The organism is Pseudomonas sp. H2_D02, from assembly GCF_054677635.1.
Genome location: NZ_CP162816.1, coordinates 57,672 through 519,044, shown reverse-complemented (window position 1 = coordinate 519,044; position 461,373 = coordinate 57,672). Strand labels below are relative to the sequence as shown.

General features: G+C 60.9%; 376 protein-coding genes, 3 tRNA genes and 28 pseudogenes (2 of these 407 running past the window's edge). 211 read left to right on the top strand and 196 right to left on the bottom strand.

What is annotated here, in order from left to right:
* The 4 genes in view from pgaA to pgaD are tightly spaced (at most 12 nt apart) and all read left to right on the top strand, a layout consistent with a single transcriptional unit that may run on beyond the window.
* Positions 1-2,013, top strand: partial view of a poly-beta-1,6 N-acetyl-D-glucosamine export porin PgaA gene (gene pgaA, locus AB4N42_RS02290; protein WP_460115815.1) — the 3' portion only. The gene continues 471 nt to the left of window position 1, outside the view; 2,013 of the gene's 2,484 nt are visible here — the last part of the coding sequence; its start codon lies off the left edge, out of view; the stop codon is at positions 2,011-2,013.
* 12 nt (positions 2,014-2,025) lie between these two features.
* Positions 2,026-4,023 (top strand): poly-beta-1,6-N-acetyl-D-glucosamine N-deacetylase PgaB, encoded by a 1,998-nt coding sequence (gene pgaB, locus AB4N42_RS02285; RefSeq protein WP_460115814.1) that lies wholly within the window; start codon positions 2,026-2,028, stop codon positions 4,021-4,023.
* Position 4,024: 1 nt separating this feature from the next.
* Positions 4,025-5,380, top strand: coding sequence for a poly-beta-1,6-N-acetyl-D-glucosamine synthase (pgaC, locus tag AB4N42_RS02280; protein ID WP_198798007.1), 1,356 nt, complete (start codon positions 4,025-4,027; stop codon positions 5,378-5,380).
* Positions 5,377-5,880 carry a poly-beta-1,6-N-acetyl-D-glucosamine biosynthesis protein PgaD gene (pgaD, locus tag AB4N42_RS02275; protein ID WP_460115813.1) on the top strand — a complete coding sequence of 168 codons (504 nt, stop codon included), beginning with the start codon at positions 5,377-5,379 and terminating at the stop codon, positions 5,878-5,880. Before pgaC ends, pgaD begins: the two co-directional genes overlap by 4 nt.
* A gap of 137 nt (positions 5,881-6,017) precedes the next feature.
* Here the strand turns inward: pgaD and AB4N42_RS02270 are convergent.
* A pseudogene (locus tag AB4N42_RS02270) lies at positions 6,018-7,551 on the bottom strand (FAD-dependent oxidoreductase).
* A 140-nt stretch (positions 7,552-7,691) separates the two neighbouring features.
* Between AB4N42_RS02270 and AB4N42_RS02265 the strand changes: the two are divergent.
* From AB4N42_RS02265 to AB4N42_RS02245, 5 genes and pseudogenes are all read left to right on the top strand, one after another.
* On the top strand, positions 7,692-8,249 hold the full coding sequence (locus AB4N42_RS02265; RefSeq protein WP_030142204.1) for a YbhB/YbcL family Raf kinase inhibitor-like protein: 558 nt from the start codon (positions 7,692-7,694) through the stop codon (positions 8,247-8,249).
* Positions 8,250-8,381: 132 nt separating this feature from the next.
* Positions 8,382-8,555, top strand: a complete 174-nt coding sequence (locus AB4N42_RS02260) for a hypothetical protein (protein WP_460115812.1) — start codon at positions 8,382-8,384, stop codon at positions 8,553-8,555.
* A 37-nt stretch (positions 8,556-8,592) separates the two neighbouring features.
* On the top strand, positions 8,593-9,906 hold the full coding sequence (locus AB4N42_RS02255) for an MFS transporter (protein WP_334598603.1): 1,314 nt from the start codon (positions 8,593-8,595) through the stop codon (positions 9,904-9,906).
* 119 nt (positions 9,907-10,025) lie between these two features.
* Positions 10,026-10,343: a DUF3375 family protein gene (locus AB4N42_RS02250; RefSeq protein ID WP_460115811.1), complete on the top strand. Its 318-nt coding sequence runs from the start codon at positions 10,026-10,028 to the stop codon at positions 10,341-10,343.
* 96 nt (positions 10,344-10,439) lie between these two features.
* A pseudogene (locus tag AB4N42_RS02245) lies at positions 10,440-11,472 on the top strand (virulence RhuM family protein).
* A 152-nt stretch (positions 11,473-11,624) separates the two neighbouring features.
* On the opposite strand, the gene AB4N42_RS02240 reads toward AB4N42_RS02245, so the two are convergent.
* Positions 11,625-12,503: a LysR family transcriptional regulator gene (locus tag AB4N42_RS02240; protein ID WP_460115810.1), complete on the bottom strand. Its 879-nt coding sequence runs from the start codon at positions 12,501-12,503 to the stop codon at positions 11,625-11,627.
* Positions 12,504-12,609: 106 nt separating this feature from the next.
* On the opposite strand from AB4N42_RS02240, the gene AB4N42_RS02235 reads away from it, so the two are divergent.
* Positions 12,610-13,611, top strand: coding sequence for a zinc-dependent alcohol dehydrogenase family protein (locus AB4N42_RS02235; protein WP_030142200.1), 1,002 nt, complete (start codon positions 12,610-12,612; stop codon positions 13,609-13,611).
* 60 nt (positions 13,612-13,671) lie between these two features.
* On the opposite strand, the gene AB4N42_RS02230 is transcribed toward AB4N42_RS02235, so the two are convergent.
* Complete coding sequence (locus tag AB4N42_RS02230) at positions 13,672-14,256, bottom strand: hypothetical protein (protein WP_030142199.1); 585 nt, start codon at positions 14,254-14,256, stop codon at positions 13,672-13,674.
* Between the two features lie 19 nt (positions 14,257-14,275).
* Positions 14,276-14,839 (bottom strand): hypothetical protein, encoded by a 564-nt coding sequence (locus AB4N42_RS02225; RefSeq protein ID WP_407684462.1) that lies wholly within the window; start codon positions 14,837-14,839, stop codon positions 14,276-14,278.
* A 241-nt stretch (positions 14,840-15,080) separates the two neighbouring features.
* Between AB4N42_RS02225 and AB4N42_RS02220 the strand changes: the two genes are divergently transcribed.
* The 3 genes from AB4N42_RS02220 (at position 15,081) to AB4N42_RS02210 (ending at position 18,114) form a co-directional block, all read left to right on the top strand.
* Complete coding sequence (locus AB4N42_RS02220; protein WP_460115809.1) at positions 15,081-16,757, top strand: vWA domain-containing protein; 1,677 nt, start codon at positions 15,081-15,083, stop codon at positions 16,755-16,757.
* 170 nt (positions 16,758-16,927) lie between these two features.
* Positions 16,928-17,500 carry an RNA polymerase sigma factor gene (locus tag AB4N42_RS02215; RefSeq protein WP_030142196.1) on the top strand — a complete coding sequence of 191 codons (573 nt, stop codon included), beginning with the start codon at positions 16,928-16,930 and terminating at the stop codon, positions 17,498-17,500.
* Complete coding sequence (locus tag AB4N42_RS02210) at positions 17,497-18,114, top strand: hypothetical protein (protein ID WP_460115808.1); 618 nt, start codon at positions 17,497-17,499, stop codon at positions 18,112-18,114. Before AB4N42_RS02215 ends, AB4N42_RS02210 begins: the two co-directional genes overlap by 4 nt.
* A gap of 64 nt (positions 18,115-18,178) precedes the next feature.
* Here the strand turns inward: AB4N42_RS02210 and AB4N42_RS02205 are convergent.
* Positions 18,179-18,255: transfer RNA gene (locus tag AB4N42_RS02205), tRNA-Arg, on the bottom strand.
* Between the two features lie 350 nt (positions 18,256-18,605).
* Between AB4N42_RS02205 and gabD the strand changes: the two genes are divergently transcribed.
* From gabD to AB4N42_RS02190, 3 genes are all read left to right on the top strand, one after another.
* Positions 18,606-20,048 carry an NADP-dependent succinate-semialdehyde dehydrogenase gene (gabD, locus tag AB4N42_RS02200; RefSeq protein WP_460115807.1) on the top strand — a complete coding sequence of 481 codons (1,443 nt, stop codon included), beginning with the start codon at positions 18,606-18,608 and terminating at the stop codon, positions 20,046-20,048.
* 172 nt (positions 20,049-20,220) lie between these two features.
* Entirely contained in the window at positions 20,221-21,498 is a 1,278-nt protein-coding gene (gene gabT / locus AB4N42_RS02195; protein ID WP_030142193.1) for a 4-aminobutyrate--2-oxoglutarate transaminase, read from the top strand.
* Between the two features lie 148 nt (positions 21,499-21,646).
* Entirely contained in the window at positions 21,647-22,861 is a 1,215-nt protein-coding gene (locus AB4N42_RS02190) for an HDOD domain-containing protein (protein ID WP_460115806.1), read from the top strand.
* 148 nt (positions 22,862-23,009) lie between these two features.
* On the opposite strand, the gene AB4N42_RS02185 is transcribed toward AB4N42_RS02190, so the two are convergent.
* Both AB4N42_RS02185 and desA read right to left on the bottom strand, forming a co-directional pair.
* The gene (locus AB4N42_RS02185; RefSeq protein WP_030142191.1) at positions 23,010-23,999 is read right to left on the bottom strand and encodes a GGDEF domain-containing protein; all 990 of its coding nucleotides are present in this window, start codon (positions 23,997-23,999) and stop codon (positions 23,010-23,012) included.
* 323 nt (positions 24,000-24,322) lie between these two features.
* Positions 24,323-25,507, bottom strand: coding sequence for a delta-9 fatty acid desaturase DesA (gene desA, locus AB4N42_RS02180; RefSeq protein WP_030142190.1), 1,185 nt, complete (start codon positions 25,505-25,507; stop codon positions 24,323-24,325).
* Between the two features lie 145 nt (positions 25,508-25,652).
* Here desA and dibA point away from each other — a divergent pair, with 145 nt between their 5' ends.
* Positions 25,653-27,560, top strand: coding sequence for a phosphodiesterase DibA (dibA, locus tag AB4N42_RS02175; protein ID WP_460115805.1), 1,908 nt, complete (start codon positions 25,653-25,655; stop codon positions 27,558-27,560).
* Between the two features lie 172 nt (positions 27,561-27,732).
* On the opposite strand, the gene AB4N42_RS02170 is transcribed toward dibA, so the two are convergent.
* Positions 27,733-28,116: a DUF6124 family protein gene (locus tag AB4N42_RS02170; protein ID WP_460115804.1), complete on the bottom strand. Its 384-nt coding sequence runs from the start codon at positions 28,114-28,116 to the stop codon at positions 27,733-27,735.
* Between the two features lie 490 nt (positions 28,117-28,606).
* Between AB4N42_RS02170 and oscA the strand changes: the two genes are divergently transcribed.
* From oscA to AB4N42_RS02130, 8 genes are all read left to right on the top strand, one after another.
* Positions 28,607-28,789, top strand: coding sequence for a sulfur starvation response protein OscA (gene oscA / locus AB4N42_RS02165; protein ID WP_003186967.1), 183 nt, complete (start codon positions 28,607-28,609; stop codon positions 28,787-28,789).
* A 135-nt stretch (positions 28,790-28,924) separates the two neighbouring features.
* A complete protein-coding gene (locus AB4N42_RS02160) occupies positions 28,925-29,938 on the top strand; it encodes a sulfate ABC transporter substrate-binding protein (RefSeq protein WP_030138495.1) in 1,014 nt (337 codons plus the stop codon).
* Positions 29,939-30,093: 155 nt separating this feature from the next.
* The gene (cysT, locus tag AB4N42_RS02155; RefSeq protein WP_030138494.1) at positions 30,094-30,912 is read left to right on the top strand and encodes a sulfate ABC transporter permease subunit CysT; all 819 of its coding nucleotides are present in this window, start codon (positions 30,094-30,096) and stop codon (positions 30,910-30,912) included.
* A gap of 13 nt (positions 30,913-30,925) precedes the next feature.
* The gene (gene cysW / locus AB4N42_RS02150) at positions 30,926-31,795 is read left to right on the top strand and encodes a sulfate ABC transporter permease subunit CysW (RefSeq protein WP_024618577.1); all 870 of its coding nucleotides are present in this window, start codon (positions 30,926-30,928) and stop codon (positions 31,793-31,795) included.
* A 3-nt stretch (positions 31,796-31,798) separates the two neighbouring features.
* Positions 31,799-32,788 (top strand): sulfate/molybdate ABC transporter ATP-binding protein, encoded by a 990-nt coding sequence (locus AB4N42_RS02145; RefSeq protein ID WP_198798026.1) that lies wholly within the window; start codon positions 31,799-31,801, stop codon positions 32,786-32,788.
* A 227-nt stretch (positions 32,789-33,015) separates the two neighbouring features.
* Positions 33,016-34,377, top strand: coding sequence for a cytochrome C (locus AB4N42_RS02140; RefSeq protein ID WP_460115803.1), 1,362 nt, complete (start codon positions 33,016-33,018; stop codon positions 34,375-34,377).
* Entirely contained in the window at positions 34,374-34,886 is a 513-nt protein-coding gene (locus AB4N42_RS02135; RefSeq protein ID WP_258648651.1) for a sorbitol dehydrogenase, read from the top strand. The genes AB4N42_RS02140 and AB4N42_RS02135 overlap by 4 nt, the downstream gene beginning before the upstream one ends.
* Entirely contained in the window at positions 34,883-37,084 is a 2,202-nt protein-coding gene (locus AB4N42_RS02130) for a GMC family oxidoreductase (protein ID WP_460115802.1), read from the top strand. Before AB4N42_RS02135 ends, AB4N42_RS02130 begins: the two co-directional genes overlap by 4 nt.
* Positions 37,085-37,230: 146 nt before the next feature.
* On the opposite strand, the gene AB4N42_RS02125 is transcribed toward AB4N42_RS02130, so the two are convergent.
* On the bottom strand, positions 37,231-37,755 hold the full coding sequence (locus AB4N42_RS02125; RefSeq protein ID WP_460115801.1) for an Mpo1 family 2-hydroxy fatty acid dioxygenase: 525 nt from the start codon (positions 37,753-37,755) through the stop codon (positions 37,231-37,233).
* Positions 37,756-37,842: 87 nt separating this feature from the next.
* On the opposite strand from AB4N42_RS02125, the gene AB4N42_RS02120 reads away from it, so the two are divergent.
* The gene (locus tag AB4N42_RS02120) at positions 37,843-38,529 is read left to right on the top strand and encodes a Crp/Fnr family transcriptional regulator (protein ID WP_407684450.1); all 687 of its coding nucleotides are present in this window, start codon (positions 37,843-37,845) and stop codon (positions 38,527-38,529) included.
* A gap of 199 nt (positions 38,530-38,728) precedes the next feature.
* Here AB4N42_RS02120 and AB4N42_RS02115 read toward each other — a convergent pair whose 3' ends face one another.
* A complete protein-coding gene (locus AB4N42_RS02115; RefSeq protein ID WP_460115800.1) occupies positions 38,729-39,733 on the bottom strand; it encodes an AraC family transcriptional regulator in 1,005 nt (334 codons plus the stop codon).
* Between the two features lie 100 nt (positions 39,734-39,833).
* Between AB4N42_RS02115 and AB4N42_RS02110 the strand changes: the two genes are divergently transcribed.
* The gene (locus AB4N42_RS02110) at positions 39,834-40,907 is read left to right on the top strand and encodes a fatty acid desaturase (RefSeq protein ID WP_460115799.1); all 1,074 of its coding nucleotides are present in this window, start codon (positions 39,834-39,836) and stop codon (positions 40,905-40,907) included.
* 208 nt (positions 40,908-41,115) lie between these two features.
* On the opposite strand, the gene AB4N42_RS02105 is transcribed toward AB4N42_RS02110, so the two are convergent.
* From AB4N42_RS02105 to AB4N42_RS02095, 3 genes are all read right to left on the bottom strand, one after another.
* Positions 41,116-43,620, bottom strand: coding sequence for a TonB-dependent siderophore receptor (locus tag AB4N42_RS02105; protein ID WP_460115798.1), 2,505 nt, complete (start codon positions 43,618-43,620; stop codon positions 41,116-41,118).
* A gap of 86 nt (positions 43,621-43,706) precedes the next feature.
* On the bottom strand, positions 43,707-44,690 hold the full coding sequence (locus AB4N42_RS02100) for a FecR domain-containing protein (protein WP_198798030.1): 984 nt from the start codon (positions 44,688-44,690) through the stop codon (positions 43,707-43,709).
* A gap of 4 nt (positions 44,691-44,694) precedes the next feature.
* Entirely contained in the window at positions 44,695-45,195 is a 501-nt protein-coding gene (locus AB4N42_RS02095; protein ID WP_460115797.1) for a sigma-70 family RNA polymerase sigma factor, read from the bottom strand.
* 265 nt (positions 45,196-45,460) lie between these two features.
* Between AB4N42_RS02095 and AB4N42_RS02090 the strand changes: the two genes are divergently transcribed.
* Positions 45,461-47,341, top strand: coding sequence for a methyl-accepting chemotaxis protein (locus AB4N42_RS02090; RefSeq protein WP_460115796.1), 1,881 nt, complete (start codon positions 45,461-45,463; stop codon positions 47,339-47,341).
* Positions 47,342-47,544: 203 nt separating this feature from the next.
* Here the strand turns inward: AB4N42_RS02090 and AB4N42_RS02085 are convergent, their stop codons facing one another.
* From AB4N42_RS02085 to AB4N42_RS02065, 5 genes are all read right to left on the bottom strand, one after another.
* Complete coding sequence (locus AB4N42_RS02085; RefSeq protein ID WP_407684456.1) at positions 47,545-48,009, bottom strand: SRPBCC family protein; 465 nt, start codon at positions 48,007-48,009, stop codon at positions 47,545-47,547.
* A 31-nt stretch (positions 48,010-48,040) separates the two neighbouring features.
* Positions 48,041-51,457: an amino acid adenylation domain-containing protein gene (locus AB4N42_RS02080; RefSeq protein ID WP_460115795.1), complete on the bottom strand. Its 3,417-nt coding sequence runs from the start codon at positions 51,455-51,457 to the stop codon at positions 48,041-48,043.
* Positions 51,458-51,467: 10 nt separating this feature from the next.
* The gene (locus AB4N42_RS02075) at positions 51,468-52,400 is read right to left on the bottom strand and encodes a diiron oxygenase (RefSeq protein WP_460115794.1); all 933 of its coding nucleotides are present in this window, start codon (positions 52,398-52,400) and stop codon (positions 51,468-51,470) included.
* The gene (locus tag AB4N42_RS02070; protein WP_030138478.1) at positions 52,397-53,173 is read right to left on the bottom strand and encodes a DUF3050 domain-containing protein; all 777 of its coding nucleotides are present in this window, start codon (positions 53,171-53,173) and stop codon (positions 52,397-52,399) included. The genes AB4N42_RS02075 and AB4N42_RS02070 overlap by 4 nt, the downstream gene beginning before the upstream one ends.
* Positions 53,174-53,859: 686 nt before the next feature.
* A complete protein-coding gene (locus tag AB4N42_RS02065) occupies positions 53,860-54,540 on the bottom strand; it encodes a GntR family transcriptional regulator (protein ID WP_030138477.1) in 681 nt (226 codons plus the stop codon).
* A gap of 269 nt (positions 54,541-54,809) precedes the next feature.
* Here AB4N42_RS02065 and lapG point away from each other — a divergent pair, with 269 nt between their 5' ends.
* The 4 genes from lapG to AB4N42_RS02045 all read left to right on the top strand — a co-directional run bounded on the left by lapG (position 54,810) and on the right by AB4N42_RS02045 (position 60,260).
* A complete protein-coding gene (lapG, locus tag AB4N42_RS02060; RefSeq protein WP_407684463.1) occupies positions 54,810-55,433 on the top strand; it encodes a cysteine protease LapG in 624 nt (207 codons plus the stop codon).
* 14 nt (positions 55,434-55,447) lie between these two features.
* The gene (lapD, locus tag AB4N42_RS02055) at positions 55,448-57,394 is read left to right on the top strand and encodes a cyclic di-GMP receptor LapD (RefSeq protein WP_407684460.1); all 1,947 of its coding nucleotides are present in this window, start codon (positions 55,448-55,450) and stop codon (positions 57,392-57,394) included.
* A gap of 210 nt (positions 57,395-57,604) precedes the next feature.
* On the top strand, positions 57,605-58,780 hold the full coding sequence (locus AB4N42_RS02050) for an integrase core domain-containing protein (protein ID WP_460115793.1): 1,176 nt from the start codon (positions 57,605-57,607) through the stop codon (positions 58,778-58,780).
* Positions 58,781-59,888: 1,108 nt separating this feature from the next.
* The gene (locus tag AB4N42_RS02045) at positions 59,889-60,260 is read left to right on the top strand and encodes a DUF6124 family protein (RefSeq protein ID WP_030138322.1); all 372 of its coding nucleotides are present in this window, start codon (positions 59,889-59,891) and stop codon (positions 60,258-60,260) included.
* Positions 60,261-60,572: 312 nt separating this feature from the next.
* Here the strand turns inward: AB4N42_RS02045 and AB4N42_RS02040 are convergent, their stop codons facing one another.
* The 4 genes and pseudogenes from AB4N42_RS02040 to AB4N42_RS02025 all read right to left on the bottom strand — a co-directional run bounded on the left by AB4N42_RS02040 (position 60,573) and on the right by AB4N42_RS02025 (position 71,643).
* A complete protein-coding gene (locus tag AB4N42_RS02040) occupies positions 60,573-60,911 on the bottom strand; it encodes a hypothetical protein (RefSeq protein ID WP_014335964.1) in 339 nt (112 codons plus the stop codon).
* 181 nt (positions 60,912-61,092) lie between these two features.
* Complete coding sequence (locus AB4N42_RS02035; RefSeq protein WP_460115792.1) at positions 61,093-68,112, bottom strand: immunoglobulin-like domain-containing protein; 7,020 nt, start codon at positions 68,110-68,112, stop codon at positions 61,093-61,095.
* 77 nt (positions 68,113-68,189) lie between these two features.
* Positions 68,190-68,750: pseudogene (locus AB4N42_RS02030) on the bottom strand (immunoglobulin-like domain-containing protein); the annotation flags it as partial.
* On the bottom strand, positions 68,737-71,643 hold the full coding sequence (locus tag AB4N42_RS02025) for a retention module-containing protein (protein WP_460115791.1): 2,907 nt from the start codon (positions 71,641-71,643) through the stop codon (positions 68,737-68,739). The pseudogene AB4N42_RS02030 and the gene AB4N42_RS02025, both read right to left, overlap by 14 nt.
* Before the next feature lie 360 nt (positions 71,644-72,003).
* On the opposite strand from AB4N42_RS02025, the gene AB4N42_RS02020 reads away from it, so the two are divergent.
* From AB4N42_RS02020 to AB4N42_RS01940, 17 genes are all read left to right on the top strand, one after another.
* Entirely contained in the window at positions 72,004-73,353 is a 1,350-nt protein-coding gene (locus AB4N42_RS02020) for a TolC family outer membrane protein (RefSeq protein ID WP_030138006.1), read from the top strand.
* A gap of 37 nt (positions 73,354-73,390) precedes the next feature.
* Positions 73,391-75,547 (top strand): type I secretion system permease/ATPase, encoded by a 2,157-nt coding sequence (locus tag AB4N42_RS02015; protein ID WP_258648665.1) that lies wholly within the window; start codon positions 73,391-73,393, stop codon positions 75,545-75,547.
* Complete coding sequence (locus AB4N42_RS02010) at positions 75,537-76,904, top strand: HlyD family type I secretion periplasmic adaptor subunit (RefSeq protein WP_198797002.1); 1,368 nt, start codon at positions 75,537-75,539, stop codon at positions 76,902-76,904. The genes AB4N42_RS02015 and AB4N42_RS02010 overlap by 11 nt, the downstream gene beginning before the upstream one ends.
* A 357-nt stretch (positions 76,905-77,261) precedes the next feature.
* A complete protein-coding gene (locus tag AB4N42_RS02005) occupies positions 77,262-78,164 on the top strand; it encodes a TauD/TfdA dioxygenase family protein (protein WP_460115790.1) in 903 nt (300 codons plus the stop codon).
* A 37-nt stretch (positions 78,165-78,201) separates the two neighbouring features.
* Positions 78,202-79,227, top strand: a complete 1,026-nt coding sequence (locus tag AB4N42_RS02000) for an ABC transporter substrate-binding protein (protein ID WP_460115789.1) — start codon at positions 78,202-78,204, stop codon at positions 79,225-79,227.
* A gap of 5 nt (positions 79,228-79,232) precedes the next feature.
* On the top strand, positions 79,233-80,093 hold the full coding sequence (locus tag AB4N42_RS01995) for an ABC transporter ATP-binding protein (protein ID WP_030138001.1): 861 nt from the start codon (positions 79,233-79,235) through the stop codon (positions 80,091-80,093).
* A 12-nt stretch (positions 80,094-80,105) separates the two neighbouring features.
* A complete protein-coding gene (locus AB4N42_RS01990; protein WP_460115788.1) occupies positions 80,106-80,972 on the top strand; it encodes an ABC transporter permease in 867 nt (288 codons plus the stop codon).
* Positions 80,973-81,253: 281 nt separating this feature from the next.
* Positions 81,254-81,742: a cell division protein gene (locus tag AB4N42_RS01985; protein WP_198797007.1), complete on the top strand. Its 489-nt coding sequence runs from the start codon at positions 81,254-81,256 to the stop codon at positions 81,740-81,742.
* Positions 81,735-83,177: a TIGR01777 family oxidoreductase gene (locus AB4N42_RS01980; protein WP_460115787.1), complete on the top strand. Its 1,443-nt coding sequence runs from the start codon at positions 81,735-81,737 to the stop codon at positions 83,175-83,177. The genes AB4N42_RS01985 and AB4N42_RS01980 overlap by 8 nt, the downstream gene beginning before the upstream one ends.
* 9 nt (positions 83,178-83,186) lie before the next feature.
* Positions 83,187-85,622: an alpha/beta hydrolase gene (locus tag AB4N42_RS01975; RefSeq protein WP_460115786.1), complete on the top strand. Its 2,436-nt coding sequence runs from the start codon at positions 83,187-83,189 to the stop codon at positions 85,620-85,622.
* A gap of 362 nt (positions 85,623-85,984) precedes the next feature.
* Positions 85,985-86,761, top strand: coding sequence for an efflux RND transporter periplasmic adaptor subunit (locus AB4N42_RS01970; RefSeq protein ID WP_030137996.1), 777 nt, complete (start codon positions 85,985-85,987; stop codon positions 86,759-86,761).
* The gene (locus AB4N42_RS01965; protein ID WP_258648672.1) at positions 86,758-88,077 is read left to right on the top strand and encodes an efflux RND transporter periplasmic adaptor subunit; all 1,320 of its coding nucleotides are present in this window, start codon (positions 86,758-86,760) and stop codon (positions 88,075-88,077) included. Before AB4N42_RS01970 ends, AB4N42_RS01965 begins: the two co-directional genes overlap by 4 nt.
* A gap of 1 nt (position 88,078) precedes the next feature.
* Positions 88,079-90,175, top strand: a complete 2,097-nt coding sequence (locus tag AB4N42_RS01960) for an efflux RND transporter periplasmic adaptor subunit (RefSeq protein WP_460115785.1) — start codon at positions 88,079-88,081, stop codon at positions 90,173-90,175.
* A gap of 15 nt (positions 90,176-90,190) precedes the next feature.
* A complete protein-coding gene (locus AB4N42_RS01955; RefSeq protein WP_030137993.1) occupies positions 90,191-90,682 on the top strand; it encodes a GNAT family N-acetyltransferase in 492 nt (163 codons plus the stop codon).
* A gap of 292 nt (positions 90,683-90,974) precedes the next feature.
* Positions 90,975-91,097, top strand: coding sequence for a hypothetical protein (locus tag AB4N42_RS01950; RefSeq protein ID WP_323155850.1), 123 nt, complete (start codon positions 90,975-90,977; stop codon positions 91,095-91,097).
* Positions 91,094-92,503, top strand: a complete 1,410-nt coding sequence (locus AB4N42_RS01945) for a PAAR domain-containing protein (protein WP_323155849.1) — start codon at positions 91,094-91,096, stop codon at positions 92,501-92,503. The genes AB4N42_RS01950 and AB4N42_RS01945 overlap by 4 nt, the downstream gene beginning before the upstream one ends.
* Positions 92,500-92,889, top strand: coding sequence for a hypothetical protein (locus tag AB4N42_RS01940; protein WP_217860936.1), 390 nt, complete (start codon positions 92,500-92,502; stop codon positions 92,887-92,889). The genes AB4N42_RS01945 and AB4N42_RS01940 overlap by 4 nt, the downstream gene beginning before the upstream one ends.
* 236 nt (positions 92,890-93,125) lie before the next feature.
* Here the strand turns inward: AB4N42_RS01940 and AB4N42_RS01935 are convergent, their stop codons facing one another.
* Positions 93,126-93,437: a DUF6916 family protein gene (locus AB4N42_RS01935; protein WP_030137989.1), complete on the bottom strand. Its 312-nt coding sequence runs from the start codon at positions 93,435-93,437 to the stop codon at positions 93,126-93,128.
* A gap of 46 nt (positions 93,438-93,483) precedes the next feature.
* A complete protein-coding gene (locus tag AB4N42_RS01930) occupies positions 93,484-94,071 on the bottom strand; it encodes a phage tail protein (RefSeq protein WP_030137988.1) in 588 nt (195 codons plus the stop codon).
* A gap of 302 nt (positions 94,072-94,373) precedes the next feature.
* On the opposite strand from AB4N42_RS01930, the gene AB4N42_RS01925 reads away from it, so the two are divergent.
* From AB4N42_RS01925 to AB4N42_RS01885, 9 genes and pseudogenes are all read left to right on the top strand, one after another.
* Complete coding sequence (locus tag AB4N42_RS01925) at positions 94,374-95,219, top strand: sulfotransferase family protein (protein WP_460115784.1); 846 nt, start codon at positions 94,374-94,376, stop codon at positions 95,217-95,219.
* A gap of 51 nt (positions 95,220-95,270) precedes the next feature.
* A complete protein-coding gene (locus AB4N42_RS01920) occupies positions 95,271-101,588 on the top strand; it encodes an Ig-like domain-containing protein (protein ID WP_460115783.1) in 6,318 nt (2,105 codons plus the stop codon).
* Between the two features lie 43 nt (positions 101,589-101,631).
* A pseudogene (locus AB4N42_RS01915) lies at positions 101,632-103,144 on the top strand (TolC family protein).
* Between the two features lie 12 nt (positions 103,145-103,156).
* Positions 103,157-103,942, top strand: a complete 786-nt coding sequence (locus AB4N42_RS01910) for an aspartyl/asparaginyl beta-hydroxylase domain-containing protein (protein WP_460115782.1) — start codon at positions 103,157-103,159, stop codon at positions 103,940-103,942.
* On the top strand, positions 103,930-104,913 hold the full coding sequence (locus AB4N42_RS01905; protein ID WP_217860940.1) for a sulfotransferase family protein: 984 nt from the start codon (positions 103,930-103,932) through the stop codon (positions 104,911-104,913). The genes AB4N42_RS01910 and AB4N42_RS01905 overlap by 13 nt, the downstream gene beginning before the upstream one ends.
* A 47-nt stretch (positions 104,914-104,960) precedes the next feature.
* Positions 104,961-105,206 (top strand): DUF2789 domain-containing protein, encoded by a 246-nt coding sequence (locus tag AB4N42_RS01900; protein ID WP_181290286.1) that lies wholly within the window; start codon positions 104,961-104,963, stop codon positions 105,204-105,206.
* Between the two features lie 211 nt (positions 105,207-105,417).
* Positions 105,418-105,999: an alpha/beta hydrolase gene (locus AB4N42_RS01895; protein WP_217860941.1), complete on the top strand. Its 582-nt coding sequence runs from the start codon at positions 105,418-105,420 to the stop codon at positions 105,997-105,999.
* A 47-nt stretch (positions 106,000-106,046) separates the two neighbouring features.
* Positions 106,047-106,982, top strand: a complete 936-nt coding sequence (locus AB4N42_RS01890) for a sigma 54-interacting transcriptional regulator (protein WP_460115781.1) — start codon at positions 106,047-106,049, stop codon at positions 106,980-106,982.
* 282 nt (positions 106,983-107,264) lie between these two features.
* Complete coding sequence (locus tag AB4N42_RS01885; protein WP_198797022.1) at positions 107,265-108,047, top strand: MetQ/NlpA family ABC transporter substrate-binding protein; 783 nt, start codon at positions 107,265-107,267, stop codon at positions 108,045-108,047.
* Between the two features lie 110 nt (positions 108,048-108,157).
* On the opposite strand, the gene AB4N42_RS01880 is transcribed toward AB4N42_RS01885, so the two are convergent.
* The gene (locus AB4N42_RS01880; RefSeq protein ID WP_258648680.1) at positions 108,158-109,318 is read right to left on the bottom strand and encodes an AAA family ATPase; all 1,161 of its coding nucleotides are present in this window, start codon (positions 109,316-109,318) and stop codon (positions 108,158-108,160) included.
* A gap of 125 nt (positions 109,319-109,443) precedes the next feature.
* Between AB4N42_RS01880 and AB4N42_RS01875 the strand changes: the two genes are divergently transcribed.
* The 3 genes from AB4N42_RS01875 to AB4N42_RS01865 are packed head-to-tail and all read left to right on the top strand — an operon-like array spanning position 109,444 to position 114,652.
* Positions 109,444-110,547: an efflux RND transporter periplasmic adaptor subunit gene (locus AB4N42_RS01875; protein WP_217860945.1), complete on the top strand. Its 1,104-nt coding sequence runs from the start codon at positions 109,444-109,446 to the stop codon at positions 110,545-110,547.
* Positions 110,544-111,608 carry an efflux RND transporter periplasmic adaptor subunit gene (locus AB4N42_RS01870; RefSeq protein ID WP_030140539.1) on the top strand — a complete coding sequence of 355 codons (1,065 nt, stop codon included), beginning with the start codon at positions 110,544-110,546 and terminating at the stop codon, positions 111,606-111,608. Before AB4N42_RS01875 ends, AB4N42_RS01870 begins: the two co-directional genes overlap by 4 nt.
* Complete coding sequence (locus AB4N42_RS01865) at positions 111,605-114,652, top strand: efflux RND transporter permease subunit (protein ID WP_431146589.1); 3,048 nt, start codon at positions 111,605-111,607, stop codon at positions 114,650-114,652. Before AB4N42_RS01870 ends, AB4N42_RS01865 begins: the two co-directional genes overlap by 4 nt.
* A gap of 188 nt (positions 114,653-114,840) precedes the next feature.
* Here AB4N42_RS01865 and AB4N42_RS01860 read toward each other — a convergent pair whose 3' ends face one another.
* The gene (locus AB4N42_RS01860) at positions 114,841-117,060 is read right to left on the bottom strand and encodes a heavy metal translocating P-type ATPase (RefSeq protein WP_460115780.1); all 2,220 of its coding nucleotides are present in this window, start codon (positions 117,058-117,060) and stop codon (positions 114,841-114,843) included.
* An 87-nt stretch (positions 117,061-117,147) separates the two neighbouring features.
* On the opposite strand from AB4N42_RS01860, the gene cadR reads away from it, so the two are divergent.
* A complete protein-coding gene (gene cadR / locus AB4N42_RS01855; RefSeq protein WP_030140536.1) occupies positions 117,148-117,594 on the top strand; it encodes a Cd(II)/Pb(II)-responsive transcriptional regulator in 447 nt (148 codons plus the stop codon).
* 138 nt (positions 117,595-117,732) lie between these two features.
* On the opposite strand, the gene AB4N42_RS01850 is transcribed toward cadR, so the two are convergent.
* The 3 genes from AB4N42_RS01850 to AB4N42_RS01840 form a co-directional block, all read right to left on the bottom strand.
* Complete coding sequence (locus AB4N42_RS01850) at positions 117,733-118,704, bottom strand: thymidylate synthase (protein ID WP_407683947.1); 972 nt, start codon at positions 118,702-118,704, stop codon at positions 117,733-117,735.
* Positions 118,705-118,752: 48 nt separating this feature from the next.
* Positions 118,753-119,562 (bottom strand): prolipoprotein diacylglyceryl transferase, encoded by an 810-nt coding sequence (lgt, locus tag AB4N42_RS01845; RefSeq protein WP_030140534.1) that lies wholly within the window; start codon positions 119,560-119,562, stop codon positions 118,753-118,755.
* 68 nt (positions 119,563-119,630) lie between these two features.
* Positions 119,631-120,413 carry a sulfite exporter TauE/SafE family protein gene (locus tag AB4N42_RS01840; protein ID WP_030140533.1) on the bottom strand — a complete coding sequence of 261 codons (783 nt, stop codon included), beginning with the start codon at positions 120,411-120,413 and terminating at the stop codon, positions 119,631-119,633.
* Between the two features lie 265 nt (positions 120,414-120,678).
* On the opposite strand from AB4N42_RS01840, the gene AB4N42_RS01835 reads away from it, so the two are divergent.
* Positions 120,679-121,425 (top strand): NRDE family protein, encoded by a 747-nt coding sequence (locus AB4N42_RS01835; RefSeq protein WP_217860956.1) that lies wholly within the window; start codon positions 120,679-120,681, stop codon positions 121,423-121,425.
* A gap of 126 nt (positions 121,426-121,551) precedes the next feature.
* Here the strand turns inward: AB4N42_RS01835 and ptsP are convergent, their stop codons facing one another.
* Entirely contained in the window at positions 121,552-123,831 is a 2,280-nt protein-coding gene (gene ptsP / locus AB4N42_RS01830) for a phosphoenolpyruvate--protein phosphotransferase (RefSeq protein WP_030140531.1), read from the bottom strand.
* 22 nt (positions 123,832-123,853) lie between these two features.
* On the bottom strand, positions 123,854-124,333 hold the full coding sequence (locus tag AB4N42_RS01825) for an RNA pyrophosphohydrolase (RefSeq protein WP_003186867.1): 480 nt from the start codon (positions 124,331-124,333) through the stop codon (positions 123,854-123,856).
* A gap of 143 nt (positions 124,334-124,476) precedes the next feature.
* Here AB4N42_RS01825 and AB4N42_RS01820 point away from each other — a divergent pair, with 143 nt between their 5' ends.
* The gene (locus tag AB4N42_RS01820; protein ID WP_030140530.1) at positions 124,477-125,133 is read left to right on the top strand and encodes a histidinol-phosphatase; all 657 of its coding nucleotides are present in this window, start codon (positions 124,477-124,479) and stop codon (positions 125,131-125,133) included.
* Positions 125,134-125,173: 40 nt separating this feature from the next.
* Here AB4N42_RS01820 and AB4N42_RS01815 read toward each other — a convergent pair whose 3' ends face one another.
* Genes AB4N42_RS01815 through ilvA form a run of 4 tightly spaced genes read right to left on the bottom strand, consistent with a single transcriptional unit; the run spans position 125,174 to position 128,876 of the window.
* Positions 125,174-125,641, bottom strand: coding sequence for a DUF2269 family protein (locus AB4N42_RS01815; RefSeq protein WP_030140529.1), 468 nt, complete (start codon positions 125,639-125,641; stop codon positions 125,174-125,176).
* A complete protein-coding gene (locus tag AB4N42_RS01810) occupies positions 125,638-126,894 on the bottom strand; it encodes an SDR family oxidoreductase (protein ID WP_030140528.1) in 1,257 nt (418 codons plus the stop codon). Before AB4N42_RS01810 ends, AB4N42_RS01815 begins: the two co-directional genes overlap by 4 nt.
* A gap of 15 nt (positions 126,895-126,909) precedes the next feature.
* Complete coding sequence (locus AB4N42_RS01805; RefSeq protein ID WP_258648685.1) at positions 126,910-127,323, bottom strand: DUF2269 domain-containing protein; 414 nt, start codon at positions 127,321-127,323, stop codon at positions 126,910-126,912.
* 38 nt (positions 127,324-127,361) lie between these two features.
* The gene (gene ilvA / locus AB4N42_RS01800; RefSeq protein WP_030140526.1) at positions 127,362-128,876 is read right to left on the bottom strand and encodes a threonine ammonia-lyase, biosynthetic; all 1,515 of its coding nucleotides are present in this window, start codon (positions 128,874-128,876) and stop codon (positions 127,362-127,364) included.
* 348 nt (positions 128,877-129,224) lie between these two features.
* Between ilvA and rpiA the strand changes: the two genes are divergently transcribed.
* Positions 129,225-129,899 (top strand): ribose-5-phosphate isomerase RpiA, encoded by a 675-nt coding sequence (gene rpiA, locus AB4N42_RS01795; protein WP_030140525.1) that lies wholly within the window; start codon positions 129,225-129,227, stop codon positions 129,897-129,899.
* Between the two features lie 147 nt (positions 129,900-130,046).
* Here the strand turns inward: rpiA and AB4N42_RS01790 are convergent, their stop codons facing one another.
* From AB4N42_RS01790 to AB4N42_RS01775, 4 genes are all read right to left on the bottom strand, one after another.
* Positions 130,047-130,961 carry an SdiA-regulated domain-containing protein gene (locus tag AB4N42_RS01790; RefSeq protein ID WP_030140524.1) on the bottom strand — a complete coding sequence of 305 codons (915 nt, stop codon included), beginning with the start codon at positions 130,959-130,961 and terminating at the stop codon, positions 130,047-130,049.
* A 120-nt stretch (positions 130,962-131,081) separates the two neighbouring features.
* Entirely contained in the window at positions 131,082-132,008 is a 927-nt protein-coding gene (locus AB4N42_RS01785; RefSeq protein WP_407683949.1) for an SdiA-regulated domain-containing protein, read from the bottom strand.
* A gap of 235 nt (positions 132,009-132,243) precedes the next feature.
* On the bottom strand, positions 132,244-132,909 hold the full coding sequence (locus AB4N42_RS01780; RefSeq protein ID WP_217860963.1) for a fumarylacetoacetate hydrolase family protein: 666 nt from the start codon (positions 132,907-132,909) through the stop codon (positions 132,244-132,246).
* Between the two features lie 39 nt (positions 132,910-132,948).
* The gene (locus AB4N42_RS01775) at positions 132,949-134,343 is read right to left on the bottom strand and encodes an FAD-binding oxidoreductase (protein ID WP_460115779.1); all 1,395 of its coding nucleotides are present in this window, start codon (positions 134,341-134,343) and stop codon (positions 132,949-132,951) included.
* Positions 134,344-134,547: 204 nt separating this feature from the next.
* On the opposite strand from AB4N42_RS01775, the gene serA reads away from it, so the two are divergent.
* A complete protein-coding gene (gene serA, locus AB4N42_RS01770) occupies positions 134,548-135,777 on the top strand; it encodes a phosphoglycerate dehydrogenase (protein ID WP_030140520.1) in 1,230 nt (409 codons plus the stop codon).
* 187 nt (positions 135,778-135,964) lie between these two features.
* On the opposite strand, the gene AB4N42_RS01765 is transcribed toward serA, so the two are convergent.
* Positions 135,965-136,390 carry a DUF4399 domain-containing protein gene (locus tag AB4N42_RS01765; RefSeq protein WP_030140519.1) on the bottom strand — a complete coding sequence of 142 codons (426 nt, stop codon included), beginning with the start codon at positions 136,388-136,390 and terminating at the stop codon, positions 135,965-135,967.
* 133 nt (positions 136,391-136,523) lie between these two features.
* On the opposite strand from AB4N42_RS01765, the gene AB4N42_RS01760 reads away from it, so the two are divergent.
* Entirely contained in the window at positions 136,524-137,090 is a 567-nt protein-coding gene (locus AB4N42_RS01760) for a transporter substrate-binding domain-containing protein (RefSeq protein ID WP_030140518.1), read from the top strand.
* Between the two features lie 174 nt (positions 137,091-137,264).
* Here the strand turns inward: AB4N42_RS01760 and AB4N42_RS01755 are convergent, their stop codons facing one another.
* The 12 genes from AB4N42_RS01755 to AB4N42_RS01700 all read right to left on the bottom strand — a co-directional run bounded on the left by AB4N42_RS01755 (position 137,265) and on the right by AB4N42_RS01700 (position 149,454).
* A complete protein-coding gene (locus AB4N42_RS01755) occupies positions 137,265-137,891 on the bottom strand; it encodes a class I SAM-dependent methyltransferase (protein ID WP_198797031.1) in 627 nt (208 codons plus the stop codon).
* A gap of 69 nt (positions 137,892-137,960) precedes the next feature.
* On the bottom strand, positions 137,961-138,605 hold the full coding sequence (locus tag AB4N42_RS01750; RefSeq protein WP_030140516.1) for a methionine ABC transporter permease: 645 nt from the start codon (positions 138,603-138,605) through the stop codon (positions 137,961-137,963).
* Positions 138,595-139,719, bottom strand: a complete 1,125-nt coding sequence (locus AB4N42_RS01745; RefSeq protein WP_460115778.1) for a methionine ABC transporter ATP-binding protein — start codon at positions 139,717-139,719, stop codon at positions 138,595-138,597. The genes AB4N42_RS01750 and AB4N42_RS01745 overlap by 11 nt, the downstream gene beginning before the upstream one ends.
* A 2-nt stretch (positions 139,720-139,721) precedes the next feature.
* Positions 139,722-140,531 carry a MetQ/NlpA family ABC transporter substrate-binding protein gene (locus AB4N42_RS01740; protein WP_217861954.1) on the bottom strand — a complete coding sequence of 270 codons (810 nt, stop codon included), beginning with the start codon at positions 140,529-140,531 and terminating at the stop codon, positions 139,722-139,724.
* A 142-nt stretch (positions 140,532-140,673) separates the two neighbouring features.
* Positions 140,674-142,032, bottom strand: coding sequence for an LLM class flavin-dependent oxidoreductase (locus tag AB4N42_RS01735; RefSeq protein WP_217860970.1), 1,359 nt, complete (start codon positions 142,030-142,032; stop codon positions 140,674-140,676).
* The gene (locus tag AB4N42_RS01730) at positions 142,032-143,225 is read right to left on the bottom strand and encodes an SfnB family sulfur acquisition oxidoreductase (protein WP_460115777.1); all 1,194 of its coding nucleotides are present in this window, start codon (positions 143,223-143,225) and stop codon (positions 142,032-142,034) included. Before AB4N42_RS01730 ends, AB4N42_RS01735 begins: the two co-directional genes overlap by 1 nt.
* A 23-nt stretch (positions 143,226-143,248) precedes the next feature.
* The gene (locus AB4N42_RS01725) at positions 143,249-144,490 is read right to left on the bottom strand and encodes an SfnB family sulfur acquisition oxidoreductase (protein WP_407683954.1); all 1,242 of its coding nucleotides are present in this window, start codon (positions 144,488-144,490) and stop codon (positions 143,249-143,251) included.
* A 193-nt stretch (positions 144,491-144,683) separates the two neighbouring features.
* Entirely contained in the window at positions 144,684-145,451 is a 768-nt protein-coding gene (locus AB4N42_RS01720; RefSeq protein WP_030140510.1) for a hypothetical protein, read from the bottom strand.
* Between the two features lie 463 nt (positions 145,452-145,914).
* Positions 145,915-146,676: an L-cystine ABC transporter ATP-binding protein TcyN gene (tcyN, locus tag AB4N42_RS01715; RefSeq protein WP_030140509.1), complete on the bottom strand. Its 762-nt coding sequence runs from the start codon at positions 146,674-146,676 to the stop codon at positions 145,915-145,917.
* Between the two features lie 3 nt (positions 146,677-146,679).
* Positions 146,680-147,345 carry a cystine ABC transporter permease gene (gene tcyL / locus AB4N42_RS01710; protein WP_030140508.1) on the bottom strand — a complete coding sequence of 222 codons (666 nt, stop codon included), beginning with the start codon at positions 147,343-147,345 and terminating at the stop codon, positions 146,680-146,682.
* Positions 147,345-148,145, bottom strand: a complete 801-nt coding sequence (tcyJ, locus tag AB4N42_RS01705; RefSeq protein WP_030140507.1) for a cystine ABC transporter substrate-binding protein — start codon at positions 148,143-148,145, stop codon at positions 147,345-147,347. Before tcyJ ends, tcyL begins: the two co-directional genes overlap by 1 nt.
* A gap of 310 nt (positions 148,146-148,455) precedes the next feature.
* Positions 148,456-149,454 carry a D-cysteine desulfhydrase gene (locus AB4N42_RS01700; protein ID WP_030140506.1) on the bottom strand — a complete coding sequence of 333 codons (999 nt, stop codon included), beginning with the start codon at positions 149,452-149,454 and terminating at the stop codon, positions 148,456-148,458.
* Between the two features lie 486 nt (positions 149,455-149,940).
* Here AB4N42_RS01700 and betT point away from each other — a divergent pair, with 486 nt between their 5' ends.
* Positions 149,941-151,902 (top strand): choline transporter BetT, encoded by a 1,962-nt coding sequence (gene betT, locus AB4N42_RS01695; protein WP_198797094.1) that lies wholly within the window; start codon positions 149,941-149,943, stop codon positions 151,900-151,902.
* A gap of 12 nt (positions 151,903-151,914) precedes the next feature.
* Here betT and AB4N42_RS01690 read toward each other — a convergent pair whose 3' ends face one another.
* Positions 151,915-152,655: an SDR family oxidoreductase gene (locus AB4N42_RS01690; protein ID WP_030140504.1), complete on the bottom strand. Its 741-nt coding sequence runs from the start codon at positions 152,653-152,655 to the stop codon at positions 151,915-151,917.
* 126 nt (positions 152,656-152,781) lie between these two features.
* On the opposite strand from AB4N42_RS01690, the gene AB4N42_RS01685 reads away from it, so the two are divergent.
* Together AB4N42_RS01685 and mgrA are read left to right on the top strand one after the other, a co-directional pair.
* The gene (locus AB4N42_RS01685) at positions 152,782-153,672 is read left to right on the top strand and encodes a LysR family transcriptional regulator (RefSeq protein WP_030140503.1); all 891 of its coding nucleotides are present in this window, start codon (positions 152,782-152,784) and stop codon (positions 153,670-153,672) included.
* A gap of 210 nt (positions 153,673-153,882) precedes the next feature.
* Positions 153,883-154,920, top strand: coding sequence for an L-glyceraldehyde 3-phosphate reductase (mgrA, locus tag AB4N42_RS01680; protein ID WP_030140502.1), 1,038 nt, complete (start codon positions 153,883-153,885; stop codon positions 154,918-154,920).
* Positions 154,921-155,107: 187 nt separating this feature from the next.
* Here mgrA and tauD read toward each other — a convergent pair whose 3' ends face one another.
* The 7 genes from tauD to AB4N42_RS01645 all read right to left on the bottom strand — a co-directional run bounded on the left by tauD (position 155,108) and on the right by AB4N42_RS01645 (position 163,504).
* Positions 155,108-155,950 carry a taurine dioxygenase gene (tauD, locus tag AB4N42_RS01675; protein WP_460115776.1) on the bottom strand — a complete coding sequence of 281 codons (843 nt, stop codon included), beginning with the start codon at positions 155,948-155,950 and terminating at the stop codon, positions 155,108-155,110.
* A gap of 48 nt (positions 155,951-155,998) precedes the next feature.
* The gene (gene tauC, locus AB4N42_RS01670; RefSeq protein ID WP_217860986.1) at positions 155,999-156,838 is read right to left on the bottom strand and encodes a taurine ABC transporter permease TauC; all 840 of its coding nucleotides are present in this window, start codon (positions 156,836-156,838) and stop codon (positions 155,999-156,001) included.
* Positions 156,835-157,629 carry a taurine ABC transporter ATP-binding subunit gene (gene tauB / locus AB4N42_RS01665; protein WP_030140499.1) on the bottom strand — a complete coding sequence of 265 codons (795 nt, stop codon included), beginning with the start codon at positions 157,627-157,629 and terminating at the stop codon, positions 156,835-156,837. Before tauB ends, tauC begins: the two co-directional genes overlap by 4 nt.
* 20 nt (positions 157,630-157,649) lie before the next feature.
* Positions 157,650-158,627 (bottom strand): taurine ABC transporter substrate-binding protein, encoded by a 978-nt coding sequence (gene tauA, locus AB4N42_RS01660; RefSeq protein ID WP_181290241.1) that lies wholly within the window; start codon positions 158,625-158,627, stop codon positions 157,650-157,652.
* Between the two features lie 313 nt (positions 158,628-158,940).
* Positions 158,941-160,524 (bottom strand): glutamate--cysteine ligase, encoded by a 1,584-nt coding sequence (gene gshA, locus AB4N42_RS01655; protein WP_030140497.1) that lies wholly within the window; start codon positions 160,522-160,524, stop codon positions 158,941-158,943.
* 272 nt (positions 160,525-160,796) lie between these two features.
* The gene (locus AB4N42_RS01650) at positions 160,797-161,180 is read right to left on the bottom strand and encodes a PaaI family thioesterase (protein WP_258648699.1); all 384 of its coding nucleotides are present in this window, start codon (positions 161,178-161,180) and stop codon (positions 160,797-160,799) included.
* Positions 161,180-163,504: a Tex family protein gene (locus tag AB4N42_RS01645; RefSeq protein ID WP_030140495.1), complete on the bottom strand. Its 2,325-nt coding sequence runs from the start codon at positions 163,502-163,504 to the stop codon at positions 161,180-161,182. The genes AB4N42_RS01650 and AB4N42_RS01645 overlap by 1 nt, the downstream gene beginning before the upstream one ends.
* A gap of 359 nt (positions 163,505-163,863) precedes the next feature.
* Here AB4N42_RS01645 and ompR point away from each other — a divergent pair, with 359 nt between their 5' ends.
* Positions 163,864-164,604: an osmolarity response regulator transcription factor OmpR gene (ompR, locus tag AB4N42_RS01640; protein ID WP_025211284.1), complete on the top strand. Its 741-nt coding sequence runs from the start codon at positions 163,864-163,866 to the stop codon at positions 164,602-164,604.
* 111 nt (positions 164,605-164,715) lie between these two features.
* A complete protein-coding gene (locus AB4N42_RS01635; RefSeq protein ID WP_030140494.1) occupies positions 164,716-166,029 on the top strand; it encodes an ATP-binding protein in 1,314 nt (437 codons plus the stop codon).
* A gap of 85 nt (positions 166,030-166,114) precedes the next feature.
* On the opposite strand, the gene rimK is transcribed toward AB4N42_RS01635, so the two are convergent.
* Positions 166,115-167,020, bottom strand: coding sequence for a 30S ribosomal protein S6--L-glutamate ligase (rimK, locus tag AB4N42_RS01630; protein WP_003196697.1), 906 nt, complete (start codon positions 167,018-167,020; stop codon positions 166,115-166,117).
* Positions 167,017-167,499 (bottom strand): retropepsin-like aspartic endopeptidase RimB, encoded by a 483-nt coding sequence (rimB, locus tag AB4N42_RS01625; protein WP_460115775.1) that lies wholly within the window; start codon positions 167,497-167,499, stop codon positions 167,017-167,019. Before rimB ends, rimK begins: the two co-directional genes overlap by 4 nt.
* Before the next feature lie 235 nt (positions 167,500-167,734).
* Between rimB and AB4N42_RS01620 the strand changes: the two genes are divergently transcribed.
* From AB4N42_RS01620 to AB4N42_RS01610, 3 genes are all read left to right on the top strand, one after another.
* Positions 167,735-168,139: an RNA-binding S4 domain-containing protein gene (locus AB4N42_RS01620; protein ID WP_030141548.1), complete on the top strand. Its 405-nt coding sequence runs from the start codon at positions 167,735-167,737 to the stop codon at positions 168,137-168,139.
* A gap of 179 nt (positions 168,140-168,318) precedes the next feature.
* Positions 168,319-169,221, top strand: a complete 903-nt coding sequence (hslO, locus tag AB4N42_RS01615) for an Hsp33 family molecular chaperone HslO (RefSeq protein ID WP_198797044.1) — start codon at positions 168,319-168,321, stop codon at positions 169,219-169,221.
* A 178-nt stretch (positions 169,222-169,399) separates the two neighbouring features.
* Complete coding sequence (locus tag AB4N42_RS01610) at positions 169,400-170,944, top strand: phosphoenolpyruvate carboxykinase (protein WP_460115774.1); 1,545 nt, start codon at positions 169,400-169,402, stop codon at positions 170,942-170,944.
* A gap of 55 nt (positions 170,945-170,999) precedes the next feature.
* Here the strand turns inward: AB4N42_RS01610 and AB4N42_RS01605 are convergent, their stop codons facing one another.
* Positions 171,000-171,353: a DUF1493 family protein gene (locus AB4N42_RS01605; protein ID WP_323154288.1), complete on the bottom strand. Its 354-nt coding sequence runs from the start codon at positions 171,351-171,353 to the stop codon at positions 171,000-171,002.
* A 187-nt stretch (positions 171,354-171,540) separates the two neighbouring features.
* On the opposite strand from AB4N42_RS01605, the gene AB4N42_RS01600 reads away from it, so the two are divergent.
* The 5 genes from AB4N42_RS01600 (at position 171,541) to AB4N42_RS01580 (ending at position 175,430) form a co-directional block, all read left to right on the top strand.
* Positions 171,541-172,776, top strand: coding sequence for a colicin E3/pyocin S6 family cytotoxin (locus AB4N42_RS01600; RefSeq protein ID WP_460115773.1), 1,236 nt, complete (start codon positions 171,541-171,543; stop codon positions 172,774-172,776).
* Positions 172,777-172,783: 7 nt separating this feature from the next.
* Entirely contained in the window at positions 172,784-173,038 is a 255-nt protein-coding gene (locus AB4N42_RS01595) for a colicin E3-like toxin immunity protein (RefSeq protein ID WP_198797046.1), read from the top strand.
* Between the two features lie 329 nt (positions 173,039-173,367).
* Positions 173,368-173,595: a hypothetical protein gene (locus AB4N42_RS01590; RefSeq protein ID WP_030141542.1), complete on the top strand. Its 228-nt coding sequence runs from the start codon at positions 173,368-173,370 to the stop codon at positions 173,593-173,595.
* A 139-nt stretch (positions 173,596-173,734) separates the two neighbouring features.
* Positions 173,735-174,961, top strand: a complete 1,227-nt coding sequence (locus AB4N42_RS01585) for a 3-hydroxyacyl-CoA dehydrogenase (RefSeq protein ID WP_323154290.1) — start codon at positions 173,735-173,737, stop codon at positions 174,959-174,961.
* A gap of 49 nt (positions 174,962-175,010) precedes the next feature.
* Positions 175,011-175,430 carry an acyl-CoA thioesterase gene (locus AB4N42_RS01580; protein WP_030141540.1) on the top strand — a complete coding sequence of 140 codons (420 nt, stop codon included), beginning with the start codon at positions 175,011-175,013 and terminating at the stop codon, positions 175,428-175,430.
* Positions 175,431-175,515: 85 nt separating this feature from the next.
* Here the strand turns inward: AB4N42_RS01580 and AB4N42_RS01575 are convergent, their stop codons facing one another.
* From AB4N42_RS01575 to AB4N42_RS01560, 4 genes are all read right to left on the bottom strand, one after another.
* Entirely contained in the window at positions 175,516-175,992 is a 477-nt protein-coding gene (locus AB4N42_RS01575) for a glycine zipper domain-containing protein (RefSeq protein ID WP_198797049.1), read from the bottom strand.
* Between the two features lie 234 nt (positions 175,993-176,226).
* Positions 176,227-178,575, bottom strand: a complete 2,349-nt coding sequence (locus AB4N42_RS01570) for an FdhF/YdeP family oxidoreductase (RefSeq protein WP_198797050.1) — start codon at positions 178,573-178,575, stop codon at positions 176,227-176,229.
* Positions 178,572-179,411: a formate dehydrogenase accessory sulfurtransferase FdhD gene (gene fdhD / locus AB4N42_RS01565; RefSeq protein WP_030141537.1), complete on the bottom strand. Its 840-nt coding sequence runs from the start codon at positions 179,409-179,411 to the stop codon at positions 178,572-178,574. The genes AB4N42_RS01570 and fdhD overlap by 4 nt, the downstream gene beginning before the upstream one ends.
* A 93-nt stretch (positions 179,412-179,504) precedes the next feature.
* A complete protein-coding gene (locus tag AB4N42_RS01560) occupies positions 179,505-180,392 on the bottom strand; it encodes a LysR family transcriptional regulator (RefSeq protein ID WP_030141536.1) in 888 nt (295 codons plus the stop codon).
* A 134-nt stretch (positions 180,393-180,526) separates the two neighbouring features.
* Between AB4N42_RS01560 and lysM the strand changes: the two genes are divergently transcribed.
* Positions 180,527-180,976: a peptidoglycan-binding protein LysM gene (gene lysM, locus AB4N42_RS01555; RefSeq protein ID WP_030141535.1), complete on the top strand. Its 450-nt coding sequence runs from the start codon at positions 180,527-180,529 to the stop codon at positions 180,974-180,976.
* Between the two features lie 100 nt (positions 180,977-181,076).
* On the opposite strand, the gene yrfG is transcribed toward lysM, so the two are convergent.
* Positions 181,077-181,739 (bottom strand): GMP/IMP nucleotidase, encoded by a 663-nt coding sequence (gene yrfG, locus AB4N42_RS01550; protein WP_030141534.1) that lies wholly within the window; start codon positions 181,737-181,739, stop codon positions 181,077-181,079.
* A gap of 88 nt (positions 181,740-181,827) precedes the next feature.
* Between yrfG and nudE the strand changes: the two genes are divergently transcribed.
* Together nudE and cysQ are read left to right on the top strand one after the other, a co-directional pair.
* Positions 181,828-182,394 carry an ADP compounds hydrolase NudE gene (nudE, locus tag AB4N42_RS01545; protein ID WP_030141533.1) on the top strand — a complete coding sequence of 189 codons (567 nt, stop codon included), beginning with the start codon at positions 181,828-181,830 and terminating at the stop codon, positions 182,392-182,394.
* On the top strand, positions 182,391-183,218 hold the full coding sequence (cysQ, locus tag AB4N42_RS01540) for a 3'(2'),5'-bisphosphate nucleotidase CysQ (protein WP_030141532.1): 828 nt from the start codon (positions 182,391-182,393) through the stop codon (positions 183,216-183,218). The genes nudE and cysQ overlap by 4 nt, the downstream gene beginning before the upstream one ends.
* A 156-nt stretch (positions 183,219-183,374) precedes the next feature.
* Here cysQ and AB4N42_RS01535 read toward each other — a convergent pair whose 3' ends face one another.
* Genes AB4N42_RS01535 through rfbB form a run of 7 tightly spaced genes read right to left on the bottom strand, consistent with a single transcriptional unit; the run spans position 183,375 to position 190,473 of the window.
* The gene (locus tag AB4N42_RS01535) at positions 183,375-183,830 is read right to left on the bottom strand and encodes a YiiD C-terminal domain-containing protein (RefSeq protein ID WP_407683960.1); all 456 of its coding nucleotides are present in this window, start codon (positions 183,828-183,830) and stop codon (positions 183,375-183,377) included.
* A gap of 38 nt (positions 183,831-183,868) precedes the next feature.
* On the bottom strand, positions 183,869-185,257 hold the full coding sequence (locus tag AB4N42_RS01530; RefSeq protein ID WP_030141530.1) for a sigma-54-dependent transcriptional regulator: 1,389 nt from the start codon (positions 185,255-185,257) through the stop codon (positions 183,869-183,871).
* Positions 185,254-187,062, bottom strand: a complete 1,809-nt coding sequence (locus AB4N42_RS01525; protein WP_030141529.1) for a sensor histidine kinase — start codon at positions 187,060-187,062, stop codon at positions 185,254-185,256. Before AB4N42_RS01525 ends, AB4N42_RS01530 begins: the two co-directional genes overlap by 4 nt.
* Before the next feature lie 36 nt (positions 187,063-187,098).
* Positions 187,099-187,980 (bottom strand): dTDP-4-dehydrorhamnose reductase, encoded by an 882-nt coding sequence (gene rfbD, locus AB4N42_RS01520; RefSeq protein ID WP_030141528.1) that lies wholly within the window; start codon positions 187,978-187,980, stop codon positions 187,099-187,101.
* On the bottom strand, positions 187,977-188,522 hold the full coding sequence (rfbC, locus tag AB4N42_RS01515; protein WP_030141527.1) for a dTDP-4-dehydrorhamnose 3,5-epimerase: 546 nt from the start codon (positions 188,520-188,522) through the stop codon (positions 187,977-187,979). Before rfbC ends, rfbD begins: the two co-directional genes overlap by 4 nt.
* Positions 188,519-189,394 (bottom strand): glucose-1-phosphate thymidylyltransferase RfbA, encoded by an 876-nt coding sequence (rfbA, locus tag AB4N42_RS01510; RefSeq protein ID WP_030141526.1) that lies wholly within the window; start codon positions 189,392-189,394, stop codon positions 188,519-188,521. The genes rfbC and rfbA overlap by 4 nt, the downstream gene beginning before the upstream one ends.
* Positions 189,391-190,473, bottom strand: coding sequence for a dTDP-glucose 4,6-dehydratase (gene rfbB, locus AB4N42_RS01505; protein WP_198797055.1), 1,083 nt, complete (start codon positions 190,471-190,473; stop codon positions 189,391-189,393). Before rfbB ends, rfbA begins: the two co-directional genes overlap by 4 nt.
* A gap of 199 nt (positions 190,474-190,672) precedes the next feature.
* On the opposite strand from rfbB, the pseudogene AB4N42_RS01500 reads away from it, so the two are divergent.
* The 6 genes and pseudogenes from AB4N42_RS01500 (at position 190,673) to AB4N42_RS01475 (ending at position 198,654) form a co-directional block, all read left to right on the top strand.
* Positions 190,673-193,586, top strand: a pseudogene (locus tag AB4N42_RS01500) (aminotransferase).
* A gap of 251 nt (positions 193,587-193,837) precedes the next feature.
* A complete protein-coding gene (gene aguB, locus AB4N42_RS01495; protein ID WP_030141523.1) occupies positions 193,838-194,716 on the top strand; it encodes an N-carbamoylputrescine amidase in 879 nt (292 codons plus the stop codon).
* Between the two features lie 3 nt (positions 194,717-194,719).
* Positions 194,720-195,826 carry an agmatine deiminase gene (gene aguA / locus AB4N42_RS01490; RefSeq protein ID WP_460115772.1) on the top strand — a complete coding sequence of 369 codons (1,107 nt, stop codon included), beginning with the start codon at positions 194,720-194,722 and terminating at the stop codon, positions 195,824-195,826.
* Between the two features lie 243 nt (positions 195,827-196,069).
* The gene (locus AB4N42_RS01485) at positions 196,070-196,270 is read left to right on the top strand and encodes a hypothetical protein (protein WP_030141521.1); all 201 of its coding nucleotides are present in this window, start codon (positions 196,070-196,072) and stop codon (positions 196,268-196,270) included.
* Between the two features lie 176 nt (positions 196,271-196,446).
* Positions 196,447-197,118 carry a DsbA family protein gene (locus tag AB4N42_RS01480; RefSeq protein ID WP_460115771.1) on the top strand — a complete coding sequence of 224 codons (672 nt, stop codon included), beginning with the start codon at positions 196,447-196,449 and terminating at the stop codon, positions 197,116-197,118.
* A gap of 249 nt (positions 197,119-197,367) precedes the next feature.
* A complete protein-coding gene (locus AB4N42_RS01475) occupies positions 197,368-198,654 on the top strand; it encodes an OprD family porin (RefSeq protein WP_258648712.1) in 1,287 nt (428 codons plus the stop codon).
* A 60-nt stretch (positions 198,655-198,714) separates the two neighbouring features.
* Here the strand turns inward: AB4N42_RS01475 and AB4N42_RS01470 are convergent, their stop codons facing one another.
* From AB4N42_RS01470 to AB4N42_RS01440, 7 genes are all read right to left on the bottom strand, one after another.
* Positions 198,715-199,206 carry a DUF2247 family protein gene (locus AB4N42_RS01470; RefSeq protein ID WP_217861014.1) on the bottom strand — a complete coding sequence of 164 codons (492 nt, stop codon included), beginning with the start codon at positions 199,204-199,206 and terminating at the stop codon, positions 198,715-198,717.
* Positions 199,207-199,414: 208 nt separating this feature from the next.
* The gene (locus tag AB4N42_RS01465; RefSeq protein WP_460115770.1) at positions 199,415-199,831 is read right to left on the bottom strand and encodes a hypothetical protein; all 417 of its coding nucleotides are present in this window, start codon (positions 199,829-199,831) and stop codon (positions 199,415-199,417) included.
* 53 nt (positions 199,832-199,884) lie between these two features.
* On the bottom strand, positions 199,885-200,283 hold the full coding sequence (locus AB4N42_RS01460) for a hypothetical protein (RefSeq protein ID WP_225936082.1): 399 nt from the start codon (positions 200,281-200,283) through the stop codon (positions 199,885-199,887).
* Between the two features lie 204 nt (positions 200,284-200,487).
* A complete protein-coding gene (locus AB4N42_RS01455; RefSeq protein WP_407683970.1) occupies positions 200,488-200,877 on the bottom strand; it encodes an Imm50 family immunity protein in 390 nt (129 codons plus the stop codon).
* 564 nt (positions 200,878-201,441) lie between these two features.
* Positions 201,442-201,834 carry a hypothetical protein gene (locus AB4N42_RS01450; protein ID WP_217861020.1) on the bottom strand — a complete coding sequence of 131 codons (393 nt, stop codon included), beginning with the start codon at positions 201,832-201,834 and terminating at the stop codon, positions 201,442-201,444.
* Positions 201,831-206,555, bottom strand: coding sequence for an RHS repeat-associated core domain-containing protein (locus tag AB4N42_RS01445; protein ID WP_460115769.1), 4,725 nt, complete (start codon positions 206,553-206,555; stop codon positions 201,831-201,833). Before AB4N42_RS01445 ends, AB4N42_RS01450 begins: the two co-directional genes overlap by 4 nt.
* The gene (locus tag AB4N42_RS01440) at positions 206,555-207,301 is read right to left on the bottom strand and encodes a DUF4123 domain-containing protein (RefSeq protein ID WP_460115768.1); all 747 of its coding nucleotides are present in this window, start codon (positions 207,299-207,301) and stop codon (positions 206,555-206,557) included. The genes AB4N42_RS01445 and AB4N42_RS01440 overlap by 1 nt, the downstream gene beginning before the upstream one ends.
* Before the next feature lie 390 nt (positions 207,302-207,691).
* Between AB4N42_RS01440 and AB4N42_RS01435 the strand changes: the two genes are divergently transcribed.
* From AB4N42_RS01435 to AB4N42_RS01420, 4 genes are all read left to right on the top strand, one after another.
* Positions 207,692-208,438, top strand: a complete 747-nt coding sequence (locus tag AB4N42_RS01435; protein ID WP_030141513.1) for a 2OG-Fe dioxygenase family protein — start codon at positions 207,692-207,694, stop codon at positions 208,436-208,438.
* 73 nt (positions 208,439-208,511) lie between these two features.
* Entirely contained in the window at positions 208,512-208,889 is a 378-nt protein-coding gene (locus AB4N42_RS01430; protein ID WP_030141512.1) for a GNAT family N-acetyltransferase, read from the top strand.
* Positions 208,886-209,599: an AzlC family ABC transporter permease gene (locus AB4N42_RS01425; protein WP_030141511.1), complete on the top strand. Its 714-nt coding sequence runs from the start codon at positions 208,886-208,888 to the stop codon at positions 209,597-209,599. The genes AB4N42_RS01430 and AB4N42_RS01425 overlap by 4 nt, the downstream gene beginning before the upstream one ends.
* On the top strand, positions 209,578-209,895 hold the full coding sequence (locus AB4N42_RS01420; RefSeq protein ID WP_030141510.1) for an AzlD domain-containing protein: 318 nt from the start codon (positions 209,578-209,580) through the stop codon (positions 209,893-209,895). The genes AB4N42_RS01425 and AB4N42_RS01420 overlap by 22 nt, the downstream gene beginning before the upstream one ends.
* Here the strand turns inward: AB4N42_RS01420 and AB4N42_RS01415 are convergent.
* Complete coding sequence (locus AB4N42_RS01415; RefSeq protein ID WP_198797067.1) at positions 209,812-210,735, bottom strand: LysR family transcriptional regulator; 924 nt, start codon at positions 210,733-210,735, stop codon at positions 209,812-209,814. The genes AB4N42_RS01420 and AB4N42_RS01415 overlap by 84 nt on opposite strands.
* 327 nt (positions 210,736-211,062) lie before the next feature.
* Here AB4N42_RS01415 and AB4N42_RS01410 point away from each other — a divergent pair, with 327 nt between their 5' ends.
* Together AB4N42_RS01410 and AB4N42_RS01405 are read left to right on the top strand one after the other, a co-directional pair.
* The gene (locus tag AB4N42_RS01410) at positions 211,063-211,473 is read left to right on the top strand and encodes an MbcA/ParS/Xre antitoxin family protein (RefSeq protein WP_198797068.1); all 411 of its coding nucleotides are present in this window, start codon (positions 211,063-211,065) and stop codon (positions 211,471-211,473) included.
* Positions 211,473-212,150 carry an RES family NAD+ phosphorylase gene (locus AB4N42_RS01405; RefSeq protein WP_460115767.1) on the top strand — a complete coding sequence of 226 codons (678 nt, stop codon included), beginning with the start codon at positions 211,473-211,475 and terminating at the stop codon, positions 212,148-212,150. The genes AB4N42_RS01410 and AB4N42_RS01405 overlap by 1 nt, the downstream gene beginning before the upstream one ends.
* A gap of 82 nt (positions 212,151-212,232) precedes the next feature.
* Here AB4N42_RS01405 and AB4N42_RS01400 read toward each other — a convergent pair whose 3' ends face one another.
* The gene (locus AB4N42_RS01400) at positions 212,233-213,840 is read right to left on the bottom strand and encodes a methyl-accepting chemotaxis protein (protein WP_460115766.1); all 1,608 of its coding nucleotides are present in this window, start codon (positions 213,838-213,840) and stop codon (positions 212,233-212,235) included.
* A 171-nt stretch (positions 213,841-214,011) separates the two neighbouring features.
* Positions 214,012-214,968, bottom strand: coding sequence for a LysR family transcriptional regulator (locus AB4N42_RS01395; protein ID WP_460116365.1), 957 nt, complete (start codon positions 214,966-214,968; stop codon positions 214,012-214,014).
* 97 nt (positions 214,969-215,065) lie between these two features.
* On the opposite strand from AB4N42_RS01395, the gene AB4N42_RS01390 reads away from it, so the two are divergent.
* The gene (locus AB4N42_RS01390; protein ID WP_460115765.1) at positions 215,066-215,812 is read left to right on the top strand and encodes an SDR family oxidoreductase; all 747 of its coding nucleotides are present in this window, start codon (positions 215,066-215,068) and stop codon (positions 215,810-215,812) included.
* Positions 215,813-215,922: 110 nt separating this feature from the next.
* On the opposite strand, the gene AB4N42_RS01385 is transcribed toward AB4N42_RS01390, so the two are convergent.
* Positions 215,923-216,201, bottom strand: a complete 279-nt coding sequence (locus AB4N42_RS01385; protein WP_334598653.1) for a DUF3077 domain-containing protein — start codon at positions 216,199-216,201, stop codon at positions 215,923-215,925.
* Positions 216,202-216,675: 474 nt separating this feature from the next.
* Here AB4N42_RS01385 and AB4N42_RS01380 point away from each other — a divergent pair, with 474 nt between their 5' ends.
* On the top strand, positions 216,676-216,882 hold the full coding sequence (locus tag AB4N42_RS01380; protein WP_460115764.1) for a hypothetical protein: 207 nt from the start codon (positions 216,676-216,678) through the stop codon (positions 216,880-216,882).
* An 85-nt stretch (positions 216,883-216,967) separates the two neighbouring features.
* A pseudogene (locus AB4N42_RS01375) lies at positions 216,968-217,094 on the top strand (BRCT domain-containing protein); the annotation flags it as partial.
* A 300-nt stretch (positions 217,095-217,394) separates the two neighbouring features.
* On the opposite strand, the pseudogene AB4N42_RS01370 reads toward AB4N42_RS01375, so the two are convergent.
* A pseudogene (locus AB4N42_RS01370) lies at positions 217,395-217,775 on the bottom strand (site-specific integrase); the annotation flags it as partial.
* Between AB4N42_RS01370 and AB4N42_RS01365 the strand changes: the two are divergent.
* Positions 217,766-218,447: pseudogene (locus AB4N42_RS01365) on the top strand (hypothetical protein); the annotation flags it as partial. The pseudogenes AB4N42_RS01370 and AB4N42_RS01365 sit on opposite strands and share 10 nt — an antisense overlap.
* Positions 218,448-218,456: 9 nt before the next feature.
* On the opposite strand, the gene AB4N42_RS01360 reads toward AB4N42_RS01365, so the two are convergent.
* The 12 genes and pseudogenes from AB4N42_RS01360 to vapB form a co-directional block, all read right to left on the bottom strand.
* Positions 218,457-219,476, bottom strand: a complete 1,020-nt coding sequence (locus AB4N42_RS01360) for a DUF262 domain-containing protein (RefSeq protein ID WP_460115763.1) — start codon at positions 219,474-219,476, stop codon at positions 218,457-218,459.
* Positions 219,477-219,484: 8 nt separating this feature from the next.
* Positions 219,485-220,045 (bottom strand): hypothetical protein, encoded by a 561-nt coding sequence (locus AB4N42_RS01355; protein WP_460115762.1) that lies wholly within the window; start codon positions 220,043-220,045, stop codon positions 219,485-219,487.
* Between the two features lie 696 nt (positions 220,046-220,741).
* Positions 220,742-221,101, bottom strand: coding sequence for a hypothetical protein (locus AB4N42_RS01350; protein ID WP_460115761.1), 360 nt, complete (start codon positions 221,099-221,101; stop codon positions 220,742-220,744).
* Between the two features lie 508 nt (positions 221,102-221,609).
* Positions 221,610-222,395 carry a hypothetical protein gene (locus AB4N42_RS01345; RefSeq protein ID WP_460115760.1) on the bottom strand — a complete coding sequence of 262 codons (786 nt, stop codon included), beginning with the start codon at positions 222,393-222,395 and terminating at the stop codon, positions 221,610-221,612.
* A 114-nt stretch (positions 222,396-222,509) separates the two neighbouring features.
* A tRNA-Thr gene (locus tag AB4N42_RS01340) sits at positions 222,510-222,585 on the bottom strand.
* Positions 222,586-223,006: 421 nt separating this feature from the next.
* A pseudogene (locus tag AB4N42_RS01335) lies at positions 223,007-224,237 on the bottom strand (methyltransferase).
* Positions 224,218-224,907, bottom strand: coding sequence for an ABC transporter permease (locus tag AB4N42_RS01330; protein ID WP_030141498.1), 690 nt, complete (start codon positions 224,905-224,907; stop codon positions 224,218-224,220). The pseudogene AB4N42_RS01335 and the gene AB4N42_RS01330 overlap by 20 nt, the downstream one beginning before the upstream one ends.
* The gene (locus tag AB4N42_RS01325; RefSeq protein WP_198797081.1) at positions 224,904-225,599 is read right to left on the bottom strand and encodes an ABC transporter permease; all 696 of its coding nucleotides are present in this window, start codon (positions 225,597-225,599) and stop codon (positions 224,904-224,906) included. Before AB4N42_RS01325 ends, AB4N42_RS01330 begins: the two co-directional genes overlap by 4 nt.
* Positions 225,600-225,678: 79 nt before the next feature.
* The gene (locus AB4N42_RS01320) at positions 225,679-226,434 is read right to left on the bottom strand and encodes an ABC transporter substrate-binding protein (protein ID WP_030141496.1); all 756 of its coding nucleotides are present in this window, start codon (positions 226,432-226,434) and stop codon (positions 225,679-225,681) included.
* A 13-nt stretch (positions 226,435-226,447) separates the two neighbouring features.
* Positions 226,448-227,221, bottom strand: coding sequence for an ABC transporter ATP-binding protein (locus AB4N42_RS01315; protein ID WP_030141495.1), 774 nt, complete (start codon positions 227,219-227,221; stop codon positions 226,448-226,450).
* Between the two features lie 360 nt (positions 227,222-227,581).
* Positions 227,582-227,998, bottom strand: coding sequence for a type II toxin-antitoxin system tRNA(fMet)-specific endonuclease VapC (gene vapC, locus AB4N42_RS01310; RefSeq protein WP_249876528.1), 417 nt, complete (start codon positions 227,996-227,998; stop codon positions 227,582-227,584).
* Positions 227,998-228,228: a type II toxin-antitoxin system VapB family antitoxin gene (gene vapB / locus AB4N42_RS01305; protein ID WP_217861042.1), complete on the bottom strand. Its 231-nt coding sequence runs from the start codon at positions 228,226-228,228 to the stop codon at positions 227,998-228,000. The genes vapC and vapB overlap by 1 nt, the downstream gene beginning before the upstream one ends.
* Positions 228,229-228,403: 175 nt before the next feature.
* Here vapB and AB4N42_RS01300 point away from each other — a divergent pair, with 175 nt between their 5' ends.
* Positions 228,404-228,853, top strand: coding sequence for a carboxypeptidase regulatory-like domain-containing protein (locus AB4N42_RS01300; protein WP_460115759.1), 450 nt, complete (start codon positions 228,404-228,406; stop codon positions 228,851-228,853).
* Positions 228,854-228,862: 9 nt separating this feature from the next.
* On the opposite strand, the gene AB4N42_RS01295 is transcribed toward AB4N42_RS01300, so the two are convergent.
* The 11 genes from AB4N42_RS01295 to panM all read right to left on the bottom strand — a co-directional run bounded on the left by AB4N42_RS01295 (position 228,863) and on the right by panM (position 238,857).
* On the bottom strand, positions 228,863-229,309 hold the full coding sequence (locus tag AB4N42_RS01295) for a hypothetical protein (protein WP_030141491.1): 447 nt from the start codon (positions 229,307-229,309) through the stop codon (positions 228,863-228,865).
* Between the two features lie 40 nt (positions 229,310-229,349).
* Positions 229,350-231,584 (bottom strand): ATP-binding protein, encoded by a 2,235-nt coding sequence (locus AB4N42_RS01290; protein WP_030141490.1) that lies wholly within the window; start codon positions 231,582-231,584, stop codon positions 229,350-229,352.
* A complete protein-coding gene (locus AB4N42_RS01285) occupies positions 231,581-232,186 on the bottom strand; it encodes a biliverdin-producing heme oxygenase (RefSeq protein WP_030141489.1) in 606 nt (201 codons plus the stop codon). The genes AB4N42_RS01290 and AB4N42_RS01285 overlap by 4 nt, the downstream gene beginning before the upstream one ends.
* Positions 232,187-232,284: 98 nt before the next feature.
* The gene (locus AB4N42_RS01280) at positions 232,285-233,334 is read right to left on the bottom strand and encodes a PDDEXK nuclease domain-containing protein (protein ID WP_030141488.1); all 1,050 of its coding nucleotides are present in this window, start codon (positions 233,332-233,334) and stop codon (positions 232,285-232,287) included.
* Positions 233,335-233,557: 223 nt separating this feature from the next.
* Complete coding sequence (locus AB4N42_RS01275; RefSeq protein WP_030141487.1) at positions 233,558-233,965, bottom strand: hypothetical protein; 408 nt, start codon at positions 233,963-233,965, stop codon at positions 233,558-233,560.
* A gap of 61 nt (positions 233,966-234,026) precedes the next feature.
* The gene (locus AB4N42_RS01270) at positions 234,027-234,356 is read right to left on the bottom strand and encodes a DHCW motif cupin fold protein (protein WP_460115758.1); all 330 of its coding nucleotides are present in this window, start codon (positions 234,354-234,356) and stop codon (positions 234,027-234,029) included.
* A gap of 117 nt (positions 234,357-234,473) precedes the next feature.
* Positions 234,474-234,549: transfer RNA gene (locus tag AB4N42_RS01265), tRNA-Phe, on the bottom strand.
* Between the two features lie 102 nt (positions 234,550-234,651).
* A complete protein-coding gene (locus tag AB4N42_RS01260; protein WP_030141485.1) occupies positions 234,652-234,924 on the bottom strand; it encodes an oxidative damage protection protein in 273 nt (90 codons plus the stop codon).
* Positions 234,921-235,988, bottom strand: coding sequence for an A/G-specific adenine glycosylase (gene mutY / locus AB4N42_RS01255; RefSeq protein ID WP_460115757.1), 1,068 nt, complete (start codon positions 235,986-235,988; stop codon positions 234,921-234,923). The genes AB4N42_RS01260 and mutY overlap by 4 nt, the downstream gene beginning before the upstream one ends.
* Positions 235,985-238,210 (bottom strand): AsmA family protein, encoded by a 2,226-nt coding sequence (locus AB4N42_RS01250; RefSeq protein ID WP_460115756.1) that lies wholly within the window; start codon positions 238,208-238,210, stop codon positions 235,985-235,987. Before AB4N42_RS01250 ends, mutY begins: the two co-directional genes overlap by 4 nt.
* A 248-nt stretch (positions 238,211-238,458) precedes the next feature.
* On the bottom strand, positions 238,459-238,857 hold the full coding sequence (gene panM / locus AB4N42_RS01245) for an aspartate 1-decarboxylase autocleavage activator PanM (protein ID WP_460115755.1): 399 nt from the start codon (positions 238,855-238,857) through the stop codon (positions 238,459-238,461).
* A 262-nt stretch (positions 238,858-239,119) separates the two neighbouring features.
* Here panM and AB4N42_RS01240 point away from each other — a divergent pair, with 262 nt between their 5' ends.
* The 7 genes from AB4N42_RS01240 to AB4N42_RS01210 all read left to right on the top strand — a co-directional run bounded on the left by AB4N42_RS01240 (position 239,120) and on the right by AB4N42_RS01210 (position 245,078).
* Positions 239,120-240,781, top strand: coding sequence for an OFA family MFS transporter (locus AB4N42_RS01240; RefSeq protein WP_030141481.1), 1,662 nt, complete (start codon positions 239,120-239,122; stop codon positions 240,779-240,781).
* 290 nt (positions 240,782-241,071) lie between these two features.
* Positions 241,072-241,665 (top strand): imidazoleglycerol-phosphate dehydratase HisB, encoded by a 594-nt coding sequence (gene hisB / locus AB4N42_RS01235; RefSeq protein WP_003186751.1) that lies wholly within the window; start codon positions 241,072-241,074, stop codon positions 241,663-241,665.
* Positions 241,665-242,303: an imidazole glycerol phosphate synthase subunit HisH gene (gene hisH / locus AB4N42_RS01230; protein ID WP_030141480.1), complete on the top strand. Its 639-nt coding sequence runs from the start codon at positions 241,665-241,667 to the stop codon at positions 242,301-242,303. The genes hisB and hisH overlap by 1 nt, the downstream gene beginning before the upstream one ends.
* A complete protein-coding gene (locus AB4N42_RS01225; protein ID WP_030141479.1) occupies positions 242,303-242,557 on the top strand; it encodes a DUF2164 domain-containing protein in 255 nt (84 codons plus the stop codon). Before hisH ends, AB4N42_RS01225 begins: the two co-directional genes overlap by 1 nt.
* Before the next feature lie 99 nt (positions 242,558-242,656).
* Positions 242,657-243,406: a 1-(5-phosphoribosyl)-5-[(5-phosphoribosylamino)methylideneamino]imidazole-4-carboxamide isomerase gene (gene hisA, locus AB4N42_RS01220; RefSeq protein WP_460115754.1), complete on the top strand. Its 750-nt coding sequence runs from the start codon at positions 242,657-242,659 to the stop codon at positions 243,404-243,406.
* Between the two features lie 91 nt (positions 243,407-243,497).
* Entirely contained in the window at positions 243,498-244,268 is a 771-nt protein-coding gene (hisF, locus tag AB4N42_RS01215) for an imidazole glycerol phosphate synthase subunit HisF (RefSeq protein WP_003196830.1), read from the top strand.
* A gap of 63 nt (positions 244,269-244,331) precedes the next feature.
* The gene (locus tag AB4N42_RS01210) at positions 244,332-245,078 is read left to right on the top strand and encodes a substrate-binding periplasmic protein (RefSeq protein WP_030141477.1); all 747 of its coding nucleotides are present in this window, start codon (positions 244,332-244,334) and stop codon (positions 245,076-245,078) included.
* Between the two features lie 258 nt (positions 245,079-245,336).
* On the opposite strand, the gene AB4N42_RS01205 is transcribed toward AB4N42_RS01210, so the two are convergent.
* From AB4N42_RS01205 to gpmI, 4 genes and pseudogenes are all read right to left on the bottom strand, one after another.
* Entirely contained in the window at positions 245,337-246,116 is a 780-nt protein-coding gene (locus tag AB4N42_RS01205; RefSeq protein ID WP_460115753.1) for a divergent polysaccharide deacetylase family protein, read from the bottom strand.
* A gap of 1 nt (position 246,117) precedes the next feature.
* Complete coding sequence (locus tag AB4N42_RS01200; RefSeq protein WP_198797372.1) at positions 246,118-247,434, bottom strand: S41 family peptidase; 1,317 nt, start codon at positions 247,432-247,434, stop codon at positions 246,118-246,120.
* A 32-nt stretch (positions 247,435-247,466) separates the two neighbouring features.
* Positions 247,467-248,757: pseudogene (locus AB4N42_RS01195) on the bottom strand (murein hydrolase activator EnvC family protein).
* Positions 248,758-249,011: 254 nt separating this feature from the next.
* Positions 249,012-250,541, bottom strand: a complete 1,530-nt coding sequence (gene gpmI, locus AB4N42_RS01190; protein ID WP_460115752.1) for a 2,3-bisphosphoglycerate-independent phosphoglycerate mutase — start codon at positions 250,539-250,541, stop codon at positions 249,012-249,014.
* A 152-nt stretch (positions 250,542-250,693) separates the two neighbouring features.
* Here gpmI and AB4N42_RS01185 point away from each other — a divergent pair, with 152 nt between their 5' ends.
* The 3 genes from AB4N42_RS01185 to secB are packed head-to-tail and all read left to right on the top strand — an operon-like array spanning position 250,694 to position 251,883.
* Entirely contained in the window at positions 250,694-251,107 is a 414-nt protein-coding gene (locus AB4N42_RS01185; protein ID WP_030141473.1) for a rhodanese-like domain-containing protein, read from the top strand.
* Position 251,108: 1 nt separating this feature from the next.
* Positions 251,109-251,363, top strand: coding sequence for a glutaredoxin 3 (grxC, locus tag AB4N42_RS01180; RefSeq protein ID WP_030141472.1), 255 nt, complete (start codon positions 251,109-251,111; stop codon positions 251,361-251,363).
* Between the two features lie 37 nt (positions 251,364-251,400).
* On the top strand, positions 251,401-251,883 hold the full coding sequence (gene secB / locus AB4N42_RS01175; protein ID WP_030141471.1) for a protein-export chaperone SecB: 483 nt from the start codon (positions 251,401-251,403) through the stop codon (positions 251,881-251,883).
* 122 nt (positions 251,884-252,005) lie between these two features.
* On the opposite strand, the gene trmL is transcribed toward secB, so the two are convergent.
* Entirely contained in the window at positions 252,006-252,461 is a 456-nt protein-coding gene (gene trmL, locus AB4N42_RS01170; protein ID WP_092173386.1) for a tRNA (uridine(34)/cytosine(34)/5-carboxymethylaminomethyluridine(34)-2'-O)-methyltransferase TrmL, read from the bottom strand.
* Here trmL and AB4N42_RS01165 point away from each other — a divergent pair.
* Positions 252,460-252,900, top strand: coding sequence for a hypothetical protein (locus AB4N42_RS01165; RefSeq protein ID WP_030141469.1), 441 nt, complete (start codon positions 252,460-252,462; stop codon positions 252,898-252,900). The two genes, trmL and AB4N42_RS01165, sit on opposite strands and share 2 nt — an antisense overlap.
* A gap of 530 nt (positions 252,901-253,430) precedes the next feature.
* Here AB4N42_RS01165 and ntrC read toward each other — a convergent pair.
* From ntrC to glnA, 6 genes are all read right to left on the bottom strand, one after another.
* Positions 253,431-254,867: a nitrogen regulation protein NR(I) gene (gene ntrC, locus AB4N42_RS01160; RefSeq protein WP_030141468.1), complete on the bottom strand. Its 1,437-nt coding sequence runs from the start codon at positions 254,865-254,867 to the stop codon at positions 253,431-253,433.
* Positions 254,864-255,949, bottom strand: a complete 1,086-nt coding sequence (gene glnL / locus AB4N42_RS01155) for a nitrogen regulation protein NR(II) (RefSeq protein WP_030141467.1) — start codon at positions 255,947-255,949, stop codon at positions 254,864-254,866. Before glnL ends, ntrC begins: the two co-directional genes overlap by 4 nt.
* A gap of 254 nt (positions 255,950-256,203) precedes the next feature.
* On the bottom strand, positions 256,204-256,830 hold the full coding sequence (locus tag AB4N42_RS01150; RefSeq protein WP_460115751.1) for a DUF4124 domain-containing protein: 627 nt from the start codon (positions 256,828-256,830) through the stop codon (positions 256,204-256,206).
* Positions 256,827-257,345, bottom strand: coding sequence for a DUF4124 domain-containing protein (locus tag AB4N42_RS01145; protein WP_460115750.1), 519 nt, complete (start codon positions 257,343-257,345; stop codon positions 256,827-256,829). The genes AB4N42_RS01150 and AB4N42_RS01145 overlap by 4 nt, the downstream gene beginning before the upstream one ends.
* A 232-nt stretch (positions 257,346-257,577) precedes the next feature.
* Complete coding sequence (locus AB4N42_RS01140; RefSeq protein ID WP_217861054.1) at positions 257,578-258,135, bottom strand: chorismate mutase; 558 nt, start codon at positions 258,133-258,135, stop codon at positions 257,578-257,580.
* 121 nt (positions 258,136-258,256) lie between these two features.
* The gene (glnA, locus tag AB4N42_RS01135; RefSeq protein ID WP_030141463.1) at positions 258,257-259,663 is read right to left on the bottom strand and encodes a type I glutamate--ammonia ligase; all 1,407 of its coding nucleotides are present in this window, start codon (positions 259,661-259,663) and stop codon (positions 258,257-258,259) included.
* A gap of 328 nt (positions 259,664-259,991) precedes the next feature.
* Between glnA and thiI the strand changes: the two are divergent.
* Positions 259,992-261,447: pseudogene (thiI, locus tag AB4N42_RS01130) on the top strand (tRNA uracil 4-sulfurtransferase ThiI).
* 134 nt (positions 261,448-261,581) lie between these two features.
* A complete protein-coding gene (gene typA / locus AB4N42_RS01125) occupies positions 261,582-263,402 on the top strand; it encodes a translational GTPase TypA (protein WP_030141461.1) in 1,821 nt (606 codons plus the stop codon).
* A 223-nt stretch (positions 263,403-263,625) separates the two neighbouring features.
* Here the strand turns inward: typA and AB4N42_RS01120 are convergent, their stop codons facing one another.
* Positions 263,626-264,063, bottom strand: coding sequence for a YkgJ family cysteine cluster protein (locus AB4N42_RS01120; RefSeq protein WP_024778075.1), 438 nt, complete (start codon positions 264,061-264,063; stop codon positions 263,626-263,628).
* Positions 264,064-264,317: 254 nt separating this feature from the next.
* On the opposite strand from AB4N42_RS01120, the gene AB4N42_RS01115 reads away from it, so the two are divergent.
* Positions 264,318-266,768, top strand: a complete 2,451-nt coding sequence (locus AB4N42_RS01115) for a glycogen/starch/alpha-glucan phosphorylase (RefSeq protein ID WP_030141460.1) — start codon at positions 264,318-264,320, stop codon at positions 266,766-266,768.
* Positions 266,769-267,013: 245 nt separating this feature from the next.
* On the opposite strand, the gene AB4N42_RS01110 is transcribed toward AB4N42_RS01115, so the two are convergent.
* On the bottom strand, positions 267,014-267,322 hold the full coding sequence (locus AB4N42_RS01110; protein WP_460115749.1) for a hypothetical protein: 309 nt from the start codon (positions 267,320-267,322) through the stop codon (positions 267,014-267,016).
* Between AB4N42_RS01110 and AB4N42_RS01105 the strand changes: the two genes are divergently transcribed.
* The 4 genes from AB4N42_RS01105 to AB4N42_RS01090 all read left to right on the top strand — a co-directional run bounded on the left by AB4N42_RS01105 (position 267,309) and on the right by AB4N42_RS01090 (position 273,783).
* On the top strand, positions 267,309-270,680 hold the full coding sequence (locus AB4N42_RS01105) for a DUF2339 domain-containing protein (RefSeq protein ID WP_460115748.1): 3,372 nt from the start codon (positions 267,309-267,311) through the stop codon (positions 270,678-270,680). The genes AB4N42_RS01110 and AB4N42_RS01105 overlap by 14 nt on opposite strands.
* A gap of 32 nt (positions 270,681-270,712) precedes the next feature.
* Complete coding sequence (locus tag AB4N42_RS01100; protein ID WP_460116364.1) at positions 270,713-272,050, top strand: DUF3999 domain-containing protein; 1,338 nt, start codon at positions 270,713-270,715, stop codon at positions 272,048-272,050.
* Positions 272,051-272,172: 122 nt separating this feature from the next.
* Positions 272,173-273,183: a class 1 fructose-bisphosphatase gene (locus tag AB4N42_RS01095; protein WP_030141457.1), complete on the top strand. Its 1,011-nt coding sequence runs from the start codon at positions 272,173-272,175 to the stop codon at positions 273,181-273,183.
* A gap of 3 nt (positions 273,184-273,186) precedes the next feature.
* Positions 273,187-273,783, top strand: a complete 597-nt coding sequence (locus AB4N42_RS01090; protein ID WP_030141456.1) for a DUF924 family protein — start codon at positions 273,187-273,189, stop codon at positions 273,781-273,783.
* 122 nt (positions 273,784-273,905) lie between these two features.
* Here the strand turns inward: AB4N42_RS01090 and AB4N42_RS01085 are convergent, their stop codons facing one another.
* Entirely contained in the window at positions 273,906-275,798 is a 1,893-nt protein-coding gene (locus tag AB4N42_RS01085) for a methyl-accepting chemotaxis protein (RefSeq protein ID WP_030141455.1), read from the bottom strand.
* Positions 275,799-276,082: 284 nt separating this feature from the next.
* Here AB4N42_RS01085 and AB4N42_RS01080 point away from each other — a divergent pair, with 284 nt between their 5' ends.
* A complete protein-coding gene (locus tag AB4N42_RS01080) occupies positions 276,083-276,337 on the top strand; it encodes a hypothetical protein (RefSeq protein ID WP_003186715.1) in 255 nt (84 codons plus the stop codon).
* Between the two features lie 43 nt (positions 276,338-276,380).
* The gene (locus AB4N42_RS01075) at positions 276,381-276,950 is read left to right on the top strand and encodes a lipocalin family protein (RefSeq protein ID WP_030141454.1); all 570 of its coding nucleotides are present in this window, start codon (positions 276,381-276,383) and stop codon (positions 276,948-276,950) included.
* Between the two features lie 136 nt (positions 276,951-277,086).
* Here the strand turns inward: AB4N42_RS01075 and AB4N42_RS01070 are convergent, their stop codons facing one another.
* Positions 277,087-278,451, bottom strand: coding sequence for a formimidoylglutamate deiminase (locus AB4N42_RS01070; RefSeq protein WP_460115747.1), 1,365 nt, complete (start codon positions 278,449-278,451; stop codon positions 277,087-277,089).
* Positions 278,452-278,596: 145 nt separating this feature from the next.
* Here AB4N42_RS01070 and hutC point away from each other — a divergent pair, with 145 nt between their 5' ends.
* From hutC to mdoH, 18 genes and pseudogenes are all read left to right on the top strand, one after another.
* Positions 278,597-279,307, top strand: coding sequence for a histidine utilization repressor (gene hutC / locus AB4N42_RS01065; RefSeq protein ID WP_181291028.1), 711 nt, complete (start codon positions 278,597-278,599; stop codon positions 279,305-279,307).
* Entirely contained in the window at positions 279,304-279,873 is a 570-nt protein-coding gene (locus AB4N42_RS01060) for a HutD/Ves family protein (RefSeq protein ID WP_460115746.1), read from the top strand. Before hutC ends, AB4N42_RS01060 begins: the two co-directional genes overlap by 4 nt.
* Before the next feature lie 478 nt (positions 279,874-280,351).
* Positions 280,352-282,040 carry a urocanate hydratase gene (gene hutU, locus AB4N42_RS01055; protein WP_039592729.1) on the top strand — a complete coding sequence of 563 codons (1,689 nt, stop codon included), beginning with the start codon at positions 280,352-280,354 and terminating at the stop codon, positions 282,038-282,040.
* Positions 282,041-282,189: 149 nt separating this feature from the next.
* Positions 282,190-283,656: a purine-cytosine permease family protein gene (locus tag AB4N42_RS01050; RefSeq protein ID WP_030138267.1), complete on the top strand. Its 1,467-nt coding sequence runs from the start codon at positions 282,190-282,192 to the stop codon at positions 283,654-283,656.
* Positions 283,657-283,726: 70 nt separating this feature from the next.
* Positions 283,727-284,696: pseudogene (locus AB4N42_RS01045) on the top strand (ABC transporter substrate-binding protein).
* A 71-nt stretch (positions 284,697-284,767) separates the two neighbouring features.
* Positions 284,768-285,619, top strand: a complete 852-nt coding sequence (locus tag AB4N42_RS01040; protein ID WP_030138265.1) for an ABC transporter permease — start codon at positions 284,768-284,770, stop codon at positions 285,617-285,619.
* Positions 285,616-286,447, top strand: a pseudogene (locus tag AB4N42_RS01035) (quaternary amine ABC transporter ATP-binding protein). The gene AB4N42_RS01040 and the pseudogene AB4N42_RS01035 overlap by 4 nt, the downstream one beginning before the upstream one ends.
* Positions 286,448-286,616: 169 nt before the next feature.
* Positions 286,617-288,141, top strand: a pseudogene (gene hutH / locus AB4N42_RS01030) (histidine ammonia-lyase).
* Positions 288,142-288,270: 129 nt separating this feature from the next.
* Positions 288,271-289,804, top strand: a pseudogene (gene hutH, locus AB4N42_RS01025) (histidine ammonia-lyase).
* Between the two features lie 129 nt (positions 289,805-289,933).
* The gene (gene hutI, locus AB4N42_RS01020) at positions 289,934-291,136 is read left to right on the top strand and encodes an imidazolonepropionase (RefSeq protein ID WP_460115745.1); all 1,203 of its coding nucleotides are present in this window, start codon (positions 289,934-289,936) and stop codon (positions 291,134-291,136) included.
* An 11-nt stretch (positions 291,137-291,147) separates the two neighbouring features.
* A complete protein-coding gene (gene hutG / locus AB4N42_RS01015; protein WP_198797391.1) occupies positions 291,148-291,951 on the top strand; it encodes an N-formylglutamate deformylase in 804 nt (267 codons plus the stop codon).
* Positions 291,952-292,053: 102 nt separating this feature from the next.
* Positions 292,054-293,283: pseudogene (locus AB4N42_RS01010) on the top strand (IS481 family transposase).
* Positions 293,284-293,424: 141 nt separating this feature from the next.
* Complete coding sequence (locus AB4N42_RS01005) at positions 293,425-294,372, top strand: choline ABC transporter substrate-binding protein (protein WP_460115744.1); 948 nt, start codon at positions 293,425-293,427, stop codon at positions 294,370-294,372.
* Between the two features lie 165 nt (positions 294,373-294,537).
* Positions 294,538-295,449 carry an alpha/beta hydrolase gene (locus AB4N42_RS01000; protein WP_030138258.1) on the top strand — a complete coding sequence of 304 codons (912 nt, stop codon included), beginning with the start codon at positions 294,538-294,540 and terminating at the stop codon, positions 295,447-295,449.
* 105 nt (positions 295,450-295,554) lie between these two features.
* Complete coding sequence (pip, locus tag AB4N42_RS00995; RefSeq protein ID WP_198797393.1) at positions 295,555-296,526, top strand: prolyl aminopeptidase; 972 nt, start codon at positions 295,555-295,557, stop codon at positions 296,524-296,526.
* The gene (dtd, locus tag AB4N42_RS00990) at positions 296,523-296,960 is read left to right on the top strand and encodes a D-aminoacyl-tRNA deacylase (protein WP_030138257.1); all 438 of its coding nucleotides are present in this window, start codon (positions 296,523-296,525) and stop codon (positions 296,958-296,960) included. Before pip ends, dtd begins: the two co-directional genes overlap by 4 nt.
* Positions 296,961-297,310: 350 nt before the next feature.
* The gene (locus tag AB4N42_RS00985; protein WP_206768577.1) at positions 297,311-299,053 is read left to right on the top strand and encodes a glucan biosynthesis protein G; all 1,743 of its coding nucleotides are present in this window, start codon (positions 297,311-297,313) and stop codon (positions 299,051-299,053) included.
* On the top strand, positions 299,046-301,616 hold the full coding sequence (gene mdoH / locus AB4N42_RS00980; protein ID WP_198797396.1) for a glucans biosynthesis glucosyltransferase MdoH: 2,571 nt from the start codon (positions 299,046-299,048) through the stop codon (positions 301,614-301,616). Before AB4N42_RS00985 ends, mdoH begins: the two co-directional genes overlap by 8 nt.
* Positions 301,617-301,743: 127 nt before the next feature.
* Here the strand turns inward: mdoH and AB4N42_RS00975 are convergent, their stop codons facing one another.
* A complete protein-coding gene (locus AB4N42_RS00975; RefSeq protein ID WP_030138254.1) occupies positions 301,744-302,085 on the bottom strand; it encodes a DUF6124 family protein in 342 nt (113 codons plus the stop codon).
* Positions 302,086-302,528: 443 nt separating this feature from the next.
* On the opposite strand from AB4N42_RS00975, the gene AB4N42_RS00970 reads away from it, so the two are divergent.
* Positions 302,529-302,711, top strand: a complete 183-nt coding sequence (locus tag AB4N42_RS00970) for a nucleoid-structuring protein H-NS (RefSeq protein ID WP_198797429.1) — start codon at positions 302,529-302,531, stop codon at positions 302,709-302,711.
* Positions 302,712-302,909: 198 nt separating this feature from the next.
* On the opposite strand, the gene AB4N42_RS00965 is transcribed toward AB4N42_RS00970, so the two are convergent.
* From AB4N42_RS00965 to ubiE, 11 genes and pseudogenes are all read right to left on the bottom strand, one after another.
* Positions 302,910-304,826, bottom strand: coding sequence for a methyl-accepting chemotaxis protein (locus AB4N42_RS00965; protein WP_030139112.1), 1,917 nt, complete (start codon positions 304,824-304,826; stop codon positions 302,910-302,912).
* Between the two features lie 136 nt (positions 304,827-304,962).
* Entirely contained in the window at positions 304,963-306,867 is a 1,905-nt protein-coding gene (locus tag AB4N42_RS00960) for a methyl-accepting chemotaxis protein (protein WP_258648741.1), read from the bottom strand.
* Positions 306,868-306,982: 115 nt separating this feature from the next.
* The gene (locus AB4N42_RS00955; RefSeq protein ID WP_030139114.1) at positions 306,983-307,690 is read right to left on the bottom strand and encodes a 16S rRNA (uracil(1498)-N(3))-methyltransferase; all 708 of its coding nucleotides are present in this window, start codon (positions 307,688-307,690) and stop codon (positions 306,983-306,985) included.
* Entirely contained in the window at positions 307,687-308,484 is a 798-nt protein-coding gene (gene tatC / locus AB4N42_RS00950) for a twin-arginine translocase subunit TatC (RefSeq protein WP_030139115.1), read from the bottom strand. Before tatC ends, AB4N42_RS00955 begins: the two co-directional genes overlap by 4 nt.
* Positions 308,481-308,894 (bottom strand): Sec-independent protein translocase protein TatB, encoded by a 414-nt coding sequence (tatB, locus tag AB4N42_RS00945; RefSeq protein WP_198797399.1) that lies wholly within the window; start codon positions 308,892-308,894, stop codon positions 308,481-308,483. The genes tatC and tatB overlap by 4 nt, the downstream gene beginning before the upstream one ends.
* Before the next feature lie 10 nt (positions 308,895-308,904).
* Entirely contained in the window at positions 308,905-309,192 is a 288-nt protein-coding gene (locus tag AB4N42_RS00940) for a twin-arginine translocase TatA/TatE family subunit (protein ID WP_030139117.1), read from the bottom strand.
* A gap of 24 nt (positions 309,193-309,216) precedes the next feature.
* Positions 309,217-309,549 carry a phosphoribosyl-ATP diphosphatase gene (locus AB4N42_RS00935; RefSeq protein ID WP_017126935.1) on the bottom strand — a complete coding sequence of 111 codons (333 nt, stop codon included), beginning with the start codon at positions 309,547-309,549 and terminating at the stop codon, positions 309,217-309,219.
* On the bottom strand, positions 309,542-309,940 hold the full coding sequence (hisI, locus tag AB4N42_RS00930; RefSeq protein WP_181290774.1) for a phosphoribosyl-AMP cyclohydrolase: 399 nt from the start codon (positions 309,938-309,940) through the stop codon (positions 309,542-309,544). The genes AB4N42_RS00935 and hisI overlap by 8 nt, the downstream gene beginning before the upstream one ends.
* Before the next feature lie 129 nt (positions 309,941-310,069).
* The gene (ubiB, locus tag AB4N42_RS00925; RefSeq protein WP_030139119.1) at positions 310,070-311,674 is read right to left on the bottom strand and encodes a ubiquinone biosynthesis regulatory protein kinase UbiB; all 1,605 of its coding nucleotides are present in this window, start codon (positions 311,672-311,674) and stop codon (positions 310,070-310,072) included.
* Positions 311,671-312,295 (bottom strand): annotated as a pseudogene (locus tag AB4N42_RS00920) (ubiquinone biosynthesis accessory factor UbiJ). Before AB4N42_RS00920 ends, ubiB begins: the two are co-directional and overlap by 4 nt.
* Positions 312,295-313,065: a bifunctional demethylmenaquinone methyltransferase/2-methoxy-6-polyprenyl-1,4-benzoquinol methylase UbiE gene (gene ubiE / locus AB4N42_RS00915; RefSeq protein WP_024779926.1), complete on the bottom strand. Its 771-nt coding sequence runs from the start codon at positions 313,063-313,065 to the stop codon at positions 312,295-312,297. The pseudogene AB4N42_RS00920 and the gene ubiE overlap by 1 nt, the downstream one beginning before the upstream one ends.
* A 154-nt stretch (positions 313,066-313,219) precedes the next feature.
* On the opposite strand from ubiE, the gene AB4N42_RS00910 reads away from it, so the two are divergent.
* From AB4N42_RS00910 to AB4N42_RS00900, 3 genes are all read left to right on the top strand, one after another.
* On the top strand, positions 313,220-313,495 hold the full coding sequence (locus tag AB4N42_RS00910) for a polyhydroxyalkanoic acid system family protein (RefSeq protein ID WP_030139120.1): 276 nt from the start codon (positions 313,220-313,222) through the stop codon (positions 313,493-313,495).
* Between the two features lie 264 nt (positions 313,496-313,759).
* Positions 313,760-314,182, top strand: a complete 423-nt coding sequence (locus AB4N42_RS00905) for a phasin family protein (protein ID WP_030139121.1) — start codon at positions 313,760-313,762, stop codon at positions 314,180-314,182.
* A gap of 10 nt (positions 314,183-314,192) precedes the next feature.
* Positions 314,193-315,122, top strand: a complete 930-nt coding sequence (locus tag AB4N42_RS00900; RefSeq protein ID WP_460115743.1) for a phasin family protein — start codon at positions 314,193-314,195, stop codon at positions 315,120-315,122.
* A 195-nt stretch (positions 315,123-315,317) separates the two neighbouring features.
* On the opposite strand, the gene AB4N42_RS00895 is transcribed toward AB4N42_RS00900, so the two are convergent.
* From AB4N42_RS00895 to AB4N42_RS00850, 10 genes and pseudogenes are all read right to left on the bottom strand, one after another.
* On the bottom strand, positions 315,318-315,938 hold the full coding sequence (locus AB4N42_RS00895; protein ID WP_264429206.1) for a TetR/AcrR family transcriptional regulator: 621 nt from the start codon (positions 315,936-315,938) through the stop codon (positions 315,318-315,320).
* Between the two features lie 60 nt (positions 315,939-315,998).
* Positions 315,999-317,681, bottom strand: coding sequence for a class II poly(R)-hydroxyalkanoic acid synthase (gene phaC, locus AB4N42_RS00890; RefSeq protein ID WP_460115742.1), 1,683 nt, complete (start codon positions 317,679-317,681; stop codon positions 315,999-316,001).
* A gap of 111 nt (positions 317,682-317,792) precedes the next feature.
* Entirely contained in the window at positions 317,793-318,650 is an 858-nt protein-coding gene (gene phaZ, locus AB4N42_RS00885; RefSeq protein WP_030141002.1) for a poly(3-hydroxyalkanoate) depolymerase, read from the bottom strand.
* Between the two features lie 212 nt (positions 318,651-318,862).
* Positions 318,863-320,542 carry a class II poly(R)-hydroxyalkanoic acid synthase gene (gene phaC, locus AB4N42_RS00880; protein ID WP_460115741.1) on the bottom strand — a complete coding sequence of 560 codons (1,680 nt, stop codon included), beginning with the start codon at positions 320,540-320,542 and terminating at the stop codon, positions 318,863-318,865.
* A gap of 276 nt (positions 320,543-320,818) precedes the next feature.
* Complete coding sequence (locus AB4N42_RS00875; RefSeq protein WP_030141000.1) at positions 320,819-321,196, bottom strand: gamma-butyrobetaine hydroxylase family protein; 378 nt, start codon at positions 321,194-321,196, stop codon at positions 320,819-320,821.
* 181 nt (positions 321,197-321,377) lie between these two features.
* A pseudogene (gene hslU / locus AB4N42_RS00870) lies at positions 321,378-322,716 on the bottom strand (ATP-dependent protease ATPase subunit HslU).
* Positions 322,717-322,759: 43 nt separating this feature from the next.
* On the bottom strand, positions 322,760-323,290 hold the full coding sequence (gene hslV / locus AB4N42_RS00865) for an ATP-dependent protease subunit HslV (RefSeq protein WP_003186641.1): 531 nt from the start codon (positions 323,288-323,290) through the stop codon (positions 322,760-322,762).
* 277 nt (positions 323,291-323,567) lie between these two features.
* Positions 323,568-324,272 (bottom strand): SPOR domain-containing protein, encoded by a 705-nt coding sequence (locus tag AB4N42_RS00860; RefSeq protein ID WP_030140998.1) that lies wholly within the window; start codon positions 324,270-324,272, stop codon positions 323,568-323,570.
* 1 nt (position 324,273) lies between these two features.
* Positions 324,274-326,010, bottom strand: a complete 1,737-nt coding sequence (gene argS, locus AB4N42_RS00855) for an arginine--tRNA ligase (RefSeq protein ID WP_030140997.1) — start codon at positions 326,008-326,010, stop codon at positions 324,274-324,276.
* 263 nt (positions 326,011-326,273) lie between these two features.
* Complete coding sequence (locus AB4N42_RS00850) at positions 326,274-328,493, bottom strand: primosomal protein N' (RefSeq protein ID WP_460115740.1); 2,220 nt, start codon at positions 328,491-328,493, stop codon at positions 326,274-326,276.
* Positions 328,494-328,782: 289 nt separating this feature from the next.
* Between AB4N42_RS00850 and rpmE the strand changes: the two genes are divergently transcribed.
* From rpmE to AB4N42_RS00835, 3 genes are all read left to right on the top strand, one after another.
* Entirely contained in the window at positions 328,783-329,001 is a 219-nt protein-coding gene (gene rpmE, locus AB4N42_RS00845; protein WP_030140995.1) for a 50S ribosomal protein L31, read from the top strand.
* 41 nt (positions 329,002-329,042) lie between these two features.
* A complete protein-coding gene (locus AB4N42_RS00840) occupies positions 329,043-329,825 on the top strand; it encodes a thermonuclease family protein (protein ID WP_460116363.1) in 783 nt (260 codons plus the stop codon).
* A gap of 185 nt (positions 329,826-330,010) precedes the next feature.
* Positions 330,011-331,279 carry a malic enzyme-like NAD(P)-binding protein gene (locus AB4N42_RS00835; protein ID WP_030140993.1) on the top strand — a complete coding sequence of 423 codons (1,269 nt, stop codon included), beginning with the start codon at positions 330,011-330,013 and terminating at the stop codon, positions 331,277-331,279.
* Positions 331,280-331,579: 300 nt separating this feature from the next.
* On the opposite strand, the gene AB4N42_RS00830 is transcribed toward AB4N42_RS00835, so the two are convergent.
* Complete coding sequence (locus AB4N42_RS00830) at positions 331,580-334,024, bottom strand: penicillin-binding protein 1A (protein WP_323155940.1); 2,445 nt, start codon at positions 334,022-334,024, stop codon at positions 331,580-331,582.
* 208 nt (positions 334,025-334,232) lie between these two features.
* On the opposite strand from AB4N42_RS00830, the pseudogene AB4N42_RS00825 reads away from it, so the two are divergent.
* From AB4N42_RS00825 to gspM, 23 genes and pseudogenes are all read left to right on the top strand, one after another.
* Positions 334,233-335,298, top strand: a pseudogene (locus AB4N42_RS00825) (pilus assembly protein PilM).
* Positions 335,298-335,864 carry a PilN domain-containing protein gene (locus AB4N42_RS00820; RefSeq protein WP_217861072.1) on the top strand — a complete coding sequence of 189 codons (567 nt, stop codon included), beginning with the start codon at positions 335,298-335,300 and terminating at the stop codon, positions 335,862-335,864. Before AB4N42_RS00825 ends, AB4N42_RS00820 begins: the two are co-directional and overlap by 1 nt.
* Complete coding sequence (gene pilO / locus AB4N42_RS00815) at positions 335,861-336,484, top strand: type 4a pilus biogenesis protein PilO (protein WP_030140989.1); 624 nt, start codon at positions 335,861-335,863, stop codon at positions 336,482-336,484. The genes AB4N42_RS00820 and pilO overlap by 4 nt, the downstream gene beginning before the upstream one ends.
* Entirely contained in the window at positions 336,481-337,008 is a 528-nt protein-coding gene (locus AB4N42_RS00810) for a pilus assembly protein PilP (RefSeq protein WP_030140988.1), read from the top strand. Before pilO ends, AB4N42_RS00810 begins: the two co-directional genes overlap by 4 nt.
* Before the next feature lie 13 nt (positions 337,009-337,021).
* On the top strand, positions 337,022-339,094 hold the full coding sequence (gene pilQ, locus AB4N42_RS00805) for a type IV pilus secretin PilQ (RefSeq protein ID WP_030140987.1): 2,073 nt from the start codon (positions 337,022-337,024) through the stop codon (positions 339,092-339,094).
* Between the two features lie 4 nt (positions 339,095-339,098).
* Positions 339,099-339,617 carry a shikimate kinase AroK gene (gene aroK, locus AB4N42_RS00800; protein WP_033864550.1) on the top strand — a complete coding sequence of 173 codons (519 nt, stop codon included), beginning with the start codon at positions 339,099-339,101 and terminating at the stop codon, positions 339,615-339,617.
* 148 nt (positions 339,618-339,765) lie between these two features.
* Positions 339,766-340,866 (top strand): 3-dehydroquinate synthase, encoded by a 1,101-nt coding sequence (gene aroB / locus AB4N42_RS00795; protein ID WP_258648748.1) that lies wholly within the window; start codon positions 339,766-339,768, stop codon positions 340,864-340,866.
* A 10-nt stretch (positions 340,867-340,876) separates the two neighbouring features.
* Complete coding sequence (locus tag AB4N42_RS00790; RefSeq protein WP_460115739.1) at positions 340,877-342,454, top strand: AAA family ATPase; 1,578 nt, start codon at positions 340,877-340,879, stop codon at positions 342,452-342,454.
* Positions 342,455-342,804: 350 nt separating this feature from the next.
* Positions 342,805-347,253: a glutamate synthase large subunit gene (gltB, locus tag AB4N42_RS00785; RefSeq protein WP_460115738.1), complete on the top strand. Its 4,449-nt coding sequence runs from the start codon at positions 342,805-342,807 to the stop codon at positions 347,251-347,253.
* A gap of 33 nt (positions 347,254-347,286) precedes the next feature.
* Positions 347,287-348,705, top strand: coding sequence for an FAD-dependent oxidoreductase (locus AB4N42_RS00780; RefSeq protein ID WP_024779900.1), 1,419 nt, complete (start codon positions 347,287-347,289; stop codon positions 348,703-348,705).
* A 237-nt stretch (positions 348,706-348,942) separates the two neighbouring features.
* The gene (hemE, locus tag AB4N42_RS00775; protein ID WP_460115737.1) at positions 348,943-350,010 is read left to right on the top strand and encodes a uroporphyrinogen decarboxylase; all 1,068 of its coding nucleotides are present in this window, start codon (positions 348,943-348,945) and stop codon (positions 350,008-350,010) included.
* A 330-nt stretch (positions 350,011-350,340) separates the two neighbouring features.
* Positions 350,341-351,808, top strand: a pseudogene (gene gbpA / locus AB4N42_RS00770) (N-acetylglucosamine-binding protein GbpA).
* A 67-nt stretch (positions 351,809-351,875) separates the two neighbouring features.
* The gene (locus tag AB4N42_RS00765) at positions 351,876-352,391 is read left to right on the top strand and encodes a type II secretion system protein N (protein WP_460115736.1); all 516 of its coding nucleotides are present in this window, start codon (positions 351,876-351,878) and stop codon (positions 352,389-352,391) included.
* 8 nt (positions 352,392-352,399) lie between these two features.
* The gene (gene gspD, locus AB4N42_RS00760) at positions 352,400-354,322 is read left to right on the top strand and encodes a type II secretion system secretin GspD (protein ID WP_407684317.1); all 1,923 of its coding nucleotides are present in this window, start codon (positions 352,400-352,402) and stop codon (positions 354,320-354,322) included.
* Positions 354,319-355,791, top strand: coding sequence for a type II secretion system ATPase GspE (gene gspE, locus AB4N42_RS00755; protein ID WP_460115735.1), 1,473 nt, complete (start codon positions 354,319-354,321; stop codon positions 355,789-355,791). The genes gspD and gspE overlap by 4 nt, the downstream gene beginning before the upstream one ends.
* A gap of 4 nt (positions 355,792-355,795) precedes the next feature.
* Complete coding sequence (gene gspF / locus AB4N42_RS00750) at positions 355,796-357,004, top strand: type II secretion system inner membrane protein GspF (protein WP_407684316.1); 1,209 nt, start codon at positions 355,796-355,798, stop codon at positions 357,002-357,004.
* A gap of 3 nt (positions 357,005-357,007) precedes the next feature.
* Entirely contained in the window at positions 357,008-357,463 is a 456-nt protein-coding gene (gene gspG, locus AB4N42_RS00745) for a type II secretion system major pseudopilin GspG (RefSeq protein WP_323155273.1), read from the top strand.
* Between the two features lie 2 nt (positions 357,464-357,465).
* Positions 357,466-357,933: a type II secretion system minor pseudopilin GspH gene (gene gspH / locus AB4N42_RS00740; protein ID WP_323155272.1), complete on the top strand. Its 468-nt coding sequence runs from the start codon at positions 357,466-357,468 to the stop codon at positions 357,931-357,933.
* Positions 357,926-358,312, top strand: coding sequence for a type II secretion system minor pseudopilin GspI (gspI, locus tag AB4N42_RS00735; RefSeq protein WP_323155271.1), 387 nt, complete (start codon positions 357,926-357,928; stop codon positions 358,310-358,312). The genes gspH and gspI overlap by 8 nt, the downstream gene beginning before the upstream one ends.
* Positions 358,305-358,838: a type II secretion system protein GspJ gene (locus AB4N42_RS00730; RefSeq protein ID WP_323155270.1), complete on the top strand. Its 534-nt coding sequence runs from the start codon at positions 358,305-358,307 to the stop codon at positions 358,836-358,838. Before gspI ends, AB4N42_RS00730 begins: the two co-directional genes overlap by 8 nt.
* Positions 358,835-359,680, top strand: a complete 846-nt coding sequence (locus AB4N42_RS00725) for a type II secretion system protein GspK (protein WP_323155269.1) — start codon at positions 358,835-358,837, stop codon at positions 359,678-359,680. The genes AB4N42_RS00730 and AB4N42_RS00725 overlap by 4 nt, the downstream gene beginning before the upstream one ends.
* A pseudogene (gene gspL / locus AB4N42_RS00720) lies at positions 359,680-360,784 on the top strand (type II secretion system protein GspL). The gene AB4N42_RS00725 and the pseudogene gspL overlap by 1 nt, the downstream one beginning before the upstream one ends.
* The gene (gene gspM, locus AB4N42_RS00715; RefSeq protein WP_323155267.1) at positions 360,784-361,239 is read left to right on the top strand and encodes a type II secretion system protein GspM; all 456 of its coding nucleotides are present in this window, start codon (positions 360,784-360,786) and stop codon (positions 361,237-361,239) included. The pseudogene gspL and the gene gspM overlap by 1 nt, the downstream one beginning before the upstream one ends.
* A 189-nt stretch (positions 361,240-361,428) precedes the next feature.
* Here the strand turns inward: gspM and AB4N42_RS00710 are convergent, their stop codons facing one another.
* Positions 361,429-362,673 carry an MFS transporter gene (locus AB4N42_RS00710; RefSeq protein WP_460116362.1) on the bottom strand — a complete coding sequence of 415 codons (1,245 nt, stop codon included), beginning with the start codon at positions 362,671-362,673 and terminating at the stop codon, positions 361,429-361,431.
* A gap of 152 nt (positions 362,674-362,825) precedes the next feature.
* Here AB4N42_RS00710 and AB4N42_RS00705 point away from each other — a divergent pair, with 152 nt between their 5' ends.
* Genes AB4N42_RS00705 through AB4N42_RS00695 form a run of 3 tightly spaced genes read left to right on the top strand, consistent with a single transcriptional unit; the run spans position 362,826 to position 364,391 of the window.
* The gene (locus tag AB4N42_RS00705) at positions 362,826-363,743 is read left to right on the top strand and encodes a LysR family transcriptional regulator (RefSeq protein ID WP_460115732.1); all 918 of its coding nucleotides are present in this window, start codon (positions 362,826-362,828) and stop codon (positions 363,741-363,743) included.
* A gap of 58 nt (positions 363,744-363,801) precedes the next feature.
* On the top strand, positions 363,802-364,107 hold the full coding sequence (locus AB4N42_RS00700) for a type II toxin-antitoxin system RelE/ParE family toxin (protein ID WP_030140979.1): 306 nt from the start codon (positions 363,802-363,804) through the stop codon (positions 364,105-364,107).
* A complete protein-coding gene (locus AB4N42_RS00695; RefSeq protein ID WP_030140978.1) occupies positions 364,104-364,391 on the top strand; it encodes an addiction module antidote protein in 288 nt (95 codons plus the stop codon). Before AB4N42_RS00700 ends, AB4N42_RS00695 begins: the two co-directional genes overlap by 4 nt.
* 101 nt (positions 364,392-364,492) lie before the next feature.
* Here the strand turns inward: AB4N42_RS00695 and AB4N42_RS00690 are convergent, their stop codons facing one another.
* Positions 364,493-365,473, bottom strand: a complete 981-nt coding sequence (locus AB4N42_RS00690) for an alpha/beta fold hydrolase (RefSeq protein ID WP_431146469.1) — start codon at positions 365,471-365,473, stop codon at positions 364,493-364,495.
* Between the two features lie 389 nt (positions 365,474-365,862).
* Between AB4N42_RS00690 and AB4N42_RS00685 the strand changes: the two genes are divergently transcribed.
* Positions 365,863-366,381, top strand: coding sequence for a hypothetical protein (locus AB4N42_RS00685; protein WP_217861079.1), 519 nt, complete (start codon positions 365,863-365,865; stop codon positions 366,379-366,381).
* Positions 366,382-366,465: 84 nt separating this feature from the next.
* Here AB4N42_RS00685 and AB4N42_RS00680 read toward each other — a convergent pair whose 3' ends face one another.
* Entirely contained in the window at positions 366,466-366,717 is a 252-nt protein-coding gene (locus AB4N42_RS00680) for a hypothetical protein (RefSeq protein ID WP_030140975.1), read from the bottom strand.
* Positions 366,718-366,743: 26 nt separating this feature from the next.
* Entirely contained in the window at positions 366,744-367,088 is a 345-nt protein-coding gene (locus tag AB4N42_RS00675) for a DUF6124 family protein (protein WP_334598694.1), read from the bottom strand.
* Positions 367,089-367,478: 390 nt separating this feature from the next.
* Here AB4N42_RS00675 and AB4N42_RS00670 point away from each other — a divergent pair, with 390 nt between their 5' ends.
* Positions 367,479-368,081 (top strand): helix-turn-helix transcriptional regulator, encoded by a 603-nt coding sequence (locus AB4N42_RS00670; protein ID WP_030140973.1) that lies wholly within the window; start codon positions 367,479-367,481, stop codon positions 368,079-368,081.
* Positions 368,068-368,946 carry a queuosine precursor transporter gene (locus tag AB4N42_RS00665; protein ID WP_460115731.1) on the top strand — a complete coding sequence of 293 codons (879 nt, stop codon included), beginning with the start codon at positions 368,068-368,070 and terminating at the stop codon, positions 368,944-368,946. Before AB4N42_RS00670 ends, AB4N42_RS00665 begins: the two co-directional genes overlap by 14 nt.
* A gap of 33 nt (positions 368,947-368,979) precedes the next feature.
* Here AB4N42_RS00665 and queC read toward each other — a convergent pair whose 3' ends face one another.
* On the bottom strand, positions 368,980-369,684 hold the full coding sequence (gene queC / locus AB4N42_RS00660; protein WP_217861958.1) for a 7-cyano-7-deazaguanine synthase QueC: 705 nt from the start codon (positions 369,682-369,684) through the stop codon (positions 368,980-368,982).
* 87 nt (positions 369,685-369,771) lie between these two features.
* Positions 369,772-370,701: a DMT family transporter gene (locus tag AB4N42_RS00655; protein ID WP_460115730.1), complete on the bottom strand. Its 930-nt coding sequence runs from the start codon at positions 370,699-370,701 to the stop codon at positions 369,772-369,774.
* Positions 370,702-370,786: 85 nt separating this feature from the next.
* On the opposite strand from AB4N42_RS00655, the gene AB4N42_RS00650 reads away from it, so the two are divergent.
* Positions 370,787-371,665: a LysR family transcriptional regulator gene (locus AB4N42_RS00650; protein WP_460115729.1), complete on the top strand. Its 879-nt coding sequence runs from the start codon at positions 370,787-370,789 to the stop codon at positions 371,663-371,665.
* A gap of 225 nt (positions 371,666-371,890) precedes the next feature.
* Here the strand turns inward: AB4N42_RS00650 and AB4N42_RS00645 are convergent, their stop codons facing one another.
* The 21 genes from AB4N42_RS00645 to AB4N42_RS00545 all read right to left on the bottom strand — a co-directional run bounded on the left by AB4N42_RS00645 (position 371,891) and on the right by AB4N42_RS00545 (position 390,501).
* A complete protein-coding gene (locus AB4N42_RS00645; RefSeq protein WP_030140968.1) occupies positions 371,891-372,337 on the bottom strand; it encodes a hypothetical protein in 447 nt (148 codons plus the stop codon).
* A gap of 32 nt (positions 372,338-372,369) precedes the next feature.
* Entirely contained in the window at positions 372,370-373,596 is a 1,227-nt protein-coding gene (locus AB4N42_RS00640) for a beta-ketoacyl-ACP synthase (RefSeq protein ID WP_030140967.1), read from the bottom strand.
* The gene (gene fabG / locus AB4N42_RS00635) at positions 373,596-374,324 is read right to left on the bottom strand and encodes a 3-oxoacyl-ACP reductase FabG (RefSeq protein ID WP_030140966.1); all 729 of its coding nucleotides are present in this window, start codon (positions 374,322-374,324) and stop codon (positions 373,596-373,598) included. Before fabG ends, AB4N42_RS00640 begins: the two co-directional genes overlap by 1 nt.
* On the bottom strand, positions 374,321-374,788 hold the full coding sequence (locus AB4N42_RS00630) for a hotdog family protein (protein WP_030140965.1): 468 nt from the start codon (positions 374,786-374,788) through the stop codon (positions 374,321-374,323). Before AB4N42_RS00630 ends, fabG begins: the two co-directional genes overlap by 4 nt.
* Positions 374,785-375,981 (bottom strand): beta-ketoacyl-[acyl-carrier-protein] synthase family protein, encoded by a 1,197-nt coding sequence (locus AB4N42_RS00625; RefSeq protein WP_198797415.1) that lies wholly within the window; start codon positions 375,979-375,981, stop codon positions 374,785-374,787. Before AB4N42_RS00625 ends, AB4N42_RS00630 begins: the two co-directional genes overlap by 4 nt.
* Positions 375,978-376,460 (bottom strand): DUF3261 domain-containing protein, encoded by a 483-nt coding sequence (locus AB4N42_RS00620; protein WP_334598697.1) that lies wholly within the window; start codon positions 376,458-376,460, stop codon positions 375,978-375,980. Before AB4N42_RS00620 ends, AB4N42_RS00625 begins: the two co-directional genes overlap by 4 nt.
* Positions 376,457-377,185: a class I SAM-dependent methyltransferase gene (locus tag AB4N42_RS00615; RefSeq protein WP_198797417.1), complete on the bottom strand. Its 729-nt coding sequence runs from the start codon at positions 377,183-377,185 to the stop codon at positions 376,457-376,459. The genes AB4N42_RS00620 and AB4N42_RS00615 overlap by 4 nt, the downstream gene beginning before the upstream one ends.
* A complete protein-coding gene (locus AB4N42_RS00610) occupies positions 377,182-378,441 on the bottom strand; it encodes a tryptophan 7-halogenase (RefSeq protein WP_198797418.1) in 1,260 nt (419 codons plus the stop codon). Before AB4N42_RS00610 ends, AB4N42_RS00615 begins: the two co-directional genes overlap by 4 nt.
* Positions 378,428-379,585, bottom strand: coding sequence for a cation:proton antiporter (locus tag AB4N42_RS00605; RefSeq protein ID WP_030140960.1), 1,158 nt, complete (start codon positions 379,583-379,585; stop codon positions 378,428-378,430). Before AB4N42_RS00605 ends, AB4N42_RS00610 begins: the two co-directional genes overlap by 14 nt.
* Complete coding sequence (locus AB4N42_RS00600; protein ID WP_431146453.1) at positions 379,582-381,921, bottom strand: MMPL family transporter; 2,340 nt, start codon at positions 381,919-381,921, stop codon at positions 379,582-379,584. Before AB4N42_RS00600 ends, AB4N42_RS00605 begins: the two co-directional genes overlap by 4 nt.
* Positions 381,905-382,498 carry an outer membrane lipoprotein carrier protein LolA gene (locus AB4N42_RS00595; protein WP_217861088.1) on the bottom strand — a complete coding sequence of 198 codons (594 nt, stop codon included), beginning with the start codon at positions 382,496-382,498 and terminating at the stop codon, positions 381,905-381,907. The genes AB4N42_RS00600 and AB4N42_RS00595 overlap by 17 nt, the downstream gene beginning before the upstream one ends.
* Complete coding sequence (locus AB4N42_RS00590; protein WP_186706050.1) at positions 382,495-382,920, bottom strand: acyl-CoA thioesterase; 426 nt, start codon at positions 382,918-382,920, stop codon at positions 382,495-382,497. The genes AB4N42_RS00595 and AB4N42_RS00590 overlap by 4 nt, the downstream gene beginning before the upstream one ends.
* Positions 382,913-384,457 (bottom strand): HAL/PAL/TAL family ammonia-lyase, encoded by a 1,545-nt coding sequence (locus tag AB4N42_RS00585; RefSeq protein WP_431146448.1) that lies wholly within the window; start codon positions 384,455-384,457, stop codon positions 382,913-382,915. The genes AB4N42_RS00590 and AB4N42_RS00585 overlap by 8 nt, the downstream gene beginning before the upstream one ends.
* Positions 384,438-385,376 carry an LpxL/LpxP family acyltransferase gene (locus AB4N42_RS00580; protein WP_407684308.1) on the bottom strand — a complete coding sequence of 313 codons (939 nt, stop codon included), beginning with the start codon at positions 385,374-385,376 and terminating at the stop codon, positions 384,438-384,440. Before AB4N42_RS00580 ends, AB4N42_RS00585 begins: the two co-directional genes overlap by 20 nt.
* Positions 385,373-386,107 (bottom strand): glycosyltransferase family 2 protein, encoded by a 735-nt coding sequence (locus AB4N42_RS00575; protein ID WP_460115725.1) that lies wholly within the window; start codon positions 386,105-386,107, stop codon positions 385,373-385,375. Before AB4N42_RS00575 ends, AB4N42_RS00580 begins: the two co-directional genes overlap by 4 nt.
* Positions 386,108-386,277: 170 nt before the next feature.
* A complete protein-coding gene (locus tag AB4N42_RS00570; RefSeq protein WP_460115724.1) occupies positions 386,278-387,957 on the bottom strand; it encodes an AMP-binding protein in 1,680 nt (559 codons plus the stop codon).
* The gene (locus AB4N42_RS00565; protein ID WP_407684305.1) at positions 387,954-388,499 is read right to left on the bottom strand and encodes a COG4648 family protein; all 546 of its coding nucleotides are present in this window, start codon (positions 388,497-388,499) and stop codon (positions 387,954-387,956) included. The genes AB4N42_RS00570 and AB4N42_RS00565 overlap by 4 nt, the downstream gene beginning before the upstream one ends.
* On the bottom strand, positions 388,496-388,750 hold the full coding sequence (locus tag AB4N42_RS00560; RefSeq protein ID WP_264427453.1) for an acyl carrier protein: 255 nt from the start codon (positions 388,748-388,750) through the stop codon (positions 388,496-388,498). The genes AB4N42_RS00565 and AB4N42_RS00560 overlap by 4 nt, the downstream gene beginning before the upstream one ends.
* Positions 388,751-388,758: 8 nt before the next feature.
* Positions 388,759-389,016: a phosphopantetheine-binding protein gene (locus AB4N42_RS00555; protein WP_030140950.1), complete on the bottom strand. Its 258-nt coding sequence runs from the start codon at positions 389,014-389,016 to the stop codon at positions 388,759-388,761.
* The gene (locus tag AB4N42_RS00550) at positions 388,997-389,806 is read right to left on the bottom strand and encodes a lysophospholipid acyltransferase family protein (RefSeq protein ID WP_334598703.1); all 810 of its coding nucleotides are present in this window, start codon (positions 389,804-389,806) and stop codon (positions 388,997-388,999) included. Before AB4N42_RS00550 ends, AB4N42_RS00555 begins: the two co-directional genes overlap by 20 nt.
* On the bottom strand, positions 389,782-390,501 hold the full coding sequence (locus tag AB4N42_RS00545; RefSeq protein WP_323155253.1) for a beta-ketoacyl synthase chain length factor: 720 nt from the start codon (positions 390,499-390,501) through the stop codon (positions 389,782-389,784). Before AB4N42_RS00545 ends, AB4N42_RS00550 begins: the two co-directional genes overlap by 25 nt.
* Before the next feature lie 357 nt (positions 390,502-390,858).
* On the opposite strand from AB4N42_RS00545, the gene AB4N42_RS00540 reads away from it, so the two are divergent.
* Positions 390,859-391,629 (top strand): ParA family protein, encoded by a 771-nt coding sequence (locus tag AB4N42_RS00540; protein ID WP_323155252.1) that lies wholly within the window; start codon positions 390,859-390,861, stop codon positions 391,627-391,629.
* Between the two features lie 121 nt (positions 391,630-391,750).
* Here the strand turns inward: AB4N42_RS00540 and trxC are convergent, their stop codons facing one another.
* Entirely contained in the window at positions 391,751-392,173 is a 423-nt protein-coding gene (gene trxC, locus AB4N42_RS00535) for a thioredoxin TrxC (protein WP_460115722.1), read from the bottom strand.
* 174 nt (positions 392,174-392,347) lie between these two features.
* Positions 392,348-392,974, bottom strand: a complete 627-nt coding sequence (gene ycaC, locus AB4N42_RS00530) for an isochorismate family cysteine hydrolase YcaC (protein WP_030140945.1) — start codon at positions 392,972-392,974, stop codon at positions 392,348-392,350.
* A 202-nt stretch (positions 392,975-393,176) separates the two neighbouring features.
* Between ycaC and AB4N42_RS00525 the strand changes: the two genes are divergently transcribed.
* The 4 genes from AB4N42_RS00525 (at position 393,177) to AB4N42_RS00510 (ending at position 395,319) form a co-directional block, all read left to right on the top strand.
* Positions 393,177-394,085 (top strand): LysR substrate-binding domain-containing protein, encoded by a 909-nt coding sequence (locus tag AB4N42_RS00525; RefSeq protein WP_198797428.1) that lies wholly within the window; start codon positions 393,177-393,179, stop codon positions 394,083-394,085.
* Positions 394,086-394,188: 103 nt separating this feature from the next.
* Positions 394,189-394,458 carry a hypothetical protein gene (locus tag AB4N42_RS00520; protein WP_460115720.1) on the top strand — a complete coding sequence of 90 codons (270 nt, stop codon included), beginning with the start codon at positions 394,189-394,191 and terminating at the stop codon, positions 394,456-394,458.
* Between the two features lie 166 nt (positions 394,459-394,624).
* The gene (locus tag AB4N42_RS00515) at positions 394,625-394,921 is read left to right on the top strand and encodes a type II toxin-antitoxin system HigB family toxin (protein ID WP_460115719.1); all 297 of its coding nucleotides are present in this window, start codon (positions 394,625-394,627) and stop codon (positions 394,919-394,921) included.
* On the top strand, positions 394,918-395,319 hold the full coding sequence (locus AB4N42_RS00510; protein ID WP_030140941.1) for a helix-turn-helix domain-containing protein: 402 nt from the start codon (positions 394,918-394,920) through the stop codon (positions 395,317-395,319). The genes AB4N42_RS00515 and AB4N42_RS00510 overlap by 4 nt, the downstream gene beginning before the upstream one ends.
* A 50-nt stretch (positions 395,320-395,369) precedes the next feature.
* Here AB4N42_RS00510 and selO read toward each other — a convergent pair whose 3' ends face one another.
* The 5 genes and pseudogenes from selO to AB4N42_RS00485 form a co-directional block, all read right to left on the bottom strand.
* Positions 395,370-396,833, bottom strand: coding sequence for a protein adenylyltransferase SelO (gene selO / locus AB4N42_RS00505; RefSeq protein ID WP_460115717.1), 1,464 nt, complete (start codon positions 396,831-396,833; stop codon positions 395,370-395,372).
* Positions 396,834-396,870: 37 nt separating this feature from the next.
* Positions 396,871-400,233 carry a mechanosensitive channel MscK gene (gene mscK, locus AB4N42_RS00500; protein WP_460115716.1) on the bottom strand — a complete coding sequence of 1,121 codons (3,363 nt, stop codon included), beginning with the start codon at positions 400,231-400,233 and terminating at the stop codon, positions 396,871-396,873.
* Between the two features lie 35 nt (positions 400,234-400,268).
* Complete coding sequence (locus tag AB4N42_RS00495; RefSeq protein WP_030140938.1) at positions 400,269-402,011, bottom strand: potassium/proton antiporter; 1,743 nt, start codon at positions 402,009-402,011, stop codon at positions 400,269-400,271.
* Positions 402,012-402,359: 348 nt separating this feature from the next.
* Positions 402,360-402,959, bottom strand: a pseudogene (locus AB4N42_RS00490) (methyl-accepting chemotaxis protein); the annotation flags it as partial.
* Between the two features lie 303 nt (positions 402,960-403,262).
* Positions 403,263-403,919: pseudogene (locus tag AB4N42_RS00485) on the bottom strand (MCP four helix bundle domain-containing protein); the annotation flags it as partial.
* A gap of 320 nt (positions 403,920-404,239) precedes the next feature.
* Between AB4N42_RS00485 and AB4N42_RS00480 the strand changes: the two are divergent.
* The gene (locus AB4N42_RS00480; RefSeq protein WP_030140935.1) at positions 404,240-404,470 is read left to right on the top strand and encodes a hypothetical protein; all 231 of its coding nucleotides are present in this window, start codon (positions 404,240-404,242) and stop codon (positions 404,468-404,470) included.
* Entirely contained in the window at positions 404,467-404,769 is a 303-nt protein-coding gene (locus AB4N42_RS00475; RefSeq protein ID WP_030140934.1) for a cell division protein ZapA, read from the top strand. Before AB4N42_RS00480 ends, AB4N42_RS00475 begins: the two co-directional genes overlap by 4 nt.
* Before the next feature lie 227 nt (positions 404,770-404,996).
* On the opposite strand, the pseudogene AB4N42_RS00470 reads toward AB4N42_RS00475, so the two are convergent.
* Both AB4N42_RS00470 and putA read right to left on the bottom strand, forming a co-directional pair.
* Positions 404,997-406,800 (bottom strand): annotated as a pseudogene (locus tag AB4N42_RS00470) (acyl-CoA dehydrogenase).
* Between the two features lie 241 nt (positions 406,801-407,041).
* Positions 407,042-410,995, bottom strand: a complete 3,954-nt coding sequence (gene putA, locus AB4N42_RS00465) for a trifunctional transcriptional regulator/proline dehydrogenase/L-glutamate gamma-semialdehyde dehydrogenase (RefSeq protein WP_460115714.1) — start codon at positions 410,993-410,995, stop codon at positions 407,042-407,044.
* Positions 410,996-411,455: 460 nt separating this feature from the next.
* Between putA and putP the strand changes: the two are divergent.
* A pseudogene (putP, locus tag AB4N42_RS00460) lies at positions 411,456-412,941 on the top strand (sodium/proline symporter PutP).
* 75 nt (positions 412,942-413,016) lie between these two features.
* Here the strand turns inward: putP and AB4N42_RS00455 are convergent.
* On the bottom strand, positions 413,017-413,517 hold the full coding sequence (locus AB4N42_RS00455) for a DUF2165 family protein (RefSeq protein ID WP_198797242.1): 501 nt from the start codon (positions 413,515-413,517) through the stop codon (positions 413,017-413,019).
* 254 nt (positions 413,518-413,771) lie between these two features.
* Here AB4N42_RS00455 and AB4N42_RS00450 point away from each other — a divergent pair.
* From AB4N42_RS00450 to AB4N42_RS00435, 4 genes and pseudogenes are all read left to right on the top strand, one after another.
* Positions 413,772-415,778: pseudogene (locus AB4N42_RS00450) on the top strand (type VI secretion system Vgr family protein); the annotation flags it as partial.
* Positions 415,779-416,818: 1,040 nt separating this feature from the next.
* Entirely contained in the window at positions 416,819-417,154 is a 336-nt protein-coding gene (locus tag AB4N42_RS00445) for a hypothetical protein (protein WP_460115712.1), read from the top strand.
* Positions 417,155-417,268: 114 nt separating this feature from the next.
* Positions 417,269-417,481, top strand: coding sequence for a hypothetical protein (locus AB4N42_RS00440; protein WP_198797241.1), 213 nt, complete (start codon positions 417,269-417,271; stop codon positions 417,479-417,481).
* Positions 417,478-417,870, top strand: coding sequence for a hypothetical protein (locus tag AB4N42_RS00435; RefSeq protein ID WP_217861098.1), 393 nt, complete (start codon positions 417,478-417,480; stop codon positions 417,868-417,870). Before AB4N42_RS00440 ends, AB4N42_RS00435 begins: the two co-directional genes overlap by 4 nt.
* Before the next feature lie 684 nt (positions 417,871-418,554).
* On the opposite strand, the gene AB4N42_RS00430 is transcribed toward AB4N42_RS00435, so the two are convergent.
* Positions 418,555-418,908, bottom strand: coding sequence for a DUF6124 family protein (locus AB4N42_RS00430; protein ID WP_030140925.1), 354 nt, complete (start codon positions 418,906-418,908; stop codon positions 418,555-418,557).
* Between the two features lie 508 nt (positions 418,909-419,416).
* Between AB4N42_RS00430 and AB4N42_RS00425 the strand changes: the two genes are divergently transcribed.
* The gene (locus AB4N42_RS00425; RefSeq protein WP_030140924.1) at positions 419,417-420,256 is read left to right on the top strand and encodes a 23S rRNA (adenine(2030)-N(6))-methyltransferase RlmJ; all 840 of its coding nucleotides are present in this window, start codon (positions 419,417-419,419) and stop codon (positions 420,254-420,256) included.
* 284 nt (positions 420,257-420,540) lie between these two features.
* On the opposite strand, the gene msrA is transcribed toward AB4N42_RS00425, so the two are convergent.
* The 5 genes and pseudogenes from msrA to aceE form a co-directional block, all read right to left on the bottom strand.
* The gene (gene msrA / locus AB4N42_RS00420; protein ID WP_030140923.1) at positions 420,541-421,188 is read right to left on the bottom strand and encodes a peptide-methionine (S)-S-oxide reductase MsrA; all 648 of its coding nucleotides are present in this window, start codon (positions 421,186-421,188) and stop codon (positions 420,541-420,543) included.
* An 84-nt stretch (positions 421,189-421,272) separates the two neighbouring features.
* Positions 421,273-423,966: a putative bifunctional diguanylate cyclase/phosphodiesterase gene (locus AB4N42_RS00415; RefSeq protein ID WP_460115711.1), complete on the bottom strand. Its 2,694-nt coding sequence runs from the start codon at positions 423,964-423,966 to the stop codon at positions 421,273-421,275.
* Between the two features lie 193 nt (positions 423,967-424,159).
* Positions 424,160-425,555: pseudogene (locus AB4N42_RS00410) on the bottom strand (alkaline phosphatase D family protein).
* 300 nt (positions 425,556-425,855) lie between these two features.
* Positions 425,856-427,514, bottom strand: coding sequence for a dihydrolipoyllysine-residue acetyltransferase (aceF, locus tag AB4N42_RS00405; RefSeq protein ID WP_323176308.1), 1,659 nt, complete (start codon positions 427,512-427,514; stop codon positions 425,856-425,858).
* A gap of 11 nt (positions 427,515-427,525) precedes the next feature.
* Positions 427,526-430,171 (bottom strand): pyruvate dehydrogenase (acetyl-transferring), homodimeric type, encoded by a 2,646-nt coding sequence (gene aceE, locus AB4N42_RS00400; protein WP_460115709.1) that lies wholly within the window; start codon positions 430,169-430,171, stop codon positions 427,526-427,528.
* A gap of 382 nt (positions 430,172-430,553) precedes the next feature.
* Between aceE and glnE the strand changes: the two genes are divergently transcribed.
* The 11 genes and pseudogenes from glnE (at position 430,554) to AB4N42_RS00345 (ending at position 445,069) form a co-directional block, all read left to right on the top strand.
* Entirely contained in the window at positions 430,554-433,493 is a 2,940-nt protein-coding gene (glnE, locus tag AB4N42_RS00395; RefSeq protein ID WP_460115707.1) for a bifunctional [glutamate--ammonia ligase]-adenylyl-L-tyrosine phosphorylase/[glutamate--ammonia-ligase] adenylyltransferase, read from the top strand.
* 345 nt (positions 433,494-433,838) lie between these two features.
* Positions 433,839-434,873, top strand: coding sequence for a lipopolysaccharide heptosyltransferase II (gene waaF / locus AB4N42_RS00390; RefSeq protein WP_431146419.1), 1,035 nt, complete (start codon positions 433,839-433,841; stop codon positions 434,871-434,873).
* Position 434,874: 1 nt separating this feature from the next.
* A complete protein-coding gene (gene waaC, locus AB4N42_RS00385) occupies positions 434,875-435,933 on the top strand; it encodes a lipopolysaccharide heptosyltransferase I (protein ID WP_030140215.1) in 1,059 nt (352 codons plus the stop codon).
* On the top strand, positions 435,933-437,054 hold the full coding sequence (locus AB4N42_RS00380) for a glycosyltransferase family 4 protein (RefSeq protein WP_030140214.1): 1,122 nt from the start codon (positions 435,933-435,935) through the stop codon (positions 437,052-437,054). Before waaC ends, AB4N42_RS00380 begins: the two co-directional genes overlap by 1 nt.
* Positions 437,054-437,860 (top strand): lipopolysaccharide core heptose(I) kinase RfaP, encoded by an 807-nt coding sequence (gene rfaP, locus AB4N42_RS00375; RefSeq protein ID WP_460115705.1) that lies wholly within the window; start codon positions 437,054-437,056, stop codon positions 437,858-437,860. Before AB4N42_RS00380 ends, rfaP begins: the two co-directional genes overlap by 1 nt.
* Positions 437,860-438,594, top strand: a complete 735-nt coding sequence (locus tag AB4N42_RS00370; protein ID WP_460115704.1) for a lipopolysaccharide kinase InaA family protein — start codon at positions 437,860-437,862, stop codon at positions 438,592-438,594. Before rfaP ends, AB4N42_RS00370 begins: the two co-directional genes overlap by 1 nt.
* The gene (locus AB4N42_RS00365) at positions 438,591-439,343 is read left to right on the top strand and encodes a lipopolysaccharide kinase InaA family protein (protein ID WP_030140211.1); all 753 of its coding nucleotides are present in this window, start codon (positions 438,591-438,593) and stop codon (positions 439,341-439,343) included. Before AB4N42_RS00370 ends, AB4N42_RS00365 begins: the two co-directional genes overlap by 4 nt.
* The gene (locus AB4N42_RS00360; protein WP_460115702.1) at positions 439,343-440,803 is read left to right on the top strand and encodes a lipopolysaccharide kinase InaA family protein; all 1,461 of its coding nucleotides are present in this window, start codon (positions 439,343-439,345) and stop codon (positions 440,801-440,803) included. Before AB4N42_RS00365 ends, AB4N42_RS00360 begins: the two co-directional genes overlap by 1 nt.
* Positions 440,804-441,140: 337 nt before the next feature.
* Positions 441,141-442,889, top strand: coding sequence for a carbamoyltransferase family protein (locus AB4N42_RS00355; protein ID WP_030140209.1), 1,749 nt, complete (start codon positions 441,141-441,143; stop codon positions 442,887-442,889).
* Positions 442,882-443,786: pseudogene (locus AB4N42_RS00350) on the top strand (glycosyltransferase family 2 protein). The gene AB4N42_RS00355 and the pseudogene AB4N42_RS00350 overlap by 8 nt, the downstream one beginning before the upstream one ends.
* Positions 443,783-445,069 (top strand): capsule biosynthesis protein, encoded by a 1,287-nt coding sequence (locus AB4N42_RS00345; protein ID WP_198797234.1) that lies wholly within the window; start codon positions 443,783-443,785, stop codon positions 445,067-445,069. The pseudogene AB4N42_RS00350 and the gene AB4N42_RS00345 overlap by 4 nt, the downstream one beginning before the upstream one ends.
* A 17-nt stretch (positions 445,070-445,086) precedes the next feature.
* On the opposite strand, the gene AB4N42_RS00340 is transcribed toward AB4N42_RS00345, so the two are convergent.
* Entirely contained in the window at positions 445,087-445,719 is a 633-nt protein-coding gene (locus AB4N42_RS00340; protein ID WP_030140206.1) for a phosphotransferase, read from the bottom strand.
* A 176-nt stretch (positions 445,720-445,895) separates the two neighbouring features.
* Here AB4N42_RS00340 and AB4N42_RS00335 point away from each other — a divergent pair, with 176 nt between their 5' ends.
* The 11 genes from AB4N42_RS00335 (at position 445,896) to AB4N42_RS00285 (ending at position 457,327) form a co-directional block, all read left to right on the top strand.
* Complete coding sequence (locus AB4N42_RS00335; RefSeq protein WP_460115701.1) at positions 445,896-446,303, top strand: hypothetical protein; 408 nt, start codon at positions 445,896-445,898, stop codon at positions 446,301-446,303.
* On the top strand, positions 446,300-446,983 hold the full coding sequence (locus AB4N42_RS00330) for a capsular polysaccharide export protein, LipB/KpsS family (RefSeq protein ID WP_460115700.1): 684 nt from the start codon (positions 446,300-446,302) through the stop codon (positions 446,981-446,983). Before AB4N42_RS00335 ends, AB4N42_RS00330 begins: the two co-directional genes overlap by 4 nt.
* A gap of 5 nt (positions 446,984-446,988) precedes the next feature.
* Positions 446,989-448,176 (top strand): O-antigen ligase family protein, encoded by a 1,188-nt coding sequence (locus AB4N42_RS00325; protein WP_187293325.1) that lies wholly within the window; start codon positions 446,989-446,991, stop codon positions 448,174-448,176.
* Between the two features lie 127 nt (positions 448,177-448,303).
* Complete coding sequence (msbA, locus tag AB4N42_RS00320; protein ID WP_030140203.1) at positions 448,304-450,094, top strand: lipid A export permease/ATP-binding protein MsbA; 1,791 nt, start codon at positions 448,304-448,306, stop codon at positions 450,092-450,094.
* Positions 450,094-450,990: a GNAT family N-acetyltransferase gene (locus tag AB4N42_RS00315; RefSeq protein WP_460116361.1), complete on the top strand. Its 897-nt coding sequence runs from the start codon at positions 450,094-450,096 to the stop codon at positions 450,988-450,990. Before msbA ends, AB4N42_RS00315 begins: the two co-directional genes overlap by 1 nt.
* 35 nt (positions 450,991-451,025) lie before the next feature.
* Complete coding sequence (locus AB4N42_RS00310) at positions 451,026-452,459, top strand: PIG-L deacetylase family protein (protein WP_407684280.1); 1,434 nt, start codon at positions 451,026-451,028, stop codon at positions 452,457-452,459.
* A gap of 80 nt (positions 452,460-452,539) precedes the next feature.
* Positions 452,540-453,139 (top strand): adenylyl-sulfate kinase, encoded by a 600-nt coding sequence (cysC, locus tag AB4N42_RS00305; RefSeq protein WP_030140200.1) that lies wholly within the window; start codon positions 452,540-452,542, stop codon positions 453,137-453,139.
* A gap of 97 nt (positions 453,140-453,236) precedes the next feature.
* Positions 453,237-454,658: a bifunctional D-glycero-beta-D-manno-heptose-7-phosphate kinase/D-glycero-beta-D-manno-heptose 1-phosphate adenylyltransferase HldE gene (gene hldE / locus AB4N42_RS00300; RefSeq protein WP_030140199.1), complete on the top strand. Its 1,422-nt coding sequence runs from the start codon at positions 453,237-453,239 to the stop codon at positions 454,656-454,658.
* 105 nt (positions 454,659-454,763) lie between these two features.
* On the top strand, positions 454,764-455,738 hold the full coding sequence (locus AB4N42_RS00295; protein WP_198797231.1) for a glycosyltransferase: 975 nt from the start codon (positions 454,764-454,766) through the stop codon (positions 455,736-455,738).
* Positions 455,739-455,743: 5 nt separating this feature from the next.
* Positions 455,744-456,448 (top strand): hypothetical protein, encoded by a 705-nt coding sequence (locus AB4N42_RS00290; protein WP_030140197.1) that lies wholly within the window; start codon positions 455,744-455,746, stop codon positions 456,446-456,448.
* A gap of 72 nt (positions 456,449-456,520) precedes the next feature.
* On the top strand, positions 456,521-457,327 hold the full coding sequence (locus AB4N42_RS00285; RefSeq protein ID WP_431146414.1) for a hypothetical protein: 807 nt from the start codon (positions 456,521-456,523) through the stop codon (positions 457,325-457,327).
* A gap of 2 nt (positions 457,328-457,329) precedes the next feature.
* On the opposite strand, the gene AB4N42_RS00280 is transcribed toward AB4N42_RS00285, so the two are convergent.
* From AB4N42_RS00280 to AB4N42_RS00265, 4 genes are all read right to left on the bottom strand, one after another.
* Positions 457,330-458,295, bottom strand: coding sequence for a hypothetical protein (locus AB4N42_RS00280; protein WP_030140195.1), 966 nt, complete (start codon positions 458,293-458,295; stop codon positions 457,330-457,332).
* Between the two features lie 33 nt (positions 458,296-458,328).
* Positions 458,329-459,141 (bottom strand): aldo/keto reductase, encoded by an 813-nt coding sequence (locus AB4N42_RS00275; RefSeq protein WP_030140194.1) that lies wholly within the window; start codon positions 459,139-459,141, stop codon positions 458,329-458,331.
* A complete protein-coding gene (locus AB4N42_RS00270) occupies positions 459,138-460,313 on the bottom strand; it encodes an NAD(P)/FAD-dependent oxidoreductase (RefSeq protein ID WP_030140193.1) in 1,176 nt (391 codons plus the stop codon). The genes AB4N42_RS00275 and AB4N42_RS00270 overlap by 4 nt, the downstream gene beginning before the upstream one ends.
* Positions 460,314-460,555: 242 nt before the next feature.
* Positions 460,556-460,888, bottom strand: a complete 333-nt coding sequence (locus AB4N42_RS00265; RefSeq protein ID WP_181290974.1) for a DMT family transporter — start codon at positions 460,886-460,888, stop codon at positions 460,556-460,558.
* A 103-nt stretch (positions 460,889-460,991) separates the two neighbouring features.
* Here AB4N42_RS00265 and AB4N42_RS00260 point away from each other — a divergent pair, with 103 nt between their 5' ends.
* Positions 460,992-461,373, top strand: partial view of a LysR family transcriptional regulator gene (locus tag AB4N42_RS00260; RefSeq protein WP_030140191.1) — the beginning only. The gene runs 509 nt beyond the window's last position; 382 of the gene's 891 nt are visible here — the first part of the coding sequence; its start codon is at positions 460,992-460,994; its stop codon lies beyond the right edge, outside the window.

The following is a 461,373-nucleotide window of genomic DNA, read 5'->3' as shown; positions in this document are numbered from 1 at the left end:
AAGGCGCTGGTTGCCGCCAAACCTGACGATCCAATGCGCCGTCTGGCTTTGGGTTATGCGCTGACCCGCGCCAATAATCCCCACGAAGCGCTATTTGAATACGACCAGGCGTTCACCCGTGCGGGTAGTCACAAGCCTGAGGTTGCGCGCGAGTATATCTATGCACTGCAACGTGCCCGGTTGCCGGAGCCGGCCCTGCGCCTGGCCCGTCTCCAGCCCGGGCTGATCGACCGTGGCGTGCAGCGCCGGCTTGAAGGCGATGTAGCGGCCGAGCGGGTGCGCCTGGCGGACATGGCCAGCCGCAGCGAAAAGGATCGCTTCGTCATCGCGGATCGCGCCCTGGCTGATTACGACAAACTGCTCGCCACCTGGACCCCGGTGGCCGAGGCCCATGAGGACGTTCTGCGCTGGCGGATCGACCGCATGGGTGCCCTCAATGCCCGGGCTCGCCGGGCAGAGGTGATTGCCGAATACCAGAAACTGGTCGCTGAAGGCGTCGGCATTCCTACTTATGCCTTGCGCTGGGTGGCCTCTTCCTACTTGGAGCAAAGGGAGCCGGAGATTGCCATCGATCTGTATCGTCGCGTACTGACCGCGCCCGATGCCGATCCTGCGGATCGCTTCGAAGACAGCACGGCGCTCTATTACGCTTTGCTGGAAAGCGAACGCTCCGAAGAAGCACGCGCGCTTGCTGAGGATCTGGCGAAATCACAGCCGTCACGCGTGGAGCTTAAAGGGATGCCGATCGGCAACCCTAACGACGAATGGATGGACGCTCAGCAACTCGCCGCCCAGGCGGGCACCTATGGCGCTGACCTGCCTTCCGCCGAAGCGCGCCTGAACGACCTTGTCTATCAAGGCCCCGGCAACATCGGTTTGCGCCTGGCCCAGGCCGATCTGTATCAGGCCCGAGACTGGCCGCGCCGGTCCGAGAACCTGCTCAAGGAAGTCGAGGCGACGACGCCGCGCAGTCGCGATCTGGAAATCGCCCAGGCCCGCGCCGCGATGGATCTGCAGGAGTGGCGGCAGATGGATGCGCTCACCGACGACGTCGTCGCTCGCTATCCGGAGAACGCCCACGTCAAGCGCCTGCAACGCCAGCGCGAAGTTCACGACATGGCCGAATTGCGCATCGAAGCCTACACCGGCAAGAGCTTTGGCGGTGGCAATGGCGATGCTGGTGCGGTGACCGGCAGCCGGGACTTTGGTATTGAAACGTTGCTCTACAGCCCGCCCATTGACGAGGACTGGCGGTTGTTCGGTGGTGCCGGCTACGCCACTGGCGATTTCGAGGAAGGCACCGGCCATCATCGCTGGCAGCGCCTGGGCGTCGAGCGGCGCACCCGCGACATGACCCTGGAAGCGGAAGTCTCCAATCACTCGTATGGCTCCGGTGACAAGCAGGGTGCACGTGTAGCTGTGGCTCGGGACATCAACGACCACTGGCAGTACGGCGGCAGCCTGGATTACCTCTCGGCCGACACCCCGTTGCGGGCTCTCAACAGCGGTATCCGCGCCAATGGCGGAAGCGGTTTCGTCCGCTGGCGGGCCAATGAGAGCCGCGAATGGCGACTGGCTGTCAGCCCGTCGCACTTCAGCGACGGCAACAACCGCCTCGAGACCTTGCTGACCGGCCGCGAAGGCCTCTACAGCGCCCCGAGGTTGCAAGTGGAAATGGGTCTGGAAGTCGGTGCCAGCCGCAACAGCGGTTCCAACGAAGTGCCGTACTTCAATCCGAAATCGGACTTCAGCGTCATGCCGACCGTGACCGCCAACCATGTGTTGTACCGCCGTTACGAAACCACCTGGAGCCAGCAATTCCAGACCGGCGCCGGTACCTACAGCCAGCGTGACTACAGCACCGGTGCGATGGGATTGCTCAGCTACGGCCAGCGTTTGCTCTGGAATGACGTGCTCGAAGCCGGGGCCGCGCTGAGCTGGCTCAACCGCCCTTACGACGGCGATCGTGAAAGCGATCTGCGCCTGCTTGTCGACCTCACCTACCGCTTCTAGAAGAGTTTGAAAATGCCCGTCATTTCGCGATTCATCCTTCTGCTGGGAGTCTTGCTGATCAGCGCTTGTGCCCAGCAAGCCCCGGCGTTCACACCACCTTCGCAACGGCCGGTGGCGGCCAACGACGCGCCGTGGCCGAAAAACCACGTGCTTGGCATCGCCTACCACGATGTCGAGGATCTCGACCCCGACCAGGCTCTCGTGGCCGTGCGTACCGAACGCCTGATCGAACAGTTGGCCTGGCTGCGGGAAAACAACTACCAGCCGGTCACCGTCGACCAGATCATCGCCGCCCGCAATGGTGGCCCGGAACTGCCGCCGCGCGCGGTGCTGCTGAGTTTCGACGACGGCTACTCGAGCTTCTACACCCGCGTCATGCCGATCCTGCGCGCCTATAACTGGCCGGCCATCCTGGCGCCGGTCGGCAGTTGGGTCGACACGCCGCAGGGCCAATCGGTGGATTTTGCCGGTGTGCCGCGCAAGCGTTCCGAGTTCCTGACGTGGGAGCAGGTTCGTGAGGTTTCGAAGTCGGGCCTGGTGGAAATTGCCGCCCACACCGACGCCAATCACAAAGGTATCCTCGCCAACCCGCAAGGCAACCAGCAACCCGCCGCGACCACCCGGCACTACGATCCTGCGACTGGTCGCTACGAAAACGAGGCCGATTTCCAGGCTCGCATGCGCAAGGATGTGGCGACCATTTCCGAAAAGATCCGCAAGGTTGCCGGCTACAGCCCGCGCGTCTGGGTCTGGCCCTATGGCGAAGCCGACGGCACTGCGTTGCAGGTCATCGGCAGCGAGGGCTACCAGATGGCGCTGACTCTGGAGGATGGTCTCGACAGCCTCGATAACCTGATGGATGGCCCGCGTTTCCTGGTGTCGTCCGATCCGGACGGCGCGCACTTCGCCGAAAGCATCTCTTCCGTGCAAACGATCGACCCGATGCGGGTGGTCCACGTCGATCTGGATTACGTCTACGATTCGGACCCGGCGCAGCAAGAAGCCAACGTCGGCAAACTGGTCCAGCGCATCTACGACCTGGGCGCCAACACGGTGTTCCTGCAGGCGTTCGCCGACCCGAAAGGTGACGGCCTGGTCCACTCCCTGTACTTCCCCAACCGTCATCTGCCGGTGCGCGCCGATCTGTTTGACCGGGTTGCATGGCAATTGCGTACCCGGGCCAACGTCAAGGTCTATGCCTGGATGCCGGTGCTCAGCTTTGCCCTGGACCCGAAACTGCCCCGCGTGCTGCGCTGGGATCCGAAGACCGGCAAGACCGGTGTCGCCCCGGACCAGTACGTGCGCCTGTCGCCATTCGACCCGAACGTGCGCAAGGTCATCGGCGAAATCTACGAAGACATGGCGCGGATGAGCTCGGTGGATGGTGTTCTTTACCATGACGACGCGGTGTTCTCCGACTTCGAGGACGCCAGCCCCGCCGCGATGAAAGTCTATGCCGCCCACGGCTTGCCGCAATCCATCGCCGCCCTGCGCGATGACCCGGCTGCCATGCAGCGCTGGACTCGCTTCAAGAGCCGCTACCTGATCGATTTCACAGCCGAGCTCACCGCCAAGGTCCGGGCGATACGTGGCCCGCAGGTGCGCACGGCGCGCAATATCTTTGCCGAGCCGATGCTCAACCCGGAAAGCGAAGCCTGGTTCGCCCAGAACCTCGACGATTTTCTCGCCGCGTACGACTGGACTGCACCGATGGCCATGCCATTGATGGAAGGGCAGACCCGCGAGCAATCGGGCCCCTGGCTCGAGCGATTGGTGGAAACCATCAAGGCCCGCCCGGGTGCGCTCAAGCGTACGGTGTTCGAGCTGCAAGCCCGCGACTGGCACAGCAAGCCGGTGGCCGACATCGAAGGCGAACAACTGGCCGACTGGATGGGGCGCCTCAAGCGTCAGGGCGTGACCAGTTTCGGTTACTACCCGGACAACTTCATCGAAGACCAGCCCGCCGTGAAAGCCGTGCGGCCTGCGCTCTCCAACAAGTGGAATCCTTGACATGTTCGACAGACTGCTCGCCGTCCTGGTGCTGGCGATTGTCCTTGGGGTGCCCCTGGGCCTGATTTTCCTGGTCACCGGGCAATTCCTGATGGACTTCGTGTTCTTCTACCCGCTGTTCATGTCCGGCCTGTGGATCGCCGGTGGCCTGTATTTCTGGCTGCACTGGGAGCGCCACTGGCCATGGAAGGACGACACGCTGCCGCCGCCCCTGGCCGGCGAGCCGCTGATCAGCATCCTGGTCCCGTGTTTCAACGAAGGCGACAACGTTGCCGACACGATTCACGCCGCGCTGGGCCAGCATTACCCGAACATCGAAGTCATCGCCATCAACGACGGCTCCAAGGACAACACTGCCGAAGTGCTCGACCGGCTGGCCGCCGAGGACCCACGTTTGCGCGTGCTGCACCTGGCGGAAAACCAGGGCAAGGCCGTGGCCCTGCGCATGGGCGCCATTGCTGCACGCAGCGAATACCTGGTGTGCATCGACGGGGATGCGCTGCTGGCGCCCAACACTTGCGCCTACCTGGTTGCACCGATGCTGGATAACGCCCGCCTCGGCGCGGTGACCGGCAACCCGCGCATCCGCACCCGTTCGACATTGGTGGGCCGGGTCCAGGTCGGCGAGTTTTCCTCGATCATCGGTTTGATCAAGCGCACCCAGCGAGTCTTCGGGCGGATCTTTACCGTGTCCGGCGTGATCGTCGCGTTCCGGCGCACGGCCCTGCACCGGGTCGGCTATTGGAGCCCGGACATGATCACCGAAGACATCGACATCAGTTGGAAACTGCAACTGGACCACTGGAGCATCTTCTACGAGCCCCGCGCCCTGTGCTGGATCCTCATGCCCGAAACCCTGCGCGGCCTCTGGCGGCAACGCCTGCGCTGGGCCCAGGGTGGCGCCGAGGTGCTGTTCAAGAATATCCGCGGTATCTGGCAATACCGTCACCGTTACCTGTGGCCGCTGCTGTTCGAATACTGCCTGTCCACCGGCTGGGCGTTCACCTTCCTGTTGTCGGTGATCTTCTGGGGCGCCGGTAAATTCGTCGAGATGCCTGCGGCTATCGCAGTAGACCACCTCATGCCGCCGGCCTTCACCGGGCTGCTGCTGGCGGTGGTGTGCCTGATGCAGTTCGCGGTGAGCATCCTGATCGACCGCCGCTACGAAAAAGGCCTGTGGCACATCATGTTCTGGGTGGTCTGGTACCCGCTGGTGTTCTGGCTGATCAGCCTCTTCACCACCCTGGTGAGTTTCCCCAAGGTGTTGTTCGGCCAGCATCAGAAGCGTGCCCGCTGGGTCAGCCCGGATCGCGGGATCAAACCGTTCGATGACGAAGAAGAGGAAGTGATCCGATGAAAATTATCAGGACCCGGCAGCGACCCTTTCTGGTGGTCATCGATGTGCTCTTTACGGTGCTGGCGTGGGTCGGGCTGTTGTATCTACTGGTGAACGGGCTGTGGCCGCTGTTCGACAGTCACGCCGGCCCGCGCGTGGGCGGTTCATTGTTCGACACCCTGGGGACGTTGCAGATCTACGGCTGGATCGCGTTGGTCAACACAATCATCCTGATCACCTGGGCGCGTTATCAACAGCGCAAGAGCCGTAGCTTTGCCCAGCGACGGCTGCCGAGGCCGGCCGTGGACGACCAGGGCCTGAGCGCCAGTTTCAAGTTGACCGACGAACGCTTGGAAACCTTGCGCCAGCCTGGGTCGAAGATCATCCACAACAATCAGGATGGGGATATCAGCCACGTGGTGCCGCATTTCCATTTGCTGAGCCCGGACTTGCAGCCACCGCCCCTGGCCCCGTTGGAGCGACCACGGGTGATCCATTTACCGGCGGATCACTCCGCGTAAGCGCAGCTGCGACTATTTCTTTGTGGGAGCGAGCTTGCTCGCGATAGCGGAGTGTCAGGCAACCGTGTTGCTGCCCGAGCAGACGCCATCGCGAGCAAGCTCGCTCCCACAGGTTTTGTGGCGTTTTTAAAGACAAGCTACGCCGAAAAGTCCCGAACCAGCCGCCAAGCCTCATCCACGGGCAGCGGTTGTTTCATGCGCTGGGCCAGTGCTGCCATGGCCCGGCCTTCATCGCAGGCCACGACTGCCGCGACGAGGCCGTCCTTGCCGAGCAGCGCGATAAAGGGCGGATGCTCGGGTGCGCCTTTGAATTGCACCTCATCCCATTCCTCTGCGTGGCCCAGATAGTCGTAGCGCTTGCCGAAGTGATACGTCCAGAAGAACGGCACGTCCAGGTAATGCTCTTCACCACCGAGCGTATTCGTCGCGGCGATCCGGGCCTGTTGCTGGGCCAGGCGCCAATGTTCGATGCGCCGGGGCTGGCCGTTGAGGGGAAAGGTCGCGATGTCGCCCACGGCCCATACGCCATCGGTCACGCGCATGCCGTCGTCGACGATCAACGATTCATCATTCTCTCGTGGCAGGTTGGCGAACGGCTCCGTGGCCGGATGCACGCCGACACCGATGATGACCAGGTCCGCCGCAAAGCGTTGGCCGTTATCCAGCACCACGGCTTCGGCCTTGCCCGTGCCTTCGATTCGCGCTGCTTCGCCTTCGCTGTGATACACCACCCCATTGGCGCGGTGCCTTGCCAGGATCGCCTTGCCGATGCTGTCGCCGAACTGCTTGGCGAACGGCACCGGATGACGGGCCAGGACGGTGACGCTCAGTTCGCGTTTGCGCAGGGAGGAGGCAACTTCCATGGCGATGAAGCTGTCGCCGATGATCACCGCCTGTTGCCCCGGCTGGGCACGGTCGAGGATCTGCCTGCTGTCGGCCAAGGAGCGCAGGGTGAAAACATTCGGCAGGTCGAGCCCTGACAAGCCGGGCGTCTTGGGCACACCGCCGGTGGCGAGGAGCACCGCGTCGTAGCTCAACGTTTCGCCGCTGGCGAGGCGGATCTGGTGTGCATCCACATCAAGGTCGGTGACTTCGCCATGGCGCCGTTCGATGCGTTGCTGGGTGAAATAAGTTTCATCGCGCAGGGGCGGGGTCTTGTCCGCCGCCATGTCGCCAGCCAGGACATATTTGCTTAAGACGGTGCGGTCATAGCCGGCCTCGGCTTCCCGGTCGAGCATCAGGATCCGCCCACCGAAACCCTTCTCGCGCAACGCAGCCGCGCACGCTGTGCCCGCCGCGCCGGCGCCGATGATGACGAAGGTACGCGGATCATCGGCCGGCGGGATTTTCTCGGCCGGCAGTGGTTGGTCATCGACCCAGACTTCGTCGCCGCGCACCTCCACGTGATAACGCTCCAGGCTGTCGAGGGCCGGCGGTTCGCACAGGGCGCCGTCTTCGGCGCGAAATGCCGCTTTGTGCCACGGGCAGATCAGCCGGCCGTGGCACACCGCCCCCTTGGCCAACGGTGCGCTCGGCATGTGGGCATTTGCCTTGGAATGCCCGCACCTGACCGCCGGCCCGCAGCAGCAGGACGGGTGATTCATTGAGGCTGACTTCGAGGCCGCGGTCCTCTCGCACATCAGCGAGGCGGGCGACTTGATGCATGGGCATGGTCGTTCTCCGGCAGGCGTTTCCCGTTGGAGTCGAGCAATTGGAGTGAGGTTCAGCGTAATTGTCACTGCAACCGGGCCGGCGCTGCGGCTATAGTTCGCAGGCCGTCCATGGCCTGAACCGCATTCAAGGTGCCCGGTATGACCCGATTGACTTCCCTTTCCTCCTGGCTCGCGGCCGTCACCCTCGTGCTGTGCGCACAAGGGGTCCAGGCTGAAGAGCGTTTTACCCTGAGCATTCCCGGTGTGTCGGACGACCGCCTCTTCACCGCAGCGGCCGCCAGTGACGCCAACAAATGCGGCGGCAAGAATATTTCCCCGGCCTTGAGTTGGAACGCTGGTCCTCCGGGCACCCTCAGCTATGCCATCGTCATGCTCGACCCCGACGGCCAGCGGGGGCAGGGTGTCGATCATTGGATTCATTATGGAATCAAGCCCAGCACCCGGCAGATTCCAGCAGGCGCGGGCACCAAGTCCTCGCTGGAAGGCATGAGCGGTCTCAATAGCAAGAACACCCCTGGCTATATCGGCCCGTGCCCGCCCATTGGCGACAGTGCCCACCATTACCTGATCCAGATTTTCGCCCTGGACCTGCCGCCCGAAGCTTTGCCCGCCGGCCTGACTCGCACCCAATTGATGGAAAAACTCAACGGCCATGTACTGCGCAACAGCAGCGTGGTGCGCCGCTATCACCGTTGATCGTGCATAAACCCGGGGCGAGGGCGCTCGCTCCCGCAGGGCTGCACAGCAGTCCCAATCGTCACGGAAGTTGGCATCGAGCGCCAAAAGCGAGCACTATCGGCCCGTGTTCACTCATGCCGGAGGATGGCGATGACGCAGAAAACCGACGGCATCGGCCGCCTCAAGAACTGCCCCACCAAGGGCGACGAGATACGCCGGGCCATCGCCCAGAGCCGCAAGGATTTCCTGCCTGCTGACGAGGCCGCAGACGCCGAGCCAGGCCAATCGCCCGCGCAGCCCGTGGACAAAGATCCCGCTGCCTGAGCCGTTGCCTTCTTTCCACTCACTTTCAAACTTGCCTATGACTGCCTCGACTCATCTGCCAGACGCGCGGTTCAGCCGATCCGACTACAAGACCCTGGGCCTGGCCGCCCTCGGCGGTGCGCTGGAAATCTATGATTTCATCATTTTTGTCTTTTTCGCCCTGACCCTCAGCCAGCTGTTCTTCCCGCCAGAGATGCCCGAGTGGCTGCGCCTGCTGCAAAGCTTCGGGATTTTCGCCACCGGCTACCTGGCCCGGCCCTTGGGCGGAATTCTCATGGCGCACTTCGCCGATCGCCTGGGGCGCAAGCGGGTGTTCAGCTTGAGCATCCTCATGATGGCCTTGCCGTGCCTGCTCATCGGCGTGATGCCGACTTACGCGCAGATCGGCTATTTCGCCCCGTTGCTGTTGCTGGCGTTGCGCATCCTGCAAGGCGCGGCGGTGGGCGGCGAAGTGCCCAGTGCCTGGGTCTTTGTCGCTGAACATGCGCCGCTGCGACATCGTGGCTATGCCCTGGGGTTTCTCCAGGCGGGCCTGACTTTTGGCTATTTGCTCGGCGCCCTGACCGCCACCGCGCTGGCGCGGATTTATACCCCGACGGAAATCCTCGACTACGCCTGGCGCCTGCCGTTCCTGTTGGGCGGCATCTTCGGCGTGATTGGCGTCTGGCTGCGCCGCTGGCTCAGCGAAACGCCGATCTTCATGGCGCTGCAAGCCAATCGTGAGGGGGCGGCGGAACTGCCGCTGCGCACGGTCCTGCGCGACCATCGCCACGCCTTGCTGCCCGCTGCGATCCTCACCTGCGTGCTGACCTCCGCCGTGGTCGTGTTCGTCGTCATCACCCCAACCGTGATGCAGAAAAGCTTCGGCCTGACCCCCAGCCACACCTTCGCCCTGAGCAGCCTCGGCATCGTTTTCCTGAACATCGGCTGCGTCCTGGCCGGCCTCATCGTCGACCGCATTGGCGCCTGGCGCACCGTCATGCTCTACAGCCTGCTGCTGCCCCTGGGCATCGCCGTGCTCTATGCCAGCCTGATCAGTGGCAGTGCCTGGCTGGGCCTGGCCTACGCAGTGGCCGGGCTGGGTTGTGGCGTGGTCGGCGCGGTGCCATCGGTGATGGTCAGCCTGTTCCCGCCGAAGATTCGCGTGTCCGGCATCTCGTTCACCTACAACATCGCCTACGCGCTGTGGGCCAGCATGACGCCGTTGGTGTTGATTGCGCTGGTGCCATGGAGCCCGTGGGTGTGCGTCGGATATTGCGTGGTGATGGGGGCGGTGGGCGTGACCGCGGCGGCGTATTTCCCGGGGCGGGGTGAGCGTGTTTATGGTTCGGCGCTAGCGTCGGAACCCTGACTACAATCCGCAAAATTTGTTGTAGGCCTTTTCTGAAACAGTATGAACCGACCTGATTCGAGGTAGATTCAACGCACATTGTGTTTACCATGGGCATCTCTTCTGTCGGGGAGCCTTGCATGAAAGCCAGTACAACCATTGCTACGTTTCGTCGGTTGCGGACCCAGCCATTGTGGCGGTTGTTGGCCTCCGATCATGGGCCGCTGACCCTGGGCTTGCTCCAGACCCATCTGTACGAAAGCGAGCGGGGTCTGCCCGCATCCATCTTCCATGAGCGTATCGAGCGGGAACTAGAAGAGCTTCGCGTGCGAGGCGAGCATCTGGGAACAGCGCAAAGCTATATAGCGGTCTGGCTGTCGGAAGGCTACCTCGAACGGCGCTTCCCGCCAGGCGCGTCGGAAGAAGAATATGAATTGTCCACCGCAGTTAGTGATTGAAGAGGTTGTGCATTCGTCAGGCTCCTTACACAGGAATATTGAGGGGGCTACATTTGGAACTGATCGCGCTGCTGACCAAGTCGGAGTCGTTGAGATATGAGCACGGATAACGCCAATACCTCGCAGTTCATCATCTACCAGAGCGAAGACGGGCGAACCCGGTTGGACGTGCGCTTTGTCGATGAAACCGTATGGTTGACCCAAGCCTTGATGGGAGAGTTATTCAGCACCACGCCAGAGAACGTGTTGATGCATCTGAAGAACATCTTCAGCGAGGGAGAGCTTGATCAACACGCAACCACTAAGGATTTCTTAGTAGTTCGTCAGGAAGGTACGCGCCAGGTAAAGCGCAATCTCAAGCACTATAATTTGGACGCCATTATCTCCGTGGGTTATCGCGTACAAAGCCATACGGCAACGCGCTTCCGTCAGTGGGCCACCCGGCAGTTGCGTGACTACATAGTCAAAGGCTTTTTGCTTGATGACGAGCGCCTGAAAAATCCCGATCAGCCGTTCGACTACTTTGAAGAGCTGACGCGGCGCATCCAGGATATTCGCACCAGCGAAAAACGCTTCTACCAGAAGATTACTGACATCTACGCCACCAGTGTGGACTACGACCCGACTCAGGAAGCCAGCATCAGCTTCTTCAAGACTACAAAACAAAGTGCACTGGGCAATTACCGGGCAGACTGCGGCCGAGCTTATTCACAATCGTGCGGACAGTGGTAAACCCCACATGGGCCTGACCAACTGGCGCGGTGCCAAGGTTCGCAAACAGGATATCTCGAATGCTAAAAACTACCTCTCGGCAGAAGAACTTAGCGCTTTGAACAATCTGGTCGAGCAATACCTGGTGTTTGCGGAAGGCCAAGCCATGCGTCGTATTCCAATGTCCATGGCTGAGTGGTTGAGAAAGCTTGATGGTTTCCTGAAATTGAACGACCGCGAAATTCTGGATAACGCGGGCCAAATTTCTCATGACCTGGCCAAGCAGCATGCCGAGTCGCAATACGAGCTATTTCATAAACTGCGCCAGCAAGAAGATACGGCGAGCTCTGATCAAAACCTCGCGGATCTGAGCCAGCTTGTCCACTCGCTATCGAGCAAGACCCAATCTAGGTCTTGACTGCGAGATTCCCGTCTGCGACAGGTGGCTAAGTTTTATTGGAATGGACGTCTAAGGTTTGGGCCTTTATGAGAATTCACCGCCTGGCAAGGTTAAGTGCCCGAAGTTCCAGCATCGCCTTTGACACTTACAAGTATTTGGCTGCGGTCTTTTTAAAGACACTCGCGTAAAAAATCCACAAAGGCCCGGGTGCGCGCCGAGCGGCGTCGGTCGTGGCTGAACACGGCGTTGATGGGGAGCGTCAGTGGCTGGTAATCGGCAAGCAGCGGGACTACCGTTCCCTGGCGAATATCAGCGGCATACAGCCATTGCGGGGAAAGCGAAACACCGAGACCGGACAGCACCATTTCCCGGATCGCTTCGCTGCTGTTGCTGGTGACGTTGCCCTTGATCGTCACTTGGTATTGCTCGGCTCCACGCTCGAATCGCCAGACGTCGTAATGCTCCAGCAGCGTGAAAGCCAGACAGTTGTGGTGGGCCAGATCGGCTGGCCGAAGGGGGCTTCCGTACTGCTGCAGATAGGCGGGGGTGGCATACACCTGTCGAGGACTGCCCCCCAGGGAAACCGCCACCAGCCCTTCGTTTTTCACTGCGCCGATGCGAATGGCAACGTCAATATTCTCCTTCAACACATCTTCGTTCTGATCGCTTAGCCGCAGGTCGAGCCGGACCCGTGGGTGACGTGCCAGAAACCGGCCCACCAGGGGCGCGATGCACAGTCGTCCGAAGCTGACCGGGGCCGTTACGCGCAGGGGGCCGGCGATCTGTTCCTGGCCATTGGCGAAACCGAGGCGTGCCGCGTCCAGGCTAGCGAGTATGTCCTTGCTCTGGGCGTAGAAATGCTGCCCCTGGTCGGTCAGCGCGAGATGGCGGGTACTGCGGGCGAACAGCGCGCCGCCAAGGTGTTGTTCCAGCGCGCGGATCTGCTTGCTCACCGCCGGTTGGCCCAGGTTCAGCTCCCTGGCCACTGCCGAGAACGAGCCGCGCTCCACGACCCTTACGAATACCTGCATTGCCTCGAACAGATCCATAGGATTTGGCTTTTTGCTGGAATAAATCCTATCCATTATTGCTGACTTATCGGAATGCGTCGGCGCGCCCATGATGAACCTGCCCACTCACTGGAGGTTTACCGTCATGAACAACACCATGTTTGCCGCCGTCGCTGAAACCGCTCAGGCCCCGTTGATCGTCCGCCACATCGCCCGGCCCACTCCTGGCAAGGGACAGCTCCTGATCCAAGTGCACGCTGCCGGGATCAATCCGCTGGATACCAAAATCGCAGCGGGAGCGGGTGGCCATGCCCGGCAACCGCTTCCTGCGGTCCTGGGCATCGACCTGGCGGGCGTTGTCGTTGAGCTGGGCGAAGGCGTTGTCGATTTCGCTATTGGCGACGAAGTGTTCGGCATGGCCGGTGGGATTGGTGGCGCTCAAGGTGCATTGGCCGAATACATCGCCGTCGATGCACAACTGGTCGCGCCAAAGCCCCGCGCATTGAGCATGCGTGAAGCGGCAGCCTTGCCCTTGGTGTTCATCACGGCCTGGGAAGGACTGGTCGATCGAGCCAATGTCCATCCCGGCCAACAGGTATTGATCCATGGCGGCGCGGGCGGCGTCGGACAAATCGCCGTGCAGATCGCCAAGGCCCGGGGCGCTGACGTTTATGCCACCGGCTCGGCCAGCAGCCTGGATTTCATCCGCGAGCTGGGCGCAACGCCCATCGATTACCGGGCCCAGGACACCGACAGCTACGTCCGCCTGCACACGGACGGCGAAGGTTTCGACATTGTCTACGACACCGTGGGCGGCGCGACGCTTGATGCTTCGTTCAACGCAGTGAAGACCTACACCGGCCATGTGCTCAGTTGCCTGGGCTGGGGCCAGCACAGCCTCGCGCCCTTGTCGTTCCGGGGGGCGAGTTATTCCGGGGTGTTTACCTTGATGCCGCTGTTGACCGGAAAGGGCCGTGCGCATCACGGTCATATCTTGCGGGAGGCCGCGGCGCTGGTTGAGGCTGGGCAGTTGCGGATCAAGGTGGATCAGACCCGGTTTGGCCTTGAGGACGTCAACGAAGCCTTCGCTCAGGTCGCCGAGGGGCGGGGGCAAGGGAAGACAGTGGTGGAACTCGGGGCTGAGTGAGCCGATCCGTCAGGCTGGCGTCTGCTGGCGAGGGAAAAATCCCTCGCCAATCATGCTTGGTTACAGCAACCGCCGCTGTACAGCCTCTTCCAAAGTGCTGCGTGTCAGCGCCTGCACGACGTCACGAGTGTCCTGCTGGAACGGAATACCGAAGATCAGCACCAAGTGCATCCAGGTGCGTACCGATTCGCTCTTCTGCACACGTCCCAGCTCTTTACCGTCCTTGTCCTTGAATACGGTTTCGAGGGTAAAGGTGTTTCGCGCCGTGGAGGGGATCACGAAAAACGTAGCGCCAGTGATGATGGCCGAAGCCATGCTGAACTGTTCATTGTTTCTCAAGGTGGCTTCGGCGTAGATGTCTGATTCGACCTTGTCGGTGCTGACCCGCGCGAAACGTCCGGAGTCTCGGAAGGTCTCGGTCACCGAGCTTTCCCAAGCGGTGGCCTGGGCGCCCGAGGCAGCGACGGCCGGGCCGCTGTTGACCTGGTTCTGCGCAGTGGTGCGCACGAAGGCGGTTGGCTTGGAGGCTGTGGTGGCAGCGGCAGGCGGCCAGGTTTTAACGTCCGGCAACTCGTGTTGCGAGTAAGACACGCAACCCGTCAGCAACACGGCGGCCAATATGAAACTGTGTTTGATGAAACCCATGGTGTCCTGCTCCTAGGAATTATTGCTTGGCCAGGCGCGCCGTGGCGTTGTCCAGCAGTTGCGCCACCAACTGATTCAGTTGCTGTGCACCCATGGTCGGTGCCCAGTATTCGCGGCCATACAGGCCTACGTTGCGTTCAAGCTTGATCTCTTCCTTGGCGGTCGCCAGTTCCTTGCCGTCGCGATCGACGATGCTCAGGTTCCCTGCGACGTCGAAACTGTCGACGTAGATAGGACCGTTCACCCAGATCCAGATGGTCAGGGTCAGCAACGCGCCGGGGAAATAGCCCGGATGCGGAGCGCGATGGCCTTTGAGAGAGGTCATGTCGAACTTGAGCAACACGTCATTCTCGCCCAGGCGCGTCGGGTATTCGGTGACCTGCTTGAAGTAGCCGCCGGTCTGCACGTACTGATTGAGCTGGGCGGTGAGCGAGCGGCTGATGGCCGTGCGGGTGGCATCGTTGACATCGGGGGCAGTCACGGCGACATCGGCAATTTGTGCGATACGTGGGCTGCTGACAGGGGCAGGGTGCTGTGGCGCGCCCACCGGGCCGGTGACGGTGTATGACACGCAGCCGGTCATCGACAGGGTGGCGACCAGGGCGGTGGCCTTGAGGAACGTTTTGAACACGGAATGTCCTTATAGGGGTGATGGCACTTTAGTGTCTCGACTCGGGAGGCGGTAACTTGAGGGGAATTGCAAAAGCATCAAGCTGAGGAAGGGCTGCGAACACTCAGAAAATTATTTTCAGGGGGTTAACCCGAACCGCAGCTGCCCTGCGTCTGACCTTGCGTACGGATCATCCATTCACGAGGTTCAGCCCATGTCCCGTCCACTTTCTTTTATGCGTCCTGCCGCCCAGGGCTTTGCTGTCACGATGCTGGTGACGTTGGCCGGTTGTGGGTTGTCTTCGTCCCGGGAGACTGCCAAGCCGGCGGAACCGGTGGTCGTGGCGCCCAGTGTTGTACCGCAAGGCGAGATCGCCGAAGTGCGTCAGCCGACGGTCAAGCGCATGCTCATGAAACCGGCAGCGATGCCTGCCCCAAGCGTGGCGAGCGATTCCATTGCCGAGGGTTACCGTGCCGAGCCCCGCGAACAATACGAAAAACTGCCGGACAACCCCGTCCATAGCGTCGCCGAGACGCCAGTATCGACCTTCAGCGTGGACGTCGATACCGGCAGCTACGCCAACGTGCGACGTCTCCTCAACCAGGGCAGCCTACCGCCCGAGGGCGCCGTGCGCTTGGAGGAGATGGTCAATTACTTCCCTTATCACTACGCCTTGCCCACCGATGGCTCGCCGTTTGGCGTAACGACCGAAATCGCCCCGTCGCCGTGGAATCCCCATACCCGTTTGTTGCGCATCGGCATCAAGGCATCCGATCGCGCCGTAGCGGAGTTGGCCCCGGCCAACCTGGTGTTCCTGGTGGATGTGTCCGGTTCCATGGACCGGCGTGAAGGCCTGCCGCTGGTCAAGAGCACGCTGAAACTGCTGGTGGATCAATTGCGCGACCAGGATCGCGTGTCCTTGGTGGTCTATGCCGGCGAATCCCGGGTGGTCCTCAAGCCGACCTCGGGCCGTGACAAGGTGAAGATCCGCAACGCCATCGACCAGCTCAATGCTGGTGGTTCCACCGCGGGCGCCTCGGGTATCGAGCTGGCTTACCAGATGGCCCGGGAGAGCTTCATCGATAACGGCATTAACCGTATCCTGCTGGCCACCGATGGCGATTTCAACGTCGGCATCAGCGACTTCGACAGCCTCAAGCAGATGGCGACGGATCAGCGCAAGAGCGGCGTTTCCCTGACGACGCTGGGCTTCGGTGTGGATAACTACAACGAACACTTGATGGAGCAATTGGCTGACGCTGGCGATGGTAACTACGCCTACATCGATAACCTGCTCGAAGCGCGCAAGGTCCTGGTGGACCAACTCAGCTCCACCTTGGCGGTGGTGGCGCGGGATGTGAAGTTGCAGGTGGAATTCAACCCGGCCCAGGTCAGCGAATATCGCTTGCTGGGCTATGAAAACCGCGCGCTCAAGCGTGAGGATTTCAACAACGACAAGGTCGACGCGGGTGAGATTGGTGCTGGGCACACGGTGACGGCGTTGTACGAAATTGTCCCGAAGGGCGAGCCGGGCTGGTTGGAACCACTGCGTTATGGCAACGCGCCGAAGTCGGACGGCAAGTCCGGTGAACTGGCGATGTTGCGTGTACGCTACAAACCGGTCGAGGGCGGTAGCAGTCGCTTGATCGAGCATCCCATTGCCAGTGTGCAGAGCGAAAAACAACCCAGCGATGACCTGCGCTTCGCCGCGTCCGTGGCCGCCTTTGCCCAGCAGCTCAAGGGCGATGGACGCTACACTGGCACGATGAGCCTGAAGGACACCGCCCAACTGGCGCGCTCGGCCCGCGGCGATGATCCGTTTGGGTTGCGCTCGGAGTTCGTGCAGTTGGTGGAGTTGGCCCAGAGCCTCGAGCCTGCGGCCAAGCGCTGATCCTGCGCATAACGAGGATCAAAATGTGGGAGCCGGGCTTGCCTGCGAAGGCGGCGTGTCAGGCGAAACGTCTGTGCCTGACACGCCGCCTTCGCGGGCAAGCCCGGCTCCCACAGAGTCCTCTACAATCGGCAGGCCGTGTTCTACATCGAAAGGAGTTCGCCCCCCACATGCCCGCAGCGCTTGATTCACCTAGCGACGAAGCGTTGCTGGCCCGCTACCGCAATGGCGACGGGGCTTCTTTCGAAGTCCTGTATGCCCGTCATCGGCAGGGGCTTTATCGTTTTCTCGTGTCGTTGAGCAACAAGGCCGAACTGGCGGAGGAAATCTTCCAGGACACCTGGCTCAGCCTGATCCGCAGCGCCACCCAGCCACAAGGCCGGGCGAGTTTTCGCACCTGGTTGTTCCAGATTGCCCGCAACCGGTTGATTGACCACTGGCGCAAACACGGTGTCCACAATCCGTTGCATGACAGCTATGACGAACAGCTGCACGTCCAGCCCGACGACGCCAGCAGCCCCGAGCAGCAGTTGAGCTTGAGCCGCGACCAGGCACGGCTCGATGCCGCCTTGCAGGCCTTGCCCGAGGATCAGCGGGAGGTTTTCCTGCTGCGCCTGCACGGCGACTTGGAGTTGCCGCAAATTGCTGCGCTGACTGGCGCCCCGCTGGAAACGGTCAAGAGCCGCTTGCGTTACGCCCAACAGAAATTGCACCGACTGTTGGCCGAGGAGGTACCCGCATGATCGACCGCAAACACACGCCGGATGCCGACGACGAAATGCTGCTCGAGCATTTCCGCCAGCACCCCAGCGGCGAACCGCCACCTTCCCTGGACGCCTTTATCCTGGCCGCTGCCCGCCGTGAAGCGCCGACGCCTGCGCCGAGCCTGTGGCAGCGTTGGTTGCACGCCTGTCAGCGGCCACGTTGGCAGATGGCATTCGCCACGGTCGCCGGTGTGGCGCTGATGATCGGGCTGGTGCTGCGCTCGCCCGTTCCCGAGGATCATTCGTCCCCACTCGCATCCGTGGAATTTTCCGCCAACCGGCAAGAGCCTGCTGTTGCCGCCGCACCACCGCCAGCCATCCCCGCACCCGCGCCGATCGTCCGCATGGCGCCCCAGGGCGAGTTGGCCCGAGCTCCGGCAAGCGCTGACCAGGCCCTGCTGGAAAAACCCGCCGCGAAAATGAGCAAGGCCGCACCGGCTGCGCTGCCAACGCTGGAACAGGGGTTGATGGAAATCCTGCGTTTGCGCGAGGTGGGTGACAGCAAGGCCGCTGACGAGAAGCTGCTGGCGTTGCACAAGCGCTTTCCCAAGGAGGATTTGCCTGCGCGGTTGGAGGCGTTGCGTCAGCGCTGAGTAAAAAATAGGCAACAAAAAAGCCCCAATCCGCGAGGACTGGGGCTTTTCGATTTTCCATGTATGGTGCACCAGGCGGGATTCGAACCCACGACCCCTGCCTTCGGAGGGCAGTACTCTATCCAGCTGAGCTACTGGTGCAACGCGGGCGCCATGATACTCATAAGCATGGCAGGCGTCCATGCTGCTGATTTGCCGTTTGTTTCTGCCTCGCTCCGCGGCTGTTGGCTACGCTGATCAGAAAAAACAGGCAAATGCAGCTTTTTCGTTCTTTTTTTCGAACAGCCTATTGTCCTCGAACCCCATCGGCCCTAGGATTCGTTTGAGATTTCAAACGCTCTTGTCTGGGTGCTGAACCGCACGTCTGTGCTTATGTGCGTTATTTCTGTGCTTCAGCCCGGTGAATGATTTCCCTGACGGCAGCCCATAAGGCGCCTTTCTACAACTCTAATTCGCTCCGCGTGCGCGCGGTGCTGTTAAGGAAAGCCGACATGCAGCTTAAAGACACCCAGTTGTTCCGCCAGCAAGCCTTCATCGATGGCGCTTGGGTCGATGCGGACAATGGTCAGACGATCAAGGTCACCAACCCGGCAACGGGCGAAGTATTGGGCACGGTGCCGAAGATGGGCGCTGCCGAAACCCGTCGTGCGATTGAAGCCGCCGACAAGGCGCTGCCGGCCTGGCGTGCGTTGACCGCCAAAGAGCGCGCCTACAAGCTGCGCCGCTGGTACGAATTGCTGATCGAAAACCAGGACGACCTGGGTCGCCTGATGACCCTGGAGCAGGGCAAGCCGCTGGCCGAAGCCAAGGGCGAAATCGTCTACGCCGCTTCGTTTATCGAATGGTTCGCCGAAGAAGCCAAGCGCATCTACGGTGATGTGATTCCTGGCCACCAGCCCGACAAGCGCCTGATCGTGATCAAGCAGCCGATCGGCGTGACCGCCGCCATTACCCCGTGGAACTTCCCGGCAGCGATGATCACCCGCAAGGCCGGCCCGGCCCTGGCTGCCGGTTGCACCATGGTCATCAAGCCCGCTTCGCAAACCCCGTTCTCGGCCCTGGCCCTGGTTGAACTGGCGCACCGTGCGGGTATTCCGCAAGGCGTGCTGAGCGTGGTCACCGGCAGCGCCGGCGACATCGGCGGCGAGCTGACCAGCAACCCGACCGTGCGCAAGCTGTCCTTCACCGGCTCGACCGAGATCGGTCGCCAGCTGATGGCCGAATGCGCCAAGGACATCAAGAAAGTCTCCCTGGAACTGGGCGGCAACGCGCCATTCATTGTGTTCGACGACGCCGACCTGGATAAGGCCGTCGAAGGCGCGATCATTTCCAAGTACCGCAACAACGGCCAGACCTGCGTCTGCGCCAACCGCCTGTACATCCAGGATTCGGTGTACGACGCGTTCGCCGAAAAACTCAAGGCCGCAGTGGCCAAACTCAAGATCGGCAACGGCCTGGAAGACGGCACCACCACTGGCCCGTTGATCGACGAAAAAGCCGTCGCCAAGGTCCAGGAACACATCGCCGATGCCGTCAGCAAAGGTGCCACCGTGCTGGCGGGCGGCAAGCAGATGGAAGGCAACTTCTTCGAGCCGACCATCCTGACCAACGTACCGAAAAACGCCGCCGTGGCGAAGGAAGAAACCTTCGGCCCGCTGGCGCCGCTGTTCCGCTTCAAAGACGAAGCCGAAGTGATCGCGATGTCCAACGACACCGAGTTCGGCCTGGCTTCGTACTTCTATGCCCGTGACCTGGGCCGTGTGTTCCGTGTGGCCGAAGCCCTGGAATACGGCATGGTTGGCGTCAACACCGGGTTGATCTCCAACGAAGTCGCGCCGTTCGGCGGCATCAAGGCTTCGGGCCTGGGCCGTGAAGGTTCCAAGTACGGCATCGAGGACTACCTGGAAATCAAATACCTCTGCCTGGGTATCTGATACCGCTTCAAGCGCAAGGGGCACGAGAGCGCTGTCCCTTTGCGCGTTTCACCCGTTCTGTTTCTTGTGGCCGGAACGCTGTGGCAGTCGATCATCGCATGCTGTCGCAGTTGCCTCCCCGCCATGTATTCCTTGAGCCACGCCGACCGATGAGCGGCGAATGAGGACTGTAATGAGCAAGACTAACGCTGACTTGATGGCCCGCCGTACCGCCGCTGTTCCACGTGGCGTCGGCCAGATCCACCCGATCTTCGCCGAATCGGCGAAGAACGCCACGGTAACCGACGTTGAGGGTCGCGAGTTCATCGACTTCGCTGGCGGTATCGCCGTGCTGAACACCGGCCACGTGCACCCGAAAATCATCGCCGCCGTGACCGCACAGTTGAACAAGCTGACTCACACCTGCTTCCAGGTCCTGGCCTACGAGCCGTACGTGGAACTGTGCGAAAAAATCAACGCCAAGGTTCCTGGTGATTTCGCCAAGAAAACCCTGCTGGTCACCACCGGTTCCGAAGCGGTGGAAAACGCCGTGAAAATCGCCCGCGCCGCCACTGGCCGTGCCGGTGTGATCGCCTTCACCGGCGCTTACCACGGTCGCACCATGATGACCTTGGGCCTGACCGGTAAAGTCGTGCCGTACTCGGCCGGCATGGGCCTGATGCCCGGCGGTATCTTCCGCGCGCTGTACCCGAACGAATTGCACGGCGTGAGCATCGACGATTCCATCGCCAGCATCGAGCGCATCTTCAAGAACGACGCCGAGCCGCGTGACATCGCCGCCATCATCATCGAGCCAGTCCAGGGCGAGGGTGGTTTCTATGTAGCGCCGAAAGAATTCATGAAGCGCCTGCGCGCCCTGTGCGACCAGCACGGCATCCTGCTGATCGCTGACGAAGTGCAGACCGGCGCTGGCCGTACCGGCACCTTCTTCGCCATGGAGCAGATGGGCGTCGCCGCCGACCTGACCACCTTCGCCAAATCCATCGCTGGCGGCTTCCCGCTGGCCGGTGTGTGCGGCAAGGCCGAGTACATGGATGCCATCGCGCCGGGCGGCCTGGGCGGCACCTACGCGGGTAGCCCGATCGCTTGCGCCGCAGCGCTGGCGGTGATGGAAGTGTTCGAAGAAGAACACCTGCTGGATCGCTGCAAGGCCGTGGGCGAGCGCCTGGTAACTGGCCTCAAGGCTATCCAGAAGAAATACCCGGTGATTGGTGAAGTGCGCGCCCTGGGCGCGATGATCGCCGTGGAACTGTTCGAGAATGGCGACAGCCACAAGCCGAACGCTGCCGCGGTGGCGCAAGTCGTCGCCAAGGCCCGTGACAAGGGCTTGATCCTGCTGTCCTGCGGCACTTACGGCAACGTCCTGCGGGTGCTGGTGCCGCTGACCTCGCCAGACGAGCAACTGGACAAAGGCCTGGCGATCATCGAAGAGTGCTTCTCCGAGCTCTGATATTCAAGAGCCTTGAGCTGTGCGTTGATCCACAAAAAACCCGCTTCGGCGGGTTTTTTCATGCCCGAGGAAAGGGGGCGGTGTTTTTGGACTGTCTGGAACGGCCGCAATTGTCTAAGGTGCATGTATTGCAAGGGAGCGATGCGGCATGACTGCTGTGGATTTACCTGCTGTACCGCGTGTGCTGATCGCCGAGGCCGATCCAGCGTCCAGGGAGCTGCTTGAACAGGTCTTGTCGGGGGTGCGTTGCGATGCCCGGGTGGACACCTGTGACGAGGGACGGCAGGCCCTGGAATTGCTGGCGCATAACCCCTATGACTTGGTGATCGCCGACTGGGAGTTGCCAGGTGTCGATGGCCTGAGCATTTTGCGCAGCTTGCGCCAGCAGCACCGTACACCGGCGTTGCCGTTCATCCTGGTGAGCCGCCGCAACGACGGCGCCAGCGTGCGCGAGGTCTTGCCGCTGGCGCCGACGGCGTACCTGACCAAGCCCTTGAACCGCGAGAACCTGACCCAGCGTTTGCAAGGCTTGCTACTGAGCGGCGAAGACACTTCCAATCCCGCGCCAACCCCGGGGCCGGGGCTGACGTTGGCCACGTTCCTTGAGCGCCGACGGGACCTGGCCGAAGGCGCGCCGTTGATGACCGATGTGCAAGTGGCGATCAAGCGCAGCCTCAATCCCGGCGGGCTGGATCTGAAGCTACTGGAAGAAGAGATCCGCACCGATCCGCAGATCACCGCCGTGCTGATCGCCGCGGCCAACAGCGCTGCCCAGCATCAGGGCGGCGGCCCGGTACAGACCGTGGCCCAGGCGTTGCACCAGCTCGGTACCGGACAGAGCATGAACCTGATCCTCGGCTTGACCATCAAGCGCTGTGCCAGGCTGAGTGTTCCGTGCCTGGCGGACTATGCCGAACGTTATTGGGAGTTATCGCTGCACACTGCCGAATACGCCCGGACGATCGCCCGGATGCTGGACCTGGAGCAGGAGCGCTGTTATTGCGCGGGCCTGCTGCACCGCTTGGGCGACCTGGCGCTGCTGCGCTGCCTGGAAGAGTGGACGCAGGCCGGTGGCGATTTGGATGAGCCCGAGGAAGTCGGGGATTCCCTTGAACAGTTCGGCGCCGGTTTCGGCTCGGCGCTGCGCACCCGCTGGCGGCTGCCGCTGGAGCTGCGAGAGTTGATCGCGGCAGTGTATGGCCTGGGCGGTGGGGTTTATTCCCGCGAGGCGCTGGTGATGAACATGGCCGCGCAGATGGCCCATTTGCCATCCCATGAGGGCCTGGAAGAACTCGCTCGGGGGCGCACGGCGCGTCTGCTGAAGATCGGGTTGCCGGAATTGATGCGGTTGCGCCGTAAATAAAGTCACCGCCCAACCCTGTGGGAGCGAGCTTGCTCGCGATGGCGGTGTACCAGTCAATATTGATGTCGACTGACCTGACGCCTTCGCGAGCAAGCTCGCTCCCACAGGATCAGCGGCATGGCCGGATTCGATTGCGCTGAGATTGGCCTCAGGCGGCGATTATACGGTTCTTACCCTGGCGCTTGGCCTCGTACATCGCCGCGTCAGCACGGGCAAACAAGCTATCGAGGGTCTGGTCTTCAGCGGTGATCCCGGTCAGGCCCTGGCTGACTGTGATGCCGAAGTTCTGCTCCCCGCAGCGGAACGCCAGGCGTTGGATTTCCCGTTGCAGGCGCTCGGCCACCTGCAACGCCATGTCCGGTGGGCAGCCTGGAAACACAGCGGCAAATTCCTCGCCGCCGATCCGCCCGAACAGGTCGCCACGCCTGAGCACGGTCCTTCCGCTTTCAGCGATTTTCTGCAGCACCGTATCGCCTTCCTGATGGCCGTAGGTGTCGTTGATCAACTTGAAATCATCGATGTCCAGCAACAGGAACGCCATGGGCGTGCCTTGCAGCCGAGCCTGCTCGAACTCGCGATGGGCGCACTCGAAGAAGTGCCGGCGGTTGCTGCTCTGGGTCAGCACATCGGTGGTCGCCAGCCGCTGCAGTTCGCTTTCGAGCAGTTTTTTCTCGGTGATGTCTTCAGCGATACCGACAACGATCACCGGCTGTCCCGGGTCGGCTTGGCGGTTGATGAAGCATTTGTCGCTTAGCCAGCGAATCTGCCCATCGGCGGCGATGATCCGGTATTCGCGATCTTCGACGGCACCTTTGACCAACACTTCGGCCAGGCTGCGTTCGGCGTAATCAAGGTCGTCCGGGTAGATGGCGTCACGCCACTCGTTGTAGTCCGCCAGTACCAGGCCCGCGGGCCGACCGAAAATCCGTTCGTAGGCGGGGCTGACATACAGCACCTGCCGGGTTTCCCAATTGAACGCCCACAGCACCGCATTGACGCTGACGAGCAACGAACTGAACAACTGCTCCCGCTCGCTCAGGCGTGCCACTTCGCCTTGGGCGTGCATCAGCGCCATGAGTGTCTGGGCCGCTTCGGGCCAATGAGGCTGGGATGAATCCTGTAGGTTCTTGTCGACCATCGGCACAAATCTCAAAGAACGTGCATTGCTATGGATTTGCACGCGCTTACTCCAAAGCCCGCCAGGATGGCGAAGTGCTCTTGAGATAGGGGATTGTGGGCGAAGTTCCTTTTCAGGCGACGAAGGGCGGGGGATTTAGTGAGTCAAAGTATGGGGTTGAAACTGTGGCGAGGGGATTTATCCCCGCTGGGCTGCGAAGCGGCCCCAAGACAGCCAATTTGAGTGAGCCTGACACACCGAGCCGTCAGGTTTTTGGGCTGCTGCGCAGCCCAGCGGGGATGAATCCCCTCGCCACAACAACCTCCCCGCCGCGCACATTGGTGTCAGGCCGTGGCCGGCCGCAGCGAGTAGGTCTTGAGCTGATCGGCAAAGTCCCTCAGGGACTGGATGCCACTGGCTTCAGCCTCATGAACCCATTCCTTGATGGCTGCGAGCATGTCATGGCCGTTGCTGCTGGTCTTGACCCAGATCTGCTGCAAGGCCAGGCGTTTTTCGTAGATCACCTTCAGCGCCTGGCTGTGCTCCAGCATGTTCTGGATGCGCAGGTGATGGCGATCGTCCAGCAGGCTGGTTTCCCGTGACAGCAGGCGTTTGGCCCGATGAAACTGGTGGCGCACGGAGTGATCGACTTTATCCAGTTCCTGCTTGACCAGCGGCGCGATGACCAGCCGGCGGTACTGGGCCATGATCTGGAAGCGGTTGTTGAGAATTGCCATGGCCGTGTCCATGTCCAGGTGGCCCTTGCCTTCGACCCGGTGGGCAATCGGCGCAACCCGCTGGACCTTTGCCAGGCGCAGGAAGCTGAAGACCTTGATCCAGGCCCAGCCCAGGTCGAATTCCCATTTGCGCACCGACAGCTTGGCCGAATTGGGGTAGGTGTGGTGGTTATTGTGCAGCTCTTCGCCACCGATCAGGATGCCCCAGGGCACCAGGTTGGTCGCCGCGTCGCGACATTCGAAGTTGCGGTAACCCACGGCATGCCCCAGGCCGTTGACCACGCCGGCGGCCCAGACGGGGATCCACATCATCTGGATGGCCCAGATGGTGATGCCGATCGTGCCGAACAGCAGCAGGTCGATGACGCCCATGATCGCCACGCCCAGCAAAGGGAAGCGGCTATAGAGGTTGCGCTCGATCCAGTCTTCCGGGCAGTTCTTGCCATAGATACGCAGGGTTTCCGGGTTTTGCGCCTCGGCGCGATACAGCTCGGCGCCTTTGCGCAGTACCGTGGACAAGCCTTTGATGACCGGGCTGTGGGGGTCATCCTCGGTTTCGCATTTGGCGTGGTGCTTGCGGTGGATGGCCGTCCACTCGCGGGTGTTCTGCGCTGTGGTCAGCCACAGCCAGAAGCGGAAAAAATGTTTGAGGCCGGCGTTGAGTTCCAGGGAACGGTGGGCCGAATAACGGTGCAGGTAGACCGTGACGCTGATGATCGTCACATGGGTCATCAGCAAGGTGACTGCCACCAGCGACCAGGGCGACAAGCCAAGAAAACCTTCGTACCACATAGGCTGTAGGGCCCTCGATAAAAATAGAAACTGCCGTTGCATTATCACCAGCTCGACCGATAAAACCAGTCGGCCTTTCAGATAAGAGTGGCAGGATGTTTCTTACTCTATAATCCCCTCACATTACAGGGACATGGATGACCGCATGACTGTCTACCAACGCACTGCCATGCGTGGAGCACTGCTTTACCTTCTGCTATCCGTCGCCTGGCTGCAGCTGGTTGGTTATTTATTGAGCAGTTTCTTCGATCATTCCGCCGACCGGCTTCGCTGGCAACTGATCAACGGTTATGCCTGGGTGCTGGTCAGCGCCGGGCTGATATTCATGGCTCGGGTGCGGATCGTGCGGTGTTTCGACAAGGGCGAGGGCAGCCTCGACCGTGAACGATTGCGCCAGGCCGCCGCTGTCTTCGATTGCACCCGCGAAGGGGTCCTGGTCACGGACCGCCAGGGCCTGATCGTGCACGTCAACCGGGCGTTCATGGCGATCACTGGTTATGGCCGGGACGAAGTATTGGGGCGCCAACCCAATCTGTTCAAATCCGGCCGGCACGGACCGGCTTTCTATCGCGATATGTTTGCGTCGTTGTCCAGCCGCGGCGAATGGAGCGGTGAAATCTGGAACCGCCGCAAAAGCGGCGAAATCTACCCGCAATGGCAGACTATCCGTGCCGTCGTCGACGACAACGGCGAAGTCAGCCAATACGTCGCGGTGTTTTCCGACATCAGTGCGATCAAGGATTCGGAGCATGAACTGGCGCACCTGGCCCATCACGACCCGCTGACCGGCCTGCCCAATCGCCTGCTGTTTTCCGATCGCACCGAGCAGGCCGTGGCATCGGCGCAGCTTCACAAGCGCGGGTGTGCGCTGTTGCTGTTGGATCTCGATCATTTCAAGAACATCAACGACAGCCTGGGCCACAGCGTGGGTGATGAGTTGCTCAAGGGCGTGGCCAAGCGCTTTCTTGACCTGTTTGCGCCGGGCATCACCCTGGCCCGGCTGGGTGGCGATGAGTTCGCGGTGCTGGTGGAAAACTGCTCCCAGCCTGGGCAGGCAGCGGCGTTGGCCCGGCGCATCCTCGATGCATTGAAAGAGCCGTTGCAGCTCGGCGAGCAATCCCTGTTTGTCAACGCCAGCATCGGTATCAGCCTGTTCCCCGGCGATGCCCTCAGCGCTGGTCAACTGTTGCGCAACGCCGATTCGGCGCTGTTCAAGGCCAAGAGCAGCGGACGGGATGGCTACGCCCTGTACACCGAAGAGCTCACCGCCCACGCTCAGCAACGGGTCGAAGTCGCTTTCGAACTTCGACGCGCCCTGCAGCAAGAGGAGTTGCGGGTGCATTACCAACCGGTGCACGACTTGGCGACCAGCCGTCTGGTGGGCGTCGAGGCGCTCGTACGTTGGGAGCATCCAACGCGTGGGCTGGTTTCTCCGGCAGAGTTCATTCCCATCGCCGAACGTACGGGGCTGATCGCCCAGATCGATGCCTGGGTCATGGAGCAGGCCTGCCGGCAAATGTGTGAGTGGCAGCAGGCCGGCGTGGTCCTGTCGTTCGTGGCGGTCAATGTGTCCAGCCGCTTGTTCGCCCGTCGCGAATTGTACGAGCAAGTCGCCCGCGTACTGCACGACACTGGCCTGGATCCGGCTCTCCTGGAACTGGAAGTGACCGAAAGCGCGGTCATGGAGGATCCGGAAGTGGCGCTGGAACAGATGCACCGCTTGCGCGAATTGGGCGTGCGCTTGGCTATCGATGACTTCGGCACGGGGTATTCATCGCTGCTGCGGCTCAAGCGTTTGCCGGTGCAAAAGCTCAAGATCGACCAGGGTTTTGTCGCCGGGTTGCCGTGGGACGAGGACGACGTGGCGATTGTCCGCGTGATCATCGCCCTGGCCCATAGCATGGGCATGCAGGTGCATGCCGAGGGCATAGAACAGCAGGAGCAAGCGGCGTTTCTGCTGGGCCAGGCTTGTGAGTTGGGGCAGGGGTATTGGTTTGGCCGGCCGGTGGCGGCGGTGCAGTTGGATTGGGAGCGGGCGCCGGTGATTGCCTGATCACCCGCGGCATTGATGTTGACTGATGCACCGCCATCGCGAGCAAGCTCGCTCCCACAGTTGACCTGTTTCTCCTGACACAAATCGGTCCATTGTGGGAGCGGGCTTGCTCCGGGCGGCGATCCGACGATGGCGTCGGCTCGGCTGACATCAATACCGAAATGACACAGCGCTAACCCTTGGCTGCAGGCGCCGCCATCCCCTTCGTTTCCAGATGATCCAGCGCTCGTTCAACCAACAACTGAACCCCATCGGCCATGCGACTGATCGCCAGGGCGACGCAACGGCGTGATTCGTCGATGTCGTCGGCCAGGTCGGCGGCGATGGTGCTGATGGAGAGCAGGTCTTCGGAGGCGTTGGCGAGCAGGGTTTCGGTGTCGATGTGCGGGGAGACGATGAAGAGTTGGTCTTTGTCGGGTTCCGGCGGCGAGGCGGGGTGGGGCTTGAGGTAGTAGTCGAGGGCGCGGTTGGTGGCGTCTTCGAGGCGTTTTTCTTCGAGTTTTTCGATGCGGGATTTGTGACCGTTTTTCGGCGGATTTGGCGTAGGTTTGAACATGGGGAAGGTTTCCTATAGAGAACCGCCCTGGATCGCTTGCACGCAATGAAGGGTGGCAGCTGTGTGCGAGTGTGCAAGACCGAGCAACCCTACCCAAAACTCGGCAGATCCGAAGATCTCCCGAACACAGCCGCCATAAAACACGGGCGCAAATGCGCCACGAATGGCTAGAGGCATCAAGGGGTGGTGTTTTACTCGGACTTGCACGTCCGTGTCACCGTTTTTTGCGATGACGATCAGAGGTTAGCTGCGCTCGGCAGTGCTGCCTAGTTCATCAAAGGCACCACGTATTGAAGGAAATCTCCGACGACATGGCAGGTAAAAAGACCCGCCATCACGCCCGTCGTAGGACGCCAAAATCCCAACATCATTTTGGTTATATAAAAATTCTTAAATAGTCTTTTTAAGAATATCCCGCTTTATCTAGTATTGCTCCCACGCCGCAAGCAGTGCCGCCCACTGCCAGGCAATCATTCAAAGGAGCAGCAGCATGAGCGCATCCCTACGTAGCGTTGACGGCCAGGACGAAGCAACTATCTTGCGCGAGATCCAGAGTGCTTTGCGTGACCTGCGCTTTGGCGCGGTGGAAATCACCGTGCACAACGCCCAGGTGGTCCAGATCGAACGCAAGGAAAAATTCCGCTTGCAACAACCGAGTCATAAGCCGTCTTGAAACGCCAAAAAGATCGCAGCCTTCGGCAGCTCCTACAGGGGGGCTAGGTGTAGGAGCTGCCAAAGGCTGCGATCTTTTCTACAAGCCACTCGATTTCCAGAAGCCATAAAAACCAGAATTCCAGGAGCTTTCACCATGTCGCCGATTCGCCGTTATGCCCTGGCCGCCCTGGCCAGTGCTGTTTTTGCAGGTTCCGCCGTCGCCAAGGATTACGAGTTGCTCAACGTGTCCTACGACCCGACGCGCGAGCTGTACCAGGACTACAACGCCGAATTCGTCAATTTCTGGAAGAAAGCCCATCCGGACGATAGCGTGAAGATCCAGCAGTCCCACGGCGGCTCGGGCAAGCAAGGCCGGGCGGTGATCGATGGCCTGCGCGCCGACGTCGTGACACTGGCCTTGGCCGGTGACATCGATGAAATCGCCAAGCTGGGCAAGTCCCTGCCAGCGGACTGGCAAACCCGCCTGCCGGACGCCAGCACGCCCTACACTTCGACCATCGTTTTCCTGGTGCGCAAGGGCAACCCCAAGGGCATCAAGGATTGGGGCGACCTGATCAAGAATGATGTGTCGGTCATCACGCCGAACCCGAAAACGTCTGGCGGTGCTCGCTGGAACTTCCTCGCCGCCTGGGCCTACGGCCTGAAAGCCAACGGCGGCGACGAGGCCAAGGCCAAGGAATACGTGCAGGCATTGTTCAAGCACGTGCCGATCCTCGACACCGGCGCCCGTGGCTCGACCATCACCTTTGTCAACAACGGTCAGGGTGATGTGTTGCTGGCCTGGGAAAACGAAGCCTTCCTGGCGCTGAAAGAGGAGGGTGGCGCCGACAAGTTCGACATCGTCGTGCCGTCCCTGTCGATCCTCGCCGAACCGCCGGTGGCGGTGGTGGACAAGAACGCCGAGAAAAAGGGCAATGCGGAGATCGCCGAAGCGTACCTCAAGCACCTGTACAGCCCGGCCGGCCAGGAAATTGCTGCGAAGAACTTCTATCGCCCGCGTGACAAGGACGTGGCCGCCAAGTATTCCCGGCAGTTCCCGAAAGTGGAACTGGTGACCATCGACAAGGACTTCGGCGGCTGGAAAACGGCCCAGCCGAAATTCTTCAACGATGGCGGGGTGTTCGACCAGATCTATCAGGCGCAGTAAGCTGGGCTAGTCGGATCCAGGCCGTAATTCATTGTGGCGAGGGAGCTTGCTCCCGCTGGAGTGCGAAGCGCTCCCAGAATTTCTGGGGCTACTTCGTAGCCCAGCGGGAGCAAGCTCCCTCGCCACGGTAAGTGCGTTCTCAACCAAGGACCTTTATGTCGCGTCGCATATCCCCCGTCATACCCGGCTTCGGGCTGACGCTGGGCTACACCCTGGTGTACCTCAGTCTGATTGTGCTCATACCGCTGGCGGCCATGTTCGTGCATGCCGCCCAACTCACCTGGGAACAATTCTGGGCGATCGTGTCGGCGCCACGGGTGCTGGCTGCGCTGAAGCTCAGTTTCGGCACCGCGCTGTACGCCGCCATCATCAACGGCGTGATCGGCACGCTGCTGGCCTGGGTGCTGGTGCGCTACACCTTCCCCGGCCGCAAGATCATCGACGCGATGATCGACCTGCCGTTCGCCCTGCCCACCGCCGTGGCCGGCATCGCGCTGACGGCGTTGTACGCGCCGACCGGCCTGGTTGGTCAATTCGCCACCGACCTGGGTTTCAAGATCGCCTACACCCCGCTGGGCATTACCCTGGCGCTGACCTTCGTGACGCTGCCGTTCGTGGTGCGCACGGTGCAGCCGGTGCTGGCCGACATTCCCCGTGAAGTCGAAGAAGCCGCCGCGTGCCTGGGTGCGAAACCGTGGCAAGTGTTCCGCCATATCCTGATGCCGGCGCTGTTGCCTGCCTGGTTGACCGGCTTCGCCCTGGCCTTTGCCCGGGGTGTGGGCGAGTACGGTTCGGTGATTTTCATCGCCGGCAACATGCCGATGAAAACCGAGATCCTGCCGCTGCTGATCATGGTCAAGCTCGACCAATACGACTACACCGGCGCCACTTCCATCGGCGTGCTGATGCTGGTGGTTTCCTTCGTCCTGTTGCTGCTGATCAACCTGCTGCAGCGGCGCATCGAAACCCCATAAGGAGGCGCGAACCATGTCCCAATCGTCTATTTCCGCTGCCTCCACCAATGCCGCCCGTCGCGGCAGTGCGACGTCGCGGCGCGTCTTGATCGGCCTCGGCTGGTTGATCTTTGCGCTGTTTTTGCTGCTGCCGTTGTTCATCGTAGTGTCCCAGGGCCTGAAGCTCGGGCTGGGGGCGTTCTTCACCGCGATCTTCGAACCTGACGCACTGTCGGCGCTGAAGCTCACGGTGATTGCCGTGCTGATCTCGGTGCCGCTGAACCTGGTGTTCGGCGTCAGTGCCGCGTGGTGCGTGAGCAAGTATTCATTCCGTGGCAAGAGCATGCTGGTGACGCTGATCGACCTGCCGTTCTCGGTGTCGCCGGTGATCGCGGGCCTGGTCTACGTGCTGATGTTCGGCGCCCAGGGCCTGTTCGGGCCGTGGCTGTCGGATCACGATATCCAGATCGTCTTCGCGCTGCCGGGCATCGTCCTGGCGACGATCTTCGTCACCGTGCCGTTCGTGGCCCGTGAGTTGATCCCGCTGATGCAGGAACAAGGCACCCAGGAAGAAGAGGCCGCGCGCCTGCTGGGCGCCAATGGCTGGCAGATGTTCTGGCATGTCACCGTGCCGAACATCAAGTGGGGCCTGATCTATGGCGTGGTGCTGTGTACCGCCCGGGCCATGGGTGAGTTCGGCGCGGTGTCGGTGGTCTCCGGGCACATTCGCGGGGTGACCAACACCCTGCCGCTGCACGTCGAGATCCTCTACAACGAATACAACCACGTGGCCGCGTTCGCCGTGGCGAGCCTGTTGCTGATCCTGGCGCTCTTCATCCTGCTGCTCAAGCAGTGGAGCGAAAACCGAATCAACCGCCTGCGCGCCAGCGCCGCGGAGGAATAAGTCATGTCGATCGAAGTCCGTAACGTCAGCAAGAATTTCAACGCGTTCAGGGCACTGGACGAGATCAGCCTGGACATCCAGAGCGGTGAGCTGGTGGCGCTGCTCGGGCCGTCGGGTTGTGGCAAGACCACCTTGCTGCGGATCATCGCCGGCCTTGAAACCCCGGACCAGGGCAGCATCGTCTTCCACGGCGAGGACGTGTCCGGCCACGACGTGCGTGATCGCAACGTCGGTTTCGTGTTCCAGCACTACGCCTTGTTCCGCCACATGACGGTGTTCGACAACGTCGCCTTCGGCCTGCGCATGAAACCCAAGGGCCAGCGCCCGAGCGAAAGCCAGATCGCGACCAAGGTCCACGAGCTGCTGAACATGGTGCAACTGGACTGGCTCGCCGACCGCTACCCGGAGCAACTGTCCGGCGGCCAGCGCCAGCGTATCGCCCTGGCCCGCGCCTTGGCGGTGGAGCCCAAGGTGCTGCTGCTGGACGAACCGTTCGGCGCCCTCGACGCCAAGGTCCGCAAGGAACTGCGCCGCTGGCTGGCGCGGCTGCACGAGGACATCAACTTGACCTCGGTCTTCGTGACCCACGACCAGGAAGAGGCCATGGAAGTCGCCGACCGGATCGTGGTGATGAACAAGGGAGTGATCGAGCAGATCGGTTCGCCGGGGGACGTCTATGAAAACCCGGCCAGCGACTTTGTGTACCACTTCCTCGGTGATTCGAACCGCCTGCATTTGGGTGAGGATCGGCATGTGCTGTTCCGCCCGCACGAAGTCTCGCTGTCACGCTCGGAGCTGGAAGATCATCACGCCGCCGAAGTGCGCGACATTCGCCCGCTCGGCGCGACCACTCGGGTGACCTTGAAGGTCGAGGGCCAGAGCGAGTTGATCGAAGCCGAAGTGGTGAAGGACCACGACAGCCTGGTGGGGTTGGCGAAGGGCGAGACGTTGTTCTTCAAGCCGAAGGTCTGGCAGAAAGTTTCCAACCTTTAAATAGCTTTGTCGGAACGCCTTCGCGAGCCTGCTCGCGAAGGCGTACTCACCGGCGCCCCGATCCGAATCTGAATAAGGCCCACTTGACCTTGCTTCGATTCGTTCTACTCAAAGGCCTTTTCCCGACTCAAACCCTACCTAGACTCTGACGTGCCAGGAGGCAAGTGAGAGTCCATGACGGACCGGTGTTGTTTTCTCCTGGCGCCCTGATGCCAAGGAGAGAAAGCATGAGAATGGAAGTCAATCGGCCCGGCCCGTTCGGCTGTGCCTTGTTAAGCGTTCTGTTGAGTCCTGCTGTCGGCGCCACTCCCTCGTTGTCCCCCCAGATCCCTTTCGATGTCACGGTGACCAGCCCCGTTTCACTGGTCAGCCTGCAAGCCAATTTCGATGATTTGTCCTGGCAGACTTTCATCGCCCTGAACTGGCCGGCACTGGACAACGGCAGTCCGAATACCGGCGTCACCATCGGTCAGCAAGACGGGGCGACGGTCTGGGAAAGTTGGAAAGAGAGCTACCAGATTTTCCGAGCGAAAGGGCAAGCCCCGCTGCCTTGGAACGCGCCGGCGACCCTGCCTGAGGCGTGCAAGTCACTCAAGCCCGGCCGCCTGTTGCAACAAATGGGCAAGGTCCCCGACGTGCTGGACGAGTTTATCCAGCCCTTCGAGAGCGGTCCGCTGGTGGATCAGAACGGCGTCTATACGCGCAACGAAATCGTGGTCAACCAATCGATGTTCGACGGGATCGTCGACAACGGCCTGTACAGCATCGAAGGCCAGCAGAAGTTCTTCGCCGCCAACCCCAACAACACCGTGGCGTTCAGCTGTGGTTCTACCAAGAGCCAGCAGGTCGGCGCGGTGATGGTGAAGGCTTCGTGGAAAATGCTCGGTCCCAACGATAACCGGCAGGCGTTCCACACGGTCGATGCCCTGGTCTACACGCCTGGCAACAGCGACCCGGGCAAGGGCCCGATCGTCGAGGAGTCGTGCGTGTCCGAGCCGGTCGGGCTGGTGGGATTGCACATGGTCCACAAAACCGCCAATGCAGCGCAGTGGGTCTGGTCAACCTTCGAACATGTCAATAACGTGCCCGAACAAACCACGCCTGTCGCCCAGCGGGCGGGCCCGTATCTGTTCTACAACGCCAACAGCCAAAACCCCATCAACCAGCCGCCGCCACGGCCATGGAACCCGGCGGTCAAGGCGGCGCCTTCACAAATCGTGCGTGAGGTGCCGTTGACCGAGGCGACCAAGACACTCAACGCCTCCTATCAAGCCCTGTTGCGAACGGCCAACCCCAAGAGTGTCTGGGCCAACTACCAACTGATCAGTACCCAGTGGCCGTCGGACCCGCCGAAAAACTGCCAGGTATCGGCCGCGAACCCGTTGGGCAGCCCCGCGCCTTCGTTCCTGGCCAACGCCACGCTGGAAACCTATATCCAGGGCACCGTGCCCCAGGCGTCCTCGAGTTGCATGGCGTGTCACGGCAATGCGGCGACCCATGTCACCGAATCGCCGCGCACCAGTTTTGCGGACTTCACCTATTTGCTCGAACGCGCACAGTCCACCAGTGGACAAGGAGCCAAGCAATGAGCACCAACCTGGACAATTTCGTCGGCCTGTCGTCAGCCCTGATCGGCATTTCGGCAGAGCTTCTGGCACCGCAGATCGACCCGGTCGGTTTGCCGCCGATCTTTCTCGATTACGTCACGGCGCGAATTCCTCCTGACGTGCTCAATGCGTTGCTGACTCAGTACGCCACCCTGGCGGCCGACCATGTACCGCCCGACCAGATCGCCGAGCAAATACTGAAATTCAATATGCAGCCGACGATTCCTGACACCGTGCTGGCGGCGCGCTCGATCATGAAGCTGTGGCTGCTAGGCGTCTGGTATCAGCCGTTCGATAGGCTGCCTTTCAAGAAGGACGATTCGGCGGTGGTATCCGACCAGGCCTACATCCATAGCTGGGCCTGGAAGATTGCCCAGGCTCACCCGATGGGCTACAGCGAGTCGTTTTTTGGCTACTGGAACAGCACGCCCCCAAGCCTTGAGGATTTGACCGGCGTGCCCGCCAACGGACAGCAAGGAGCGTTGTCATGAGTACTGAACAAGCAGAAGTGGTGATCGTTGGCGCAGGTCTGGCCGGCAGCATTATTGCCTATCAGTTGGGCATGGCGGGTATTGACGTATTGGTACTTGAATCGGGGCCAGAGATACCGGTCAATCGTGCTCAGTATCTGGAGCGTTTCTATACCGCGACGCTGAAGACCCCAGAGTCACCCTACCCCCCGAGTACAACGCTGGACCCACACCTCACCGGGCCGGCCAAGCTGAACGCTCCGCGAGCGACCATTGCCGACCTGCTCAATGACAACTGGAACAAACCTGCGGTCAGCTACCTGGTACAAAAAGGCCCGCTGCCCTTCACCAGTACTTATGAACGGGTAGGTGGCGGCACGACATGGCATTGGGTGGGCACCTGTCTGCGCATGGTGCCGAACGATTTTCGTCTGAGGTCGAAATATGGCGTCGGGGTGGACTGGCCGATTGGCTATGACGATCTGCAAAGCGCCTACTGCCGGGCGGAAGCGGAAATCGGGGTGTCTGCCAACGTTGTCGACCAAGCCTACCTGGGCATGACCTTTCCTGAAGGTTATGCGTTCCCGATGCACAGCATTCCGTTATCCCTGGTCGATGGCAGCTTTGTCGCCGCCGTCACGGGGCAGACGTTCGATAATTTGCCGCTGGTAGTCAGCCCGACGCCGGCCGGGCGCAACTCTGAGCCTTATGCCGGGCGCCGGGTATGCGCCGGTAACACCAACTGCACGCCGATCTGTCCGATCCAGGCCAAGTACGACGCCACCGTGACCATGAACAAGGCCTTGGCCACTGGCAAGGTCCGAGTGCTTTATCGGACCGTGGCCAGCAAGGTAACCGTTGGTGATGATCACAACGTAAGCGGCATCGAGTTCATGCAGTATCAGTTGGAAGACGGCCCTAAAACCGGAACCGGCGTGGCCGTTGCAAAGCGCTATGTGATCGCCGCCCATGCGATCGAAACACCGAAACTGTTGCTCAACTCCAAGACTGACGTTTGGTCCAAGGGTGTCGCCAACAGCAGCGGGCAAGTAGGTCGCAGCCTGGCTGACCACCCCATTTATCTGGCCTGGGGGCTCATGCCCGAGGGCAAGGCGATCTTTCCTTATCGGGGACCGTTATCGACGGCAGGCATCGAAAGCCTGCGCGACGGCGCCTTTCGCAGCGACCGCGCGGCGTGGCGCATCGAAATTGGTAACGAAGGGTGGAACTGGCCGGCCGGTGATCCCTACACCACGGTCGCCGACTTTATCGACGGGACGAATGTAGGGAAGACCAACCCGAGCAACAAACTGCTATCGGGAACGGCGCTGGTGCGCAAGCTCAACGACGTCTTCACCCGCCAGTTCCGGGTTGGCTTTTTGGTGGAGCAGGTGGAGAAGGATCCCGATCACTCCGACAGTTATATCCAGCCCTCGGCGGATAACCTCACGGATGGGCTCGGCATTGTTCGGCCGGAAATCCATTACGACCTTTCCGACTACACCAGGAAAGGTTTCCAGCAGGCGAAAATATTGGCGACGCACATCATCGAGGACCTGCTCGGTGGTACGGAACTGACGGACATCATCGGGCCTGGATGTTTCACTTACGATGGGGTGCCCTACAGCTTCCAGGGCGCCGGTCACCTGATGGGGACTTACCGCATGGGCGATGACCACACCAAGTCGGTCGTAGATAAAGACCAGCGCAGCTGGGACCACAAGAACCTGTTCCTGGTGGGCGATGGTGTTTTCCCGAGCACAGGCACCTCGAACCCGAGCCTGACAATCGCCGCGTTGTCGTTCCAGGCCGGGGATACGCTGGCCAACGACCTGCGGGCGGTGACGATGCAGGTCCAGTCCAACAAGGCCTGGCAGGGCACCGGTGTGCAACTCAACGCTCTGGTTCCGCGTCTGGTTCGCTACGTCAGCGGACAATGGCGCGCCAGCCTGGAGGGGGGATGGGTGGATGGAAACGGTGGTTCGAGACACATCACCTATTCCAGCTATACGTTGCCCGGCGCTGCCGAAGGCGCCTTGATCGGGCGGGTCGGTGACAGCGGGACGCCGTTTCTGATCGGTGACCTGGCGCAGCTTCCCGTGGATCAACACGGAGAGTTGCAACTGTGCATCAACGATGACCTGACGGGGCAGCACGGCGCCGGCCTGACTGACAATGTGGGCGCGTTGACGATTCGGGTCGAGTTTGGTGCGCTGTAGCTTGATCGGTAAAACCTAGCTCTTGTGGGAGCGAGCCTGCTCGCGAATACGGTGTATCAGCTAACTCAAGGTTGACTGACAAACCGCTTCGCGAGCAGGCTCGCTCCCACAGAGTTGCCTTACCACCTGGCAACATTGCGGTGTTTTCACGCCGTCGAGCGTTGGTTGCGCAGGGCCACCGGCCCGGCGCGCTCCTCAATGGCGCGTTTCAGGTCACCGCGAAGTCCCAACAGGAAGCCTGCTTCCACCACCACGAACAACGGCCCGACAATCAACCCGGTGAGGTCATCGACGAACGCCGGTTTGCGCCCTTCGTAATAATGACCGACAAACTGGATCACCCAGCCCACCACGAACATGCCCAGTCCGCTGGACAACCAGATCGCTGTGCTCTGCGCGGCGAGCACCTGGCCCAGCCAGACGGCGAGTCCCAGCAGCACGGTCATCAGCACACCCAGGCGCAGTTCCAGGCGCAGGTAGAACCAGGCACTCGCGACCGCCACCAGCAACGCCGGGGAAACCAGGATCGCGCCAACCGGCCATCCCGGCCGTGACAGCAGCACGGCGACGGCGACGAAGATCAGCGGGATACCGATGAAGTGGCTGGCGATGTTGCGCGGGTCGCGGTGGTAGGCCGCGTATTGACTGAGATGATCGACGAGGCTTTTCATTGTTGTTCCTCCTGAGGTGATGCCTGCATGATGATCGGGTTTCACCAGGCGCTCTGTCAGCTAGCCGACACTTGTCCCGGAGTTTCCATGAATTCGCACCCCTGGCACACGCATCTGCTGACCGGACATTGGTACAGCCATTTGCCCGCCGAGTTTCAGGATAGCCTGCTGGGCATGTCGCGGGTGCGCCGTCTGGCGCCGGGGCAACGGCTGTTCCAGCGCGGCGATCCGCCGTGTGGCTTGTACGCGGTGCTCGAAGGGGCGGTGCGCATCGGCGCGGTCAGCGAGCAGGGCAAGGAAGCGCTGCTGAGCGTGGTGGAATCGCCTCATTGGTTCGGTGAGATCTGTCTGTTCGACGGCCAGCCGCGCACCCATGACGCCGTAGGCGTCGGGCAATGTTCGTTGCTGCATTTGCCGCAGGCTGCGCTACTGGCCTTTCTGGAAGAACAACCCGTTCATTGGCGTCATCTTGCCCTGTTGATGAGCCACAAACTGCGCCTGACGTTCATCAATCTCGAACACCTGAGCCTGATGCCCGCCCCGGCGCGCTTGGCCCACCGCCTGCTGATGATCGCCGAAGGCTACGGTGAAATCGAACCGGCGCGCCGGATCTTGCAGTTGCCCCAGGAACAACTGGCACTGATGCTTTCCCTGTCTCGCCAGACCACCAACCAGATCCTCAAGGATTTGCAGGGGCAGGGCATTGTTCACCTGAGTTATGGCGAAATCGAAATCCTCGACATCGAACGGTTGCGAGCCCTGACCACAATCTGAAACCGACCTGGACCCTGTGGGAGCGAGCTTGCTCGCGAAGACGTCAGGTCAGTCGACATCGATAGTGACTGATACACCGCCATCGCGAGCAAGCTCGCTCCCACAGGGGCTTGGTGTTGTCGCAGCTATTGCGGTCACACCGCTTCCAATGTGGGAGCGGGCTTGCTCGCGATAGGGCCCGGCCCGGCACTGAAAGTCCTTAACGCAACCCATCCCGAAACTGCCCCGGCGTCATGCCCGTCCAGCGCTTGAACGCGCGGCTGAAGCTGCTGGTGTCGGCGAAGCCCAGCAGATAGCTGACTTCACTCAGCGAGCATTGCGGATCGCGCAAATGCAGTAGCGCGAGGTTTTCACGGCATTCGTTGAGCAGCGCGTCGAAGCGGCAGCCTTCGTCGGCCAGGTGTCGCTGCAGGCTGCGCAGGCTCAGGTGCATGGCCTGGGCGACGCGTTCGGCGCTGGGTTCGCCTTCGGGCAACTGGGCTTCGATGGCGGCGCGGACCTTGCGCTCCCAGGTCAGTGGCTGGAGCTGGGCGAGGGTGCGCTTGAGCACGGTTTCGTTGTGTTCGGCCAGCTCCGGGTTCGCGTCGTCCAGGTGGCTGTCGAAATCCACAAGGCTGAATTCCAGGCAATCCTGGTTGGCGGCGAAATGCACCGGTGCGCGAAACACCTTGTGCCACGGGCTGGCGTCCAGCGGTTCCGGCCGGCGCAGGTAGACCGCCAGTGGTGCGTAGTCGCGGCCCAGCCGGTTGCGGCAGGTGCGCACGTAGATCGCAGCAAACGCGTCGATGGCTTCGAAGGCGGGGGCAGGGCGTCCCGCCGGTACATCGAGGCTGAAGCGATAGCGGTCTTCGCCGCGACTCAGTTGCAAGGTCAGCGCATCGCTGACCACCGGGTGATACCGCACGATCCGCTCGAACACCTCGCGCAAACTGCCGCTGGCCACCAGGGCGTAGCCCAGCGCATGGAACGTGGTGGGGCTGACGAAGCGCGACACGCGCAGGCCGATCGCCGGGTCGCCGCTGGCCTGCACCGCCAACGTCCACAGGCGCGTGGTAGCCGAGAGCGGGTAGCGGGCGTTCGGGTCGTCCATCAATACCGGGTCCAGGCCCGCTTCCACGCACAAGGCTTGGCTGTCCAGGCCCAGCGCATCGAGCTGTTTGCGCAGGGCGCGGGTCCAGCTGGCAAGGGAGGTGGGTTCGGTCATGACAATTGGCGCTTGCGGTCAACAGGTTGGCGTTTACGGCTACCACCCGATGGGACAACGCCCGGCAGGATGAGCACATCGTTAACAGAGGATGTAAGCCATGCACGGCACTTGCGCAAGCCCAGAGCGATTGAATGCACAACAGCGAGCCGCCCACATTCGCCAGGTTGTCCTGGCCCGGGGGGAGGAATTGCGTCGGCGCTACCCGATCCTGCGGCATCAGGATGCGTTGGGCGTGGGCATCCTGGCGTTCGCCCTGGCGGGGATGATCGGTTCGGCGCTGCTCTATATCAACGGTTACCTGGCCGGTTGGGCCTGCCTGCTGCTCAACGCGTTTTTCGCCTCGCTGACCCACGAGCTGGAGCATGACCTGATCCACAGCATGTACTTCCGCAAGCAGCGCTTGCCCCATAACCTGATGATGGGCCTGGTGTGGCTGGCGCGACCGAGCACCATCAACCCGTGGATCCGCCGCCATCTGCACCTCAACCACCACAAGGTGTCCGGCAGCGAAGCGGACATGGAGGAGCGGGCGATTACCAACGGCGAGCCTTGGGGATTGGCGCGCTTGCTGATGGTGGGTGACAACGTGATGTCGGCGTTCATCCGCCTGCTGCGAGCCAAGACCTGGGCGCACAAGCGCAGCATCCTCAAGCGCACGCTGAAGGTGTACTTCCCGCTGGCGCTGTTGCACTGGGGCGCCTGGTACGTGTTCCTCGGTTTCCATGGGGCCAACGCGGTGGCTGGGCTGTTGGGCACTTCGATTGATTGGTCAGCGAGCACCCTGGCGACGATGCACGTCATCGATATCGCCGCGGTGGTGATCATCGGCCCGAATGTGCTGCGCACCTTTTGCCTGCACTTCGTCAGCTCGAACATGCACTACTACGGCGACATCGAGTCGGGCAATGTCATCCAGCAGACTCAGGTGTTGAATCCTTGGTGGTTGTGGCCGTTGCAGGCGTTCTGCTTCAACTTCGGGAGCAGCCATGGCATTCATCATTTCGTGGTGAAGGAGCCGTTCTATATTCGCCAGATGACGGTGCCGGTGGCGCATGAGGTGATGCGCGAGATGGGCGTGCGGTTCAATGATTACGGCACGTTCGGGCGGGCGAATCGGTTTGTGTGGGAGGAGGGTGCGGTGGGGGAGAAGGTGAATGCGGCCCAGGTTTGAGACGCACCACCTCTGCATGGAGAACACACTTGTGGCGAGGGGATTTATCCCCGCTGGGCTGCGCAGCAGCCCCAAGGCCCGGCGCCGCGGTGTGTCAGGCCTGATTACATCCCTTTTTTGGGGCCGCTGCGCGGCCCAGCGGGGATAAATCCCCTCGCCACAGGGGGTATCTTTCAGGCCAGACAATTGCGTTTGGCCTGGAGGATGGTCAGAACTGATAACTCACAGTAGCCGCCACATTGCGCTCTTCACCCATGTAGCAAAAGTTCAGGCTGGCACACGAGGCGACGTAGGTTTCGTTGGTGAGGTTGTTGGCGTTCAAGCGCACATCCACGCCTTTCAAGCCGACCTTGCCCAGGTCATACCCCACCGATGCATCGAACAGCGTGTACGAAGGCACCTTCATGGTGTTCTCCGCGTCGACCCAGCTGTAGCCGACATAGCGCACGCCGCCGCCCAGTCGCAGGCCATCGAGCGTGCCACTGTCGAATTTGTAGTCGGCCCACACCGAGGCCATGTGGCGCGGGGCCTGGGTCGGTGAGTTGCCTTTGTTTTCGATGATGTTGGTGGGCGTGCTCAGGGTGCTCACCATTGATTTCGAGTATTCGATGTCGGTGAAGGTGTAGCTGCCCAGCACCTTGAACTGTTCGGTCAATTGCACGTGCGCTTCCAGTTCCAGGCCTTGGGAGCGGACGGCGCCGACGGCGCGGTAGAAGTTGTCCTGGGGCAGCTTGGTCGCCAGGTTCTCCTGGTCGATGCGGAACAGCGAGGCGGTGTACAAATCATCCGTGCCCGGCGGCTGGTATTTCAGGCCCAGTTCCCATTGTTTGCCGTCGGTGGGCGGCAAAGGATTGCCGGCGCTGTCGGCATAGGAATTGGGGTTGAACGACTCCGAATAGCTGACGTACGGCGCCAGGCCGTTATCGAACAGGTACAGCGCCCCGACGCGACCGGTGAGCTTGGTGCGCTTGTCGTTGATCTCGGTGCCTTCAGGGCGGCCGAATTCGGCGATGCGGTTTTCGTCCGAGGTCTCGACCCAGTCCTGGCGCAGGCCCAGGGAGAAGCGCCACTTGTCCATTTCGATCAGGTCTTGCAGGTAGACGCCGGTCTGCTCCAGGCGCCGCAGATAGCTGGTGTCAGAGCGATTACTGATCGCGGAATTGCCATAGACCGGGTCGAAGGCGTTGATCGGAGCGAGGGTGCCGCTGGTCCAATCGACCACGGTCTTGCGCCGCTGGTAGTCGGCGCCCATCAGCACCGTGTGCTTGGTCGCGCCGGTGAAAAATTCGGCCTGCAGCATGTTGTCGACGATGAATGAACGCAGCTTTTCGTTGGCGCCGGTGTAGTAGCGGTTCAACTCGTTGCTGGTGGGGCTGGTCCAGCCGAAGGCGTAGACCTGATTGTTGGTGACGTCGGAGTCCAGGTAGCGGAAGTTCTGCCGGGCGGTGAAGACGTCATTGAAGCGGTGCTCGAATTGATAGCCGAACGACTGCTGGTCACGCTCGTACACGTCGACGCCGGGCTCGCCTTCGAAGAAGTGTTCCGAGATCCGCCGGCCATTGCGCTTGTGCAACGCGCCATCGGCCGGTACGCCGCCATGGTAGCCGCCGTCGGGTTCGTGCTGCAGGTAGGCTTGCAGGGTCAGCGAGGTGTCCTCGGTGAAGTCGATGCTGACGGTGGGCGCCAGGGTGAAGCGCTTTTCCTTGTTGTGATCGAACTGGGTGTCGGAGGTGTCCGCCAGGCCGACCAGGCGATAGGCGATGCGTTTTTCATCGTCCACCGGCCCGCTGAAGTCGAAGCCCACGCCGCGCTGGCCCTGGGTGCCGACGGTGGCCTGGACTTGGTGATAGGTCTCGTACAGCGGCTTTTTGCTGGTGAGCGCCACCAGGCCGCCCGGCGAGCTGCGGCCATACAGCACTGAGGACGGGCCTTTGAGGATGTCGACCCGTTCCAGGAAATACGGATCGACCTGCATGGAGCTGTAGGTGCCGCTGTCGCCCATGGATTTGAGGCCGTCGAGGTAGATGTTGTCCACCGAGCCGTCGTTGAAGCCGCGCATGGCCACGTAGTCGTAGCGATGGGTCGCGCCGTAGGGGTTGGTCAGCACGCCGGGGGTGTAGCGCATCGCCTGGGAAACGGTCTGCGCGCCCTGGTCGTCCATTTGCTCGCGGGTCACCACCGATACGCTTTGTGAGGTCTCGCGCAGGGCGGTACTGGTTTTGGTCGCGACCTGGCTGTGGGTGGCGTTGTAGCCCGCCATGCTGCCCAAGGCGTTGCCCAGGGCGAAACCCTTGACGTCGGTGGTCGGCAGCGCCAGCGCGCTGTCCGCGGCTTGGGCCTGCAAGACGTAGCCGCTGCCTTCCTGGCCGACCGCAATCAGCCCCGAGCCATTGAGCAACTGGTCCAAGGCCTGGTCCGCGGAATATTCACCTTTGAGGCCTGGCGACTGGCGGCCGGCGGTTTGCTCGGGGGTGCTCGCCAACGTAACCCCTGCCTGGCGCGCGAACTGGTTCAGCACCTCGCTCAATGGGCCCGCGGCGATGTTGTAGCTCTGGCGGCTGGCGGTGACGCCGTCCTGCGCGGCGATGGCCAGCGTCGGCACAGCGCTGACGCCCAGCGCCGTGCTCAGCAGCGCGGCACGGACGGCTTGGCGCAAGAGGCTGGTTTGCGGGGAACAGCCGAAGGAGGTCTTGAGGGTTACGCGCTCAGTCATTATGGGTTTCCGTTGGAGTCGCTGAAGGCAGATAAGCGTTGCTTACTGTCCTAGCCGGACGCCTGCGCAAAACCCGCCAAAAAAAATCAGGCCGGACGTTCCACTGTCAGCCACCAGCGGGTTCGATAGCGCAGTTGCACGGGCAGCGTGCGCGGGAGCACGGCCAGCGTCTTGTCGATGTCGTCCAGGCGGAAGACGCCGGACAAACGCAGGTCCGCCACCGAGGCGGCGCATTTCAGATAGCCCCGGCGGTAGCGGCCGACCTCGTTGAGAAAGTCTTCCAGGCGCATGTTGCGCGTGACGATCAAGCCGTCCGCCCAAGCGCCTGCGTCCATGTCCAAGGGCGGTGCCAGGGTCGCTGTCGTTGCGCTGACGAGATAGCTTTGCCCGGCCTCCACTTGGATCGGCGCGCCGTCGCTGCCTTGGTGCGAGCGAATGGCGACCCGCCCGCTGGTGACGCTCAGGCGCGTGCAGTCGCTGTCCTGGCGTACGACGAAGCGCCCCTCCAACCCTTCGAACAAACCTTCGCGGCTTTTCACCAACAGCGGGCGTCCGGGATCGCGGCCGCAGGTGACCATGATTTCGCCGCGCGCCAACGTGATCAGGCGTTGGCTCGCCGTGTAGTCGAGATCGGCCGCGCTGTGGGTGTTGAGTTCCAGCCGTGTTCCGTCCGGCAATTGGAAGCCGCGTCGTTCGCCCGTGGCAGTGGCGAAGTCGGCACTCCAGGGCTGCCAGCCCAGGTCCTTGCCCAGCCATGCGGCAGCACCCACCACGGCGACGCCGGACAACAGTTTCAACGCCTGGCGCCGACCGAGGCGCTGGGCGCTGGTTTCCAGGGTGTCGAGGGCGATGTGGGCGCCGGGCACGGCGCGAAGGTTGGCCGTCAGCTCGCTGTGCAGCGACTGCACCCGTTGCCAGGCCAGTTCGTGATCGTTGTGGGCGATGCGCCAAGCGTCGCACTGTTGGCGCAGGACCGGGTTGGCGGCATGGTTGCGCAGGCGCAGCAGCCAGTGGATCGCTTGCTTGACCACTTGTTGCGAAGGGCCGCGCCCCCGCGAGGTTTGATCCATCGGCTCAATCTTCATAGCGCAGCACGTAGCAGTGATACAGCGCATCGGCGACATAACGTTCCACCGACCGCAACGAGATGCCCATTTGCTCGGCAATCTGCTTGTAGGTCATGCCTTCACACTGGGCCAGGAGGAACGCCCTGCGCACCTTGGGCTTGAGGCCTTCAAGCATTCGGGAAATGCCCTCCAGCAGTTCCAGGATCAGAGCTTGGGCTTCGGCACTGGGGGTCTGGGCCTCCGGCAGGTGCGCGATGGTTTCCAGATAGGCGCGTTCGATTTCTTCCCGGCGCCAATGATCGATCACCAGGCCTTGGGCGATGGTGCGCAGAAAAGCGCGGGGCGCCTTGAGATCCAGGCGTTCGGTGCGTTGCAGCAGGCGTACGAAAGTGTCCTGGGCCAGGTCGGCCGCATCGGCGGCGTTGCCCAATCGGCTGCGCAACCATGTGTGGAGCCAGCTATGGTGGCTGCAGTAGAGCGCCTGTACTGCTAACTGGGGAGAGGACATGAACGCGATGGCCTGATATCACAAATGATAATAGGTCGCATTGTCATAAGCGTTCATTAAATTTGCAACCACCGTTCGCCGTGGAATCCTTCCGATTCAGTGGTCATCTCGTCGGACAATTGTACAACCGGCTAATCTTTTCCAGGCGCTGGCCGACAGCAAGGTATGCGTGCACCAAAATGGAGCGGATCCAATCTCAGCTCTGCGGCTACATGGAATTGCCAACCGGAATGCACCCCCATCCCCTGCATAAGAAGTCCCATCCATGAATCTAAAGTTCAGCCACAAAATCCTCCTGGCCGCCTCTGGTGTGGTGGTTCTGGCTTTTGCCCTGTTCACGCTCTACAACGATTATTTGCAACGCAACACCATCGGCCGCAGCCTCGAGTCATCCATCGAGCAATCCGGTGACCTCACGGCCAGCAGCGTCCAGAACTGGATGAGTGGGCGGATACTGGTATTGGAAAACCTGGCGCAAAACATCGCGCATCAAGGGCCGAGCGCCGATTTGCCGGGGCTGGTCGACCAGCCGGCGTTGACCTCGAACTTCCAGTTCACCTACGTGGGCCAGAACAACGGCGTGTTCACCCAGCGGCCTGACGCGAAGATGCCCGACGGTTATGACCCGCGTCAGCGTCCCTGGTACAAACAGGCCGTCGCCGCCGATAAAACCATGTTGACCCCACCTTACGCGGCGGCCGTTGGCGGCCTGGTGGTAACCATTGCCCTGCCGGTCAAGCACAACGGCGAGCTGCTCGGTGTGGTCGGTGGTGACCTGAGCCTGGAAACCCTGGTGAAGATCATCAACTCCGTGGATTTCGGTGGTATCGGCCATGCGTTCCTGGTCAGCGGCGACGGTCAGGTGATCGTCAGCCCGGACAAAGACCAGGTGATGAAGAACCTCAAGGACATCTACCCAGGCACCCCGGTGCGCATCGGCAAAGGCATCCAGGACGTGGAGCTGAACGGGCAGGACCGCATCCTTTCGTTCACCCCGGTGACCGGTTTGCCGGGCGCCGAGTGGTACATCGGCCTGTCGATCGACAAGAGCAAGGCCTACGCACCGCTGAGCCAGTTCCGTACGTCGGCGCTGATCGCGATGTTCGTCGCGGTGGCGGCGATTGCGTTGCTGTTGAGCTTGTTGATCCAGGTGCTGATGCGTCCGCTGACCACCATGGGCCGTGCGATGCAGGACATCGCCCAGGGTGAAGGCGACCTGACCCGGCGCCTGGTCGTGCAGGGCAAGGACGAGTTCGCGGTGTTGGGTGGTTCGTTCAACCAGTTCGTGGAACGTATTCATGCTTCGATCGCCGAAGTGTCTTCCGCCACGCGCCAGGTGCATGACCTGTCGCAACGGGTGATGACGTCTTCCAACGCCTCGCTCGTCGGTTCGGATGAGCAGAGCGCGCGCACCAACAGCGTGGCCGCCGCGATCAACCAGTTGGGCGCCGCGACCCAGGAAATCGCCCGCAACGCCGCCGATGCTTCGCAGCACGCCAGTGGCGCCAGCGAACAGGCGGACGACGGTCGCCAAGTAGTAGAGAAAACCATCCAGGCCATGACCGAGCTGTCGCAGAAGATCAGCCTGTCGTGCACCCAGATCGAAACGCTGAACGCGAGCACCGACAACATCGGGCACATCCTGGACGTGATCAAGGGTATCTCCCAGCAAACCAACCTGCTGGCCTTGAACGCCGCCATCGAAGCGGCCCGTGCCGGTGAAGCCGGACGTGGTTTCGCGGTGGTGGCCGATGAGGTGCGCAACCTGGCGCATCGCACCCAGGAGTCGGCCGAAGAAATTCACAAGATGATCACGTCGTTGCAAGTCGGCTCTCGTGAGGCCGTGACCACGATGAACGCCAGCCAGGCCTCCAGCGAGGAGAGCGTGGAAGTGGCAAACCAGGCCGGCCTGCGCCTGGTCAGCGTGACCCAGCGCATCGGCGAAATCGATGGCATGAACCAGTCCGTGGCCGCTGCGACCGAAGAACAGACTGCCGTGGTGGAAACCCTCAATATGGACGTCACGCATATCAACACTTTGAACCAGCAAAGCGTCGCCAACCTCAACGAAACCCTGAAGGATTGCGATGCCTTGTCACAGCAGGCCAATCGGTTGAAGCAGTTGGTGGACAGCTTCAAGATCTGATCCAGGGGAGCTACCGCCATCGTCGGATCGCCGCCCCGAGCAAGCTTGCTCCCACCGGGGATTGGCGGTGGCTCCAGATCTTTTCATCCACCGCAGAGCCCATGTGGGAGCGAGCCTGCTCGCGAAGACGGCAGCCCTGGCGACATTTATGCCAGCTGACCCACCGCTTTCGCGAGCGAGCTCGCTCCCACAGGGATTTGTGGTTAGGCGAACATCTTCACCACATTCCCCATCGCCTCATCGGCGAACCCTTGCAGGAAGTCTCGGAACCCCGACGGCGTATGGGCGTCGGTGTGGTCGGCGATGATGGTCCAGGTCGCGCGGCAGCGGTTATCTGCCAGGGGCTCCACGCGCATCGCCGCCCAGAGGTTGTCGATGCCCAGGGTGTTGTAGATCAGCGTCCAGGTCATGTGCATGGCCTGGTCGTCGCGGCTGTTGAGTTGTTCCACTACCAGGTTTTGCCCATCGACGAAGAATTTCTTGCGCAGGGATCGTACGCCTTCGCCGGTCATTTCGATGCGCTCAAGCGCGGGGATGAAACGGTTGAAACCGCCAAAATCACCCACTATGTCCCAGACTCGCGCCGCGTCGGCGGGCACTTCTACCGAGGTTTCGACATGGCAGGCCTGAGGGTTCTTGATCAGGGTGTCGGGTTGGAATGCACTCATGGTCTTGCTCCTTGCGTTGGGTTGGGTTGCTTCAGATGAAATCGATAGCCTTGAGATAGTCGGCACCACGGCGCAGCAGGGCCGGTGATTTTTCCGGGTAGCGCGCGCCCATTTGCCGTACGCCGGACCGGGCGTTGTCATGGCGGATCAGCGAGATGTCGCCAATGTCTTCCTCGAAGCCGTTGAGGTAGAAACCCAGTACGCCAAACAGCGCATTGTCGGTATCGACTCGCGCCAATTGCCGTTGCCAGTCAGCGATGCTCACCAGAGAGAATTCCCGGCCACTCTCGCGAAACGACGCGACGTAGGCGTCCCAGCTCAGCGGCTCGGGGTTGTGCAGGTTGAACACGGCCTGGTTGGGTTGGTAGCGGCTGGCGTGGAAGGCGATAAAACGGGCCAGGAAGTCCACCGGCATCAGGTCGAAATTGAGCGACAGATCCGGCACCTGGCCGAGCTGGATCGAGCCCTTGAGCATCAGCATCAAGCGGTTCTTGTGGGGCTGGCAGACCCCGGTCTGGCTGTTGAAGCTGATGTTGCCGGGACGGAACAGATTGACCCGCACGCCCAGGTCGCGGGCCCGTTGCAGGATTCGCTCGCCGACCCACTTGGACAGGTTGTAGCCGTTCTTGATGTAGATCGGCGGTGTCTCGGCCGCCGGTAGTTCCAGGACCTGGCCCTCGGCGTCCAAGGCGCTGGAGGCCGACAACGTCGAGACGAAGTTGAAGATCTTCTTGCTGCGCCCTTCGCACAGGCGCAGGCATTCGAAGATCGGTTCGACGTTGTCCCGCGCCAGGGACTCGTAGTCGAGCACATGATTGACGTGGGCGGCGTTGTGCACCAACGCGCCGAAAGTGCTGTCGAGGCGCAGGTAGATGTCGTCCGGCAAACCCAGTTGTGGTTGGGTGATGTCGGCGGCATAGACGCTGACCCGACCCAGGTCCAAATGCTCCAGGTGATTTTCCCGCAGGGCTTGGGCGAAGCGTTCGGCCGCGCTTTGCTCGGCGGATTCACGCACCAGGCACGCCACTTCCGTGGCTCCCCACGCCAGCAACGCCTCGACGATGTGCACACCGAGAAAGCTGTTGGCGCCGGTCACGATCACCTTGTGGACATCACCGCTCTGACTGATGGGCAGCGGATCGAGGTTGAGCTCGGCTTCGGCGTCGATGAACGCCTGGGGACTGAGGGTCGATGCCTCACTTTGCCCAGGGCTGTCGAGCAACTTCGCCAGGGTGATCAGCGTCGGCGCTTCGATGAAGCGATTGATCGACAGGCTGCGCCCGAATGTCTGGCGAATGCTCAACAGCAGTCGCGACAGCAGGATCGAATGTCCACCCAGGTTGAAGAAACTTTCGTCGGTGGCGATGTCCTCCACCGGCAGTTCCAGCAGCTCGGCCCATAGTTGCTGGAGCTGTGTTTCCAAAGCGTTTTGCGGTTGGCGTCCCTGACTGCCAGCCTGGACCGAGCCCGCCGTGGCAAGGAGCGCGCGGCGATCGACCTTGCCGTTGCTGGTGTAGGGCAGGCTGGGCAGTTCGACGTAGGCCGCCGGGTGCATGTAGTTGGGCAATGTGTTTTGCACATGGGCCCGCAAGGCCTGGAGCGCGGCGCCGGGCTGATCCTCCAGGGGCCCTGCCAGGAACGCCAGGATCCGCCGTCGCTCATCCACCCCCACTGCCACTTGGCGAAACAACTGACGGTCGCGCAGGCAATGTTCGATCTCTTCGGGCTCGACCCGAAAGCCGCGGATCTTCACTTGGTTATCGCGACGGCCGCAGAGCTCGATCCCGTTGTCGGTCCATTGGCCGATGTCACCGGTGCGATAGACCCGCAGCGTCTGCCCGGTGGGCAGCGTCAGGTCGAGATAACGGCTGGCGGTCAGCACCGGATCGTTCAGGTACCCCAGGCCGACACCAGGCCCGGCGATGTACAACTCACCGGGGGTACCGTCGGGGACCGGTTGCCGTTGTTCGTCGAGAATCAACACCTGCCCGTTGGCGATGGGCGTGCCCAGGTTGCGGTTGTTGTCGCCCACCGCAAATTGCCGGGTGGTCGCCAACACCGTGGTTTCCGTCGGGCCGTAGATGTTGTGGAACCGGCACTGCGGCGCCAGTCGCTCGATCACGTAAGGCTCGCAGACATCCCCGCCGGTAATCAGGTGCACCAGCCCCAAGGGCGCGTCCAGCGGCATGACACTCAACAGCGCAGGTGGAAGGAAGGCGTGGCTGACGCGCTGCTCACGAATCAACGCCACCAGTTGCTGCGGGTCGCGGCGCTGATCCTCGCTGGGCACGACCAACAGCCCGCCCTGGATGAAGGTCGGCAACATGTCCAGTAATGACGCGTCGAAGTTGATCGTGGAAAACTGCAACACACGGCTGTCTCGCCGCAGCCCGACGTAGTCGCTGTACCAGGCGCAGAAATGGCTGAGGTTGCGATGGCTGAGCAAGACGCCTTTGGGCTGGCCGGTGGTGCCGGACGTGTAGATCGCCACGGCCGGTTCGTCGATGTTGACGATCCGGCGAATCGTCGAGGCAGGAATGGCCGGCCTCGACGATGGCAGTCGATGGACGTTCAGCGTGGGTATCGACAGTTCATCCAGATCGCTGTTGCCGTCATGGAGCAACAGGTCCGCCTTGGCGTTTTCCAGAATGAAGCGCCGACGTTGCGCCGGGTGTTGCGGGTCCAGCGGCAGGTACACCGCCCCGCACCCCAGCACCGCGAGGATGGCTGCGTACAGCGGCGCCGATTTTGGCAGGCACACGCCGATCACCCGTGGGCGATCGGTTGCTTCCCCAAGGCTTTCCTGCATGGCCTGCTGAATTCGCAGCACCGAATCGCGCAAGGACTTGTAGTCGATGGATTGGTCCTCGATCCACAGCGCAGGTTGCGTCGCGTCATCGAGCATGCGCTGCTCGATGCTGTGCATCACCGGCACTTCGGCGGCGGCCAGCAGCCAGGGAACCGCCTGCTGATTGAGGCGGTGTACGAAGGCCAATGGTTCCAGCACGTCCAGACCGTGCGCGGGGCCGGCAGCGTCATCCCGTGTCGCCGGCCATTGGTCGAAGCAGTGCTCATCGCGCGACAACTGGCTGACCAGCTGTGCGGCATGCTCGACCACCGCCGCCATTGCACGCAAACGCAACGACTGACCGTTGCCGCAGTCCTGCGCATGAATGACGTCTTGAAGCAGAATCCGCTGCGCGCCGTCGCGAAAAACCACCACCGGTTGTGGCAGCGCGTGGCCGGGCAAGGCCTGGAGTACCACGCGCACCTGAAGGCGGAAACGGGCCCTGAGGGCGCATGGCACCGTACCGTCGTCGATCAACAGGTCGAACGTGCCGTCGCCGGCCGGCGCCTTCGCGACGCCATGGCCATGTTCCTCAAGTTCCCGGGCCAGTTCGGCCATGGCCTGGCTGTTGCCAGCCAGTGTAATTTCGAGGCGTCTCATTGGAAGGTCCTCATGGGGTCAAGTAATCGGCCAGGGCGTCGCGCACGCAGGGGGACGCGAGCATCGAGCTGCCACGGAAAAAACGGGTGATGTTGCCCACCAGCGGGTGAAAACGATTGATCGGATAAGCCAGCGCACTGGCGTCTTCGCGCAATGACTGGCGCACCGATTCGTCGACGGGCAAGTGGCTGATCAGCTCGAAATCGAAGGCCTGCTGCAGATCGCTCGCCAGGTAATCGGCGATGAACCCTGGCATCAACCGCGCAATCGCCTCGTGGTCTTCTTCGGGCGCGGTGCGCCAGTAGATCTGCACCAGCCGTGTCCAGAAACCGGAATGCCGGCCCTCGTCCAGCAGATGATCGGCCATCAACCCCTTGATCGAGGCCTTGACCGAATCGTCCCGGGCGAAGGCGGCCACTTCGTTGGTCACGGTGTTCTCGGCGATGGCGATGCAGATCAGTTCCACGGCGCTGAGCAAATGCTCCGGCGCCCGCGCCAGGGTGGTGGGAATCGCGCGGCTGAGTTCGATCTGCTGGGGCAGCGGGATCGGCGTGATGCCGGTCATGTCGATGGTTTGCTGCATGAAATCCATCGCCACCAAGGCGTGGTAATCCTCATCCACCACCACCGTCATCGCGTCGTAGCGACAGGCGAACGGAAACTCGATGCCGAAGCGATTCTTGGCGATACGCCGGGCGGTGTGGTCCACCAGCTCGGTCTCGAAAATCACCACGTCGTTGATGAATTTGTAGAGGCTCTGTACCAGGACAAAATCACGCAACTGCGGGCAATGGCTCAGGAAGGTCTGGCTGTGCACCAGCGGCTGGCGGCTCATGGGGAAGATCAACTTGTCGTCGTCTTCGACCCGGCGCCGTGGCCGGGTGCGGATGGTGGCGCGGCTTTCCCAGGCGTCGGCGAAGGATTGGTATTGGATGGCGTTCATGGCGTCACCTGCGCAACAGGCTGGGCCATGCTCTGGCGCAGGCCATCCCACAGCGCCGCACGGCTATGGACGGCGGCAATGGCGGCCGCCAGGACTTCGCGCTCGCGTTGCGGGTCGCCGTCGATCAACCGCGCCAGCAGTTTTTCCGCCGCCGGGCCATGGTCTTCGGAGTCCACCTCGATGTGCCGTTGCAGGTAGTACCGAAACGTCGGCGCCTGGTCCAGGCCAATACCCCAGGCGTCCAGCATGCGCTGGAACATTTGCGGGATGACGCTCTCGCGACCGTGCACGAACGCGGCGGCGACGCTGTGGGCCGGCGCGTGCAGGGCGGTGTGCAGCGTTTGACGCACAAACTGCGCGGCGGCGGGCTCGACTTCGACGCTGTCCAGCGCCGTGTCGGGGCTGACGCCCTCTTGCTGCAGGGCGATGAATCGTTCGATCGGCCGGGTGTCCGCGCCGACCTCGCGCATGGCGTCCAGGTACAGTTCGAAATGGCTGCAATAGCCCGCGCCGGGGCGGTCGTCGGACTCTTCGCCCAAGACAATCTCGTTGATCAGTCGCGCAGCGTGCGGGTCGGCCGGGGGCAGCCACGGCAGATGTACGCAGGTCAGTTCCCGTTGCAGGCGCTTGGTCAGGGACATGAAGTCCCAAACGGCGAAGACATGACTTTCCATAAAGCGGCGCAACAGGTCGATTGATGTTATTTCGGAAAAAACCGGGTGTTGGCCAAGTTCGTGTTTTTTCAGAGATAGTTGTTCTTTGGTTGGCTGCATTGGAACGTCCTCATCAATGATGTTTGTCCGGAAGTTGCTCGCTTTCTTTTCAAGAGGCGAGCAAGTGCTTGAACCGGAGTCCATGGGTTGTTAGTACTTCTGGTTATTGCGCGATTCGGGTCGCTGCGCCTGTGCTAGAGGCGTTTTGTCAGGGTTGTAATGGTCGATACCAATTCGACGAGTTAAAAATTAGTACAAGACTTAAAGGCCATGCAAGTTATTTCTCAGTTATTTAAAGTTGCTGTTTTATTGGGCGCGAAGAGGCTGGTTAAAACTTATGTTTTAAGTTTTATTGAGGCGAAGTTGCTCCTTCCGATTTATAACTATCAGAATCGAATGTTTCGAGTGAATGCCTCACTCGGAGCACTTCAGGGATCGGGAAAGTAAGAAGTAAGTGTTTTAAGGGCGGGGTGCCGGTCGGACTACCGGCCCTTCCGCCAGTTGGGCGACGCTCCTTGCGTAATGGCTTCGATTCGCCTGGCTACCACCGGGCGCTGACTTCTTCAGGTCTATTTTTGAATCGACAAGCGCAAGAGTGAGCCCAAATCGACAGCAGTTCCATCGGACTGATGCCACGACGGGACGCAATCGCGGCCGGGCCGTGGTGGCTAGGCAACCCAGGTGTGGGAAGGATGTGTAAGAAAATACTGCGCCGGCCAGATGGCCGGCGCTGGGGGGCGACTCGATTAACGTTCCAGGTGCCGACGCATAGTGACGGAGGCTTTCTCCAGATGGGTTTCGAGCAGAAGAACCGCTTGATCGATATCTTTGGCTTTCGCGGCGTCGAGCATCGCGCGATGGTCATCCTGGGTCAGCTTGCCCAGGCCCATGGACGATAGGTGAAAACGCAGGAAGCGTTCTTCTTCGTTGAGTTCACGCTCGATGAGGTCCAGCAGCTTGGCGTTGGGCGCCTTGTGGTAAAGCGACATGTGGAACAAGCGGTTGAGCCTGGCGATCTCGGCGTAACTGGTCTGCCCTTCGAGCTGTTCGATGTATTGGGCGGCCATGGCCAAGTCGTTGTCGTCGAGCAGCGGGATGGACAGGCGCAGGGCGAAGCCTTCCAGGACCGAACGCAGGGCATAGGTCTCGACCGCATTGCTGGTGATCAACGGCGCCACAACGGCACCCTTGTGCTGGACCACCGTGAGCAACGATTGCGCCTCGAGCTGACGCAACGCCTCGCGCACCGGCATGCGGCTGACGCCGAACAGATCCGCCAGTTCCTGCTGGCGCACAGCGGTGCCACTGGGCAAGCGTCCGTCGAGAATGGCCTCGCGCAGGGAGCTTTCGATGATCGAGCGCGCCTGGGCTGCGGGAATGGGGCCGTTGACCTGGATAGTGCTTAACGGTTTGGGCTTCTGTGTCACGACAACACCTGACTGGTAGTAACGAAATTGGATCCAAGCCAACATTAGTTACAGATTGCCAAGCCGTCAAAGTCTCGCGGCGCCGGTTCCTGAACTAGAGTTTAGTCTGCTTGCGGTGATTGCAACCTGCCATTGTCTTTTGCCGGGCCAGGCTTCACCATCCAACGAATTTTCCAACCGCCCTTTCGGACGTATTTCCCTTGGCTGCACCTTTCCCAGTCCTCAGGTTCTTGCGCTGGCTGTGCTCGGCATTGCTGCTGGCGGGCCTGATGCTGGGTGGCCTGCACGCCGACTGGGACTTTGCGCAGATCAGCCGGCGGGCGCAAGCATTATATGGACCGTTGGGGGAAGGGCAGCAGCGGATCGATGCATGGCAGGAATTGTTGGCGACGCAGAAGCAGATTCCGGAATTGGAACAGCTCAAGGTGGTGAACCTGTTCTTCAACAAGAAGGTGCGCTACGTGGAAGACATCGACCTGTGGCGGGAGGTCGATTACTGGGAAACCCCGATCCAGGCGCTGTGGAAGGGCGCAGGCGATTGTGAGGACTACGCGATTGCCAAGTACTTCAGCCTGCGTCACCTCGGCGTTTCCAGTGACAAGCTGCGCATCACCTACGTCAAGGCCCTGCGGCAGAACCGTGCGCACATGGTGCTCACCTACTACGCCACCCCTGATGCGATGCCGCTGGTACTCGACAGCCTGATCGACGGCATCCTGCCGGCCAGCCAGCGAACCGACTTGCTCCCGGTCTACTCCTTCAACGCCGAGGGACTGTGGCTGCCGGGCACCAAGGGCAACAAAAAAGTGAGTGATACCAAGCGCCTGTCGCGGTGGCAGGATGTGTTGAAGAAAATGCAGGCCGAAGGTTTTCCGGTCGAGACGACTAACTAGGAGCGCGCGCTCAGATGTCCTTGTTCAAACAGCTGTTGATCGCTATTTGTCTGTTCCTGGTGGTTGCCTTCAGCGGCAGCTTCATGGTCAGCCTGGAGAGCTCGCGGGCCCAGTACGTCAATCAACTGCGCTCCCACGCCCAGGACGCAGCCACGGCGCTGGCACTGTCCTTGACGCCGAACATCGACGACCCGGCGATGGTCGAGTTGATGGTCAGCTCGATCTTCGACAGCGGCTACTACGCAAGCATCCGCGTGGTCGATGTGGCCACCGACAAGACCCTGGTCGAGCGCACCGGTACCCCTGACGCCGGCAGCGTTCCTCAGTGGTTCATCAAGCTCATTGGCCTGGAGCCGGCCGGCGGCGACGCGATTGTCAGCCGCGGTTGGGAGCAGGCGGCGCGGGTCGAAGTGGTCAGCCATCCGATGTTCGCCCTCGCCAAGCTGTGGCAGAGCGCCCTGGGCAGCCTGGGCTGGCTATTGCTATGCGGCGCCGTGAGCGCGGTGTTGGGAGCCTTGCTGCTGCGTCGCCAGCTCAAGCCGCTGGACTACATGGTGCATCAGTCCCACGCCATCGCCCGGCGCGAATTCCTGAGCCTGCCGGAGCTGCCACGTACGCCTGAACTGCGCCGGGTGGTGCAGGCGATGAACCAGATGGTCGAGAAGCTCAAGGCACTGTTCCAGGAGCAGGCCGAGCGCAGCGAGAAGCTGCGGATCGAGTCGTACCAGGACAACCTCACCGGATTGGCCAACCGGCGCTATTTCGAGATGCAGTTGCATGCACGGGTGAGCAATCCCGAGCAGGCCAGTTCCGGTTATCTGCTGTTGTTGCGGGTCAAGGACCTCGCCGGTCTGAACCAGCGGCTGGGCGGGCAGCGCACTGACCAGTTGCTCAAGGCCGTGGGTGAGCAATTATTGCGTGAGTGCGCTCGGTACCCGGAAACCCATAACCTGGTGACGCGCATTCGCGGTGGTGAGTTCGCCGTGCTGGCGCCCGGACTGGTCCGTGAGGAGGCGCTGCAACTGGCGCAAAACCTCGAAGCGGCATTGGCGAGCCTGCATGCCACCGGCGCGACGGACATGGCGACGGTGGCCTCCATCGGGCTGGCGCCGTTCGTCCATGGCGACTCGCCGCAAGCGGTGCTCCAGCTCGGCGACCAGGCGTTGGCCCAGGCCGAAAGCCAGGGCGAACCGAGCTGGGCCTGCCTGGATCACAGCGCATCGGCCAGCGTCGGCGATGATCACCATGCCTGGCACAACCTGCTTGACCAGGCCCTGGACAATCAACGTTTCGAGCTGTACTTCCAACCCGTGGTGGCCGCCCAGGACACCCAGGTGGTGCTGCATTACAAGGTGCTTTCGCGGCTGCTGGACGAGCAGGGCCAGACAATCCCTGCCGGGCGTTTCCTGCCTTGGCTGGAGCGCTTTGGCTGGACCGCGCGACTGGATCGCCTGATGCTCGAACAGGTCCTCAAGCAGATGGCCGGGCACGAACAGTCCTTAGCGTTGAACCTGTCTTCCGCCACGCTGGCCGATCCGCAGGCGCTGGCCAAGGTTTTTGAAATACTGCGGTCCCACTCCAACCTTGGGTCGCGCCTGACGCTGGAGATTGGTGAAGAGCAACTGCCCGAGCAAGCGGTGCTGGAGCAATTGACCCGGCAGTTGCGCGAGCTTGGTTTCTCCCTGAGCCTGCAGCGCTTTGGTGGGCGGTTCAGCATGATCGGCAACTTGTCGCGGCTGGGGTTGGCCTATCTGAAGATCGATGGCAGTTACATTCGCGCGATTGATCAGGAGAGCGACAAGCGTCTGTTCATTGAAGCTATCCAGCGTGCCGCCCATAGTATTGATCTGCCGTTGATTGCTGAGCGGGTGGAGACGGAGGGGGAGTTGGCGGTGATTCGGGAGATGGGGTTGTTTGGGGTGCAGGGGCAGTTGGTGGGTGAGCCTCGGCGTTGGGGGTGAGGCGGCTTATACGCTGCTGATCGGGTACATATCCGTTGCTGCGGTAACGGCGGCTTAGGGTTCCGCCCTTACGGCGGGTCACTTTTTTCAGACGCCAAAAAAGTAACCAAAAAGGCTTGGCGGTATGACTCACCCACATGGGTTACAAATCAGTTCACTCACATAGGTAACAGTTTTTAACTGGCAGGGTCGGTTTTCGAGGATCTGACCATGCCATGGCGAGAGCTGAAACCTATGGACCTGAAACTGCTGTTCATTGCGGACTTCATCAAAGGCCCGCCCAGCTTCAGTGCGCTTTGCCAAGCCTACGAGATCAGCCGCAAGACTGGCTATAAATGGGTCGAGCGGTATGAGAGGGAAGGGCCCGCCGGACTGGAAGAACATAGCCGTCGTCGGCTTACCCAGGAATGGGTAGTGCCGCTGGCTGTCCGTGAGGCGATCATTGAGTTACGCGGTCGGGGTGAGACAGAGCCTGGCCCCAAGAAAATTCAGGCGGCTTTGCTCGAGCGTTTTCCTGACCAGGCGCCGCCATCAAAGACGTCGATCTACAACATTCTAAAGAAAGCTGAGCTGGTCAAACCACGCCGATTGCGCCAACGGGTGGCGGTTTATCCCAAACCACTGCAGAGAGCAGAGGCTCCCAACCAGCTATTCAGCGCCGATTACAAAGGCCAATTCCTGACAGGTGCGGGCGTCTGGTGCTATCCATTGACGATCATGGACCATGCCAGTCGTTTCTTGCTCGCTTGCCACAGCATGGCTAACACCAACTTCCAGGAAACCCAGGCGGTGTTTACTCAGGTGTTTCGTGAGCATGGTCTGCCGGAGCGCATTCGTACCGACAATGGAGTTCCGTTTGCGAGCAAAGGGCGTGCGGGCCTTTCCCGATTATCCATCTGGTGGTTGCGCCTGGGGATCATTCCTGAGCGGATCGCACCCGGCAGGCCGGAGCAAAATGGCCGACATGAACGTATGCATCGAACGTTGAAAAGCACTCTTCCGTCACCGCCAGCGGTAGCGTGGGAGGCCCAACAACGGCACTTTGACCGTTTCAGGCAACATTACAACTATGAGCGTTTTCACGAGGCTCTGAAGCAGAAGACACCCGCGTCCTGCTATGAGCCTTCGTCCCGCCAAAACCCTGAGAAGCTTCCTGAGATGACCTACCCGAGCCATATCGATAGCCTCCAAGCGGACTGCTCGGGCATCGTCAATCGTCGTGGTCTAAGGATCTACGTCGGCTATGTGCTCAAGCACCAGACCATTGGGCTGGAGCAAATAGAGGATGGGATCTGGGATGTTATCTTCGGTCCAATAATCCTGGGACGCATTGACGTAAGAGATGCCATTGATGGCTACGTGACACTCCGGGTGTTACCTATGTGAGTGCACTTTTTTGTAACCCATGTGGGTGATCCGTATATGGCCCACCACTCGGTGCCTCGCCGAGGCTCGGCATGCCCTCACTCCGGCATTGCTCCGTGGGCCCGCCGCGATGGGCCATCCATGGCCCTGCGCGGCTAACCCGGCATCCATGCCGGGTTGCCCACTCCACAATGCCTGCGTTCGGCCATCGTGGTTAACGGGGCCTGGCAGATCAAAAGCAAAAGCCAAAGCAAAAGCCAAAGCCAAAGCCAAAGCGAGGCGGCTTGATGGCCGATCTGGTTCTTGGTGAGACCGCGTTTGCCCTGTGGGAGCGAGCCTGCTCGCGAAGACAATCGAACGGTCGATGAAGATGTGAATGCACTGGCCTCTTCGCGAGCAGGCTCGCTCCCACAGGACTTGCGGCAAACCTGCATCGGGCTGCTGCTGGAAATCCGATGTGGGAGCGAGCTTGCTCGCGATAGCGGTGGTTCAGCTAAATAAATGCTGGCAGACACCTTGCCCTTGCCCTTGCCCTTGCCCTTGCCCTTGCCCTTGCCCTGCTTTTGATTTTGATTTTGATTTTGATCTTGATTTTGATCTTGATCTCGACGCCCCGTTAACCACGCTGGCCCATCGCGGCGGGCCCACGGAGCAATGCCGGAGTGAGGGAACACCTCGCCTAGGCGAGGTGCCGAGTGGTGGGGCACAGCGTTTTTGGTTACTTTTTTGGCGTCTGAAAAAAGTGACCCGCTGTAAGGGCGGAACCGCCAGCAGCCGTTACCGCAGAAATGGATCCACCCCCTAAAAGCCAGGTCCTAGGAGATTTCCTTCAAGTTGTGGCGAAGTTGGTGAACTTGTCCGGCGTCCATCTAGTGGCTAGTCTGGGTTTGTCACTGAAAAAACGGTGACACGGACGTGCAAGTCCGAAGAAACTGTTTAGGATGCGACGCTACATCGCTCATGGGCTTTTTTCTGTCCACTGGCTTTATGGCGGCTGCACGCGGGAGATCCTTGGATCTGCCGGGTGTCCTAAACAGGCCCGGTCTTGCACACCTGCGTACGGCCGCCACCCTCATTCGCGTGCAAGCGAACGGTGACGGTTTCCACTTAACTGTTTAGGAAATCTCAAATGTTCAAAGCAACTCCAAATCCGCCAGGAAGCCCTGGCAACGCCTCTGACAAATCCTCGAAATCCAAAAAACTCGACGAAGCCGCCGAACGCGTCCTCGACTATTACCTCAACCCCAAACCCGCCGATCAATCCTCGAACAAATCCCAAGGGCCCCAACTCTTCATGGTCGCCCCGGACATCGACACCGAAACACTACTGGCCAACGCCTCCGAAGACCTGCTGTCCATCAGCGCCATCGCCGCCAACCTGGCAGATGACGTCGACGGCTCGCGCCGCAGCGTGATCCTGGCGATCAGCCGCATGGCGGATGGGGTGCATTTGCTGGTGGAACGGGCGATGGATCGGCTTGAGGTTCAAGCCACAATCTGAAAGACCTGTGGTGAATTGAAGACCGCTTTCGCGAGCAAGCTCGCTCCCACACTGATCTGTGTTGAACCGAAATATCGAAATCAACACAAAATGAACTGTGGGAGCGAGCCTGCTCGCGAAGGCGTCAGCCCAGACAATTCCAAACCCGTGGCGAGGGGATTTATCCCCGTTGGGCTGCGTAGCAGCCCCAGATACCTAAAGGTGAACTGCCTGACACACCGAGGCGGCTGGGTTTTAGGGCCGCTGCGCAGCCCAGCGGGGATAAATCCCCTCGCCACAGGTGTTGTGTGCTGCCTGAAATGACGTGGGAGCCTAGATCAACCCCTTCTCATCATCATCGATCAACCGGCTCAGCCCGCCCAGCGCTTCACGGGCCTGGTTGCGGTCCATCAGCTTGGCCTGGGCCGCGGGTGGCAGGTCGGTGACGCGAATGACGCCTTTGCTGGTCAGCACCTGGATCAAGTCATCGAGTACCCGGATCATCTCCAAGTCGCTTTGCTTGAGCTGCTTGAGGCTGTTTTCTACTGCCTGGTTGGCGAACCAGTCCTGGATTTCATGGTTGTCGGCCGGCAAGGTCTCGGTGGCCTCGGCGTAAGCGGTGGCTTCGACGCGCACCAGCAGGCCTTGTGCATCACGTTGCACATAAAACATCGGGCATCCCTCATGTATGAAGCGGCGTCATGCTGGGCAGCATAGGCCAACCAGGGGGCGTTTGAACACTTATCCGTGGCGAGGGAGCTTGCTCCCGCTGGGCTGCTCGGCAGCCCTAAAAACAGGGCCGCTTCGCGCCCCAGCGGGAGCAAGCTCCCTCGCCACGGGGTCCGTGTCAGCGTCAGCTGTTGTTGTGATCGATCTTGATGGTCGGATCACTGCCGGCGATGAGGGAGTTCAGGTTGATGTTCGACCAGTTGTTGCCTTCGAGCTTGATCGTCACGTCCGGCGCCGCTGCGCTGTTGGCCGTGTTGAACTGGCCGGTGGTGCTGACTTGCAAGGAGGAAACGCCATCGACCGTGGTGATTTTCAGGAAGTGGTCGATGGTACTGCCGGTTTCGCCCTGCAGCAGGTCCCGCAGATCGATCCGATCACCGTCGCCGGCCTTGAAGTCCTTGATCACGTCAGTACCGGTGTCGCCGGATTTCCAGACGAAGGTGTCGCCGCCCAGGCCACCGATCAGGGTGTCGTTGCCCTTGCCGCCGATCAGGGTATCGGCACCGCTGCCACCGAGCAGGATGTCATTGCCCTTGCCACCGTCCAGCAGGTCGTTGCCGCCCTGGCCGAACAGGATGTCGTTACCGGCGCCGCCCAGCAGGGTGTCGTTGCCATCATGCGCGCCAGACACATCGAACGCGGTGTAGTGCTCGGTGATGTACTGGTGCACGTTGCTGGTGGTGATCTTGCTGACGTCGACGCCGCTTTGCTGGGCCACGAACGACTGGATCGCCTGGTAACCCTCGCCGGTGATGCCGTTGAAGCTCACCAGATCGCCGAAGAGGATGTCATTGCCGTCGCCGCCATTGACCGTGTCGGCACCTGGCAACGTCGCTTCGGTGTGGCCGATGATCGAGTTGGCCAGGTCCTTGGGGTCGATGTTGGTTTGCGGCTTGCCATCGGAGTCGTACGGCTTGAGGTCGTCAAGGGTCACGCCGTTGTTCAGGCCGATGGCTTCAACGTTGCTCAAGCCTTTGAGCAGGGTGAAGCTGGCCGTTGAGCCGGCTGCTGCCGAGGCGTCGCTCCACCCGCCGCCGTCCACGTTGGAGAACTCGAACGTACCGTTGCCCTCGGCATGCACCGTGCCGACGTAGTCTTTATTCCAATTCTTGCCGTTCTTGATCGACAGGAACATGTCCCCATTTTCTTCGATAGTGAATTTGTGTGTGCTGTCGATCGTCTGGGTGTAGTACTTGCCAACGGTGTAGTTGGCCGCGCTCAGGACGTCGTCGAGCTTGACGGTGCCGTACAACACTGGGTTCGTCTCTTCGCCGGACTGGTAGCGCGTTGGCTCACCGTCGGTGATGAAGTACGTCAGGTTCTTCGCACCGGTATTGCTCAGGGCCTGGGTGCTGTTGAAGAAGTTTGCGGTGGTCTTGAACACGTCTTCATAGTTGGTATTGCCGCCGGACACCATCGAGTCGAGCACGTTCTTGAGCAGTGTCAGCGCGTTCGGATCGTTGAGGTTGACCGCAACGTTCTTGTTGACCTGGTTATCGAAGTCCGCCAGGAAGATGTTCACCGTCCCGGAGTTGCTGCCCAGGCTCTGCTTGAGGGTGTTGAACACTTGGGTCAACGAGTTCTTCGCGGCGGTGACGGACGAGTCGCTCATGCTGCCGGAGCTGTCGACCATGAAGGCGATGTTGTAGTTGACGCCCGGCACCACGGTCAGTCCGCCGATGTCGGCGACCACGATGTCGTTGCCGTCGGTACCGGTGACATTGTCGCTGCCGGAGGTAGCGGTGGCGGCGTTATAGGTCGCCGGGTAAACGGTGACCGGGATCTGCGCGGTCGTCACTGCCGATCCGCCGAGGGATTCGGTGGAGGTCGACGTTACCGTCAGGTTGATCTGGCCGTTGTAGTAGGTCGGTGGCGTCAGGTTCAGACTGCCCAGGTTCCAGCCAGTCACGGAGGCCTCGCCGTTGGCACCGACGATCGCGGTGTGGCCGGCGCCGTCGCTCAGCACGCTGCCTTCCGGCATGCCGCCGATTTTCACGCTCAGGCTTTCGGAGCCGTCGGTGTCGGTCAGGGCGGTGGTGATCTTCGACAGGTTCACGCTGCCGCCTTCGCCACCTTCGTTGAGCTTGAAGCCGTCGTAGTAGCCTTCGCCGTTGGTACCGTGCAGGTCGGAAACGCTGACCCCGGCGTTCGTCAGGTCGGTGACGCCGGTGTAGAGCGGTACGCCGGCACTGCTCAGGTCTACCGGCGTGCTGCCGTTGATCGACAGGTTCACGTCATAGCTGCCCGGGCCGGTCTGGTTGTGGTGGTAGATGTCCAGGGTGTAGTAGCCGCTGCTGGTCGGGGTGAACGACCCATTGAGCTGGCCACCCGCGCCCCAGGTGATACCCGCCACGTCCTTGCCGCCGACAGTCACCAACAGGCTGTCATCGCCCGTGCCACTGAAGGTATAGGTCTTGCCAGCTTCCAGGAAAATCAGCCCCGAGGTCTTCGACGCGGTGCCCGGATTGACGTTGCTGTCGTTCTGGACGTTGGTCACGTTGGTGCTGCTGTTCGGCGTGCCGGCGGCATCGATCACCGACTTGAGTGTGCCGGACGGCGCGCCGCTGCCATCGGTGCCCAGGCCCGACAGGCCGGTCCAGACTTCCTTGATCAAGCCAGTGGAGGTCACGTTGTTGCCGGCCACGTTGAGGGTCGGTGCGTCGGCAGTCGGCGTGATGTCGATCTTCACGGTGCCGGTGTTGCCCAGCGCCTGGCCGTCGGTAGGCTGGAACTTGATCTGCGTGTAGTCAGCCTGTTGGTTGCCCACGCCGCTGCCACCGTAGCCATTGGTCCCGGATTCATTGGCATCTGGCGTGAAGCGCAGCTTGCCGGCATCGATATCGGCCTTGGTGAAGGTCTGGTTGTTGGCCACGTCCTTCCAGGTCGCACCGTCCAGGTACTGCAGCTTGCCATCGCCAGGCAGCCCGGTGATTTTCACGCCCTGGCTGGCGGCGGAGCTGTCCACGTCGCTGACGCCGAAGGTCGACCAGCCAAGCACCAGCGAAGTGTCTTCGGTACCGGTCACCGAACCGCCCGTGGCGACCGGTGCATCGTTGACGCCGACCACGTTCACGGTGGTGGTGGCGGTGTTGGAGTAGCTTGCGCCGTCAGTCACCGTCACGGTGATCACGCGCGGTACGCTGCTCGGGTCTTCGCTGTTGTTGATGAAGCTGATGTTCTTGATCTGCTGCATGTAGTCGGCCAGCGTCGCATTGCCCGTCAGCGTCAGGACGACTTTGCCGTCGGTGCTGTTGGCGTTGATGCTGATGCCGTTGACGCTGTTGCCCAGGTTCAGATGATCGCCAGGCTGACGGTTGGTCAGCACGATGGTGGCGCCGGTCAGCATCGTGCTGTCCGGGTCGGTGATCTTCAGGTCGGTGTCGGCGATGGACACGCCCGGGCCGGAAGTGCCTTCGGTGAAGGTCACCTGGTAGTCGGCGCCGGTCTTGCCGCTGGAATCGTTGGCATCCAGGTCAAGCGCAGGCGGCGTGTCGTTGTCGATGATCGACGTACTGACGCTGCCGTTGGTCCCACTGACCGCCAGGTGCTCGAAATTGCCGCCAGTGGCCGAGTCGATCTTGACCACGAAGTTTTCAGTGCCTTCGGTGATCTTGTCGTCCAGGGTGGCCACGTTGAAGCTGGCGCTGGTGGCGTTGGCCGGAATCTTCACGGTGTAGACGCCGGTAAAGTCCGAGCCGTCGGCGGCGGTACCGCTGTAGACGATCTTCACCGTCACTTCGGTTTGCGCCGGGTTCGTCAGGCTGACGGTGTACGTGGCGGCCTGGCCTTCGGTGACGGAGGTGCTGCCGCTGATGCTGACGGTGGTGTTGTCGACAGTGTCGCCCACGGCCGTCGACGCGCCGGCGCTATTGACGCCGATGGCTTCGAGATTGCCTCCGGAGGCCGATTTGATCGACTCGGTGATGGACGGCGCACCGGTGTAGACATCGTTGCCGACATGCACATCGAGCGCACCCGAGCTTGCGCCGGCGGCGATGGTGATGGTCTTGCCGCTTTCCAAGGTCACGGTCACAGGACCGTTCTGAGCGGTGACGGGTTTGCCGTCGGCGCCGGTCAGGGTGGCGGTGTAGGTGATGGTGCCGTTTTCGTTCACGTTCGGCGTGGCGGTCAGCGTCACGGTGGTGGTGTCGTTGACGTCGCTGACGACGGTGCTGACTGGAGCGGTGTTCGGTGCGATGGCTTCGAGGTTGCCACCGGATGCATCTTTGATCGACTCGGTGACGGTCGTTGGGCCTTGGTAGACGTCATTGCCGACAGGCACATCGAGCGCGCCCGAGCTTGCGCCCGCAGCGATGGTGATGGTCTTGCCGCTTTCCAGGGTCACGGTCACAGGACCGTTTTGCGCGGTGACAGGTTTGCCGTCGGCGCCGGTCAGGGTGGCGGTGTAGGTAATGGTGCCGTTTTCATTCACGGTCGGTGTGGCGGTCAATGTCACCGTGGTGGTGTCGTTGACATCGCTAACGATGGTGCTGACCGGCGCGGTGTTTGGCGCGATGGCTTCGAGGTTGCCACCGGATGCATCTTTGATCGATTCGGTGACGGTCGTTGGGCCCTGGTACACGTCATTGCCGACAGGCACATCGAGCGCACCCGAGCTTGCGCCCTCAGCGATGGTGATGGTCTTGCCGCTTTCCAAAGTCACGGTCACTGGGCCGTTCTGCGCGGTGACGGGTTTGCCGTCAGCACCGGTCAGCGTGGCGGTGTAAGTGATGGTGCCGTTTTCATTCACGGTCGGCGTGGCGGTCAGGGTCACCGTGGTGGTGTCGTTGACGTCGCTGACTACGGTGCTGACTGGAGCAGTGTTTGGAGCAATGGCTTCGAGGTTGCCGCCGGATGCATCTTTGATCGATTCGGTGACGGTCGTTGGGCCTTGGTAGACGTCGTTGCCGACCGGCACATCGAGCGCACCCGAACTTGCACCGGCAGCGATGGTGATGGTCTTGCCGCTTTCCAAAGTCACAGTCACTGGACCGTTCTGCGCAGTGACGGGTTTGCCGTCGGTGCCGGTCAGGGTGGCGGTGTAGGTGATGGTGCCGTTTTCGTTCACGGTCGGTGTGGCGGTCAATGTCACCGTGGTGGTGTCGTTGACGTCGCTGACGATGGTGCTAACTGGAGCAGTGTTTGGAGCAATGGCTTCGAGATTACCGCCGGATGCATCTTTGATCGATTCGGTGACAGTCGTTGGACCTTGGTACACGTCGTTGCCGACAGGCACATCGAGCGCACCCGAGCTTGCGCCCGCAGCGATGGTGATGGTCTTGCCGCTTTCCAACGTTACGGTCACTGGGCCGTTTTGCGCGGTGACCGGTTTGCCGTCAGCACCGGTCAGGGTGGCGGTGTAGGTGATGGTGCCGTTTTCATTCACGGTCGGTGTGGCGGTCAGCGTCACCGTGGTGGTGTCGTTGACATCGCTGACCTCGGTGCTCACAGGCGCTGTGTTCGGTGCGATGGCTTCGAGGTTGCCGCCCGTCGCGGTACTGATGCTTTCCGTGACGGTGGTTGGGCCTTGGTAGACGTCATTTCCGACAGGCACATCGAGCGCACCCGAGCTTGCGCCAGCGGCGATGGTGATGGTCTTGCCGCTTTCCAACGTTACGGTCACTGGACCGTTTTGCGCGGTGACAGGTTTGCCGTCAGCACCGGTCAAAGTGGCGGTGTAGGTGATCGTGCCGTTTTCATTCACGGTCGGCGTGGCGGTCAGGGTCACCGTGGTGGTGTCATCGACATCGCTAACGATGGTGCTGACCGGCGCGGTGTTTGGCGCGATGGCTTCGAGGTTGCCGCCCGATGCCGAAGCAATCGACTCGGTCACGGTGGTCGGGCCTTGGTAGACGTCATTACCGACAGGCACATCGAGCGCACCCGAGCTTGCGCCGGCAGCGATGGTGATGGTCTTGCCGCTGTCCAACGTGACGGTCACAGGACCGTTCTGAGCGGTGACAGGTTTCCCATCGGCCCCGGTCAGGGTGGCGGTGTAGGTGATGGTGCCGTTCTCGTTCACGGTCGGCGTAGCGGTCAATGTCACCGTGGTGGTGTCATCGACATCGCTAACGATGGTGCTGACCGGCGCGGTGTTTGGCGCAATGGCTTCGAGGTTGCCGCCCGATGCCGAAGCAATCGACTCGGTGACGGTCGTTGGGCCTTGATACACGTCGTTGCCGACCGGCACATCGAGCGCACCTGAGCTTGCACCGGCAGCGATGGTGATGGTCTTGCCGCTGTCCAGGGTGACGGTCACCGGACCGTTCTGAGCAGTGACAGGTTTGCCGTCGGCACCGGTCAGAGTGGCGGTGTAAGTAATCGTGCCGTTTTCATTCACGGTTGGCGTGGCGGTCAATGTCACCGTGGTGGTGTCATTGACATCGCTGACCACGGTGCTGACCGGAGCGGTGTTAGGAGCAATGGCTTCCAAGTTACCGCCCGATGCCGAAGCAATCGATTCGGTGACGGTGGTTGGGCCTTGGTACACGTCGTTGCCGACAGGCACATTGAGCTCACCCGAACTTGCGCCGGCTGCAATAGTGATGGTCTTGCCGCTTTCCAGGGTGACGGTCACCGGACCGTTCTGAGCGGTGACGGGTTTTCCGTCAGCACCGGTCAGGGTGGCGGTGTAAGTGATCGTGCCGTTTTCATTCACGGTCGGCGTAGCGGTCAATGTCACCGTGGTGGTGTCGTCGACATCGCTGACGACGGTGCTGACTGGAGCGGTGTTTGGCGCGATGGCTTCGAGATTACCGCCGGATGCATCTTTGATCGATTCGGTGACAGTCGTTGGACCTTGGTACACGTCGTTGCCGACAGGCACATTGAGCTCGCCCGAGCTTGCACCCGCAGCGATGGTGATGGTTTTGCCGCTGTCCAGGGTCACGGTCACAGGACCGTTCTGCGCGGTGACGGGTTTTCCGTCAGCACCGGTCAGGGTGGCGGTGTAAGTGATCGTGCCGTTTTCATTCACGGTCGGCGTAGCGGTCAATGTCACCGTGGTGGTGTCGTCGACATCGCTGACGACGGTGCTGACTGGAGCGGTGTTTGGCGCGATGGCTTCGAGATTACCGCCGGATGCATCTTTGATCGACTCGGTGACAGTCGTTGGGCCTTGGTACACGTCGTTGCCGACAGGCACATCGAGCGCGCCTGAACTTGCGCCGCAGCGGCGATGGTGATGGTCTTGCCGCTTTCCAACGTTACGGTCACCGGACCGTTCTGAGCGGTGACAGGTTTGCCGTCTGCGCCGGTCAGCGTGGCGGTGTAGGTGATGGTGCCGTTTTCGTTCACGGTCGGCGTGGCGGTCAATGTCACCGTGGTGGTGTCATCGACATCGCTAACGATGGTGCTGACCGGAACGGTGTTAGGAGCAATGGCTTCCAAGTTACCGCCCGATGCCGAGGCAATCGATTCGGTGACGGTAGTTGGGCCTTGGTACACGTCGTTGCCGACAGGCACATTGAGCTCACCCGAACTTGCGCCGGCTGCAATAGTGATGGTCTTGCCGCTGTCCAAAGTCACAGTCACTGGACCGTTCTGCGCAGTGACGGGTTTTCCGTCAGCACCGGTCAGAGTTGCGGTGTAAGTGATGGTGCCGTTTTCGTTCACGGTTGGCGTAGCGGTCAGCGTCACGGTGGTGGTGTCGTTGACATCGCTGACGATGGTGCTGACCGGAGCGGTGTTAGGAGCAATGGCTTCGAAGTTACCGCCCGATGCCGAGGCAATCGACTCGGTCACGGTGGTCGGGCCTTGGTAGACGTCATTACCGACAGGCACATCGAGCGCACCCGAGCTTGCGCCTAGCAGCGATGGTGATGGTCTTGCCGCTGTCCAACGTGACGGTCACAGGACCGTTCTGAGCGGTGACAGGTTTCCCATCGGCCCCGGTCAGGGTGGCGGTGTAGGTGATGGTGCCGTTCTCGTTCACGGTCGGCGTAGCGGTCAATGTCACCGTGGTGGTGTCATCGACATCGCTAACGATGGTGCTGACCGGCGCGGTGTTTGGCGCAATGGCTTCGAGGTTGCCGCCCGATGCCGAAGCAATCGACTCGGTGACGGTCGTTGGGCCTTGATACACGTCGTTGCCGACCGGCACATCGAGCGCACCTGAGCTTGCACCGGCAGCGATGGTGATGGTCTTGCCGCTGTCCAGGGTGACGGTCACCGGACCGTTCTGAGCAGTGACAGGTTTGCCGTCGGCACCGGTCAGAGTGGCGGTGTAAGTAATCGTGCCGTTTTCATTCACGGTTGGCGTGGCGGTCAATGTCACCGTGGTGGTGTCATTGACATCGCTGACCACGGTGCTGACCGGAGCGGTGTTAGGAGCAATGGCTTCCAAGTTACCGCCCGATGCCGAAGCAATCGATTCGGTGACGGTGGTTGGGCCTTGGTACACGTCGTTGCCGACAGGCACATTGAGCTCACCCGAACTTGCGCCGGCTGCAATAGTGATGGTCTTGCCGCTTTCCAGGGTGACGGTCACCGGACCGTTCTGAGCGGTGACGGGTTTTCCGTCAGCACCGGTCAGAGTTGCGGTGTAAGTGATCGTGCCGTTTTCATTCACGGTTGGCGTGGCGGTCAATGTCACCGTGGTGGTGTCATCGACATCGCTAACGATGGTGCTGACCGGCGCGGTGTTTGGCGCGATGGCTTCGAGGTTGCCGCCCGATGCCGAAGCAATCGACTCGGTGACGGTCGTTGGGCCTTGATACACGTCGTTGCCGACCGGCACATCGAGCGCACCTGAGCTTGCACCGGCAGCGATGGTGATGGTCTTGCCGCTGTCCAGGGTGACGGTCACCGGACCGTTCTGCGCGGTGACGGGTTTGCCGTCAGCACCGGTCAAAGTGGCGGTGTAAGTAATCGTGCCGTTTTCATTCACGGTTGGCGTGGCGGTCAATGTCACCGTGGTGGTGTCGTTGACATCGCTGACCACGGTGCTGACCGGAGCGGTGTTTGGCGCAATGGCTTCCAGGTTGCCACCGGATGCCGAAGCAATCGACTCAGTCACGGTGGTCGGGCCTTGGTAGACGTCATTACCGACCGGCACATCGAGCGCACCCGAACTTGCACCGGCTGCGATGGTGATGGTCTTACCGCTGTCCAAAGTCACGGTCACTGGACCGTTCTGCGCGGTGACAGGTTTTCCGTCGGCACCGGTCAGCGTGGCGGTGTAGGTGATGGTGCCGTTTTCGTTCACGGTCGGCGTGGCGGTCAATGTCACCGTGGTGGTGTCATCGACATCGCTAACGATGGTGCTGACCGGAGCGGTGTTAGGAGCAATGGCTTCCAAGTTACCGCCCGATGCCGAAGCAATCGATTCGGTGACGGTGGTTGGGCCTTGGTACACGTCGTTGCCGACAGGCACATTGAGCTCACCCGAACTTGCGCCGGCTGCAATAGTGATGGTCTTGCCGCTTTCCAACGTTACGGTAACCGGACCGTTCTGAGCGGTGACGGGTTTTCCGTCAGCACCGGTCAGGGTCGCGGTGTAGGTGATCGTGCCGTTTTCATTCACGGTCGGCGTAGCGGTCAGCGTCAGGGTAGTGGCATCTACCGAGTCGGTAATCGTAGTCACCGCAGGCGCCGTGCTCGGCACCAGATTCTCAAAGTTACCGCCGGTTGCGCCAGTGATCGTGGTGCTGACGGTACTGCCGTTGTTGTAGACGTCGTTGGCTGGGGTATCGACAGCCACGGTACCGGTAGTTTGACCAGCAGCAATAGTAATGACCGAGCCGTTGCTCAAGGCCACAGTCACCGGGGTCTGAGCCGGATTGGTCAGCGTCGCGGTGTAAGTGATCTGGCCGCCTTCGGTAATCGTGTTGTTCGCGCTCAGGGTGACGGTGGTGGTGTCGATGGTGTCGGTGATCTGGGTCACTGCCGGCGTGGTCGGCACGGTCACGGCGATGCCGCCGCCGCCGGTGGTGCCCGTAACGGTTACGCTGATCTGGCTTGGGTCGTTGTAGACGGTGTCGTTCGGCGCGAGCGGTACGTTGACGCTACCGGTCAGTTGTCCGGCCTGGATCACGATGACCGCACCGTTGGACAAGGTCACGGTCAGGTTGGTCAGTGGCGCCTGGGTAACGGTTGCGGTGTAGACCAGCACGCCGCCGGCTTCGGTGATGGTCGGCGTGGCGCTCAGGCTCATGGTCGCATTGAGCACGGCGTTGGCTGTCGTATCGGCGGTGTCGCCACCCAAGATGTTGTTGTCGGTCGCGGCGGCTGCAGCGAGGCCTGCGGTCGGGAAGCCGATCGTCGGATCGACGCTGCCGGCCGTGGCGTCCAGCACGACGAAGCTGTGGCCGCCACCGGCGGCGCCACCTGTACCCGCGGCGGTTGGGCCTGCGGCGGTGGCTTCCAGGGCGGTCGTCGGGTCGACGCCGGCGGCGATGGCTTGCTGCAACTCATCTACAGAAGGCGCGGCTTGGGCTGTGGCCTGTTCGAGGTCGGTGGAAGAGTCCGGAGCGCTGGCGCTCCACTGAGTGTCGCGACCCAGGTCCAGCGTGCGGCCATCGGCCAGCTCCAATGTGACGGCGCCGGCAGGGCCGGTGTCCAACTGGTCGCCCACATTCAGGCGATCGCCCTCAATGAGTACGCGCCGAATACCTTCGGGGGATACGGCGAAAACCTGACCAACAATGCTTTTGACAACGGCAATAACACTGCTCATTGAAGACTCTCCGGGTACCACGTTCAGTAGACTTCCATGGACCCGACAGCCTCGATGGCCATAGCGGTCTGGACGTTCATGCTCACTAAGGGAAAATGTTTTGACGCTTTAATTTGACAATATTTTGACTGTATTTTTCGGCGTATTTTGTTTCTGCCAAACTATTGACCTTCTGCCGGCCATCCTAAACAATCGGTTCCGTAATGTCACATTGATATTTAAGCGGCGACCTGTTCTTTCGGTGCGTGTTCCAGCCCCTGTTTTGAACTTTCCGACATACGGTCATTCCGGTTGCCATCATCCGATGCAGCGCCACGTTTCGCTGTGATTCAAGACAAGAGTTTCGGGAATAAACCAACCATGCGTTCGCACCTGCTCAAGGCTTTACCTTTCGCCCTCGCCGCCAGTTTCGTACAAGCACAAACCTTGCCGCAGGCCATGCAACAGGCATTGGACGTCCACCCGGAAATCCAGGCCGGCGTGAACAGTCGCCTGGCGGCGGACTATCAGCTCAAGGCGGCCAAAGGCGGCTACCTGCCTAGAGTGGACCTTGCAGCCGGTTATGGCCGTGAAGGCACCGACAGTGTGACGACCCGTTCGGGCAGCAATAATCATTGGGAAACCTTGAACCGCAGCGAGTCGAGCCTGCGTCTGTCGCAAATGGTTTTTGACGGTTTTGCGACGTCCAGCGAAGTAGGGCGTCAACAAGCCAACGTTAATTCCCGTGCTTATTCCTTGCTGGACGCGTCCGAGCGCACCGGGCTGACCGTGGCCCAGGTCTACCTGGACGTGCTGACCCGTCGCGAGTTCGTGCGCCTGGCCGAGGAAAACCTCAAGAGCCACGAGCGCATTTACGACCAGATCAAGCTGCGCACCTCCCGTGGCGTGGGCAGCGGTGCCGACCTGGACCAGGCCGAAGCGCGCATGGCCCAGGCCCGCAACAACCTGATCACTGAACAAACCAACCTGGCCGATGCCGAGACCAATTACCTCAGCGCCGTCGGCCAACTGCCCGATCAGTTGGATCGTCCCGCCGACTTTATGGCGCTGTTGCCGGCCAACCTGACCGAAGCCCGTGCCCAGATGCTGGAAAACAGCCCGGTGCTGCGTTCGGCCGAAGCCGACATCGCCGCTGCCGAGAAACAATATGAAGCTGCCAAGTCGAGCTTCTACCCACGCTTTGACGCCGAGCTGGGCCGCACCGCCGACAACGACCTGGACGGCCAGAACGGCCACAACAACGAGTGGCAAGCCATGCTGCGCATGCGCTTCAACCTGTATGCCGGTGGCAGTAACAAGGCCGACCTGGAGTCCAAGTCCTACCTGTCGAACCAGGCGTTGGATATTCGCAACAACGCGCTGCGCCAGTTGAACGAAGAGCTTGGCCTGGCCTGGAACGCCCTGAACAACGCCAACGCCCAGGTGCCGGTTGCCCAGCAATATGTGGATCGCAGCAACAGCGTGCGCACCGCCTATCAGCGTCAGTTCAGCCTGGGTGAGCGCACCCTGCTCGATTTGCTCGACAGCGAAAACGAGCTGTTCAGCGCCTCCCGCCGCCTGGCGGAGATCAAGAATGTGCAGCTGTTCACCCAGTACCGCATCAAGGCGACCATGGGCCAGTTGCTGAAAAGCCAGGGTGTGGTCGCGCCGTTGGCATCGGTTGTGCAGAACGACGTGAAACCCAAGGTCCAGTTGCCTGGGATGAATTGAGTCCTCCAACCCGTTTCAATCAGTCAGAGTGCCGAGCGTGGAATCAGAAGTCAGTCCAGTCGAACTAGTCCATGACCCGCGCACGCTGCACGACGACCCGCTGTTGGATGGTTTGCTGGCGCTCTGCATGCTGCATCAGAAGCCTGCCAGCGCGGCGATGCTCACCACCGGCCTGCCGTTGCCCAAGCAACGGCTGAGCGTCGAATTATTGTCGCGTGCGGCGGCCCGTGCCGGTCTGCAAGGCCGGGTGCTGCAACGCAAGCTCGAGCAAATCCCCGCCATCGCCATGCCGGCGCTACTGCTGCTGAAAGAAGGCCGCAGCGCCGTCCTGCTGGGCTGGGCCGAGGACGGCCAGGCGCGTTTGCTGCTCAGCGAAAGCGACGGCGGTGAGGTCACCGTCAGCCGTGAACTGCTCGCCGATGACTACAGCGGCAAGGTGTTCTTCGCCCAGCCGCAGCATAAATTTGACGTTAATCACGGCACGCTCATTCCCCGGGCGCGTTCGTGGTTTCGCGACACCCTCAAGCGGTCCCGCTGGCTGTACGCCGACGCCATCGCCGCCAGCCTGCTGATCAATATCATCGCCATGGCCGCGCCGCTGTTCGTGATGAACGTCTACGACCGCGTGGTGCCGAACCAGGCCGAATCGACGCTGTGGGTATTGGCGGTCGGCATCACCGGCGCCTATGTGTTCGACCTCATCCTGAAAATGCTGCGCAGCCTGTGCCTGGATCTGGCGGGCAAGAAAACCGACCTGATCATCTCGGCGACACTGTTCGAGCGCATCGTCGGCATGGCGATGAAATATCGTCCGGCGCGGGTGGGCAGCTTCGCCCAGAACATCCATGAGTTTCAAAGCCTGCGGGACTTCCTGGCCTCGCTGACGCTCACCAGCCTGATCGACCTTCCGTTCACTCTGTTGATCTTCATGGTCATCGCGATCCTCGGTGGGCATCTGGTGTGGATTCCGGTGGTGGCGTTTCCGCTTGCGCTGTTGATCGGTTATGCGCTGCAGAAGCCGTTGGTGGCGACCATGGAGCGAACCATGGCCCTGGGCGCCGAGCGCCAGTCCAGCCTGATCGAGACCCTGGCCGGCCTGGACGCGGTGAAGGTCAACAACGCCGAGAGCGAGCGCCAGTACCAATGGGAACAGACCATCGGCACCCTCAGTCGCCTTGAGCTGCGGGTGAAGATGTTGTCCGGCCTGGCGATGAACATCACGTTGCTGATCCAGCAACTGGCCGGCGTGGTCATGATTGTCTTCGGCGTCTACCAGATCATCGCCGGCAATCTCAGCATGGGCGGGCTGGTTGCCTGCTACATGCTCAGCGGCCGCGCCCTCAGCCCGCTGGCATCGCTCTCGGGTTTGCTGACCCGCTATCAGCAGGCGCGGGTGACGATGACGTCCGTCGACCAGATGATGGAGTTGCCACAGGAGCGCAATTTCGAAGAGCGTCCGCTGAGCCGCAAGGTGTTGCAGGGGGCGATCGAGTGCCGCCAGCTGAACTTCACCTACCCGAACCAGCAGAACGCCGCGTTGAAGAACATCAACCTGGTGATCAAGCCCGGCGAGAAGATCGGCATCATCGGCCGCAGCGGCTCGGGCAAGAGCTCCCTGGCCAAGTTGCTGGTGGGTCTGTACCAACCGGACGACGGCGCATTGCTGGTGGATGGTGTGGACATTCGCCAGATCGACGTCAGCGAGCTGCGCTACAACATTGGCTACGTGCCCCAGGACATCCAGCTGCTGGCCGGCACCCTGCGCGACAACCTGACCTCCGGCGCCCGCTACGTCGAAGATGAACTGGTGCTCCAGGCTGCAGAACTCGCGGGCGTGCATGAATTTGCCCGCCTGCATCCGCAAGGTTACGAACTGCAAGTCGGCGAGCGCGGGCAGAACCTGTCCGGCGGCCAGCGGCAAAACGTCGCCCTGTCCCGCGCGCTGCTCCTCAACCCGCCCATCCTGCTGTTGGACGAACCCACCAGTGCCATGGACAACACCGGTGAAGAACGCTTGAAACAGCGCCTGGCCGCCGTGGTGGAAAACAAGACCGTGCTGCTGGTGACGCACCGGGCATCGTTGCTGTCGCTGGTGGATCGCCTGATCGTGATCGATCGGGGGCAGATCCTCGCCGATGGCCCGAAAGCCGCCGTCATGGAAGCGTTGAAGAAGGGGCAGATCAGTGTTGCTTAAATCGGATTCAAAAGGCGCTATCGGCCGCTACTTCAAAGGTTCCGAGTCGCTGCACGGCCAGCCGCTGCCCGAGGTCAACAAGGCGCTGATCGAAGACGCTCCCCGCGTGGTGCGCCTGACGATCTGGGGCATCATTGCCTTCTTCGTTTTCCTGGTGTTGTGGGCCAACTTTGCGGTGATCGACGAAGTCACCAAGGGCGACGGCAAGGCGATCCCATCGTCCAAGATCCAGAAAATCCAAAACCTTGAAGGCGGCATCGTCGCTGAGCTGTTCGTCAAGGAAGGGCAGATCGTCGAGGCCGGGGCGCCGTTGATTCGCCTGGACGACACCCGGTTTGCCTCCAACGTCGGCGAAACCGAGGCGGATCGCCTGTCGATGCTGTTGCGGGTCGAGCGCCTGAGTGCCGAAGTCGATGACCGGCCGTTGAAGTTTCCGCCCGATGTACTCAAGGCAGTACCGGGCCAGGCTGCCAGCGAGGAGTCGCTGTACATCAGCCGCCGTCAGCAATTGCACGATGAGATCGGTGGCTTGCAGGAGCAGTTGATCCAGCGTCAGCAGGAGCTGCGCGAGTTCATTTCCAAGCAGGCGCAATATCGCTCTGGCCTGGCACTGCAACGCCAGGAAATCAACATGTCCGAGCCGTTGGTGGCCCAAGGCGCGGTATCGCCGGTGGAAGTGCTGCGGCTCAAGCGCGCCGAAGTCGAGACCCGTGGGCAACTGGACGCCACGACGCTGGCGATTCCCCGTGCCGAATCGGCGATCAAGGAAGTGCAGCGCAAGATCGACGAGACCCGCGGCAAATTCCGCAGTGAAGCGCTGACCCAACTCAACGAAGCGCGCACCGACCTGAACAAGGCCCAGGCCACCGGCAAGGCCCTGGAAGATCGCGTTAGCCGTACCCTGGTGACATCGCCGGTGCGCGGCATCGTCAACAAGATGCTGGTGAATACCATTGGCGGTGTGATCCAGCCGGGTAGTGACCTGATAGAAATCGTGCCGCTGGACGACACCATCCTGGTGGAAGCGAAAATCCGTCCCCAGGACATCGCTTTCCTGCACCCTGGCCAAGACGCCACGGTGAAATTCACGGCGTATGACTACACCATCTATGGCGGGATGAAAGCCAAGCTGGAACAGATTGGTGCCGACACCATCACCGATGAAGACAAGAAGACCACCTACTACATCATCAAGCTGCGCACCGAACGCAGCCACCTGGGCACGCCTGAAAAGCCCTTGCTGATCATCCCGGGGATGGTAGCGTCGGTGGACATTATCACCGGCAAGAAAACCATCCTGAGCTACCTGCTCAAACCGATCATCAAGGCCCGGTCCGAGGCGTTGCACGAGCGGTAAATAGATATTTGCGGCGCACGCGCTTTTGTGGCGAGGGGATTTATCCCCGCTGGGCTGCGCAGCAGCCCCAACCAGCCACTTCGGTGTGTCAGGCATATTTGCATTCAGCCATTCAGGGCTGCTGCGCACCCCAGCGGGGATAAATCCCCTCACCACAGGATCAATGGTGGTCCCATAGGTTCTGCCATATACATATGCATTTTTAATATTTAAATTAAGTTTCTTATACCTTTAAAGTCACCCCCCTGCGTACCTGCCGACCAATCGGCGCGCCGCACGACACAAACCAACACGGTGAACCCGTGAGTTTTGATCGAGTGCGCGCCCATTCAAGCGCGCCGTGCGTGGGAGTGATGTATGCCAGCCGTCTCTTATTCTCCAGATTCAAATGCCGCGAACAGCGCGCCACAGTCGTTCGACATCCGCCCATTCTCCGATGCCGTAGGCGCCGAGATCGTTGGCCTGGACTTGTCCCGGCCCATCAACGACCAGGATTTCGCCCGCATCCACCGCGCCCACCTCGACTATCACGTGGTGGTGTTCCGCGACCAACGCATCACCCCTGAACAACAGATCGCCTTCAGCCGCCGTTTTGGCGTGCTGCAGATCCATGTGCTCAAGCAATTCCTGCTGGCCGGGCACCCGGAAATTCTCATCGTCTCCAACATCATCGAGAACGGCCAGTCCATTGGCCTGGGCGATGCCGGCAAGTTTTGGCATTCGGACCTTTCCTATAAGGAATTGCCCAGCCTCGGCTCGATGCTTCATGCCCAGGAATTGCCGAGCGAAGGCGGCGACACGTTGTTCGCCGATATGCACAAGGCGCTGGATGGTTTGCCCGAAGCGCTGCGTAAGGCGATCGATGGCCGTTCGGCGGCGCACTCCTACACGGCGCGCTACAGCGAGACCAAATTCGAAGGTAACTGGCGCCCGACGTTGACACCGGAGCAATTGGCCCAGGTTGCCGAAGTCGTGCATCCGATCGTCCGCACGCATCCGGAAACCGGGCGTAAGGCATTGTTTGTCAGCGAAGGCTTTACGACCCGCATCGTCGGCCTGCCGGAGGATGAAAGCACCGCCATCCTGACGGAGCTGTATGCCCACAGCGTGCTGCCGCAGAACATCTATCGCCATCAATGGCAGCCCCACGACCTGGTGTTCTGGGACAACCGTTCGTTGATCCACCTGGCCGCCGGTTGCCCGAGCCATCTGCGCCGCAAGCTGTATCGCACCACCATCCAGGGCGACGCCCCTTTCTGATCGGCTGCGCAGCGCGCAAAGAGCCCGGAGAATCACCATGTCCAAACGCATTGCTTTTGCTCCGTTGGCCGCGGCCATCGGCCTGGGGTTCAGCCTGCTCGCCGGCAGCCTGGTTGTGCCGGCCAGCGCTCACGCCGAGGGCGAGATTCGCATCGCCGAGCAGTTCGGCATCGTTTACCTGCTGCTCAATGTGGTGCGCGATCAACAACTGATCGAAAAGCACGGCAAGCAGGAAGGCATCGACATCAAGGTCGACTGGACTCAACTGTCCGGCGGTGCGGCGGTCAACGATGCGTTGCTGTCGGGCTCCATCGACATTGCCGGGGCCGGCGTCGGGCCGTTGTTGACGGTCTGGGATCGCACCCGTGGCAAGCAGAACGTCAAGGCGGTGGCGTCGCTGGGCAACTTTCCCTATTACCTGTTGAGCAACAATCCGAACGTCAAGACCATCGCCGACTTCACCGAGAAGGACCGCATCGCGGTGCCGGCGGTGGGTGTTTCGGTGCAGTCGCGGATCCTGCAATACGCCGCCGCCAAGCAGTGGGGCGACAAGGATTTCAATCGCCTCGACAAGTACACCCTGGCCGTCCCGCACCCGGACGCCACGGCCGCGTTGATCGCCGGTGGCACCGAGTTGACCGGGCACTTTTCCAACCCGCCGTTCCAGGACCAGGCCCTGCAAAACCCCAACGTCCACGTCGTGCTCAATTCCTATGATGTGCTCGGGCCGAACTCGCCCACGGTGTTGTTCGCCACCGAGAAATTCCGTGATGAAAACCCGAAGACCTACAAGGCCTTTGTCGAGGCCCTGACCGAAGCCGCCGAGTTCGCCCAGAACGACAAGGGTGCGGCGGCGGACACCTATCTTCGGGTGACCAAGGCCAAGATTGACCGAGCAACCTTGCTGAAGACCATCGATAACCCGCAGATCGAATTCACCGTCACGCCGAAGAACACCTACCCGCTGGCGGAATTCCTCTACCGCGTCGGCGCCATCAAAAACAAACCGGCGTCGTGGGAAGACTATTTCTTCCAGGACGCCAAACCGTTGCAAGGGAGCTGATTGTCATGAACGCGCCATTGCAAGGCCACGCGGCCAGCAACCCCACCTCCGCCAGCACGGCGTTGTTGTCGGTGGATAACGTCAGCCTGGAATACCGCACCCCGCAGCGTGTGGTGCGGGCCACCCATCAAGTCAGTTTCGAAGTCGACCCGGCGGACCGTTTTGTACTGCTCGGCCCGTCGGGTTGCGGCAAGTCCACGCTGCTCAAGGCCATCGGCGGTTTCATCGCGCCGTGCGAAGGCGAGATTCGCTTGCAAGGCCAAACCGTCAACGCGCCAGGCCCTGACCGGATCGTGGTGTTCCAGGAATTCGACCAGTTGCCACCGTGGAAAACCGTGAAGCAGAACGTGATGTTCGCGCTGCTGGCGTCGGGCACGCTCAAGCGCCGCGAGGCCGAGGAGCGGGCGCTGCATTATCTCGACAAGGTCGGGTTGGCGGCGTTTGCCGATGCCTATCCCCACACCTTGTCCGGTGGCATGAAGGCCCGCGTCGCAATCGCCCGGGCGCTGGCGATGCAGCCGAAGATCCTGTTGATGGACGAGCCCTTCGCCGCCCTCGATGCGCTGACCCGACGCAAGATGCAGGAAGAATTGCTGCTGCTCTGGGAGGAGGTGCGTTTCACTCTGTTGTTCGTCACCCACTCCATCGAAGAAGCGCTGGTGGTGGGCAATCGCATCCTGCTGTTGTCACCCCATCCGGGGCGTGTCCGGGCGGAAATCCACAGCCATCAATACGACCTGCACAGCCTCGGCGGCGTGGGGTTCCAGCATACGGCGCGGCGGATTCATGGATTGCTGTTCAATGAAGGTCAGCCGCCTGAAACCGAGCGTGAGCTGGATTTCACCGACATCCGTATTGCGTATTAAGGGGAGCCGTTCATGAGCCAATTATCGCCTGCGCGCGAAGAATACGAAGTCGATCTGCAACCGCTGACCCACGTGCCGCTGGAGCGCGAATTGCCCCTGGGCCAGCGCCTCTGGCAGCAGGGTTGGCTGCGTAAAAGTCTGATCCTGGTTGTGCTGGCGGTGCTGTGGGAGGGCGTGGCGCGCTACCAGAACAATGACCTGCTGTTGCCGGGCTTCCTGCAGACCAGTAGCGCGTTATACGACGGTTTGCTCAGCGGCGAGCTGTTGGGCAAGATCTGGATTTCCCTGGTGGTGCTGCTCAAGGGCTATCTGCTGGGCATCATCCTGGCGTTTGGCCTGACCACCCTGGCGGTGTCGACGCAGTTGGGCCGCGACCTGCTCAGCACGTTGACGTCGATGTTCAACCCATTGCCTGCCATCGCCCTGTTGCCGTTGGCGTTGCTGTGGTTCGGCCTGGGGCAGAACAGCCTGATTTTCGTGCTGGTGCATTCGGTGCTGTGGGCGCTGGCGTTGAACATGTATGCGGGCTTTCTCGGCGTGTCGGAAACGCTGCGCATGGCCGGGCGCAACTATGGCCTCAAGGGCCTGCGCTTTGTGCTGTTCATCCTGATCCCGGCGGCGCTGCCGTCGATCCTCGCAGGGCTGAAGATCGGCTGGGCCTTCGCCTGGCGTACCCTCATTGCTGCCGAACTGGTGTTCGGCGCGACCAGTGGCAAGGGCGGCTTGGGTTGGTACATCTTCCAGAATCGTAATGAGTTGTACACCGACAAGGTGTTTGCCGGGTTAGCGGTGGTGATCCTGATCGGGCTGTTGGTGGAGAACCTGGTGTTCGACAGTCTGGAGCGGGTGACGGTGAAGCGCTGGGGGATGCAGCGTTGAGCCATTCCTGAAATCACTTGGAGCCCGTGGCGAGGGAGCTTGCTCCCGCTCGACTCTGTAGGCGCTGGCGAAGCCTGCGATCTTTGATCTTTGATCTTTGATCTTTCGCTTGAGATAGCAATGCCCAGGAAAAGATTGCAGCCCCTACGCAGCTCCACAGAAGCGCCTGTGGCCTGGCTGGGCGGTGCAATGCTTGTTAAACCCTCAACATAATTAGCCAAGTAAAGCCCCTCCCTTTTCCTTTAGACTTGCCGCCTCCAAGCAAGCCTTCAGGACACGGAATGCCAGTCCCTCCCAACCCCCTTCGCAAAGCCCTGGTCGTTTGGTTGTACGCGGCGGCCCTGATGCATCTGCTTGCCGGCCTCATGCTGACCTGGGCCGGTCATTCCGGCTTGCTCGATGACTATCTGAACACCATCGAACTCGCTTTCTGGGGCGCCGATTCAGTGCCTGCTACGGCCCGCGCGCAACAGGTCTGGTGGCTGGCGTTGTTCGGCGCCACGTTGCAAAGCTACGGGTTGTACATGCTCGCCCTCGTCCACATCGGCAATCGATTGAAGAGCGCCATGCCCTGGGGCTGGCTCATCGTCGGCATCCTGCTGTGGGCGCCCCAGGACATGTGGATTTCCGCCCAGGCACGGGTCTGGTCGCACCTGTGGTTCGACAGCGTTGCCTTGCTCGTTTTATTGCTGCCGCTGCTCTGGCTCTATCGCCACGACCGCCGCACTTCCCTGACTGACAACGCATCGAGCGCATCCCATCATGGCTGATTTTTCATCGCTGGACTGGGCCATTGCCCTGCTGATCGCCCAGGCAATCCTCGGTGCGCTGGACACCTTGTATCACCACGAACTCACCGTCGCCTTGCCCTATCGCCACAGTGCGCGGCTGGAGCTGTCGATCCACGCCATGCGCTCGTGCTTCTACGGGATCCTGTTCCTGGGCATTGCGCATCTGGCTTTCGAGGGGACGTGGGCGATTGTCATCGCGCTGCTGTTCGCCCTGGAGATTTGCCTGACGCTCTGGGATTTCGTGGTCGAGGACCGCAGCCGCAAGCTGCCGCCTATCGAACGCATCATGCACACGGTGCTGGCGGTCAACGGCGGGGCGTTCTTTGCGTTGTATGGCGTGCAATTGGCGCAGTGGGCGAGTTTGCCAACCGGGCTGAGCGCAATCGACCTCGGCTGGCGCGGCTGGCTGTTGACCTTGTTCGCCATCGGCGTCACGGCCTCGGGGATTCGCGACGGCTTGGCGGCCTTGCGTATGCAACGCGCGGGCAAGCCCGCCAACCCGTTTGCCGGTGGCGCCTACAAGCGCGTGCTGGTCACGGGCGGCACCGGGTTCATCGGCGAAACATTGGTCAATCAACTGCTCGACGCCGGGCACACGGTCAGCGTGTTGGCTCGCGACCCGTTGAAAGCGGCCTATCTGTTTGACGGTCGCGCCCGTTCCCTGCGTTCGTTGGGCAAGCTGGGGCATGAAGAAACCTTCGACGTGGTGATCAACCTGGCAGGCGCACCGGTGGCCGGTCCGCGCTGGAGTCCCAAGCGCCAGGCGCAACTCATCGCCAGCCGGGTCAATACCACCGAAGCCTTGATGGCCTGGTTGAGAAACGCGCGGCACAAACCGGCGTTGTGGATCCAGGCTTCGGCGATTGGTTTTTACGGCGTGCGTGACGCCGGTGAAAGCCTGGATGAAAGCGCCAGCCAGGGCGAGGGTTTCATGGCTGAGCTCTGCGCGCGCTGGGAAGCCTCCGCGCAGCCTGCCGTCGAGTTGGGCGTGCGGCAGGTGGTGCTGCGCCTGGGTGTGGTGTTCGGGCCTGGCGGTGCATTGCTGCCATTGCTGATTCCGTTTCGCCTGGGATTTGGCGGGCGGATGGGTGATGGCAAGCAAATCATGAGTTGGGTACACCGCGACGATGTCATCCAGGTGATCGCCCGGGCCTTCGCTGATCAAAGCCTGAGCGGCACCTACAACCTGGTGGCGCCGGAAACGGTCAGCCAGGCGCTGTTCGCCGAAAGCGTCGGCAAGGTGCTCAAGCGCCCGGTGTGGTTCCATATTCCGGCCGCGCCAGTGCGTGCCTTGGCTGGCGAGATGGCCCAGCTGTTTTTCGATGGACAGCGCGTGGTGCCCGACCGTCTCGTCGAGGCCGGCTATGCGTTCCGTTACCCGACGCTCGACGCAGCCCTGCGCGACCTGGCCTGAGGAACATCCATGAGCAAGCCCCGGATGTACCTGCTGGCCGGCAACGGCAGCGCCGCCGATTGGTGGGATGACGCGTTGCCGCATTTTCAACGCTACGACGTGGTGCCGTTGGAACTGCCCGGCTTTGGCAATAACCCCCAGGCTCCCTGCGAAGACCTGGCGGCCTATGCCCAGGCGTTGCTGGCGGCGACGGTCCGGGGCAGCGCGATCATGGCGGTCGGCGTGAACGCCTTGCTGGTGCTGCACGCCTTGCAACGCCAGCCGGGGCACTTTTGCCGCAGCATTTTGTTGGCGCCGGTGGGCGCGTTTTTGTGGCAGCGACGGTTGCCGGCGTTGATGTCGCCGTTGCCGATTCGCAAGACCATCCACTGGCTGCTGGCGAACAAGCCGACGTTGTTTGCCCATAAATTTTCCAGCCAAACCTGGACGCCCGCGCAATACCAGCGCATGGGCGCCGGCTATGCCCGCTGCCGGGCCTTTGTGCCGCATTGGGACCTGGTGCGCGCCGACACCGCGTTGCCGCTGCTGGAATGGATCACGGATCCGGTGGAGCTGGTCTGGGGTGATCAAGACAAGGTGTTGGGCGTCGCCCAAGCGGCGGCCTGGTCGGCCATCCTTGCCCGCGCCGATTTGACCATCAGCCTGAAGCCCGGCTGGGGCCACTATCCATGGATTGATTCACCGGCTGAATTCGCGATGTGGCTGGAGTCCGGCGAGCGTGGTTTTGTCGCGCATACCAAGGGCGGCCGCTTGCGTCTCGCGGCGCTGGCTGGGCAGCCGGTGCCGGCGGCGCTGTCGCTCAACCATTGCGATGATCCACGTTTGCCAGGCTTTCTGAACGGCCAGCCGGATGCTACCTGGGCCGTGCGTTCTTCCAGCTACGGCGAGGATCAGGCCGATGCGGCGAATGCCGGCTTGAGCACCACGTTCCTGCGCGAACCGACGTGCAACGTGCCGGCGCGCATTGCCGAGTTGAGCGCGGCGGGTGTCGAGGAAGTGGTGGTGCAGCGCTTCATCACGCCACGGTTGTCCGGGATCGCGTTCGTGCGTCACTTGTCTGTTGAATTGGAGTGGGTCGAGGGGCATCTGGAGTCGTTGGCCGATGGCCAAGTGAGCCCCGAGCGCGCGGTGATGTCCCGCCTCGGCGAGTCATGGAGCAGCGGCACCTTCAGGCCTGCCTATGGCCTGACCGCCGAAGTGCTGTGGCGCTTTCTGCAAGGCGTGCTGCGGGTCTTTCATTACGTGCCCGGTGATGTTGAATGGGCCTGGGACGGGACCCAGCTGTGGCTGTTGCAATACCGCCCGATCAGCGACTACGGCTGGCGCCGTCACCTGACTGCCGCCAACATTGCCGAGATCCTGCCGCCCCGACCCAGCGTCCTGGTGGAGTACGCGCAGCGCCGTGCGGCGACGAGTATTCCGGCGATCATGGCGCGTTGGGATCGGCGGGTGCTGCAGGACAACGAGCCTTTTACGGCGTTGTTTGGCGGCGCTTCGTACATCAATAATGATTTGTTTCTCGCCCGGCTGGCTGACTGGGGCGTCAGCGCCAGCAGCTATGCCGGCGAGGTCGGCGGCGCGACACCGCACCTGCCCTGGCGGCCACTGCGCCTGCTGCGTTCGCTGCCGTTGTTCCTGCGCATGCAACGCATCGCCCGAGGGCATTTGCTGACGCTGGAAAATGGCTTGCGACGTCTTGATCGAGAGCTGCACGAGCTGACCGGACAAGGCGCCAACGGCCAGCAGTTGGCCGATTGGTTTACCCGCTTCTACGTGTTCGTGGTGCAGGGCAACCTGTGCATCGCCAGCGCCTTGGCGAGCAGCGGCGGGGACTGGCTGGGACGACCGCCGACCGCCTATGACGATCTCGAACACAGCCCTCATCGCCTGCCGTGGGAGACCGACCCGGCCACACCGCGCCCGGCACCGACCGAGCTGCCATTGCAGGCCTTTCCACAATGGCCGTTGGCGATTCGCCTGGTCCATGGCGCCGGCCTGCCGGGGTTGCGCGGCTATTATTTGCAGGTGCGCGAATGGTATCGCGATAACCTGATGCGGATCTTTTTCCGTCTGCACCACGCCATGCCGGCCGCTGACCGCGCGCACTGGTTCGCACCGCACCCGGACATCCGCAGCCGCGACGGCAGCTTCTGGCAGGACGGTCGTGAAGGCACTGAACAGGCAAGCGGATTCCTCATCTACCCGGGCCAGGCCCAAGGCATCCTCGGCGAGGACATCCTGCTGGAAGACACCCTGGACCCTGGCCGCCACGCCCACTACCAAAACGCCCGCGCCGTGATTGCGCGCATGGGCGGTCGCCTGTCCCATGGCTCGACGCTGCTGCGCGAATTGCGCAAGCCTTCGGCAGTGTTGCCTCAGGCGGATGTGGGGTGGTTGGGGCGTGAGGTGGTGTATTGCGATGGGGAGTTGAGGTTGGTGGAGTAGACAGCGCGATATTTGTTGATCACAGAACCCGTGGCGAGGGAGATATGTTCGGCTCAGGGATTGTTCTCAACCCTGGAACCAGATGAAGAGGCAGTGAGGTCAAAACGATCAGCGCTGATGTTACTCAACCTGTGGCGAGGGGATTTATCCCCGTTGGGTTGCACAGCAACCCCAAGCAATTTAAATGCGGTCTGCCTGAGATACCGAGGTGTCAGGATTTGGGACTGCTGCGCAGTCCAGCGGGGATGAATCCCCTCGCCACAGCGAATGTCCCCGGGCGTATTCTCTTTTCACTCAACTACTCCCCTTGACGCCCCCCACCGCTGTCGTAGACTCCGACCATCCGTCAGGGAGTAACGGTCATGCGACGTTTATGCAGTTGGGTTGTGGGATTGACCTTTATAACGTGCGGGGTGCAGGCGCAAACGCCAGCGTCCGACGATCCGTTGCTGGAGAGCAACGTTTCGGCCAGTGCGTCGGGCAACGAGGCGCGAGGGGTGCTGCGGGCGCGGGATCAGGCGGTGCTGGCCAGTGAGCTGGCCGGGCGGATTGTCGAGTTGCCGTTCAGTGAGGGCGAGTCGTTCAAGAAGGGCGACACCCTGGCGCGTTTCGACTGTTCGGCCTATCAGGCCCAGCTCAATGCGGCCCAGGCGGCCAGCCGTGGCGCCGGTGAAGAGCTGGCCCACAATCGGCAGCTCGCGGCGCTGAAATCCGTCGGACGTTTCGAGGTGTCGCGGGCCGAGGCCCGTCTCAGCGAGGCGCAGGCGCAATCCCAGGTTTATCAAGTGCAGGTCAAGCGCTGCAGCGTCATCGCGCCGTTCGATGGGCAGATTGTGGCGCGCAAGGTCCAACGTTATGAAAGCGTCGCGGCCGGTGCGCCATTGTTGGACGTCGTGGACAATCGCACGCTGGAAATCCATCTGTTGGTTCCCTCGCGCTGGATGGGCAAGCTCAAGCCCGGCCAGTCGTTCAGCTTCGTTCCCGATGAAACCGGCAAGCCGTTGCAAGCGACGGTCAAGCGCCTGGGCGCGCGTATCGACGAGGGCAGCCAGACGTTGCTGCTGGTGGCGAGCGTGCCGGATGCCAGCGGCCTGCTGTCTGGCATGAGCGGTACGGCGCGTTTCTCGGAGTCGAAGTGAACGCGCCAGTGACGGGCAGCGCCGAGCAGGTGTTCGCCCGTTTCCTCGATCTGGAACGCCAGACCAGGGCTGCGCGCACGCCCGAGCAGTTGAGCTACAGCCTGGTCAACGACGGCCAGGCGTTGTTCGGCTTTCGTCATGCCGCGTTGTTGATCGCTGGCAAGGTCCAGGCCGTGACCGGCGTCAGCGCCATCGAGCCGAACGCGCCGTTCGTGGCATTTGTCGAACAAGCCGTCGCGCAGTTGTTCAAGAAGGGATCGCTGGACAAGGCGCGGGTCATTGCCCCTGGCGAGGTGAGTGAGCCGGTCCAGGCGGATTGGCGAAGCCTGTCGGCCGGGCAAGTGTTCTGGCTGCCCTTGATCGATCATCAAGGCCAAGTGTTTGGCGGCTTGTGGCTGGCCCGTGACCTGCCATGGACACCGCCGGAGCAAGTGCTGCTGTCGCAACTCGGCGACACCTACAGCCATGCCTGGCTGGCGCTGCAACCGCGCAAGCCGTGGCGCCTGCGTTGGACGCGCAAGCGCCAGGTCGCCCTGGTGGCGGTGTTGCTGCTGGGGTTGCTGATCCCAGTGCGCCAATCCGTGTTGGCCCCGGCCGAAGTGGTGCCACTGGGCGGGCAGGTGGTAGCGGCACCGTTGGATGGCGTGATTGCCGAATTCCTGGTCAAGCCCAACCAGGCGGTGAAGAACGGCGACCTGTTGCTGCGTTTCGAAAGCACCACCCTCAAGGCCCAGGCCGATGTCGCCGAGCGGGCATTGGGTGTGGCCGAGGCGGAACTCAAGGCCAACTCCCAGCGCTCGTTTGCCGATGCTGAATCCAGCTCGAAGATCGACCTGCTGGCGGCTCGCGTCGAACAGAAACGTGCCGAGCGCAACTACGCCATCGAGCTGCTCAAGCGCAGCGAAGTCCGCGCCGAACGTGACGGCATCGCGGTATTCGCCGATGCCGAGCGCTGGCTCGGCAAACCCGTGCAGACCGGCGAACGCCTGATGGAAATCGCCGATCCGAACCAGGCCGAGCTGCGCATCGAGCTGGCGGTGGGCGACGCGATTGCGTTGGAGCCAGGCGCGCAAGTGGCATTGTTTCTCGACAGCGATCCGTTGCAGCGACACCTGGCCCGGCTTGAGCGTTCGGCCTACGAAGCGCAGCCCACCGCCGCCGGGCAGTTGGCCTATCGATTGGACGCGCGTTTCGATGCCACGGCGCCGCGCATCGGCCTGCGGGGCACGGCGAAAATCTTCGGTGATCGCGCGCCGTTGGCGTTGTATCTGTTGCGCCGGCCGCTTGCGGGTCTGCGCCAGAGCGTAGGCCTGTAGCGTGGACCTGCCGAGCCTGCGGTCGGACCTGCAATTGTCTGCCGCCGCCCCCGACCCCGACGGCTCGCCGCAATGGACCCTGGCCGATCCGGTACGCGGACGCTATTTCAAGCTGGGCGCGGCGGCGATGCGCATGTTGCGGCACTGGTCCCTGGGTGATCCGGAGCAGGTATTGCGAGCGGCGAACCGCGAACCGGGCCTGCCGCTCAATGGCGAATCGCTGGAGCAATTGCTGGGCTTTTTGCGCGGCCATGACCTGATCAGCGCGATGGACCCGCAGCAACGCGACAGCTATCAATACAAGACCGCTTCCCAGCGTCAGAGCCTGTGGCAAATCCTGCTGCATCAATACCTGTTTTTCCGCATACCGCTATGGCGTCCGGATGCGTTCCTCAATCGTGCCTGGCCATTTCTCGCGCGGTTCGGCCCCGGCATCCTGCGCTATGGAATACCGCTGACCCTGGGCCTGGGCATTTTCCTGGTGTCCAGGGACTGGCAGCGGTTCCTGGCGACGTTTCCCCACCTGTTCAGCCTCGGCGGTGCGCTGGCGTTCGGGGTGGCCTTGTTCTTTGCCAAGCTGTGTCACGAATTCGGCCATGCGTTCATGGCCAAGCGTGCCGGCTGCCGCGTGCAAAGCATGGGCGTGGCGTTCATGGTGCTGCTGCCGATGTTCTATACCGATGTTAGCGACGCCTGGCGGGTCAATGATCGTCGGGCCCGATTGCTGATTGGTGCGGGCGGCGTACTGGCGGAGTTGCTCTTGGCCTGCATCGCATTGCTGGCCTGGTCACTGTTGCCCGACGGCCCGGCGCGCACGGCAGCGTTCATGTTGGCCAGCGCCACGTGGATCACCACGCTGATCATCAACCTGAACCCTTTCATGCGCTTCGACGGCTACTTCCTGCTCAGCGATTTGTGGGCTGTGGACAATCTCCAGGGCCGTGCGTTTGCCCTGTGTCGCTGGCGCTTGCGCGAAGCCTTGTTCGGTTATGGCGCTGCTGCCCCGGAACCCTGGTCACCGAAAATGCGCTGGCGCTTGCTGGTGTGGGGCTATGGTTCCTGGCTGTGGCGTGCGGCGTTGTTCTTCGGTATTGCCCTGGCGGTCTATCACCTGTTCTTCAAGGTGCTGGGCATCTTCTTGATGTTGGTGGAATTGATCTGGTTCATTTTTATGCCCATCGTGAATGAAGGACGGCAATGGTGGAGCCGCCGCGAGCAGGCCCATGGCCCCCGCGTGTTGCTGACCTGTCTGGTGCTGCTGGTCGTTCTACTTGCCTTGCTGTTGCCGTGGCGCAGTGCCGTGGAAGTGCCGGCGATGCTTGAGGCCGGTCGCGCCAGCGCCTTGCATGCGCCAGTGGCGGCGCGGGTCAAGCAGGTGAATGTCCGTGACGGCCAGGTCGTGGCCCAGGGCGACGTATTGATCGAGTTGGAATCGCCGGACATGGCGTCGCGCCTGGCGATCGTCCGTCGGGAAATCGAGATCCAGCAACTGCAGATGCGCCGTCAGGCCGGCCGCAGTGAAACCGCCGCCGATGCCGGCATTGTCGAACAGCAACTGGCCGAAGCCGTGGCCGACTATCGAGGGCTGGTTGCCCAGCGTGAACGCCTGCTGTTGCGTGCGCCCCACGCCGGACAGGTGCGCGATCTGCTGGCGGACCTGACCGTGGGGCGCTGGTTATCGCCCACGCAGCCGCTGGCGCGGGTGGTGCAAGCCGACTCCCGCTTGCGCGGCTACCTCACCGAAGCCGAACTCTGGCGGGTCGCGCTTGGTGCCACCGGACGGTTTATTGCGGACGATCCGATGCACGCCTCGATTGCCATCCAACTGAACGAAATCGACACCAACGGCGTGGCCTGGGTCGAGCAACAGGCGTTGACCTCTGACCACCACGGGCCGATCGCGGTGCGCCGCGATTCGCAGCAACGGGCCGAGCCGGTGCAGGCGCAATACGGTGTGCGGCTCAGTGCGGTGGACGACACATCCGCCCCCGTACAGCCGCTGCGTGGCGTGGCGGTGCTGCAGGGCAAGGGCGAGTCGGTATTGGGCGCGGCCTGGCGTCGGTTGGCGGCGTTGGGCGTCAGGGAAAGCGGGTTCTAAATCCAGGGAGCGAGCATGGACTCAGTGGCGGCAGAAGGATTGGTGGTGCGTCCATCGCGGGTCAGCGATGGTCCGTTCCTGCAGGGCCTGTACCAAGCGGCGCGGCCGGACTTGCAATGGATCGACGGCGATCCCGAGCAGGTGCAGCAAGTGATCGCCCAGCAGTTCGAGATCCAAGAGCAGGGCCTGGGGGACAACTTCCCCAACGCCATGCATTACGTCGTGGAAAAGCTCGGCACCGCCATCGGCGCCTTGAGCACCGATTTCGGCCCTAACGAAATCCGTGTCCTCTACTTGGCTTTCGTCCCCCAGGCCCGTGGGCAAGGCTACGGTCGGGCAGTGTTGCAAGGCGTACAGAAAGCCGCACAGCAGATCCGCTGCCCGGTGGCGACGGTGGTCTGGGCCAGCAACCCCCACGCCCGCCGACACTACCTGGCGCTGGGCTTCGAAGTGCAAGAGCGCAACCCCGCGGCGGAGCGGTTGGTCTGGTATCCGAAAGGCAATTGACCCGATCTTACAGACGCTAAAGAACCCCTGTGGGAGCGAGCCTGCTCGCGAAGGCGGTGTACCCGTAACTTCCGCGCCGCCATCCCTTGCTTTCCAAGCAAACCCTGCAATGGAGCCCTCCGAAGCGTAGGAAGAATCGGTTTTTTGCCTAGGACGTTTCCTAATCGTTCCAAATCCATACCCTTTGGGATTGCGTCTTGCCCGTAATGCAACGTTTTATCCATGGCTCTGAAATTCGTTCGGCTTGGCAGAGGACAAGCGAACGACTACCCCTGAGTAGGAGCCTTGAAAAATGCACGCATCGTTGCAACTCGCCTACACCAACAAGGTATCTGATAAGCATCACCGTCGCCTGCTCGAACAGGCGCAGGGTGTTGGCCTGCAGTCGGATGAAATGAAGGACTCCATCCAATGAACCGAGGCTATTACATTGGACTCGGTGACGAAACCACCTGTGGTGGGAAGGTGCTGGATGGGAACGCACACAACCGAATGAATGGTATCGCTCGTGCCCGTGAAGGTGATCCGGTTTCTTGTGGCAAGGACGGGAAAACTTATCAGATTGTGGGCGGCATCGCGGGCATGACCAGCAATGGCCGGCGTAACGCCGGTACGCTGGACAGCGTCAGCAGTTGCCCTTGTAACGCTCAGTTGATCCCATCGCTACTCTCGGCCACTTACAGAAAAGCCGGCGCTGCACCGCAATCCAGCCGAGCCGCTGAACCGGTTTCTTCGCCCGCGAACACCGTTCCCGCTACGTCGCGCCACTCGGGCTTCGCCCCTTCAAACAACCCAGCATTCGAGGTATCCACCCGCCTGGAACCTCAGGAACCGGGCTTCTATGTCGTCCCTAAAAGCGTGAGCCGTGAAGCCTTGGAAGCCACGCTATTCCCCGCGCCCGACCCGCAGGTGCTGCGCAAATTCCGAGCGTTGAACCCTCACCGCGATGTGGTCAAAGCCGGCTCGATGATCGTGTTGAGCGACCCGAACAACCTGCAATGCACTCGCGAAGAAGCGCAGGTGATGGCGGCGGCGGAAACAGTCAATGCCGCACTCGAAGACCTGACGGCCGAACAAGCCGACTTCATGCACCGCCACGCGGCCGAGATTGCCAGCTTCACCGGCCAGACCTCGACCTGGCTGGGCGTGAGCGCCGTGGTGATGGAAAAACACCTGACCAGCCTGCGCGACACCCTGCAAGCCATGGAGCGCTTGCACCAGGACAGCTATCGCCAGCATGGGCATCTCAAATCAGCGCAATTCTTTACCGAACGCAAACTCCTGCTCGCCCAGTTGGATGCGCACTTGCTGAACTCCACCCGCCTGCGCGGCCATACGACACTGGGCGACCACCCCAAGCTGAAAACCGCCCTTGGCATTTCGAGCCGCAGTCTGGTTCATCACTGGAACAAGGCTGGCGCGCCGGGGCAGATACCGGGGTACGCCACGCATGTGGAAAGCACCAGTCGCGCTGCGAAATATATGCAGATGGGTGGGTATGTCGGGATTGGGATTGGTGGGGTGTCTTCGGTGCTGGCGGTTCAGGCTGTGTGCGATGCAGGAGGTGAGGAGGCTTGTGAGCGGGTACGTTTTACTGAAGGGGGTAAATTCGGCCTGTCGGCGGCTGGTGGTTGGGCAGGTGGAGAGATAGGCAAGTTAGCAAGCGGTCCGATTTGTTTGGCGCTTGGCGTTTCAACGGGAATCGGAGGTGTTGTCTGTGTCGCAGCCTTGATAGGTACTGGCGCCTGGGTGGGGACAACTTACGGTGGTGAAATTGGCGAATATATGGGGGGAAAAATCTACGAGGTTACACAACCATGAGCAGTATCGACGCGTGGCCTCCCTGGGTTGCGATCATTGCTACTGGAGGGTGGGGACTGCTTGGAGTTGTGAGTATTGCATACAGTTTGTACCTGAAATGTCGTTATCTGGATGCCATGATGAATGCCTTAAAAAACAGCCGATACATATATCTTTGGGGCCCCGCATGGCGAGGTCGAGGCTGGTTTGGAGGCTGTGTATTGATCATTTCAATTGCCGGCATGGTGGTGTGGCCAAGGGCATATATCCGTATGGGGGACGTGAGCCCTGCCGATATCGAAAATTTCCCGCCTTACTTGAAACGTCTTTTGATGATCAAGGTGACGATGACGATCATCTCATTTACCGGAATGATAGTTGCAGCCCTGCTAGTCAAGTTCAGATAACTCGATGAAAGTACAGAAGGCCGTGCTACACATTTGCTGTTCGGTGGGCCCGTGGCGAGGAAGCTTGCTCCCGCTCGGCTGCGAAGTAGTCGCGAAACCAGACAAAACGGTCCGTCTGAAGAAAGGCAGAGGCCTGCTTCGCAGGCCAGCGGGAGCAAGCTCCCTCGCCACGGGGACCGGGTGGGATGGGAAATCGCTACCGCGACCAAGCGCTCCCACAGTTCTATTGAATCCCATCAATTAAACGCAATATAAAAATACCCCACCCCCGGATCCCGTCCCATCGGCGGTACCCGTGATACGAACACCCCTTCGAGCCTGCCCAATTCCGGTACTTCCAGCGCGCAGAGCCCATCGACGAAGTCGGTGCTTTCCAGGCTGTTGAATTCGACGCTGAACGGCATGCGTTCGCTGCTGGGCATTTTCGCCCGGGGTGCTTCTTCCAGGGTTTCGATCCGTACGGGCAGGCAACTGCCGTCGGGCAAGGTCAGGTGGCTGGTCTGGCCGAGCAGTGGTTGGAAATGGCGACTATGAACGTGTTGCAGCATATCGATGCTCCCAAAAGCCGGAAGACCGAGGCCTTCCGGCGGGTGGTCAGTTGCGGGATGGGAAATAGCCTTGCAGCGCGATGCTGAAGTTGATTGCCAGATACGGGTTCATGATTGCCATCGGCGTGCTGCCGCCAGTAGGGGCGACCGTGCCACTGACCACCGTGGTCACGCCTTGCAATGGCACCGGCGAAGCACCCACTTGATCGGAATATATCGCCGCCGAACCGGGCCCGGTGCCCGAGGTGCCGATGAATGAGTTGGTGGCCGTCGGCGTGTTCACCGGGTTGCTGGCCGGGTTCGCCAGTTGCAGCGTGGTGGCGGCGGTAATGCCGGTGAGTGCATGGGTGTGGTTGGGCAGGTTGTTCAGCGTTGCGCTGACGTTTTCCGTACCGGAAATCTCGCCGATCACCCGCGGAGTCAGGCCCAGCCCGTTGCCTTGGCCCAACGGCAGGCGCCCCTGCAGGTTGGGCAGCATGAAGGTGGTCTGACCGTTGCCGCCGTACGTTACGCCGATCAGCGCGAACAGGGTCTGATACTGGGAAAGGGCGAGTGTTTGCCCGTTGCACAGGGCCCAGTCCCTGGGTGCAAAGTTAAAGGCGAATGACTGGATAGTGCCGATGAATACTTCCATAGATTCCTCGTCCCTCGGGTTATGGGTCTTGCAATGCCTGGCACGTGAAGGACAAGAGTGCGATCAGCCCGACTCCTTCATCCCCTGGCCTGGTCACGCACGGCTGAGCGTAGACGGGGATGCCTGATTTTGCCGGACGGATCGAATGAAAAAACCGGCTCGGCGGGCTTAATCGATTCAGGTCTCGGGCGCCCCGATACCGTCCATCTTTTTTACAGGTTTTGATGTGTTTGATATCAAAACACCACTAGGCGAAGTTTTTTTCCTCGGCTACGCTTCGGCTACAAAGGACTACAATCAAGGTGAATGGATTGCCGCAGTTTCACTTTATCTCCGGTCTACCGCGCTCAGGCTCGACCCTGCTTTCTGCCATTCTGTTGCAGAACCCGCGCTTCCACGCCGGCATGACCAGTCCCGTCGGTACGCTGTTCAGCAGCGTCTTGCAGCAATGCAGTGCCGGCAGCGAGTTCGGTTCGGTGATCGACACCGATATACGGCGGCGCCTGTTGCGCGGCCTCTTCGATTCCTACTACGCTGACAAGTCCGATAAACCGGTCATCTTCGACACCAACCGCCAATGGTGTGCGCGCCTGCCTGCCCTGCAGGACCTGTTTCCCCAAGCCAAGACCATCGCCTGCGTGCGCAACGTCGCCTGGATCCTCGACAGCCTGGAGCGGCTCTACCGCGCCAACCCCTTCGAAAACACCAAGCTGTTCAACGACGATGACGAGCGCAACACCGTCTACAGCCGCTGCGAAACCCTGGCCCAGCGCAACCGCCTGGTGGGGTTCGCCTGGACTGCGCTGAAAGAAGCCTATTACGGTGAAAACGCCGAATCGCTGCTGATCGTCGATTACGACCTGTTGAGCCAGGCGCCTGAACGCGTCATGCGGCTGGTCTACGAGTTCATCGGCGAGCCGTGGTTCGAGCACGACTTCAATCACTTGACCTACGACGCCCCGGCCTTCGATCAGGCCTTGGGTGTTGCCGGCCTGCACAAGGTCAAGCCCAAGGTTGCACCGCAAGCCCGACGGACGCTGCTGCCGCCGGATCTGTTCGATAAATATGCCGAATTGTCGTTCTGGCGCGATGGCACGGCCAGTGCCGCCAATGTCATTCGCATGAAAGCCGACGCCGCGATCAGTTGATCGCGGTTTTTATCATTTGCGTTTAAGAAAGTTCGAGTCCGGGTGATCGTCATGTGGTGGAGCAAAGGCAAATCGCGGGTAACCGAGGGCGCACAGGCCCTGGCATCGCCAATGATCATGTCGCTGGAGCCGCGAATGCTCTTCGACGGCGCGGTGGCCGCGACCGTGGCCGATGCCGCGCAGCCGGATGCACACCCGACCGCCGACGCCGCGAAGACGCCAACGGCGGACCAGCCTTCCGACGGCCATGCGCCCCAGGGGCAGACCGATGCCACCGAGGCGGCCGTCCCGGGCAAGTCCGTGGTGTTCGTCGATTCCCGCGTGAAGGACTCCGCCCAGTTGTTGCAAGGCGTGGCGCCGGGTACCGAGGTGATGCAGCTCGATGGCACCAAGGACGGCTTGCAACAGATCGCCGATTACCTGGACACCCACCAGGGCGTCAGTTCGGTGCAGATCATCGCCCACGGCAACGCCGGTGATTTGTGGCTGGGCAACAGCTACCTGTCGGCCGACAACGTCCAGGCGCGCAGCGATGTGCTGGCGCAGATCGGCAAGGACATGAACGCTGGCGGCGACATCCTGATCTATGGCTGCTATACGGCCGAAGGCGACCGCGGCATGAGCCTGGTCAACTCGCTGGCGCAGCTCACCGGCCGGGACGTGGCCGCTTCCGACGACCGCACCGGCCTGGGCGGCGATTGGAACCTGGAAATCGCGACCGGCAGCATCGAAAGCGCCAACGTGCTGTCGGCGAATGCCATGAGCGACTACCAGTGGGGCCTGGCCACCTGGACCGCCACCAACAACCTCAACAGCGGCGTGGGTTCCCTGCGTGCAGCCCTGTTGTCCGCGCAGAACGGTGACATCGTCACGTTCAACACCAGCATGACCGTCGCCCTGACCCAGGTGCTGGTGGTCGATAAGAACATCACCATCGATGGCGACCTCAATAACGACAACGTCGCCGACGTGACCCTCGACGGCCAGTACCGCACCCAGATCATGCAAGTCACGTCCGGCACCACGGCCACCCTCGATGGCCTGGTGATTACTCGGGGGATGGTGGCAGGCAACGGTGGTAACGGCGGCGACGACGCGCTGGTGTCCCAGGGCGGCGGCATCTACAACGCCGGCACCTTGACCCTGCGCAACGTTACGGTCACCGCGAACGCCGCTTCAGGCGGCGGTGGCGGTGGCGGTGTGACGCCGCAGTACGCCGGTGGCGGCGGCGGTGGCGGTGGTGCGGTCGGTAGCGGTATCGGCGGCAAGGGCGGCGACACGCTTAACTCCACGGGTTCCAATGGCTCGGCCGGGCAGGGCGGCGCGGGCGGCGGCTTCTTCAACATTGGCGGGCGTGGCGGTTCCACCACGGGTGGCGCGGGCGGTGCGGCCTATCCGGGCTACAGCACCGGCTCGGCCGGCGGTACGGCCAGCAGCGGTGGCTTGTCCATCGGCGGTGGCGGCGGTGGTGACGGGTATGACAACTTCGGCGGCGACGGCGGCGGTGCGGTCGGCGGTATCTACAACGACACCGGCGCGACCCTGCGGATCATCGGCAATTCGGTCATCTCCAACAACGTCGGTGCCGGCGGTGGCGGTGGTGGCGGCGGGGCGGGCGGTAGCTATCTCCAGGCGGGCGGTGCGGGCGGCGTCGGTGTCGGCGCCATCTGGAACAAAGGTTCGATCCTGATCACCGCCGCGAACTTCGCCGCCCTGGCCGGCAACGTCGGCGGCAGTGGCGTAGGCGGGACAAGTGCAGGTACCGCAGGGGTTTCACCGGCGTCAGTGGCCAACGTCTACGGCGATGGCGGCACCATCAATACCAACTATGTGCCGGACGAGACGCCGCCCACCGCGACCGTCGTGGTGGCCAACACCAACCTGAACTCCGGTGGTACGTCGACGGTGACCATCACCTTCTCCGAAGCCGTGACCGGCCTCACCGCGGCGGACCTGACGGTACAGAACGGCACCGTTGGCACCTTGACCACCAGCAACGGCGGCATCACCTGGACCGGCACGTTGACCGCAGCCAGCAACATCGCCGACACCACCAATATCATCACCCTGAACAACACTGGCGTGGCCGACCTGGCCGGTAACGCCGGGGTGGGCACCACCGATTCGAACAACTACATCGTCAACGACACCGTGGCGCCCACGGCGTCCATCGTGGTGAGCGACACGGCCCTGAGGATTGGCGAGACCTCGACGGTCACGATCACCTTCTCCGAGGCCGTCTCCGGCTTCACCACGGCCGACATGACGGTGGCCAACGGGACGCTCAGCGGCCTGAGCACCAGCGATGGTGGTATCACCTGGACCGCCACCCTGACACCGGATGCGACTGTCACCGACACCTCCAATCTCATTGTCCTGAACAACACGGGCGTGGCGGACCTCAATGGCAACGCCGGCGTGGGGACGACCAACTCCAACAATTACGCCATCGACACGCAACGTCCGACCGCCACCATCGTGGTCGCCGATACGGCGTTGAGTGCGGGCGAAACCTCGGTGGTGACCATCACTTTCAGCGAGGCCGTGAGTGGTTTCACCGCGGCGGACCTGACCGTTGCCAATGGCAGCGTGACCGGGCTGAGCACCAGTGACGGCGGCATCACGTGGACCGCGACGCTGACCCCGAGCGCCAGCATCAGCGACACCAGCAACCTCATCACTTTGGACAACACCGGCATTGCCGACCTGGCCGGCAACGCCGGCAGCGGCACCACCGACTCGAACAACTACGCCATCGACACACAGCGTCCGACCGCGTCCATCGTGGTCGCCGATACGGCGCTGAGCGTCGGTGAAACGTCCTTGGTCACGATTACCTTCAGCGAGGCCGTCACGGGCTTCACCCTGGCAGACCTGACCGTTGCCAACGGCAGCCTGAGCGGACTGAGCAGCGGCGACGGCGGCATCACCTGGACCGCGACGCTGACCCCGAGTGCCAGCATCAGCGACGCCACCAACCTGATCATCCTGGCCAATACCGGCGTGGCGGATGCAGGGGGCAATGCCGGCAGCGGTACCACCAGCTCCAACAACTACGCCGTCGATACCCAGCGTCCCACGGCCAGTATTGTCGTGAGCGATACCTCGCTGAGCGTCGGCGAAACCTCTTTGGTGACCATCACCTTCAACGAAGCGGTAACAGGCTTTACCACCGCAGACCTGACGGTCGCCAACGGTGCGGTCACCGGCCTGAGCAGCGGCGACGGCGGCATCACCTGGACCGGAACACTGACGCCAAGCGCCAGCATCAGCGACACCAGCAACCTCATCACCCTGGATAACACCGGCTTGACCGACGCGGCGGGCAATGCGGGCAGCGGCACCACCGACTCCAACAACTACGCCATCGACACCGCGCGCCCGACTGCAACCATCGTCGTCGCCGACACGGCTGTCGGTGCTGGCGAAACTTCAGTGGTAACGATTACCTTCAACGAAGCGGTGACCGGTTTCACCCTGGCGGACCTGAGCGTCGCTAATGGCAGCCTCAGCGGGCTGAGCACCAGCGACAACATCACCTACACGGCGACGTTCACGCCGTCGGCAGGCGTCACCGACACCACGAACCTGATCACCCTCAACAACACCGGCGTGGTGGATGGCGCGGGCAACACCGGCAGTGGCACCACCGACTCCAACAATTATGCCGTCGACACCCAACGTCCAACTGCGACCATCGTGATCGCCGACACCGCGCTGAGCGTGGGCGAAACCTCCCTGGTGACCATCACCTTCTCCGAAGCGGTCGGCGGTTTCGACAATTCAGACCTGAGCGTGGCCAACGGCACATTGAGTGCGGTCAGCAGCAGCGATGGCGGCATTACCTGGACCGCCACCTTCACCCCTGCCCTCGGCGTCAGCGATACGTCCAACGTCATTACCTTGAATAACACCGGCATCACTGACGGGGCGGGCAATACCGGCACCGGTACCACCAATTCGAACAACTACCAGGTCGACACCAACGTGCCGACGGCGACCATCGTGGTCGCCGACAGCACCTTGGGCATTGGCGAAACGACGATCGTGACCGTGACGTTCAACTCGGCGGTCAGTGGCTTCGACAATTCGGACCTGACCGTCAGCAACGGGACCTTGGGCACCATGAGCAGTACCGACGGCGGCGTCACCTGGACCGCGACCTTCACGCCGAGCACCAGCATTTCCGATACCAGCAACGTGATTACCCTGGACAATACCGGCCTGATCAACGGCGCGGGCAACGCCGGTGTCGGCACCACCGACTCCAACAACTACGCGGTGGACACAGTGCGTCCGACCGCGACCATTGTCGTGGCCGACACCGCCATCGCGGCCGGCGAAACTTCGCTGGTGACCATCACGTTCAGCGAGGCCGTGACAGCGTTCACTACCGGCGACCTGACCGTCGCCAACGGAACGATCTCCGGGCTGAGCAGCAGCGACGGCGGGATCACCTGGACCGCGACCTTCACGCCCACCAACGGCGTCAACGACAGCAGCAATGTGATTTCGCTCAACAGCGGCGGCATCATCGATCTGGCGGGCAACGGCAACGTCGGCACAACCGATTCCAACAATTACGCCCTCGATACCCAGCGTCCGACTGCCACCATCGTGCTCAGTGATTCATCACTGAGACCGGGCGAAACGGCGCAAGTGACCATCACCTTCAGCGAGGCGGTGATCGGTTTCAGCAACGATGACCTGAGTGTTGCCAACGGCACCTTGAGCGCCGTGAGCAGCAGTGATGGCGGCCTGACCTGGACCGCCACGTTTACCCCGTCCCTGGGCGTGAGCGACACCACCAACCTGATCATTCTCGACAACACCGGGGTGAGCGATGCGGCGGGCAACACCGGAACCGGTACCACTGATTCGGCCAACTATGCGGTCGAGACTCGCGTACCGACCGCCACTGTCGTCGTCGCCGACACCGCGCTGAGCGTGGGCGAAACGTCGCAGGTGACGATCACCTTCTCCGAAGCGGTCAGCGGCTTCGACAACAGCGACCTGACCGTCAGCAACGGGACGCTGAGCAATGTGTCGTCCACCGACGGCGGCGTCACCTGGACGGCAACGTTCACGCCGGCGAGCAATATCACCGACACCAGCAACCTGATCAGCCTGGACACCAGTGGCGTCACTAACGTTTCGGGCAACAGCGGTGTTGGTGTGGTCGACTCCAACAACTACGCAATCGACACCGTGCGCCCGGGCGCGACCATCGTGGTGGCCGATACCTCGCTGGGCATCGGCCAGACCACCACCGTGACCATCAGCTTCACCGAGGCGGTGTCCGGTTTCGACCTGTCGGACCTCAGTGTCGCCAACGGCGTGCTGTCCAACCTCGCCAGCAGCGATGGCGGCCTGACCTGGACGGCGACCCTGACGCCAACGGTGGGTGTCAACGACGCCACCAACCTGATCCTGCTCGACGCCAGCAACGTACAGGACAGTGCCGGCAATGCCGGCGTGGGCATCGCCATCTCCGCCAACTATGCCCTCGATGCGACCCGGCCGACCGCGACCATCGTGGTCGCCAACCCGACCTTGGGCGTGGGCCAGACGACCCAGGTGACCTTCACCTTCAGCGAGGCGGTGACGGACTTCGACCTCTCGGACCTGAGCGTCACCAACGGCGAACTGAGCAACCTGACCAGCAGCGACGGCGGCAAGACCTGGACGGCGACCTTCACGCCCACGGTGAACCTCACCGATCCAAGCAATTTCATTGCCCTGGACACCGGTAACGTCAGCGACCTGTCGGGCAATGCTGGATCAAGCGTGGCGGTGTCCAACAACTACGCGATCGACACCGTGGTGCCCAACGATGTGAAGCCACCACCGGACTTCCTGACATCGGACCCAGTAACGGTCATCCCGCCGTCCGAGGTGCCGTTGCAGCCGATCGTCTTCACGCCGCCGACTGGCAACCTGGGCTCGCCGCTGGGCTTCCCGCCGCTGTTCGAGCAGCGCGATGTCGGCGGTCTCGATCCTATCGGCAGCATCTTCATCAACCGGGGCGAGCTGGCGCCCAGCTATATCGCCCAGGTGTTCAGCAGCGACGCCGCCGGGGATGGTTCGGGCCAGGGGTTCCTGGGCTTTGGTGGTGGCGATGGCGGGGTGTTTGGCAGCAGCACGATTTCCAGCCTGTTCAACCAGGACGCCAGTTCCGATGGCGAATCGCTGGATGCGTTCGACAACCAGTCGATCAAGGGGGGCGATGCGTCCCAGGGCGTGCGCGGGGTATTCGGCGCACCGACCTTGGGCCAGCAATTGCAGCAACTCAAAGACACAGAGCAACGTCAGGTGGACAGCTTGGCGATGGCTTTGAAACAGGCCGGCACCCGCCAAGTGCAGGCCTGAGAAATTCCCATAAGAAAATACGGCAGCCAGGGGCAATCCAGGGATGAATAGAAGTCAGAAGTTATTCGGTATGAGTCTGCTGGCGTTGGTGGTCAGCGGTTGTGCGGTCACCAGCGAGCCGATCGATCGCAGCGTCAGCGAACAGCGCGCCCGCACCGACCTGCAGAGTATGTACAAGGACCAGGAGCCTCTCAGTGGACCACTGACCTTGCACCAGGCGATGGCCCGCGCGGTGAAGTACAACCTTGAAGGCCGCTTGAAAATCATGGAAGAAGCCCTGGCCAAGCGCCAACTCGACCTGGCCAGTTTCGACATGCTGCCGCGCATGGCCCTGGATGCAGGTTATGTGGGGCGCAATAACGTCAACGCCTCCAGCAGCCAGAGCGTGGAAACCGGCACGCAGTCCCTGGAGCCGTCCACTTCTCAAGATCGTGACCGTGAGGTGGCGGACCTGACCATGGTCTGGAATGTCCTCGATTTCGGCGTCAGTTACATCAGCGCCAAGCAGGCCGGTGACCAGCGGCTGATCGTGCAGGAGCGCCGAGCGCAAGGTGATCAACACGATCGTCCAGGACGTGCGTTCGGCCTACTGGCGAGCCATGGCCGCCGAGCGTCTGCTCAAGCAGATCGACAGCCTGATGGCGCGGGTCGAGACGGCACGTGGCAACAGCCAGAGCATGAGCGAGCAGCGCATCGGTGACCCCGTGCAGGCCCTGGGGTACCAGCGTTCGCTGATCCAGGCCACCCGCCAGCTGGAAGAACAGCGCCGGGCCTTGTCCCTGGCCAAGACCGAACTGGCGACCCTGATCAACCTGCCGCTGGGCACCGAGCTGACCCTGGCCACCCAGGACGAATACGCCATCCCGGAACTCAAGGTCGACCTGGCTCGCCTCGAACAGGAAGCCCTGGCCAGCCGGCCGGAACTGCGCGAGCAGGATTACCAGACCCGCATCACCGCCGCCGAAACCCGCAAGGCCATGCTGCGCCTGCTGCCTGGGCTGGAGTTCTCGGCCGGCGGGCATTACGACAGCAACTCGTTCCTGGTCGAACAGGGCTGGGCCGACTACGGCGTGAAAGTCACCTGGAACCTCTTCAATGTCATCTCTGCTCCGGCGGCGATCGACGTGGCCAAGGCCGGCGAAGAAGTCGCGGCGGCGCGGCGCCAGGCCATGTCAATCGCCGTGCTGGCGCAGCTGTACGTCGCCAACGCGAACTACCGTGAAGCGCTGCGCCAGTTCAAGACCAGCCAGCAACTGTCGGACATCGACGGACAGATTGTCGGCCAACTGCGCAGCCGTCATCAGGCCGCAGGCATCGGGGAATTGGACCTGATCCAGGGCGAGTTGAACACCTTGCAGGCCGACCTGCGCCGTGACCTGGCCTACGCCGACCTGCGCAACGCCTATGGGCAGATCTTCGCCAGCGCCGGCCTCGACCCGCTGCCAAACGAAGTGCAATCGACCGAGGTGCAGTCGATTGCCACTGCGCTGGCTAACCGCGAAGCGGCCTGGGCCCAAGGGGACATCGCGGTGGCAACGCCGCCGGTGGCGCAATAACGGAGTGCCGGGATGACGCTTGCGTCGTTTTCCCGGCTGCCCGTCACGGCAAACCTGCCGCTGCTGTTGCAGGCGTTGGCCGCCGTCGAAGAGGATCGTTGGCAAGGCCACTTCAATACTGCCTATCACAGCGGTGATTGGAGTGGCGTGGCGCTGATTTCGGCGGCCGATGCCTTGACCGAACTGTCTCCCGGACGCGGCAGGCCGTTGCCTCGTGCGCCCTGGCTGAAGGATGAGCGCTGGCGACAGGCGTTGCGCAATTGGCCCTTGGAAATTGTCTCGGCTCGACTGCTACGGTTGGGGCCTGGTGGACGCATCCACGAACATCGCGACTATGACCTGGGCGGGCCGGGTGCCGACTTGCGCCTGCACGTTCCGCTGCTCAGCCCGCCTGACGTCGAATTCTGGCTGGACGGGCAGATCATTCCGATGAAAGCGGGTGAGTGCTGGTTCCTTGACCTGGCGCGCCCGCATCGCGTGGCTAATCGAAGTGATCAGCCGCGGGTTCACTTGGTGCTCGATTGCCGTCCCGGACCGTGGTTGGAACAGCAGATTGTCGACGGGCTGACCTCCACGCCCATTGCCGGCATCAAGCAAAGTGACTTGGCCTGCTTTCAGCGGCGCGTGGAGGCTGATCCGCATCTTGCCCGGACGTTGCAAGGCCTGCAGGACCTGGACGCGTTCATCGAATCAGCCCTGGCGCTGGGGGCGGAGCAGGGGTTTCATTTCACCCGGGAAGAACTGTGCGCCGCCATGCGCACCGGTCGCCGACAATGGAGCGACCAGTGGAAGACCTGAACCTGGAGGGCTGGTTGCCGATCCGCCTATGGCAAGAGGTGGGGCAGTGGCGGGTCGATTGGTGCTGGTTCGGTGACCAACGACTGTCACAGCCGTTCTTCAGCGATGCCGTCGAGCAAGCCCTGCGCTTGCCGTTCAACCAAGCGTTCCGCCGCCAGACGCCGCTGGACGCTCTCGGTCAGTGGCAACGTCAGAGCCCGGGACTCGAGCCCGGTGCGTTCATTTTCCATGCCTCCCGATGCGGCTCGACATTGATCAGCCAGATGCTCGCCCGATTGGACGACCACATCGTTATCTCCGAGCCGCCGCCCCTGGACGCACTGCTGCGCAGTGACCTGCCGACCGCCGAACGGTGCGTGGCGCTCAAGGGCTTGATGTCTGCCTACGGGCAGCGCCGCCGAGGCGTGGAACAGCGGTTGGTCATCAAGCTCGACGCCTGGAACATCGGTGAGCTGGCGTTGCTGCGCGAGTGTTTTCCCGATACGCCTTGGCTGTTCCTGTACCGCGCCCCCCTGGAAATCGCGGTTTCCCATATCCGCCGTCCCGGCATGCACATGGTGCCGGGGTTGATCGGGGCAAGCGTGCTGGACGACGGAACTCCGTTTGATGGCCAGGAGGATTATGTTGCGCGGCGATTGGGACGGCTGTTGCAGGTGGGACTGGAGCACTGCCGGGCGTTTGCCGGAACGGCGGTCAATTACGACGAATTACCCGAGGCGATGGCCGGCAGGCTGGGCGGTTTGTTCCGATTGGACACCGAACAACGCGGGCAAGTCTTCTCGGCGGTCAGCCAGCATGCCAAGCAGCCGGCGCAGGCGTTTGCGGGCGACAGCGAGGACAAGCGCCGAGAAGCGTCGCCCCTGTTGCGCGATCGGGTAGAACGTTGGGCACAAGCGCCTTACCAATCGCTGGAGTCGCTGAGAATGGTCGAAGCCAAGACAAAGGGCTCGGTGTCCACGCCAAAGGACTAGACTTCGAGGGAAGCGTCCCAGCCATCCGACCCTGCTCAGGAGCCCCCATGGAAACCCCGGTCCATACCCTTCCCGCCTTGTTCAAACAGCTCGGCCTGCCCGACGACGCCGTCAGCATTGACCAGTTCATCGCCAGCCATTCGCCGCTCAAACCGGATCTGCATCTGGCCGACGCCTTCTTCTGGAGCGAGGGCCAACGGCAATTGCTGCGCGACGAAATTCTTGAAGATGCCGACTGGGCAGTGGTGGTGGATCAGCTCGACGTGCTGCTGCGCAAGGGCCGTAGCGATTGAAGCGAATGTGTGACCTGTGGGAGCGGGCTTGCTCGCGAATGGGTTGTATCAGCCAACGCACCCGTTAACTGACTGACCGCATTCGCGAGCAAGCCCGCTCCCACAGCTCTTGATATTCTTTTGCGCTATTAATAAATAGCTTCTTATTCCTTAAATAATATAACTCTCCTCCTTATACTCGTCCGGGAACAGACACGCAGGAGAGCAACCCATGCGCAACGAATCGATTCGCTACCTGATTGTGCCGGGCTGGCAAGGATCGCCGGAAAATCATTGGCAAACCCACTGGCAGAACAGCCTGCCCAACAGCACCCGGGTCGAGCAGGCCGATTGGTTGACGCCCCGGCGAGAGGATTGGGTGGCCGCGTTGGCGGAAGCTGTCGCTGCTGATAGCACACCGGTGATCCTCATCGCCCACAGCCTGGGCTGCATCACGGTGGCCCATTGGGCCGCTACCGCGCCGGTGCAATTGCTGCGACAGGTTCGCGGTGCTTTGTTGGTCGCGCCGGCAGATGTGGAGCGGCCGGCCTGCGCTCCGGCGTTGCGCAATTTCGCACCGATCCCGACCACGTTGCTGCCGTTTCCCAGCCAAGTGGTCAGCTCCGACAACGATGCGGCGGTCAGTGCCCCTCGCGCCTTGGAGCTGGCCCGCAACTGGGGCGCCGAGGCGGGGATCCTGGCCGGGGCGGGACATATTAATGTGACGTCCGGCCACCAGCGTTGGGAGCAGGGATTCGCTTATCTCTATCGTCTGCAAAACCGCATGGAGCATCACGCCCTGCGTCGCGCCTGAACTTTTAACGCCCTCCGTCTCCCGGCGGCCTGGGGCGGGAGCCTGCCATGAGTTTGCATGAAACCTTTGGTCAGCCCTTGCTGACCTTTCCCGATGCGGAAAAAAGCCCCCTGAGCATACGCGCCAAGGCGCTGGTGTTTGTCGACCCGCGTTCGCGGCAACTGCGCGAGGAACTGGAGCAATTGGCGTCACGCTCGGTTTCGGTATTGATTCGCGGTGAAACCGGCACCGGCAAGGAATTGCTGGCCCGGCATATTCATCGCGAGAGTAATCGTGGCGGGTTGTTCGTCTCGGTCAATTGCGGTGCCATCAGCCCGACCTACGCCGATGCCGAATTGTTCGGCTATGCCGCCGGCAGCCATAGCGGTTCGGCCAGCAGCCGGGCGGGGTGGTTTGGTTCGGCCAACGGCGGCACGCTTTATTTGGATGAAATCGGCGACCTGCCGCTGCCGATCCAGGTCAAGTTACTGGCGGCGCTGGAGAACCACGAAGTCACCCGTGTTGGCGCGCATCAGCCCAACCCGGTGGATGTACGCTTGGTCGCGGCAACCAGCATCGACCTGGCGCAAGCGGTGGCGGCCGGGAAATTCCACGATCGGCTCTATCACTACCTGAGCGAGGGCCAACTCGAGTTACCGGCCTTGCGCGAGAGGGTGGGCGACATTTTGTCCCTGGCCGAATATTTTCTGGGCATCTACGGCCAGCGCCTTGGGTTCACCGTGCCGTTGATCAGCGAAGCGGCGCAGCATGCGCTGGAACAGCACAATTGGCAGGGCAATACCCGTGAGTTGGAAAACGTCATTCATTTTGCGTTGTTGGTGAGTGCCGGTGATGAGATTTTGCCGCAGCACCTGAACCTGCCTTCCCAGCCATCGACGCTGGAATCGATTGAGCGGCAGGTGGCGCAGGTCATCTCTCGGGGTTCGGAAGCCGAGCGTAAATCGCTCAAGGCGCTGCTCGATCAATGGGGCCAAACACTATAGCTCGGGACCCGCTCAACTGTGGTGAGGGAGCTTGCTCCCGCTGGGCCGCGCAGCGGACCCAAGATTTTTTGCGGTCGCTGCGCAACCGAGCGGGAGCAAGCTCCCTCGCCACAAGAGCGGCGTTTTTCCTATATGAGTAAAATGAATATGAACTTGAATAAAAGATATTGTTAAGGCATAAAAAATATCGGTATCTTCCGCATCACGTCAGCGATAGCACTTCGCTGGCACCTCACTTTGGCCGTCGTCGATGACGACAGTGATTTTCGATAAGGACACTGCATGAAAAAGGTTCTGTTGTTCACCGCATTGGCGGCAGCCCTGACCTCGGGCCTGGCCCAGGCCGCGGAGAAACTGGTCGTTGCTGCCACCCCGGTACCCCACGCCGAAATCCTCGAGCTGATCAAGCCAGCCCTCGCCAAAGAAGGCGTGGATTTGCAGATCAAGGTGTTCACCGACTACGTTCAGCCCAACGTACAAGTTGACCAAAAGCGCCTGGACGCCAACTACTTCCAGACCCTGCCTTACCTCAAGAGCTTCAACGAAGGCAAAGGTACTAACCTGGTGACAGTCATCGGCGTGCACGTCGAACCGTTTGGCGGCTACTCGAAAAAGGTCAAGAGCCTGGCTGAGCTGAAGGACGGCGCAACCATCGCCATCCCTAACGAAGGCAGCAACAGCGGCCGCGCCCTGATCCTGCTGCAGAAGGCTGGCCTGATTGAGCTCAAGGATCCGAAAAACGCCCTGGCTACGCCGAAAGACATCGCCAAGAACCCGAAGAACTTCAAGTTCAAGGAACTTGAATCGGCCATGTTGCCGCGCGTGCTAGACCAGGTTGACCTGGACATGATCAACACCAACTATGCCTTGGAAGCAGGTCTGAATCCGGCCAAGGATGCACTGGTAATCGAGGGTGCGGATTCGCCTTACGTGAACTTCCTGGTGGCCCGTCCGGACAACAAGGACAGCCCGGCCATCCAGAAACTGGCCAAGGCCCTGACCAGCCCGGAAGTGAAAGCGTTCATCGAGAAGAAATACAGTGGCGCGGTACTGCCGGCGTTCTGATTCTCCCGATAAAACCCTTCACGGTTTCAAACGCCGACGGCTGATACAGCGTCGGCGTTTTTTTATGCTCAAACAAAGTACTTTGGAAGTGATCACCTGTGGCGAGGGAGCTAGTCCGGCCAATGCCACGCCGGCTCATCCAACGCGCGCTGCCCGGCAATCCCGGTCTGCCCAAAGTCCTTTTCCAGCACGATGCAATTGCAGTCCTCGTCCTGTTCCAGCGCGGCAATCAGGCGCGAGGCATGGGACACGACCCAGACCTGGCAACTGGCCGAGGCTCGGATGATCAAGCGTGCCAGGGCCGGCAACAGGTCCGGGTGCAGGCTGGTTTCCGGCTCGTTGAGCACCATCAGTGACGGCGGTCGCGGCGTGAGCAGGGCGGCAACCAGCAACAGATAGCGCAAGGTCCCGTCCGACAGTTCGGCGGCGGTCAGTGGCCGCAGCAGGCCGTGCTGTTGGAACGCGATGGCGAAACGTCCACCTTGCAGCTTGTCGATCTGCAGATGAGCGCCCGGGAAGGCATCGCCGATGGCGGCATGCAACGCCTCGAAGTCGCCTATCTCAAGGATCGTCTGCAGCGCGGCGGCGAGGTCGCGGCCATCGTGGTGCAACACCGGCGTGCGGGTGCCCAGTTGCGGTTGGCGCACCGGGGCGTCGGCGTCGCTGCGAAAGTGATCATAGAAACGCCAGCGGCGAATGAACTCGCGCATTTGCAGCACCTCCGGCGAGGCACGCAGGCTGCCGACCTGGTCGAACAGGCTGTCGAAGGTCGGGGTGTGCTGGGACAGGACGTCCCAGGAACGTCCCTCGCGGGCACGGACCATCGGCCCGTTGCGGTCCACCAGCAGGCTGGCCGGTCGAAACATCGGGCCGGCCCAGATGCATTCACGCTTGATCTCCGGGTCCAGGGAGAAAGCCGAGCGACTGGGCTCCGGCAGGCCCAGGGCGATCGAATAGCTGAAGTCTTCAGCGGCGAATCCCAGGCGCAGGCGCTTGGTGCCCTGACGCACAGTCGCCTGGACAGGTACTTCGCCGTTGCGCATGCGCCGGCTGATTTCTTCCGGGCCGGCCCAGAAAGTCGAGTCCAGGCCTCCTTCCCTGGCAAGCGCATTGACCACACCGCCTTGTGCCGTTTCCGCCAGCAGCCGAAGGGCGCGATACAAATTGGATTTGCCGCTGCCGTTGGGGCCGGTGATCAGGTTCAGCCGACCCAGTGGAATGACCAGTTTATTGATGGATCGGTAGTTGGCCACTGCCAGGGTCTTGAGCATGCGAATTCCCTTCGTGCATGGATGTCTGAGACGAGTCTGCCCGATTGCCGTGCATTCGGTGAACCCTGTTCTAAGCTCACAGTCGTATCGTCACTGGTACGTCGGTACAACGCAAAGGAGTCTGCATGACTGGTCCTGGAATCAAATTGATTGTTGGCTTGGGCGTGTGTGCGTTGTTGACGGGGTGTGGTGACAAGAAACCCGAGGAAAAAGCCTTGCCCCGGGTGTTCATACAGCAAGCCACACCCAGCGAGTACGCGGCCTCGGTCACGCTGACCGGCGATGTCCAGGCCCGGGTGCAAACCGATCTGTCGTTTCGTGTGGGCGGCAAGATCGTCGAGCGCAAAGTCGACGTCGGCGACCGGGTCTCGGCCCGGCAAGTGCTGGCCCGGCTCGATCCTCGCGACTTGCAGACCAACGTCGATTCCGCCGAAGCCCAGGTGGCCGCCGAACAGGCGCGGGTCAAGCAGAGCGCGGCGGCCTTCGTTCGCCAGCAGAAACTCTTGCCCAAGGGCTACACCAGCCAGAGCGAATACGACACGGCCCAGGCGCAATTGCGCAGTAGCCAGAGCGCGTTGACGGCGGCCCAGGCCCAACTGGCCAACGCCCGCGAACAGCTCAGTTATACCGCGCTCATTGCCGAGGCGCCCGGCATCATCACGGCGCGCCAGGCCGAAGTCGGCCAGGTGGTCCAGGCCACGGAGCCGATTTTCAGCCTGGCCCGTGACGGTGAGCGTGACGCGGTGTTCAACATCTATGAATCACTGTTGCGCGAACCGCCCTCGGACCCGCAGATCACCATCAGCCTGCTGGACAACCCGGCCATCAAGACCACCGGCACGGTGCGCGAGATTACCCCGGCGGTGTCCGCCGAGACCGGTACCGTGCAGGTCAAGGTCACGCTCAATGATTTGCCTGAAGGCATGCGCCTGGGGTCGGTGGTCAGCGCCACGGCCAAATCCGCCGGCAAGACCGCCGTGGAATTGCCTTGGTCGGCACTGACGAAGAACCTCAGCGAGCCGGCCGTGTGGTTGGTGGACGGCGAGGGCAAGGCGCAGTTGCAGACGGTCACGGTCGGCCGCTATTTGACCGGCAAGGTCATCATCAGTGACGGGCTCAAGGGCGGCGAGAAGATCATCATTGCCGGCGGGCAATTGCTCCATCCTGGCGTGCGCGTCGAGATCGCTGAAAACAACTACGACAAAGCCCCGACAGGAGCCCAGCCATGAAGCGCCTGTGGATGGTTTCGGCCGGCCTGCTGCTGGCCGCCTGTTCGAAAGAAGAAGCGCCGCCGGAGCCGATCAGACCGGTGTTGTCCATCGAGGTTCGGGCCCTCGACCAGCAGGCCCTCGGACGCTTCGCCGGGAATATCCAGGCCCGCTACGAAACCAACGTGGGGTTCCGGGTGCCGGGCCGTATTGCCAGCCGCAACGTCGATGTCGGTGCCGAGGTGAAGAAGGGCGACCTGCTCGCGACCCTCGACCCCACCGACCAGCAGAACCAGTTGCGCGCCGCCCAGGGCGACCTCGCGCGGATCCAGGCGCAGTACATCAATGCCCAGGCCAACGCCCGTCGCCAGCAACAATTGTTCGACCGTGGCGTCGGTGCCCAGGCGCAACTGGACGTCGCCCAGACCGATCTGAAAACCACCGCAGCATCCCTGGAGCAGGCGCGGGCCTCGGTTGAGCAGGCCCGTGACCAGCTCAACTACAGCGAACTGCACACCGATCATGACGCCGTCGTCACGGCTTGGACTGCCGAGGCCGGGCAAGTGGTGACCGCCGGCCAGCAGGTGGTGACACTGGCCCGTCCGGACATCAAGGAAGCGGTGATCGACTTGCCTGCTGGGTTGGCCGAACGCCTGCCGGAGGACGTGGTGTTCGAAGTCGCCGCGCAACTCGACCCGGCGACCCGCACCACGGCCATCGTGCGCGAGATCGAACCCCAGGCGCAAAGCGCCACCCGCACGCGCCGCGCACGCCTGACCCTGACCGATACACCGCCAGGATTTCGCCTGGGCACGGCCATCAGCGTGACCCTGAGCTCGGCCATCGAGCCGCGCATCGAGTTGCCGCTCAGTGCGCTGCAGGAAGTGGATGGCAAGACGCGAATCTGGCTGGTCAACCCGCAGGACCAGACGGTTTCGCCCCGGGACGTACAGGTGCTCGAACGGTCGGACGACTCGGTGTTGGTGGCCAACGGCATCAAGCCCGGCGACCGCGTGGTCAGCGCTGGCGTGAACAGTCTCCAGCCGGGGCAAAAAGTGAAACTCGACGAGGACGCACGATGAAAGGGCCTTTCAACTTATCGGAATGGGCCCTGCGGCATCAGTCATTCGTCTGGTACCTGATGTTCGTCGCGCTGCTGATGGGCGTGTTCTCCTACATGAACCTGGGCCGCGAGGAGGATCCGTCGTTCACCATCAAGACCATGGTCATCCAGACCCGCTGGCCTGGCGCGACCCAGGAAGAAACGCTCAAGCAGGTCACGGACCGCATCGAGAAAAAACTCGAGGAGCTCGATTCCCTCGATTATGTGAAGAGCTACACCCGGCCCGGTGAGTCCACGGTGTTCGTGTACCTGCGCGATACCACGGGCGCCAAGGAAATCCCGGAGATCTGGTACCAGGTCCGCAAGAAGATCAACGACATCCGCGGTGATTTCCCGCAAGGCCTCCAAGGTCCGGGATTCAACGATGAGTTCGGCGACGTATATGGCTCGGTATACGCCTTCACCGGCGACGGCCTGTCGATGCGTCAGTTGCGCGATTACGTGGAGCAAGTACGCGCCGAGATCCGCGACGTGCCTGGCCTGGGCAAGGTGGAGATGGTCGGCGAGCAGGACGAAGTGCTGTACCTGAACTTCTCCACGCGCAAACTCGCGGCCCTGGGCATCGATCAACGCCAGGTGGTGCAGAGCCTGCAATCGCAGAACGCCGTGACCCCGGCCGGGGTGATCGACGCCGGGCCGGAGCGAATTTCCGTGCGCACGTCGGGGCAGTTCCAGTCGGAAAAGGACCTGGCCAGCGTCAATCTGCGACTCAACGATCGCTTCTATCGACTGGCTGACATCGCCGATATCCGCCGTGGTTATGTCGACCCCGCCACACCGATGTTCCGCTTCAATGGCACGCCGGCCATTGGCTTGGCCATCGCCATGAAGAAGGGCGGCAACATCCAGGAATTCGGCAAGGCGCTGCATGCGCGCATGAACGAACTGACCGCCGACCTCCCGGTGGGCGTCGGCGTGCATACGGTGTCGGACCAGGCCGAGGTGGTGGAGGAGGCTGTCGGCGGTTTCACCAGCGCGCTGTTCGAGGCGGTGATCATCGTGCTGGTCGTCAGTTTCATCAGCCTCGGCATCCGGGCCGGGCTGGTGGTGGCCTGCTCGATTCCGTTGGTGTTGGCGATGGTATTCGTGTTTATGGAATACAGCGGCATCACCATGCAGCGGATCTCCCTCGGCGCGCTGATCATCGCCCTCGGGCTGCTGGTGGACGACGCGATGATCACCGTGGAAATGATGGTGACCCGTTTGGAAAAGGGCGACAGCAAGGACCAGGCCGCCACGTTCGCCTACACCTCGACCGCTTTCCCCATGCTCACCGGGACCCTGGTGACCGTGGCCGGTTTCGTGCCCATCGGCCTGAACGCCAGTTCGGCGGGCGAATACACCTTTACCCTGTTCGCGGTGATTGCCGTGGCGATGCTGGTGTCATGGATCGTCGCGGTGCTGTTTGCGCCGGTGATCGGTGTGCACATCCTCAGCGCCGACGTCAAACCCCACAGCGCCGAGCCGGGGCGGATCGGCCGGGCGTTCAACGGCGGCCTGCTGTGGGCGATGCGCAACCGTTGGTGGGCCATCGGCATTACGGTGCTGCTGTTCGCGTTGGCGGTGTTTTGCATGCGCTTCGTGCAGAACCAGTTCTTCCCGTCTTCGGACCGCCCGGAGATCCTGGTGGACCTCAACCTGCCGCAAAACGCCTCGATGGACGAGACGCGCAAAGCGGTCGATCGCCTGGAAGCGACCCTCAAGGATGACCCGGACATCGCGCGCTGGAGCACTTACATCGGCGAAGGCGCCATTCGTTTCTATCTGCCGCTGGACCAACAGCTGCAGAACCCGTACTACGCGCAACTGGTGATCGTCAGCAAGGGCCTGGAGTCGCGGGCGGCGCTGACCGAACGCCTGCAAAAACGCCTGCGGGAAGATTTCGTCGGCATCGGCAGCTACGTGCAGGCGCTGGAAATGGGCCCGCCGGTGGGCCGGCCAATCCAGTATCGCGTCAGCGGCAAGGACATCGACCAGGTGCGCAAGCACGCCATCGAGCTGGCCACCGAGTTGGACAAGAACCCGCACATCGGCGAAATCATCTACGACTGGAACGAGCCGGGCAAAGTGCTGCGCATCGACATCGCCCAGGACAAGGCGCGGCAGTTGGGGCTTTCTTCGGACGACGTGGCTCGGCTGATGAACAGTATCGTCAGCGGCTCTCCCGTCACCCAGGTCAACGACGATATCTACCTGATCGACGTGGTAGGGCGCGCCGAAGACGCCGAGCGCGGTTCTCCGGAAACCCTGCAGAACCTGCAGATCGTCACCCCGGGCGGCACGTCGATTCCACTGCTGGCATTCGCCACGGTGCGTTATGAACTGGAACAGCCACTGGTGTGGCGCCGCGACCGCAAGCCGACCATCACCATCAAGGCCGCCGTGCGCGATGAAATCCAGCCGACGGATCTGGTGAGGCAACTGCAACCGGATATCGACAAGTTCGCCGCCAAGTTGCCGGTGGGCTACAAGATCGCGACTGGCGGTACGGTGGAAGAAAGCAGCAAGGCCCAGGGCCCCATTGCCAGCGTCGTGCCGCTGATGCTGTTCTTGATGGCGACGTTCCTGATGATCCAATTGCACAGCGTGCAGAAGCTGTTCCTGGTGGCGAGCGTCGCGCCGTTGGGTTTGATTGGCGTGGTGCTGGCGCTGGTGCCGACGGGCACGCCGATGGGGTTCGTGGCGATTCTTGGCATCCTTGCGCTGATCGGTATCATCATTCGTAACTCGGTAATCCTGGTGACCCAGATCGACGAGTATGAGCGTGACGGCTACGAACCCTGGGACGCGGTGGTCGAAGCCACCGAACACCGACGCCGGCCGATCCTGCTGACGGCGGCTGCGGCGAGCCTGGGGATGATCCCGATTGCCCGCGAAGTGTTCTGGGGACCGATGGCCTACGCGATGATCGGCGGAATCATTGTCGCCACGTTGCTGACGCTGTTGTTCCTGCCGGCGCTGTACGTGGCCTGGTACAAGATCCGCGAGCCCAAGCGTGATTGAAACGGCCGAGAACATGTCCCATGTGGCGAGGGGATTTATCCCCGCTGGGCTGCACCGCAGCCCCAAGGAAAACAACCTCATTCAACCTGATACACCGGGTTTGCAGCCTTTTGGGGCTGCTTCGCAGCCCAGCGGGGATAAATCCCCTCGCCACAGGTTAGGTGTCTGGTCTCGGCAGCGCGCAATTTTTACTTGCGCAACAACCGCAACCCATTGAACACCACCAGCAAGCTCACCCCCATGTCGGCAAACACCGCCATCCACATGGTCGCGAGCCCGGCGAAAGTCACGCCGAGGAAGATCGCCTTGATGACCAACGCCAGGGCAATGTTCTGTTTCAGGATGCTGGACGTCTGCCGCGACAGCCGGATGAACGCCGGAATCTTGCGCAGATCGTCATCCATCAAGGCAACGTCGGCGGTTTCGATGGCCGTGTCGGTGCCGGCCGCCGCCATGGCGAAACCAATTTCCGAGCGGGCGAGCGCCGGGGCGTCGTTGATGCCGTCGCCGACCATGCCGACCCGGTGGCCTTGGGCATACAGATTTTCGATGGCGTGCAGCTTGTCCTCCGGCAGCAGGTCGCCACGGGCCTGATCGATGCCGACCTGCCGGGCAATCGCCTCGGCGGTGTGGGCGTTGTCGCCCGTCAGCATCAATGTCTTGATACCCAGTCCGTGCAATTGCCGGATGGCTTCGCGGCTGGAATCCTTCACGGTGTCGGCGACGGCAAACAGCGCCAAGGGCTTTGTGCGGTCGAGCAGCAGCACCACGGACTTGCCTTGCTTTTCCAGGGCGAAGAGTTGCTCTTCCAGTTCCGGGGAACACAGGTCGAGATCTTCCACGAGGCGGTGATTGCCCAAGTGATAGGTCTGGCCGCCGATGTCGCCACGAACACCGCGCCCGGCCAGCGCGGCGAAGTTATCCACAGCATGCTGCGCCAGTTGTTTATCCACAGCCGCCTCGGCAATCGCCCGGGAAACCGGGTGGTCCGAGCGTGCCGCGAGGCTGGCGGCCAAGGCTGGGACGGTGGCTTCCGTGGTCGGGTCCAGCAGCACGTAATCGGTCTGTACCGGCTTGCCGTGGGTGATGGTTCCGGTCTTGTCCAGGGCCAGGTAATCGAGCTTGTGGCCGCCTTCAAGATAGACGCCACCCTTGACCAATATGCCTTTGCGCGCCGCTGCTGCCAGGCCGCTGACGATGGTCACCGGGGTGGAAATCACCAGCGCGCAAGGACAGGCGACCACCAGCAGGACCAGCGCGCGATAGATCCAGTCGAACCAGCTCGCGCCCATGAACAGCGGTGGGATGATCGCCACGGCCAGGGCCAGGGCAAACACCGCCGGGGTGTAGACTTTCGAGAATTGATCGACGAAGCGCTGGGTAGGCGCCCTGGAACCTTGGGCCTGTTCCACAGCGTGGATGATTCGCGCCAGGGTCGATTGATCGGCAGCGGCGGTGACCGTGTATTCCAGTTCGCCGGCCTGGTTGATGGTGCCGGCGAAGACTTTATCGCCCACGGTTTTTTCCACCGGCAGGCTCTCACCGGTGATGGGCGCCTGGTCAATGGTCGAGCGCCCGGCGACCACGTCACCGTCCAGCCCAACCCGTTCGCCAGGACGAAGCCGTACCCTGGCACCGAGGGCAATGGTCTTCACGTCCTCTACCTGCCACGTGCCATCGGCCTGTTGCACCGTGGCTTGTTCCGGCGCCATTTGCATCAGGCCGCTGATGGCGTTGCGTGCGCGATCGAGGGATTTGGCTTCGATCAGTTCGGCCACGGTGAACAGGAACATCACCATCGCCGCCTCCGGCCATTGGCCGATCAGCACGGCGCCGGTCACCGCGATGCTCATCAAGGCGTTGATGTTCAGGTTGAAGTTTTTCAGGGCAATCCAGCCCTTCTTGTACGTGCCGAGGCCGCCGCTGAGAATCGAGACCAATGCAACCAACGCGACCACCCAGTTCGGCGCGGCGTTGGTGAAGTGAATCACCTCGGCAGCCAGTGCCGTGACGCCGGACAACGCCAGTGGCCACCAGGGCTTCGCTGGGGCAGGCAAGTTATTGGTCGGCTTTTCCTGGCCGGCCGCCAGTGGCTCCGCCTGCATCCCGAGGGATTTGATGGCCTTGATGATGGGGGCATCGCTGGGCAAATCATGGGTCACGCCCAGCACGCGGTTGATCAGGTTGAATTCCAGCTGCTGCACGCCTTCGAGCTTGCCGAGTTTGTTCTGGATCAGCGTCTGCTCGGTGGGGCAGTCCATGGCTTCGATGCGAAAACTGCTCAGCCGCGCACCGTCCGTCGGCGTTTTGCCGAGGCTGACCACCGACGGTGCCGCTTTCGAGGCGCAGCAGGAGTGCCCATGGGCGTGGCCGTGGTCGGGTTTGTGGATGTGAAGGGAATCGCTCATCGGATGATGTCCGTAAAAAGTGCCTGTTGCGCAGTAAAGACCCTGTAGCCACTATAGGGTCAAGCACCTATTTTCGGAGGCCACACCATGAAGATCGGAGAACTGGCGAAAATCACCGACTGCCAGGTCGAGACCATCCGCTACTACGAGCGCGAAGGCCTGCTGCCGGAACCGGCCCGCAGCGACGGTAATTATCGCGTTTATACCCAAGCCCACGCCGAGCGGCTGACGTTCATCCGCAACTGCCGCACCCTGGACATGACCCTCGAAGAAATCCGCAGCCTCCTGGCCTTGCGCGACAGTCCCCAGGATCAGTGCGAGAGCGTCAACGCCCTGATCGACGAGCACATCGACCACGTCAAGGCGCGCATCGATGGCCTGATGGCCTTGCAGGCGCAACTGATCGACCTGCGCCATCGCTGCGGCGAAGGGCCGGACCTGGATCAATGCGGGATCCTGCAACGGTTGGAAGTGAGCGGCGCGGTGGCGCCGGAAGTGGAGCATTCACATGTGGGCAGGAGTCACGGGCATTGAACTGCTCTTGAAGTACATGGCGATCTAATGTGGGAGCGAGCTTGCTCGCGATAGCAACCTATCAGTCAACATTGATGTTGAATGTACTGGACCTATCGCGAGCAAGCTCGCTCCCACAGGGGGGGATGGCGGTGTCTTTCAGACCGCCATCGGCGCGGTCATCGGCGCGTGGTGCTGGTAGCCTTCGAGGGAGAAATCGCCCGGCTCCACTTGCTCCAGCCACTCCGGCTGGTAAACACCGGTCTTGGCAAACTCCGGCACTCGCTCGGAAATCACCAGCTTGGGCATCGGGAACGGCTCGCGGGTGAGCTGTTCGTTGAGCATGTCCAAGTGGTTTTCGTAGACGTGGGCGTCGCCGATGAAATAGGTGAACCAGCGCGGCGTGTAGCCGGTCAGGCGGCCGATCAGGCTCAGCAGCGCGGCGCCTTCGGTGAGGTTGAACGGCGTGCCCAGGCCCAGGTCGTTGGAGCGGATGTAGAGGGTCAGGGAAATTTCCCGGGTCTCGACATTCGGGTGGAACTGGTAGAGCAGATGGCACGGCGGCAGGGCCATTTCATCGAGCTGGGCGCAGTTCCAGCCGTGGAACAGGATGCGCCGGCTGCCCGGGTCCTTGATGATGGTGTCGACGCACTGGCGAACCTGGTCGATGGCCTTGTACAGCACCACGTAGGCCTGGCCGTTTTCTTCGCCCTCGGCGATCTGCCGGTAACCCTGGGCCAGCGTCTGCTCGATGGCCGCCTGGTTGTTCAGGGAGATCTGCTTGTAGGCCGGCCATTTGCGCCACTGCACGCCGTAGATCTCGCCCAGGTCGTCTTCACCCTGGCGGAACGGGTTGGCCAGCCACTGGGCGTTTTCGTTGGCGTTCTGGTCCCAGACCTTGCAGCCCAAGGCGCGAAATTCAGCGGCATTGTTCACGCCACGCAGGAAACCGCACATTTCGCCGATGGCCGATTTGAAGGCCATCTTGCGGGTGGTGATGGCGGGAAAGCCTTCCTTCAAGTCATAGCGCAGCATGGCGCCGGGGAAGCTGATGGTGTTCACGCCGGTGCGGTTGGCTTGCTTGGTGCCGTTCTTGATGACGTGGGCCACCAGATCGAGATATTGCTTCATGGGTTACCTGTGTCCTTGAACCCGGGGCCAGCGCCCCGGGGTTCGAATTTAAACTTTGGCGGCGGCAGCCGGCGCGCGACGATAGGCCAGCCAGATCAGCGCGAGGCCACCGATGATCATCGGCAGGCACAGCACCTGGCCCATGGTCAGCCAGTTCCACGCCAGATAGCCGAGCTGGGCATCCGGGACGCGGACGAATTCGACGATGAAGCGGAAGATGCCATAGAACAGGGCGAACATCCCCGACACCGCCATGGTTGGCCGCGGCTTGCGCGAGAACAGCCAGAGAATCAGGAAGAGTGCCACGCCTTCGAGGGCGAATTGATAGAGCTGCGACGGGTGGCGCGGCAACTGCGCCGGGTCGCTGAAGGGTGGGAAGATCATCGCCCACGGCACGTCGGTCGGCTTGCCCCACAATTCGGCATTGATGAAGTTGCCGATGCGCCCGGCGCCCAGGCCGATCGGCACCATCGGCGCGACGAAGTCCATCAGTTCGAAAAACGACTTGTTGTTGCGCTTGCCGAACCACAACGCCGCCAGCATCACGCCGATGAACCCGCCGTGGAACGACATGCCGCCCTTCCAGACTTCGAAAATCAGCGTCGGGTTGGCCAGGTAGGCGCTCAGGTCGTAGAACAGCACATAGCCCAGGCGTCCGCCGACGATCACGCCCATGGACAGCCAGAACACCAGGTCGGAGAGCTTTTCCTTGTTCCAGGTCGGGTCGAAGCGGTTGAGCCGGCGCGACGCCAGCAGCCAGGCACCGCCGATGCCGATCAGGTACATCAGGCCGTACCAGTGGATTTTCAGCGGGCCGATGGCCAGGGCCACCGGATCGATCTGCGGGTAAGGCAGCATTGATATTCCTCGTAAACGTCAAAAATACCCGGGCGACGCTGTCACCTCGGGATTAAGCCAGGATTGCGTCAGAGCAGGAAACTCAAGCCCACGCTGAACAGCAAAGCGGCGAACAACCGTTTGAGCAAGCGCGGTGACAGGCGATGGGCCAGCCGCGCGCCGACGCGGGCGAAGACCATGCTCGTCAGGGCGATCCCCAGCAGGGCAGGCAGATACACAAAACCGAGACTATGGGGCGGTAACAGCGGATCGTGCCACCCCAGAATCATGAAACTTAGCGCACTGACCAGGGCGATCGGCAGCCCGCAGGCCGAGGAAGTCGCCACCGCTTGTTGCATTGGTACGCTGCGCCAGGTCAGGAATGGCACGGTCAGCGAACCGCCGCCGATGCCGAAAATCGCCGAGGCCCAGCCGACCACCGTTCCGGCCAGGGACAAGCCTACCTTGCCCGGTACCGTGCGGCTGGCCTTGGGCTTGAAGTCCAGGGCCAGTTGCGCAGCGACGAGCATGGCGAACACACCGATGATTTTTTGCAGGTGCGGGCCGGAAATGGCTTCGGCGGTAAGCGCGCCGAAACCGGCGCCGATCAGGATCCCGACGGTCATCCAGGCGAAGATCAGCCAGCGCACCGCGCCTTTGCGATGATGTTCGCGCACGGCGTTGACCGACGTGAAGATGATCGACGCCAGGGAGGTACCGACGGCCAGGTGCGTCAACACCTGCGGATCGAAACCCTGCAAGGTGAAACTGAACACCAGCACCGGGACGATGATCATTCCGCCCCCCACGCCGAACAGCCCGGCCAGCACGCCGGCGCAGGCGCCGAGCAGCAGATAGAGCAAAAATTCCACCAGCGTCGCCTCGACCATCGCAAATAAGAGCGGCATGGTAACGGATCGAGGGGCTTGGCCTCTACTGAAGGCGATGGATGCGTCAGTGATGTATGGGTAGAGTGGTGGGGATGCGACGAATAGCCTTTGTGGCGAGGGAGCTTGCTCCCGCTGGTGGGCGAAGCCCGCCCAAGAAGGTTTTGGGGCTACTTCGTAGCCCAGCGGGAGCAAGCTTCCTCGCCACAAAAGCAGTGTTGTTCAGCTTCATTCTCAACAGGACAACCTGATGTGCCTGATCGTATTTGCCTGGCGCCCTGGCCACGCCCAGCCGCTGATCGTGGCGGCCAACCGCGACGAGTTCTACGCCCGGCCGACCTTGCCCCTGGCCCAGTGGCCTGACGCGCCCCATGTCCACGCCGGTCGTGACCTGGAGGCTGGCGGCACCTGGCTTGGTGTGGGCGACGACGGTCGCTTTGCGGCCCTGACAAACATCCGCGACCCGGGCCAGTTGCCGGCCTTCAAGTCCCGCGGCGAGCTGGTGGCGCGGTTCCTGGCCGGGACTCTGTCGATTACTGATTACCTAAGCGAAGTGGTGCCACGTGCCGGCGAGTACGGTGGTTTTAACCTGCTGCTTGGCGACGGTACGGAGCTTTGGCACTACAACGCCCGCGATACCCGGCCGCAACAGTTGGCCGAAGGGGTCTACGGCGTGTCCAACGCCGGGCTGAACACGCCCTGGCCAAAGTTGCTCAAGGCTCGAACGGCATTGAGCGAAGTGCTGGACGATCCGCAGCCCCAGGCCTTGCTGGCGCTGTTGAACGACCCGCAACCTGCGCCAGTGGCTGAACTGCCGGACACGGGGGTGGGGTTGGCGACGGAGATGCTGCTGTCGAGTGTGTTTATTGCCAGCCCGGCCTACGGAACGCGGGCGAGTACGGCGCTGATCGTCCATGCCGATGGGACGCGGCAGATGGTCGAGCGCAGTTTCGGGCCCCATGGGGGGCATTTGGGGGAGGTGGAGCTGCTCGTTTAATGCCGACGATATCCCGTGGCGAGGGAGCTTGCTCCCGCTGGGCTACGAAGTAGCCCCAAAGCTTTTGGGCGGGCTTCGCCCGCCAGCGGGAGCAAGCTCCCTCGCCACAAATGCTCGCCGCAGGATTTAGAGCGTCTTGCTCGACGCCGGATTGATCATCCGCGCCAGCCCAAGGTTCTTCAGCGCCAACTGCAAGGAACTATGAATCACCTGCGGATTGTCGATGGTCATCAGCTCCGCCAGCAGTTCCTGGGCCTTGCTGAGGTTGATCTGGCGCAGCATCCATTTCACTTTCGGCAGGTTGGTGGCGTTCATCGACAGGCTGTCGAAACCCATCGCCATGAGCAGCACCGCCGCCGCCGGGTCACCGGCCATTTCGCCGCAGATGCTCACCGGCTTGCCTTCGGCATGGGCGTCGCGCACCACGGTCTGCAAGGCTTGCAGCACCGCCGGGTGGAGGTAATCGTAGAGGTCGGCCACCCGTGGATTGTTGCGGTCCACGGCGAGCAAGTACTGGGTCAGGTCGTTGGACCCTACCGAGAGGAAGTCCACCTGCCGCGCCAGTTCCTTGGTCTGGTACACCGCTGCCGGAATTTCGATCATCACCCCGACTGGCGGCATCGGCACGTCGGTGCCTTCATCGCGCACTTCGCCCCAGGCCCGGTGGATCAGGTGCAGGGCTTCTTCCAGTTCATGGGTGCCGGAAATCATCGGCAACAGGATGCGCAGGTTATTCAAGCCTTCGCTGGCCTTGAGCATGGCGCGGGCCTGGACCAGGAAGATCTCCGGATGGTCGAGCGTCACGCGAATGCCGCGCCAGCCAAGGAAGGGGTTGTCTTCCTTGATCGGGAAATAGGACAGGGACTTGTCGCCGCCGATGTCCAGGCTGCGCATGGTGACCGGTTGCGGATGGAACGCGGCCAGTTGCTCGCGGTAGATCGCCAGCTGTTCCTTTTCGCTGGGGAAGCGCTGGTTGATCATGAATGGCACTTCGGTGCGGTAAAGGCCTACGCCTTCGGCGCCACGCTTCTGCGCCCGGGCCACGTCGGCCAGCAGGCCGGTGTTGACCCACAGCGGCATGCGGTGGCCGTCGAGGGTCACGCACGGCAGGTCCCGCAGCGCATCGAGGCCCAGGGACAGTTGCTTTTCTTCCTCCACCACATCGGCGAACTGCTTGCGCAGCACATCGCTGGGGTTGGTGTAGACCTCGCCATGGTAGCCATCGACGATCATCTGGATGCCGTCGACCTTCGAGTACGGCAGGTCCACCAGGCCCATCACCGTCGGGATGCCCATGGCCCGGGCCAGGATCGCCACGTGGGAGTTGCCCGAGCCCAATACCGAGACCAGCCCCGCCAGCTTGCCTTCGGGGACTTCGCCGAGCATGGCCGGGGTCAGCTCTTCACTGACCAGGATGGTGTTGTCGGGGTAGACCAGGGTCTGCTGGCGCTCTTGCTGCAAGTAGGCCAGCAGCCGGCGACCAAGGTCCTTGACGTCTGAGGCGCGCTCGCGCAGGTAGGCGTCGTCCATCAATTCGAAACGGTTGACGTGGTCGGTCACTACCTGGCGCAGCGCGCCCTGGGCCCATTGGCCGGTCTTGATGACCGTGGTGACTTCGCTGCCCAGGGAGGCATCGTCGAGCATCATCAGGTAGACGTCGAACAGTGCACGCTCTTCAGGGCGCAACTGCGTCGCCAGCTTGGCCGACAAGGCGCGCATGTCGGCCCGCACGCCTTCGATGGCGGTCTTGAACAACCCCAGCTCGGCGTCGATGTCGCTGATGGCCTTGTCCGGCACCACGTCGAGGTCGGCGGGCGGCAACATGACCACCGCCGTGCCCACCGCCGCGCCCGGTGAACCCGGCACGCCGACGAACTTGGCTTCCTGGATGCCCTTGCCCTGTCGACCCAGGCCGCTGATCGAGCCAGTGGCCTCGGCGTGGGCGATAACCCCGGCCAGTTGCGCGCTCATGGTCACGAGGAAGGCTTCTTCACCTTCGTCGAACTGGCGGCGCTCTTTTTGCTGGATGACCAACACGCCGACGACGCGGCGGTGGTGGATGATCGGTGCGCCAAGGAACGAGGCGTAGCGCTCTTCGCCCGTTTCGGCAAAGTAGCGGTAGCGCGGGTGATCCGCGGCGTTTTCGAGGTTCAGGGGTTCTTCGCGCGTGCCGACCAGACCGACCAGGCCTTCATTGGGGGCCATGCTGACTTTGCCGATGGAGCGCTTGTTCAAGCCCTCGGTGGCCATCAGCACGAAACGGTTGGTCTCGGGATCAAGCAGGTAGACCGAGCAGACCTGGCTGCCCATGGCCTCTTTGACGCGCAACACAATAATCCCCAACGCCGCCTTGAGATCCTTGGCGGAGTTAACTTCCTGGACGATCTTGCGCAGCGTATTGAGCATGGCTCGGGGTCGAACTCCGTCGTCAGTCGCGCGTCAGCAGGCGCGGGGCAAGCTCTTTAAGGGCGCGTCGATACACCTCGCGCTTGAATGTCACCACCTGGCCCAACGGATACCAATAGCTGACCCAGCGCCAGCCATCGAACTCCGGTTTACCGGTCAAATCCATCCGCACCCGCTGCTCGTTGGAGATCAGGCGCAGGAGAAACCATTTCTGCTTCTGGCCGATGCACAGCGGCTGGCTGTGCGTCCTGACCAGGCGTTGCGGCAAACGATAGCGCAACCAGCCTCGGGTGCAGGCGAGTATCTCAACATCCTCTCGCTCCAGCCCGACTTCTTCATTCAATTCGCGGTACAAGGCCTCTTCCGGCGTCTCCTGGGGATTGATCCCACCCTGGGGAAACTGCCAGGCGTCTTGATTGATACGGCGTGCCCATAGCACCTGCCCAGCATCATTCGTAAGAATGATCCCCACATTGGGACGGAAACCATCGGGATCGATCACGGCAACAACCTCGCAAACGCATGTCGCCGCATTGTTCCACAAAGGTTGTGAAAGCAGCAACGAGCGTCCCTAGCTTATGTGCACTCTTGTGAAAAGTCCGTATTCTGGACGCCTTTCTTCAGAATTTTCAGCGAGTAACTGCAATGCGGCTGGCTTTATTCGACTTGGACAATACGCTGTTGGGCGGCGACAGCGACCACGCCTGGGGCGATTACCTGTGTGAGCGCGGGTTCCTCGACGCTGTTACATACAAGGCGCGCAACGACGCGTTCTACCAGGACTACCTGGCCGGCAAGCTCGACAATGCCGAATACCTGAACTTCTGCCTGGAAATCCTCGGCCGCACCGAGATGGAAGTACTGGCGCAGTGGCATCTTGACTACATGCGCGACTGCATCGAGCCGATCGTGTTGCCCCAAGCCATCGAACTGTTGAAAAAGCACCGCGACGCTGGCGATAAACTGGTGATCATCACCGCCACCAACCGCTTCGTCACCGCCCCGATTGCTGAACGCCTGGGGGTCGAGACCCTGATCGCCACCGAATGCGAAATGATCGACGGGCGCTACAGCGGACGCAGCACCGATATCCCGTGTTTCCGCGAAGGCAAGGTGACCCGACTGAACCGTTGGCTGGAGGAGACCGGCTATTCGCTGGAGGACAGCTACTTCTATAGCGACTCGATGAATGACTTGCCGCTATTGGAAGCGGTGACGCATCCGGTGGCGGTGGATCCGGATCCGAACCTGCGGGCCGAGGCCGAGAAGCGGGGTTGGCCGGTGATCAGCCTGCGGGACTGAGTGCTTCGGCGCCCACCGTAGATCGTCAGGTGGGCTGGCCTCAAGCGGGCTTGGCCACCATCAAATAGAAAATCGCCATGAATGCCAGGAACGCTGGCCAGCCCAGCGCAAACCACCAGCGCATGTAAGTGGCGGCTTTGATCGGCATGGGCGTGCCGTCCCGCAAGGCGTGCTCGGCCATTTTGTGTACGCGGATCTGCAACCAGACCACCGGCAGCCAACAGGCGCCCGCCAGGCAATAAAGGCCGATGCTCCACATCAACCAGCTCTGCTGCAATGGCCAGCCGGCGATGTGCACCAGGGCCAGGCCGCTCAGTGGCTGGAACACGGCGGTCGTGGCGGTGAACGCCCAATCGGCGAAGACCAGATGCCTGAAGGTGACGGCAATGACTTCAAGCTTGCCGCTGCGCCAGGCCCGAAGCGCGTAGTAGGCAGACCCGGCGCCCAGGCCGAACAGGACGGTCGAAGACAGGATGTGCAGGGTTTTCAGTAGCAGGTAAATGCTCATTGGCGGGGTTCGGTCCAAAGCAGCCATAAAGTCGCGACTATCAACACCAGGTTCTTGGCGACAGCCGCATAAGGGTCGAACCAATAGTGCGGCAGGATAAAGCTGATGCACAGCGTGTAGCCGAGCATCAATCCCAACTGCAGCCGCAATGCCTGGCGTCGCCAACGCTGGAGCAACATGCCCACGCCCAGCGCACCGTCGCACAGCGCGCCGCTGACCACCGCAAGCTTCGCCCAGGTGCCGTAGACGCCGGCTTCGGCCAGGATGCGCAAGCCCCAGTCGTAGCCGGGGCCGAGGCACACCGCGGCGGTTCCCAGCCAGATAAGTGCCAGTACGGCGAACATCAATGGACGAATAGCCCGAAGGCTGCTTTGGGCGATCGTCGGCCATTCATGCAGGCAGGTTTGCACCGGGGCGGCGCGATAGCCGCAGACTGAAGCGAGTACCGCAGGGTCAGCCAGGTTGTCCCGTTGCGCCAGCGCCACGCTTTGCCGGTTCAGGGCGCGCCAGCCGAACCGATCCCCCATCCGGCTGCCCACTTCGGTCAACAAGGTCGGCGCTCGCAGGTAGCGCGCTGGCGGCCAACCTTGGGCGGCTCGCAAACGGTCGATAAGCTGCGCCAGGGTCATCGGCTCTGGCCCCACCAATGGCAGCACCACCGACTCGGTTGGCCAGTGCCGCAGGAGGGCGAGGACTGCGCCGGCCAGGTCATCGATGTGCACGGGTTGAATACGGGCTTTCAGATCCAGCAAGGGGATCACCGGCCAAGGCGAAAGTCCTGCCAGCCAACCGCTGCTTGCGCCGCCCGGTCCCAGCACCAACGACGGTCGCAGCACAACGGAAACATTGTTCAAGCCGGACAAGTATTCGTCGGCCATGCCTTTGCTGTTCAGAAAGGGCACGTCGGATTGGGCACTCGCTCCCAGCGCGGAGATCTGCAGGACCGGTACGCCCCGGCGTGCGGCCTGGTCGAACAGCGCTCGGGCGCCGTGATCCTGGACCAGGCTCAGCGCTTGAGTATCAACGCTCAACAGGCCGGCAGCGTTGATCAGCAAGTCGACGTCGTCGGGGAACGAAAAATGCCCGGGATCGCTCGCCAGCAAGCCGAGATCCAGCGCCAGCCATTCGACTCCGGGCCAGCTCGATGCTCGTGCCTGGCGGCTTGTTGCGATGATCGAATGGCCGGCGCCGTGCAGCGCTCGCAGCAGATTGCCGCCGATAAAGCCGCCGCCACCCACCAGCAAAATCTTCATGGCGATCCTTGTCGCTTAGATCGGCTTGGCGCCCATCAAGGCGGCAATGGACAGGAAACCGATCCCACTGATGATCGCCAGCACCCAGGTGAATTTGCCGCCACCGCCGCTGGCCGTTCGCTGATGATTGAGCCGTGCCAACAGCCAGAAAACGCTGAGCGCCGCCACGGTATAGATAACGCTGGAGCCCAGCAGCCAGGTTTGGCCCAGCGGCCAGCCCACCAGATGGACGAGCCACCAGCCGGTAAACGGCATGCTCAGCATGCAGAGCAGCATCACGCCCCAGGCGAACAGCCATGGGCGCCGCAGCGTGCAGGTCGGCCCCTCGCTGCGCTTGCGCCAGGCCAGGACGGCCAGGCTCACACCGCAAGCCAGCAGAACGACCGTGGCTGCGACGTGCAGCACTTTCAAGGTCAGCAGAGTTTCCATGGGTTTTTCCTTGAGCCGATGTCCTTGAGCGTAGCCTCTCAACCAAGAAACAGCTGATAGGCCGGATTGTCGCTCTCATCCCAGTACGGATAACCGATTTCTTCCAGGGCGGCCGGCACGAGGTGGCGTTCATCATGGGGTACTTGCAGCCCGGCGACGACACGGCCATCCGCCGCGCCATGGTTGCGGTAGTGGAACATCGAGATATTCCAACGACCGCCCAGCTTGTTGAGGAAGTTGAACAGTGCCCCCGGACGCTCCGGGAATTCGAAACGCAGGACCACTTCGTCAATGACGTGAGCCGCGTGGCCACCGACCATGTGGCGAATGTGCAGCTTGGCCAGTTCGTTGTCGGTCAGGTCCAGCACCGGGAAGCCCTGCTCGGTCAGGCTGGCGATCAGCTTGCTGCGTGGGTCGTTTTCCGGGTGCGTCTGCACGCCAACGAAGATGTGCGCTTCGCTGCCAGTGTTGTAGCGGTAGTTGAATTCGGTGATCTGGCGTTTGCCGATGGCCTCGCAGAAAGCCTTGAAGCTGCCTGGCTTCTCGGGAATGGTCACGGCGATGATCGCTTCGCGGCCTTCACCCAGTTCGGCGCGCTCGGCCACGTGGCGCAGGCGGTCGAAGTTGACGTTGGCGCCGGAGTCGATGGCCACCAGGGTCTGGCCGCTGATGCTGCGCGTCTCGACGTATTTCTTGATCCCGGCAACGCCCAGGGCGCCGGCAGGTTCGGTAATCGAGCGGGTATCGTCGTAGATATCCTTGATCGCAGCGCAGATCTCGTCAGTGCTGACGGTGATGACCTCATCCACGTAGTGTTTGCAGATATCAAAGGTGTGCTGGCCGATCTGCGCCACGGCCACGCCATCGGCGAACAGGCCCACGGTGGGCAGGACCACGCGCTCGCCAGCGGCCATGGCCGCTTGCAGGCAGTTGGAATCGTCGGGCTCGACGCCGATGATCTTGATCTCCGGACGCAGGTATTTCACATAGGCCGCGATCCCTGCGATCAGCCCGCCACCGCCCACCGGGACGAAAATCGCATCGAGGCGCCCCGGGTGCTGGCGCAGGATTTCCATCGCCACCGTGCCCTGCCCGGCAATGGTGTGAGGATCGTCGTATGGGTGGATGTAGACGTAGCCCTTTTCGTCCACCAGCTTTAGCGAATAGGCCAGGGCTTCAGGGAACGAGTCGCCATGCAGCACCACTTTGCCGCCACGGGAGCGCACGCCTTCGACCTTGATTTCCGGCGTGGTCTTGGGCATGACGATGGTGGCTTTCACCCCCAGCACCTTGGCGGCCAGCGCCAGGCCCTGGGCATGGTTGCCCGCCGACGCCGTGACCACGCCGCGGGCGCGCTCTTCGTCGCTGAGCTGGGTCAGCTTGTTGTAGGCCCCGCGAATCTTGAACGAGAACACCGGTTGCAAGTCTTCGCGCTTGAGCCAGACCTCGTTGCCCAGCCGCTCGGAGAGCTGGCGAGCGGTCTGCAGCGGGGTTTCCACGGCAACGTCGTAAACGCGCGAGGTGAGGATCTTTTTGACGTACTGTTCAAGCATCGGAAGCATCACTGAGCGGGTTGGGCAGGGCCAAGGAGTCTAACCCGGCTTTTGGCCGGGCGACCACACGAATTAAGGCACTTTGGGCGCAGAAGCCCCCGTGGCGAGGGAGCCTGCTCCCGCTGGGCTCTGTAGGAGCTGGCGAAGCCTGCGATCTTTTGATCTTGATCTTGATCTTTCGCTCTCGACTCAACTGTCTGGGACAAGATCGCAGCCTCGTTGCACTCGTCAGCTCCTACACAGCTCCTGCGGCCTCGGCGGGATCGGTACCAATCAGGCAATGACCAGGGCCTTTTCGACGCCTATAATGCCGGCCTTTCGTTCCCTCTCGGCACCTTCGGAGCCCGCATGACCCAGGATCAACTCAAACAGGCCGTGGCCCAGGCCGCTGTCGACCTCATCCTCCCGAAACTGGATGACAAGAGCATCGTCGGGGTGGGCACCGGCTCTACCGCCAATTGCTTCATCGACGCGCTCGCGCAGCACAAGGGTGCGTTCGATGGCGCGGTCGCCAGCTCCGAAGCCACCGCCGCACGCCTCAAGGGCCACGGTATCCCGGTGTACGAGCTCAACACCGTGAGCGACCTGGAGTTCTACATCGATGGCGCCGACGAAAGCGATGCGCACCTGAACTTGATCAAGGGCGGCGGCGCGGCATTGACCCGTGAGAAAATCGTCGCGGCCGTCGCCAAGACGTTCATCTGCATCGCCGATGCCAGCAAGCTGGTGCCGGTGCTCGGCGCGTTCCCGCTGCCGGTGGAGGTCATCCCGATGGCTCGCAGCCACGTGGCGCGCCAGTTGGTGAAGCTGGGCGGCGACCCGGTGTATCGCGAGGGCGTGTTGACCGACAACGGTAACATCATCCTCGATGTGCACAACCTGCAGATCACCAATCCCGTGGAACTGGAAAGCCAGATCAATGCCATCGTCGGTGTGGTCACCAATGGCCTGTTCGCTGCCCGTCCGGCGGATGTGCTGTTGTTGGGGACTGCTGAAGGGGTGAAGACCCTGCGGGCTGAGTAAACGCCGGGCTGATTCAGCACCGAACCCTGTGGGAGCGAGCTTGCTCGCGATGGCAGTCTATCCGACACACTGCTGTTGGCTGACACACTGCCATCGCGAGCAAGCGCGCTCCCACATTGGTTTTCTCACATTAGGTTTTGTGGTGCATCAAGGCTGCGGCTTCTTGAACACATAGAACAGATTCGGTTCGCTCACCACGTACAGGTTGCCATCGTCGTCCATGGCCAGGCCTTCGGCCTGCGGTATGGTTTTTTCCAGTCCATGGCGACCCTTGTTCAACGACAGCGTACTCAGCGGTCGTCCGTCGATATCCAGCTCGATGATCAACCGCGACTCATCGGACAGGGCCAGCAAATGGCCGCTGCGTTCGTCGTATTGCAGGCTTGAGAGATCGCGGACAAACAATCCGGCGTCGCGCTTGGGGTTGTTGATCACATGAACTGCGTAGGATTTTTCCGGGTTGTGGTGGGGAAAACCGTGTACTTCATAAATCAGCATCGGGTCGCGCTCCTTGGCAACGAACAGGCGCTTGCCGATCGAGTCATAGGCCAACCCTTCGAAACCTTTGTTGCCGTTCATGTGTACGCCAAGCGTGATTTGCTCGGCGTCGGCCGCGTCGAGGAACCGGGTGTCTTCTTCCAGATGAATCTTGATCAGTCGTTGCTGGCGTTCATCAGTGATGACGTAGATGTTCTCACTGATGAATTCCACCGCTTCCGGGTCGCCGAAGCCGATCAGGGCGATGCGCCGCAGGACCTTGCCGTCCAGCGACAACTCGATCAGTTCGGCATTCTGATTGGTCACGGTGAACAAGCTCTTGCGGATCGGATCGTACGTCAGCGCCGACACATCATCGTCGAGTCCTTCGATGACCTGGGCTTGCACCGTGGTCTGATATTTATCCAAGGCAATGGCCTGCTCGCTACCGGTATGCCACAGGGTATTGATGTTGAACCAGGCGCGCTCGAACAGGCGCAGGTACTGTCCTGCGGTGATCAGTAGAACCAGCACGAACGTCAAGAGCACAAAAATAAGGGGCTTGGGGCGGGCGAGTCGACGCATGTGGTGTGGGCTCGGATAAGAACAGGTGGTTGGAAATACCACGACTGCCTGAACTGAAGCTTAATGGCTGTGTGCCACACCCTACAGCGAAGGACGATTTATCCTACAGAGTTCGCGCGATCAGCGTGTTTTTTCAAAACGATAGAACAGGTTGGGTTCGCTGACCAAGTAGATATTGCCTGCTTCATCGACAGTGACACCTTCGGCGCGCGGGATCGTGTCATTCAGGCCGTTGAAGCCGCCCAGCAGCGTCATGAAACTGACCTGATCACCTTTTTCGTCCAGTTCCAGCAGCAGATGGGAGTCGGCGGACAATACCAGCATATGGCCGGTGCGAGGATCGATCGCCAGGGCCGAGAGGTTGCGCAAATCCAGCTCGTTGCTCACATGGATCTGCTTGTCGCCCTTGAGCGATTGGCTGCCATCGCTTTTCCAGGTGAACAGGGCGGGTGGTCGCTCTTCACCCAGCACCAGTTGCTGGTTACGCGGATCCCAGACGACTGCCTCGAACCCTTTGTTCTGATTCTTGGACGGGCCAAGATCGTATTCAGGAAAGTCCTTGCGATTCAGCGCTTGCGTATGGGCATCGACCTGCACGATCGACAGGGTATGCTTTCGCTCATCCGTGATGGCCAGCAGGCCGTCTTCCATGTAGGCCACGCCTTCGGGATTACTCCAGCCCACCAAAGGCATTTTGCGCAGCACGTCGCCCTGCAGGCTCAGTTCCGCCAGGAACGGGTTCTTGCCCATGACCGCAAACAGCGTTTTGGTCTGCGGGTTGTAGGTCACGTCCGAGGCTTCGTCTTTTTCCATGCCAGGCAGGGGCTTGGCGTCGATCACGGCGCGGTAATCCGGTAGCCAGACACTTTCCTGGCGCTGGGCCGGGCTTTCGAAGCGTTCGGATACCCAAAGCAGGCCTCGGTCATCCCAATGCATTGCGAATGCCAGCCCGTAGGCAGCGACGGCTCCCAGCAACAGCCAGGCATACCAAGGCAAGCCAAAGCGAGCGCGTCGGGCGGAAGTGAGCAGGGTTTGGGTCTTGGCCATCGGGGATGCGTTCCAGAAATTCGCACGAGGGATTGGCAGGCTCAGATGCCGCAGTCCCCGGAATTATCCGGATGGCATGTGAAAAAAACGGTAAATGGTAGAGCAGGCCTTCACCTATCCCCATGTGGGAGCGAGCTTGCTCGCGATAGCGGTGTGTCAGCCAACATTAAAGTGTCGGATAGACCGCTATCGCGAGCAAGCTCGCTCCCACAGGAGTGATGGTACAGGTTGGCCGTTAGCGAACGCTGCTCTCGAAGCGGCTTGCCCCTGGCAATTCCAGGACCAGTTCGTCCCCTGCATTCAGCGGCCCGACGCCCGCCGGGGTGCCGGTGAGAATCACGTCGCCGGCCTGCAGCGAGAAGCAACCGGCCATGTATTGGATCATCGGCACGATGGGGTTGAGCATCAGGTTGCTGTTGCCGTCCTGGCGCACTTCACCATTGATGGTCAGGCGAACCGGGATGTCCGCCAGGTCGGCAAAGGTATCCTTCGAAACAAACGGGGCGATCACCGCCGCACCGTCGAAAGACTTGGCGACTTCCCACGGCAAGCCCTTGGCCTTGAGCTCGGCCTGCTTGTCCCGCAGGGTCAGGTCCAAGGCCGGGGCGAAGCCGGAGATGGCGTCCAGCACTTCTTCAGCGCTGGGCCGGGTGGACAACGGCTTGCCGATCAGCACTGCGATTTCCGCCTCGTAGTGCACCGCGCCGCGGTCGGCCGGGATGCTGAAGCCACCCTCCAGCGGCACCACGCAACTGCCTGGCTTGATGAACAGCAAGGGTTCGGTGGGCACCGGGTTATCCAGTTCCTTTGCATGTTCGGCGTAGTTACGCCCGATGCAGACTACTTTTCCCACCGGGAAATGAATGCGCGTACCGTCGACATACTGGTGCTGATAGCTCATTTACCGACTCCTGCCTTTTCGATTTCAGGTGTTTATTGGTCAAACTGCGAAAATCTTGCCTGGGTTCATGATGCCGTTCGGGTCGAACACCGCCTTCACGGCTTTCATGTATTCAATCTCTACTGGCGAACGACTATAGGTCAGGTAGTCGCGCTTGGTCATGCCCACGCCATGCTCGGCGGAAATCGAACCGTTGTATTTCTCGACGGTTTCGAAGACCCATTTGTTCACGGTCGCGCACTTGGCGAAGAATTCATCCTTGCTCAGGTTTTCCGGCTTGAGGATGTTCAGGTGCAGGTTGCCGTCGCCGATATGGCCGAACCAGACAATTTCGAAATCTGGATAGTGTTCGCCGACGATCGCGTCGATTTCCCGCAGGAAGCCTGGGACTTTTGAAACGGTCACCGAAATGTCGTTCTTGTACGGCGTCCAGTGCGAGATGGTTTCGGAGATGTACTCGCGCAGCTTCCACAGGTTCTGCAGCTGGGTTTCGCTCTGGCTCATCACACCGTCCAGCACCCAGCCCTGCTCGACGCAGTGTTCGAAGGTTTCCAGGGCATGGTTGGCGACTTCTTCGGTGGTGGCTTCGAATTCCAGCAGAGCGTAGAACGGGCAGTCGGTTTCGAACGGCGCGGGAACATCGCCACGACCGAGGACCTTGGCCAGGGCCTTGTCGGAGAAAAATTCGAAGGCGGTCAAGTCGAGCTTGCCTTGGAAGGCATGCAATACCGGCATGATCGAATCGAAGTCCGGCGTGCCGAGCACCATGGCGGTGAGGTTCTTCGGGGCGCGGTCCAGGCGCATGGTGGCCTCGACCACGAAGCCGAGGGTCCCTTCGGCGCCGATGAACAATTGCCGCAGATCGTAGCCGGTGGCGTTCTTGATCAGGTCCTTGTTCAGTTCCAGCACGTCACCCTTGCCGGTGACGACCTTCATGCCCGCCACCCAGTTACGAGTCATGCCGTAGCGAATGACCTTGATTCCGCCGGCATTCGTGCCGATATTGCCGCCAATCTGGCTGGAACCGGCGGAAGCGAAGTCCACCGGGTAATACAAGCCGTGCTCTTCGGCCTTGTTCTGCAATTGCTCGGTGACCACGCCCGGCTGGCACACGGCGGTGCGGTCGGTCAGGTTGACGTCGAGAATCTGGTTCATGTAGTCGAATGACACCACGACTTCGCCATTTGCCGCCACGGCGGCGGCGGAAAGCCCGGTACGCCCGCCTGATGGCACCAGCGCGACCTTGTGCGCGTTGGCCCAGCGCACGATGGCCTGGACTTGCTCGGTGGTCTTGGGTAAAACGATGGCGGTCGGGGCGGGCGCGTAATGCTTGGTCCAATCCTTGCCGTAAGCATTCAGGGAGTCGGCATCGGTCAGGACCTTGCCAGGCTCAACCAGGGTCTTCAGCTCATCTATCACGGCAGGATTGGTCATCGACAGAACTCTCGAACAATTCATGGTCATCCTGAGAACGCTTCACGTCGCAGGAATGGGTGTTTGCGGGGGGCATATGCTAGCATACCGACCCCGCAGCGTAGTGCCCAACGGCTGTTCTGCGGCGACGGCTGTCACGCCGGTCGGGCCAGCCCACGCTGTCCGATTCCCTGCCATTTTTCTCCGGGACACAGGTTTACGCAGATGAGCAAGACTTCTCTCGATAAGAGCAAGATCAAGTTCCTTCTTCTCGAAGGCGTCCACCAATCGGCTGTCGACGTCCTCAAGTCGGCGGGCTACACCAGCATCGAGTACATCACCAGTTCTCTGCCGGAAGCCCAGCTCAAGGAAAAGATCGCCGATGCTCACTTCATCGGTATTCGCTCCCGTACTCAACTGACCGAAGAGATCTTCGACCACGCCAAGAAACTGGTCGCGGTCGGCTGCTTCTGCATCGGCACCAACCAGGTTGACCTCAACGCGGCGCGCGAGCGCGGCATCGCAGTGTTCAATGCGCCGTATTCCAACACCCGTTCCGTTGCCGAACTGGTGCTGGCCGAAGCGATCCTGCTGCTGCGCGGCATCCCTGAGAAAAACGCTTCCTGCCACCGTGGCGGCTGGATCAAGAGCGCGGCCAACTCCTTCGAAATCCGCGGCAAGAAGCTGGGTATCGTCGGTTACGGCTCGATCGGCACCCAATTGTCGGTACTGGCTGAAGGCCTTGGCATGCAGGTGTTCTTCTACGACACCGTGACCAAGCTGCCCCTGGGCAACGCCACCCAGGTCAACAATCTGCACGAGTTGCTGGGCATGTCCGACATCGTGACCCTGCACGTACCGGAAACCGCTGCCACCCAGTGGATGATCGGTGAGAAGGAAATTCGCGCCATCAAGAAAGGCGGGATCCTGATCAACGCCGCTCGCGGCACCGTGGTCAAGCTCGATGCCCTGGCCGAAGCGATCAAGGACAAGCACCTGATCGGCGCTGCGATCGACGTGTTCCCGGTGGAGCCACGCTCCAACGACGACATCTTCGAAAGCCCGCTGCGTGGCCTGGATAACGTGATCCTGACCCCGCACATCGGCGGTTCCACCGCTGAAGCCCAGGCCAACATCGGCCTGGAAGTGGCGGAGAAACTGGTCAAGTACAGCGACAACGGTACCTCGGTATCGTCGGTGAACTTCCCGGAAGTGGCCCTGCCGGCTCACCCTGGCAAGCACCGCCTGCTGCACATCCACGAGAACATCCCGGGTGTGATGAGCGAGATCAACAAGGTCTTCGCCGAAAACGGTATCAACATTTCCGGTCAGTTCCTGCAGACCAACGAGAAAGTCGGCTACGTCGTGATCGACGTCGATGCCGAGTACTCGGACCTGGCGCAAGAGAAGCTGCAGCACATCAACGGCACCATTCGTTGCCGCGTGTTGTTCTGATCAGGCTGGGCTTGCAATAAAAAAACGGGAGCCCCGCAGGGGGCTCCCGTTTTTTTGCCTGACACAACCTTGAAACCCTGTGGGAGCGAGCTTGCTCGCGATCGCGGTGCGTCAGAAAAAGATCCATCGACTGAACTACCGCTATCGCGAGCAAGCTCGCTCCCACAGGGGGGCAGCATTTTTCGTGTTATTTCACATTCACCGTGATCTTCTTGGACACGATCGATGGATCGAACGGCATATGGCCGCTGTCGCCCAGGATCAACTGCAAGGTGTGCTTGCCCGGGGACAGTTTGATGGTCGCTTCCGTCTGTGCCTTGCCGAAGTGCATGTGGTTGGCGTCGGTCGGAATCGGCGCGCCTGCGGCGGGCAGTTTGTCCACATCAATGAGCAGGTGATGATGGCCGGTGTTTTTGGTCATGTCGCCCGCCGGGGCCAGGGCGATATCCTTGACGCCGAATTTGACCTTGAACTCTTGGCTGACGGTGGCGCCGTCTTCAGGGGAAACGATGAACACTTCTGCGCCCTTGGGTGCCGGGGTTGCGGCTGTTGCCAGCATCGAGGCTCCCAGCAACAGACCGGTCAACGCGGCACGTGACATAAAGCTTTTCATTTTTTTCTCCAGTTTTTCCATGAAATCCGTCTGGTCATGACAACTTCATGACCAATCGTTGTCGAAGGCTGCAATAACCATAGCAAAGCGAGCCTGAAACGAGCCTCGCTTGTATAGAAACCTAGGAGTGACCATGCGTTTCCTGCCTGGCCTGATCTGCCTGCTACCCCTGTTGAGCCCTCTGGCCCATGCGGAACTGATCGACGACGTCAACGACCGAGGCGAGTTGCGAATCGCCCTGGAGGCCAACACCGCCCCGTTCAATTTCAAGGAAGAGGGCAAGCTCACCGGTTTCGAAGTGGAGCTGGGCGAGATGCTCGCGGCGGAACTCGATGTCCGGCCTGATTTCGTCGTTACCGATGCTGCGGATCTGTTGTCCGGTGTGGAGAGCGGCAAGTACGACGTCGCCATCAACCACATAGCAATGACCCCGGAACTGGCGGAACGTTTCGACACCAGCGCGACTTATAGCCAACCGGATGCGCAATTACTGGCGAGCAAGGAAGAGGCGCAACGTCCGCTGGTCCTGGCGCAGTCTTTCCAGCCCGAGGAGAAGAAGGAGCCGGCGCCGAACCTGGTGATTCCCTTCCAGAAGGGCAACCCGGCGTTCAAGGCCAGCGTGGACAATGCCTTGGGGCGTATCAAGGACGATGGGCGCTTGGAGCAGCTGACGCAGAAGTGGTTGGTCAAGCAAGAGTGACAGGTGATAAAGAATCGGACTCAAGCGCTGTTCGTTGTGGCGAGGGGATTTATCCCCGTTGGGGTGCGAAGCGCCCCCATGCAAGCGATACAATCAGTCAGGTACACCGAGGCAGCGGCTATTGGGGGCGCTTCGCCCCCCAGCGGGGATAAATCCCCTCGCCACAGTGGAAATTCAAGGTCTACGCCAAACGCTCGCCAACCAAGGCTGCTGCTCCCGCGGCAGCCCCGCTGGCCGGTAGTAATGCTCCAACTCCTCAAAACCCGCCGCCGTGAGCAGCGTGCGCCAGGCGTCGAGGTCGTGATACGCGCCGAAGCGCTGGCCGTTCCAGCCTTCCTGGTTTTCGCCCCGGGGATTTGAGCTGAACAGCACGCCGCCGGGCTTGAGCGTGGCGTGCAATTGCTTGAGGACGCGGGGCAGTTCCTGCACGGGAATGTGAAACAGCACGGCGTTGGCGAAGATCCCATCGAAGCGTTCCTCCGGCAGGTCCAGTTGCAGGAAATCCTGTTGCCAGACCTCGCAGCCGCTGTCCTGACGGGCCATGCGCGCAAACGCTTCGGAACCGTCGAGGCCGACCGCGACATGGCCCAGGCCGGTGAGGGTGCGCAAATCGCGCCCGGGACCGCAGCCAAAATCCAGGATATGAAACGGTGCCTGTCCCTGGATGTGTCGCAGCAAGGCGTCGATGTTCTGGCTGACATCATGATCGCGGGTACCTTCGCGAAAGCTTTCCGCCACGGTGTTGTAATGCCCCAGTGTGGTGGCGGTGATGGTGTGCAGGTCGTCGGCGCTGTGTTTCATGGTCGCTGGCTTTGGATAGGAGTGTTCGACGACTATACCGCAAGCTCGCCCACACAAATGAAGCGCTCTTCAGCGCTTGTTCAAACCCCGCGCCAGCCGGTCCCCGCCCAATTGAATCACCGCCACCAACGCCACCAGCAATACGATCACCGTGAGCATGATCTGGCTGTCGAAACGCTGGTAACCATACCGGTAAGCGATATCGCCGAGGCCGCCGGCGCCGATCGCGCCAGCCATGGCGGAGGAGTTGATCATCGTCACCAGCGTGATGGTAAAGCCGCCGACGATGCCGGGCAGCGCTTCAGGCAGCAGCACATGCCAAACGATGTGCCAGCGCCGGCAACCCATCGCCTGGGCTGCTTCGATCAGGCCGTGGTCGACTTCCCGCAGGCTGACTTCGGCGATACGCGCAAAAAACGGCGTGGCGGCGATGGCCAGCGGCACCACGGCGGCCCACACGCCATAAGTTGTGCCGACGATCAGGCGGGTGAAGGGAATCAGTGCCACCATCAGGATCAGGAAGGGTATCGAGCGGAACAGGTTCACGAACGCGCCCAAAGCCCTGTTCAAGGCCGGCGCTTCATAAATCCCTCCCTTGCCGCTCGTGACGAGGATCACTGCCAACGGGATGCCCGCCAACAAAGCGATCAATGACGACACGCCGACCATCAGGAAGGTGTCGATGAAACCCTGCAATAACCGATCAAACCACATGACCCAGCACCTCCACCTGTTGTGCCCAATTGCCCGCGCGCTGACGCAACTCCTCGGCGCTCCAGGCCGAGCCGCTCACCGCGAGCAGCAATTGCCCCAATCCATGGCCCTGAATTCGTTCGATACCACCGTGGAGCAGTCGCACCCGTCCACCCAGGGCGCTGAACAAGGCAGCCAGGTCCGGCTCATCCTTATCAATGCCGGTGAAGCGCAGGCGCAGCACCGTGGCCGCGTCCGCCGACGCCGGATGAGGTTGCAAGCGGCTTTGCAGCTCTTCGGGCAGTGCGTGCTGCAACGGCGCCAAGAGCGTGCGACTGACGTCATGCTGCGGGCTGCCGAAGACTTCCCAGACCGGCCCTTGTTCGACGATTCGTCCTTGTTCGAGCACCACCACCCGGTCACAGACTTCGCGGATGACCGCCATCTCATGGGTGATCAGCACGATGGTCAGGCCCAGGCGCTGGTTGATCTCACGCAGCAAACCGAGTATCGACTGAGTCGTCTCCGGATCGAGCGCCGAGGTGGCCTCGTCGCATAGCAGGATCTGCGGGTCATGAACCAGCGCCCGGGCAATCCCGACACGCTGTTTTTGACCGCCCGAAAGCTGCGCCGGATAGGCGCCGTGCTTACCTTGCAGACCCACCAGCTCCAACAGTTCGCACACCTTGTGCTGGCGTTGTTCCTTGGGCACGCCGGCCACCTTGAGCGGCAGCTCGACGTTCTGCCACACCGTCTTGGCCGACATCAGGTTGAAGTGCTGGAAGATCATGCCGATGCGCCGGCGCAACTCCACCAGCCGATCTTCGTCGAATTCTCCAATGTCCACCTGATCGATCAGCACGCGCCCGCTGGTGGGCTGTTCGAGGCGGTTGATAGTGCGGATCAGCGACGATTTGCCCGCGCCGCTGCGGCCGATGATGCCGAACACCTCGCCGCGCTGGATCGCCAGGTCGATGCCTTGCAGCGCGGCCACCGGGCCCTGGGTGCCAGCGTAGGTCTTGCCCAGGCCGATGAAGCGCACGTGGGCACGGTTCAATTCCGGATGCAGCTCGGTCTGGTCGGCGATGTGGGGCGCAGGGGCGTCATGACGGAGTCGAGCGTTGACGGCACTCATGTTCAGCCTTCCCAGCCGGCTTGGTAGAGCTTGCCGTGAGCCTTGTCCAAGGCTGCGCGCACTGCGGGCGAGTGCTGGTAGATATCGACGAACTTGATCAACCGTGGATCATCCTTGCTCTTGGGCTGGATCACGAACTGGATGACGTACTCCTTGTGATCCAGGCCGTCGAACAGCAACGCGGAGGTCGCATCGAAGGTGTTCGCCAGGCGAATGTAGGCCGGATAGCCCTGCACCAGATCAGCGTCTTCGTAGGCGCGCACCAGTTGCACTGCCTCGACTTGCAGGATCTTGAGCTTTTTCGGGTTGGCCACGATGTCATCTTCGGTGGCCTTGTAGCCGACCCCTGGCTTGAGCGTGATCAGCCCGGCCTTGGCCAGCAACTGCAAGCCGCGTCCGCTGTTGATCGGGTCGTTGGCAATGGCGACGCTGGCGCCCTCGGGTAATTCGGCGAAGCTTTTGTATTGCTTCGAGTAGAGGCCGACGTTGTTGATGATGCCCGGGGCGAACGGCACCAGGTCGAAACCGGCGGCGGCCTTGGCGTTTTCCAGGAAGGGGATGTGCTGGAAGTAATTCACGTCGATGTCGCCCGAAGCGAGGCTGACGTTGGGCGCGATCCAGTCGCTGAATTCCACCAGCTCGACCTTCAGGCCTTGTTTATCGGCTTCTTGCACCGCTGCCTCCAAGGGAATGGCGAAGGCGGCGGTGGTGCCGATTTTCAGCGGGGCGTCGGCGGCGAACAGCGCCGAGCTGAACAGGCCGAGGGCCAGGGCCAGGGTTTTGACTGGCAGGGTAAGGAAGTGCTTGGTCATGTCGGATATTCCAGTCATTGATTAATTGAGTCACGCGCCTTCGTGGCGAGGGAGCTTGCTCCCGCTGGGCTACGAAGTAGCCCCAAGCTTTTTTTGGGCGGGCTTCGCCCACCAGCGGGAGCAAGCTCCCTCGCCACGGGGGTCAGTGTCTGTAGGTTGAGCCGGTGTGTTGTCCAGGCAAATGAGCCCCCGCGTGAAACAACTTTTCCCGCAGGGTGCCGCTGTCGTATTCGGTCTTGTATGACCCACGTCGCTGCAGCTCGGGAATCACCAGGTCGATGAAGTCCACGTAGCTTTGCGGCGTGACGATGCGGGTCAGGTTGAAGCCATCGAGGCCGGTTTCGGCGATCCAGGACTCCAGCTCATCGGCGACCTGTTCGGGCGAGCCGACCACGGTGATATAGCGACCGCCCAAGGCGTGTTGCTCCAGCAGCTTGCGGCGGGTCCAGTCGTTGTTTTGCAGGGTCTTGGTGGCGGATTGGATCGCGTTGCTCTTCACGTACTGGATCGGTTCGTCCAATTCGTACTCGGAAAAATCGATCCCCGTCGACGCGGAGAAATGCGCCACCCCGGCCTCGGCGCTGGCGTAGCCCAGGTATTCGGCATGCTTGGCCCAGGCTGCCGCTTCGGTCTCGCCGACGATCACGTTCAGGCCCATGAACACCTTGATGTCCTCGGGGTTGCGCCCGGCCTCGATGGCACTGGCCCGGACCTTGTCCACCTGGACCTTGGTCGCCGGTTTGTTCTGGCCGCTGATGAACACGCATTCGGCGTGGCGCCCGGCGAACAGCAGGCCCCGCTCCGAGCTGCCAGCCTGGAACAACACAGGTGTGCGCTGCGGCGAGGGTTCGCAGAGGTGATAGCCCTCGACCTGATAGAACTCGCCCTGATGCCGGACCTTGTGGACCTTTTCTGGCTGGGCATAAATCCGCTGCTCGCGATCGTTGATGACCGCGTCGTCTTCCCAACTTCCTTCCCACAGCTTGTAGAGCACTTGCAAATACTCATCGGCCTGGTCGTAGCGGCGGTCGTGCTCGACTTGCGCAGTGAGGCCCATGGCCTTGGCGGCGCTGTCCAGATAACCCGTGACGATATTCCAGCCAACCCGGCCGCGGCTCAGGTGATCCAGCGTGCTCATGCGCCGGGCGAACAGGTACGGCGGCTCGTAGGTCAAGTTGGCGGTAAGGCCGAAGCCGAGGTGTTTCGTCACGGCGGCCATCGCCGAGACCAGCAGCAGTGGGTCATTGACCGGCAGTTGGATCGACTCTTTCAGCGTGACGTCCACCGATTGCTGGTAAACGTCATAGACCCCGACGATATCGGCAATGAACAAGCCATCGAACAACCCGCGTTCCAATAACTGGGCCAGCCCGGTCCAGTATTCAAGGGTGTTGTATTGGGTCGACGTGTCCTGTGGATGGGTCCACAGGCCGTGATTGATATGCCCGATGCAGTTCATGTTGAACGCGTTGAGGAGGATTTTTTTCTTGCCGGCCGCCATCAGATCGTCCCCCGCAGCGGCGGTTTTTCATCGTTGAGGTAGAAATTGCCGACCGCGTGGTACTTCCAGCGCACCGGGTCGTGCAAGGTGTGCACCCGGGCGTTGCGCCAGTGGCGGTCGAGGCCATGCTCAGCCACGGTCGCCTGGCTGCCGGCCAGTTCGAACAGTGTGCTGCCAGCCGCCAGGGAGATTTCCGTGCTGATCGCCCGGGCTTCCGCCACCGCAATCGAGGCCGCTGCTACCGTTTCTGCGTTCGTGTCAGCCTGGGCGCGATCGAGGAATTCTCCGGCGCGTTCCAGCAAGGCTTCGGCGGCGTGCAGGCGGATGCCCAGGTGGCCGAAGCTCTTGAGGGTATGTGGGTCCTGGGTCGCGACGTCACTGGTGGCGTCGATCCATGGCCGGGTTTTGTGGCGGACAAAATGCAAGGCGTCTTCATAGGCGGCGCGGGCGATGCCGGTATCGATCGCGGCGTGAAGGATCTGTGCCAGCGGGCCGACCGGGGTGGGGCGTTCGAAGGCGCTCTGGAAGGGCACGATGTCTTCGGCACAAACATGGACATCCTCGAAGACCACCGAGCCGCTGCCCGTGGTGCGCTGGCCGAAACCGCTCCAGTCGTCGATCACCGTCAGGCCTTGGCTGTTGCGTGGGACGAACGCCAACTGCTGCACGCCGTTCTCATCCACCACCGAGGTGGGGATGCGCTGGGCATAGATCGCCCCGGTGGCGTAGAACTTGCGGCCATTGATGCGATGGCCGTCGCCGTCACGGCGCAGCTGGGTGATGCGGTCATGGGCCGTCTTGGTCCCGAGCTCCGCCAGGGCATTGCCGAACCGCTGGCCGGCCAGCACCTCGGCGTAAAGCCGCTGCTTCTGGGCTTCGCTGCCGTTGACCCGCAGCACTTCCAATGCGTAGAAATGATTTTGCGGAATCTGGCCGAGCGAGCCGTCGGCTTGGGAGATCAGCGCAACGACCTTGGCCAGCGTGACGTTGGATACACCCGCGCCGCCATAGGCCTTGGGCACGCTGATGCCCCATAGGCCGGAGCGCGAGAACGCCTCGAGTTCCGGGTGCGGCAGGCGCCGTTCGCGGTCGCGCAGGGCACTGTCGCGCTTGAAGTCTTCGGCCAGGTCGCTGGCGACAATCAGGGCTTGTTCATCGCTGGCAATCACCGCGACGTGTTGGGAAAGCGTCATGTGCTGCTCCAGAGGTCGGGTCGTCAGATCCAGGAATGTCGGGCCGGCAAGGTGCCGTTCAGGCGGTAGTCGCCGACCGCGTGGTATTTCCAGCGCACCGGGTCGTGCAGGGTGTGGACCCGCGCGTTGCGCCAGTGGCGATCAAGGTTGAATTCGGCGAGGGTGGCGCGACTGCCGGCCAGTTCGAAGAGTTTTTCGCTGGCCTGCAGGGCGATTTCGGTGGTCAGCACCTTGGCTTCGGCGACGGCTATCGAGGCGCGGGCGGCGGACTGTTCGGTGATTGGCGCGGCGTTGACTTCATCAAGGACTTGCCCAGCCTTGCGCAGCAACGCCTCGGTGGCGTGAAGTTCGATTTTCAGCCTGCCGACGTCGGCAATGACGTACAAGTCATCGCTGGCCCGCTCGACCTTGGCCTCGATCCAGGGCCGGGCGCGTTCACGAACGAAGGCGATCGTGTCATCGATGGCGCCCCGGGCGATGCCCAGGTCGATCGCGGCCTGGATCAGTTGCGAAAACGCCCCCTGCACGTTTGGCACTTCATTGATGCGCCAGTTGTCCAGCACAAGCTCGGCGTCGACCCGCACATTGTTCAGCAGGACCGTGCCGCTGGCGGTGGTGCGCTGGCCGAAGCCCGACCAGTCATCGACGATGCGCAGCCCGGGAGTGCCGCGTCGAACGAACGCCAACACCTGGCGACCCTCGTCATCCAAAGCCTTGACGGCGACCCAATGGGCGAACAGCGCACCGGTGGAATAGAACTTCTGGCCATTGATGACGAAGCCGTCGCCGTCGGCCGTGATCCGCGCCTTGAGTTCCAAGGTATTGCGGGTGCCGCGTTCCGGTCCGGCATTGCCGATGCGCCAGCCTTCGAGCAGGCTCTGCAGGAGAATCTTTTTTTGTCGCTCGGTGCCCGTCGCGAGAATCAACTGGAGCACGCCGAACTGGTTCTGTGGAATCTGGCCGAGGGCCGGGTCTGCTGCGGAGATGATTGCGAACACTTCGGCAACGGTGACCGAGGAGACTTGCGGTCCGCCATATTCGCGGGGAACGGCAATGCTGCCGAGGCCGCTACGGGTGAATTGCTCGATTTCCGACCAAGGCAACTTGCGTTGCTGGTCGCGACGCGCGGCTTGCTGGCGCGCGACCTGTGCCAATTGATGAGCGGCCTCGATCGCCTCCGCATCGTTGCGCAATACCTGTGCCGGCAATAACAGCGGCGCGATGTCCTGGTCGCTCTGGACCTTTGCCTGGGCCAAATCGGACATCACCGCCGCTCCGTGGCTGTGTGCAGGGCCTTGGCGCTCTGCACTGGGGTGATTGTGTTCCGTACCATACCCACCTCACATCTCAAGAAAACACCGCGATGAATGCGGCGAGCGAAAATCAAGAATGTCCGGTGGTCCGGTTTATATACCCTAAACGCGCATAAACCGTTTTTGAACTAACTTTTAGGAATAATCATAGGTTGGATTTGATTCCCTGTGCGGGCTGCACGTCTTTCGGCGGGTTTTTCAGGTAGGGATGGGTGCCTCCGATCTTCAATGTTCGCGGCGGCGCCCAACGGGAATTGTTGCCCACCCGGTCGATGATGCAATAGGTCACTTCCAGGCGAAGGTCCTCGCCTGCTTCCATGATGATTTCCGGCGGCACCCAGACGTGGATCGGCTGGCCCACCTCGCCAGGCGTTATTCTCGGCAGGTCCATGCGCACATCGCCCCAACGCACGGTAATCGCGTCGTCGGCGGCCATGTTCAGGTAGGGCTCGATGGTCAGCGGCACGCCACGTTTGATCTGGTTCGGGTTCACGCCCTGGCGGCGGATGGTCTGAGGAATCCGCACCGGCGCCAGGCTCTGGTTTTCATCACCGGTCAAGGTCGAGGGTCGGCCACCGGGGCAATCGAGCTTGACCTGGACCTGTTGCGTGGCCGACAGCGCTGGCCCTCGGCCAATTTGCATGACGCGATAGTGTATGCGTGAGGTCCCATTGACGATAAAGCTCTCCGGTACCCGCAACGTGATGCTGCCCTGCGTATCCTCATGTGACAGCAGGCGAGAGCCGGCATAGCAGTTGTCCCAATACAGCTCGACCACATCGCCGACGTCCATGCCCGGGTAGGCGGCAATGATGATCTCCAGATGGGTGGCGCTGGTAATGTTGATTCCGGCGCGCTGTGCGTTCGCCAAGGTGGGCGCGGCCAGTCCAGGAATAGTTGACGTACATGTCATGTTGTTACTCCTTTGATTTTATTAAACGAACCATTTCTCGTGGAAACAGGGTGCCTGCTTATTCAGCGTGATCAATCGCTCGGCAAATAAGTCGTTAACTTGTATGGGTACTTCGGAACGATAAGCTTGGTCTGTCCGCCCCTAGATAAAGGGTCAGTAGTTTTAATGTCAATAGAGCAGCGAGCTTAATAGCAAGTTGTGCAAGTCTTCAGAAATATCCTACGCGCCGAAGATACTAATGCGCGGCCTTTGATGCCCTTTTCCTAGGCTTTTGAGGTGTCCGGGTGGTTGGGTCGGGAGCAGGTCAGGTCAAGGCGGTAACTTATTTTTGCGATAATCGTGTTGGTTTTGGCGACTCATTCGAGCATGAGTGATTACCCAGTTTGCTTGGGCTGGAAGTTGGCAGAGATATTTATAGGATTTGTCGAAGCTTTCATTCCATGAAAGTTTCGACAGGGGTAAGTTATTGCGCGCCGTGTCCGGCAGAGAGGAACTTGCTGAGGAACTGTCGAGTGCGCTCTTCCTTAGGGTTTGCGAACAAAGCCTTGGCTTCGCCTTGTTCGACGATTACGCCTTTGTCGAAAAACACCACGCGATTGGCCACATCCCGGGCGAAGCTCATCTCATGGGTCACGATGACCATGGTGCGCTTTTCTTCGGCCAGGCCGCGAATCGTCGCCAGTACTTCGCCCACCAGTTCTGGGTCCAGGGCTGAGGTCGGCTCGTCGAAGAGGATCACCGCCGGTTCCATTGCCAGTGCGCGAGCAATCGCCACGCGTTGTTGCTGACCGCCCGACAGGCGCCTCGGATAGGCGTTTTCCTTACCGGCCAATCCGACCTTGGCCAATAGCGTGCGACCCAACGTCTCGGCCTCCGCGCGCGGCGTCTTTTTCACCACGATCGGGCCTTCGGTGACGTTTTCCAATGCCGTGCGATGGGGGAACAGGTTGAAGTTCTGGAACACGAAGCCCACCTGCTGGCGCAAGCGACGCACCAGGCCCTGCTGCTGGTTCAGCGGGCGACTGCCGTCGATCTCGATGTCGCCGACCTTGATCCGGCCGCTGCTGGGTTCTTCCAGGAAGTTCAGGCAACGCAGGAAGGTGGTCTTGCCCGAGCCGCTGGGGCCGATGATTGCAACCACTTCGCCTTCTTCGATCTTCAAGTCGATGCCGTTGAGCACCACCTGACCCTTGAACTGCTTTGTCAGTTTTTCCACGACAATCATGGGTCAGGACTCCTGGTCGTGCCGATTGACCCGGGCTTCCAGTACGTTCTGCAGGTGCGAAAGCACGGTGGCAAGAACCCAATAGATCAGCGCGGCGGCAAGATACATGGTGAAGATTTCGAAGGTGCGGGCGGTGATTAACTGCGCCTGGCGGAACAGCTCCGGTACCTGGATGGTCGCCGCCAGCGCGGTGTCCTTCACCAGGGAAATGAAACTGTTGCCCAACGGTGGCAGGGCGGTGCGCGCGGCTTGTGGCAGGATGGCCCGGCGCAGTGTCTGCGCACGGGTCATGCCGATACTCGCCGCCGCTTCCCACTGGCCGCGCTCGATGGAACTGATGGCGGCCCGCAGGATTTCACACGCATAGGCGGCCATGTTCAGCGAGAAACCGATCAGCGCCGCTGGCAGCGGGTCCAGCTCGATGCCCAATTGCGGCAACCCGTAATAGATCACGAACAATTGCACCAGCAACGGCGTGCCGCGAAAGAACGACACGTAGATGCGGGCGATCCAGTTCACCAGGGCGAAACGCGACAGGCGCATCAGCGCCAGGCCGAACCCCAGCAACAAGCCGAAGAACATGCCGCCCAGGCTGAGGATGACCGTGTAATACGCGCCCTTGAGCAGGAAGGGCGCGGAGTCCAGCGCGAGTTGAAGAGCTGCTTCCATTATTGGGTGACGTCAGCGCTGAAATATTTTTCCGAGAGTTTTTTCAACGTGCCGTCGGCGCGCAGTTTTTCGATGGCCTTGTTCACGGCGGCCAGCAGCTCAGGCTCGCCTTTACGCAGGGCGATACCGGACTCCTGGCGAGAGAAGGCTTCGCTGGTAACGGTGGTGTCCTTGGCTTTCTTGGCGTATTCCAGCGCGGCCAGGCGGTCGATCAGGATGGTGTCGATACGGCCGACGCGCAGATCCTGGAACTTGGTCGGATCGTCGTCATAGGTCTTGACTTGGGCGCCCGGCACTTCGGCCTTGACCCATTGTTCGTAGTTCGTGCCCAGGCCCACACCAACTTTCTTGCCGTCCAGGTCAGCGGCTTTCTTGATGTTCAGCTCGTCGGCCTTCTTGGTCAGGACCAGCGCTTGAATCCCGGAAATGGTGTACGGCTCGGAGAAGTCGTACTTCTTCTTACGTTCCTCGGAGATAGTCACTTGGTTGACTACAGCGTCCAGACGCTTGGATTCCAGCGCCGCGAGAATGCCCGCCCATGGAGTGGTCTGCAGCTTGACCTTCACACCCAGCTCCTTGGCCAGGGCTTCGGAGAACTCCACTTCGAAGCCGGTCAGTTTTCCGCTGTCATCAACGAAACTGAACGGTGGATAAGTGCCTTCCAGGCCGATCTTGATTTCACCAGCGTCCTTGATTTTTTGCAGTTGCTCACCGGCAACCGCTTGCCCCAGCAGGCCAGCGCTCAATGCCAGGCCCAGCGAACCCACCAGCAGGTTGCGACGTAATGCGGAAAAATTCATGACAAGCCCCTGTGTTTTCTTATGACGACGTTATTTGGCTGAGATAAGGCGTAGCCGCGATCCGAAAAGATTGCCACATCCTGCCTTAAAGCAGCCTGGACGTCTCGCGGCAAATGCGCTTGCGGCGAGACTATAGGGTGGGTTTTATAGATTGGAAAATAATATTAAATCAAGCATCTATGCTAATTTGGAATGAAGACCTGTGGGAGCGAGCTTGCTCGCGATAGCGGTGTGTCAGTTAAACAATTGTCGGCTGATTTATCGCTATCGCGAGCAAGCTCGCTCCCACAAAAGCCCTCCATTGAGTCTTCTAAGCCGAGAACGCCGCGTTATAGGCGAACAACGCCGGCGCGCCGCCGGTGTGCAGGAAAATGATCGGGCCGTCATCGAAACGGTCGCGGCCGATGCCATCGAGCAAGCCGGCCATGGCCTTGCCGGTATAGACGGGATCGAGCAGCAGACCTTCCTGGCTCGCCAACAGCTTGACCGCTGCCAGTGTCCCGGCATTCGGTTCGCCATAGCGGGGGGCGAAATATTCATCCCACAGGTTCACCTTGAATGCCTCTGGGAGGGCCACTTCAAGCAGCTCGGCGGTGCGCTCGGCCAAGCCTTGTACCTTTGGAAACTGGTCCTCTTCGCTGCGCGAAACCGTTACGCCAATGACCGGAAGCGCAGGCAGGCTTTCGCTCAAGGCCAGCGCCAGGCCGCTGTGCGTGCCGGCACTGCCCGAGGCCAGTACCACCGCGGCGAAATCGACGCCGGTGTCCTTGATCTGTTCGGCCAGCTCCAGGCCGGCGCGTACATAACCCAGCGCGCCCAAGGCATTGGAACCACCAATCGGCACCAGGTACGGTTTTTTGCCGTTGCTGCGCAGACGGCCAGCGAGGGCCTGCAATTGGTCATCGGCGTTGTCCAGGTTGTCTACCAGCTCGACCTTGGCGTCGAAAAGCTCCAGCAACAGACGATTGCCGTTCCCCAGGTAATTGCTGTCCTCGGTACCAATCGGGTTTTCCAGCAGCGCCACACAGCCCAGGCCCAGCTTCGCGGCCAGGGCTGCGGTCTGGCGTACATGATTGGACTGGATCGCCCCAGCGGTGATGAGGGTATCGGCGCCCTGGGCAATGGCGTCGGCGGCCAGGTATTCGAGCTTGCGCAGTTTATTGCCGCCCAGGGCCAGGGGCGTCAGGTCGTCGCGCTTGATGTAGATGTCCCGGCCGAGCCAGGCGGAGAGACGGTCGAGTTTTTCCAGGGGTGTCGGGTGGCCGAGCAGGTCAAGACGATGAAAGCGAGACAGCTGTTCTTTGATCATGGGTCCGTACTGGTTGTAGGCGATGCCTGGACTATAGGCACGTGGATATTCAGGGGCAACCGGCATGTTTCTGTCCGAGTGCGGATCTGGCGACGCCATTGTCGGATTGCCCTGCACTTCACCTGTGGGAGCGGGCTTGCTCGCGAAAGCGATCTGTCTGTACCGATGATTTCGGATAGGCCGACGCCTTCGCGAGCAAGCCCGCTCCCACAATCTGGGCCTGCGTTAATGAACGAATGCCCGCCAGGCACCGTCATACCCAGCCATGGGCTAGTGTAGGAAACGTGCCGTTGAGCCCTGCGATTAGTCCTTAGCTAGCTATTCATGTTTAACTTGAACGTTCATTCAAGTTAAACCATTGGTTTGCTGCCCGCTCACAACAGGAGGCTTGCCTTTGCCGAGTCCGTTTGCGCACGTCACGATTTCGTTTTGCGAGGTGCTTCGTCGATGAGTACTTCGTCCCTTTCACCCAGCGGCCTGGTCCGCATGAATCCGCCGGTGTTTTACTTCGCCGCGACCTTCATCCTGCTGTTCGGCCTGGTGGTGATCGCCATGCCCGCGCAAGCCGGCGCCTGGCTGCTGGCGGCCCAGAACTGGGCGGCCAATACAGTCGGTTGGTACTACTTGCTGGCGATGACCCTCTATTTGATTTTCGTGGTGGTCACTGCGTTGTCGGGCTACGGCAAGATCAAGCTCGGTGCCGACCATGACGAGCCCGAATTCAGCTACTTGTCCTGGGCCGGCATGTTGTTCGCCGCCGGGATCAGCATCACGTTGTTTTTCTTTTGTGTTTCCGAGCCGCTGACCCATCTGGCACAGCCGCCCCAAGGCGAAGCCGGTACTGCCGATGCGGCGCGCCAGGCCATGCAGATTCTCTTCTTGCACTGGGGCCTGCACGGCTGGGGGGTGTTTGCCTTTGTCGGCATGGCCTTGGCGTACTTCGCCTACCGGCACAATTTGCCCCTGGCGTTGCGATCGGCGTTGTATCCGTTGATTGGCAAGCGCATCAACGGTCCGATCGGTTATGCCGTGGATGGCTTCGGCATTATCGCAACGGTGTTCGGCCTCGGTGCGGACATGGGGTTTGGTGTGCTGCACCTCAATTCCGGATTGGATTACCTGTTCGGCATCGCTCACACCCAGTGGATCCAGGTCGGCCTGATCGTGCTGATGATGGGCGCGGCGATCATCGTCGCGGTGGCCGGCGTCGACAAAGGCGTGCGGGTGATGTCCGACATCAACATGCTGCTGGCCTGCGCGTTGCTGTTGTTCGTGCTGTTTGCCGGCCCGACCCAGCATTTGCTCAACACGTTGATCCAGAACGTCGGTGACTATCTCGGCGCCTTGCCAATGAAAAGTTTTGACCTGTACGCCTACGACAAGCCGAGCGACTGGCTGGGCGGGTGGACGGTGTTCTATTGGGCATGGTGGATTGCGTGGTCGCCGTTCGTGGGGCTGTTCATCGCACGTATTTCCCGTGGCCGGACGATTCGCGAATTCGTCTTTGGCGTGCTGTTGATTCCCCTCGGTTTCACCCTGGCGTGGATGTCGATCTTTGGTAACAGCGCCCTCGACCAAGTGTTGAACCATGGCATGAGCGCCTTGGGGATGTCGGCGGTGGATAACCCGTCGATGAGCCTTTACTTGCTGCTGGAGACCTACCCGTGGAGCAAGACGGTCATCGCTGTCACGGTGTTTATCAGCTTTGTGTTTTTCGTCACCTCCGCCGACTCCGGCACCGTGGTGCTGTCCACGCTTTCGGCCAAGGGCGGCAGTCCGGATGAAGACGGACCGAAATGGCTGCGGGTGTTCTGGGGCGCGATGACCGCCCTGGTGACCAGCGCCTTGCTATTTTCCGGCAGCATCGATGCGCTCAAGTCAGCGGTGGTGCTGACCTCCTTGCCCTTTTCACTGATTCTCTTGCTGATGATGTGGGGCCTGCACAAGGCGTTCTACCTCGAATCCCAGAAGCAGATTGCGCAACTGCATTCGTTGGCGCCCGTTTCGGCTTCGCGACGGGGCACTGGCGGCTGGCGCCAGCGCCTGAGCCAGGCGGTGCATTTTCCTTCTCGCGATGAGGTGTACCGCTTTCTGGATAGCACGGTGCGCCCGGCCATCGAAGATGTGAAAGCGGTGTTCATCGAGAAGGGCCTGACCGTAATGACCCAACCCGACCCGGCGGCCGACAGTGTCAGCCTGGAAATCGGCCATGGCGAGCAGCATCCGTTCATCTACCAAGTGCAGATGCGCGGTTACTTCACACCGTCCTTCGCCCGGGGTGGCATGGGCTCCAAGCAAATCAACAACCGGCGTTACTACCGTGCCGAAGTGCACCTGAGTGAAGGCAGCCAGGATTACGACCTGGTGGGCTATTCCAAGGAGCAGGTCATCAACGACATCCTCGACCAGTACGAGCGGCACATGCAGTTCTTGCATCTGGTGCGTTGATCGAGTGAAGCCTCAGACCAGCCCACCATTGGCCCGCAGGATCTGCCCATTGACCCAACCGGCAGCCGGACTCACCAGGAAAGACACGATGCTGGCGATGTCTTCCGGCTGGCCGAGGCGCTCCAGGGGCGGCATCTTCGCGTAGTGCTGGACCTGCTCCTCGCTTTTGCCGTGCATGAACAGTTCGGTGGCGACCGGCCCCGGCGCCACGGCGTTGACCGTGATCTGGCGACCGCGCAGTTCCTTGGCGAACACCTGGGTCAGTGACTCCACCGCGGCTTTGCTGGCGATGTACACCGAATAGCCAGGCAGGTTCAGCCCTACGGTACTGCTGGAAAAATTCACGATGCGGCCGCCATCGTTCAGCCGAGTCGCGGCCTCGCGCAGGGTGTTGAAGGTACCGCGCGTGTTGATGGCGAACGTACGGTCGAACAACTCGTCGCTGTGCTGCGCCAAGGGCATGACCTGGAGGATGCCGGCGTTGTTGATCAACACATCGATCTTGCCCAGTTGTGCTTCGACTTCATCGAACATCCGGCTGACGTCGGCGGCAACCGACACGTCGGCTTTCACCGCTATGGCCTGGTGACCGGCCTGACGCAGCTGCACCACCAGCTTGGAGGCTTCGTTGGCGCTGCTGGCAAAGTTGACGGCAACGGCAAAGCCGTCGCTGGCCAGTTGCTTGGCAATCTCTGCGCCGATGCCACGGGAGGCGCCGGTCACGATGGCAACTTTGGAGTTTGAAGCAGTCATGGCGAGAATCCCCTTGGGATGTAGTGATGGGTTGCAGGCAGATTCACATGTTTACTCTCGCCGATAAATGCCGGAAAGTTGCCTTGACTGTTCAATAATCTCCAACAATCGGAGCGCAGGATTTCAATGGATCAGGTCAAGGCCATGCGGGTGTTTGTCCGCATCTACGAGCGCAGCAGTTTCACCCTGGCTGCTGAAGACTTGAACATGCCACGGGCCACGCTGACCCATACGCTCAATCAGTTCGAGGCCTGGTTGGGTGTGCGTTTGCTCGAGCGCAGCACGCGCAAGGTGCGCCCGACCCTCGATGGCGAAGCCTATTACCCGCGCTGCGTACAATTGCTGGCCGAGCTGGAAGAAGCCGAACTGGCGTTTCGCGGCGTTGCGCCCAAAGGCAAGCTGAGGGTGGACCTGCACGGAACACAGGCGCGATATTTCGTGATTCCGGCGTTGCCGCAGTTCATGGCCCGCTATCCGGAAATAGAACTGTTCATCAGTGAGGCGGATCGTTTCGTCGACCTGATTGCCGAGGGCGTCGATTGCGTCGTGCGCTCCGGTACGTTGGCGGATTCGTCATTGATTGGCCGGCGTGTCGCCAATCTTCGGCAAGTCACCTGCGCCAGCCCTGGTTACTTGCGCCAATACGGCGAACCGAAAAACCTCGATGACTTGCGGCATCACAAGGCAGTGAATTACGTCTCGCGCACCACCGCCAAGCTGTATCCGTTCGAATTCATGGTCGACGGCGAACTGAAGGAAGTGCAGATCGGGGGGACGTTGTCGGTGTCCGGCGCGGAAATCTACGCCGCGTCGGCCATTGCCGGCATGGGCCTGATCCAGTGCCCCCATTACCGGATGGAGGAGCCGATCCGGCAGGGCCTGATCCAGGAGGTGCTCGCCGCGACGCCGCCACCCTCCATGCCAGTGTCGGTGCTTTATCCGCACAACCGACACATGTCGCCACGGGTACGGGTGTTCGTGGACTGGGTGGCGGAGGTGTTTGCGCAGGCGCGTTGATGTAGTTTTCGATTTCCATGGCACCGCTAATACCTTGTGGGAGCGGGCTTGCTCGCGAAGGCGGTGGGTCAGCCAGCGCAACTGTTGAGTTTGTAGATGCCTTCGCGAGCAAGCTCGCTCTCACAGGGATCTGCGAACTTTCGGCCTGACCGATGCGTCTGTGAAATGTTAGCTTTTGCCACCCGCCATCCGAACAGAGAGCCCTTTTCGATGACCTACACCGCTGCGCAAAACCGCTACGAGTCCATTCCCTATCGCCGCGTCGGTCGCAGCGGGCTGGTGCTGCCAGCCCTGTCACTCGGCTTGTGGCACAACTTCGGCGACAGCACGCCGATCGATACCCAGCGAGCCTTGTTGCGCACGGCGTTTGACCTGGGCATCAATCACTTCGACCTCGCCAACAACTACGGCCCGCCCTACGGCAGCGCCGAAATCAATTTCGGCCGGCTGTTGCGTGAAGACTTCAAGCAGTACCGCGATGAACTGATCATCTCCAGCAAGGCTGGCTGGGACATGTGGCCCGGCCCGTATGGCCAGGGTGGCGGTTCACGCAAATACGTACTCGCCAGTCTCGACCAGAGCCTGCAGCGCCTGGGGTTGGATTACGTGGACATTTTCTATTCCCACCGTTTCGACCCCGACACGCCGCTGGAGGAAACAGCCAGTGCCCTGGCCACGGCCGTGCAACAGGGCAAGGCCTTGTACATTGGCATCTCTTCGTATTCGGGCGTGAAGACCCGGGAAATGGCCGCGCTGCTCAAGGAATGGAAAGTCCCACTGCTGATCCACCAGCCGGCCTACAACCTGCTCAATCGCTGGGTGGAAAAAGACCTGCTGGACGCCACCGAGGAACTCGGCACGGGCGTCATCGCCTTCACGCCGCTGGCCCAGGGCTTGCTGACCGACAAATACCTCAAGGGCATTCCCGCCGATGCGCGGGTGAATCGCCCGGGGGGCGGCTCGTTGCAAGCGTCGCATCTGTCGGAGGAAAACATCGCCCACGTCCGTGCGCTCAACGAAATCGCCCAGCGTCGCGGCCAGAGCCTGGCTCAAATGGCCCTGGCCTGGACGTTGCGCGATCCACGGGTCACCTCCGCCCTGATCGGCGCGAGCCGGCCGGAGCAGATCGTCGAGAACGTCGGGGCCCTGCGCAATCTCGATTTCAGCGCCGAAGAACTGGCCGAGATCGACCGCTTTGCCCAGGAGGGCGGGATCAATCTGTGGGAGAAGCCTTCGACGGCTGAGTAATACCGAACACCCCTGTGGCGAGGGGAGCTTGCTCCCGCTGGGCCGCGAAGCGGCCCCAAACCCATTCAACACTGCGTATCAGGAAAGGCAGTGGGACAGGTTTTGCGACTGCTGCGCAGTCGAGCGGGAGCAAGCTCCCTCGCCACGGGGATATGCGTTACCCCGGAAAACCATTCGGGCAAGGCACTCACCTGAAAAACGGCACATCCCCCAACACCGTCGCCCGATGCATCACGCGCCGGGCAGGGCGGTAGTCGTCCACGGCGAAATGCTGGGTCACGCGGTTGTCCCAGAACGCCACGTCATTGGCCTGCCAGCGCCAGCGAACGGTGAATTCCGGCCGCGTGGCGTGGCCAAACAGCAGTTTCAGGATCGCCTCGCTTTCGCTTTCCGACAGCTCGTTGATGCGAGTGGTAAAGCCTTCGTTGACGAACAGCGAGCGACGACCGCTCACCGGATGCGTACGAATCACCGGATGGGACAGCGGTGGGTTTTTCCGCCGTGCTTCTTCCCAGCGCACCAAGTCCTCGGCGGAGTTGCCGAAGCGCTCCAGCGGAAACGAACGGGTGAAGTCGTGAGTCGCCGTCAGGCCTTCCAGCAGGCTTTTCAATGGCGCCGACAAGGCTTCGTAGGCAGCGATGCCACTGGCCCACAACGTGTCGCCGCCAAACGCCGGCAGCAGCTTGGCGCTGAGCACGGCGCCCATGGCAGGAGTCGGCAGGAAGGTCACGTCAGTGTGCCATACGGCATTATCGCGAACGTCGGTGACGGCGGTGTCGAGCACCAGCACTTCGGGCTGCTCCGGTACGTTGGGATAGATCGGATGAATGTGCAGGTCACCGAAATACGCAGCGAAACGTGCCTGTTGCGGCGGTTCGATCGGCTGGTCGCGGAAAAATAACACCTGATGTTCCAGCAGCGCCTGCTCGATGAAATCCCGGTCTTCCAGGCTCAGCGGATGACTGATGTCGATCCCGCTGATCTGCGCGCCGAGGGCAATGCTCAAGGGGGTAATGGTCGGGCGGCTCATGGTGGTTCTCTCGGATGGGCGCCGAATGGTCGGCGTGGTCATTGCGTATCAATGGGCCTGGCCGTGCCATGGCACCAGCTTGCGTTGCAGGGCGCGCAGGCCCATTTCCATGGCGAAGGCGATCAGGGCGATCACCAGGATTCCCAGCACCACCACATCGGTGACCAGGAACTGCGCCGCCGACTGCACCATGAACCCCAGGCCGCTGGTGGCCGCGATCAATTCAGCGGCGACCAGCGTCGACCAACCCACGCCCAGGCCGATGCGGATACCGGTGAGAATGTCCGGCAACGCGCTGGGCACGATCACATGACGGATCAGTTGCGCCCGGGTGGCACCGAGGGATTGCGCGGCCCGCAATTTGGCCGGGTCGACGGTGCGCACGCCGGTGGCGGTGGCGATGGCGATCGGGGCGAAGATCGCCAGGTAGATCAGCAGGACTTTCGACAGCTCGCCGATGCCGCACCAGATCACGATCAGCGGCAGGTAGGCCAGGGGCGGAATCGGTCGATAGAACTCGATCAGCGGATCGAGCACCCCACGGGCGATACGGTTGGCGCCGATGGCGATGCCCACCGGCACCGCCGTGAGCACTGCGAACAACAGGCCCAGGCCAATCCGCCCGAGGCTTGCGCCCAGGTGTTGCCAGAGTGTCGAATCCATGTAGCCGCTGGTTGCCAGCAGCCATCCCTTTTGCAGAACGGCGGAGGGCGGCGGCAGGAACAGCGGTTCGATCAGCCCGCTGGCGGTGATCGCCCACCAGAGCAGCAGCAACACGACCAACGTCAGCCCGCTGATCCAACGTGTGCCCAGGCTGCGTCGTACGGGGGCTGCCGCGCGCGAGGTCACGGCATCGCCGGCCACGGCTGGGATTTCATAACTGCTCATGCGCGCTCCTGTTGTCGAGTGGCGCTGCGTTGGGAAAACACCTTGGCAAGCACATGCTCGCGGGTCTCGATGAAGCGTGGATCGGACTTGATGGAGCGGGCCGATTCACCCGCGCCGTAGCGGCGGCCGAAATCCAGGCTCAGGCGCTCGACGATCTGCCCGGGATCGGGTGCCAGCAGGATCAGATCGGTTGCCAGGAACACGGCTTCTTCAATGTCGTGGGTAATCAGGAACACTGGTTTGGCGGTGCGTTGCCAGACTTGCAGCAACAGCTCCTGCATCTGCTCGCGGGTGAAAGCGTCCAGGGCGCCGAAAGGTTCGTCCATCAACAACAATCGCGGATCGGCTGCCAACGCGCGGGCCAGGCCTACGCGTTGCTTCTGGCCGCCGGACAGCTGCCAGACGCGGCGTTTTTCGAAACCGGCCAAGTCCACCAAGGCGAGCATCTCCCGGGCGCGAGCCTCGCGTTTTTCCTTGGCAACTCCGGCCAGTTCCAGGCCGAAAGCGACGTTCGCCAGCACGTCCTGCCAGGGCAACAGCGCATCGTCCTGGAACACCACGCCACGTTCGGCGCCGGGGCCTGACACCGGCACGTCGTCGAGGGTGATTTGCCCGGCGCTGGGCTCGACGAACCCGGCAATCAGGTTCAGCAGCGACGTCTTGCCGCTGCCGGATGGGCCGAGGGCGACCAACAACTGCTGCGGGCCCAGGGTCAACGAAATATCCGCCAGTACCGGTTTCGTTGCACCGGGGTACTGTGCGCTGATGCGCTCCAGCTGTAGCAAGGCCATCTCGGCGTCTCCTTTTTCGATCAGCGAGTGATGTATTTGGCGCTGACGTACGGCGCGTAATCCGGCAGCACTGCTTCGACCTTGCCTTGCTCCTTGAGGAACGCGGCAGTGTTGGTAATCGCCTGGGTGGTTGGAGCGCCGAGGCTCACCACCTGGTCTGCGGCCAGCGGGAAGACGTTGCCTTGCAACAGCAGCGGGATATCACTGGCCTTGGCGCCGGAGAGCTTCACCAGCTTGTCGATGTTGGAGGCATCGGCCAGCCAGGCTTGCGGATCCTTGCGGTACTGGGCGTAGGCATCCAGGGTGACTTTGGCGAACGCCGTGACGATCTCGGGATGCTGCTGGGCGAAATCCTTGCGCACGATCCACGCGTCGAAGGTCGGTGCGCCGAACTGGGCCAGTTCAGCCGAAGTGATCAGCACCTTGCCGTTTTCCTTGGCGACGCCGAGGGCCGGGTCCCAGACGTAGGTGGCGTCGATGTCGCCGCGTTTCCAGGCGGCGATGATGGCCGGCGGGGCGAGGTTGAGCACCGTGACTTTCGACGGGTCGATGTTCCAGTGCTTCAGCGCGGCGAGCAGGCTGTAGTGGCCGGTGGAGACAAACGGCACGGCGATCTTCTTGCCGATCAGGTCTTGCGGGGTCTTGATGCCGGAGCCGTCACGGGCGACCAAGGCTTCAGCGGCGCCGATCTGGGTGGCGATGAGGAAAGTTTCCACTGGAACCTTACGCGTGATGGCGGCGGTCAGCGGGCTGGAACCGAGGTAACCGATCTGCACATCGCCCGAGGCGATGGCGGCGATGATGTCGGCGCCATTGTCGAACTTGCGCCAGGCGATCTTCGCCTGGGTGGCTTTTTCATAGGCACCGTCGGCCTGGGCGACTTTCGCCGGGTCAACGGTGGTCTGGTAGGCGACGGTCAGGTCGGCCGCCTGGGCAAAAAGACTCGCCGCAGCCAGGGAGGCGGCCGCGAGAAGGCGAAGGGGGAAACTCAAAGACATGGTGTAGCTCCTCAACAGGCCGCCGGAGAGTCGGCGTTGGAGGAGACTAAATGATCTAAGAATTAAGAAATAAATAACTTTTTCGAATTAGCTTATCTGCGAAAAAGTCTATGCAAGGGGCAGAAATTGGAGTTGTACATGGCTTTTGTGGCGAGGGGATTTATCCCCGCTGGGCTGCGTAGCAGCCCTAAAGCTCCTCTTCGGTGTGTCAGACAGGTCACTTACCGCCGTTTTGGGGTCGCTTCGCAACCCAGCGGGGATAAATCCCCTCGCCACAGCTGCATTCCCACGAAGGAATCATGGGAATGCTCGGTCAGTTACTGATCGCCAAAATGCTCGCCTGATACGAACCCACGAACACATCGAAATCCCCCACCTCGTTCTGCTCCAGCTCGGTTTGCTGGACCAGGGACTGGCGAGCGGTTTGCTCGAACGCGGCTTGCTCTTCGGTCGCCAACGGCTCGGCGCGGAAGAACTCGGCGTGGGCCTTGCTCTGGCGCAGGGAGAACTGAGCGAAGCTTTCCTGATGCTCGGCCATGGCGGCCAACACCTGGGCGGAGGGCGTCAGCGATGGATCGCGGACTTTCGCTCGTTGCGCGTCCAGCGCCTGACGGTGGGCGTCGCCACCCTGGCTCTGGTCGAGCAGCGCTGCCAGTGGAGCGATATTCTCGAGCAATTCCAGGGCCCATGCCTGCATATCCACGGCTTGCCCCTGGCGCTGCAGTTGCAGGCCCGGCTTGCGGCCTTCCTTGACCACGGTCAGGAAGTTGCTGGTGGCGTTGCTGCATTCGTTGTTTTCCAGCTGCGGGCTGTCATTGAGGCCGCAATACAGCAGGAACGCGTCGAGGAACCGCGACTCGGTGAGGTCGATGCCCATCGGCAGGAACGGGTTGATGTCCAGGCAACGCACTTCGACGTACTGGATCCCGCGAGCCATCAGGGCCTGGATTGGCCGCTCGCCGGTATAGGTCACGCGCTTGGGACGGATATTGGAGTAGTACTCGTTTTCGATCTGCAGGATGTTGGTGTTGAGCTGCACCCACTCGCCGTTCTGGTGGGTGCCGACTTCGACGTACGGCCCGTACGGCGTTGCCACCGCTTTGCGCAGGCTGTCGGTGTAGCTCGCCAGATCGTTGTAGCAAGGCGTCAAGCCGGCCTGGGCGTTGCTCTGGTAACCCAAGTCGCTCATGCGCAGGCTGGTGGCGTAGGGCAGGTACAAGGTGTCCGGATCCAGCTGTTCCAACTGGTGCGGCCGGCCACGCAGGAAACCGACGTCGAGGGCCGGCGAGGCACCGAACAGGTACATCAGCAGCCAGCTGTAGCGACGGAAATTACGGATCAGGGCGATGTAGGCCGACGATTGGAAGTCCCGGTCGCTCGCGTCGATGGCTTCGTCCTGCCGGAGCAGGGGCCAGAGCTTTTCCGGTAGGGAAAAGTTGTAGTGGATCCCGGCGATGCATTGCATGGTCTTGCCGTAGCGCAGGGCCAAGCCCTTGCGATAGACATACTTGAGTCGACCGATGTTCGAGGTGCCGTAATAGGCGATCGGAATCTCTTCCTCGGCCGGCAACGGACACGGCATCGAAGGGCTCCACAGGTATTCGTCGCCGAGCTTGCTGTAGACGAACCGGTGGATCCTGTCGAGGCTGCGCAGGGTGTCGGCCGGGTTGGCCAGGGCCGGGGTGATGAACTCCAGCAACGACTCGGAATAGTCGGTGGTGATCTGTTCGTTGGTCAGCGCCGAGCCCAGGGCTTGCGGGTGCGGGGTCTGCGCCAGGCGCCCGTCATCGGTGACGCGCAGGCATTCACGTTCGATACCGTGCAGGCACTGCTCGAGCAGGGAGAGGTTGGCGCGCTCGCCGAGCAGGGCCAGGCGGCGGTTTAAAAGGTCGCTCAAGTTGAATTCCTTCACGCGTCAGTCGCCCCAATATGGGGGTGGGCAAGACGGTCTACAAGGGTGAAGTTAAAACTGGCGTTTTCGCCTGGTTTTCATACGGCTAACGACAGGTCGCCACGGCCCCTGTGGGAGCGAGCCTGCTCGCGAAAGCGGCGTATCAGTCAGCATTGGAGTCGCCTGATACACCGCCTTCGCGAGCAAGCCCGCTCCCACAGAGAAATTTCGACACCGCATTCATGGCGTCGAAATTACCCCAAATCGATGGCAGGGAGCTACAGGACAGCGAACGTGCCTTGCGCTTTTGCGACCAGCTTGTCGCCCTGCATCACCTCGGCCTCCACCACCAGCGTGCGCCGGCCCGGGTGGATGACCCGGGCGGTGCACAACACCTCGCCGTCTGAGACGGCGCGGATGTAGTTGATCTTGCACTCGATGGTCGCGCTCTGCTGGTCAAAGCCATGGACACTGGAGCAAGCCAGGCCCATGGCGATGTCCACCAGGCTGAACAGCGCACCGCCGTGCAGCTTGCCGCCACGATTGCGCAACTCGGGTTCGAGGCCCAGGGCGACTTGCGCCACCCCGTCCCCGAGGCTTTGCAGCCGACAGCCGAGCAGCGTGAAGAACGCGCTCTGAACCAACCCGGCCGGCGCGTCCATCAGCGTTTCTTCAGTTGCTTGGCGTTGGCGAACAGCGAGGCCATGGCGTTGTTGGCCGGGGCTGCCGTGGCGGTCTCCTTGCGCGGTGCGGTGTTCTGCGACTGGCGCGGCGCGGCGCCTGGGCGAGCACCGCGGGCACCGTCGACTTTCTCACCTGGCGTGTCGCTCATACGCATCGACAAGCCAACGCGTTTGCGCGGGATATCGACTTCCATGACCTTCACTTTCACCACATCGCCGGCCTTCACGGCTTCGCGTGGGTCCTTGATGAATTTTTCCGACAGCGCCGAAATGTGCACCAGGCCGTCCTGGTGTACGCCGATGTCGACGAACGCGCCGAAATTGGTCACGTTGGTCACCACGCCTTCGAGGATCATGCCCGGTTGCAGGTCCTTGAGGTCTTCGACGCCTTCCTGGAATTCGGCGGTCTTGAACTCAGGGCGTGGGTCGCGTCCCGGTTTCTCCAGCTCTTGCAGGATGTCGGTCACGGTGGGCAGGCCGAAGGTTTCGTCGGTGAATTTCTTCGGGTCCAGGCGCTTGAGGAACGCGGCGTCACCGATCAGCGAGCGGATGTCGCGGTCGGTCTGGGCGGCGATGCGTTGCACCAGCGGGTAGGCTTCCGGGTGGACTGCGGAAGAGTCGAGCGGGTTGTCGCCGTTCATGACGCGCAGGAAGCCGGCGGCCTGTTCGAAGGTTTTTTCACCCAGGCGCGGGACTTTCTTCAACGCGGCGCGGGTCTTGAACGCGCCATGTTCGTCACGGTGGGTGACGATGTTCTGTGCCAGGGTGGCGTTCAGGCCGGAGATACGCGCCAGCAGCGCCACCGAAGCGGTGTTCACGTCCACGCCCACGGCGTTCACGCAATCCTCCACCACGGCGTCCAGGCCACGGGCGAGTTTCAGTTGGGAAACGTCGTGCTGGTACTGGCCGACGCCGATGGATTTCGGATCGATCTTCACCAGTTCCGCCAGCGGATCCTGCAGGCGACGGGCGATCGACACCGCACCGCGAATCGACACGTCCAGGTCCGGGAATTCCTTGGAAGCCAGTTCCGACGCCGAATAAACCGAAGCACCGGCCTCGGAGACCATGACCTTGGTCATTTTCATGGCCGGGTATTTCTTGATCAGCTCGGCGGCCAGCTTGTCGGTCTCGCGGCTGGCGGTGCCGTTGCCGATGGCGATCAGGTCCACCGAATGCTTGGCGCACAGGGCGGCGAGTACGGCAATGGTCTGGTCCCACTTGTTGTGCGGCACGTGCGGGTAGACCGTGGCGTGGTCCAGCAGTTTGCCGGTCGAGTCCACCACCGCCACCTTGCAGCCGGTGCGCAGGCCTGGGTCGAGGCCCAGGGTGGCGCGCGGGCCGGCCGGTGCGGCCAACAGCAGGTCGTGTAGGTTGTGGGCGAATACGTTGATCGCCTCGGTCTCGGCGTTGTCTCGCAACTCACCGAGCAAGTCGGTTTCCAGGTGGGTGTAGAGCTTGACCTTCCAAGTCCAGCGCACCACCTCGGCCAGCCATTTATCGGCGGCGCGGTTCTGGTTCTGGATGCCGAATTGCTGGCCGATCATGCCTTCGCACGGGTGCATGGTGCCGGGCAGTTCTTCACCGACCTTCAGGGCTGAACTGAGAATGCCTTCGTTGCGGCCACGAAAAATCGCCAGGGCACGGTGGGACGGCATGCTCTTGAGCGGTTCGTCATGCTCGAAGTAGTCGCGGAACTTGGCGCCTTCCTCTTCCTTGCCGGCGATGACGCGGGCGCTGAGGATGGCTTCCTGCTTGAGGAAGTTGCGCAGTTTCTCCAACAGGTTGGCGTCTTCGGCGAAGCGCTCCATGAGGATGTACTTGGCGCCTTCCAGCGCGGCCTTCACGTCCGCCACGCCTTTTTCGGCATCGACAAAGCGTGCGGCCTCGGTTTCCGGGGCCAGGGTTGGATCATTGAATAGGCCATCGGCCAGCTCGCCGAGGCCGGCTTCCAAGGCGATCTGGCCCTTGGTGCGGCGCTTCTGCTTGTAGGGCAGGTACAAATCTTCGAGGCGGGTCTTGGTATCGGCCAGCTTGATGTCGCGCTCGAGTTGCGGGGTCAGCTTGCCCTGCTCCTGGATGCTCGCCAGGATGCTGATGCGCCGTTCGTCGAGTTCGCGCAGGTAGCGCAGGCGCTCTTCCAGATGACGCAACTGGGTGTCATCGAGGCTGCCGGTCACTTCTTTCCGGTAACGGGCTATGAAAGGGACCGTGGAGCCTTCATCGAGTAGCGCGACGGCCGCTTCGACCTGTTGTGGGCGGACGCCGAGTTCCTCGGCGATGCGGCTGTTGATGCTGTCCATAAAACCACCTGACAAATTGTGAAATCAGGCTCGCCGCCGCAGAAGCCGGGCTCGGCGAGACTGGTTGAGCGGCCTGGCATGCGCCGCTGCCTGGGTCAAAAGGCTGCCTGTTGACCCGCGAAATTCAAAAAGTGCTGCCTGGCCAGGGGTAAAAAAAGTGCTGCGCCGTTATAGAGATCCGGCCTGGTCCTGGCACAAAGGCCGCGCATTATAACCAGCGTTCCGTTGTTCGGGGGTGTCGTGAACCGAGGGTTTGATGGGTGGATTGCTGGAGATAGAGGAAAAATCTGCTAACAATGCACACGGTGCGTATAACGGCAGCTAGGCCATAATGCGCGCCAAGATCAAAGGAGCTTCCTATGAGCAGCACAGCACAAACTGCTGAAGGCGAAAAAATTCTGATTGTTGACGACGATCCCGGGCTGAGCAGCCTGCTGGAGCGTTTTTTCGTCAGCAAGGGCTACCGCGCCCGTACCGTACCGAACACCGAGCAAATGGATCGCCTGCTGGCCCGTGAGGTGTTCAACCTCGTGGTCCTCGATCTGATGCTGCCGGGTGAGGACGGCTTGACCGCTTGCCGTCGCCTGCGTGGCGCGAACAACCAGATCCCGATCATCATGCTCACTGCCAAGGGCGACGAACTGAGCCGCATCAAGGGGCTGGAGTTGGGCGCCGACGATTACCTGGCCAAGCCGTTCAACCCGGACGAGTTGATGGCCCGGGTCAAGGCGGTCTTGCGTCGCCAATCGGCCCCGGTGCCGGGCGCGCCGGGCAGCGAAGACGAAAGCGTGACCTTCGGCGACTATGAACTGTCGTTGGCCACCCGCGAGCTCAAGCGTGGCGACGAGATCCACATGCTCACCACCGGTGAGTTCGCCGTGCTCAAGGCCCTGGTGATGAACGCCCGCCAGCCGTTGACCCGGGACAAGCTGATGAACCTGGCCCGTGGCCGCGAATGGGATGCGCTGGAGCGTTCCATCGACGTACAGATTTCCCGTCTGCGACGGATGATCGAGCCCGATCCATCCAAGCCGCGTTATATCCAGACTGTCTGGGGCGTAGGTTACGTATTCGTGCCGGATGGCGCCGCCAGCAAGTGATTGGCGATTTGTAGGAGCGGGTAGCCTGGCTGATTGAAGTCTTTTCCAGGCGACTCGCGGTCTGTCATTGTGCGAGCATCGCTCGCTCCTGCAAGTATGTAGCGACTATTCATGAAAACCCCCGTTTGGTTCCCCCAGAGTTTTTTCTCCCGCACCCTCTGGCTGGTGCTCATCGTCGTGCTTTTTTCCAAGGCGCTGACGCTGGTCTACCTGCTGATGAACGAAGACGTTCTGGTGGATCGTCAATACAGTCACGGCGTGGCCTTGACCCTGCGGGCCTATTGGGCGGCTGACGAAACCAATCGAGCCAAGATTGCCGAGGCGGCGACATTGATTCGGGTCGTTGGTGCCGGCGTGCCGGAAGGGGAGCAGCACTGGCCGTACAGCGAAATCTATCAACGGCAGATGCAGGCCGAACTGGGCGCCGACACCGAGGTGCGACTGCGCATGCATTCGCCTCCGGCATTGTGGGTGCGTGCCCCGAGCCTGGGTGACGGTTGGTTGAAGGTGCCGCTGTACCCGCATCCATTGCGTGGCCAGAAAATCTGGAACGTGCTGGGTTGGTTCCTGGCGATCGGCCTGTTATCGACGGCATCGGCATGGATCTTCGTCAGCCAGCTCAACCAACCGCTCAAGCGCCTGGTCTACGCTGCCCGGCAGCTGGGGCAGGGGCGTAGCGTACGGTTACCGATCAGCGATACGCCCAGCGAGATGACCGAGGTCTACCGCGCCTTCAACCAGATGGCCGAGGATGTCGAGCAGGCCGGACGCGAGCGTGAGTTGATGCTTGCGGGAGTCTCCCATGACCTGCGCACGCCCCTGACTCGATTGCGGCTTTCCCTGGAATTGATGGGCGAGCACACCGACCTGACCGACGAGATGGTTCGTGACATCGAAGACATGGACGCGATTCTCGACCAGTTCCTGGCGTTCATTCGAGACGGTCGTGATGAGTCCGTGGAGGAGGTGGACCTCAGTGAGTTGGTGCGGGAAGTGGTTGCGCCCTATAACCAGAACGACGAAAAAGTACAGTTGCGCCTGGAGCCTATCCAGCCGTTCCCGTTGCGCCGGGTGTCCATGAAGCGTTTGCTGAACAACCTCATCGGCAATGCGCTGAACCATGCGGGCGCCGGTGTTGAAGTCGCAGCCTATGTCTCCGGCGACACCAGCGCGCCTTACGTGGTGCTGAGCGTCATGGACCGTGGCGCTGGTATTGATCCATCGGAACTGGAAGCCATTTTCAATCCCTTTACCCGGGGCGATCGCGCCCGAGGAGGAAAGGGCACCGGACTGGGCCTGGCGATCGTCAAGCGCATCGCCTCGATGCACGGCGGCAACGTCGAACTGCGCAACCGCGTCGGTGGCGGGTTGGAAGCACGGGTGCGCTTGCCGTTGGGCTTGATGTTGCCTCGGGATGCGGTATAGGAGACAGCAGCAAGCCGCGAGCTTGAAGCTGCAAGTTGGAAGCAGCTTGGCTTGCAGCTTGAAACTTGCTGCTTGCAGCTGCTCCTCAACCCTTGCCCTTGGTCCGGGTCATGTTCGGCCCGCCATTCTTTTCCAAATGCTCAATGATGATCCCGGCCACGTTCTTGCTCGTGGTGGTCTCGATCCCTTCCAGGCCTGGCGAGGAGTTGACTTCCATCACCAGCGGTCCGTGGTTGGAGCGCAGGATGTCCACGCCCGCCACGGCCAGGCCCATGACTTTCGCGGCCCGCAGGGCGGTCATGCGTTCTTCCGGGGTGATCTTGATCAGGCTGGCACTGCCGCCGCGATGCAGGTTGGAGCGGAACTCTCCGGGCTTGGCCTGGCGTTTCATCGAGGCAATCACCTTGTCGCCGACGACGAAGCAGCGAATGTCCGCGCCACCGGCTTCCTTGATGTACTCCTGGACCATGATGTTTTGCTTAAGGCCCATGAACGCCTCGATCACCGATTCCGCCGCCGTCGCGGTTTCACACAGGACCACGCCGATGCCCTGGGTGCCTTCCAGCACCTTGATCACCAGCGGTGCGCCGTTGACCATCGCAATCAGGTCGGGAATGTCGTCGGGGGAGTGGGCAAAACCGGTTACCGGCAGGCCGATCCCGCGCCGTGACAGCAACTGCAGCGAGCGCAGCTTGTCCCGGGAGCGGGCGATGGCCACCGACTCGTTGAGGGGAAACACCCCCATCATTTCGAACTGACGCAACACGGCGCAGCCATAGAACGTCACCGATGCGCCGATGCGCGGGATGACCGCATCGAAGCCTTCCAGCGGTTTGCCGCGGTAATGGATCTGCGGCTTGTGGCTGGCAATGTTCATATAGGCGCGCAGGGTATCGATCACCACCATTTCATGGCCACGTTCGGTCCCGGCCTCGACCAGGCGACGGGTGGAATACAGACGCGGATTTCGCGACAGCACAGCGATCTTCATGCAACACCTGTGGCAGAGGTAGTGGACACCGGGTATGCCGGCTTGTCTTGGACGTATTTGATGCCTGGATTGACCACCAACTGGCCGTCAACCAAGGCTTTGGAACCCAGCAACAGGCGATAACGCATGGATTTGCGGCAGGCGAGCGTGAACTCGACCCGCCAGAACCGATCGCCCAGCGCCAGCGTGGTGCTGATCACGTAGCGGACCTGGGCGTGGCCGTTGGAGCTCTTGATGGTCTTGCGCGCTACCAGCGGCGCTTCGCAGCGGCGATGGCGCAACTGCACCACCGTGCCCAGGTGCGCGGTGAAACGCACCCATTTTTCGCCGTCGCGCTCGAATGGCTCGATGTCGGTAGCGTGCAGGCTGGAAGTACTGGCTCCGGTGTCGATTTTTGCGCGCAGGCCGGCGACTCCCAAGTCCGGGAGCGCCACCCATTCGCGCAGACCGACGACGGTCAGATGGTCAAATGTCTTCAATAAAAACAACCTGAAATTGGCACATCGGATCGTGGACTCCGCGAATCGCGGTATTCACGCAGAATAATCACAAAATGGCGACAGTTATCTACGCATCCGTTTGAATGTGTAGCCGATGCCGACGCCCGCCCTATGAACGGGCGGTTCGGCGGGCATTCTATCCGTCGCGACGGATTCGTGCGCCCGACAAAAACGGTAGTACAGTTCCAGCTATTCGTTAGAAAGAGGAATTCCAGTGGCACAAAAAAGCGAAGAGGATGACAAGGTCCGTCTCGATAAATGGTTGTGGGCGGCACGATTCTACAAGACCCGAGCCTTGGCCAAGGCCGCCATTGAAAGCGGCAAGGTCCATCACCGGGGCGAGCGTTGCAAGCCTGGCAAAGAGCCACGTATCGGCGACGAATACGTCATCCGTACCGGTTTTGATGAAAAAACCGTGGTTGTCGAAGCCTTGTCCATCGTGCGTCGCGGCGCGCCGGAAGCTCAAACGCTATACCGCGAGACCGAAGCCAGCGTCGCCAAGCGCGAAGCTGCTGCCGCCCAGCGCAAGGCCGGTGCCCTGGGCGTCAGCACCGACGGCAAGCCGAGCAAGAAGCAGCGTCGGGACCTGTTCAAGTTTCATGGCAGCAACAGCGAGTAAAGCATCGGCCACACCGGTAACCCGTGGCGAGGGAGCAAGCTCCCTCGCCACAACAGCGCTGCACATGCAGATAGATGCTCAGTCTTCCCACAAAGCAAAATCATGGCTTGCTTGGAACCCACCCTGAATGCCCATAAAATGCCCGTCATCAATTGCCATCACCTTAGATACCAGACCCTATGACTGATTTACCGGATACCGACTACACCCAACGTTTCATCTTCGATGACAGCGACGCCCGTGGCGAGCTGGTGGCGTTGGAGCGTAGCTACGCCGAAGTCCTTGCCAAGCACGCCTATCCGGAGCCGGTCGCGCAATTGCTTGGCGAGTTGATGGCCGCCGCGGCGCTGCTGGTGGGTACCTTGAAATTCGATGGCTTGCTGATCCTCCAGGCGCGCTCCGAAGGTCCGGTGCCTCTGCTGATGATCGAATGCTCCAGCGAGCGAGAGATCCGTGGCCTGGCCCGTTATCACGCGGAGCAGATCGCGCCCGACGCAACCTTGGCCGACCTGATGCCCAACGGCGTGCTGGCCCTGACGGTCGACCCGAGCCACGGCAAGCGCTATCAGGGCATCGTCGATCTCGACGGCGCGACGCTGGCTGAGTGCTTCACCAATTACTTCGTCATGTCCCAGCAGACCAACACCCGCTTCTGGCTCTATGCCGACGGGCGGCGCGCCCGTGGATTGCTGCTGCAGCAACTGCCTGCCGACCGCATCCGTGATCCGGAAGAGCGCGACGCCAGCTGGCAGCACGTCACCGCTCTGGCCAGCACCTTGAGCGCTGATGAATTGCTGGGCCTGGACAACGAAACCGTCCTGCATCGCCTGTACCACGAAGAGCAGGTTCGCTTGTTCGATGGCCAGCCGTTGCGCTTCAAATGCAGTTGCTCCCGTGAACGTTCCGGCAATGCGCTGGTCAGTCTGGGTCTGGAAGATGCACAGCAACTGGTGATCGAACATGGCGGCGCCATTGAAATCGATTGCCAGTTTTGCAATGAGCGCTACCTGTTCGATGCCGCGGACATTGCCCAATTGTTCGCCGGTGCGGGTGTCGACACACCGTCAGATACTCGTCACTAAATCGGTTCAGCGCAGGTAAATCTCCTGGCAAACGCCGGATTTACGCCGTACTGACGGGAGGGCCCTACTTTTTTTGGGCTTTTCTGGCATAATCCGGCCCACTTTTTTCGGGTAGTAGTGCGCGACTTCCTACTACAAAACGTTTGGAGCACTCGGCCACGGGCCGACGGGGAATCTCATGACGCAAGCCAATAACGCCGTGTACACCGATCTGAGTGTCGATGATCTGGTCAAAGAAGCCCTGAATCGCGGTGAAGGCGAGCTTGCCGATACTGGCGCGCTGGTTGTACGTACCGGTCATCGTACCGGTCGCTCGCCAGTCGACCGTTTCATCGTGGAAGAGCCAACCACCCAGCACGCCATTGCATGGGGCCCGATCAACCGCAAGTTCCCGGCCGACAAGTTCGACGCCCTGTGGAACCGCGTCGCAGCCTACTTGGGCGAGCGCGAGCGTTTTGTTTCTCACGTGCATGTAGGTTCCGATCCTGCGCACTACCTGCCGGTCAAGATGACCACCGAGACCGCGTGGCACAACCTGTTCGGCCGCTGCCTGTTCATCAACCCCGAGCAGTACAACGCCGGCGGCAAGGACGAGTGGCAGATCCTCAACGCGCCGAACTTCGTCTGCGAGCCTGAGCGTGACGGCACCAACTCCGACGGCACCGTGATCATCAACTTCGCGGCCAAGAAAGTGCTGATCGCCGGCATGCGCTACGCCGGTGAGATGAAGAAAGCCCTGTTCTCCGTGCAGAACTTCCTGTTGCCAGCCGTTGACGTGCTGCCGATGCACTGCGCCGCCAACATGGGCGAAGAGGGCGATGTGACCCTGTTCTTCGGTCTGTCGGGCACCGGCAAGACCACCCTGTCCGCCGACGAAAGCCGCTACCTGATCGGTGACGACGAACACGGCTGGGGCGTAGGCGTGGTCTTCAACATCGAAGGCGGTTGCTACGCCAAGTGCATCGACCTGTCCGAGAAGAACGAGCCGGTCATCTGGAAAGCCATCCAGCACGGCGCCGTGTTGGAGAACGTCGTCCTGGACCCGGTCACCAAGAAAGCCGACTACGCCGACGACAGCCTGACCCAGAACAGCCGCGCCGCCTACCCGCGTGAGCTGATCGAAAAACGCGCACCGAAGAACCTCGGTGGCGAGCCAAACGCCGTGATCTTCCTGACCTGCGACCTGACCGGCGTACTGCCGCCCGTGTCGGTCCTCAGCGAAGAACAAGCTGCCTACCACTTCCTGTCCGGCTACACCGCACTGGTGGGCTCGACCGAAATGGGCTCGGGCAGCGGCATCAAGTCGACCTTCTCCACTTGCTTCGGCGCGCCGTTCTTCCCGCGTCCAGCCGGTGAATACGCAGAGCTGCTGATCAAGCGCATCCGTGGTTTCGGCTCCAAGGTCTACCTGGTCAACACCGGTTGGACTGGCGGCGGCTACGGCGTCGGCAAGCGCTTCAACATCCCGACCACCCGTGCGGTGATCGCAGCGATCCAGAGCGGCGCGCTGATCGGTGCTGAAACCGAACACCTGGACATCATCAACCTGGACGTGCCGCTGGCTGTTCCAGGCGTCGAGACTGGCCTGTTGAACCCACGCAACACCTGGGCCGACAAAGCCGCCTACGACGAAGCCGCCAAGGCACTGGCCGGCCTGTTCATCGAGAACTTCAAGAAGTTCGAAGTGAGCGACGCGATCAAGGCGGCAGGTCCGCAGCTATAAGGCTTGGTTGATAGATGAAAAAGCCGCCCTTCAAGGGCGGCTTTTTTGTGCGCGACTAGTTTTCTTCCAGTGCCTGTGTATCCCATCGCTGCGCCTTGATTGCCTTGTAGAGCATGCCGATGGTCAGCGGCACTTTGTTTCCCCGCCCCTTGGCCCTGCGCTTTTGAAATACATCGAATCCTTCCGGTTGGAAATAGCGATAGGCGTCATAGTCGATGAGCTCGACGGCGAACCGCTCTTCCAATGTTTCCATCAAATGCCGCGCATCCGCGCCGTCGCAGCCTAGATCGTGATTGATCGCGGTTTCCAGCCGAAGGGTCTTGCGTTCCGGCAGGCCGATCTCTTCATGGAGCAATTCCATGAGCTGGCGCATGACGGCATCGTCGGGGAAGTCTGGGGGGAAGTGCATGTTGTGGGTCCGACTGGTAGGAATGGCAGGGCTGTACGGTTGGCAAGTTTAGGGCGAAATCGTTTCTCAAAAAGAAGAAAAGTCTCACGTCATGCTCGGAATCGTCTGGTGAGCATTGCCCCGCTTACTCGGTAAGGTTCTCCGCGCCGCTTGCATTGAGTTGGCGCTGACCGAGCAAGGACGAAGCATGGCGAAAGGAAAAGGCGATATTCCCCAAGTCTGGGAGTACCGAGGTGATGACTGGCGCCACAGAGTCCTGCGGGACATGACCCCGGACGAGCTGGCAAAACGAGACGCCGATTATAAAGCCCATGAGGACATGCTCGCTCGGCAAGAGGCGTACATGACTCAGCGGCTGAGCCAGATACATCAGAAGGAAGCCCCGCGTATCAAAGGCTGCGTGTTCGCCAAGTCCTGCGAACTGCCCGATGCGATCATCGATTATCACAATCCAACCGGTTACATCCCGACGGAGATGCTGAGCGCTTATGGCGCCTTCACATTGTTGGGCGGCCGTGAGGTTGACGCGTCAGGCTGTGTACCGCTGAAGACGATCAGCGGAGCATTACCCGCAAGTGTTGGCACGCTGGCACTGGGTGGAACCGGCTTGGCCTCCCTTGGCGCCGGCGCGGCGATCACGGCGCCGGTAGCGGCAGGCGCACTGGTGGGATTGGTGGGGCTGCTGATGCCCTCGAACCTGGGCGACGGTTCGCTGTACACCGAAGAGCAACTAAGGTCCCTTGAACAAGCGCGCAGCCGGGTTCGCCTACATGTCGAAACCCAGCCCGACGGGACGCTTAAAGGTTACGGCTACAACACCCAGTCAAGACGCGACTGGGAGATGATCCCGGTGGTGACATTCCAGGCCCGCGGCGAGCAGCAAGTGGCAGACTTCGGCGACGGGGTCGAGTTGATCTGGACGCCGGCAGTGGACCCTTCCGCGACGTTGGGCATTCCAGCGTTGGAAGCTGCGCCACAGGCGCCGCGCATCTGGATCTTCCCGCCGACGCCCATGGCGGACAGCATCATCGTCAATCCGATCTATCCACCGGAGTACAAGGATTTCATTCTTGTGTTTCCGGTGGGGGCTGGGGTTTCGCCGTTATATGTAGTTTTGAATGTTCGGCGCAAAGGGTTGCCGGAGCCAGCGCATAAGTATCATCACGCACCTCAGACAAACGAAATTTCAGGCTTCGCTGGTCTTACTGAAGTTAAAGCAAAGACTCCCCGTCAAGGTGGCGGCGGTTTCCGGGAGCGTTGGATTGATGCTAAGGGCAGGAGAATTTACGAGTGGGACTCTAGCCACGCCGAGTTAGAAGTGTATCGTTCAAGCGATGGGGGCCATCTCGGTGCATTCGATCACCTTACGGGTGAGCAAAAGAAAAAACGAAATCCGAAACGTAACATCAAGAAGTATTTATGAGGACGCCATGGGTTTGAAAATTAGGCTGAGGTGGTTTGATAAAGTATCCGAGCTATTGGTCGAGAAAGAGTATTCAAAGGATTTCGGAAGCGACACCGAGATTCTGGATGAACTCAATATTCCTTCGGGAAATAATATTAATAACGGAAATCTTGATGTCGTCGGCGAATGGGTTGGAATCCTCCAGCCACATTTCAAACATTATCTGGATTTGTCGAGGTACGACTATCAAGTATCTTTTGACTATCGAGATGAGTGGTGAGCGTAAGATCACGAGGTCGAGGCAATTACGGCCGGCTTTTCGACCCCGGCAAGCATCGGTGGCACTTCAGATAGCCTCATGCAACCGCCTAGCAAGAAGCTTGTGATCAGGACGGTAGGTAACGTCAGTTTGCTCAACATGATTTTTCTCCTTGTCTAATGAGTAAAGGGAATCCTGTCTTTTGCTGGTCCGATGCAGCCGATTCATGGATCGACGGCGCACCTTAACGCGTCTAATGACCGGAGACGAGACATCAAAGCGCCTGGATCGCTTCGTGGCAAAGCGATAACGCTCCCGAAAAAAGCGTATACAGCGAGAGAGGTAGAGCCATGAATTTTGCTGTGTTGGGATTTTATCCAGGCCAGGACGAATTGGTATTTGAACAGAGCATCAACCTGTCTATAAAGGACTTGATGCCATTGATGCTTTGGACTGACAACACCGATTATATCGGCGCTGATTTCAAACTTTCCAAGACACAAATTATCGAAATTGGGCGCTTGGCGTCGTTGGCTTTTCCCGCAGAGCTTGATTTTTATCTAACGTCAACCGAATGACCCGGCCCGTGACTGTGCTCATTTACCTCTGAGCTGCATCCATCCGCTGAATGCCCGGCATCACACGAATAAATTTCAAAAAAAGTCAGTGGCTGGCTATGGTGATGGCTGTCCTTGGATCGCCGACAAGAGAGCAAACATGAGCCAGACAACCTTCGATATCCAGCGCGCCGCCGTGGTCGGTGCAGGCACCATGGGCCGTGGCATCGTGATGTGCCTGGCCAACGCCGGCGTCACTGTGCAATGGGTCGATAACAACCCGCAAATGCTTGAGCAGGCCTTGGCCACGGTGGCCGAGACTTATGCCCATAACGTACGCCAGGGCCGACTCGAACAAAGCGAAGCCGACGCGCGGATCGCCCGGGTAACGAGGGCGGATGACTACGCGGCGATCCGCAATGTGGACCTCGTAATCGAAGCGGTCTACGAGAATCTGGAACTCAAGCAAAAGATATTCCGCGAGCTGGACGGCATGCTCAAACCCGAGGCGCTGCTGGCAAGCAACACTTCGGCGTTGGACATCGATGCCATTGCCGCCGCCACGCGTCGGCCAACCCAGGTGCTGGGCCTGCATTTCTTCAGCCCTGCGCACATCATGAAACTGCTGGAAATCGTCCGCGGCGCACAGACGTCGAAAGCGGTGCTGGACGCAGCGCTGGCGTTGGGCAAACGCATGGGCAAGGTAAGCGTGGTATCGGGTAATTGTCATGGGTTCATTGGCAACCGGATGCTGCATCCCTACGTGCTGGAGGCGCGCAAGATGCTTTTGGAGGGGGCGCTCCCCCATCAGGTCGATGCGGCGCTGCAAGGCTTCGGCTTCGCCATGGGGCCGTTTCGCATGTACGACGTGGTCGGGATCGATCTGGAATGGCGTGCCCGGGAACTGGCGGGCCAGGGCCAGGACGCGCCCGAGGTGCAAGTGGACAACCGCCTGTGCGAGTTGGGCCGGTTCGGCCAGAAGAGCGGCAACGGGTACTATCACTATGAGCCAGGCAGTCGCCAGGCTGAACACGATGTCGAGGTCGATGCGCTGGTGCAGCGGGTCAGCGAGGGGCTGGGTTTCCAGCGGCGTGACATTGGTACCGAGGAGATCCTCGAGCGCTGCTTGCTGGCCCTGGTCAACGAAGGTGCGAAGATCCTCCAGGAAGGCATCGCCGAGTCGTCTCACGACATCGATCTGGTTTACCTCAACGGATATGGCTTCCCCGCAGACAAGGGCGGCCCGATGGCCTGGGCTGACCAGCAAGGGCTTGACGACATCCATGCGCGCTTGTTGGAGCTTGAAACCAAGCAGGGCGACCAATGGAAACCCGCCCGTTTGATCGGCGAGCTGGCTGCGCAAGGCAAAGGATTCTCCCAGCGATAATGCCGAGCCTTGCCCTGCGTTCCAAAACCGGATTACCCAAGGACAACTGATGCCCCAACGCACGGAATACTTGCACTTCCAGCCCATTACCACGCGCTGGCACGACAACGATGTGTACGGTCACGTCAATAACGTCACCTACTACAGCTTTTTCGATACGGCCGTGAACACCTACCTGATCGAAACCGGCGGGTTGGATATCGACGAAGGAGAAGTGGTGGGCTTCGTAGTGAGTTCGGCCTGCGATTACTTTGCCTCGATCGCTTTTCCAGACCGGATCGAGGTTGGCCTGCGGGTCGGCAAACTGGGCAACAGTTCGGTGCAGTACGAGCTGGCGGTGTTCAAGGTGGACGAGGACGAAGCCTGCGCGGCGGGACGCTTCGTGCATGTTTTCGTGGATCGGGCATCGAATCGGCCCGTGGCGATTCCTGATCGATTACGCGCAGCGTTGGAACGGTTAGTGGCCTGAAACGAAAAATCGCAACCTCCGGTCAGTCTCTGAAGAGAACGGCCGAAGGCTGCGATCTTTTACCGGCTGGTAGAAAAGTCAGCCGTTAGTCGCGGTAGTAGCGGTGATGCTTCTTGCGATGCCCGTAGGCATGGCCGCGACCCGGGTGCCCGTCACGATAGTAGCGGCGATCACCGCGGCGACCTTCATAACGGTCGTCATCGTCGTCCTTGCCCATGTAGTTGCCCAGTGCGCCACCGGCGCCACCGCCCGCTGCGGCACCGATCAGGCTACCGGTGGTGCCGCCTACGCTGCGGCCGACCACGTTACCGCCGGCTGCGCCCAATGCGCCGCCGATCGCCGCTTCACCGCGGCTGTGTCTGTCTGCGCCGACTGCGCTACCACCCGCGCCGCCAAGGGCTGCGCCGATAGTGGAGCCGGTGTTGCCGCCCAGGGACTGGCCGACGACCGAACCCAAAACCCCGCCCAATGCGCCGCCTACACCTGCTTCGGCGGTACCGCCGGCAGACGCGACGCCACTGATCAGGCCAAGGGACAACAAGAGAATGGAGGAGAACTTCATAGAGGAGCCTCAAAGGGATGACGGCGCGATCCTGAGGCTGGCTTCGCTTGGTTACAATCGAAATCCGACGAGTAACACGACTTGTGCACAATTCTCTAAGTTATTGTTTTTAGGCTGGAACTTAACCGAATTTCGCCGGTCTTTAGCTACTTCAGACAGGCCGTTTTCATTGGAAAACGGCCTTTTTTGTGGGCGTCTGGAAGTACCGTGGAAGCCCGCCCCCTGAGGATTGCGTCAGGCCGACTTGGCCAGGATCAACCCGTTTTCGCTCGCGGCTTCGAGGCGGATCGCCACGAACTTTGAGGTTGGGGTAAAGCTGCCGTCGCCAGTGCTTTCCAGCGGCACCAAAGGATTCACTTCCGGGTAATAGGCTGCGGCCTGCCCGGCGGGGATGTCGAAGGCCAGCAAGGTAAAGCCTTTGACTCGACGCTCACGGCCATCATCCCAGAGCGAAACGATGTCCGCTTTCTGTCCTGGCTTGAAGCCCAGGCGGATGATGTCCGCTTCGTTCACGAACAGCACGTCGCGTTGGCCTTTGACGCCGCGATAACGGTCATCCAACCCATAGATCGTGGTGTTGTACTGATCGTGCGAACGCATCGATTGCAGGATCAGGTCCGGCAGTTGGCCTGTCGCGCGGGTGCGCTCATGAATCAGGTCCGTCGGCAGCCGGTTGGGCTTGAAGTTGGCCCGGCCCGAAGGGGTATTCCAGCGACGGGCACCGGCGCTGTTGCCCAGGTAGAAACCGCCGGGGTTCTTGAGTTTTTCGTTGAAGTCCTTGAAGCCAGGGACAGTCTCGGCGATCAAATCGCGGATACGGCTGTAGTCGGCCACGAGCCAGTTCCAATCCACTGGGCGGCTGCCCAGCGTGGCGGCGGCGATGCCGGCGATGATCCAGGGCTCGGAGCGCATCTGGTTCGACAGCGGCTGCAGTTGGCCATTGGAGGCGTGGACCATGCTGAAGGAGTCTTCCACGGTCACCGCTTGGGAGCCTTCCGCTTGCAGGTCGATGTCGGTACGCCCCAGGCACGGCAAGATGAGCGCTTCCTTCCCGTGGGCCAGGTGGCTGCGGTTGAGCTTGGTGCTGATCTGGACGGTCAGGTCGCAGTTGCCCAAGGCCTGGAAGGTCCGGTGGCTGTCTGGCGTGGCCTGGGCGAAGTTGCCGCCCAGGGCGACGAACACTTTTGCCCGGCCTTCGGCCATGGCGTGGATCGCCTCGACCACGTTGTGGCCGTTTTCACGCGGTACCTTGAACTGGAAGCGCCGCTCCAGGGTGTCGAGGAACGCAACGGGCGGACGCTCGTTGATTCCCATGGTCCGGTCGCCTTGCACGTTACTGTGGCCACGAACCGGGCAGAGCCCTGCGCCTGGCTTGCCGATGTTGCCACGCAGCATCATCAGGTTGGCGATTTCCTGGATCGTCGCCACCGAATGGCGGTGCTGGGTAATGCCCATTGCCCAGCACATGATTACGTTGTTGGCCTTGGCGTACATACGCGCGGATTGCTCGATCTCGGCCAGGGTCAGGCCGGATTGCTCGACGATCTGCTCCCACGGGGTTTCATCGACGACTGCCAGGTATTCCAGGACGTTGGCGCTGTGTTCGTTGAGGAACCCATGGTCGAACACCGCAGGGCCGCCGCTGTTCTGCGCGTCCCGTTCCCATTGCAACAGGAATTTCGCCATGCCCCGCAGCACAGCCATGTCACCGCCCAGGGCCGGGCGGAAATAGGCGGTGTTGGTCGGTTTATCACCGTTGGTGAGCATTTCCAGCGGATGCTGCGGATGCTGGAAGCGTTCCAGGCCGCGCTCTTTCAGCGGGTTGATACACACCACCTGGGCGCCACGTTTGACGGCTTCGCGCAGCGGCTCGAGCATCCGTGGATGGTTGGTGCCGGGGTTCTGGCCCCAGACGAAAATCGCGTCGGCATGTTCGAAATCGTCGAAAGTGACCGTGCCTTTGCCCACGCCCACGCTCTGGGACAGGGCCACGCCACTGGCTTCATGGCACATGTTCGAGCAATCGGGAAAGTTGTTGGTGCCGAAGGCACGCACGAACAGTTGATACAGGTAGGCCGCTTCGTTGCTGGCCCGGCCTGACGTGTAGAACTCCGCCTGGTTCGGGCTGGACAGTCCGTTCAGATGCTTGCTGATCAGTGCGAATGCCGCGTCCCAGCTGATGGGCTTGTAGCGGTCGGTTTCGGCGTCGTAGCTCATCGGCTCCGTCAGGCGCCCCTGGTATTCAAGCCAGTAATCGCTCTGCTCCAGCAACGACGTCACGCTGTGCTTGGCGAAAAAAGCCGCGTCGACACGACGCTTGGTCGCTTCCCAGTTCACGGCCTTGGCGCCGTTCTCACAGAACTTGACCATGCCGCTTTCCGGCGAATCACCCCAGGCGCAGCCGGGGCAGTCGAAGCCGCCGTTCTGGTTGGTCTTGAGCATCATGCGGATGTTCTTCAGCGCGTTATCGCTGGTCAGCCAGGCCTGGGCAACGCTGATCAGCGCCCCCCATCCACCGGCCGGGCCCTTGTAGGGCTTGTAGCGCGGTGCGGGTTTCTGGTTGGCTTGTTGATAGTTGCTCACGCTTGTTTCTCCATCGCAGGGCTATAGACCCGCGGCGCACTTTTCTGCGGCAGGTGGATGAGGTTGAGGTTGTGTTGGCGGGCCCACTGCACGGCGAGGCCGGTGGGCGACGACAGGCTGACCAAGGTCTGGATGCCCGCACGCAGGACTTTCTGGATCAATTCGAGGCTGCAACGGCTGGTGACAATCGCCAAGCCGCCGGCTACCGGGATTTGTTGCCGGATCAACGCACCAATCAGTTTATCGAGGGCGTTGTGTCGGCCAATGTCTTCGCGGCCCAGCAGCAGCTCGCCCTGGGCATTCATGAACAATGCCGCATGGACCGCGCCGCAGTGCTGGCCCAGGGGCTGGAACTGGCTGATGCGTTGGCGCAGGCCATCGAGCCATGGCGCCGGTGGTAGCGGCGCCCCGGGCAGCGCCTTGAGGTCGGGTAGCGCCTGTTCCACGGCTTCCACGCCACACAGTCCGCAACCACTGGTGCCGGCCATCTGCCGGCGTTGCTGCTTGAGATTCCAGAAGGCGCGATTGGCGATGGTGACCTGGGCATATTGCGCCGAACCGGCACCGCTCAGTTGCAAATCATAGATATCCGCGGGGTCTTCGATGATGCCGCTGCCGAGGCTGAAACCGACGATAAAATCTTCGAGATCAGTGGGCGTGACCAACATGACAGCCTGGCTGATGCCGTTATAGGCAATGGCCAACGCCACTTCCTCGGCCAGCGCGGTGCTGTCCGAGTCGGAGTGGTCCAGGTTGCAGTAGCGATAGCTCTGGCTGGCGGCTGGCGTGGAGGGTTCCACGTCAGGCGTTGGACAGACCGGAGGCTTGTCGTTCATGGGCATCACTGAAAGTAGGAATAGTGTTAAGACTAAATGCGGCAATCTGCCACGTCTAATCGCTATTACTGATCTTCCAATAGATGACGTCGATCAAGAGATGCTTGTTGATTTCTGATAAAGCGCGAAACAGGCCTCCGCCAACGCCGAACGCGGGGCGCCGCGACGCATGATCAGGCCGAGCGGGACGAGTGACTGCGCCCCTTCAATGGGCTGGATCCGCAGGTCTTCGGCCATGTCGTGCAGGCCGCCCTCCAGTGGCACCACCGCGCAACACAGCCCGCCGTGAACGGCTTGTAGCAGTTGATGCACGGCGTCGGTCTGCAACAGCGGCTGGGGTGACAACCCCCGACTGTGGAAGTTGTGGTCGATGGACTGGCGAAAATGCATGCCGCTGGTGAGCATGCCCAAGGGCAATTCGACCAGCGCTTCCCAGCTCAGCGGTTGTTCATCGAAAAAGAAAAACCGCTGGTCGTAAAGCAGGCCCATGCGGGTATGGCTGAACGGCAGCGCCTCGAAACGATCGTTGTCCAGGCGTTCCAGGTAGGAAATGCCCAGGTCGATGCGGTTGTTCGCCAACTGTTCGAGAATCTGCTCGGAGCTCAGGGACGACAATTCGAAACGCAGGCTGGGGTGGTCGGCGTGCAGGCGCTGCATCATCGACAGCGGATCGAAGTTTGACAGCGGCACCACGCCCAGGCGCAGCGTGCCCACCAGATTGCCCCGGCAGGCCGCCGCTTCGGCCTGAAGCCCGTCGTAGGCGGCCAGCACCGTGCGAGCCCAGGCCAGCACCCGTTCACCTGGCGCGGTAAAACCCTCGAAGCGCTGGCCGCGGTTGACCAGTGGCAGGCCAAGCTCTTCTTCCAGGCTGCGCAAGCGCATCGACAGGGTGGGTTGGGTGATGTGGCAACGAGCGGCGGCCTGGCCGAAGTGACGGGTTTCGTCGAGCGCAATGAGAAATTTCAGTTGCTTGATGTCCATCTTCGCTCCAGGGCGCTTGAAGGTTGGGATTCTAGCGCTTGCGCGTGGCGGGGTCATCGGTCGGTTGGGGAGCGGGTTCGGTGGGCTTGGTCTAGGCTTTGCGTCTGGACATTTGAACCCAGGGAGAGACAACCATGAGCCTTTTCAGTTTTTTAAAAGATGCCGGTGAAAAAATTCTTGATGCGCTGACGCCCGACAAGGCCGAAGCCAACAGCGAGGCGCTGACCAAGCACGTACAAGATGCCCTGACAGGTATAGATACTTCCAGGATCCAGATAAAAGTCGAAGGCGAAAAAGTCATTGCCACGGGCGAAGCCGCGACGCAGGAGGAAAAGGAAAAAATCCTTTTGGCCCTGGGCAACGTTGCCGGTATCAGCGGCGTGGATGACCAGATCACGGTCACCGGGCCGGTTGCGGCGGCGGCCAGGTTCGTCACCGTTGAGAAGGGCGACACCTTGAGTGCCATTTCCAAGCGGGTCTATGGCGATGCGAACAAGTACAACAAGATTTTCGAAGCCAACAAGCCGATGCTGAAACACCCGGACAAGATCTACCCGGGGCAGGTGCTGCGTATCCCTGAGTAATCTTCAGACTTGCAGTGTCTTCATCGCGAGCAAGCTCGCTCCCACAGTTGACCACATGTCCCTGTGGGAGCGAGCTTGCTCGCGATGAAGGCGGTGCGGTTCAAAGTCCGGCAATCAAGTCCCGATAATCCCCGACCGCCTCAAACTCCCCCGTATCCTTCGGCCCCTTGCGGCTGTCTGGTTCGCTGACCGCCAGCAGATGGCCGACGCCAAAGTCCCGGGCGCTGCGCAATACCGGCAGGGTGTCGTCGATAAACAGGCTGCGGGCCGGGTCGAAATCCAGGTCGGCTTGCAAGGCATCCCAGAACTGCGGGTTCTCCTTGGGGAAACCGTAGTCGTGGGAACTGATCAAGCGCTCGAAATATGGAGCCAGTTCGATACGCTCCAGTTTCAACGACAACGAATCTCGGTGGGCATTGGTGATCATCACGACCCGTTTGCCGGCCCTTTGGATCGCCGCCAGGAACGTATCGGCGTCCGGGCGCAACGCGATCAAGTGCGCGGTTTCCAGCTTCAACTCGCGCACCGGCAGTTTCAGTTCCTCGCTCCAGAAGTCCAGGCAATACCACTGCAACTGGCCGGCGTTGCGTTCGAACAGCGGTTGCAGCTCCATCTCGGCCATCGCGCGGCTGACGCCATGCAGTTCGGCGTAGCGCTGGGGCAGGTGCTCCAGCCAGAAATGGTTGTCGTAATGCAGGTCCAGCAGGGTGCCGTCCATGTCCAACAGCACCGTGTCGATCTCGTGCCAGGGCAATAAAGCCATCAAACTTCTCCAGCGGTAATCAGATATCCGACACAAACAATCAGGATAGGCCGGGTATAGTAGCCCGCTATCGCCCAGGGAGCCGTTTATGCGCCAGAAGCCCACCATACTCGACCGACGGATCGTCGCCACCAGCCGCCTGTTTTGCGTTGAAGAACTGCAATTGCGTTTTTCCAATGGCGTGGAACGTACCTATGAGCGGTTGGCGAGCAAGGGCGCAGGCTACGGCGCGGTGATGATCGTGGCGATGCTCGACGCCGACCACGCGGTGTTGGTGGAAGAGTACTGCGGCGGTACCGATGCCTACGAGCTGTCCCTGCCCAAAGGTCTGATCGAGCCCGGGGAGGACGTGCTGGCGGCGGCTGAACGGGAGCTCAAGGAAGAGGCCGGTTTTGGCGCGCGACAACTGGAGCACTTGACCGAGCTGTCATTGTCGCCTGGCTACATGAGCCAGAAAATCCAAGTAGTGTTGGCGACCGATCTGTATGAAGAACGGTTGGAGGGCGACGAGCCCGAGGCGATGCGCGTCGAGAAGGTCAACCTGGGCGAGCTCTGGGCCCTGGCGCAGAATCCACAATTCACCGAAGGCCGGGCGCTGGCGGCGCTGTATCTGGCTCGCGACCTGCTGACCCAGCGTGGAGCCTACCTGCCATGAATTACCCACATCCCCTGATCGCCCCGGTGATCGAGCTGGCGCTCAAGGCCGGCGCGGCGATCCTGCCATTCTGGCGAGCCAATGTGGAAGTCGTGCAAAAGGCTGACGAATCACCCGTCACCGCCGCCGACATGGCCGCTCACGATGTCATCGTCGCTGGATTGACTGCGCTGGCGCCGGATATCCCGATCCTTTCCGAAGAGGACGCCAATATTGCACAAAGCGTGCGCGCGACCTGGAAACGCTGGTGGCTGGTGGACCCGCTGGATGGCACCAAGGAATTCATTTCCGGCAGCGAAGAGTTCACCGTCAACATCGCCTTGGTCGAAGAGGGGCGGGTGGTGTTCGGCGTGGTTTCGATGCCTACCAACGGGCGCTTTTATGTCGGCGGCGCTGGGCTTGGCGCCTGGCGTGGCGATAAAAATGCCGAGCCTTTGCCCATCGCCGTGCGTAACGTATTGGCGCCAGGGGAAGTGTTTACCGTCGTCGCCAGCCGCCGCCACACCAGTGCGGAGCAGGAGCGCTTGTTGGCCGGCTTGAGCGAGAGCCTTGGCGCCTTGCAATTGACCAATATCGGCAGTTCGTTGAAGTTCTGCCTGCTGGCCGAAGGTGCGGCGGATTGCTATCCACGGTTGGCGCCAACGTCCCAGTGGGACACCGCCGCCGCCCAGGGTGTGTTGGAAGGTGCCGGGGGCGAGGTGTTGGACCTGGGCGGCGAACCGTTCTGCTATCCGCCACGGGCGTCGCTGTTGAATGCCTCGTTCCTGGCTTTGCCGGCGAAGGCGGCGTGGCGTGGGAAGTTGTTGGAGCTTGCCCGCGCCTAAGATCAAATCTGACCTTTTGGCTCGGACTGCTTCTGTGGCGAGGGAGCTTGCTCCCGCTGGGCCGCGAAGCGGCCCCAAAGGCGTCTGCTGCGCCCGAGGCGTCGGACCGGCCGAACGGGAGCAAGCTCCCTCGCCACGGGTTTTATGCTGCTTTGATCAACGGTGCAGCACGTACTGCCCTTCGAATTGCACCGCCACGTCCTCGCTGTCCACGTTCATCACCCGCGTCTGCAGGGCCAGCCGCGCCCGTCCGTAGCGCCGATACGTGGCCAGGAAGCGCTTCCAGGTTTTTTCATCAGGCGCTTCGCAGACGACGTGCGCATCCCGGGTGACCGGCAGCGGATAGCTGATCTGCCCCTCCTGGATCACGATGTGTCCGTCCTCGATCCCTTCCTCGCGCAAGGCCAGGTGCAGCCAGCCCCAGCCGCCCAGTACCGCGCCGCAGTACAGACTGCCGCCGAACATGGTGCTCTTGTGGTTGACGTTGGCCTCGAGGGGCAGGAACAGGCGCAGTTCCCGGCCCTGCCAATCGAGCACTTTCAGGCCCATGTCCCGCGTCAACGGGATGTCCCGGTGCAGAATCGATTCCAGGTAGGTGCTGTCGCGGTTCATGCTGGGCCTCTTGCTTGAAAGGGAAGATGGGCGGGCATTCAATCAGACTCTTCGGCCGGGCCATGGCTGCTATCGAAGGCCAGTCCATGCTTGCGCAGCTTGTCGTGCAGGGTCTTGCGCGGGATGCCCAATGCTTCGGCAAGGCTGCGTACCGAACTGTGTGGGCGGGCCAGCTCGGCGGCGATCAGGGTCTTTTCGAAGTTCTCCACCTGCTCGCTCAAGCCGCCGCTGACCACTTCCATCGGCGTGCCTGGATGACTTTCCGGCGCGCTGTTATCCAAGGCCAATTCCAGGCCCAGGGCAAAACGTTCGGCGGCGTTCTGCAACTCGCGCACGTTGCCCGGCCAGCCATGGCGCAGCAGCAGCGCCCGATGGGCCGGTTGCAGCTCGTGGGGCGGCAGGCCGTGGCGGGCGCTGGCCTCGTCGGCGAAATATTGGAACAGCAACAACACGTCCTCACCTCGTTCGCGCAACGGTGGTATGCGCAGTGGCGCGACGTTCAGGCGGTAATACAAGTCGGCGCGGAACCGCCCCTGATCGGCGGCCTGGCGCAGGTCTTCCTTGGTCGCGGCAATGATGCGGATATCCAGCGGGATCTGCTGATTGCCACCCAGCCGTTCCACCACGCGTTCTTGCAGCAGGCGAAGCAACTTGACCTGTACGTCCAGGCTCATGCTTTCGATTTCATCGAGGAACAACGTGCCACCGTTGGCGAACTCGAATTTGCCGATACGGCGTTTCTGCGCGCCGGTAAAGGCGCCGGGTTCGTGGCCGAACAATTCGCTCTCCACCACCGACTCCGCCAAGGCACCGGCATTGATGGCCACGAATGGCCCGTTGCGCCGGCTGGAAAGGTCGTGCAGGGCGCGGGCGACCACTTCCTTGCCGGCGCCGGTTTCACCGAGGATCAGCACATCGGCGCGGGTCGCTGCCAGGGCTCCGATCTGCTCGCGCAGGCGCAACATGGGTGACGACTGGCCCACCAGCCGGGCGCTGAGTTCGTGGCGGTCGCTCAGGGCCAGCCGCAGGCTGCGGTTGTCCAGGACCAGGCGGCGCAAGGCCAGGGCTCGGCGAACGCTGTCGAGCAGATGATCGCTGGCGAACGGTTTCTCCAGGAAGTCGTACGCGCCAGCACGCATGGCCTGCACGGCGAGCGGCACATCGCCGTGACCGGTGATCAACAGCACCGGCAGTTCCGGATCCTGGGCGTGCAGTTGACTTAGTAGCTCAAGGCCGTCCATGCCTGGCATGCGAATGTCGCTGACCACCACGCCCGGCCAGTCGCGGGGCAATTGCGCGGCCAGGCCATTGGCCTCGCCCAGGGGCAGGATTTTCAGCCCGGCCAGGTCGAGGGTCTGGCTCAAGGCCTGACGCAGATGGGGATCGTCGTCGATCAGCACCACCTCAATCTGGTTGTCGATGGTCATACACTACGGTCCTCGGAGGGTTGCAGGCTTACCCCGGGCGCGCCCGCGCGCAGCTTCAGGGTGATCAGGGCGCCGCCTTCCTTGTGATTGGCGAACAACAGCTCGCCGCCAAAGGCGCGCATCAGGGTGTCGCAGATCGCCAGCCCCAGGCCAAGCCCCTGGGTACGGGTCTTGGTGGTGTAGAACGGCTCGCCCGCGCGGCCGAGGGCTTCCATGCAAAACCCCGGGCCGTTATCGCGGATGTACAGGTTGACGCCGGTTTCGGTCGCCTGGGCACTGAGCCAGAGTTTACGTGGCGGGCCTTTTTCGGTCAGCGCATCCAGGGCGTTTGCCAGAAGGTTACCCAGCACCTGGCGCAAGCGCGTTTCGCCGGCCTCGACCCACAGTGTGGCGGCCGGCAGGTCGCGGATCAGTTCCACTTCCATGCTCCGCCGCCGTTTGGCGAGTAACGCCAAGGCATCGTCCAGCGCCGGTTGCAAGGCGACACTTTCTGGCGCATGGCGGTCGCGACGGGCGAAGGCGCGCAAGTGGGCAATGATCGACGCCATGCGCCCGGTCAGTTCGTTGATCAACCTGAGATTGCCACGGGCATCTTCGGTACGCTGGTGGTCGAGCAATACCTCGGCGTTTTCGGCATAGCTTCGAATCGCCGCCAACGGCTGGTTGAGTTCATGGCTGATGCTGGCCGACATGGTGCCGAGTGCCGACAGCTTGCCGGCCTGGACCAGGTCGTCCTGGGCCCGGACCAGTTCCTGCTGGGCGTGCTCGCGCTCCAGGACCTCCTGCTTGAGGCGCCGGTTAAGGCCCTCCAGATCGCTGGTGCGTTCCGCGACGCGGCCTTCCAGTTCATGGCGAGCCTTGGCCTCGAAGGCGATGCGGTCCAGGTAATGGCGCCTGCGCTGCATCATCAAACCGAGCAACAGCATCAAGACCAGGAGCGCTGCGCCGCCGATGATCACCACCGTGCGCACCGGACGATCGATCAGGGTGCGCGGGGCGAGGATGCTGACGCTCCAGCCTGTTTCTTCGATGGTCTGGGTCTGGGGCAGCCAGGCGCTGGCGTCGAGGTTCAGCGGCTTGGGGTCGCGTGTCGGGTAGGGTTGTATCGCGCTGATCGCCTTGCTTTCCGCATCGCTCAAGGGGCGGGTCGAGCGGAAGCGCCATTCCTGGCGCGAGGTGAGGATGACCACGCCATTGGGGTCAGTCACCAGCAGTTGCTCCGGGGTCTTGCCCCAGAGGCTTTCGGTGTGGTCCAGGTCAACCTTGACCACCAGCACGCCGATGACTTTCTCACGGTCGCGGACGGCGGCGGCAAAGAAATAACCGCGTTTGCCCGATGTGGTGCCCAGGCCGAAGAAGCGTCCCAGGCGCCCGGCCATGGCTTCGATGTAGTAAGGGCGAAAAGCGAAATTGCGGCCGACGAAGCTGTCGTGCTTGTCCCAGTTCGACGCCGCCAGGGTCTTGCCCGTGGTGTCCATCAAGTACATGACTTCGGCGCCGGTCTGGGCGCTGATGTTTTTCAGCAGCCGGTTGGCGTTGCCCTGGGTGACGCCATCGTCCGGTGCCGACAGGGCCGCGCGCAGGGCCGGCAGTTCACCGAGAATCTGCGGCAGCACTTCATAGCGATGCAGGGTGCCCAGCAGGTTCGCGACGTAAAGATCGAGCGTCTGGCGATTCTGTCCGGCCAGCTCGCTGCGGTAATACCGCTCGGCCAGATGCTCCAGCGGCCACAGCAAAGGCGCCAGGCACAATGCGAGCAAGGCCAGGCTGCGCCAACGGGGTCTGCGCGGGAGGGTGGAATTCATGAGCAGGATGCGCCTGTGGTTACAGACGCATTATGCCTAGGCTTGTCCGGCAAGGCACTGTCGCAAAGCGCTTCGCCAGTCTGGCTGGCTCACCCTCCATTCCCGGAGCAGGCGCGTGCAATCGAGCCGCGAATTCAGCGGGCGCGGTGCCGGTGTCGGGTACTCGCTGGAGGGGATTGGCTCAAGCACGGCGCAAGGTTTGTGCTGCTCCACCAGGTTTTCACCGATGGCCTGGGCGAAGCCGAACCATGACGTCTGGCCCTGGGCCGTCAGATGATAAGTGCCCCAGGCTCCGCACTGTCCGGCCTGCCAGCGCTCTATCAACTTTGCGGTGCTGTCGGCAATGGTACCGGCCCAGGTCGGTGCGCCGATCTGATCGGCCACCACCCGCAGGTGGGGTTTTTCTTGGAGCAGGCGTTGCATGGTCAGCAGGAAGTTACGCCCCGCATTGGAATACACCCAACTGGTGCGCAGGATCAGATGCTGCCCGCCAGCCTCGCGGATGACCTCTTCGCCCGCCAGTTTGCTGCGACCGTAGACGCTCAGGGGGTTGGGCGCATCGTCTTCGGTGTAGGGCTCGGGCTTGCGACCGTCAAAGACATAGTCGGTGGAGTAGTGAAACAGTGGAACGCCCAGCCCAAGCGCCGCCCGGGCGAGCACGCCCGGTGCCGTGGCGTTGATGGCAAACGCCCGCTCCGCTTCGCTTTCGGCCTGGTCGACGGCGGTGTGGGCGGCGGCATTGATGATCAGGTCGGGCCGCAATGCATCGATAGGCGCGCGGATGTCATCCGTGCGCGCCATGTCGAGCTGGCTACTGCCCAGCACGATCAATTCGCCCACGGCCGCGAGGCGCTTTTGCAAGGCCTGGGAGACCTGGCCGTTCTGGCCGATGATCAGGATGCGCAAGGAGGAATTCATGGGAACAGGTCGGCCTCGCGAAGGGCGCTGCCGGCCTGATCCTTGGCGGACAGGATCGGCGCGCCCTGCAGTTCCCAGTCGATCGCCAGTTCCGGATCGTCCCAGCGAATGCAGCGTTCGGCTGATGGGGCGTAGTAATCGGTGGTCTTGTAGAGAAAATCGGCTGACTCGCTCAGCACCACGAATCCATGGGCGAATCCTGGTGGAATCCACAGCTGCCGATGGTTCTGTCCCGACAGGCGTACGCTTGTCCACTGGCCGAAAGTCGGGGAGCTGCGGCGAATGTCCACCGCAACGTCCAGGACCTCACCTTCGGTGACGCGCACCAGTTTCCCCTGGGAATGTTCGATCTGGTAATGCAGGCCGCGCAGCACGCCCTTGGCGGAACGCGAATGATTGTCCTGGACGAACTGCACCACGCGGCCAGTGGCCTCGGCGAACGCCTGGGCGTTGAAGCTTTCATAGAAAAAGCCGCGTTCGTCGCCGAAGACCTTCGGCTCGATGATCAGGACGTCCGGCAGGCGCGTGGCGATGACGTTCAACGTGTCTCTCCGGCGATCTTGAACAGGTACTGGCCGTAACCGGTCTTGCCAAAATATTGGGCGCGCGCAAGAACGTGCTCTCGACTGACCCAACCCTGCTGGTAAGCGATTTCTTCCAGGCACGCGACCTTCAAGCCCTGTCGATGCTCAATGGTCTGTACGTATTGCGAGGCCTCCAGCAGGCTGTCATGGGTACCGGTATCCAGCCAGGCAAAACCACGTCCAAACCGCTCGACATGCAAATCTCCGCGTTGCAGGTAAGCGTTGTTGACGTCGGTAATCTCCAGTTCGCCTCGTTTGGACGGCTTGATGGTCTTGGCGATCTGTATGACATCGTTGTCATAGAAATACAGGCCGGTCACCGCATAGCTGGACTTGGGCTCGGTGGGTTTTTCTTCGATGGAAACGGCGCGTCCTTCAGGGTCGAAGTCGATCACGCCGAAACGCTCGGGGTCCTTGACCCAATAACCGAACACCGTCGCACCGCGCTCGCGATTGACGGCGGTCTGCAACTGCTCGCCGAAATGCTGGCCGTGAAAGATGTTGTCGCCGAGGATCAAGCACACCGGGTCGCTGCCAATGAATTGCTCGCCAATCAGGAATGCCTGGGCCAGTCCGTCGGGGGCGGGCTGTTCGGCGTAGCTGAAATGCACGCCGAACTGAGAACCATCGCCCAGCAGGTTGCGATATTGCGGCAAGTCCAGTGGGGTGGAGATGATCAGGATTTCCTTGATGCCAGCGAGCATCAGCACCGAGATTGGATAATAGATCATCGGTTTGTCGTAGATCGGCAGCAGTTGTTTCGAAACCCCGAGGGTAATCGGGTGCAGCCGCGTACCGGAACCGCCGGCCAGAACAATGCCTTTCATCATGCAATCGTATCCTTGTTGTCGAGTGAGCCCAGGCGCTCGCCCTGATAACTGCCATCCTGGACGCGCCGGCACCACAGCAGGTTTTCGAGGTACCACTGCACGGTCTTGCGCAGTCCGCTCTCGAAGGTTTCCGATGGTGTCCAGCCCAGCTCCCGTTCGATCTTGCCGGCATCGATGGCGTAGCGCAGGTCGTGGCCGGGACGATCCTTGACGAAGGTGATCAGGTCGGCGTAGTGCTCGACGCCCGCGGGCTTGTGCGGCGCCAGCTCTTCAAGGAGTGCACAGATGTTGCGCACCACGTCGATGTTCTTTTGTTCATTGTGGCCGCCGATGTTGTAGGTCTCACCGACCACCCCTTCGGTGACGACTTTGAGCAGCGCCCGCGCGTGGTCCTCGACGAACAGCCAGTCGCGCACTTGCAGCCCATCGCCATACACCGGCAGCGGTTTACCGGCCAGGGCGTTGAGGATCACCAGCGGAATCAGCTTTTCGGGGAAGTGAAAGGGTCCGTAGTTATTCGAGCAGTTGGTCAGCAGCACGGGCAGGCCATACGTACGTTGCCAGGCGCGGACCAGATGGTCGGACGCCGCCTTGCTGGCCGAATACGGCGAGCTTGGGGCGTAGGCGGTGGTTTCGGTGAACAGGTCATCCACGCCATGCAGGTCGCCATACACTTCGTCGGTGGAAATGTGGTGGAAGCGAAACGCCCGCTTTTGCGGTTCGGCCAGGGTTTGCCAATAGGCACGGGTGGCTTCCAGCAGGCTGTAGGTGCCGACGATATTGGTCTGGATGAAATCCGCCGGACCGTCGATGGAGCGGTCCACATGGGATTCTGCGGCCAGGTGCATGATGGCGTCAGGTTTGAATCGCCCCAGCACCGCGCTGATCGTCGGTTGGTCGACGATGTCGGCCTGCACGAACTCGTAGCGGCTATCGTGATCGATGCTGCTCAGCGACTCCAGGTTGCCAGCGTAGGTCAGTTTGTCGAGGTTCAGGACCTGATGGTCAGTATGGCCAATCAAATGTCGTATTAAAGCCGAGCCGATGAAGCCGGCGCCGCCGGTAATGAGAATGCGCATCCGGTTAAGCCTTTTTTCGATAAGACGATACAGCGATGGAGCATAGCTTGTCGGCATGACGAAGAGGGTGCAAGCGAATATCCGCAAGGAGCGCGTCATGGCAGGCGGGCTATCGGCGGAGCAAAAAGAAGGGGTTGCTAATTCCCCCGACTCAATGGCGTGATAGGCATCCAAAACAAAACCACACAGGGGTCGTTGTATGCCGCTCGCTACGTTGGTTCACCGTGCCAGTTTGCCAAGCCCACAGATCAGCGCCGAACAGGCGTTGGTGCTGTTGCGCTTGAATTACGGACTCAGCGGCGACCTGCGACCCCTCGGCAGCCACCAGGACCTCAACTACCGCGTCGATAGCGAGCGCGGCCGGTATGTGCTGAAAATTTGCCATGGCGACTACGCCATCCAGGAACTACAGGCCCAGCATGCGGCCCTGAAGGCGCTGGCCGGGCACGGCACGGTGAAGGTGCCAGCGGTTATCGCGGCCAGCAGTGGCGAGGATCTGTTGACGCTTGAAGTCGCCGGACAAACGGTCCATGTACGCCTGCTGGAATACATCGACGGCCAATCCCTGACCCAGCTCAAGCACTTGACCCCGGACCTGGTAACCGGGTTGGGACGGCTGTGTGCGGAGATGAACCTGGCCCTTGCCACCTTCGATCATCCGGGCCTGGAGCGCACCCTGCAATGGGATGCGCGCCATGCCCCGGCGTTGATCGACCACCTGCTGCCTGTCATCCGGGATGACCAGCGGCGCCAATTGATCGCCGACGTCGCGCAACAGGCAGAACGGCGCTTGCAGCCACTCAAGGCCAGCCTGCCAATACAGGCGATCCACATGGACATCACGGATGACAACGTGGTCTGGCAGCGCGACGCCCAGCGTCAGTGGCAGATGCAGGGCGTGATTGATTTTGGCGACTTGATCCGCACTTGGCGCATCACCGACCTGTCGGTGACCTGTGCAGCGCTGCTGCACCATGCCGATGGCGATCCGTTTTTCATCCTGCCCGCGGTCAAGGCCTATCACTCGACCAATCCGTTGCAGCGCGAAGAACTCCTGGCGCTCTGGCCGTTGATCGTGGCCCGTGCCGCTGTGCTGGTACTCAGCGGTGAACAACAAGTCGCGATCGACCCGGACAACCAATACTCCCGTGACAATCTTGAACATGAGTGGGAAATCTTCAACGTCGCCCGTTCCGTGCCGCTTGAGCTGATGGAGACGGCGATTCTCACTGCCGCCGGCCATAGCCTGCCGCCCGTTGCCAACGAGGGCTTCGCGCCGCTGTTGCCGACGCTGGTGGGGCGCGACTTTGCCTTGATCGATCTCGGCGTCCTCAGCCCGCATTTCGAGGCCGGTAACTGGGAGCAGGCGGGAATCGACCAACGCCTGTTGAGCGAAGCCGCCGCCGTACACGGTCTGGCGGCCAGCCGTTACGGCCAGTACCGCTTATCCCGCACCCAGCCAGACAACGCCGTCGAGCCCGATACTTATCCGCTGCATGTCGAATTGCACGTACCGCAAGGCGCACCACTGGAGTCACCCTTCGCCGGCGTGGTGCACAAGGGCGTCGATGGCCTGCTGCGGCTCGATGGCCCGCAGTTGAGCGTGTGCCTGTGGGGCGTGGCATCGTCGTTGCTGCCCGGGGCCGCGCTGGTCAAGGGGCAGGTGATCGGCGAAGTGACCGGGCCGTTGCGGGTCCAACTGTGCCGGGGCGCGCATTTGAATCCCCCGCTGTTCTGCTCGCCGGCGCGGGCGCAAGCGTGGCAAGCGCTATGCCCGTCCCCCGCGGCCCTGCTGGGGCTGGCGTGTGATGCCGAGCCGGAAATCGATCCCGAGGCGCTGCTGGCCCGTCGCGATGCGAGTTTTGCCCGTTCGCAGAAGCACTACTACGTCGATCCACCGCGCATCGAGCGCGGCTGGCGCAACCACCTGATCGACATGCAAGGCCGCTCCTACCTCGACATGCTCAACAACGTCGCGGTGCTGGGCCATGGTCATCCGCGCATGGCGGCGGTAGCGGCGCGGCAGTGGTCGCTGCTCAATACCAACTCGCGCTTCCACTACGCGGCGATCGCCGAGTTCTCCGAACGTCTGTTGGCGCTGGCGCCGTCGAACATGGATCGCGTGTTCCTGGTCAACAGCGGCACCGAGGCCAACGACCTGGCGATTCGCCTGGCCTGGGCCTACAGCGGCGGGCGCGACATGCTCAGCGTGCTGGAGGCGTACCACGGCTGGTCGGTGGCGGCAGACGCGGTCTCGACGTCCATCGCCGACAATCCAAAGGCCCTCAGCAGTCGTCCGGATTGGGTGCATCCGGTCACGGCGCCGAACACGTATCGCGGTGAATTCCGTGGGGCCGACAGTGCGCCGGACTACGTGCGCAGCGTCGAACACAACCTGGCGAAAATCGCCGAGCAGAAACGCCAGCTTGCCGGCTTCATCTGCGAACCGGTGTACGGCAACGCCGGTGGCATCGCGCTGCCGCCGGGGTACCTTAAACAGGTATACGCCATGGTGCGCGAGCGTGGTGGCGTCTGCATCGCCGACGAGGTGCAGGTTGGCTACGGGCGCATGGGCGAGTTTTTCTGGGGCTTCGAAGAGCAAGGCGTGGTGCCTGACATCATCACCATGGCCAAGGGCATGGGCAACGGCCAGCCGTTGGGTGCCGTCATCACCCGCCGGGAGATCGCCGAGGCGCTGGAAGCCGAAGGGTATTTCTTCTCGTCTCGCCGGCGGCAGTCCGGTCAGCTGCCAGATCGGCATGGCCGTGCTGGATGTCATGGAGGAAGAAAACCTCTGGGAAAACGCCCGGGTGGTCGGCGGACATTTCAAGGCCCGACTGGAAGCCTTGATCGACCAGTATCCGTTGGTCGGAGCGGTGCATGGTTCGGGCTTCTACCTGGGCGTGGAGCTGATCCGCAACCGCGACACCCTGGAGCCGGCCACCGAAGAAACCACGGCGCTGTGCAATCGCTTGAGGGAGCTGGGCATTTTCATGCAACCGACCGGTGATTACTTGAACGTCCTCAAGATCAAGCCGCCGATGGTCACCAGTCGTCAGAGCGTGGATTTCTTCGTCGACATGCTGGCGAAGGTATTGGAGGAGGGGTTATAGCCAATCTGACACGCCACGCTGTTCCCCTGTGGGAGCGAGCTTGCTCGCGATGACGGTTCAAGGCCGATAGTGATTTGGTTGGCCTACCGCTATCGCGAGCAAGCTCGCTCCCACAGGTTTTTCGGTGCTCTTAAAATCGATTTTTGTCGGGATTTTAAGTCTTGATTATAGGAGTTTTGATTTTATTTCCTTTAAAAGCCGATTTTTATCGGCTATAAAGACGCCTCTGTCCATCGCCCAGGAGATGATTCATGAGTCGTATCGTTACCGTAGCCGCTACTCAAATGGCCTGCTCCTGGGATCTCGAAGCCAATATCGAGACCGCCGAGAAGCTGGTTCGCCAGGCGGCCGCCCAAGGCGCGCAGGTCATCCTGATCCAGGAGTTGTTCGAGACGCCGTACTTCTGCCAGAAGCCGAACCCGGACTACTTGCAGCTGGCGACTTCGGTTGACGACAACGTTGCCATCAAGCATTTCCAGAAAGTCGCCGAAGAATTGCAAGTCGTGTTGCCCATCAGTTTTTTTGAACTGGCCGGTCGTGCGCGCTTCAACAGTATTGCGATCATCGATGCCGACGGGCGGAACCTGGGCGTCTATCGCAAGAGCCACATTCCGGACGGTCCTGGCTACCATGAAAAGTACTACTTCAATCCTGGCGATACCGGTTTCAAAGTGTGGAATACCCGCTACGCAAAAATTGGCGTAGGCATCTGTTGGGACCAGTGGTTTCCGGAATGCGCCCGCAGCATGGCGCTGCAAGGCGCGGAAATCCTGCTGTACCCGACCGCCATCGGCAGTGAGCCGCACGACAAGACCATCTCGTCGCGTGACCACTGGCAACGCGTTCAACAAGGCCATGCGGGCGCCAACCTGATGCCGCTGGTGGCGAGCAATCGCATCGGCAATGAAGAGCAGGATGGCTACGACATCACATTCTACGGCTCGTCGTTCATCGCCAATCAGTTCGGTGAAAAAGTCCAGGAACTGAACGAAACCGAAGAAGGTGTGCTAGTACACAGCTTTGACCTCGACGAGCTGGAACACATTCGCAGTGCCTGGGGCACTTTCCGTGATCGGCGGCCGAACCTGTACGGCGCGATCAAAACCCTCGACGGCTCATTGGAGTCCTGATTGATGACAACTTTGCATAGCACTCCGCGCGCGGACGGTTTCCACATGCCTGCCGAGTGGGCGACCCAGAGCCAGGTCTGGATGATCTGGCCCGAGCGCCCGGACAACTGGCGCCTGGGCGGCAAGCCCGCGCAGGCCGCCCATGTAGCGGTGGCCAAGGCCATCGCCCGCTTCGAACCGGTGACCGTGGCGGTGTCCGCAGCCCAATATGAAAACGCCCGGGCGCGCCTCGATGTGCCGAATATCCGCCTGGTAGAAATGTCCAGCGACGACGCGTGGGTCCGCGATACGGGCCCGACGTTTGTCATCAACGACAACGGTGAAATACGCGGTGTCGATTGGGATTTCAACGCCTGGGGTGGTTTCGACGGTGGCCTGTATTCGCCGTGGAACCGCGATTCGCAAGTGGCCGGCAAGATTCTGGAAATCGAGCGTAGCCCGCGTTACCGCACCGAAGGTTTCGTGCTCGAAGGCGGCTCGATCCATGTCGACGGTGAAGGCACCGTGATCACCACCGAGGAATGCCTGCTAAACCGCAATCGCAACCCGCACATGAGCCGCGAACAGATCGAAGCCGTGCTTGGCGATCAACTGGCTGTGGATAAAGTCATCTGGTTGCCGGACGGTTTGTTCAACGACGAAACCGACGGCCATGTGGATAACTTTTGCTGCTACGTGCGCCCGGGTGAAGTCTTGCTCGCCTGGACCGACGATCCGCAGGACCCGAACTACGCCCGTTGCCAAGCGGCCATGAATGTCCTGCGAAACAGCACCGACGCCAAGGGCCGCCCGTTCACGGTGCATAAAATGCCGATCCCCGGCCCGTTGTATGCCACGGAGGAAGAGTGTGCCGGCGTGGACGCGGTAGAAGGTTCCCAGGAGCGCAATCCGAGCGTGCGACTGGCGGGCTCCTATGTGAACTTCCTGATCGTCAACGGCGGCATCATCGCGCCGAGTTTCGACGACCCGCTGGACGCTACGGCCAGGGAGATCCTGCAGACGCTGTTTCCGCAGCATGAAGTCGTCATGGTGCCGGGGCGGGAACTGTTACTGGGGGGCGGGAATATCCATTGCCTTACCCAACAACAGCCAGCGCCGCGCGCGAAATGAGTGGCTATGTAACAGCCTGGTGATATCAATCACAGCGGCTCGGTGCCGCTGTTTTTGGATCCATGCAGAGCAAGCCCGCGCCCCAATTGGAGCGCGGGCTTTTTTGTGTCTGGCTTGTTGCCGACGTGATGACATTGGCATAGCTCTTGTATCGGCATACAGGCGGTTCTGAAGAGAGGAGCTGCGTTGTTTTGTCATAAACCTCGGATAAATTGGCCGCTCATCAACCAGGAGGGCGCTGGAATGAACATGATAAGCGAGCGCACATGCCATCCTTTGGCCGTTAATGGTGAGTCGCTCCAAGCCGTGGCGCAGTGGTTGAAGTCCAATGGAACGCGTCAGATCAGGGAGCCTGATCCGCGCCGGACGATCATGGAGCGCTACCCCGCTGGCCTGTTCAGCGAGGCGGAAATGGAAGCGTTGTGGGATGTGATGCAAGGATAGAATTCAACGGATTGATCAAGGCGCTGCCTGCAAGGGTGGCGCTTTTTTATGCCTGTGGATTTCCCACAGATTCGACCGATCCACGAAACAAACTGAACACCATTCCGGCGTTTTTCCGCGTGGTCCTCCAAGGCTAACCTGCCGCTACAGAAACCAAAGCCCCGGCGGAAGTCTTCATGACCCAACTTCACTATATCTATGATCCACTGTGCGGCTGGTGCTACGGCGCGAAGCCGCTGATCCAGGCCGCCAGGACAGTGTTGCCAGTTATTGCCCATGGTGGTGGCATGATGACCGGCGCTAATCGCCAGAAAGTCTCCGCCCAGTTGCGCAATTACGTGACGCCCCATGACCGGAGAATCGCTGAATACACCGGGCAGCCGTTTGGCGAGGCTTATTTCGAGGGGCTTTTGCGGGACGAGGAGGCGGTCTTCGACTCGGCGCCTCCGACTGCGGCGGTTCTTGCGGCTGAACAGCTCGAGGGCCGAGGCCTGGCGTTGTTGGAGCGCTTGCAAACGGCCCATTACGTTGAAGGCCGGCGAATTGCTGACGAAACGGTGCTGTTGGAATTGGCCAACTCCATCGGCTTCGAGGCCGAGGCATTCCGGCGTTCATTCATCGAAGTCGATGTGCAAGCGCATTTCGTTGCAAGCCGGGCCTTGTTGGCCAAGGTTGGCGGGCAGGGTTTCCCGACGCTCGCCCTGGAGCGGGACGGCCGGCTGACGCTGATCGATATCGGTCCCTGGCTGGGCAAGCCCGAGGCGTTCGCCCAATGGCTGAGGCAAGCCATGCCATCGCACGAATCGGCACCCGCAATGGTCTGTGGCCTGGACGGCTGTTCAAACTGATCTGTTCTTAGACGTTTTTCGCCTAATCACAGATGATTCACGAAATTGACACAGGGTTCATGGCGCGACTAGGATTCGTCTACGCCTGTGGCCAACAGCCATGACTCTTAAATAATAAAAGGGCCCGACACGATCATCGTGGGCGGGCCTTTTCATTATTTTCAGGAGCAAGAGTCCGAATAAAGAGCGCAAAAGCGCCATTCCGGTTGCCGGTTGCAGTGCGAATCAACCCGTATAAGGAAAATAATCATGTTGAACAAGCGCATCAGTTTGATCGCACTGGGGATTCTGAGCACCACACAAGCCATGGCCAATGACCAGGCCGAGTCCAAGGGCTTCGTTGAAGACAGCAGCTTGAAAGTGCTGTTGCGCAACGCCTATATCAATCGCGACTACAAGGACGGCAACAAGGACAAGGCCGAATGGGGCCAATCAGCCATCGGTACGTTCTCGTCCGGCTTCACCCAAGGCACGGTGGGCGTGGGTGTAGATGCATTCGGCTTGTATGCGTTGCGTCTGGACGGCGGCAAAGGACGTACCGGTGCGCAAGGCATCGATTTCTTCAAGAAAGGCGACAGCGGCAACGCGGCCGATGACCTGTCCAAGTTCGGTGCCGCGGTGAAGTTCCGCGTCTCCAACACCGTACTTGCCTACGGCGACCAGATGCCGGCCCTGCCCGTATTGAGTTATGACAACGGGCGCCTGCTGCCGGAAAGCTACACCGGCACACTGATCACCTCCAAGGAAATCAAAGGGCTCGAACTGAACGCCGGTCGTTTCACCGCCGAGTCGCGTAAAAGCGCCGAAGGCCGTGACAGCGGTGGCTTGAAGTCGATCAACGTACTGGGCGGCAGCTATCAATTCACCGAACAGTTCAAGGCTTCGCTCTACGCCTCGGACGTCGAGGACGTGCTGAAGAAACAATACGTGAACGCCAACTACGTATTCCCGCTGGCCAAGGACCAATCCCTGACCCTGGACTTCAACGGCTATCGCACCAAGCTGGATAATAGCTACGTGCGGGAAAACAACGTCACCGGCGACGACAACAAGATCTGGAGCCTGGCGGCCACCTTCGCCACCGGTCCCCACAGCTTCACCCTTGCCCACCAGCGCAGCACCGGCGACAGCAACCTCGGCTACGCCTACGGCGGTTACCAGCGGGATCAGAATCGTGTCGGCGATGGCGGCAACACCATCTACCTGGCCAACTCCTACTGGTCGGACTTCAACGCCGAAGACGAACGCAGTTGGCAGTTGGGCTACGGCCTGGATTTCACCACCTTCGGCGTCCCGGGCCTGACCTATAACGTGGCCTATGTGCGTGGCGATAACATCACCACCTCCACCAGCGAAGGCGGCACCGAGCGCGAGATCTTCAACCAGTTCAAATACGTCGTCCAGGGCGGCCCGGCCAAGGACCTGAGCGTGCGCTTGCGCAGTTCGGTGTTGCGTGTGTCGCAGAAGTCCAGTGAGTACAACGTCAGCGGTAATGAGCTGCGGGTGTTTGTGGATTATCCGATTGATGTTTTTTGATGGGTGATGGGGTTTAAAAGCCTTCCATGGAACCCCGGCATGGCGATTGGCCGGGGTTTTTTATTGTGGGTTTCGCCGTTCTGCGAATAGTTGTTCATACTGCGATAGAGCGGCTTTCCAATTTTTGAGCAGGTAGTCTTTGGAGCCTTCCGTGCCATCCGATGCTGGCATGTAGCGGATCAATGGTGCTAGCTCCTCTGGATAGTTGAAGTCCGAATATAATATTTCTAGTTCTTCATAAATGTTGTTGTATAGATGTTTATTGTCAAATAAAAAAGAAAGGGACAGGAATAGCCAGGGTTCGGTTGTGTTTGTCGTTTTTTCTTTGCTTTGGCTCGCCAGGGTGCTTAGCAGTTGATGTATGAGGTGCTGGTTTTCTATCGGAGTAACCGCAATTTCATATGCCTCTTTAGGGTGTGTGATCGTCAAGCTGCAGCAGATGTAATCTGAAATTTCCTTTTCATCTATATAGTTTTGTTCGAGTCCATATAGAAGATCGCTCCAGCTTAACCAAGGCGCTAGCTTATAGATGTAATGGCCGTCGAGAGACAAAGAATGCATCGTTTTATCACACTTTGATGGGCGAAGGGCAATGATTTCTTCGGGAGCTATATTTCGATTGCAATATTGATTTCATTCGTTATATAGCTCGTTGTGATACCAATATGTCTCGTGTGGTTGGTTTGTTGTGTGATTTGCCCAGGATTTAATCCTTTTGCCGTTGAGTGAGGCCTTTTGTGCGCATTGTCTAGGCCAGTGGTTAGTCCAGCGGGTAGTCGCACGTCCACGGAGGCGTAAATAGTTGCGGGTCGACTCCTTTGTTCGTTAGGAAAACATTTATTTCCTCTTCTGTATCCATTGTTTGGCTATATATAATGGTCACGTTACTGGTGTCGATACCGTCATTGATTTCAAGAGTTGATTTTGGAATTGTAAATTCAATTGCGACATACCTCGATCCTTTAGCATTCTCCAAAAATTCGTAGTAACGGTGCCAAGGAAACCTGTTGTCGAAATTTAAATGATAAACCGCATAGATAGCGATCCATTTCCTTAAACTTTCATCTGATGATGGCAGCTCCTGTGCAATTTCGATGTACGATTTTGCTTCTAAGCCCCACCATACCTTTCTGGAAATATGGTTTTTTTTTGTTGTTTGATTTGGTGGTGGTTTCATTTTCAATCATGTGCGTTATCCATTTGGGGGGTTAAGTTAAGGTTGGCTAATTGCTATAAGGGGTAGTCGCACCTCCATGGAGGTGTAAATAGCTGTAGGTCTACTCCTTTGTGTGTAAGGAAATCATTTATTTCCTCTTCTGTGTCCATTGTTTGGCTATATGTAATTGTCACGTCACGGTCGTCGACACCGTCGTTGATTTCAAAAGTTAATTTTGGAATTGTAAATTCAATTGCGACATATCTCGAACCTTGAGCGTTCTCCAAAAAATCGTAGTAGCTGTCGCCAGGGAATCTGTCGTCGAAATTTAAATGATAAACCGCATAGATAGCGCTCCATTTTCTTGATTTTTCATCTGGTGATGGCAACTCCTGTGCAATTCTGGTGTACGATTTTGCTTCCAAGCCCCACCATACTTTTCTGGGAATGAGTTCTTGATCGTTTATGTTCATTGATGCGCCTGATATAGAGATTACTTCATTATGTTTTTGTAAGCCGAGGGGCTACATAGCAGAAAATGTTTGGTTTTTAGTTCTATAAGTTAAGTGTCGTTGAAGGCTTGAAGTAAAAGGCTATCTTGTTGTTTGGTTGTCTTGACGGTTAGCTTATTATTTGTTGGGGTGTCAATGATTTTTTAAGATTTCATTCGATGGTCACTATTCGGAGTAGTCATTGTGATAGGCTTTTATGTTGGAGATGTACACGCCTCTCGCCGTACATTTCGTTATGCACTTGTCTAAAGTATTTAAGTGGATTTCGTGATCTGTTTTGTTCTTTTCAATGGATATGCAGATGGGGCCGGAAAAATTAAATTCGTTGATGGTAATTGAGTTGACCTGGTCAAGTAGTAGTTCGAATTCAAATTCATTGTACCCTTTGTCGGTCCATTTAGAGGGGCAGTGGTCGGGCTCTATTGGGCTGTTTAATTTTAATCTCATTGATTGGTTTTCAAAAATCGCATAAGAGATGTTGATGTTTTTTGGTGTGTGGTTTTTTCCAAATACATAGATCCACTGTGCATTGTTTTGAATGTTATATGGCCACATGGCTTACTTCTCGCTGAATGTTATCTGGCGAATGCGCTTCCTGTACTGTTGCGCTATATGGGTGTGGCTTTACTGGTATACACGCAATCGTGATCATCCATGTAGGTGAGGAAGTTTAAATTTTTACTGGTGATCCAGAATGGATATCCGGTGGTTTCACTCAATAATGTCGTCAAGTCGCGTGAGGTTTCGAACTCCCATCCGTGAGTTTTTGTGTCTTGTACTATTAGTATGGGGGCTTGTATATGAATTATCTTGTCGATTTTGTTCCAGAAAGCAGGGTCATACGTTTTTTTAGGGGCTCTCAGATTTGTCGGGTCGAGGGTTTTTGTCCCAAAAACCAAGAACGATTCTATTAATTTCAATGTTAATTTTTCGACAGCCTGAGTGCTTAATTTTTTGTGCGGTAGAAAATTGGTTTTGATTGCAATATCGATTTCGTTCGCTATATAGCTCATTGTGATGCCCATATGTCTGGGGTGATTGGTTTGTTATATGATATGTCCAGGATTTTAACCTCTTGCTGTTGAATGAAGCTTTTTGTCTCATCGTCTAGGCTGGTGGTTAGTCCAATGGGTAATCGCATGTCCACGGAGGTGTAAATAGTTGCTGGTCCACTCCTTTGCTCGTTAGGAAATCATTTATTTCCTCTTCGCTATCCATTGTTTGACTATATGTAATGGTTGTGTCGTTGGCGCCAATGCTATCTCTAGTCTCAAGTAGTATTTTTTCAATTGTGAATTCAACGACTAAATATTTTGAGCCTCTAGCCTTTTCCAGAAAGCTGTAATAGCGTCTGCCAGGCAGTCTATTATTAAAATTTAGGTGATAAATTGCATAAATAGCTATCCATCTTCGCAAGCTATTATCTGGCGATGGCAATTCTTGTGCGATTTCGGTATACGACTTTGCTTCTAAACCCCACCATACTTTTTTTGGAACATTTACCTTAATCATTTTTGGTTCTCGTATGGGTTTTGCCAATAGATTCTTATAGCTTCGCCTTTTGTTGGGTGAAGTTGTAAGTGTGGATGATCGCCATGTGGGTCGGCAGGGTCATGATTTGCCATTGTTACTTTCCTGGTTTTTATATTCGAAATCGGTGTGTCGTCCCAATGGTAATAGTTCTCTGGCTCTTTTGTTTTTCTGAAATGCTTTTTTGCTGTTGCTGAATTAAATTCTTCGGCGTTTCTGTATCCGTCGCCTACATATCTACCTAAAAAAATCTCTTCTGCTTCCGCACGGCTCTTTACGGTGACAGAGATTTCACCTCTATCCAGAGCTTCAGAAGCTCTCCTTACACTAGGGCTTGACCACTTGATATCTGGAAGCGGCGGTTCCCCGGTGTCAACTCTGGCTCTCTTCTCAGGAGAGGTCGATTTCTCCTGATCTCCATCAGGAGGACACCCATCCAACCCCAACGGATCCACCCACCCCGTCGGGTTGCGCACGTACCGGTAGGCATTCAACCCACCTGCCAGCTTTATCGGGTCAGCCGTCAGATACCGCCCCGTCTCCGGATTGTAGTACCGGTGCCGGTTGTAATGCAGACCACTTTCCCGGTCGTGATATTGGCCCTGGAAACGCAGCGGCTGTTCCAGGCGCTTGCCGTTGCCGTGCCTTAGTTCGGTGAGTTTGCCGTAGCCGTTGTAGCGCGCGGCCCAGACGATTTCGCCTTGGTGGCTGGTCAGTTCCTGGGGCGTGCCGAGGTGGTCGTTGTGGTAGTGGAACGGCGTGGCGTTTTGTGGGCCTTCGCCTTCGAGCAGGGCCAATGGGCGGAAGGTGCCGGGTTCGTAGACGTAGCTTTGGTAGTGGCGGTCGCTGCTTTCGGCGATGACTTGATCGCCTTGCCAGATAAATTCCGTGGTCTGGCCGGCCACGGTCTTTTCGATGCGTCGGCCGAAGGCATCGTAGCGGTAGGACGTTTCGTTGCCGTCCGGGCTGGTGACGCCGATGAGGCGGTGTTGGCTGTCGTAGCGGTAGTGCGTGACGAGGCACTGGGTTTTGCCGCGGCGTTCGCGGATGAGGTTGCCGTAGGCGTCGTAGTCGTAGTGACGGTCGCCCTCCATGAGCAAGCGGTTTGCCTTGAGGGTGGTCGGGCCGGGGCGGTCTTGCAGCAACAGGTTGCCGGCTGGGTCGTGGGCGAAGCGTTCGGAGCCTTGGCTGTGGGCATGGTCGATGCGGACCAGGCGATCTTGCGCGTCGTACTGGTAGCTGCGGCGGTTTCGATTGTCAGAAAGGGCGGCGAGGTTGCCGTTGGCGCTGTAGGAGTAATCGCGCCAGAACAATTGGTGCTGCTCGGTCTGCCACACGGTTTGGGCCTTGAGGCGACCTTGCTCGTCGTAGCGATAGTCGCTGAGCAGCAGGCCTTGCTGGCGTTGGGTTTCTCGGCCGCCCTTAAAGCGGTGTTCGGTCAGGCAGGTGCCGTTGAGGTCGATGGCGATCAGCGCGCCGCCGCGGGCGTGGCGGTAGTCGAGGGTGCTGCGGTCGGGCAGTCGGCAGTGGATCAGGCGACCAACGCTGTCGTAGCGATAGCGCAGGGTGGCCCAGCCCTGGTGTTCGGCGACCAGGCGGTCCTGATGGTCATATTCATAAGCCAGCGGCCAATGGCCGTCGTCGACGCTGACCAAGCGTCCAAGGGCGTCGTAGCGGTAATCGACCGCCTCGCCATCTGGCAAGGTTTTTCGCACCAGGCGGCCAGCCCTGTCACGCTGGTAGTGAGTGATGCGCTGACTGCCATCGGCGCCAAACTCGGTCTTTTCCAGCAGGTGACCGTTGAGGTCGTAGGCATAACCGGTGCGCTGGCCGTCGAAACCGGTTTCCTGTCGGATCAGTCCGTTGGGCGTGTAGTCCAGCCGATAGTGTTCGCCGGATTCGTTCTCGATTTCCGTCAGCAACAGCCGCGCCGAATCGTAGCGATATTTCAGCTCGCTGCCGTCGGGGTTGAGGCGACGGCTGATCAGGTGCAAATCGTCGGCGTATTCGTAGCGGGTGGTGCGCCCCAGTTCGTCCCGCTCGGCGATGACCTTGCCGTAGGCGTTGTAGCGCCAGGTGCGGGTGGCGCCGCCGGGCAAGGTGGTTTGCACCAAGCGGCCCACGGCGTCCCATTGGTAATGGGTGATGGCGCCGTGTTCGTCCTGGCGGCTGGCCTGCCGGCCGAGCGTGTCGTAGGTGTATAGAAGCTGACTGCCGTCGGGCAGGCCTTCTTCAACCAGTTGACCGAGGTTGTTCCAAGCCAATGAGTGAGCGCTACCGTCGGGGTGGCTGATGAGCCTCAGGCGCCCCTGGTCGCTGTAGTGGTAGTAGGTAATGTTTCCGTCAGGATCGATCTGCCGGGTTATATCGCCCTGCCGATTGCGGCGGTATTTCCAGCTGGCTTTGCCGCGATGTACATCGCTCACGAAGCCGTTGATGTGTTCGTAGACGACCGCTTCGTCTTCCGTCGGGATGACGGCTGTCAGCAAACCGTCCTCGTCGTAGCGGTATTCGGTCACGGCGCCCAGCGGATCTTTTTCTGCGATCAGCTGGCCCTTTTCGTTATAGGCCTTTCGATGTTGCGCGCCGTCCGGATCGGTCTTGCTGATGAGCCGGGCCTTGTCGTCGTGGGTGTAGATCTCCACGCTGCCGTCGCCATGGGTAACGGTGACGCTGCCCTTGTCGTCCCAGGTATAACGGGCATGCATTTGCGAGAAACTGGCCCAGTGACGAACGCAACGGGCCTGCTTTCCCTGGTTCTCCCATTCCCAGAAAAAACTGGCGCCACCGGCCAGCTGTCGTTCGGTGATGACGTGTTGCTCGTCGTACCGATAACGCTCCGTCTCCCCGCTGGCGTTGGTCGCCTCGACCAGACGATGCTGGGCGTCATAGTGGTAGGAGACCAGCGTCTGGACGGTCGTCCAGCACCGTTCCAGCATGTTCTGAGCATTAAGTTGTTGGTAATCGACCGCGACGATGCGACTGCCGTTGTAGCGCAAGAGCAACCCGCGCCCGGCACCGTTGTCCAGGCGCTTGATCTGCCCAAGCACGTCGCGAGTAACGCGCAGCCGATTGCCATAGCTGTCGCTGATGGCAACCAAGCTCGCGCCATCGTTGTGCAAATGAAAGTGATAGAACGAGGGCCGTTGCCCGGCTTGAGCCACGATCAGCTCGTTGGGAGCGTCGCCCAGGTAAATAGCCGCACGGGACAGACTGTTGCTAATCGCTGGACGCTGCTTGCTCGGGCGCGGGAAGCGGATGGATCGATTTTCGTGATCGGTCCAAATGACTTCTTCACCATTGATTTCAAGCCGATGGGCCAGTGCGTGGCTCCAGCCATAACCCAGGCCGCAGTCGATTTCCGCTGCGCTGGTTCGGTACAGGCGAGTCCACTCGAACGGCAGCAGGCCATCGAGTTGGCCATCGTTGAGCGTCAACAGTTCTTCGCCGGTCACCATCGAGACCGGGCATTTGTCGGTGCAGGTACGGGCGGCGGGCTCGGCGCTCTTGCCGGTCGGCGTCGTCGCCTGCTTCGAAGCATCGTCGACCGTCTTGCCAGCGGCGATCCTGGCGTTCCTCTTGCCATCGATGCGCAGCTCGACCGCGCCTTTTTTCATGGGCGCCGCCGTGCCCCGCACCGCTACTGGAATGTACTTGGCGACGTACCCCATGAAGCCGTCGATGATGGCAAACACTGACTCTACGAAACCGATCACCGCCTTGAGGATGATTTCCCCATATTTCTTCAACCGTGCCGCGAGATAAATGACCCCGGTACCCTCGGCAACCACCGTCAGGACAATTGCCAACACGATGTCGATCACGATTCCCATGACCGCAGCGGTGGTCATCCTTGCGGCATCGCCGGCCATTTGCATCGGCGGCAGGCTTGCCAACCAGATCAGCGCACAACGCATCATCAGGAAGAGCGCAGCCTCGTCGCTGGCCAGCAGCATGGCCTTTTTCATGACCTCGGGTGCTTGTCTGGCGACTTCAATGAGCCGATCGGCCCCTTCGCCCAGTTCAACCATGAACTTCGCCGGGTTTTTCAGCATTTCCAGCACCAGGCTGATGCCGTCCCACACACCCTTGATGGCTTCCCAGCCGCCTTCGAGGATGCCGCTGCCCACCGCCAGGGCCGTGCCGGACAAAGACAGGCTCGACCATTGCTGCCGATGCCCCGCCGGGCCTTCCCATTTATTGCGCAGGAATTTTTCCAGCTCGCCCGTCAGCCCGTCATAAGTGCTGAACAACGCGTCGATCTGGGCAGGCGTGACGTTGCTGTGCACGCGTATCTGGTAGTACTTGCCGGGTACACCGTCGGTCCAGCTGGCCTTTCCCTGGGCGTCGAGCCTGATTTTGCTGCTGGACCCACTCTCCACATCGATGATTTCAACGTCGATATCGCCGATCGGGATGTCGTAGACCGACTCGAATTTGCTTTCGATCAGCAACGGCCCCTTCAGCGGACACCGCGCTACATTCGAGTTGAATTCGCCGTCAGTCATGGTCACGGTTTTTTGGCCGTCACCGACCTTGATGACCCGCTCCATGCCCATCAGAGAAGGCAAGTCGTTGAGTCTGCTGACGTCATCGGCCCACTGCGAATACCAGGCTCGGGTCTGCTCTTGATAGCGCTTCAAACTGTCCTTGAAGGCCGCAAGTTCCTCATCGACGAACGCAATGTGATCCGTTGCGGACATCAACATTGCTCCAGGATCAGCTCGCTCATCAGAGTTGCCTGCAGCGCTTCCTGAACCTTTGCACGGCGTACGCAGCGGCTGACTTTCAATCTCAGATTGTCCGTGGGCCAAGCGCTATAAAGATCCAGGCGCTCCTCCTCAAGCCACTGCATCAGGCCGTCCACCCGTGCCGAGGGGTTCTGCTCCGCCAGTGCGTCCGACAGCTCCTTCGGCACCTCCCACCACGGCCAATCCTTGACCGCCGGAACCTTTCTCGCAGGGCTTTCAAAGCATTTGCCGTTGATCAAATAACGCTCAAACACCGGCAACATATCCCCGGCGGCTTCACCGAGGTGTTCGAGGATCGGATGGATGAAGCGCCCATCCCAGAACCGGAAAAAGACCTCGCTGCCGTCCGGCATCTTCACTTGCGTGAGGCTGCGCAGGTGCGCCAACACTTCTTCCGGATCACACTGGGAAACGGCCAGCCAGCCCCAGTCGAGGCTGTCGGTTTCGGCAATCCAGGACAGGAATGCCGAGCCGGGGTCGAGTTCGGTCACGTAGGGCATCACGGCTTGCCAGGTGGCGTAGGGGGTGTCGCTCCAGACGGGTTGCAACGGATGGAGCGGGACCGAAGTGCGAAGGGCTTGCAGCGCATCGGCCTCGCTTGCCGCACTGATGATCAGATAAAGGTGCTCGTTTTCCTGCAATGGCTGTTGCGCCAGCCATGTCCTGGGGTCGAGTGGAATGAACGTCGGGGTGGCCATTGGGCTCTCCTTGCCGAAGGTGCGAGGCCGGGGATTGCCCCGGTGAGGGCCGCACATCTATCAAGGAATGAGCCAGGTTTCAGGAAGGCCCGTGAACAGCCGGGCTGAAGCGTTTTTTGGATGTTTGAAGGCAAGTCGTGCGGGGCGAAAACGCCTAGTAAATTGCGCAGTGCTGCGTCACTTATTGCGCAGTTAGGACAAAAACGGAATTCGCCGTCGCTCACTGCAAAAATGACGTCGCAAACGCGTTTTTCCGTGCAAAAAAGTCGTACTGACGAAACTTTTTGTACCGTTTCAAGTACGGCTTGAAATGCTTCAAATACTTTCTCATGGACGCAAATCCTGCACCTACTAGATTAGTCCGCTCAATGCAGCGGAGACCTTTGAAAAATGATCGTTCTGAACAGGGAAGTGGGCGAAGCGCTACGACGAGACAAATACGTCAACGTCCGCGGTGGAGACTTCAATCTCTACGGTCATTTCGGCGACTTTGTCCGGCTGACCAAAAGCTGGGAAAACATGGAGCCCGACAGTTATTACGGCCAGGCCGAGTCAGGCATGCGTTTTCGCCGCTACAGCGACTTCGAATACAACCCCGCGACCCGTGAACTCAAGCAGCTCGAACACCGGGCCTACGTCCAGTCCAAGGCCAATAACAGCTATGTCGGCGGATTGGAGCGGCACTTCCAGGACTTTTCCAATGAAGTGATCAACTCGCCCGTGATGCGCAGCCTGATCGACACGGACTTCGAGGTGTACAAGAACGTCCTGCCGCCGGAGTTGCATGATGAAGTTTGGCAGTGCCAGATCCATCAGATCCGCATCGAGATCAAGCCGGGCAAGCAATTGGAAATCACCCCTGAAGGCATTCATTGCGATGGCTACCCGTTCAGCGGCGTGCATTTCTGGGGCCGCCACAATGTGGCGGGCGCGGAAAGTCGTCTGTACAGCGCTCAGGAAGAGCAACTGGCGGCAACCACTTACGAGGATATCCTCGATACGACATTCTTCCTCGACCGCGACATGCGCCACTATGTGACCCCTGCCCGCAACGTCCATAGTCATGAAATGGCGTTCAGGCAGATTCTGGCGATTTCGTTTTCGCGGCCCGGGACCGCTTTCGACATTGTTCGCTGAGCAACTCGAGCCCTTGGATGATTCGGTGCAACAAGTGCTGTTGCGCCGGGCCATGGTCAGGGATGCCGAACGACTGGAGCAGTTCTTTCGCGGTTTTGACGAAGTGTCATTCTGCGAGTGGCAGGATGCCCGGTTCTTGCGTGGGGTGCTGTTGCAGGAAACCACGACCGCCTACATGGCCTTCGATGCCCAGGGTGAGGTCGTGGGTGCGGTGATCGGCGGTATGCTCGGCACGCGTGGAACGATCAACCACCTGGCCGTCAGCCCCAGGCATCGTACCCAAGGCCTCGGGCAACGCCTGGTGGAAGCGGCGTCAGCCGACATGAAACGGGTAGGCGTGCTGCGCATGTTCCTGTTCGTCGACGAAAGCAACCTGGCCGGCAAGCGTTTCTGGGCTGCCCAGGGGTTCTGCGAGCCCCGGGGCGAAATCACTTTCGAGAGGGATTTATGAACAAGACTTCCAGCCAGCCGCTGGCGGTCGAACCACAAGCCTCACGAACCTTTGCTGAAGCCAGTCCGGTGGTAGCAGGTTATTTCACGGTTTCGTTTGTGTTCGGTCTGATGGCAGTCAACGCCGGGTTGCCCTTGTGGCTCCCGGTCGCGATGTGCCTGTTCGTCTACGCAGGCGCCTCGCAATTCGCGGCGCTGGCGTTGATTTCCAGCGGCGCGTCGTTGACCACCATCGTGTTGACCACGTTCCTGATCAATGCCCGTCACATGCTGATGTCGGTCTACATGGCCAAGGCATTGCGTGCGCTGGGGCTTAGTCGTTTCGAGCGCTGGTGCTATGCGGTGGGGCTCACGGACGAGTCGTTCGCCTTTCACAGCGTCAAGCTAGGCAGCGGGGCGCCGGTCAGTGTTCGCTACCTGATCGGTTTCAATTTGTTCTGCCATACATCCTGGGTGCTCGGCGGCTTGCTGGGCGCCATCTGCGCCCAATACGCGGCGCACCTGATCAAGTATCAGCTCGACTACGCCCTGACCGCCATGATGCTCTACGTACTGGTTTCGTTGTGCAACACGCGCAACAAGCTGATCGCGGCGTTGGCGGCAGTCGTCTGCATGGGTGCGCTGAGCCTGGTGGGCAGTTCGCCCTTCAATGTCTTCATCGCCACGTTCGTTGGCTGCGGGGTGGGCGTATGCCTGACCAAACGTTCCTGATCCTGGCCGTTGCGCTGATGATGGCCGTGACCTTCCTGCCACGGGCCCTGCCGCTGCAGGTCAATACCGAAAACTGGCCGCCCTTCGTCGCACGTGCCCTGGAATACCTGCCGGTGGCGATCGTCGCCGCGATCAGCCTGACGCCGTTGCTGATCAAGGATCAGCACATCCAGCTCGACCGCCCCGAGTTCTATGCCGCGATTCCGACGCTGCTATGTGCGTATTTCAGCCGCAACCTGTTTCTCAGCGTAGCGGTGGGGACGGCGGCGTATATCGCGCTCGGCTCGTTCCTGTAGCGTCAGGTCGACCACGTCGTGCAACGCCTGGTCGGACAGTTCGGGATTGTTCACCGCCAGGCGTACTTCAAGGAAATCCTCGAAGTCCGGGAAAATCGCCAAACCGTTGCGAAGCGCCGCGTCGCGGGACACAAGCCCCAAGCCATCAAGCTGGGTGATCAACGACAGCGTCAGCGTTTCGCTGCAGGAATAAACCATTCGCTGGCTTGGCCCATATTCGCCGAGACCCGCGTCGAGAAAGCGAAGAAAGCTGTGGGAATACGGACATTCTTGCGCAGGACGCACCTGGAATTTGTCGCCCAGCAGGCCAAGGGAATCGTCTTCGTCACCACAGTGGGCGCCAACCACCCGCACCTGTACATCCGGCATCGGAATGCTGGAAAAACCGCTCTGTTGTCCGATCAGGATGGCCAGGTCAAAGTCTTCGTTCTTGAGTTTGCTCAGGTTCTCCATCGATTCGGCGTAGCTGAATTCCAATTGATAATGAGGGAACACAGCGATCAGGCGATCGATCATCCGACGATTGAAATCACCAGGCAGGGTGGTATTGAGCGCCACTTTCAGGCTGCGTTGCCTGGGCGTCTTGAGCGCCGTGACTTTCTCTTCCAATTGCCGAGTGGCCGCAAGGACCTGGTCCATGAAAGGCGTCAGTTCCGAGCCCTGGCTGGTCAACGTGAGGCCTTTGTTCGAGCGCCGGAACAACCTGAACCCGAACTGCTCCTCGACCTTGTTCAACTGCGCCGCCAATGCCTGCACCGTCAGGCACGACTGCTCCGCCGCCGCCGACAACGAACCGGTCTGAACGATGCGCATGAGGTTACGTAAGGTTCTGCTATCCATGAGGTAATGCCCTCTGCTCAAGTGGGCTCGCTATTGTTGTGCACCCGGCCCGGGCCCGGCGGTGCGATGGTGGCTATCATCAAGCACCTTGCCACGGTTGTCGCGGTTTTGTAGCGAAAAGCGCCGGCAGCCGATAACTGGAGCTTATGTGGGATTTGAGGTTTTTGCTGGTTTGGCTTGCAGGTCGGTCTTTATCAAAACAATCACGTCGAGATGAATGAGCCGTTACTGGGGCTCTTGTTTGTCCGCTTGCGAATTAAAACTTAAACTTTATCCATATGTGTACTACTCTCTAGGCATCAGTCAGCAACAAGGGAGCCAAGACTCATGGCGATTTCCTCCGTCAGCCTCAACGCACAGCAACAATTGGATTCCCCGGATGCGGGACGAGTCGCGTTGAAATTTTTCTTCAATCTCATGGAGCTGTGGGGTTGCAGCGTCGAGCAGCAGCGTACGTTGTTGGGCAAAGTAGGCAACACGACCTTCTACAAGTACAAACAGCTGCCCGATAACGTAAGGCTGCCGCGAGACACCCTCGAGCGTATTTCCTATCTCATGGGGATACACAAGGCGTTGAGCATCATCTTCAGCAACAGCCGGGACCGTGCGTATCAGTGGATCAGCAGTCCTAACACCGCTGCGCCGTTCAATGGCCAGTCGGCGTTGTCCTACATGCTGGCCGGCCGGGTGGTGGACATTGCCGATGTGCGGCGATACCTCGATGGAGTGCGCGGCTAATGACGCCACCTTTGGCGGACCCGCAATGGAAACGGGCCTATCGGATCGTCAACAGTAGTTTTCCGCCGATCACGTTGTTCGAAGATGTGCTCGATCCTGAAGACTTGCCCACAGCCTATGCCCTGGAAGCATTGACCAACGACCGGCTCATGGAAGAAGCCGGCGTGCTCTCCCGAGTGCGTCCCGAAGACCGCGTCTCCGGGCCGGGCTCCTCACCGGTGATGGCGGCATTTACCCACATTGGCAAAAGCAGCCGCTTCAGCGATGGCACCTTCGGCGTTTATTACGCCGCCAGCAGCCAGGAAGCCGCGATTGCCGAGACGTGTTATCACCAGGCTCGGTTCCTGGGGACCACCAACGAACCGGATCTGGAATTGACGATGCGCACCTACGTCAACCAGGTGGTCAAACCCCTGCACGACATTCGCCACGATTACCCACATCTGCACAACCCCGACCCCGCCGCCTACGGCCCGTCGCAGGTGTTCGCCCGGGACCTGCGTGAAACCTTGTCATGGGGCCTGCTGTACAACAGCGTCCGCCTGCCCGGTCACGAATGTGTGGCCGCGTTCCGCCCGCCGGCGGTATCGATCCCGGTGCAGGGCAAGCATATTCGGTATGTCTGGAGCGCCCAGAAGCGGGAGATTTCGTTTGTGTTCGAGGTGAGTCAGGTATGAGTGAGCCAGCAACCTGATTCACACCGGGTAACCCGTGGCGAGGGAGCTTGCTCCCGCTGGGCTGCGTAGCAGCCCCGATTGATCAAATCTTGAACTGCTGCACCGAAGCCTGCATCGAACCCGCCGCGTCGTTCAACTGATCCGCCGTTTGCGTCAGGTTATGAATCGAACGGGTGTTCTCCCTGGACTGCTCGGCAATCGACTCCACCCGCTGGGCCATCTCGTCACTGGCTTTGGATTGCTCGGCAATGGTCTGGGAAATTTCCTCCACCACCTCGGCGGCATGCCGGGCGCCGGTGCGGATTTCGCTGATGGACACCCCGGCCTGCTGGGCCAGGTTGACGCCTTCGTCCACGCGGCTGACGCATGCCTGCATGTTCGCCACCGCGTCCCGGGCGCTGGACTGGATGCGCTCGATCATCGCAGTGATTTCCTGGGTGGACTGCGTCGTGCGCGCTGCCAGGTTGCGCACTTCGTCGGCCACTACCGCAAAACCACGCCCCGCCTCGCCGGCGCGGGCGGCTTCGATGGCCGCGTTCAGGGCCAACAAGTTGGTCTGTTCGGCGATGCTCTTGATCACCTGGATGATGGAATGAATGTCCTCGGACGACGCATCCAATGCGGTGATCTTGCTGGACGATTGGTTGACCACCTCGGCGATCCGGTTCATGCCTTCCACCACGCCGAGAATGACTTGGCCACCGCTGCTCGCCAGTTGTTCGGATTGCGCCGAAATCGTCCGCGCACTGTCGGCGTGCTGATGGATCTGGCTGATGTTCGCCATCATCTGCTCCATGCTCGCCGCCATGCTGGTGGCGCTCTGCGCCTGCTGGTCGGCGCTGGACACAATCTGCCGCGCCGTATCACCCAGATTCCGCGACGTGCCGTGCAACTCGTCGCTCTGACCGCGAATGGTGGCGATCATCTGCCGCAGATTGGTCTGCATCTGCTCGATCACGCCTTGCAACTGACCCAGCTCATCCTTGCTTTGAGCCCCCATCGAGCGCTGTAGATCGCCTTGGGAAATCGCCTGGGTATTAACGATGATTTTGTTCAGTGGCGTGAGCACCGCCTTGAGCAGGCTCCATGACAACAACGCCAGGGCGACACAGGTCGCCAGCAAGGTCACGATCAGCCAGCGCTCCGAGTTCTGAATGCTGCTGTCCTGATGTTCGCGCGATGATTGCGCCTGGTTTTCGATCAGCTCGCTGACCGCCTCGTTGCGTTCTTCCAGTGCTGAAAACGCGCCGTCGAACTCCGCCCGCAGTGCATGGGCATCCTGGGCGCCGCCCAGCGCCTGGTCGATGATCTGCTTGGCTTTACCGATGTAGGTCTCGACTTGCGGTTTGAGTTCGCCAATCGCCTTGGCGATATCCCCTGGCAACTTCGCCTCGGCATTCTCGGCGATGACCTTGCGCATCCGTTGCGTATGCTCATCGAACCCGTCCAACACTTCCTTCGACCCCTGCGCATCCCCCGGCTTCACCAGCAGGGCGGCGAGCACATCGGCACGAATAGCGTCGTGCATCATGTCCGCCTCCATGTGCTTGCGCATGGCCGAAATACTGGTCTCGTTCTGCACCAGGGCCTCGGTCATGGAGTGATAACCCCACAAGCCGATCCCGCCAAGTAGCAGCGCAAAAGAAAGACTGACCAACCCCGAGCCTATGACTTTGGTGCGGATCTTCATCGCTAACTGCTCCTGGAGCGAGATGTCTGGGCAAGTGTAGTCGAGCGCCAGCAGAGCCTTGGGACGGCTCATACCTGAAGCTATCGGCGAGGCAAATGATTAGATGAGGCTGTGGCGAGGGAGCTTGCTCCCGCTGGGCTGCGAAGCAGTCCTTTTCCGCAAGCAAACATTCTAGAGTGGATTCAAAGAGCCCCTCGCGACGATCTCGTCCCACACGGTCGGGGTGGGAAACAGCTCGTTCAGGAAACCCACGAACGCCTTGACGTTCGGGCTTCCCCGGCGGCTTTCCGGCCACAACGCTGTGATGGAGGAACGGTCGACGGCAAATTGTGGAAACAATGGCGTCAGTTCACCCCGGGCGACATAAGGTGCCGCGACATAGGTGGGTGAAATGCCAATGCCGCCGCCTGCGGCGAGCACCGCAGCCACCGCATCGCTGGCGTCGATGACGATGGAGGCGTCGGGCGCGATCTCCACCGTGCGATCCCCCACGCTGAACGGCCAGCGCAGCGCTTGGCCCGAACTCTGGTAGCGAAAATTCACGCAATCATGGTTGGCCAGGTCGCTCAGTTCCAGCGGCGTGCCGCGTTTGGCCAGATAGGCTGGCGAAGCAAAAGCGCAAATTCGATGAGGGCCCAGCGTGCGAGAGATAAGACGGGAATCGGCCAGGTTGCCCACGCGCACGGCCACGTCGATGCCCTGCTCGACGATGTCGGCAAACTGATCGCCCAAGCGCAGGTCGATGGCGAGCTTGGGGTAGCGCTCGCGAAACCTGGGGATCGCCGGCGCCAAAATGTTCAGCCCGATAGGCGGTGGCGCTGTCACTTTCAAGGTGCCGGAGGGTTCAGCGCGCGAAGCCACGGCGGCCTGCTCGATGTCTTCCACCTCGCGCAGAATCCGCAGCGCCCGTTCGTACAGGTCCCGGCCCTCGACGGTGAGAGTCAACGAGCGGGTGGTGCGACTGAACAGACTCAACCCGAAATGCTGCTCCAGCCGTTGCACGCTTTTGCTGATGGCCGACGGCGACACCGACAGATCGCGAGCCGCAGCGGTATAGCTGCCCAAAGAGGCGGCGCGGGCAAAGGCAATAAGACCGGTCAGGCGGTCCAAACCAATTTGTTCCTTCATGGCATTAGTAAAGCGACTTGCGACCCAATTATCAACGTTGGCTCGAATCTTTAGTCTTTGCCCATCGACGCCATCCAGGCGTTCAAGGAGATAGACCATGAGCCATTCATTCGCCCAACCATTGCCTGCCCAACTGCAGGACCGCACCGTAGTGATATTCGGCGGCACCTCCGGCATCGGTCTTGCCGCCGCGATTCAAGCCAAGGCCGCCGGCGCATCCGTCATCGTGATCGGTTCCAACGCCGAGCGTGCCGAGCAAGCCGCCCTGGAACACGGCCTTGCCGGCTGGCGCGCCGCCGACGTCACCCAAAGCGAAGCCATCTACGCCGCCTTGGCGGACATCCCGCAGGTGGACCATCTGGTTCTGTTCGCCGGCACCTTCGTGGCGGGCAAAGTGCTGGATGCAGAAATCGACTACCTGCGCCGGGCGTTCGAAGAGCGCATGTGGGCCTCTATCCATGCGATCCGAGCGCTCGGGGATCGCTTGTCCAAGGAAGGCTCCATCACCTTTATATCAGGCTGCCTGGCCGACCGGCCCAATGCCCATGGCACCGCGGTCATCGCTGCTGCATCGGCCGCAATGGAAGCATTGGCCCGTGGCCTGGCCCTGGAACTGGCGCCGATTCGCGTCAACACCCTGTCCCCAGGCCCGATCGATACGCCTATTTTCAACAAAGCCTTGGGTGACGGGCGCGATGCGTACGTTCGCGCATGGGAACAGGTGCTGCCGCTGCATCGCGTGGGCACTGCCGCTGAGGCAGGCGCGGCTACGGTTTTCCTGATGACGAACACGTTCATAAACGGCGCCACGCTGAACATCGATGGCGGTGCGCGGTTGGTCTGACTCAAACCCCGTGGCGAGGGAGCTTGCTCCCGCTGGGCTGTAAAGCAGCCCCTCTTTATCCGCTCAAGCCAATGCTGCCCCATCCAGCGAGCAGCATTGGCCCGCTACCCTTAAGCCGGATGACTCCCCGGCGCCTCCAGCACCTTCACCACGTCATCAATGACGGCCTTGCTCATATCCTGCAAATAATACGAAGCCCAGGCATACCGATCCGTGCCGCGAATCATCGCCGCTTCCTCGGCGAGGACCTTGGCAACGTGAAGCAGGTCGGAAGCGTGGGATAGGGCTTCGCCAATAGGGATGCCGCTGTTGACGCGGAATAGCGGGCGGTCGGAGTGGTAGGAGAAGGGGGTTAGGCCTGGGGTTTTGAGGTCCTTGGGATGGGTCATTGCGCACCTCCAATCGCCAACTGGCGGCGGGTGGCTGGCAACGTGATAAAGCGAGACTGCAGCAGATCCATGGCGTGCATCGATGAACTCCCATATCAGATATGAGCTGCCACGTTCGTTCTCAGGCGAATGGGTGGCAGCTGTGCGCAGGCTGAGAAACCGGAGATACAGGAACCCGGCAGACCCGAAGGTCTCCCACGCACAGCCGCCATTGCACGGAATGCGGACATAAAAAAACGCCGCAAAACGTGGTTCGGGCGCTGTAGCGCCTGCATCTTACTCGGGTTCTCAGGCCCGGTCGCTGAATTGGCAGCGACGGTTGGAGAGTAGCGGGCGATTGGGTAGGGTGCAATCGTGGCCTGATGCTGGCGGGGGAGGTTTAGGTGATTCTATGGATGGGCAATAGTTTGCGTTTTGGCCGATGTAGCCGACTATAGGGCGCGCGCGAAAACACGCGTTCGGAGGAGCGTTGCAATGGATGATGAATACGAGAAATTTCAGCGAGACGTGCTCATGGCTGCGCATCAGACGGGGGGGAGATCACGCCAGGTTGTGCCCAATCAGGATCAGTTACCTTCCAAGACCGCCATGATGATCGAGGATGATTTGGCCTTGATCCATAAGGTTCGAGAGCGGCTTGCTGACCCACAACGAGTTAAAGTTTCAACGGATGATCTGTGACCCAAAGCTCGGTGACGGGCGGAAATGGCGTAGTCGGAAGGATATTCACCGCGATCAATCGCAGAAAAGCGAGAAGGTGCATTAGTTGGTGGTAGGCAGTGTGGGTAATGAGCAGTGGCGCCACAGTACCTATGGAACGGAGATTACGGGAAGCGGGTGCTTCGATTGCCATTGTGGGTGAGGATCACTGGCAGAGGATGTTGTTTGGTTGAGCTGGCCTGGGAAAGGCTGCCCGTTGTCTTGGACGAGAAGATTGTCGGTGGGCTGATGGCCTCATCGCGAGCAAGCTCCCACAGTTTTTCAGGGGGGGCGGAGGAAAAGTGAACACTCAGAAACAACAAAGCCCTCGCATTTCTGCGAGGGCTTCGTTTTGTATGGTGCCAGGCACCAGGAGTCGAACCCCCGGGACTACAAGGCAGGTGCTTCAAATATATAAAACAATGATTTACGTGATTCCTTGTTACGTGCAGATACGCCAGAGCCCGCATAGATGGCGGGCTCTAGGACGGTTGTTACGCGGGAGTTGCCCAATCTACAGAAGGGGAAACGGTCGGTATGCTGTGATCGTAGACAACCATCATCTTCGGATCTCGATGGCAGCTAGCTTCTTGCTTATCGGCCCATGTGCCGACCGTGTCAGTGATGCCGCGCCGTTTCAGATCATGTAGGGCGAACCGCTGTTCCAACGTGACGACGTCGTCGGTGATCGCCAGGGTGATGAAGCGTTGCCAAGCCGTATCTAGGCCGGATTTGCGCAGTGGACCGCCGTGGCTGGCTACGATGATGTTTCTTCGTGACGGCGCGATCGGTATCGCGGTTTCCGTTTGGCCCACACCTTGGCGCGGTAAGCCTTTGCGTAGGCGGAGTGTCCAGCGAACGGTGTTGTCCCGGCTACGGTACGCCTCGCAAGCCCTTTATCACCCAAATCCTGCCGCACGGCCTGAGCCTGCCCCGAGTGCCAAGGGGTGATCAGGTTTGGCAACACGGCGTGGCCTGTCAGCAACGCGTCGACGCCGACGGTAACTGGCTGCGCCAGACGGATGGCAAGATCCGGGACTAGGCGATCGAGCGTGAAGGTCGAAGCCCTGGACAACACCGAGACCTTTCAGAACCACACCAGGATGGTGGACGATCATTCAACCGAGTCAGTGGGGGCATCAAGAAGATTGAGGCGTTGGGTGCACTCAAGCTGCTCTCGGGCGGCTCCGCAAGCGCCTGGCGGCGGTGGATGATCTGCACCAGGCCACCGGCCTCGACCTGACCTTGGTGGTGGGGCTGAAGCACAACGCCACGGTGGGTGGCGACATGGAAGAGCGGATTCAGGGCTTGCGGAAAAGCATGGCCGGCCTGAGTCAGCAGTTCCAGGCGCCGAGGAACTGGATCGGGTCCGACAACGTGAACCAGTTTCAGGTGGTTTGCGACATGCTCGACCTGCTACAGCAGATGAATGTCCAGTTGGCCGCTCACATTCATGTACCAGGGCCAACGCCAAGCCCGATGGATGCTGGCAAATATCCGGTCGCGCGGCACTTTTGGGTGCCGCGTTAAAAGCGATAACGCTATGACGGAGTGAGCTACAGACCTTCAGCAGCGCTAATGATCTGCCAGAATATTCGTTCTCTTTCAGCTCTTTTGGATTTGTCAGACGTTGAACGCGACGAAACCTCTGCATAAGAAGCGATATCAGTATCTTCAGCACTGAATTGGTTGTTTTTGGCTCTAATTACTAGGTCGGTGAGTCTGCCTTTTACTTCGTCTAAATTTGAAAAGTATGGGCGTTCACATTTTTGATAGTATTCATAGCAGACGCCAAACAGGGAGTGAAAGACACCTTTAGATTTAAATAGAGGTAGATTTTCTTTGTCTAGAATCGTCTTAATAAGACCAATAGTAGTATTGAAAGCAGTTTCATGCTCTACCTCCATTGGGAACTCGTCGTCGTACTCCACGTAAGCCAGTTCTAGCAAGTCCTTCTTATTGGTTATACCGTAAACTTGTCTAAGCAGTAGTTCGCTCACGTATTCAATGTCCAGCATTCGCCGTACATCTCTGGGTGTAAAAAGGCCAATGCTCTGGAAGTACGGGTTGTCCGCGAGCCGCTCCGCTAGCTGTTTAAAAAATCCAATATATCGAGCGTTGCGCAACTCTTGGTCATTAAGTACGACGTTGTTCGTGTTTAATCGTGTGAAAATATTTCGAATTTCATCGTCGTTAGTTTTTCGAAGGAAGCGAACCACGATTTTGTAATCCCAGAATAACTCTTTTTGTGGTGAGTCAAGGTCTCGAAAGTACTGTCCTTTCCAATTGTCATTGTTAGGGAGAGGATAAATGTTGTCGATGAATTGAATGATTGACGTGATACGCTGCTGTCCGTCTACAACGATATGCTGTTGCTCTCCGGTTTCAGTGTTTGTTTGGACTTGCATATAAACTTCTGGGAATGGCAAGTTGCTTAGGATAGTGTCCATCAAAAGCGAGCGTTCTTTATCCATCCAGACGGCACGGCGCTGAAACTTTGGACTTATTTGCAAGCTTTGGTCGGTTCGCAGGCGGTTGAACCAAGAGATAGTTTGTAAACTAACTTCGTATTCCATGTGGGCCTCTATTTTTTTACTGCACGTATTCCGCGCACGTAATAATCAATTGTTTCTTCCATGTTTCGAAAGTACATCATGTTCACGGCCTTAAATCCCACCGTATTATTTGAGTACTTGTTGGTAAGTTTTTCGTACCGTTGTCTAACTTCTGATTTCAGCGAAGGCACCCATTTCGGGGAGACAAAACCAGAATATACATCCTCGCCGTGCCTTCTAAGTGCCAGTCGCCCTTCCATATCGAGCGAATAGTAGCTGTTTCGATGGTGCGATCTTAACTCATCCCAAGTTTGTAAATAGCTTTCGGCACAAATAATTGCTACGTCAATGTCGGATTTTTGATGGAATTCGCTTAGGTTTTTTCGAGGATTTAGACTGAACTTCCAATTTGCGGATCCGACTATAGCTATACAGTAGGCATTTTTATGGTCTGCCAAGATTAAATCTTTGTACGCTTTGTAGTTCGCTTCGCAGCTTATCGCGTGGATAGATGTTTTTAGAATAAGCTCTTCGGCAATAATTTTAGGTGATTGCGATCCGATAAATCTCTTAAATTCTTTTGCATCCATTTAATGCGCCATCCTGATGCACTTTTATGGGATTTGACGTGTCTAGCCTGTGCTCATTGATATCACATTCGCGATATCGATGCGATCTGAAAATTTGCCCATATTTTATAAGGCATCGGGCCAATCTACATCACCAAGACTGTGCACAGACGCTACCATCGATTTACTCAATTCCGCTTAGTACAAATCCGGTTGGAACCGTGCCGACCAGGGTGACATCCTGAAACTGATGTAGATCGCGCGGCAACGCCGGACCGATGAAATGCACGTTGGAGTTGGGGGGCGGTCACAGCTGTAAAACTCGTCTGGTTTAGAAAAGAACACCTGAAAAAGCGCTTATCCCCTCCCGCCGACGGGCTCTGCGTCCGTTTTTGTGCAAATCCAGATGTAGTGCAAACGAACCTATAGCCCAAGCACGCCGTGGGGCTCCGTAGGCGATCGGCCGTTTCACAGAATGCAAAGTTTTTAAGGGGATTGCAGCGCGGTTGCACAGCGACGCAAACGGGGCGCACGGAAGAGATAACGCTGCAGCGACCGGTTTATTGGGCGAAAACTTTTAGATTGTGGATTTTTGTATGTTTTCGAAAACGCGAACGTTCTTTCTCAAGCGGGGATTTGCTGAGTGCGGGGGAGGTTGAATCCCTACAGGTCAAGCGGAGCAAGGGTTGCCGGTGGACTGCAGCGTTTCAAAGAGTTTCATGCCTTCTCAGCCTCAATCATTCGGAGGTGAGGCAAGCCGCTCATGTTCTGAATGCGCGTGAATTCCTTGGTGACGATCGGGATAAGTACACGGTTCAAAGCATCGCGCAACCTCACCGCCTGGTCTTCGTTGAGCTTCTTTACGGTTCCGGTCTGTCCGCTGGCACAGCACACACTGTCAGGATGGATGCCCAGGTCATCCATGGTGCCGTCGATGTAGCCGCGCAGGTATTCGCCGCGTTGGAACAGAATCGAGCTTTCAGGGGCTTCCTGGTAATCCCAATGAACCTCCCAAACCGCGCCTTTCTCGATGATTTCGATGATGGGTAGTGCTACTCGGGATGCTGCCTTACGCATATCTATTCCTCCCGATCGGTGCGGGCCGGGGCATTTTGGAGGGTAGCTTTGAGATGCCTCGTTAACGTTTATTTAGGTTGACCCTCAAAACCCTGTCAGATCATGGATATCTGTCAACTGATTCTCTGGAGGCCCCGTGGTTACTGGCTTTCAGATCTGACACTGAGGGTGGATGTTTGTGTCAGTTCTGCCATAAGAAAAATAAAAAAATTACAAATCAATGGCTTGAATATTTAGCATCTGACAATGCTGTTCTGTCAGGTTTTGACAGGCCACTGACACCTTTCTGACATTAACGAAAGCCGCTGAGAGGCTTGATTTAGAGGGGTTAGAGAGTGGTCGAATAATAATCTGACAAAACTGACAAGCTTTTGAGGGGGCAACCTTATTTTTTTTCCGCCTCGCATAGAGAGTGTTTCGTCACACATGTACACATTGCAACGGCTCTGAAAACTCGACCTATCACCTCCCGATACTACAGAGTCCCCCCTCTTGCGCTGCGGAGACTTTACTCGAGCGCGTCTACGTAAAGAGATTTGGGGTATTTACGCCTGGTCGCCCAACAGTCGACCGTCCACATACCCCAAAATCCGCCCAGCATGCCCATCAGACCGTTGAATGCACTGGCGCTGATGAATTCCGGACGGGGAACGTAGAACGCGATTGCGAAACACGCACAGAGGAAGACAAACGGGATTAGAGCTGGGAGCGGCCCCATTCTCTTTATCTTTCGAGGCTTCGGGCGCTTGAATTGGCCAAAATTTCGGACGCCCTGTGGTAGCCCTCTCAAGGTGCCGCTGATACGTGGTTTCCGGTCGGTGCTGGTATGCAGAATTTCCACAACTACGCCGTCATTTGCATCGAGGAAATTGAAGTTAAACGCTGCTTTATGCGTCTCGGTCGGGGAGGGGAGGATAGTGAAGTCGTTGACCGAGCGACTCGCCTTCAAGACTGAGATGGAAAGGATTTGCCCGTCGTCTCCTATTTGGAAGCGGAGAGGGTCTGTGGCCACAATATCGGCACCCAGCACGGTGTTTTCGCCACTGTTCCAGAAAATTACAACGGACTTTGTAAGGCGGGGGATATTCACCCCGTTGTATTGGACGACTATTGCCGATGGCAGAGAATCTGAGGCGCTGCCCAGAACGTGCTCGCCCAAGTGGACATAGCCCAAGCTCGTTCGCTTGCGAGTCCAAAGGTACGTAACTGCCGCGACAATAAGGCTGACGATCCCTATCACCGTGCCCAACCAGGCTTGTGCCATGAGGCTAAACGCCATATCGATCCACGACATAACCGTATCCCTTACTGGTGTTGGTGACGCGAAATGCTGGGTGCTTGTTACGTGGCTTGTTACGTCCGGGACAAAAAACAAAGGCCTGCATCGCTGCAAGCCTTTTGTTTTGTATGGTGCCGGCACCAGGAGTCGAACCCGGGACCTACTGATTACAAGTCAGTTGCTCTACCAACTGAGCTATACCGGCGTGTGGGCGACGATTATAGCGATTGGGAAGGTTCTGTAAACCCCTGAATTCTGACTATTTTTAGACGAGCTGCAGTTCTGGTGGATGTGGCGCCGCTGGGCGGGGCGCGAGGGGCTTGGTAGCGTGCGGTTGCCTGACTTGAATCGAGGCAAGCCAAAGCACTTGATGCCCGCGCGCAAAAGGCGCCAGACCCAACCTTTATGCTGGTTTGCTCAGCCGCTTATGCACAATCGAAAGGACGCTGCGAGGGTTATCTTTCTGTTTTGTGACCGCTTTCCCGTTTGCTTGCAAGCTGCTGTTTTCATGGTTTTTTATCCATGTGAACAAAAAATGACCAGCTAAGATTCGATCCAGAAATCGTGGTTTTCTTGGATCCAGGTTTAATTCATCAACAGAGTTATCCACAGGCTGTTTCGCCTCATTAACGCTCTGCCAGCAACAGCAGATTGCGCGGTGTCAGAGGTGTTTCGCAGAAGGTGCCAAGGCGGACGTCGTAGTCGTTCTGATTGAGGAGAAGCGCCCGGTCCAATACCAGCCAAAGCTCCAGCGGCCGACGGAAAAGGCCTCGCACTAATTCCAGGTTACGCACCTCGGCCAAACGCTGATGGCCGGCTGCTTCCAGAGCGGTCCAATCAGGCGTGCCGACTGTGGATAAGTCTTTCAGGGCCGCCAGGTCGGTGCAGTATTGGGCGAAGGATTTTTCCAGCCAGGCGCTGGGCAAGGAGGGGGTGGGCAGGTAGTCGTCGTGCCCTCTGATTTGTCGTTGCAGCAGGTCGAAGCCCAGGCGCCAGGCCATGGATTGGTCCCGCTGTTTTCTTACACGGGCGCCAGCGGTGACGGTTTCGGTCAGCGGTAGGCTGAGATCATCGAGCGACAGGTGTAGGGCAGAGCCTTTGGCGGCGTCGGACAGAGGCTGGTATTCCGAGGTGCTGATGCGGTTGTAGCAGCACGGAGCGATAGCCAGTTGTGCACAGCCCGCACGGCTAGCCAGGTGCATCAAGCGTACATGCAGGTCGCCGCAAGCATGCAGGGCGACAGGTGTGTGTTCGCAGTGGAGCGCCTGGTCTGCGTCCGCCGCCAACACGTCCTGTTGCAAGTGTGTGGCGGGCAGGTGGTGGCGTTGGCTCAGTTGCTGGCCGCTGGCGACCAAGGCTGGGTCGTATTCCAGGCAGGTCAGTTGCTGCTCGCCGCGCAGTAGACGTCGACCGAGGTGGCCTTTGCTAGGCGCACCAATCGAGCCAATGGGTCGGTTGGGTGGTGAAGTGCAGGCAGCTGGCGAAGGCTTCGATCTGCTGCCATTTGCGCCCGGGTACGTCGACATTGAGGCGATGGCTTGGCGCTTCCAATACACGGGCTGGTAATTGTGCGACCGCGCTCAGTGTGCGGGAGATAGCGGCCAACTCCGGGAATGGCGCTGGCGCGCCCTCAATCAACCCCGGCTGATGATGGTCGTTTTCCGCAGCTTCCAGCGAACGCTGGCGTAGCCATCGGGACAATTGCGGGTGGGACGTTTCCCAAGGCAATTGCAGATGGGTGAACGGACGCGGTTTCCACAATGCCTGATGAGCGGTGAGAAAAACGTCTAGCGCGGTGAAGCGGGCGAGCAATGCCTCGCCCGTCAGCACGTCACCTTCAGCGTCCTTGGCAGGCATCGACGCGCAACCAGCGTTCCAGCTGCTTGAAGCCTTGCACCAATACGAAGGACATCAGCAGGTAGAACATGCCGGCCGCGAAGAAGATTTCTACCGGCAGGTAGGTCCGGGCAATGATGGTGCGGGCCATGCCGGTGAGCTCCAGCAAGGTCACCGTACTTGCCAGGGCACTGGCCTTGAGCATCAGGATCACTTCGTTGCTGTAGGCCGGGAGGCCGATGCGCGCGGCGCGGGGCAGCATGATGTAGAGCAGCGCCTTGGGCCGCGACATGCCCAGGGCTCGTGCGGCTTCGATTTCGCCACGGGGGATGGCCTGGATCGCGCCGCGCAGGATTTCGGCGATGTAGGCGGCGGTGTGCAGGGTCATGGTGGCCGTGGTGCACCAGAACGGATCCCGCAGGTACGGCCACAATGCGCTGCTGCGCACGGCATCGAACTGTGCCAGCCCGTAATAGACCAGGAACAACTGGACCAACAGCGGCGTGCCACGGAAAAAGAATATGTAGGCGTAGGGCAATGCCCGCACGTACCACAGGCGCGATGAACGGGCGATGCCCAATGGGATCGCCAGCAGCAAGCCAGCGATCACGGCGATGGCCACCAGCTCCAGGGTCAGCGTGGCGCCCTGGGCCAGTTTCGGCAGCCATTTGATGATGACTTCCCAGTTCATTGGTTGCTCCTGGCAAAGCCGCGGGCGGCGCGTTGTTCCAGCAGGTGCATGCCGATCATGGCGATCACCGTCAGGCCCAGGTACATAAGCGCGGCGACCATATAAAAAGTGAACGGTTGCTTGGAAATGGTCACGCCGATTTGCGCGTGACGCATGATTTCTTCCAGGCCGATCACCGAGACCAACGCGGTGTCCTTCATGAGGATCATGAACAGGTTGCCCAGGCCGGGCAGGGCGATGCGCCACATCTGCGGCAGGATCAACCGGGTAAAGATCCGCCATTTCGACAGGCCCAACGCCACGCCGGCTTCACGGTGCCCCTTGGGTATCGCCAGGATCGCACCGCGAAACACCTCAGTCGCGTAGGCGCCAAAGCACAGGCCGAGGGCGATGACGCCGGCGGCGAAGGCGCTGAGGGCAAGGTCGGGGTTGCCGAAATATTCGCCCAGGGCACGCATCAGGTTGACGGTGCCGAAGTAGATCAGCAGCACCCAGAGCAATTCCGGAATGCCGCGAACCAGCGTCGAATAGGTGCCGCCGAGCCATTGCAGCGGCTTGTACGGGGAAGTCTTGGCCAAGGCGCCGAGCAGGCCGAGCACGAGCCCCAGGCAAAGGGCCGACAGGGCCAACTTGACCGTCATCAGCGCGCCGGCGGCAAGCGCCGGGCCGAATCCGTATAGGTCGATCATCATGGGTATTTGTTCATATCGCGGCAGGCTTGGCTAAGGACCGGCGCCGCGCAGGAGCGTGCACCGGCCAGGCACGTCAGTATCAATAGATGCTGAACGGGAAGTACTTGTCGTTGATCTTTTTATAGGTGCCGTCGGCAACGATTTCCTTGAGCGCTGCGTTCAGCTTGTTGCGCAGTTCATTGTCACCCTTGCGCACGGCGATGGCGATCTTGTCGCCCTCCACCACCGGGTCACCCTTGAACTCGTAGGCACGACCCGCGTCGGTTTTCAGCCAGTCGTAGTTCACGTATTTGTCCGCCAGGATGGCGTCGAGGCGGCCGGAGGTCAGGTCCAGGTAGGCGTTTTCCTGGGTGTCATAGAGCTTGACGGTAATATCGCTGCCCAGCTCGTCTTCCAGCCAGGTACCGGCGAGGGTCGAGCGCTGTGCTCCGATGATCTTGCCTTTGAGGGATTCTTTATCGGTTTTGAATTCGACGTTTTTCGGTGCGATGAATTGCAGCTTGTTGGAGTAGTACGGGTCGGTGAAATCCACGGCTTGCTTGCGTTCATCGTTGACCGACAGCGAAGAAATCAGGAAATCGAACTTCTTGGCCATCAAGGCCGGAATGATGCCGTCCCAGTCGGACGTGACCACTTCGCACTCGACTTTCATCTTGGCGCATAGCGCGTCGCCGATGTCTTTGTCGAAGCCCACGACCTGGCCGCTGGCGTCCTTGTTGTTGAACGGCGGGTAGGCCGCTTCGATGCCCATTTTCAGTTTGTCGGCCGCCATGGCGCTGGCCGAGAAGACCAGGCTGGCGGCAGCAGCCAATAAAAATTTCCTGTAGGTCTGCATAGGTACTGCTCCGTTAGCGGTTGCTGGACATGAATTGTTTGCAGCGCGCCGAAAGCGGGTTCTCGAACACCTGCTGTGGCGATCCTTGCTCCTCGACCAGGCCCTGGTGCAGGAACACGACTTCGCTGGAAACCTGACGGGCGAAACCCATTTCGTGGGTCACCAGCAGCATCGTGCGACCCTCTTCGGCCAGGGCGCGGATCACACTAAGTACTTCCTGGACCATTTCCGGGTCAAGGGCGGAAGTCGGCTCGTCGAACAGAATCACTTTGGGCTGCATCGCCAGTGTGCGGGCGATGGCGGCACGTTGCTGCTGGCCGCCGGACAGTTCGGCCGGGTAGGCATGGCGCTTGTCGGCGATGCCGACCTTGGCCAGCAAGGCCTCGGCGACTTCGATGGCTTCGGCCTTGCTCTGGCCGAGCACTCGGCGCGGGGCTTCGATGATGTTGTCGAGCACGCTCATGTGCGGCCAGAGATTAAAGTTTTGAAATACAAAACCAATCTCGCTGCGCATGCGATTGATCTGCTTGCCGTCGGCGGCCATCAGTTCACCGTTTTTCGCAGCCTTGAGCTTGAGCTCTTCACCTGCCACGAGAATCTGGCCCTGGTTGGGATTTTCCAACAGGTTGATGCAACGCAGGAACGTGGATTTGCCGGAGCCGGAGGAACCCAGGATCGAGATCACGTCGCCGTCGCGGGCGGTCAGCGAGACACCTTTGAGCACCTCCAACTGCCCGTAGCGTTTATGCAGGTTGCGGATTTCAAGCGCGGGCGTGGCCTGGGCCATGTGCGGTCCTCATGATATGTGCTCCCTGGCTATTGGCAGCCTTCCTGGCGAGGCGGCCAAGCTAGCATGCGTCCGAATGACAGCCAACAGCGCTTCGGACGGTAAGCCGATGATGTGTGGCAGGTTGTCGCATCGACACAGCAGACTGTCGCGCCGTCAACAACCGAACGGCTGTTTGAACCATGCACACCGGCGAAATGCCCGGGGAGTCGCGTAAAAAAAGGCGCGATGGTGCCAGCTTTGGGCGGGGGTGGGAAGGGTTAACCGGATGAGCGTCGCCTGCAAGAACGCTATTAGGTTATCCAAGAGCGCATTGGAACATCCCATGATTTCCAAGAGTCTCGTTGGAGCTGGATCGTATCAAGGCTTTAAAGCCAAGGGAGTCCAATCCTCGACACGCAGTCCGGGCACTCTTTCAAACTCTTTCAGATTATTGGTGACTACGATCAGCCCGAGGGAACGGGCGTGGCCGGCAATCATTTGGTCGTAGGGGCCGATTGGTTTGCCTATTTTGGCCAATTCCGCCCGGATCATTCCGGTGTGTGCGGCGGCGTCATAACCAAAAGGTAAGACCTCAAGTCGTGCACAGAACCCTTCAATGACGCTGAGGTTTTTCTCTGGTGCGGATGATTTTTCTGCACCGTATATCAATTCCATAAGCGTGACGGCGCTGATGCAAAGCTGGCCGTGATGACGAATGAACGCTTCTCTAACGACCTGGGGCTTGTTCTTGATGGTGAAAATACAAATGTTGGTATCGAGCATGAACTTGATCATCAGAAAGACTCACGCTCCTGATCGGCAGGCTGTTCACGCTCTGCCATAAAGTCTGCTGTCGCACTGTCGCCATCGAACCAGCTGTCCCACGCTTCGCCGGCTGGAGTGATGATCCGGGCTCTGCCTATGGCGATTACATCTACCCGTTTGACGTCGCTTGGCATCGCCACTGCCTTGGGTAGCCGGACCGCTTGGCTGCGGTTGCTCATGAAAATGGTAGTTTGTTCCATTTGAAGATCCTTCAATAAATCTATTGGAAGCATAGGTGAATCAAGGGATATGTCAACGGGATATACCTGTTGCGATCCGTCCTAATCGCTAGTCCCAATCGATCTAAACGTTAACGCCTGGCTGTGCTCCAAGAAGGACTCATGTGAGTTGTTTCCAGGACCTGGAGTTCTCGCCATGAAGCCCATTCAATATTTAGTATTGCCATTCATCGCCATCAGCATGCTGCTGTTCCCCCTCGCGCTAGACGCCACCAACCTCACGCCTATCGACAACACGGGCGTCCAGGTCCAACCCATGCAGCAGAACGGTATCACCTACCTGTCCGGCGGTATCGGCGAGGACGAAGCCCGAGCCATCGGGCAGGCCCAGGGCTACAACCTGCACATGACTTTTGCAATCGGCCCGGAGAACAAGTACGTCCCGGACGTGGACGTGACCGTGCAGAGCGCATCGGGACCGACATTGCTGACGCTCAGCGATGCAGGGCCGCTGGTGTATGTGCAACTGCCGCCGGGCAAATACAGCGTCGTGGCGACGCGTAACGGCGAAGAGCGTCGCGACACCGCCGAGGTAGGCAGCGGGGCCGCGCGCAATCTGGTGTTCCATTGGAACAGCAGCGAATAGCAGGCCGGTTTATTCGCTGGCCGATGTTTCCATCGATTGGCGATAACGGTCCAGCGCCTCGCTGAAGTCCTTGATGAACTCCGGCGTGCTGAGCCAGCGCTGTGCTGTCTCACGGTCCATGTCGTCGGCCCACATGCGGTAGTCGACGAGCATGTCGGCGGCCAGGTTGGTGGCGGCCATGCTTTCGTTTTCGGCGTTCTTCAGGTCCAACAGGCCTGGCCGCTCGATGATCATTTCGCTGACGTTTGCCAGCAACGTGTCGAGCATTTCGCTACGGCTGATGGCCTCGGCTTCGCGCAGCTTGGCAAACAGCTCCAACACGTAGACGGGGGGCTGGGCGGTGGCGTGAGCCGGATCGCCATACATGGGGATGGACTTGCGCCCGGTCATGCGGATCTGCTTGGCTTTGTCTTTGGCACGCTTGGCGCGTTTCTGCTGTTTGTTCAGTGAGGCCATTGGGCTTCGGTTTCCAATTCGTTAAGGGACGGTGCCCGGCTCAATCGATTTTCGGCACGGTGAAGCGGAATTCGCTGCCCTTGCCTGGCTGGCTTTCGGCATGCAGTTTACCGCCATGCGCCTGGACAATCCCCTTGGAAATGTACAACCCCAGCCCGGTACCGTTGGGGTTGCCTTCCTTGGTGGTCCAGTAGCGATCGAAAACATGAGGCAGCTGTTCTGGCGCGATGCCTTCCCCGGTGTCGCGAACGCTGAACACGATTTCATTGCCCACCGACATTGCGCTGACGCCCACGCGACCTTGTTGCGGCGTGAATTTGATCGCATTGCCGATGAGATTGGACAGCACCTGGAACAGCCGCTCCGGGTCGGCGTTGATCTTCAGGTTGGGTTCGGCCTGGAAAGAGATGTCGATGGCCTTGGCGGAGGCCAGCGGCGAGAGCAATGAACACGCGTCCTCGAATATCTGGCTGACGTCCGTTGGCTTGGGACGGATGGTGTAGCGCCCGGCGTCGATGCGCGAGGTGTCGAGCAGATCCTCCAGCAACGCGTTCATGCGACTGGTGGCCTGTTGCATGGTGTCGATGGCCGAGGCAATTCGCTTTGAACTGTGGGAACCGTCGGAACTGAAGGCCTTTTGCATCATGCCGCAGAGCATGGAAATGACCGTCATCGGGCTGCGCAGGTCATGGGAGACGACGGCCACCAGGTCATCGCGCGCTTGCACCGCCTGGCGCTCCTTGCGCACTTGTCGGGCCAGGTCGTTTTCCAGGGCCGAGCGACGCAGGTCGTTGGCGGCGAACAGATCTCCGTGGCTCCATTTGGCGCTGATGCCGTCCATCTCGACTTTCCATATCTCGAATGACGTGCGCGGTCGCAGGCGCATGCCGGCCTCGCTGGTTTCCAGGTCGAGGGGTTTTTGTGGGTCGCCGCTCCAATTGATGGTCTGCTTCACTTCGGGGCGGAACCAAAGCACGCCATTTTCCACGGGCTTGGGCAAATGAATCGCCAGTACGCCGCTTGCCACGTCCTGATAGGCCTTGGCTGGTGCGAAAACACTGCCCAGTTTGTGGTGGGAGAAGGTCGGCTGGCCTGTTTCCATGATCCACTTGTGCAACTCGCGGATTTGCTCCGGTTCCGGGCATTGGCCGTGGCGATGCAGCTTGTTGTCTTCGAGAATCGCTACGCCGTGGGCACCTGTAAGGTTCATCAGTCGTTGCGGTTCGCGGCACAAACCGTCGAAAACGTTTTCGCTGGACTCGGCCATGACGATGGCAAGCGCCTGTAGATCTTCGAGCTTGGCGTCCCGTTGGCGGGTCAGCTCAAGGGCTTCCATGGCGCTGATCTGCAGCGACAGGATCTGGCCGATGGTCTGGCACGCCATGCGCATTTCGTGGGGCACAAGCAGCGGCTGGCGATTACCGCAACTGATCAGCCCCCACAAACGCTCGCCTTTCATCAGCGAGATGCTCATGGATGACAGCACGCCCATGTTCTTCATGTATTGACGGTGGATCGGCGAGACGCTGCGCAAGGTGGAAAAGCTCAGGTCCAGTGGCGCCTGGGTATCGGGGCGCAACTCGGGCACCAGCGGTACCGGCGCATAGTCGGCGTTGGGGATGATGCGCAGCCAGTTGGTCCGGTACAGCTCACGGGCCTGCTCCGGAATGTCCGACGCAGGAAAAAACAAGCCCTTGTAGAGTTCCATCGACGGCGCGCTGGCCTCGGCGATGACTTGGCCGTGGCCTTCTTCCTCGAAGCGATAGATCAGCACGCGGTCGTAGCCGGTCATGGCCTGGATTTCGCGCACGCTGATTTCATAGAGGGCCTGGAGGGTTTTTGCGCTTTGCAGGCGCTGCAGCATGCGCCCCAGGTTGGCCTCGCCGCTGACTCCCTCGGGACGGTAGTCGCTCAGGTGTTGTTCCAGTTCAACGATCAGCGCGCCCTGATGGCGGTGCACCAGGGCATCAAAGCGCTGCTGGTTTGCGACGATGGCCACCGGCGCTCTGTCGCTTTCCGGGGTGGTGCGACAGGCAGCGAGGATCGCCTCTGCCTGCTCCAGCCCCAACAACGCATCCAGCGTCTGGCCCAACAGCCTGTGGGGATCGTGGCCCATCAACTGCAATACGTTGGCGCTGACCTGGCGGATCGTGAAGTCGGGCTCCGACAGCATCAACAACACGCCATGAGGCTGGATGGCCCCGGGGAAGCGGATCGGTTCGTCTGCGCAATTGGCCAGCAGTTCTTCGAAGACTTCCTTGTTTTCCGGGGTCATGACAATACCTTTTGGCTGTCCAGCCAGCGTTCGAAATAAGTAAAGGTCGCCTTGGCGGCGTGTGTGACTTCGAGCGTCTGCGCCTCGCCAAGGTTCCTGTCGTCCAGGTACTGCAGGAAATCCTTCCAGCGCCGGCCGGTGAGTTCGCCATAGACGTTGAGAAAGGCCGCCCCGCTGGACGCATCAAGACCCAGTTGCTCGGCCACCCTTCGCCGCAGGATCTGCCCGCCGAGGGTCGCCCCTTCCAGCACATAGGAAACGCCAAGGGCGGCTGCCCGGGAGTCGATCTGCGGCAGCTCCCGGCAAACAGGAAGCGCCTCGATAGCGGCAGCGTCCATGCCCAGCGCGATGAGGTCGGCGCGTAACACCGGGAGCTTGATGCGCTGGGATTGATCCAGCCCGCTCGGAATCAGCGCCAACCTGTGAAGCCGTTCCTCCAGCGGCTGATAAAAACCGTAGTAGGCCGCGAGCAGGCGTTGGTACAGGCCCAGGTCCAAGTGTGGCGAGAAAAACGGCAGGCGTTTCTCCAGGGCAACATGCAATTCAGCGGTTTCAGTCCGCAATGCCTGGATCAACGAAGGGTTAGGGGTGACCGGTGGCATGCAGGACGAAGCTCGTTGAATGGCGCGTTGCTGAAAAAAAACGCATCAATGTTACATGGGTTTTTCGAGTCTGCGGTCATCAGCACCGTTCTGATTTTTCAGGTCGCCGCATCCGATGGTCCTTGCACCAATCGCACCCGTTCGCGATCCAGCGCCTGGCGTAGTTCTTCTTCGGTGGGGAGCACTGTTTGGTACTGGCTGGCAAACAGTTGCTCGTTTCCCTGCAGCACGGAATAGCGCACCACCGACTCATCCTTCTGAGCGCAAAGAATGATGCCGACGGTGGGTTTGTCGTCGGGGCCGCGCCTGAGGTCATCGTAAAGCCGGACATACATGTCCATCTGGCCAATGTCCTGGTGGGTGAGTTCGCCGCGCTTGAGGTCGACGATGACAAAGCACTTGAGCACGTAGTTGTAGAAAACCAGGTCGAGATAGAAATCCTTGCTTTCGGTACTGATGCGCTGTTGACGGGCAACGAAGGCGAAACCTTTGCCAAGCTCCAGAAGGAAGCCCTGGAGTTGATCGATCAAGGCTTGTTCCAGATCGGTTTCCTGAAGCATGCCGGCGTTGGGCAGGCCGAGGAATTCCAGGACCACCGGATCCCTGACGATGTCCCTGGGGCCAAAATCCAGTTTCCCTATATTGGTGATTGCTTCCTGCTCCACCGCACGTCGGTCGCGGCTTGCCAGGAGGCGCTCGTAATAGAAGGTGCCAATCTGGCGTTCCAGGGCGCGGGTGGACCAGTTTTGGGTGGCGGTTTCGTTCATGTACCAATGGCGGGTGCTGTCGCGTTCTATGCGTAGAAGCGTCCGGTAATGAGTCCAGCTCAATTCGGTACGCACTGCGTTCCAAATTGGAAACTTTTGATAAAAGTCCCGCATGTGGCGCAGGTTGCGTTCATCAAACCCTTTCCCAAACCGCGCCGTCAGCACCTTCGCCAAAGACGGCAGCAACTTTGCTCCGTAGACCGCTCGTTCGGCTCCTCCTTGCTCGAATTCGATGATGTGCCGGCCGATCTGCCAGCAGGTCTGGACCTGGAGGGTATCCACGGCTCGCAGGACTTTCTGGCGTGCCTGGCGAATCAGCTCGCCGAGTTCGTTGATCAAGGGGGCGAGCTGCGGGTCTTCCTGGGGCAGTGACGAGGTCATCGAGGTGTCCAGCCATTGAGAGGGGGGCGGACCAGAAGGATGCTTCAAAGCAAGTTTCGATGATGCCAGACGAGGCTGATTGCTTAGGTGGAAAAGACGCGGATTCGTGCAGGACGGTTTTGACGCGACCTGAGATCGGTTAACCCGGCGTGTGGGAAAAGATCCTTAGAGATTGTCATCCACCGCCAACGCTTTCATTGCGAAAGCGCTGGCGGCGTGATGATCAGTCCTGGCCTAGAGTAAGCGCCTGGGACGCAGCCACGTAATCGGCCTGGAATGGCTTGCTTTCCACCCAATCCAGCGCGGCCTGTTCGTCGACTCCGGTGGTCAGGCGACGGTATTCGATCAATGCGGTAATGATGAAGTCGGTCGCTTCTTCCTCACCTTCCTGTTCCAGCACGAGCGCCAGCAGTGGGTGCGCCAGGAATGCTTCGCACATCGCCTGCTGACTGACCTTTTCGGCGGCGCTCATGATTCGGAACAAATCTGACAAGTCCACGGTTTCCAGATCGATGCGTTCATCGTTCGGGTCCAGGAAATCGTTCGGCGCAGCAGCTCGCTGAATGCGGTTCTTCTTGGCTTTCGCCTTGGCGCGCTGGTTGCGTTTCTGCTGCTTGTTCGCCGATGACATGGTCGGATTCCTGATGAATAAGGCTGCTTATCCTACAGCCTCATGGCGAACGCTTCGAATCTCAATCGACTATGAAGAGCGTGGCCCCAGGTGAGGTCGAGGAGCGATGGGGCTCGGCCTGGTCGGCCACTTGGTAGCTCATGCCTGTCTTGAGCAGAAATTGCCGGCCATCTTCGAGCTCGGTGTTCAACTCACCCTTGAGGCAAAACAGGATGTGACCCTTGGTGCACCAATGATCGGCCAGGTAACCCGCCGTGTACTCCACCATCCGCACCCGGATGTTCCCGAATTGCTGCGTGCGCCAATAGGCGGTCCCGGTGATGCCTTTATGTTCGGTGGGCTCGATCGTTGACCAATCGGTGGTGCCGAAGAGGATGCCGGTGATATCCATGGCGACTCGCTTGCGAGGAGGGGAGCGGACGAATGTAGCTGAGTCGCCCGGCCACAGGAAGAAAATCCCAGGCAATAAAAAACCCCGATCAATTTCTTGATCGGGGTTTTCGGTATTTGGTGCCCAGAGACGGAATCGAACCGCCGACACGGGGATTTTCAATCCCCTGCTCTACCGACTGAGCTATCTGGGCAACGGGGCGCATTAAACGGGTTTTTCAGGGGGGCGTCAAGCGAGTTATCAAAAAATATTTAATTATTACCGTCGCTTACGATTCGCCCCCGCGCTGGACGGCTTATTCGGACGGCGGCACGTAGCCTTCCGCCTTGGCGTATTCTTCGCCGGAAAAGAACTTTTCCATCTCGCCTTGAAGGTACTTGCGGTCTTCGGCATTCATCATGTTCAGGCGTTTTTCGTTGATCAGCAGTGTCTGGTGTTTCTGCCAGTCGCCCCAGGCCTTGGCCGAAACGTTGTCGTAGATGTCCTGGCCCTTGGCGCCGGGGAATGGTGCGCGCTCCAGGCCTTCCAGTTGTTCTTTGTACTTGCGGCACATGATGGTGCGGGTCATTGCAACTCTCCTGCGTTCAATACGGCGGCCGCGCGTTCAAGCAACGTCTTGACCGGGGCAGCGAGGCCCAGGCGCGGCGGGGTGGCGAGGTTATACCAGAGCCAGTCGGCCTCGGCCACGTGATGGCCGGTTTCCCGGACCCGGACCAGCCAGGGTTCGATGGCCAGCTGGAAATGGCTGAAAGTGTGTACCAGGCTCGGCATTGCCTGTTGCTGGCCCAGCTCCAAGGCATGTTGCGAGGCCAGATGTTGCAGATCATCCAGGTCGTCGAGCTCCGGCAGGCTCCACAATCCACCCCACAAACCGGTGGAAGGACGGCGATAAAGCAAGATGGCGCCCTCGCGGTTAGCCAGCATGGGCATCAAGGTGCGCTTCTTCGGCACTTCCTTGCGCGGCTTGGGAATCGGATAACGGGTTTCCAGGCCCAGCATGTGTGCTTCACAGCCCTGTTTCAGCGGGCAGAGCAGGCAACTGGGCTTGCTGCGGGTGCAGAGTGTGGCGCCCAGGTCCATCATCGCCTGGGTGTAGGCGTTGACGCGATCCTGTGGGGTGAAGCGCTCGGCAGTCGCCCATAGCTGTTTCGCCACCTTGGGCTCGCCCGGGTAGCCTTCCTGGGCGGTGAAGCGCGCTAGCACCCGCTTGACGTTGCCATCGAGGATCGGCGCCCGCAGGCCCATGCTGATGCTGGCGATAGCGCCTGCGGTGGACAGGCCGATTCCCGGCAGTTCGGTGAGTTTTTCCACGTCCCGGGGGAATTCGCCACCGTATTGCTCGACAACGATTTTCGCGGATTTCTGCAGGTTGCGCGCGCGCGTGTAGTAACCGAGCCCAGTCCACAGGTGCAGCACTTCATCCTCCGGCGCGGCGGCGAGGGCCTCGACGGTGGGCAGTGCGGCCATGAAGCGATCGAAATAACCGAGCACGGTGCCGACCTGGGTCTGCTGCAACATGATCTCCGAAACCCACACCCGATAGGGGGTGATGCCTTGTTGCCAAGGCAGGTCATGGCGTCCGTGACGGTCGAACCAATCCAGTACGGCGGTGGAAAACTGCTCGGATGTCATCGCTTGAACAGCCCCTTGAGCGCGTCTTTCAGCTCGGGACTGACCTTGTCGCCCAGCTTCTCATCGATCTTGTCGCCGAGACGATCGCCGGCCAGTTTCGCCGCGACCTTGCCCAGCCCGTCGTTATCCAGGCGGCACGCTTTCGCACCCAGCTCCAGTGGGCCACGGCAGCGCAACGGCCATTCGACGTCGACGTAGCGTTCGTTGACCTGGCAGGCCGGGTCGGGCATGTCGCTCTTGTCGCCTTCGACGATGACCCCGACGCGGTAGTCCATGCCCAGCACGCGCAGGTCGATATCGCCATTGCCGTTGACGGTCATGCCGGGGATGCGCACTTTCAGGTCCGGGTTGCGGGCAACGCCGTTGTTGAACGTGAGGTTACCGTTGAGCTGCCGGAACGGCGTGTCCTTGCCTCGCGGTTCGCCGCTGAGCGTCTTGCGGTTCAGCGTGGCGATGCCTTTGCACAATTGCTGCTCAAGGTTGGCGTTGAGCAGCACGCCGTCGTTGATGACGAATCCGGCGTTGCCGTTGAGGCTGTCGATCAGGGCCTTCTGACTGTTGCCATTGGCGGTTATTGCGCTGTTGAGCGTGACCAGTCCCTTGACGGGTGGATTCTTGCCCTGGCTTTCGATGATCTTTTCAGCCGGCACCCGGTTGATCTTGGTTTGCAGGCCCAGCTGTGGCGTGGGCTGGCGGACGTCCAACGTGCCCTTGGCCTCGAAGTTGCCGCTGTACAGGTCGCCCCGCAGATTCTCCAGGGTCAGCAGACCGCCTTGGCCAGAGGCCTTGAGGGCGGCATTCTGGATCGGCAGCTTGTCGAGGGTCAGCTGGCCGAAGGTCAGGTCGGCATCGATATCCAGCTTGCTCAGGCGCTCCACCGGGAACAGCCGGTCATTGCTCCAGGCGCCCTGGGTCGGGGCGCTGGGCAGCGGGGTGCTGCCAGCACCGGCCATGGCGCTGGCCTCGGTGTTGCTGACTTCCGCTTCACGGGCTGCCTTGGCGCTGTCGGCTTCGGCGGACTTGGGTGGCAAGTAGCGATCGACATTGAAGGTGTCGGCCTTGAGCTGCGCGCGAAGCGACTGCTTGGCGAAATCCTCCACGGCGATACGGCCGCTGAAGTTGCTTTCATCCAGTTTGAGATTGATGTCGTTGAATTCGACGCTGGTTGGCGTGGCTGCAACGCGGCTCGCCAGTTCGACCTTGGTCAGGCTGCCTTCCGCCATGGCCGGGAGTTTCTGGCCGACACTGTCGACGAAACTTGCGAGGTCGAACTGGGCGATCGAAATACCGCCGTTCAGTTGCGGCGTCTTGTCGAGATCATTGACTTTCAGCTCGCCCAAGGCGCGCAACTGGTTGAGGGAAAGCTTGATGCCGGTCCATTCCGCAACGTTTGCCGCCCTGTCCAGGGACAACTGGCCTTGGGCTGCGAAACTGACTGTCTTGCCCTGCAGCGGATCGCCGGTGGCTTCGCCGGACAACTTCAGGTCTTCGAATCGATAGCGCTGCACGGCGCGTTCGAAGCGCAGTTCGCCGGTCATTTCGGTGCGCACGCGCACGGCGGGCTGGTTGCTCGACAGGAACGCCGTGAGGGTGACCGGGATGTTGGTCGAGTCATGGACCGGGCCAGTGCTCAACTGGATACTTTCGGCAGTGAACTGTTTACCCGTCTGTTCGTCGGTGTACTCGACCCGGGCGTTGTTGACGGTCAGGCTGTCGATGTCCAGGCGCGTTGGCTGCGCGGGTTTTTCTGCAGGTGCGTTGGCCGGTGGGGCGGGCTGCTCGATCGGCGTCGGCGCGTCCTTGGTTGGCGCGGACGCGGGCGCCTTGCCGATGTCCTGCCAGTTACCGTGGCCATTCTTGTCACGGTTGAGGCGCAGGTTCAGGCCTTCGACCCGGACATCGCTCATCTGCACTTCGCGGCGCAGCAACGGCATGACCCGCACCGACAGGCCGAGCATCTGCAAGTCGGCGAAAGGCTGCGTCGGATTGGCCAGGGTGGCGACGCTGGCTTCGTGCAGTTCCAGGCCCAGCCATGGGAACAGACTCCAGCCAATATCCCCATTGAGCGTCAGCTCGATGTGGGCTTTGTCGCGGGCTATCTGGCGAATTTCTTCCTTGTAGTCGTTGGGATCGAAGAGGTGGGTCAGGGCAAAGCCCAGGGCCACAATGATCAGCAACAGCCCGAGAAGTACCAGACCCAGGATTTTGCCGAACGCTTTCATGGGCGAATCCTTGTAGGTTGAGTTCAAATTTTGCCTGGGAGTATAACGTCCCGGGTTGGTGGAGCGTTGGGTGATCGATTTTTCGATCTGCCGTCAACCGGCCAGATGCGGCCCCGTGGCGAGGGAGCTTGCTCCCGCTGGGCTGCGAAGTGGCCCCAAACCAGGCGAAGCGGTATGCCTGGCGCACCGTGGATTCAGTTTTTGAGGCGCTACGCTCCCAGCGGGAGCAAGCTCCCTCGCCACGGGCGCTAGTCGACATCCAGCGGCAATTTCAATTTCGCCGCCAATGCCTGGGCTTCCAGATGCCCGGCCGGCGCCTGAAGTCGAAGCTCGGCATTATCTTGCTGGGCCATCCTCCGGGCTTCGCTCACCAGCCGTTCAGCCACGCCACGGCGGCGCGTGATATTTCGTACGCATAGGTGGGACAAGCGCCAGGCGTTCTGGTGCCGTTGCAGCCGTGCGGCCCCGAGCAGGCGATCATTGAAGCGTGCCGCGATCAACGAGCCTTCCGCCAGGCATTCTCCGATCAGTTGCGTGGCGTCGCTGAACGGCTCGAACAGCCAGGCGGGTGCGTCCCGATAGATTTTCTGCAGGTCCTGCTGATCCTGATGAGTGGCTTGTTCCAGGTGCTCGACAACGATGGGCATGGAAATTCCTGAAAAAATAAACGCATGGCGCCCTACAGAAAGCGGACAGAGGCGCGATAAGACGAATGACAGGAAAAAGGTGATAGCACTTTGGTTTTTCTGTCACGAGCAAATGGTAACCTTTGTCAGTTCGTCCGTCCTTCTGCGACGTGATGTCGCACTAAAATGGAGCTTCACTGCAAAATACAGTCATGCCTGCGTGCAATGAAGGCTGAGGGTGAGGTGTGGCTGGCGAACCATTCTAATAACTGGGGGATACACAATGAGCACAAGCATTACGGCCGGCGGCGTCGCCGACCAGCCTGCGTTCCTCTCCAAGGAACGCATTATCGCCAAGCCCGGCTTCAACCGCTGGCTGGTTCCACCGGCCGCGCTGGCCATTCACCTCTGCATCGGCATGGCCTATGGCTTCTCGGTGTTCTGGTTGCCGCTGTCCAAAGCCTTGGGCATCACCAAGCCTGTGGCCTGCGCGCCGGACATGAGCTTCATCTCGCAAGTCTTTTCGTCCCAATGTGACTGGCCGATCTCGATGCTCGGCTGGATCTACACCCTGTTCTTCATCTTCCTGGGTTGCTCGGCAGCCATCTGGGGCGGCTGGCTGGAACACGCCGGTCCGCGCAAGGCTGGCGTTGTCTCGGCCTTGTGCTGGTGCGGTGGCCTGCTGATTTCCGCGCTGGGCATCTATACCCACCAGATCTGGCTGATGTGGGTCGGCTCCGGTGTGATCGGTGGTATCGGCCTGGGCCTGGGCTATATCTCGCCAGTGTCCACGCTGATCAAGTGGTTCCCGGACAAGCGCGGCATGGCGACCGGCATGGCAATCATGGGCTTCGGTGGCGGCGCGATGGTCGGTGCTCCACTGGCTGCCGCGTTGATGAGCCATTTCGCTTCGCCGACCGAGGTCGGTGTATGGCAAAGCTTCCTGGTCATGGCTGCGATCTACTTCGTGTTCATGATCGGTGGCGCCCTGTCGTACCGCGTCCCGCCAACCGGCTGGAAGCCTGAAGGCTGGACCCCGGCACCGAAGAAAGCCGCGAACGCGATGATCACCCATCGCCACGTTCACGTGAACGTTGCTTGGAAAACCCCGCAATTCCGCCTGGTATGGCTGGTGCTGTGCCTGAACGTATCCGCCGGTATCGGCATCCTCGGCATGGCTTCGCCACTGTTGCAGGAAGTGTTCGGTGGCAAATTGCTCGGCAATGACCTGCCGTTCGGTCAGCTGGACGCTGCGCAACTGGGCCAGATCGCCGCCATTGCGGCCGGTTTCACCGGGCTGCTGAGCTTGTTCAACATCGGTGGCCGGTTCTTCTGGGCGTCCTTCTCGGACTACCTGGGCCGTAAAAATACCTACTTCGTGTTCTTCGCCCTGGGTGTTGCCCTGTACGCGCTGATCCCGAACCTGGGTCACCTGGGCAGTGTCGCGCTGTTCGTGGCGGCGTTCTGCATCATCCTGTCGATGTACGGCGGCGGCTTTGCCACCGTGCCGGCCTACCTGGCGGACCTGTTCGGTACGCAAATGGTTGGCGCGATCCACGGTCGTCTGCTGACGGCCTGGGCGGCAGCAGGCGTGCTGGGTCCGGTGCTGGTGAACTACCTGCGTGAATATCAGCTGAGCATCGGCGTTGAACGCGCCGCGGCCTATGACATCACCTTGTACATCCTCGCCGGCCTGCTGGTGCTGGGCTTCCTGTGCAACCTGATGGTTCGTCCGGTCGCCGACAAGTACTTCATGACCGACGCCGAACTGGCCGCCGAACAGGCGCTGGGCCATGACAAGGGCGCCGACAGCACCACTTCGCTGGAATGGAAAGCCGCGCCGGGCACCAAGCCCCTGGCGATCGCCGCCTGGCTGGTGGTGGGCATTCCGTTGGCGTGGGGCGTGTGGGTGACCCTGCAGAAGACGGCGGTGTTGTTCCACTAAGCGACAATGTGAATAGGCCCGAATCCATTGGAGAGGGGCCAGCCTTGTGGGAGCGAGCTTGCTCGCGATGGGGGCGTGTCAGTCGACATCATTGTCTGCTGACCCACCGCTATCGCGAGCAAGCTCGCTCCCACAGTCGTTTTGGGTGAGGGCAAAGGCTTGTATGCACATGTCTATCCCCGACCACGCGGGCTTCAGCCCGTCAGTGATGTCACCTCTTTTGTTTCTGTTTGCCGCTCACGCCCCTATAATGGCTGCCTTTTTCGCCCAATGATTTTGCGGAGCTGGTGATGGCCGAACGTAAGGCGTCTGTCGAGCGCGACACTCTGGAAACCCAGATCAAAGCCTCGATCAACCTGGATGGCACCGGAAAGGCCCGGTTTGATATCGGCGTGCCTTTTCTTGAGCACATGCTGGACCAGATCGCCCGTCACGGGCTGATCGACCTGGATATCGTCAGCAAGGGCGACCTGCATATCGACGACCACCACACGGTGGAAGATGTCGGGATCACCCTGGGCCAGGCCTTTACCAAAGCCATCGGCGACAAGAAGGGTATCCGTCGCTACGGCCATGCCTACGTGCCGCTCGATGAAGCGCTGTCGCGCGTGGTCATCGATTTCTCCGGCCGCCCTGGCCTGCAGATGCACGTGCCGTACACCCGCGCTACCGTCGGCGGCTTCGATGTCGACCTGTTCCAGGAATTCTTCCAGGGCTTCGTCAACCACGCCAACGTGACCCTGCACATCGACAACCTGCGCGGGCACAACACCCACCACCAGATCGAAACCGTGTTCAAGGCTTTCGGCCGCGCGCTGCGCATGGCCGTCGAGCTCGATGATCGCATGGCCGGCCAGATGCCTTCCACCAAGGGCGTGCTGTAATGCAGACGGTTGCGGTTATCGATTACGGCATGGGCAACCTGCACTCGGTGGCCAAGGCCCTCGAGCATGTGGGCGCCGGCAAGGTGCTGATCACCAGCGATGCCGAGGTGATTCGCGAAGCCGACCGGGTGGTGTTCCCCGGCGTCGGTGCGATTCGTGATTGCATGGCCGAGATTCGTCGCCTGGGCTTCGACAAGCTGGTGCACGAAGTCAGCCAGGACCGACCGTTCCTCGGCATCTGCGTGGGCATGCAAGCCTTGCTCGAGCGCAGCGAAGAAAACGACGGTGTCGATTGCATCTCGATGTTTCCCGGCCAGGTGAAGTTCTTTGGCAAGGGCCTGCATGAAGACGGCGAACATTTGAAGGTCCCGCACATGGGCTGGAACGAAGTGAAACAGACGGTCGATCATCCGCTGTGGCACAACATCCCGGACCTGGCGCGCTTCTACTTCGTGCACAGCTACTACATCGCCGCCGGCAATGCGCGGCAGGTGGTGGGCAGCGGTCACTATGGCGTCGATTTCGCCGCGGCCCTGGCCGATGGTTCGCGCTTCGCCGTGCAGTTTCACCCGGAGAAGAGCCATACCCATGGCCTGCAATTGCTGCAGAACTTCGCGGCGTGGGACGGTCGCTGGTAATGGCCCGCAAGAAACCGCCGATCCTCACCCTCACGCCTGAACAGGAAAGTGAAGCGAACCGCAAGATCCAGCGGTTCATGGAGGAACGTTTCGAACTGGACCTGGGTTCGTTCGAAGCGGCGGAAATTCTTGATCTGTTTACCCGCGAAATTGCTCCGCACTATTACAACAGGGCGATTTTCGATGTGCAGGCGCACCTTAAAGAAAGGTTCGAAAGCATTGAAAGCGACTTGTGGGCGCTTGAGAAGAATTAGAGCAGCGGCAAGCTTCAAGCTTGAAGCTGCAAGTATTGGAACGCGTGCCTGCTCGCAGCTTATGGCTTGCAGCTTGCAGCTCTTTGACGAAGGAAAAGCATGCTAATTATCCCCGCTATCGATCTCAAGGACGGCGCTTGCGTCCGTCTGCGTCAGGGCCGCATGGAAGACTCCACGGTGTTTTCCGATGACCCGGTGAGCATGGCCGCCAAGTGGGTGGAGGGCGGCTGCCGTCGTCTGCATCTGGTCGACCTCAACGGCGCCTTCGAAGGGCAGCCGGTCAATGGCGAAGTGGTCACGGCCATCGCCAAGCGCTACCCGAACCTGCCGATCCAGATCGGGGGCGGCATTCGCTCGCTGGAAACCATCGAGCACTACGTCAAGGCTGGCGTGAGCTACGTGATCATCGGCACCAAGGCTGTGAAAGACCCGGCTTTCGTTGCCGAAGCCTGTCGCGCCTTCCCGGGCAAGGTCATCGTTGGCCTCGACGCCAAGGATGGTTTCGTCGCCACCGACGGCTGGGCTGAAGTCAGCACCGTGCAGGTGATTGATCTGGCCAAGCGTTTCGAAGCCGACGGCGTGTCTGCCATCGTCTACACCGACATCGCGAAGGACGGCATGATGCAGGGCTGCAACGTGCCGTTCACCGCCGCGCTCGCTGCAGCGACGAAGATTCCGGTGATCGCCTCCGGTGGCATCCACAACCTGGGCGACATCAAGGCACTGCTCGACGCCAAGGCGCCGGGCATCATCGGCGCAATCACCGGCCGCGCGATCTACGAAGGCACCCTGGACGTCGCCGAGGCCCAGGCCTTCTGCGATTCGTACGCGAACAGCTCCAAGCTGTAAGCCACAAGCTGCAAGTTAAAGCACGATCGCGATCTGCTTGACTTGCAGCTTATAGCTTAAAGCTTGCAACTCTTAATCGGAGATTAAGCCCATGGCGCTGGCCAAACGCATCATCCCTTGCCTGGACGTGGACAACGGCCGGGTGGTCAAGGGCGTCAAGTTCGAGAACATCCGTGACGCCGGCGACCCGGTGGAAATCGCCCGTCGCTACGACGAGCAGGGTGCCGACGAGATTACCTTCCTGGATATCACGGCCAGCGTCGATGGCCGCGATACCACGCTGCATACCGTCGAGCGCATGGCCAGCCAGGTGTTCATCCCGCTGACCGTGGGCGGCGGAGTGCGCACCGTGCAGGACATCCGCAACCTGCTCAATGCCGGCGCGGACAAGGTATCGATCAACACTGCGGCGGTGTTCAACCCGGAGTTCGTCGGTGAAGCGGCCCAGCATTTCGGCTCGCAGTGCATCGTCGTGGCCATCGATGCGAAGAAAGTCTCCGGCCCGGGCGAAACCCCACGCTGGGAAATCTTTACCCACGGTGGGCGCAAACCTACGGGCCTGGACGCTGTCGAGTGGGCAAAGAAGATGGAAGGCCTGGGTGCCGGTGAAATCCTGCTGACCAGCATGGATCAGGACGGCATGAAAAACGGCTTCGACCTCGGCGTCACGCGCGCGATCAGCGATGCCTTGGGCATCCCGGTGATCGCTTCCGGCGGCGTCGGCAACCTGCAGCACTTGGCCGACGGTATTCTCGAAGGGCATGCCAGTGCAGTGCTGGCGGCGAGCATCTTTCACTTCGGCGAGTACACCGTGCCGGAAGCCAAGGCCTACATGGCGCATCGTGGTATCTGCATTCGCTGACCGCTGGACACCATGGCGGGCCCAAGGCACTCTTGGGCACACCATGGATTGCGGTAGCCCGACATGCTCAAACGCCTCGTTCTTGCCTTTGCCGGTGCCACGTTGCTGCTCGCCGGCACTGTCCGCGCCGCTGAAACATCGCTGGTGTTGCTGACGGAAAACTTCCCCCCGTACAACATGGCCAAGAACGGCAAGAACTTCGCCCAGGACGAAAACATCCATGGCATTGCCGTGGACATCGTCCGAGAGATTTTCAAGCGCGCCGACATTACCTACAGCCTGACACTGCGTTTTCCCTGGGAGCGAATCTACAAACTCGCGTTGGAAAAACCGGGTTACGGTGTGTTCGTGATGGCGCGGCTGCCGGAGCGTGAAAAACTCTTCAAATGGGTCGGTCCCATCGGGCCAGACGACTGGGTGATGCTCGCCAAGGCTGATAGCAAGATTGCCCTCGGCTCGCTGGAGCAGGCGCGCCAATACCGGATTGGTGCCTACAAGGGCGACGCGATTGCCGAGACGTTGGCCAAGCAAGGGCTCAAGCCGATTGTCGTATTACGGGATCAGGATAACGCCAGGAAACTGGTCAACGGCCAGATCGACCTATGGGCCACCGGCGACCCCGCTGGACGTTACCTGGCGCGCCAGGAAGGCGTCAGCGATCTCAGGACCGTGCTGCGCTTCAACAGTGCCGAGCTGTACCTGGCCTTGAACAAGGACGTGCCTGACGACGTGGTTGCCCGGTTGCAAAAGGCCTTGGATGAATTGCGCAAGGAAGGCGCGGTGGACGCGATCATGGCGCGGTATCTCTAAGGGTTGCACTCGCCGTGCGGTCGCCATGGCGAGCAAGGTTGCCAGGGTGTTCACCGATGCGGTGCCCACCTCAGGTCCCCTGTGGGAGCGAGCTTGCTCGCGAAAGCGGTGGATCAGCTTGCATGAATGTTGAATGTGCTGGCCCCTTCGCGAGCAAGCTCGCTCCCACAAAGTTGCCAGGGTATTCACAGATGCGGTGGCCGCCACAGATTCGATGTGGGAGCGAGCCTGCTCGCGATGAAGGCAACGCGCTCGTCGCTACCGATAAACCCCATCTTTCCCATGCCCAACCATCGCCCGGTTGCTGCGCAGGCTGATCATCGACTTGATGTCGATCCATTCGATGCCCTGGGCCTTGAGCTTGGGCAGTTCGCGTTCGAGCACGGCCAGGGTCTGCGGGTAGGGGTGGCCGATCATCACGGCCGAGCCTTGCCGGCGGGCCAGGTCGATGGCGGTCTGGAGCTGATGGGCGATGGCGGCTTCGGTGCGCTCGTCATCCAGGAACACATCCCGCGACACGCTGGCCAGGCCGATCTTCTGCGCTTCGGCGGCAGCGACGGTCTGGGCGCTGGTGCGGCTGTCGACGAAAAACTTGTGCCGCTGCTGCAGATTCGCCATCAACCACGCCATGGCTTGGGGCTGGGCGGTCATGCGGCTGCCCATGTGGTTGTTGATGCCGGAGGTGTAGGGTACGGCGGCAAACGCGGCGTCGAGGCGCTTGCCCAGTTCTTCGATGGGCAAATCCGGATGCCAGGCGAACGGCCCGGTGGCCGGGTCCATGGGCATATGCAGCATGACCAGCTTGCCGGCGCGATGGGCCTCGCGGGCGAATTCGGCGGCGTGGGGCGTGTCAGGCATGATCGCGGCGGTGACCGGGCCGGGGAGGGCCAGGACCTGGCGATCCCGAGGCAGGTTTTGCCCCAGGTCGTCGATGATCAGGCTCAGGTAAGCCTTGTGCGGCGAGGAAGGTGTGGCAGGGGCCGCGTTAACGACCCCCGCCAGCAGGCACAGCAGAACGAAGGTAAAGCGCAGGCCCATCTCAGCGGCCGGACGTGATGTTCAACCCCTTGAGCAAGCTCAAGGCCTGGGCCAACTGATAGTCGTCATCCTGCGGCATCGGCTTGGCTTTGGCACCGGAACCGGTCGGTTTGTCGGCGCCGCCGTTGCCATTGCCCAGGTGACCTTGCAGGTCGGCTTCCTTGAAGTACTCGCTGTCCGCCTCGCTGGTGATCTTGGCCTTGCGCACTTCGATGTCTGGGACGATGCCCTGGGCCTGGATGGAGCGGCCATTCGGTGTGAAGTACAGCGCGGTGGTGATCTTCAGGGCGCGGTCGTTGTTCAGCGGCAACACGGTCTGCACCGAGCCCTTGCCGAAGCTGGTGGTGCCCATGACCACGCCGCGTTTCTGATCCTGCAGGGCGCCGGCGACGATTTCCGAAGCCGAGGCGCTGCCGCCATTGATCAGCACCACCAACGGCACGGCTTCGCTCAGGTCGTTGCCGGTGGCCGAGAAGCGCAGTTCGGAATTGGCGATGCGACCCTTGGTGTAGACGATCAAGCCCTTGGTGATGAAGTGGTCCACCACTTCCACCGCTGATTGCAGCACGCCGCCGGGGTTGTTGCGCAGGTCCAGGACCAGGCCGTTGAGTTTCTTGCCGTTGTCCTTGCGCAGCTTCGCCAGGGCCTTGGCGACTTCTTCGCCGGTCTTGACCTGGAATTGGGTGATGCGGATGTAGCCGTAGCCTGATTCCAGCAGTTGGCTCTTCACGCTCTTGACCTGGATGACCGCCCGCGTGAGCGTCACGTCGAACGGCGTGCCACCGTCGCGTACCAGGGTCAGGGTGATCTTCTGGCCGATCTTGCCGCGCATCTTGTCCACGGCTTCGGTCATGCTCTGGCCGCGTGTCGGTTGGCCGTTGATCTTGACGATGAAGTCACCGGCCTGGATGCCGGCCTTGGAAGCAGGGGTGTCGTCGATGGGCGAGACGACTTTGACGAAGCCGTCTTCGCTGCCGACCTCTATACCCAGGCCGCCGAATTCGCCGCTGGTGCTTTCCTGCAGCTCGGCAAAGTCGTCCGGCCCCAGGTAGGCGGAGTGCGGGTCAAGGTTGCTGAGCATGCCCTTGATGGCGTTTTCCAGCAGCATCTTGTCGTCCACCGGTTCGACGTACGCGGCTTTGATCCGGTCCATGACCTCGGCAAAGGTGCGCAGTTCGTCCAGCGGCAACGGTGCCTTGGTAGTCGCGGCCGTGGCGGCGGGTGCCGACGGGGCCGGCTCGGCGGCGAAAGCCAGGGGCGCGCCGATCACGAGGGCGATCGTCAGGGCCAGCGAGGTGAGGCGGGACAAATGCAGCATGTCGAACGAACTCCTGAGTTGGATGGGCGCGCTTATCCTTGCGCACGACACCATTGGGCCGGGTCACTGGGGCGACCCTGCTGGCGAATAGCGAAATACAGTGCTGGCGTATCCTGTCCGCCACTGTTGCCGACCGTTGAGATGGACTCGCCGGCCTTGACCACATCCCCCGCCGATTTGAGCAGGGTCTGGTTGTGGCCGTAAAGGCTCAGGTATCCATTGCCGTGATCGAGGATCACCAGCAAGCCGGCGCCGCGCAGCCAATCGGCAAACACCACACGCCCGCCATGTACGGCATGCACCTGGCTTCCGGCGGAGGCGCTGATCATCACGCCGTCCCACTTGGTGCGGGTATCGTCGCCGCGGGTTTCACCGAAGCGCGCAAGTAATCGACCATTGACCGGCCATGGAAGTTTGCCTCGGGCCGAAGCAAAAGCGCCGCCGAAGGTTTCACCGTCACTGGAAACCAGTGCGCCGGGGCTGGATTTTGCAGATTTGCGCGGTGCGTCGTCGGCGTCCGCGTCGGCCTGGGCTTCACGTAACCGCTTTTTTTCGGCTTCCTGCTGGGCGATCAGCGCTTTCTGGCGCGCTTCTTCTGCCTCACGGGCCTGGCGAGCCAGGGTTTCTTCGATGGTTTTCAACACATTGGCCAGTTCGGCCTGGTCTTGCTCGCGGGCCTTGAGCTTGCTGTCTCGGGCCTTTACGTCATCGTTGAGCTTGGCCAGGGCCACCTGGCGCTCCTTGCGGACCTTTTCGAGTTCTTCGCGCTGGGTGTCGAGGCTGCTTTTCTGCACCAGCAACTGGGCTTGCTGCAACTCGATGTCTTTTTCGACATTGGCCAGCTGGCGCAGGGTTTCGTTGAAGTTCTTGAGCTGCTCCAGGCGGGCCTGGCTCAGGTAGTCGTAATAAGTGAGGGTGCGGGCGAATTTCTCGGGGTTCTGCTGGTTGAGCAGCAGCTTGAGGTATTCCTGGCGCCCGTTCTGGTAGGCCGCCCGAGCCTGGATGGCGATCAGCTTTTGCTGTTCAGTGCGCGCGCTCTGGAGTTTTTTTCTCACCATCGAGTCGCTGCAGCTCGGATTCGCTTTTCTTCAGTTCTTTCTGCAGGGCGTCGACCTGCTTTTCCAGCTTGCCCATCTCGGTCTCGGTGCCGCGCAGGTCTTTCTGCACGCTGGATTTTTCTTCCTGCAGCTTGTTCAGCAGCTTTTTCAGCTCGGCAATGTCCTGGCGCGTGGCTTCCAACTGTTGTTGGGTTTGCGCGCGCTCGTCGGCGAAGGCCGGTTGGAGCAGGCAGGTCAGGGCAAGGGCTATCAGGACGCGAAGCATAGAGGCGGGCGACACCAGGGAAAGGGACGGCCTAGTATGCCCGCCCCACGCTGCAAAAAAAACGCCCATTTGGGGCTGTGTGATAACTGGCCGAAAAAACACCAAAAACCATTGTGGGAGCGAGCTTGCTGTGGCGAGGGAGCTTGCTCCCGCTGGGCTGCGAAGCAGCCCCTCGACAAGATCAAGCCAGAAGCATCTGCGACGGGAGCAAGCTCCCTCGCCACAAAAGCCCTGCTCAATGCTGCGACGCCTGGTCAGACCAGGATCGAGGTCCCGGTCATCTCCGCCGGCTTTTCCATGCCCAGCAACATCAGCATGGTCGGGGCCACGTCAGCCAGCACGCCGCCGTCACGGACCTTGAAATCGCGCTTGCCGACATAGATGAACGGCACCGGCTCGGTGGTATGGGCGGTGTGGGCCTGGCCGGTGGACTCGTCGGACATCTGCTCGACGTTGCCATGGTCCGCCGTGATCAGGGCTTCGCCACCGACTTTCTCCAGGGCGTCGACGATGCGACCCACGCAAGTGTCCAGGCATTCCACCGCCTTGACCGCTGCGTCGAACACGCCGCTGTGGCCGACCATGTCGCCGTTGGCGTAGTTCACCACGATCACGTCGTAGCGCTGGTTCTCGATGGCATCGACGATGCGGTCGGTCACTTCCGGCGCGCTCATTTCCGGCTGTAGGTCGTAGGTGGCGACTTTCGGCGATGGGATCAGGATGCGTTCTTCGCCTGGGAAGGGTTCTTCACGGCCGCCGGAGAAGAAGAATGTCACGTGGGCGTACTTTTCGGTTTCGGCGATGCGCAGCTGGGTCTTGCCGTTTTTCGCCAGGTAATCGCCCAGCACGTTTTCCAGGCTGCTGGCGGCGAAGGCCGATGGCGCGGGAATGCTGGCGGCGTATTGGGTCAGCATCACGAAACCGGCCAGTTTCGGCTGGCGGGCGCGCTCGAACTCCTTGAAATCGTCTTCGACGAATACACGGGTCAATTCGCGGGCTCGGTCGGCGCGGAAGTTCATGAACACCACGGCGTCGCCGTCCTCGACTTTTACCGGCTCGCCGATAGTGGTGGCCTTGACGAATTCGTCGCTTTCGCCGCGTTCATAGGCGGCTTGCAGGCCTTCTTGGGCGGTGGCGGCGTGGAATTCGGCATTGCCGTCGACGATCAGGTTGTAGGCCTGGGCGACGCGGTCCCAGCGATTGTCACGGTCCATGGCGAAGTAGCGGCCGATCAGGCTGGCAATCCGGCCCTTGCCCAGCGCCTTGAAGGTGTCGTCCAGCAACGTGATCGACGACTCGGCGCTCTTCGGCGGCGTGTCGCGACCGTCGAGGAAGGCGTGCAGGTAGATGTTTTGGGCGCCGCGCTTGGCGGCCAGTTCGGCCATGGCGACCAGGTGATCCTGGTGGCTGTGCACACCGCCATCGGACAGCAGGCCCATGAAATGCACGGCCTTGCCGGCGGCCACGGCTTTATCCACCGCGGCGCAGATGGTCGGGTTCTCGAAGAATTCGCCATCGCGGATCGACTTGGTCACCCGGGTGAAATCCTGATACACCACGCGGCCCGCGCCAAGGTTCATGTGGCCGACTTCGGAGTTGCCCATCTGCCCGTCGGGCAGGCCTACATCCATGCCGCTGCCGGAGATCAAGCCGTTCGGCACGGTGGCCCACAGGCGATCCAGTACAGGCTTGCTGGCCGCGTATACGGCGTTGGATTCGTGGCTGTCACTGTGACCGAAGCCGTCCAGAATCATCAGGACCAAAGGTTTAGGCGTGGTAGTCATGGAATCCACTCGTGGCTGGTTGAAAGAAGACGATGGAAAAGGGACGGGCAGTTTAAAGGTAAGTTCCGGTGCCGTCACCGCCGGGCGGGGTTTGGCCGGCCTTGTGTGCTGTGTATACTGGCCGACATTTTAACGCCCTGGAACCTCCTTCGATGGTTGCTCACCTGATTCAATTTGCCACTAACCACTACATTCTCGTCGGTATCTTCGTCGTACTGTTGGCGTTGCTGTTGGCCCATACGATGCAGGGCGGCGGACGCAGCCTGAGCACTGGCGAGCTGACCGCGCTGGTCAACAAGGATGCCGGCGTGGTGGTCGATATCCGCCCGAGCAAGGAATACGCCGCCGGTCACATTGTCGGCGCGCTGAACATTCCGCAGGACAAACTGATCGCGCGCGTTGGCGAACTGGAAAAGCACAAGGCCAAGACGCTGATCCTGGTGGACGCCCAAGGCCAGCAGGCCGGTACCCTTGCCCGCGAACTGATGAAGTCCGGCTTCACTGCCGCCAAACTGTCCGGTGGCGTTGCGAGCTGGAAAGCCGACAATCTGCCCCTGGTGAAGTGAAATGCCCCACGTAGTTGTCTACTCCAGCGATTACTGCCCCTATTGCTCCCGAGCCAAGCACTTGCTCCAGAGCAAAGGCGTGGCTTTCGAAGAGATCAAGGTCGACGGCAAGCCGCAACTGCGCGCCGAAATGACCCAGAAGGCCCGGCGTACCTCCGTGCCGCAGATCTGGATCGGCGACACCCACGTGGGCGGTTGCGATGATCTGTACGCCCTGGAGCGCGCCGGCAAGCTCGACGCGCTGCTCAAGGCCTGAATTCCTATCAACAGAACTGAAGTAAGAAGGATCTGCGATGACTGACCAACAGAACACTGCTGCCACTGAAGAAGAAGCCGCACCGCAATTCTCCTTGCAGCGCATTTATGTCCGCGACCTGTCCTTCGAGGCCCCGAAAAGCCCGGCGATCTTTCGCCAGCAGTGGGAGCCGAGCGTAGGCCTGGACCTGAACACCCGTCAGAAAGCCCTGGAAGACGATTTCCACGAAGTGGTGCTGACCCTGTCGGTTACCGTGAAAAACGGTGACGAAGTGGCTTTTATCGCCGAAGTGCAACAGGCCGGGATCTTCCTGATCAAGAACCTCGATGCCGCTTCGATGAGCCACACCCTGGGCGCGTTCTGCCCCAACATCCTGTTCCCGTACGCTCGCGAAACCCTGGACAGCCTGGTGACCCGCGGTTCGTTCCCGGCCCTGATGCTGGCCCCGGTGAACTTCGATGCCCTGTACGCGCAAGAGCTGCAGCGCATGCAAGAGGAAGGCGGCGCGACCGTTCAGTAAACGGTCGACGCAAGTCCAATGTGGGAGCGGGCTTGCTCGCGAAGGCTATGGGTCAGTGACATTGATGCCAACTGACACTCCGTCTTCGCGAGCAAGCCCGCTCCCACATTTGTTATGCGGTGTTATTGAAAGCCGTTCTGCCGCCACGCCTCATAAACCGCCACCGCCACGGTGTTCGACAGGTTCAGGCTCCGGCAGCCTTCGCGCATCGGCAGGCGCAGGCGCTGCTCCGCGGGTAGGGCGTCCAGCACGTCAGCCGGCAGACCACGGCTTTCCGGGCCGAACAGGAACGCATCACCGGCGACGAAGCTGGCGTCATGGAACGGCCGCGAGCCCTTGGTAGTGAAAGCGAACAGGCGTGGATGCCCCAGGCTCTCCAGGCAACTGGCCAGGTCGGCGTGCCGCTGCAAAGTGGCATACTCGTGATAGTCGAGGCCGGCGCGGCGCAGGCGCTTGTCGTCCATGTCGAAGCCCAGCGGTTCGATCAAATGCAGGTGGCAGCCACTGTTGGCGCACAGCCTGATGACGTTGCCGGTATTCGGCGGGATTTCCGGTTGAAAAAGGATGACGTGAAACATGCACGGCTCCGCAGATGAAGATGAGCGGCATTCTACGCCGCAAACTGATCGACGTTCGAAGCTAATGCCTCGGGTGATGGGCTCGTTGGCGATTTTCGGCATGATGATCGGGTTGATGATCGGCCGCCTGACCACACCCGAGCCGAGCGTGCTGCAGCAGGTCGAGGTCACCAACGGCGGGCTGGTAGCCTGGTTCAACAACGAACCCAAGTTGCACGGGGAAATCATCGACGGCTCGGTGGCGCTGTTGTTCGACGCAGAGGGGTCACCGCAGAAGGGCCAGCTCAAGCTCAACGGCAAGGACGTGAATTGGCGGGTGCGGTTGAGTGACAAGGGCTTGTTGCTGACGCTGGTGGCGGCGCGTTCGTTGCGAGGGGAGTGGGCCGGCAGCGAAGTCGATGACCGCTGGCGGCTGGAGATCCGTCTCCAGGAGCAATAAAAGAGGGAATCCCCGGCCTGCCTGTACCAAGGTCCCCAAAACGGGAGGGCTCGCGCTCGGCGCAGGGCCCTGGGTGTAAAGAAGGGAAACCTTGACCTGCCTGTATCAAGGCCCCCAAAACAGTGGGCTAGATGAGCCCGGTATAAAAGAGGGGAATCCCCGGCCTGCCTGTACCAAGGTCCCCAAAACTGGGTAGTGATCTAGCTATTGCAGGGGGCGTGCCAGTTTTAAACGGCTTGTCACAAAAACATTGTTGTAGATGCGCAAAGCCCCGTAATCCGGGGCTTTTGCTTTTGTTTGTGCGGTTTTTTTCGAACTGGGTCGATTGGTTTTGGCTAGAGGTGCATGTGCAATTGCGGTTCGTAGTGCATTGATGCGGTGCACGAAGCTTTTAAAAGCATCGTCGGATCGCCGCCCGGAGCAAGCTCGCTCCCACAGGACGGCGGTGATAGTCGCAACACCGCAAAACCTTGTGGGAGCGAGCTTGCTCGCGATTGGGCCTTCAAATTCAGCGAAGGGTCAAAGGCTGATCAGCCCTCATCCCCCTCGTCATCATCCCCGCCATCAACCTTCATCCCCAATTCCTTGATCTTGCGGGTCAAGGTATTGCGGCCCCAGCCCAGCAGCACGGCGGCGTCGCGGCGGCGGCCGGCGGTGTGCTTGAGAGCGGTTTCGATCATGATGCGTTCGAAGCTCGGCACGGCGCTGTCCAGAAGGCTCGATTGGCCGCGGGCCAGCGCCTGGTCAGCCCACTGGCGCAGGGCCTGTTCCCAGTTGGTCACCGGCGCCGAATCCTGTGGCAGGCTCAACAGTTCCGGTGGCAGGTCGCTGATATGCACTTCGCGACCCGACGCCATCACCGTGATCCAACGGCAAGTGTTCTCCAACTGACGGACGTTGCCGGGCCATGGCAGGTTCTTGAGGTATTCCTCGGTTTCGTTCTTGAGCAGCTTGGGCTCGACCGCCAGTTCCTGGGCCGCGCGGCCGAGGAAGTGCCGGGCGAGGGTCGGGATGTCTTCGCGACGGTCCGCCAGGCGCGGAATATGGATACGGATCACGTTCAGGCGATGGAACAAGTCTTCCCGGAACTTGCCGGCGTGGACCAGGGTTTCCAGGTTCTGGTGGGTCGCGGCGATGATCCGTACATCGACCTTGACCGGTGTATGCCCGCCTACTCGATAGAACTCGCCATCGGCCAGTACGCGCAGCAAGCGAGTCTGGGTGTCAGCGGGCATGTCGCCGATTTCATCGAGGAACAGCGTGCCACCGTCGGCTTGCTCGAAACGTCCGCGTCGCAGGTTGGCGGCACCAGTGAACGCGCCTTTCTCATGGCCGAACAGCTCGGATTCCATCAGGTCCTTCGGGATCGCCGCCATGTTCAACGCAATAAACGGCGACGCCGCCCGCGGGCTGTGGCGGTGCAGGGCGTGGGCAACCAATTCCTTACCAGTGCCCGACTCGCCGTTGATCAACACGGTGATATTGGAATGGCTCAGGCGGCCGATGGCGCGAAACACTTCCTGCATCGCCGGCGCTTCGCCGATGATTTCCGGCGTGCGGGCCAGGGCCGGCACTTCTTCCAGGCCTTGTTGTTCCTGGGCGTGCTGGTTGGCGCGCTTGACCAGGGACACGGCTTCGTCGACATCGAACGGCTTGGGCAGGTATTCGAACGCACCGCCCTGGTAGGACGCGACGGCGCTGTCCAGGTCGGAGTGGGCGGTCATGATGATCACCGGCAGCCGTGGGTGCTGCTCGCGAATCCGCGCCAGCAGGTCCAGGCCACTGGCGCCGGGCATGCGGATGTCGGAGATGATGACGTCCGGCTGCTGACGGGCCAGGCGGCTCATCACCCCGTCGGCGCTGTCGAAGCTCTGGGTGGTCATGCCTTCCTGTTGCAAGGCTTTTTCCAGGACCCAGCGGATAGAACGGTCGTCATCGACGATCCACACGGTTTCACTACGGCTCATGTCGATGTGGCTCCTTGTTCCAGTGGCAGGAAGATCGAGAAAGTGGTGTGGCCGGGGTGGCTTTCACATTCGATCAAGCCCTGATGCTGACTGATGATGTTCTGGGTGATGGACAGCCCCAGCCCGGTACCGTCCGGGCGGCCGCTGACCATGGGAAAGAAGATGGTTTCCTGCAGTTCCTGGGGAATGCCCGGGCCGTTGTCGATGATCTCGATCTTGGTCACCAGGCGATGGCGCACGTGGCCGATGGTGAACTGGCGCATGGCTCGGGTGCGCAGGCTGATGCGACCCAGGCGCAGCTCGTTCTGGCTGCTGATGGCCTGCATGGCGTTGCGCACGATGTTCAGCACCGCCTGGATCATCTGTTCGCGGTCGATCAAGACGTCGGGAATGCTCGGGTCATAGTCGCGCACCAACGTGATGCAGCCCTGGCTTTCGGCTTCGACCAGGCTGCTGACGCGTTCCAAGACTTCGTGGACGTTGCACAACGCCAGCGACGGCAGCTTGTTCGAGCCGAGCATGCGGTCCACCAGGTTTCGCAGGCGGTCGGCTTCTTCGATGATGACGTTGGTGTAGTCCTTGAGGCTCTCTTCCGGGAGTTCCCGGGCAAGCAGCTGTGCCGCGCCGCGAATGCCGCCGAGCGGATTCTTGATCTCGTGGGCGAGGCCGCGCACCAGCATCTTGCTGGTTTCCTGCTTGGAGATCTGCGCCTCTTCCTTGGTGATGCGCAGCAGGCGATCACGGGGATGGACTTCCAACAACAGCAGCGTCGCGTGGTTGTTCAGGATTGGCGTTACGGCGTAGTCGACGGTCAGGGTCTGGCCGGTCAGGGCGGTCAGCATCGCTTCGCGCTTGGTGAACGGATGCGCCTGTTCCACGGCCTGGCGCAGGGAATTGAGCGCTTCGGCGGACTCGGTAAACAGTTCGCTGATGAACTGCCCATGGCTGCGCTGGCCGCTGACGGCCAGGAGCATCTCCGCCGCCGGGTTCATGTACTCAAGGCGCAGTTCGGCGTCGAGCAGGATGGTCGCGGTGGTGAGATTGTCGAGCAGCAAGCGGTGTAGTGCGTCGCTAATGGTCATCAGGACCTCTTTTAAAGCGTAGCGATCGAGGGCAGGCCCCCAAATCGCGCGCGCGGTTAATGCGCTGATACCAGCAAAATGCAAAAACCAAACCAAGGCTCCGAAAAGAAGCGTTTAGAGCCTCAAAAGGCCTTTTTTCGCCCAGTTGCGTGGCGTTCTGCCAGCTTTTTCGGGTACTTTCGAACCAAAATGGGATTTGAAACTGGGTAGCGTGCAGCGTATTGCACCAATATAGTGCGCGACCCTGGACGGCTTTAGAAGAACGGCAGGATGCTGGGTTTGTCTTCTTCGGGTTTTTCAGCGAGGGGGCATTCGGGACGCTGGCCATAGTCGGCTATGGCGCAGGGCTTGACGCGGCGCTTCTGTGCCAGAGACATGCGTTGCATGTGGAAGGGTTGGCTGGCGGTGCGTTCGACGATACGGCCTTGCTCATCCAGGATTTCCACTGCCAGATGGTGGGTGCCCCGGTCGATGTTTTTCAAGGCAAATACCGGACTGGGCCCTGGCTCTGCGGTGGGCTTGCCGTCCAGCAGCAGACGGTAGCGGTGGCCTCTTTGCAGGCCGGGTTCGCTGGTCGCGGTGACGATCAGCTCCCCGGCGGTGCTGCGTATCGTGGCGTCCGGTTCGGGAATCAACAGCCGGAGCATCTCGTAACGGAACAAGGGCTTGGCTTGTGGCGGCTCGACCGGCGTTGTCGAGTTGATGCCGGCGGCGGGTGTCGGCATGCGGTTACCGGGCGGCAGTTGTACTTTCCTGGCATTGCCGGGGCGTGGCTGGTCGGTGAAGACGCGATTGCCCTGGGCGTCGATGTAGGTGTAGACCTGCGCCAGGCCAGGCATTGCGATCAGCAACAGGCCAAGGGCGACCAGCGGGCGAATCATGGCAGGTGCACTCGCTGCACGGTGAAGGTGACGGTTTCGCTCTGCTGCACGAGACGTTCCCCGTCGATTACCTGGACCGCCAGACTGTGCTCGCCGCGATCGATATTCACCAGTTGCAGGCGCGGCACGTTGCTCGGCTGGCCGTAAGGCTGGCCGTCGAGCAGCAACCTGAACAGATGTGGGCTCTGCAAGCGTGGTTGCGACCTAACGCTGACGGTGAAAGTGCCGTTGTTGGCACGCAGGGCCTCTTCGGTGGGGATGTCGGTCAGCTCCAACAGCTCGTAGGCTTTGCGCGGCGCGTTGGTGTTTTCTGGCGTTGGGGGTGTGTCGGGGTTGATCGGGGCCTGGGTTTCAACGCTGTTGAGCGGTGGTAATTCCACGGCTTGAGCCGGTACCCCGTCAGGCGGCTGGTTGCTGTAGGCGGTGTTGCCGTCGGCGTCGGTGTATTTGTAGATCTGCGCGGCGGCGGGCAGTGCCAGCAGTAACAACAGGATGATTGAAAAACCGCGACCCATGGGAAATCGACCGAAAACCAAAGTGATAGATGCAGCATAGGCCAGGGCGGATGGTTGGCCCAGTTGTTGTGTTGCTCCCACAGGGGATTTGCTGTGAGCACACATCTTGAGCCCGATGCAAAACCATTGTGGGAGCGAGCTTGCTCGCGATGGCGGTGTGTCAGGCAGTGAGGTGTTGGATAGGCTGGCCTCATCGCGAGCGAGCTCGCTCCCACAGGGGAAGGGAGGTGTCTCAGGATTTCGGGGAGATACAGAGCCCGGCGGTTGCCCGGATCAGGGCCAGCCGGTGTATCGGGTGCTGCTTGTTGTGGTGAGTGGCACGGGCCAGCCATTGCGGACACTGCGGGTCGGTGCGGTAGGGCGCGAAGTCGGCCAGTTGCTGCAGCAGGCGCTTTTGCAGGCGGTCGAGTTTGGGGCGGATCTCGCCCACCAGGTCCGGGCGTGGCAGATCCGGTGCCTTGCCCTCCAGGGCCCAGTCGGACAAGTTGACGTATTGGATAAATTTGTTGGCCTCTATCTGGGCGGCGAAAAACGTTTCCACGGTTTCACCGCTCAGCTTGTAGATCGGCGCCTGGGCTACGGCGGCGGCAATGACTTCACGTTCGCGCTGACGGTCTTCCACGGGTTTGCCGCTGTCCCATTTGCTCAGCGCCACTTGATCGGCGATCAGCAGGCGTTCGCCGATGGCATTGAGTAGCGGGGTCAGGGCTTCGGGGGCGTTGTTGGCCTCGGCTGTGGAACATAGCAGTGCTGCAGACAGGGCGAGGCAAATCTTCAAGCGGGAAGTCATTGGCAATCTCGTCTTGTGAGGGAAGCGGCGCATCATCATGCACGTAACCTGCGCCCATAAAAAAGGCCTCCCGAAGGAGGCCTCTCTTTAACTCACGCCGTGCGTGGCGGCGCTTACTGGATCAGCAGCTGTAGTACAGCTCGTATTCCAGTGGGTGTACGAAGGTGCGAACCTTGATTTCTTCTTCGCTTTTCAGTGCGATGTAAGCGTCGATGAAGTCATCGCTGAATACGCCGCCCTTGGTCAGGAACGCACGGCCCTTGTCCAGCTCTTCCAGGGCTTCTTTCAGGCTGCCACAAACCTGTGGGATTTCCTTGGCCTCTTCAGGCGGCAGGTCATACAGGTTCTTGTCAGCGGCATCGCCAGGGTGGATCTTGTTCTGGATACCGTCCAGGCCAGCCATCATCAGTGCAGCGAAGGCCAGGTATGGGTTGGCAGCCGGATCCGGGAAGCGCGCTTCGATACGGCGGGCTTTCGGGCTGTTCACGTAAGGAATACGGATCGAGGCGGAACGGTTGCGAGCCGAGTAGGCCAGCATCACCGGGGCTTCGAAGCCTGGCACCAGACGCTTGTAGGAGTTGGTCGACGGGTTGGTGAAGCCGTTCAGGGCCTTGCCGTGCTTGATGATGCCGCCGATGAAGTACAGGGCGGTGTCCGACAGGCCGGCATAACCTTCGCCAGCAAAGGTGTTCTTGCCGTCCTTGGAGATCGACATGTGCACGTGCATGCCCGAACCGTTGTCGCCGTACAGAGGCTTCGGCATGAAGGTCGCGGTGCGGCCGTAGGCGTCGGCAACGTTGTGTACGCAGTACTTCAGGGTCTGTACTTCGTCAGCCTTCTTCACCAGCGTGTTGAATTTCACGCCGATTTCGTTCTGGCCGGCAGTCGCCACTTCGTGGTGGTGAACTTCGACGGTCTGGCCCATTTCTTCCAGTGCGTTGCACATGGAGGTACGGATTTCGTGGTCGAAGTCGAACGGTGGAACCGGGAAGTAGCCACCCTTGATGCCTGGACGGTGGCCTTTGTTGCCGCCTTCCACGTCCTGGTCGGACATCCACGAACCTTGTTCGGAGAAGATCTTGAACATGGAGCCGGAGATGTCGGACTTGAACTTGACCGAGTCGAAGATGAAGAATTCGGGCTCTGGACCGAAGAAAGCGGTGTCGCCGATACCGGTGGACTTCAGGTATTCCTCGGCACGGTGGGCGATGGCGCGTGGGTCGCGGTCATAGCCTTGCATGGTCGAAGGTTCGATGATGTCGCAGACCAGGATCAGGGTCGGCTCTTCGGTGAACGGGTCCAGGACGGCAGTGCTGTCGTCCGGCATCAGGATCATGTCGGAGGCTTCGATGCCTTTCCAGCCGGAGATGGAGGAACCGTCGAACATCTTGCCGATTTCGAAGAATTCGTCGTCCAGTGCATCACGGGCCGGCATGGTCACGTGATGTTGAGTGCCTTTGGTGTCAGTGAAGCGCAGATCAATCCACTTGACGTCATGATCTTTGATGAGTTGAACCGACTTCGACATATGTCCTCCGGGTGGCTTCGGGCGGGTAGTGGAGTGCCCTTAGATATGGGTGATGCCGGCGCGAATACTCTGCCAAGGCAACCTGCCTCACAAGGGAGCAAATTGCATGCCAGTGCCCCACCATGGGTTTTTTGCACCAAATCCACGCTTTTAAAGGCGTAAATCCAAGATTGTCGGACAATAACGCACTGCAATGTGGCGCCGTCAATCAATAATGACCTGTTTTGGTGCATGCAAAACCATCTGCACATTAACTGGTTAAACCTTGAGCAATTTCCGCTATAATCCGCGCCCCCCTTTTTCGGCTGGCCGTTCGCGCGCTGTTTTCATGAAACTAATCGTAAAAGTCTTCCCCGAGATCACCATCAAGAGCCGCCCGGTACGGATGCGTTTCATCCGCCAGTTGGCCAAGAACATCCGTGCCGTGCTCCGTGACCTGGACCCGGCCGTGGTGGTGAACGGCGTGTGGGACAACCTCGAACTGGAAACCCGCGTCAGCGAACCCAAGCTGCTGAAGGAAATGACCGAGCGCCTGAGCTGCATGCCAGGCATCGCGCATTTCCTGCAGGTCGACGAATACCCGCTGGGTGACTTCGACGACATCCTCGCCAAATGCATGCTCCATTATGGTGATGCGCTGGCCGGCAAGATCTTTTCGGTTCGCTGCAAGCGCGCCGGCAAGCACCCGTTCAGTTCGATGGACGTGGAACGTTATGTCGGCAGCCAGTTGCGCTCGGCAGTGCGGCGCCGCCGGTATTTCGCTGAAAGACCCGCAGATCGAAGTACGCATCGAGATTCGCGACCAGCGGTTGTTCGTGATCCACAGCCAGCACGACAGCATCGGCGGATATCCGCTGGGCTCGTTGGAGCAGACGCTGGTGTTGATGTCCGGTGGTTTCGACTCCACCGTCGCCGCCTACCAGATCATGCGTCGCGGCCTGATGAGCCATTTCTGCTTCTTCAATCTCGGCGGGCGTGCTCACGAATTGGGCGTAATGGAAGTGGCGCACTTCATCTGGAAGAAGTACGGCAGCTCCCAACGCGTGTTATTTGTGAGCGTGCCGTTCGAAGAAGTCCTGGGCGAGATTCTCGGCAAAGTCGATAACAGTCATATGGGCGTCATTTTGAAGCGTATGATGTTGCGTGCCGCGACGAGCATCGCCGACCGCCTGCACATCGACGCGCTGGTGACCGGCGAGGCGATTTCCCAGGTATCGAGCCAGACGTTGCCGAACCTGTCGGTGATCGACTGCGTGACCGAGAAACTCGTGCTGCGTCCGCTGATCGCCAGCCACAAGCAGGACATCATCGACACGGCCAACGAGATCGGCACCGCCGATTTTGCCCGGCACATGCCGGAGTATTGCGGCGTCATCTCGGTCAACCCGAAGACGGCGGCCAAGCGCGGGCGTGTGGAACACGAAGAGAAAGAATTCGACATGGCGGTACTCGAACGCGCGATCGAGAACGCCAGGCTGGTACCGATCGATCGGGTCATCGACGAATTGGGCCAGGACATCCAGATTGAAGAAGTCGGCGAAGCGCTGGCCGGTCAGATCATCATCGACATCCGTCATCCGGACGATGCTGAAGACGACCCGCTGAGCGTCGCCGGCGTCGAGGTACAAACGATGCCGTTCTATGCAGTGAACGCGCGTTTCAAGGAACTGGACCCTACTCGCCAGTACCTGCTGTATTGCGACAAAGGCGTGATGAGTCGCCTGCATGCCCACCATTTGCTCAGTGAGGGGCATGCCAATGTGCGCGTTTATCGACCGAGCTAAGTGCCCGGGGCTGTTTGCCTGTGGCCTGCGTCACCGGCCCCCCGACGCCGCCGACACGCTGTAACTGTCGGACTCTACTGTAAATCGCTGCCACGACCTGTCAGCACACCGAATCCTCTGATCGAGATACACAAGTGATCGAAAATCTACGCAACATCGCCATCATTGCTCACGTTGACCATGGTAAGACCACCCTGGTAGACAAACTCTTGCGTCAATCCGGCACCCTGGAGCGCAACGAGCTCAACGACGAGCGCGTGATGGACTCCAACGACCAGGAAAAAGAGCGCGGTATTACCATCCTGGCGAAAAACACCGCCATCAACTGGAACGGCTACCACATCAACATCGTGGACACCCCGGGCCACGCCGACTTCGGTGGTGAAGTAGAGCGCGTGATGTCGATGGTCGACTCCGTGCTGCTGCTGGTCGACGCCCAGGACGGCCCTATGCCGCAAACCCGTTTCGTGACCAAGAAGGCCTTCGAAGCCGGCCTGCGTCCGATCGTGTGCATCAACAAGGTTGACCGTCCAGGCGCGCGTCCGGACTGGGTCCTGGACCAGATCTTCGACCTGTTCGACAACCTGGGCGCCACCGAAGAACAGCTGGACTTCAAAGTCGTCTACGCCTCGGCCCTGAACGGTATTGCCGGTCTGGACCACACCGACATGGCTGAAGACATGACCCCGCTGTACCAGTCGATCGTCGACAACGTACCTGCGCCGAAAGTCGACCGTGACGGTCCGTTCCAGATGCAAATCTCCGCACTGGACTACAACAGCTTCCTGGGTGTTATCGGTGTTGGCCGTATCGCCCGTGGTCGCGTCAAGCCGAACACTCCAGTCGTGGCTATCGGCGCCGATGGCAAGCGTCGCAACGGTCGTATCCTGAAGCTGATGGGTCACCACGGTCTGCACCGTGTAGACGTCGAAGAAGCGGCTGCCGGCGACATCGTCTGCATCAGCGGCATGGACTCGCTGTTCATCTCCGACACCCTGTGCCACCCGGACACCGTTGAAGCGATGAAGCCGTTGACCGTCGACGAGCCAACCGTTTCCATGACCTTCCAGGTAAACGACTCGCCATTCTGCGGTAAAGAAGGCAAGTTCGTGACGTCCCGTAACATCAAGGAGCGTCTGGACAAGGAGCTGCTGTACAACGTTGCACTGCGCGTTGAAGAAGGCGACTCGGCTGACAAGTTCAAGGTCTCCGGCCGTGGCGAACTGCACCTCTCGGTACTGATCGAAACCATGCGTCGCGAAGGCTTCGAAATGGCTGTAGGTCGTCCGGAAGTGATCATCCGCCTGGTTGACGGCGTGAAGCACGAACCGTTCGAAAACGTCACCATCGACCTGCCGGAAGAATCCCAGGGCAAGGTGATGGAAGAGATGGGCCTGCGTAAGGGCGACCTGACCAACATGGTGCCGGATGGCAAGGGCCGTGTACGCCTGGAATACAACATCCCTGCTCGCGGTCTGATCGGTTTCCGTAACCAGTTCCTGACCCTGACCAACGGTGCTGGCATCCTGACCTCGATCTTCGACCGTTACGACGTGATGAAGTCGGGCGACATGTCCGGTCGCCAGAACGGCGTTCTGGTTTCGGTTGAAACCGGCAAGGCACTGACCTACTCCCTGGAAACCCTCCAGGCGCGTGGCAAGCTGTTCGTCGAGCACGGCCAGGAAATCTACGGTGGCCAGATCGTTGGTCTGAACAGCCGTGACAACGACCTGGGCGTGAACCCTACCAAGGGCAAGAAGCTCGACAACATGCGTGCTTCGGGCAAAGACGAAACCATCGCCCTGGTTCCACCTGTTCGCTTCACCCTGGAACAGGCCCTGGAATTCATCCAGGACGACGAACTGTGCGAAGTGACGCCGAAGTCGATCCGCCTGCGCAAGAAGATCCTGGACGAAAGCGAGCGTACCCGCGCCGCCAAGAAAGCCAAGGCCTGATTGCTTTAGCCTCGGCTGAATGAAAAACGCCCCCGGTTGCGAGACCGGGGGCGTTTTTTTGTGCCTGGGATTTTATGTGGCGCCTGTAGGGCCCCATCGCGAGCAAGCTCGCTCCCACAGTGGATTTATGTCGGACACAAAATCTGTATCCGCTGAAAATCAACTGTGGGAGCGAGCTTGCTCGCGATGGCGACGGTTCAGGCGCTGCTGAATCAGCAATAGATCAAAACCGATCCAACGTCCGCGGATTCCGCTCGCGTTCCACTTCCTTGGGCTTGTACGCGCAATAGCCCGGCCGTGGCCCGACCCGTGGATGATTGCGGCAGGTGTCCGGGCGCTTCTCGTAAATGGTGCACAACCGGCTCTTGCGGTCCAGATACAGGCAGTCGTTGTTGCTCATGCGTTGCAACGTGAAGATTTCCGACTTCTGGTTGTAGCGCTCGACGATCCCTTCCTTTTGCAGGCGCTTGGCGATGTTTTTTGGCGGGTCGCCCAGTTCGAACTCATCGACGATGCCAATCCGGATCAGGTCCTTGATCTTGACCTCCACCGGCAGGGTGCAGCAGCTCGACACGCAGGAACCGCACATCGGGGCGGAGTACTTGGCCCAGGTATCGAGTCGGTCGATCTCCGCGGCGGCGATCAGGTTGGGCTTCATCATCACGGTTTACCAGCATGCATCAGGGCGCGCGATCATACCGGGACTGGTGAAATTTTGAACGACCATCTGCCGGTTTTTTTTGCGCCCCGACAAAACCCGCCTGTACCGGCACGGCCCCTGCATTCATTCGTCCATCGGCAATTCCTTGGCGACGATTCTCCGGCACCAGGGGAAAAACCACCGAACCAAGAGCCTGTACCGTCTGTCAGACCGACTAGGCTCAGACAATTCCATGCTCGTTCGAGGTCTCATCAATGACTCAAGAACCACTTGTTCGCGAAGCTGAGGTTGCGGCATTTCGCGACGCCGTGTTGACCAAACTCACTTATGCCGTCGGCAAGGACCCCGATCATGCGTTTGATCACGATTGGTTCGAAGCCATAGCCCTTGCCGCCCGCGACCACATGGTCGAACACTGGATGGACCACACGCGGCAGATCTACCGCAAGGGCCAGAAGCGCGTCTACTACCTCTCCCTGGAATTCCTCATCGGTCGCCTGCTGTACGACAGCCTGAGCAATCTGGGCCTGCTGGACACCGCCCGCGAAGCGTTGACCGAGTTGGGTGTCGACCTGGAGCGCATCCGCCTGCTGGAGCCCGACGCGGCCTTGGGCAACGGTGGCCTCGGTCGCCTGGCGGCGTGCTTCATGGAGAGCATGTCGACGCTGGGCATCGCCGGCCATGGCTACGGTATTCGGTATGAGCACGGCTTGTTCCGCCAGGCGATTGTCGACGGCTGGCAGCAGGAGCAGACCGAGCACTGGCTGGATTTCGGCAACCCGTGGGAGTTCGAGCGGCCTGAAGTGGTCTACCCGATCGGCTTTGGTGGCAGCGTTGAAACCGTGACGGACGACAACGGCAAGACTCGCCAGGTCTGGTCTCCGGCCGAAACCGTGCGTGCCATTGCCTATGACACGCCGGTGGTGGGCTGGCGCGGTGCCAGTGTCAACACCCTGCGCTTGTGGCGCGCCCGGGCCGTGGAAGACCTGCACCTGGAGCGCTTCAATGCCGGCGACCACCTCGGCGCCGTGGCGGAAGTGGCCCGGGCCGAGAGCATTTCCCGCGTCTTGTACCCGGCCGACAGCACCGAGGCCGGCCAGGAATTGCGCCTTCGCCAGGAGTATTTCTTCGTCGCCGCCTCGCTGCAGGATTTGCTGCGCCGCCATCGCAACATGCACACCTCGGTGCTGACCCTGGGCGATCACGCGGCGATCCAGCTCAACGATACGCACCCGTCCATTGCCGTGGCCGAGCTGATGCGCCAATTGGTGGACGTCTACGACGTCGCGTGGGACGCGGCCTGGCAGATCACCCAGGACACGTTGTCCTACACCAACCACACGCTGCTGCCCGAAGCCCTGGAAACCTGGCCGGTGGGGCTGATGGAGCGGATGTTGCCCCGGCACATGCAGATCATCTACCTGATCAACGCCCAGCACATCGATTCGCTGCGGGCCAAGGGCGTGCACGATTTCGACGTGCTGCGCTCGGTGTCGTTGATCGAAGAGGACAACGGCCGCCGGGTACGCATGGGTAACCTGGCGTTCCTCGGTTCCCACAGCGTCAACGGCGTGTCCGGGTTGCATACCCAACTGATGCGCAGCACGGTGTTCTCCGAGCTGCACAAGCTCTATCCGGAGCGAATCAACAACAAGACCAACGGCATCACCTTCCGCCGCTGGTTGTTCCAGGCCAACGCCGAATTGACCTCGATGATGGTCGACGCCCTTGGCCCGAGCGTGCTCGACAATCCCGAGGAGCGCCTGATCGAGCTGGAGCCGTTCGCCGACAAACCGGCGTTTCGCAAGCAGTTCGCCGAACAGCGCCTGCACAGCAAGAAAGCCCTGGCCTACCTGATCCACGAGCGGCTGGGCATCGCCGTCAACCCGGCGGCGATGTTCGACGTGCAGGTCAAGCGGATCCACGAATACAAGCGTCAGTTGCTCAACCTGATGCACACTGTGGCGCTGTACCAGGCGATTCGTGCCGAGCCGGAAGTGGACTGGGTGCCGCGGGTGAAAATCTTCGCCGGCAAGGCCGCCGCCAGTTATCACCAGGCCAAGCTGATCATCAAGCTGACCAACGACATCGCCCGGGTGGTGAACAACGACCCGACCGTGCGCGGCTTGCTCAAAGTGGTGTTCCTGCCCAACTACAACGTCAGCCTGGCCGAAAGCATCATCCCGGCGGCGGACTTGTCGGAGCAGATTTCCACCGCCGGTTTCGAGGCCTCGGGCACCAGCAACATGAAGTTCGGCCTCAACGGCGCGCTGACCATCGGCACCATGGACGGCGCGAACGTGGAAATGCACGAGCGTGTCGGCGGTGACCATATGTTCATCTTCGGCCTGACCGCCGAGCAGGTGGAAGCGCGCAAGCGCAACGGTGAATTCAGCGCCGCGCCGGACATCGCCGCGTCCCATCGCCTTGGCGATGTATTGCAAGCGATTCGTGGTGGCGTCTTCTCGCCGGATGACCCGATGCGCTACACCGGGCTGGTGGATTCGCTGGTGGATTACGACCGCTTCCTGGTCTGTGCCGATTTCGACGCGTACTGGAACGCCCAGGCCAAGGTCGAAGAGAAGTGGCACGACTCCAAGCAATGGTGGCGCTCGGCAGTGCTCAATACCGCGCGCATGGGCTGGTTCTCCTCGGACCGGACCATCCGCGAATACGCCACCGACATCTGGAAGGCGCTGGAGTAAACGTTGCAAGAAATGTGAGCGAAGCCCAACGGCGGTTGGGCTTCGTCGATATACTAAGCGCCAGATTCGCCGGGTTGCGGTGTCGTAGCCCAGTCATTGGCAGCACCAATATTCTAATGTGGGAGCGGGCTTGCTCGCGAAAGCGTTGTGTCAGACAGCAATGATGTGCCTGACACAACGCTTTCGCGAGCAAGCCCGCTCCCACAAGGATTGTGCTGTTCCACTAGACTGATCCGGGCACCGCATCACCCGGTCATGCCCGCCACGGGCCGCTTAGGGATATCGACCATATGCAATGGATTTTGACACTGTTGGGCCTGGCACTCGGCTGGGTGGTGGATGAGTCGTTCGCCGATGCGCTGATAGGTGCGTTGGTCGGGCTCGGCATCGCCCAGTCGTTTCGGCTGGGGCGCCTTGGCATCCAGGCGGCCAAACAGCAGATCCTGCTGCAAGAGGCCCAGCAGAGTCTGCTCACCCTGGAAGTGCGGCTGGCGGTTCTCGAACGCGGCAAGGCCGCCCAGCCGAGTGATCCGGCGCCGCATGGCCGAGGTCATCGTGCCCCAGGCTCCAAAACCCCAGACCCGCACCGAGCCGGAGCTGGTCTGGGAACTGCCGCCAGACCTCGAACCCGTCTCCGTGATGAGCACCCAGGCCAGCCAGCCGTTGCCTGACGAAATCTGGAGCCCTGCGCCAGCCGCTTCCAGCCGTCGCGCCAATCGCGATTTTGCGCCGTTGCCCCTTGAACCGACGGCGCCTGCGCCTGCGGCTCCCCGTGGCCCGAATCTGTTCGACCGCGCCCTCATCGGCGCGCGCGACTGGTTGTTCGGCGGCAACACCGTGCTGCGGGTCGGCGTGGTGTTGTTGTTCCTCGGCCTGGCTTTCCTGCTGCGCTACGCCACCGAAGGCATGGTGGTGCCGATCGAATTGCGCTACGCCGGCGTTGCGGCCAGCGCCTTGGGCCTGCTGGGCCTGGGTTGGTGGTTGCGCCAACGCAACAGCAGTTATGCGCTGATTCTGCAGGGGACCGGGATCGCCGTGTTGTACCTGACGGTGTTCGCCGCCATGCGCCTGCATCCGTTGCTCGATTCCAAGGCTGCCTTGGGGCTGCTGGTCGCGGTCACTGTGTTCTCGGCGATCCTGGCAGTGACCCAGAACGCCATGGGCCTGGCGGCGGCTGCGGCGCTGGGCGGCTTTGCCGCACCGATCCTGACCTCCACCGGCAGCGGCAACCATGTCGCGCTGTTCAGCTATTTCATCCTGCTCAACGCCGGCATCCTCGCAATCGCTTGGTTCAAGGCCTGGCGGATGCTCAACCTGATCGGCTTCGTCGGCACGTTCGGCATCGGTTTCGCCTGGGGCTTGCGCTCCTATACGCCGGAACTGCTGTGGAGCACCGAACCCTTCCTCATCGTTTTCTTCCTGGTGTACCTGGCGATCGGCTTGTTGTTTACCCGGCGCAAGCTGCTGGAAATGAGCGACGCGCCTGAAGATGGCAGCCGCGACGCCATGCTGCGCTGGTCGGCGCGCAAGGGCGATTACGTGGACGGCAGCATGCTGTTCGGCCCGCCGTTGGTTGGCTTCGGCTTGCAGTTCGCCTTGGTGCAACACTTGGAATTCGCCGCAGCGTTCAGTGCCTTGGCCCTGGGCATGATCTACATGGGGCTGGCGCGCGTATTGATGGGTGGTCGCGCTGTATTGTTGGCTGAAACCTGCCTCGCCTTGGGCGTGATTTTCGGCAGTCTGGCGATTCCGCTAGGCCTCGATGCCCGTTGGACTGCTGCAGCCTGGGCGGTGGAAGGCGCCGGGATTTCCTGGCTGGGCCTGCGCCAACAGCGACCCTTCGCACGAATCTTTGCCCTGTTGCTGCAATTGGGTTCGGCGCTGGCCTTCGTCAGCGAATTGCATGCAGGTGAAGGCAGCCTGCTGGAGGGGGCGTGGCTGGGCGCGTTGATGCTCGGTTGTGCCTTGCTGTTCAGCTTCTATCAACTGCACAAGGCCGAGCCCGGCCATGTCGCGAACTGGGAGCGTCAGGCTCAGCCTGTGCTGGCGGTGTTGGGGTTAGGTTTCCTCTACTTGCTGGCGCCGCTGTTCTTTTTTACCCACGGCACCGCCATCGCCTGGGCCTTCGCCGGCCTGGCGACGCTGTTCATTGGTCTGCGCCTGCAATCACGGGCCTTTCTGTTTACCGCGTTCGCGGTGCAACTGTTGGGTGGCGCGCTGTTCCTGATGCGCCTGCAAGGCGCCGATGGAGATTCGGCGGTGTTGAATGCCGGCTGGAACGGACTGCTCAGCGCCTCGCTGATCGGCCTGGCGTTGATTGGCGGGATGCTGTTGGCGGCTCGCGACGACATGGTGCGCAACGATCCCCGGCTGTTGCGCGGCCTGTCGGTGGTGCTATTGGCGGGGCTGGTGCTGATCAATCTCGCGGTGTTGTTCGTCCTGCCGTGGCAAACGGCGAGCGGCGTATGGGCGGCCAGCGGCTTGTTGATCATCTGGCTGAGCCTGTACTTGAAGCAACGCGTGAGCTTTGTCTTCGGCCTGTTGCTGCAACTGTTGGGCGGCGCAGCGTTCCTGGCGGCTGGGCCGTTCCTGCTTGGGCCTCTTCAGTCCGAAGGTCTGCGACCCTTGGCCCACAGTGGTTTCTGGACACCGCTGGTGCTGGGATTGGCGGCATTGGTCGGCGCCTGGCGATTGCAACGGGCACACGCCGCGCAGGAACTGGACGTCCTGAGCTTGCAACGCCTGTCCGAGCTGTTGCTGATCTGGGGCGCCGGCTGGTGGGCGCTCGCGTGGGTCAGCGAGGTGCTGCGTTTTGCTCCGGCGAACCTGCAAGGCAGCTGGCTGCTGCTGGTCGCGGCGATCAGCGTGGCGGTGTGGACAGTTCTGGCCCTGCGCTTGAAATGGCCGGCGCTGGGGCTGCTGTGCACCTTGTTGATTCCGGCGGCGGGCTGCGTGCTGGTGGCAACGGGGCACAGCCACTATCACCCGGCGGCGGATTTCGGCTGGCTTGCCTGGCTGGCAATATTTGCCGTGCACTTCTTTTCGCTCAAGCGCCTGGCGCCGATGCTCCCGGCCCGGGCGCGCAGTACCGCCCACGTGCTCGGTTGCTGGTTGCTGATGACGGTGTTGATGCTGGAGCTGCGTTACGGCCTGCTGTTGCTGTCCGAACAGTACAACGCCTGGCGCTGGCTGGCCTGGGCAATCCTGCCAGGCCTTTACCTCGTGTTGATGGCCACGCCGCGTACCTTGCCATGGCCGGTTTCGGCCCAACCGCGCGAATATCGCGTCTACGCGGCGGCACCCATGGCACTGTTGATGCTCGGTTGGTTCTGGCTGACCAACACCTTCAGTGATGGCAACTCGGAGCCACTGCCTTATGTGCCGTTGCTCAACCCTCTGGAGCTGGGCCTGCTGTTCGCCTTGTTCGGTATCTATGTGTGGGCGCGCAACGCGGTGGAGCAATCGACGAACCGTTGGAGCCGCATCGGGTACATCGCTCAATTGATCGCCGGTGTGTCGCTGTTCGCGTTCTTCACGGCCCTGGTGATGCGTACCGCCCACCAGTGGATGGGTGTGCCGTACGCGCTGGATGCGCTGCTCGACTCGATGTTCGTGCAGGCCGGCTTGTCCATCGTCTGGACCTTGATTGCCCTGGGCCTGATGATCGGCGGGCACCTGCGCCATCGCCGGGAAGTGTGGCTGGTCGGCGCGGTGTTGATCGCCGTGGTCGTGGCCAAGTTGTTCTTCGTCGAACTGAGTAACCGCGGCGGTTTGGCGCGGATCGTGTCGTTTATTGGCGTGGGTGTCTTGCTGCTGGTGGTCGGCTATTTTGCGCCGCTGCCACCCAAGCGCCCGGAGCCGGCCGTGGATGCCGAGCCGCCGATGCCTGTCAGTGAGGGAGTGTCGTCTTGAGTCGCAAGTTGAGTCGAATCGGGCTGGGCCTGATGGGGTTGTGGGTGGCCTTGGCGGCTGCGGCACCGGAGCAGCCGCAAGACTTCGCCCATCAGGTGCCGTTGGCCTTGAGCGGTGAAGGCCCGTGGTATCGCCTGGCGTTGCCGCTGGATGTCCAATTGCGGGCTCGGCAAACCGACCTGAGTGACGTGCGGGTGTTCAACGCCGCCGGCCAGGCCCAGGCCTATGCATTGGTGCGCGAATCGGCCCAGAGCCGGGAGAATCGCACCCTGACCGATGTGAAGTGGTTTCCGCTGTATAACGCTGCTGACGACAGTGAACGCGCGCCCAGCGTACGTGTGCAATCGAACGCCAACGGCACGCTGGTGGAAGTCCAGCCGTCCAGTCGGCTCGAAGCCGGGGAAGAGGAATTGCGTGGCTGGCTGCTCGACGCCAGCGCGATCAAGGCGCCGCTGCAACAGTTGATCCTGGACTGGACCAGCGAGCGCGACGGTTTCCAGCGCTTCACCATCGAGGCCAGTGACGACTTGCAGCACTGGCAGGCGTGGGGCGAAGGCCAGGTCGCGCGGCTGACATTCGCCGATGAGCGGGTCGAGCAGCACGAAGTGAGCCTGCCCGGACAATCGGCGCGGTACTTGCGATTGCTGTGGGATTCGCCGTCCTCGGCGCCGGTGCTGACCTCGGCCCAACTGCAAAGCGCCAGCCGCGAAAGCCTGCCGCTGCCGTTGGTCTGGTCGCAGCCGTTGGCGGGCACCACGACGAAGGCCGGTGAATATACCTGGCAATTGCCGATGGGGCTGAACATCGAGCAAGTCCAGGTGGAACTGAGCCAGGCCAACAGCCTGGCGCCGGTGACCCTGGCCGGTCGCCGCGAAAGCAGCCATCCGTGGCAGCCGATGGGCGGTGGCTTGCTCTATCGCCTGACCCAGAATGGTCAGGATGTGCAGCAAAACCAGTTGCAGTTGTCCGGCCAGACCGTGCAGCAATTGAAACTGACCGTGGACGAGCGTGGCGGCGGCCTGGGCACCGAGGCCCCGGCCCTGCGTTTTGCCGTGCGCCCGACCCAAGTGGTGTTCCTGGCGCGCGGCGACGCGCCCTACAACCTGGCACTGGGCAGTGGGACGGCGAAGGCGGCCAGCTTGCCGTTGACCACGCTGATCCCGGATTACAAGCCGTCGCGCCTGGCGACGCTGGGTACTGCAACGGTCAACGGAACGGCGACCTCGACGCCAGCGGTTGAAGCGCCGCCGGTGGCTGTGAGTACCAACTGGAAGAAGATCGGCCTGTGGGCGGTGTTGCTGCTCAGCGTGGTGTTCCTCGGTGCGATGGCGTTCAGCCTGCTGCGCAAGCCGCCGGTCAAATCCCCGTAAGAGCAGGTTGGGCAGGCCCGGATATGAACTCAATCCTCCATATCCCGTCTCATAGGAGGAATTAAGTCCCGACTCGCGCTAAACTGCGCGGGTTTTCCGCCCCCTATTCTTCGGAGCCGTCCATGTCCCGCGTTACCTTGAGTCGCTATTTGATTGAGCAGACCCGCAGCAACAATACCCCTGCCGATCTGCGCTTTTTGATCGAAGTGGTGGCGCGTGCATGCAAGGAGATCAGCCACGCCGTGTCCAAGGGCGCGCTGGGCGGTGTCCTGGGCAGCATGGGCACCGAAAACGTGCAGGGCGAAGTGCAGAAGAAGCTCGACGTGCTCTCCAACGAAATCCTGCTGGAAGCCAACGAATGGGGCGGTCACCTGGCCGGCATGGCGTCCGAGGAAATGGACAATGCCTACCAGATCCCGGGCAAGTATCCGAAAGGCGCCTACCTGTTGGTATTCGACCCACTGGACGGTTCGTCGAACATCGACATCAACGCACCGGTCGGCACGATCTTCTCGGTACTGCGTTGCCCGAACGAGTACCTGAGCCAGAACGAAGCCCTGAATGAAAAGGCTTTCCTGCAGCCCGGCACCGAGCAAGTTGCCGCCGGCTATGCCATCTACGGCCCGCAGACCATGCTGGTGCTGACCCTTGGCGACGGCGTCAAGGGCTTCACCCTGGACCGCGAGATGGGCAGTTTCGTACTCACCCACGAAGACATCACCATTCCTGAAACCACCCAGGAATTCGCTATCAACATGTCCAACCAGCGTCACTGGGAAGCCCCGGTACAACGCTACGTCAGCGAGTTGCTGGCCGGTGAAGAAGGCCCGCTGAAAAAGAACTACAACATGCGTTGGGTGGCTGCGATGGTCGCCGATGTACACCGCATCCTGACCCGTGGCGGTCTGTTCATGTACCCACGCGACAGCCGCGAGCCGTCCAAGCCGGGCAAGCTGCGCCTGATGTACGAAGCCAACCCGATGTCGTTCCTGGTGGAGCAGGCAGGCGGCGCTTCCACCGACGGCCACCAGCGTATCCTCGACATCAAGCCGGAAGGCCTGCACCAGCGCGTTGCAGTGTTCCTCGGCTCGAAGGAAGAAGTGGCGCGCGCCACGGCTTATCACAAGGAGTAAATCATGGCCGAGCCCTGGCAGCCGTTGCTTGATTGGTGGTTTGGCACAGCCGAAAAACCAGATGAGATCGCGGCTGACAAGGGCAAGCTGTGGTTTGGCAAAGGCCATGATCGCCAGGCGCGAGAGCGCTTCGGCGATCTGGCCGAGCAAGCACTGGCCGGCGGATTGACCGATTGGGCGCAACGCCCGGAAGGTTGGCTGGCCCTGGTGCTGCTACTGGATCAACTGCCGCGGATGATCTTTCGCAACACGCCTGAAAGCTTCTCCGGCGACCTGCGTGCCCAAGCGCTGGTGGCCCAGGGATTGGCGGCGGGTTTCGACCGGCAACTTCGGCCGATCCAGCGTGTATTCATCTACCTCGTCCTCGAACACTGCGAAAACCTCGCGGTGCAGAACGAAGCCGTGTCGCGGTTCATCGAACTGGTCCGGGAACAGCCCGAGGCGCAGCGGGCGGTGTTTGAAGACAACCTGGACTATGCCGAACGGCATCAGAAGATCATTGCCCGGTTCGGGCGCTTTCCCCATCGCAATGCGGTGTTGGGGCGCGAGTCTACGGCGGATGAGCTGGAGTTTTTGAGCAGGCCTGGGTCCAGGTTCTGAATTTTCTGCGAGGCTGATACCGTCTTCGCGAGCAAGCCCGCTCCCACAGTTGATCAGGTTTCCCTGACGGAACGCGGTCAACTGTGGGAGCGAGCCTGCTCGCGAAAGGGCCCTTGAGAGCACTAGATCCGGAAACTACCCACCAACTGCTTCAACCGCGCCGCCTGCTGCTCCAGGTCGGAACAGGCGCGTAAGGTGGCTTGCAGGTTTTCCACACCTTCCTGGTTCAGGGTGTTGATCTCGTTGATGTCGACGTTGATCGATTCCACCACGGCGGTCTGCTCTTCGGTGGCGGTGGCCACGGATTGATTCATGCCGTCGATCTCGCCGATGCGCTGGGTCACGCTGCCCAGGCGTTCGCCCGCCTGGTTGGCGATGCTGACGCTGCCTTCGCTCTGGCGTTGGCTGTCGGTCATGGTCAACACCGCTTCCCGGGCGCCGACCTGCAGTTCTTCGATCATCTTCTGCACTTGCTGCGCTGAATCCTGGGTGCGGTGGGCCAGGTTGCGCACCTCGTCGGCGACGACCGCGAAGCCGCGACCGGCTTCACCGGCCCGGGCCGCTTCGATGGCGGCGTTGAGGGCGAGCAGGTTGGTCTGCTGGGAAATGCTGGTGATCACCTCGAGAATCTGGCCGATATTCACCGTGTTGCTGTTCAGCGTTTCGATGTTGCCGCACGAATCGCTGATCTTGGCCGACAGCTGCTGCATCGCCGTGATGGTTTTATCCACCACTTGCTGGCCATCTTCGGCCAGGTTGCGGGCCTCGCTGGAGTGCTGCGAGGCAAGGGCGGCGTTCTGGGCGATTTCCTGGGCGGCGGCGCCGAGCTGGTTGATGGCCGCGGCGACGCTGCTGGTGCGCGAGGCCTGCTGGTCGGAGTTGAACATCGACGAGTTGGAGGCGCTGACGACACGCAGGGCGACTTCATTGACCTGGCCGGTTGCCGAGGCTACTTCGCGGATCGAGGTGTGGATACGCTCGACGAAGCGGTTGAACGAGGTGCCCAGCGCGCCGAATTCGTCATGGCCGTGGATGGTCAGGCGGCGGGTCAGGTCGCCTTCGCCTTCGGCGATGTCGTGCATGGCGCGGCCCATGGTCAGCAGCGGTTGCATCAGCACGCGGATCAGCATGCCCAGCAGCGCGATGATGAACACCACGGCAATGGCCATGGCAATCAGCGCCGAGGTGCGGAATTCGCTGAGCATCGCCAGGGCTGTGTCTTTATCAAGCACCAGCGCCACGTACCAGTTGGCACCGGGGACGCCGTTGACCTGGGTGAAAGAGATAAATTGGGTTTTGCCGTCGAGGTCGACTTCTTTAACGCCCGGACTGATTTGAGGCGCACCGTTGGGATAGGCCTCGGTGAGGGTCTTGAGCACGCGCTTGCTGTCAGGATGCACGAGGATCTTGCCGTCGGCGCTGACGATGAACGCGTGACCGTGGCCGCCGAAGTTCAGCGAGTTGATGATGGCGCTGACGCTCGACAGATCGATGTCCGCCCCGGCCACGCCGATCATCTGGTTCTGGCGCTGTACCGGCGTGGCAACGGTGATCACCAGTTTGCCCGACGAAGCGGCGATGTAGGGTTCGGTGACGATGGTCTGCTGGGCGCTGTTGGCGGCCTTGTACCAGCCACGGGCACGCGGGTCGTAATCGGCGGCACGATTGCCGGCCGGTACCGAAAACATCACGCCGTCGGTGCCGCCGAAATAGCTGAGCTGGAAATTGCTGGTGTAGGCCGGCAGGCCCACGGCGCGTTTCAGGCTGTCGGCAGCGCTGCCGTCGATAGCGATTTGCTGGGCCAGCGATTGCAGCAATTGGATTCGGCCTTCGACCCAGGTCTGGATGTTACGGCTGGTCAGGCTGCCGAGTTCCTGCATGGACGTCTCGGTGCTGGTGTTGAGGCTTTGTCGTTGGCGGTAGTCGTTGAACAGGATGAAACAGGCGAATGCGACGGCCACCACAAGGGCGGCAGCCAACAGGATTTTGTGGCTGAATTTCATGTTTCTGGTCATTAAGAACGCTACCGCGAGGGGACGGGTCAAAAAGGGGAGTCAATTTGCCATAACGCAGGATTTTGCGCTGTTACTTTTTATCGGCCCGCAAGCCCGGCTCATCAGGCTCCGGGGCCGCTATCCCGACGAAAGGCACGACCCCGTCACACTCTGGCTGATTCATCGGTGAAACACCTTTGCGCAGCCAATAAATACTGGGGTAGTCGGGGAACCAGATAGGGGTTTTCTCTTCTAAGGTTCAGGTTGGCACCCTGCCACCTCCCTTCCGTTCCAGGAGTTACACCATGTCGCTGCGTTCTATCGCCCTGCTGTTTATGTGCGTCGTGTTGACCGCATGCAGCAAGGTCAACCAGGAAAACTATTCGAAGCTGTCGGCCGGGATGCCCAAGGCCGAGGTCGAGACGTTGCTGGGAAAACCGACTGACTGTTCGGGCGCGCTCGGCATGTCCAGCTGCACCTGGGGCGACCAGAAAAGCTTTATCAGCGTGCAGTACGCCGGTGACAAAGTGTTGATGTTTTCCGGCCAAGGCCTGAAGTAACCTGGAGTAAACCGGGGCCAAGCGCCCACGGGAGAAAAAAATAATGATGCGGTTAGTTTTTGTGCTTTTGGCTGGCCTGGTATTGGCCGGCTGTGCCACTTCTGGCGTAGACCCGTTGGCGCCCAAGACTGTCAACAGTGTCAATCTCAAGCGTTACCAAGGGACCTGGTACGAGCTGGCCCGCCTGCCGATGTATTTCCAGCGCAACTGCGCGCAATCGGAAGCCCATTACACCCTCAAGCCCGACGGCAACGTGGATGTGTTCAACCGCTGCCTGACTTCCGACTGGAAATGGGAAGAAGCCAGGGGCACCGCTTACCCGCAGGTGCCGGGCAAGACCGACAAGCTCTGGGTCGAATTCGATACCTGGTTCTCGAAAGTCCTGCCGGGCGTGGCCAAGGGTGAGTATTGGGTGCTGTACGTCAGCGATGACTACAAGACCGCCATTGTTGGTGACCCGAGCCGTCGCTACATGTGGCTGCTGTCCCGCACGCCAACGGTCAAGGTCGATGTACGCGAAGAGCTGCTGAGCAAGGCGCGGCAGCAAGGGTATGACACGACGCGGTTGGTCTGGCGTGCGTCGGACCGGCAGATGGCCAAGACTTCGGACTGAGAGCCACCCGAAAACCCATGTGGGAGCGAGCTTGCTCGCGATAGCGGACTTTCAATCAACATCTATGTTGAAGGTAAAGGCCTCATCGCGAGCAAGCTCGCTCCCACATTGGTATTTCCACATTGATTTTTTGGGCTCAGCCCAGCAGTTCTCGCAGTACCTGGGTAAACGCCCGGGCGCTTTCTTCCTCGCCGGCATGGTGTCCGTCGCGCACTTGCCACTTGCCGGCAACCATCACATCCCGCACCTGGCGATCGCCGCCGGCAAACAGCCAACGGTTCAGGATGCCGTCGCCATTGGCCGTGGCCAGGTACGGATCGTTGCCATCGAGCACCAGCCAATCGGCACGCTTGCCGACCTCGAATGCTCCGATGGGTTGGCCCAACGCCTGGGCGCCACCTTCCAACGCTGCGTCATACAGGGTACGTCCCACCATCGGCTGATCCGTTCGGTACAACCGGTTGCGGCGCTGGTCTCGCAGCCGCTGGCCATATTCCAGCCAGCGCAACTCTTCGACCACGCTCAGCGACACATGGCTATCGGACCCGATACCCATCCGCCCACCTTGGGCGAGGAAGTCCACGGCGGGAAAAATCCCGTCGCCCAGATTGGCTTCGGTGGTCAGGCACAGGCCGGCAATCGCCCGGCTCTTGGCCATCAGGCTGACTTCCTGCGGATTGGCGTGGGTGGCATGGACCAGGCACCAGCGTTGATCCACCTCGGCATTTTCGTACAGCCATTGCAGCGGACGCACGCCGCTCCAGCTCAGGCAGTCGTCTACTTCCTTTTGCTGTTCGGCGATGTGGATGTGCACCGGGCAATCACGGTCGCTGGCGGCCAGCACGTCATGGATCTGCCCCGGTGTCACGGCGCGCAGCGAGTGGAAGCACAAGCCCAGCGCCTGGGATGGCTGCCCGGCCAGGATCGGTTGCAAGCGTGACTGGAGCTTCAGATAGTTTTCAGTGCTGTTGATGAACCGGCGCTGTCCGTCATTGGGCGCCTGGCCGCCGAAGCCGGAATGGCTGTAGAGCACCGGCAGCAAGGTCAAGCCAATGCCCGCGGCACTGGCGGCCTGACTGATACGCAGGGCCAGTTCGGCCGGGTCGGCGTAAGGCGTGCCGTCGATGTCATGGTGTACGTAATGGAATTCGGCAACCGAGGTATAGCCGGCCTTGAGCATTTCGATGTAGAGCTGCCGGGCGATGATGCCAAGCTGGTCGGGGCTGATCTTTCCGACGAGGCGATACATCAGGTCGCGCCAGGTCCAGAAACTGTCATTGGGATTGCCCGCCACTTCCGCCAGCCCGGCCATGGCTCGCTGGAACGCATGGGAATGCAGGTTCGGCATGCCCGGCAACAGCGGACCGCCAAGCCGTTCGGCGCCGTCTGCGTGGGAATCGGCCTGGACATGGGTCAGGACGCCCTCGGCGTCGACCTCAAGACGTACATCGTTGGCCCATCCATTAGGCAGTAGCGCACGCTCGGCAAAGAAGGCGGACATCGGTTGAACCTCGTTGCGTGTAATTTGTATATACATATACAGACGTTTGCCTGCCCGGTAAACTCCGGCAAGCTAGTCATCAACATTCGCAGAACAGGAATACGCCGTGCCGACTCCGCCTGCCAAACCGCCGCTGGCCGCACACATGGGTGACAGTCCGGCGCCCTTGTACGCCCGCGTCAAACAGATGATCACCCAGCAGATCGACAGTGGAAACTGGCCGCCCCATTACCGCGTGCCCTCGGAAAGCGAACTGGTCAGCCAGTTGGGCTTCAGCCGCATGACCATCAACCGCGCCCTGCGGGAAATGACCGCCGATGGCCTGCTGGTGCGCATGCAGGGTGTCGGCACGTTCGTGGCCGAACCGAAGAGTCAGTCCGCGCTGTTCGAAGTGCACAACATCGCCGATGAAATCGCCTCCCGCGGTCATCGCCACACCTGCAAAGTCATCACCCTCGAAGAAGAGGCCGCCGGTTCCGAGCGCGCGTTGGCCCTGGACATGCGCGAAGGCCAGAAGGTGTTCCACTCGTTGATCGTGCATTTCGAGAACGACATCCCCGTGCAAATCGAGGACCGTTTCGTCAACGCACTGGTGGCGCCCGAGTATCTCAAGCAAGACTTCACCCTCCAAACCCCCTACGCCTATCTGAATCAGGTTGCGCCGCTGACCGAAGGCGAGCATGTGGTCGAGGCGATCCTGGCCGAGCCGAGCGAATGCAAGCTGCTGCAGATCGAGCGGGGCGAGCCGTGCCTGTTGATCCGTCGCCGCACCTGGTCCGGGCGCCAGCCGGTGACCGCCGCACGCCTGATCCATCCGGGCTCCCGTCACAGTCTGGAAGGGCGTTTTCATAAATGAGCCAGTTGAAGGTTTTACGCGCTGCGGATTACCCGCGCATGCCGTGGAAGAACGGCGGTGGCAGCACGGAAGAAATCACCCGCGATGCCGGTGCCGGCCTCGAAGGCTTCGGCTGGCGCCTGTCGATTGCCGATATTGGTGAGTCGGGTGGTTTTTCCACCTTCGCCGGTTACGAGCGGGTCATCAGCGTCTTGCAAGGGGATGGCATGACACTGAACGTCGATGGCCAGGCCACGCGGCCTTTGCATCCGCTGGACCCTTTTGCGTTCAGCGGTGAGAGTCATGTGAATTGCACCCTGCTGGGTGGACCGATTCGAGACTTCAACCTCATCTACGCGCCGCAGCGTTACCGTGCGCGGTTACAGTGGTTGGGCGGCCAGCAGCGGTTTTTCAGCGAGGCGGAGACGGTATTGGTGTTCAGTGCGGCTCCGGGGTTGGTTATCAGGATCGGGGAGTCCGCCGTTGACTTGGGGCTTTACGATTGTCTGCAACTGAGCGGTAACACCGGGCTGGTAGATGTCTCCACTCACGGTCAATGCTGCGTGATTGAGCTGACGGCTCACTAGGCGCCTTCACTCACCCTGTGGCGAGGGGATTTATCCCCGCTGGGCTGCGAAGCAGCCCCAGATCTACCAACTCAGTGAGTCAGGCTGATCGCATTTATGCTTTTTGGGGTTGCTGCGCACCCCAGCGGGGATAAATCCCCTCGCCACAAAGTGCCTGCCCTCTGTTTCTTCTGTGCACCAATTTGTTACCGAACGCCCCAGCGTGGCGCAATACCACGTTTTTATGACCTTCCGATTTTTCCCGAAAAATCTCCTTCAAAAAATTTATGCATCTCGGCAGCCTTTCTACGGCGGGGCTTTCCGGCAATTCCCCAATCTTTCTTGAACATCCCTTCAACAAGTTGGCCGCTTGATTGCATATGCTTGTACATACAAGTAAAGACGTATGCGTATGAGTTGCCTGCATTCAACGCAACGTTCGCTAAATCGCTGCCCACTGCCCGGGCTGGTCTGGATTGATCGCTGAGGAGTTTTTGCTGTGACCGACGCTACCCGCAAACCTGAAAAATACCGTGACGTTGAAATCCGCGCCCCTCGCGGTAACACGCTGACCGCCAAGAGCTGGCTGACCGAAGCGCCGCTGCGCATGCTGATGAACAACCTCGACCCGGAAGTGGCCGAGAACCCCAAGGAACTGGTGGTCTACGGTGGCATCGGCCGCGCGGCGCGCAACTGGGAGTGCTACGACAAGATCGTCGAAAGCCTCACCAATCTGAATGATGACGAAACCCTGCTGGTGCAATCCGGCAAGCCGGTGGGCGTGTTCAAGACCCACAGCAACGCCCCGCGCGTGCTGATCGCCAACTCCAACCTGGTGCCGCACTGGGCCAGTTGGGAACACTTCAACGAACTCGACGCCAAGGGCCTGGCCATGTACGGCCAGATGACCGCCGGCAGCTGGATCTACATCGGCAGCCAGGGCATCGTGCAAGGCACCTATGAAACCTTCGTCGAGGCTGGTCGCCAGCACTACGATTCCAACCTCAAGGGCCGTTGGGTCCTGACCGCCGGCCTGGGCGGCATGGGCGGCGCGCAACCGTTGGCCGCAACTTTGGCCGGTGCGTGCTCGCTGAACATCGAGTGCCAGCAGGTGAGCATCGATTTCCGCCTGAAAACCCGCTACGTCGACGAGCAAGCCAAGGACCTCGACGACGCCCTGGCGCGCATCGAGAAATACACCGCCGAAGGCAAGGCAATATCCATCGCGCTGTGTGGGAACGCCGCCGAGATCCTGCCGGAAATGGTCCGTCGTGGTGTGCGCCCCGACATGGTCACCGACCAGACCAGCGCCCACGACCCACTCAACGGCTACCTGCCGGCCGGCTGGACCTGGGACGAATACCGCGCCCGCGCCAAGACCGAGCCTGCTGCCGTGGTGAAAGCCGCCAAGCAATCGATGGCCGTCCACGTCAAAGCCATGCTCGCCTTCCAGAAGATGGGCGTGCCGACCTTCGACTACGGCAACAACATTCGCCAGATGGCCCAGGAAGAGGGCGTCGAGAATGCCTTCGACTTCCCGGGTTTCGTCCCGGCCTACATCCGTCCGTTGTTCTGCCGTGGCATCGGCCCGTTCCGCTGGGCGGCGCTGTCGGGTGACCCGCAGGACATCTACAAGACCGACGCCAAGGTCAAGGAACTGATTCCCGACGACGCCCACCTGCACAACTGGTTGGACATGGCCCGCGAGCGCATCAGCTTCCAGGGCTTGCCGGCTCGTATCTGCTGGGTCGGCCTGGGCCAGCGCGCCAAGTTGGGCCTGGCGTTCAACGAAATGGTCCGCAGCGGTGAGTTGTCGGCGCCGATCGTCATCGGCCGTGACCACCTCGATTCCGGTTCCGTGGCCAGCCCGAACCGTGAAACCGAATCCATGCAGGACGGCTCCGACGCCGTTTCCGACTGGCCGCTGCTCAACGCCTTGCTCAACACCGCCAGCGGCGCGACCTGGGTTTCGCTGCACCACGGTGGCGGCGTCGGCATGGGCTTCTCCCAGCACTCGGGCATGGTGATCGTCTGCGACGGTACCGACGAAGCGGCCGAGCGGATTGCCCGCGTGCTGCACAACGACCCGGGCACCGGCGTGATGCGCCATGCCGATGCCGGTTACCAGATTGCAATCGATTGCGCGAAGGAGCAGGGGCTGAACCTGCCGATGATCACCGGCAAATAACGCAACATCCCATGTGGGAGCGGGCTTGCTCGCGAAGACGGTTTTACATCCGAGGCAGGTGTTGAATGACACACCGCTTTCGCGAGCAAGCCCGCTCCCACAGGAATGCGGCGCAAACGAATACCAGAACAATCCACAGAGGTTGAACCATGGCTGTCACCAGCACACGCGAAAGCAGCAAGCCGTTGATCGAGAAACGTTCGATCGACTACATCCCGGAAGCGGAGCGGCACGGGCGGTTATTGAGCCAGTTCACCCTCTGGATGGGGGCAAACCTGCAGATCACTGCAATCGTCACCGGTGCATTGGCGGTGGTGTTGGGCGGTGATGTGTTCTGGTCGTTGATCGGTTTGCTGATCGGCCAATTGCTCGGCGGTGGCGTCATGGCACTGCATGCTGCGCAAGGGCCCAAGCTGGGACTGCCGCAGATGATCTCCAGCCGGGTGCAGTTCGGCGTGTACGGCGCGGCCATCCCGATCGTGCTGGTGTGCCTGATGTACCTGGGCTTCACCGCAACGGGAACCGTGCTTTCCGGCCAGGCGCTGGGCCAGTTGTTTGGCGTCAGCGACAGTGTCGGCATCCTCATTTTCGCCAGTGTCATCGTGCTGGTCACGGTGCTCGGTTATCGGGTGATTCACTTCATTGGCCGTGTCGCCAGCGCCATTGGCGTGATCGCCTTTGTCTATCTGTTCGCTCGGTTGATCAGCCAGACCGACGTTGGCGCACTGCTGCAAATCCGCCATTTCAGCTGGAGCAGCTTCCTGCTGGCGGTGTCGCTCGCGGCTTCCTGGCAGATCGCCTTCGGCCCCTACGTGGCGGACTATTCGCGTTATCTGCCGAGCAAGACGTCGTCGGTGAAAACCTTTTTCGCCGCAGGCGCCGGTTCAGTCATCGGCGCACAAGTGGCGATGATCCTCGGCGTGTTCGCCGCCGCCTCGGCCAACGGCCAGTTCGCCGGTCACGAAGTGGCCTACATCGTCGGCCTGGGCGGGACCGGTGCCACCGCTGCGCTGCTGTACTTCAGCATCGCGTTCGGCAAGGTCACCATCTCCACGCTGAACTCCTACGGCAGCTTCATGTGCATCGCGACCATCATCAGCGGATTCCGTGGCCACTTGAACGTAACGCGTGTGCAGCGCCTGGTGTTCGTGCTGTTCATTGTCGGCGCTGCGACCCTGATTGCGCTGCTCGGCCAGCACTCGTTCCTCGGTGCGTTCAAGTCCTTCATCTTGTTCCTGCTGGCGTTCTTCACGCCGTGGAGTGCGATCAACCTGGTGGACTACTACTGCATCACGCGCGAGCGCTATGACGTGCCGGCGCTGGCCGATCCGAACGGTCGCTACGGCCGTTGGAACGTGCTCGGCATCAGCGTCTATGTCTTTGGCGTACTGGTTCAATTGCCGTTCATCGCGACCAAGTTCTATACCGGCCCATTGGTGGAAGCCATGGGTGGAGTGGATATCTCCTGGATCATCGGCCTGGTGGTCCCGGCGGTGCTGTATTACCTCATCGCCAAAAAATGGCACAGCGCAGTACCCGATCAATTGATCCTGCCAGTCGAGCAGGACGCGGTTGACGCACAACCGAGCAGGGCGGGCCGCATCCAAGCGGTCTGATGGGACGTTGACAGGGCTGGATGCCTCTTGACTGCCGTAAGCCAAACCAACTGATTAGGAGCGTCACATAATGAAGTCGAACAAGACCCTGCTGACCACATTGCTTTCCATGGGCCTGCTGGCCAGCGCCTAGCGCCACGCAAGCGGCCGGTTGGTGCGAGTCGGGTAAACCGGTGAAGTTCGCCGGCCTGAACTGGGAAAGCGGCATGCTGCTGACCGACGTCCTGCAAGTGGTGCTGGAAAAAGGCTACGACTGCAAGACCGACAGCCTGCCGGGCAACTCCATCACCATGGAGAACGCCCTGAGCAGCAATGACATCCAGGTGTTCGCCGAAGAATGGGTCGGCCGCAGCGAAGTGTGGAACAAGGCCGAGAAGGCCGGCAAAGTGGTCGGCGTCGGTGCCCCGGTGGTGGGCGCCATCGAAGGCTGGTACGTGCCGCGCTACGTGGTTGAAGGCGACGCCAAGCGCAAGCTCGAAGCCAAGGCGCCGGGCCTGAAGAACATCGCCGACCTGGGCCAGTACGCCGCCGTGTTCAAGGACCCGGAAGAACCGTCCAAGGGCCGTTTCTACAACTGCCCGGCCGGTTGGACCTGCGAGCTGGACAACAGCGAAATGCTGAAAAGCTACGGCCTGGAAAAAACCTACACCAACTTCCGTCCAGGCACCGGCCCGGCGCTGGATGCGGCGGTGCTGTCGAGCTACAAGCGTGGCGAACCGATCCTGTTCTACTACTGGTCGCCAACGCCGCTGATGGGGCAGGTGGACCTGGTGAAATTGGAAGAGAAACCGGGCGTGGACAAAAGCGTGAGCATCAAGGTCGGCCTGTCCAAGACCTTCCACGACGAAGCCCCGGAATTGGTGGCGGTCCTGGAAAAGGTCAACCTGCCCATCGATATCCTGAACCAGAACCTCGGGCGCATGGCCAAAGAGCGGATCGAGTCGCCGAAACTGGCGAAGATCTTCCTGAAGGAACATCCTGAAGTCTGGCATGCGTGGGTCAGCGAAGACGCTGCCAAGAAAATCGACGCGGCTCTGTAGGTCGAATATCTCCCGGCCAACCCATGGGCTGGCCGGGACATTCACCGCATCCACCTGATCGAGAGTCTCTTATGTTTCCCGAAAGCTTTACCTTCTCCATCGCCGACTGGGTCAACGGTTGGGTCGACGCCCTGGTGACCAACTATGGCGACGTGTTCCGGCACATCTCCGACACGCTGCTGTGGGCTATCGTCAACCTCGAAGGCCTGCTGCGCATGGCGCCCTGGTGGCTGATGCTGGCCATTGTCGGCGGCGTTGCCTGGCACGCCACGCGCAAGGTCGTCACCACGGCGGTGATCGTTGGCCTGCTGTTCCTGGTGGGCGCGGTGGGCCTGTGGGACAAGCTCATGCAGACCCTCGCCCTGATGCTGGTGGCGACGCTGATTTCGGTGATGATCGGCATTCCCCTGGGCATCCTCTCGGCGCGCAGCAATCGCCTGCGTTCGGTGCTGATGCCGTTGCTGGACATCATGCAGACCATGCCGAGCTTCGTGTACCTGATTCCGGTGTTGATGCTGTTTGGCCTGGGCAAGGTCCCGGCGATTTTCGCCACGGTGATCTACGCCGCGCCACCGTTGATTCGCCTGACCGACCTGGGCATCCGCCAGGTGGACGGCGAAGTGATGGAAGCCATCAACGCCTTCGGCGCCAACCGCTGGCAGCAGCTGTTCGGCGTGCAACTGCCCCTGGCCCTGCCGAGCATCATGGCCGGGATCAACCAGACCACCATGATGGCCCTGTCGATGGTGGTCATTGCCTCGATGATCGGCGCCCGTGGCCTGGGTGAAGACGTGCTGGTGGGCATCCAGACCCTCAACGTCGGGCGTGGCCTGGAAGCGGGGCTGGCCATCGTGATTCTCGCCGTGGTCATCGACCGCATTACCCAGGCCTATGGTCGTCCTCGGCATGAGGTGAGCAAATGAGCAACGCAGCCATCAGCAAGATCGAAGTCAAGAATGTCTTCAAGATTTTCGGCAACCGCTCCAAGGAAGCCCTGGAGCTGATCCGCCAGAACAAGACCAAGGACCAGGTGCTGGCCGAAACCGGCTGCGTGGTCGGCGTGAACGACCTGTCGCTGAGCATCGGTACCGGTGAGATCTTCGTGATCATGGGCTTGTCCGGCTCCGGCAAATCCACCCTGGTGCGCCACTTCAACCGGCTGATCGATCCCACCAGCGGCGCGATCCTGGTGGACGGCGAAGACATCCTGCAACTGGACATGGACGCCCTGCGCGAATTTCGCCGGCACAAGATCAGCATGGTCTTCCAGAGCTTCGGCCTGCTGCCCCACAAGAGCGTGCTGGACAACGTCGCCTATGGCTTGAAAGTGCGCGGCGAGAGCAAGCAGGTGTGCGCCGAGCGTGCACTGCACTGGATCAACACCGTCGGGCTGAAAGGCTACGAAAACAAATACCCGCACCAGCTCTCCGGCGGCATGCGCCAGCGCGTCGGCCTGGCCCGGGCCCTGGCGGCGGACACCGACATCATCCTGATGGACGAAGCCTTCAGCGCCCTCGATCCGCTGATCCGCGCGGAAATGCAGGATCAGTTGCTGGAGCTGCAAAAGACCCTGCACAAGACCATCGTCTTCATCACCCACGACCTCGACGAGGCCGTGCGCATCGGCAACCGCATTGCGATCCTCAAGGACGGCAAGCTGATCCAGGTCGGCACGCCGCGGGAGATCCTGCACTCGCCGGCTGGATGAGTATGTCGATCGGTTTGTGCAGCGGCGGGCGGCGGTGGTTTGAGGGATTTGTGATGGCTGGGCTGGCGTCATCGCGAGCAAGCTCGCTCCCACAAGGGGCCTCCTTTGTTCACACATTTTTTGCCCAAAGGAAATCCCTGTGGGAGCGAGCTTGCTCGCGATAGGGCCGGCAAAGCTGCATCAATGTTCAAGTTGCAAGCATGAGGTTGAAGATGTCCCAGGCTGAAAAAATCATCATCACCGGCGCCCCCCTGCGCTGGCAGGACGTGGTCGCCGTCGCCCGCTTCGGCGCGCCGCTGGAACTGTCGGCCCAAGTCTGGGCGCGGATCGACAATGCCCAGGCCATCGTCCAGCGCATCGTCGAAAGCGGCGAGCGCGCCTATGGCGTCAACACCGGCCTCGGGGCATTGTGCAATGTCTCGCTCAAGGATGAACAACTCAGCCAGCTGTCGCGCAATACCTTGCTCAGCCATGCCTGTGGTGTCGGCCCGGCACTCTCCGACGAGCAGACCCGGGCAATCCTCTGCGCCGCCATCCACAACTACAGCCAAGGCAAGTCCGGCATTCATCGCCGGGTGGTCGAGGCGTTGCTGGCGCTGCTCAATCGCGGCATCACGCCGCAAGTGCCGTCCCAGGGTTCGGTGGGTTACCTGACCCACATGGCGCACGTCGGCATCGCGCTGCTGGGCGTTGGACAGGTCAGCTATCGCGGGCAAGTCGTCCCGGCGCAACAGGCCCTGGCCGCAGAAGGTTTGCAACCGGTGCAACTGGGGGCCAAGGACGGTTTGTGCCTGGTCAACGGCACGCCGTGCATGACCGGCCTCAGTTGCCTGGCCCTGGCCGATGCCACGCGGCTGGTGCAATGGGCGGATGTGATCGGCGCCATGAGCTTCGAAGCCCAGCGCGGGCAGATTGCCGCGTTCGATGCCGAGATCATCGCGCTCAAGCCACACCCCGGCATGCAGCAGGTTGGCGTGAACCTGCGGGCATTGCTCGATGGCAGCGAAGTCATTGCGTCAAGCCTGGGCATCCGCACCCAGGACGCCTTGAGCATCCGCTCGATTCCGCAAGTGCACGGCGCTGCTCGCGATCAACTGGAGCACGCCCGGCAACAGATTGAAACCGAGCTCAACGCCGTCACCGACAACCCGCTGCTCCTGGGTACGCCAGAGAATTTCCGGGTCATGTCCCAGGCCAATCCCCACGGCCAATCGGTGGCGTTGGCGGCGGACTTGCTGGCGATTGCCATGGCAGAGATCGGCTCCATCGCCGAGCGTCGCCTCGACCGCTTGATCAACCCTCACGTCAGCGGCTTGCCGGCTGTTCCTGGTGGCCAACCCCGGCGTGAACTCGGGGATGATGATCGTGCAATACGTCGCCGCGTCGCTGTGCGCGGAAAACAAGCAACTGGCGCAACCGGCGGTGCTGGATAATTTCGTCACCTCGGGATTGCAGGAAGATCACCTGAGCATGGGCACCAACGCGGCCCTGAAGCTGCACCGGGCGCTGGAAAACTGCACGCAGATCCTCGCCATCGAATACCTGCTGGCGGCCCAGGCCCTTGAGTTTCTCAAGGCCCAGCGCTTCGGCGCCGGCACCGACATCGCCTGGAAGCTGCTGCGCGAGCGCGTTCCAGCCTACGATCAGGACCGCTGGCTGGCGCCGGACATCGCCAGTGCCGCCGGGCTGATCAGAGACCCCGACGTGCTGGGCACCGTGTTACCGAATTTGAATTGATCAAAAAAGCGCCAGCGTGCCAAGGCACCTATAGCCCACAAGGCATCGCCCAAAAGCGAAGGTGACGGATAACGGAACATTCCGGAGCGACTGGCGGGTGAAAAACAAAACTCTCAAAAGGAGCACTACATGACTGCCTTAAACCTGATTCCTGGCCAATTGAGCCTGGCTCAATTGCGTGACATCTATCAGCAACCGGTGAACCTGAGCCTCGACGCCAGCGCGTCGGCGCAGATCGAAGCCAGTGTTGCCTGCGTGGAACAGATCCTCGCCGAGAACCGCACCGCCTATGGCATCAATACCGGTTTCGGCCTGCTGGCCTCGACCCGCATCGCCAGCGAGGACCTGGAAAACCTCCAGCGTTCCCTGGTGCTGTCCCATGCCGCCGGTGTCGGCGAGCCGATCAGCGATGCACTGGTGCGGTTGATCATGGTGCTCAAGGTCAACAGCCTGAGCCGGGGTTTTTCCGGTATCCGCTCGGCAGGTGATCGATGCGCTGATCGCACTGATCAACGCCGAGGTTTATCCACACATTCCGTTGAAAGGTTCGGTGGGTGCATCCGGTGACCTGGCGCCACTGGCGCACATGTCCCTGGTGCTGCTGGGCGAAGGCAAGGCCCGCTACAAGGGTGAATGGCTGCCGGCCGTCGAGGCCCTTAAAGTCGCTGGCCTCGCGCCGCTGACCCTGGCCGCCAAGGAAGGCCTGGCGCTGCTCAACGGCACGCAGGTCTCCACTGCGTTTGCCTTGCGCGGTTTGTTCGAAGGCGAAGACCTGTTTGCCGGTGCGCTGGCCCTGGGTGGCCTCACCGTGGAAGCGGTGCTCGGTTCGCGCTCGCCGTTCGATGCGCGCATCCATGCGGCTCGCGGTCAGAAAGGTCAGATCGATGCGGCCGCGGCCTATCGCGACCTGCTGGGCGAGCGCAGCGAAGTCTCCGACTCGCACCAGAACTGCGACAAGGTCCAGGATCCGTACTCCCTGCGCTGCCAGCCGCAAGTGATGGGCGCCTGCCTGACCCAGTTCCGCCAGGCCGCCGAGGTGCTGGTGATCGAGGCCAACGCCGTGTCGGATAACCCGCTGGTGTTCGCTGCCGAGGGCGATGTGATTTCCGGTGGCAACTTCCACGCCGAGCCGGTGGCGATGGCCGCCGATAACATGGCCCTGGCGATCGCCGAGATCGGCTCCCTGAGCGAGCGGCGTATCTCGTTGATGATGGACAAGCACATGTCGCAACTGCCGCCGTTCCTGGTGGCCAATGGCGGCGTGAACTCCGGCTTCATGATCGCCCAGGTGACGGCGGCTGCGCTGGCCAGCGAAAACAAGGCTCTGTCCCATCCCCATTCGGTGGACAGCCTGCCGACTTCGGCGAACCAGGAAGATCACGTCTCCATGGCCCCGGCTGCGGGCAAGCGCTTGTGGGAAATGGCCGAGAACACCCGTGGGATCCTGGCGGTGGAATGGCTGGCGGCGTGCCAGGGGCTGGACCTGCGCGGTGGTTTGAAAACCTCCGCCAAGCTGGAACAGGCCAGGGCATTGCTGCGTGCAGAAGTGCCGTTCTACGAGAAGGACCGGTTCTTTGCGCCGGACATCAATGCAGCCAGCGAGCTGTTGGCGAGTCGGTGCCTGAACGAGCTGGTCGCGGCGCAGTTGTTGCCGAGCCTGTAAGGGCCCCTTCGCGAGCAAGCTCGCTCCCACAGGGGATCGGTGTCGAGCCCTTCATTTGGGGTACACCCCTGATCCCTGTGGGAGCGAGCTTGCTCGCGATCCGATTTTGAATGCGACGAGGAAACCGGGATGAAAACCCTCTGGCAAAACTGCCACGCCGCCACCATGGCCCTGGGCGTCTACTCGATCATCGAAGACGCCGCCATCGTCACCCAGGACGCGCACATTCAATGGATCGGCCCCCGTGCCGAATTACCTGTAGGCGACTACCCGGCGGTCAACGACCTCAAGGGTGCCTGGGTTACACCAGGGCTGATCGACTGCCACACCCACACGGTGTTTGGCGGCAACCGCAGCGGTGAGTTCGAACAGCGCCTGCAAGGCGTCAGCTACGCCGAAATCGCCGCGGCCGGCGGCGGCATCGCCAGCACCGTGCGCGCCACTCGGGCCGCCAGCGAGGACGAGCTGTTCGCCAGCGCCGCCAAGCGCCTGAAAAGCCTGATGCGCGACGGCGTGACCACGGTGGAAATAAAATCCGGCTACGGCCTGGACCTGGCCAGCGAGCGCAAGATCCTGCGCGTCATCCGCCGTCTCGGCGCCGAGCTGCCGGTCAGCATACGCAGCACGTGCCTGGCGGCCCACGCCTTGCCACCGGAATACAAGGATCGCGCCGACGACTACGTCGAACATATCTGCACCGAAATGCTTCCCGCCTTGGCGGCCGAAGGCTTGGTAGACGCCGTTGACGCTTTTTGTGAGTACCTGGCGTTTTCCCCAGAGCAGGTCGAGCGGGTGTTTATCACCGCGCAACAGCTCGGCTTGCCGGTGAAGCTGCACGCCGAACAGCTGTCGTCGCTGCACGGTTCAAGCCTGGCGGCGCGCTACCAGGCGTTGTCGGCCGATCATCTGGAGTTCATGACCGAAGACGACGCCAAGGCCATGGCCGCGTCCGGCACCGTGGCGGTGCTTCTGCCAGGAGCGTTTTATTTCCTGCGTGAAACCCAGCTGCCGCCCATGGATGCGCTGCGCAAGCACGGCGTGAAAATCGCCGTGGCCAGCGACCTCAACCCCGGCACTTCGCCGGCGTTGTCGTTGCGCTTGATGCTGAACATGGCCTGCACCTGTTTCCGCATGACGCCGGAAGAAGCGTTGGCAGGGGCGACGATTCATGCCGCCCAAGCCCTGGGCATGGCCGAGACGCACGGTTCGCTGGAGGCCGGCAAGGTGGCGGATTTTGTCGCCTGGCACATCGATCGCCCCGCCGACCTGGCCTACTGGCTCGGTGGCGATCTGGAAAAACGCGTCGTGCGTCACGGCGTGGAAATCGATTGAGGAGAACGGTTGTGGAGAAGGTCCTGAATTTCAAGCAAGGGCGCGTGCCGCTGTTGATCAGCATGCCCCACGCCGGTCTGCGCCTGACCCCGGCGGTACAGGCCGGGTTGATCCCCGAGGCCCAGAGCCTGCCGGACACCGACTGGCACATCCCACGGCTCTACGAATTCGCCGATGAGCTGGGCGCCAGCACCCTGGCCGCCGAATACTCGCGGTTCGTCGTCGACCTGAACCGCCCCTCCGATGACAAGCCGATGTACGTCGGCGCCACCACCGGTTTGTACCCGGCGACCCTGTTCGATGGCGTGCCGTTGTTTCGCGAAGGGCTGGAGCCATCGGTCGAGGAGCGGGCGACGTATCTGCAACAGGTCTGGATGCCGTATCACCAAGCACTGCAACAGGAGCTGGCGCGGCTCAAGGCTGAGTTTGGCTATGCCTTGCTGTTCGACGCCCACTCGATCCGTTCGGTGATCCCGCACCTGTTCGACGGCAAGCTGCCGGATTTCAATCTGGGCACCTTCAATGGCGCCAGCTGCGATCCGGCCCTGGCCAGCCAGCTCGAAGCCATCTGCGCCCGTCACGATCAGTTCACCCATGTGCTCAACGGTCGTTTCAAGGGCGGACACATAACCCGGCACTACGGCAACCCGGAGCAGGACATTCACGCGGTGCAACTGGAACTGTGCCAGAGCACTTACATGGAAGAGTTCGAACCGTTCAACTACCGCCCGGACCTGGCGGCGCCGACCCAGGTGGTGCTCAGGGAATTGCTAGAAGGCTTCGTGGCGTGGGGGCAGAAGACTTACAAAAAATAAACACCTGCCCAATACTGTTTGGTCCGGGGACATGGTTAACACCTGTTCGGGGACATAGTGGACACTTTTTAATACGACACATTGATCATCTGGAGATGTCGTGTGTCCTGGAAAGAGGTGTCTGCCTTGTAGCTTCGTACTGAGTTCGTCTCCTTAGCCCGCCAAGATGGGGCGAACATAAAAGAACTTTGTCGCCGTTACAGCATTAGCCGAACGACTGGCTACAAGTGGCTCAAACGTTTCGAGGAAAAAGGCGCTGCCGGCTTGATTGACCAGTCCCGACGGCCGCTATCCTCACCTGGAAAAACTACTGCCACTCCTGAAAAACAGATTCTGGAGTTGAACCTGGAACACACTGCCTGGGGGGCCCGGAAGATCAAGCGGTACTTTGAAGAAAAAGGCCATGTCATGCCTGGCGCCCAGCACCGTGCACGCCATCCTCAAGCGCAACGATCGAATTGATCCCGCTGCATCTCTGATTAAACCTTTCATTCGGTTCGAGCATCCTCAACCAAACGATCTCTGGCAAATGGACTTCAAAGGCCATGTCGGCATGCGTGCAGGGCGTTGTCATCCATTGACCTTGCTGGATGATCATTCGCGTTTTTCGCTGATAATTGCCGCCTGCGCAAACGAAAAAAGGGAAACGGTGCAAGGCCACTTGGTCAGTGCTTTTCGGCGTTACGGGCTGCCCCGTCGCATGACAATGGACAATGGGCCACCTTGGGGACACGAGGGAGATGCCTACACAGGCCTTGAGCTATGGCTGATGCGCCAAGGTATCGAGGTGTCGCACTCGCGGCCTTATCACCCCCAAACCCAGGGTAAGCTCGAACGTTTTCATCGAAGCCTAAAGGCGGAACTACTCACCGACAGAACACTGATTGACCTCGACGCAGCTCAGCAAACCTTTGACCACTGGCGGGAAGTCTATAACCACCAACGCCCTCACCAAGCGCTGAATCACAACGTTCCGGCCTCCCGGTACCGACAGAGCGAGCTGTGCTATCAAGAGGCGTTACCGGAACTGGAATACGGCGACGATGACGAAGTTCGGACCGTCCAGGCTAACGGAGAACTCAACTGGCGCGGCTGGGAGTTAAAGCTGGGCCGGGCCTTTACAGGTGAGCGTGTGGGCTTGCGCAGGACCTTGGAGGACGGCAAGCACGATGTCTATTGGGGTAGGCATCGTGTTGCACAAATTGACATGAACGTCCGATCCGTAATATCAGGTAAACGGCTTCGTTAACTGTCCACCATGTCTCCGAACATGTGTCCACCATGTCCCCGGACCAAATAAATCCCCTCGCCACAGGGTTGTGTTGTCCTTGAACCTCGGAGGGGAACTGTCGCCACCGTGCAAAACCAAGTCGCCACAGTTCACTTTCGCCCCCTCGACGCTGCGTAATGTTCCAGGCACGGTGCACCTAGACACCGACCTACAACAATCCACTGCCGCACGAGACCCACGCGATGAAAAGACTGTCCAAACGCTGTCTGTCGTTCCTCTGCGGTACCGTTCTACTAAGCTCCGGCGCGATGGCCGCCGAGCCTGCGTCTTGCCAGGTCGTGCGCATGGGCGTGGTCAACTGGACCGACGTGATCGCCACCAGCGGCATGGCCGATGTGTTGCTCTCCGGGCTGGGCTACGAAAGCAAGCAGACCAGCGCCGTGCAACAGATCATCTTCGCCGGCATTCGCGACAAGCGGCTCGATATCTTCCTGGGCTACTGGAAGCCGGCAATGGACAAGAACATCGCCCCGTTCCTGGCGGCCAACCAGGTGAAGGTGCTGGGCCAGCCAAGCCTGGCCGATGCCCAGGCCACCCTGGCCGTTCCAGACTACGTGGCGGCGGCGGGGCTCAAGACTTTCGGCGATATCGCCCGATTCAAGGACCAGCTCGGTGGCAAGATCTACGGGATCGAGCCGGGCAGTGGCGCCAACACCACCATCAAGTCGATGATCGAGACCAATCACTTTGGCCTCAAGGATTTCAAGCTGATCGAATCCGGCGAGGCTGGAATGCTGGCGGCGGTGCAGCGGGCGGTGAACCGCAAGGAGTTCGTGGTCTTCGTCGGGTGGACCCCGCATCCGATGAACATCAACATGAACATCGCCTACCTGACGGGCAGTGAAGACGTCTATGGCCCGAATGAAGGCGCCGCGACCGTGTCCACCGTGACCGCGCCGGACTACGCCCAGCGCTGCCCCAACGTTCAGCGGCTGCTGGAAAATCTCACGTTCACCGCCGCCCAGGAAAGCCAGTTGATGGTGCCGATCATGGAGCGCAAGACACCCCAGGATGTCGCCCGGCAATGGCTGCGCGAACATCCCGAGGATCTGCAGCGCTGGCTGGCCGGCGTGACCAGCTTCGATGGCAAGGATGGCATCGCGGCGGTGCAGGCAAGCCTCAAGAACTGACACGGTATCAAGGACAGCGATAATCCCGTGGCGAGGGAGCTTGCTCCCGCTGGGCTGCGAAGCAGACCCGGCTTTTCCTGGCGGTCGCTGCGCAACCGAGCGGGAGCAAGCTCCCTCGCCACAAAAGCCTCCGGGTTACACCTTGGCATTCCACGGCAAATCACAATGGCCTACCCACTCTCCCAGGCAATGTCAGCCTTCATCGACAAAACCCTGAGCTTCAGCGCCCCGGACGACAGCCTCGCCGGTTCTCGCGAGGCCTACCGCCAGATGTGCCGGGCGTTCACCCCGCCGCGCCCGGCAACGCTGGCGGTCGAGGACCTGCATTTGGCTGGCGTGGCTGTCCGCGCCTACCACCCACGCACCGCGCCGCCGCTGGCCGGTTGGCCGTGCATCCTTTACCTGCACGGTGGTGGTTGGGTGGTGGGTGACCTGGATTCCCATGATTTCATCTGCACGGAACTGGCCGAGACTCTTGGCGTGCTGGTCGTGGCGGTGGACTATCGCCTCGCCCCGGAACATCCCTTTCCGGCTGGTTTCGAAGACTGCCTCGCGGTGTGGCGTCACCTGACGGACCTGCCGTTTGCCATTGACCCGCGTCGCCGCGCGGTGACTGGCGACAGTGCCGGCGGCAACCTCGCCGCCGCGTTGTGCCTGGCCCTGCGCGACGCAGGCCAGCCTCAGCCCAGGGCCCAGGTGCTGATTTATCCGGCACTCGGCGGCCCCGCGCATTTGCCGTCGCGCGACGAGTGTTCCGACGCACCGCTCTTGAGCAGCAATGACCTGCAACACTATGACGCTTTGTACCTGCAGGGTGCCGACCCCACGCCCTACGCCGCACCGTTGCTTGCCGATGATCTGAAGGGCTTGGCACCCGCCTTCGTCGCCGTCGCCCAATGGGATCCGCTGCGTGATGACGGTGTCCTTTATAGCGAGCGGCTGAACGCCGCAGGAGAGGCTTGCGTGTTGTACCGGGGCGAAGGCCTGGTCCACGGTTGCCTGCGCGCTCGGGGCCAGGTACCGGAGGTGGATAAGATGTATCGCACGCTGCTCGCCTACCTGGCTGACACGCTTTGACTGCGCGCGGGGCATGCTCATTAAGGTGATTCGGGTTTATGATGCCGGACGGCAGACTAAATAGAAGTCCCCACAGGGATGACTCGACCCCTTACGGAGCGCGCAATGCAGACTTTGTACCCGCAGATCAAACCCCATGCCCGGCACGATCTGGCTGTCGATGACACCCACACGCTCTATGTCGATGAAAGCGGCTCGCCGGAAGGCCTGCCAGTCGTGTTCATTCACGGCGGCCCGGGGGCGGGTTGCGATGCACAAAGCCGTCGCTACTTCGATCCGAACCTGTACCGCATCGTCACCTTCGACCAGCGCGGCTGCGGTCGTTCCACGCCTCACGCCAGCCTGGAAAACAACACCACCTGGGATCTGGTCGAAGACCTGGAGCGCATCCGCAAGCACCTGGGCATCGAAAAATGGGTGCTGTTCGGCGGTTCCTGGGGCTCGACCCTGGCCCTGGCCTACGCCCAGACCCATCCGGAGCGGGTACATGGCTTGATCCTGCGTGGGATATTTCTCTGCCGTCCGCAGGAAATCGAGTGGTTCTACCAGGCTGGCGCCAGTCGCCTGTTCCCTGACTACTGGCAGGACTACATTGCGCCGATCCCGTTGGACGAGCGCGATAACTTGCTCGGCGCTTTCCACAAGCGCCTGACCGGTAACGACCAGATTGCCCAGATGCACGCGGCCAAGGCCTGGTCGACCTGGGAGGGCCGTACCGCGACCCTGCGGCCGAACCCGCTGGTGGTCGATCGCTTCTCCGAGCCGCAGCGCGCGCTGTCGATCGCCCGGATCGAATGCCACTACTTCACCAATAACGCTTTCCTCGAGCCCAACCAACTGATTCGCGACATGGGCAAGATCGCCCACTTGCCGGGCGTCATCGTGCACGGCCGCTACGACGTGATCTGCCCGCTGGACAACGCCTGGGAGCTGCACCAGAACTGGCCCAACAGCGAATTGCAGGTCATCCGCGACGCCGGCCACGCCGCCTCGGAGCCCGGAATCACCGATGCACTGGTGCGCGCCGCCGCACAAATGGCCCGTCGCCTGCTTGACCTGCCGCCCGAAGAAGCATGAAAGGGCTGCTGCAGCGGGTTCGCGGCGCCCGCGTCGAGGTCGCGGGCGAAATTGTCGGCGCCGTGGACCATGGATTGCTGGTGCTGGTGGCGGTCGAGCCCGGGGACACGCGTGCCCACGCCGACAAACTGCTGCACAAGCTGCTTAACTACCGGGTGTTCAGCGACGCCGATGGGAAGATGAACCTGTCCCTGGCGGATGTGGCAGGCGGTTTGCTGCTGGTTTCACAATTCACCCTGGCAGCGGACACCAAAAGCGGCCTGCGACCGAGTTTTTCGACCGCCGCGCCTCCCGCCCTGGGCGAAGAGCTATTCAACTATTTGCTTAACCAGGCGAAACAGGTGCATGGCACCGTGGCATCAGGTAGATTCGGCGCCGACATGCAAGTGCATCTGGTCAACGATGGCCCGGTAACCTTTCTGTTACAGGCCTGAAAGCGTTTGAAACATCTTTTCGGTCCGGTTTCGAGGCAAAACAAGATGTTTTCTCGATAAATACTTTGCTAGCCCTGATGCGTTGTCACGCGGCCTACTAGATAATCGCGCGCTACGGGGGACCAGCGATCGCTGGTCCATTTGACTTAGGTAGAGACTTGTCCTGAACCGTTTGGGGAATCATTTTGTCCCATCGGAGTCGGAACAATGCTCGCCAACTTGGCAAGAGTGGTCCGCAGGAACGGTTTTTCAGCGCCGTTACCGTGTAGATACTTTATCTGGCCGTTGGTTTTTTGATCAGTTTTCGGCGAGGGTTGCTCGTGATTGTTAGTCCCTGTAATGCACCAAAAATGACTGCCAAACGGTTTAGAAACGCTCTGGTAGCGGGCTCGGCCCTGTTTTGCCTGCTTGGCGCCGGCCAACTGTGGGCATTCAGCCTGGATGATGTGTCGGCAAAAGCGCAAGAACTGGCCGGGCAGAAGTTCGAAGCCCCGCGCAGCAACTTGCCGAACGAATTCCGCGAAATGAAGTTCGCCGATTATCAGAAAATCCGTTTCCGCACTGAAAAAGCTGAATGGGCCGACCAGAAGACGCCGTTCCGGCTGTCCTTCTATCACCAGGGCATGCACTTCGACACGCCGGTGAAGATCAACGAAATCACCGCGACCACCGTCGACGAGATCAAGTACGACCCGACACGTTTCGATTTCGGCGACGTGAAGTTCGATCCCAAGGCGACCGAACAGCTGGGCTACGCCGGTTTCCGCGTGCTGTATCCGATCAACAAGGCTGACAAGCAAGACGAAATCATGACCATGCTGGGCGCGAGCTATTTCCGCGTCATCGGCAAGGGCCAGGTCTACGGTTTGTCCGCGCGTGGCATGGCGATCGATACTGCCTTGCCATCGGGTGAAGAGTTCCCACGCTTCCGCGAGTTCTGGATCCAGCGTCCGAAACCGACCGACAAGCACCTGGTGATCTTCGCCTTGCTGGATTCGCCACGGGCCACGGGCGCTTATCGCCTGACCCTGCGTCCGGGCACCGACACCGTGGTCGACGTGAAGTCGCGTGTATTCCTGCGTGATCGCGTCAACAAGCTGGGCATCGCCCCGCTGACCAGCATGTTCCTGTTCGGCGCCAACCAGCCGTCCAAAGTGCTGAACTACCGTCGTGAACTCCACGATTCCAGCGGCCTGTCCATCCATGCCGGCAACGGCGAGTGGATCTGGCGTCCGCTGAACAATCCAAAACACCTGGCCGTGAGCAACTTCTCGGTCGAAAACCCGCGTGGTTTCGGCTTGTTGCAACGTGGTCGTGACTTCAGTCACTACGAAGACCTGGACGACCGCTACGAGAAACGTCCTAGTGCCTGGATCGAGCCGAAAGGCGATTGGGGCAAAGGCACCGTCGACCTGGTTGAAATCCCGACCGCCGACGAAACCAACGACAACATCGTTGCGTTCTGGAGCCCGGAAAAACTGCCTGAGCCTGGCCAGCCGCTGGACTTCGCCTACCGTCTGCATTGGACGCTCGATGAAGCCAACCTGCACTCGCCAGACAGCGCCTGGGTCAAGCAGACCTTGCGTTCCACCGGTGACGTGAAGCAGTCCAACCTGATTCGTCAGCCGGACGGCAGCGTGGCCTACCTGGTCGACTTCGAAGGGCCGTCCCTGCAAGCGCTGCCTGAAGACGCCGAAGTGCGTAGCCAGGTGAGCGTTGGCGACAACGGCGAGATCGTCGAGAACAGCGTTCGCTACAACCCTGAAACCAAGGGCTGGCGCTTGACGCTGCGCCTGAAGATCAAGGACCCGAGCAAAGCCACCGAGATGCGTGCTGCCCTGGTCCGGCCGCTGGTTCCTGTCGAACTGCCTGCCACCTCGCATTCCGTGAACACGTTGGCCAAGGCTGACAAGGTCGCGAAGCAGCAGAGCGAAAAAGAAAAAGCCAACGAGCAAGCCGCCGAGCAGAAAGAAGCCAAGGCCGTGAAGGCGTCCACCGCCGCCGCCGAGCCGACCCCAACCCCACAGGAACCGGAACAGACTGAACAAGTCCTGACCGAGACCTGGAGCTACCAGTTGCCTGCCGATGAGTAATACTCCCGTACAACCAGAGTCTCTCAGCGAGTATCTGGCCCATTTGCCGATGACCGACGAGCAGCGCGCCGAGCTGGCGGGCTGCAAGTCATTCAGCGAATTGCATGAACGCCTGGCTTCTTCGACATTCGACGCACCCAACGAGGCGGCGCAAGCCTCGGTGGGCCGTCGCCTGGTACTGAGCACCGCCGAGGAACTCGAGGACGCTGAAATGCTGGCGCTCGATTCCAACGGCCGGGTGTGCCTGAAGGCGACGCCGCCGATTCGCCGGACCAAAGTCGTGCCGGAGCCGTGGCGCACCAATATCCTGGTGCGTGGCTGGCGCCGCCTGACCGGTCGCACCAATCCGCCGAAGCCGCCCAAGGACGAGCGCGTCTTGCCGCACGCGCGGTGGCGTACCGTGGGTTCGATTCGCCGCTACATCCTGCTGATTCTGATGCTCGGCCAGACCATCGTCGCCGGCTGGTACATGAAAGGCATCATGCCGTACCAGGGCTGGTCGCTGGTGGACCTCGACGAAGTGATGCACCAACCGCTGCTGCAGACGGCCACGCAAGTGCTGCCGTACGCGCTGCAAACCAGCATCCTGATCATGTTCGGCATCCTGTTCTGCTGGGTGTCGGCCGGTTTCTGGACCGCGTTGATGGGCTTCCTGGAACTGCTCACCGGTCACGACAAGTACCGTATCTCCGGTGCCAGTGCCGGCAACGAGCCGATTCCGAAGGACGCCCGCACTGCACTGGTCATGCCGATCTGCAACGAGGACGTTCCGCGGGTATTCGCCGGTTTGCGCGCCACGTTCGAGTCGGTCGCCGCCACCGGTGACCTGGACCGCTTCGATTTCTTCGTGCTCAGCGACAGTAACGAAACCGACATCTGCGTCGCCGAGCAGCAGGCCTGGCTGGACGTCTGCCGTGAAACCGGCGGCTTCGGCAAGATCTTCTACCGCCGTCGTCGCCGTCGCGTGAAGCGCAAGAGCGGCAACCTCGACGACTTCTGCCGTCGTTGGGGCAGCGACTACAAGTACATGGTCGTGCTCGACGCCGACAGCGTCATGAGCGGCGAATGCCTGACCAGCCTGGTGCGCCTGATGGAAGCCACGCCTGACGCCGGCATCATCCAGACCGCGCCACGGGCCTCGGGCATGGACACGCTGTATGCGCGCATGCAGCAGTTCGCCACCCGCGTCTATGGTCCGCTGTTCACCGCTGGCCTGCACTTCTGGCAGTTGGGCGAGTCGCACTACTGGGGTCACAACGCGATCATCCGCATGAAGCCGTTTATCGACCACTGCGCCCTGGCGCCGTTGCCCGGTAAAGGTGCGTTCTCGGGCGCGATCCTCTCCCACGACTTCGTCGAAGCCGCGCTGATGCGCCGTGCCGGCTGGGGCGTGTGGATTGCCTACGACTTGCCGGGCAGCTACGAGGAACTGCCGCCGAACCTGCTGGACGAACTCAAGCGCGACCGTCGCTGGTGCCACGGCAACCTGATGAACTTCCGGCTGTTCCTGGTCAAGGGCATGCACCCGGTGCACCGCGCGGTGTTCCTGACCGGCGTGATGTCCTACCTGTCGGCGCCGTTGTGGTTCTTCTTCCTGGTGCTCTCCACCGCGCTGCTGGCGGTGAACACGTTGATGGAGCCGCAGTACTTCCTGGAACCGCGCCAGCTGTATCCGCTCTGGCCACAATGGCATCCGGAAAAAGCCATCGCGCTGTTTTCCACCACCATTGTCCTGCTGTTCCTGCCCAAGCTCTTGAGCATCGTGTTGATCTGGGCAAAAGGCGCGAAGGAGTTTGGTGGCAAGTTCAAGGTGACCTTGTCGATGCTGCTGGAAATGCTGTTTTCCATGCTGCTGGCGCCGGTGCGGATGATCTTCCACACCCGTTTCGTCCTTGCCGCTTTCCTGGGCTGGGCCGCGACCTGGAACTCGCCCAAGCGTGACGACGACTCCACGCCGTGGAGCGAAGCCGTCAAGCGCCACGGTCCGCAAACCCTGCTGGGCTTCTTCTGGGCCTTGCTGGTGATCTGGCTGAACCCGAGCTTCCTGTGGTGGCTCGTGCCGATCGTCGGCTCGCTGATGCTATCGATCCCGGTCTCGGTGATTTCCAGCCGCGTGGGCCTGGGCTTGAAGTCCCGTGATGAAAGCTTGTTCCTCATTCCGGAGGAATACGCACCGCCACAGGAATTGCTGTCGACCGACCAGTACACCCATGAAAACCGTTGGCACGCGCTGAACGACGGTTTCATCCGGGCGGTGGTCGATCCACAACAGAACGCCCTGGCCTATGCATTGGCGACGTCACGTCACGGCAAGGCTGAGCCGATCGAATGGCTGCGGGTCGAACGCGTTCGTCACGCGCTGAAGGTCGGCCCTGCGGGGCTCAGCAACGCCGAGCGATTGGCATTGTTGAGCGACCCGGTGGCGTTGTCCCGCCTGCATGAGCAGGTGTGGGCCGAGACACATCCTGAATGGCTGGCAGCGTGGCGTGAGTCGGTCAAGGCCGATCCGCATGCACCGCTGCTGCCGCTTCAGCCGGTGAGCGTGCAGCCTCAGGTGGCTTGATCGCCTGATACGCAAAAGCCCCGCTTCTGAAAAGAGGCGGGGCTTTTTGTTGGGCGCTGCGTTGAGGTTGCTGTTTTTGTGGCGAGGGGATTTATCCCCGTTGGGCTGCGTAGCGGCCCCGAAAACGCTAAGGCTGTGGATTGACGCTATCCAACATCCGATTCGCCAACAAACCACTCAGCTCGATTAGTTGCAGGATGCCAAGCGCAACTTGGCGTCTCGAACCTTCAAGATCGAACGCTAGGTCGTTGATCATTGCGTCGGCTGAAGCCAGGGTTTCGCTGAGGTTGGCCAGCAGGCTTTCGGTGTCGATGCCGTCGACGATGGTGAAGAGTTGGCCTGGCGACGGTTTTTTCTCGGGTTTGGCCTGTTTGGGCTTCAGGTAGTAATCCAGCGCGCGATCAGTGGCTTCCTGGATTTTCTTGGGGTCGGTTTCGGGTTCTGGTGGGTTGGGTGTCACTTTGTACATGGATGACGCTCCTTGATTGATGGAGCCGCCAGACATCGCTGCTAAACGAAAAGGGTGGCGGCAGTACGCGGGTTAGCAGACCAGGAATCAAGGAACCCGGCGCACCGAAGTGCCCCACGCACAGCCGCCATGAAGCGGACCTGCGTGCCTTGATATTAAGCCGAGCTGCTAAACCCGATCGCTGAACTTACAGCGACCTGCAAACGTTAGAGCCCAGGGCCAAGGCGCACAAGCCGGCGGATTCTGGCGTAGTTGTAGGCAATGGCGCAAGGCGGCGTAGCCTTGGGATGACGGATTGTGGGAGTTGGGGTTTTTGTGTGTATATCCGTTATTTAGGTAACGGCTGCTTAGGGTTCCGCCCTTACGGCGGGTTACTTTTTTCAGACGCCAAAAAAGTAACCAAAAAGGCTTTGCCCCACCACTCGGCACCTCGCCCAGGCTCGGTGTGCCCTCACTCCGGCATTGCTCCGTGGGCCCGCCGCGAAGGGCCGTCCCTGGCCCAGCGCGGCTATCCCGGCATCCATGCCGGGATGTCCACTGCGCAATGCCTGCGTTCGGCCAGCGTGGTTAACGGGGCGCCCCAGATCAAGATCAAGATCAAGGTCTACAGCGAGGCGGCCTTATAGCCGACCTGGTTCTTTGGCTTTATTCCAATCCCATTGTGGGAGCGAGCCTGCTCGCGAAGAGGCCGGCACATCCAACATTTTCGTCGACTGTGGCACCCCTATCGCGAGCAAGCTCGCTCTCACGGGAGAAACTCGGTCACTCAGAGCCAGGTCGGCTTTAAAGCCGCCTCCTCATGAACATTTATCTCGGATGCCAAGTCAGACCCTAAACCGCCCCACCAACGTCTGCAAATGAACCCCCAGCCGCGCCAACTCCGCGCTGGAAGCTGCCGTCTCCTCACTGGACGACGCCGTCTGCTCCGACACGTCACGCACATTCAGCACGCTGCGGTTGATCTCCTCGGCCACCGCGCTTTGCTGCTCGGCCGCCGCTGCGATCTGCTGGTTCATCGACTGGATCGCCGAAACCGTACGCGTGATGTTCTCCAACGAGCCCCCGGCGCGGCGGGTCAGTTCGACGCTGCTGTCGGTCAGGCTGCGACTGTTGTCCATGATGGTCGCAACCTGCTCGGTGCCGGCTTGCAGACCGACGATCAGCTCTTCAATCTCTTCGGTAGACTTCTGGGTGCGCTGGGCCAGGCTGCGGACTTCATCGGCCACCACCGCGAAACCACGTCCGGCTTCCCCGGCACGGGCCGCTTCGATGGCTGCGTTGAGGGCCAGCAGGTTGGTTTGCTGGGCCACGGACTTGATCACGTCCAGGACGCTGCCGATCTTGTCGCTTTCGCGCTTCAAATCGCCCATGGCGGCGGTGGAGTTGCCCACTTCCTTGGCCAGGCGTTCGATCTGGGCGATGGCTTCGCCAACTACCTTATCGCCTTCACGGGCCTGTTGGTCGGCGGCGACGGCGGCTTCGGAGGCTTCCTCGGCGTTGCGCGCGACTTCCTGCACCGTGGCGGTCATTTCGTGCATGGCCGTGGCGACCTGATCGGTTTCCACTTTCTGACTGTTCACACCGGCGCTGGTCTGTTCGGTCACGGCCGACAGCTGTTCGGCGGCGCTGGCGATCTGGGTAACCCCTTCACCGATGCCACCGATCAATTGCCGCAGGCCCACGGTCATGCGTTGCATGGCGCGTTGCAGTTGGCCGAGTTCGTCGCGGCGTTCAGAGGTGAGGTTATGGGTCAGGTCACCCGCGGCGACGCGTTCTGCCACCTTCAGGGTCTCATCCAGAGGACCGACGATCTGCCGAGTGATGAGCAGGGCGGCGATCACGCCAAATAGCAGGGCCAGGGCGGCGGCTGCAATCAGGATGCTCTTGGCCTGGGCGGTGTCGCGGTCGCGCACGGCGGTCTGTGACACGGTGAGCTTCTGGCTGGAGTCGATCAGGATCTGGCCTTGCTCGCTCATGCGCTGCAGTGCGGCACCGTTATCGAGCTGGGAGTCGCGGAACTGGCTGACCGCCGCTCGATAGAGGTTCATCGAGTCGCTGGCCTGCTGGAGCTTGTCGGCATGCTCCTCGGGCAACTGGGCTGGCAAGCGAGCCAGCAGCTTCAAGACATCGGTGATTGCATCGATGGCCGGCTGTTGGGCCTCGCTTTTGCCGCTGTAAGTGTAACCGCGGACCTGGTAGCGGGCCTGCTGGATCGCCTTGCTCAGGGTCACGATGTTGTTGAACTGGGTGATGTCGCCGCCTTGCAGCAGCGCTTTTTCCACTTCGGCGACCCGCGCCACGGTGTTATCGGCGCTGGCGCCCAGCTTGCTGCGGGCATCTTCGCGACTGACGGTGGCACTGGTCATCTGGGCGAAGGCGCTTTTGTACTCGGCGACGGCGGCCAGTTGCTGGTCGATCAACGCGATGTCGGCGGGCTGTTCGATCAATTCGCGAGCGGTTTTCAGGCCTGCATCGAGCTTGCCAAGCAGGTCGTCGACCTGTTGCGGGCCTTTCTCGCCCCGGGTGGTGTTGTAGTCGATGCTGGCCAGGTTCAAGTCCTTGCTCAGGTCGTTGAGACCGGCAATGAACCCGAGCTTGTCGCCGCGGCTGATGACATTGCCCAGGCCGGACCAGCCGGTGAACGCGATCATCAAGGTGAGGAGCAGCACCAGGCCGAAGCCTGCGCCGAGTTTGCGATTCACGCTTACATTTCCCAGACCCTGGGCAAGCCACCGGAACATGCTGATACTCCCTTGGAGCGCTGATTTGGTTTTATGGGGACTGTATCGGCGGTTTGGGAGGGATCTGTAGGGGATTGTCAAGATTTCGTGGCGAGGAGCAAGCTCCCTCGCCACAGGGTTATGCCGGCCGTTCTGGTCAGACCTTGAAGCGTCCTACCAGCGTTTGCAAATGAACCCCCAGCCGTGCCAATTCGGCGCTGGAGGCAGCGGTCTCTTCGCTGGCGGCGGAGGCCTGCTCGGATACATCGCGGACGTTCAGCACGCTGCGGTTGATCTCCTCGGCCACGGCGCTCTGTTGCTCGGCGGCGGCGGCGATCTGTTGGTTCATTGCCTGGATCGCCGAGACGGTGCGGGTGATGTTCTCCAGGGAACCGCCGGCGCGGCGGGTCAGTTCGACACTGCTATCGGTCAGGCCGCGGCTGCTGCCCAGGCTGCTCGCGACCTTTTCGGTACCCGTCTGCAGGCCGGCAATCAACTCTTCGATTTCCTCGGTGGATTTCTGGGTGCGCTGGGCGAGGCTGCGGACTTCATCGGCCACCACGGCGAAACCACGACCGGCTTCACCGGCACGGGCCGCTTCGATGGCCGCGTTGAGGGCCAGCAGGTTGGTTTGTTGGGCGACGGACTTGATGACGTCGAGGACGCTGCCGATCTTGTCGCTTTCGCGCTGGAGCTGGCCCATCGCTTCGGTAGAGTTGCTCACTTCCCTGGACAGGCGTTCGATCTGGGCGATGGCTTCGCCCACCACTTGGTCGCCCTCGCGGGCCTGCTGGTCGGCGGCGAGGGAGGCCTCGGAGGCTTCCTCGGCATTACGCGCCACTTCCTGCACCGTGGCCGTCATTTCGTGCATGGCGGTGGCGACCTGGTCGGTTTCCACTTTCTGCCTGCTGACTCCGGCGCTAGTCTGCTCGGTGACGGCCGAGAGCTGCTCGGCGGCACTGGCAATCTGCGTAACGCCTTCGCTGATGCCGCCGATCAATTGCCGCAGGCCCACGGTCATGCCTTGCATGGCACGCTGTAGCTGGCCCAGTTCGTCGCGGCGCTCGGAGGTAAGGTTGTGGGTCAGGTCGCCTGCGGCCACGTGTTCGGCCACCTTGAGGGTCTGGCCCAGCGGGTCGACGATCTGTCGGGTGATTATCAGGGCTGCGATCACGCCGAACAGGAGGGCCAGCGCAGCGGCCGAGACCAGGAGAGTATCGGCCTGGGCCGCTTCATGGTTGCGCACCATCGTCTGGGACGCGGTGAGATTCCTGCTGGCCTCGCGTAGCACGACCCCCAGGTCCGACATGCGCTTGATGGCAGCTGCGTTGGCAGTCTGGGCGTCATGGAACTGGCTGACCGCTGCACGATAAGCCTTGAACGATGCACTGGCCTGCTGCAGCTTGGCGGCGTGTTCATCGGCCAGTTGCGGTGCAAGATTGTCGAGGGTTTTCATCGCGTTATCGATGGCATCCAGCGCGGGTTGCTCGGCGCTGGCCTGGCCACTGTAGGTGTAGCCGCGAACCTGATAGCGGGCCTGCTGGAGTGCTTTTGCCAGGCTCGACACACCGCCGAGTCGTGGAACGCTATCGCCTTGCAGCATGGCGTTTTCAACGTCGGCGACATGGGCCACTGCGTTATCGGCGCTGGCGCCCAGTTTGCTGCGGGCATCCTCGCGACTGGCGGTGGCGCGGATCAAATCGGCGACGACAGTCTTGTACTCGGCGACAGCCGCCAACTGCTTATCGATGATCGCTACATCGGCCGGCTCCTCGATCGATTGGCGGGCGCTCTGTAGCCCAGGCTCCAATTTACCGAGGAGATCGTTGAGGTCACCTGGGCCTTTTTCGCCACGGGTCGCGTCATAATCCATGCGCGCGGAGCGCAGGTCCTTGGTCAGGTCGTTCAGGCTGGCGATGAGTCCCAGCGTGTCGCCGCGAGCAACTACCTTGCTCAGGCCGGTCCAACCGGTGAAAGCGATCATTACGGTCAAGAGCAGTACCAAGCCGAAACCGAAGCCGAGTTTGCGATTAACGCCTACGTTACCTAGCCATCGGAACATGCCGGTACTCCCTTGAAGGGCGGAACTGCTTTTTATGATAGTTGTATCGGCGCGATGTGGGAGGACAGGAGAAATGCGTTAGATGCGTTTGGAATACCCTTGCAAACGATCAGGATCAGAATAGCCGCGCAAGCAACGCCGTCACCGCGGTCTCGACCCGCAGGATCCGCTCACCAAGCTGCACCGGCTGCAGGCCGGCCTTGCCCAGCAAGTCGATCTCATAGGGAATCCAACCGCCTTCGGGGCCGATTGCCAGGGTCACCGGTTCGGTCAGTGCCCGGGGGCAGGGCGGGTGGTTGCCGGGGTGGCCGACCAGCCCGAGGGTGCCCTCGGCGATGGCGGGCAGGCGATCCTCGACGAAGGGTTTGAAGCGCTTCTCGATGACGATTTCCGGCAGCACGCTGTCCCGGGCCTGCTCCAGCCCCAGGATCAGTTGTTCACGAATCGCCTCGGGCTCCAGGAACGGCGTCTGCCAAAAACTTTTTTCCACCCGATAACTGTTCACTAGCACCACGCGCGGCACGCCCATGGTCGCCACGGTCTGGAACACGCGCCTGAGCATCTTCGGACGCGGCAGTGCCAGCACCAGGGTCAAGGGCAACTTGGCCGGTGGCGGCTGGTCCAGGGTCACTTGCAGTTCGGCTTCGCGAGTTTCCAGGCGCAGCACCTGGGCCGTGCCCATCAAGCCGCCGATGCGCCCGACCCGCAGGCTGTCGCCGACGGCGCTGCGGTGGACTTCCTGCATGTGCGTCAACCGGCGATCGCTCAGGACGACGCGGTCAGGCCCGATGAAATCGGCCTCTTCGAGCAGCAGCAGGTTCACGCTTGGGTCGCTGGCGGCTGGTCGTTGTGGTCATCGACCGGCTGGTCCTCGGGTTCATCTTCCCGGCGCTTGCGCACCAGGCCACCGAACAGGATACCGATTTCGAACAGCAGCCACATCGGCACGGCCAGCAAGGTCTGGGAGAAAATGTCCGGCGGCGTGAGGATCATGCCGACCACGAAGCAGCCGATGATCACGTACGGGCGGATTTTCTTCAGATAGGCGACATCGACCACGCCGATCCACACCAGCAGCACCACTGCTACAGGAATCTCGAACGCCACGCCGAAGGCGAAGAACAGCGTCATGACGAAATCCAGGTAGCTGGTGATGTCGGTCATCATCTCCACGCCCGCCGGGGTGGCGGCGGCGAAGAACTTGAAGATCAGCGGGAACACCAGGAAATAGGCGAAGGCCATGCCGGTATAGAACAGCAGGATGCTCGACACCAGCAGCGGCACGGCGATGCGTTTTTCATGCTTGTACAGGCCCGGTGCGATGAAGCCCCAGATCTGGTGCAGGATCACCGGGATCGCCAGGAACAGCGAGACCATCATCGTCAGCTTCAGCGGCGTCAGGAACGGCGATGACACGTCGGTGGCGATCATCGTCGCGCCCGCTGGCAGGTATTCGCGCAGCGGCGTGGAGACGAAGGTGTAGATCTGCTGGGTGAAGGAGAATAGCCCGGCGAAGATAATGAAAACCGCCGCGACGCAACGCAGCAGGCGGGTGCGCAACTCGGTGAGGTGCGATACCAGCGGCATTGGCTGGTCGTTTTCAGGGATATCGCTCATGGGGCTCGCGGCGGCAAAGTGGGATCGTGGGGAGTCGGTGTGGTCGCAGGAGCCGGATCGACCGGCTTCGCGGGTTCGGCCACTGCTGGCGCCGCTTCGACAGTCGGTGCCTGGGGCGCAATCGTCGGCTCGGCTACGGGCTGGACCGGCGTAGGCTCCTGCTGGGTCGGCGTGAAGATTTTCCGCGCTTCCTGCTCCAGGGACAGGATGTGTTCGTTGTGCAGTTGCCGACGGATGTCGTCGGCACCGATTTCACGTTCAACTTCCTGTTTGATCGCGTTGAAGCTGCGCTTCAGGCGCCCGATCCACAGACCGGCGGTACGCGCAGCGCCCGGCAGGCGCTCGGGGCCCAGCACCAGCAGGGCGACGAGGCCGACGAGCAGCAGTTCAGTGAAGCTGATCCCAAACATTAGTCAGTGCTCACGAGTCTTTGCGGGTTGGCTCTTCGACTTTCTGGGCCTGCACGTCGATGGTGTTCGGCGCATTCACCGGCTGGGTGGCCTGCGGGTGTACCGGTTGGGCCGGCTGCACGGGTTGAGCCTGGGAGGTCGCCGGGTCGGCCGGTTTTTCGTCATCGTTCATGGCCTTGCGGAAGCCCTTGATCGACTCGCCGACATCGGTGCCGAGGTTTTTCAGTTTCTTGGTGCCGAATACCAGCACCACGACCACCAGAATGACGATCCAGTGTTTCCAGTCAAAGATACCCATGTGGCTACTCCTCTCAAAAATTGATCAGGCGGACGGGCGCGAGGCTTTCTCGACGTGCCCGGACAGACCGAAGCGACGGTCCAGTTCATCCAGTACGGCCTGCGGATGCTGCCCCAGTTGGGCCAGCATGACCAGGCTGTGGAACCACAGGTCGGCGGTCTCGTAGATCACGTCGCTGCAGTCGCCGCTGATGGCGGCGTCCTTGGCGGCGATGATGGTCTCGACCGACTCTTCGCCGACCTTTTCCAGAATCTTGTTCAAGCCCTTGTGGTAGAGGCTGGCGACATAGGAACTGTCGGCCGCGGCGCCCTTGCGTTCTTCCAGCACCTGGGCCAGGCGGGTCAAGGTGTCAGTCATGGGAGTGTCCTGAATAAATGGCATGCGGGTCCTTGAGCACCGGGTCGACGGTTTTCCAGTCGCCGTTCTCGAAGACGCGATAGAAGCAGCTTTGACGGCCGGTATGGCAGGCGATTTCGCCGACCTGCTCGACCATCAGGATGATGACGTCGCCGTCGCAATCCAGGCGCATCTCATGCAGGTGCTGCACATGCCCGGATTCTTCACCTTTGCGCCACAGCTTGCCACGGGAACGTGACCAGTAGATGGCGCGGTTCTCGGCGGCGGTCAGGGCCAGCGCTTCGCGGTTCATCCAGGCCATCATCAACACGCGCCCGGTCTTGTGATCCTGGGCGATGGCCGGCACCAGGCCGTCAGCGTCCCACTTGATCTCGTCCTGCCAGTTTTTCATCTTGGGTCCTGGGGCAGCGGCAAGCTTTAAGCTTCAAGCTGCAAGTAAAAGCGATTCTGTGTGGTGCTTGCGTTGATAGTTCACCCATGAACTTGCGGCTTGCAGCTTATCGCTTGCAGCTGCTTCGTGCTATCGACGAACGACCAGATACAAACCAACGGCCACCATGATGCCGGCGGGCCAATGGCCCAACTGGCTTAACGGACCGCCGGCGGCCAGCACGGCGCCTCCGCCCAGGTGGGCTGCGCCGAGCAATCGCAGGAACCAGTCATCCTTGCGTCGGTGCCACGGCGGCGCCGGGTCGTTGGCGTGGGGTTGGGACATGCGTTCGAGCAGGTCACGGGTCATGTTGGCCAGGTGGGGAAGCTGTTCGAACTGGCTCTGGACGTTGCCCAGCAAGGCTTTCGGACTCATCCGCTCGCGCATCCAGCGTTCGAGGAACGGTTGGGCGGTGTTCCACAAATCCAGATCCGGATAGAGCTGGCGGCCGAGGCCTTCGATGTTCAGCAGGGTTTTCTGCAGCAGCACCAATTGCGGCTGCACTTCCATGTTGAAGCGTCGTGCGGTCTGGAACAGGCGCATCAGCACCTGGCCGAAGGAAATATCCTTTAACGGTTTTTCGAAGATCGGTTCGCACACGGTGCGGATTGCCGCTTCGAATTCGTTGAGCTTGGTCTCGGCCGGCACCCAACCCGAATCGATGTGCAGTTGGGCGACGCGACGGTAGTCTCGCTTGAAGAAGGCGAACAGGTTGCGCGCCAGGTAATCCTGGTCCTCAGGGGTGAGGCTGCCGACGATGCCGCAGTCGATCGCAATGTATTGCGGGCTCCACGGCTGCACGGTGCTGACGAAGATGTTGCCCGGGTGCATGTCGGCGTGGAAGAAGCTATCGCGGAACACCTGGGTGAAGAAGATTTCCACGCCGCGCTCGGCCAGCAGTTTCATGTCGGTGCGCTGGTCGGCGAGGGTCGCCAGGTCGGTGACCTGGATGCCGTAGATGCGCTCCATCACCAGCACTTTCGGCCGGCACCAGTCCCAATAGACTTGCGGTACGTAGAGCAGCGGCGAGCCTTCGAAGTTGCGGCGCAGCTGGCTGGCGTTGGCGGCCTCGCGCAGCAGATCAAGCTCGTCGAAGATGGTTTTCTCGTAGTCCTGGACCACGTCCACCGGGTGCAGCAGGCGCGCGTCGGCGGACACCCGCTCGGCGGCGCGGGCCAGGATGAACAGCCAGGCCAGGTCCTGGGCGATGACCGGTTTCAGACCCGGGCGAATCACCTTCACCACGACCTCTTCGCCTGTCTTGAGCTGGGCGGCGTGCACCTGGGCGACCGACGCCGAGGCCAGGGGCTCGACATCGAAGCGGCTGAAGACTTCGCTGATCTTCTTGCCCAGTTGCGCTTCGATCAGCGCGACCGACAACTTCGAGTCGAACGGCGGCACGCGGTCTTGCAGCAGCATCAACTCATCGGCGATGTCTTCGGGCAACAGGTCGCGGCGGGTCGAAAGGATCTGCCCGAACTTGATGAAGATCGGCCCTAGGTCCTGCAAGGCCAGGCGCAGGCGAGCGCCGCGACTCAGGTCCAGGGTTCGCCGGGGGAACCAGCGCCACGGCAACACGAAGCGCAGCGCCAGGAGAAACCAGGGCAGCGGCAAGGCGAACAGCAGGTCATCGAGGCGGTAACGGATCACGACGCGCTGGATGCGCAACAGACGGCGGACGGCAAGCAGCTTCATGCGTTATCGCTTGGATTCAAGGGTTCGGGAAAGGCGCTCGAAACGCGCCTCGAGACGTTCCAGGTCGAGCTTGACCTGGTCCAGTTCATCAAAACGGGCCTGTGCTTCGCGCTGCCCCACGAGGGTACGCGATTCTTCGGCCAGGTATTCACTCAGATTCTGTCCCAGGCTGGCGAAGCCCTGGCGGTACCAGCGGCTGCGGCTGCGCAGGTGGCCGCTGAGCAACTGAGTCGCCACCGGGCCGATCCAGCGGGACACTTCGTATTCCCAGTCCAGCTCAAGGTCCTGGAGGATCGCCGCCAGCTCCAGCAGCACGCCGCTGTCGCCGTCGAGCTCGACGTCCGGGCCATGCAGCACCGCGGTCTTGTTCTTGCTCAGCGCCAGTTCAAGCAGGCTCGACGCCGGGGCGCGCAGCGTACAGTCAGCCTCGGCCTCCCAGTGGGCGGCGAGCATCAGCCCCTCATCGCTGGGCAGGATAAACAGCTGCAACGCCGGGCTGCGGCAATCGACGGCAATCACCTTGCCGCTCAAGTGCGCCAGGCGCATCGGCGCCGTACTGTCCAGGCGCAGGACCCGGTTGATCCCGAGTTCGACGCTGGCGAGCAGGCCGGTGAGCAGCATCAGGGCTTGATACCGCGGTGCAGGGCGACGATGCCTGACGTCATGTTGTGATAGGTCACGCGGTCGAAGCCGGCCTCGACCATCATGGACTTCAGGGTTTCCTGGTCGGGGTGCATGCGGATCGATTCGGCCAGGTAGCGATAGCTTTCCGCGTCGTTGGTGATCAGCTTGCCCATCAGCGGCATGAAGGCGAACGAGTAGGCGTCATAGGCCTTGGACATCAGCGCGTTGGTCGGCTTGGAGAACTCCAGCACCAGCAGCCGGCCACCGGGCTTGAGCACACGCAACATCGAGCGCAGGGCGTCTTCCTTGTGGGTGACGTTGCGCAGGCCGAAGGCGATCGTCACGCAGTCGAAGTGGTTATCCGGGAACGGCAGCTTTTCGGCATCGGCCTGGACGAACTCGACGTTGCCGGCCACGCCCAGGTCCAGCAGGCGATCGCGGCCGACCTTGAGCATCGATTCGTTGATGTCGGCGAGCACCACGTGGCCGGTCGGGCCGACGATGTGGGAAAACTTCTTGGTCAGGTCGCCCGTGCCGCCGGCGATGTCCAGCACCCGGTTGCCGCTGCGCACGCCTGACAGTTCGATCGCGAAACGCTTCCAGAGGCGATGCATGCCGCCCGAAAGCAGGTCGTTCATCAGGTCGTACTTGGCGGCCACCGAGTGGAAAACCTCGGCGACTTTTTCCGCCTTCTGGCTTTCCGGCACGTTCTTGAAGCCGAAGTGTGTGGTGGGTTCGGCATCGCTGCCTTTGCGCTGATCGGTCATATCGCGGTCACCAAAAAAGAATGCGGGACATTCTAATCCCGGTGGAGGGCTTTGTCTTGGCAAGGCTGCAGGTAAGATGGACCATCGCCCGGACGTTTTGACGCAGGCAGGGTCTGAACGTTCAGGCAAGTCTCGATCAAGCAGGAGTTATCAGATGGCCCGTATTACTGTTGAACGTGCCCATGGCCTGGGCAAGGAAGCGGCCCGTGAAAAGGCTGACAAGTTGGCCGCAAAATTGTCCAGCAGCTATGGCCTGGAGCCTACTTGGGAAGGCGACACGCTCAAGCTCAAGCGTTCCGGGGTCAAGGGCGAAGTGCATGTGGGCGAGGATTCGATTCGCGTCGATGTGGAGTTGGGCATGTTGATGTCGGCCATGAGCGGCACGATCAAAGGTGAAATCGAAAAGGCGCTGGATAAGGCGTTGGCTTGATTGATTGGAAGAGTGCGATTGCAAAATTAAAGTTCACCACTCACCCCTGTGGGAGCGAGCTTGCTCGCGATTGCATTGTTTCAGTCACATCAAGGTTGGCTGACTCTCCGCCATCGCGAGCAAGCTCGCTCCCACAGGGGAAGTCATCGCCCTCAGGTTTGTGTCAGTTGTTAGGGTGCCCTTTCTAATTATTGTCACTACTTTGTGCCTGAGCCCGACCGTGTGCGGGCAGTTCCTCAAACCTTTTTTCGAGTGAGGTGCACCATGGCCAAAGTTATCCTGAAGAAAAAAACCGACGTTGAATCTTCCACGCTCAGCGACGTGAAAACGTATGCGCGCAAGATCTGGCTGGCGGGCCTGGGCGCCTACACGAAGGTCGGCCAGGAAGGCAGCGAGTACTTCCAGGAGTTGGTAAAAGCTGGCGAACTTATTGAAACCAAAGGCAAAAAGAAAATTGCCGGAAAACTTGAAGCGGCTAACAGCGAGCTGATCGAAGCCAAGACCGACGTGAATACGTTCAAGGCTCGGGTTGAAGTACAACTCGATAAAGTCGAGAAGGTATTCGACGCGCGTGTTGCAAGTGCCTTGAATCGTATCGGCATTCCGTCTAAACATGACGTTGAGGCACTCTCTGCTAAGCTCGATGAGCTGACGGCATTGCTCGAACGTGTCGCGCGTAAACATTAAGGAGAACGGGATGGCTGGCAAAAAAATCACCGAAAAAGAAGGCAGCTCGTGGGCCGGGAAGATTGAAAAGTACTCCCGCAAAATCTGGCTTGCTGGTTTAGGCGTGTACTCGAAGATCGACACTGACGGCAGCAAACTCTTCGAGTCCCTGGTTAAGGACGGCGAGAAAGCCGAAAAACTCACCAAGACGGCGATCGGCAAACAAGTCGATGCGGCTGCGGTCTCTGCCGAGTCCGCCAAGTCGAGAATCGGCGGCGTGAAGGATCGGGCGATGGGTAAGTGGGACGAGCTGGAAGGGGCTTTCGACAAGCGCCTGAACAGCGCGATTTCCCGCCTGGGCGTGCCGAGCCGCAATGAAGTCAAGGAACTGCACAACAAGGTCGACACCCTGACCAAGCAGATCGAAAAACTCACCGGCGCGAAAGTCACGTCAGTCGCGACCAAGGCTACAGCCACCAAGACGGCGGCGGCCAAGCCTGCGGCGAAGACGGCAGCCAAGCCACTGGTCAAGGCTGCGGCCAAACCGGCAGCGAAAGCCGCCGCCAAGCCCGCGGCCAAAACCGCAGCGGCGAAACCGGCAGCGAAGGCAGCGGCCAAACCAGTAGCGGCCAAGGCAGCAGCCAAACCCGCCGCTAAGCCTGCGGCCAAAACCGCGGCCGCCAAACCTGCCACCGCCAAGCCGGCAGCCAAGCCAGCGGCAAAAGCGCCGGCCAAACCAGCGGCGAAAGCAGCAGCCAAACCCGCCGCAAAACCTGCCGCAGCGAAAAAGCCTGCCGTGAAAAAACCGGCCGCACCCAAAGCAGCCGCACCCAAGGCGCCAACCGCCACCACCAAACCGGCAACACCTCCGGTGAGCGCGGCGAACTCCGCCTCGGCTCCGGCCCCGGTTGCCACGCCAACACCTGCGCCGACCCCATCGACGCCACCCACCCAGTCCTGATCTCCAGGACTAAAAAAACGCCCGGCCTGTTGAGGCCGGGCTTTTTTATGCGTGTGCATTTGGATGCACTGCAGGTTCAACTTGTGGGAGCGAGCTTGCTCGCGATGGCGGTGTATCAGGACACATTGTCGTTGAATGTGCCGCAGTCATCGCGAGCAAGCTCGCTCCCACAATGGGGTCTGCCACTGCAGTTCGTTATTCGTGCTCTTCCAAATACCGCAACGCCATCTGCTCGGTCGCGACCTTGATCGCTGGCGGCAGGTGCGGCGCCACCAGCATCATGATCTGGTAGACCACCAGGCGAACGTCGCCTTCGCGATCCAGGATTCTTTGATAATCCAGCGAGAACAACAGGGTCATGGTGATCTGCTCCACCAGTTGCCCCAACGCCTGGGTGTCGCTGACCAATAACCCTTGGGCCTTGAGCTGCGCCAGCAATGAGGCCAGGGTCCGCTTCAGGGCGTTGAGCAACTGTCGGATACCCTTGGCCAGTTTCGGCAGGCGCCCGGCCAGGTTCGACAGATCCTGGAACAAGAACCGGTATTGGGCCAGACGTTCGACGATCAAGTGCAGGAACAACCAATAGTCCTCCGGCGCCAATTGCGCATCGGCGGGTGGGTCCAGCAATGGCGTCAGCTCGGCCTGGAATCGCTCGAACAACCCGAGGATCAGCGGCTCCTTGCCGTGGAAGTGGTAGTAGAGGTTGCCGGGGCTGATCCCCATTTCATTGGCGACTTCCAGGGTGGAAACGTTCGGTTCGCCCTTTTCGTTGAACAACTGCAGGGCACATTCGAGGATACGGTCGCGGGTTTTCATCCGGTCTTCTTGGTGATGGAGTTGTTCCACGGCCAACAGCGTGGCCGTGGGATGAGGTGTTCAGCGGACTCGCACGTAGTTTCCAGGCGCCGCTTCCAGGGGCGGGTAGTTGGCGTTACCCAGGGCCATCCGGGTTTCGTGCTGGGCACCGGAGCGCTCCTGGATCCAGCCCAGCCATTGGGTCCACCAACTGCCCTCGATGTGCTTGGCGTCGTAATACCAGGCCCGTGGGTCGCCGCTCAGCTTCGGATTCTCGATGTAGTTGGCCTTGGGGTTGCCTGGCGGATTGAGGATGCTCTGGACATGGCCGCTGTTGGACAAGACGAAGCGTCGATCACCTCCCAGCAGCAGCGTCGAACGATAGACCGCGTCCCAGGGCGTGATGTGATCGTTGATGCCGGCCACGCTGAAGCTGTCCACCGTGACTTTTTGCAGGTCGATCGGCGTGCCGCATACCTCCAGGCCGCCCGCGTGGGTCAGCGGGTTGTGCTTGAAAAAGTCCAGCAGGTCGCCGTGATAGGCCGCCGGAAGCCGGGTGCAGTCGTTGTTCCAGTAGAGGATGTCGAACGCCGGCGGCTCCTTGCCCAGCAGGTAATTGTTGACGAAGTAGGTCCAGATCAAGTCGTTGGGGCGCATCCAGGCGAATACGCGAGCCATGTCGCGGCCGTCGAGAATGCCCTTCTGGTAGGAGCGGCGCTTGGCGGCCTCGAGGGTCTGTTCGTCGATGAACAGCGTGGCCGGGCTTTCGATTTCGCTGTCCAGCAGGCTCACCAGGTACGTGGCGCTGGCGACCCGGCGCAATTGACGCTTGGCTTGCAGGTGGCCTTGCAGCGCGGCGATGGTCATGCCGTCGGCGCAGGCGCCCATCAGGTTGACTTCACGCGCGCCGGTGATTGCCCGGCAGACGTTCATGGCTTCTTCCGTTGCTTCGACATAGCTGGACAGGCCCCATTCGCGATGGCGCACATCGGGGTTGCGCCAACTGATGATGAACACTTGCAAACCATTTTTCAGCGCGTATTGGACGAAGCTGTTGGACGGGCTGAGGTCGAAAATATAGAACTTGTTGATCTGCGGCGGCACGATCAGCAGCGGCCTTGCGTACTGCTTTTCGCTCATTGGCTTGTACTGGATCAGCTCCAGCAACTCATTGCGAAACACCACCGCGCCGGGGGTGGTTGCGAGGTTCTTGCCGACTTCGAAGGCCTGGGGCGTGACCTGCCGGGGCAGGCCGTCGTTGTGCAACAGGTCGTCCACCAAGTGGCTGAGTCCGCGGATCAGGCTGGTGCCGCCAGAGTTGAACAGCTCCTTGATCGCCAGGGGGTTGAGCAAAGTGTTGGAAGGCGATACGGCGTCGTTGAGCAAGGAAAAAGTGAAATGCGCGCGGGCACGATCATCCGGGCTCATGTCACTTTCGTCGATCCAGCTCTTGACCTGTTTTTGCCAGCTCAGGTACGCCTGCAAGCTACGACGATAGAAGGGGTTGAGCTGCCACGTGGGATCGGCGAAGCGCTTGTCTTCGGGGTTGGTGGGGTGCAGGGTTTCGCCCAGCAACACTCGGCCCAGTTGACTGCCCAGGCGCAACGCGTGCCGCACGCTGTGCACCGGGTTGCGCAAGCCATGGGCGGCAACGTTGCGCAGGGTGGAAAGCAGGTCGCTGCCCCGCAAGCCGGTGACCGCGCTTTGAGCATTGATGAAACTGGCAGGGGCGGGCATGGAACCCTTCGCCGGTCTGTCGCGCATGAGTCAACTCCTTCGTCATCAAGCTAAAAACAAACACACCGAACCAGACAACATAGTCGCTGTTTCGGGTAGTTGCGTGATCCGGCGTCCTGCCAGGCGCTAATGAGGGTGTCAGCCGCCACCCAGCGGCGCGGGATGCGGATGCATGACCGCGCGCTGACGTTCTTCCTCCAGAAATTTCATGATGATCGGTGCCACGGCCTCGGCCCGCGTAATCAGGAACAGATGGCCGTCATCGATGATATGCAGTTGCGAATTGGGGATGCGCCACGCCAGCATGCGCATGTTGATCAAGGGGATCAGCGGGTCGTCGTCACCGGCCAGGATCAGGGTCGGCTGGTGGATCTTGTGCAGCCAGTGGATGCTGGTCCAGCCTAGTCCCGCGAAGAGTTGCCAGTAATAACCGAGCTTGCCCGCCGAACGCACCTTGGCGGCATGGCGGGCCGCCAGGCTTGGATCGCGGCGGAACGAGCCGCCATAGATCAGCGGGGCGATACGCATCACATGTGACGGCTGCACGTAGCGCCGTGGACTGGCCATCATCCACAGCACCTTCGGCTTGCCCGGCACCATCACCGCACCGGCGGCGGTCGCCGCCAATACCAGCTTCTTGCAGCGCTCGGGATAGTCATGGGCGAACTGCTGTGCCAGGGCGCCGCCCCAGGACACGCCGATCACGTTCACCTGGCCATAGTCCAGGTAATCGAGCATCCGCGCGGTGAGCTTGGCCAGGCCAGGAAAGCGATAGGGCCGGTTCGGTGTCGACGAACCACCGACCCCGGGCACGTCGAAGGCAATCACTTCCAGGTCCGGATCCAGGGCTTCGATGAAGGGAAATACCAGTTCCAGGTTGGCGCCGATGCCATTGAAGATCAGCAGCGGCGTCAAGTGAGGCTTGCCGGGACGTACCGCGGTGCGCAAGGTCTGGCCATCCAGGTCGACGGTACGGAAGATGTACGGTTGCGGCATGCTTCAAGCCCTGTGGGTCATGTCTCGGGTTACCAGTGTTCGGTCTGTGAGACCGAGTCGCAGCCTTCGCGAGCAAGCCCGCTCCCACGTTGAAATGCGGGTCCCTGTGGGAGCGGGCTTGCTCGCGAAGACGGCCTTGCATCCACTGTTGATGTCGGCTGCCTGGGCGCTTTCGTGAGCATCCCTTCCCAATACCAGACCAGTTGTATCAGTCACCGCTCATGCACATACGTACCCGGCGCCGCTTCACCGGCCACGTAGGTCTTGTTGCCCAGCACAGTCGGTGCCTTTTTCAGCTTGCCCGAGCGCTCGGCCTGCCAAGCCTGCCAGTGCAGCCACCAGGAGTCGGTGTGCTTGGTGGAGTTCTCCATCCAGTCCTCGGCCTTGGCCGGCATGTCCTCGCTGGTCATGTAGCGCGACTTGGGGTTGCCTGGCGGGTTGAGGATGCTCTGGATGTGCCCGCTGCTCGACAGCACGAACTCCACCTTGCCGCCAAACAACTGCGCCGACTTGTAGCAGGATTTCCACGGCGTGATGTGGTCGTTGGTACCGGCCAGGGAAAAGATGTCGGCAGTCACCTGCTTGAGATCGATCGGCGTGCCGCACACTTCCAGCGCGTTGGGCCGGATCAGCGGGTTGTTCTTGAACATCTCGATGAGGTCGCCATGGAACGCCGCCGGCAGCCGCGTCGTGTCGTTGTTCCAGAACAGGATGTCGAATACCGGTGGTTCGTTGCCCAGCAGGTAATTGTTGACCCAGTAATTCCAGATCAGGTCATTGGGACGCATCCAGGCGAAGACCTTGGCCATGTCGCGGCCTTCCAGCACGCCGGCCTGGTAGGAATGGCGCTTGGCCGCTTCCAGGGTCTGTTCATCGACGAACAGGGCCACGTCGGTGTCCAGGGTGGTGTCCAGCACGCTCACCAGCAACGTCAGGGCATTGACCTTCTTCTCGCCCAGCGCGGCGTAATGGCCGAGCAGCGCGGTGCAGGTAATGCCACCCGAGCAGGCGCCCAACATATTGACGTCCTTGCTGCCGGTGATGGCCGTGACCACGTCCACCGCTTCCTTGAGCGCGTCGATATAGGTCGACAGGCCCCATTCGCGTTGCGCCTTGGTGGGGTTGCGCCAACTGACGATGAACGTCTGCACATTGCTGCGCAGGCAGAAGCGCGCCAGGCTCTTGTCCGGGCTCAGGTCGAATACGTAGAACTTGTTGATCTGTGGCGGGACCACCAGCAGCGGTCGCTCATGCACTTGTTCGGTGATGGGGCGGTACTGGATCAATTCCAGCACATCGTTGCGAAAGACCACGGCGCCTTCCGTCACGCCCAGGCTCTTGCCGACTTCGAATGCGCCCATGTCCACTTGGCTCGGCATCCCGCCGTTGTGCACCAGGTCCTTGGCCAGGTGGGACAGGCCATCGAGCAGGCTCTTGCCACCGGTTTCGAAGAAGCGCTTGACCGCCGCCGGGTTGGCCGCCGAGTTGGTCGGCGCCATGGCTTCGGTCATCAGGTTGATCACGAAATGCCCACGACTGATGTCCTGGGGCGAGAGGCTGCTGTCGTCGATCCAGTCGTGCAGCTCCTTGCGCCACGCCAGGTAGGTTTGCAGATAACGTCGATAGAGCGGGTTCTGGCTCCAGGCCGGATCGGCAAAGCGTCGATCATCGCTGGAAGGCTGCAACTCCGATTTGCCGAACAGGACTTTCCTGAGTTCGGCGCCGAAGTGCGCCACGTGCTTGACGCTGTGCAGCGGTTGTTTGATGGTCTGGGTCAGCACCATCCGGGCAGAGGCCAGCAGGTCTTTCCTGCGCAAGCCGACGACGGGATTCAAGCCGAGGGTGTTTTCCGAGGCTTGGTACTTCAACTCATCGTTGTTCTTGTTGCTCATCTACGACGCTCCATTGTCCTTCAGACGAGTACCGGGACCGTGCCGTGAAGCCGCAAGGCAATACCAGGTACGCTGCTCGGGTGACCATAAATTCCGCATCGAGGGCAATGAGGAAACGTGTGCCAGGAACTCGCCGGTTCCTTTGCAGGGAACTTGCCAGCTCCATTGGTTACCCGAGTTTAATTTTTTTCGCAAGCAGGCCAGTCATTGACGTTGCTGCGCGGGCATTCAAGCAGATGAGTCTAGAAAATTCGCCCTAAAGCGCCAGCCCTTGAGCTAGAGCATCAGCTTGACGACGGACTCGTTCGGGTCGCGGGTTTTTCCGGCGGCCTTGAGTTCGGCGAGATAATCGTTCCACAGGTCTTCCTGGCGTACCGCCAACTGGTACAGGTAGTCCCAGGTGAACAATCCGCTGTCATGGCCGTCGTCGAAGGTCAATTTCAGTGCGTACTGGCCGGCGGGTTCAACCTTGGTCAGGCCGACGCCGAGCTTGCCGTATTGCAGGATGGGCTTGCCGTGGCCCTGGACCTCGGCGGAAGGCGAGTGCACCCGCAGGAATTCCGCAGGCAGGTGGTACTCCTCGTCTGGCGCGTATTTGAGCGTCAGGGTCTTGGAGGCTTTGTGCAGATTGATGGCGGTGGGGAATTTGGTCATGGGATCGTCAGTCTCGTGAGGCCTGTGGCGAGGGGATTTATCCCCGTTGGGCTGCATAGCAGCCCCCTGAAAAGCTGATCACATCAACTTAATACACCACGGTGGCAGGCTTTAGGGCTGCTTCGCAGCCCAGCGGGGATAAATCCCCTCGCCACAAGAGCTCGCTCACACTGGGTGTCGTTTACAGGATATACCGCGACAGGTCTTCGTTCTCCGCCAGTTCGCCCAGGTGGCTGTTGACGTACTCGGCGTCGATGCGGATCGGCGCTTCGTCGTGGGCGCTGGCCAGGTCGCTCGGCGCTGAACGAGACCTCCTCCAGCAAACGCTCAAGCAGCGTGTGCAGGCGACGGGCACCGATGTTCTCGGTCTTCTCGTTGACCTGCCAGGCAATCTGCGCCAGGCGCTTGATGCCTTCGGGCGTGAACTCGATGTTCAGGCCTTCGGTCTTGAGCAGCGCGCAGTATTGCTCGGTCAGCGACGCATGGGGCTCGCTCAGGATGCGTTCGAAATCTTCCGGCGACAGCGCCTTGAGCTCGACACGGATCGGCAGGCGGCCTTGCAGCTCCGGCACCAAGTCGCTTGGCTTGCTCAGGTGGAACGCGCCGGAAGCGATGAACAGGATATGGTCGGTCTTGACCATGCCCAGCTTGGTGTTGACGGTGCAGCCTTCGATCAGTGGCAGCAGGTCGCGTTGCACGCCTTCGCGGGACACATCGGCGCCGCCGACATTGCCGCGCTTGGCAACCTTGTCGATCTCGTCGATGAACACGATGCCATGTTGCTCGACCGCCTCCAGCGCCTTGGCCTTCAACTCTTCTTCGTTGACCAGGCGACTCGCCTCTTCATCGCGCACCAGCTTCAGGGCTTCCTTGACCTTGAGCTTGCGGTTTTTCTTCTTGCCCTTGCCCATGTTGGCGAACAGGCTCTGCAACTGGTTGGTCATTTCTTCCATGCCCGGCGGCGCGGAAATGTCGACGCCAGCCATCTCGGCCACTTCGATCTCGATTTCCTTGTCGTCCAACTGACCTTCACGCAGGCGCTTGCGGAACAGTTGGCGGGTGTTGGAATCCTGGGTCGCGGCGGAGTCCGCGTTGAAACCCATGCGCGCTGGCGGCAGGAGCGCATCGAGGATGCGTTCCTCGGCGGCGTCTTCGGCGCGATGGCGAACCTTGGTGATTTCCTGTTCGCGCAGCAGCTTGATGGCGGCGTCGGCGAGATCACGAATGATCGACTCGACGTCGCGGCCCACATAGCCGACTTCGGTGAACTTGGTGGCTTCGACCTTGATGAACGGCGCGTTGGCGAGCTTGGCCAGGCGACGGGCAATCTCGGTCTTGCCGACACCGGTCGGGCCGATCATCAGGATGTTCTTGGGCGTCACTTCGACGCGCAGTTCTTCAGGCAACTGCATCCGGCGCCAGCGGTTACGCAGGGCAATGGCGACGGCGCGCTTGGCATCGTCCTGGCCGATGATATGGCGATTGAGTTCGTGGACGATTTCGCGGGGAGTCATGGACATAGTATTTGGCGGTCCTCAAGCGGGAGTCTGGGCCTGGACGGGCTTACTCCGCGAGGTCCTGCTCCTCAATGGTCTGGGTGTGGTTGGTGAAGACGCAGATGTCGCCGGCAATGCCCAGGGCTGTCTCGACGATTTCGCGGGCCGACAGATCGGTTTTCTTCAGCAGGGCGCTGGCGGCGGCCTGGGCGTAGGCGCCACCGGAGCCCATGGCGATCAGGCCGTCTTCGGGCTCAACGACGTCACCGTTGCCGGTGATGATCAGCGAGGCGTCCTTGTTGGCGACTGCGAGCATGGCTTCGAGGCGGCTCAGGGAGCGGTCGGTACGCCATTCCTTCGCCAGTTCGACGGCGGCACGAACCAAATGGCCCTGGTGTTTCTCAAGCTGGCCTTCGAAACGCTCGAACAGGGTGAAGGCGTCGGCGGTTGCCCCGGCGAAACCGGCGATGACCTGGCCGTGGTACAGGCGGCGGACTTTCTTCGCGTTGCCTTTCATCACGGTGTTGCCCAGTGAAACCTGGCCGTCGCCGCCCATGACGACTTTGCCGTGACGGCGGACTGAAACGATGGTGGTCAAGGGAAGAGTCTCCACGCAGCGGGGCGAAAATGCCCGGATGGAACTCATATTGGGGGTGGCGTGGGGTTTTTCAACTGTGGGGTGGGGGAGGGGATGAGTGGTGCGCTGTGATTGTTCCGCGACCCTGTGGCGAGGGGATTTATCCCCGCTGGGCTGCGAAGCAGCCCTAAAATCAGAGAACGCGGTGCATCAGACTCACCAGGTCCACTGCTGTTGGGGTCGCTGCGCGACCCAGCGGGGATAAATCCCCTCGCCACAGGATCGCGGTCGCCTGCCTTCAGCGGCTTTGGCGTTGTTGTAACAACAGGTTGCTGAAACCGCTGCCGGCCAGTTGTTTCTGGGCCTTGGTCAGTTCTTCCCGATTGCTGAACGGTCCGACCAGCACCCGATACCAGGTCTCGTCCTTCACCGTCCCGGATTCCACCGACACCGATTGGCCCAGCAGGATGATCTGCGCTCGCACCTTGTCGGCGTCAGCTTCCTTGCGGAACGAACCGGCCTGCAGGAAGAACTTCGTCACTGGCGCTGCTTTCTGCACCGGCGGCGCGGGTGGCGGCGTGATGCCGGCCAAGGCCGCCTGGGCGCGGGCGGTGTCGATCTTTGCCGCTTCGGCCGGGGTCACTGGTGTGGTCGGCACCTGGGGCACTTGCGGCGTCGGCAGGGTTTTCTCCGGCACGGCGTCAGGCGGCACGATGACTTCCGATTCCGGCAGCAAGGTATAGAAGTCGTACTTCGGCTTCACTGGCTGCGTCGGGCTCGGCGGCGTCTTGTTGGCCTCGGCGATCCGCGTGGCTTTCTGCTGCTCTTGCCGGACGCGCTTGACGTCATCGCCCTGGCCCGGCTCCAGCTTCATCAAGAAGACAATGAAAGCGCCGACCGTCAGGCCGATGGCCATCCACAACCAGCCCGGGATCGGCTTTTTCGCCGGGGGCTGGTAACGACTGGCGCCGCGTTTGGGGGCGGGTTTTTTCTTGGCGGCCAACTTACATGCGCTCCAGCGTTTCCAGGCCCAGCAGTTCCAGGCCTTGCTTGAGCGTGCGTCCGGTCAGTGCGGCGAGGCGCAGGCGGCTCTGCATCTGTGCCGGTGTCTCGGCGCTGAGGATCGGACAGTTTTCGTAGAAGCTGGAGAACAGGCCGGCGACGTCGTACAGGTACGCGCACAAGGTATGCGGCGTGCCCTTGTCGGCGACGTTGTTCAGTACTTCACCGAACTGAGCGAGCCTGGCTGCCAATTCCTGCTCGTGGGCGGCCTCGAGGACGATCTGGCCTTCCACTTCGTCGAAGTCCTTGCCGAGCTTGCGGAACACCCCCGCCACTCGGGTGTAGGCATACAGCAGGTACGGCGCGGTGTTGCCTTCGAAGTTGAGCATCAGGTCGAAGTTGAAGCTGTAGTCGCTGGTGCGGTGCTTCGACAAGTCGGCGTACTTCACCGCGTCGATACCGACGACCTTGGCGATGTTGCGCAGCTCGTCTTCGGCCAGGTCCGGGTTCTTGCCCTTGACCAGGCTGTAGGCGCGGTCCTGGGCTTCGGTCAGCAGGTCGATCAGTTTTACGGTGCCACCGTCGCGGGTCTTGAACGGACGGCCATCAGCGCCGTTCATGGTACCGAAGCCCATGTGTTCCATTTCCATCGGGTGGGTCACGAAGCCGGCCAGCCGGGCCACTTCGAACACCTGCTGGAAGTGCAGGGCCTGGCGCTGGTCGACGAAATACAGCACCCGATCAGCCTTGAGCACACGGTTGCGGTAGCGCACGGCCGCCAGGTCGGTGGTGGCGTAGAGGTAGCCGCCATCGGCCTTGACGATGATCACCGGCAGCGGCTCGCCATCGGCGGTCTTGAACTGGTCGAGGAACACGCACTGGGCGCCGTTGCTTTCCACCAGCATGCCCTTGGCGCGGAGGTCGTTGACCACGTTGACCAGGTCATCGTTGTAGGCGCTTTCGCCCATCACGTCGGCCATGGTCAGCTTGACGTTCAGCAGCTCGTAGATTTTCTGGCAGTGGGACAGGGAGATGTCCTTGAACTTGGTCCACAGCGCCAGGCACTCGGTGTCGCCGGCTTGCAGCTTGACCACCAGGCCGCGGGCGCGGTCGGCGAATTCGGGCGACTCGTCGAAACGTTGCTTGGCGGCGCGGTAGAAATTTTCCAGGTCCGACAGCTCGTCGCTGGTGATGGGGTTTTCCTGCAGGTAGGCCATCAGCATGCCGAACTGGGTGCCCCAGTCACCGACGTGGTTCTGGCGGATCACGGTGTCGCCGAGAAACTCCAGCACGCGGGCCACGCCGTCGCCAATGATGGTCGAGCGCAGGTGGCCGACGTGCATTTCCTTGGCGAGGTTGGGGGCCGAGAGGTCGACCACGGTACGCTGCAACGGGCCGGCCTTGCGCACGCCGAGGCGCGCGTCGGCCAAGGCCGCGTCGAGGCGCGAGGCCAGGGCCTGGGTGTTCTGGAAGAAGTTGATGAACCCGGGGCCGGCGATGTCAGCCTTGCTGACGTTTTCGTCGGCCGGCAGCGCGGCGATGATTTTTTCCGCCAGATCGCGAGGCTTCATGCCAGCCGGCTTGGCGAGCATCATCGCGATGTTGCTGGCGAAGTCGCCGTGGGTCTTGTCGCGGGTGTTCTCGACCTGAATCGCCGGCGACAGGCCTTCTGGCAGCACACCTTCAGCGACGAGTTGGGTGATGGCTTGCTGGATGAGCTGGCGAATGGTGTCTTTCATGGTCTTCTCTTTCAACCGCAGGCGCGGCGGCGCTTCGATGCGCTGGTGGAAAAACTGGGCATTATCCGTGGCGCGGGCGAGCTTGCCAACTGTAGCGGGTTGGTTGGGGGTGTGTGGTGATTATTCTGGGTGGCCCGGATGTACGCGATCCCCTGTGGGAGCGAGCTTGCTCGCGATAGCGGTCTGGCATTCAATATTCATGCAAGCTGACCCGCCGCCATCGCGAGCAAGCTCGCTCCCACAAGGGCTAGATTAGCGATCCATTAATACAAATCCACCGGATCCACATCCAGCGACCAGCGCACCGCCCGCCCGCTGGGCATCTGTTCCAGCGCCAGCAGCCATGCACTCAGCAGCCGATGCAACGGCGCCCGGGCATTGGCTTGCAACAGAAGCTGCGCGCGATAACGCCCGGCCCGCCGCTCCATCGGAGCCGGAACCGGGCCCAATAGTTCGATGCCGGTGAGGTTCTGCTCCGCCAGCAGCCGTTCCGCCTCACTGCACGCTTCGTCCAGGAAACCTTCCGCCTGCCCCGGTTTATGAGCCTCGGCGCGCAACAGCGCCAAGTGCGCAAATGGCGGCAACCCGGCGCCACGGCGTTCGCTCAGCGCCTGTTCGGCAAAGGCGAAATAGCCCTGCTCGGTCAGTTGTATCAGCAGCGGATGATCCGCCAGGTGAGTCTGGATGATCACTTTGCCCGGTTCCTCGGCGCGTCCGGCGCGGCCTGCGACCTGGACGATCAGCTGCGCCATGCGCTCGCTGGCCCGGAAATCACCGGAGAACAGCCCGCCGTCGGCATCCAGGATCGACACCAGCGTGACCCGGGGGAAGTGATGCCCCTTGGCGAGCATTTGCGTGCCCACCAGGATGCACGGCTGACCCTTCTGGATGGTGGCGAACAGATTGTTCATCGCATCTTTTCGCGAGGTGCTGTCGCGATCCACGCGTAGCACGGGATAGTCGGGAAACAAGATCCCCAGCCGTTCTTCGGCGCGCTCGGTGCCGGCGCCCACCGGACGCAAGTCCACTTTCCCGCACTGCGGGCAGTTCCTCGGCACGCGTTCGGAGTGCCCGCAATGGTGACAACGCAGCTCGCCGTAACGCTGATGCACGGTCATCCGCGCGTCGCAGCGTTCGCAACCGGACATCCAGCCGCAATCATGGCACAGCAAGGTCGGGGCAAATCCCCGGCGATTGAGAAAGACCAGCACCTGTTGCCCGGCGGCCAGGGTCTGGCCGATGGCTTGCTGCATCGGTCCGGAGATGCCGCTGTCCAGCGGACGACTTTTCACATCCAGGCGCAGGAAGCGTGGCTGCTTGGCGCCGCCGGCCCGTTCGTTGAGGCGCAGCAGGCCGTAGCGACCGGTGTAGGCGTTGTGCAGGCTTTCCAGGGAAGGTGTGGCCGAGCCAAGGACGATGGGAATGTTCTCTTGTCGGGCCCGCACCAGCGCCAGGTCGCGGGCGTGGTAGCGCAGGCCTTCCTGCTGTTTATAGGAACCGTCGTGCTCTTCGTCGATGATGATCAGGCCGGGGTTTTTCATCGGCGTGAACAGCGCCGAGCGGGTGCCGATGATGATATCGGCCTCGCCGTCCCGGGCGGCGAGCCAGGCTTCCAGGCGTTCGCGGTCGTTGACCGCCGAGTGCACCAGGGCGATCCGTGCATTGAAGCGCTGTTCGAAGCGCGCCAGTGTTTGTGGGCCGAGGTTAATTTCCGGAATCAGTACCAGGGCCTGCTTGCCGGCTTCCAGGGTCTGGCGGATCAGCTGCAGGTAGACCTCGGTCTTGCCGCTGCCGGTGACACCCGCCAACAAGAATGCGTGATAGCTGTCGAAACCTGCGCGAATCGCCTCGCAAGCGGCCCATTGTTCGGCGTTGAGCGGCAGTTCCGGTTGGGCCAGCCAGTGTTCATGGCGCGCGCCTGGTAAATGACGACGAACCTCGACCTGGACCAGGTCCTTGGCCAGTAGCAGGTCGAGGCTGTCCTTGCTGAGCATCAGTTTGCTCAATAACTGGTGGGCCACGCCGTGGGGGTGTTGGGCCAAGGTCGCCAGGGCTTCGCGCTGGCGCGGTGCGCGGGCGATACGCGGGTCGTCCAGTGAGGCGCCTGGTGCCACCGACCAGAACCGCTCCTGGCGTGCCTCGGCCGGTTCGCCCTGGCGCAACAGCACCGGCAGGGCCCAACTCAGGGTGTCGCCCAGGCTGTGCTGATAATACTGGGCGGTCCACAGGCACAACTTGAACAGCGACGCCGGCAGCGGCGGCGTGGCATCGAGCAGGGCCAGGGCTGGCTTGAGTTTATCCACCGGCACTTCGCTGTGGTCGGTGACTTCCACCAGGATCCCGATCATTTCCCGCCGGCCGAACGGCACCCGCAGGCGCATGCCCGGCTGCAACTGGGCGCGCAGGACCCCGGCCGGAGCGCGGTAGTCGAACAGGCGGCGCAGGGGCGAGGGCAGGGCGAGGCGCAGGATGGCGTCGGGCACGCGGGGGATCTCGGTAGGCAAACAAGTTCGCAAGGCTGAGCGCTATTCAATGTGGGAGCGAGCTTGCTCGCGATGGCGTCAGTTCTGTCACATTGATGCTGACTGAATCGCCGCTATCGCGAGCAAGCTCGCTCCCACAGGGATTGTGCTTGAGGGCGCGAGCCTAGCAGACGGTTGGTACAAGGCATAGCTTGCGCGAATGACGATGTCTGGTAGAATCCGCGGCCTAATTACGTGCGGTATTCAACAATAGTGTTGGGTGGCGGCACGCTAGCCTGAGGAAAACACCATGAAAACCGATATCCATCCAGACTATCCAGTTGTGGCCGTAACCTGCAGCTGCGGCAACAAGTTCGAAACCCGTTCGACCTACGGCAAAGCCCTGGCGATCGACGTTTGCAACGAATGCCACCCGTTCTACACCGGTAAGCAAAAGACTCTGGATACCGGCGGCCGCGTTCAGAAGTTCGCCGATCGTTTCGGTGCTTTCGGCGCGAAGAAAGCCTAAGGCTGATTATCTTGGAAAGTCGTTCCGGCTATTCCAGGCTAATGAAGAAGGCGTCCCTAGTGGGCGCCTTTTTTGTGCCTGCGATTTGGTTCTGTGGTGCCCAGGCGTCCTGCCCCCTGCCGGGCAAGCTGCCTGAAGTGGCGGTGCAGCGGGTGGTGGATGGCGACACGTTGTATCTCCAGGACGGCCGTCGTATCCGCATGATCGGTCTCAACAGCCCGGAGCTGGGCAAGCGCGGGCGTGCTGACGAACCGTTCGCCGTGGCGGCGCGTCAGCGACTCGAGGCGCTGGTGGCTGCCAGTGCCGGCCGGGTCAAGGTATCGCCCGGTGAAGATGATCAGGACAACTACGGACGCACGCTCGCCCACGTCTATGACCGTCAGGGCCGCAACCTGGAAGAACAACTGATTGCCGAGGGGCTGGGCTTCTTGGTGGCCGTCGCGCCCAATGTCGATCTGGTCCAGTGCCAACAGGCGGCGGAACGCCAGGCGCGACAGGCCGGGCTCGGTATATGGAAAAAGTCTCCCGTCACGCGAGCGGAGCAAATCGACGCGGCCGGCTTTGCATTGGTCCGCGGTCGTGTAGACAGCGTGCAGCGCAATCGCGGCGGCATCTGGATGGAAATGCAGGGGGCGGTTGTCTTGCACATCGCTCCCGATTTGCAGCGTAACTTTGACGCTTCGATGCTCAAGCGCCTGGAAGGCCGGACAATCGAGGCGCGCGGTTGGGTCGTCGATCGCTCCCGGCGCGGGGCGCCAAAGCCCGGGCAGGCGCGATGGATGCTGCCGGTGACCGCCCCGGCGATGTTGCAGGCGCTCCCCTGAGAGAAAAATTGTAGACATTTATGCTGTCGATTGTATGCATCAAGCCCTTGTATTTCGCTGCTCTTGGCCCAAAGTCGTAGGGCAGGGCGCTTGACAGGAGTGACTGGTCAGTCTTGTAGGGACTTTGCGAGGCGCGTATCCTCGGCGGTCCGTCTGTCCAACACAGTAAAAAGCGGAATGCCCACATGTCTGATCTGAAAACTGCCGCTCTCGAATATCACGCTAATCCTCGTCCGGGTAAGCTGAGTGTCGAGCTCACCAAGGCCACCGCTACTGCCCGCGATCTGTCGCTGGCCTACAGCCCCGGCGTAGCCGAACCAGTCCGCGAAATTGCTCGCGACCCTGAACTGGCCTACAAGTACACCGGCAAGGGCAACCTGGTTGCAGTCATTTCCGATGGCACCGCGATTCTCGGCCTGGGTAACCTCGGCCCACTGGCTTCCAAGCCGGTCATGGAAGGCAAGGGCGTTCTGTTCAAGCGTTTCGCCGGCATCGACGTGTTCGACATCGAAGTCGACTCCGAAAGCCCGCAAGCCTTCATCGACACCGTCAAGCGCATCTCCATCACTTTCGGCGGCATCAACCTGGAAGACATCAAGGCACCAGAGTGCTTCGAGATCGAGCGCGCCCTGATCGAACAGTGCGACATCCCGGTTTTCCACGATGACCAGCACGGTACCGCGATCGTAACCGCGGCCGGCATGATCAACGCCCTGGAAATCGCTGGCAAAACCCTGCCGGAAGCCAAGATCGTCTGCCTGGGCGCCGGCGCTGCGGCCATCTCCTGCATGAAGTTGCTGGTGAGCATGGGCGCCAAGATCGAAAACATCTTCATGGTTGACCGTACCGGCGTGATCCACTCCGGCCGTGACGACCTGAACCAGTACAAGGCCGTGTTCGCCCACGCGACCGACAAGCGCTCCCTGGCGGACGCGCTGGACGGCGCCGACGTGTTCGTTGGCCTGTCGGGCCCGAACCTGCTGAGCGCGGAAAACCTGCTGCGCATGGCGCCGAACCCGATCGTGTTCGCCTGCTCGAACCCTGATCCGGAAATCTCCCCGGAGCTGGCTCACGCTACCCGCAACGACGTGATCATGGCCACCGGCCGTTCGGACTACCCGAACCAGGTCAACAACGTACTGGGCTTCCCGTTCATCTTCCGTGGTGCCCTGGACGTTCGCGCCAAGCGCATCAACGAAGAAATGAAAGTCGCTGCCGCCAACGCCCTGCGTGAACTGGCCAAGCTGCCGGTACCGCAGGAAGTGTGCGACGCCTACGGCGGCATCAAGTTGGAATTCGGTCGTGAGTACATCATCCCGAAACCAATGGACGCCCGCCTGATCACCCTGATCTCCGACGCCGTGGCCAAGGCCGCCATCGAGACGGGTGTTGCAACCCTGCCGTACCCGAAGAACTACCCGCTCAAGAGCGTGGATGACGTGTTCAACGGCTAAGCTGTTGTAGCGCTTCAACAAAAAGCCCCGGCTCGTGTGAGTCGGGGCTTTTTTGTGGCTGGGTTGTATGGGTGGAAACCCTTTGCTGGGCAAGTCGAAAATCTGTGGCGAGGGGATTTATCCCCGCTCGGCTGCGTAGCAGTCGTAATTTGGTTTGCGCGGTTCAACTATTGTTCCGCGCAGTCTGGATTTGGGGCTGCTGCGCAGCCCAGCGGGGATAAATCCCCTCGCCACAGAATCCGCACGGCATAAAAAAGCCCCGCGCTTCTCTCGAAGGCGGGGCTTTTTGGAAGGGGTCGGTCAGAACAGATCGATCGGCGCCGCTTCGTCCGCCGGTAGCGGGCTGCCCGGCGCTACACCGTTGCCCAACTCGTTGACCGAAGGCGGGGTGTCTTCGCTCTTGAACAGTTCGAAGTACGCGCCTGGCGTGCCTGGCGTGGCGGCGCGGCCGCTGACCGGGTCGACCCGCAGGCTGAGGATGCCTTCCGGTTCAGGTTGGGTGTGCGGCGGCTTGTCCTTCAGGGCGGCGCCCATGTAGCTCATCCAGATCGGCAGCGCCACGGTGCCGCCGAACTCGCGGCGACCCAGGCTTTCTGGCTGGTCGAAACCGGTCCAGACGGTGGTCACGTAATCGGCGTTGTAGCCGGAGAACCAGGCGTCCTTGGATTCGTTGGTGGTGCCGGTCTTGCCCGCCAGGTCAGTGCGACCCAACGCCAGGGCGCGGCGGCCGGTACCGAGCTTGATCACGTCCTGGAGCATGCTGTTGAGGATGTAGGTGGTGCGGCCATCGACAATGCGTTCAGCGACGGCGGGTGCTTGCGGCAGGCCTGGGGCCGTGGTGGCTTCGCCTGGCGTTGCATTGACCGTGAAGGTCTCGGTGGCCGGCGCGGCGACGCCGTCGCTGGCCTGCTCGCCCGTAGGCACTCGCGGCGGGTTGGCGACAAACAGCGTCTCGCCATTGCGGCTTTCGATCTTGTCGATGATGTACGGGGTGATCTTGTATCCGCCGTTGGCGAATGTGCTCCAGCCCGTGGCGATTTCCATCGGCGTCAGGGTCGCGGTGCCCAGGGCCAGGGACAGGTTGCGCGGCAGGTCCTGCTTGTTGAAGCCGAACTTGCTGATGTAGTCGATGGTGCGATCCACGCCCAGGGCCTGCAACAGGCGGATCGACACCAGATTGCGGGACTTGTACAGCGCCTCGCGCAGGCGAATCGGGCCGAGGAAGGTATTGGTGTCGTTTTTCGGCCGCCAGACCTTGTCCAGGTATTCGTCGACAAACACGATCGGCGCATCGTTGACCAGGCTGGCGGCGGTGTAGCCGTTATCCAGCGCAGCACTGTAGACGAACGGCTTGAAGCTCGAGCCCGGCTGGCGCTTGGCCTGCAAGGCGCGGTTGTAATTACTCTGCTCGAAAGCGAAGCCGCCCACCAGTGAGCGGATCGCGCCGTCCTGAGGGTCGAGGGATACCAGCGCGCCCTGGGCGGCCGGGATCTGGCTGAACTTGAGCGAGTTGTCCGGCTGGCGTTGCACCCGGATCAGGTCGCCGACCTGCGCCACATCCGAAGGCTGGCGTGGATTGGCGCCCATGCTGTTGGTGTTGAGGAACGGACGGGCCCATTTCATGGTTTCCCAGGCCACGTGCTCTTCCGACTCGCCATTGCGCGTCAGTACCTTGATGCCGTCCTTTTCCACCTGGGTGACGATTGCCGGTTCCAGGCTGCTGATGGTGCGCTGCTTGGTCAGCTCCAGGGCCCAGGCCTCCTTGGTCTTGCCTGGCAGGCGCGACTCGGGGCCACGGTAGCCGTGGCGCTGGTCATACGTCATCAAGCCTTCATGCAGTGCAGTGTTGGCCATTTCCTGCAGATTGCTCGGCACCGTGGTGGTGACGCGGAAACCTTCGGTATAGGCGTCGCTGCCATAGCGCCCGACCATTTCGGCCCGGGCCATCTCGGCGATGTAGGGGGCGTTCACTTCCGGCGTCGGTACGTGATAGCTGGCGTTCAAAGGCTCGTTGATCGCGGCGGTGTAGTCGGCTTCGCTGATCTTGCCGAGCTTGTACATGCGCCCCAGGATCCAGTCGCGACGTTCCTTGCTGCGCGCCGGGTTGGCCAGCGGATTGAAGCGCGACGGTGCCTTGGGCAGGCCGGCGATCATTGCCATCTGCGCCAGGCTCACGTCGCGGATCGACTTGCCGTAATACACCTGCGCTGCGGCCTCGATGCCATAGGCGCGGTTGCCCAGGTAGATCTTGTTCACGTACAGCTCAAGGATCTCGTCCTTGGTCAACTGCCGCTCGATCTGCAGGGCCAGGAGAATCTCGGTGGTCTTGCGCGAAAAGCTGCGTTCGCTGGTCAGGAAGAAATTCTTGGCGACCTGCATGGTGATGGTACTGCCGCCGGACTGGATGTGGCCACTCTTGACCAGCTGGCTGGCGGCGCGCATCAGGCTGCCCGGATCGACGCCATAGTGGTTGGCGAAGTTGTCGTCTTCAGCACTTAGTAACGCATTGATGAAATTGGGCGGAATGTCGGCGAAACGGATCGGTGTGCGGCGCATTTCGCCAAATTCGGCGATCAACTTGTTGTCGCTGCTGTACACCCGCAAAGGAATCTGCAACTGAATACTTCTCAGCGCCTCCACGGACGGCAATCCCGGACTAAGGTAAAGAAACGCACCGCTCAGACCCAGGAGCAGTCCGCAGAAAACGGCGACGATGGACCATCCGAAAAATTTCAGCAGACGAATCAAGGCTTTTGGATATCCAGGCAAAGAATGAAAAAGGCGCCAGGTGCAGCGAAGGACCCGTGCCAGCAACAAAGCGAAAAAAAACGCTGGGCATTATAAGCATTTTTTTTCGTCGGGAACGCCATCCGGACGTCCGTCGGACCGGGGGGATTGAACGCAACGCATATTAGAGAGTCCGTAACTCACGGATAGTCATAGGGAATTGGTAGTGCTGCGACTCTTCAATAAAAAAGCCCACGGGCTTTTGGGCATCGACATCAGTTCAACATCGGTCAAGCTGCTCGAGTTGAGCCGCCAGGGCGACCGATACCGCGTCGAGTCCTATGCGGTCGAACCGCTGCCGGCCAACGCAGTGATCGAGAAGAATATCGCCGAGCTCGAAGGGGTGGGCATGGCGTTGTCGCGGGTGCTCGACAAGGCCCGGACGCCCTTGCGCAACGTGGCGGTCGCGGTTGCGGGGTCGGCGGTCATTACCAAGACCATCGAGATGGACGCCGGGTTGTCGGAAGATGACATGGAAAACCAGCTCAAGATCGAGGCCGACCAATACATTCCTTATCCGCTGGATGAGGTGGCGATCGATTTCGAGGTGGTGGGTGCTTCTCCCCGCAGCACCGAACGGGTCGAAGTGCTGCTGGCGGCTTGTCGAAAGGAGAACGTCGAGGTCCGCGAGGCGGCGCTGGGGCTCGCCGGGCTGACGGCTCGCGTGGTCGATGTCGAAGCCTACGCGCTGGAGCGAGCCTTCGGTCTGCTCGCCACGCAACTTGCCGCGTCCCAGGAGCGACTGACCGTGGCGGTCGTCGACATCGGCGCCACCATGACCACGCTCAGCGTGTTGCACAACGGTCGCATCATTTATACCCGTGAGCAGTTGTTCGGGGGGCGTCAGCTTACCGAGGAAATCCAGCGTCGCTATGGCCTGACGCCAGAGCAGGCCGGCCTGGCGAAAAAGCAGGGCGGTTTGCCCGACGATTATCTCGGCGAGGTGCTTCAACCGTTTCGCGAAGCGCTGGTGCAGCAGGTCTCGCGTTCGTTGCAGTTTTTCTTCGCCTCGGGTCAGTACAGCGCGGTGGATCACATCCTGCTGGCGGGAGGCACTGCGTCAGTCGCCGGCCTGGACCGCCTGATCGAGCAGTGCCTGGGCACGCCAACCCAGGTCGCCAACCCGTTTACCAATATGGCCCTGAGTAGCAAGGTCAACGCCGGCGCCCTGGCCAGCGATGCGCTCGGCGCTGATGATCGCCTGCGGGTTGGCCCTCAGGAGTTTCGACTGATGGCGCGGATCAACCTTCTTCCCTGGCGCGAGGAGCTGCGCGAGGAGCGGCGCAAACGCTTTCTGCTGGCGTTGGTGGGCGCGCTGGTGGGCGCGGTGGGCTTGACCTTGATTGCAGTCCAGTACCTGAACAGTGAGATCGACTATCAGACCGCGCGCAACGGCCACGTCCGTGATCAGATTGCCATTCTGGATGAGCGCATCCAGCAGATCAGCGAACTGAAGGCCCGTCGACAGCAACTGCTGGAACGCATGCGCATCATCCAGGACTTGCAGGGCAACCGTCCGGTCAGTGCGCGGATTTTCGATCAACTGGCGCGGACCCTGCCGGACGGGGTTTATTTCACCGAAGTGAAAATGGAAGAGGGCATGCTTTCCATCCAGGGCGTCGCGGAGTCCAACAACCGGGTCTCGGACTTGATGCGTAACCTGGACTCGTCGGACCTGTTCGATGCCCCCAGCCTGACGGAGGTCAAGGCCGCCACGGCGGGCCAGCCCGACCAGGCCAGCGTTTTCCAACTGACGGTTCGCCAGACCCGTCCTGCCGACGCGGAGGATGGCCAATGAAAGCTGGAGAATGGCTGGACGCGCTGCGCAAGATCGATTTCAGCGACCTGGACACCAATAACGTTGGCTCCTGGCCGGCGCCGATCAAGTGGCTGGCCGGAATATTGCTGGTATTGCTGGTGTTGGGGCTGGGCTATAACTTTGCCTTGAGTGACCTGGAAAGCCAGTTGCAGCAGGTGCGCGAGGAGGAAAATACCCTCAAGGCGCAATTTGCCGGCAAGGCCCACATGGCGGCGAACCTGGAACGCTATATCGAACAGATGAAGCAGATGGAAACCTCTTTCGGCGTGCTGCTGCGCCAACTGCCCAGTGACACCGAGGTGCCGGGCCTGTTGGAGGACATCACTCGCACCGGCCTGGGCAGCGGCCTGGAGTTCGAAGAGATCAAGCTGCTGCCGGAGGCCACCCAGCCGTTCTACATCGAATTGCCCATCCAGATCACGGTGACGGGCGGTTATCACGACCTGGCAACGTTCGTCAGCGGCGTCGCGGGGCTGCCCCGCATCGTCACGCTGCATGATTTCGAAATCGCACCTGTGGAGCCCGGCGCGGGGGCGAAGCTGCGCATGAGCATCCAGGCCAAGACCTACCGGTACAACGAGCAGGAGACGCTGCCATGAGGCGGGTCTATTGCGTGGGCCTGCTGGCCGGGCTGCTTGCGCTGGCCGGTTGCAACAGCGACGACGGTTTCAGTGACCTGGATGCCTACATGAACGAAGTACGCCTGCGTCCGCCCGGCAAGATCGAGCCCACGCCGACCTTCAGGCCTGGCGAAACCTTCACCTACAGCGCCGCCAATCTGCGTAGCCCGTTTTCCCCGCAGGTCCGCATGGACCAGGCCGAGCGGCAACAGGGCTCGCGCAATGTCAGGCCTGATCCCAACCGGGCGAAGCAGTACCTGGAGGGCTTCAATATCGAGCAGTTTGAAATGGTCGGCACGATCTCCAACGCCAGTGGCTCGTTTGCGCTCCTGCGGGGTGCGGGCGGGGTGCATCGACTGAAGGTCGGTGACTACCTGGGGCGCAACGATGGGCGGATCGTCGCTATCAGCGCCACCCAGGTCGATGTGGTCGAAATCGTTCCCGATGGCCAAGGCGCTTGGCTGGAGCGACCACGGACCATTACTTTGAAAGAGCATTCATAGTGGAATTCGAACAATGAACAGGATTTTTTCAGCCCTCGGTATTTCGCTATGGATAGCGCTGTTGTCGCCGATGGTTCAAGCGGCCAGCCTGAAGATGCTGGATGTGGCGGCGTTGCCGGGGGATCGTGTCGAGTTGAAGCTTACCTTCGACGGGCCGCCGCCGCCGCCCCGGGGCTATACCACCGAACAGCCGGCCCGTATCGCCTTGGACCTGCCCGGCGTGACCAATCGGTTGGCCAGCAAGAGCCATGATCTTGGCGGTGGCAATGCACGCAGTGCCACCGTGGTCGAGGCGGGGGACCGGACCCGGCTGATCATCGGCCTTACGCAACTGGCGCCGTACGACACCCGGATCGAAGGCAACAACCTGTTCGTCGTGGTTGGCAAGGGAGCCGCCCGCCAGGCCGCTGCTCAGGCTCCGCGTCCTGCGGTTGCCAGCGCCGCGCCTGCCAGGGCCGCTGCGCCGGCCGGCAAGGCGATCCGAGGCGTGGACTTTCAGCGCGGAACCCAGGGCGAAGGTAACGTGGTAATCGACTTGTCCGATCCTTCCATTGCCCCGGACATCCAGGAGCGCGAAGGCAAGATCATCCTCAATTTCCCCAGGACCCAATTGCCCGAACCATTGCGGGTACGCCTGGACGTCAAGGACTTTGCCACGCCGGTGCAGTTCGTCAATGCCAGCGCCGGTTCCGACCGCGCCACCATCAGCATCGAACCCAGCGGCACCTTCGATTACTCCACCTACCAGACCGACAACAAGCTGACCGTCAGTGTCCGGCCCATGACGGTCGAAGACCTGCAGAAACGCAACAGCGACCGCGCCGCCTACAGCGGCGAGAAGCTATCGCTGAATTTCCAGGACATCGAAGTGCGCTCGGTGCTGCAACTCATCGCCGACTTCACCAACCTGAACCTGGTGGCCAGCGACACCGTGCAGGGTGGCATCACCTTGCGGCTGCAGAATGTGCCGTGGGACCAAGCGCTGGATCTCGTACTCAAGACCAAGGGGCTCGACAAGCGCAAGGTGGGCAATGTGCTGCTGGTGGCCCCGGCGGATGAAATTGCCGCACGCGAACGCCAGGAACTGGAATCCCAGAAACAGATCGCCGATCTGGCACCGCTGCGACGCGAGCTGTTGCAGGTCAACTATGCCAAGGCGGCCGACATTGCCAAGCTCTTCCAGTCGGTCACCAGTGCCGAGGCGAAGGCGGATGAGCGCGGCACGATCACGGTCGATGAACGCACCAACAACATCATTGCCTACCAGACCCAGGACCGGCTCGACGAGTTGCGCCGGATCGTGGCGCAGTTGGACATCCCGGTGCGCCAGGTGATGATCGAGGCGCGGATCGTCGAGGCCAACGTCGATTACGACAAGAGCCTGGGGGTGCGCTGGGGAGGCTCGGTGCAGAACAAGGGCAACTGGAACTCTTCCGGTGTCACCACGGGCGATTCCACCACCATCGGCACGCCGGGCAGTACCAGCACTAACCAGCCGTTCGTCGACCTCGGGGCGTCAGGCAACACCTCCGGGATCGGCATCGCCTTCATCACCGACAACGTGCTGCTGGACCTGGAACTGACGGCCATGGAAAAAACCGGCAATGGGGAAATTGTCTCCCAGCCCAAGGTGGTGACCTCCGACAAGGAGACCGCGAAAATCCTCAAGGGCACGGAGATTCCCTATCAGGAAGCCAGCTCCAGCGGTGCCACGTCGGTGTCGTTCAAGGAAGCCTCGTTGTCGCTGGAGGTCACGCCGCAGATCACTCCGGACAACCGGATCATCATGGAGGTCAAGGTCACCAAGGATGAGCCGGATTACCTGAACAAGGTGCAGGAGGTTCCGCCAATCAAGAAAAACGAGGTCAACGCCAAGGTGCTGGTCAACGATGGCGAGACCATTGTGATTGGCGGCGTTTTCTCAAATACTCAGAGCAAAGTTGTAGATAAGGTGCCATTTCTTGGCGATGTGCCGTATCTTGGCCGCCTTTTCCGGCGTGATGTGGTTTCGGAGAAAAAATCCGAGCTGCTGGTATTTCTCACTCCGCGTATCATGAACAACCAGGCGATTGCTGTGAGTCGTTGATTCTGTGCGAAATTTGATTCTTGTTGGGCCGATGGGGGCTGGAAAAAGCACCATCGGTCGTTTGCTGGCCAAAGAGCTGCGCCTGCCTTTCAAAGATTCCGACAAGGAAATTGAATTGCGCACGGGCGCCAATATCCCATGGATCTTCGATAAGGAAGGCGAGCCCGGTTTCCGGGATCGCGAGCAGGCGATGATCGCCGAGCTGTGCGGTTTCGAGGGCGTGGTGTTGGCCACTGGCGGCGGCGCGGTGATGCGCGAAGCCAATCGTCGGGCGTTGCATGCCGGCGGACGAGTGGTCTACCTGCATGCTTCCGTCGAGCAGCAGGTGGGACGCACTTCACGTGATCGCAACCGGCCGCTGCTGCGTACCGCCGATCCGGCCAAGACCTTGCGCGACCTGCTGGAACTGCGTGACCCGCTGTATCGGGAAATCGCCGACCTGGTCATCGAAACCGACGAGCGGCCGCCACGGATGGTGGTGCTGGAAATCCTCGATCGCCTGCAACAACTGCCTCCCCGTTAATGCGTGGCGCGAAATGCGCTATCCTCGGCGTCCCGCCTTGGCTCGTCCGGGGCGTGGCGGATGGCCGTTAACCGGCGCCACGGCAGGCACCGTTGACTTTCGTTAATAGCAGGCAGGACGCCTGATTTCATCTTCACTGTGGGGACACATGCAGACACTTAAGGTCGACCTGGGCGAGCGCAGCTACCCGATTCACATTGGCGAAGGCTTGCTGGACCAGCCTGAACTGCTGACACCGCACATCGCCGGGCGGCAAGTCGCGATTATCTCCAACGAAACCGTCGCCCCTTTGTATCTGGAACGCCTGGCTCGCAGCCTGTCGGCCTATTCGGTCATTTCCGTGGTGTTGCCGGACGGCGAGGCCTTCAAGAACTGGGAAACCCTGCAACTGATTTTCGACGGTCTGCTGACTGCACGGCATGATCGCCGCACCACTGTGGTCGCCCTGGGCGGCGGCGTGATCGGCGACATGGCCGGTTTTGCCGCGGCTTGCTATCAGCGCGGTGTCGATTTCATCCAGCTTCCCACCACGTTGCTGTCCCAGGTCGACTCGTCGGTGGGTGGCAAGACCGGCATCAACCATCCGCTGGGCAAGAACATGGTAGGCGCGTTCTACCAGCCCAACGTCGTGTTGATCGACACCGCGACGTTGAAGACTCTGCCAGCCCGTGAATTGTCCGCAGGCTTGGCCGAGGTCATCAAGTACGGTCTGATTTGCGACGAACCGTTCCTGGGCTGGCTCGAAGAAAATGTCGACCGCCTGCGTGCGCTGGACCAGACCGCCCTGACCTATGCCATCGAGCGCTCCTGTGCAGCCAAGGCTGCCGTGGTGGGTGCCGATGAGCGCGAATCTGGCGTGCGCGCCACGCTCAACCTCGGCCACACCTTCGGCCACGCCATCGAAACCCACATGGGCTATGGCGTCTGGTTGCATGGCGAGGCGGTTGCCGCGGGCACGGTCATGGCCCTGGAAATGTCCGCGCGCCTGGGGTGGATCAGCGAGCAGGAGCGCGATCGTGGGATCCGCCTGTTCCAGCGGGCCGGGCTGCCGGTCGTTCCGCCCGAGGAGATGAGCGAGGCGGATTTCCTTGAACACATGGCAATCGACAAAAAAGTGATCGACGGTCGTCTGCGTCTGGTGCTGCTGCGCCGCATGGGCGAAGCGGTAGTGACCGACGATTATCCGAAAGAGGTTCTACAGGCCACGCTGGGAGCGGACTACCGCGCCCTGGCTCAGCTTAAAGGTTAATGAGATTCCGATGACTAGTTTGCATGCCGACGAGGCTTTCCTCGGCCATTTTCAGTTGAGTCATGACCCTTTTGCCCCACGGGTCCCGGGCTTCAAATTCTTTCCAGCCCAGCGCAAGCCGGTATTGGGCCAGTTGCATCACCTTGCGCGCTACAGCCAGTTGCTGTTGGTCGTCACCGGCCCCCAGGGCAGTGGCAAGACGTTGTTGCGCCAGGCCTTGGTGGCCAGTACCAACAAACAGTCCGTGCAAAGCGTGGTGGTATCGGCCCGTGGCGCCAGCGACGCAGCCGGCGTGTTGCGTCAGGTCGCCCAGGCACTGAATGTCGCCCAGGCGGAGATCGGTGCGATCCTCGACCAGATCGTCCAGTTGGCATTGACGGGGCAGGAAGTCTATCTGCTGGTGGACGATGCCGAGCAGCTCGACGAATCAGCCCTGGAAGCCCTGCTGGCCCTGGCTGCCGGTGCACCGGAAGGTCGTCCCCATGTGTTCCTGTTCGGGGAGTCGTCGCTGATCGCCGAACTGGACCAGCTGAACCTTGAGGAAGAGCGCTTCCACGTCATCGAGCTGGCGCCCTACACCGAGGAAGAAACCCGTGAATACCTGGCCCAGCGTCTTGAGGGCGCCGGCCGGGGTATCGAACTTTTCACCGCAGATCAGATCTCTGAGATTCACGAAAGCTCTGACGGTTGGCCTGGCAACATCAACCAGGTGGCCCGAGATGCTCTGATCGAAATCATGATCGCCAGCCGCTCAGCGGTGAAGCGTCCAAGTATGGGGTTCAACATGCCGAAGAAACACGTATTGGCGATTTCCGCCGTGGTCGTGGTCGCGGTCGCCGCCGCCTGGCTGATGCCGGGTCGCAACAAGGCACCCACCACCGGCGCACCTGCCAACGAACAGGCGCAGTTGCCTCTCGGTCAGGGCACGCCGCAACCCAACGGCGGCGCCCCGGCGGTGGAATTTGCAGGTAATACCCAGCCGATGCCGCTGCCGCTGGTCGGCAACTCGCAACCGGTCATGCGCGGCCCCCTGGCTGAAGCAGCAGGCGGAATCACCGAGGGCGACGACGGCGCAGCGCCGCCGATCGACGACAGCAGCGATACTCCGCCAACCGTGACCACCACCTCGCCTCCCTCGGGCGTACCGGCTGGTCCGGCCCCAACGCCAGTACCGACGCCGACCGCCAAGCCGACCCCTGCGCCTACCCAGGTCGCCACCGCCAAGCCTGCTCCGGCCCCAGTTGCCAAACCGGCGCCCGCGCCTGCGACCAAACCCGCTGCCGCGCCCGCCAAGGCCGCGGGCGGTAGCTGGTACGCCGGCCAGGCACCCGGCAACTACGTGGTGCAGATCCTCGGCACCAGCTCCGAAACCGCTGCGCAGAACTTCGTCAAGGAGCAGGGCGGCGAGTACCGTTATTTCAAGAAAGTGCTTAACGGCAAGCCACTTTACGTCATCACTTATGGCAGCTTTGCCAACCGTGACGCAGCCGTTTCCGCCATCAAGGCCTTGCCAGCGAAGGTTCAGGCTGGTAAACCTTGGCCTCGCACTGTCGCCAGCGTCCAACAGGAACTGGCTGCAACTCGCTGATGATTCGGCGGCCTTACCCAGGCCGCCTCTCCCGGCAACCTCAACATTTCCGCAAGGGCGGGCGACCTTTCAGGCCGCGCGCCTTGTGGTGTCTGCGTCACAGTAGCGTTTGAGTCGTAGCGGTCGAACCCAAAAAAGTTTTGACTAGCACAGCATATAGCTTTAAACCTTTCACAAATGCGACATGGATTTGCGACAGTTCGTCGTCAAATTTGTGAGCCTCTGTGTCGGTGTGTACAATGACCTCCCTTTTGCCCCCGCAAAGCTGGCGTACGTTCGGCGCGGCATGCAACTGGTTGAATTGAAAAGAAATTTGCCTCGGTAAGAGGCAGCCTGGTGAGAAAGTGTCTATGAAAGCAGGTCTGTACCAACCAGATGAATTCAAGGATAACTGCGGTTTTGGCCTGATAGCCCATATGCAGGGCGAGCCCAGCCATACCCTTTTGCAAACGGCCATTGAGGCCCTGACCTGCATGACCCACCGTGGTGGGATCAACGCCGACGGCAAGACCGGTGACGGTTGTGGCTTGCTGATTCAAAAGCCGGACGAGTTCCTGCGTGCCATCGCCCAGGAAACGTTTGGCGTGACCCTGCCCAAGCAGTACGCCGTGGGCATGGTGTTTTTCAACCAGGACCCGGTAAAGGCGCAAGCGGCTCGCGAAAACATGAACCGCGAGATCCTGGCCGCCGGCCTGCAGCTTGTCGGCTGGCGCAAAGTGCCGATCGACACCAGCGTCCTTGGCCGCCTGGCCCTTGAGCGCCTGCCGTTGATCGAGCAGGTGTTCATCGCCGGCGAAGGCCTGAGCGACCAGGACATGGCGATCAAGCTGTTCAGCTCCCGTCGTCGTTCGTCCGTGGCCAACGCCGCCGACACCGACCACTACATCTGCAGCTTTTCCCACAAGACCATCATCTATAAAGGCCTGATGATGCCGGCGGACCTCACCGCCTTCTATCCAGACCTGAGCGACGAGCGCCTGAAAACCGCGATCTGCGTGTTCCACCAGCGCTTCTCCACCAACACCCTGCCGAAATGGCCGCTCGCCCAGCCATTCCGCTTCCTCGCCCACAACGGCGAGATCAACACCATCACCGGCAACCGCAACTGGGCCTTGGCCCGTCGCACCAAGTTCGCCAACGATTTGATGCCGGACCTCGAAGAGCTTGGCCCACTGGTCAACCGCGTCGGTTCGGACTCCTCGAGCATGGACAACATGCTCGAGCTGATGGTGACCGGCGGCATCGACCTGTTCCGTGGCGTGCGCATGCTCGTGCCGCCAGCCTGGCAGAACGTCGAGACCATGGACCCGGACCTGCGCGCCTTCTACGAATACAACTCCATGCACATGGAGCCGTGGGACGGCCCGGCCGGTATCGTCATGACCGACGGCCGCTACGCCGTGTGCCTGCTCGACCGTAACGGCCTGCGCCCGGCGCGCTGGGTCACCACCACCAACGGGTTCATCACCCTGGCGTCGGAAATCGGTGTCTGGAACTACCAGCCCCAGGACGTCATCGCCAAGGGCCGCGTAGGTCCGGGCCAGATATTTGCCGTGGACACCGAGACCGGCCAGATCCTCGACACCGACGCCATCGACAACCGCCTCAAGTCCCGTCATCCGTACAAGCAATGGCTGCGCAAGAATGCCCTGCGCATCCAGGCGACCATGGAAGACAACGATCACGGTTCGGCCTTCTACGACGTCGATCAGCTCAAGCAGTACATGAAGATGTACCAGGTGACGTTCGAAGAGCGTGACCAGGTGCTGCGTCCGTTGGGTGAGCAGGGCTACGAAGCGGTCGGCTCCATGGGCGATGACACGCCGATGGCCGTGCTGTCCCAGCGCGTGCGCACGCCGTACGACTATTTCCGCCAGCAGTTCGCCCAGGTGACCAACCCGCCGATCGACCCGCTGCGCGAAGCGATCGTGATGTCCCTGGAAATCTGCCTCGGTGCCGAGCGCAACATTTTCCAGGAGTCGCCGGAACACGCTTCGCGGGTGATCCTCAGCTCGCCGGTCATTTCCCCGGCCAAGTGGCGCTCGCTGACCAACCTCGACCGCCCTGGTTTCGAACGTCAGGTCATCGACCTGAACTACGACGAAAACATCGGCCTGGAAGCGGCGATCCGCAACGTCGCCGACCAGGCCGAAGAAGCCGCGCGCGCCGGGCGTACCCAGATTGTCCTGACCGACCGTCATATCGCTCCGGGCAAGCTGCCGATCCACGCCTCGCTGGCCACCGGTGCGGTGCACCATCGCCTGACCGAAAAAGGCCTGCGCTGCGACTCCAACATCCTGGTGGAAACCGCCACCGCACGCGACCCGCATCACTTTGCGGTGCTGATCGGTTTCGGCGCCTCGGCGGTCTATCCGTTCCTGGCCTACGAAGTGCTGGGCGACCTGATCCGTACCGGAGAAGTGCTGGGCGACCTCTACGAGGTGTTCAAGAACTACCGCAAGGGCATCACCAAGGGCCTGCTCAAGATCCTGTCGAAGATGGGCATCTCGACCATCGCCTCGTACCGTGGCGCGCAACTGTTCGAGGCCATCGGCCTGTCCGAAGAAGTCTGCGAACTGAGTTTCCGTGGTGTGCCGAGTCGCATCAAGGGTGCGCGTTTCGTCGACATCGAAGCCGAGCAGAAAGCCCTCGCCGCCGAAGCCTGGAGCCCGCGCAAGCCGATCCAGCAGGGGGGCCTGCTGAAGTTCGTCCACGGTGGCGAATACCATGCCTACAACCCGGACGTGGTCAACACCTTGCAAGCCGCCGTGCAGCAAGGCGACTACAGCAAGTTCAAGGAGTACACCGCGCTGGTGGACAACCGTCCGGTGTCGATGATCCGCGACCTGCTCAGGGTCAAGACCCTCGAAACGCCGCTGGACATCAATGAAGTGGAACCGCTGGAATCGGTGCTCAAGCGCTTCGATTCGGCCGGTATTTCCCTGGGCGCCTTGTCCCCGGAAGCCCACGAAGCCCTGGCCGAAGCCATGAACCGCCTCGGTGCGCGTTCCAACTCCGGCGAAGGCGGCGAAGACCCGGCGCGCTACGGCACCATCAAGAGTTCGAAAATCAAGCAAGTGGCCACCGGCCGCTTCGGTGTGACGCCGGAGTACCTGGTCAACGCCGAAGTGCTGCAGATCAAGGTTGCCCAGGGCGCCAAGCCCGGCGAAGGCGGTCAACTGCCCGGCGGCAAGGTCAACGGCCTGATCGCCAAGCTGCGTTACGCGGTACCTGGTGTGACCCTGATCTCGCCGCCGCCGCACCACGACATCTACTCGATCGAAGATTTGTCGCAACTGATCTTCGACCTCAAGCAGGTCAACCCGAAGGCCCTGGTCTCGGTGAAACTGGTGGCGGAAGCCGGCGTCGGCACCATTGCCGCCGGCGTGGCCAAGGCCTATGCCGACCTGATCACCATCTCCGGCTATGACGGCGGCACCGGTGCATCGCCGCTGACTTCGATCAAGTACGCCGGTGCGCCATGGGAACTGGGCTTGGCGGAAACCCACCAGACCCTGCGCGGCAACGACTTGCGCGGCAAGGTCCGGGTGCAGACCGACGGTGGCCTGAAAACTGGCCTGGATGTGATCAAGGCCGCCATCCTCGGCGCCGAGAGCTTCGGCTTCGGCACCGCGCCGATGATCGCCCTGGGCTGCAAATACCTGCGCATCTGCCACCTGAACAACTGCGCCACCGGCGTGGCGACCCAGAACGACAAGCTGCGCAAGGACCACTACATCGGTACCGTCGACATGGTGGTGAATTTCTTCACCTACGTGGCCGAAGAGACCCGTGAGTGGCTGGCGAAGCTGGGCGTGCGCTCGCTGGAAGAGCTGATCGGCCGTACCGATCTGCTGGAAGTGATCGAAGGCCAGACCGCCAAACAGCAGCACCTGGACCTGACCCCGTTGCTGGGCAGCGATCTGATTCCGGCCGACAAGCCTCAGTTCTGTCATGTCGACCGCAACCCGCCGTTCGACAAGGGTGAGCTGGCCGAGAAAATGGTCGACATGGCCGCTGCGGCGATCAACGACCTGAGCGGTGCCGAATTCGAGCTGGATATCTGCAACTGCGACCGCTCCATCGGTGCGCGGATCTCCGGCGAAATCGCCCGTAAGCACGGCAACCAGGGCATGGCCCATGCACCGGTCACCTTCCGCTTCAAGGGCACGGCCGGGCAGAGCTTTGGCGTCTGGAACGCCGGCGGCCTGAACATGTACCTGGAAGGCGATGCGAACGACTACGTGGGCAAGGGCATGACCGGCGGCAAGCTGGTCATCGTTCCGCCCAAGGGCAGCCTCTATAGGACCCAGGACAGTGCAATCATCGGCAACACCTGCCTCTACGGCGCCACGGGCGGCAAGTTGTTCGCCGCCGGCACCGCGGGCGAGCGTTTCGCCGTGCGCAACTCCGGCGCCCACACGGTCGTGGAAGGCACCGGCGATCACTGCTGCGAGTACATGACCGGTGGTTTCGTCTGCGTACTGGGCAAGACCGGTTATAACTTCGGCTCTGGCATGACAGGCGGTTTCGCCTACGTGCTCGACCAGGACAACACCTTCGTTGACCGGGTCAACCACGAACTGGTGGAAATCCAGCGGATCAGCGGCGAGGCGATGGAAGCCTACCGCAGCCACCTGCAACGCGTGCTGAACGAGTACGTCGAGGAAACCGACAGCGAGTGGGGTCGTGAACTCGCCGAGAACCTCGATGACTATGTGCGTCGTTTCTGGCTGGTCAAGCCCAAGGCTGCCAACCTGAAGTCGTTGCTTTCCAGCACTCGTGCCAACCCGCAGTGATATGCGCCTGAAGAGTTTGATGAGGTTTTAACAATGGCTGAACGTCTGAATAACGACTTCCAGTTCATCGATGTCGGGCGCAAGGATCCGAAGAAGAAACTGTTGCGTCAACGCAAGAAAGAGTTCGTGGAAATCTACGAGCCTTTCAAACCCCAGCAGTCGGCCGACCAGGCCCACCGCTGCCTGGGTTGCGGTAACCCGTATTGCGAATGGAAGTGCCCGGTGCACAACTTCATTCCCAACTGGCTGAAGCTGGTGGCCGAGGGCAACATCCTCCAGGCCGCCGAGCTGTCCCACCAGACCAACACCCTGCCGGAAGTCTGCGGCCGGGTGTGTCCGCAGGATCGCCTGTGTGAAGGTGCTTGCACCCTCAACGACGGTTTCGGTGCGGTGACCATCGGTTCGGTGGAGAAGTACATCACCGACACCGCGTTCGCCATGGGCTGGCGCCCGGACATGTCCAAGGTCAAGCCGACCGGCAAGCGCGTGGCGATCATTGGCGCGGGCCCGGCGGGCCTCGGTTGTGCCGATGTGCTGGTGCGTGGTGGCGTCACTCCGGTGGTGTTCGACAAGAACCCGGAAATCGGTGGCCTGCTGACGTTCGGCATCCCCGAGTTCAAGCTGGAAAAGACCGTGCTGAGCAATCGTCGCGAAGTCTTCACCGGCATGGGCATCGAGTTCCGCCTGAACACCGAGGTGGGCAGGGACGTGACCATGGAGCAACTGCTCGAAGAGTACGATGCGGTCTTCATGGGCATGGGCACCTACACCTACATGAAGGGCGGCTTTGCCGGCGAGGACCTGCCGGGCGTCTACGACGCGCTGGACTTCCTGATCGCCAACGTCAACCGCAACCTGGGCTTTGAAAAGTCGCCGGAAGATTTCGTCGACATGAAAGGCAAGAAGGTCGTAGTACTCGGCGGTGGCGACACGGCGATGGACTGCAACCGCACGTCGATTCGCCAGGGCGCCAAGTCGGTGACCTGCGCCTACCGTCGTGACGAAGCGAACATGCCAGGCTCGCGCAAAGAGGTGAAGAACGCCAAGGAAGAGGGCGTGAAGTTCCTCTACAACCGCCAGCCGATCGCCATCGTCGGTGAAGACAAGGTCGAAGGCGTGAAGGTGGTCGAGACCCGTCTCGGCGAGCCGGACGCCCGCGGTCGTCGCAGCCCTGAGCCGATCCCGGGCTCCGAAGAGATTATCCCGGCCGACGCCGTGGTCATCGCCTTCGGCTTCCGTCCGAGCCCGGCGCCGTGGTTCGAGCAGTTCAGCATCCAGACTGACAGCCAGGGCCGCGTCGTCGCCCCGGAACAAGGCCAGTACAAGCACCAGACCAGCAACCCGAAGATCTTCGCCGGCGGCGACATGGTCCGGGGTTCCGACCTGGTGGTGACAGCGATCTTCGAAGGCCGCAATGCGGCGGAAGGGATCCTGGATTACTTGCAAGTCTGACCGAACGACACCAATCCTGTGGGAGCGAGCTTGCTCGCGATAGCGGTAGATCAGTCGCCAGATGTATTGGCTGACATGCCGCCATCGCGAGCAAGCTCGCTCCCACAGTTGTTTTGTGGTGTTAGAAGACTGTGTTGCACCGCGACAAATTGCCCCGATAGATAAAAGGCACGGCTCTTGCCGTGCCTTTTGCGTCGCGCTCTGAGAAAATGCCCGCACTTTTTTCCGGATGCCGACATGACTGCCCTGAAGAACGACCGTTTCCTTCGCGCCCTGCTCAAGCAACCCGTGGACGTCACCCCCGTGTGGATGATGCGCCAGGCCGGTCGCTATCTGCCGGAATACCGCGCCAGCCGCGCCAAGGCCGGTGACTTCATGAGCCTGTGCATGAACCCGCAGTTCGCCTGCGAAGTCACGATGCAGCCGCTGGACCGCTATCCTCAACTGGACGCGGCGATCCTGTTCTCCGACATCCTCACCATTCCAGACGCCATGGGCCAAGGCCTGTACTTCGAGACCGGCGAAGGCCCGCGCTTCAAGAAAGTGATCAGCACCCTGGCCGACATCGAAGCGCTGCCGATTCCCGATCCGCAAAAGGACCTGGGCTATGTCATGGACGCGGTCAGCACCATTCGCCGTGAATTGAACGGTCGTGTTCCGTTGATCGGTTTTTCCGGCAGCCCGTGGACACTCGCGACTTACATGGTCGAAGGCGGCTCCTCAAAGGACTTCCGCAAGACCAAGGCGATGCTCTACGACAACCCACAAGCCATGCACCTGCTGCTGGACAAGCTGGCGCAGTCGGTCACGTCCTACCTCAACGGCCAGATCATGGCCGGTGCGCAAGCGGTGCAGATCTTTGATACCTGGGGCGGCAACCTGTCGGCGGCGGCCTACCAGGAATTCTCCCTGGCCTACATGCGCAAGATCGTCAGCGGCCTGATCCGCGAACACGAAGGTCGTAAAGTGCCGGTGATCCTGTTTACCAAGAACGGTGGGCTGTGGCTGGAAAGCATTGCCGATGCCGGTGCCGACGCCCTGGGCCTGGACTGGACCTGCGACATCGGCAACGCTCGCGAGCGCGTCGGTCACAAGGTTGCGTTGCAAGGCAACATGGACCCAACGGTGCTCTACGCCAAGCCTGAAGCGATCCGTGCTGAAGTCGGGCGTATCCTGGCCAGTTACGGCAAGGGCACCGGCCATGTGTTCAACCTCGGCCATGGCATCACCCCGGAAGTCGATCCGGAACACGCCGGTGCCTTCCTGCGGGCGGTGCATGAGTTGTCGGCGCCCTATCATTCCTGATTAGCGCCAGTCGTCAAAGCCTGTCCGGGTTCGTGCCGGACAGGCTTTTTTTTGTTCGTTTTTTTGATGTTCTGCGCAGAACTGGCCCGTTATTTAACTTAGGGTGCTTTTTTATAAGTCGGTTTTTGTTTGCTTGTGTAGGACGTTAATTTTGTTCTTGTAGGATTAATGTACTTAGCGACCATTCCTTCTATGTAGAGAGACATGTCCTACATAGAAAACGTTAAGTTTTATATAAGGTTTCGACGCTTGAAAGGACGGGCGCTGGACGATCCAGCATGCCTGTCGGGGGTAATGCCTCTTTTCTTTTATGGTTAGTCTGGAGCTTATATGAATAGCAATTTTGCAAAGCGAAGTGTTTTGACGGGATGTACCTCGTCATTAGTTCTGTTGTCGGCCATGGTTGTGTCCCAAGGCGTATCAGCCCACGGTTACCTTGAAGTACCGCCTTCACGTGCATTGCTCTGCCAGAAAGGCGACAACAAGAATTGTGGCGGTGCGCAGTACGAACCTCAAAGTGCCGGCGAAACTTTCAAGGGTTTTCCCAATGGTATGGGCGGCGCTCCGTTGCAAGGTCCTGCCGACGGTAAAATCGCCAGTGGCGGTCATGCCCTGTTCTCCGCCCTCGATGCGCAGTCCGCCACGCGCTGGCAACTGACGGAAATCGCCGACCGCAACATTGCCTTTCAATGGCGGTATTCCGCGGCGCACCCGGCAACCAAGCATGAATATTTCATCACCCGGGACGGCTGGAACCCAAACGAACCGCTCAAGCGCGCCTCTTTCGACACCGCGCCGTTCTGTTCGGTGGATGGCGGTAATCAACTTCCGGTCAGTGGTGCCAAGCACAACTGCGTGATTCCCGATAGCAAGTCGGGTCATCACGTCATTCTGGCCGTCTGGACCGTGGGCGACACTGATAATGCCTTTTACGATCCGGCGGATGTGAACATCCTTGCTGAGGCCGCCTTGCCGGGGGGTTGGCAGCCGGTTGGCAGCATTGCCCCGTCGACCCCACTGTTGGCGGGTGACAAGGTCAAGGCGCGGGCATTTTCCGCGACCGGCGAAAGTGCCGGATACAGCGTAGAAGTCAGTATCGAAAACGCTGAAGAGGGCAAGCCCGAGAATTGGTCGTTCAAGCTGGCCGAAGCCATCAACAACGCCCACACCCTGATCCGGGCTGGTATCCGTGACGATGCGGGCGGTATCAACCCGGTCAAGGGGACCAACCGGCTGTATGCCCAGAAAGAAAGCGCTGTGAAACGCTACGAAGTGCAACTGGACATGCAGGAAGACGCCGAGCGCCAGCATGGAGATTTCTTCTCTGCAACCTGAGTATGTACTGGACAAAGGTAGGGCCAGCATGGCGTTCACTGCGCAGACCAACCGCAGGATGAACCTCGAAGCCACACTGTTCGACGCGAAGAACAAACAGGTTGGCATCGTAAGCCAGACCGTGGGGGCAGGCAGCACCGGCCTCAACCTGGACGTGCGCAGCGCCCCCGGCGCCCACACCCTGACGCTGCTTGGGACCACTGAAGACGGTCGCACCACTCGCCAACATACCCGGTCGGTGACCCTGACCGGAGAAGGCGCAGGCATCGAGTACGACTTCGTGTTCCCTGAAGGCATCAGCGACTACACCGCCGGCACGAAAGTGCTGCAACCCAAGACTGACGAAGTCTTTGCATGCAAGCCGTTCCCCGCGTCCGGCTATTGCAAGCAGTACAGCCCGACGGCGAACGGTTTCGAACCGGGTGTCGGAGCCTCGTGGCAGAGCGCCTGGGACAAGTTGTAAATCCTGACAGGCACGGCTCCAGGTTATTCGCCTGGATAACCTGGAGCCCTCTGACGAGGAGGCAGCGATGCTGACCAATGACCATTTGCCGAAGATTGTCTCGATGCTTGCCTTGCTGTCGTATGGGGCGCTCCTGGCCGGGCAAGAGTGGCGTTTTCGCCAGGCTTCTGTCCGTGACGTGCCAGTGCTGGTCGACTCGATGGTGGCGCCGGCTCGCGAACCGCCCAACGTGCAAGCGGTGGCGACCGTGCTGGGCCTTGTACCACAAGGGTCCCAGGTACCCAGTTCAGAGCCGATTACCTTGCAAGCCAGTTTTGTCGCCGACCAAGGGCTGTCGCGGGCTTTGCTGGTGCACGCCGGTGGTTCGCGCATCTACCAGTTGGGCGAGCGCTTGCCCGGTGGCAGCGTGTTGCGCCGGGTCGAGGCCGGCCATGTGACGTTGTGGCGCAACGGGCGCGAAGAGCGATTGGCCCTGCAACAGCCGGCCAAGCCTTTGCTGCGCCAGTTGAGTCTCGACGACTCGCATCATGCTGCGCTTCATTCCTCGCAATACCTACGCCCGGTGGCCGGGCAACCAGAGTGATCGAATTCATGAACTGCTTTATCCGGGACCGTGTTTGGCGCGTCCTGTTCTGTCTTGCCGTGTGTTGCCCGCTGGCGTTCTCCAGTTCACCACGCGCCGAACAGACTCGATGGCAACTGGCGATGAACAACGCGGAACTGCGCGATGTGGTCGAGGAATTCTCAGCGATCCTGGGCAAGACCGTTGTGCTTGATCCTAGGGTTTCAGGCCGCATCACCGTCATGTCCCGTGAAGCACTGGACCGCGAGGGCGTGCGTCGGTTGTTCTATTCGGTACTCGATGCGCATAACTTCACCGTGATCGACGAAGGCGAACGGATCCTGATCCTGCCGGTGAGCGAGGCCAAGACGCGGGCCGGCATCGCTGATGCACAGCGTGCTACGCCGTCGCAATTCGTTACCCGGGTCATCGACCTGCAATCGAGCATCGCCGCCGACGTCGCCGGCTTGGTCCGCCCCCTGGTGTCGGCCAATGGCTACGTCGGCCCTTCGGTATCGTCCAACGCCTTGGTGGTCACCGACACCGCCGCCAATGCCCAGCGTATCGCCGACGTGGTCCGGCAATTGGACTCGGGGCGTAATCGCAGTCATGTGGTGGTGCGGCTACGGCATGCCCAGGCCGGGGATATCGCGCCACTTATGGAAGCGTCCGGCGGCAAGCGTGAAGGTGATACCGCAGGCGTCGTGATCGCTGATGCTCGCAGCAATCGCCTGGTGATCATCGGCGCCCCGACAGTGCGCCAGCGCCTCGTCGATCTGGCCCGGACGTTGGATGTCCCGGCTGCCCCGTCCCAAGACAACGCACGAGTCATCCGCCTGCGCCACAGCGATGCCAAGCAATTGGCTGAAGTATTGGAAGGTGTCGGCCAGGGTAAGAGAACCACACCGGCGCCGGCCGGCCTGCGGGATGCTGCCGCCGCCAGCCCCTTCATGATCAAGGCCGACGAAAGCCAGAATGCCCTGGTGCTGATCGCCGAGCCGGCCCAGGTCCGCACTATCGAAAACATCGTCCGTGAGCTGGACCAGCCCCGGGCCCAAGTGCTTATCCACGCGGCCATCGTAGAGGTTTCCGGTGACATAACCGAAGCCTTGGGTGTGCAGTGGGGCCTCGACAGAGGCAGCGTGACCGGGTTTATCAACTTTCCGGGAACCGACATCCCGATCATCGGCAACCTGAACCTCAGTGAGCTGGATAAAGGACCGGAAGGTGCGATCCTGCGGCTGGGCGGCGACCGCTTCAGTGCGCTGATCTCGGCGCTGGCGAGCAATACCCGCAGCAACCTGCTGTCCACTCCCAGCCTGCTGACCCTGGATAACCAGGAAGCGGAAATCATCGTGGGCCAGAACGTGCCGTTCAAGACCGGCTCCTACGCCACCAGCGGCAACGGCGCGGACAATCCGTTCACCACCGTGGAGCGCAAGGACGTCGGCATCAGTCTCAAGGTCAAGCCCTACATCAACGAAGGCTCGACCTTGCGCCTTGAAGTCCAGCAGGAGGTTTCGGACATCGCGCCGTCCGTCTCCGGTGTGGACTCTTCTGACCTGATCACCAACAAGCGTGCCTTGAAAAGCACGATCCTTGCGGACGACGGCGAGATCATCGTGATCGGTGGCCTGATCCGCGACAGTGTCCGCACCCAGCAAAGCGGCGTGCCGTTGCTGCGCAGTATCCCGTACCTGGGCGCGCTGTTTCGCTGGACCCGTGACACCCAGACGAAGAGCAACCTGATGGTGTTCCTGCGCCCAACCATCGTGCGCCGCAACGAAGACCTCGCCGAGGTCAGCCGCCAGCGCTATGACACGCTCCGGGAGCTGAGCAAGCCTGGCTCGCGAAAAAACAATTCACTGTTATTACCCCGCGACGCTCGCCGGTTGTTCGAGACATCCACAGAGGCGGCCGATTCGGCTCAACAGCCCTCGGGTGCCTTGTGACTGATTCACAGGCCCCGTTGCCCTTCGGTTTCGCCAGGCGCCTGGGCGTGCTGCTGGAAGGCGCTGGGCCGAACTTGAGCTTGGTCATGCGCCACGATACGCCGCTGACTGCCCTGGCTGAAGTGCGGCGCCTGTGCGGGCGGGACTTACCTATCCAGGTTCTGGAACCGGCACAATTCGCCGCACGTTTGGCCAGCGCCTATCGCCAGGGCCAGAGCGCCGCCGAGCAGGTGGCCCAAGGTCTGGACGAGGAACTGGACCTGCTCAGCCTGGCCGACCAGATGCCGCAGACCACCGACCTGCTGGAGCAGCAGGGCGACGCGCCGATCATCCGCCTGATCAATGCGCTGCTCAGCGAGGCGGTCCGCGAACACGCCTCGGATGTGCACCTGGAAACCTTCGAGCAATACCTGTCGGTGCGCATGCGCATCGACGGCCAGTTGCAGGAAATGTTGCGTCCGCGCCGGGAGCTGGCGAACCTGCTGGTGTCGCGGATCAAGGTCATGGCGCGTTTGGACATCGCCGAAAAACGCGTGCCCCAGGATGGGCGAATGGCGTTGCGACTGGCAGGCCATGAAGTCGATGTGAGGGTTTCGACCCTGCCTTCGGCCCATGGCGAGCGCGTGGTGTTGCGCCTGCTCGACAAGCAGGCCGGGCGCCTTGATCTGCAACGCCTGGGCTTGCCCGACGACACCTTCGCCAGCCTGCGCCAGTTGCTCGGCAAACCCCATGGCATCGTGTTGGTCACCGGGCCCACGGGGTCAGGGAAAACCACCACGTTGTACGCGGCGCTGAGCGGCATCAACGACCAGAGCCGCAACATTCTCACTGTCGAAGACCCCATCGAATATCACTTGCCGGGCATTGGCCAGATGCCGGTCAACCCGAAAGTCGACATGACCTTCGCTCGGGGTTTGCGCGCCATTTTGCGCCAGGACCCGGACGTGGTCATGGTCGGCGAAATACGCGACCGCGAGACCGCCGAAATCGCCGTCCAGGCGTCGCTGACCGGGCACCTGGTGCTCTCGACGCTGCACACCAACACCGCCGTCGGCGCGGTCACGCGGCTGGTGGACATGGGCGTGGATGCGTACCTGCTGGCGTCGTCACTGGCCGGCATTGTTGCCCAGCGCTTGCTGCGCAGTCTGTGCCCGTCCTGCAAGACGCCTTATGTGGCGGATGCCGCAACATGTCGGCGCCTGGGCCTCGAAGCCAATGCCGCGCCCCGGTTGTTCAAGGCCCAGGGCTGCGAGCAGTGCCAAAAAGGCTATCGCGGGCGCTTCGGCATCTATGAACTGGTCAATGTCAGCGCCGTGCTGTCGCAACTCATTCATCAGGGCGCCACCGAGCAGGCGCTGGCCGCCGCGGCGCGCAAGACTTCCCGCAGCCTGTTTCAGGACGGCCGCGAGCGGGTGCTGCAAGGCCTGACCAGCGTCGATGAACTGCTACGCATCACCCAGGAGGATTAGCGCCATGCCGACCTTCGAATATCGCGCCGAAGACGCCCAGGGCCGACGCTGCAAGGGCCGCGTGGAAGCCGACAGCGCCCGCCACGCGCGCCAGTTGCTGCGCGAGCGCGGCTTGTTGCCCAGCGAGCTGGTCGAGGCCAAGGCGCAGCGCACCTCGGGCGGGCGGCATGCCGAGGGGCGCTTGAGCCCGGCGGACCTGGCTTTGCTGACGCTGCAGTTGTCCACCTTGATCCAGGCTGGCCTGCCTCTTGAAGAATCCCTTGGGGCGGTGGCGCAACAGAGCCAGAAGCGGCGCGTCGCTCACTTGTTGGCGGCGGTGCGCAGCCGGGTGATGGAAGGCCACGCGCTGGCGACGGCACTGCGCGCCTTTCCCCAGGCGTTCCCTGAACTGTTCTGTTCCACGGTCGCGGCGGGCGAACAATCCGGTCACCTGGGGCAGGTGTTGGAACAACTGGCGAGCTACACCCAGGCGCGCCAGGCATCGCGCCAACGCATTCAACTGGCGTTGGTGTATCCGCTGATCCTGATGCTGGCCTGCGTTGCGATTGTCGCTTTCCTGCTGGGCTACGTGGTGCCGGACGTCGTCAAGATTTTCATCGACAGCGGTCAGCCGTTGCCCTGGCTGACCCAGGCGCTGATCGCTGTGAGCGACGGATTGCGCCGCCATGGCCTGCTGATGTTCGTCGTGTTGGCCGGGTTGCTCGGACTGTGGCGCTGGAGTCTGCGCCAACCGAGGTGGCGCCTGCACTGGCACCGTTTGATGCTGCGCCTCCCGGTGCTGAGCGAGGTGCTGCGAGCAATGGAGGCGGCCCGATTCGCCAGCACCTTGGCGATCCTGAGCAAAAGCGCGGTGCCGCTGGTGGATGCCTTGCACATTGCCGCGCAGGTGATCGGCAACCTGACGATTCGCGCGCGCATGGCCGACGTGGCCCGTTCGGTCCGCGAGGGTGGGACCCTGACCCGTGGCCTGGAGCAGGGCGGAGATATCCCGCCGCTGATGCTGCACATGATCGCCAGCGGCGAACGGGCCGGCGAACTCGACAACATGCTCGCCCGGGCCGCCGAACAACAGGAGGCCAGCCTCGCGGCGCGCATCGCGCTGGTGGTTAGCCTTTTCGAACCGGCCATGTTGGTACTGATGGGCGGCGTCGTGCTGCTGATCGTCATGGCCATCCTTCTACCGATCCTGAGCCTCAACCAATTGGTGAATTGACTGATGAAATTCCAAAGCAACCGACCTGCACGCTCCCAAAGCGGCTTCACCCTGATTGAAATCATGGTGGTGGTGGTCATCATCGGCGTCCTGGGCGCCATCGTGGTGCCGCAGTTCATGAGCCGTCCCGACCAGGCCAAGGTCACCGCTGCGCGGACTGACATCCAGGCGATTGCCACTGCGCTGGAAATGTACCGCCTCGATAACTTTCAGTACCCCTCGACCCAACAAGGCCTGGCGGCGTTGAGCAAGCGCCCGTCCGGCACCCCCGCGGCGAAGAACTGGAACCCCCAGGGCTATCTGAAAAGCCTGCCGGTCGATCCCTGGGGCACGCCCTACCAGTATCTCAATCCGGGACGTAAGTCCCTTGATGGCAGCTATGACCTGTATTCACTGGGCGCCGATGGTGTGTCGGGCGGTGAAGGCATGGCGGCCGACATCGGCAATTGGGCCGACTGAACATGGGACGTCATTGCCGAGGCTTTACCTTGCTGGAACTGATGGTCGTCATCGTCTTGATCGGCGTCCTGGCAGGCATGGTCCGCTTCGCCACGGGCTCTAGCCCGGCGCGGGAGGCCCGGCAGCAGGCCCGGGACTTCGTCGCGGTGGTGCAGCAGTTGCGTGAGCGGGCGGTGCTGGACGGGCAGGAATACGGCGTGCGCGTGCAGCCTGGCGGTTATCAGGCGCTGCGCCTCGAAGCCCAGGGCTGGGCGGCGGTGTCGGCATTGCATCGCTTGCCCGAGGGGCTGGCGCTTGGGATGGAGCTGGACGGTCATGTCCTGCGCCTTGATGACGCTCAAGGTCCGGCGCAATTGTTGATGCTCAGCAGTGATGAGATCAGTCCGTTCAGGTTGCTCATCAAAGTCGCTGGGCAGACGGTTGCCCGGGTCTCGAGCGATGGCCTGGCGGAGCCGCTGATCGATGAGTAGTGCTCGCAGGCACGCAGTCGGCTGCCAGGGTTTCACGCTGTTGGAGGTGATGATCGCCCTGGCGATTTTCGCGACGCTGGCGGCGGCCGTGCTCTCGGCCAGCCAGTTCGTGCTCAAGCAAAGCGCCGGGCTCGAAGACCGCTTGTTCGGCGCCTGGCTGGCCGACAATCAGATGAGCGAACTGCGCCTGGCAGCCGTCACTCCGCCAGGGCAACAGCGACTAAACCGACATCTGGATCGCCGCGACTGGGTTTTGCAGCTACGTACCTCCCCGGCCCGTGATGGACGACTGCTGCAGGTCGAGATCCAGGTCAGCCGTGCCGACAGCACGACCGTCGCGCACCGCATTACTGGATGGATCCGTCGCCAGCATGAATAAGCAATCGGGCTTCACCTTGTTGGAACTGGTCATCGCCATCGGCATTTTTGCCTTGCTCGGCCTGGTCAGTTGGCGGCTGTTCGATGGCGTCGTACGGACCCAGCAGGCGGTCACTCAGCATGAACGTGACATCCGGGCGTTGCAGCGTGCGGTGGGGGTGATCGAACGGGATGCATGGCAGGCAGTGGTCGGCTCGGTCGTGCTCGCCCCTGGGCAGTTGCAACTGCGGCGCAGCCATTGGCGCAACCCACTGGACCAGCTACGCAGCGAGCGGCAAACGGTGAGCTATCAGCTCAAGGACAGCGCGTTGTGGCGCGAGAGTGTCGGCGAAGGAACGGTGCTTGTGCAGCGGCAGAAATTGCTCGACGACGTCCGCAGCTTGAGCTGGCGCGTATTCGACCGGCAACGGGGCTGGCGCCCAGAAACCCCAGGTGGCAGCACGCCGCTGGCGCTGGAATTGATCGTCTCGGCGGGGCGTTTTGAACAGATCCGTCGCGTGCTGCTGTTGCCGGAGGCGCTGCCATGAAGCGCCAACGAGGGGTGGCGCTGATCAGCGTGCTGCTGGTGCTGAGCCTGGCGTTGCTGCTGGTCGGCGGCCTGTTGCGCAGCCATCGCCTGTTATTGCACAGCAGCGCGCAACAACTGCAACAGGTCCAGTTGCGTCAATTGGGTCTGGCGGGGGAAGCCTGGGCGCGGGAGGTGTTGGAAAGCAGTGGGATCACCTCGTCCGGGTCCGTTGACTTGAGCCAGGATTGGGCCCTGCCCGGGTCTCTCCTGGAAGTGGACGGCGCCGAGCTGCACATCCGTATCGAGGATTTGTCCGGGCGCCTGAATCTCAACGGGCTGCTGGCGCTGGGGCAAATCGATCAGGTCAGCCTCGGCCGCTGGACCCGCTTGCTCGCCTTGTTGGATCTGCCGCCGTTGACGTTGCCCCAGGTCGGGCCGGTACAGGAGTTGAGCCAACTGCGCCTGTTACCGGACATCGATGGTCAGACGCTGCGACGTCTGGAACCCTGGGTGGTGTTGCTGCCCAAGGACGCACGACTGAACATCAATACGGCCCCGCCGCTGGTGTTGATGACCTTGAATGGCATGGAAACCGGGCCAGCCGAGGCATTGGTCAACCAGCGTCGCCATGCGCCATACGCCAGCGTGCAGGCGTTCACCCACGATCCGTTGGTGTCCGGGCTCGGCCTCAACAGCCATGGGCTGGGGGTGGGCAGTCGCTGGTTCCGGATCACCGTGAGCGTGGTCCAGGCCGGCAGCCGTCTGCGGCTGGCCTCGGATATCGAGCGCGACCCTCTGAGCGGACGCTGGACGGTTCGCCAGCGTCGTTTCCTCCCCTTCAGCCCTAGCGAGCTTCCTTGATGAAAACCTGGCTTTACCTGACAGCCGAAGGCCTGGACGCGCCCAGCGCCAACTGGCCGTGCTGCGTCTGGTCGCCAGCCGGCGAACGCCGTCGCCTGCCTTTGCACGAGGCGGCCGGCGAGTTGGACGGACGGCTCGTCGACGTGCTGTTGCCGATGGAAATGTGCAGCTGGTTGCGCAGCGATCCGTGGCCGTCTCGACGTCAACCTCGACACCAGGCCCTGGCCTTCGCCATCGAAGAACAACTGAGCGAAAACCTGGAGGCGCTGCACATCAGCATCGGCCCGCGTGATCGTCAGCACCGCTATCCGATGATGGTGACGCAGCGGGCGCGGTTCCAGGCGCTGCTGGCGCTGCTCGCCGGCCAGGGCATCGATACGCGGACGGTGCAGGTTGATGCCGACCTGCCCGCCGGCGACCAGGCATTCGGCGTGCGCTGGTTCGGGCGTTGGCTGTTGGGCGGAGGATTGTCGGCGCGGGCCTCGTTGTCGGCACGGGCCTTGGCAGTCATCAAGCCCGGCCTGCCGGAGGACATCCACTGGCTGGACGAGGAGCGCGATTGCCCGGGCATCGATGAATGGCTGCTGAACGCGCGAGGCCGTCCCATTGACTTGTTGCAGGGTGAATTCCGTCGCTCGGCGCCGACCGCTGCCATGGCGGGGGGCTTCGGCGGTTGCGCTCGGCCTTTTGCTACTCACCTGGGTCTTCAGCGAAGCCCGCATACGCTTTCTTGATACTGAAGCACGGCGTTTGTATGCCCAAAGCGAACAGCAATTCAGGTCGCTGTATCCCGGGCAGGAGCGGATCGTCGACCTGGCCGCGCAGTTCCAGGCAATGCAGAGTCGTCGTGTGCATAGCCAGGACACCCAGGTGGCGCGTCTGGCGCGTCTGGCGGAGCAGGTCATTGGGGCCAGCAACGTCGAGGTGCAGCGCATCGACTTCCGTGAAGGCGAAGGTTGGAAAATCCAACTGACCGTGAACAGTTTCGTCGAACTGGAACAACTGCGTGAACGCGGAGAGCAAAACGGATTGCCAGTCACCCTGGACGGCGCCAGCAAACAGAACAATCGCGTGCAGGCCATTCTCACGCTGGAGAACGGTTGATGAACTTCAATGGATGGCGAGGCCTGCAACAGGCCTGGGGAACACTATCGCGCCGTGAACAGTGGCTGTTGCTTGGGCTTGCCGGATTGTTATCAGTGGCGCTGGCCTACATCGCGATTTGGCAACCGACCCGGCAACGGCTGGAGGTTGCCGAACGACAGCACCGCCAACAAGCTGAATTGAGCGCCCTGATCCAGCATGCCGAACCTAACCGGGACACGATTGCCGCCGCGCGGCCGTTGTCGGTGCGCATCAATGAAAGTGCGACAGCGGCGGGGCTGGACATGGCGCAAATGGACGTCGATGGCGATTCGTTGCGACTTGTCGTCAGTGGGGATGCCCACGCTTTGCTTCGTTGGCTGGATCAACAGGAACGAGAGGGCGCGGGGCTGCGCTCGCTGACCCTTGAAGTGGAGAATGGAAGGTTGCATGCACAGGTGGTTTTTCGGCAGTGACCGACCAGGCGTATGGGCTCTTGTGGCGAGGGGATTTATCCCCGCTCGGCTGCGCAGCAGTCGTAAACCGGTTTGCACGGTTCATCTGTGGCACCGCGGTGTCTGGTTTTGGGGTTGCTTCGCAACCCAGCGGGGATAAATCCCCTCGCCACAAAGTGTTTACTTTGTCCCTGATGTGGATAGCGATAGCTAAGCCCGCACATTCCCCGGCAACAACGGCAGTTTCGCCAGCTTCACCGCCACCCACAACGCGATCACCAGCAAACCGCCGATGAACAGGCCGACGCCGTTCCAGCCGCCCAGGTGCCAGGCCACGCCGCCCGCCGTGCCCGCAACACTGGAGCCGGCGTAGTAGCTGAACAGATAAAGTGACGAAGCTTGCCCCTTGGCCGTGAGCGCGCGGCGGCCGATCCAGCTGCTGGCGACCGAGTGGGCGCCGAAGAAACCGAAGGTGAAGACCAGCATGCCCAGGATGACCAGCCACAGCGGCGTGGCCATGGTCAGCACAAGGCCGGTCAACATGAGTGCGATGGTCGCCCAGAGCATTTTGCGGCGACCGAGTTTATCCGCCAGTGCGCCGACTTTCGCTGAGCTGTAGATCCCCGACAGGTAAACCACCGACAGCAAGCCGACGAAGGCTTGATCCAGATGATAAGGCTCGGCCAGCAGGCGGTAGCCGATGTAATTGAACAGCGTCACGAACGCGCCCATCAGCACGAAGGCTTCGAGAAACAGCAGCGGCAACCCGGCGTCGCGAAAATGCATGATGAACCCGTCCATCAGGCTACGCGGGTGCAGCGACCGGGGACGAAAATTGCGCGACTCAGGGAGGATCCGCCAGAACACCGCTGCCGCGATCAGCGACAGGCCGCCTATCACCAGCATCGCGGTGTGCCAGCTGACAAAGTCGATCAACACCCCGGTGATCAGGCGCCCGCTCATGCCGCCGATGGCGTTGCCGGCGATATACAGCCCCATCGCGAGGCCAATGTGCTTGGGATGGATTTCTTCGCTCAGATACGTCATCGCGACCGCCGCCAAACCGCTCAACGACAGCCCGACCAAGGCGCGCAACAGCAACACGCCGTGCCAGGTCGGCATCATCGCGCTGGCAATCGTGCACACCGACGCAGCGAACAGCGCCGCGACCATTACCGATTTGCGGCCGATGCGGTCGGAAATCGGACCGGTGATCAACAAGCCGACGGCGAGCAGGCCGGTCGCCACCGACAGGATCAGGCTGCTTTGCGCCGCGTTGATGGAGAATTCCTGGGACAACAACGGCATCATCGGTTGCACGCAATAGAGCAGGGCAAATGTCGCAAAACCTCCGCAGAACAGCGCCAGCACCGTGCGCATGAACATCGGCGTGCCCTTCTCGATGTAGATGTCCTTCAATTCGGCGACGACATCATCCTGCGCACGGGGAGGGATTTCATGGGCGAGTGGGGCGACAGCAGTTTTCACGGTGGACCTCGGAGGAGCACGGCCAGGCAGGCAATGAAAAAAGCATATAGCCGGCTAATGATTCTATCCAATATATTGTTCGACCTATTTAAGACGTTGAACGACCTACTGGGGTTTCCATGGAACTGCGGCATCTGCGCTACTTCATCGCCGTCGCCGAAGAACTGCACTTCGGCCGCGCCGCACTCGCCCTGGGCATTTCCCAGCCGCCTTTGAGCCAGCAGATACAGGCGCTGGAGCAAGAGATTGGCGCACGGCTGTTCGATCGCACCAATCGTCGGGTCGAACTGAGTGAGGCCGGGCGGCTTTTCCTGGAAGAGGCGCGGCGGGTATTGGCCCAGGTCGACAAGGCCGCCGATGTGGCCCGCCGTGCTCAGTTGGGGGAACTGGGCGAGCTGAAGATCGGCTTTACCTCCTCGGCGCCTTTCAACTCCACTATCCCCCAAGCGATTTTTACCTTTCGCCAACGCTTCCCCGCCGTGCACCTGAACCTGCGGGAAATGAGCAGCACCCAAGTGGCCGACGCGTTGATGGACGAAGTGATTGAGGTGGGCATCATGCGCCCGTTGCCGTTGCCCGACACCTTGACGCAAATCGAGCTCAGTCGCGAACCGTTGGTGGCGGTGCTCAGTGCCAAGCATCCCCTGGCCCAAGGCAATGAAGACGGTCTGTTCCTTGCCGCGCTGGCCCAGGAGCCGTTCGTGTTCTTTCCGCGAAGCTACGGCAGCGGCCTCTACGCGCAACTCCTGAACCTGGCCCGCGACGCCGGCTTCAGCCCGCATTTCGCCCAGGAAGCCGGCGAAGCCATGACCATCATTGGCTTGGTCGCGGCGGGGCTGGGCGTCTCGGTGTTGCCGGCGTCTTATCAGCGCATGCGTATCGATGGGGTGGTCTATCGACCGCTGCTCGACCCGGCGGCGGTATCGGCGGTGTGGCTGGTACAGCGCAAGGATCAGCGTTCGCCGATGGCGGCAGCGTTTGTGGCGTTGTTGACCGATGGTGATCAAGGCGTTACCTGCGCTTCCCAAGGCTGTTGAAGACGGATGACGTGACCCAAACTTGAGCGGGTGTAGCGTAGGGGCTACACTGCGCGACATGACGGAGATCATTCGAAGCTCTACCTTTTCCGGCTGGCTCTCGAAGCTGGCTGATAGCCGTGCCAGGATGCGTATTCAGGTTCGAGTCGATCGTATGGCCGATGGGAATCTGGGTGACGTCAAAGCTTTAGGAGAAGGGTTGAGTGAGGCCCGTATCGATTACGGTCCGGGCTATCGAATTTATTTCATGCAGCAAGGCCGACAATTGATCATCCTTCTGTGTGGTGGTGACAAAAGCAGTCAAGCACGTGATATCAAGCAAGCCAGGCTGATCGCAAAATCCTGGCAGGAGCAAAACCCATGACCGAACAATTCACTCGCTGGGACTCTGCCGAGTACCTCAAGACCGAAGAGGACATGGCGAACTATTTGGATGCATGCATGGACGAGGCAGGAGATGACCCCGCATTCATTGCTAAAGCCCTAGGGACCATTGCACGAGCTCGTGGGATGACCCAGGTGGCCCGTGACGCGGGCCTCTCTCGGGAAAACCTTTATCGCGCCTTGTCAGGGGAAGGAAACCCTGAGTTCGGTACTATTTTGAAAGTTGTTAAAGCGTTGGGGCTGAAACTGCATGCCAGTACCTAATTAGGCAACATGAAAAACGACCAGCAGATTTGATTAAGAAGGGCGCCCAAAGGGACGCCCTTCTTTGTTCATGTCCCGCCATCAGACCCTGTGAAAACCTATTACCCGTCATTTTTTATCATCAGAAATGCCAGGATTGCGTCACGTGTCGCCTGCGTTTGTTCCTCCAGTACCCAATGGCCGATATTGATCAATGTCAATGGGTGCGGTTGCGTTGCGATGTGCAGGGCCTGCTCGGCCAGGGTTTTTCCTCTTGAATGGTCCCCGCCGATGGTGAGCAGCGGAATCGTCAGTTTATTCTTGGCAAACTCCAGGTTGTCATTCGCGTCATTTTCTACCCAGGCTGCATAAAGCTTGAATGCCGCTTCCATGCGGCCGGGCCGGGAGTAGTCGTCTACCAGTGCCTGTCGCACTTCATCGGGCACTTTATCGTTGCCCTCGAATACAAAGTCATCAAAAAACATATCCAGGTAGGTTTTTTCGTGCCCTTTGATCATGCCAATGGCCGTTTTGCCAAAGAAGCGAAAATGCCATTTGCTGGCAATGCCGGCTGCGGGATCCCCGTTATAGGCAGATTCCCATCCAGGAATGCCCGGAATAAACCCATCCATTAATACGATGTGCCCGGTTTCATCCGGATAAAGCGCCCCGTAGGCGTAGGCAATGATCAAACCCATGTCATGACCAATGATATCGACCTGCTTGATGTTCAAGAGGGTGGCAAGTTCGTGCAGATCATGGGCCATGCTTTTTTTGTCGTAGCCACCAACTGAAATATCCGTTTCGCCAGCGCCGCGATAATCAGGAACGAGGGGGGTAAAACCGGCATGCACCAATGCGCCCATCAATGGCTCCCAGCTCCGCCAACTGCCCGGAAACCCATGCACCAGCAAAACAGGGCGTTCACCATCACCGCCCATGAGGTAGTGGAGGCGAATACCGTTCACGGACACATAGCCATGGGTAAATGTCGCACCGTCGACAACGACGCTGTTTGGTTCCGCCGAAGACGCCGTTGCGTGTTTGGACGATATGGCTGCGCGGCCGGACCAGGCGATTGTTTTTATCAATTTTTCATCCATGTTTGGAGCCAAGTTAATTTTATGGACTGCGAATCACAGCTCATAAGGTCGAACGGTTTGATCGAACGTCGACGCCTGGGAGCCTGAAGCTACCCCGAGCACTTTCGCTACTGTCAGAGTTGACAGTTCCGACAACAGGCAAAAGGTGCTGCTTCGATTGAGGACAGAAGAACGGCGGGAGGACGGGCGTTGCGCCAAGCTCCTTTCGACTGTAGGAAAACGCGCATTTCTAGTTAGGACACTTCCTATTCGTTCCAGATACCACGCCGTTGGGATTGCCATCCACCAGCGCTGCAACGTCTTATTCATCATTCCGAAAATCGTCCGGCTCAGCGCTCATTCCCGGCGCAAAGGAACGCAGCTGAAGCCCATGAATAAGGTCCCTGGAAATGCACTCGTCTTTGGATGCCCCTTACACCAACGAAATCTCCCAAGAGTCTCTTCGTCATCTGGATGACCTGTACTTGGAGCCCCGGCAACTGGAGGGCTATGGCGAAGACGTCGCGGCATTCGTGAGTCGACAAAAAGCCTTTGTCGAAGCTCATCCGCCAATCGCCATCTACCGAGTGGCCACCGAGGGCAGCCAGACGCGTGACGGCGGAACGATCCAGCAAGTGTCATCGTCGTTGACGTTCACCTTGGACAATGGCTGGAAAGTACGCGCCGCGCAGAAAGGCGATGAGGTGGTGTACGCCGATGGCAGCACCGCACGGATAATCACCGGCGCCGGGAAAAACAACAGCGACATTGCGCTGGTCGGCAGTCGCTTGAGCAATGGCGATGAGATCATTAATACGCTACAGAAACGTTTCATGATCATCGTGCGGGAGGGGGGGCCGACGGCGGAGGACTTTTTGCCTGCGCTTAGGTTGGCGGAGGTTTATTACCTGCATTCGCAGAGGCTGTAATCAATGAGGCGAGGAAAAGGGATCAGAGGAAGTTATGAGTTAGGAGTTGATGTTTCGAAGGGCGCCGTAAGGCGCCTTTTCTTTTCAAGTCGCCTGCGTCTGCAGACGTCGACCGACGACATCCAGCAAATCGCAACCTTCGCGCAATGAAACCACCAGCACACGAGCCAATTCGCTATAGGCACCTCCTTCGAATGCCAGGTTTTCAAGAAACTGAGTGGCGGCGCGAATGCGGTCGGCCGCGGTTTCGTGCAAGACGTCCAGGGGGGCTTCTGTGTCGATCAATAACGAAGCGATAGTGCAATCGGTGCCGGTGACTGGCCTGTACCTTTTCATGACAAAACCCTCCATGGGTTGATGAGTTAGCGTTGGCTGGTTGACGAAGCGTCCGGCAAACCTATGGGCGGCTCGAGGTTTTCCAGCGCGCGATTGACCAGCAACTCGCCCAGCTCCGTCAGTTGCTGGAGGGCCATCGCCATGCTGCGATGCGCGCCTTGCAGCTCGCCGGCAAGATCAGTGGACATGACGTTCAGGGAGGCGAGGGTTTCGCTGGCGTGGCAGAGCAGGGACTGGGTGTCGATGTTGGGGAGGATGGTGAAGACGTGACTGACGAATCCAGGTTGCTCTTGATTGTGCTGACTGAGGGGCGTGACGTTTTCATTATCAGCCTGTTCTAGGGGCGGGGAGTCCAAGGTGACATTTTTCATTTGCAGCTCCTTGCATGATTTAAGAAAGCGTCAAACCCATACGTCACACAGGGCAGCCTATAGCCATACGTCGGGGATGACGGTCCGGTCTATTTATTACCAGAAAATTCAATTTTATTAATCAAAATAATGAACGTCTGTGTAAATAAATGATACTTGCAGAAGAGCTATTCTTGCTATATGGATATTTCCGTAGGAAAGTTTTTGTATGTCTGTAGGATTGTTCCGTATATTTATTGTTGCAAATAATCGGAGCGGGGTTTTCCAGTGCTTCTAGCTCTGTTTGTTTTTCTTGGTAATTCAATCTGTGTAATATGTCGCTCTCTCAAGTGGCGCCCTGGCACTTGTCTGGGTTGTGGTCAGCCGCGATTTAAAGGGATGGTGACGTATATGTTTAAAAGAGAAAAAACAGAGAATCTAAAAAACAACATTAGGTATCTGATGAGGAGTCGCGGCGAGACACGGCTTTCGTTATGCAATGCCAGTGGTTTAACCAGAACGACGATCTACAATATATTAGAGGGGCGGGTGGTTAACGTACAGCAATCCACTATTCGTAAGATATCTGACTTTTTTGGTGTGTCTTATGAAGAAATTGAAACCATCGATTTCGAAGAGCGAGAAGTAGCGGAAGATACGATTCCTCTAGTTGGTAATATGAATCCAGCGGCTGTGCCTGTTATTAGACAAAGTCGGATTGTTAATGATTTTAATAAGAGGATTGGTGAGCTGATAACTTGTTGTCCTTTGACCTATTACTTTGGAGTGGCCAGGAATCTGATCGGGGTTTCACTTGAGGAAAATATCGATGGTATGTACGATTTGGGAGATCTGTTGATAGTGAAAAAAGGTGTGGTGAATAGCGGGGGAGAGACATTGATATATGGCAGGAGAACCGAAAAGCTTTATGTGGTAAGTGGGTTGTGTGGTGAGGTTGGTACTGATTTGGTTGTGGGGAGCATAATAGAGGAACGGTTCAATGGTCGGTTATAGGGAGGGCGATAATCACAAATATAAATTGCTGGGATTCGAGAAGAGTAAAAGTCTTGCTGTCATAATGATCGTTTCTACTGGTAAGGTTATCAAGGTAAAGTTGGCTGACTTGCTGAAAAGCGAAGTTGTAGATGATTTGAGTAAAATGGAGGTTAAGGAGATTTATAAGAAGTTCTATTCCGGAGGGGGCGCCTTTACTGTTTATGATGTTAATGATCGTCACGAGCGTTCTTGGATGACTTATGTTGTTTTGAATCTGGTCTTGTTTGCATTGTATGTTTTTACAAACGTTGCTGCAGCGAAATTGGTGCATATAGAAGCTTTGGATGTCGTGGTGACTCCCGGCGTGTTCCTCTATCCGCTAACATTTCTGGTTGTCGATATGTTGAATGAGTTTTATGGTCTGCGTCTTGCCAGGAAGGCCATTCACTTTGCTTTTGCGAGTAATGCGTTCATTCTTGTTTTGCTGGGGTTTAGTAGCTGGCTCCCTGGGCTGGCAGGTTGGCAGCTTGAAGCTCCTTATGAAAAAGTCATCAATCATGTGTTGTCAGCGTTGGTAGCCTCCTCTATTTCTTTTTTGTTTTCTGAATATGTCAATTCATATTTATTGAGCAGAATAAAAGAGTTAACAAACTCTAGGTTCCTATTTTTGCGAGTATTGCTCAGTACCTGTTTTGCGGTTGTTATAGATAGCTTTCTTTTTTGCTTCATCGCGTTTTACGGGTCATTGACCAATGACGAGATACTGAAAATAGTCTACGTGCAAATAGCCATAAAAATGTGCTTTGCTGTTTTTAATGTATTCCCGGCTTATGCTGCCAGATCGCTATTCAGAAGGTACGTTGTCGAGGCTCAACCTGCTTAAAAAGGTGGCTGTCAATTTGACAGCCACCGGCTTTTAGAGGTTTTTTTGGTTTATTTTATTTGTTAACGCGTTGATAACCCTTTCTCTATTTTCAGTAAAAGCTTTCAGCCCTCCCGCACGAAGACTGCAAGCATCACATCCCCCACACCCACTGCCCACAACCCCGTTATAACAAGTCAGCGTACGGTTCATCACCAACTCCAGCTGGTCGTAATAATCCGCCAAGGCCCAAGTCTCTGCTTTATTCAGCCACATCAACGGTGTCTCGATGCGCAGTTTGTAATCCATGCCGGTTTCAATCGCGATGTTCATGGCTTTGACAAAACTGTCCCGACAATCCGGATACCCTGAAAAATCCGTCTCGCACACACCGGTGATCACCGCTTCAGCACCCACCTGATAGGCATAGATCGACGCCAACGTCAGAAACAGGATATTGCGACCCGGCACGAATGTATTAGGCGGGCCGTCCTTGCTGCTGTTCGCCGACGGAACCGGAATGTTGTCGCGAGTCAGGCTACTGACCGCCAGCTCGTTCAATAACGTGGTGTCCAGGACCTTATGGGCCGTCACGCCAAAATGCTTGGCGAGGTCCTTCGCCACTTCAATCTCGGCGCGATGGCGTTGGCCGTAATCGAAAGTAATGCAGTGGATTTCGTCGTACTGGGGTAATGCGTGGATCAGGCAGGTGGTGGAATCCTGACCACCGCTGAATACGATCACGGCTTTCTTGGTCACTTCGTTCATCCTTGGCATTCCCGGCTTGTGGTTGGGATGTGACCGTAGCGCGAAGTTCAAGGGTTTTGGTGTGGGAAATTTCGGAAATTAGGTGTTCCGCTTTCCGAGTTTTGCTTGCAGCCTCGTAGGGTCAAGGTTGAGTGCAAGGACGCTGGTCAGCACGGTGGCCGCCCCGACGATGACCATTGCCGACGGACGTTCGGCGAGGATCATCGAGGCCATCAGCATGGCGGTCGGAGGGGTCAGGTAAAGCGCCATGGAGGCTCGGCTCACGTCGCTGTGTGCCAGGACGTAGGCCCAGGCAAGGTACGCCAGCGCGCTGGGAAAGATGCCCAGCATCAGTACGGCCAGATTCACCGAAGTGGGCGCTTGTTTCGCCTCGTTCAGCAGCCCTGGCGCGAATATGAATAACAGGGCGGTGCCTGACCAGACGGTGTAACAGACCATGGTCAAGCCGTCGTAGCGATGGCAATAGCGTTTTTGCAGGGCGAAATAAAAGCTCCAGGATAATGCTGCCAGGAGGATCAGCAGCCCATGGGCATTTATCTGACCCAAACCACGATCCCCCATGACCACTACGGCAGCGCCCGCCAACCCCAACAGCACGCACATCCACTGCCACGCATTGACGCTGTTCTTGAAGGCGAAATGCGCCAGTAGCGCACTGAACAATGGTGTGGATTGGGCCAGGACACTGGCGGCGCCAGCGCTGACACCTCGCTGCCCGTAGTTGAGGGCGATGTGATGCAGGCTGACGGCGAAAAAACCCAGCAGGGCGAGCAATGGCAGGTCCTTCACTCGAGGCAGGCCGATGCCCTTGACCGAGGCCAATACGGCCATGAACGTCGAGGCGATGAGAAATCTAATCAAGGCCAGGTGGCCGGGTTCGTAGGCCTGGAGACCGATGCGAATGCCAATCGGGGAATAGGCCCAGCACACAATGACGAACGTTGCTGCCAGGGTCACCTTTACGCCCGATCGTTCCGAACCTTTGTTGAGCATCAGCGGCGTCTTCATCCAAGAGCATGTCTCGGAGTATCGAAAACGCGGCTTATCACCACAAGTGACTTAAACTCAGTCAATCATTCACTTTGGGTGAGCTATGGAACTGTCCCAACTGCGCATGGTGAAAGCGGTCTGCGACACCGGCAGCCTTGCGCGCGCCGCTGAAACGCTGCACTGCGTTCCGTCCAACATCACTGCACGCCTCAAGGCGCTGGAGCGGGAGCTCGGCACGTCGTTGTTTTTCCGCGACGGACGTGGGGTGCGAGTCAGCCCGGCGGGACAGATATTCCTGGAATATGCGACGAGAATCCTCAGCCTGACGGAAGAGGCTCGCCGCGCAATCGCACCCTCCAACGCTCCCAGTGGACCGTTGCGTATTGGGGCGATCGAGTCCAGCGCCACCGGGCGCCTGCCCCAGTTGTTGGCTAAATATCACGCGCAGTACCCGCAGGTGTCGCTGGAACTGAGCACGGGGACCTGGGCTCAGTTGCTGGAGGATATCCGGCAGCACCGGCTCGACGCTGCGATTGTCGCGGTTGACGTGGAGCGGCCCGGGCTGAAGCGAGCGGTGATGTACCGTGAGGATCTGGTGCTCATTGCAGCCGATTCCCTTGGCCCGCTGCGCAGTGCGGCGGATTTGCAAGGCCAGGCGATTTTCATGTGGCCTGTCGGCTGTCCGTACCGCCTGGCACTGGAGCAGTGGTTGCTGCGTCACGGTCAGGTGCAGCCGATCATCAGCATCGCCAGCTATGGCGCTATCGTGGGCTGTGTCAGCGCTGGGGCGGGTGTTTCGCTGGTTCCCAGGGGGATCTATGAGCAGTATCGCCAGGGGGCGGGTTGGACGGGGTACGAATTTCCGGAATTGGCAGGCGTAGACAATCTGTTTTATTGGCATGAAAACGCGGGTCGGCATCCTGCCAGGGAGGCGTTTTTGGCGATGTTGGAGAGGGAGTTTGAAGGGGACTTGGTCAGTTAGATTGCTGGGGGCCGCTGCGCAGCCCAGCGGGAGCAAGCTCCCTCGCCACAGGGGCGCGGTCAGGGCAGATACCTGTGCAGACCTACCGCTATCGGCCTGTAGGAGCTGCCGAAGGCTGCGATTTTTTGATCTTTTAATCTTTCGCTCGGGACTCAAGCGTCAGGGGAAAGATCGCAGCCTCGTTGCACTCGACGGCTCCTACATCGCTCCTACGCAGGCGCTGTTTTACTGCACCTTCGCCAAATCCCCTTTCAACGCAACCCCGGCCATGATTGCCCCGGCGTGGCACTCATAGGTAGTCGGGTCCTTGCGTTCGTTGCTCTTGTAGAAGCTGACGATGTTGGTGACGGCGTTGGCGCCGGCGTTCTTGGCGGCTTGGTGCAGGCTGATCAGTGCCGATTGCAGCACCCATTCGCAGGCCACTTCGTCGGACTTGTTGAAGGCGTTGGTTTTCTTGTTGGTCACCGCGCCTGGGCTGACCACGGTGACGTTGCCGGCCGGTTTGTTGCCGGCCAGGTAGAACTTCACGCTGCCGTCGATCTTGCCGGTGCGGATGGCTTCGGCGACGACTTTATCGAACGGCAGGAACAGCGCGGTATCACGGGCCTGGCTGAGGCTTGGCAGGGTGCCGAGCAACAGGGCGGCGGTCACAGCGATTTTCTTCAACGGCATCATGGTCTCCTTGACCAGGGGATTTACGGGAATCAATGCCAGCGGCGGAAGATCAGCGAAGTGTTGACCCCACCGAAGGCAAAGTTGTTGTTCATCACGTATTCATTGCTCATCGCGCGGAACTCGTTGCGCAAATAGTCGAGTTTGCCGCACTCAGGGTCGACCTCATCGAGGTTGCAAGTATGCACATAGAGGTCGCGGTTCAGCATTTCTATGCTGAACCAGGACTCCAGCGCACCGCAGGCACCGAGGGTGTGGCCAAGGAAGCTTTTCTGCGAGCTGATGGGCATGTGCTCGCCGAACAGGCTGCTGGTGGCCAGGGTCTCGGCGACGTCGCCCTGTTCGGTGGCCGTACCGTGACCGTTGACGTAGCCGATGGCGGATGGCTCGAGGCCGGCATCCTCAAGGGCCAGTTCCATGGCCCGGCGCATGGTGCTCAATTCGGGGCGGGTGGCGTGCTGGCCGTCGGCGTTGCTGCCAAAACCAACGATCTCGGCATGGATGTGCGCGCCACGGGCCAGGGCGTGTTCCAGTTCTTCGAGCACCAGCATGCCGGCGCCTTCACCGATCACCAATCCATCGCGTCCCTTGTCGTAAGGGCGTGGACTGGTCTGCGGCGCATCGTTTTTCAGGCTGGTGGCGTAGAGCGCGTCGAAGACCATTGCTTCGGTCGGGCACAGTTCTTCGGCGCCGCCAGCGAGCATCAGCGGCAGGCGGCCGAACTTGATGGCCTCGTAGGCATAGCCGATGCCATGGCTGCCGCTGGTGCAGGCGCTGGACGTGGGGATCAGCCGTCCGGTCAGGCCGAAGAAGATGCTGATGTTGGCCGCCGTGGTGTGCGGCATCATCCGCACATAGGAATTGGCGTTCAGCCCTTCGGCCACGCTGTTGAGCAGCATGTTGCCGAAGGCCTTGATCTCATCGGTGCTGCCGGTGGACGAACCGCAGGACACGCCCATGCGGCCATCCTTGATCGACGGATCGCCCAGCAGGCCGGCGTCGGCCAGGGCCTGTTCCGCCGAGGCCACGGCCAGGCGCGAGACCCGGCCCATGCTGCGCAGTTGCTTGCGCGTCCAGTGGGCCGGGACCTGGAAATCGTCGATCGGGCCGGCCAGGCGTGTGTTCAGTTCGGTGAAACGGTCCCACTCATCCATGCGCCGGATGCCACTGCGGTTGGCGGCGAAGTTGGCGGCGATGGTTTCCCAGTCGCTGCCGATGGAGGTGATGCCGGCCATGCCGGTGACGACGACGCGCTTCATCAGCACAAGCCTCCGTTGACGGCCAGGACCTGCCGGGTGATGTAGCCGGCTTCGGCGGACATCAGGAAATTGACCGCGCCGGCGACTTCTTCCGGAGTGCCCATGCGCTGGGCGGGGATCATCTTCATCAATTCTTCCACGGGTACGTTTTCATCGAGCATGGCGGTGTCGATCAAGCCCGGCGCGACGCAGTTTACGGTGATCTTGCGCTTGCCCAGTTCGATGGCCAATGCCTTGGCCGCGCCGATCAGGCCGGCTTTCGAGGCGCTGTAGTTGACTTGTCCACGGTTGCCGATCAGGCCGGACACCGACGTGATACAGACGATTCGTCCAGCGGCGCGACGGCGGATCATCGGCATCATCACCGGATGCAGCACGTTATAGAAACCGTCGAGGTTGGTACGCAGCACGCTGTCCCAGTCGTCTTCGCTCAGGGCCGGGAAGGCGCCGTCGCGGGTCAGGCCGGCGTTGAGCACCACGCCGTAATAGGCGCCGTGGGTTTCCACATCCGCCTCGAGAGCGGCTTTGCAGGCGGCGCGGTCGGACACGTCGAATTGCAAGACACGGGCGTTGCGGCCCAAGGCCAGGACTTCTGCCTGGACCGCTTCGGCCTCGGCGCGACCGCTGCGGCAATGCAAGACGATATCGTGCCCGGCCTGGGCCAGGCGCAAGGCGATGGCGCGGCCGATGCCACGGCTGGAGCCGGTAACCAGTACGGATTCAGTCATGGCTGGGTTCCTGTTGCAGAGGTTTCATTGAGGTACTGGGCGGCATGGGGTGGACGGAATACGTTCAGCCGCGCGGTGGCGTGGATGCCCGGCGCGTGGATGTGGCATTCGAACACACCCATGCCGTTGTCGTCTTCCAGGGAGCGAACGCCGTGGATGGCCAGTTCGGTGCCCACCGGGAAATGTTCGACGTTGCATTCGAACTTGCGGGTCCCGAGCAGGAAGCCCAGCTCCACGGCATCGCCGCGCTGGCGGGCGTGGCAACCGGCGAACGCCGCGACGCTCTGGGCCATCAGCTCGATGCCGACCCAGGCCGGCAGCGCGCCGTCGTCCAGGTTGAACAAACCGCCTGGCTTGACCGTGGCGACGGTATGGATCTGCTCGTCATCGAAGGTCACGATCCGGTCGATAAGGATCATGTCCCCTGCGTGGGGCAGCAGTTCGGCGAGCGGCCAGTCAATCATTGGGCGTCTCCGATAATCAGGCTGACGTTGTTGCCGCCGAAGGCAAACGAGTTGCTCATCAGGCGACGGGGGTGGGTCGGGTTCAGGCGGGCGCGGCTATCGATCCAGTTCAGTGCCGGCAGTTCGGGATCGGGCTGGCCGTCCCAGACATGGGGTGGCAAGGCATGGCTGGGATTGTCCGCGCTCAGGGCCAACCAGCAGAACGCAGCCTCCAGTGCGCCTGCCGCGCCGAGGGTGTGGCCGGTCATCGGCTTGGTGGACGAGCAGGGCACGCCCGCTGGAAACAGTCCGGCCACCGCATGGCTTTCCATGGCGTCGTTATGCTGCGTGGCCGTGCCGTGCAGGTTCAGGTAGTCGATCTGGCTGGCGTCCAGGCCGGCGCAGCGCAAGGCTTTTTCCATCGCCTGGCGGGCGCCGCGACCGCTGGGTTCCGGCGCGGAAATGTGGTGCGCGTCGGAGCTGGCGCCGTCACCGAGCAGCGCGATCGAGTGACCGTCGCCTGGCGTCTTGCTCATGAGAAACAACACCGCCGCCTCGCCGATGTTGATGCCGCTGCGGTTCACCGAAAACGGATTGCAGCGCTCGTTCGACACCGCTTCCAGCGCAGAGAAACCGTTAAGGGTCAGTTTGCACAGGCTGTCGACGCCACCGCACAGCACGGCGTCGCACAACCCCAGGTCCAGCAGGCGACGGGCGCTCATCAAGGCCCGTGCGCTGGAGGTGCAAGCGGTCGAGATCACGTAGGAAGGGCCGCTCAGGCCAAGCCAGTCGGAGAGGAAATTGGCCGGCGCGCTGAGCTCCTGCTGCTGGTAATCGTAGCCTTCGGGGAACCGCTGCTCGCGCAGGTAATGGGCGATGCCCTGGCTGGCCTCGTCGATGCCCGAGGTGCTGGTGCCCAGGACGATGCCGATGCGCGCGCGGCCGTAAGCCTGGATGGCCCGGTCGATCTCGGGACGAATCTGCAATCCAGCTTCCAGCAACAGCTGATTGTTGCGGCTGCGTTGGGCCGCCAGGGTTTCCGGGATCTGGGCGAGTTCACCCGCCACCGAAGCCACCGGCAATGCCCGTTCGGCGACCCAGCCGGCCTCGCTGCGCACGCCCGAGCAGTCGCCGGCGAACAGGTTGCGCGCGACGTTCTGTTTGTCCCGGCCCAGGGCGCAGATCACCCCGAGGGCATTCAGATAAGCAGTCATTGGGCACTCTCGGTCAACGGCGTGATGCGGTAATGCGGGCCTTCGGGCAAGCGCAGCTCAAACTCCAGCGGTTGCTGGTAACGCACCTGCCAGCGGCTCTCGAGCGCCCGTTCGACGCCGTGTTGCCGGGCGATGGGGTAGTTGCCGGCCAGCTCCGTTTCCGGGGTCAGGGCGAACAACAGCGCCGCGAACAGTTCCCTGGCCTCGGCATTGGGCGGCAGCAGGCCGTCTGCCCGCCACTGGCCATCGGCCAGGCGCTGGCGGGCGACGGGAATGCCCAGCGGGTCCATCATCGACCAGCGGATGCCGGTGTTTTCACGCTGGATCACCAACAGCCAATCCTGGCGCTGGCCGGCCAGTTGCCGCTCGATGTGCAATTGCAGTGGCAGCGCCAGGGTCGGCGTGCGTTCGGGCAGCGGCGCGCGGCTGGCGCAGGCGCTGAGCAACAGCAGGCAGCCGATCAACAGGCAGCGGATCATCCTGTGGCCCCTTCGAGCGGCTTGCGCGCCACCACGTTGACCAGGGTTTCCTCGCGCTCGCCAAACGGCTTGGGCCGACGCAGGCCCCAGCGCTCCAGCAGGCCGAAGTCCTTGGCGCGGCTCCACCACAGGTACGGGTAGGAGACGTTGCGGTCTTCGAACTGGAACCCTTGGTCGCGGATCATCGCCAGGTACTGCGCGGCGCTTTTCTGCACGTGCATCGGGTGACGGAACAGCCAGCGGATTACCCAGGTGTCGATGTAGGCCTCGGTGGATTCGGCGAACATCAAATAACCGCCGGGCTTGAGCACGCGATAGAACTCGGCGAGGGCTTTTTCCTGTTCCACCAAATGATGAAAGGTCTGGTGGCAGAACAGCAAGTCAACGCTCGCATCGGGCACCGCCAAGGTCGCGCAGTCACTGCCGATCAGCTCGACCGCCATGCCTTGGCGAGCCGCTTCCTCGGCGCTCAGGTCCAGGCTCTGGGGATCGGCGTCCACGCCAATCAGGCGTTGCGGCGCGAATGCCTGGCGCAGGTACTGGAATGACTTGCCCTGGCCGCAACCGGCGTCCAGCAACACTGGATTGGATGGCGGCGCAGCGCTGAACAGGCCGCGCAGGTCGTTGATCGCCACGCGCAGCACATGGTGTTGCCAGGTGTGGCTGCGCAGGAACCAGAAACCGAAGCGGGTTTCCTCGACGTAGCTGTCGCTCAGGTAGCTCATGTTTGCTGGCTCGGCGCCGGACTCGCGCAGATTTCCGAGAGCATGCGCAGGCGCCGCTTGGGTTCGCTGACGAATGGGTTGCGTTGATCCCAGGCGTAGCCGGCGAGGATCGAACTGATCATGCGGCGGATGTCGTCGGAGCCTTCGGTGTAGAAGATCACGTCCTGGAAGGTGCCGGCGTACCAGCCTTCGACGTAACAGCGGAAGGTGTCGACGCCGCGTTTCAATGGCTCGGCGAATTCGCTCTGCCAATCCACCGGCTCGCCTTGCAACTGCCGATGCAGCACGTCGGCGGCCATGCTCGCCGAACGCATGGCGATGGTCACGCCGGATGAGAACACCGGGTCGAGGAATTCCGCGGCGTTGCCCAGCAGGGCGAAGCCGGGGCCGTGCAAGGACTTGACGTTGGCCGAGTAGCCACCGATGGTCCGCGCCGGGGTGTCCCACACGGCATTGTCCAGCACACCGGCCAGGCTCGGGGTTTCGTCGATGAAGCCGCGCAGGCAGGCGTCGAGGTCATCGGTGCGGCCCTCGAAGTGTTCCGCGGCCGCGACCACGCCCACCGAGCAACGCCCGCCGCTGAAGGGGATGGTCCAGAACCATACGTCGCGCTTCGTCGGATGGGTGGTGATGAGGATCTTCTCGCGATCGAAGGTCGGGCTGTCGATGCGATCCTCGATGTGGGTGAACACCGCTTGGCGCACCGGGAAATTCGACGGCGCCTCAAGGTCCAGCAGGCGCGGCAAGACCCGGCCGTAGCCGCTGGCGTCGAGGACGAAATCCGCCTCGACCCGGTACTCGCTGCCGTCTTCGCGTTGCACGCCCAATTGCGGCTTGGCGAGGGAGAAATCAACCTTGGCGATGGCCTGGCCGTAGCGGATCTCCACGCCTTGCAGGGCCGCCTGGTCGGCGAGCAATTTGTCGAAGTCGGCGCGCTGGACCTGGAACGTGGTGGGCTTGCCTTCGCTGAAGGTGTCACCGAAATCGAAGGCGCTGTAGCGCTCGCCCCAGGCGAACGCGGCGCCGTTCTTGCGCTGGAACCCGGCGGCGTTGACCGCGTCGAGCATGCCGGCTTCTTCGACGAAGTCCAGGCAATGGGACAACAGGCTTTCGCCGATGGAGAACCGCGGGAAATACTGGCGCTCGATGACCAGCACATCGTGGCCCTTGCGCTTGAGCAGCGCGGCGGCGATGGCGCCGGACGGCCCCGCTCCGATGACGACAACCTGTCGACGTTCCATTTCAACTGTTGACACGGGGGCTCCTGGCCGAGACGGCAATCGAGGGTATACGGTGAAAACCGGCCACGGCCGGCAATAATGTGGCGATCAACCCCATCAGCATCAGGGCGAAATACAGTGCCGGGCTGATGAGGTTTTGTTGCAGCAGCAGGTTGAGGAAGACGATTTCACTCAAGCCGCGAATATTCAGCAAGACACTTTCTCGCCAGCGACTGGCGCCGGCGAACGAGGCGCCGGCCCAACCCAGCCCCAGCCAGTTGCCCAACAGTTTGCTGGCAATCGGCAACAGCAGCAACGCCACGAGCTGGACCCAGCCGAGGCTGTCCATGGCGCTGTGCACGTTGATCTGCACGATACCGAACGTCAGGATCAAGGGGATGGCCAGGTAGGTTTGCAACCTTTGCATCCATTCGGCGCCGAGGGGCAATACCAGCGGCACCTTGAGCGCGGCCATACACAGCAGGTAGCCGATGCCGGCGATGAGCGCATTGAGCCGGTAATGCTCGGCCACCACCAGCAGGGCAAAGAACAGGCCGCTGTGCAGCAACGGTTGGCGCAGGCCCACCAGTCGCAGCAGCAATGGCACGCAAGCGCCGGCCAGCGGCAGCAACAGGCTGCCCAGGTGCAGGCTGCCCTGGGCGAGGGCGAACAGGCTCCAGCAGATCAGGTCGATCAGGATCGCAGTCTGTACCAATCGGCGAGTGGCGTCGGGTGGGTAGGCGATGTGGCGCAAATACAGGTACAGCACCGGTATCGCCGTGATCGAAAACAACAGCCCCACCGCCAGCGAGCTGATCCATGGCTGGGGTGGCAGCAGCCAGGTCGCGGTGGCCAAGCCGCAGGCGAACGGTACGCCAAAGCTTGGCAAGGCGATCTTGAGGCTTTGGCGGTCCAGGCGCAGGTCGATCACATCGCTGAGGATGTGCCCCAACAATAAGGCGAAGGCGAGGCTGTAGAGATTCTTCAACCATACGGGCGAGACCAGTTGCGCGCCGTTGAGGTGCCAGCCCGGTTCGATCCAGAAATACATCAGCAAGGGCAGGCCGAACGTTGCCAGCAGCAACTGGCTGACAATCGGGATCAGCCCGAAGCGGCGCCCGGCCACCGTCGCCAAGGCAAACAGCGCCAGGGCCATGAGCCAGAACAGCAGCGTCATCATTGCACCGGCTCCGCAGCGCGGTTCGCATGGGCCTGTTGCCCGGCCCATGGCGCGAGCAGGAAGCTGAACGCCAAACCGAGGCTGACCGCCAGGCCGAAATTACTTACCGCCGGCGTGCTCGACAGCGCCAGCAGGCCGAACGACAGCCAGGTGGTGATCGCCGCCAGCAGCGTGCCCAGCAGACTCACAGCGGCTCCGCCAATCTGTTCACGCATCAGGATGGCGTAATCGACACCGATGGCCGTCACCAGCAACAGGCCGAACAGGCTGAACAGCGTCAGCGGCTGGCCCAGCCAGCCCAGGCTCGCCAGGCTGCACAGCGCGGCCAGCAGCGGCAGGGCGACGATGCGCAAGGCGCCGCCGACGCCGAATGGCCAGATCAGCACCAGGACGATCAACACGCAGGAGGCCAGCTTCAGTTCGGCGGCGCTGACCTGCGTGGCGGCAAACACCCGGTTCAGGTCACCCAGGCGATCCACCAATTGGACCCCGGGCAGGTCCACCGCCTGCACCCGCAGCAATGCGGCATCGTTCAAGCCCTGCAGGCTGACCACCGCCGCCACGCCTTGCGCCGTCGGGCCTAGCCAGAGCGTGCGATAGGGTTCTGCCAGCGGGCCGGTCAGCGCAGCGTCGATGTCGGTCACTGGCAGGGCCTGCAATTGCTTCACCTCCGCTTGCAGCGCGGCGACGGGCACGCCCACGTCCAGCAACGGTTGCCAGAACGCCGGCAACCGGCCCAGGGCCTCGCGGACCTTTAATTGTTCGGCGGGCGGGCTGACCAGTTGATTGAGTGACAGATAGCCCTGGAGTTTTTCCAGGCCGATCAGTTGGTCGAGCCGCTCATTGAGGGCGGTCTGGCGCTCCAAGAGTTGCGCTTGGTCATCGGCGCGAATCAGGAAGAACTGGCTGGTGGGCTGGAAACCGGTGATGCGAGCGACGTCGCGGGCTTCGTCGGTCAGGTGCTGGGGCGTGCCGATCCACTGGCGGATGTCGTTTTTCGTGGTCAGTTGCCAGAGACCGCCCGCGCAGAAGATCAACAACAGCGTCAGCAGGACGGGTGTGCGCACGCGGCCCAGTAGCGCTTCGCGGCACTTGAGCAGGTTTTCGCAGAACTGCAGCGGCCACTGGGCGGGGCGCAGGTCTGTCTTACCCAGCAGCGCCGGCAACAGGCAGACCGCCGTCAGGTAGGCGCCCACCAGCCCGGCGGCGGAGAAAATCGCGATCTGGGTCAGGGCCGGGAACGGCGTCCAGGCCAACGCCAGGTAACCGATGCAAGTGGTCGCGAGGCTCAGGCTCAGCCCTGGCAAGGTCACGCGCAGGGCCGGCCAGCTACGCCACGGCTTGAGGCTCCAGCTCTTGGACAGGTAGTGCAGCGGGTAATCCACTGCTACGCCGATCAGGCTCGAACCCAGCACCAGGGTCATGACGTGCATGCGTCCGAACAGCGCCACGCAGGCCACCGCGCCGAACAACATGCCCACCAGCACCGGCACGAACGCCAGCCACACGGCAAAGCGTCGGAAGGCCAGCAACAGTAGCAATAGGATACCGACTGTTGCGCCGCCGCCGACCCAGGTGATTTCCCGCGACGCCTGTTGTTGTCCGCTGGCAGCGTAGAGCAAGCCGCTGGCCGCCAAGAGTTGGCCCTGGGCCTGGCTCGCGTGTTCGCGGCTGCGTTGTACCCGTTCGGCCACTTGCAACGGCAGGTTCATGTCGAACGCATTGCCCTGGGTACGCGCCCGCAGCATGACCCAGTGCTTGCCGTCGGCTTCGGCGACCAGCGCACCGCTACCGACGTCCAGTTGTATGGCGCCGCGTTGTGGCTGGCTGTTCTGGATACGCCCGGTCAGGCCGAGCCAGTCGTCCTGGCTCGGGACCAGGCTGAAGCCGCTGAACGGGTCGAACAGCGCTTGTACCCGCTGCTGGATAAAGGCCTCGGGATGATCGATCAATTGTTGCCGGTCCGTTGCCGACAGCATGGCCAGCCGGCCATCGAGCAGTTGCTTGCGCAGCGCCGGCAGGTCGGCCTGGAGCGTCCATTGGACCTTGTCGAACAGGCCGCTGGCTTGCCATTGCTCGCCGAGGGTTTGCGCCAGGGCGATGGCTTGCTGGCGGTCGGCGTGGCCAACCAGCACCAACAGCTCGCGATTGAGCGGTGCTTGCATGCGTTGTTCAGCGGTGAGTTCCAGCGCATCCGGCGATGTGCCTGGCACCAGTTCCATCAGGTTCGCCGACAGCGGCGCACCGTTGCGCCATTGCCATCCGGCAAGCGCCAGCACCGCCAGCAGCAGGATCAGGAACAGCCGCGGCAGCCTGCGTTCACTCGGCAAAGTCATGTTGCTCCGCTTCGCTCAAGGGTTGCATGCTGGTGGTGTCCTGCATGCGCAGCACGGTGCTGTCGCCCTGGGTTTCCAGCAGTTCAATACGCTGGACCAGCTCGCCACCGTCAATGTTGATCTGGTTGAAGACCTGCTTGAGCAGTACCGAGCGCGGGGTCAGGGTGAGTTTCCACTGTTGCGCCTCGCCCGACAGGCTCAGTTCGAAGTCGCGCTGCAGGCCGCTGCTGTCACCCTGCAGTACCGCCAGGAACAACCGGTTCTGCTCGGCGCCGGCACTCTTGTTCGGCAGCATCTGCCAGGCATTGCCGTCCCGTCGCGCGATGCCCTGGGCGGTGATGCGGTAATCCTGTTGCAACGGCGTCTGCAGCAACCACAGCAGGCCGTGGTTTTTCGCCAGCACGAAGCGGCCCTTGCTGGTGAGGGGCTGGGGCAGGGCGCGCAGGTGTTTTTCCTGGATGAACTGGCCGTGGATCACGTCCGGGCGGGCCAGTTGGTCGCTCAACTGCTGTAGATCGAACGCCTGGGCCAGCGGCGACAGGCTGCACAGCAGCAGCCAGATGAACAGGCGCTTCATGACAGTTTCCTCTCGACCGCTTCGACAAACACCCGTGGCGAAGCCAGCAGCATCTCGCGAGTGGCCATGTCCACCGCCACTTGCACGGAGCTGGCACGGGTGAAGCGTTCGCCGGTTGCGGCGTCACTGATCAGGTAATTGATCTTCAGCCGGTTTTCCCACTCCACCAGACTGGCACGCACGGTCAGGGCCTGGCCGAACACGGCACCGCGTACGTAGCGCAACTGCAAGTCGATCACCGGCCACGCATGCCCCGATTCGAGCATGTCGTTGTAGTTATGGCCGATCAGGTCAAGCAAGGCGCAGCGCGCCACTTCGAGGTATTTGACGTAGTGGCCATGCCAGACCACGTTCATCGAATCGACATCGAAAAACGGCACCACGATCTGGGTGTCGACGTGCAGAACGCCTTGGCTACGCATGCAGCCTCCAGTGTTGTTCGGCGATGCGTTGCAGGCACAGGCGCAGTTCGCCTTCCAGGGCGCGGTCTTCGATGACCGGCGGGAAGTCCTCGGCCAGTTGTTGGTGCATGGCGGCGAGGGCCGGCGGCAGCGGTCGCGCGTCTTCGGCGCGGCTGCGCAGCCACACGCCCTGGTTGGCGGCCAGCAAGGTGGCGGCGGCGACTTGCTCGGTCAGTTCCAGCACGCGGATGGCGTCCCGGGCGGCGATGGTGCCCATGCTCACCTTGTCCTGGTTATGGCACTCGGTGGAGCGCGAGAACACGCTGGCCGGCATGGTGTTTTTCAGGGCTTCGGCGGTCCAGGCGCTGGTGCCGATCTGCACGGCCTTGAAACCATGATTGAGCATCGCCCGCTCGGCACTGGCGCCGGACAAGTTGCTCGGCAGGCCGTGGTTGTAACGCTCGTCCACCAGCAGGGCGAGCTGACGGTCCAGCAGGTCGGCGACGTTGGCCACCAGGTTTTTCAGGCTGTCCATGGCGAAGGCGATATGCCCGCCGTAGAAGTGTCCGCCATGAAGCACGCGCTCGGCTTCGGCGTCGATGATCGGGTTGTCGTTGGCGCTGTTGAGTTCGGTTTCGATGAACCCGCGCAGCCAGCCCAGGCTGTCAGCCAAGACCCCGAGCACATGGGGCGCGCAGCGCAGCGAATAGCGATCCTGCAGGCGGTGCAGCGGCGCGGTCGGCGCGTCGATCGCCAGGTCCTTGCGCAGCCACGCGGCGACTTGCATTTGCCCCGGGTGTGGCTTGGCGGCGAACAGGCGCTCGTCGAAGTGTTCCGGATTGCCTTGCAGGGCGACGACGTTCAGCGCGGTGATGCGGGTCGCCAGTTGCAGCAGATAGTCGGCGCGGGCGAAGGCCAGGCAGGCGAGGCCGGTCATCACGGCGGTGCCGTTCATCAACGCCAAGGCTTCCTTGGGCCGCAGCACCAGCGGCGTCCAGCCCAGTTCGCGATGCACATCGGCGGCCAGGCGGCGTTCGCCACGGAACATGACTTCCCGTTCACCGGACAACGTAGCGGCGACGTAGGACAGCGGCGTCAAATCGCCGCTGGCGCCCACCGAGCCTTCTTCCGGAATCAGCGGCAGGATGTCGTGTTCGAGAAAGGCCTGGAGTCGTTCCAGCAGCTCCACTCGCACCCCCGATACGCCGTGGCACAGCGACTGCAAACGCGCCGCCAGCACGGCTCGGGTCGCCTGGGCGTCGAGCAGTTTGCCAAGGCCGCAGCCGTGGAAGGTGTACAGGTGACGAGGCAGGGCTTCGACGTGGTGCAACGGCACGGCCACCACGCAGGAATCACCGTAGCCGGTGGTCACGCCGTAGATGACGCCTTCCTTGTCCAGCAGGGAGTCGAGGAATTGCGCACCCTTGGCGATGCGCTGGTGGAACGCCGGGTCATCCTGCAACTGCGTCGGTGCCTGACGGTTGGCCAGGGCCAATACATCTTCAATGCGCAGGGGGCGTTCGCCGAAGGTTACCGGCTCAAGAGTGGGCATCGTCATCGGTCTTCCAGAAAGGGTAAAAGTTGAACCACTGTTGCGGGCCTTGGAGGCAATACTGCGCCAGGCGCTCTGCATAGCGAGCGGCCCAGTGGGCGATCACTTGCTCGCGGTCGTTGCGCTTCCATGTCACCGCATCGGCGAAGGGTTCGAGGGTGACGCGATAACGTCCCTCGTGCTTGAGACACATCAGCAGGTTGACCGGGCATTTCAGCAGCCCGGCCAGCAGCCAGGGGCCTTGCGGGAAGGCGGCCGGGTAGCCCATGAAGTCCACGGTCACGCTGCGCCCGCCATGCAGCGGGACGCGGTCGCCCGCGATCGCCAGCCACTCGCCGCGCTCCAGGCGTTCGCTCAGTTGCAGCATGATCACCGGGTCCAGCTCGCTGACCTGGATCAGCCGCAAGTGCGTAGCGCCGGCCTCGCCCAACAGACGGTTGAACTGCTCGGCGTGCTTGGTGTGCACCAGCACGTTCATGGTGACCTTTTCGCCCAGCTCGGCCAGGGCCCGGCACATTTCCAGGTTGCCCAGGTGCGCGCCCACCAGCATCTGCCCGCGTGCGTCGCGCAGGTGATTGCGCAGCAAGGCCGTGTCGACGATTTCGATCTGCTCGATGCTCAGCTTGCCATTCCAGACGTCAAGCTTGTCCAGCAGGGAATCGGCAAAAGCCATGAACTGGCCGAAGACGCGCCGGTGGGACGGACGCAGTTCGGGGCGGTCGCTCCAATCGGCGAGGCGCTGCTGGTATTGCCAGGCCGCGTGTCGAGCGCTGCGACCGAACACGAAGAAGTACAGGACGATGCCGTACAGCACCGGGGTCAGCAGCCGACGGCCCAACACCTTGGCGGCAACCGCGGTGAGTTTCATCAGCCAGAAACTGCCGCGTTCCTGGCGATCCGCCCAGTGCTGTTTGTCTGTGCTCATCGGCGCCACCGTTGCCAGAGAATCATTGGCAAGCGCACCAGCATGCCGAAGAACAACCGGGTGTGCATGCGAGAGATCAGCACGTTGTCGTGGAACAGGCGAAAGTGCGAAACGCCATCCAACGGGTAATGCACACGAGTCTGCAGCCAGCGCATCGGCTGGTTGCGCCAGGCCAGGCGCACGAGGATGTCGGAATCGAAATCCATGCGCTTGCCGATGTTTGCCGAGTCGATCAGCGCCAGCGTCGGCGCCAGGGGATAGACGCGGAAACCGCACATTGAGTCGCGGATTTGCAGGGACAGGCTGTTGATCCAGACCATGACGTGGGTCAGGTAGCGCGCGTACAGGCGGCCTTTCGGTACGCTGGCGTCGTACAGCGGGTAGCCGCAGATCAGCGCGTCCGGGTGGGCTCGGGATTGTTCGATGAAGGTGCGCACGTCACCAAGGTCGTGCTGCCCGTCGGCGTCGACCTGCAAGGCGTGGCTGAAACCCAGGCGCGAGGCTTCGCGCAGGCCGGTCATTACGGCACCGCCCTTGCCCTGGTTGATGGCCAGCCGGACCAGGTGAACCCGCTCGTTTTCCGCCAATTGTTCAAGCACCGCCGCGCAGGCCGGGCTGCTGGCGTCGTCCACCAGCACGCAGGGCAAGCCGTTGCCGAGCAGCGTCTGGACCACCGTCGCGATGGCGGTTTCGTGGTTGTAGACCGGGATGACGGCGCAGGGGTTATGCATATTCTGCTCCCTCCACGGTTTCACTGTGCACAACCTTCCTGTGGCGAGGGGATTTATCCCCGCTCGAGTGCGAAGCGCTCGCCATCAGTCTGTGTCGTTGCGACGAATTTGGGGTTGCTGCGCAACCCAGCGGGGATAAATCCCCTCGCCACAGGGGCACAGCGGTGTGGTTAGTCATCGGCTACCCCCAACACAATCCGCCCACTCGAACAGGCCGCCGTGTCATTGCGATAGGCGAAATACAACTTGCCGCGCTCACGGTCGAAGCGCAGGTGCAGTTGGATTTCATCGCCGGGTCGCACCAATTGCTGGAACTTGAGCACTTCCATGCCGACGAAGCGTGGCGGCAGGTTCATGAGTTGGCGACCCAGGTTCATGGCCCAGTCCACTTGCACCACGCCGGGCAAGACCGGCGCCGTGGGAAAGTGACCGCTGAAATATGCAAGGTCGGGCGGCACCGTCAGGCGCAGGTTCCATTCGCCGTCGGTTTCAATCTGTTCAAGCACCTCGGGGGTTTTCGGACGCGGCCCCATCAGCACGGCTTCGACTTCAGCCTGGGGCAGCTTGCCTTGTGCGTTCAACGGCAGTTGCCGCAGCCAGCGCCAGCGTCGGGGCAGGGCCAAGGTTTCACAATGCCCGCTCAGGTGTTGGCGCAGGGATTGGGTCACGGCCCGCCGACCCAGATTGCGCAAGGCGAGCAAGCCGGCTTCGCTGAGCACCAGCAGGGCACCGAGGGAGGCACGATTCTCCTGCACGACGCCTAGCCGGGCTTCGCTGACCCAGTCGTGGGCCGTCAGCGCCTGTTCCAGCATCGGCAGTGAGATGCGTTTCTCTTCAAGCTTGACGATGCGATCCAAGCGACCGAGCAATTCAAAACGCCCGTCTGCGCCGATCCGCACCGCGTCGGCGGTATGTTCCACATGACCGGCCGGCAGATAAGGCGAGGCAATCAGCAAGGCGCCGTCACTGTCCTGGCTCAGCTCGACGTCGGCGAAGGGTTGCCACAAGTCGCCGCCCTGGCGCCAGGCGATGCCACCGGTTTCCGAGCTGCCGAAAATTTCCGTCGGCCATTGTCCCAGGCGCTGTTCGAGGCTCTGCGCCGCCTCGGCAGGCAAGGCGCCGCCGGAGGAAAAGACCCGGCGCACACTGCTCAGGGCCGGCCAGTCGAGATTGTCACCCATGCGCTTGAGCAACGCGGGGCTGGCGACCCAGGCGAACGCCGGGTGCTCGCGACTGGCGCGCTGCATGTCTTCCGGGAAGGGCAGCTGACGACGAACAAAAGGGCGTCCGGCGCACAGCGGCCAGAGGACCCGGAACAACAACCCGTAGATGTGTTGGGCGGCGACGCTGCCGATCACGCAGGCCGGACCGAGGTCCGCACCCCATAGCCGTTCCAGTGCCTGGACTTCGTTGCTCAACTGACGCAGGGTTTTCTCGATGCGCTTGGGCTCGCCACTGGAGCCGGAAGTGCACAGGCTCAGCCAGCAGTGATCAAGGTCCAGCTCGGCCGCTTCCAGCGGAGCCTGCCGGAGGTCACCTGCTTGGGTGTCGCCGGGCAGGTCGGTCAGCCACAGATCGACGTCAGCCGACCAGCGCTGGCGCGTCTGCGCCTGCAGGTCGGCGGGCAGCAGCACGCGCACCCCGGCGCGCCAGGCAGCGAGCAGCGCGGTCGCCAGGTCGGCGGCATCTTCGAGGTGCACCGCAATATGCCGCACGCCTCGGGCCCGCAGGCCGGCGGCCAGGCACAGCGCGTCATCGCGCAGTTGTGCGTGATTCAACGCCGGTTCCACGGCTACAGCGCGGTCCGGCAGGGCCTCGAGCAACATCTGCTCAAGTGTCATCCAATTCATGGGCGGCCTCTTACCCGTTGTCGTATGAGCCATTCAATGGCAAACATCAGCCCCATCAATCCGTAGGAAATCAGGCCGGTGTACAACATCCACCAGCTCAGCGGCGCCCAGAGGGTCAGGGCGGCAGCGAGCAAACCGTTACACAGGAAAAACACACACCAGGCCACCGTGACCTGGCGGGTATACACCACTGCCTTGGCCGGCAACTGCGGTTCGCGCAGGCGGGCCAGGCGTTCGACCATCGGTGGGCCATATTTCAGGCTCAGGGTGAACAGGCCAAGCATGAACGTGCTGATCAACACCGGGTACCAGCGCAGCAGGAGCGGGCTGTCGAACACTGCAAGCAATACGCAGAAGATGATCGCCGTGACCGCCATCCAACGACTGCCGGTCCCGCCCTTGCCGAGCAATGCCCGGGCCAGCCACAGGCAGCCCAATAGCAGCCCGAATTGCCATGGCGCGAAGTGCTCCATGCCGAAATACACTGCAAAAGGGTACAACAGGCCCGCGAGCAGCAGGCCAAGGCCAATCAGCCGGCTCATGCGGCCGGTTGGACCAGTCGATAGACCGCCTCGACCACGTCGTTGACCGTGCGCACCGACTTGAATTCTTCGGCGGCGATTTTCTTGCCGGTCTGGCGCTTGATGTGGTCGATCAGGTCCACCGCATCAATGCTGTCGATTTCCAGGTCCTGGTACAGGTTCGATTCCAGCGTCACACGCTCAGGGTCCAGTTCGAAGAGCTCGACCAGGGCATTGCGCAGGGTGTTGAAGATATCGTCACGAGTTTGCATGGTCGGTCTCAGGCGCTTTTTGCAGTGACGAAGGCCGCAAGGCTTGCCACGTTGCTGAAATGGTTACGGGTGTCCTTGGCGTCGGCATCGATCTTGATGCCATATTTCTTCTGGATCGCCAGGCCAAGCTCCAGGGCATCCACCGAGTCCAGGCCAAGGCCTTCGCCGAACAGGGTCTGATCGTCGCCGATGTCGTCGATACCGATGTCCTCCAGGCCGAGGGCGTCGATGATCAGCTGTTTGATGTCACGGTGCAGATCGCTCATCTTCGGCGAGCTCCTTGATGAAATAGTGATGCAGAAAATCGTTGAGCCGGCGTGACGCCTGCGGTGCAGGGCCCAGCGCGGCGAAAGCCTGTGGGTCTATATCGGCCCCAACGTGAAAACTGAAGTGCACGCGGCGATGGGGGATGCGATACCACGGTTCGGCCTTGGTCAGCGTGGTGGGGCTGACCTTGATCGTGACCGGTGTGAGGACCTTGGCCCCTCGCAGGGCGATGGCCGCGGCGCCTCGATGAAAGGCTGGCGCGTGGCCTGGCTGGGTGCGCGTGCCCTCCGGAAAGACAATCAGGCATTGGCCGTCCCGCAGGGCGTCGCTGGCGGCGTCGAGCATGTCCATGCTGCCGTCGTTGCTGATGTATTGGGTCGAGCGCAGCGGGCCACGGGTGAACGGGTTGTCCCACAGGCTTTGCTTGACCACGCAGTTGGCGTCGCGAACCAGCCCGATCAGGAAGACCACGTCGATCAACGAGGGATGGTTGGCGATGATCATTTGCCCCGGGCGGCCGAGTTTCCCTGCGCCGTCGATCTGATAGGTGAGCACACCGGTACGGGCCATGAACCGGATAAAGAACCAGAACAGGCGTCCAACCGTGCGGCGAGCCCGCTGGCGACGAGTCTGTGGATCGGCGGGCAACGCATTGAGCAGGGGAAACACCAGCAACCGCAGGCACAGCCCGCCCAACCCGAAGAGGGCGAAGCTTGCAGCGGTCGCGAACAGGCGCCAGTAGTAGGCGTCGCGATGTTTACCGGTCACCGGTTGCGTTGCCAGGTCCATAGACGATTCTTCCAGGCATGTTGGCAGGTGGTGTCGTTGCTCAGCAGCGTACGCAATAGATCCAGGGCGTGGGGCCAGTCGCTGCCGGCCATTGGTGCTGGTGCGCTGGACAGGTCCAGTTGCCAGTCGTCACCGCAAGTCAGCAACAGTCCCACCGCATAGGGAAACGGTACGTCGTCGACCCAGGGGGCATAGACCTGGGGTGGTTGTTCTTCGGTGATGACCAGCAGCACCGCTGGCGCACCTTCATTCAATAGCGCGACGGCTTCCAGCATGCCGTGCTCCAGGCCGTCACCCGTGGCTGCCAGGGCGGTCATCTCGCTGGTTTCGCCGCGCATGATCGACCACAGGCCAATGACTGCGTTGTGCACCGACAAACTGAATTGGGTCGGGGACAAGGGCTGGTCGGCGGCCAGGTCCTTGAGAATCTCAAAAGTGCGCGGGGTTTCGCCGTGACGGGAAATAAAGACCAACGGTAGGTCCGGTCGCCCCTCGGCCAGTGGCCAGGCGACACTGAAGGCCATGCGCGCCAGGCGGCTCAGGCGGCGGCGCTGCATGGCGGGCAGGAACGACACGTCAGGGGCCGCGTCGCTGGCGGCCAGCGTGACCGGTTGTCGGCTCCATGCCTGCCAATCGTCCACGCTTTCGAGCCCAGGGGCCCATGCGCGCCATTGGGCGATATTGAAATTGATCACAAACTCATCCCACCCCTGCGGGCTTTTATTGTCACGGTTCAGTGGTTTGACCCGCGTCCAACCCTGCATGGCCTTGCGACCCAAGTGGCGCGCATTATCCCGGTGCGGTTGGCTTGTAGCAAATACTGGTTACATTTTGTCCGGGTCAATCCGTCGGTTGGTCGGGCCCGGCTCCGGCACGCACATTGTTGCGATTGTGACGATTGTGTCTGTCAGTTCCTTCCGGCAATCGCTGGGGTAATTGACGCTTGGTTGTCTGAAAAAGCCACCAATGCGGTAATCCATCCGTGTGCAAGGTAGCGAAGCGGTGTCTTGGGCAACTACACTCGGTCATCTTTGATACACGGAGGTTTTGACATGCGGCGTGTGGTGTTCAATCAGAAGGGTGGCGTGGGCAAGTCCAGCATCGCCTGCAATCTGGCGGCCGTGAGCGCCAGCGAGGGTTATCGCACGCTATTGATCGACCTGGACGCCCAGGCCAATTCCACTCAATACCTGACCGGCCTGACGGGCGACGACATTCCCATGGGCATCGCCGACTTTTTCAAGCAGACCCTCTCATCGGGGCCCTTTTCGAAAAAGAACAAGGTCGATATCTACGAAACGCCTTTCGACAACCTGCACGTCATCACCGCCACGGCGGAGCTGACGGACCTGCAGCCCAAGCTCGAGGCGAAACACAAGATCAACAAGCTGCGCAAGCTGCTCGAAGAGCTGGACGAGGATTACGACCGGATTTACCTGGATACGCCGCCGGCTTTGAATTTCTATGCGGTTTCAGCGTTGATCGCCGCTGATCGCGTATTGATTCCCTTCGACTGCGACAGTTTTTCGCGCCAGGCGCTGTATGGCCTGATGGCGGAAATCGAGGAACTCAAGGACGACCATAACGAAGCGCTGGAAGTCGAAGGCATTGTCGTCAACCAGTTCCAGGCCCGCGCCAGCCTGCCGCAACAGATTCTCGATGAGCTGATCGCCGAAGGCCTGCCGGTGTTGCCGGTGTACCTGAGCAGTTCGGTGCGCATGCGTGAATCGCACCAGGCCAGCCTGCCACTGATCCACCTGGACCCGCGGCATAAACTGACCCAGCAGTTCGTGGAGTTGCATAGCCTGCTGGAAAGCGCCTGACTGATCATGCAAATCCCATGTGGGAGCGGGCTTGCTCGCGAATGCGGTGTTTCAGGCACATAAATGTCGACTGACACGCCGCATTCGCGAGCAAGCCCGCTCCCACGCTTATCCCATGGCTTCAAATCCCCTGGCTGCGCAGCCAACTCATCAACTGCGGCAACGGAAACGCCCCGCTCTGGCGCGCAACCTCCCGGCCATCCTTGAACAGAATCAAGCTGGGAATCGAACGGATCCCCAGCTGCGCCGACAACTGCTGATTGGCCTCGCTGTCGAGCTTGGCCAGCCGGCATTTGCCCGCCAACTGCGCGGCGGCCTGTTCGAACACCGGCGCGAAGGATTTGCACGGCCCGCACCAGTCCGCCCAGACGTCCACCAGCAACGGCAGGTCGCCCTTGATCTGGCTGGCGTAGTCGCCTTGCTTGAGGTCGAAGGGTGTGTTCAACAGCAATTGCGCCTTGCAGCGACCGCACTTGGGCTGGTCGCCGAGGCGTTCGGCGGGGATGCGGTTGAGTCCGTTGCAGTGGGGGCAGGGGATCAGCATCGGGTCAGTCTCCACGGAAAATCATTAGGCATGGATTGAACACTATATAGAAGCCGCCACAAAACCTTGTGGGAGCGAGCTTGCTCGCGATGGCGGTGTGTCAGCCAATATTGCATCGACTGTCAGGGCGCTATCGCGAGCAAGCTCGCTCCCACAGGGGTATTGGTTTGCTGATTATTTGCCGTTGGTCAGCGTGTTGTAGCTGGTCATCAAGTTGCGGTAGTCCGGGATGTGGTTGGAGAACAGGGTCGCCAGGCCTTCCACGTCGTTGCGCCAGTCGCGGTGCAGTTCGCAGGCCAGGCCGAACCAGGTCATCAGCTGTGCCCCCGACGAGGACATGCGGTCCCAGGCCGATTGACGGGTCAGTTCGTTGAACGTGCCGGAGGCATCGGTGACCACGAATACTTCGAAACCTTCGGCCAGGGCCGACAGGGCCGGGAAGGCGACGCAGACTTCAGTCACCACACCCGCGATGATCAGTTGTTTCTTGCCGGTGGCCTTGATTGCCTTGACGAAGTCTTCGTTGTCCCAAGCGTTGATCTGACCAGGGCGAGCGATGTACGGAGCGTCCGGGAACAAGGTCTTGAGTTCTGGCATCAGCGGGCCGTTGGGGCCGGTTTCGAAGCTGGTGGTGAGGATGGTTGGCAGTTGGAAGTATTTTGCCAAGTCAGCCAGCGCCAGCACGTTGTTCTTGAAACGGTCCGGGTCAATGTCGCGTACCAGCGACAGCAGGCCAGCCTGGTGATCGACCAGCAGAACGGCGGCGTTATCTTTGTCGAGACGGTTGTAGGAAGTAGTCATGGCGTAGCCCTCATTAAGTTTTGGTTGCCGAAGGTTTCGGCGTGGTTAAGGTTTTTAATGCCGGTGCAGCGATTGATCGGTGACTCATCTGGCCGAAGCGCCGGTTTCAATCCGTGTTGCGTTTCGATGTGTGTAGATTAAAACTGGCACCTTTGATGCGCTAGACTGCGAAAATCAGCCTTAGCGTTCTATTTGGAGAACGATCATCGAAGATCTCAACACGCTGTACTACTTCACCCAGGTGGTTGAGCACCGTGGATTCGCTGCGGCCGGTCGGGCGCTGGACATGCCAAAATCCAAGCTGAGCCGGCGTATTGCTCTGTTGGAGGAGCGGCTGGGGGTGCGTTTGCTTCATCGCACCAGCCGCCATTGCACGTTGACCGAGATCGGCCAGGCCTATTACCAGCGTTGCCTGGCGATGCGGGTCGAGGCCGAGAGCGCCGCCGAAGTGATCGAGCGCAACCGCTCCGAACCCCAGGGGCTGGTGCGCATCAGCTGTCCGACAGCGCTGCTCAACAGCTGGGTCGGGCCGATGCTGACTCGCTACATGCTCAAATATCCGCGGGTGGAGCTGTTCATCGAGAGCACCAACCGCCGGGTCGACCTGATCCATGAAGGTTTCGATATCGCCCTGCGGGTGCGCTTTCCGCCGCTGGAAAACACCGACATGGTCATGAAAGTGCTGAGCAACAGCACTCAATGCCTGGTGGGCAGCCCGGCATTTGTGCAGCATCTGTCTTCACCGGCGTCCCCGGCGGACCTCAACGGCTTGCCGAGCGTGCATTGGGGCGGTGCGCAGCGGGAATACCAGTGGGAATTGTTCGGCCCGGACGGCGCCCGCGCATTGATCCGCCATGAGCCGCGCATGGTCACTGATGACCTGTTGGCCCTGCGGCATGCCGTGCTGGCGGGTATTGGCGTCGCCCATTTGCCCAGCGTGGTGGTGCGCGAGGACATTGCTGCCGGACGGCTGGTGGAGCTGGTACCGGGCTGGACGCCGAAGTGCGGGATCGTTCATGCGATCTTTGCTTCACGGCGCGGGTTGCTGCCGTCGGTGCGCACGCTGATTGATTTCCTGGCCGAGGAATTCAGTCACAGCGATATGGCGTAGGGCGCTGGGCGTTGCCTTCTCCGGGTTGCCATTCATCAGGTGCGCCGCACTGTAGGCGCGCGGCGCCCTCAAAAGTCATACCTGTTCACAACCAGGAGGTCCCATGAGCAACCCTCAAGACCCAACCACCCCCCAGGCACTGGACAACCCCAATGACGACGGCTTTGTCCTCGGCACCGCCGGCCGCGACGAAGACCCCAACGCCGCCCCGGCCTATGCCACCGACAGTCGCCATGATCGCGATGAATTGACCCCGGAAGACGCCCGCGGCATGCCCGGTTATCCCGAGGAAAAACCACCGGCGGAGCCGGCTGGCGAAGAAGCGGAATCAGGGATCGAGACGCCCGAACAGGGGAATGATAAGGCGGGGTAAGCACATGGCTCATACCTGCTCACATTTCTTCCAAGGGGCTGGAGCTTTCGGCGACTAGGCTGAAATTCTGCAAATCAACCCGTCTATCTGACTGGCGCTATCGCAATTTGCGATGCGCCAGTTTTGTGTTTAACTCCCCTATAGCAAAATGCGATAAGGATGTTGCATGCATCTGATCACTGAGAAGCGCATTTGGGAGGCCAAGGAGAAATGGCCGCATTCTGCCAATGCGCTGGATCAATGGTATCGGCTGATCAAGCGCAACAGCCCGGCGGATTACGCGGCGATGAAATCCATATTTCCGGCAACTGATAAGGTCGGTCCGCTACACGTGTTTGACATCGGAGGAAGCAAGTTGCGGCTGATAGCGGTGATTCGATATCGACCCCAACGCCTCTATATCAAATGCGTGCTCGACCATCGGGAATACGATAGAGGCAAATGGAAGGAGGAGAAGGGATGAGTGCACTGATTGAACAAGTCGCCGCTCATTGGGAGTTTGTGTCGCCCCTGTTGCGCAAGCCCAGGGACGAAGACGATTACGACCGCTTGGTCGGAGCGCTCGATGAACTGTTGGAATTGGTTGGCGAAGATGAAGCCCATCCACTGATGAGCCTGGTTGACATCATCGGTGAATGGATCGAGGCCTGGGACCATCAACACCGGCCGATGCCCAAGGCAACTGGCGTTGAAACCCTTCGTTATCTGATGCGTGAGCACGGTTTGAGCCAGAGCGATTTGCCGGGTATAGGCGCCCAGTCGGTGGTGTCGGAGATATTGAGTGGCAAACGCCAGCTGAATTTAAGGCAGATTCGCTGGTTGTCGGAGCGCTTTGGCGTATCGGTTGAGACCTTTATTTGAAAGCTTGGCGCACTCACTGTGGCAAGGGGGCAAGCTCCCTCGCCACAGGGTTACGACGAGCAACTGATCTCCAGATGCTTGCCCCATTCCGGCGGCCGCTCGGCGTAGCTGTCCATCCCCGGTTGTTCTTCAAACGGGTTGCTCAGCACGCTGTGCAGGCGGCGGACTTCTTCGTAGTCGCCTGACTCGGCGGCGTCGATGGCTTTTTGTGCCAGGTAATTGCGCAGCACGTACAGCGGATTGACCGCATGCATGCGAGCGCGGCGCTGGTCTTGATCAACGGGGCCTTCCAGGTTGACCCGGGCGACATACAACTCGGCCCAGGCATCGAAACCCTTCAGGTCGACGAAGTCATCGCGCAAGGTGGCGACGGCTTGCTCCGGCGATTGCTCGCCCAAGCGGCGGAAGAACAGGCTGTAGTCGACGCCGCTGTTCTGCATCAGTTGCAGCAGGCGTTCCACCAGTTTCTGGTCCTCCTCTTCGGCGACGGTCAGGCCGAGGCGGCGGCGCATCAGGTCCAGGTAATGGGCCTGGTACAGCGGCAAGTACAAACCGAGCGTCTCGCGCAGGGCTTCGACACTGATGAAAGGCGTCAGGGCCTGGGCCAGGGCGCTGAGGTTCCACTGGCCGATGGGCACTTGGTTGCTGAACGAGTAGCGGCCCTGGTCATCGGAGTGGTTGCAGATGAAGTTGGCGTCGAAATCGTCGAGGAAGGCGAACGGTCCGAAGTCGAAGGTGATGCCCAGGATCGACATGTTGTCGGTGTTCATCACGCCGTGGCAGAAACCGTAGGCCTGCCACTTGGCAATCAGCTCGGCGTTGCGCTCGACGATCTCACGGTACATCGCCAGGTACGGTTCCGGCTGCTCCCGGCATTCGGCGAAGTGCAGGTTCAGTACATGCTCGGCCAGGGTGGCCTGCAGCTCCGGCTTCTTGGTGTAGTAGAAATATTCGAAATGCCCGAAGCGCACATGGCTCGGCGCCAGGCGCAGCACCATGGCGGCGCGCTCCTGCTTTTCTCGCCACACCGGGGTGTCCGAGCCGATCACGCACAACGCACGCGTCGTAGGAATCCCCAGCGCGTGCAGGGCTTCGGAGGCGAGGAATTCGCGGATCGAGGAGCGCAGCACCGCGCGTCCGTCGCCCATTCGGGAAAACGGCGTCTGGCCGGCGCCCTTGAGGTGCAGGTCCCAGTGCTCGCCGGCCTCGTTGTACACCTCGCCCAGCAGCAACCCGCGGCCATCGCCCAGTTGCGGGTTGTAGTGACCGAATTGATGCCCCGAATACACCATCGCCCGCGGCTCGGTTTCGGCCCAGAGCTTATGGCCGCCGAAGATCTCTGCGAACAGCGGTGTCTCGGCTTCTGCCGGCTCCAGGTCCAGCAACGCCATGGCCGCCGGGCTGGCAACCACCAGGCGCGGGTTGTCGATGGGCTCGGGCAGCACGTGGGCCGAGAAACCGTCGCCCAGGCGGGCGAAACGGTTATCGAAAGTCAGCGTTTCCAGCGTTTTCATGGCCGTCTCCGGCGGGACGCCCGCAGGCTCCCCGTTATCAGTCGAGCGCATCCTGTGGCGGCTCGGGCACCGGCTTGATGCTGGCGACCGCCGAAGGCACGGGTGTGATGGTCTTTTTCTCGGGCTCGGCAGGCACCAGTTTGTATTCCTGGCCTTGCAGATTCTTCAGATAGATTTCCATCTGCCGGAAGGAGATGTTGATGTGCTCCTTCTTGAATTCCCGATTGATGAAACGGTTGATTTCGTCCAGCACCGGGTTGCGGTCACCAAGGTCGCGCACATGCATGCGCAGCTCATGGTCCAGCGTGCTTTCACCGAAGTTCAGGAAGTACACGATCGGCTCCGGCTCCTTCAAGACGCGCGGATTGTCACGCGCGGCCTTGAGCAGCAGCTCGCGGACCCGGTCCAGGTCCGATCCGTAGTCCACGCCGAGTTTCAAGGTGACCCGGGTGACGGTGTCGGTGAGCGACCAGTTGATCAGCTGCCCGGTGATGAACGTCTTGTTCGGGACGATGATGTCCTTGCGGTCGAAGTCGGTGATGGTCGTCGCACGGATGCGGATCTTGCTCACCGTGCCCGATAGGTTGCCGATGGTGATGGTGTCGCCGATACGCACCGGACGCTCGAACAGGATCATGATGCCGGAGATGAAATTCGCGAAAATCTCCTGCATGCCGAAGCCCAGGCCCACCGACAGCGCGGCCACCAGCCATTGCAACTTGTCCCAGCTCACGCCGAGGGTGGACAGCGTGGTGACGAAACCGACGCCGGCGATCACGTAGGACAGCAGCGTGGTGGTTGCGTAGGCGCTGCCCTGGGCCAGGTTCAGCTTCGACAGCACGAACACTTCCAGCAGGCCCGGCAGGTTGCGCGCCAGGGCGAAGGTGATGCCGATGATGATCAGCGCGCCGAGCATGTCGCCGATGCTGATGGGCACCATGCTCATGTTGACGCCGGTGCCGCTGGTGTATTCGTAGAGGGTGATGTTGTCCAGGTACGAGAACACACTGATCAGGTCCGACCAGACCCAGTACAGCGCGGCCATGAAGCCGCCCAGCAAGGCAAGGCGGATCAGGCGCAGGGATTGCTCGTTGACCTTTTCGATGTCCAGGGTCGGCTCCTCGACCACCGCTTCGCCATCGCCGGCCTCCTTGGCCGCCTGGCGCTTGGCCAGGGCGCGCTGGTAGGCCAGGCGCCGCGCCGCAACCGAGAGACCGCGCACGAAGGTGGCCTCGATCACCAGCCAGAACATCAGCAAGTACAGCGTGTTGATCAAGCGATCACTGAGTTTCAGCGCGGTGTAGTAATAGCCGAAGCAGACGGCGACGAACAACGCGATCGGCAACGCGGTGAACAGCACGCCGACGGCCTTGCGGAACAGCGAGGTGTTCTGGTGCGTCGGGCTGCTGAGCAGCAGTCGGCTGAGCAGCCAAGCCATCGAGGCGTAGCAGGTCAGCACCACCGGCATGCCGAGCACGTCATCGGCCAGGGCCGAGGGCTGCAATTCCGCCACGGCCACCACGGCCACCAAGGCCAGGACCACCAGCCCGAGCCGACGGATCCAGACCTGGAGGAATTCGACCTGGGGTTTTTCCCAGCGGAAATGCAGTTCCGCCACGCCGCCCGGGGAGAGGATTCGATAGGCGGTGTAGAACACCAGCCAAGCCTGCCCGATCTGCAGCAGGGCCGCGCCGAGGTTGGTGTTCTGGCCGCGGGCGTCGATCTGCAAGGCGTAGCCGCACAAAGCCAGCGCCAGCGCCACCGGCATCGCCAACAAGATGTTGATCAGGATCGCCTGGGGCGTGTGCCACTGGCTGTCGCGCTTGAAGTGGCCGACATCCTGGTGGACTTTGTTTAGGCGCGCATACAGATTCTTGCGCCGCCACAGCAGCACGCCGATCAGCAGCACCAGGGGCAGGAACAGCAAGGGCCGCTGGGTCAGGCCATCGGCCAGTTCACTCAGGCTCGAGGCCCAGGGCAGCGAGTCGACCTGTTTTTCCAGGCGAGCCGGCACGCCGCGCATCCATTCGAAATCAAGTGGTTTGTTGCTGGGGATCCAGAACATCTGTTCTTCAAGGGTGGCCCGCAGGCTCTGGGCAGTGCTGAGTAATTGTTTCTGGTTGAGCTGCAACGTGATGGATTCGTTGAGCACCGCGCTCAATTCGCGGTTCAGGCGGTCCAGCAGGTCGACCCGGGTCAGGGCCAGTTCAAGCAAGGCCTTGCGCAGTTGCGGAGTGGCTTGCTCGGACGGTTGGGACGCCAGCAGGCTGTCGACGTAAGCCCCAGGGTTGTTCAGCAGCTCCCGTTGCTGGCTGACTTCGAACTGGTACAGGCGAATGTCGGCGATCTGGTCGGCCAGGTTCTGGTCGAGCTTCAGGCGCGGCAAGGTCTGGCGCTGTTTGTAGAGAATCTTGGAGAGCAGCAGGCTGCCCTTGAGCACGCTGATCTGCTCGTCCAGCGCGGCATCGGTCTGGGTGACGCTGTCCAGCAATTGCTTGGTCTGCAGGTTCTGCTGGGTCACTTCGTTGAGCCGATCGGTGCTTTTGAGCAGGTAGTCGGAGAGTTTCAGGTTGTTTGTGCTTTCGGTCGCCAGCAGGCTGCTGCCGCCGGCCTTCTGCGCTTCGATGGATTGCTGCGTCACCGTCTCCTGGGACTGGGCCAGGCGTTTCTGGTTGATCAGGTTTTGCAGGTCCTGGATTTCCTGCTCCATGCGATCGATCTTTTCGCTCAGCAGGTCGTGCTGGCTGTTGCCCAGGTCTTGCAGCTGGCTGTTGCCGGCCAGTTCCTGGCGACGCAAGGGGATCAGCGCGTTGAGTGCCGCCAGCTCGGCGTTGAGTTGGTCGCGCTGCTCGGCGCTCAAGGCTTTGCCTGCATCCCTGCCGCTCTTGAGGGTGGCGTTGATCTGCTGGATTCGGGTCTGGCTGCTGGCGATTTCCGCCTGGGCGCGCTCGGGACGGGTCTGGGCGGTGATGACCAGGCTGTTGGCATCGGCCAGGGCTTTTTGCAGGTCGCTCTGCTGGGTGGAGCGCTCCGTCAGCATCTGTTCGAGCTGGGGAATCGGCAGGTTGGCGTAGCGCTGCGCCACCGGCACCGCATTAGAGCTCTTGAGCCGTGCCAGCTCGCGCTGGTTCTCGATGTTCTGCTTGGGTGCGCTGGCCAACTGTTGCTTGAGGGCAACCAGTTTCTGTTCGTAGTCAGCTTTGTTGCTGAGCTGGGCCAGGGTGTTCTGCAAGACGGCCTGCAGGGCCTTCTGGTCGGCCTCTGGCAATTTGCGATCGGCGATCTTGTCCAGGCTCGCCTGGACCGAAGCGCTGGTGGGCGGTTCAGCGGCGTGCACCGTGCAGATGGAAAGACTCAAGCCCAGCAGGGCGACGGCAAGAAAGGAGCGCAGGGTAGGCATAGAGACCGGTCAAGCAAGTGAGAATGGAGAGCAGTTTAGAGGAACAAGCCGGGACCCGGGCGACTTCCTTCGGGGAATCTGACGCCCACTTTGCCGATCTTGTTCCCGTCCATGACCGCGACGGTCCACAGGGTGTTGTTCCAGTCCACCTGGTCGCCGACTACTGGCGCACCGCCCACTTTCTGGGCAATGAAACGGCCCAGGGTCATGTCCGGATCGATGCCGTCCAGCTTCAACCCGTAGAGGGCTGCGACCGCGGCCAACTGGGCGTCTCCTTCGAGCACGAAGTCGCCGAAGAAGCGCAAATCCAGACCTCGTTGCGGTGCCTGGCTGAACAGTTTTCCAAGGGCTGGCAAGTCGTGTTCATGGCCGATAACACACAGCAAATCATCGACTTCCAACACCGTACTACCCGACGGATGGAGCAACTGCTGACCACGAAACAGGGCCGCGATGCGCGTTCCGTCGGGCATTTTCAGGTCGCGCAAAGGTGAACCGATGCACCATTTCTCGGCACCGAGGCGATAAATGAACAGTTCCCACTCGCTGGTGACATGGACTTCCAGCGCCGCCCGGGAAATCGGCAAGGGTTCCGGCGGGACGGTCACATGCAACAGCTTGGCGACCCACGGCAGGCTCGTCCCCTGCACCAGCAGCGAGACCAGCACGATAAAGAAGGCCAGGTTGAAATAAAGCTGCGCGTGGGGCAAACCGGCCATCAGCGGGAACACCGCAAGAATGATCGGCACCGCGCCACGCAGGCCGACCCAGGAAATGAAGGCTTTTTCACGACCGTGGAACGCCTTGAACGGCAACAGACCGACCATGACCGACAGCGGGCGAGCGAACAGGATCATCCACAAGGCCAGGCCGAGGGCGGGCAGGGCGATGGGCAGCAGGTCATGGGGCGTGACCAGCAGGCCCAGGACCAGGAACATGCCGATCTGCGCCAGCCAGGCCATGCCATCGAGCATGTGAAGGATGCCGTGGCGGCTGCGCACCGGGCGATTGCCCAGCACTAGGCCGCAGAGGTACACCGCCAGGAAGCCACTGCCGTGCAGGGCGTTGGTCAGGGCGAACACGGCCAGGCCGCCGCTGATGACCAGGATCGGGTAGAGGCCGTTGGCCAGGTTGATACGGTTGACCAACTGCAACATCAACCAACCGCCGCCCAGGCCGAGCAGCGCACCGATACCGAACTCGCGCACCAGATGCCCGAGCAGGCTCCAATGCAGGCCGGTTTCCCCGCTGGCAAGCATGCCGATCAGCGTCACGGTCAGGAACACCGCCATGGGGTCGTTGCTGCCGGACTCGATTTCCAGCGTGGCGCTGACCCGCTCGTTCAAGCCTTTGCCGCCGAGCAGCGAGAACACCGCCGCGGCGTCGGTGGAGCCGACAATCGCGCCGATCAGCAAGCCCTGGATCAAGTTGAGGTTGAACAGCCACGCCGCCGCCATGCCGGTCAGCCCCGTGGTGATCAAAACACCCACCGTCGCCAGCGACAACGCCGGCCACAACGCCACGCGAAAACTCGAGACCCGCGTGCGCAAGCCACCGTCCAGCAGGATGACCGCCAGTGCCAGGTTGCCGACCAGATAGGCCGTTGCGTAGTTGTCGAAAAGAATACCGGCGCCGTCGACACCGGCGACCATACCCACGGCCAGGATGATCACCAGGATCGGGATGCCCAGGCGGGACGAAAGAGAACTCACCAGGATGCTCGCACCCACCAGCAACGCGCCGATCAAGAACAGGCTGTTGATGGTCGTCGCGGTCAAAGGCAGTACTCCGGGAATCAAGGGACAGGCACAAACTGACCATGCAGTCTGCGTGCCAGCGATTCTAACCTGTTGAAATGTGATGCTGTCAAAAAAGGTTTGGGGCTAGGGGGGCTGGGCACAGCCTTGTGGCGAGGGGATTTATCCCCGCTGGGCTGCGAAGCAGCCCCACTGCTGTACTGCCATGCAGTCGGAAGGCGAGCGCTTTGCACTCGAGCGGGGATAAATCCCCTCGCCACAAGGGTTGTCGGCGATGAGAGACAAGGGCCGCTACGCGGCCCAACGGGAGCAAGCTCCCTCGCCACAAAACCCAGGCAGATGATTGCTCACTATCATCCCTTACGCGGGTTAAAGGCTGAACCGCCCAACCATGCTGTTCAAATCCACCGCCAGGCGCGACAGTTCGGCGCTCGCGGCGCTGGTCTGGTTTGCGCCGGTGGCCGATTGCACCGACAGGTCGCGGATGTTCACCAGGTTGCGGTCCACTTCGCGGGCCACTTGGGCCTGTTCTTCGGCGGCGCTGGCGATCACCAGGTTGCGTTCGTTGATCTCGACGATGGCGCTGTTGATGGTGTCGAGGGACATGCCGGCACCGCGGGCGATGTTCAGCGTCGATTCGGCGCGTTCGGTGCTGTTGCGCATCGAATCCACGGCCTGTTCGGTGCCGCTCTGGATGCTGCCGATCATGCGTTCGATCTCGCTGGTCGACTGCTGGGTGCGGTGGGCGAGGGCGCGGACTTCGTCGGCGACCACGGCGAAACCACGACCGGCTTCACCGGCACGGGCGGCTTCGATGGCGGCGTTCAGGGCGAGCAGGTTGGTCTGGTCGGCCAGGCCTCGGATGACGTCGAGCACCTTGCCGATGTCGCGGGATTCATCGGCCAGGTTGCCGATCAGCGTGGCGGTGCTCTGTACATCGGCGCTCATGCGTTCGATGGCACCGACGGTTTCCTGTACCAGATCACGGCCGTCGCCTGCCGAAGTCGTGGCGTTCCTCGACGCTTCCGAGGTGCTGACCGCGTTGCGGGCAACTTCTTCCACGGCGCTGGTCATTTCGTTGACCGCGGTGGCGGCTTGTTCGATTTCGTTGTTCTGCTGGGTCAGGCCACGGGCGCTTTCGTCGGTGACGCTGTTGAGCTCTTCGGCGGCGGAAGCCAATTGCGTGGCCGAGCCGGAAATGCGCTGCAAGGTGTCACGCAGCTTGTCCTGCATGGTCGCCATGGCGCGCAGCAGGCGGCCGGCTTCGTCGCTGCCGTCGACGGTGATCGGCCGGGTCAGGTTGCCCTTGGCGATTTCCTCGGCGGCGTCCAACGCGTTGGCGATCGGCTTGGTGATGCTGTTGGTCAGCAGCCAGGCGAAGAGCAGGGTCAGGCCAGTGGCGACGATCAACATTGTCACGACCCAGGTGAAAGCCGTCGAGTACTGCTGCGCCGCGCTTTTATTGAAGGCTTCTGCTTGCAGGTCGTTGATCTCGGTCAGGCGAGCCAGGACCGCGTTGACGGCTTCCGAATTGGTCTGCAGGTCGTTACCGAGCAGGGTCCGCAGTTCGTCGACCTGGTTATTGCGTGAAAGGGTCTTCATGCGTTCTTCAAGTTGACGGTACTGATTCAGCAACTGCACGTATTGATCATAGGCGGCCCGTTCTTCCGGAGCGCTGATGAGCTTTTCATAGTTACTTTGAGCCGTGCGGATCTGCTGGTTGCGTTGCTCGAACAAATCGAAGGTTTTTTGCTGGGTGTCCGCTTCGCGGTTGGTCAGCAAGCGATACGACAGCACGCGCAGGCGCAGGGTCAGTTGGGTGAATTCGTTCAGGGCCTTGATGCTCGGCACGCTGTTTTCGACGATGTTTTCGCCGGACGTGCGGATCTTGCTCATCTGGCTCAAGGCAAACACGCCCAGGGCCAGCATCAGGGCGCCGATCAAGGCAAACCCCAGGAACGCCCGCGGCGCGATGTTCATATTACGTAAGGACATTGGAGGTACCGTGAAGATGCGCGTCCGTGCGGGACTGTGACTGGTTTCACTGAATTATCGGTCTGGCTATCCAAGTCTTGAGGGCGGTGCGTGTTTTTGTCGCACGGCTGCGCGACGGGGCGACGAAGGGTAGGAACCAGATTCCTGGCTCATAGTCTCTAAAACTCGCGAGCGAAGCACCGCAGCCTAAGTCGTGGCATCCGCGGTGACTTTTCTTTATCGTACGCGCCCCTTGAAAAAGCCTGGAAATCAATATGTTGGAAGCATCCCTGAGCCAACTGGAGCAACTGGTCACCGACCTGGTGCAACAGAACCGTCACCTCACCGGCCTGAACGAAACCCTGAGCGCCGAACTGGCCAAGGCCAAGGATGAAAACGAAAGCCTGCAACTGAACCTGATGGAGCAGGAAGAATTGCATGGCAGCACCGCTGCCCGCATCCAGACCCTGATCGAACGCGCCAGCAGCGCAACGGTTGGCGCATGAAGCACGTCGCCGACGGAGTGACGGTCGTCTCGATCCTGGGGGAGGACTATTCGATCAAGGCGCCGGCCGGGCAGGAGCAGGCGTTGCTGGACGCCGCTTCGATGCTCAAGGCAGCCCTGGCCGACACCAAGCGCAAATACCCGACATTGATCGGCGACCGCCTGCTGGTGCTGGCGGCCATGAACCTGTGTTCGCAGCAGATCGAAATGCAGAAGCAGCACCGAGCGGAGCTTGATCGGTGCCAGGAGCAGGTCAGCGCGACGGTCGAGGTAATTGCCAAGACCATTCAGCAGGCCTGAAGGCCGAGGGTTGGCAGCGATCAAACTGTGGGAGCGGCGGTGCGGCGATCCGACTTGCTCGCGAAAGCGGTGGGTCAGGCAAATCATTGGCAACTGACGTACCGCTTTCGCGAGCAAGCTCGCTCCCACAGTGAATCGGCGGGGTACGCCGATTTTGTGTTCAGTCGCAGCCTCTGTGGGAGCGAGCTTGCTCGCGATTGGATATCAGCCGCGCCACAAGACCCGGCTCAGAACCACTCATCCCGCATCCCCAGACACGTATCATCCCGCGCCTCAAGAATTGCCAGTTCATGTTGGCAACCCGGCACTTCCCAAGTCAGGAAGTACCGCGCCGCTTGCAGTTTGCCTTGATAGAAGTCGACATCCGCCGCGTTCCCCTTGGCCAAGCCATCCTCGGCACGAATCGCCTGTTCCAGCCAGCGCCAGCCGATCACCATGTGCCCGAACACCTTCAAGTACAGCGCCGAATTGGCGAGACTGCTGTTGACCTTGCCTTGGGCCAGGTCGGTCAGCAGGCCGAGGGTGACTGTTTGCAGGCGCGCTACCAAGGCTTCCAGCGGCTGACGCAAGGGCGTTAACGATTCATACGCTTGGGCGCGCTCGGTGGTGTCGGCCACCAGCCGAATCAGTTGCTTGAGCCCGGCGCCGCCGTTCTGCGCCAGTTTGCGTCCCAGCAAGTCCAGGGACTGGATGCCGTGGGTGCCCTCATGGATCGGGTTCAGGCGGTTGTCGCGGTAATACTGCTCCACCGGGTATTCGCGGGTGTAGCCATGGCCGCCGAGGATCTGGATCGCCAGTTCGTTGGCCTTCAGGCAGAACTCCGACGGCCATGACTTGACGATCGGCGTGAGCAGGTCGAGCAATTCATGGGCGCGCTCGGCGCTCGGCTTCGCTTTCCAGCGTGGTGGTGTCGTCGAACAGCCGGGCCGCGTACAGGCCGAGGTCGAACGAACCTTCCACATACGCCTTTTGCGTCAGCAACATGCGGCGCACGTCGGCGTGCTGGATGATCGGCACCGGCGCGGTGGTCGGGTCCTTGCTGTCGGGCACCCGGCCTTGCGGGCGTTCGCGGGCGTACTCAAGGGAATATAAATAGCCGGCGTAACCCAGCATCACCGCGCCCATGCCGACGCCAATCCGCGCCTCGTTCATCATCTGGAACATGTAGCTCAGGCCGTGGTGCGGTTTTCCTACGAGGTAACCGACACATTCGCCGTTGTCGCCGAAGTTCAGCGCTGTGGACGTGGTGCCACGCCAGCCCATCTTGTGAAACAGTCCGGCCAAGAGCACGTCGTTACGCCGGCCGAGGCTGCCGTCGGCGTTGACCAGGAACTTGGGCACGATAAACAGCGAGATGCCCTTCACGCCCGGTGGCGCATCGGGCAGTTTCGCCAAGACCATGTGGACGATGTTTTCCGACAGCGGATGGTCGCCGCCGGAGATAAAAATCTTGTTGCCCTTGAGCCGATAGGTGCCGTCGGACGCCGGCTCTGCGCGTGTACGAATATCCGACAGCGATGAGCCCGCGTGAGGTTCGGTCAGGGCCATGGTGCCGAAGAAGCGACCGTCGATCATCGGCTGCAGGAAGCGTTGTTTCTGCTCCTCGCTGCCGAAGCTTTCGATCAGGTTCGCGGCGCCCATGGTCAGGAACGGATAAGACGTCGAAGCGGCGTTGGCCGCCTGGAAATGCGCAAAGCAAGCCTGGGACAACAACGTCGGCAATTGCATGCCGCCGGCCTCGAAGCTGCGCGCGGCATTGAGGAAACCGGCCTCGAGGAAGGCATCCACCGCCGGCTTCACTTCCGGAATCAGGATGGCCTGGCCGTTTTCGTAGCGCGGTTCGTTTTCGTCGTTCTTGCGGTTGTGGGGTGCGAAGTATTTTTCGGCGATGCTGCGCGCCGTGCCGATGGCCGCGTCGAAGGTTTCACGGTTGTGCTCGGCAAACCGTTCGCGCTGGGTCAGGCCCTCGGCATCAAGGACTTCATACAGCTCGAAAGCCAGATTGCGGGAACTGAGCAGCGTCTCGGACATGGCGGCCTACCTTTTCTTGGAATGGGCCGAGTCTAGGTCTGGGAATGGAGGCTGAACAGGATGATTGATGCTAGTGATGCAGAGGTGCGGGCGACACTAATCCCAAGTGGGAGCGAGCTTGCTCGCGATAGCGGTGTACCAGTCCAACATTCCTGACTGACCCACCGCTATCGCGAGCAAGCTCGCTCCCACAGGGGATTCGGTTACCAGGCACCTATTGCAGGTGCCTGGCTTACAGCGTTTAGCCGATGGTCATCAGGCTGGCGTTACCACCCGCCGCAGCAGTGTTGACGCTCAGCGCGCGTTCGATCACCAGGCGCTCCAACGCGATGTTGGTTTCACCTTGAGACAAGCCATGCACCCCGACGATCGCCCCGGCGCGCTTGGCGACCTGCTGGCAGACACCGCGCAGTTGATCCGAATCGCCGTGATGCAGGACTGCGTCGAACAGCACGTCGTCCTTGGTCCAATCGGCAACGCGCTGGATGCGCGCCTGGATGTCCTTCGGCAAGCGTGCGAACACGGCCTTGCTGGTATCGGTTTCCGGCCATACGGCCGAGCCGCCCACGGCCAGGACGGCCGCCAGTTGCGTGAGCAGGTCGCCTTCCACGTCCGCCAGGCACAGCACATGCTCGCGCGGTAGGATGGCGTAGCTGTTGCGTTCGCCGGTCGGACCGGTGAGCTGACGGGTGATGCCGCTTTGCGACTGCGCGGCGAACTGCACGCACAGGGCGCTCAGTTCGGCGAGTTTCTGGCTGTCGGCCCAGGTTTGCAGGGCGGTCAGCGGCTTGCTCATGGCGTCGCGCAAACGCAGGTCCGGCGCGGCCAAAGCATCGCCACGGACGAAGGATTGCTGGATCGCATCGGTAGGACGGGTCGACAGCAGGCGGTACAGGTACAGCGGACCGCCGGCCTTCGGACCGGTGCCCGACAGGCCTTCGCCACCGAACGGCTGCACACCGACCACGGCGCCGACGATGTTGCGGTTCACGTAGACGTTACCGGCATGCACATTGTCGATGACCTTGGCGATGGTCTCGTCGATGCGAGTGTGCACGCCCAGGGTCAAGCCGTAGCCGGAGGCGTTGATCTGATTGATCAACTGATCCAGCTCCTTGCGCTTGTAGCGAACCACGTGCAGCACCGGGCCGAAGATCTCGCGTTGCAGCTCATCGAAGCTTTCCAGCTCGATCAGCGTCGGCATCACGAAGGTGCCGCGCTTGCATTCGTCGCTGTCGGCAATCGCCATCTGGTACACGGTGCGACCTTTGTCGCGCATGGCCTGGATGTGTTTCTCGATGCCGGCCTTGGCCTCGGCGTCGATTACCGGGCCGATGTCTACGGACAGGCGCTCCGGGTTGCCGAGGCGCGATTCGGCCATGGCGCCCTTGAGCATTTCGATGACGCGGTCGGCGGAATCTTCCTGCAGGCACAGCACGCGCAGGGCCGAGCAACGTTGGCCGGCGCTGTCGAAGGCCGAGGACACCACGTCGATGACCACTTGTTCGGTCAGGGCCGAGGAGTCGACGATCATCACGTTCTGGCCGCCGGTCTCGGCGATCAGCGGGATCGGGCGGCCCTGGTTGTCCAGGCGTCCGGCGATGTTGCGTTGCAGCAGGCGAGCGACTTCGGTGGAGCCGGTGAACATCACGCCTTTGACGCGATCATCACCCACCAGGCGGGCACCGACGGTTTCGCCGCGGCCCGGCAGCAGTTGCAGGACGCCTTCCGGAATACCGGCTTCGAGCATCAGGCGCACAGCCTGGGCCGCGACCAATGGGGTCTGTTCGGCGGGCTTGGCCAGGACCGGGTTGCCGGCGGCCAGTGCGGCGGCGACTTGGCCGCTGAAAATTGCCAGCGGGAAGTTCCACGGGCTGATGCAGACCACCGGGCCCAGTGGGCGGTGGGCATCGTTTGTGAAATCGTTGCGGGCCTGCACCGCGTAGTAGCGCAGGAAGTCCACGGCTTCGCGCACTTCGGCAATGGCGTTGGCGAAGGTCTTGCCAGCCTCGCGGGCCAGCAGGCCCATCAGCGGCTGGATCTCGCCTTCCATCAGGTCGGCGGCACGCTCCAGGATCGCGGCACGTTCGGCCGGCGGCGTGGCCTGCCAGATCGGTGCGGCGTTGAGGGCGCACTGGATCGCGTTGTCCACGTCCTCGACCGTGGCTTCCTGCACATGGCCGACCACATCGCGGTGATCGGACGGGTTCAGCACCGCTGCCGGGGTTTCTTCGCTGGCGGCGCAACCGAGCATCGGCGCGGCTTTCCAGTCGTTATGGGCGGTGGCGAGCAGGGCGCAGGACAACGAGGCCAGGCGATGTTCGTTGGCCAGGTCGATGCCGCTGGAGTTGGCGCGTTCGCTGCCGTACAGGTCGCGCGGCAACGGGATGCGCGGATGCGGCAGGCCGAAGCCGCCTTCCAGGGTTGCCATCTGTTCGATGCTTGCCACCGGATCGGCCACCAGTTCCTGGATGGAAATCGACTGGTCGGCGATGCGGTTGACGAACGAGGTGTTGGCGCCATTTTCCAGCAGGCGACGCACCAGGTAGGCCAGCAGCGTTTCGTGGGTGCCGACCGGAGCGTACACGCGGCACGGACGGTTCAGCTTGCCCTCGGAAACCTTGCCTACAACCTGTTCGTACAGCGGTTCACCCATGCCGTGCAGGCACTGGAATTCGTACTGGCCCGGGTAATAGTTCTGACCAGCGATATGGTAGATGGCCGACAAAGTATGGGCATTGTGCGTGGCGAATTGCGGGTAGATGACTTCTGGCACCGACAGCAACTTGCGGGCGCAAGCGATGTAGGACACGTCGGTGTACACCTTGCGGGTGTAGACCGGATAGCCTTCCAGGCCTTCGACCTGGGCGCGCTTGATCTCGCTGTCCCAGTACGCGCCTTTTACCAGGCGGATCATCAGGCGGTGACGGCTGCGACGAGCGAGGTCGATCACATAATCGATCACGTACGGGCAACGCTTCTGGTACGCCTGGATCACGAAGCCGATGCCGTTCCAGCCGGTCAGTTGCGGCTCGAAGCACAGGCGCTCCAGCAGGTCCAGGGACAGTTCGAGGCGGTCGGCCTCTTCGGCGTCGATGTTGAGGCCGATGTCGTATTGCTTGGCCAGCAGGGTCAGCGACAGCAGGCGCGGGTACAGCTCGTCCATCACACGTTCGTACTGGGCGCGGCTGTAGCGCGGGTGCAGGGCCGAGAGCTTGATGGAAATGCCCGGGCCTTCATAAATCCCACGGCCATGGGACGCCTTGCCGATCGAATGGATGGCTTGTTCGTACGAGGCCAGGTACTTCTGGGCGTCATGTTCGGTGAGCGCGGCTTCACCCAGCATGTCGTAGGAATAGCGGAAGCCCTTGGCTTCGAACTTGCTCGCGTTGGCCAGGGCCTCGGCGATGGTTTCGCCGGTGACGAACTGCTCGCCCATCAGGCGCATGGCCATGTCGACGCCCTTGCGGATCATCGGCTCGCCACTCTTGCCGATGATGCGGCTCAGGGAAGAGGTCAGGCCCGCTTCATTATGGGTGGCGACCAGCTTGCCGGTCAGCAGCAGGCCCCAGGTGGCGGCGTTGACGAACAGCGATGGGCTGTTACCCAAGTGCGGCTGCCAATTGCCGGTACTGATCTTGTCGCGAATCAGCGCATCGCGGGTGCCTTTGTCCGGAATGCGCAGCAGCGCCTCGGCCAGGCACATCAGGGCCACGCCTTCCTGGGACGACAGGGAAAATTCCTGCAGCAAGCCCTGAACAATACCGGCACGACCGCCGGCACTTTTCTGGTTACGCAGTTTTTCTGCAATGGAAGCCGCCAGCTTGTTGGTGGCTTCGGCCATCTCGGCCGGCAGGCGGGCCTGCTCGATCAGCATCGGCACCACTTCCGGCTCCGGGCGACGGTAAGCGGCGGTGATGGAAGCGCGCAAGACCGATTGCGGCAGGATGCTCTCGGCAAATTCGAGGAAGCATTGGTGAGCGTGGTCGACCTGCACGTCGCCAGCGTCATCGCTGTCGGCGCGAGGGGAACCGTTCAGCTCGGTCAGGGTTGCACCACCCTCGAGTTTTTCCAGGTAATTGAAAATCGCCTGTTTGATCAGCCAGTGCGGCGTGCGATCAATCGAGGTTGCGGCCGCCTTGAGGCGTTCGCGGGTCGGGTCGTCGAGTTTGACCCCAAGGGTGGTGGTAGCCATATTTTTATCCTCATGTTTGCCACGTACCGCGTGGCATCAGCTGGCGGCAAGATTAGCTGTGGGATGAATGAGGTGCAACCGGGTGCAACCGGTTTTTTGTTGAAATAATGAGCAGCTCATCAGGAAGCATAGGGCGCGACTCTATGCCTGCACTTGCTTGGTGCGTCTTGGTTTGAAAGGTGAAGCGTTTTTGCACCAAAAGAGAGCAAAGCGCGACGTTTGTAAGGAGATTCCGACTGGGTGCAACTTATTTCAACGAAACTGGTTGCACCTAATTTGATTTGTTGAATAGCATTCGCGGCAAGGTGCAACCGGCTCGGGTCGGGGTGCATCGGCTGATGGCTTTCCTGGGGAAACATCAGTCATAAATTCGCGGGTCCACAAAACGTCCGTACAACGTTCGCGTTGTCGACGCTTTCAACTGCCACCGCACCATAAAAACAAAGCCAGGGCGTAACTCATGAGTGTTAGCAATCCCACCCTGATCACCTTCGTGATCTATATCGCAGCCATGGTCCTGATCGGCCTGATGGCTTATCGCTCCACCAACAACCTTTCCGATTACATCCTCGGCGGTCGCAGCCTCGGCAGTGTCGTGACGGCGCTTTCTGCCGGCGCTTCCGACATGAGCGGCTGGTTGTTGATGGGTTTGCCTGGCGCAATCTACATGTCCGGCCTGTCGGAAAGCTGGATCGCCATCGGCCTGATCATCGGTGCCTACTTGAACTGGCTGTTCGTCGCCGGTCGCCTGCGGGTCCAGACCGAACACAACGGTGATGCATTGACGCTGCCGGACTATTTCTCCAGCCGTTTTGAAGATACCAGCGGCCTGCTGCGGATCATCTCTGCGGTGGTGATCCTGGTGTTCTTCACCATCTATTGCGCGTCCGGCATCGTCGCCGGTGCCCGTTTGTTCGAAAGCACCTTCGGCCTGTCCTACGAGACCGCGCTGTGGGCCGGTGCTGCCGCGACCATTGCCTACACCTTCATCGGTGGTTTCCTGGCGGTGAGCTGGACCGATACCGTACAAGCGACGTTGATGATCTTTGCCTTGATCCTCACGCCGATCATCGTGCTGCTGGCTACTGGCGGCGTCGATACCACGTTCCTGGCCATCGAAGCGAGAGATCCGACTTCGTTCGACATGCTGAAAAACACCACCTTCATCGGGATCATCTCGCTGATGGGCTGGGGCCTGGGCTACTTCGGCCAACCGCACATCCTGGCGCGCTTCATGGCGGCGGATTCGGTCAAGTCGATCGCCAAGGCGCGTCGCATCTCCATGACCTGGATGATCCTGTGCCTGGGCGGCACCGTGGCGGTCGGTTTCTTCGGTATCGCGTATTTCTCGGCGCATCCTGACCTGGCCGGTCCGGTGACTGAAAACCCTGAGCGCGTGTTCATCGAACTGGCGAAAATCCTGTTCAACCCATGGGTTGCCGAGCGTGCTGCTGTCCGCCATCCTGGCTGCCGTCATGAGCACCCTGAGCTGCCAGTTGCTGGTGTGCTCCAGCGCACTGACCGAAGACTTCTACAAGACCTTCTTGCGCAAGAGTGCCTCCCAAGTCGAGTTGGTCTGGGTCGGTCGCGCCATGGTGCTGTTGGTGGCGCTGATCGCCATCGCCCTGGCCGCCAATCCACAAAACCGCGTACTGGGCCTGGTGAGCTACGCCTGGGCTGGTTTCGGTGCGGCCTTCGGTCCGGTGGTCCTGATCTCCGTGATCTGGAAGAACATGACGCGCAACGGTGCCCTGGCCGGTATTCTGGTCGGTGCAATCACCGTCGTCGTCTGGAAGCATTTCGAGCTGCTGGGCCTGTACGAAATTATCCCGGGCTTTATCTTCGCCAGCCTGGCCATCTATTTCGTCAGCAAGATGGGCACGCCTACCACCGGCATGCTGCAGCGCTTCGAAGCGGCCGAGAAAGATTTCCGCTTGAATCAGTAAGGCTCTTGGCGAGCCTGTAATGGTTCGCCCAAGGCACTGAAAAACGGCCCGTCTCCATTGGAAACGGGCCGTTTTTTATGGCTGATGGTCCAGGGTGTCGGGTTGGTTGAGAAAGATCAGCACGCCCAACAGCGCCATGTAGAACCTGAACGCAGCATCCTGGCCATTCCAGGTCTCGGATTGCCACATCAGGAACCACTCGCCGCCGACGACCATGAAGCCGAAAAACCAGACGAAGAATCCCACCGTGAGCCCGACGACGGCGCACCCCTTGGCTTGATTGAAAGCCAGGCCATCCGCCCTGCGTGCCCGCCAGAGTTTCAGCGCGCCGTAGGCCAGCAACACCGTGGTCATCGCTTCGCCGAGGATGATCAGCCAATAAGCACCGTGCCACATCCAGGGCTCGTCGATGGTGCGATACCGGGCGGCATTGTCGGGAAAGGTGGTGTCCATGCTCAGCACATGCTGGACGAAATTGAAGTTGGAGCTGTAGTCCGTGACATTGTTGAACACAGTCAGGAAGGCGAAAGCGGCAAGTGCCAGGATCATTGCGATTTTCGTGTAGCGGATTGTCATGGGGTGCGTCCTTGGCTTTTTACGACGGAGGGACGTTATCACGGCTTTGCGCGATACAAGGCCCGCTGTCTTGTAAGAAGCCGCTGATTCTTTCGTACGAAGACTTTAGGCAGGCGTGTCTATCAGAAATTGCAACGCGCTCCGCAGCTTTTAGCCTCTTGGATGTAGGGGAAATCTGTTTTTCATGACATCCGGTCAACTCGCTCAATGAGTCATGCACAATCGCCCGCCTTTATTTCGCAGAGGCACATCGGATGTTCGCGCCTGCCAACCTACCGCGTTTCACGCTGACGCTCGACAGCGGGCCAAACGACCTCAAGGTGCTTGAGTTCAAAGGCAAGGAAGCCATCAGCCAGCCTTACTGCTTCGAGTTGGAGCTGGTCAGCGAGCGGCCTGACCTGCCGCTGGAGGAACTGCTTCATCGCCAGGCTTTCCTGGGCTTCGATGACCGGGGCGGTGGCATTCACGGCCAGGTCTATGCTGTGGCCCAAGGCGACTCGGGCAAGCGGCTGACCCGCTATCAAATCACGCTGGTGCCTCGCCTGGCGTACTTGCGTCATCGCATCAACCAACGGATTTTCCAGCACCTGAGCGTGCCGGATATCGTGGCCCTCGTTCTGAAGGACCACGGCATCCTGGCCGATGCCTTCCAGTTCAGCCTTGGCGGACAATATCCCGAGCGTGAATATTGCGTGCAGTACGGCGAAAGCGACCTGGTTTTCATTGAGCGTCTTTGCGCCGAAGTCGGCATTCATTACCACTTCCGCCACAGCCCTGACGGCCATCTGCTGGTGTTCGGTGATGACCAGACGGTGTTCTCGCGCTTGCCCGAATCCACGTTGTATCTGCCTGGCAGTGGTATGGCCGCCGTCGAGCCGGCCATCAAGCGCTTGGCGGTGCGGCTCCAGACCGGCACCACGGCCGTGACATTGCGCGGCTATGACTTTCGCAAGCCTGGCCTGCTATTGCAGGCCAATCTCGACAGCCAGAGACTTCCGACGCTGGAAAACTATCACTACCCAGGTCAGTTCACCGACCGCGACGATGGCAAGCATTCGGTCCGGCGGACCCTCGAACGGCATGGCGCCGACGGGCACCTGGCAGAGGGCGACTGCGATGACAGCGCTTTTGTCAGCGGGCATTTCATGCGCATCAAAGAGCACCCGCGCACGCAATGGAACGACCTGTGGTTGCTGACGCAGGTCGATCACCATGGTCGACAACCGCAAGTGCTGGAAGAAACCGCCTCCGCCGGCCGGGATGAGTTCCAAGGCTACCGCAACGCCTTCCTCGCAACGCCGTGGGAGGTTTTCTTTCGTCCGCCGTTGCAGCACAAGAAGCCGTCCGTCAACGGTTTCCAGCCGGCGGTGGTGACGGGACCGGTGGACAGCGAGATCCATTGCGATGAGTTCGGGCGGGTCAAGGTGCAACTGGTCTGGGACCGTGACGGCGAGCGCGACGAGCATTCCAGTTGTTGGCTACGCGTGGCGACCGGTTGGGCGCACGATCGCTATGGCAGTGTGATGATCCCTCGGGTAGGGATGGAGGTCCTTGTCGGGTTCATGGACGGCGACGTCGACAAACCGTTGGTGGTGGGCTGCTTGCCAAACGGTGCCAACCCGGTGCCCCTCGACCTGCCGGCGGACAAGACTCGCAGTATCCTGCGCAGCCAGAGCAGCCCCGGCGGCGGTGGCTACAACGAATTGCGCATCGAAGACCGCAAGGGCGCCGAGGAAATCTACCTGCGGGCGCAGCGCAACTGGACCCAGCATGTGCTGCATGACCAGCGTGTGCAGGTCGATCATGAGCGCAGCATCGTTGTCAGTGGTTTGTCCCGGCACGAACTCAAGGGCGGCGAGCAGCGCACCACTGAAGGTCGACGCCAGGTTGAAGTTCGCCAGGACGATCACCTGATGGTGACCGGCGATCGGCACATCCGCGTCGCCAACCAGGCCCTCAACGCCGCCGGGGGATTCAGTGTCAGCGCTGGTCAGCAAGTCGTGCTGGAGGCGGGTGCCAGCGCGACCGTCCAGGCCGGCGGGCACTGGATCAACATCGGCCCGGGCGGAATCTTCAGCAGCGTGCCGATCCAGGTCGGCGGAGCGCCGATGGTCGCAACGAGCGCCGACCCCGTTGCGCCGGGTGCCCTGGAAAAACTCGCCGCGGCCCCAGCCCCGCGCCTCTCTCACGCCCAGATCCAAAGCTTGAAAAGCCCCGCACCGTTCTGCGAGGAGTGCGAGTGCTGCAAGGATGGCGCCTGCGACCTGTCGCCGCCCGGTGGGCAGTCCAAGCGCCAGGCCCCAGCGCCGGACTCGGCAAAAAGCGTAGAACCGGGTTTCCACATCGTCGAACGGGCCATGCCCCGCTCGGAACTGGAGCGGTGGTTGTTCATGGAGTCAGGTGTCTCGCTCCCGTCCAACTTCAACCGCTTGAATCCGCAACTGGGCGACGCGGTCAAACCCGGTCAGCTCATCGTCCTGAGCGACCCACAAAACACCCAATGCACCCGTGAAGAAGCGCTGCTGATGGAGGCCGCCCAGAAGGTCAACGAAGCGCTGGCGCCCATGAGCGACGCCGAAGCGGATTTCATGGCGCAGCACCACGGTGAAATCGAATCGTTCCTCGCCAAAGGGTCCACCTCGGTGGGCATCGGCGCAGCCATGTTCGGCCAGCACCTGGGCAGCTTGAAAAGCAACATGGTGGAGCTGGAACAACTGCACCAGCGCACCTTTGACAAACACGGGAAGTTGCAAGGCGCCGACTTCTTCGCCGAACGCAAACGCCTGATGGGCCAAATCGACAACAGCCTCGGGCCGTTGGTGCGCAAGGGCACGGGCATTCCCAGCCATCCAAAGCTCAAGAGTGCGCTGGGAATTTCCAATCGCAGCCTGGTGCATCACTGGAGCAAGGCTGGGGTGGCGGGTGGGATTCCGGGGTATGCAACGCATATCGAGGGGGTGAGTCGGGCCAGTAAGTACATCAAGGCTGGGGGGTGGATTGGAATTGGGTTGGGGGCGGCGGCTTGGGGGTTGAAGGTGAAGGAGACGTGTCGGGTGGGCAGTGCGGAGGAATGTGAGCGGGTTAAGTTTACTGAGGCTGGGAAGTTTAGTGGTGCGCTTGGGGGTGGCGCTGTAGGCACTCTAGGTGGAGCCGGCGTTTGTGTTGCTATTGGGGCCGGCTCGCTTGGATGGGGAGGAGTTATTTGTGCCATCGTTGTTGGATCGTCAACATTCGTGGGCGGAGAAATAGGGGCGATGGCAGGAGAAGGAATTGGCGAAATAATATACGAGGCTAATAAGTAATGGCTCTTTGGGTTGATGCTTATAAGGTTGCACTCGTTTTGGTGGGTTTTATTATTCTGTTTGTTGTATGTGTCTATTTTTATTTGGCTGCATTTAGACTGGCTGTTTTTATGTGTTTTTTTAAGCGGTCTAAAGCGATTAATTCCATGCGCTGGCTTTTGGGGACGTTCTGGGGGGGCTTTTTAATACTGGCTATTATGTCTGCAATGGTGACGTTTCCGAGCGGACAGATAAAAAAGGGACTGTTAGACCAACAAGATTTCAATGAGTTGCCCAGAAAAATTGTTTGGCTGTTTAGGGGGGTACGTTGGGTGCAATTTTCCTGTTGGGATTGATGTATCTATTAGTTGAGGTCGGGAAAAATATGGGTTGGATATTAAAGCCATAAACGTCCGCTGTTCAGTTATGGAAGCTGGAAAAAACTTGGAGACGTAGCGGGTGGAGGCTGGATGAGTGCGCAAAAAGAAATTTATGCATTGTTTTGGGTGTTTGTTTTGGCTTCAACTTTAGTCGTTGTGTTCTGTGGCTTGTATCTGATATTTTTTCGAATGAATGAGTTGCTAAGGAATTTAAGTCGTAGTTTGTATATTCAAAAAATCAAGTGGATGGCCGATGTCGGAGAAGGCGCCGGAGAGATTATTTACGATGGAATAACCAAATGAGAAGTGAGCAGGAAACTAATTTTTTGCTTGTCGCGGGAGGAGGGATTTTTTTGCTGGGTGCGGTATTTTTCGTTGGGCAAATATATTTGGTTTTCTTTCGAAAGGATGAGGTGTTTGGGGCGCTGCACAGCTCAAGCGGTCTAAGGCGGAGGCGGACGGCGGTGGGTGAAGGAGTGCTTGGTGACTACTTTACGATGTTAAGTGTCGGTGCTTTCTTGCTGTTTCCTGAGCGAGCGATCAAACAAGGCGAGTTGAGTCGAGAGGATTTTATATATTTTCCAAAAAGCCTGCTCAGGGTGGTTAGGTTTCTTTACTCAGTGGGGTTGGTGGGAGCCGTATTTTTATTGGGTGTAGGTGTGGTTGGGGTAGTGGCAGGTTGGCTGAAATAATCCGATGCCAAGCGCGAGTAATGGAATAACGACATTGGGCCAGCCGGTGTGACTGGTATCTCAGGGTGAGGAAGGGGCTCGATGATGAAGCAGGCAGATCCCAGGGAGGTACTTACTGGTGAGAAGCGATATTGAATTACTGTATTTCCTGAGCGTCGGAATAATTATGTTGGTAGAGCTTATAGTCGTCGTCCTGTTATTGTATTTTTCATATTTTCGAATGGATGAGATCGTTTCTGGTTTTAGCCGGAGCAGGTTCTTTTTGTCGCGAAGGATATTTAATGGTAGAGATCCTTGCTCCCGGTTTTTTTTGATGATCAGCGTGGGTGCTACTCTTCTGTTCTCATCGCGCGCTTTGAAGAGTGGTGAGTTGGATTGCGAGGATTACAAGGAGTTTTCAGCGCGATTGAGACGAAAGATACAGTTTATTTATTTAGTTGGGCTGGTTAATGGTTTTTTCCTGTTTTCCATGACCGGATTAGGCAAATGGGTAGGTTGGGTTCGGTGATAGTTCGGTTCGGTGGGAGGGGGCTTGCTGCCGTGTCGATCCGATTTCTATATCACGCGCGGGCTGGGTTTTTGTTGCTCCTGTCCGGGTACGTGTCGATTCACTGAATCCCACTCGCGCCATATAGCTGCCTGGGTTTGTCCATTTGTTATCGAGCAAACCCAGGACCGCAGACCCTATCTCGGGTCAACCACATCCAATGCCCGGTTCGCCAGCAACTGGCTCAACTCGATCATCTGTTGCACCCCCAGCGCGATATGTCGTCGGGAACCGTCCAGGTCGAAGGCCAGGTCGCTGACCATGGCGTTGGCCGAGGCCAGGGTTTCGCTGAGGTTGGCGAGCAGGCATTCGGCGTCGATGTCAGGGGCGATGACGAAAAGGGTATCAGGGGTGTTGGACATTTTTTTCTCAGCTTTTGGCTTCAGGTAATAGTCCAGGGCGCGGGTGGCGGCTTCGTCGAGTTTCTTGGCGTTGGTCGATTGAGTGCGGGAAATGTGGTCTTTCGGGGGATTCGGCGTTGGCTTGGACATAGTCTTGGATCCTTAAGTTGGAGCCACTGCCAATCCGCTACTAAACGAGATGGGCGGCAGCTGTACGCAGGTTAGTAGACCGGGGATCCAAGGAACCGGCGCGCCCGAGGGCGCCCTGCGCACAGCCACCATTGAGCACAGGTAAAAAACACCCAGCTGAATGGAGCGGTGAGCACCTTGGAATACCGAGCTACTAAACCCGATCACTGATGGGCAGTGACGGAATCAAAGTACCGGTGGCCTCCAAGGCGCACAAGCCGGCGGATTCTGGCTTAGTTGTAGGCAACGGCGCAAGGCACTGTAGCCTTCCGTTGTAGTTCCGATAGGGGATGAGCGTAGGACGGTGTAGGTTCGGACCGGTAGCGGGCGGCCGGATGGAAAAGGGGCTGCTGCGCAGCCCAGCGGGAGCAAGCTCCTTCGCCACGGCGGGCGGTTCTGCCGCTCGGCCGCGAACCCCTGACGTTCGACGCGCTTCGAGGTAAACTCGTCGCCCTTCGCAGGAGCCGCCATGAATTATCGCCACGCCTTCCACGCCGGCAATCACGCCGATGTGTTCAAACACCTGACCTTGACTCGCCTCATCGCCTTGATGTCGCGCAAGGAACAGCCCTTCGCCTATCTCGATACTCACGCGGGCATCGGGCTTTACGATTTGCAGGGCGACCAGGCCAATCGCACCGGTGAATACCTGGAAGGCATCGCGCGGTTATGGGATCAGGACGACCTGCCGCCCCTGACCGCCGATTACATGAAGGTGCTGCACGAGATGAACCCGGACGGCCAGTTGCGCTATTACCCTGGCTCACCGGAGCTGGCGCGGCGCCTGACCCGGTCGCAGGATCGGGTGTTGCTCAACGAGAAGCATCCGGAGGACGGCGTGCTGCTCAAGGACAACATGAAGGGTGATCGTCGCGTGGCGGTGCATCTGGGCGAAGGCTGGCACGTTCCTCGTGCGTTGCTGCCGGTGGCAGAGAAGCGCGCGCTGATGCTGATCGATCCGCCGTTCGAACAGCTTGACGAGATGCAGCGTTGCGCCGCCTCGCTCAAGGAGGCCATCGGCCGGATGCGCCAGACGGTGGCGGCGATCTGGTATCCCGTGAAAGACCAACGCATGTTGCGTCGTTTCTATCAGGACCTGGCGGGCACAGGCGCGCCGAAGTTGTTGCGGGTGGAGTTGCTCGTGCATCCGTTGGCCACGCCCAACAGCCTGAACGGCTCCGGCCTGGCCATCGCCAACCCGCCATGGGGGCTTGAGGAAGAGTTGCGTGAGTTGCTGCCGTGGTTGTCGAAGAAGCTTGGGCAGACCCAGGGTGGCTGGCAGATGGATTGGTTGATCGCTGAAAGCTGATCGCTGAGCCGATGCATTCAGGTCGTCAGGCAGGACGCCTTCGCGAGCAAGCCCGCTCCCACATGGGGTGTCGAGGTGTACGCAACATCTGTGTCCGCCCCGGGCCCCTGTGGGAGCGAGCTTGCTCGCGATGGCGGCGGCACATCCAACATCACCGCCCCAGATCCACCGCTATCGCGAGCAAGCTCGCTCCCACATGGGGATCTGAGGCGTACGCAAGAGTTGTGTACGCCACCGGACCTGTGGGAGCGGGCTTGCTCGCGAAGCTTTTCAGGACCAGAACGTCAGATCGGGCAAGTCACGCCCGTGCCGCCAATCCCGCAATACCCCTCAGGGTTCTTGGCCAGGTATTGCTGGTGATACGCCTCGGCAAAGTAGAACGTCGGCGCCTCGTCGATTTCGGTAGTGATTTCACCTTTACCGGCCTTGTTCAGCTCAGCCTGGAACACGTCCTTGCTGTTCTTCGCCGCTTCCAGTTGCTCGGGCGTGGTGCAATAGATCACCGAGCGATATTGGGTGCCAATGTCATTTCCCTGGCGCATGCCCTGGGTCGGGTTGTGCAGTTCCCAGAACATTTTCAGAAGCTGCTCGTAGCTGACCTTCGCCGGCTCGTAGACCACCAGCACCACTTCGCTGTGGCCGGTCAGGCCAGAGCAGACCTCTTCATAGGTCGGGTTCGGCGTAAAGCCGCCCGCATATCCCACCGCCGTACTGACCACGCCTTCACGTTGCCAGAACTTGCGCTCCGCGCCCCAGAAGCAGCCGAGGCCGAAGATGGCGAAATCCACGTCCATGGCAAACGGGCCCAGCAGCGGCGCGTCGTGGACGAAGTGTTTTTCCGGCACGGCCATCGGGGTTTCACGGCCGGGAAGAGCTTGATCGGGAGTAGGGAGCACGTTTTTGTTCACCAGGATTTCCGAGCGCAAGACCATCATCAGTCCTCTCAGTCAGATTGAGTTGAGCGAAATAGACCGTCAGTGTGCCTCAGAAAAGCCGCCGCAAGCTATAAGCGACTGTCAGACCAGCGGGCCGCGCGGGTAGCGCTTGAGCTTCTCGATAAGCTCTGTGCCGGGGATCGGCCGGTCGAAGAGGTAGCCTTGGCCGACGTCGCAGCGATGGCGGCGCAGGAAGGCGAGCTGCTGGGCGGTTTCGATGCCTTCGGCCACGACCTTGAGTTTCAGGTTGTGGGCCATGGCGATCACCGCGGAGGTGATTTCCATGTCGTCCTGGTTGTCCGGGATCTCATGGATGAAGCTGCGATCGATCTTGATGATGTCGATCGGGAATTTCTTCAGATAGCTCAAGGACGAATAACCGGTGCCGAAGTCATCCATCGCCAGGGTCAGGCCCAGGCGCTTGAGCTGGTCGAGCTGCAGGTGGGTGTCTTCGGTCGCTTCGAGCAGCAGGCCTTCGGTCAGTTCCAGCTCCAGCAACCGCGCGGGCAATTGTTCTTCCTTGAGGATGCTGGCAATCGAGGCCACCAGGTCCGGATCGGAAAACTGCTTGGGTGACAAGTTGATCGCCACTTGCAGGTTGCCCAGGCCGGCGGCGGTCAGCTGTTTGCTCATACGGCAGGCCTGGCGGGCGATCCATTTGCCGATGGGGATGATCAGGCCGGTTTCTTCGGCCACGCTGATGAACTGGTCCGGGCGGATCATGCCCTTCTCTGGGTGGTTCCAGCGCAGCAGCGCCTCCATGCCCAGCAGGCGACCGCTGCGCAGGCAGAGCTTGGGCTGGTAGAAGACATCCAGTTCATTCTGAGTCAGGGCCCGGCGCAGGTTGTTTTCCACGAACAGCTTGTAACTGGCCTCGGCGTTCAGGGCCTCGGTGAACACCTGGACCTGATGCTTGCCGTTGGCCTTGGCCTTGTGCAGGGCGAGGCCGGCGTTGCGCATCAGCGTCTGCGGGTCGCGACCGTGCAGCGGCGCGCAGGCCAGGCCCACGGAGCCGGTCACGCTGATCAATTGGTTATCGACGAACATCGGCTTATCGAGTGTCATCAGCAACTGGCTGGCGATCTGTTGCCCGGCCTCGAGGTCGGTGTCGTCCAGCAGTACCGCGAATTCGTTACTGGCGAAGCGCGCCAGGCTGCCGCTGGGGCTCAGGCTGTTGCGCAGGCGCCGGGCCAGGCTGATCAGCAGTTTGTCGCCGGTCTGGTGGCCGAGGCTGTCGTTGATGCGCTTGAAGTTGTCGATGTCCACCAGCAGCAGGCTGATGGGCGAGTCGCTGTCCCGGGCGAAGCGTTCATCGAGGTTGCGAATGAACGCCGGTCGGTTGCCCAGGTTGGTCAGGTTGTCGGTATAGGCCAGGCGCTCGATGCGCTGCTGGGCCAGTTTGGTCTGGGTGATGTCTTCGTAGATGCCGATGTAGTGCGTCAGTTCGCGGTTGTCGCCATAGACCTTGGAAATCGACAGCTGGCCCCAGTAGGGTTCGAGGTTCTTGCGCCGACTCTTGAATTCGCCCTGCCAGCTATTGCTCTGGGCCAGGGCTGAGGGCGCATCGAACAGCAGCTCGCTGAGATTCTCCAGGGCTGGCAGCTCGGACAGCCGTTGGCCGTGCACTTCCTCGGTGGTGTACTGGGTGATGGCGGTGAAGCTCGGGTTGACGTATTCCACCACGCCGTCGCAGTTGACCAGCAGGAACGCGTTGGCGCTCTGTTCCACGGCGCGCTGGAACAGATGCAGGGCGCTGGTGGCGGTGCGGCGGTTGTGGTTGTTGATGACTTGGGCGAATTGGTCCGCCAGTTCGTCGGCGAAGGCGATTTCGTCCGACTGCCAGGCCCGGGTGACGCCCACTTGTTCCAGGCACAGGACACCCACCACTTGCCCATCGATCCGGATGCTGGCGTCGAGAATGGCGTTGACGTCGCGAGCCCGCAGGTTTTCGGCCATTTCCCGGGTGCGCGGGTCGCGCATCGCATTGTGCGCATCGATGGCTCGGCAGGTCTGCAGTGCCTCCATGTAATTCGGAAAGTCGTTGGCGTTGATGACATCCGGAAGGAAGTAGTCCTGGGAGGCGCGGTTATAGGCCGAGATCGGCACCAGTTTGCCGTCTTCCAGGTTCCAGATGCTTGCGCAGTCGATCTGGTAGATATCGCAGGCGCTGCGGGTAATCAGCTCGGCGGCCTCTTGCAGCGAGTTGTTGGCGCTGTAGCGCTGGCGGGTCAGCAGCAGGATCAAGTCTTGTTGGGCGCGGACCCGGTCCAGGTGCTGGAGCTGTTCCTGCTGGGCGCGCTGGTTCAGTTCCAGGGCAATCTGCAGTCGTGAGTTCTGGGTTTCCAGATCGACGGCCGGCAAGGACGGCTCGTCTTGCAGCAGGTCGTCGACGACCAACAGATAACCGCGCAGCAGGTGACGATTGTGCTGCCTGTAGGCCTCACCGGTCTCCAGCAGGTTCATCGGCCCCTTGGCGGTGTGCAGCGTATAGCGGATCAGGTAGTGGGACGCCTGGGCCAGTTGCTGCTGGATTGCGTCATGCAACTGATAGCGCGCTTCCGGCTCCATCAGGCTGGCGTATGGCGAACTGACCAGTGAGCACAGTTCCACGGCCGGCAAGCCGAAGTAGCGTTCGCAGTTGGGGTCGAGGAACAGCAGCGCCCAGCTTGCTTCATTCAGCCGTTCGAAACGCAGCATACCGAGCCGCGAGGGCACCGGTAACTGCGTCACTACCTCGGCCGCCATACGGCTGGCGGCATCGGGTTGGCTTTTCATGGGGAAACTCGCTTCGAAAATGCTGATCGCGCCGGGCTGACGCCCTCGTCATTACGGATTGCCGCAAGGTTGCATCATTGCGGCCCTGGCTGACAAGAGACATGAAGGCCAAGTGCTATAAACCTTTTATCGGCCGACAAAGGGATTTCTCCAGTTGCCAACCGATCAGAGGTATTCATTGGCCTGCCGCCGATCAGCGCAGCGGTATATCGACGACCTCCAACGGAGCGCCGTCACGGTCATGAAACGTTACCTGAACGCTCTGGGCCGTGACTTTCAGCTGAGCGAAGTTGTCCTGGCTGATCACCTTGCTGGTCAGTTCATATTGGTACTCACCGCTTGGAGCCCGGGCCATGGGTTTACCAAAAATAAAAGTCGAGGCCTTGGCGTAGGGCAGCAGCTTGCTGTTGCAAAACGGCGACGAAACGATGGTATGAACCTGGAAGTCAGGATCCTGGCTATGCGCCAACAGGCTCGTCAGGGAGCCATGCACGTCACCAGACACGAAAATCACGTTCTTGATTCGATGGCTGCGGATGGCCTCCAGCAGTCGCAGGCGCTGCGCCGGAAAGGTCTGCCAGGCGTCCCCGCCATTGAGTCGACGGTCGGGGTAGAACATGACGCTGGTGACGACGAACTTGACGCGGGCGGTGCTGTTGATCAGCCAGTCGAGCAGCGATTGTTCCTGTTCGGCATCCAGGATGCGCCGGTCTTCCATCGACAGGTTGCGGCGAGTCCGACTGTCGGTCACGAACCATTCGATATCGCCGTGGGCAAATAAATACCAATAACGGGGCAGGGCTTGGCTTAGCGTGCCGTCGCTTAAAAGTTCATGGGCCGGGCTATGGCTGGCTTGATAAGTCTCATAGGCGTCCAGGGCATTTGCATAAAGTGATTCATCGTTCTTGTTTCTGTTGGTCGGCCAGTTGTCTTCTATTTCATGATCGTCGAGCATCATGTAAGTGGGAACGCTGGACATCAACTTCTTTATGTGGGGTTGGGAAAACGCCGTGCGGTATTTGAATAACATGTCCTTGTGGCTGCGGTCCGGGGCAATGATGTTCAAGTCGTCGAGATAAACCTGGTCTCCGGTCATCAGCACGGCGCTGATTGGCGGATCGGCCTGTTCGACGATTCGGTTGATGCTCGGCGAACGTGCGGTCCCCCAGCGCTGGTCGCGATGGGACGCCAGCGGTGATCCGAAGGTATCGGCAAGAGCCGACGATATAGCTGCGCGCTGCGTCGCTCTTGTCGGGTGGTGTGCGCAGTTGATAAACGTCCTTGGGCCATTGCAATGGTAATTCCAGGATGGTTTCGACGGTATGGGCCGGGCTCAAGGTGGATTTCCAGCCGGCCTGGTATTCATAAGCGGTATTGGACTGGAGACCTTTCAATACGATGACGGCGGAAAAGTCGCGGTAGGAAAACAGTCGGACAAACTTTCCTCTTGACCAGGCGATGTCGCCTTTTCGCCTGTAGCGAATGCCGGCGAAGACGGGATTGTTATTGTCTTTATCGCCTCGTAGAAATACACGCGCGTGATCGGTTGTTGTATGGCCAAGAAGAGGGCCGACAGTAGGCTTTAACATGTTCGAATCCATTCGAAGTTATAAGAAGTGTTTGGTGGTTGAGGGCTGTTAGTAGGCGGTCGGAACTATGCTAAAGCGTTGCGCGCGATAAAGAGTTAGAGGGGAGGGGGCGTCTGTTGTGGGCAATGGCTAATAGAAGAAGTAGGTCTTGTTGCGTAACGGAGTAGGAAAAGTCGTGGTTGGATAAGACAGTTTTATCCAACCCAAAAAAAGCCCCGCCAAATGGGCGGGGTTGAGGTACGAGCGTGGCGCTCGGAAAACGACTGCCGAACGGCCCTCCGCGAAGAGGGCCTTTCGGTGTTACAGCAGGATGGTACGGATATCGCCCAGCAAGTCGCTCAAGCGCTTGGTGAAGCGCGCGGCGGCGGCGCCGTTGATCACACGGTGATCGTAGGACAGCGACAGTGGCAGCATCAGCTTCGGCTGGAAGGCCTTGCCGTCCCAGACTGGCTGGATAGTTGCCTTGGAAACGCCCAGGATCGCCACTTCCGGCGCGTTGACGATCGGCGTGAAGCCGGTGCCGCCAATGTGGCCGAGGCTGGAGATGGTGAAGCAGGCGCCCTGCATGTCGTCGGCGGTGAGCTTCTTGCTCCGGGCTTTTTCGGCCAGGGCAGCGGCTTCGGCAGCCAGTTGCAGCAGGCTCTTCTGGTCGACGTTGCGGATGACCGGTACCAGCAGGCCTTCCGGGGTGTCGACGGCAAAGCCGATGTGCACGTATTTCTTGCGGATCACCGCCTTGCCGCTTGGGGCCAGGGAGGCGTTGAAGTCCGGCAGTTCCTTGAGCAGGTGCGCACAGGCCTTGAGCAGCAGCGGCAGTACGGTCAGCTTGACGCCGGCCTTTTCCGCCACGGCTTTCTGCGCGACGCGGAAAGCTTCCAGCTCGGTGATGTCAGCCTGGTCGAACTGAGTCACGTGCGGGATGTTCAGCCAGCTGCGATGCAGGCTCGACGCGCCGATCTGCATCAGGCGAGTCATGGCCACTTCTTCGGTTTCGCCGAAGCGGCTGAAGTCCACCGCCGGGATCGGCGGGATGCCCGCGCCGCCGGTGGCGCCTTCGGCTGGAGCGTTCTTGGCCTTCTGCATCATGGCCTTGACGTAGGCCTGCACGTCTTCCTTCAGCACGCGACCGTGAGGACCGCTTGGGCCGACGGCCGACAACTCGACACCGAATTCACGGGCCAGCTGACGCACCGCAGGGCCGGCGTGCACCTTGGCACCGCTAGGCGCAGGCGCGGCGGCGACAGGGGCAGGCGCAGGCGCTGCTTCGGCCTTGGCCGCAGGCGCGGCGGCTGGCGCTGGTGCTGCTTCAGCCTTGGCGGCCGGCGCAGCGGCCTGGGCTGGTGCGGCAGGTGCCGAGGCACCCGCTACTTTCAGCTTCAGGATCAGGTCGCCAGTGCCGACTTCGTCTTCCAGCTTGACCTCGACGCTTTCCACCACGCCGGCGGCTGGCGAAGGGATTTCCATGCTGGCCTTGTCGGATTCCAGGGTGATCAGCGACTGGTCGGCTTCGACGGTGTCGCCGGCCTTGACCAGGACTTCGATGATCTTGGCCTTGCCCGACGAACCGATGTCCGGGACGTGAATGTCCTGGACCGTGGCAGCGGCAGGCGCGGCGGCTGGAGCGGGAGCCGTTCCGGGCGCCGCTTCGGCAGCCGGCGCGGCGGCAGGCTTTTCAGCCGCTGCCGGGGCAGCAGCAGGGGCGGCCGCTTCAGGCGCCGCAGCGGCGCCCTCGACTTCCAGCTCCAGCAGTTCGTCGCCTTCTTTCAGGCGATCGCCCAGCTTCACTTTCAGGCTCTTGATCACACCGGCCTTCGGCGCAGGCACTTCCATGCTGGCCTTGTCCGACTCAAGCGTCAGGATGCTCTGGTCGGCTTCGATACGGTCGCCGACCTTCACAAACAGTTCAATTACTTCACCTTCACCGCTGCCGATGTCAGGTACGCGAATGAGTTCGCTCACGAAAATTCTCCTCAGCAGTCCAGTGGGTTGCGTTTTTCTGGATCGATGCCGAACTTGGCGATGGCTTCGGCCACCACTTTAGGTTCGATATCGCCACGGTCAGCCAGGGCTTCCAGGGCTGCCAACACAACGAACTTACGGTCGACTTCGAAGAAGTGACGCAGCTTCTTGCGGCTGTCGCTACGGCCGAAACCGTCGGTGCCCAGCACTTTGAATTCCTTGGAAGGAACCCACTGGCGGATCTGCTCGGCGAACAGCTTCATGTAGTCGGTGGAGGCGATGACCGGACCTTTGCGGCCGTTCAGGCACTCTTCGACGTAGCTCAGCTTTGGCTTCTGGCCAGGGTGCAGGCGGTTGCTGCGCTCTACGGCCAGGCCGTCGCGACGCAGCTCGTTGAAGCTGGTGACGCTCCAGACGTCGGCGCCAACGTTGAACTCTTCACGCAGGATCTTCGCTGCTTCACGCACTTCGCGCAGGATGGTGCCGGAGCCCATCAGTTGCACGTGGTGCGCAGCTTCGCGGGTGTCTTCTTCGAGCAGGTACATGCCCTTGACGATGCCTGCCTCCACGCCGGCCGGCATGGCTGGCTGCTGGTAGGACTCGTTCATCACGGTGATGTAGTAGAAGACGTCCTGCTGCTCTTCGGTCATCTTCTTCATGCCGTCCTGGATGATCACCGCCAGCTCGTAGCCGTAGGTCGGATCATAGGTGCGGCAGTTCGGGATGGTCCCGGCCAGCATGTGGCTGTGGCCGTCTTCGTGCTGCAGGCCTTCACCGTTGAGGGTGGTGCGGCCGGCAGTGCCGCCGATGAGGAAGCCACGGGTACGGCTGTCGCCAGCGGCCCAGGCCAGGTCGCCGATACGCTGGAAGCCGAACATCGAGTAGAAGATGTAGAACGGCAGCATCGGCTGGTTGTGGCTGGAGTACGAAGTACCGGCCGCAATGAAGGAGCTCATGGCGCCCGCTTCGTTGATGCCTTCCTCGAGGATCTGGCCCTTCTTGTCTTCCTTGTAGAACATCACCTGGTCTTTATCGACTGGCTCGTAGAGCTGGCCGACGGACGAGTAGATGCCCAACTGGCGGAACATGCCTTCCATACCGAAGGTACGGGCTTCGTCCGGGATGATCGGGACGATGCGCTGGCCGATTTCCTTGTCCTTGACCAGTTGCGCGAGGATCCGCACGAAGGCCATGGTGGTGGAGATTTCACGGTCGCCCGAGCCGTCCAGGATCGCCTTGAGGGTTTCCAGTGGCGGGGTCGGGATGCTGAAGCTCTTGGCGCGGCGCTGTGGCACGAAACCGCCCAGGGCTGCGCGGCGCTCGGCCAGGTAGCGGGCTTCGGCGCTGCCTTCTTCGGGCTTGAAGAACGGCAGGTTTTCCAGCTCGCTGTCCTTGACCGGAATGTCGAAGCGGTCGCGGAACAGCTTCAGGCTCTCGACATCGACCTTCTTGGTGTTATGCGCGGTGTTCTTCGCTTCGCCGGCACCGGTGCCATAACCCTTGATGGTCTTGGCCAGGATGACAGTCGGTTGCTCTTTGTGATTGACCGCCTGGTGGTACGCCGCGTAGACCTTGTACGGGTCGTGGCCACCACGGTTGAGCTTCCAGATCTCGTCGTCGGACAAATCTGCAACCATCGCCTTGAGTTCAGGCGAGTTGAAGAAGTGCTCACGGACGAACGCGCCGTCCTTGGCCTTGTAGTTCTGGTATTCGCCGTCGATGACTTCGTCCATGCGACGCTGCAGGATGCCGTCGACGTCCTTGGCCAACAGTGGGTCCCAGAAACGGCCCCAGATGACTTTGTTGACGTTCCACTGGGCACCACGGAACACGCCTTCGAGTTCCTGGATGATCTTGGCGTTGCCGCGAACCGGACCGTCGAGGCGCTGCAGGTTGCAGTTGATGACGAAGATCAGGTTGTCCAGCTTCTCGCGGCCGGCCAGGGAGATCGCGCCCAGGGATTCCGGCTCGTCGCACTCGCCGTCGCCCATGAAGCACCAGACTTTTTGCTTGCCTGGCTGGATGAAGCCACGGGCTTCCAGGTACTTCATGAAGCGCGCCTGGTAGATCGCCTGGATCGGGCCCAGGCCCATGGAAACGGTCGGGAACTGCCAGAAATCAGGCATCAGCCAAGGGTGTGGGTACGAGGACAGGCCGTTGCCGTCCACTTCCTGGCGGAAGTTGTTCATCTGGTCTTCGGAAATGCGGCCTTCCATGAACGCACGGGCGTAGACGCCTGGCGATGCGTGACCCTGGAAGTAGATCAGGTCGCCGCCGTGTTCGTCGGTCGGGGCCTGGAAGAAGTAGTTGAAGCCGATGTCATACAGCGTCGCGCTGGAGGCGAAGCTGGAGATGTGACCGCCCAGGTCAGAATCTTTCAGATTGGTACGCATGACCATGGCCAACGCGTTCCAGCGCACCAGCGAGCGAATGCGGCGTTCCATGAACAGGTCGCCAGGCATGCGTGCTTCGTGGGTAACGGGGATCGTGTTGCGGTACGGCGTGGTGATGGCGTAGGGCAGTTGCGAACCGCTGCGGGTTGCGAGTTCACCCATACGGGTCATCAGATAATGAGCACGGTCTTCGCCTTCTTTGTCGAGAACCGATTCCAGGGCGTCCAGCCATTCCTGGGTTTCGACGGGATCGAGGTCTTGCATGGCTTGCTCCAGGGCGGAAAGGCTACCAGAATCGGTTGCCTGAGTTTGCGACTGGCCTTGTGGGCAGACGATATAAATTCTTGGATTGCCGAAGGTTGTTTCGGCGGCGTGTAGTTTTACTACAAATCGTCGGCCGTTTCAGCCTTTCGAATGTATAGACGAGTAGTAAAACTACACATGAGCGGCTGATGGCCCCTCGTTTCGTTGTGAGAATAATCGTTACTGTTGGTCATTTGCCAACTCGAACAGGTAAAAACTTGATGCCGGCTGCCAATAAAATCAGAAAATCAGCTATTTATCATCTTTGTTCGACAGTCGATCAGGTAGTGTCTTCTGTAAAAACACTACATCCAGCCTTTCCTGCGCCGATCAAGGATAGACCATGAGCCTGCCCTCGCTTGTCGAAATACCGGCAATTCTCCAGTCATTGGTCAGTCGCGCCGAGCAGTCGTTCCGCGCGGCGGTCGCGCTCCTTGACGACGATCATGGATTGCCGACCTGGACCCCGCAGCGCTGGGCCGAGTTCAACCGCGTCGCTGCCGCCAGTGACTTTGTCGTCGAGCAAAGTGTACGAGATCCTTTGATGCTGTTGGCGCTGGTGCGCAGTGGCGAACTGGACCGTAGCCTGGCGCCCGGTGAAATGTGCGCGCAGATCGGTGCCGCGGTCCAGGCCGCCGAAACCGAAGACGAACTGGGCCGCGTCCTCCGTCGACAGCGTACCCGCCAGCAGGTGCGGATCATCTGGCGTGACCTGACGCGCCAGGCCGATCTGGTCCAGACCTGCCGGGACCTCTCGGACATGGCCGACACCTGCATCGACCAAGCCTATCAATGGTTGTACCAGCGTCTCAGCCAACAGTTCGGCACACCCACCGGTCGACGCAGTGGCGAGCCGCAGCAGATGGTCATCCTGGGCATGGGCAAGCTGGGCGCGGTGGAGCTGAACCTGTCATCGGACATCGACCTGATCTTTGCCTACCCCGAAGGCGGCGAAACCGTCGGCGCGAAGCGGCCGCTGGATAACCAGGAGTTTTTCATCCGCGTCGGGCAGCGCCTGATCAAGGCCCTCGACCCAATGACCGTGGACGGCTTCGTGTTTCGCGTCGACATGCGCCTGCGTCCCTACGGCTCGGCCGGTGCGCTGGTGCTGAGCTTCAACGCGCTGGAGCAGTATTACCAGGACCAGGGGCGCGACTGGGAACGCTACGCCATGATCAAGGCGCGGGTGGTGGCGGGCGACCAGGTGGCCGGCGCGCAACTGCTCGACATGCTGCGCCCGTTCGTCTATCGCCGTTACCTGGATTTTTCCGCCATCGAAGCGCTGCGCACCATGAAGCAGTTGATCCAGCAAGAAGTGCGGCGCAAGGGCATGGCCGACAACATCAAGCTGGGTTCGGGCGGTATTCGCGAGGTGGAGTTCATTGCCCAGGCGTTCCAGTTGATCCACGGCGGTCGCGACTTGAGCTTGCAGCAGCGGCCGCTGCTCAAAGTATTAAGCACGCTGGAGGGCCAGGGGTACTTGCCGGCCAAGGTGATTGATGAGCTGCGCCAGGGCTATGAGTTCCTGCGTTATACCGAACATGCGATCCAGGCCATCGCCGACCGCCAGACCCAGATGCTGCCGGACAGCGCCCAGGATCAGGCACGCATTGCGTTCATGCTGGGCTTCGCTGATTGGAGTGCGTTCCACGAACAACTGATGTACTGGCGCGGGCGCGTGGCCTGGCATTTTGGCCAGGTCATCGCCGATCCCGATGAAGAAGAGGGCAGCGAAGGCGAAGTGGCGGTGGGGGGCGAATGGTTGCCGCTGTGGGAAGACAGCCAGGATGAGGAAGCGGCGTGTCGCCAGTTGGAAGAAGGCGGTTTCGCCGATGCGTCCAAGGCACTGAAGGCCCTTGCGGCGCTGCGCTCGAGTCCGCAGTTACGCGCCATGCAGCGCCTGGGACGTGAGCGCCTGGACGCCTTCATTCCGCGCCTGCTGGCCCAGGCGGTGGAACATGCTGATCCGGACCTGGTGCTGGAGCGGGTATTGCCGTTGGTGGAGGCCGTGGCGCGTCGCTCGGCTTATCTGGTGTTGCTGACAGAAAACCCTGGTGCACTGCGTCGCTTGCTGACGCTGTGCGCGGCGAGTCCGTGGATCGCTGAACAAATCACCCGTTTCCCCTTGCTGCTCGATGAATTGCTCAACGAAGGCCGCTTGTTCAAGCCGCCCTTGGCGCCAGAGTTGGCGGCGGAGCTTCGTGAACGCCTGACGCGTATTCCCGAGGATGATCTCGAGCAACAGATGGAGGCGTTGCGGCACTTCAAGCTGGCCCACCGTCTGCGGGTGGCGGCTTCGGAAATCGCCGGCAGCCTGCCTTTGATGAAAGTCAGCGATTACCTGACCTGGCTGGCCGAGGCGATTCTCGAACAAGTGCTGGCGCTCGCCTGGCGCCAGACCGCGGCCAAGCATGGTGTGCCGTTGCGTACCGACGGCAGCTTGTGCGATCCGGGGTTCATTATTGTCGGTTATGGGAAGGTCGGCGGTTTGGAGTTGGGGCATGGTTCCGACCTGGACCTGGTGTTTATCCACGATGGCGATCCGCAGGCGGAAACCGATGGCCCGAAACCCATCGACGGTGCCCAGTTCTTTACCCGGCTCGGCCAGCGGATCATCCACCTGCTGACGGCCCAGACCAACTCCGGGCAGCTATATGAAGTGGACATGCGTTTGCGACCATCCGGCGCATCGGGTTTGCTGGTCAGCTCCTTGGGGGCGTTTGCCCGCTACCAGGAGAACGAAGCCTGGACTTGGGAGCATCAGGCGTTGGTGCGCGCGCGGGTGCTGGTGGGTAGCCAGGATGTGGGCCAGGCCTTCGAGAAAGTTCGCGTCCAGGTGTTGGGACGCAAGCGGGACCTGCCGACGCTGCGCCAGGAGGTGAGCGAAATGCGCGCCAAGATGCGCGACAACCTTGGCAGCAAGGCCACAGCCGCCGGGACCGCGCCGAATGCCTTCGAAGCCACGGCACCCTTCGACCTCAAGCAAGATGCCGGAGGTATCGTCGATATTGAATTTATGGTGCAATACGCGGCCCTGGCGTGGTCCGAGGAGCATCCTTCGCTGGTGCGCTACACCGATAACATCCGCATCCTGGACGGGCTGCAGGAGGTCGGGTTGATGCCTGCCGAAGATGCCACGCTGTTGCGCGAGGCCTACAAGGCCTACCGCTCCGCCGCCCATCGCCAGGCCTTGCAGAAAGACGCCGGGGTGATCGCAGGCGACCAGTTCGTGGACGAGCGCCGGCAGGTGATGCGGATCTGGCGGGAGCTGGGACTGAGCTGAGTATTGAATAAATGTGGGAGCGGGCTTGCTCGCGATAGCGGAGCGTCAGGCAACATTGATGTTGGATGTACAGGCCTCATCGCGAGCAAGCTCGCTCCCACAGTGGATTGGCGGTGTTGCACCGTGCTGAGGACAGATGCAGGTCCCTTGTGGGAGCGAGCTTGCCCGCGATAGCGGTGGGTCAGGCGACATAGGTGTTGAATGGGCTGGCTCCGTCGCAAGTAAGTCGCCCCCCACAGTTGATTGGCGGTGTGTTGTAGATTAGGGCCACAGGCAACGACCTAAGCCACAGTGATTCTCGAGGCGGGGAGGCGTAGGCCTCCCCGTATCGTTTTTGGAAGCCACATGAATATTCTGATCGTTGGGCCCAGTTGGGTCGGTGACATGGTGATGGCGCAGACACTGTTCCAGTGCCTCAAGCAGCGTCACCCGCAGTGCGAAATCGACGTCCTGGCCCCGGAGTGGAGCCGGCCGATCCTTGAGCGCATGCCCGAGGTGCGCAAGGCCTTGAGCTTCCCGCTCGGCCATGGCGTGCTGGAGCTGGCGACCCGCCGGCGTATCGGCAAATCCCTGGTCGGCCAGTACGACCAGGCGATCCTGCTGCCCAATTCGTTGAAATCGGCGCTGGTGCCGTTTTTTGCCGATATTCCCAAGCGCACCGGCTGGCGTGGCGAATTTCGCTACGGCCTGCTCAATGACGTGCGCGCCCTGGACAAAGACCGCTACCCGCTGATGATCGAGCGCTTCATGGCCCTGGCCTACGAGCCGGGCGCCGAGTTGCCCAAGCCGTATCCTCGGCCGAGTCTGCAGATCGACCCGGTGACGCGTGAAGCGGCCCTGGCCAAGTTCGGCCTGACCCTGGATCGCCCGGTATTGGCCCTGTGCCCTGGCGCCGAGTTCGGCGAGTCGAAGCGTTGGCCGGCGGAGCATTACGCCCAAGTCGCCGAGGTGAAGATTCGCGAAGGCTGGCAAGTCTGGCTGTTCGGTTCGAAAAACGACCACTCGGTGGGCGAAGACATCCGCTCGCGGCTGATCCCCGGCCTGCGGGAAGAGTCGGTCAATCTCAGCGGTGACACTTCCCTGGCCGAGGCCATCGACCTGCTGTCCTGCGCTGATTCGGTGGTGTCCAACGACTCCGGCCTGATGCACGTGGCCGCCGCGCTGAACCGTCCGTTGGTGGCGGTCTACGGCTCCACTTCCCCAGGCTTCACCCCGCCGTTGGCGGACAAGGTCGAAGTCGTGCGCCTGGGCATCGAATGCAGTCCATGCTTCGATCGCACCTGCCGCTTCGGTCACTACAACTGCCTGCGCCAGCTCATGCCGCCATCGGTGAATGAAGCCCTGGAGCGTTTGCAGGGCACACCCGTGGAGGTCCGGTAACTTGCGGGTATTGCTGATCAAGACTTCTTCGTTGGGGGACGTGGTCCATACGTTGCCAGCGCTGAGCGATGCGGCGCGGGCTATTCCGGGCATCAAGTTCGATTGGGTGGTGGAAGAAGGCTTCGCCGAAATTCCCACCTGGCACCCGGCCGTGGGCAAGGTCATTCCAGTGGCGATACGGCGCTGGCGCAAGAACCTCTGGCAAACCATCAAGAGTGGCGAATGGCGGCGTTTCAAGCAGAGCATGCGCGCCGACAAATACGACCTGGTGATCGATGCCCAGGGCCTGTTGAAAAGCGCCTGGCTGACTCGCTACGTCAAGGCGCCGGTCGCCGGCCTGGATAAAGACTCGGCTCGCGAACCCTTGGCGGCGCGTTTCTATTCGCGGCGCCTGGCGGTGGCCCGTGGTCAGCATGCGGTGGAGCGCGTGCGTCAGTTATTCGCCCTGGCGCTGGGCTATGACTTGCCGCAAACCCAGGGTAACTATGGCCTCGACATCGACCGCCTGGTGGAATTGCCACGGCCCTATCCCTACGTGGTATTCCTGCACGGCACGACGTGGGAGTCCAAGCACTGGCCCGAGCTTTACTGGCGCCAGCTCACCGAGCGCATGGGCCAGTTCGGCGTCGTGGTGAAACTGCCCTGGGGCAGCCCGGCCGAGAAGGCCCGGGCCGAGCGCATTGCCAATGGGCTGCGCAATGCCCTGGTATTGCCGAAGTTGAACCTCGGCGGCATGGGCAAGGTGCTCGCCGGCGCCCAGGCTTGCGTGGCGGTGGACACCGGTCTTGGCCATCTGGCCGCGGCCCTCGACGTGCCGACCATTTCTCTGCTTGGCCCGACCAATCCGGTGCTCACCGGCGCCTATGGCAAGGGCCAGATTCACCTCGCCAGTGATTTCCCTTGCGCGCCCTGCATGCAGAAGCAATGCACTTATCCACCCACCGCCGAGGATGCCCGGCGGTTCGACCTGAAACGCGAGCAGCCCCTGTGCTTCACGCGTCTGAATCCCGAGCGTGTCGCCAGCCACCTGAGCACGTTATTGGCTGAGGAGCCGCGCTGATGCAATTGGCTTTTGTCCTTTACAAATATTTCCCTTTCGGCGGCCTGCAGCGTGACTTCATGCGCATCGCCCTGGAGTGCCAGCGGCGCGGTCACCAGATCCGCGTCTACACGCTGATCTGGGAAGGCGACGTGCCGCCCGGCTTCGAAGTGCTGGTGGCGCCGGTCAAGGCGTTGTTCAATCATCGCCGCAACGAGAAACTCAGCGCGTGGATGGAAGCGGACCTGGCCAAGCGCCCGGTGGACCGCTTGATCGGCTTCAACAAGATGCCCGGCCTGGACGTGTACTACGCCGCCGATGGCTGCTTCGAAGACAAGGCGCAAAACCTGCGCAATTCGTTGTACCGGCGCTGGGGCCGCTACCGGCATTTCGCCGAGTACGAGCGGGCGGTGTTCGCCAAGGACGCCAAGACCGACGTGCTGATGATCTCCGAAGTCCAGCAACCGCTGTTCATCAAGCACTACGGCACGCCGCTGGAACGTTTTCACCTGCTGCCGCCAGGCATCGCCCAGGACCGCCGCCGGCCTGCCGACGCTGACGAAATCCGTGCCGCGTTCCGGGCCGAATTCGAGCTGGCCGACGACGACCTGTTGCTGGTGCAGATCGGTTCCGGGTTCAAGACCAAGGGCGTGGATCGCAGCCTCAAGGCCCTGGCCGCGTTGCCCGCGCAATTGAGAAAACGCACCCGACTGTTTGTAATTGGCCAGGACGACCCCAAAGTATTCCAACTGCAGAGCGCCGCGCTGGGTCTGGGTGACAACGTGCGGTTCCTCAAGGGGCGCAGTGACATCCCGCGTTTCCTGCTGGGCGCCGACCTGTTGATCCATCCGGCGTACAACGAAAACACCGGCACTGTCTTGCTTGAAGCGCTGGTGGCCGGATTGCCGGTGCTGGTCAGCGCAGTGTGTGGGTACGCCCACTACATCGCCGAGGCCGACAGTGGCCTGGTGCTGGACGAGCCGTTCGAACAAGCGCAGCTCACCGAGTACCTGGGGCGGATGTTGAGTGATGCCGATGCCCGGGCAACCTGGAGTCGCAACGGTCTGGCCTTCGCCGAGACGGCCGACCTCTACAGCATGCCGCAGCACGCGGCCGATGTGATATTGGCGGAGCACGCTTGATGAAATTGATGCTGGCCGAACCGTTCAAGAGCCTTTGGGCCGGACGCGATGCGTTCGCCGAAGTCGAAGCGCTCCAGGGCGAGGTCTACCGTGAGCTCGAAGCCCGGCGCACCCTGCGCACGGAGGTGGACGGTCGCGGCTTTTTCGTGAAGATCCACCGTGGCATTGGCTGGGGCGAGATCTTCAAGAACTTGCTGACCGCCAAGCTGCCGGTGCTCGGTGCGGGCCAGGAATGGAAGGCCATCCAGCGCCTGCAAGAAGTCGGCGTGCCGACCATGACGGCCGTCGCCTACGGCGAGAAGGGCAGCAATCCGGCGGACCAGCATTCATTTATCATCACCGAAGAGCTGGCGCCGACCATCAGCCTTGAAGATTTCAGCATCGAGTGGGTCAAGCAAGCGCCGCCGCCCAAGCTCAAGCGCGCCCTGATCGCCGAAGTGGCGCGCATGACCGGCATGATGCACCGCGTCGGCGTTAACCACCGTGACTGCTATATCTGCCACTTCCTGCTGCACACCGACAAGCCGGTGACGCCCGAGGATTTCAAGCTCTCGGTGATCGACTTGCACCGCGCCCAGACCCGCCCGGCCATTACCACCCGTTGGCGTAACAAGGACCTGGCGGCCCTGTATTTCTCGGCGTTGGACATTGGCCTGACCCGCCGCGACAAGCTGCGTTTCCTCAAGGGCTATTTCCAGCAGCCGCTGCGCCAGGTCCTGGCTGAAGAGGCTTCGTTGCTGGCGTGGCTCGAAGGCAAGGCCAACAAGCTGTATGACCGCAAGCAGCGGTACGGGGATGCGCTCTGATGTCGGGTTGGAACCTGGAGCCGGCCTACGCTGAACTGGCGCAGGATTTCGGCAGCCTCGATGCGGTATTTGCCCTGCAGGGAGAGCGTCTGACCCGCGATCCACTGTCGGAGGTGATCCGCATACAGCGCAACGGCGTGAACTATTACGTCAAGCGCTACGTCGGTGTCGGCAAAGGCTTGCGGCGCTACCTGGGCAAGCCCCGGGTCAAGTCCGAGTGGCAGAACCTCAAGCGATTCGCCAAGTGGGGGATTCCCACGGCCGAGATTGTTGCCTGGGGCCTTGAGCGACGTGGCGCGGCGTACGATCGCGGGGCAATGATCACCCGTGAGCTGCCTCGAACCGAAGATCTTTCAGCGCTGGCTAATCGGCGCGATCCGCGCCTGGGCGACCGCGCCTGGGTCGATGGTGTCAGCCGTCAACTGGCCGGTTATACCCGGATCATGCACGATCACCGCTTCACCCATAACGACCTGAAGTGGCGCAATCTGCTGATCGACGACCAGTCGCGGCTGTTCCTGATCGATTGCCCGAACGGCGATTTCTGGCGCGGCTTCTGGCTCAAGTACCGGATTACCAAAGACCTGGCCTGCCTTGACAAGGTTGCCAAGCGCCACCTGTCGAGCACCCAGCGCCTGCGCTTCTACCTGCAATACCGCCAGCGTGACCGGCTCGATGCGTGTGACAAAAAACGCATCCGCCATGTAGTGAGATTTTTTGAGGGACGTGAATGACTGATTTCCTGGCCGCTGAAGACCGGGCGTTGCTTGCACGTCATGGCCTGGACAGCTTCGAGGCCCTTTGGTCGCGAGAACTGGACGCCGTCGATGAGCCCAATACCGCAGGCGGCGGCTGGAGCAGTGTGTTCCGGCTGGAGCTCGAAGGGCAGGGCTATTACCTCAAGCGCCAGAGCAATTACCTGACCCGGACCTTTTCGCACCCTTTTGGCGAGCCCAGTTTTTCCAGGGAGTTTCGCAACATCAGCCGGTATCGCCAGTTGGGGATTCCGGCGTTGCAGGCGGTGTTCTATGGCCAGCGCAAGGTACATGGCGAAGTGCGAGCGGTCTTGCTGACCCGTGCCCTGGATGGCTGGGACGACCTGGACTCGCTGTTGCAACGCTGGCCAAGCCTGACGGCAGAGCAGCGCTCCACAGTCCTCAACGCTTGCGGGCAGTTGGCGCGGCGCCTACACGGCATGCATCAGGTGCATGGCTGCTTCTATCCCAAGCACATCTTCCTGCAAGCCACTGCCGACGGTTATCAGGCGCAATTGATCGACCTCGAAAAGACTCGGCCGCTGCTGTTTGGCCAGCGTGATCGAGTCAAGGACCTGGAGCCTTTGCTGCGCCGGGCCAGGATCTGGAGCGAAGAAGATGTCCGCCAGTTGCTGTCTACGTATCTGGACCAGCCCCTTGGCGGTGCGCTGGTGGATCAATGGATGACCCGGTTGAGGGCTCGACGCACCCATAAGGAGGCCCGCTGATGCATTTGTCGGAATTGAAAAGCGCCGGTCGCAGCCCTAGCCTGCCCCTGAGCGTGGAGCTGGCCGATGCCGCCGGTCCGGCGCGTTTGCAATTGCTTTCACTGTTGCGAGTGTTGCCGGGCCAACGTTACGTCGGTGCCGGTATCTGGCGTGGTCGGCCGGTGCTGGCCAAGTTGCTGGTGGGCAGCAAGGCGCCCCGGCACTTCCAGCGTGAACTGCAAGGCGTTCGCCTCCTGGCGGAGCAGGGACTGACGACGCCGCTGCTGCTGGCCGATGGCTTGAAGGAGGGCGAGGGTGGCTGGCTGCTGTTCGAGCTGCTGGAGGACGCCGAAAGCCTCGGTGACGCCTGGAAACAGGTCGAGCACCTTCCAATGTTGGCGGACGAGCAAACGGCAGTGTTGGCCGAGGCCCTGGGTGCGATTGCGCAACTCCACGGCAAGGGCCTGTGGCAAGAAGACTTGCATCTGGACAACCTGCTGCGCCACGGCGGCAAGCTCTATCTGATCGATGGCGCCGGTATTCGCGCCGAAACCCCGGGGCAGCCGTTGTCGCGGCAGAAGGTATTGGAGAACCTCGGGGTGTTCTTCGCCCAGCTTCCCAAATCCATCGAGCCGTTCAATGAAGAACTGCTGGTGTATTACCTGTTGGGCAACGCCGAACACGCCTTGCCCATGGAGGCGCTGCAAAAACAGATCGATAAAGTGCACGCATGGCGGCTGAAAGATTTTCTCGAAAAGGTCGGGCGCGAGTGCAGCCTGTTCAGCGTACAGCGCGGACCGTTCGGGCTGCGAGCGATCCGCCGTGATGAAGAGGTCGCGATGGTCCCGGTGCTGGAACAGGCCGATGCACTGCTCGACCGGGGCCATCTGTACAAGACGGGCGGCGCGGCCAGTGTCGGCAAGGTCGAGTCGAATGGTCGCACCCTGGTGATCAAGCGCTACAACATCAAGAACTTCGCCCATTGGCTCAAGCGCTTCTGGCGTCCAAGTCGCGCCTGGCATTCCTGGCGCGAAGGGCATCGACTGGCTTTCCTCGGCATCGCCACGCCCAAGCCGCTGGCGCTGCTGGAAAAGCGTTTCCTCTGGCTGCGCCGAGGGGCTTACCTGGTGACCGAGCACCTGTCGGGCCCGGACATCATTGAACGCTTCGGCCCTTACGTGGAGAACGGTGAAGCTCCCGAGACTGAGTTGCTGGCGCTGGATCGCTTGTTCGCCGACCTGATCCGCGAGCGCATCAGTCACGGCGACTTCAAGGGGCACAACCTGTTCTGGCAAGACGATCGCTGGGCGCTGATCGACCTCGACTCGATGTGCCAACACCGCAGCCAGTCCAGCTTCGCCCAGGCCTATGCCCGGGATCGGGCGCGGTTTATGCGCAATTGGCCGCAGGACAGTGCGTTGTATCGCGTGATCGATGAGCGCTTGCCCAAGGCAGTCGATAACACGTCGGCTATCGTGTAACCGATCACTGTGGCGAGGGAGCTTGCTCCCGCTGGGCTGCGCCTGTAGGAGCTGTCGAGCGAAGCTAGGCTGCGATCTTTCCCCAGGCACTTGAGTCTCAAGCGAAAGATCAAGAGATCGTCCGAACGCGGCCCGAGCCTTCGCCAGCTCCTACAGAGCCGAGCGGGAGCAAGCTCCCTCGCCACGGACCGTGTAAACCCTACGACTCATCGCTAGAGGCTTAAGGCCGCATTTACGCTATAATCCCGCCCTTTAGCTGCCCCGCACCCCTAGGTGCGCGGCACATTCATTTTCGCGGCGCTTGTCGCCCGTATGCAGACATAAGAGGCTAGACCCTGTGGCATTGACGATTCTTGGCCTGTCCGGCGCCCTTAGCCATGATCCTTCCGCAGCGCTGTACATTGACGGCAAGCTGATCGCGGCGGCCGAGGAAGAGCGCTTCGTACGCGATAAACATGCAAAGAACCGCATGCCCTACGAGTCGGCGAAGTTCTGTCTGGAACAGGCCGGCATCAAGCCTTCCGATGTCGATGTGGTGGCGATCCCGTTTGCCCCGATCAGTCTGTTCGGCGAAGCTCGCTGGCACTACGCCAAGCGTTACTGGTACGCACCGGACCGCGCCCTCGATGCGATCCTGATGGGCAACCGTCGCTACAAGCGCTATCGCCGCAAGATCGTCTGGTGCCTGGAGCAACTGGGCTTCGATCCGAAAAAGATCAAGATCGAGCCGGTCGAGCACCACTTGGCCCACGCCTCCAGTGCCTATCATTGCTCGGGCTTCCAGGAAAAAACCGCGATCCTGGGCATCGATGGCAAGGGCGAATACGCCACGACCTTCTTTGGCTACGGTGAAAACGGCAAGATCCACAAGATCAAGGAATTCTTCGATCCGGACTCCCTGGGTGGCCTGTACGGCGCGATCACTGAGTTCCTCGGTTTTGAAATGCTCGACGGCGAATTCAAGGTCATGGGCATGGCGCCTTATGGCGACGCCACCAAGTACGATTTCTCGCGCCTGGCTTCGTTCGAAAACGGCGAATTGGTGATCAACACCGACTACGCCAACGTGATCGGCCTGCGCCGCTATAAAGAGAAAGGCAAGGGCTTCTACTTCTCGCCGAAGCTGATCGAATGGCTCGGCCCGAAACGTGAAGGCGACATCGCCGACGAGCCGTACATTCACTACGCGGCGAGCATGCAGGCGCTGTTCGAGAAGCTCGCATTGCAGATGATCGACCACTACCTGGGCGACGTGCTCAAGGAAACCGGCAAGCTGGCCTTCGCCGGTGGCTGTGCGTTGAACGTCAAGCTGAACCAGAAAATCATCGCCCGTGATGACGTCAAGGAGCTGTTCGTGCAACCGGCTTCCGGAGACGCCGGTACGGCGGTAGGCGCGGCGGCTTATGTGTCCCATGCCCGTGGCGTGCCGGTGGAGAAGATGGAACACGTCTACCTCGGCCCGGCCTACAGCAACGAAGACGTGATCGCCGCGTGCGCCCGCCATCCGAGCAAGCCTGAGTGGCGCAAGATCGACAACACCCCCGAGCGCATTGCCAAGATCATGGTCGACGGCAACCCGGTGGCCTGGTTCCAGGGCCGCATGGAGTTTGGTCCGCGTGCCTTGGGCGGTCGTTCGATCATCGGTTGCCCGAGCGCCAGCGGCGTGGCCGATCGTATCAACGAGCAGATCAAGTTCCGCGAGCGCTGGAGGCCTTTCTGCCCGTCGATGCTCGACACCGTCGCACCGCAGATGATCAAGGTCGATCACCCGGCACCGTTCATGACCTTCACCTTCGAAGTCGCCGAAGAATGGAAGACCCGCGTGCCGGAAGTCGTCCACGAAGACGGCACCTCCCGGGCCCAGGTGCTCAAGCGCGAATACAACCCGCGCTACTACGACATGATGAAGGCCCTGGAAGTCCTGACCGGCAACGGCGTGTCGCTGAACACCTCGCTCAACCGTCGCGGCGAACCGATGATCTGCTCGCCGACCGACGCGCTGAACATGTTCTTCGGTTCGGACCTGCAGTACCTGATCATGGAAGACATTCTGGTGGTCAAAGACGGCGTGGATGTTTATGACTGAGATGTTGGTCAGTGTCATCATTCCAGCTTACAACTACGCCGAGACATTGCCGCGAGCGGTGAATTCTGTCATTGCGCAGTTGGGCGAAGCCCAGGCAGAGCTGCTGGTGATCGACGATGGCTCCACTGATGCGACGCCTCAAGTTGTAGAGCAGTTGCTGGTCGAGCATGCCGGGGCCTTTCGAGCCCTGCGCAAACCCAACGGTGGTCTGTCGTCGGTGCGGAACCGTGGGATCGAGGAAGCCCGGGGCCAGTACCTGATCTTCCTTGATGCGGATGATGAGATGGCGCCGGGCGCGCTGGCGGCTGTGGCCCGGCATGTCGCCGATAATCCCGAGAGTCGTTTGATTATTGGCGGCCACTGGTCGGTGTTCTCCGACGGTCGTCGCGTCCAGCACAGCGCCACGCCCTTGCCGGTGACGCCGCGTGAACGTGTTCGTGGCTATCTGCTGGAAAAGACGGTGTCGCTGTCCAACGGAGCCTGCGTCATGCACCGCGAGGTGTTCGGGCCAGGCAATTATCCTTTGCACCTGCGTAACGTCGAAGATATACCTGTATTTGCCCAAGTGCTGGCGCGCTTTCCATGTTCCACATTGGATCAGCCGCTCGCGCTGATCCACAAGCATGATGACAGCATGCGACATGACCTCAAGCAAAGCCTGGCTGCGGGGGTGGAGATGGTGGACGAGGTGTTTGCTCCTGCGCGGATGTCGGCGGAGTTGCAGGACCTGCGTCAGGCCTTTACCGCCCAGCGCTGCCTGTCCTTGTTCCGCGACTGCTATAGCGCTGGGGACTACGTTCGCGCAAAGGCTTTTTATGCCCGGGCCGTACGTACCAACTTTTTTCGATCATGCGCTGGTCCTACACGCGTAAGGCCGTCCGGTTGTTGTTCAAGTGAGCGCTTCGAGTCCTGATCACGCTGCCTTCCAGGCCGACGACAGCTGGGCTCGAAAGGCTCGTGAGCTGGACCTCTATCGCTGGAAATTGTTGCGTCAGCGTCATGGTCGCCTTGGCAGTTTGTTGCGGCTGTCTCGTGATGTGATGGTCGACACGGTGGTCGGACTGCGTGCGAAGGCATGCTTGAGAGATTCGGTAGACGCCACGCCCTGTGAAGTGCTGCTGCTGCATTCGGCGCCAAAATCCATGGCGTTGCAGCGCAAGAATATCCTGATCGATGCACTGCGCAAGCGAGGATGCCGGTTGACGGAGGCTGCGCTTCGATCTCCCTCGCATGCTTGTAGCGAACGCATGCTTTTGGCTCCGCCACAGTCCGTGCCGCTACGTTATCTGGTCTATGCCGCCCACGCCCAGTGGCTGGTGACGACGTATCAACCAAAAGTGCTGATCAACGAGCGCAATGGCAGTCTCCATGCGCCGTTCCTGCGTCTTGCATTGGCTGCGCGTGGCGCCCGGTTGCTGCATCTGGCCCACGCGACGACGCTGGAATCCTCTCGTCGTCTGGGAATGAATGACTACGATTACTACGGGGTCTTTGGCCGTAGTTCATTGGTGGCGTTGCAAGAGCGGACGTTGCGGTTTGGCGAGTCGACGGTGGTGCTGCTCGGTTCGTACCTTGCCGATGAAACTTATGATTTGCCTGTTGCGGATCCAGCGATCAAGACGTTATTGATCCTGGGGGTCGGGCCGGACCGCGAGAAGGAGTCCGGTTATCAAGAAACCTATCGGCTACTGCGTGAGTGGGCTGGGCGCAATCCTCACTACCGTGTGCTGTTCAAGCGCCATCCGCGCAGCAAGGCTCAATTCTGGAGCGATGCAGCTACACGTTTCTCCAATATCGAGCTACTGGATATCAATCAATCATTGGCCCAGGCTCTGGCGCGGGCTAGCGTTGTGGTCAATATCATGTCCAATGCCGGCATAGAAGCCGGTTTGGCTGGTCGGCCGGTCATCTACGTAAATGCGGGCAGTGATGAGGATATTTTTGCTCACGCCTTGTTTTTCGGACCGCAGGTGCGTGACGAGGGGGCTTTCTCTCATCAGTTGCAAGCGCTCGAGCGCAATTATCCAGAGTCCGTGGAAAAGGCCCGAGGTTTCGCCGATTACCATTTGGTCTACGGCTCCCAAGGGCTGGCAAAAACCGTCGAGCTGATCGAAGGCTTGCTGCAAGGCGTGAATCCCGAGCGAAAGTTCGAAACCTTCAGATTGCCCGCTGCCGGTTGACATCGATTTTCGGCAAATCAGATGTTGAGCGCCGTTCTAAGCTCCAGTTCACTGCACGTCTGTTGGTGACTAAGGTAGTGCTGCAGAAACTGGTCGTCGCGCAGTAGCCATTCGCGGTCTTGGCGATAGCGCAGCATATGCTTGAAATTGCGTAGGCGCAGGCCTTTGCGCAATGGTCTGCCATAGCTGCGCAGGTCAGCTATATCAATCAAACCCAAAGAGTTTTCCGGCGTCAGCACGACGTTCCCCAGGTGCGCCGAGCGAAAATAGATACCGCTCTGATGCAGGCGTGCCATGAACTCACCAAGTTGTGCGCGAAGATTGCCAAGGTCGTCGCTGCCCAGCAACTGACGAAGCGTGCTGCCGGGCAGAGGGTCGTAATGGACTGCGTCACGCTCAATTGAGGGAATGCGATAGACGTGGCGAATTTGCGGACATTCGATGCCGCGCCCCTGCAAAATCTGGCAGTTGTCGGCGAAGCGCTTGGCGTAGGGCGACCACAGTGCGGAGGTCAGCAGCCGCTTGCGGCGAAACAGCTTGAACATCGAACCATCAGCCAAGCGCAGCACTTTATCCCCCTGGCGGTCAGCTTCGAGGACATCGGCACCTTCACGCAGGCTGAGGTAAACAGTATGGTCGAGCGTTTGCATCAAGGCTCCGGGGCTTGGCCCGATGGGATGGGCAGCCGCATATGTTAACGCAGTGTGCGGGCTGCAAAAACCGCTGTGGTATAGTCGCGCCAATTTTCCAAGATGCTCGCTCTGTGTAAGGGCCTGCATGGCGCCGTCTTTCTGGAAATTCCATGACAAAAACGCTGTTCATTTCCTTGGCCAAGCATCAAGGCCTCTATTTCAATCGCTTGCTCAGCGAAACCGAATTACAGGGAAAAGTCGTCACTCCCCAACAAATGCCTTGGCCAAGGTCTCTGCTGATCTCCAGGGTCGTTTCGCGCATCGATTGGTCGAGCTTGATCCAGGAAAAATGCGAGGAGCGTCGAGTCAAGAACAAGTACGACGGCCTTCTGTATCGCTTGCTGTTACGCCTCGAACTTTTTTGGATGGCACTGCGCGCCCAGGCTTTGCTTGATCAGGAACGTCCTGATGTATTGGCGTTCTGGAACGGTTCTCATCGTTATTGCCGATTGTTGGTGGCGCTCGCGCCGACGGGCTGCAGGACGTTTTTTTCGAGAATGGTTTGTTGCCCGATACAACGACGGTGGACCCGCGTGGCGTGAACTATCTGAATGCGGTTCCGCGCGAAGCCGATTTCTACCTCAATTACCCGCATTCGGTACCAGAGGACCAGGCGCCAGCGGTGCTGATTCCCCGTGCGCCTCGTACTACCGGCCCGGCACCGATTGCGCTGCCTGGGCAGTTTATATTCATTCCCTTCCAGGATGATCGAGACAGCCAGGTTCGACTGTTCTCTCCGTGGATCAGGAATATGCGCGAGATGTTTGCGCTGGGCGAGCGCCTGGTCAAAGAGACTGGCCTGACGGTAGTTTTCAAGGAGCATCCGTCCAGCCGCGAGACGTATCCCGAGCTGCACGAGCGCTGTCATGAGCGCCTGCTCTTCGCCAATGGCAATGCCACACAGCAACTGATCGAAGCCTGCCAGTTCGTGATTACCATCAATTCGACCGTGGGGCTGGAAAGCTTGTTGTTGGGCAAGCCCGTGCTCACGCTGGGCCAGGCTTTTTTCAACATCGAGGGCCTGGTGATGCATGCCGACAACGCTGAGCGGGTGTTGGAACTGTCTCGTGCATTTCCCAAGTGGCCGCTCGATGAGCGTTTGCGGCGCAACTTTCTCCACTACCTTTCCGAGCACTACTGTATCAAGGGTGGTTGGAAGAATGCGGATAGAGCCCAGCTTCAACGAGTTACGGATCGGATATTGAGTAAAGTTGGATGCTGAGGAATATGAAAAGATTGATCGATAAGGATGTCTTGGTGGCATGGGCATCCATTGGTTTTCTGGTTCTGCTCTGTGGGGCGTGGGTCCTGCCGAGCAATAAAATGTATCACCAGATGTTGATTGTCCTGCTGTGGCTGCCCGCCTTGCTGGCGTTGTTCCATCGGGATTTCAGGCTGCTGTTCAAGCAGCCGGAGTGGGCGCTTTTTGCATTATTCATGGCTTGGACGTTATTGGTCTTGTTGGTTGAGGGCGGTGACAGCGGTTTCGGCAAGGCGAAAGTTACGCTCTACGTGACGCTGACGCTGTTCGGCATTTTGCTGGCGGCACAGAACAGTAAATGGCGGCTCGAATCGATGTTGTTGTATGCGTCGATCCTGGGCGGTTTTTTTGCTTTGGCCTCCTGGATCTATTTCTATGAGTTTGCCGCTCAGCCTTTTAGCGCACGAGTGCTTGCCATTGGCGTATGGAACACCGCCATTCCGGCCGCGCATGCGGTGGGGGCGCTCGCAATCATTGGCATTTTTACGATGCAGACCAAACGTTTCAGTCCTTTGGCAATGATGCTGTTGGTCATTCCTTTCCTGGGATATGCGATGTTTTTGGGCTTCAATCAGACACGCGGTGTATGGGTAGGCTTGGCCGCGGGTTTGTTGGTAACAGGCGTGGCCAGGCCGTCGAGGCTGACCGGAGCGTTGATCTTTCTAGGCATTGCCGGGGTCGCATTCATCGCTGTATTCAAACCCGAGATTCTATTGCAACGCGGAATTTCCTATCGGCCACAACTGTGGGGCGCTGGTGTTCGATTGATAGTGGAGCATTGGGCGACAGGGTTGGGCTTCCATGAATATTTAATTCCAATTCCTGAAATCTCGCAGTCATTCAAGCATCCCCACAACCTTTTTCTGGATACCGGTGTACGTCTCGGTGTTCCTGGGCTGATATTGTTTTGTTCGCTCTGGCTGGCTGCTGGCTGGCGTGGTTGGGTTTCACGCGCGCAGCCGCTGGGTCAAGTGTTGCTGATACTCTGGGTTTTCTCCGGCACGTCATTGCTGACAGATGGCATTGGCCTATGGCTCAAACCTAACGCGGATTGGTTCATCACGTGGCTGCCAATTGCGTTGAGCATTGTATTGGCTGCTCGTGGTACTCCCGAAATCAGCAGTTCCACCCGGAGCATTCCTGCTGCTGGCTGACGGGGCGGCGCGGTGAAGAAGTCCCTCCGCATGTTCCGCCCTTCGTCCTGTGCGGGCCGATTTAGTCGTTGGTTCGCTGTTACAATCCGCAGCCTGTCTGTCTTTTCAAACGTGCGAGGCGCACCGAATGGCCAATTCCGACCAGCAATCGAGCATGAAGATCTATCTGCGATTGCTGAAATACGTACTCCCGTATTGGGGCGCTTTCGCCGTCAGTATTGTTGGCTTCGTGTTGTTCGCATCCAGCCAGCCGATGCTGGCGGACATGCTCAAGCATTTTCTCGATGCGCTACAAAAGCCAAATGACACCCAGTTCATGGGGGTCTCGCTAGTACTGGGTGTTCCGCTATTGATAGTGCTGATTGCGGTCTACCAGGGCGTCGGTTCATTTCTTGGCAATTACTACCTCGCCAAGGTCGCCCGGGGCGTGGTCCATGACTTGCGTTGTGCGTTGTTCGACAACCTGCTGACTTTGCCCAATCGTTATTTTGACAACCATAACTCTGGCCATCTGATTTCCCGCATTACCTACAACGTGACCATGGTCACCGGTGCCGCTACCGATGCCATCAAGGTAGTCATCCGAGAAGGCCTGACCGTGGTGTTTCTGTTCGGCTACCTGCTCTACAGCAACTGGAAAATGACTTTGGTGTTGTTGGCGATATTGCCGGTCATTGCCGTCCTGGTGAGCAGTGCCAGCAAAAAATTCCGCAAGCAAAGCAAGAAAATCCAGGTGGCGATGGGCGATGTGACACACGTGGCTTCGGAAACCATTCAAGGCTATCGGGTGGTACGCAGCTTCGGCGGCGAACACTACGAAATCGAACGGTTTCATAAGGCCAGCGCGGATAACATGAACCGCAGCCTGGGCATGACCCGTACTCAATCGATCTACACGCCGATGTTGCAGTTGGTGATCTACATCGGCATGGCGGTATTGATGTACCTGGTGCTTTACCTGCGTGGCGATGCCTCGGCGGGAGAACTGGTTGCCTACATAACTGCCGCCGGGTTGCTGCCTAAGCCTATCCGTCAATTATCGGAGGTCAGCGCCACGATTCAAAAAGGGCTGGCGGCGGCGGAGAGCATTTTCGAGCAACTCGACGAAGAACCGGAAGTCGATACGGGTACCCAGGAAATAGCCAGGATCAATGGCCGCTTGGAAGTACGCAACCTGAGCTTCCAATACCCTGGCACGGAAAAGCTTGTGCTCGACGATGTTTCCTTTACTGCCGAAGAGGGCCAGATGGTCGCATTGGTTGGGCGCTCGGGCAGCGGCAAATCGACACTTGCCAATCTGATCCCGCGCTTCTACCACCATGACAAGGGCCAGATACTGCTGGACGGAGTGGATGTCGAGCAATACAGACTGACCAACCTGCGCCGCCATATCGCCCTGGTAAATCAACAGGTGACGCTGTTCAACGACACTGTTACCAATAATATCGCCTATGGCGACCTGGCCGGCGCACCGTTTGAAGACGTATGCAAGGCAGCTGAAGACGCTTATGCGGCCGAGTTCATCGTGCAGATGCCTCAGGGGTATGACACTTTGGTGGGTGAGAACGGAGTCTTGCTTTCGGGTGGCCAGCGCCAACGTCTGGCGATTGCCCGGGCTTTGCTCAAGAATGCTCCGCTGCTGATTCTTGATGAGGCGACGTCGGCCCTGGACACTGAGTCCGAGCGCCATATCCAGGCAGCCCTGGACCAGGTGATGAAGGGCCGTACCACCCTGGTAATTGCCCACCGGTTGTCCACCATTGAAAAGGCCGATCTTATTCTCCTGATGGATAAAGGCCGTATTGTCGAGCGAGGCACACATGCCGAGCTGTTGGCATTGAACGGCTTTTACGCACGCCTGCACGAAAAGGATTTTGTCGAGGAAACTGACGAGGCGGCGAAGGAGTCCTTCGTTTGATCCTGAGTCATTGGCGGACCTGGCGAGAAAGCGGTTGGACACCCATAGACGCTGCGGCTTACGCCCGAGCCTGGCATGAGTTCGGCGGCAGCGTGGCGACACACCCTGATGTGGTCGAACGCCTGGCCGGGTTGGTGGGTATCGCGGTGCGTTACCTTGGATGGTTTGCCAACGGCCAACTGTGTGCCGCCATGCCAACGTGGGGCCGTCATGTTGCGCTATCAAAGGATGTGCTCAAGCGTGAAGGCAAGCGGGGCATGCTCGATCTTGGCAATGCCGAGGTCATCCTGCCCATCCGTGAAGACGCCCAGATTCGCCTGCGGCACCGCATGCGCTATGTATCGGAACTCAATGCCCCACTGGTTCTCGGCCTCGCTGAGCAGTCCGAAGGCCTGGCACTGGCGCGGGAGCCTGAGGAGTACAGCAAGAAGTTCCGTTATAACCAGCGTCGTGAGCAGCGCTTGCTTGAGGATGCCGGTGGCATTATCCGGTCGATACTGGAGTTGTCCGCCAGTGAACAGGCCGCCGTTTATGCCGACTTGTTCCAGCGTCGATGGAATTTCGAGGCGCCTGGCAAGACGCATCTGGCCGAGGTGTTTAGCCTGATGCGTGAGTTCATGACCGGATCGCTGATCTACCTGAATGACGAGCCGGTGGCCATCCAGATTCTCTATAGGGTCGAGGCGCCCAAGTGGGTCAGCCTTGAATATATCAACGGCGGGGTTCACCCGCAGAGTCGCGAGTTCAGCCCTGGCAGCGTACTCAGTTACGTCAATACCCAGGCCGAGTGGGAGCATGCCCGGGCGCTTGGGAAGCCGTTGCGTTACTCGTTCGGCCGTGCCGATCGTGAATACAAGGACCGATGGTGCAAGCGGGTTCCGGTCTATCAGGTTTGACCAAAGACACAACCCATGAGCGAGAGAGACAAACCGTGAGCGCACGCAAGCAGCAATTGCTAAAACGTCATCGTCAACGCAAGCGCCTGCTGCTGGTTGGCGTATTGTTGGCAGCGTTGCTGCTTGGCTATACGGTGTCGTGGTGGTCGCTCGTGGTGTTTCTTGCGGTGGGCTGGGTTGCGCACGAGGCCTGGCTCTCCGACCATCTGTTCTATGCCCCCGGTGATGACTATCGCTATGAGTTTCCGGCGGGCACTCCGCAATTTCCTGTCACGCTGAGGGAAGGTTGCCTGCAAGTCGCGGGGGCGTTCGATACTCATCAGACACTGGTCTTGCAGGTACGGGTAAAAAGCAGCTGGTTGGGGCATTTTCTTGATCCCCAGGTTCTGATCGGTGATGACCGTCAGGACTTGGAGAGGGGGGTTGGCGCAGAGCGCTTTCTCAACCTGACCGGGCAAGGGCAGGCACTGGCGTCCGGAACCCTGGCGCTACGCGGTCGTTTTTGCAAAGTTGCGCCACAGGCTACGTTGCATGTCCTGAGCAACCCGGATTTCGCCCAGCAGCGTTTGCTGATCGTCGCACCACATGCCGACGATGCCGAACTGGCGGCCTTCGGGCTATACAGCCGCGCGCCAGAGGTCGCTATCGTTACACTCACCCAAGGAGAGATCGAGGCTGAGCGTTATCGCGATATGGGCCTGGACCCTGCGCAAGCCGCTCGTCTCAAGGGGCGCTTGCGCAGTTGGGACAGCCTGGCGGTGCCTTTATGGGGCGGGGTGGCACAACAGCAATGTGTTCAGTTGGGCTACTACTGCCTGCAATTGGATGCCATGGCGAAGGCACCGGCCCAGAGCTTCGGTTCGCTGGAGTCGGGCGAGAACGATATCCGCGAAGTCCGTCGATTCAATGCCCTGAGCCTGCCGGGTGACGTTGATGGCATGCCCACATGGCGTAACCTGGTGGCCGACCTGACTCACCTGCTCGAACATCATCGACCCGAGGTGGTACTCACGCCGCATCCAGAGCTGGACCCCCACAGCGACCACATCGCGGGCACGCGGGCGTTGATGGAGGCGATCGAACTCAGCGCCTGGCGGCCGCAGACATTACTGCTCTATGCCAACCACCTGCACGACAACGACCGTTGGCCAATGGGCCCGGCGGGTTATGGCATCGCGCTGCCACCCGCCATCGAGCCTTTGCCGGCCGATGGGTTGTGGAGCCCTTTGCTGGATGCTTCCGTGCGCATGGACAAGGCTATGGCACTGGGGATGCAACATGACCTGCAGGGCCGTCCTCCGTTCAAGCGCCGCTTGCGCCGCACCATCCAGCGGTTGCTAGCCGGGCGCCACTGGCCTCGTACCGGAGAGGACGAGTTCTTTCGAAAGTCGGTTCGCCGGCACGAACTCTTCTGGGTTCGGCGTTTGGGTATGTCACCGCAGGACGACGGCCAGACCCGCCGCCCTTGATTCGTTGAGCTGGCTGAATCAGCCTGTGCTTTACTTCTGAGCAATCGGTAAGTACGGGAGGTGCTTGATTCATGGAACGAATGTCAAAAACGGCGTCCATTCAAAAACAGAATCCGGCTCACGCGTTGACGATCTCCCCGCAGGCTCGGGCCGCGATCAAATTCCAACAACCGCGATGCATCTGGTTGACTGGCCTTTCCGGGGCAGGGAAGTCGACCCTGGCCAATGCATTGGATGTGCGGTTGCACGAGCAGGGCTTTCACACCTGCCTGCTTGACGGTGACAACCTGCGCCAGGGGTTGTGCAGCGACCTCGGCATGACGCCTGAAGCGCGCAAGGAAAATATCCGACGCATCGCCGAAGTCGCGCGGCTGATGGTGGACGCCGGGCTGGTTGTTATTGTCGCGGCCATTTCGCCCTATCGAGCCGATCGTGAGGCCGCGCGACATTTGTTTCCTGAGGGATCCTTCTTTGAAGTCTATGTCAGCACCCCCTTCGAGGTGTGTGCTCGGCGTGACCCCAAGGGCCTCTATCGAGAGGCGCGTGCCGGACGGCTGAAAAATTTCACTGGCCTCGACAGCCCATATGAAGCTCCGGTGGCACCTGATTGCGATATCGACACCGGCGACCTGGAACTGAGCGAGGCTTGCGAGCGGTTATGGGCATCGGTACAGCCCTGACCCAACAATCTGTCACATCCGGCTACAGCCATGGACGAGCCTTCTCCAGCCCTGTGCTAATATCCCCGCCCTGTTCATTTTGTATGTGGAATGCTCCATGAAGTTGTCCATGCCGCGATTCGATCAAGCCCCTGTATTGGTGGTCGGCGATGTCATGCTCGACCGCTACTGGCATGGCGGTACATCACGGATTTCCCCCGAGGCCCCGGTACCGGTGGTCAGGGTCGAGCACATCGAGGATCGCCCCGGCGGTGCCGCCAACGTTGCCCTGAACATCGCCGCACTCGGTGCGCCGGCGTCGTTGGTGGGCGTGACCGGTGATGACGAGGCTGCCGAGAGCCTGGCCAACAGCCTCAAGGGCGCGGGTGTTCGGGCGATTTTCCAGCGCATTGCGCATCAGCCAACCATCGTCAAGCTCCGAGTCATCAGTCGTCACCAGCAATTGCTGCGCATCGATTTCGAAGAACCGTTCGCCACCGATCCGCTGTCCCTCGGTGCCGAGGTCGATAGCCTGCTCGAAGGGATCAAGGTCCTGGTGTTGTCGGACTACGGCAAAGGTGCGTTGAAGAACCATCAGGTGCTGATCCAGGCTGCTCGTGCCCGTGGCATTCCGGTGTTGGCCGATCCCAAGGGCAAGGACTTTTCCATTTATCGTGGCGCCAGCCTGATCACGCCGAACCTCAGCGAGTTCGAGGCCATCGTCGGCGGTTGCGCTGATGAACACGAGTTGGTGAGCAAGGGCGCGCAGTTGATGCACGACCTCGAACTGGGGGCGTTGCTGGTCACCCGAGGCGAGCATGGCATGACGCTGCTACGGCCTGATCACCCGGCTCTGCACTTGCCGGCCCGAGCCCGTGAAGTGTTTGACGTGACGGGCGCCGGCGACACCGTGATTTCCACGCTCGCGGCCGCCATCGCTGCCGGCGAAGAACTGCCCCATGCAGTAGCCCTGGCGAACCTGGCCGCCGGTATCGTTGTCGGTAAACTCGGTACGGCTGCTATCAGCGCGCCTGAGCTGCGTCGCGCCATTCAACGTGAAGAAGGGTCCGAGCGGGGTGTGTTGGGTCTTGAGCAACTGCTGCTGGCGGTTGACGACGCCCGTGCCCACAACGAAAGAATCGTGTTCACCAACGGTTGCTTCGATATTCTCCATGCAGGCCACGTGACCTATCTCGAACAAGCCAGGGCACAGGGCGATCGCTTGATCGTCGCGGTCAATGACGATGCATCCGTGAGTCGCCTGAAGGGACCGGGGCGCCCAATCAACAGCGTCGACCGACGCATGGCGGTCCTGGCCGGCCTTGGCGCGGTGGACTGGGTGATCAGCTTCAGCGAAGGCACGCCGGAAAACCTGCTGTCCCAGGTCAAGCCGGATGTGCTGGTCAAGGGCGGTGACTATGGGATTGATCAGGTCGTGGGTGCGAACATCGTCACGGCCTACGGTGGCACCGTGAAGGTATTGGGACTGGTGGAAAACAGTTCGACAACGGCTATTGTCGAGAAGATTCGCAGCCACTGAATCTTCTTGCCTTCCGGGAGGTCCTACATGGCAAGTTTCGACCATTGGGGTCGAGCTTGCCCCCCCCCCCGGCTCTGGTTGTTTCAGTCTTTGGCTTATTAACTTATGAAAGTCATGCTTCTGGTGATGGCTGAACAGCGTGTGATTCTCGACCGCCTGTATCAGGTCGTGCAGGAAAACTGCAACGACTGCACCCTCTATCGCTTGACCAAGCAGCAGCAAAAGAAGCTTGGCCGATTCCTTGTCTCGGCCAATTATCAGGATTTCGACCGGGTGGTGATCTTTTCGCGGGTCAAACGCCTCGCCCCGCAACTTAGCGTATTGAAGTGCATTCCGGGACTGATCTTCCTCGAACACGACGCTTATCAGAACTACATGCGCGAAAGTAAATACTACGGCGTTTATTCGCGCCTATACCGCCGCTTGCCCAGTTGCCGTGCCTTGGTGTCAGGGGCGCTGGTGGCGCGACGGATGCAAGCCGAGAACATCGATGCTGTGTTCGTTTCCAAAGGTTATGACGAACAGATGCTGCACAACACCGGCAGCGTACGGGATATTCCCATTGGTTTTCTCGGCAGCCTCAAAAGCACTGAATATGCGCGACGCCGAGCGTTGCTTGAAGCCTTGGCTCAACGCACCGGTATGCTGGTGACGCGTACTCAGTCAGGCCGCGAGTATCTGGAGACACTCAATCGCATCAAGATTTTTGTCAGCGCCGACCTGGGCATGGGGGAGTTCATGATCAAGAACTTCGAGGCCATGGCCTGTGGTTGCGTGCTGTTGGCTTGGAGCCAGGGCGAGGAAGACAGATTGCTGGGCTTCGAGGACATGGAAAACACCGTCTTCTATCGCTCCGAAGCTGAGGCGGTGGAGAAACTCGAAATGCTGCAGCGTGATCCGGAACTGGCCGCGCGAATCGCCCGCAATGGCCAAGCCTTCGCCGAGCGTCGCTATTCGTTTGCGCGCGTCGGGCAGGCCTTGGCCGAGGAAATCCAGCGTGATATGCGTCCCTGGCAAGCCCCATCGGCGCTCACTCGCGGATGGGTCAAGCTGCGCTATGGCATGAAGGTGCCGGGGTAAGCGACATGGCGGATCGGGTTCCTCGAATCAATGACGAAATGGCGCTCGACAAATTGCCTGGCGGTCATCAATCACTGATGGGGGCCTTGCCCCAGGCGTTGAAGAATTGCTTGGAAAGGGCCGCGCGGGTGGTGCTGGTGGCGAATAACCCAGCCATCACCGCGGCTGACTTCCAGGCACTCGACATCGGCAGTGACGACGTGGTCGTGACGTTCAATACCTGCGTGAAGTCGGCACTGCTCCGTCCGCACAGCGTTAATGTGTTCGTCCATGGCTTCAATGCCCCCGACGCTTATTTCTTCGGCCTGCCCTACAACGCCGAGGTGCAGCGATTGTTCGGCTTGCCCGACGCACGTTGTTTCACAATGTTGGTGGGGTGCACCGGGAATATGTCGCCACTACCGGGCGTGACCTTGTATTGGGAGCGCATGCCATTACCCCCTTTGTGGAACTACCCGGTCGACCGGGAGGGTGGCAAGCGCTATGTAGGCCCTTCGACGGGCTTCAACGCGCTGGTGCTGTTCGATTGGTTGCGCGGCCATGCGGGTTATAACTATCAAATCTTCACCTTGGGTTTCTCCAACGAAGCGGGAAAGTTCTGGAGCGGGCACGCTTGGGAGTACGAGCGACAGTGGCTGCTCGGGGCCGATGTAACCGTTGTGCCGTTGCAACGCTGCCGTTGGTGGCAAAGGTGGTTTCGTCGGCCTTGAGTCGCATTGGCATGACGAGTCGCTTGATGCGATGCCGCCGGGCAATTCTTTTTAACGACAAGGGCAGGACGCGTGTTGAAAGTTGCGCTGGCTTTTTTTGGTATTCCGAGAAACTCGGAAATCTGTTTCCCCTCCATTCAAGAAAACGTCCTGGCGCAGATTCCTGCCGGGAGCGAAGTGCAGTGTTTTTATCACCTGTACAAAATGGATGAAGTCCGCAATCCGCGCTCGGGGGAGCAAGGTGAACTGAAAGCGGACAATTACGCACCGTTCACCACCATGACCGGTCGCCTGGAGTCCACCGAAGGTGTCCTGGAGCGTTGGGACTTCGAGCGGGTCAAGGCCTTGGGCGATACCTGGGGAGATGAGCATGCGTCGCTCAGGAATCTGATCTACCAGCTCAATTCCTTGAATACCGTGACTGCCATGATGGAGCCGTTCGATCCGGATTTCGTCGTGTTTGTGCGTCCCGACAACTTCTACCATACAGCGCTGCCCGCTTATATTTTTGCCCACCCCGACGCGCGCCGATTGAATGCCTACATACCGGATTGGCAATGGTGGGGAGGCTTGAATGACCGCTTTGCTGTGTGTGGGCGCGATGCCTACCGGGCCTATGGCAAGCGGATCGAACGCATTTTCGATTTTTGCAAGGCTACGGGCAGGAAACTGCATTCCGAACGGCTGCTCAAATACGCGTTGCAACAAGCACAGGTGAAAGTCTGCACACTGGCGACCACGGCATCACGGGTACGAATCGATGGGACCTTCGCCGAAGAATCATTCTCGCCCAAGCGCGGCATGGGGAAGCGAGAGAATCGTTATTTTCACCTGTTTGCGCAGTGGCGCACGTATTGGGATAAACGACGCTCCGCTTGACGTTATTTATGCAGTGTCCCGCGAACCATGCGCATCAGGCCCATGGCCTTCTTGTGCAAGTTGGTCAGGCCTTGGCGACGAGGCGTGTGTACTTCCAAGCCCTGTTTCACGAGCCAATCCTTCCAGCGGATGCGTTCGTCGCGTACCACCCAACCCTCCTGGCTGGCGAAGCTTTCGGCCAAGTGCAGGCCCCGGGTGCTTGCCGCAACCAGACGATCACGTTTAAGGGTGTAGAGCTCACCGATCGGCTTGCCGTTTTCAAGTGGCATCAGGTACAGATCGGGGCGCTTGCGGTCCAGGCGCGCCACCAGTTGATCGCCTTCCAATCGTTCATCGACATGAAACAGGCTCAGGGACTTGGCTTCCTTGGGCACGTCCAGGCGCAAGTCATAAATCAGTTGCAGCGATGCCGTCGGCAAATGCACATAGGCCCGTGGGCGTTCGATCAGTTGCAGGTTGGCGCAGCGCACCGGGCGGGCCGAGCCGGATAGCGGAGCCAGGCGAAACGGCAAGGCTTCGCGATAATGCAGCGCACTCGAATAAGGCGCGGGCAGCCAGGTGTCGTTGAAGCGTCCGCCGAGCCAACCTTCCGGTGTTTCCAGCAGGCATTCTTCGGCTATTTCGTTGATGGCGGTGAGCAGCGGCAGGTTCAACTCATGGGCGGGGACGTAACCGGAGATCAGCTTGAGTACCACGTCGCCGCGATCTTGGCGACGCTGGCGCACCAGTACCCAATATTCGCGGTTCTGCCAATGCAAGGTCAGGCGCACCGAGACGCCCAGGTTCGCCAGTTCGAGGGAAAAACGTTCCGCATCGGCCACCGCTACAGGGCGGCGACGCTGTAAGGTCTGGGCGAAATTCAACGGCATTCCGATGCTCTGGTAGGTCAGGCCTTCGGGTGTCGCTTCGACGAACAGGGGCAGGGTCTTGAAGTTGCTTGGATTTTTCCTGATGAGCGTACGCGGCATGTCAGCTCCTGCTTGATGCCGCGCAGGGCGGCTTCAGTTTTGACGTAGGACGTTGGCTACGGTCGCAACGTTATGGGCGAGGTGCAGCGGATCAATGGTGCCGACAATAGCACTGGCAACCCCTGGATGCTCGAACAACAGTTCGAAGCTGGCACGGACCGGGTCCTCTCCGGGGCTCAGGCAGACGTGACCGCTGGCCAGGGCTTTTTTCACCAGGATCGCCTTGCCGTGCTCGCTTGCGTAGTCAATGACAGCCTTTTCGCTTCGTTCGTTCAGATTGTAGGTGACCATCGCGCAGTCGCCTTGCTCCAGGGCTTTCAAGCCGCCGTCGACGGTCTTGCCGGAAAAACCGAAACCACCGATCTTGCCCTCGCGCTTGAGTGCCGCCAGGGTCGGATAGACATCGCTGTCGTTGAGGATCGACAGATCATTGCCGTCCGAATGCACCAGCACCAGGTCGATGTAGTCCGTTTCCAGGCGCTTGAGGCTGCGTTCCACCGAGAACCGCGTATGGCTGGCGCTGAAGTCATGGCGCGACTGGCCGTCGCTGAATTCCTCGCCGACCTTGCTGACAATCACCCAGTCCTGACGCTGGCCGCGCAGCAGCGGGCCGAGGCGCTCTTCGCTGCGGCCATAGGCCGGCGCGGTGTCGATCAGGTTGATGCCCAGGTCGCGCGCCAACTTGAGCAACATGCGTGCTTCGTCGTCATCGGGAATGCGAAAACCGTTGGGGTATTTGACGCCCTGGTCGCGGCCGAGCTTGACCGTGCCCAGGCCCAGGGGCGACACCTTCGGGCCGTTGTGGCCCAGCGGGCGATGCAAGTCATGCAGGGTCGGTTGGCTCATGGCAACAGTTGTTCCCAGGCTGGTATGCCCATGGGCGGTTTGGGCAGGTCCGGCAGCGGGGCGGCGTGGCTTGGCTGGATGCCGTCGCGTTGCAGTGCTGCGATCACTCGATCGGAAAAGTCCGGAGCCAGTGCCAACTTGGTTGGCCAGCCCACCAAGAGGCGATCCTGTTCGGCGACGAAAGCATTGTCGGGGCGGGTCAGGCCCGATTGCAGCGGTTCGGCGCGAGCGACTCGCAACGTGGCCCATTGCGCGGTGCTGAGGTCGATCCACGGCAGCAGTTGGCCGAGTTCCTTCTGGGCGACGGCAATCTGCGCGGCCGGTTCACGGGCGACGGCGTCGCCTTCGGCGAGGTCGCCGCCCATGTACCAGACCCATTGGCCGTCAGCGGCGGGATGGGTGGTCACGGTGACGCGCGGCTTCGGTCCGCCGCCCAGGCAATGGGCATACAGCGGCTTGAGGCCCGGCCCTTTGGCCAGGACCATGTGCAGCGGTCGGGTCTGCATGGCCGGCTGGTCCAGGCCCAGGGCCTTGAGGAGGTCAGCGGTGCCACCGCCGGCACTGAGGACAATACGCTGGGCGCGGATCTCGCGACCGTCGACCTTCAGTCCGATCAGTTTGCCTTCTTCATGCAGCGGCTCGATATGCTGGCCGGCCAGCAGGCTGTCACCGGCCAGTTCCGCCAGGCGGGCGATCAGGCTGGGGACGTCCACGACCAATTCGGACAGGCGATAGACCTTGCCCTTGAAACGCTTGTCTTGCAGGGCGGGCGGCAGTTGCTCGCCCTTGACCTGGTCAACGCGTCCGCGCACAGCCTTGCTGGCGAAGAAGCTGGTGAGGTTGCCTGCCAGGGTTCCGGGGGACCAGAGGTAATGGGCATCGGACAGCATGCGTACGCCCGCCAGGTCCAGCTCGCCATCACCCTTCAAGGCCTCGCGCCAGCGGCGTGGCATGTCGGCAATGGCTTCCGAGGCGCCGGTCAGGGCGCCATGCAAGGCGTACTTGGCGCCGCCGTGGATGATGCCCTGGGATTTGACACTCTGCCCGCCGCCGAGGCTGGCGCTTTCCACCAGCACGGTTGAAAACCCCTGGCGGCGCAAGCGCGCATTCAGCCAGAGGCCGGCGACTCCGGCGCCGACAATCAGGATGTCGGTGGAAATAACGGATGGCATGCAGCGACCTCAGAATTCAAGACGAGGGCGCAGTATACAGACTCGACGAAGAGGGCATTTGTTGGCGATCAACGTCGGCCACATGGGAGCAAAGCTTTTGTGGCGAGGGAGCTTGCTCCCGCTGGATCGCGCAGCGGTCCCAAGCTTTTTGGGGCTGCTGCGCAGCCCAGCGGGAGCAAGCTCCCTCGCCACAAGTGCGTTCCAGCTCAATATCGGTGTGTTCCAATTCAATGGCAGTATTTTCAGTGCCCTGCAGTCTTGGAAAAGAGTTGGATCACGACAACCCCAAGAACAATCAACGCCATCCCCAGCATCGCCGGCACGTCCAGTTTCTGCCCGTAGATGAACAGCGCCGCGACGCTGACCATGACGATCCCCAGGCCGGCCCAGACCGCATAGGCCACGCCTACCGGAACGGTGCGCACCACCAGCGTCAGCATCCAAAACGCAGTGCCGTAGCCGACGATGACCAGCAGCAAGGGCAGTGGCGCGCTGAGACCCTTGATCGCTTTCATCGACACGGTGGCGATGACTTCGGCGCAGATGGCAATGGCGAGGTAGTAGTAGGCGTTCATGGGCGAATCCTCTGTGACTGTTGCGTCGTTCGATGGCCCCATTCTAGGGATTGGGCAGATGCGGTAAAGTCATTACCTATCTGCAATGGAGATAGGTTGCGCCATGAATACTCAATGGAATCTGGAACAACTGCGGCTGTTCGTCGGTGTCGCCGAGAAGCGTTCGTTCTCCGCCGTGGCCCGGGATCAGCGCAAGGCCCAGTCAGCCATCAGCAGCGCGATTGCGATGTTGGAAGAAGACTTGGGGGTGAGCCTGTTCGAACGCAGCAGCGGTCGTCAGCCCAAGCTCACCGACGCGGGCGTGGCGCTGCTTGAGGAGGCCCGGGAAGTGTTGCGCCAATGCGAGCGCCTCAACGGCCGGGCCTTGGCCCTGATGCGTGGGCAGGAGGCGTCGCTGCGCCTGGCCCAGGACGAAGCCATGCCTTATCAGCCCGTCATCGACAGCCTGGCGGCGCTGGCCGAACGATTCCCCACGCTTGAAGTAC

Excerpts from the sequence above, each read along its gene's own strand:
- pgaB (WP_460115814.1), top strand. The coding sequence starts at position 2,026 with ATGCCCGTCATTTCGCGATTCATCCTTCTGCTGGGAGTCTTGCTGATC.
- pgaC (WP_198798007.1), top strand. The coding sequence starts at position 4,025 with ATGTTCGACAGACTGCTCGCCGTCCTGGTGCTGGCGATTGTCCTTGGG.
- pgaD (WP_460115813.1), top strand. The coding sequence starts at position 5,377 with ATGAAAATTATCAGGACCCGGCAGCGACCCTTTCTGGTGGTCATCGAT.
- AB4N42_RS02265 (WP_030142204.1), top strand. The coding sequence starts at position 7,692 with ATGACCCGATTGACTTCCCTTTCCTCCTGGCTCGCGGCCGTCACCCTC.
- AB4N42_RS02260 (WP_460115812.1), top strand. The coding sequence starts at position 8,382 with ATGACGCAGAAAACCGACGGCATCGGCCGCCTCAAGAACTGCCCCACC.
- AB4N42_RS02255 (WP_334598603.1), top strand. The coding sequence starts at position 8,593 with ATGACTGCCTCGACTCATCTGCCAGACGCGCGGTTCAGCCGATCCGAC.
- AB4N42_RS02250 (WP_460115811.1), top strand. The coding sequence starts at position 10,026 with ATGAAAGCCAGTACAACCATTGCTACGTTTCGTCGGTTGCGGACCCAG.
- AB4N42_RS02240 (WP_460115810.1), bottom strand. The coding sequence starts at position 12,503 with ATGGATCTGTTCGAGGCAATGCAGGTATTCGTAAGGGTCGTGGAGCGC.
- AB4N42_RS02235 (WP_030142200.1), top strand. The coding sequence starts at position 12,610 with ATGAACAACACCATGTTTGCCGCCGTCGCTGAAACCGCTCAGGCCCCG.
- AB4N42_RS02230 (WP_030142199.1), bottom strand. The coding sequence starts at position 14,256 with ATGGGTTTCATCAAACACAGTTTCATATTGGCCGCCGTGTTGCTGACG.
- AB4N42_RS02225 (WP_407684462.1), bottom strand. The coding sequence starts at position 14,839 with ATGACCGGCTGCGTGTCATACACCGTCACCGGCCCGGTGGGCGCGCCA.
- AB4N42_RS02220 (WP_460115809.1), top strand. The coding sequence starts at position 15,081 with ATGTCCCGTCCACTTTCTTTTATGCGTCCTGCCGCCCAGGGCTTTGCT.
- AB4N42_RS02215 (WP_030142196.1), top strand. The coding sequence starts at position 16,928 with ATGCCCGCAGCGCTTGATTCACCTAGCGACGAAGCGTTGCTGGCCCGC.
- AB4N42_RS02210 (WP_460115808.1), top strand. The coding sequence starts at position 17,497 with ATGATCGACCGCAAACACACGCCGGATGCCGACGACGAAATGCTGCTC.
- gabD (WP_460115807.1), top strand. The coding sequence starts at position 18,606 with ATGCAGCTTAAAGACACCCAGTTGTTCCGCCAGCAAGCCTTCATCGAT.
- gabT (WP_030142193.1), top strand. The coding sequence starts at position 20,221 with ATGAGCAAGACTAACGCTGACTTGATGGCCCGCCGTACCGCCGCTGTT.
- AB4N42_RS02190 (WP_460115806.1), top strand. The coding sequence starts at position 21,647 with ATGACTGCTGTGGATTTACCTGCTGTACCGCGTGTGCTGATCGCCGAG.
- AB4N42_RS02185 (WP_030142191.1), bottom strand. The coding sequence starts at position 23,999 with ATGGTCGACAAGAACCTACAGGATTCATCCCAGCCTCATTGGCCCGAA.
- desA (WP_030142190.1), bottom strand. The coding sequence starts at position 25,507 with ATGTGGTACGAAGGTTTTCTTGGCTTGTCGCCCTGGTCGCTGGTGGCA.
- dibA (WP_460115805.1), top strand. The coding sequence starts at position 25,653 with ATGACTGTCTACCAACGCACTGCCATGCGTGGAGCACTGCTTTACCTT.
- AB4N42_RS02170 (WP_460115804.1), bottom strand. The coding sequence starts at position 28,116 with ATGTTCAAACCTACGCCAAATCCGCCGAAAAACGGTCACAAATCCCGC.
- oscA (WP_003186967.1), top strand. The coding sequence starts at position 28,607 with ATGAGCGCATCCCTACGTAGCGTTGACGGCCAGGACGAAGCAACTATC.
- AB4N42_RS02160 (WP_030138495.1), top strand. The coding sequence starts at position 28,925 with ATGTCGCCGATTCGCCGTTATGCCCTGGCCGCCCTGGCCAGTGCTGTT.
- cysT (WP_030138494.1), top strand. The coding sequence starts at position 30,094 with ATGTCGCGTCGCATATCCCCCGTCATACCCGGCTTCGGGCTGACGCTG.
- cysW (WP_024618577.1), top strand. The coding sequence starts at position 30,926 with ATGTCCCAATCGTCTATTTCCGCTGCCTCCACCAATGCCGCCCGTCGC.
- AB4N42_RS02145 (WP_198798026.1), top strand. The coding sequence starts at position 31,799 with ATGTCGATCGAAGTCCGTAACGTCAGCAAGAATTTCAACGCGTTCAGG.
- AB4N42_RS02140 (WP_460115803.1), top strand. The coding sequence starts at position 33,016 with ATGAGAATGGAAGTCAATCGGCCCGGCCCGTTCGGCTGTGCCTTGTTA.
- AB4N42_RS02135 (WP_258648651.1), top strand. The coding sequence starts at position 34,374 with ATGAGCACCAACCTGGACAATTTCGTCGGCCTGTCGTCAGCCCTGATC.
- AB4N42_RS02130 (WP_460115802.1), top strand. The coding sequence starts at position 34,883 with ATGAGTACTGAACAAGCAGAAGTGGTGATCGTTGGCGCAGGTCTGGCC.
- AB4N42_RS02125 (WP_460115801.1), bottom strand. The coding sequence starts at position 37,755 with ATGAAAAGCCTCGTCGATCATCTCAGTCAATACGCGGCCTACCACCGC.
- AB4N42_RS02120 (WP_407684450.1), top strand. The coding sequence starts at position 37,843 with ATGAATTCGCACCCCTGGCACACGCATCTGCTGACCGGACATTGGTAC.
- AB4N42_RS02115 (WP_460115800.1), bottom strand. The coding sequence starts at position 39,733 with ATGACCGAACCCACCTCCCTTGCCAGCTGGACCCGCGCCCTGCGCAAA.
- AB4N42_RS02110 (WP_460115799.1), top strand. The coding sequence starts at position 39,834 with ATGCACGGCACTTGCGCAAGCCCAGAGCGATTGAATGCACAACAGCGA.
- AB4N42_RS02105 (WP_460115798.1), bottom strand. The coding sequence starts at position 43,620 with ATGACTGAGCGCGTAACCCTCAAGACCTCCTTCGGCTGTTCCCCGCAA.
- AB4N42_RS02100 (WP_198798030.1), bottom strand. The coding sequence starts at position 44,690 with ATGGATCAAACCTCGCGGGGGCGCGGCCCTTCGCAACAAGTGGTCAAG.
- AB4N42_RS02095 (WP_460115797.1), bottom strand. The coding sequence starts at position 45,195 with ATGTCCTCTCCCCAGTTAGCAGTACAGGCGCTCTACTGCAGCCACCAT.
- AB4N42_RS02090 (WP_460115796.1), top strand. The coding sequence starts at position 45,461 with ATGAATCTAAAGTTCAGCCACAAAATCCTCCTGGCCGCCTCTGGTGTG.
- AB4N42_RS02085 (WP_407684456.1), bottom strand. The coding sequence starts at position 48,009 with ATGAGTGCATTCCAACCCGACACCCTGATCAAGAACCCTCAGGCCTGC.
- AB4N42_RS02080 (WP_460115795.1), bottom strand. The coding sequence starts at position 51,457 with ATGAGACGCCTCGAAATTACACTGGCTGGCAACAGCCAGGCCATGGCC.
- AB4N42_RS02075 (WP_460115794.1), bottom strand. The coding sequence starts at position 52,400 with ATGAACGCCATCCAATACCAATCCTTCGCCGACGCCTGGGAAAGCCGC.
- AB4N42_RS02070 (WP_030138478.1), bottom strand. The coding sequence starts at position 53,173 with ATGCAGCCAACCAAAGAACAACTATCTCTGAAAAAACACGAACTTGGC.
- lapG (WP_407684463.1), top strand. The coding sequence starts at position 54,810 with ATGCTGGGTGGCCTGCACGCCGACTGGGACTTTGCGCAGATCAGCCGG.
- lapD (WP_407684460.1), top strand. The coding sequence starts at position 55,448 with ATGTCCTTGTTCAAACAGCTGTTGATCGCTATTTGTCTGTTCCTGGTG.
- AB4N42_RS02050 (WP_460115793.1), top strand. The coding sequence starts at position 57,605 with ATGCCATGGCGAGAGCTGAAACCTATGGACCTGAAACTGCTGTTCATT.
- AB4N42_RS02045 (WP_030138322.1), top strand. The coding sequence starts at position 59,889 with ATGTTCAAAGCAACTCCAAATCCGCCAGGAAGCCCTGGCAACGCCTCT.
- AB4N42_RS02040 (WP_014335964.1), bottom strand. The coding sequence starts at position 60,911 with ATGTTTTATGTGCAACGTGATGCACAAGGCCTGCTGGTGCGCGTCGAA.
- AB4N42_RS02025 (WP_460115791.1), bottom strand. The coding sequence starts at position 71,643 with ATGAGCAGTGTTATTGCCGTTGTCAAAAGCATTGTTGGTCAGGTTTTC.
- AB4N42_RS02020 (WP_030138006.1), top strand. The coding sequence starts at position 72,004 with ATGCGTTCGCACCTGCTCAAGGCTTTACCTTTCGCCCTCGCCGCCAGT.
- AB4N42_RS02005 (WP_460115790.1), top strand. The coding sequence starts at position 77,262 with ATGCCAGCCGTCTCTTATTCTCCAGATTCAAATGCCGCGAACAGCGCG.
- AB4N42_RS02000 (WP_460115789.1), top strand. The coding sequence starts at position 78,202 with ATGTCCAAACGCATTGCTTTTGCTCCGTTGGCCGCGGCCATCGGCCTG.
- AB4N42_RS01995 (WP_030138001.1), top strand. The coding sequence starts at position 79,233 with ATGAACGCGCCATTGCAAGGCCACGCGGCCAGCAACCCCACCTCCGCC.
- AB4N42_RS01990 (WP_460115788.1), top strand. The coding sequence starts at position 80,106 with ATGAGCCAATTATCGCCTGCGCGCGAAGAATACGAAGTCGATCTGCAA.
- AB4N42_RS01985 (WP_198797007.1), top strand. The coding sequence starts at position 81,254 with ATGCCAGTCCCTCCCAACCCCCTTCGCAAAGCCCTGGTCGTTTGGTTG.
- AB4N42_RS01980 (WP_460115787.1), top strand. The coding sequence starts at position 81,735 with ATGGCTGATTTTTCATCGCTGGACTGGGCCATTGCCCTGCTGATCGCC.
- AB4N42_RS01975 (WP_460115786.1), top strand. The coding sequence starts at position 83,187 with ATGAGCAAGCCCCGGATGTACCTGCTGGCCGGCAACGGCAGCGCCGCC.
- AB4N42_RS01970 (WP_030137996.1), top strand. The coding sequence starts at position 85,985 with ATGCGACGTTTATGCAGTTGGGTTGTGGGATTGACCTTTATAACGTGC.
- AB4N42_RS01955 (WP_030137993.1), top strand. The coding sequence starts at position 90,191 with ATGGACTCAGTGGCGGCAGAAGGATTGGTGGTGCGTCCATCGCGGGTC.
- AB4N42_RS01950 (WP_323155850.1), top strand. The coding sequence starts at position 90,975 with ATGCACGCATCGTTGCAACTCGCCTACACCAACAAGGTATCTGATAAG.
- AB4N42_RS01945 (WP_323155849.1), top strand. The coding sequence starts at position 91,094 with ATGAACCGAGGCTATTACATTGGACTCGGTGACGAAACCACCTGTGGT.
- AB4N42_RS01940 (WP_217860936.1), top strand. The coding sequence starts at position 92,500 with ATGAGCAGTATCGACGCGTGGCCTCCCTGGGTTGCGATCATTGCTACT.
- AB4N42_RS01935 (WP_030137989.1), bottom strand. The coding sequence starts at position 93,437 with ATGCTGCAACACGTTCATAGTCGCCATTTCCAACCACTGCTCGGCCAG.
- AB4N42_RS01930 (WP_030137988.1), bottom strand. The coding sequence starts at position 94,071 with ATGGAAGTATTCATCGGCACTATCCAGTCATTCGCCTTTAACTTTGCA.
- AB4N42_RS01920 (WP_460115783.1), top strand. The coding sequence starts at position 95,271 with ATGTGGTGGAGCAAAGGCAAATCGCGGGTAACCGAGGGCGCACAGGCC.
- AB4N42_RS01910 (WP_460115782.1), top strand. The coding sequence starts at position 103,157 with ATGACGCTTGCGTCGTTTTCCCGGCTGCCCGTCACGGCAAACCTGCCG.
- AB4N42_RS01900 (WP_181290286.1), top strand. The coding sequence starts at position 104,961 with ATGGAAACCCCGGTCCATACCCTTCCCGCCTTGTTCAAACAGCTCGGC.
- AB4N42_RS01895 (WP_217860941.1), top strand. The coding sequence starts at position 105,418 with ATGCGCAACGAATCGATTCGCTACCTGATTGTGCCGGGCTGGCAAGGA.
- AB4N42_RS01890 (WP_460115781.1), top strand. The coding sequence starts at position 106,047 with ATGAGTTTGCATGAAACCTTTGGTCAGCCCTTGCTGACCTTTCCCGAT.
- AB4N42_RS01885 (WP_198797022.1), top strand. The coding sequence starts at position 107,265 with ATGAAAAAGGTTCTGTTGTTCACCGCATTGGCGGCAGCCCTGACCTCG.
- AB4N42_RS01880 (WP_258648680.1), bottom strand. The coding sequence starts at position 109,318 with ATGCTCAAGACCCTGGCAGTGGCCAACTACCGATCCATCAATAAACTG.
- AB4N42_RS01875 (WP_217860945.1), top strand. The coding sequence starts at position 109,444 with ATGACTGGTCCTGGAATCAAATTGATTGTTGGCTTGGGCGTGTGTGCG.
- AB4N42_RS01870 (WP_030140539.1), top strand. The coding sequence starts at position 110,544 with ATGAAGCGCCTGTGGATGGTTTCGGCCGGCCTGCTGCTGGCCGCCTGT.
- AB4N42_RS01865 (WP_431146589.1), top strand. The coding sequence starts at position 111,605 with ATGAAAGGGCCTTTCAACTTATCGGAATGGGCCCTGCGGCATCAGTCA.
- AB4N42_RS01860 (WP_460115780.1), bottom strand. The coding sequence starts at position 117,060 with ATGAGCGATTCCCTTCACATCCACAAACCCGACCACGGCCACGCCCAT.
- cadR (WP_030140536.1), top strand. The coding sequence starts at position 117,148 with ATGAAGATCGGAGAACTGGCGAAAATCACCGACTGCCAGGTCGAGACC.
- AB4N42_RS01850 (WP_407683947.1), bottom strand. The coding sequence starts at position 118,704 with ATGAAGCAATATCTCGATCTGGTGGCCCACGTCATCAAGAACGGCACC.
- lgt (WP_030140534.1), bottom strand. The coding sequence starts at position 119,562 with ATGCTGCCTTACCCGCAGATCGATCCGGTGGCCCTGGCCATCGGCCCG.
- AB4N42_RS01835 (WP_217860956.1), top strand. The coding sequence starts at position 120,679 with ATGTGCCTGATCGTATTTGCCTGGCGCCCTGGCCACGCCCAGCCGCTG.
- ptsP (WP_030140531.1), bottom strand. The coding sequence starts at position 123,831 with ATGCTCAATACGCTGCGCAAGATCGTCCAGGAAGTTAACTCCGCCAAG.
- AB4N42_RS01820 (WP_030140530.1), top strand. The coding sequence starts at position 124,477 with ATGCGGCTGGCTTTATTCGACTTGGACAATACGCTGTTGGGCGGCGAC.
- AB4N42_RS01815 (WP_030140529.1), bottom strand. The coding sequence starts at position 125,641 with ATGAGCATTTACCTGCTACTGAAAACCCTGCACATCCTGTCTTCGACC.
- AB4N42_RS01810 (WP_030140528.1), bottom strand. The coding sequence starts at position 126,894 with ATGAAGATTTTGCTGGTGGGTGGCGGCGGCTTTATCGGCGGCAATCTG.
- AB4N42_RS01805 (WP_258648685.1), bottom strand. The coding sequence starts at position 127,323 with ATGGAAACTCTGCTGACCTTGAAAGTGCTGCACGTCGCAGCCACGGTC.
- ilvA (WP_030140526.1), bottom strand. The coding sequence starts at position 128,876 with ATGCTTGAACAGTACGTCAAAAAGATCCTCACCTCGCGCGTTTACGAC.
- rpiA (WP_030140525.1), top strand. The coding sequence starts at position 129,225 with ATGACCCAGGATCAACTCAAACAGGCCGTGGCCCAGGCCGCTGTCGAC.
- AB4N42_RS01790 (WP_030140524.1), bottom strand. The coding sequence starts at position 130,961 with ATGCGTCGACTCGCCCGCCCCAAGCCCCTTATTTTTGTGCTCTTGACG.
- AB4N42_RS01785 (WP_407683949.1), bottom strand. The coding sequence starts at position 132,008 with ATGGCCAAGACCCAAACCCTGCTCACTTCCGCCCGACGCGCTCGCTTT.
- AB4N42_RS01780 (WP_217860963.1), bottom strand. The coding sequence starts at position 132,909 with ATGAGCTATCAGCACCAGTATGTCGACGGTACGCGCATTCATTTCCCG.
- AB4N42_RS01775 (WP_460115779.1), bottom strand. The coding sequence starts at position 134,343 with ATGACCAATCCTGCCGTGATAGATGAGCTGAAGACCCTGGTTGAGCCT.
- serA (WP_030140520.1), top strand. The coding sequence starts at position 134,548 with ATGAGCAAGACTTCTCTCGATAAGAGCAAGATCAAGTTCCTTCTTCTC.
- AB4N42_RS01765 (WP_030140519.1), bottom strand. The coding sequence starts at position 136,390 with ATGAAAAGCTTTATGTCACGTGCCGCGTTGACCGGTCTGTTGCTGGGA.
- AB4N42_RS01760 (WP_030140518.1), top strand. The coding sequence starts at position 136,524 with ATGCGTTTCCTGCCTGGCCTGATCTGCCTGCTACCCCTGTTGAGCCCT.
- AB4N42_RS01755 (WP_198797031.1), bottom strand. The coding sequence starts at position 137,891 with ATGAAACACAGCGCCGACGACCTGCACACCATCACCGCCACCACACTG.
- AB4N42_RS01750 (WP_030140516.1), bottom strand. The coding sequence starts at position 138,605 with ATGTGGTTTGATCGGTTATTGCAGGGTTTCATCGACACCTTCCTGATG.
- AB4N42_RS01745 (WP_460115778.1), bottom strand. The coding sequence starts at position 139,719 with ATGAGTGCCGTCAACGCTCGACTCCGTCATGACGCCCCTGCGCCCCAC.
- AB4N42_RS01740 (WP_217861954.1), bottom strand. The coding sequence starts at position 140,531 with ATGACCAAGCACTTCCTTACCCTGCCAGTCAAAACCCTGGCCCTGGCC.
- AB4N42_RS01735 (WP_217860970.1), bottom strand. The coding sequence starts at position 142,032 with ATGGCGGCCGGCAAGAAAAAAATCCTCCTCAACGCGTTCAACATGAAC.
- AB4N42_RS01730 (WP_460115777.1), bottom strand. The coding sequence starts at position 143,225 with ATGACGCTTTCCCAACACGTCGCGGTGATTGCCAGCGATGAACAAGCC.
- AB4N42_RS01725 (WP_407683954.1), bottom strand. The coding sequence starts at position 144,490 with ATGTCCGATTTGGCCCAGGCAAAGGTCCAGAGCGACCAGGACATCGCG.
- AB4N42_RS01720 (WP_030140510.1), bottom strand. The coding sequence starts at position 145,451 with ATGACATGTACGTCAACTATTCCTGGACTGGCCGCGCCCACCTTGGCG.
- tcyN (WP_030140509.1), bottom strand. The coding sequence starts at position 146,676 with ATGATTGTCGTGGAAAAACTGACAAAGCAGTTCAAGGGTCAGGTGGTG.
- tcyL (WP_030140508.1), bottom strand. The coding sequence starts at position 147,345 with ATGGAAGCAGCTCTTCAACTCGCGCTGGACTCCGCGCCCTTCCTGCTC.
- tcyJ (WP_030140507.1), bottom strand. The coding sequence starts at position 148,145 with ATGAATTTTTCCGCATTACGTCGCAACCTGCTGGTGGGTTCGCTGGGC.
- AB4N42_RS01700 (WP_030140506.1), bottom strand. The coding sequence starts at position 149,454 with ATGATCAAAGAACAGCTGTCTCGCTTTCATCGTCTTGACCTGCTCGGC.
- betT (WP_198797094.1), top strand. The coding sequence starts at position 149,941 with ATGAATCCGCCGGTGTTTTACTTCGCCGCGACCTTCATCCTGCTGTTC.
- AB4N42_RS01690 (WP_030140504.1), bottom strand. The coding sequence starts at position 152,655 with ATGACTGCTTCAAACTCCAAAGTTGCCATCGTGACCGGCGCCTCCCGT.
- AB4N42_RS01685 (WP_030140503.1), top strand. The coding sequence starts at position 152,782 with ATGGATCAGGTCAAGGCCATGCGGGTGTTTGTCCGCATCTACGAGCGC.
- mgrA (WP_030140502.1), top strand. The coding sequence starts at position 153,883 with ATGACCTACACCGCTGCGCAAAACCGCTACGAGTCCATTCCCTATCGC.
- tauD (WP_460115776.1), bottom strand. The coding sequence starts at position 155,950 with ATGAGCCGCCCGACCATTACCCCCTTGAGCATTGCCCTCGGCGCGCAG.
- tauC (WP_217860986.1), bottom strand. The coding sequence starts at position 156,838 with ATGAGCAGTTATGAAATCCCAGCCGTGGCCGGCGATGCCGTGACCTCG.
- tauB (WP_030140499.1), bottom strand. The coding sequence starts at position 157,629 with ATGGCCTTGCTACAGCTGGAGCGCATCAGCGCACAGTACCCCGGTGCA.
- tauA (WP_181290241.1), bottom strand. The coding sequence starts at position 158,627 with ATGTCTTTGAGTTTCCCCCTTCGCCTTCTCGCGGCCGCCTCCCTGGCT.
- AB4N42_RS01650 (WP_258648699.1), bottom strand. The coding sequence starts at position 161,180 with ATGGACGCGCCGGCCGGGTTGGTTCAGAGCGCGTTCTTCACGCTGCTC.
- AB4N42_RS01645 (WP_030140495.1), bottom strand. The coding sequence starts at position 163,504 with ATGGACAGCATCAACAGCCGCATCGCCGAGGAACTCGGCGTCCGCCCA.
- ompR (WP_025211284.1), top strand. The coding sequence starts at position 163,864 with ATGAGCAGCACAGCACAAACTGCTGAAGGCGAAAAAATTCTGATTGTT.
- AB4N42_RS01635 (WP_030140494.1), top strand. The coding sequence starts at position 164,716 with ATGAAAACCCCCGTTTGGTTCCCCCAGAGTTTTTTCTCCCGCACCCTC.
- rimK (WP_003196697.1), bottom strand. The coding sequence starts at position 167,020 with ATGAAGATCGCTGTGCTGTCGCGAAATCCGCGTCTGTATTCCACCCGT.
- hslO (WP_198797044.1), top strand. The coding sequence starts at position 168,319 with ATGACTGATTTACCGGATACCGACTACACCCAACGTTTCATCTTCGAT.
- AB4N42_RS01610 (WP_460115774.1), top strand. The coding sequence starts at position 169,400 with ATGACGCAAGCCAATAACGCCGTGTACACCGATCTGAGTGTCGATGAT.
- AB4N42_RS01605 (WP_323154288.1), bottom strand. The coding sequence starts at position 171,353 with ATGCACTTCCCCCCAGACTTCCCCGACGATGCCGTCATGCGCCAGCTC.
- AB4N42_RS01600 (WP_460115773.1), top strand. The coding sequence starts at position 171,541 with ATGGCGAAAGGAAAAGGCGATATTCCCCAAGTCTGGGAGTACCGAGGT.
- AB4N42_RS01595 (WP_198797046.1), top strand. The coding sequence starts at position 172,784 with ATGGGTTTGAAAATTAGGCTGAGGTGGTTTGATAAAGTATCCGAGCTA.
- AB4N42_RS01590 (WP_030141542.1), top strand. The coding sequence starts at position 173,368 with ATGAATTTTGCTGTGTTGGGATTTTATCCAGGCCAGGACGAATTGGTA.
- AB4N42_RS01585 (WP_323154290.1), top strand. The coding sequence starts at position 173,735 with ATGAGCCAGACAACCTTCGATATCCAGCGCGCCGCCGTGGTCGGTGCA.
- AB4N42_RS01580 (WP_030141540.1), top strand. The coding sequence starts at position 175,011 with ATGCCCCAACGCACGGAATACTTGCACTTCCAGCCCATTACCACGCGC.
- AB4N42_RS01575 (WP_198797049.1), bottom strand. The coding sequence starts at position 175,992 with ATGAAGTTCTCCTCCATTCTCTTGTTGTCCCTTGGCCTGATCAGTGGC.
- fdhD (WP_030141537.1), bottom strand. The coding sequence starts at position 179,411 with ATGAACGACAAGCCTCCGGTCTGTCCAACGCCTGACGTGGAACCCTCC.
- AB4N42_RS01560 (WP_030141536.1), bottom strand. The coding sequence starts at position 180,392 with ATGGACATCAAGCAACTGAAATTTCTCATTGCGCTCGACGAAACCCGT.
- lysM (WP_030141535.1), top strand. The coding sequence starts at position 180,527 with ATGAGCCTTTTCAGTTTTTTAAAAGATGCCGGTGAAAAAATTCTTGAT.
- yrfG (WP_030141534.1), bottom strand. The coding sequence starts at position 181,739 with ATGGCTTTATTGCCCTGGCACGAGATCGACACGGTGCTGTTGGACATG.
- nudE (WP_030141533.1), top strand. The coding sequence starts at position 181,828 with ATGCGCCAGAAGCCCACCATACTCGACCGACGGATCGTCGCCACCAGC.
- cysQ (WP_030141532.1), top strand. The coding sequence starts at position 182,391 with ATGAATTACCCACATCCCCTGATCGCCCCGGTGATCGAGCTGGCGCTC.
- AB4N42_RS01535 (WP_407683960.1), bottom strand. The coding sequence starts at position 183,830 with ATGAACCGCGACAGCACCTACCTGGAATCGATTCTGCACCGGGACATC.
- AB4N42_RS01530 (WP_030141530.1), bottom strand. The coding sequence starts at position 185,257 with ATGACCATCGACAACCAGATTGAGGTGGTGCTGATCGACGACGATCCC.
- AB4N42_RS01525 (WP_030141529.1), bottom strand. The coding sequence starts at position 187,062 with ATGAATTCCACCCTCCCGCGCAGACCCCGTTGGCGCAGCCTGGCCTTG.
- rfbD (WP_030141528.1), bottom strand. The coding sequence starts at position 187,980 with ATGAATTCCTCCTTGCGCATCCTGATCATCGGCCAGAACGGCCAGGTC.
- rfbA (WP_030141526.1), bottom strand. The coding sequence starts at position 189,394 with ATGATGAAAGGCATTGTTCTGGCCGGCGGTTCCGGTACGCGGCTGCAC.
- rfbB (WP_198797055.1), bottom strand. The coding sequence starts at position 190,473 with ATGCGCATTCTCATTACCGGCGGCGCCGGCTTCATCGGCTCGGCTTTA.
- aguB (WP_030141523.1), top strand. The coding sequence starts at position 193,838 with ATGAGTCGTATCGTTACCGTAGCCGCTACTCAAATGGCCTGCTCCTGG.
- aguA (WP_460115772.1), top strand. The coding sequence starts at position 194,720 with ATGACAACTTTGCATAGCACTCCGCGCGCGGACGGTTTCCACATGCCT.
- AB4N42_RS01485 (WP_030141521.1), top strand. The coding sequence starts at position 196,070 with ATGAACATGATAAGCGAGCGCACATGCCATCCTTTGGCCGTTAATGGT.
- AB4N42_RS01480 (WP_460115771.1), top strand. The coding sequence starts at position 196,447 with ATGACCCAACTTCACTATATCTATGATCCACTGTGCGGCTGGTGCTAC.
- AB4N42_RS01475 (WP_258648712.1), top strand. The coding sequence starts at position 197,368 with ATGTTGAACAAGCGCATCAGTTTGATCGCACTGGGGATTCTGAGCACC.
- AB4N42_RS01465 (WP_460115770.1), bottom strand. The coding sequence starts at position 199,831 with ATGAAACCACCACCAAATCAAACAACAAAAAAAAACCATATTTCCAGA.
- AB4N42_RS01460 (WP_225936082.1), bottom strand. The coding sequence starts at position 200,283 with ATGAACATAAACGATCAAGAACTCATTCCCAGAAAAGTATGGTGGGGC.
- AB4N42_RS01455 (WP_407683970.1), bottom strand. The coding sequence starts at position 200,877 with ATGTGGCCATATAACATTCAAAACAATGCACAGTGGATCTATGTATTT.
- AB4N42_RS01450 (WP_217861020.1), bottom strand. The coding sequence starts at position 201,834 with ATGATTAAGGTAAATGTTCCAAAAAAAGTATGGTGGGGTTTAGAAGCA.
- AB4N42_RS01445 (WP_460115769.1), bottom strand. The coding sequence starts at position 206,555 with ATGTCCGCAACGGATCACATTGCGTTCGTCGATGAGGAACTTGCGGCC.
- AB4N42_RS01440 (WP_460115768.1), bottom strand. The coding sequence starts at position 207,301 with ATGGCCACCCCGACGTTCATTCCACTCGACCCCAGGACATGGCTGGCG.
- AB4N42_RS01435 (WP_030141513.1), top strand. The coding sequence starts at position 207,692 with ATGATCGTTCTGAACAGGGAAGTGGGCGAAGCGCTACGACGAGACAAA.
- AB4N42_RS01425 (WP_030141511.1), top strand. The coding sequence starts at position 208,886 with ATGAACAAGACTTCCAGCCAGCCGCTGGCGGTCGAACCACAAGCCTCA.
- AB4N42_RS01420 (WP_030141510.1), top strand. The coding sequence starts at position 209,578 with ATGCCTGACCAAACGTTCCTGATCCTGGCCGTTGCGCTGATGATGGCC.
- AB4N42_RS01415 (WP_198797067.1), bottom strand. The coding sequence starts at position 210,735 with ATGGATAGCAGAACCTTACGTAACCTCATGCGCATCGTTCAGACCGGT.
- AB4N42_RS01410 (WP_198797068.1), top strand. The coding sequence starts at position 211,063 with ATGGCGATTTCCTCCGTCAGCCTCAACGCACAGCAACAATTGGATTCC.
- AB4N42_RS01405 (WP_460115767.1), top strand. The coding sequence starts at position 211,473 with ATGACGCCACCTTTGGCGGACCCGCAATGGAAACGGGCCTATCGGATC.
- AB4N42_RS01400 (WP_460115766.1), bottom strand. The coding sequence starts at position 213,840 with ATGAAGATCCGCACCAAAGTCATAGGCTCGGGGTTGGTCAGTCTTTCT.
- AB4N42_RS01395 (WP_460116365.1), bottom strand. The coding sequence starts at position 214,968 with ATGAAGGAACAAATTGGTTTGGACCGCCTGACCGGTCTTATTGCCTTT.
- AB4N42_RS01390 (WP_460115765.1), top strand. The coding sequence starts at position 215,066 with ATGAGCCATTCATTCGCCCAACCATTGCCTGCCCAACTGCAGGACCGC.
- AB4N42_RS01385 (WP_334598653.1), bottom strand. The coding sequence starts at position 216,201 with ATGACCCATCCCAAGGACCTCAAAACCCCAGGCCTAACCCCCTTCTCC.
- AB4N42_RS01380 (WP_460115764.1), top strand. The coding sequence starts at position 216,676 with ATGGATGATGAATACGAGAAATTTCAGCGAGACGTGCTCATGGCTGCG.
- AB4N42_RS01360 (WP_460115763.1), bottom strand. The coding sequence starts at position 219,476 with ATGGAATACGAAGTTAGTTTACAAACTATCTCTTGGTTCAACCGCCTG.
- AB4N42_RS01355 (WP_460115762.1), bottom strand. The coding sequence starts at position 220,045 with ATGGATGCAAAAGAATTTAAGAGATTTATCGGATCGCAATCACCTAAA.
- AB4N42_RS01350 (WP_460115761.1), bottom strand. The coding sequence starts at position 221,101 with ATGCGTAAGGCAGCATCCCGAGTAGCACTACCCATCATCGAAATCATC.
- AB4N42_RS01345 (WP_460115760.1), bottom strand. The coding sequence starts at position 222,395 with ATGTCGTGGATCGATATGGCGTTTAGCCTCATGGCACAAGCCTGGTTG.
- AB4N42_RS01330 (WP_030141498.1), bottom strand. The coding sequence starts at position 224,907 with ATGAACTGGGAAGTCATCATCAAATGGCTGCCGAAACTGGCCCAGGGC.
- AB4N42_RS01325 (WP_198797081.1), bottom strand. The coding sequence starts at position 225,599 with ATGATGATCGACCTATACGGATTCGGCCCGGCGCTTGCCGCCGGCGCG.
- AB4N42_RS01320 (WP_030141496.1), bottom strand. The coding sequence starts at position 226,434 with ATGCAGACCTACAGGAAATTTTTATTGGCTGCTGCCGCCAGCCTGGTC.
- AB4N42_RS01315 (WP_030141495.1), bottom strand. The coding sequence starts at position 227,221 with ATGGCCCAGGCCACGCCCGCGCTTGAAATCCGCAACCTGCATAAACGC.
- vapC (WP_249876528.1), bottom strand. The coding sequence starts at position 227,998 with ATGATCAAGTTCATGCTCGATACCAACATTTGTATTTTCACCATCAAG.
- vapB (WP_217861042.1), bottom strand. The coding sequence starts at position 228,228 with ATGGAACAAACTACCATTTTCATGAGCAACCGCAGCCAAGCGGTCCGG.
- AB4N42_RS01300 (WP_460115759.1), top strand. The coding sequence starts at position 228,404 with ATGAAGCCCATTCAATATTTAGTATTGCCATTCATCGCCATCAGCATG.
- AB4N42_RS01295 (WP_030141491.1), bottom strand. The coding sequence starts at position 229,309 with ATGGCCTCACTGAACAAACAGCAGAAACGCGCCAAGCGTGCCAAAGAC.
- AB4N42_RS01290 (WP_030141490.1), bottom strand. The coding sequence starts at position 231,584 with ATGACCCCGGAAAACAAGGAAGTCTTCGAAGAACTGCTGGCCAATTGC.
- AB4N42_RS01285 (WP_030141489.1), bottom strand. The coding sequence starts at position 232,186 with ATGCCACCGGTCACCCCTAACCCTTCGTTGATCCAGGCATTGCGGACT.
- AB4N42_RS01280 (WP_030141488.1), bottom strand. The coding sequence starts at position 233,334 with ATGACCTCGTCACTGCCCCAGGAAGACCCGCAGCTCGCCCCCTTGATC.
- AB4N42_RS01275 (WP_030141487.1), bottom strand. The coding sequence starts at position 233,965 with ATGTCATCGGCGAACAAGCAGCAGAAACGCAACCAGCGCGCCAAGGCG.
- AB4N42_RS01270 (WP_460115758.1), bottom strand. The coding sequence starts at position 234,356 with ATGGATATCACCGGCATCCTCTTCGGCACCACCGATTGGTCAACGATC.
- AB4N42_RS01260 (WP_030141485.1), bottom strand. The coding sequence starts at position 234,924 with ATGACCCGCACCATCATGTGCCGCAAGTACAAAGAACAACTGGAAGGC.
- mutY (WP_460115757.1), bottom strand. The coding sequence starts at position 235,988 with ATGACATCCGAGCAGTTTTCCACCGCCGTACTGGATTGGTTCGACCGT.
- AB4N42_RS01250 (WP_460115756.1), bottom strand. The coding sequence starts at position 238,210 with ATGAAAGCGTTCGGCAAAATCCTGGGTCTGGTACTTCTCGGGCTGTTG.
- panM (WP_460115755.1), bottom strand. The coding sequence starts at position 238,857 with ATGCCCATCGTTGTCGAGCACCTGGAACAAGCCACTCATCAGGATCAG.
- AB4N42_RS01240 (WP_030141481.1), top strand. The coding sequence starts at position 239,120 with ATGAGCACAAGCATTACGGCCGGCGGCGTCGCCGACCAGCCTGCGTTC.
- hisB (WP_003186751.1), top strand. The coding sequence starts at position 241,072 with ATGGCCGAACGTAAGGCGTCTGTCGAGCGCGACACTCTGGAAACCCAG.
- hisH (WP_030141480.1), top strand. The coding sequence starts at position 241,665 with ATGCAGACGGTTGCGGTTATCGATTACGGCATGGGCAACCTGCACTCG.
- AB4N42_RS01225 (WP_030141479.1), top strand. The coding sequence starts at position 242,303 with ATGGCCCGCAAGAAACCGCCGATCCTCACCCTCACGCCTGAACAGGAA.
- hisA (WP_460115754.1), top strand. The coding sequence starts at position 242,657 with ATGCTAATTATCCCCGCTATCGATCTCAAGGACGGCGCTTGCGTCCGT.
- hisF (WP_003196830.1), top strand. The coding sequence starts at position 243,498 with ATGGCGCTGGCCAAACGCATCATCCCTTGCCTGGACGTGGACAACGGC.
- AB4N42_RS01210 (WP_030141477.1), top strand. The coding sequence starts at position 244,332 with ATGCTCAAACGCCTCGTTCTTGCCTTTGCCGGTGCCACGTTGCTGCTC.
- AB4N42_RS01205 (WP_460115753.1), bottom strand. The coding sequence starts at position 246,116 with ATGGGCCTGCGCTTTACCTTCGTTCTGCTGTGCCTGCTGGCGGGGGTC.
- AB4N42_RS01200 (WP_198797372.1), bottom strand. The coding sequence starts at position 247,434 with ATGCTGCATTTGTCCCGCCTCACCTCGCTGGCCCTGACGATCGCCCTC.
- gpmI (WP_460115752.1), bottom strand. The coding sequence starts at position 250,541 with ATGACTACCACGCCTAAACCTTTGGTCCTGATGATTCTGGACGGCTTC.
- AB4N42_RS01185 (WP_030141473.1), top strand. The coding sequence starts at position 250,694 with ATGGTTGCTCACCTGATTCAATTTGCCACTAACCACTACATTCTCGTC.
- grxC (WP_030141472.1), top strand. The coding sequence starts at position 251,109 with ATGCCCCACGTAGTTGTCTACTCCAGCGATTACTGCCCCTATTGCTCC.
- secB (WP_030141471.1), top strand. The coding sequence starts at position 251,401 with ATGACTGACCAACAGAACACTGCTGCCACTGAAGAAGAAGCCGCACCG.
- AB4N42_RS01165 (WP_030141469.1), top strand. The coding sequence starts at position 252,460 with ATGCACGGCTCCGCAGATGAAGATGAGCGGCATTCTACGCCGCAAACT.
- trmL (WP_092173386.1), bottom strand. The coding sequence starts at position 252,461 with ATGTTTCACGTCATCCTTTTTCAACCGGAAATCCCGCCGAATACCGGC.
- ntrC (WP_030141468.1), bottom strand. The coding sequence starts at position 254,867 with ATGAGCCGTAGTGAAACCGTGTGGATCGTCGATGACGACCGTTCTATC.
- glnL (WP_030141467.1), bottom strand. The coding sequence starts at position 255,949 with ATGACCATTAGCGACGCACTACACCGCTTGCTGCTCGACAATCTCACC.
- AB4N42_RS01150 (WP_460115751.1), bottom strand. The coding sequence starts at position 256,830 with ATGATTCGCCCGCTGGTCGCCCTTGGCCTGTTGCTGATCGCAATGCCT.
- AB4N42_RS01145 (WP_460115750.1), bottom strand. The coding sequence starts at position 257,345 with ATGGGTCGCGGTTTTTCAATCATCCTGTTGTTACTGCTGGCACTGCCC.
- AB4N42_RS01140 (WP_217861054.1), bottom strand. The coding sequence starts at position 258,135 with ATGACTTCCCGCTTGAAGATTTGCCTCGCCCTGTCTGCAGCACTGCTA.
- glnA (WP_030141463.1), bottom strand. The coding sequence starts at position 259,663 with ATGTCGAAGTCGGTTCAACTCATCAAAGATCATGACGTCAAGTGGATT.
- AB4N42_RS01120 (WP_024778075.1), bottom strand. The coding sequence starts at position 264,063 with ATGATGAAGCCCAACCTGATCGCCGCCGCGGAGATCGACCGACTCGAT.
- AB4N42_RS01115 (WP_030141460.1), top strand. The coding sequence starts at position 264,318 with ATGACTCAAGAACCACTTGTTCGCGAAGCTGAGGTTGCGGCATTTCGC.
- AB4N42_RS01105 (WP_460115748.1), top strand. The coding sequence starts at position 267,309 with ATGGCCGAGGTCATCGTGCCCCAGGCTCCAAAACCCCAGACCCGCACC.
- AB4N42_RS01110 (WP_460115749.1), bottom strand. The coding sequence starts at position 267,322 with ATGACCTCGGCCATGCGGCGCCGGATCACTCGGCTGGGCGGCCTTGCC.
- AB4N42_RS01100 (WP_460116364.1), top strand. The coding sequence starts at position 270,713 with ATGGGGTTGTGGGTGGCCTTGGCGGCTGCGGCACCGGAGCAGCCGCAA.
- AB4N42_RS01095 (WP_030141457.1), top strand. The coding sequence starts at position 272,173 with ATGTCCCGCGTTACCTTGAGTCGCTATTTGATTGAGCAGACCCGCAGC.
- AB4N42_RS01090 (WP_030141456.1), top strand. The coding sequence starts at position 273,187 with ATGGCCGAGCCCTGGCAGCCGTTGCTTGATTGGTGGTTTGGCACAGCC.
- AB4N42_RS01085 (WP_030141455.1), bottom strand. The coding sequence starts at position 275,798 with ATGACCAGAAACATGAAATTCAGCCACAAAATCCTGTTGGCTGCCGCC.
- AB4N42_RS01080 (WP_003186715.1), top strand. The coding sequence starts at position 276,083 with ATGTCGCTGCGTTCTATCGCCCTGCTGTTTATGTGCGTCGTGTTGACC.
- AB4N42_RS01075 (WP_030141454.1), top strand. The coding sequence starts at position 276,381 with ATGATGCGGTTAGTTTTTGTGCTTTTGGCTGGCCTGGTATTGGCCGGC.
- AB4N42_RS01070 (WP_460115747.1), bottom strand. The coding sequence starts at position 278,451 with ATGTCCGCCTTCTTTGCCGAGCGTGCGCTACTGCCTAATGGATGGGCC.
- hutC (WP_181291028.1), top strand. The coding sequence starts at position 278,597 with ATGGGTGACAGTCCGGCGCCCTTGTACGCCCGCGTCAAACAGATGATC.
- AB4N42_RS01060 (WP_460115746.1), top strand. The coding sequence starts at position 279,304 with ATGAGCCAGTTGAAGGTTTTACGCGCTGCGGATTACCCGCGCATGCCG.
- AB4N42_RS01050 (WP_030138267.1), top strand. The coding sequence starts at position 282,190 with ATGGCTGTCACCAGCACACGCGAAAGCAGCAAGCCGTTGATCGAGAAA.
- AB4N42_RS01040 (WP_030138265.1), top strand. The coding sequence starts at position 284,768 with ATGTTTCCCGAAAGCTTTACCTTCTCCATCGCCGACTGGGTCAACGGT.
- hutI (WP_460115745.1), top strand. The coding sequence starts at position 289,934 with ATGAAAACCCTCTGGCAAAACTGCCACGCCGCCACCATGGCCCTGGGC.
- AB4N42_RS01005 (WP_460115744.1), top strand. The coding sequence starts at position 293,425 with ATGAAAAGACTGTCCAAACGCTGTCTGTCGTTCCTCTGCGGTACCGTT.
- AB4N42_RS01000 (WP_030138258.1), top strand. The coding sequence starts at position 294,538 with ATGGCCTACCCACTCTCCCAGGCAATGTCAGCCTTCATCGACAAAACC.
- pip (WP_198797393.1), top strand. The coding sequence starts at position 295,555 with ATGCAGACTTTGTACCCGCAGATCAAACCCCATGCCCGGCACGATCTG.
- dtd (WP_030138257.1), top strand. The coding sequence starts at position 296,523 with ATGAAAGGGCTGCTGCAGCGGGTTCGCGGCGCCCGCGTCGAGGTCGCG.
- AB4N42_RS00985 (WP_206768577.1), top strand. The coding sequence starts at position 297,311 with ATGACTGCCAAACGGTTTAGAAACGCTCTGGTAGCGGGCTCGGCCCTG.
- mdoH (WP_198797396.1), top strand. The coding sequence starts at position 299,046 with ATGAGTAATACTCCCGTACAACCAGAGTCTCTCAGCGAGTATCTGGCC.
- AB4N42_RS00975 (WP_030138254.1), bottom strand. The coding sequence starts at position 302,085 with ATGTACAAAGTGACACCCAACCCACCAGAACCCGAAACCGACCCCAAG.
- AB4N42_RS00965 (WP_030139112.1), bottom strand. The coding sequence starts at position 304,826 with ATGTTCCGGTGGCTTGCCCAGGGTCTGGGAAATGTAAGCGTGAATCGC.
- AB4N42_RS00960 (WP_258648741.1), bottom strand. The coding sequence starts at position 306,867 with ATGTTCCGATGGCTAGGTAACGTAGGCGTTAATCGCAAACTCGGCTTC.
- tatC (WP_030139115.1), bottom strand. The coding sequence starts at position 308,484 with ATGAGCGATATCCCTGAAAACGACCAGCCAATGCCGCTGGTATCGCAC.
- tatB (WP_198797399.1), bottom strand. The coding sequence starts at position 308,894 with ATGTTTGGGATCAGCTTCACTGAACTGCTGCTCGTCGGCCTCGTCGCC.
- AB4N42_RS00940 (WP_030139117.1), bottom strand. The coding sequence starts at position 309,192 with ATGGGTATCTTTGACTGGAAACACTGGATCGTCATTCTGGTGGTCGTG.
- AB4N42_RS00935 (WP_017126935.1), bottom strand. The coding sequence starts at position 309,549 with ATGACTGACACCTTGACCCGCCTGGCCCAGGTGCTGGAAGAACGCAAG.
- hisI (WP_181290774.1), bottom strand. The coding sequence starts at position 309,940 with ATGAAAAACTGGCAGGACGAGATCAAGTGGGACGCTGACGGCCTGGTG.
- ubiB (WP_030139119.1), bottom strand. The coding sequence starts at position 311,674 with ATGAAGCTGCTTGCCGTCCGCCGTCTGTTGCGCATCCAGCGCGTCGTG.
- ubiE (WP_024779926.1), bottom strand. The coding sequence starts at position 313,065 with ATGACCGATCAGCGCAAAGGCAGCGATGCCGAACCCACCACACACTTC.
- AB4N42_RS00910 (WP_030139120.1), top strand. The coding sequence starts at position 313,220 with ATGGCCCGTATTACTGTTGAACGTGCCCATGGCCTGGGCAAGGAAGCG.
- AB4N42_RS00905 (WP_030139121.1), top strand. The coding sequence starts at position 313,760 with ATGGCCAAAGTTATCCTGAAGAAAAAAACCGACGTTGAATCTTCCACG.
- AB4N42_RS00900 (WP_460115743.1), top strand. The coding sequence starts at position 314,193 with ATGGCTGGCAAAAAAATCACCGAAAAAGAAGGCAGCTCGTGGGCCGGG.
- AB4N42_RS00895 (WP_264429206.1), bottom strand. The coding sequence starts at position 315,938 with ATGAAAACCCGCGACCGTATCCTCGAATGTGCCCTGCAGTTGTTCAAC.
- phaC (WP_460115742.1), bottom strand. The coding sequence starts at position 317,681 with ATGCGCGACAGACCGGCGAAGGGTTCCATGCCCGCCCCTGCCAGTTTC.
- phaZ (WP_030141002.1), bottom strand. The coding sequence starts at position 318,650 with ATGCCGCAACCGTACATCTTCCGTACCGTCGACCTGGATGGCCAGACC.
- phaC (WP_460115741.1), bottom strand. The coding sequence starts at position 320,542 with ATGAGCAACAAGAACAACGATGAGTTGAAGTACCAAGCCTCGGAAAAC.
- AB4N42_RS00875 (WP_030141000.1), bottom strand. The coding sequence starts at position 321,196 with ATGACCAAATTCCCCACCGCCATCAATCTGCACAAAGCCTCCAAGACC.
- argS (WP_030140997.1), bottom strand. The coding sequence starts at position 326,010 with ATGAAAGACACCATTCGCCAGCTCATCCAGCAAGCCATCACCCAACTC.
- rpmE (WP_030140995.1), top strand. The coding sequence starts at position 328,783 with ATGAAAACCGATATCCATCCAGACTATCCAGTTGTGGCCGTAACCTGC.
- AB4N42_RS00840 (WP_460116363.1), top strand. The coding sequence starts at position 329,043 with ATGAAGAAGGCGTCCCTAGTGGGCGCCTTTTTTGTGCCTGCGATTTGG.
- AB4N42_RS00835 (WP_030140993.1), top strand. The coding sequence starts at position 330,011 with ATGTCTGATCTGAAAACTGCCGCTCTCGAATATCACGCTAATCCTCGT.
- AB4N42_RS00820 (WP_217861072.1), top strand. The coding sequence starts at position 335,298 with ATGGCGCGGATCAACCTTCTTCCCTGGCGCGAGGAGCTGCGCGAGGAG.
- pilO (WP_030140989.1), top strand. The coding sequence starts at position 335,861 with ATGAAAGCTGGAGAATGGCTGGACGCGCTGCGCAAGATCGATTTCAGC.
- AB4N42_RS00810 (WP_030140988.1), top strand. The coding sequence starts at position 336,481 with ATGAGGCGGGTCTATTGCGTGGGCCTGCTGGCCGGGCTGCTTGCGCTG.
- pilQ (WP_030140987.1), top strand. The coding sequence starts at position 337,022 with ATGAACAGGATTTTTTCAGCCCTCGGTATTTCGCTATGGATAGCGCTG.
- aroB (WP_258648748.1), top strand. The coding sequence starts at position 339,766 with ATGCAGACACTTAAGGTCGACCTGGGCGAGCGCAGCTACCCGATTCAC.
- AB4N42_RS00790 (WP_460115739.1), top strand. The coding sequence starts at position 340,877 with ATGACTAGTTTGCATGCCGACGAGGCTTTCCTCGGCCATTTTCAGTTG.
- gltB (WP_460115738.1), top strand. The coding sequence starts at position 342,805 with ATGAAAGCAGGTCTGTACCAACCAGATGAATTCAAGGATAACTGCGGT.
- AB4N42_RS00780 (WP_024779900.1), top strand. The coding sequence starts at position 347,287 with ATGGCTGAACGTCTGAATAACGACTTCCAGTTCATCGATGTCGGGCGC.
- hemE (WP_460115737.1), top strand. The coding sequence starts at position 348,943 with ATGACTGCCCTGAAGAACGACCGTTTCCTTCGCGCCCTGCTCAAGCAA.
- AB4N42_RS00765 (WP_460115736.1), top strand. The coding sequence starts at position 351,876 with ATGCTGACCAATGACCATTTGCCGAAGATTGTCTCGATGCTTGCCTTG.
- gspD (WP_407684317.1), top strand. The coding sequence starts at position 352,400 with ATGAACTGCTTTATCCGGGACCGTGTTTGGCGCGTCCTGTTCTGTCTT.
- gspF (WP_407684316.1), top strand. The coding sequence starts at position 355,796 with ATGCCGACCTTCGAATATCGCGCCGAAGACGCCCAGGGCCGACGCTGC.
- gspG (WP_323155273.1), top strand. The coding sequence starts at position 357,008 with ATGAAATTCCAAAGCAACCGACCTGCACGCTCCCAAAGCGGCTTCACC.
- gspH (WP_323155272.1), top strand. The coding sequence starts at position 357,466 with ATGGGACGTCATTGCCGAGGCTTTACCTTGCTGGAACTGATGGTCGTC.
- gspI (WP_323155271.1), top strand. The coding sequence starts at position 357,926 with ATGAGTAGTGCTCGCAGGCACGCAGTCGGCTGCCAGGGTTTCACGCTG.
- AB4N42_RS00730 (WP_323155270.1), top strand. The coding sequence starts at position 358,305 with ATGAATAAGCAATCGGGCTTCACCTTGTTGGAACTGGTCATCGCCATC.
- AB4N42_RS00725 (WP_323155269.1), top strand. The coding sequence starts at position 358,835 with ATGAAGCGCCAACGAGGGGTGGCGCTGATCAGCGTGCTGCTGGTGCTG.
- gspM (WP_323155267.1), top strand. The coding sequence starts at position 360,784 with ATGAACTTCAATGGATGGCGAGGCCTGCAACAGGCCTGGGGAACACTA.
- AB4N42_RS00705 (WP_460115732.1), top strand. The coding sequence starts at position 362,826 with ATGGAACTGCGGCATCTGCGCTACTTCATCGCCGTCGCCGAAGAACTG.
- AB4N42_RS00700 (WP_030140979.1), top strand. The coding sequence starts at position 363,802 with ATGACGGAGATCATTCGAAGCTCTACCTTTTCCGGCTGGCTCTCGAAG.
- AB4N42_RS00695 (WP_030140978.1), top strand. The coding sequence starts at position 364,104 with ATGACCGAACAATTCACTCGCTGGGACTCTGCCGAGTACCTCAAGACC.
- AB4N42_RS00690 (WP_431146469.1), bottom strand. The coding sequence starts at position 365,473 with ATGGATGAAAAATTGATAAAAACAATCGCCTGGTCCGGCCGCGCAGCC.
- AB4N42_RS00685 (WP_217861079.1), top strand. The coding sequence starts at position 365,863 with ATGCACTCGTCTTTGGATGCCCCTTACACCAACGAAATCTCCCAAGAG.
- AB4N42_RS00680 (WP_030140975.1), bottom strand. The coding sequence starts at position 366,717 with ATGAAAAGGTACAGGCCAGTCACCGGCACCGATTGCACTATCGCTTCG.
- AB4N42_RS00675 (WP_334598694.1), bottom strand. The coding sequence starts at position 367,088 with ATGAAAAATGTCACCTTGGACTCCCCGCCCCTAGAACAGGCTGATAAT.
- AB4N42_RS00670 (WP_030140973.1), top strand. The coding sequence starts at position 367,479 with ATGTTTAAAAGAGAAAAAACAGAGAATCTAAAAAACAACATTAGGTAT.
- AB4N42_RS00665 (WP_460115731.1), top strand. The coding sequence starts at position 368,068 with ATGGTCGGTTATAGGGAGGGCGATAATCACAAATATAAATTGCTGGGA.
- AB4N42_RS00655 (WP_460115730.1), bottom strand. The coding sequence starts at position 370,701 with ATGAAGACGCCGCTGATGCTCAACAAAGGTTCGGAACGATCGGGCGTA.
- AB4N42_RS00650 (WP_460115729.1), top strand. The coding sequence starts at position 370,787 with ATGGAACTGTCCCAACTGCGCATGGTGAAAGCGGTCTGCGACACCGGC.
- AB4N42_RS00645 (WP_030140968.1), bottom strand. The coding sequence starts at position 372,337 with ATGCCGTTGAAGAAAATCGCTGTGACCGCCGCCCTGTTGCTCGGCACC.
- AB4N42_RS00640 (WP_030140967.1), bottom strand. The coding sequence starts at position 373,596 with ATGAAGCGCGTCGTCGTCACCGGCATGGCCGGCATCACCTCCATCGGC.
- fabG (WP_030140966.1), bottom strand. The coding sequence starts at position 374,324 with ATGACTGAATCCGTACTGGTTACCGGCTCCAGCCGTGGCATCGGCCGC.
- AB4N42_RS00630 (WP_030140965.1), bottom strand. The coding sequence starts at position 374,788 with ATGATTGACTGGCCGCTCGCCGAACTGCTGCCCCACGCAGGGGACATG.
- AB4N42_RS00625 (WP_198797415.1), bottom strand. The coding sequence starts at position 375,981 with ATGACTGCTTATCTGAATGCCCTCGGGGTGATCTGCGCCCTGGGCCGG.
- AB4N42_RS00620 (WP_334598697.1), bottom strand. The coding sequence starts at position 376,460 with ATGATCCGCTGCCTGTTGATCGGCTGCCTGCTGTTGCTCAGCGCCTGC.
- AB4N42_RS00615 (WP_198797417.1), bottom strand. The coding sequence starts at position 377,185 with ATGAGCTACCTGAGCGACAGCTACGTCGAGGAAACCCGCTTCGGTTTC.
- AB4N42_RS00605 (WP_030140960.1), bottom strand. The coding sequence starts at position 379,585 with ATGATGACGCTGCTGTTCTGGCTCATGGCCCTGGCGCTGTTTGCCTTG.
- AB4N42_RS00600 (WP_431146453.1), bottom strand. The coding sequence starts at position 381,921 with ATGACTTTGCCGAGTGAACGCAGGCTGCCGCGGCTGTTCCTGATCCTG.
- AB4N42_RS00595 (WP_217861088.1), bottom strand. The coding sequence starts at position 382,498 with ATGAAGCGCCTGTTCATCTGGCTGCTGCTGTGCAGCCTGTCGCCGCTG.
- AB4N42_RS00590 (WP_186706050.1), bottom strand. The coding sequence starts at position 382,920 with ATGCGTAGCCAAGGCGTTCTGCACGTCGACACCCAGATCGTGGTGCCG.
- AB4N42_RS00585 (WP_431146448.1), bottom strand. The coding sequence starts at position 384,457 with ATGACGATGCCCACTCTTGAGCCGGTAACCTTCGGCGAACGCCCCCTG.
- AB4N42_RS00580 (WP_407684308.1), bottom strand. The coding sequence starts at position 385,376 with ATGAGCACAGACAAACAGCACTGGGCGGATCGCCAGGAACGCGGCAGT.
- AB4N42_RS00575 (WP_460115725.1), bottom strand. The coding sequence starts at position 386,107 with ATGCATAACCCCTGCGCCGTCATCCCGGTCTACAACCACGAAACCGCC.
- AB4N42_RS00570 (WP_460115724.1), bottom strand. The coding sequence starts at position 387,957 with ATGAATTGGATGACACTTGAGCAGATGTTGCTCGAGGCCCTGCCGGAC.
- AB4N42_RS00565 (WP_407684305.1), bottom strand. The coding sequence starts at position 388,499 with ATGAGCCGGCTGATTGGCCTTGGCCTGCTGCTCGCGGGCCTGTTGTAC.
- AB4N42_RS00560 (WP_264427453.1), bottom strand. The coding sequence starts at position 388,750 with ATGCAAACTCGTGACGATATCTTCAACACCCTGCGCAATGCCCTGGTC.
- AB4N42_RS00555 (WP_030140950.1), bottom strand. The coding sequence starts at position 389,016 with ATGAGCGATCTGCACCGTGACATCAAACAGCTGATCATCGACGCCCTC.
- AB4N42_RS00550 (WP_334598703.1), bottom strand. The coding sequence starts at position 389,806 with ATGGACCTGGCAACGCAACCGGTGACCGGTAAACATCGCGACGCCTAC.
- AB4N42_RS00540 (WP_323155252.1), top strand. The coding sequence starts at position 390,859 with ATGCGGCGTGTGGTGTTCAATCAGAAGGGTGGCGTGGGCAAGTCCAGC.
- trxC (WP_460115722.1), bottom strand. The coding sequence starts at position 392,173 with ATGCTGATCCCCTGCCCCCACTGCAACGGACTCAACCGCATCCCCGCC.
- ycaC (WP_030140945.1), bottom strand. The coding sequence starts at position 392,974 with ATGACTACTTCCTACAACCGTCTCGACAAAGATAACGCCGCCGTTCTG.
- AB4N42_RS00520 (WP_460115720.1), top strand. The coding sequence starts at position 394,189 with ATGAGCAACCCTCAAGACCCAACCACCCCCCAGGCACTGGACAACCCC.
- AB4N42_RS00515 (WP_460115719.1), top strand. The coding sequence starts at position 394,625 with ATGCATCTGATCACTGAGAAGCGCATTTGGGAGGCCAAGGAGAAATGG.
- AB4N42_RS00510 (WP_030140941.1), top strand. The coding sequence starts at position 394,918 with ATGAGTGCACTGATTGAACAAGTCGCCGCTCATTGGGAGTTTGTGTCG.
- selO (WP_460115717.1), bottom strand. The coding sequence starts at position 396,833 with ATGAAAACGCTGGAAACGCTGACTTTCGATAACCGTTTCGCCCGCCTG.
- mscK (WP_460115716.1), bottom strand. The coding sequence starts at position 400,233 with ATGCCTACCCTGCGCTCCTTTCTTGCCGTCGCCCTGCTGGGCTTGAGT.
- AB4N42_RS00480 (WP_030140935.1), top strand. The coding sequence starts at position 404,240 with ATGTTGGAAGCATCCCTGAGCCAACTGGAGCAACTGGTCACCGACCTG.
- AB4N42_RS00475 (WP_030140934.1), top strand. The coding sequence starts at position 404,467 with ATGAAGCACGTCGCCGACGGAGTGACGGTCGTCTCGATCCTGGGGGAG.
- putA (WP_460115714.1), bottom strand. The coding sequence starts at position 410,995 with ATGGCTACCACCACCCTTGGGGTCAAACTCGACGACCCGACCCGCGAA.
- AB4N42_RS00455 (WP_198797242.1), bottom strand. The coding sequence starts at position 413,517 with ATGACAATCCGCTACACGAAAATCGCAATGATCCTGGCACTTGCCGCT.
- AB4N42_RS00445 (WP_460115712.1), top strand. The coding sequence starts at position 416,819 with ATGGCTCTTTGGGTTGATGCTTATAAGGTTGCACTCGTTTTGGTGGGT.
- AB4N42_RS00440 (WP_198797241.1), top strand. The coding sequence starts at position 417,269 with ATGAGTGCGCAAAAAGAAATTTATGCATTGTTTTGGGTGTTTGTTTTG.
- AB4N42_RS00435 (WP_217861098.1), top strand. The coding sequence starts at position 417,478 with ATGAGAAGTGAGCAGGAAACTAATTTTTTGCTTGTCGCGGGAGGAGGG.
- AB4N42_RS00430 (WP_030140925.1), bottom strand. The coding sequence starts at position 418,908 with ATGTCCAAGCCAACGCCGAATCCCCCGAAAGACCACATTTCCCGCACT.
- AB4N42_RS00425 (WP_030140924.1), top strand. The coding sequence starts at position 419,417 with ATGAATTATCGCCACGCCTTCCACGCCGGCAATCACGCCGATGTGTTC.
- msrA (WP_030140923.1), bottom strand. The coding sequence starts at position 421,188 with ATGGTCTTGCGCTCGGAAATCCTGGTGAACAAAAACGTGCTCCCTACT.
- AB4N42_RS00415 (WP_460115711.1), bottom strand. The coding sequence starts at position 423,966 with ATGAAAAGCCAACCCGATGCCGCCAGCCGTATGGCGGCCGAGGTAGTG.
- aceE (WP_460115709.1), bottom strand. The coding sequence starts at position 430,171 with ATGCAAGACCTCGATCCCGTCGAAACCCAGGAATGGCTGGACGCCCTG.
- glnE (WP_460115707.1), top strand. The coding sequence starts at position 430,554 with ATGAGCCTGCCCTCGCTTGTCGAAATACCGGCAATTCTCCAGTCATTG.
- waaF (WP_431146419.1), top strand. The coding sequence starts at position 433,839 with ATGAATATTCTGATCGTTGGGCCCAGTTGGGTCGGTGACATGGTGATG.
- AB4N42_RS00380 (WP_030140214.1), top strand. The coding sequence starts at position 435,933 with ATGCAATTGGCTTTTGTCCTTTACAAATATTTCCCTTTCGGCGGCCTG.
- rfaP (WP_460115705.1), top strand. The coding sequence starts at position 437,054 with ATGAAATTGATGCTGGCCGAACCGTTCAAGAGCCTTTGGGCCGGACGC.
- AB4N42_RS00370 (WP_460115704.1), top strand. The coding sequence starts at position 437,860 with ATGTCGGGTTGGAACCTGGAGCCGGCCTACGCTGAACTGGCGCAGGAT.
- AB4N42_RS00365 (WP_030140211.1), top strand. The coding sequence starts at position 438,591 with ATGACTGATTTCCTGGCCGCTGAAGACCGGGCGTTGCTTGCACGTCAT.
- AB4N42_RS00360 (WP_460115702.1), top strand. The coding sequence starts at position 439,343 with ATGCATTTGTCGGAATTGAAAAGCGCCGGTCGCAGCCCTAGCCTGCCC.
- AB4N42_RS00340 (WP_030140206.1), bottom strand. The coding sequence starts at position 445,719 with ATGCAAACGCTCGACCATACTGTTTACCTCAGCCTGCGTGAAGGTGCC.
- AB4N42_RS00325 (WP_187293325.1), top strand. The coding sequence starts at position 446,989 with ATGAAAAGATTGATCGATAAGGATGTCTTGGTGGCATGGGCATCCATT.
- msbA (WP_030140203.1), top strand. The coding sequence starts at position 448,304 with ATGGCCAATTCCGACCAGCAATCGAGCATGAAGATCTATCTGCGATTG.
- cysC (WP_030140200.1), top strand. The coding sequence starts at position 452,540 with ATGTCAAAAACGGCGTCCATTCAAAAACAGAATCCGGCTCACGCGTTG.
- hldE (WP_030140199.1), top strand. The coding sequence starts at position 453,237 with ATGAAGTTGTCCATGCCGCGATTCGATCAAGCCCCTGTATTGGTGGTC.
- AB4N42_RS00295 (WP_198797231.1), top strand. The coding sequence starts at position 454,764 with ATGAAAGTCATGCTTCTGGTGATGGCTGAACAGCGTGTGATTCTCGAC.
- AB4N42_RS00290 (WP_030140197.1), top strand. The coding sequence starts at position 455,744 with ATGGCGGATCGGGTTCCTCGAATCAATGACGAAATGGCGCTCGACAAA.
- AB4N42_RS00280 (WP_030140195.1), bottom strand. The coding sequence starts at position 458,295 with ATGCCGCGTACGCTCATCAGGAAAAATCCAAGCAACTTCAAGACCCTG.
- AB4N42_RS00275 (WP_030140194.1), bottom strand. The coding sequence starts at position 459,141 with ATGAGCCAACCGACCCTGCATGACTTGCATCGCCCGCTGGGCCACAAC.
- AB4N42_RS00270 (WP_030140193.1), bottom strand. The coding sequence starts at position 460,313 with ATGCCATCCGTTATTTCCACCGACATCCTGATTGTCGGCGCCGGAGTC.
- AB4N42_RS00265 (WP_181290974.1), bottom strand. The coding sequence starts at position 460,888 with ATGAACGCCTACTACTACCTCGCCATTGCCATCTGCGCCGAAGTCATC.